The 454498-nt window shown below is 67.0% G+C and carries 404 protein-coding genes and 2 pseudogenes (2 of these 406 cut by a window edge); 207 read left to right on the top strand and 199 right to left on the bottom strand.

All coding sequences use genetic code 11. The features are described 5' to 3' along the window. The 4 genes from hemW to ntrC form a co-directional block, all read left to right on the top strand. Positions 1–913: the 3' portion of a radical SAM family heme chaperone HemW gene (hemW, locus tag HV766_RS09070; RefSeq protein WP_054454095.1), read on the top strand. It extends 308 nt beyond the left edge of the window; the window shows 913 of its 1221 coding nt (coding positions 309–1221); the start codon falls outside the window, past its left edge; the stop codon is at positions 911–913. 184 nt (positions 914–1097) lie between these two features. After that, positions 1098–2510, top strand: coding sequence for a type I glutamate--ammonia ligase (glnA, locus tag HV766_RS09065; protein WP_054454097.1), 1413 nt, complete (start codon positions 1098–1100; stop codon positions 2508–2510). Positions 2511–2693: 183 nt separating this feature from the next. Beyond that, complete coding sequence (gene glnL, locus HV766_RS09060) at positions 2694–3758, top strand: nitrogen regulation protein NR(II) (RefSeq protein ID WP_054454100.1); 1065 nt, start codon at positions 2694–2696, stop codon at positions 3756–3758. Further along, entirely contained in the window at positions 3758–5251 is a 1494-nt protein-coding gene (ntrC, locus tag HV766_RS09055) for a nitrogen regulation protein NR(I) (protein WP_054454102.1), read from the top strand. The genes glnL and ntrC overlap by 1 nt, the downstream gene beginning before the upstream one ends. Before the next feature lie 18 nt (positions 5252–5269). On the opposite strand, the gene HV766_RS09050 is transcribed toward ntrC, so the two are convergent. Then, entirely contained in the window at positions 5270–6184 is a 915-nt protein-coding gene (locus HV766_RS09050; RefSeq protein WP_119451584.1) for a LysR family transcriptional regulator, read from the bottom strand. A 173-nt stretch (positions 6185–6357) separates the two neighbouring features. Here HV766_RS09050 and HV766_RS09045 point away from each other — a divergent pair, with 173 nt between their 5' ends. From HV766_RS09045 to HV766_RS09035, 3 genes are all read left to right on the top strand, one after another. Beyond that, on the top strand, positions 6358–7056 hold the full coding sequence (locus tag HV766_RS09045; protein ID WP_054454106.1) for a pirin family protein: 699 nt from the start codon (positions 6358–6360) through the stop codon (positions 7054–7056). A gap of 104 nt (positions 7057–7160) precedes the next feature. Beyond that, a complete protein-coding gene (locus HV766_RS09040) occupies positions 7161–8066 on the top strand; it encodes a pirin family protein (RefSeq protein WP_054454108.1) in 906 nt (301 codons plus the stop codon). A 90-nt stretch (positions 8067–8156) separates the two neighbouring features. Continuing rightward, positions 8157–9134 carry a Bug family tripartite tricarboxylate transporter substrate binding protein gene (locus HV766_RS09035; RefSeq protein WP_119451583.1) on the top strand — a complete coding sequence of 326 codons (978 nt, stop codon included), beginning with the start codon at positions 8157–8159 and terminating at the stop codon, positions 9132–9134. Positions 9135–9149: 15 nt separating this feature from the next. Here the strand turns inward: HV766_RS09035 and HV766_RS09030 are convergent, their stop codons facing one another. From HV766_RS09030 to HV766_RS09020, 3 genes are all read right to left on the bottom strand, one after another. Continuing rightward, positions 9150–9926 carry an ABC transporter ATP-binding protein gene (locus HV766_RS09030; RefSeq protein ID WP_054454830.1) on the bottom strand — a complete coding sequence of 259 codons (777 nt, stop codon included), beginning with the start codon at positions 9924–9926 and terminating at the stop codon, positions 9150–9152. Between the two features lie 5 nt (positions 9927–9931). After that, complete coding sequence (locus HV766_RS09025) at positions 9932–11602, bottom strand: ABC transporter permease (protein ID WP_175181003.1); 1671 nt, start codon at positions 11600–11602, stop codon at positions 9932–9934. Between the two features lie 146 nt (positions 11603–11748). Continuing rightward, positions 11749–12792, bottom strand: a complete 1044-nt coding sequence (locus tag HV766_RS09020) for a Fe(3+) ABC transporter substrate-binding protein (RefSeq protein WP_054454115.1) — start codon at positions 12790–12792, stop codon at positions 11749–11751. Positions 12793–13129: 337 nt separating this feature from the next. Here HV766_RS09020 and HV766_RS09015 point away from each other — a divergent pair, with 337 nt between their 5' ends. From HV766_RS09015 to HV766_RS08990, 6 genes are all read left to right on the top strand, one after another. Further along, entirely contained in the window at positions 13130–13906 is a 777-nt protein-coding gene (locus tag HV766_RS09015; RefSeq protein ID WP_054454116.1) for a ferredoxin--NADP reductase, read from the top strand. A 186-nt stretch (positions 13907–14092) separates the two neighbouring features. After that, the gene (locus HV766_RS09010; RefSeq protein ID WP_054454118.1) at positions 14093–14620 is read left to right on the top strand and encodes a 2,4'-dihydroxyacetophenone dioxygenase family protein; all 528 of its coding nucleotides are present in this window, start codon (positions 14093–14095) and stop codon (positions 14618–14620) included. Positions 14621–14667: 47 nt separating this feature from the next. Further along, positions 14668–15639, top strand: a complete 972-nt coding sequence (locus tag HV766_RS09005) for a tripartite tricarboxylate transporter substrate binding protein (protein ID WP_054454119.1) — start codon at positions 14668–14670, stop codon at positions 15637–15639. Between the two features lie 27 nt (positions 15640–15666). Beyond that, on the top strand, positions 15667–16458 hold the full coding sequence (locus HV766_RS09000) for an SDR family oxidoreductase (RefSeq protein ID WP_119451582.1): 792 nt from the start codon (positions 15667–15669) through the stop codon (positions 16456–16458). A 10-nt stretch (positions 16459–16468) separates the two neighbouring features. Continuing rightward, complete coding sequence (locus HV766_RS08995; protein ID WP_054454123.1) at positions 16469–17188, top strand: SDR family NAD(P)-dependent oxidoreductase; 720 nt, start codon at positions 16469–16471, stop codon at positions 17186–17188. A gap of 101 nt (positions 17189–17289) precedes the next feature. Next, positions 17290–18120: an IclR family transcriptional regulator gene (locus tag HV766_RS08990; protein WP_054454832.1), complete on the top strand. Its 831-nt coding sequence runs from the start codon at positions 17290–17292 to the stop codon at positions 18118–18120. 29 nt (positions 18121–18149) lie between these two features. Here HV766_RS08990 and HV766_RS08985 read toward each other — a convergent pair whose 3' ends face one another. Genes HV766_RS08985 through HV766_RS08975 form a run of 3 tightly spaced genes read right to left on the bottom strand, consistent with a single transcriptional unit; the run spans position 18150 to position 20885 of the window. Further along, complete coding sequence (locus HV766_RS08985; protein ID WP_054454126.1) at positions 18150–19112, bottom strand: Bug family tripartite tricarboxylate transporter substrate binding protein; 963 nt, start codon at positions 19110–19112, stop codon at positions 18150–18152. Positions 19113–19146: 34 nt separating this feature from the next. Beyond that, on the bottom strand, positions 19147–19530 hold the full coding sequence (locus HV766_RS08980) for an AtuA-related protein (protein ID WP_054454127.1): 384 nt from the start codon (positions 19528–19530) through the stop codon (positions 19147–19149). Beyond that, a complete protein-coding gene (locus HV766_RS08975) occupies positions 19527–20885 on the bottom strand; it encodes an acyclic terpene utilization AtuA family protein (protein WP_175181002.1) in 1359 nt (452 codons plus the stop codon). The genes HV766_RS08980 and HV766_RS08975 overlap by 4 nt, the downstream gene beginning before the upstream one ends. Positions 20886–20984: 99 nt before the next feature. Here HV766_RS08975 and HV766_RS08970 point away from each other — a divergent pair, with 99 nt between their 5' ends. Next, positions 20985–21899, top strand: coding sequence for a LysR family transcriptional regulator (locus tag HV766_RS08970; RefSeq protein ID WP_175181001.1), 915 nt, complete (start codon positions 20985–20987; stop codon positions 21897–21899). Here HV766_RS08970 and HV766_RS08965 read toward each other — a convergent pair. Together HV766_RS08965 and HV766_RS08960 are read right to left on the bottom strand one after the other, a co-directional pair. Then, positions 21896–22492 carry a putative adenosine monophosphate-protein transferase Fic gene (locus HV766_RS08965; protein ID WP_119451578.1) on the bottom strand — a complete coding sequence of 199 codons (597 nt, stop codon included), beginning with the start codon at positions 22490–22492 and terminating at the stop codon, positions 21896–21898. The two genes, HV766_RS08970 and HV766_RS08965, sit on opposite strands and share 4 nt — an antisense overlap. A 2-nt stretch (positions 22493–22494) precedes the next feature. After that, the gene (locus HV766_RS08960; RefSeq protein WP_119451577.1) at positions 22495–22662 is read right to left on the bottom strand and encodes a YhfG family protein; all 168 of its coding nucleotides are present in this window, start codon (positions 22660–22662) and stop codon (positions 22495–22497) included. Between the two features lie 204 nt (positions 22663–22866). Between HV766_RS08960 and HV766_RS08955 the strand changes: the two genes are divergently transcribed. The 4 genes from HV766_RS08955 to HV766_RS08940 all read left to right on the top strand — a co-directional run bounded on the left by HV766_RS08955 (position 22867) and on the right by HV766_RS08940 (position 27066). Then, a complete protein-coding gene (locus HV766_RS08955; protein ID WP_013393965.1) occupies positions 22867–23253 on the top strand; it encodes a Rid family detoxifying hydrolase in 387 nt (128 codons plus the stop codon). 39 nt (positions 23254–23292) lie between these two features. Then, positions 23293–25383 (top strand): ATP-dependent DNA helicase RecG, encoded by a 2091-nt coding sequence (gene recG / locus HV766_RS08950; RefSeq protein ID WP_175181000.1) that lies wholly within the window; start codon positions 23293–23295, stop codon positions 25381–25383. 80 nt (positions 25384–25463) lie between these two features. Continuing rightward, positions 25464–26414, top strand: coding sequence for a LysR substrate-binding domain-containing protein (locus tag HV766_RS08945; RefSeq protein ID WP_054454135.1), 951 nt, complete (start codon positions 25464–25466; stop codon positions 26412–26414). Between the two features lie 151 nt (positions 26415–26565). After that, on the top strand, positions 26566–27066 hold the full coding sequence (locus HV766_RS08940; protein WP_054454138.1) for a Dps family protein: 501 nt from the start codon (positions 26566–26568) through the stop codon (positions 27064–27066). 65 nt (positions 27067–27131) lie between these two features. On the opposite strand, the gene HV766_RS08935 is transcribed toward HV766_RS08940, so the two are convergent. Continuing rightward, a complete protein-coding gene (locus HV766_RS08935) occupies positions 27132–27737 on the bottom strand; it encodes an RBBP9/YdeN family alpha/beta hydrolase (protein ID WP_054454834.1) in 606 nt (201 codons plus the stop codon). A gap of 316 nt (positions 27738–28053) precedes the next feature. Between HV766_RS08935 and HV766_RS08930 the strand changes: the two genes are divergently transcribed. The 5 genes from HV766_RS08930 to HV766_RS08910 all read left to right on the top strand — a co-directional run bounded on the left by HV766_RS08930 (position 28054) and on the right by HV766_RS08910 (position 33570). Further along, the gene (locus HV766_RS08930) at positions 28054–29181 is read left to right on the top strand and encodes a branched-chain amino acid ABC transporter substrate-binding protein (protein WP_054454141.1); all 1128 of its coding nucleotides are present in this window, start codon (positions 28054–28056) and stop codon (positions 29179–29181) included. A 207-nt stretch (positions 29182–29388) separates the two neighbouring features. Beyond that, positions 29389–30090 carry a response regulator gene (locus HV766_RS08925; protein ID WP_175180999.1) on the top strand — a complete coding sequence of 234 codons (702 nt, stop codon included), beginning with the start codon at positions 29389–29391 and terminating at the stop codon, positions 30088–30090. Continuing rightward, entirely contained in the window at positions 30083–31375 is a 1293-nt protein-coding gene (locus HV766_RS08920; RefSeq protein ID WP_054454143.1) for an ATP-binding protein, read from the top strand. Before HV766_RS08925 ends, HV766_RS08920 begins: the two co-directional genes overlap by 8 nt. A 149-nt stretch (positions 31376–31524) precedes the next feature. Continuing rightward, entirely contained in the window at positions 31525–32619 is a 1095-nt protein-coding gene (locus HV766_RS08915; RefSeq protein ID WP_175180998.1) for a serine hydrolase domain-containing protein, read from the top strand. A 63-nt stretch (positions 32620–32682) separates the two neighbouring features. Further along, positions 32683–33570 (top strand): MipA/OmpV family protein, encoded by an 888-nt coding sequence (locus tag HV766_RS08910; protein WP_175180997.1) that lies wholly within the window; start codon positions 32683–32685, stop codon positions 33568–33570. A gap of 82 nt (positions 33571–33652) precedes the next feature. On the opposite strand, the gene HV766_RS08905 is transcribed toward HV766_RS08910, so the two are convergent. The 4 genes from HV766_RS08905 to ugpB form a co-directional block, all read right to left on the bottom strand. Then, positions 33653–34741: a sn-glycerol-3-phosphate import ATP-binding protein UgpC gene (locus HV766_RS08905; RefSeq protein WP_054454148.1), complete on the bottom strand. Its 1089-nt coding sequence runs from the start codon at positions 34739–34741 to the stop codon at positions 33653–33655. Positions 34742–34791: 50 nt separating this feature from the next. Continuing rightward, on the bottom strand, positions 34792–35643 hold the full coding sequence (gene ugpE / locus HV766_RS08900; RefSeq protein ID WP_013393954.1) for a sn-glycerol-3-phosphate ABC transporter permease UgpE: 852 nt from the start codon (positions 35641–35643) through the stop codon (positions 34792–34794). A gap of 21 nt (positions 35644–35664) precedes the next feature. Then, the gene (gene ugpA, locus HV766_RS08895; RefSeq protein WP_054454150.1) at positions 35665–36546 is read right to left on the bottom strand and encodes a sn-glycerol-3-phosphate ABC transporter permease UgpA; all 882 of its coding nucleotides are present in this window, start codon (positions 36544–36546) and stop codon (positions 35665–35667) included. 198 nt (positions 36547–36744) lie between these two features. Further along, a complete protein-coding gene (gene ugpB, locus HV766_RS08890; RefSeq protein ID WP_054454152.1) occupies positions 36745–38058 on the bottom strand; it encodes a sn-glycerol-3-phosphate ABC transporter substrate-binding protein UgpB in 1314 nt (437 codons plus the stop codon). A gap of 193 nt (positions 38059–38251) precedes the next feature. On the opposite strand from ugpB, the gene proC reads away from it, so the two are divergent. The 7 genes from proC to HV766_RS08855 all read left to right on the top strand — a co-directional run bounded on the left by proC (position 38252) and on the right by HV766_RS08855 (position 45014). Next, the gene (gene proC / locus HV766_RS08885) at positions 38252–39085 is read left to right on the top strand and encodes a pyrroline-5-carboxylate reductase (protein WP_054454155.1); all 834 of its coding nucleotides are present in this window, start codon (positions 38252–38254) and stop codon (positions 39083–39085) included. Beyond that, positions 39082–39651 carry a queuosine precursor transporter gene (locus HV766_RS08880; protein ID WP_370127624.1) on the top strand — a complete coding sequence of 190 codons (570 nt, stop codon included), beginning with the start codon at positions 39082–39084 and terminating at the stop codon, positions 39649–39651. The genes proC and HV766_RS08880 overlap by 4 nt, the downstream gene beginning before the upstream one ends. A gap of 431 nt (positions 39652–40082) precedes the next feature. Continuing rightward, positions 40083–41198 carry a high-affinity branched-chain amino acid ABC transporter substrate-binding protein gene (locus HV766_RS08875; RefSeq protein ID WP_054454159.1) on the top strand — a complete coding sequence of 372 codons (1116 nt, stop codon included), beginning with the start codon at positions 40083–40085 and terminating at the stop codon, positions 41196–41198. A gap of 189 nt (positions 41199–41387) precedes the next feature. After that, on the top strand, positions 41388–42314 hold the full coding sequence (gene livH, locus HV766_RS08870; RefSeq protein WP_175180996.1) for a high-affinity branched-chain amino acid ABC transporter permease LivH: 927 nt from the start codon (positions 41388–41390) through the stop codon (positions 42312–42314). Then, positions 42314–43549 (top strand): high-affinity branched-chain amino acid ABC transporter permease LivM, encoded by a 1236-nt coding sequence (locus tag HV766_RS08865; RefSeq protein WP_054454162.1) that lies wholly within the window; start codon positions 42314–42316, stop codon positions 43547–43549. The genes livH and HV766_RS08865 overlap by 1 nt, the downstream gene beginning before the upstream one ends. After that, complete coding sequence (livG, locus tag HV766_RS08860) at positions 43546–44313, top strand: high-affinity branched-chain amino acid ABC transporter ATP-binding protein LivG (RefSeq protein ID WP_013393946.1); 768 nt, start codon at positions 43546–43548, stop codon at positions 44311–44313. The genes HV766_RS08865 and livG overlap by 4 nt, the downstream gene beginning before the upstream one ends. Continuing rightward, positions 44313–45014 carry an ABC transporter ATP-binding protein gene (locus tag HV766_RS08855; RefSeq protein ID WP_054454165.1) on the top strand — a complete coding sequence of 234 codons (702 nt, stop codon included), beginning with the start codon at positions 44313–44315 and terminating at the stop codon, positions 45012–45014. Before livG ends, HV766_RS08855 begins: the two co-directional genes overlap by 1 nt. An 87-nt stretch (positions 45015–45101) precedes the next feature. On the opposite strand, the gene cuyB is transcribed toward HV766_RS08855, so the two are convergent. From cuyB to HV766_RS08840, 3 genes are read right to left on the bottom strand one after another with little or no spacing between them, the layout of a single operon-like run. Next, on the bottom strand, positions 45102–45836 hold the full coding sequence (cuyB, locus tag HV766_RS08850; RefSeq protein WP_119451571.1) for a cysteate racemase: 735 nt from the start codon (positions 45834–45836) through the stop codon (positions 45102–45104). A gap of 1 nt (position 45837) precedes the next feature. Continuing rightward, positions 45838–47304: an N-acyl-D-amino-acid deacylase family protein gene (locus HV766_RS08845; protein ID WP_175180995.1), complete on the bottom strand. Its 1467-nt coding sequence runs from the start codon at positions 47302–47304 to the stop codon at positions 45838–45840. Beyond that, entirely contained in the window at positions 47304–48281 is a 978-nt protein-coding gene (locus tag HV766_RS08840) for a Bug family tripartite tricarboxylate transporter substrate binding protein (protein WP_175180994.1), read from the bottom strand. The genes HV766_RS08845 and HV766_RS08840 overlap by 1 nt, the downstream gene beginning before the upstream one ends. 133 nt (positions 48282–48414) lie before the next feature. On the opposite strand from HV766_RS08840, the gene HV766_RS08835 reads away from it, so the two are divergent. Then, a complete protein-coding gene (locus tag HV766_RS08835) occupies positions 48415–49380 on the top strand; it encodes a LysR family transcriptional regulator (protein WP_119451568.1) in 966 nt (321 codons plus the stop codon). 34 nt (positions 49381–49414) lie between these two features. Here HV766_RS08835 and HV766_RS08830 read toward each other — a convergent pair whose 3' ends face one another. Continuing rightward, positions 49415–50026: a glutathione S-transferase family protein gene (locus HV766_RS08830; protein ID WP_054454174.1), complete on the bottom strand. Its 612-nt coding sequence runs from the start codon at positions 50024–50026 to the stop codon at positions 49415–49417. 80 nt (positions 50027–50106) lie between these two features. On the opposite strand from HV766_RS08830, the gene HV766_RS08825 reads away from it, so the two are divergent. Next, positions 50107–51261 carry a PQQ-dependent sugar dehydrogenase gene (locus HV766_RS08825; protein ID WP_175180993.1) on the top strand — a complete coding sequence of 385 codons (1155 nt, stop codon included), beginning with the start codon at positions 50107–50109 and terminating at the stop codon, positions 51259–51261. A gap of 5 nt (positions 51262–51266) precedes the next feature. Then, positions 51267–51905: a glutathione S-transferase family protein gene (locus tag HV766_RS08820; RefSeq protein WP_054454840.1), complete on the top strand. Its 639-nt coding sequence runs from the start codon at positions 51267–51269 to the stop codon at positions 51903–51905. Between the two features lie 7 nt (positions 51906–51912). Here HV766_RS08820 and HV766_RS08815 read toward each other — a convergent pair whose 3' ends face one another. Beyond that, complete coding sequence (locus HV766_RS08815; protein WP_119451566.1) at positions 51913–52827, bottom strand: DMT family transporter; 915 nt, start codon at positions 52825–52827, stop codon at positions 51913–51915. A gap of 58 nt (positions 52828–52885) precedes the next feature. Further along, entirely contained in the window at positions 52886–53263 is a 378-nt protein-coding gene (locus HV766_RS08810) for a DUF423 domain-containing protein (RefSeq protein WP_054454180.1), read from the bottom strand. A 194-nt stretch (positions 53264–53457) separates the two neighbouring features. Between HV766_RS08810 and parS the strand changes: the two genes are divergently transcribed. Continuing rightward, on the top strand, positions 53458–53925 hold the full coding sequence (gene parS, locus HV766_RS08805) for a type II RES/Xre toxin-antitoxin system antitoxin (RefSeq protein WP_054454182.1): 468 nt from the start codon (positions 53458–53460) through the stop codon (positions 53923–53925). Then, entirely contained in the window at positions 53922–54437 is a 516-nt protein-coding gene (locus tag HV766_RS08800; protein WP_054454184.1) for an RES family NAD+ phosphorylase, read from the top strand. The genes parS and HV766_RS08800 overlap by 4 nt, the downstream gene beginning before the upstream one ends. Before the next feature lies 1 nt (position 54438). Here HV766_RS08800 and HV766_RS08795 read toward each other — a convergent pair whose 3' ends face one another. Together HV766_RS08795 and HV766_RS08790 are read right to left on the bottom strand one after the other, a co-directional pair. Continuing rightward, positions 54439–55497 (bottom strand): alcohol dehydrogenase, encoded by a 1059-nt coding sequence (locus tag HV766_RS08795; RefSeq protein ID WP_054454185.1) that lies wholly within the window; start codon positions 55495–55497, stop codon positions 54439–54441. A 61-nt stretch (positions 55498–55558) separates the two neighbouring features. After that, a complete protein-coding gene (locus tag HV766_RS08790; protein WP_175160468.1) occupies positions 55559–56767 on the bottom strand; it encodes an ABC transporter substrate-binding protein in 1209 nt (402 codons plus the stop codon). Positions 56768–56998: 231 nt separating this feature from the next. On the opposite strand from HV766_RS08790, the gene HV766_RS08785 reads away from it, so the two are divergent. Beyond that, a complete protein-coding gene (locus HV766_RS08785; RefSeq protein ID WP_054454190.1) occupies positions 56999–57739 on the top strand; it encodes an IclR family transcriptional regulator in 741 nt (246 codons plus the stop codon). Between the two features lie 16 nt (positions 57740–57755). Here HV766_RS08785 and rocF read toward each other — a convergent pair whose 3' ends face one another. Together rocF and rocD are read right to left on the bottom strand one after the other, a co-directional pair. Next, positions 57756–58718 carry an arginase gene (gene rocF / locus HV766_RS08780; protein WP_054454192.1) on the bottom strand — a complete coding sequence of 321 codons (963 nt, stop codon included), beginning with the start codon at positions 58716–58718 and terminating at the stop codon, positions 57756–57758. Then, complete coding sequence (rocD, locus tag HV766_RS08775) at positions 58718–59953, bottom strand: ornithine--oxo-acid transaminase (protein ID WP_119451564.1); 1236 nt, start codon at positions 59951–59953, stop codon at positions 58718–58720. The genes rocF and rocD overlap by 1 nt, the downstream gene beginning before the upstream one ends. A gap of 159 nt (positions 59954–60112) precedes the next feature. Here rocD and HV766_RS08770 point away from each other — a divergent pair, with 159 nt between their 5' ends. Next, positions 60113–60934, top strand: coding sequence for a MetQ/NlpA family ABC transporter substrate-binding protein (locus HV766_RS08770; protein WP_119451563.1), 822 nt, complete (start codon positions 60113–60115; stop codon positions 60932–60934). A gap of 147 nt (positions 60935–61081) precedes the next feature. Next, positions 61082–62485, top strand: a complete 1404-nt coding sequence (locus HV766_RS30195) for a sensor domain-containing diguanylate cyclase (protein WP_254593299.1) — start codon at positions 61082–61084, stop codon at positions 62483–62485. Positions 62486–62514: 29 nt separating this feature from the next. On the opposite strand, the gene HV766_RS08760 is transcribed toward HV766_RS30195, so the two are convergent. Next, positions 62515–63711, bottom strand: coding sequence for an MFS transporter (locus tag HV766_RS08760; protein ID WP_175180992.1), 1197 nt, complete (start codon positions 63709–63711; stop codon positions 62515–62517). Between the two features lie 91 nt (positions 63712–63802). On the opposite strand from HV766_RS08760, the gene HV766_RS08755 reads away from it, so the two are divergent. Further along, a complete protein-coding gene (locus HV766_RS08755; RefSeq protein WP_054454198.1) occupies positions 63803–64258 on the top strand; it encodes an Lrp/AsnC family transcriptional regulator in 456 nt (151 codons plus the stop codon). A gap of 10 nt (positions 64259–64268) precedes the next feature. On the opposite strand, the gene HV766_RS08750 is transcribed toward HV766_RS08755, so the two are convergent. The 4 genes from HV766_RS08750 to HV766_RS08735 all read right to left on the bottom strand — a co-directional run bounded on the left by HV766_RS08750 (position 64269) and on the right by HV766_RS08735 (position 70271). After that, positions 64269–65429: a metallophosphoesterase gene (locus HV766_RS08750; protein ID WP_119451561.1), complete on the bottom strand. Its 1161-nt coding sequence runs from the start codon at positions 65427–65429 to the stop codon at positions 64269–64271. Positions 65430–65489: 60 nt separating this feature from the next. After that, entirely contained in the window at positions 65490–66716 is a 1227-nt protein-coding gene (locus tag HV766_RS08745; protein WP_175180991.1) for an alpha-hydroxy acid oxidase, read from the bottom strand. A 103-nt stretch (positions 66717–66819) separates the two neighbouring features. Continuing rightward, the gene (gene asd, locus HV766_RS08740; RefSeq protein WP_175160481.1) at positions 66820–67683 is read right to left on the bottom strand and encodes an archaetidylserine decarboxylase; all 864 of its coding nucleotides are present in this window, start codon (positions 67681–67683) and stop codon (positions 66820–66822) included. A 233-nt stretch (positions 67684–67916) separates the two neighbouring features. Beyond that, positions 67917–70271, bottom strand: coding sequence for a cytochrome P450/oxidoreductase (locus tag HV766_RS08735; protein ID WP_175180990.1), 2355 nt, complete (start codon positions 70269–70271; stop codon positions 67917–67919). A 112-nt stretch (positions 70272–70383) separates the two neighbouring features. Between HV766_RS08735 and HV766_RS08730 the strand changes: the two genes are divergently transcribed. Beyond that, positions 70384–71235, top strand: coding sequence for an IclR family transcriptional regulator (locus tag HV766_RS08730; RefSeq protein ID WP_175180989.1), 852 nt, complete (start codon positions 70384–70386; stop codon positions 71233–71235). Here the strand turns inward: HV766_RS08730 and HV766_RS08725 are convergent. After that, complete coding sequence (locus HV766_RS08725; protein WP_175160494.1) at positions 71208–72158, bottom strand: LysR substrate-binding domain-containing protein; 951 nt, start codon at positions 72156–72158, stop codon at positions 71208–71210. The two genes, HV766_RS08730 and HV766_RS08725, sit on opposite strands and share 28 nt — an antisense overlap. Positions 72159–72301: 143 nt before the next feature. Between HV766_RS08725 and HV766_RS08720 the strand changes: the two genes are divergently transcribed. Then, positions 72302–73264: a Bug family tripartite tricarboxylate transporter substrate binding protein gene (locus HV766_RS08720; RefSeq protein WP_175180988.1), complete on the top strand. Its 963-nt coding sequence runs from the start codon at positions 72302–72304 to the stop codon at positions 73262–73264. Then, positions 73261–74853: a sulfatase family protein gene (locus tag HV766_RS08715; protein ID WP_175180987.1), complete on the top strand. Its 1593-nt coding sequence runs from the start codon at positions 73261–73263 to the stop codon at positions 74851–74853. The genes HV766_RS08720 and HV766_RS08715 overlap by 4 nt, the downstream gene beginning before the upstream one ends. A gap of 31 nt (positions 74854–74884) precedes the next feature. Here the strand turns inward: HV766_RS08715 and HV766_RS08710 are convergent, their stop codons facing one another. The 6 genes from HV766_RS08710 to HV766_RS08685 all read right to left on the bottom strand — a co-directional run bounded on the left by HV766_RS08710 (position 74885) and on the right by HV766_RS08685 (position 80827). Next, positions 74885–76516 (bottom strand): ATP-binding cassette domain-containing protein, encoded by a 1632-nt coding sequence (locus HV766_RS08710; protein ID WP_175180986.1) that lies wholly within the window; start codon positions 76514–76516, stop codon positions 74885–74887. A gap of 162 nt (positions 76517–76678) precedes the next feature. Further along, positions 76679–77674 (bottom strand): serine hydrolase, encoded by a 996-nt coding sequence (locus HV766_RS08705; protein ID WP_082400980.1) that lies wholly within the window; start codon positions 77672–77674, stop codon positions 76679–76681. A gap of 91 nt (positions 77675–77765) precedes the next feature. Further along, the gene (locus HV766_RS08700) at positions 77766–78638 is read right to left on the bottom strand and encodes an HpcH/HpaI aldolase/citrate lyase family protein (RefSeq protein ID WP_175160505.1); all 873 of its coding nucleotides are present in this window, start codon (positions 78636–78638) and stop codon (positions 77766–77768) included. 9 nt (positions 78639–78647) lie between these two features. Further along, on the bottom strand, positions 78648–79367 hold the full coding sequence (locus HV766_RS08695) for a response regulator transcription factor (protein WP_054454219.1): 720 nt from the start codon (positions 79365–79367) through the stop codon (positions 78648–78650). Positions 79368–79687: 320 nt separating this feature from the next. Further along, positions 79688–80158 (bottom strand): hypothetical protein, encoded by a 471-nt coding sequence (locus HV766_RS08690; RefSeq protein ID WP_054454221.1) that lies wholly within the window; start codon positions 80156–80158, stop codon positions 79688–79690. A gap of 69 nt (positions 80159–80227) precedes the next feature. Continuing rightward, complete coding sequence (locus tag HV766_RS08685; RefSeq protein ID WP_054454224.1) at positions 80228–80827, bottom strand: GNAT family N-acetyltransferase; 600 nt, start codon at positions 80825–80827, stop codon at positions 80228–80230. Between the two features lie 108 nt (positions 80828–80935). Here HV766_RS08685 and HV766_RS08680 point away from each other — a divergent pair, with 108 nt between their 5' ends. Next, positions 80936–82168, top strand: a complete 1233-nt coding sequence (locus tag HV766_RS08680; RefSeq protein ID WP_175180985.1) for an NAD(P)/FAD-dependent oxidoreductase — start codon at positions 80936–80938, stop codon at positions 82166–82168. Positions 82169–82204: 36 nt separating this feature from the next. Here the strand turns inward: HV766_RS08680 and HV766_RS08675 are convergent, their stop codons facing one another. Beyond that, positions 82205–83338: a 3-deoxy-7-phosphoheptulonate synthase gene (locus tag HV766_RS08675; RefSeq protein WP_054454226.1), complete on the bottom strand. Its 1134-nt coding sequence runs from the start codon at positions 83336–83338 to the stop codon at positions 82205–82207. A gap of 241 nt (positions 83339–83579) precedes the next feature. Between HV766_RS08675 and HV766_RS08670 the strand changes: the two genes are divergently transcribed. Together HV766_RS08670 and HV766_RS08665 are read left to right on the top strand one after the other, a co-directional pair. Continuing rightward, positions 83580–84806, top strand: coding sequence for an EAL domain-containing response regulator (locus HV766_RS08670; protein WP_119451551.1), 1227 nt, complete (start codon positions 83580–83582; stop codon positions 84804–84806). A 189-nt stretch (positions 84807–84995) separates the two neighbouring features. Continuing rightward, the gene (locus HV766_RS08665) at positions 84996–86306 is read left to right on the top strand and encodes a ferredoxin reductase family protein (protein ID WP_175180984.1); all 1311 of its coding nucleotides are present in this window, start codon (positions 84996–84998) and stop codon (positions 86304–86306) included. Positions 86307–86311: 5 nt separating this feature from the next. On the opposite strand, the gene HV766_RS08660 is transcribed toward HV766_RS08665, so the two are convergent. Together HV766_RS08660 and HV766_RS08655 are read right to left on the bottom strand one after the other, a co-directional pair. Further along, positions 86312–87967 carry a mucoidy inhibitor MuiA family protein gene (locus tag HV766_RS08660; RefSeq protein WP_254593298.1) on the bottom strand — a complete coding sequence of 552 codons (1656 nt, stop codon included), beginning with the start codon at positions 87965–87967 and terminating at the stop codon, positions 86312–86314. A gap of 145 nt (positions 87968–88112) precedes the next feature. Then, positions 88113–89003, bottom strand: a complete 891-nt coding sequence (locus tag HV766_RS08655) for a LysR family transcriptional regulator (protein WP_175180983.1) — start codon at positions 89001–89003, stop codon at positions 88113–88115. A gap of 104 nt (positions 89004–89107) precedes the next feature. On the opposite strand from HV766_RS08655, the gene HV766_RS08650 reads away from it, so the two are divergent. From HV766_RS08650 to HV766_RS08640, 3 genes are all read left to right on the top strand, one after another. Further along, positions 89108–90415: an MFS transporter gene (locus HV766_RS08650; protein WP_175180982.1), complete on the top strand. Its 1308-nt coding sequence runs from the start codon at positions 89108–89110 to the stop codon at positions 90413–90415. Positions 90416–90497: 82 nt separating this feature from the next. Then, the gene (locus tag HV766_RS08645) at positions 90498–91196 is read left to right on the top strand and encodes a DUF2325 domain-containing protein (RefSeq protein ID WP_175180981.1); all 699 of its coding nucleotides are present in this window, start codon (positions 90498–90500) and stop codon (positions 91194–91196) included. A 110-nt stretch (positions 91197–91306) separates the two neighbouring features. Beyond that, on the top strand, positions 91307–94315 hold the full coding sequence (locus HV766_RS08640) for a GAF domain-containing protein (RefSeq protein ID WP_175180980.1): 3009 nt from the start codon (positions 91307–91309) through the stop codon (positions 94313–94315). Between the two features lie 27 nt (positions 94316–94342). On the opposite strand, the gene HV766_RS08635 is transcribed toward HV766_RS08640, so the two are convergent. Further along, positions 94343–95779, bottom strand: a complete 1437-nt coding sequence (locus tag HV766_RS08635; protein ID WP_054454241.1) for an RNA polymerase factor sigma-54 — start codon at positions 95777–95779, stop codon at positions 94343–94345. A 187-nt stretch (positions 95780–95966) separates the two neighbouring features. Continuing rightward, on the bottom strand, positions 95967–96890 hold the full coding sequence (locus HV766_RS08630) for a sigma-54 interaction domain-containing protein (protein WP_054454242.1): 924 nt from the start codon (positions 96888–96890) through the stop codon (positions 95967–95969). Positions 96891–97166: 276 nt separating this feature from the next. Between HV766_RS08630 and HV766_RS08625 the strand changes: the two genes are divergently transcribed. Then, positions 97167–98543 (top strand): sigma-54-dependent transcriptional regulator, encoded by a 1377-nt coding sequence (locus HV766_RS08625; protein ID WP_054454244.1) that lies wholly within the window; start codon positions 97167–97169, stop codon positions 98541–98543. A gap of 2 nt (positions 98544–98545) precedes the next feature. On the opposite strand, the gene HV766_RS08620 is transcribed toward HV766_RS08625, so the two are convergent. Then, on the bottom strand, positions 98546–98929 hold the full coding sequence (locus HV766_RS08620) for a hypothetical protein (protein ID WP_054454246.1): 384 nt from the start codon (positions 98927–98929) through the stop codon (positions 98546–98548). Positions 98930–99094: 165 nt separating this feature from the next. Between HV766_RS08620 and HV766_RS08615 the strand changes: the two genes are divergently transcribed. Continuing rightward, a complete protein-coding gene (locus tag HV766_RS08615; protein ID WP_054454248.1) occupies positions 99095–99328 on the top strand; it encodes a hypothetical protein in 234 nt (77 codons plus the stop codon). A gap of 15 nt (positions 99329–99343) precedes the next feature. On the opposite strand, the gene HV766_RS08610 is transcribed toward HV766_RS08615, so the two are convergent. Further along, entirely contained in the window at positions 99344–99577 is a 234-nt protein-coding gene (locus HV766_RS08610; RefSeq protein WP_225588734.1) for a DUF378 domain-containing protein, read from the bottom strand. Between the two features lie 250 nt (positions 99578–99827). On the opposite strand from HV766_RS08610, the gene HV766_RS08605 reads away from it, so the two are divergent. Next, positions 99828–100418, top strand: coding sequence for a hypothetical protein (locus HV766_RS08605; protein ID WP_125472095.1), 591 nt, complete (start codon positions 99828–99830; stop codon positions 100416–100418). 18 nt (positions 100419–100436) lie between these two features. Then, complete coding sequence (locus HV766_RS08600; RefSeq protein WP_119449614.1) at positions 100437–101057, top strand: DUF4142 domain-containing protein; 621 nt, start codon at positions 100437–100439, stop codon at positions 101055–101057. Between the two features lie 15 nt (positions 101058–101072). Here the strand turns inward: HV766_RS08600 and HV766_RS08595 are convergent, their stop codons facing one another. From HV766_RS08595 to HV766_RS08585, 3 genes are all read right to left on the bottom strand, one after another. Next, entirely contained in the window at positions 101073–101960 is an 888-nt protein-coding gene (locus tag HV766_RS08595; RefSeq protein WP_054454255.1) for an SDR family oxidoreductase, read from the bottom strand. An 84-nt stretch (positions 101961–102044) separates the two neighbouring features. After that, positions 102045–102386 carry an ElaB/YgaM/YqjD family protein gene (locus HV766_RS08590; RefSeq protein ID WP_054454257.1) on the bottom strand — a complete coding sequence of 114 codons (342 nt, stop codon included), beginning with the start codon at positions 102384–102386 and terminating at the stop codon, positions 102045–102047. Between the two features lie 77 nt (positions 102387–102463). After that, positions 102464–102793 carry a four-helix bundle copper-binding protein gene (locus HV766_RS08585; RefSeq protein WP_125472091.1) on the bottom strand — a complete coding sequence of 110 codons (330 nt, stop codon included), beginning with the start codon at positions 102791–102793 and terminating at the stop codon, positions 102464–102466. A 161-nt stretch (positions 102794–102954) separates the two neighbouring features. Between HV766_RS08585 and HV766_RS08580 the strand changes: the two genes are divergently transcribed. Further along, positions 102955–103206 carry a hypothetical protein gene (locus HV766_RS08580; protein ID WP_082401045.1) on the top strand — a complete coding sequence of 84 codons (252 nt, stop codon included), beginning with the start codon at positions 102955–102957 and terminating at the stop codon, positions 103204–103206. Here HV766_RS08580 and HV766_RS08575 read toward each other — a convergent pair. After that, entirely contained in the window at positions 103192–104262 is a 1071-nt protein-coding gene (locus HV766_RS08575; RefSeq protein WP_175180979.1) for a DNA topoisomerase IB, read from the bottom strand. The genes HV766_RS08580 and HV766_RS08575 overlap by 15 nt on opposite strands. 121 nt (positions 104263–104383) lie before the next feature. Between HV766_RS08575 and HV766_RS08570 the strand changes: the two genes are divergently transcribed. The 3 genes from HV766_RS08570 to HV766_RS08560 all read left to right on the top strand — a co-directional run bounded on the left by HV766_RS08570 (position 104384) and on the right by HV766_RS08560 (position 105854). Further along, positions 104384–104551, top strand: coding sequence for a hypothetical protein (locus HV766_RS08570; RefSeq protein ID WP_013393888.1), 168 nt, complete (start codon positions 104384–104386; stop codon positions 104549–104551). A gap of 49 nt (positions 104552–104600) precedes the next feature. After that, positions 104601–104753 (top strand): DUF3309 family protein, encoded by a 153-nt coding sequence (locus tag HV766_RS08565; protein ID WP_082400986.1) that lies wholly within the window; start codon positions 104601–104603, stop codon positions 104751–104753. A 159-nt stretch (positions 104754–104912) separates the two neighbouring features. Beyond that, positions 104913–105854 (top strand): 2-hydroxyacid dehydrogenase, encoded by a 942-nt coding sequence (locus HV766_RS08560; RefSeq protein WP_175160528.1) that lies wholly within the window; start codon positions 104913–104915, stop codon positions 105852–105854. A 10-nt stretch (positions 105855–105864) separates the two neighbouring features. Here HV766_RS08560 and HV766_RS08555 read toward each other — a convergent pair whose 3' ends face one another. Further along, the gene (locus HV766_RS08555; protein WP_054454849.1) at positions 105865–106698 is read right to left on the bottom strand and encodes a universal stress protein; all 834 of its coding nucleotides are present in this window, start codon (positions 106696–106698) and stop codon (positions 105865–105867) included. A gap of 113 nt (positions 106699–106811) precedes the next feature. Continuing rightward, entirely contained in the window at positions 106812–108938 is a 2127-nt protein-coding gene (locus HV766_RS08550; protein WP_175180978.1) for an FUSC family protein, read from the bottom strand. A 307-nt stretch (positions 108939–109245) separates the two neighbouring features. Here HV766_RS08550 and HV766_RS08545 point away from each other — a divergent pair, with 307 nt between their 5' ends. Both HV766_RS08545 and HV766_RS08540 read left to right on the top strand, forming a co-directional pair. Next, positions 109246–110160 carry an EAL domain-containing protein gene (locus HV766_RS08545; protein ID WP_054454265.1) on the top strand — a complete coding sequence of 305 codons (915 nt, stop codon included), beginning with the start codon at positions 109246–109248 and terminating at the stop codon, positions 110158–110160. Positions 110161–110323: 163 nt separating this feature from the next. Further along, entirely contained in the window at positions 110324–110500 is a 177-nt protein-coding gene (locus tag HV766_RS08540) for a hypothetical protein (RefSeq protein WP_166738370.1), read from the top strand. A 117-nt stretch (positions 110501–110617) separates the two neighbouring features. Here the strand turns inward: HV766_RS08540 and treY are convergent, their stop codons facing one another. The 8 genes from treY to glgA form a co-directional block, all read right to left on the bottom strand. Next, complete coding sequence (gene treY, locus HV766_RS08535) at positions 110618–113290, bottom strand: malto-oligosyltrehalose synthase (RefSeq protein WP_175181078.1); 2673 nt, start codon at positions 113288–113290, stop codon at positions 110618–110620. Positions 113291–113292: 2 nt separating this feature from the next. Continuing rightward, complete coding sequence (gene malQ, locus HV766_RS08530) at positions 113293–115380, bottom strand: 4-alpha-glucanotransferase (protein WP_175180977.1); 2088 nt, start codon at positions 115378–115380, stop codon at positions 113293–113295. Next, positions 115377–117155 carry a malto-oligosyltrehalose trehalohydrolase gene (treZ, locus tag HV766_RS08525; protein ID WP_175180976.1) on the bottom strand — a complete coding sequence of 593 codons (1779 nt, stop codon included), beginning with the start codon at positions 117153–117155 and terminating at the stop codon, positions 115377–115379. Before treZ ends, malQ begins: the two co-directional genes overlap by 4 nt. Then, positions 117152–119260 (bottom strand): glycogen debranching protein GlgX, encoded by a 2109-nt coding sequence (gene glgX / locus HV766_RS08520; RefSeq protein ID WP_175180975.1) that lies wholly within the window; start codon positions 119258–119260, stop codon positions 117152–117154. The genes treZ and glgX overlap by 4 nt, the downstream gene beginning before the upstream one ends. Before the next feature lie 6 nt (positions 119261–119266). Beyond that, positions 119267–121465 (bottom strand): 1,4-alpha-glucan branching protein GlgB, encoded by a 2199-nt coding sequence (glgB, locus tag HV766_RS08515; protein ID WP_175180974.1) that lies wholly within the window; start codon positions 121463–121465, stop codon positions 119267–119269. Beyond that, positions 121462–124815 carry a maltose alpha-D-glucosyltransferase gene (gene treS, locus HV766_RS08510; RefSeq protein WP_175180973.1) on the bottom strand — a complete coding sequence of 1118 codons (3354 nt, stop codon included), beginning with the start codon at positions 124813–124815 and terminating at the stop codon, positions 121462–121464. Before treS ends, glgB begins: the two co-directional genes overlap by 4 nt. Positions 124816–124833: 18 nt before the next feature. Next, positions 124834–127866: an alpha-1,4-glucan--maltose-1-phosphate maltosyltransferase gene (locus tag HV766_RS08505; protein ID WP_254593308.1), complete on the bottom strand. Its 3033-nt coding sequence runs from the start codon at positions 127864–127866 to the stop codon at positions 124834–124836. Between the two features lie 174 nt (positions 127867–128040). Beyond that, entirely contained in the window at positions 128041–129597 is a 1557-nt protein-coding gene (gene glgA / locus HV766_RS08500; RefSeq protein ID WP_054454280.1) for a glycogen synthase GlgA, read from the bottom strand. A gap of 161 nt (positions 129598–129758) precedes the next feature. On the opposite strand from glgA, the gene HV766_RS08495 reads away from it, so the two are divergent. From HV766_RS08495 to HV766_RS08480, 4 genes are all read left to right on the top strand, one after another. Continuing rightward, entirely contained in the window at positions 129759–131531 is a 1773-nt protein-coding gene (locus HV766_RS08495) for a thiamine pyrophosphate-requiring protein (protein ID WP_175160545.1), read from the top strand. Between the two features lie 44 nt (positions 131532–131575). Then, a complete protein-coding gene (locus HV766_RS08490) occupies positions 131576–131776 on the top strand; it encodes a hypothetical protein (RefSeq protein WP_054454284.1) in 201 nt (66 codons plus the stop codon). 45 nt (positions 131777–131821) lie between these two features. Beyond that, positions 131822–132160, top strand: a complete 339-nt coding sequence (locus HV766_RS08485; RefSeq protein ID WP_054454286.1) for an ElaB/YgaM/YqjD family protein — start codon at positions 131822–131824, stop codon at positions 132158–132160. An 82-nt stretch (positions 132161–132242) separates the two neighbouring features. Continuing rightward, positions 132243–133352 carry a DUF748 domain-containing protein gene (locus tag HV766_RS08480; RefSeq protein ID WP_119449203.1) on the top strand — a complete coding sequence of 370 codons (1110 nt, stop codon included), beginning with the start codon at positions 132243–132245 and terminating at the stop codon, positions 133350–133352. On the opposite strand, the gene HV766_RS08475 is transcribed toward HV766_RS08480, so the two are convergent. The 3 genes from HV766_RS08475 to HV766_RS08465 are packed head-to-tail and all read right to left on the bottom strand — an operon-like array spanning position 133342 to position 136327. Then, the gene (locus tag HV766_RS08475; RefSeq protein WP_054454290.1) at positions 133342–134373 is read right to left on the bottom strand and encodes a lysylphosphatidylglycerol synthase domain-containing protein; all 1032 of its coding nucleotides are present in this window, start codon (positions 134371–134373) and stop codon (positions 133342–133344) included. The genes HV766_RS08480 and HV766_RS08475 overlap by 11 nt on opposite strands. Beyond that, on the bottom strand, positions 134370–135563 hold the full coding sequence (clsB, locus tag HV766_RS08470; RefSeq protein ID WP_119449204.1) for a cardiolipin synthase ClsB: 1194 nt from the start codon (positions 135561–135563) through the stop codon (positions 134370–134372). The genes HV766_RS08475 and clsB overlap by 4 nt, the downstream gene beginning before the upstream one ends. Next, entirely contained in the window at positions 135560–136327 is a 768-nt protein-coding gene (locus tag HV766_RS08465; RefSeq protein ID WP_175180971.1) for an endonuclease/exonuclease/phosphatase family protein, read from the bottom strand. Before HV766_RS08465 ends, clsB begins: the two co-directional genes overlap by 4 nt. A gap of 185 nt (positions 136328–136512) precedes the next feature. Here HV766_RS08465 and HV766_RS08460 point away from each other — a divergent pair, with 185 nt between their 5' ends. Next, entirely contained in the window at positions 136513–138150 is a 1638-nt protein-coding gene (locus HV766_RS08460) for an ABC transporter ATP-binding protein (RefSeq protein WP_175180970.1), read from the top strand. 11 nt (positions 138151–138161) lie between these two features. Here the strand turns inward: HV766_RS08460 and HV766_RS08455 are convergent, their stop codons facing one another. Further along, on the bottom strand, positions 138162–138875 hold the full coding sequence (locus HV766_RS08455) for an MgtC/SapB family protein (RefSeq protein ID WP_119449206.1): 714 nt from the start codon (positions 138873–138875) through the stop codon (positions 138162–138164). 182 nt (positions 138876–139057) lie between these two features. Further along, entirely contained in the window at positions 139058–139420 is a 363-nt protein-coding gene (locus HV766_RS08450) for a hypothetical protein (RefSeq protein ID WP_175180969.1), read from the bottom strand. A gap of 737 nt (positions 139421–140157) precedes the next feature. On the opposite strand from HV766_RS08450, the gene HV766_RS08445 reads away from it, so the two are divergent. The 13 genes from HV766_RS08445 (at position 140158) to HV766_RS08385 (ending at position 156847) form a co-directional block, all read left to right on the top strand. Then, on the top strand, positions 140158–141735 hold the full coding sequence (locus tag HV766_RS08445) for a TerC family protein (protein WP_175180968.1): 1578 nt from the start codon (positions 140158–140160) through the stop codon (positions 141733–141735). Between the two features lie 256 nt (positions 141736–141991). Then, positions 141992–142819: a hypothetical protein gene (locus HV766_RS08440; RefSeq protein ID WP_225591366.1), complete on the top strand. Its 828-nt coding sequence runs from the start codon at positions 141992–141994 to the stop codon at positions 142817–142819. 37 nt (positions 142820–142856) lie between these two features. After that, positions 142857–143822 carry a SphA family protein gene (locus HV766_RS08435; protein WP_175180967.1) on the top strand — a complete coding sequence of 322 codons (966 nt, stop codon included), beginning with the start codon at positions 142857–142859 and terminating at the stop codon, positions 143820–143822. Positions 143823–143902: 80 nt separating this feature from the next. Beyond that, the gene (locus HV766_RS08430; protein ID WP_054454307.1) at positions 143903–145066 is read left to right on the top strand and encodes a formylglycine-generating enzyme family protein; all 1164 of its coding nucleotides are present in this window, start codon (positions 143903–143905) and stop codon (positions 145064–145066) included. 28 nt (positions 145067–145094) lie between these two features. After that, positions 145095–146066, top strand: coding sequence for an AAA family ATPase (locus HV766_RS08425; RefSeq protein WP_175180966.1), 972 nt, complete (start codon positions 145095–145097; stop codon positions 146064–146066). A 7-nt stretch (positions 146067–146073) separates the two neighbouring features. Next, the gene (locus tag HV766_RS08420; RefSeq protein ID WP_054454310.1) at positions 146074–147033 is read left to right on the top strand and encodes a DUF58 domain-containing protein; all 960 of its coding nucleotides are present in this window, start codon (positions 146074–146076) and stop codon (positions 147031–147033) included. Beyond that, the gene (locus HV766_RS08415; RefSeq protein WP_175180965.1) at positions 147030–147530 is read left to right on the top strand and encodes a DUF4381 domain-containing protein; all 501 of its coding nucleotides are present in this window, start codon (positions 147030–147032) and stop codon (positions 147528–147530) included. The genes HV766_RS08420 and HV766_RS08415 overlap by 4 nt, the downstream gene beginning before the upstream one ends. Then, positions 147517–148539 (top strand): VWA domain-containing protein, encoded by a 1023-nt coding sequence (locus tag HV766_RS08410; RefSeq protein ID WP_175180964.1) that lies wholly within the window; start codon positions 147517–147519, stop codon positions 148537–148539. Before HV766_RS08415 ends, HV766_RS08410 begins: the two co-directional genes overlap by 14 nt. After that, positions 148524–150119: a VWA domain-containing protein gene (locus HV766_RS08405; protein ID WP_175180963.1), complete on the top strand. Its 1596-nt coding sequence runs from the start codon at positions 148524–148526 to the stop codon at positions 150117–150119. The genes HV766_RS08410 and HV766_RS08405 overlap by 16 nt, the downstream gene beginning before the upstream one ends. Next, positions 150116–151537 (top strand): BatD family protein, encoded by a 1422-nt coding sequence (locus HV766_RS08400; protein WP_175180962.1) that lies wholly within the window; start codon positions 150116–150118, stop codon positions 151535–151537. Before HV766_RS08405 ends, HV766_RS08400 begins: the two co-directional genes overlap by 4 nt. Continuing rightward, entirely contained in the window at positions 151534–152532 is a 999-nt protein-coding gene (locus HV766_RS08395; protein ID WP_054454320.1) for an HAD family hydrolase, read from the top strand. Before HV766_RS08400 ends, HV766_RS08395 begins: the two co-directional genes overlap by 4 nt. Before the next feature lie 46 nt (positions 152533–152578). Continuing rightward, positions 152579–154216, top strand: a complete 1638-nt coding sequence (locus HV766_RS08390; RefSeq protein ID WP_175180961.1) for an arylsulfatase — start codon at positions 152579–152581, stop codon at positions 154214–154216. 75 nt (positions 154217–154291) lie between these two features. Further along, positions 154292–156847 (top strand): fused MFS/spermidine synthase, encoded by a 2556-nt coding sequence (locus HV766_RS08385; protein WP_175181077.1) that lies wholly within the window; start codon positions 154292–154294, stop codon positions 156845–156847. Positions 156848–156849: 2 nt separating this feature from the next. On the opposite strand, the gene HV766_RS08380 is transcribed toward HV766_RS08385, so the two are convergent. From HV766_RS08380 to HV766_RS08370, 3 genes are all read right to left on the bottom strand, one after another. Beyond that, complete coding sequence (locus HV766_RS08380) at positions 156850–157284, bottom strand: hypothetical protein (protein WP_119449217.1); 435 nt, start codon at positions 157282–157284, stop codon at positions 156850–156852. Positions 157285–157503: 219 nt separating this feature from the next. Next, positions 157504–158142, bottom strand: a complete 639-nt coding sequence (locus HV766_RS08375; protein ID WP_054454329.1) for an FMN-dependent NADH-azoreductase — start codon at positions 158140–158142, stop codon at positions 157504–157506. Then, a complete protein-coding gene (locus HV766_RS08370) occupies positions 158139–158585 on the bottom strand; it encodes a GNAT family N-acetyltransferase (protein ID WP_054454331.1) in 447 nt (148 codons plus the stop codon). Before HV766_RS08370 ends, HV766_RS08375 begins: the two co-directional genes overlap by 4 nt. Positions 158586–158678: 93 nt before the next feature. Between HV766_RS08370 and pdxR the strand changes: the two genes are divergently transcribed. Continuing rightward, complete coding sequence (gene pdxR / locus HV766_RS08365) at positions 158679–160109, top strand: MocR-like pyridoxine biosynthesis transcription factor PdxR (protein WP_082400994.1); 1431 nt, start codon at positions 158679–158681, stop codon at positions 160107–160109. Here pdxR and HV766_RS08360 read toward each other — a convergent pair. Further along, positions 160106–160585, bottom strand: a complete 480-nt coding sequence (locus tag HV766_RS08360) for a carboxymuconolactone decarboxylase family protein (RefSeq protein ID WP_119449220.1) — start codon at positions 160583–160585, stop codon at positions 160106–160108. The two genes, pdxR and HV766_RS08360, sit on opposite strands and share 4 nt — an antisense overlap. 109 nt (positions 160586–160694) lie before the next feature. Beyond that, positions 160695–161990, bottom strand: coding sequence for an ATP-binding protein (locus tag HV766_RS08355; protein WP_119449221.1), 1296 nt, complete (start codon positions 161988–161990; stop codon positions 160695–160697). 226 nt (positions 161991–162216) lie between these two features. On the opposite strand from HV766_RS08355, the gene chrA reads away from it, so the two are divergent. Then, positions 162217–163467: a chromate efflux transporter gene (gene chrA, locus HV766_RS08350; RefSeq protein WP_175181076.1), complete on the top strand. Its 1251-nt coding sequence runs from the start codon at positions 162217–162219 to the stop codon at positions 163465–163467. A 35-nt stretch (positions 163468–163502) separates the two neighbouring features. Here chrA and HV766_RS08345 read toward each other — a convergent pair whose 3' ends face one another. Beyond that, positions 163503–164297 carry an enoyl-CoA hydratase gene (locus tag HV766_RS08345; RefSeq protein ID WP_054454340.1) on the bottom strand — a complete coding sequence of 265 codons (795 nt, stop codon included), beginning with the start codon at positions 164295–164297 and terminating at the stop codon, positions 163503–163505. Positions 164298–164350: 53 nt separating this feature from the next. After that, positions 164351–165550, bottom strand: a complete 1200-nt coding sequence (locus tag HV766_RS08340; protein WP_175180960.1) for a multidrug effflux MFS transporter — start codon at positions 165548–165550, stop codon at positions 164351–164353. A gap of 73 nt (positions 165551–165623) precedes the next feature. On the opposite strand from HV766_RS08340, the gene HV766_RS08335 reads away from it, so the two are divergent. Further along, complete coding sequence (locus HV766_RS08335) at positions 165624–165944, top strand: Rdx family protein (RefSeq protein ID WP_054454343.1); 321 nt, start codon at positions 165624–165626, stop codon at positions 165942–165944. A 55-nt stretch (positions 165945–165999) separates the two neighbouring features. Here the strand turns inward: HV766_RS08335 and HV766_RS08330 are convergent, their stop codons facing one another. From HV766_RS08330 to HV766_RS08320, 3 genes are all read right to left on the bottom strand, one after another. Next, positions 166000–167526, bottom strand: a complete 1527-nt coding sequence (locus HV766_RS08330; RefSeq protein WP_054454346.1) for a tripartite tricarboxylate transporter permease — start codon at positions 167524–167526, stop codon at positions 166000–166002. A gap of 3 nt (positions 167527–167529) precedes the next feature. After that, positions 167530–168000 (bottom strand): tripartite tricarboxylate transporter TctB family protein, encoded by a 471-nt coding sequence (locus HV766_RS08325; RefSeq protein ID WP_175180959.1) that lies wholly within the window; start codon positions 167998–168000, stop codon positions 167530–167532. A 250-nt stretch (positions 168001–168250) separates the two neighbouring features. Next, positions 168251–168763: a GFA family protein gene (locus HV766_RS08320; protein ID WP_054454352.1), complete on the bottom strand. Its 513-nt coding sequence runs from the start codon at positions 168761–168763 to the stop codon at positions 168251–168253. A 403-nt stretch (positions 168764–169166) separates the two neighbouring features. On the opposite strand from HV766_RS08320, the gene HV766_RS08315 reads away from it, so the two are divergent. Continuing rightward, positions 169167–169304 (top strand): hypothetical protein, encoded by a 138-nt coding sequence (locus HV766_RS08315; protein WP_166738303.1) that lies wholly within the window; start codon positions 169167–169169, stop codon positions 169302–169304. 47 nt (positions 169305–169351) lie between these two features. On the opposite strand, the gene HV766_RS08310 is transcribed toward HV766_RS08315, so the two are convergent. Beyond that, positions 169352–170902 (bottom strand): sensor domain-containing diguanylate cyclase, encoded by a 1551-nt coding sequence (locus HV766_RS08310; RefSeq protein ID WP_175180958.1) that lies wholly within the window; start codon positions 170900–170902, stop codon positions 169352–169354. Between the two features lie 47 nt (positions 170903–170949). Further along, complete coding sequence (locus tag HV766_RS08305; protein ID WP_175180957.1) at positions 170950–172032, bottom strand: site-specific integrase; 1083 nt, start codon at positions 172030–172032, stop codon at positions 170950–170952. A 140-nt stretch (positions 172033–172172) separates the two neighbouring features. Here HV766_RS08305 and HV766_RS08300 point away from each other — a divergent pair, with 140 nt between their 5' ends. From HV766_RS08300 to HV766_RS08270, 8 genes are all read left to right on the top strand, one after another. After that, on the top strand, positions 172173–173207 hold the full coding sequence (locus HV766_RS08300) for a DNA-binding protein (RefSeq protein ID WP_175180956.1): 1035 nt from the start codon (positions 172173–172175) through the stop codon (positions 173205–173207). A gap of 160 nt (positions 173208–173367) precedes the next feature. Next, positions 173368–174816 carry an MltF family protein gene (locus tag HV766_RS08295; RefSeq protein ID WP_119452036.1) on the top strand — a complete coding sequence of 483 codons (1449 nt, stop codon included), beginning with the start codon at positions 173368–173370 and terminating at the stop codon, positions 174814–174816. Between the two features lie 156 nt (positions 174817–174972). Next, positions 174973–176103 (top strand): AI-2E family transporter YdiK, encoded by a 1131-nt coding sequence (ydiK, locus tag HV766_RS08290; protein ID WP_175180955.1) that lies wholly within the window; start codon positions 174973–174975, stop codon positions 176101–176103. Between the two features lie 121 nt (positions 176104–176224). Then, complete coding sequence (locus HV766_RS30295; protein WP_302476940.1) at positions 176225–176350, top strand: hypothetical protein; 126 nt, start codon at positions 176225–176227, stop codon at positions 176348–176350. Then, positions 176347–177072, top strand: coding sequence for an RNA pseudouridine synthase (locus HV766_RS08285; protein ID WP_175180954.1), 726 nt, complete (start codon positions 176347–176349; stop codon positions 177070–177072). Before HV766_RS30295 ends, HV766_RS08285 begins: the two co-directional genes overlap by 4 nt. A 212-nt stretch (positions 177073–177284) precedes the next feature. After that, a complete protein-coding gene (locus tag HV766_RS08280; protein WP_175181075.1) occupies positions 177285–178226 on the top strand; it encodes a S66 peptidase family protein in 942 nt (313 codons plus the stop codon). Positions 178227–178346: 120 nt separating this feature from the next. Then, on the top strand, positions 178347–178691 hold the full coding sequence (locus HV766_RS08275) for a helix-turn-helix transcriptional regulator (protein ID WP_175180953.1): 345 nt from the start codon (positions 178347–178349) through the stop codon (positions 178689–178691). Positions 178692–178704: 13 nt separating this feature from the next. Then, entirely contained in the window at positions 178705–180009 is a 1305-nt protein-coding gene (locus HV766_RS08270) for a type II toxin-antitoxin system HipA family toxin (RefSeq protein WP_254593297.1), read from the top strand. An 18-nt stretch (positions 180010–180027) separates the two neighbouring features. Here HV766_RS08270 and HV766_RS08265 read toward each other — a convergent pair whose 3' ends face one another. Both HV766_RS08265 and HV766_RS08260 read right to left on the bottom strand, forming a co-directional pair. Then, on the bottom strand, positions 180028–180891 hold the full coding sequence (locus HV766_RS08265) for an SAM-dependent methyltransferase (protein ID WP_225588732.1): 864 nt from the start codon (positions 180889–180891) through the stop codon (positions 180028–180030). A 60-nt stretch (positions 180892–180951) separates the two neighbouring features. Then, the gene (locus tag HV766_RS08260) at positions 180952–182250 is read right to left on the bottom strand and encodes an APC family permease (RefSeq protein ID WP_175181073.1); all 1299 of its coding nucleotides are present in this window, start codon (positions 182248–182250) and stop codon (positions 180952–180954) included. Positions 182251–182700: 450 nt separating this feature from the next. Here HV766_RS08260 and HV766_RS08255 point away from each other — a divergent pair, with 450 nt between their 5' ends. Together HV766_RS08255 and HV766_RS08250 are read left to right on the top strand one after the other, a co-directional pair. Then, complete coding sequence (locus tag HV766_RS08255) at positions 182701–183087, top strand: DUF6152 family protein (protein WP_054454374.1); 387 nt, start codon at positions 182701–182703, stop codon at positions 183085–183087. Between the two features lie 11 nt (positions 183088–183098). After that, entirely contained in the window at positions 183099–183587 is a 489-nt protein-coding gene (locus tag HV766_RS08250) for a DUF6644 family protein (RefSeq protein ID WP_175164377.1), read from the top strand. A gap of 43 nt (positions 183588–183630) precedes the next feature. Here HV766_RS08250 and HV766_RS08245 read toward each other — a convergent pair whose 3' ends face one another. After that, a complete protein-coding gene (locus tag HV766_RS08245; protein WP_054454380.1) occupies positions 183631–184221 on the bottom strand; it encodes a YceI family protein in 591 nt (196 codons plus the stop codon). A 226-nt stretch (positions 184222–184447) separates the two neighbouring features. Continuing rightward, complete coding sequence (locus HV766_RS08240) at positions 184448–185074, bottom strand: glutathione S-transferase family protein (protein WP_054454865.1); 627 nt, start codon at positions 185072–185074, stop codon at positions 184448–184450. Between the two features lie 228 nt (positions 185075–185302). On the opposite strand from HV766_RS08240, the gene HV766_RS08235 reads away from it, so the two are divergent. Both HV766_RS08235 and HV766_RS08230 read left to right on the top strand, forming a co-directional pair. After that, positions 185303–185707, top strand: a complete 405-nt coding sequence (locus tag HV766_RS08235) for a DUF2946 family protein (protein WP_054454382.1) — start codon at positions 185303–185305, stop codon at positions 185705–185707. 243 nt (positions 185708–185950) lie between these two features. Beyond that, positions 185951–188014, top strand: a complete 2064-nt coding sequence (locus HV766_RS08230) for a TonB-dependent copper receptor (protein WP_119452029.1) — start codon at positions 185951–185953, stop codon at positions 188012–188014. A gap of 29 nt (positions 188015–188043) precedes the next feature. On the opposite strand, the gene HV766_RS08225 is transcribed toward HV766_RS08230, so the two are convergent. From HV766_RS08225 to HV766_RS08200, 6 genes are read right to left on the bottom strand one after another with little or no spacing between them, the layout of a single operon-like run. Then, positions 188044–189411: an MmgE/PrpD family protein gene (locus HV766_RS08225; RefSeq protein ID WP_175180952.1), complete on the bottom strand. Its 1368-nt coding sequence runs from the start codon at positions 189409–189411 to the stop codon at positions 188044–188046. After that, complete coding sequence (locus HV766_RS08220; protein ID WP_054454388.1) at positions 189408–190310, bottom strand: polysaccharide deacetylase family protein; 903 nt, start codon at positions 190308–190310, stop codon at positions 189408–189410. Before HV766_RS08220 ends, HV766_RS08225 begins: the two co-directional genes overlap by 4 nt. Before the next feature lie 28 nt (positions 190311–190338). After that, the gene (locus HV766_RS08215) at positions 190339–191124 is read right to left on the bottom strand and encodes an enoyl-CoA hydratase (RefSeq protein WP_119452026.1); all 786 of its coding nucleotides are present in this window, start codon (positions 191122–191124) and stop codon (positions 190339–190341) included. Continuing rightward, a complete protein-coding gene (locus tag HV766_RS08210) occupies positions 191121–192317 on the bottom strand; it encodes a CaiB/BaiF CoA transferase family protein (protein WP_054454392.1) in 1197 nt (398 codons plus the stop codon). Before HV766_RS08210 ends, HV766_RS08215 begins: the two co-directional genes overlap by 4 nt. 14 nt (positions 192318–192331) lie before the next feature. Then, the gene (locus tag HV766_RS08205; RefSeq protein WP_175180951.1) at positions 192332–193687 is read right to left on the bottom strand and encodes an amidase; all 1356 of its coding nucleotides are present in this window, start codon (positions 193685–193687) and stop codon (positions 192332–192334) included. After that, positions 193680–193850 carry a hypothetical protein gene (locus HV766_RS08200; protein WP_156337376.1) on the bottom strand — a complete coding sequence of 57 codons (171 nt, stop codon included), beginning with the start codon at positions 193848–193850 and terminating at the stop codon, positions 193680–193682. The genes HV766_RS08205 and HV766_RS08200 overlap by 8 nt, the downstream gene beginning before the upstream one ends. Before the next feature lie 119 nt (positions 193851–193969). Between HV766_RS08200 and HV766_RS08195 the strand changes: the two genes are divergently transcribed. The 9 genes from HV766_RS08195 (at position 193970) to HV766_RS08155 (ending at position 209930) form a co-directional block, all read left to right on the top strand. Next, positions 193970–194629 (top strand): GntR family transcriptional regulator, encoded by a 660-nt coding sequence (locus HV766_RS08195; protein WP_054454398.1) that lies wholly within the window; start codon positions 193970–193972, stop codon positions 194627–194629. 175 nt (positions 194630–194804) lie between these two features. Further along, positions 194805–196127: an MFS transporter gene (locus HV766_RS08190; protein WP_125470987.1), complete on the top strand. Its 1323-nt coding sequence runs from the start codon at positions 194805–194807 to the stop codon at positions 196125–196127. Between the two features lie 286 nt (positions 196128–196413). Continuing rightward, positions 196414–197490, top strand: a complete 1077-nt coding sequence (locus tag HV766_RS08185) for a BamA/TamA family outer membrane protein (RefSeq protein ID WP_054454867.1) — start codon at positions 196414–196416, stop codon at positions 197488–197490. Next, positions 197487–197774 carry a hypothetical protein gene (locus HV766_RS08180; protein ID WP_225588731.1) on the top strand — a complete coding sequence of 96 codons (288 nt, stop codon included), beginning with the start codon at positions 197487–197489 and terminating at the stop codon, positions 197772–197774. The genes HV766_RS08185 and HV766_RS08180 overlap by 4 nt, the downstream gene beginning before the upstream one ends. A gap of 239 nt (positions 197775–198013) precedes the next feature. Continuing rightward, complete coding sequence (locus HV766_RS08175; protein WP_175180950.1) at positions 198014–204742, top strand: autotransporter outer membrane beta-barrel domain-containing protein; 6729 nt, start codon at positions 198014–198016, stop codon at positions 204740–204742. 132 nt (positions 204743–204874) lie between these two features. Beyond that, positions 204875–205375, top strand: a complete 501-nt coding sequence (locus tag HV766_RS08170) for a sigma-70 family RNA polymerase sigma factor (RefSeq protein ID WP_054454404.1) — start codon at positions 204875–204877, stop codon at positions 205373–205375. 3 nt (positions 205376–205378) lie between these two features. Then, positions 205379–206344 (top strand): FecR domain-containing protein, encoded by a 966-nt coding sequence (locus HV766_RS08165; protein WP_175180949.1) that lies wholly within the window; start codon positions 205379–205381, stop codon positions 206342–206344. Between the two features lie 146 nt (positions 206345–206490). Then, positions 206491–208821: a TonB-dependent siderophore receptor gene (locus tag HV766_RS08160; RefSeq protein WP_225588730.1), complete on the top strand. Its 2331-nt coding sequence runs from the start codon at positions 206491–206493 to the stop codon at positions 208819–208821. Then, a complete protein-coding gene (locus HV766_RS08155; protein WP_175180948.1) occupies positions 208821–209930 on the top strand; it encodes a PepSY-associated TM helix domain-containing protein in 1110 nt (369 codons plus the stop codon). Before HV766_RS08160 ends, HV766_RS08155 begins: the two co-directional genes overlap by 1 nt. On the opposite strand, the gene arsH is transcribed toward HV766_RS08155, so the two are convergent. From arsH to HV766_RS08125, 6 genes are all read right to left on the bottom strand, one after another. Next, entirely contained in the window at positions 209927–210649 is a 723-nt protein-coding gene (arsH, locus tag HV766_RS08150; protein ID WP_175164046.1) for an arsenical resistance protein ArsH, read from the bottom strand. The two genes, HV766_RS08155 and arsH, sit on opposite strands and share 4 nt — an antisense overlap. A gap of 83 nt (positions 210650–210732) precedes the next feature. Further along, positions 210733–211914: an MFS transporter gene (locus HV766_RS08145; protein WP_175180947.1), complete on the bottom strand. Its 1182-nt coding sequence runs from the start codon at positions 211912–211914 to the stop codon at positions 210733–210735. 3 nt (positions 211915–211917) lie between these two features. Continuing rightward, positions 211918–212274 carry an ArsR/SmtB family transcription factor gene (locus HV766_RS08140; RefSeq protein WP_054454415.1) on the bottom strand — a complete coding sequence of 119 codons (357 nt, stop codon included), beginning with the start codon at positions 212272–212274 and terminating at the stop codon, positions 211918–211920. A 71-nt stretch (positions 212275–212345) separates the two neighbouring features. Beyond that, positions 212346–212996, bottom strand: coding sequence for an imm11 family protein (locus tag HV766_RS08135; protein WP_254593296.1), 651 nt, complete (start codon positions 212994–212996; stop codon positions 212346–212348). Positions 212997–213026: 30 nt separating this feature from the next. Beyond that, complete coding sequence (locus HV766_RS08130; RefSeq protein WP_175180945.1) at positions 213027–214358, bottom strand: ATP-binding protein; 1332 nt, start codon at positions 214356–214358, stop codon at positions 213027–213029. Beyond that, entirely contained in the window at positions 214355–215023 is a 669-nt protein-coding gene (locus HV766_RS08125) for a response regulator (RefSeq protein ID WP_175180944.1), read from the bottom strand. Before HV766_RS08125 ends, HV766_RS08130 begins: the two co-directional genes overlap by 4 nt. Positions 215024–215232: 209 nt before the next feature. Here HV766_RS08125 and dsbD point away from each other — a divergent pair, with 209 nt between their 5' ends. The 3 genes from dsbD to dsbG are packed head-to-tail and all read left to right on the top strand — an operon-like array spanning position 215233 to position 218681. Beyond that, positions 215233–217065, top strand: a complete 1833-nt coding sequence (gene dsbD / locus HV766_RS08120) for a protein-disulfide reductase DsbD (RefSeq protein ID WP_175180943.1) — start codon at positions 215233–215235, stop codon at positions 217063–217065. Next, complete coding sequence (locus HV766_RS08115; protein WP_175180942.1) at positions 217062–217898, top strand: TlpA disulfide reductase family protein; 837 nt, start codon at positions 217062–217064, stop codon at positions 217896–217898. Before dsbD ends, HV766_RS08115 begins: the two co-directional genes overlap by 4 nt. Before the next feature lie 9 nt (positions 217899–217907). After that, positions 217908–218681, top strand: coding sequence for a thiol:disulfide interchange protein DsbG (gene dsbG, locus HV766_RS08110; RefSeq protein ID WP_175180941.1), 774 nt, complete (start codon positions 217908–217910; stop codon positions 218679–218681). 62 nt (positions 218682–218743) lie between these two features. On the opposite strand, the gene HV766_RS08105 is transcribed toward dsbG, so the two are convergent. From HV766_RS08105 to HV766_RS08095, 3 genes are read right to left on the bottom strand one after another with little or no spacing between them, the layout of a single operon-like run. Continuing rightward, the gene (locus HV766_RS08105) at positions 218744–219835 is read right to left on the bottom strand and encodes a DMT family transporter (RefSeq protein WP_175180940.1); all 1092 of its coding nucleotides are present in this window, start codon (positions 219833–219835) and stop codon (positions 218744–218746) included. A gap of 50 nt (positions 219836–219885) precedes the next feature. Continuing rightward, positions 219886–220500 carry a class I SAM-dependent methyltransferase gene (locus HV766_RS08100; RefSeq protein WP_175180939.1) on the bottom strand — a complete coding sequence of 205 codons (615 nt, stop codon included), beginning with the start codon at positions 220498–220500 and terminating at the stop codon, positions 219886–219888. Positions 220501–220513: 13 nt separating this feature from the next. Then, positions 220514–221728, bottom strand: coding sequence for an MFS transporter (locus HV766_RS08095; RefSeq protein WP_175180938.1), 1215 nt, complete (start codon positions 221726–221728; stop codon positions 220514–220516). 134 nt (positions 221729–221862) lie between these two features. Between HV766_RS08095 and HV766_RS08090 the strand changes: the two genes are divergently transcribed. The 6 genes from HV766_RS08090 to HV766_RS30290 all read left to right on the top strand — a co-directional run bounded on the left by HV766_RS08090 (position 221863) and on the right by HV766_RS30290 (position 228957). Further along, positions 221863–222786: a LysR family transcriptional regulator gene (locus HV766_RS08090; protein ID WP_125471303.1), complete on the top strand. Its 924-nt coding sequence runs from the start codon at positions 221863–221865 to the stop codon at positions 222784–222786. A 156-nt stretch (positions 222787–222942) separates the two neighbouring features. Next, a complete protein-coding gene (locus HV766_RS30325) occupies positions 222943–223566 on the top strand; it encodes an MmgE/PrpD family protein (protein WP_175164030.1) in 624 nt (207 codons plus the stop codon). A 430-nt stretch (positions 223567–223996) separates the two neighbouring features. Beyond that, positions 223997–224524 (top strand): sigma-70 family RNA polymerase sigma factor, encoded by a 528-nt coding sequence (locus HV766_RS08080; protein ID WP_166738323.1) that lies wholly within the window; start codon positions 223997–223999, stop codon positions 224522–224524. A 3-nt stretch (positions 224525–224527) separates the two neighbouring features. After that, positions 224528–225541, top strand: coding sequence for a FecR family protein (locus HV766_RS08075; protein ID WP_175180937.1), 1014 nt, complete (start codon positions 224528–224530; stop codon positions 225539–225541). Between the two features lie 108 nt (positions 225542–225649). Next, the gene (locus HV766_RS08070) at positions 225650–228079 is read left to right on the top strand and encodes a TonB-dependent siderophore receptor (RefSeq protein ID WP_175180936.1); all 2430 of its coding nucleotides are present in this window, start codon (positions 225650–225652) and stop codon (positions 228077–228079) included. Positions 228080–228828: 749 nt separating this feature from the next. After that, entirely contained in the window at positions 228829–228957 is a 129-nt protein-coding gene (locus HV766_RS30290) for a hypothetical protein (RefSeq protein ID WP_302476939.1), read from the top strand. Position 228958: 1 nt separating this feature from the next. Here the strand turns inward: HV766_RS30290 and HV766_RS30185 are convergent, their stop codons facing one another. The 10 genes from HV766_RS30185 to HV766_RS08015 all read right to left on the bottom strand — a co-directional run bounded on the left by HV766_RS30185 (position 228959) and on the right by HV766_RS08015 (position 241432). Next, the gene (locus HV766_RS30185) at positions 228959–229405 is read right to left on the bottom strand and encodes a hypothetical protein (RefSeq protein WP_254593294.1); all 447 of its coding nucleotides are present in this window, start codon (positions 229403–229405) and stop codon (positions 228959–228961) included. 395 nt (positions 229406–229800) lie between these two features. Then, complete coding sequence (locus HV766_RS08055; RefSeq protein WP_254593293.1) at positions 229801–232281, bottom strand: TonB-dependent siderophore receptor; 2481 nt, start codon at positions 232279–232281, stop codon at positions 229801–229803. Positions 232282–232384: 103 nt separating this feature from the next. Continuing rightward, entirely contained in the window at positions 232385–233386 is a 1002-nt protein-coding gene (locus HV766_RS08050; protein WP_254593292.1) for a FecR domain-containing protein, read from the bottom strand. A 73-nt stretch (positions 233387–233459) separates the two neighbouring features. Then, positions 233460–233981, bottom strand: coding sequence for a sigma-70 family RNA polymerase sigma factor (locus HV766_RS08045; protein ID WP_125471308.1), 522 nt, complete (start codon positions 233979–233981; stop codon positions 233460–233462). Between the two features lie 515 nt (positions 233982–234496). After that, positions 234497–235243 carry a hypothetical protein gene (locus HV766_RS08040; RefSeq protein WP_156337378.1) on the bottom strand — a complete coding sequence of 249 codons (747 nt, stop codon included), beginning with the start codon at positions 235241–235243 and terminating at the stop codon, positions 234497–234499. A 68-nt stretch (positions 235244–235311) separates the two neighbouring features. Further along, positions 235312–236067, bottom strand: a complete 756-nt coding sequence (locus HV766_RS08035; RefSeq protein WP_175180934.1) for a hypothetical protein — start codon at positions 236065–236067, stop codon at positions 235312–235314. 217 nt (positions 236068–236284) lie between these two features. Further along, a complete protein-coding gene (gene sorU / locus HV766_RS08030) occupies positions 236285–236578 on the bottom strand; it encodes a SorU family sulfite dehydrogenase c-type cytochrome subunit (RefSeq protein ID WP_302476938.1) in 294 nt (97 codons plus the stop codon). A gap of 47 nt (positions 236579–236625) precedes the next feature. Next, the gene (gene sorT, locus HV766_RS08025; RefSeq protein ID WP_175180933.1) at positions 236626–237873 is read right to left on the bottom strand and encodes a SorT family sulfite dehydrogenase catalytic subunit; all 1248 of its coding nucleotides are present in this window, start codon (positions 237871–237873) and stop codon (positions 236626–236628) included. 212 nt (positions 237874–238085) lie between these two features. Beyond that, on the bottom strand, positions 238086–238718 hold the full coding sequence (locus HV766_RS08020) for a class I SAM-dependent methyltransferase (RefSeq protein WP_119451470.1): 633 nt from the start codon (positions 238716–238718) through the stop codon (positions 238086–238088). A gap of 251 nt (positions 238719–238969) precedes the next feature. Beyond that, on the bottom strand, positions 238970–241432 hold the full coding sequence (locus HV766_RS08015; RefSeq protein ID WP_175180932.1) for a penicillin acylase family protein: 2463 nt from the start codon (positions 241430–241432) through the stop codon (positions 238970–238972). A gap of 319 nt (positions 241433–241751) precedes the next feature. Between HV766_RS08015 and HV766_RS08010 the strand changes: the two genes are divergently transcribed. Together HV766_RS08010 and HV766_RS08005 are read left to right on the top strand one after the other, a co-directional pair. Further along, a complete protein-coding gene (locus tag HV766_RS08010; protein WP_082401051.1) occupies positions 241752–242159 on the top strand; it encodes a hypothetical protein in 408 nt (135 codons plus the stop codon). A 9-nt stretch (positions 242160–242168) separates the two neighbouring features. Then, entirely contained in the window at positions 242169–242390 is a 222-nt protein-coding gene (locus HV766_RS08005; protein WP_013393765.1) for a YMGG-like glycine zipper-containing protein, read from the top strand. 51 nt (positions 242391–242441) lie between these two features. Here HV766_RS08005 and HV766_RS08000 read toward each other — a convergent pair whose 3' ends face one another. Genes HV766_RS08000 through HV766_RS07985 form a run of 4 tightly spaced genes read right to left on the bottom strand, consistent with a single transcriptional unit; the run spans position 242442 to position 246318 of the window. Beyond that, positions 242442–243272, bottom strand: coding sequence for an SDR family NAD(P)-dependent oxidoreductase (locus tag HV766_RS08000; protein WP_225588727.1), 831 nt, complete (start codon positions 243270–243272; stop codon positions 242442–242444). Continuing rightward, positions 243269–244009, bottom strand: a complete 741-nt coding sequence (locus HV766_RS07995; RefSeq protein WP_225588726.1) for an SDR family NAD(P)-dependent oxidoreductase — start codon at positions 244007–244009, stop codon at positions 243269–243271. The genes HV766_RS08000 and HV766_RS07995 overlap by 4 nt, the downstream gene beginning before the upstream one ends. 22 nt (positions 244010–244031) lie before the next feature. Further along, positions 244032–245363: an MFS transporter gene (locus tag HV766_RS07990; RefSeq protein ID WP_175181070.1), complete on the bottom strand. Its 1332-nt coding sequence runs from the start codon at positions 245361–245363 to the stop codon at positions 244032–244034. Between the two features lie 22 nt (positions 245364–245385). Beyond that, a complete protein-coding gene (locus HV766_RS07985; RefSeq protein ID WP_415823412.1) occupies positions 245386–246318 on the bottom strand; it encodes an alpha/beta hydrolase in 933 nt (310 codons plus the stop codon). Between the two features lie 173 nt (positions 246319–246491). On the opposite strand from HV766_RS07985, the gene HV766_RS07980 reads away from it, so the two are divergent. Continuing rightward, positions 246492–247394, top strand: coding sequence for a LysR family transcriptional regulator (locus HV766_RS07980; RefSeq protein WP_054454448.1), 903 nt, complete (start codon positions 246492–246494; stop codon positions 247392–247394). A 42-nt stretch (positions 247395–247436) separates the two neighbouring features. Here HV766_RS07980 and HV766_RS07975 read toward each other — a convergent pair whose 3' ends face one another. Then, a complete protein-coding gene (locus tag HV766_RS07975; RefSeq protein WP_054454449.1) occupies positions 247437–248114 on the bottom strand; it encodes a hydrolase in 678 nt (225 codons plus the stop codon). A gap of 143 nt (positions 248115–248257) precedes the next feature. Between HV766_RS07975 and HV766_RS07970 the strand changes: the two genes are divergently transcribed. The 3 genes from HV766_RS07970 (at position 248258) to HV766_RS07960 (ending at position 252403) form a co-directional block, all read left to right on the top strand. Further along, a complete protein-coding gene (locus HV766_RS07970; RefSeq protein WP_054454875.1) occupies positions 248258–249163 on the top strand; it encodes a LysR family transcriptional regulator in 906 nt (301 codons plus the stop codon). Positions 249164–249296: 133 nt separating this feature from the next. Next, entirely contained in the window at positions 249297–250688 is a 1392-nt protein-coding gene (locus HV766_RS07965) for an alginate export family protein (RefSeq protein ID WP_175180930.1), read from the top strand. A 26-nt stretch (positions 250689–250714) separates the two neighbouring features. Then, positions 250715–252403, top strand: coding sequence for an amidohydrolase (locus HV766_RS07960; protein WP_175180929.1), 1689 nt, complete (start codon positions 250715–250717; stop codon positions 252401–252403). Between the two features lie 43 nt (positions 252404–252446). Here the strand turns inward: HV766_RS07960 and HV766_RS07955 are convergent, their stop codons facing one another. The 6 genes from HV766_RS07955 to HV766_RS07930 form a co-directional block, all read right to left on the bottom strand. Next, positions 252447–253469: a porin gene (locus HV766_RS07955; RefSeq protein WP_175180928.1), complete on the bottom strand. Its 1023-nt coding sequence runs from the start codon at positions 253467–253469 to the stop codon at positions 252447–252449. Between the two features lie 21 nt (positions 253470–253490). Next, positions 253491–254477 carry a Bug family tripartite tricarboxylate transporter substrate binding protein gene (locus tag HV766_RS07950; RefSeq protein ID WP_175180927.1) on the bottom strand — a complete coding sequence of 329 codons (987 nt, stop codon included), beginning with the start codon at positions 254475–254477 and terminating at the stop codon, positions 253491–253493. Positions 254478–254566: 89 nt separating this feature from the next. Next, on the bottom strand, positions 254567–255556 hold the full coding sequence (locus HV766_RS07945) for a quinone oxidoreductase family protein (RefSeq protein ID WP_175162774.1): 990 nt from the start codon (positions 255554–255556) through the stop codon (positions 254567–254569). Between the two features lie 91 nt (positions 255557–255647). After that, positions 255648–256562 (bottom strand): dioxygenase family protein, encoded by a 915-nt coding sequence (locus tag HV766_RS07940; protein WP_082401000.1) that lies wholly within the window; start codon positions 256560–256562, stop codon positions 255648–255650. Positions 256563–256609: 47 nt separating this feature from the next. Next, complete coding sequence (locus HV766_RS07935) at positions 256610–257638, bottom strand: tripartite tricarboxylate transporter substrate-binding protein (protein ID WP_175180926.1); 1029 nt, start codon at positions 257636–257638, stop codon at positions 256610–256612. Between the two features lie 72 nt (positions 257639–257710). Beyond that, complete coding sequence (locus tag HV766_RS07930; protein WP_054454462.1) at positions 257711–258241, bottom strand: cupin domain-containing protein; 531 nt, start codon at positions 258239–258241, stop codon at positions 257711–257713. Between the two features lie 162 nt (positions 258242–258403). Between HV766_RS07930 and HV766_RS07925 the strand changes: the two genes are divergently transcribed. Beyond that, the gene (locus HV766_RS07925) at positions 258404–259330 is read left to right on the top strand and encodes a LysR family transcriptional regulator (protein ID WP_054454464.1); all 927 of its coding nucleotides are present in this window, start codon (positions 258404–258406) and stop codon (positions 259328–259330) included. A 188-nt stretch (positions 259331–259518) separates the two neighbouring features. Continuing rightward, positions 259519–260991 (top strand): hypothetical protein, encoded by a 1473-nt coding sequence (locus HV766_RS07920; RefSeq protein ID WP_054454466.1) that lies wholly within the window; start codon positions 259519–259521, stop codon positions 260989–260991. A 42-nt stretch (positions 260992–261033) separates the two neighbouring features. On the opposite strand, the gene HV766_RS07915 is transcribed toward HV766_RS07920, so the two are convergent. Further along, complete coding sequence (locus HV766_RS07915) at positions 261034–262272, bottom strand: EAL domain-containing response regulator (protein WP_175180925.1); 1239 nt, start codon at positions 262270–262272, stop codon at positions 261034–261036. A gap of 194 nt (positions 262273–262466) precedes the next feature. On the opposite strand from HV766_RS07915, the gene HV766_RS07910 reads away from it, so the two are divergent. Beyond that, positions 262467–265508, top strand: a complete 3042-nt coding sequence (locus tag HV766_RS07910) for a hybrid sensor histidine kinase/response regulator (protein WP_254593291.1) — start codon at positions 262467–262469, stop codon at positions 265506–265508. A gap of 134 nt (positions 265509–265642) precedes the next feature. Beyond that, positions 265643–266341, top strand: a complete 699-nt coding sequence (locus HV766_RS07905; protein WP_175162782.1) for a response regulator — start codon at positions 265643–265645, stop codon at positions 266339–266341. Positions 266342–266361: 20 nt separating this feature from the next. Here the strand turns inward: HV766_RS07905 and HV766_RS07900 are convergent, their stop codons facing one another. Then, positions 266362–267072: a response regulator gene (locus HV766_RS07900; RefSeq protein ID WP_175180924.1), complete on the bottom strand. Its 711-nt coding sequence runs from the start codon at positions 267070–267072 to the stop codon at positions 266362–266364. A 117-nt stretch (positions 267073–267189) separates the two neighbouring features. Next, positions 267190–267546 (bottom strand): hypothetical protein, encoded by a 357-nt coding sequence (locus HV766_RS07895; protein WP_175180923.1) that lies wholly within the window; start codon positions 267544–267546, stop codon positions 267190–267192. 525 nt (positions 267547–268071) lie between these two features. Between HV766_RS07895 and HV766_RS07890 the strand changes: the two genes are divergently transcribed. The 18 genes from HV766_RS07890 (at position 268072) to HV766_RS07805 (ending at position 289862) form a co-directional block, all read left to right on the top strand. Continuing rightward, the gene (locus HV766_RS07890; protein WP_175180922.1) at positions 268072–271098 is read left to right on the top strand and encodes a sensor histidine kinase; all 3027 of its coding nucleotides are present in this window, start codon (positions 268072–268074) and stop codon (positions 271096–271098) included. Between the two features lie 120 nt (positions 271099–271218). After that, complete coding sequence (locus HV766_RS07885; protein WP_119451495.1) at positions 271219–272238, top strand: histone deacetylase family protein; 1020 nt, start codon at positions 271219–271221, stop codon at positions 272236–272238. A gap of 261 nt (positions 272239–272499) precedes the next feature. Beyond that, complete coding sequence (locus HV766_RS07880) at positions 272500–273234, top strand: FadR/GntR family transcriptional regulator (RefSeq protein WP_054454472.1); 735 nt, start codon at positions 272500–272502, stop codon at positions 273232–273234. 178 nt (positions 273235–273412) lie between these two features. Beyond that, positions 273413–274918, top strand: a complete 1506-nt coding sequence (locus HV766_RS07875) for an ABC transporter substrate-binding protein (RefSeq protein WP_054454475.1) — start codon at positions 273413–273415, stop codon at positions 274916–274918. A gap of 85 nt (positions 274919–275003) precedes the next feature. Next, positions 275004–275921: an ABC transporter permease gene (locus HV766_RS07870; protein ID WP_119451496.1), complete on the top strand. Its 918-nt coding sequence runs from the start codon at positions 275004–275006 to the stop codon at positions 275919–275921. Continuing rightward, complete coding sequence (locus HV766_RS07865; RefSeq protein ID WP_175180921.1) at positions 275918–276787, top strand: ABC transporter permease; 870 nt, start codon at positions 275918–275920, stop codon at positions 276785–276787. Before HV766_RS07870 ends, HV766_RS07865 begins: the two co-directional genes overlap by 4 nt. Before the next feature lie 4 nt (positions 276788–276791). After that, positions 276792–277790 (top strand): ABC transporter ATP-binding protein, encoded by a 999-nt coding sequence (locus HV766_RS07860; protein ID WP_175180920.1) that lies wholly within the window; start codon positions 276792–276794, stop codon positions 277788–277790. Further along, complete coding sequence (locus HV766_RS07855; protein WP_054454483.1) at positions 277787–278599, top strand: ATP-binding cassette domain-containing protein; 813 nt, start codon at positions 277787–277789, stop codon at positions 278597–278599. The genes HV766_RS07860 and HV766_RS07855 overlap by 4 nt, the downstream gene beginning before the upstream one ends. Continuing rightward, positions 278596–279732 (top strand): YncE family protein, encoded by a 1137-nt coding sequence (locus HV766_RS07850; protein WP_175180919.1) that lies wholly within the window; start codon positions 278596–278598, stop codon positions 279730–279732. The genes HV766_RS07855 and HV766_RS07850 overlap by 4 nt, the downstream gene beginning before the upstream one ends. Before the next feature lie 34 nt (positions 279733–279766). Continuing rightward, positions 279767–280762 carry a TRAP transporter substrate-binding protein gene (locus HV766_RS07845; protein ID WP_054454487.1) on the top strand — a complete coding sequence of 332 codons (996 nt, stop codon included), beginning with the start codon at positions 279767–279769 and terminating at the stop codon, positions 280760–280762. Beyond that, on the top strand, positions 280762–281241 hold the full coding sequence (locus tag HV766_RS07840) for a TRAP transporter small permease (protein ID WP_054454489.1): 480 nt from the start codon (positions 280762–280764) through the stop codon (positions 281239–281241). Before HV766_RS07845 ends, HV766_RS07840 begins: the two co-directional genes overlap by 1 nt. Positions 281242–281245: 4 nt before the next feature. Continuing rightward, positions 281246–282529 (top strand): TRAP transporter large permease, encoded by a 1284-nt coding sequence (locus HV766_RS07835; RefSeq protein WP_054454491.1) that lies wholly within the window; start codon positions 281246–281248, stop codon positions 282527–282529. Beyond that, a complete protein-coding gene (locus HV766_RS07830; RefSeq protein WP_054454493.1) occupies positions 282526–283455 on the top strand; it encodes an HpcH/HpaI aldolase/citrate lyase family protein in 930 nt (309 codons plus the stop codon). The genes HV766_RS07835 and HV766_RS07830 overlap by 4 nt, the downstream gene beginning before the upstream one ends. Beyond that, entirely contained in the window at positions 283452–285164 is a 1713-nt protein-coding gene (locus HV766_RS07825; RefSeq protein WP_175162802.1) for a thiamine pyrophosphate-binding protein, read from the top strand. The genes HV766_RS07830 and HV766_RS07825 overlap by 4 nt, the downstream gene beginning before the upstream one ends. A gap of 17 nt (positions 285165–285181) precedes the next feature. Further along, positions 285182–286429 carry a Zn-dependent hydrolase gene (locus HV766_RS07820; RefSeq protein WP_175180918.1) on the top strand — a complete coding sequence of 416 codons (1248 nt, stop codon included), beginning with the start codon at positions 285182–285184 and terminating at the stop codon, positions 286427–286429. Next, complete coding sequence (locus HV766_RS07815; protein ID WP_175180917.1) at positions 286426–287922, top strand: aldehyde dehydrogenase; 1497 nt, start codon at positions 286426–286428, stop codon at positions 287920–287922. The genes HV766_RS07820 and HV766_RS07815 overlap by 4 nt, the downstream gene beginning before the upstream one ends. 187 nt (positions 287923–288109) lie before the next feature. Continuing rightward, positions 288110–289102 (top strand): Bug family tripartite tricarboxylate transporter substrate binding protein, encoded by a 993-nt coding sequence (locus HV766_RS07810; RefSeq protein WP_175180916.1) that lies wholly within the window; start codon positions 288110–288112, stop codon positions 289100–289102. A gap of 16 nt (positions 289103–289118) precedes the next feature. Next, entirely contained in the window at positions 289119–289862 is a 744-nt protein-coding gene (locus tag HV766_RS07805; protein WP_175162810.1) for a class II aldolase/adducin family protein, read from the top strand. Here HV766_RS07805 and HV766_RS07800 read toward each other — a convergent pair. Next, on the bottom strand, positions 289850–291556 hold the full coding sequence (locus HV766_RS07800) for a thiamine pyrophosphate-dependent enzyme (RefSeq protein ID WP_175180915.1): 1707 nt from the start codon (positions 291554–291556) through the stop codon (positions 289850–289852). The genes HV766_RS07805 and HV766_RS07800 overlap by 13 nt on opposite strands. 161 nt (positions 291557–291717) lie before the next feature. On the opposite strand from HV766_RS07800, the gene HV766_RS07795 reads away from it, so the two are divergent. Beyond that, entirely contained in the window at positions 291718–292677 is a 960-nt protein-coding gene (locus HV766_RS07795; protein ID WP_175180914.1) for a LysR family transcriptional regulator, read from the top strand. A 27-nt stretch (positions 292678–292704) separates the two neighbouring features. Here the strand turns inward: HV766_RS07795 and HV766_RS07790 are convergent, their stop codons facing one another. Then, entirely contained in the window at positions 292705–293061 is a 357-nt protein-coding gene (locus tag HV766_RS07790; RefSeq protein WP_082401004.1) for a hypothetical protein, read from the bottom strand. A gap of 144 nt (positions 293062–293205) precedes the next feature. Next, entirely contained in the window at positions 293206–294183 is a 978-nt protein-coding gene (locus HV766_RS07785) for a Bug family tripartite tricarboxylate transporter substrate binding protein (RefSeq protein WP_175180913.1), read from the bottom strand. Positions 294184–294486: 303 nt separating this feature from the next. Between HV766_RS07785 and kdgD the strand changes: the two genes are divergently transcribed. Together kdgD and HV766_RS07775 are read left to right on the top strand one after the other, a co-directional pair. Then, the gene (kdgD, locus tag HV766_RS07780; RefSeq protein ID WP_054454508.1) at positions 294487–295401 is read left to right on the top strand and encodes a 5-dehydro-4-deoxyglucarate dehydratase; all 915 of its coding nucleotides are present in this window, start codon (positions 294487–294489) and stop codon (positions 295399–295401) included. 59 nt (positions 295402–295460) lie between these two features. Next, complete coding sequence (locus tag HV766_RS07775) at positions 295461–296396, top strand: hypothetical protein (RefSeq protein ID WP_175180912.1); 936 nt, start codon at positions 295461–295463, stop codon at positions 296394–296396. 10 nt (positions 296397–296406) lie between these two features. On the opposite strand, the gene ilvA is transcribed toward HV766_RS07775, so the two are convergent. Further along, positions 296407–297993, bottom strand: a complete 1587-nt coding sequence (ilvA, locus tag HV766_RS07770) for a threonine ammonia-lyase, biosynthetic (RefSeq protein WP_119451545.1) — start codon at positions 297991–297993, stop codon at positions 296407–296409. A gap of 516 nt (positions 297994–298509) precedes the next feature. Here ilvA and HV766_RS07765 point away from each other — a divergent pair. After that, positions 298510–300738 (top strand): NADP-dependent isocitrate dehydrogenase, encoded by a 2229-nt coding sequence (locus HV766_RS07765; protein ID WP_125473022.1) that lies wholly within the window; start codon positions 298510–298512, stop codon positions 300736–300738. 74 nt (positions 300739–300812) lie between these two features. On the opposite strand, the gene HV766_RS07760 is transcribed toward HV766_RS07765, so the two are convergent. The 4 genes from HV766_RS07760 to HV766_RS30180 all read right to left on the bottom strand — a co-directional run bounded on the left by HV766_RS07760 (position 300813) and on the right by HV766_RS30180 (position 304325). Then, positions 300813–302423, bottom strand: coding sequence for an ArnT family glycosyltransferase (locus HV766_RS07760; protein ID WP_175180911.1), 1611 nt, complete (start codon positions 302421–302423; stop codon positions 300813–300815). Between the two features lie 189 nt (positions 302424–302612). Then, positions 302613–303410 carry an ABC transporter permease gene (locus tag HV766_RS07755; protein WP_054454515.1) on the bottom strand — a complete coding sequence of 266 codons (798 nt, stop codon included), beginning with the start codon at positions 303408–303410 and terminating at the stop codon, positions 302613–302615. After that, positions 303401–304027: an ABC transporter ATP-binding protein gene (locus HV766_RS07750; protein WP_054454517.1), complete on the bottom strand. Its 627-nt coding sequence runs from the start codon at positions 304025–304027 to the stop codon at positions 303401–303403. Before HV766_RS07750 ends, HV766_RS07755 begins: the two co-directional genes overlap by 10 nt. A 94-nt stretch (positions 304028–304121) precedes the next feature. Then, positions 304122–304325, bottom strand: coding sequence for a hypothetical protein (locus tag HV766_RS30180; RefSeq protein ID WP_254593290.1), 204 nt, complete (start codon positions 304323–304325; stop codon positions 304122–304124). A gap of 394 nt (positions 304326–304719) precedes the next feature. Between HV766_RS30180 and HV766_RS07740 the strand changes: the two genes are divergently transcribed. From HV766_RS07740 to HV766_RS07680, 13 genes are all read left to right on the top strand, one after another. Then, complete coding sequence (locus tag HV766_RS07740) at positions 304720–306087, top strand: lysine N(6)-hydroxylase/L-ornithine N(5)-oxygenase family protein (RefSeq protein WP_175180910.1); 1368 nt, start codon at positions 304720–304722, stop codon at positions 306085–306087. 17 nt (positions 306088–306104) lie between these two features. Further along, complete coding sequence (locus HV766_RS07735; protein ID WP_175180909.1) at positions 306105–306710, top strand: GNAT family N-acetyltransferase; 606 nt, start codon at positions 306105–306107, stop codon at positions 306708–306710. Beyond that, a complete protein-coding gene (locus HV766_RS07730; protein ID WP_175180908.1) occupies positions 306707–308563 on the top strand; it encodes an IucA/IucC family protein in 1857 nt (618 codons plus the stop codon). Before HV766_RS07735 ends, HV766_RS07730 begins: the two co-directional genes overlap by 4 nt. Next, entirely contained in the window at positions 308521–309306 is a 786-nt protein-coding gene (locus HV766_RS07725; protein WP_054454523.1) for a siderophore ferric iron reductase, read from the top strand. Before HV766_RS07730 ends, HV766_RS07725 begins: the two co-directional genes overlap by 43 nt. A gap of 37 nt (positions 309307–309343) precedes the next feature. After that, the gene (locus HV766_RS07720) at positions 309344–310510 is read left to right on the top strand and encodes an aromatic ring-hydroxylating oxygenase subunit alpha (RefSeq protein WP_175180907.1); all 1167 of its coding nucleotides are present in this window, start codon (positions 309344–309346) and stop codon (positions 310508–310510) included. 103 nt (positions 310511–310613) lie between these two features. Further along, the gene (locus HV766_RS07715) at positions 310614–311585 is read left to right on the top strand and encodes a helix-turn-helix transcriptional regulator (protein ID WP_175180906.1); all 972 of its coding nucleotides are present in this window, start codon (positions 310614–310616) and stop codon (positions 311583–311585) included. A gap of 177 nt (positions 311586–311762) precedes the next feature. Then, entirely contained in the window at positions 311763–312953 is a 1191-nt protein-coding gene (locus tag HV766_RS07710) for a multidrug effflux MFS transporter (RefSeq protein ID WP_175181068.1), read from the top strand. A gap of 104 nt (positions 312954–313057) precedes the next feature. Beyond that, positions 313058–315274 (top strand): TonB-dependent alcaligin siderophore receptor FauA, encoded by a 2217-nt coding sequence (gene fauA, locus HV766_RS07705; RefSeq protein ID WP_175180905.1) that lies wholly within the window; start codon positions 313058–313060, stop codon positions 315272–315274. A 20-nt stretch (positions 315275–315294) separates the two neighbouring features. Beyond that, positions 315295–316365, top strand: a complete 1071-nt coding sequence (locus HV766_RS07700; RefSeq protein ID WP_175180904.1) for an ABC transporter substrate-binding protein — start codon at positions 315295–315297, stop codon at positions 316363–316365. Next, positions 316358–317347 carry a FecCD family ABC transporter permease gene (locus tag HV766_RS07695; RefSeq protein WP_054454533.1) on the top strand — a complete coding sequence of 330 codons (990 nt, stop codon included), beginning with the start codon at positions 316358–316360 and terminating at the stop codon, positions 317345–317347. Before HV766_RS07700 ends, HV766_RS07695 begins: the two co-directional genes overlap by 8 nt. Then, on the top strand, positions 317344–318378 hold the full coding sequence (locus tag HV766_RS07690; RefSeq protein WP_175180903.1) for an iron chelate uptake ABC transporter family permease subunit: 1035 nt from the start codon (positions 317344–317346) through the stop codon (positions 318376–318378). Before HV766_RS07695 ends, HV766_RS07690 begins: the two co-directional genes overlap by 4 nt. A gap of 8 nt (positions 318379–318386) precedes the next feature. After that, entirely contained in the window at positions 318387–319172 is a 786-nt protein-coding gene (locus tag HV766_RS07685; protein WP_254593289.1) for an ABC transporter ATP-binding protein, read from the top strand. A 16-nt stretch (positions 319173–319188) separates the two neighbouring features. Further along, complete coding sequence (locus HV766_RS07680; protein WP_156337383.1) at positions 319189–319599, top strand: hypothetical protein; 411 nt, start codon at positions 319189–319191, stop codon at positions 319597–319599. A 62-nt stretch (positions 319600–319661) separates the two neighbouring features. On the opposite strand, the gene HV766_RS07675 is transcribed toward HV766_RS07680, so the two are convergent. From HV766_RS07675 to HV766_RS07660, 4 genes are all read right to left on the bottom strand, one after another. Further along, positions 319662–320414 carry an amino acid ABC transporter ATP-binding protein gene (locus HV766_RS07675; RefSeq protein ID WP_175181067.1) on the bottom strand — a complete coding sequence of 251 codons (753 nt, stop codon included), beginning with the start codon at positions 320412–320414 and terminating at the stop codon, positions 319662–319664. A gap of 22 nt (positions 320415–320436) precedes the next feature. Then, the gene (locus HV766_RS07670) at positions 320437–321090 is read right to left on the bottom strand and encodes an amino acid ABC transporter permease (RefSeq protein WP_054454544.1); all 654 of its coding nucleotides are present in this window, start codon (positions 321088–321090) and stop codon (positions 320437–320439) included. Between the two features lie 143 nt (positions 321091–321233). After that, positions 321234–322025: an amino acid ABC transporter substrate-binding protein gene (locus tag HV766_RS07665; RefSeq protein WP_054454547.1), complete on the bottom strand. Its 792-nt coding sequence runs from the start codon at positions 322023–322025 to the stop codon at positions 321234–321236. A 116-nt stretch (positions 322026–322141) separates the two neighbouring features. After that, positions 322142–323014, bottom strand: coding sequence for a LysR family transcriptional regulator (locus HV766_RS07660; RefSeq protein WP_054454549.1), 873 nt, complete (start codon positions 323012–323014; stop codon positions 322142–322144). A gap of 185 nt (positions 323015–323199) precedes the next feature. Here HV766_RS07660 and HV766_RS07655 point away from each other — a divergent pair, with 185 nt between their 5' ends. From HV766_RS07655 to argE, 7 genes are read left to right on the top strand one after another with little or no spacing between them, the layout of a single operon-like run. Further along, on the top strand, positions 323200–324051 hold the full coding sequence (locus HV766_RS07655; RefSeq protein WP_119451510.1) for a transporter substrate-binding domain-containing protein: 852 nt from the start codon (positions 323200–323202) through the stop codon (positions 324049–324051). An 11-nt stretch (positions 324052–324062) separates the two neighbouring features. Next, positions 324063–324743: an amino acid ABC transporter permease gene (locus tag HV766_RS07650; RefSeq protein WP_054454554.1), complete on the top strand. Its 681-nt coding sequence runs from the start codon at positions 324063–324065 to the stop codon at positions 324741–324743. After that, positions 324733–325395, top strand: a complete 663-nt coding sequence (locus HV766_RS07645; protein ID WP_175180901.1) for an amino acid ABC transporter permease — start codon at positions 324733–324735, stop codon at positions 325393–325395. The genes HV766_RS07650 and HV766_RS07645 overlap by 11 nt, the downstream gene beginning before the upstream one ends. A 27-nt stretch (positions 325396–325422) precedes the next feature. Next, the gene (locus HV766_RS07640; protein ID WP_054454560.1) at positions 325423–326382 is read left to right on the top strand and encodes an agmatinase; all 960 of its coding nucleotides are present in this window, start codon (positions 325423–325425) and stop codon (positions 326380–326382) included. Positions 326383–326396: 14 nt separating this feature from the next. Continuing rightward, positions 326397–327122 carry an amino acid ABC transporter ATP-binding protein gene (locus tag HV766_RS07635; protein WP_054454887.1) on the top strand — a complete coding sequence of 242 codons (726 nt, stop codon included), beginning with the start codon at positions 326397–326399 and terminating at the stop codon, positions 327120–327122. A 45-nt stretch (positions 327123–327167) separates the two neighbouring features. Beyond that, positions 327168–327578: a RidA family protein gene (locus HV766_RS07630; protein ID WP_119451512.1), complete on the top strand. Its 411-nt coding sequence runs from the start codon at positions 327168–327170 to the stop codon at positions 327576–327578. A 12-nt stretch (positions 327579–327590) separates the two neighbouring features. Further along, complete coding sequence (argE, locus tag HV766_RS07625) at positions 327591–328742, top strand: acetylornithine deacetylase (RefSeq protein ID WP_054454564.1); 1152 nt, start codon at positions 327591–327593, stop codon at positions 328740–328742. Between the two features lie 60 nt (positions 328743–328802). Here argE and HV766_RS07620 read toward each other — a convergent pair whose 3' ends face one another. The 9 genes from HV766_RS07620 to HV766_RS07580 form a co-directional block, all read right to left on the bottom strand. After that, positions 328803–329765 (bottom strand): Bug family tripartite tricarboxylate transporter substrate binding protein, encoded by a 963-nt coding sequence (locus tag HV766_RS07620; protein WP_254593288.1) that lies wholly within the window; start codon positions 329763–329765, stop codon positions 328803–328805. Between the two features lie 134 nt (positions 329766–329899). Continuing rightward, entirely contained in the window at positions 329900–331495 is a 1596-nt protein-coding gene (locus HV766_RS07615) for a sulfatase-like hydrolase/transferase (RefSeq protein WP_175180899.1), read from the bottom strand. After that, complete coding sequence (locus HV766_RS07610; protein WP_175180898.1) at positions 331492–333177, bottom strand: bifunctional 3-(3-hydroxy-phenyl)propionate/3-hydroxycinnamic acid hydroxylase; 1686 nt, start codon at positions 333175–333177, stop codon at positions 331492–331494. The genes HV766_RS07615 and HV766_RS07610 overlap by 4 nt, the downstream gene beginning before the upstream one ends. 54 nt (positions 333178–333231) lie before the next feature. After that, positions 333232–334074, bottom strand: coding sequence for an alpha/beta fold hydrolase (locus HV766_RS07605; RefSeq protein WP_054454573.1), 843 nt, complete (start codon positions 334072–334074; stop codon positions 333232–333234). 12 nt (positions 334075–334086) lie between these two features. Continuing rightward, positions 334087–334689 carry an amino acid synthesis family protein gene (locus tag HV766_RS07600; protein WP_119451517.1) on the bottom strand — a complete coding sequence of 201 codons (603 nt, stop codon included), beginning with the start codon at positions 334687–334689 and terminating at the stop codon, positions 334087–334089. Positions 334690–334738: 49 nt separating this feature from the next. Next, on the bottom strand, positions 334739–335224 hold the full coding sequence (locus HV766_RS07595) for a VOC family protein (RefSeq protein ID WP_175160751.1): 486 nt from the start codon (positions 335222–335224) through the stop codon (positions 334739–334741). Positions 335225–335243: 19 nt separating this feature from the next. After that, the gene (locus HV766_RS07590) at positions 335244–336287 is read right to left on the bottom strand and encodes a WD40/YVTN/BNR-like repeat-containing protein (protein ID WP_175180897.1); all 1044 of its coding nucleotides are present in this window, start codon (positions 336285–336287) and stop codon (positions 335244–335246) included. 30 nt (positions 336288–336317) lie between these two features. After that, entirely contained in the window at positions 336318–337112 is a 795-nt protein-coding gene (locus tag HV766_RS07585; protein ID WP_054454582.1) for an SDR family NAD(P)-dependent oxidoreductase, read from the bottom strand. Between the two features lie 31 nt (positions 337113–337143). Then, positions 337144–338688: an acetolactate synthase large subunit gene (locus HV766_RS07580; protein ID WP_175180896.1), complete on the bottom strand. Its 1545-nt coding sequence runs from the start codon at positions 338686–338688 to the stop codon at positions 337144–337146. A 219-nt stretch (positions 338689–338907) separates the two neighbouring features. Here HV766_RS07580 and HV766_RS07575 point away from each other — a divergent pair, with 219 nt between their 5' ends. Further along, complete coding sequence (locus tag HV766_RS07575; protein ID WP_054454586.1) at positions 338908–339672, top strand: IclR family transcriptional regulator; 765 nt, start codon at positions 338908–338910, stop codon at positions 339670–339672. Between the two features lie 29 nt (positions 339673–339701). After that, complete coding sequence (locus tag HV766_RS07570; protein WP_175180895.1) at positions 339702–340532, top strand: prolipoprotein diacylglyceryl transferase family protein; 831 nt, start codon at positions 339702–339704, stop codon at positions 340530–340532. 12 nt (positions 340533–340544) lie between these two features. Here the strand turns inward: HV766_RS07570 and HV766_RS07565 are convergent, their stop codons facing one another. The 4 genes and pseudogenes from HV766_RS07565 to HV766_RS07550 form a co-directional block, all read right to left on the bottom strand. Then, positions 340545–340868: a PhlB family protein gene (locus HV766_RS07565; protein WP_175180894.1), complete on the bottom strand. Its 324-nt coding sequence runs from the start codon at positions 340866–340868 to the stop codon at positions 340545–340547. Continuing rightward, positions 340865–342013 (bottom strand): thiolase family protein, encoded by a 1149-nt coding sequence (locus HV766_RS07560; RefSeq protein ID WP_175180893.1) that lies wholly within the window; start codon positions 342011–342013, stop codon positions 340865–340867. The genes HV766_RS07565 and HV766_RS07560 overlap by 4 nt, the downstream gene beginning before the upstream one ends. After that, positions 342010–343323: an MFS transporter gene (locus HV766_RS07555; RefSeq protein ID WP_054454595.1), complete on the bottom strand. Its 1314-nt coding sequence runs from the start codon at positions 343321–343323 to the stop codon at positions 342010–342012. Before HV766_RS07555 ends, HV766_RS07560 begins: the two co-directional genes overlap by 4 nt. A 36-nt stretch (positions 343324–343359) precedes the next feature. Next, positions 343360–344940: pseudogene (locus tag HV766_RS07550) on the bottom strand (ATP-dependent acyl-CoA ligase); the annotation flags it as partial. A 122-nt stretch (positions 344941–345062) separates the two neighbouring features. On the opposite strand from HV766_RS07550, the gene HV766_RS07545 reads away from it, so the two are divergent. Then, positions 345063–345968, top strand: a complete 906-nt coding sequence (locus tag HV766_RS07545; protein WP_254593287.1) for a LysR family transcriptional regulator — start codon at positions 345063–345065, stop codon at positions 345966–345968. Positions 345969–346007: 39 nt separating this feature from the next. On the opposite strand, the gene argC is transcribed toward HV766_RS07545, so the two are convergent. Beyond that, complete coding sequence (argC, locus tag HV766_RS07540; protein WP_054454891.1) at positions 346008–346940, bottom strand: N-acetyl-gamma-glutamyl-phosphate reductase; 933 nt, start codon at positions 346938–346940, stop codon at positions 346008–346010. Positions 346941–347072: 132 nt separating this feature from the next. Here argC and HV766_RS07535 point away from each other — a divergent pair, with 132 nt between their 5' ends. Further along, the gene (locus HV766_RS07535; protein WP_175180891.1) at positions 347073–347966 is read left to right on the top strand and encodes a LysR family transcriptional regulator; all 894 of its coding nucleotides are present in this window, start codon (positions 347073–347075) and stop codon (positions 347964–347966) included. On the opposite strand, the gene HV766_RS07530 is transcribed toward HV766_RS07535, so the two are convergent. Next, a complete protein-coding gene (locus tag HV766_RS07530; protein ID WP_175180890.1) occupies positions 347952–349739 on the bottom strand; it encodes a chloride channel protein in 1788 nt (595 codons plus the stop codon). The genes HV766_RS07535 and HV766_RS07530 overlap by 15 nt on opposite strands. A gap of 80 nt (positions 349740–349819) precedes the next feature. Here HV766_RS07530 and HV766_RS07525 point away from each other — a divergent pair, with 80 nt between their 5' ends. The 6 genes from HV766_RS07525 (at position 349820) to HV766_RS07500 (ending at position 355718) form a co-directional block, all read left to right on the top strand. After that, on the top strand, positions 349820–350272 hold the full coding sequence (locus tag HV766_RS07525; RefSeq protein WP_054454602.1) for a MarR family winged helix-turn-helix transcriptional regulator: 453 nt from the start codon (positions 349820–349822) through the stop codon (positions 350270–350272). Between the two features lie 92 nt (positions 350273–350364). Further along, entirely contained in the window at positions 350365–351525 is a 1161-nt protein-coding gene (locus HV766_RS07520) for an HPP family protein (RefSeq protein WP_415823437.1), read from the top strand. Between the two features lie 64 nt (positions 351526–351589). After that, complete coding sequence (locus HV766_RS07515) at positions 351590–353026, top strand: sensor histidine kinase (RefSeq protein ID WP_175180889.1); 1437 nt, start codon at positions 351590–351592, stop codon at positions 353024–353026. 17 nt (positions 353027–353043) lie between these two features. Next, the gene (locus tag HV766_RS07510; RefSeq protein WP_119451527.1) at positions 353044–353652 is read left to right on the top strand and encodes a response regulator transcription factor; all 609 of its coding nucleotides are present in this window, start codon (positions 353044–353046) and stop codon (positions 353650–353652) included. 141 nt (positions 353653–353793) lie between these two features. Beyond that, the gene (locus HV766_RS07505) at positions 353794–354279 is read left to right on the top strand and encodes a GlcG/HbpS family heme-binding protein (RefSeq protein WP_054454605.1); all 486 of its coding nucleotides are present in this window, start codon (positions 353794–353796) and stop codon (positions 354277–354279) included. Between the two features lie 68 nt (positions 354280–354347). Further along, a complete protein-coding gene (locus tag HV766_RS07500; protein ID WP_175180887.1) occupies positions 354348–355718 on the top strand; it encodes a 3-deoxy-D-arabino-heptulosonate 7-phosphate synthase in 1371 nt (456 codons plus the stop codon). Here the strand turns inward: HV766_RS07500 and HV766_RS07495 are convergent. Then, the gene (locus tag HV766_RS07495) at positions 355702–356631 is read right to left on the bottom strand and encodes a CysB family HTH-type transcriptional regulator (protein ID WP_125470407.1); all 930 of its coding nucleotides are present in this window, start codon (positions 356629–356631) and stop codon (positions 355702–355704) included. The two genes, HV766_RS07500 and HV766_RS07495, sit on opposite strands and share 17 nt — an antisense overlap. Before the next feature lie 6 nt (positions 356632–356637). Next, a complete protein-coding gene (locus tag HV766_RS07490; protein WP_175180886.1) occupies positions 356638–356988 on the bottom strand; it encodes a VOC family protein in 351 nt (116 codons plus the stop codon). Between the two features lie 347 nt (positions 356989–357335). Here HV766_RS07490 and HV766_RS07485 point away from each other — a divergent pair, with 347 nt between their 5' ends. The 10 genes from HV766_RS07485 (at position 357336) to HV766_RS07440 (ending at position 370059) form a co-directional block, all read left to right on the top strand. Further along, positions 357336–358205: a VOC family protein gene (locus HV766_RS07485; RefSeq protein WP_175180885.1), complete on the top strand. Its 870-nt coding sequence runs from the start codon at positions 357336–357338 to the stop codon at positions 358203–358205. After that, entirely contained in the window at positions 358205–359314 is a 1110-nt protein-coding gene (locus tag HV766_RS07480) for a DUF2817 domain-containing protein (protein WP_175181065.1), read from the top strand. The genes HV766_RS07485 and HV766_RS07480 overlap by 1 nt, the downstream gene beginning before the upstream one ends. Before the next feature lie 30 nt (positions 359315–359344). Continuing rightward, positions 359345–360358 carry a quinone oxidoreductase family protein gene (locus HV766_RS07475; protein ID WP_054454624.1) on the top strand — a complete coding sequence of 338 codons (1014 nt, stop codon included), beginning with the start codon at positions 359345–359347 and terminating at the stop codon, positions 360356–360358. After that, on the top strand, positions 360355–360804 hold the full coding sequence (locus HV766_RS07470) for a PaaI family thioesterase (RefSeq protein ID WP_054454625.1): 450 nt from the start codon (positions 360355–360357) through the stop codon (positions 360802–360804). Before HV766_RS07475 ends, HV766_RS07470 begins: the two co-directional genes overlap by 4 nt. Before the next feature lie 28 nt (positions 360805–360832). After that, the gene (locus HV766_RS07465; protein WP_175180884.1) at positions 360833–362476 is read left to right on the top strand and encodes an ABC transporter substrate-binding protein; all 1644 of its coding nucleotides are present in this window, start codon (positions 360833–360835) and stop codon (positions 362474–362476) included. A gap of 9 nt (positions 362477–362485) precedes the next feature. Then, complete coding sequence (locus HV766_RS07460) at positions 362486–363457, top strand: ABC transporter permease (protein WP_119451537.1); 972 nt, start codon at positions 362486–362488, stop codon at positions 363455–363457. Between the two features lies 1 nt (position 363458). Further along, positions 363459–364346: an ABC transporter permease gene (locus HV766_RS07455; RefSeq protein WP_175180883.1), complete on the top strand. Its 888-nt coding sequence runs from the start codon at positions 363459–363461 to the stop codon at positions 364344–364346. 24 nt (positions 364347–364370) lie between these two features. Further along, entirely contained in the window at positions 364371–365915 is a 1545-nt protein-coding gene (locus HV766_RS07450) for a class I adenylate-forming enzyme family protein (protein WP_175180882.1), read from the top strand. Next, positions 365912–366691 (top strand): SDR family oxidoreductase, encoded by a 780-nt coding sequence (locus tag HV766_RS07445; protein WP_175180881.1) that lies wholly within the window; start codon positions 365912–365914, stop codon positions 366689–366691. Before HV766_RS07450 ends, HV766_RS07445 begins: the two co-directional genes overlap by 4 nt. Before the next feature lie 320 nt (positions 366692–367011). Then, positions 367012–370059, top strand: coding sequence for an autotransporter family protein (locus tag HV766_RS07440; protein WP_175180880.1), 3048 nt, complete (start codon positions 367012–367014; stop codon positions 370057–370059). A 39-nt stretch (positions 370060–370098) separates the two neighbouring features. On the opposite strand, the gene HV766_RS07435 is transcribed toward HV766_RS07440, so the two are convergent. Continuing rightward, complete coding sequence (locus HV766_RS07435) at positions 370099–370617, bottom strand: O-acetyl-ADP-ribose deacetylase (protein WP_119451185.1); 519 nt, start codon at positions 370615–370617, stop codon at positions 370099–370101. A gap of 179 nt (positions 370618–370796) precedes the next feature. On the opposite strand from HV766_RS07435, the gene HV766_RS07430 reads away from it, so the two are divergent. Continuing rightward, positions 370797–371723 carry an alpha/beta hydrolase gene (locus HV766_RS07430; RefSeq protein WP_175180879.1) on the top strand — a complete coding sequence of 309 codons (927 nt, stop codon included), beginning with the start codon at positions 370797–370799 and terminating at the stop codon, positions 371721–371723. Between the two features lie 30 nt (positions 371724–371753). Here HV766_RS07430 and HV766_RS07425 read toward each other — a convergent pair whose 3' ends face one another. Together HV766_RS07425 and HV766_RS07420 are read right to left on the bottom strand one after the other, a co-directional pair. Continuing rightward, positions 371754–372164: a VOC family protein gene (locus HV766_RS07425; protein ID WP_175180878.1), complete on the bottom strand. Its 411-nt coding sequence runs from the start codon at positions 372162–372164 to the stop codon at positions 371754–371756. Positions 372165–372274: 110 nt separating this feature from the next. Beyond that, on the bottom strand, positions 372275–373168 hold the full coding sequence (locus HV766_RS07420; RefSeq protein ID WP_175180877.1) for a LysR family transcriptional regulator: 894 nt from the start codon (positions 373166–373168) through the stop codon (positions 372275–372277). Between the two features lie 109 nt (positions 373169–373277). Between HV766_RS07420 and HV766_RS07415 the strand changes: the two genes are divergently transcribed. Next, positions 373278–374174, top strand: a complete 897-nt coding sequence (locus HV766_RS07415) for an NmrA/HSCARG family protein (protein ID WP_254593286.1) — start codon at positions 373278–373280, stop codon at positions 374172–374174. Between the two features lies 1 nt (position 374175). Continuing rightward, positions 374176–374436 carry a DUF2798 domain-containing protein gene (locus HV766_RS07410; RefSeq protein WP_054454647.1) on the top strand — a complete coding sequence of 87 codons (261 nt, stop codon included), beginning with the start codon at positions 374176–374178 and terminating at the stop codon, positions 374434–374436. A gap of 39 nt (positions 374437–374475) precedes the next feature. Here HV766_RS07410 and HV766_RS07405 read toward each other — a convergent pair whose 3' ends face one another. From HV766_RS07405 to HV766_RS07370, 8 genes and pseudogenes are all read right to left on the bottom strand, one after another. Beyond that, positions 374476–375105: a TetR/AcrR family transcriptional regulator gene (locus HV766_RS07405; protein WP_175180875.1), complete on the bottom strand. Its 630-nt coding sequence runs from the start codon at positions 375103–375105 to the stop codon at positions 374476–374478. Continuing rightward, a pseudogene (locus HV766_RS07400) lies at positions 375102–375421 on the bottom strand (DMT family transporter). The gene HV766_RS07405 and the pseudogene HV766_RS07400 overlap by 4 nt, the downstream one beginning before the upstream one ends. 34 nt (positions 375422–375455) lie before the next feature. Then, on the bottom strand, positions 375456–376193 hold the full coding sequence (locus HV766_RS07395; protein WP_175180874.1) for an SDR family oxidoreductase: 738 nt from the start codon (positions 376191–376193) through the stop codon (positions 375456–375458). Between the two features lie 66 nt (positions 376194–376259). Next, complete coding sequence (acdA, locus tag HV766_RS07390) at positions 376260–377465, bottom strand: 3-sulfinopropanoyl-CoA desulfinase (protein ID WP_175180873.1); 1206 nt, start codon at positions 377463–377465, stop codon at positions 376260–376262. Between the two features lie 53 nt (positions 377466–377518). Next, a complete protein-coding gene (locus HV766_RS07385; RefSeq protein ID WP_175180872.1) occupies positions 377519–378478 on the bottom strand; it encodes a Bug family tripartite tricarboxylate transporter substrate binding protein in 960 nt (319 codons plus the stop codon). A gap of 57 nt (positions 378479–378535) precedes the next feature. Further along, the gene (locus HV766_RS07380; RefSeq protein WP_175180871.1) at positions 378536–379723 is read right to left on the bottom strand and encodes a CaiB/BaiF CoA transferase family protein; all 1188 of its coding nucleotides are present in this window, start codon (positions 379721–379723) and stop codon (positions 378536–378538) included. 120 nt (positions 379724–379843) lie between these two features. Continuing rightward, a complete protein-coding gene (locus HV766_RS07375; RefSeq protein WP_175160773.1) occupies positions 379844–380755 on the bottom strand; it encodes a LysR family transcriptional regulator in 912 nt (303 codons plus the stop codon). A gap of 19 nt (positions 380756–380774) precedes the next feature. After that, positions 380775–381656: a LysR family transcriptional regulator gene (locus HV766_RS07370; protein ID WP_175180870.1), complete on the bottom strand. Its 882-nt coding sequence runs from the start codon at positions 381654–381656 to the stop codon at positions 380775–380777. Between the two features lie 194 nt (positions 381657–381850). Between HV766_RS07370 and HV766_RS07365 the strand changes: the two genes are divergently transcribed. Then, positions 381851–382837 (top strand): Bug family tripartite tricarboxylate transporter substrate binding protein, encoded by a 987-nt coding sequence (locus HV766_RS07365; RefSeq protein WP_175180869.1) that lies wholly within the window; start codon positions 381851–381853, stop codon positions 382835–382837. Positions 382838–382852: 15 nt separating this feature from the next. Here the strand turns inward: HV766_RS07365 and HV766_RS07360 are convergent, their stop codons facing one another. After that, a complete protein-coding gene (locus tag HV766_RS07360) occupies positions 382853–383797 on the bottom strand; it encodes a LysR family transcriptional regulator (protein ID WP_225591355.1) in 945 nt (314 codons plus the stop codon). A 107-nt stretch (positions 383798–383904) separates the two neighbouring features. Between HV766_RS07360 and HV766_RS07355 the strand changes: the two genes are divergently transcribed. From HV766_RS07355 to HV766_RS07345, 3 genes are read left to right on the top strand one after another with little or no spacing between them, the layout of a single operon-like run. Beyond that, the gene (locus HV766_RS07355; protein WP_225590243.1) at positions 383905–385062 is read left to right on the top strand and encodes an ABC transporter substrate-binding protein; all 1158 of its coding nucleotides are present in this window, start codon (positions 383905–383907) and stop codon (positions 385060–385062) included. A gap of 16 nt (positions 385063–385078) precedes the next feature. Further along, on the top strand, positions 385079–386143 hold the full coding sequence (locus tag HV766_RS07350) for an aromatic ring-hydroxylating dioxygenase subunit alpha (protein ID WP_125470383.1): 1065 nt from the start codon (positions 385079–385081) through the stop codon (positions 386141–386143). Between the two features lies 1 nt (position 386144). After that, positions 386145–387095 carry a PDR/VanB family oxidoreductase gene (locus tag HV766_RS07345; protein WP_175180867.1) on the top strand — a complete coding sequence of 317 codons (951 nt, stop codon included), beginning with the start codon at positions 386145–386147 and terminating at the stop codon, positions 387093–387095. On the opposite strand, the gene HV766_RS07340 is transcribed toward HV766_RS07345, so the two are convergent. Next, the gene (locus HV766_RS07340; protein WP_225596773.1) at positions 387092–387820 is read right to left on the bottom strand and encodes a GntR family transcriptional regulator; all 729 of its coding nucleotides are present in this window, start codon (positions 387818–387820) and stop codon (positions 387092–387094) included. The two genes, HV766_RS07345 and HV766_RS07340, sit on opposite strands and share 4 nt — an antisense overlap. A 279-nt stretch (positions 387821–388099) precedes the next feature. Between HV766_RS07340 and HV766_RS07335 the strand changes: the two genes are divergently transcribed. Next, a complete protein-coding gene (locus HV766_RS07335) occupies positions 388100–389002 on the top strand; it encodes a dihydrodipicolinate synthase family protein (protein ID WP_175180866.1) in 903 nt (300 codons plus the stop codon). A gap of 16 nt (positions 389003–389018) precedes the next feature. Next, a complete protein-coding gene (locus tag HV766_RS07330; protein WP_175180865.1) occupies positions 389019–389984 on the top strand; it encodes a Bug family tripartite tricarboxylate transporter substrate binding protein in 966 nt (321 codons plus the stop codon). 64 nt (positions 389985–390048) lie between these two features. Here HV766_RS07330 and HV766_RS07325 read toward each other — a convergent pair whose 3' ends face one another. The 3 genes from HV766_RS07325 to araD are packed head-to-tail and all read right to left on the bottom strand — an operon-like array spanning position 390049 to position 393593. Further along, positions 390049–391038 carry a Bug family tripartite tricarboxylate transporter substrate binding protein gene (locus HV766_RS07325; RefSeq protein WP_054454691.1) on the bottom strand — a complete coding sequence of 330 codons (990 nt, stop codon included), beginning with the start codon at positions 391036–391038 and terminating at the stop codon, positions 390049–390051. 58 nt (positions 391039–391096) lie between these two features. Next, positions 391097–391807 (bottom strand): ribonuclease activity regulator RraA, encoded by a 711-nt coding sequence (locus tag HV766_RS07320; protein ID WP_175181063.1) that lies wholly within the window; start codon positions 391805–391807, stop codon positions 391097–391099. Positions 391808–391862: 55 nt separating this feature from the next. Further along, on the bottom strand, positions 391863–393593 hold the full coding sequence (gene araD / locus HV766_RS07315) for an L-arabinonate dehydratase (protein ID WP_175160679.1): 1731 nt from the start codon (positions 393591–393593) through the stop codon (positions 391863–391865). 123 nt (positions 393594–393716) lie between these two features. Here araD and HV766_RS07310 point away from each other — a divergent pair, with 123 nt between their 5' ends. Together HV766_RS07310 and HV766_RS07305 are read left to right on the top strand one after the other, a co-directional pair. After that, a complete protein-coding gene (locus tag HV766_RS07310; protein WP_054454703.1) occupies positions 393717–394406 on the top strand; it encodes a GntR family transcriptional regulator in 690 nt (229 codons plus the stop codon). A gap of 119 nt (positions 394407–394525) precedes the next feature. After that, positions 394526–394990 carry a surface-adhesin E family protein gene (locus tag HV766_RS07305; protein ID WP_054454705.1) on the top strand — a complete coding sequence of 155 codons (465 nt, stop codon included), beginning with the start codon at positions 394526–394528 and terminating at the stop codon, positions 394988–394990. A 29-nt stretch (positions 394991–395019) separates the two neighbouring features. Here HV766_RS07305 and HV766_RS07300 read toward each other — a convergent pair whose 3' ends face one another. The 4 genes from HV766_RS07300 to HV766_RS07285 all read right to left on the bottom strand — a co-directional run bounded on the left by HV766_RS07300 (position 395020) and on the right by HV766_RS07285 (position 399559). After that, positions 395020–396132 (bottom strand): acyl-CoA dehydrogenase family protein, encoded by a 1113-nt coding sequence (locus HV766_RS07300; protein ID WP_175180864.1) that lies wholly within the window; start codon positions 396130–396132, stop codon positions 395020–395022. 123 nt (positions 396133–396255) lie between these two features. Beyond that, positions 396256–397083, bottom strand: coding sequence for an alpha/beta fold hydrolase (locus tag HV766_RS07295; RefSeq protein WP_254593285.1), 828 nt, complete (start codon positions 397081–397083; stop codon positions 396256–396258). A 3-nt stretch (positions 397084–397086) separates the two neighbouring features. Beyond that, on the bottom strand, positions 397087–398382 hold the full coding sequence (locus HV766_RS07290) for an O-acetylhomoserine aminocarboxypropyltransferase/cysteine synthase family protein (RefSeq protein WP_119451164.1): 1296 nt from the start codon (positions 398380–398382) through the stop codon (positions 397087–397089). A gap of 37 nt (positions 398383–398419) precedes the next feature. Next, complete coding sequence (locus HV766_RS07285) at positions 398420–399559, bottom strand: aminotransferase class V-fold PLP-dependent enzyme (RefSeq protein ID WP_175180863.1); 1140 nt, start codon at positions 399557–399559, stop codon at positions 398420–398422. A 168-nt stretch (positions 399560–399727) separates the two neighbouring features. On the opposite strand from HV766_RS07285, the gene HV766_RS07280 reads away from it, so the two are divergent. Then, on the top strand, positions 399728–400750 hold the full coding sequence (locus HV766_RS07280; protein ID WP_119451162.1) for an amino acid ABC transporter substrate-binding protein: 1023 nt from the start codon (positions 399728–399730) through the stop codon (positions 400748–400750). Positions 400751–400775: 25 nt separating this feature from the next. Further along, positions 400776–402938, top strand: a complete 2163-nt coding sequence (locus HV766_RS07275; RefSeq protein ID WP_175180862.1) for an ABC transporter permease subunit — start codon at positions 400776–400778, stop codon at positions 402936–402938. Positions 402939–402973: 35 nt separating this feature from the next. Here the strand turns inward: HV766_RS07275 and HV766_RS07270 are convergent, their stop codons facing one another. From HV766_RS07270 to HV766_RS07195, 16 genes are all read right to left on the bottom strand, one after another. Next, positions 402974–403690, bottom strand: coding sequence for an SDR family NAD(P)-dependent oxidoreductase (locus HV766_RS07270; protein WP_175180861.1), 717 nt, complete (start codon positions 403688–403690; stop codon positions 402974–402976). 122 nt (positions 403691–403812) lie between these two features. Further along, on the bottom strand, positions 403813–404235 hold the full coding sequence (gene ubiT, locus HV766_RS07265) for a ubiquinone anaerobic biosynthesis accessory factor UbiT (RefSeq protein WP_175160671.1): 423 nt from the start codon (positions 404233–404235) through the stop codon (positions 403813–403815). After that, positions 404232–405125: a U32 family peptidase gene (locus HV766_RS07260; protein WP_175181062.1), complete on the bottom strand. Its 894-nt coding sequence runs from the start codon at positions 405123–405125 to the stop codon at positions 404232–404234. Before HV766_RS07260 ends, ubiT begins: the two co-directional genes overlap by 4 nt. Further along, positions 405122–406138, bottom strand: coding sequence for a ubiquinone anaerobic biosynthesis protein UbiU (gene ubiU / locus HV766_RS07255; protein ID WP_175160669.1), 1017 nt, complete (start codon positions 406136–406138; stop codon positions 405122–405124). The genes HV766_RS07260 and ubiU overlap by 4 nt, the downstream gene beginning before the upstream one ends. 78 nt (positions 406139–406216) lie before the next feature. Beyond that, complete coding sequence (locus HV766_RS07250) at positions 406217–406888, bottom strand: response regulator (protein WP_054454724.1); 672 nt, start codon at positions 406886–406888, stop codon at positions 406217–406219. Between the two features lie 11 nt (positions 406889–406899). Continuing rightward, a complete protein-coding gene (locus tag HV766_RS07245; protein WP_175180860.1) occupies positions 406900–408837 on the bottom strand; it encodes a type IV pili methyl-accepting chemotaxis transducer N-terminal domain-containing protein in 1938 nt (645 codons plus the stop codon). Positions 408838–408916: 79 nt separating this feature from the next. Then, complete coding sequence (gene mobB, locus HV766_RS07240) at positions 408917–409414, bottom strand: molybdopterin-guanine dinucleotide biosynthesis protein B (protein ID WP_082401034.1); 498 nt, start codon at positions 409412–409414, stop codon at positions 408917–408919. Next, positions 409411–410070: a carbonic anhydrase gene (locus HV766_RS07235; RefSeq protein ID WP_054454736.1), complete on the bottom strand. Its 660-nt coding sequence runs from the start codon at positions 410068–410070 to the stop codon at positions 409411–409413. The genes mobB and HV766_RS07235 overlap by 4 nt, the downstream gene beginning before the upstream one ends. A gap of 1 nt (position 410071) precedes the next feature. Beyond that, the gene (gene moaA / locus HV766_RS07230; RefSeq protein ID WP_119451156.1) at positions 410072–411070 is read right to left on the bottom strand and encodes a GTP 3',8-cyclase MoaA; all 999 of its coding nucleotides are present in this window, start codon (positions 411068–411070) and stop codon (positions 410072–410074) included. Beyond that, positions 411067–411828, bottom strand: a complete 762-nt coding sequence (locus HV766_RS07225) for a peptidylprolyl isomerase (protein ID WP_054454740.1) — start codon at positions 411826–411828, stop codon at positions 411067–411069. Before HV766_RS07225 ends, moaA begins: the two co-directional genes overlap by 4 nt. Before the next feature lie 22 nt (positions 411829–411850). After that, positions 411851–412534 carry a respiratory nitrate reductase subunit gamma gene (gene narI / locus HV766_RS07220; protein ID WP_054454742.1) on the bottom strand — a complete coding sequence of 228 codons (684 nt, stop codon included), beginning with the start codon at positions 412532–412534 and terminating at the stop codon, positions 411851–411853. Between the two features lie 19 nt (positions 412535–412553). After that, positions 412554–413201 carry a nitrate reductase molybdenum cofactor assembly chaperone gene (gene narJ / locus HV766_RS07215; protein WP_175180859.1) on the bottom strand — a complete coding sequence of 216 codons (648 nt, stop codon included), beginning with the start codon at positions 413199–413201 and terminating at the stop codon, positions 412554–412556. Between the two features lie 14 nt (positions 413202–413215). After that, complete coding sequence (gene narH / locus HV766_RS07210; RefSeq protein ID WP_175160663.1) at positions 413216–414781, bottom strand: nitrate reductase subunit beta; 1566 nt, start codon at positions 414779–414781, stop codon at positions 413216–413218. Next, complete coding sequence (locus HV766_RS07205; protein WP_175180858.1) at positions 414778–418518, bottom strand: nitrate reductase subunit alpha; 3741 nt, start codon at positions 418516–418518, stop codon at positions 414778–414780. The genes narH and HV766_RS07205 overlap by 4 nt, the downstream gene beginning before the upstream one ends. 154 nt (positions 418519–418672) lie before the next feature. Next, a complete protein-coding gene (locus HV766_RS07200; RefSeq protein WP_054454746.1) occupies positions 418673–420061 on the bottom strand; it encodes a NarK family nitrate/nitrite MFS transporter in 1389 nt (462 codons plus the stop codon). 10 nt (positions 420062–420071) lie between these two features. Beyond that, entirely contained in the window at positions 420072–421349 is a 1278-nt protein-coding gene (locus HV766_RS07195; protein WP_054454748.1) for an MFS transporter, read from the bottom strand. A 234-nt stretch (positions 421350–421583) separates the two neighbouring features. Here HV766_RS07195 and HV766_RS07190 point away from each other — a divergent pair, with 234 nt between their 5' ends. Next, complete coding sequence (locus HV766_RS07190) at positions 421584–422834, top strand: NnrS family protein (protein WP_175180857.1); 1251 nt, start codon at positions 421584–421586, stop codon at positions 422832–422834. Between the two features lie 3 nt (positions 422835–422837). Here the strand turns inward: HV766_RS07190 and HV766_RS07185 are convergent, their stop codons facing one another. The 5 genes from HV766_RS07185 to HV766_RS07165 all read right to left on the bottom strand — a co-directional run bounded on the left by HV766_RS07185 (position 422838) and on the right by HV766_RS07165 (position 425877). Then, positions 422838–423668, bottom strand: a complete 831-nt coding sequence (locus HV766_RS07185) for a hypothetical protein (RefSeq protein WP_119451193.1) — start codon at positions 423666–423668, stop codon at positions 422838–422840. 61 nt (positions 423669–423729) lie between these two features. After that, entirely contained in the window at positions 423730–423936 is a 207-nt protein-coding gene (locus HV766_RS07180; protein WP_125470364.1) for a hypothetical protein, read from the bottom strand. An 84-nt stretch (positions 423937–424020) separates the two neighbouring features. Further along, entirely contained in the window at positions 424021–424287 is a 267-nt protein-coding gene (locus HV766_RS07175; RefSeq protein ID WP_054454753.1) for a hypothetical protein, read from the bottom strand. A gap of 40 nt (positions 424288–424327) precedes the next feature. Next, entirely contained in the window at positions 424328–425410 is a 1083-nt protein-coding gene (locus HV766_RS07170) for a flavodoxin family protein (RefSeq protein WP_054454755.1), read from the bottom strand. After that, the gene (locus HV766_RS07165) at positions 425407–425877 is read right to left on the bottom strand and encodes a low affinity iron permease family protein (protein WP_082401036.1); all 471 of its coding nucleotides are present in this window, start codon (positions 425875–425877) and stop codon (positions 425407–425409) included. The genes HV766_RS07170 and HV766_RS07165 overlap by 4 nt, the downstream gene beginning before the upstream one ends. 116 nt (positions 425878–425993) lie before the next feature. Between HV766_RS07165 and HV766_RS07160 the strand changes: the two genes are divergently transcribed. Further along, positions 425994–427079, top strand: coding sequence for a calcium:cation antiporter (locus HV766_RS07160; protein ID WP_175180856.1), 1086 nt, complete (start codon positions 425994–425996; stop codon positions 427077–427079). Between the two features lie 22 nt (positions 427080–427101). On the opposite strand, the gene HV766_RS07155 is transcribed toward HV766_RS07160, so the two are convergent. Further along, positions 427102–428325 (bottom strand): FAD-dependent monooxygenase, encoded by a 1224-nt coding sequence (locus HV766_RS07155; RefSeq protein WP_175180855.1) that lies wholly within the window; start codon positions 428323–428325, stop codon positions 427102–427104. Between the two features lie 137 nt (positions 428326–428462). On the opposite strand from HV766_RS07155, the gene HV766_RS07150 reads away from it, so the two are divergent. Next, positions 428463–429380, top strand: a complete 918-nt coding sequence (locus tag HV766_RS07150) for a LysR family transcriptional regulator (protein WP_175180854.1) — start codon at positions 428463–428465, stop codon at positions 429378–429380. Positions 429381–429419: 39 nt separating this feature from the next. On the opposite strand, the gene HV766_RS07145 is transcribed toward HV766_RS07150, so the two are convergent. From HV766_RS07145 to HV766_RS07125, 5 genes are all read right to left on the bottom strand, one after another. Beyond that, entirely contained in the window at positions 429420–431291 is a 1872-nt protein-coding gene (locus tag HV766_RS07145) for a PepSY-associated TM helix domain-containing protein (RefSeq protein ID WP_175180853.1), read from the bottom strand. A gap of 70 nt (positions 431292–431361) precedes the next feature. Then, positions 431362–433836 (bottom strand): TonB-dependent siderophore receptor, encoded by a 2475-nt coding sequence (locus HV766_RS07140; RefSeq protein WP_175180852.1) that lies wholly within the window; start codon positions 433834–433836, stop codon positions 431362–431364. Positions 433837–433956: 120 nt separating this feature from the next. Continuing rightward, positions 433957–435009 carry a FecR family protein gene (locus HV766_RS07135; RefSeq protein WP_175180851.1) on the bottom strand — a complete coding sequence of 351 codons (1053 nt, stop codon included), beginning with the start codon at positions 435007–435009 and terminating at the stop codon, positions 433957–433959. After that, on the bottom strand, positions 435006–435674 hold the full coding sequence (locus HV766_RS07130; RefSeq protein WP_125470357.1) for an RNA polymerase sigma factor: 669 nt from the start codon (positions 435672–435674) through the stop codon (positions 435006–435008). The genes HV766_RS07135 and HV766_RS07130 overlap by 4 nt, the downstream gene beginning before the upstream one ends. Positions 435675–435773: 99 nt before the next feature. Further along, positions 435774–436241 carry a YMGG-like glycine zipper-containing protein gene (locus tag HV766_RS07125; protein WP_119451145.1) on the bottom strand — a complete coding sequence of 156 codons (468 nt, stop codon included), beginning with the start codon at positions 436239–436241 and terminating at the stop codon, positions 435774–435776. Positions 436242–436542: 301 nt separating this feature from the next. On the opposite strand from HV766_RS07125, the gene HV766_RS07120 reads away from it, so the two are divergent. Further along, positions 436543–437208 carry a hypothetical protein gene (locus HV766_RS07120; protein WP_175180850.1) on the top strand — a complete coding sequence of 222 codons (666 nt, stop codon included), beginning with the start codon at positions 436543–436545 and terminating at the stop codon, positions 437206–437208. 57 nt (positions 437209–437265) lie between these two features. On the opposite strand, the gene HV766_RS07115 is transcribed toward HV766_RS07120, so the two are convergent. Further along, positions 437266–438111: a DUF4189 domain-containing protein gene (locus tag HV766_RS07115; RefSeq protein WP_054454772.1), complete on the bottom strand. Its 846-nt coding sequence runs from the start codon at positions 438109–438111 to the stop codon at positions 437266–437268. 371 nt (positions 438112–438482) lie between these two features. On the opposite strand from HV766_RS07115, the gene HV766_RS07110 reads away from it, so the two are divergent. The 6 genes from HV766_RS07110 to HV766_RS07085 all read left to right on the top strand — a co-directional run bounded on the left by HV766_RS07110 (position 438483) and on the right by HV766_RS07085 (position 448167). Next, positions 438483–439046, top strand: a complete 564-nt coding sequence (locus tag HV766_RS07110) for a hypothetical protein (RefSeq protein WP_054454773.1) — start codon at positions 438483–438485, stop codon at positions 439044–439046. 14 nt (positions 439047–439060) lie between these two features. After that, on the top strand, positions 439061–439834 hold the full coding sequence (locus HV766_RS07105) for a hypothetical protein (protein ID WP_175180849.1): 774 nt from the start codon (positions 439061–439063) through the stop codon (positions 439832–439834). 221 nt (positions 439835–440055) lie between these two features. Beyond that, entirely contained in the window at positions 440056–440733 is a 678-nt protein-coding gene (locus HV766_RS07100; RefSeq protein ID WP_054454776.1) for an N-acetylmuramoyl-L-alanine amidase, read from the top strand. A 104-nt stretch (positions 440734–440837) separates the two neighbouring features. Continuing rightward, a complete protein-coding gene (locus HV766_RS07095) occupies positions 440838–442004 on the top strand; it encodes an efflux RND transporter periplasmic adaptor subunit (RefSeq protein WP_119451141.1) in 1167 nt (388 codons plus the stop codon). Further along, complete coding sequence (locus HV766_RS07090) at positions 442001–445081, top strand: multidrug efflux RND transporter permease subunit (protein ID WP_175180848.1); 3081 nt, start codon at positions 442001–442003, stop codon at positions 445079–445081. Before HV766_RS07095 ends, HV766_RS07090 begins: the two co-directional genes overlap by 4 nt. Further along, positions 445078–448167 (top strand): efflux RND transporter permease subunit, encoded by a 3090-nt coding sequence (locus HV766_RS07085; RefSeq protein WP_175180847.1) that lies wholly within the window; start codon positions 445078–445080, stop codon positions 448165–448167. The genes HV766_RS07090 and HV766_RS07085 overlap by 4 nt, the downstream gene beginning before the upstream one ends. A gap of 21 nt (positions 448168–448188) precedes the next feature. Here HV766_RS07085 and HV766_RS07080 read toward each other — a convergent pair whose 3' ends face one another. The 4 genes from HV766_RS07080 to HV766_RS07065 form a co-directional block, all read right to left on the bottom strand. Then, positions 448189–449169 (bottom strand): Bug family tripartite tricarboxylate transporter substrate binding protein, encoded by a 981-nt coding sequence (locus HV766_RS07080; RefSeq protein WP_233564587.1) that lies wholly within the window; start codon positions 449167–449169, stop codon positions 448189–448191. A 33-nt stretch (positions 449170–449202) separates the two neighbouring features. After that, entirely contained in the window at positions 449203–450189 is a 987-nt protein-coding gene (locus tag HV766_RS07075) for a Bug family tripartite tricarboxylate transporter substrate binding protein (RefSeq protein ID WP_054454785.1), read from the bottom strand. A 2-nt stretch (positions 450190–450191) separates the two neighbouring features. Beyond that, the gene (locus HV766_RS07070; RefSeq protein ID WP_175180846.1) at positions 450192–451388 is read right to left on the bottom strand and encodes a CaiB/BaiF CoA transferase family protein; all 1197 of its coding nucleotides are present in this window, start codon (positions 451386–451388) and stop codon (positions 450192–450194) included. 89 nt (positions 451389–451477) lie between these two features. Continuing rightward, positions 451478–452416 carry a hydroxymethylglutaryl-CoA lyase gene (locus HV766_RS07065; protein ID WP_175180845.1) on the bottom strand — a complete coding sequence of 313 codons (939 nt, stop codon included), beginning with the start codon at positions 452414–452416 and terminating at the stop codon, positions 451478–451480. A 199-nt stretch (positions 452417–452615) separates the two neighbouring features. Here HV766_RS07065 and HV766_RS07060 point away from each other — a divergent pair, with 199 nt between their 5' ends. After that, the gene (locus HV766_RS07060; RefSeq protein WP_119451136.1) at positions 452616–453344 is read left to right on the top strand and encodes an IclR family transcriptional regulator; all 729 of its coding nucleotides are present in this window, start codon (positions 452616–452618) and stop codon (positions 453342–453344) included. Positions 453345–453404: 60 nt separating this feature from the next. Here the strand turns inward: HV766_RS07060 and HV766_RS07055 are convergent, their stop codons facing one another. Then, a complete protein-coding gene (locus HV766_RS07055; protein ID WP_175180844.1) occupies positions 453405–454115 on the bottom strand; it encodes a TetR/AcrR family transcriptional regulator in 711 nt (236 codons plus the stop codon). A 219-nt stretch (positions 454116–454334) separates the two neighbouring features. On the opposite strand from HV766_RS07055, the gene HV766_RS07050 reads away from it, so the two are divergent. Then, positions 454335–454498: the start of an alpha/beta fold hydrolase gene (locus HV766_RS07050; RefSeq protein ID WP_175180843.1), read on the top strand. It continues 1096 nt past the right edge of the window; the window shows 164 of its 1260 coding nt (coding positions 1–164); the start codon lies at positions 454335–454337; its stop codon lies beyond the right edge, outside the window.

Here is a 454498-nt window from a genome sequence, read left to right as displayed (position 1 = left end):
CGAACTGCTGGCGATGCTGCGCGCCTGTCTGAACCTGTGGCCCGACGCCGAAATCACCATGGAAGCCAATCCCGGCACGGCCGAGGCCGGGCGTTTCCGCGACTATGCCGCCAGCGGCGTAACGCGGTTTTCGCTGGGGATCCAGAGTTTCGACGATGCGCAGCTGAAGAAGCTGGGCCGCATCCATGACAGCGCGCAGGCGAGGGCGGCGATCGAGATGGCGCAGCGTGCGGTCTCGCGCGTCAACCTGGACATGATGTTCGCCTTGCCCGGCCAGACCCTGGAGGCCTGTGTGGCCGATCTGCGGCAGGCCGTGGCTTTTGGCACCGAGCACCTGTCGCTCTATCACCTGACGATGGAGCCCAATACCGTCTTCGCCAAGTTCCCCCCCCAGGACCTGCCCGACGACGACACCAGCGCCGCCATGCAGGACGCGGTGGAGGCCGAGCTGGCGGCGGCCGGCCTTGCCCGCTATGAGGTTTCCGCCTACGCGAAGCCCGGCGCGCGCTGCCGGCACAATCTGAATTACTGGGAATTTGGCGATTACCTGGGCCTGGGCCCGGGGGCGCACGGCAAGCTGTCCTTCCATGACCGCATCGTGCGCGAAGCGCGGCTGCGCGGGCCCGACTCGTGGATGCAGGCCGCCATGGCCCGCGACGGCAGCCACATCGCCGAAAGCCGCCAGGTCGGGCCGGACGAACTGCCGTTCGAGTTCATGCTGAACGCCCTGCGCCTGAAGGAGGGCGTAGCCGCCACCGCGTTCAACGAGCGTACCGGCCTGTCGCTGGCCGCCATTGCGCACCAATTGGAGGCGGCCTCCAAGCGCGGGCTGTTGGACGCCGATCCGACCCGGCTGCGGGCGACTCCATTGGGCTGGAGATTCCTCAACGACCTGCAGGAAATGTTCCTGTAGCGTTCATGCACCATAGTGGGGCAATCATGCTCCACTATTTGCACCATGATGGTGCTACATTTTCCCATGATCGAGCCGATTTCCCCGGGGAATCCCGGAGAGGAAACCTGGCACGCTTATTGCTTCCCTCTTTTATGCCAGTCGACGGGCAAAGCCCTCGACCTTTTTATCTAATGGAGATGACATGGCAAGCCCGAAAGATGTCCTGAAACAGATCGCCGACAACGAAGTCAAATTCGTGGATTTCCGCTTTACCGATACGATTGGCCGTGAGCACCACATTTCGGTGCCGATCAGCCAGATCGACGAAGACAAGCTGGAAAGCGGGCAGGCCTTCGACGGTTCGTCGATCCCGGGCTGGAAGGGCATCGAAGCCTCCGACATGCTGCTCATCCCCGACCTGTCCACCGCCAACCTGGATCCGTTCCGCGAAGAGCCGACCATGATCCTGTCGTGCGACGTGGTCGAACCTTCCGACCTGAAGGGCTACGACCGCGACCCGCGCTCGCTGGCCAAGCGCGCCGAAGCCTACCTCAAGTCCTCCGGCCTGGGCGACACCGCCTACTTTGGTCCGGAACCCGAATTCTTCGTCTTCGACGGCGTGACCTGGAACAGCGACATGTCCGGCACGTTCGTCAAGATCAAGTCCGAAGAAGCCCCCTGGTCCTCGGGCCTGGAATTCGAAGGCGGCAACACCGGCCACCGTCCCACCGTCAAGGGCGGCTACTTCCCCGTGCCCCCGGTCGACTCGTTCCAGGACATGCGTTCGGAAATGTGCCTGCTGATGGAACAGATGGGCGTGCCGGTCGAAGTGCACCACCATGAAGTGGCCGGCGCCGGCCAGCTCGAAATCGGCACCAAGTTCAGCACGCTGGTGCAGCGCGCCGACTGGACGCAGATCGTCAAGTACGTGATCCACAACGTGGCCCACGCCTACGGCAAGACCGCCACGTTCATGCCCAAGCCCATCGTCGGCGACAACGGCTCCGGCATGCACGTCCACCAGTCCATCTGGAAGGACGGCCAGAACCTGTTCGCGGGCAACGGCTACGCCGGCCTGTCGGAATTCGCGCTGTACTACATCGGCGGCATCATCAAGCACGCCCGCGCGCTGAACGCCATCACCAACCCCGGTACCAACTCGTACAAGCGCCTGGTTCCGCACTACGAAGCGCCCGTGAAGCTGGCTTACTCGGCCCGCAACCGTTCGGCCTCGATCCGTATTCCGTACGTCGGCAACCCGAAGGGCCGCCGCGTCGAAGCGCGCTTCCCGGACCCCCTGGCCAACCCGTACCTGGCTTTCTCGGCCCTGATGATGGCCGGCCTGGACGGCGTGCAGAACAAGATTCACCCCGGCGATCCCGCCGACAAGAACCTGTACGACCTGCCGCCGGAAGAAGACGCCAAGATCCCGACGGTCTGCGCCTCGCTGGAACAGGCTCTGGAAGCGCTGGACAACGACCGCGAGTTCCTGACCCGCGGCGGCGTGTTCAGCAACGACATGCTCACGGCCTACATCGACCTGAAGATGGCCGATGTGAACCGTCTGCGCATGACGCCGCACCCGGTCGAGTTCGACATGTACTACAGCCTCTAATGTCCTGAGGCAGTAGCTGGAGGTGGCGCGATGATGCAGGCAGAAACCAGGGCCGGCAGCACGCGCACCGCCAGATCGCGGTTCGACGTGCTGTCCGCCAGGCCTTACGCCTGGTGGACAGGGCGCCGGCTTCCGGCGCGGCCGTCGCGTTCCGCCGTCCCCTCACATTCGGGTATGTAGAAAATGAATGTAGAAGCTCTCGATTTGCTAGCCACGTCCGTTTTCCTGGTCAACGAGCGCGGTCATATCGAATACGCCAATGCGGCCGCTGAAGATCTGTTCGGCCGCTCGCGCAAGCAACTGGGCGGGCAATCCGCCGCCACGCTGTTCGACAGTCCGGAAAACATCCAATCCTCCATCGACCGCGCAGCCGCAGGGCGCTATGCCGACGTCAGGCAACTGGCCTCGTTGCGCCGCGCCGCGGAATCCGTGGAAGTTTCCGTGACGACGGTCGGACTGACGGGCCAGCGCTGGCCCGTGCTGATAGAAACCCGCGAGATCGAGCAGCGCGTGCTGGCCGACCGCAACCACCGCCTGGTTGACGAGATCGAAGCCCACCGCGAACTGCTGCGCAATCTGGCGCATGAAGTCAAGAATCCCCTGGGCGGCCTGCGCGGCGCCGCGCAATTGCTCGAAGCCGAACTGCCCAGCGCGGCACTGGCCGAGTACACCCAGGTCATCATTTCCGAAGCCGACCGCCTGCAGGCGCTGGTGGACCGCCTGAGCGGCCCGCAACGTGTGCCGCTGAACGCGCGGCCGGTGAACATCCATGAGATCTGCGAACGCGTCTGCGCGCTGATCCAGGCCGAATTCCGCAATGACGTCACGCTGCTGCGCGACTACGACGCCTCGGTGCCGGACCTGAAGGGCGATGCCGCCCGTCTGATGCAGGCCGTCCTGAATGTGGCGCGCAACGCCGCGCAGGAACTGGTGGCGCGGCCCCAGGGACCGCAGACCGAACCCGGCGTGGTCACGCTGCGCACGCGCGTCGCGCGGCAGGTGATGCTGGCCCACCGCCAGCATCGTCTGGCGCTGGTGCTGTCCATCACTGACAACGGTCCCGGCGTGCCGGATCAGATCCGCGACCGCATCTTCCATCCGCTGGTCACGGCGCGGGCGGGAGGCACCGGCCTGGGCTTGAGCCTGGCACAGGACTTCGTGCAGCAGCACGGCGGCATCATCGAATTTGAATCCCGGCCCGGCCGCACCGAATTCCGCCTGGTCCTACCGATGGAGCCTGCACACTGATGAAACCCGTATGGATCGTCGATGATGACCAGGCCATCCGCTGGGTCCTGGAAAAAGCCCTGGCGCGTGCCGGTGTGCCCACCCGCAGTTTTTCGCAATCGGCCGACGTGCTGGAAGCGCTGTCGCACGAAGCGCCCGCCGCGCTGGTGTCCGACATCCGCATGCCAGGCGGCAACGGCCTGGAGCTGCTGCGCCAGCTGAAGGAACGCAACCCCGGCCTGCCGGTCATCGTCATGACCGCGTTCGCCGACCTGGACAGCACCGTTTCCGCCTTTCAGGGCGGGGCGTTCGATTACCTGGCCAAGCCGTTCGACGTGAACGAGGCGGTGGCGCTGATCCAGCGCGCCATGCAGGAATCCGCCGAGCCTGAAAGTCCCGAAGGGCAGGGCGAATCGGCGCAGAACAACGAGCGCTGGATGATGACGCAGTCCTCGTCTACCGCAATGCAGGAAGTGTTCCGCGCGATCGGCCGGCTGGCGCAGTCCAAGGTCACCGTGCTGATCACCGGCGAATCCGGCACCGGCAAGGAACTCGTGGCGCGCGCCTTGCACGGCCATGGCGTGCGCGCCGGCGGACCCTTCGTGGCGCTGAACGCGGCGGCCATTCCGCGCGATCTGCTGGAGGCCGAGCTGTTCGGCCACGAACGTGGCGCGTTCACGGGCGCCAACAACCTGCGTCGCGGCCGCTTCGAGGAAGCGCATGGCGGCACGCTGTTCCTGGACGAAATCGGCGACATGCCGATCGAGTTGCAGACGCGCCTGTTGCGCGTGCTGGCAGAAGGCAGCTTCTACCGCGTCGGCGGCGCGCAGCCGGTGCGCGTCGACGTACGCATCGTCGCCGCCACCCATCAACCGCTGGAACAGCGCGTGGAGCAGGGCCTGTTCCGCGAGGACTTGTTCCACCGCCTGAACGTGATCCGTCTGCGCCTGCCGCCATTGCGCGAACGGGTGGAGGACATTCCGGCGCTGGCCGGCCACTTCCTGACCGCCAGCGCCCGTGCGCTGGGAGTGCCGGTCAAGCGCCTGACGCCGGAGGCGCTTGCCGTGCTGTCCAAGTTCGATTTTCCGGGCAACGTGCGCCAGCTGGAGAACTTCTGCCATTGGCTGACCGTGATGGCGCCCGGCCAGACGGTCGAGCCGGCGGACCTGCCGCCGGAAATCCGCGCCATGGAGCACCAGCCGCAGCCGAGTCCCGCGCCGTTGCGTCCGGCCGTGTCCATGGCCGGCGTGGGCACCGTGGTTCCGACCTCGGCGCCCATGGAAGCGGGCTCTCCACGCAACTGGCAGGACTCCCTGCTGCGCGACGCGCAGTACCGGCTGGAACGTGGCGAACCGGCGGTCATGGCCACGCTCACGCGCCAGTTCGAGAAGATCCTGCTGCAAAGCGCGCTGGATGCCAGCCGCGGCCGCCGGGTCGAGGCCGCCAGCCGCCTGGGCATTGGCCGCAACACCATCACGCGCAAGCTGCGCGAGTTGGGCATCGAGGACGAATAAGGCGCGCGGCCGCGCGCCTTATCCCATCCCCAACAGGCTCTCGCAGAGGCGCGGCGATTTCAGCTTCTGCAGCCACCATTTCAGGGCTTCGCCCGGCGGCTCCGAGCGCCAGGCGTACGTCAGGTGTTCCGTCAGGGACATGCCTTCGTCCGTTTCGCACACCACCAGCAAGCCTTGCGCCAGATACGGCGCGGCCAGGGTCAGCGGCAAGTAGCCGCAGCCCAGGCCGCGCACCTGGGCGTCTATCTTGGCCTGCATGGTAGGCATGACCAGGGTGGGCTGTTCGGCCAGGATGCCGCGCGTCTGCGGCGCCAGGTTACGCGACGTGTCCGCCACCACCACCGCGCAATAACGCGTGATGTCGGCGCGGCTCAAGGGCTGCGGCAGCGAAGCAAGCGGATGGTGCGAGGCCACGCAGAAGCCGAATTGGGATTGGCCCATGGCTTGCGAGCGATAGGGGCCGGTCGGCTCGCCCGCCGAGCCAGCGCCGATGACCAGGTCGGCCCGTCCTGAGGTCAGGGCGTCCCAGTTGCCGCTCAATACCTCGCTGGAAAAGCGCAGCGTGGTGGCGCTACCCAGCGCCTGGAACTCCTCGATCAGGTCGTACAGCGGCCGCCACGGCAGCACCGCGCTGACCGCGATGCGCAACTCCACCTCCCAGCCCGTGGCAATGCGCTTGACGCGGCAGGCCAGGTCGTCCAGCGATTGCAAGACGTGGCGGCCCTCCTTCAGCAGCGTTTCGCCCGCTGGCGTCAGCAGCGCGCGGTGTCCGGATCGGTCGAACAACAGCACGTCCAGGCCGTCTTCCAGCTTGCGGATGGAGTAGGTGACGGCCGAAGGCACCTTGCCCAGTTCGCGGGCGGCCTTGGCAAAGCTGCCGTGGCGGGCGATGGCGTCTACCAGGATCAGAAGTTCGGGGGTGATGGCTTGCATGGTCGGGGGCTTGGCACAAATATTCAAAAAATTTGAATGGTTTCGTCAAAATATAGCGCCAAACAGGCCGGGCTGCACGCGCACAATATCACTCATGCCGGTGGTGCAGCGGCTTCTCGGGAAATGAAGGCCAGGCTGCACAACCATTCACATTATTGAAACAGGAGTCCGCAATGCTTACCACTCGCCGCGCTGCTGAACGGGGTCACGCCAACCACGGATGGCTGGACTCGTTCCACACGTTTTCCTTCGCCAATTACTACGACCCGGCCCACATGGGCTTTGGCGCCCTGCGCGTGATCAATGACGACCGCATCGCGGCCGGCCGCGGCTTCGGCACGCATGGCCATCGCGACATGGAAATCATCACCTACGTGCTGGACGGCGCGATCGCCCACAAGGACAGCATGGGCAGCGGCTCGACCATCCAGCCCGGCAACGTGCAGCGCATGAGCGCCGGCCGCGGGGTCATGCACTCGGAGTTCAACCCGCTGGCGGACCGCGAAACGCACATGCTGCAGATCTGGATCGAGCCCGACGTCACTGGCATTGCGCCCGAGTACGAAGAGCGCAGCTTCAGCGACGAGCAGAAGCGCGGCCGGCTGCAAGCGCTGGTGTCGCCGGATGGCGCTGACGGTTCGATGAAGATCCATCAGGATGCGCGCCTGTATGGCGGGCTGTTCGACGGCGACGAGTCCGCCGCGCTGGAACTGGCCGCCGGCCGCCGCGCCTGGGTGCACGTGGCCCGCGGCAGCCTGACAGTCAACGGCGTTGAGCTGTCGGCTGGCGACGCGCTCGCCATCACCGGCGAGCCTCGCGTCGAGCTGTCGGGCGGCAAGCAGGCCGAAGTCCTGGTGTTCGACCTGGCGTGATGCGTCAAGGCGGGCGGGCTGGATCAGTCCGCCCGCCGCTGTTTTTTCCATGCAGGCGGCAGGCCTTAAGATGGTCCTAGTCCCCACAACCCGGAGAGTCCGATATGTCCACCTTGTCCGAAGCCGGCGAAAGCCAGATTGAAGCCGTCGTCGTGCCGCGCACCAGCGACCTGGGCGGCTTTTCCGTGCGCCGCGCCATCCCGTCCGCACAGCGCCGCACTGTCGGGCCGTTCGTGTTCCTGGACCACATGGGTCCGGTCGAGTTTGCCGCCGGTACGGGCATAGACGTGCGCCCGCATCCGCATATCGGCCTGTCCACGGTGACCTATCTTTACGAAGGCTCCATGGTGCATCGCGATGGCGCGGGCCACACCCAGACCATTTTGCCGGGCGAGGTCAACTGGATGACGGCGGGCCGCGGCATCGTGCATTCGGAACGCTCCTCGCCCGAAAGCCGCCAGGCCGCGCAGCGTCTCTGTGGCCTGCAGATCTGGGTGGGGCTGCCCAAGGAACACGAGGAAACCGATCCGGGCTTCACCCACTACGGCCTGGACGCGCAACCGGTCATCGAAGGCGAGGGCGTGCGCGCCCAGGTGGTGGCGGGTTCGTTGTTCGGCAAGACGTCCTCGGTGAAGACGCTGTCGCCGCTGTTCTATGGCGATCTGCAACTGCAGGCGGGCGCGACCACGGTGCTGCCGGCCGAGCATGAAGAGCGCGCCGCCTATCTGGCGCAGGGCACGGTCGAGATCGACGGGCAGGAGTTCGAAAGCGGCCGCCTGGTCGTGTTTGCGCCGGGCCGCCCCGTGCAGATCCGCGCCAAGACTGCGGCGCGCTTTGCGGTGATCGGCGGAGAGCCGCTGGACGGGCCGCGCTTCGTGTGGTGGAACTTCGTCTCCAGCAGCAAGGACCGCATCGAACAGGCCAAGCAGGATTGGCAGCGCAGCCGCTTCGACCAGATCGTGCCGGGCGACGAGACCGAGTACATCCCGCTGCCCGAGCCGCGCGCCTGAGTCAGCGCTCGAACCGGCCGCACGCAATCGCCACGCGGCCGGCGGTATGATGCGCCTCCGACCCTCACAACAAAACGGGATGGAGACATCATGCATCGCTACACATTCAACGCGCTGCGCGGCCTGGCCGCGCTGGCGCTGATCCAGGGCGCTTCGGCGGCGCTCGCTGCCGGCTATCCGGCCAAGCCCATCACCTTCATCGTGCCTTACACCGCAGGCGGCACCACCGACCTGGTGGCGCGCACCGCGGGCCAGAAGGTCGCGGAAAAATTGGGCCAGCCCGTCATAGTCGAAAACCGTCCCGGCGCGGGTGGCAATATCGGCATGGACGCCGTGGCCAAGGCCGCGCCCGACGGCTACACCATCGGCTTCGGCGCCATCTCCACCAACGCGCTGAATCCTTTCGTCTACCCCTCCATGCCTTTCGATCCCACCAAGGATTTCACGGGCGTCAGCATGCTGGGCGCTTCCACCGTGGTGCTGGAAGTCGGTCCTGCGCTGAAGGTCGACAGCGTCAAGGACCTGGTCGCTTATGCCAAGCAGCATCCGGGCACCTCGTTCGGCACGCCGGGCACTGGCACGTCCATGCATCTGGCTGGCGTGATGTTCGACCAGCTGACCGGCGCCGGCATGCAGCACATTCCTTACAAGGGCAGCGCGCAGGGGCTGAACGACCTGCTGGGAGGGCACTTGCCGGTGATGTTCGACAATCTGCCGGCGTCGCTGCCGCACATCAAGGCGGGCAAAGTGCATGCGCTGGCCGTGACGGGCAGCAAGCGGGCGCCCGCCTTGCCGGACGTGCCGACGCTGGCCGAGCTGGGCTATGAAGCAGCCGTGGTCGATCCGTGGTTCGCGGTCTATGGGCCTGCGAAGATGTCGCCTGAAGCGACCAAGGCGCTGAGCGAAGCCTTCCAATGGGCGCTGGCCTTGCCGGAAGTGAAAGGCAAGCTGGAGCAGGCCGGTTTCATGCCCTACGGCTCCACGCCGCAGGAAGTGGAACGCCTGACCCAGAGCCAGCACGAGGCCTTCAAGGCCTTGTCGCAGAAAGTGAAGCTGTCGGCCGACTGAGCGGCCGGGACGACTTCAGCGGCCGCGGGCGTAGGCTTGCTCGCGCCGCTCTTCCAGCGCTTCGCGGCGGATGAAGTCGCGCACGAAGTCGCTGGCGGGATGATGGTGCAGGTTGTAGGGCGTGTCCCACTGCGCGATGCTGCCCTTGGACATGACGCCGATGCGGTCGGCGATGGCGAAGGCTTCGGCCTGGTTGTGCGTGACCAGGATGGCCGTGTGGCCGGTGGTCTTGAGGATGTCGCGCACTTCAAAGGCCAGGCGTTCGCGCGTGTCCACGTCCAGGTTCGAGAACGGCTCGTCCAGCAGCAGCAGGTCGGGCGAGGGCGCCAGCGCGCGAGCCAGCGCCACGCGCTGCTGCTGGCCGCCGGAGATCTCGTGCGGATAGCTGTTGGCGGCATGCGCCAGGCCCACCAGTTCCAGCATCTCTTCGACGCGGCGCGCGCGTTCCGGGCGCGCCATCTTGCGCAGGCCGAAGGCCACGTTCAGCGCCACCGTCAGGTGCGGAAACAGCGCGTAGTCCTGGAACATCATGCCCACCCGGCGATGTTCGGGCGCCACCTGCACGGTGGGCGAGGAAATGACGGCGCCATCCAGCAGGATGCGCCCGGCCCGCACTGGCTCAAAACCGGCGATGGCTCGGAGCACCGTGGTCTTGCCGCAGCCGGATTCGCCCAGCAGGCAACCGATATGGCCCACGGGCAGGCCCAGCGTCAGGTCCTGCACCACGGGCTTGAGTCCCGCCGGGGTCTCGTAGGCGAGGGAAAGGTGATCGAGTTCTAACAGATCGGGCACGATGATCAATGTCCCATTTTCAGATTGGTGCGCGCCAGCAGGATGACGGGGAACAGGCCGGCCAGCACGATGGCCAGCGCGGCGACGGCGCCTTCTTCATAGGTGCCGCGGGCCGCTTCGGCGTATAGCCAGGTTGCCAGCGTGTCGAAATTCATGGGCCGCAGCAGCAGTGTCGCGGGCAGTTCCTTCATGGCGTCCACGAACACCAGCAGGGCGCTGGCGGCCAGCGCCGGGCGCAAGAGCGGCAGGTGTACGCGGCGCAGGGTGCCGGCCGAGCTTTCGCCCAGCAGGCGCGAGGCTTGCTCCAGCGACGGCGGAATGCGGGCCAGGCCGGCTTCCAGTGCGCCAGTGGAAATCGCCAGGAAACGGATCGCATAGGCGCAGACCAGCGCGCCCATCGAGCCCATCAGGAACAGGCCCGTGCCGCCGAAGACCTTGGCGACCGCGGTATCTATCCAGACGAAGGGCGTCAGCAGGCCGATGGCCAGCACCGTGCCGGGCACGGCATAGCCCAGACTGGCGATGCGCGCGCAGGCGCGGCCCGGGTTGAAGCCCGAGCTTTCGCGCAGCGTGCGTCCGGCCCAGGCCACGATCAGCCCGCAAAGCAGGGTGACGATGGTGGCGCTGAAGGCGACGATCAGGGTGTTGCTCAAGCCGTTCAACAGCTGGTGGGAAACGCCGCCAACCAGATGCAGGCGCTTGTAGGTTTCCACGACCAGATAGAGCGCCGGCGCGACAAATCCGATCAGTACCGGTATCCAGCCCAGCGCCGCGGCAACGGCCGCCGCCGGACCGCGCAGGCGGCGCGGCTGCATCGGGCGCATGCGCTGCGTGTTGGCGTAGCGCTGGCGCTTGCGGCCATGGCGTTCCAGCAGGATCAGCCCGATCACGATGACCAGCATGGTCAGCGCGATCTGCGCCGCGCCCGCCAGGTCCGAACGCGTGACCCAGGTGGTGTAGACCGACACGGTCAGCGTCTGCACGCCCAGGAATTCGGAGGCGCCGATATCGTTCAGCGTTTCCAGCAACGCCAGGCTCACGCCCACCACGATGGCGGGCCGGGCCAGGGGCAGGGCGACCCGGAAGAACACGGCGATGCGGCCGGCGCCCAGCGTGCGGGCCGCTTCCAGCAGGCTGGCTGCCTGCGTCATGAACATGACCCGGGTGCTCAGGTACACATAGGGATAGAGCACAAAGCCCAGCACGAAGATGGCGCCGTAGATCGAGCGCAGATCCGGCAGGCGGAACTGGCGCGGACTGTCATAGCCCAGCAGCGCGCGGATCGCCGACTGTATCGGACCGATGGGATGCAGCAGGTCCAGATAGGCGAAGGCGATGATGTAGGTCGGCACCGCCAGCGGCAGCAGCAGCGCCCAGGTCAGCACGCGGCGCGTAGGGAAGTCGTAAGCGGTCACCAGCCATGCCGCGCCGGTACCCAGCAGCGTCACCAGCACGCCTACGCCGGCCAGCAGCATGGCGGTATTGGCCAGCGCCTGGGGCAATACGTAATTGGCCAGATGCTGCCAATGCGAGAGTTCGCCGCCCAGCGCCCACCAGCCCAGCGTCAGGACGGGCGCCAATACGGCCAGCGCGATCAGGGCGGCGCCGGCCAGCCAGCCGGCCCCGCGTTCAGTCCAGCGCAGACGCAGCGGCCGGGGCAAAGAATCTGTGTGCATGCTTCAAAGTCGATTGCATCAATGGCAAGGCCTGCTCCCCCGAAAAGAAGGGAGCAGGCCCTACGCGTGAGCTTATGCGCAGCCCGCGCGTTTGTCACTGCCGCATGGTTTCGCCAAGCCGGCGGGCGTGGCGGTCCACAGGCCTATCAGTTGTCGAAACCGACTTTGTCCACCAGTTCGCTGGCTTGCTTGCGATGCTTGGCGATCTCGGTCAGCGGCAGCGGGTCCACCTTCAGTTCGCCAAAGCTGGCGATCACGGGGTCCAGCTTCACGCCCTTGCGGACGGGGTATTCATAGTTGGCCTGGGCGTACAGGGCCTGGGCGGGCTCGGACACCAGGAAGTCCAACAGCTTGACCGCGTTGGCCTTGTTCGGCGCATGGGCGGCAACGGCGGCGCCGCTGACGTTCACGTGCGTGCCGCCGCTCTTGGCGTTGGCGAAGGTCGGGCGGATCACCTTGATGGCGTCGCCCCACTTGCGGGCGTCGGTGCCGGGTTCGGCGTTCTTCATGTGGCCGACGTAATAAGCATTGGCCAGGCCGATGTCGCAGATGCCGCCCAGGATGTCGCGGGCCACGTCGCGGTCGCCGCCGGCAGCCTTGCGGGCCAGGTTGGCCTTGACGCCGCGCAGCCATTTTTCGGTGGCTTCGGCGCCGTCATGCGCGATCATGGAGGCGACCAGCGCGGTGTTGTAGGGGTGTTGGCCCGAACGGATGCAGACCTTGCCCTTCCACTTCGGATCGGCCAGGTCTTCGTAGCGGAAGGCTTCCAGCTTCAGGTCCTTTTCCACGTACAGCACGCGGTCGCGCAGCGACAGGGCGTACCACTTGCCGTCGGCGCCGCGCAGGTTGGCGGGAATGACGGATTCCAGCGTTTGCGACTTGATCGACTGGGTCACGCCGCCGTCGACCAGATCCAGCAGGTTGCCGATGTCCACGGTCATCAGCACGTCGGCGGGCGACTTGGCGCCTTCGGCCTTGACGCGCTCCAGCAGGCCGTCCTTGACGAAGACCGTATTGACCTTGATGCCGCTTTCCTTGGTGAAGGCGTCCAGCAGCGGCTGGATCAGCTTGGGTTCCCGGGTGGTGTAGAGGCTGACTTCCTCGGCGGCGTTGGCCGACACGGTGAAGGCGGCGGCGCCGGCCAGCGCCAGGGCGCGCAGCAGCGAATTCAATTGGGGACGCTTGGTCATGACGAGGTGCTCCGGCTAGGGCTGCAGAGGAATTCCCGAGGCTTCAGGCCTTTCCGCTGCTCAAAACAGTCTGCTAACGAAAATGATTATCAAATGAGAACGCGACGATAACAGGAAGCAAAGCGGCGTTCAACTAGTCGTAAGTCAGGCAGGCTTCAGGCTTGATCCCCATCAATACGGCATAAGGGTATTACGGAATAATGAGAGCAGTTATCATCAAGACCCTGTAGAATAGGGTCAACCCTAATGCCGGCCGCGTCTTTTGTGCGGCACGGAATGACCCAGCGGCACAAGCCGGGCTCATGGCCCGGGGCGGTCGCCCCTAATTTGATACGACATGGCTGCTTTCAACACTGAGCGCGTACTAAGCGTGCACCACTGGAACGACACCCTGTTTTCCTTTACCACGACGCGTGACTCGGCCTTGCGGTTCCACAATGGCCACTTCGTGATGATCGGACTGGAAGTTGAAGGCAAGCCTCTGTTGCGAGCCTACAGCATCGCCAGCGCCAACTATGAAGAGAACCTCGAGTTCCTCAGCATCAAGGTGCAGAACGGCCCGCTCACGTCGCGCCTGCAGCATCTGAAAGAAGGCGACACCATCCTGGTCAGCCGCAAGCCCGTGGGCACGCTGGTCGTGGACGACCTGAAGCCGGGCAAGCACCTGTTCCTGTTCGGCACGGGCACGGGCCTGGCGCCGTTCATGAGCATCATCAAGGATCCGGACGTCTACGAACGCTTCGACAAGGTCATCCTGGTGCATGGCGTGCGTTGGGTCAGCGAACTGGCCTACGCCGACTTCATCGAAAAGGAACTGCCGAACAACGAATTCTTTGGCGACGTCGTGCGCGACAAACTCGTGTACTACCCGACGGTCACGCGCGAACCGTTCCGCAACCAAGGCCGCATCACCGAGCTGATGGAAAACGGCAAGCTGTGCGCCGACATCGGCATTCCGCAGATCAATCCGGAAACCGATCGCGCCATGATCTGCGGCAGCCCGCATATGCTGGCCGATATCAGCGCCATGCTGGACAAGCGCGGCTTCACGGTGTCGCCGGGCGTGGGCCAGCCGGGCGACTACGTGGTCGAGCGGGCATTCGTGGACAAATAAGTCCCGGCGCCGGCGCCAAGCCAAAAACCCATCGCAGCGATGCGATGGGTTTTTTGTTTTTTGGCGCGCCGCGGCCTGATGCTGCGGCGCCCCTAAGGGTTAGCCCGCTGTAGCCGCGGGCATGGCAGTTCTTATAATTCGTCCATAAAGTAAACATATTGTCCATAATATGGAAGGATTAAAGAAATGCCATTGGAACAGAGTGACACCGAGCCCCTGACCCCATACCAGTACCCGAATCCGCCCGAGGCCCTGCCAGAGATCGTGATTCCGCATGCGATCCCGACCGACGAGAGGCTGTGGGTACCGCAGGCCGAGAACGTCTGGTTCCGCCCGCTCTGTCTGAACGCCAGCCAGGGCTACTGGATGAACCTGCTGCGCGTGCGCAAGTCAGGCGTGCTCAGCCGCCATCGCCATCCGCAGGCCGTGCATGGCTTCGTCCTGAAGGGCCGCTGGCGCTATCTGGAACACGACTGGGAGGCGACTGAAGGCAGCTACGTGTTCGAGCCGCCAGGGGAGACGCACACGCTCTACGTGCCGCCCGACGTCGAGGAAATGATCACGTACTTCCAGGTCAACGGCGTCATGTACTACACCGACCCCTGGGGCAAGGGCATGGGTTACGAAGACGTGTTCACCAAGATCGACATGTGCCGCAAGCACTTCGCGGACGTCGGCCTGGGCGAAGACTACGTAAAGCAGTTCATACGCTGAAATTCCGCATTCCCACCCGCAGCACATAAACATAATCCGGAGACACCATGAAACGTCGTGCGTTCAATCGCTGCATTCTTTCCGCGCTGCTGGGCAGCGCCGCGCTGGCCGCGGGGCCAGTGGCGCTGGCGCAGAATTTCCCCAACCGGGCCATCGAGATCGTGGTGCCGTTTGCCGCGGGAGGCGGCACGGACGCCATGGCGCGGGCCATGGGCGACGCCTCGCGCACCCATCTGACGCAGCCCATCGTGGTGCTGAACAAGCCGGGCGCGGCGGGCGGGATCGGCCTGACGGAAGTGGCCAACGCCAAGCCCGACGGCTACAAGCTGGCGCTGGTGACGGCCGACATGGTGATCATTCCCCACCTGGGCCTGACCAAGACCACCTACGAGAAGTTCACGCCCATCATCCAGCTCAATGCCGATCCTTCGGCCATCACGGTGGCCGCCGATTCGCCGTACAACACCATCGAAGCGTTCCTGGAGGCGGCCCGCGCCAAGCCTGAGAGCATGCAGGTGGGGAACGCGGGCATCGGCTCGATCTGGCATCTGGCAGCCGCCGCGCTGGAGGACAAGACGGGCGCCAAGTTCAACCACATCCCCTTCAATGGCGGCAATCCGGCAGTGCTGGCCTTGCTGGGCGGACATATCGATGCGGTGGCGGTGAGCCCGGCAGAGGTCATGCAGTACGTCAAGGCCGGCAAGCTCAAGCCGCTGGCGGTCATGGCCGACGCGCGCGTGCCCGGTTTCGAGAACGTGCCCACGCTGAAGGAGCGCAACATCGATCTGTCGATCGGCACCTGGCGCGGCATCGCCGCGCCCAAGGGCACGCCGCAGCCGGTACTGGACGTGCTGGGCGCCGCGTTCCGGCAGGCAGCCGCCGAAAACAGCCTGAAGCGCTTCATGGCGGAGCAGAACCTGGGCTATGCGGTCGCGGATCAACAGACGTTCACGGCGCTGATGGAGCGCGACAATACGACGTTCAAGGCGCTGATCGAAAAGTTCGGCATGCGCCAATAGACTGCAGGCAACGACAGGGAGCAGGACATGGATCTGGGCATTACCGGCAGGACCGCGCTGGTGGGCGGCGCAAGCAAAGGCCTGGGCTACGGCTGCGCGCTGGCCCTGGTGCGCGAAGGCGTCAACGTGGTGATCGTGGCGCGCGGGGCAGAGGCTCTCGAGACCGCGCGGCAGCAACTGCTGCAGGCGCGGACGGACGACAAGTCTTTCGTCAAGGCCGTGGCGGCCGACATTACGACCGCGCAGGGCCGCGAGGCCGTGTTCGCCGCGCATCGCGACTACGACATCGTGGTCACGAACGCGGGCGGGCCGCCGCCCGGGGATTTCCGCGATTGGGGCAGGGAACAGTGGTTGAATGCAGTCGACGCCAACATGCTCACGCCGATCGAGTTGATCAAGGCCACGGTGGACGGCATGGCTGAACGCGGCTTCGGGCGCATCGTCAACATCACGTCCAGCGCGGTCAAGGCGCCGATCGACATCCTAGGTCTGTCCAACGGCGCGCGCAGCGGCCTGACCGGTTTCGTGGCGGGCGTGGCGCGCAGCGACATCGCGGCGCGCGGCGTCACGATCAACAACCTGCTGCCCGGCGCGTTCGCCACGGACCGGCTGAGCTCGGCGCTGGCGGCTTCCGCGGCCAAGACCGGCCAGGACGCGCAAGCCGTGCGCGCCCAACGCCAGGCGGCGATACCGGCAGGACGCTTCGGCAACGCCGAGGAGTTCGGCGCCATCTGCGCTTTCCTGTGCAGCGTCCATGCGGGCTACGTCACCGGCCAGAACGTGCTGGCTGACGGCGGCGCCTATCCCGGCACTTTCTGAGCGGACGGCAATGACGTATCAAGCGGATCTGTTTGCAGGCAAGACGGCGCTGGTGACTGGCGCCACGCAAGGCATCGGGGCGGCGGTTGCCAACCGGCTGGCGTCGCTGGGCGCGCGGACCATAGCTGCCGGGTTGCAATCCGACGCCGGCGAACTGGCGCCGGGTATCGAGGTGCGCCTGGGCGACGTCAGCGACGCGGGCGACGTCGAACGCCTGCTGCAAGGGTTGGACGAGCTGGACATCGTGGTCAACTGCGCCGGCATCATCCGCCGCGGCGCGGAGCATGATCCCGCCGTGTTCGAACAGGTGCTGGCGATCAACCTGACCGGCACCATGCGCGTATGCGGCGCCGCGCGCGAGAAGCTTGCGCGGCGCGGCGGCTGCATCGTGAACACCGCGTCCATGCTCAGTTTCTTCGGCGGGGCGCTGGTGCCGGCGTATGCGGCGAGCAAGGGCGGGGTGGCGCAGCTGACGAAGTCGCTGGCGCTGGCCTACGCGGCGGACGGCATCCGCGTCAACGCCGTCGCGCCGGGCTGGATCGCCACGCCGCTGACCCGCGCCTTGCAGGACGACCCCGAGCGTTCGGGGCCGATTCTGCAGCGTACCCCGCTGGGGCGCTGGGGCAAGCCGGAAGACGTGGCCGAGGGCGTGACGTTTCTTTGCACGCCGGCGGCCTCGTTCATGACGGGCGTGATCCTGCCCGTGGACGGCGGCTACCTCGTGGCTTGAGCGTTGGCCGCCACCGTGTACGCGCGCAGGCGTTTGCAGGGATAATGGCGGGGCCGCGCCGCAGGGGCGGCCTCGTTACCGCCAACGCCACGTTTTCCGCCATGCCAGAACTGCCGCAAGTCGCCAACCCTCCCGCCGCACAGGTGGCGGGCACAGCCGCCTTCTCGAAGTTCATGCATGTGCTGCAAGTCGTGGCCGATACGCCGGAATCCATGACGGTGGCCGAACTCAGCAAGCGCAGCGGCTATCCGCGGCCGACCGTGTACCGTACGGTGGCCGCGCTGGTGGCCGAACGCCTGCTGGCCGAACATCCGGTCACCGGCAAGCTGAGCCTGGGGCCGCGCCTGATCCAGCTGGCCAGCCGCAGCTGGGGCCGCTCGGAAATGCGGCTGGCGGCCGTCGAGAACCTGAAGCAGTTGCGTGACGTCACCGGCGAGACCGTGCACCTGGCCGTGCCCAACGGCCAGCACATGGTCTACATCGAGAAGCTGGAAAGCCCCAGCGTGGTGCAGATGAATTCGCGCATCGGCACCAACGTCTCCATGTACTCGACGGCGGTGGGCAAGGCGTATCTGGCGATGTTGGACGAGGCGGCTCTGCAGGCCGCGCTGGACATGCTGCCGCAGCCGTTCGCCTGCCATACGCCCAATACCGTCAAGGATACGGCCGCGCTGCGGCGGCAGCTCGAACAGGTGCGCCAGCGCGGCTGGGCCGTGGATGATGAAGAGAACGAGGCCGGCATTTATTGCTTCGGCGCGCCGATTTTCGGGCAGAACGGCGTGCCTGTGGCGGCCATCAGCGTGAGCACGCTGCGATTCCGCCAGAAACCAGATCCGGAAGCGGCCTATGTGGCGCCGCTGCTGGAGGCCTGCCGTGCGATCAGCCAGCGCATTGCAGGCACGCCGATGCTGGCGAGCAGCGATCTGCTCTGACGGGCGGCGCGCCACCGCCCCGGGGCGGTCTACTCGGGCTGGATGCCGGCCTTCTTGATGATCTCGCCCCACTTCTTCGACTCGGCTTGCTGGAACTGCGCCAGTTCTGCCGGCGTGGAGCTTGCCGCGTCCGTGCCCGTTTGCGCATAGAACTGCTTGGCAGGCGCGCTTGAAGTGGCCTTGACCAGCAATTCGTTCAAGCGCTTGACCACATCAGGCGGCGTGCCGGCGGGCGCATACGCGGCAAACCAGTAGCCCATTTCATAGCCTGGCACGCCAGCCTCGGCGATGGTGGGTACGTCCGGCGCCAGCGGCGAGCGCGCCTGGCCGGTCACGCCCAACGCGCGCAGCTTGCCCGACTTGACTTGCGGCAGGCCGGTGGCGGTGTCGGTGATCATCATGTCGATCTGGCCGCCCAGCAGGTCCGTGACCGCCAGCGGATTGCTCTTATATGGCACGTGCAGCAGTTGCACGCCCGCCATCTGTTGCAGCAGTTCGCCGGCGATGCGGCTGCTGGAGCTGCCGCTGCCGAAGCTCAGCTTGCCGGGCGCTTGCTTGGCCTGGGCCAGGAAGTCGCCCACCGTCTTGGCCGGCGAATTGGGATTGACCACCATGATCTGGCCGCCTTTGCCCAGCAGGGTCAGCGGCGCGTAGTCCTTGACCGGATCGTAGGTCAGCGTCTTGTAGAGGTGCTCGTTGGCGGCATGCGTGGTGTTTGTGGTGATCAGCACGGTGTAGCCGTCGGGGGCCGCGCGGGCGCCGGCCGCGGCGCCTATCATCGCGCTGGCGCCCGGCTTGTTCTCGATCACCACGGCCTGGCCGGTCTGTTCGGTGACACCCTGGCCGATGGCGCGGCCGATCTGGTCGGTGGCGCTGCCGGCCGCGAACGGCACGATGAAGGTGATGGGCTTGGCGGGGAACTGGGCCATGGCGCTCAAGGGCAGGGCGGCGGCCAGCAGCAAGGCCAGCCGGCCTTTGGAAGCAATGCGCATGTGTGTCTCCTGTGGATTTTTATAGGAATCGAAATCAGGCGTCCGCGGGACGGTCGCCGGGTATGTCGGGCAGACGGCTGGCCAGCGCAGGGCTGACTTCGACCGTCATGTCCAGCAATCTGAAAGAGAGGCTCTTGCCGTGCGTGTCCAGGTTGAGGGCATCGTTGACGCCGCCGTCCAGCACGCCTTCAAGCACAAAGTTCATCGCATGCAGCGTGGGCAGCGCGTAGCGGGTGACGCGGCTGGGGCGGCGGTACGCGAACCAGTCGGCGACGCGGGCCTCGGTGACCTGTGCATCCAGCACGTCGTAGCATTCCGGATCCCAGGCGATCAGGCTCAGGTTGGAGATGTCGCCCTTGTCGCCGGAACGGCTGTGCGCCAGGCGGTACAGGGGGACCGAGATCAGCGGCGGATTCATTGCGGGGCTTCCTCCAGGAAGGTCCAGCCGCTGGGCACGGCGTCGCGCGGCAGGGTGCAGGACAGCATGTTCAGGCGCGGGCGCAACGCGGTGCGCACGCCGCCGCCGCCGGCCGGGCCGCAGGTATACAGGGCAGTCACTTCGCGCAGCACGCTTTCGGCAAGCTTGCGGTCCATGTGTTCGGCCGCGACGCGCAGGCGCACGTCGCGCGCATGGCCGTCGGGCAGGGCGGACAGCATGTTGCCGGCGTCATCGCCCAGGATGCTGATGGCGCCGATGAGGTCGGCGCGCAGGCGCAGAGCCGGGTCCAGGCGCTTGCGCACGATATCGGCGGCCAGACGGGCGCGTGCTTCGGCCTGCACCCCGGCATAGGAGATCTCGGCTTCGGCCAGCCAGCCGCCGCGGTAGCAGACGTTGACCTTGAGTTCGGCGGGACGCGCGTGGCCGGTGATGCCGCGCACCGCCACCCGATCGCCGCCCAGTTCGGCCACCTCGGCGCGGCTCAGGTCGGCGACGACGTCCGGCGTCAGGTAGCGCGCGGGATCGTGCACTTCGTACAGCAGCTGTTCTTTGACGGTGCGCGCATCGACCATGCCGCCGGTACCGTCGGCCTTGCCGATCACGAATTCGCCATCCGCATCGATCTCGGCGATGGGAAAGCCGGCGGCGTGCACGTCTGGCACATCCTTCAAGCCGGGCACGCAGAAGTAGCCGCCGCTGACCTGCAGGCCGCACTCCAGCATATGGCCGGCCATGGTGGCACGGCCCAGGCGCTGCCAATCGTCCATGGCCCAGCCGAAATGGGCCAGCGCCGGGCCCAGCGTGAGCGATGGGTCCGACACGCGGCCCGCGACCACTATCTGCGCGCCGGCCCGCAGCGCCTCTGCGATCTCGGCGGCGCCGAGGTAGGCGGTGGCACTGACCACGTCGCGCCCATCCAGCGCGCCGCCAAGGCGCTGGCGCAGCAGTTCGCGTTGCGCATCGCTGGAAAGCGCGTCGCCATATACCACTGCGATGCGCGGCGCGGGCAGGCCTTGCTGCCGGGCCAGCGCGGCAACGCGCCGGGCCGCGGCGGCAGGGTTGGCCGCGCCGAAGTTGCCGACGATGCGGATCCCGTGGTGCAGACAGTCGGCCAGCACCGGGCCGACCAGTTCGTCCAGCAAGGGCTCGTAGCCGCGCTCCGGGTCTTCGTTGCGGGCCAACTGGGCCAGCGCCAGCGTGCGCTCGGCCAGCGTTTCGTAAATCAGCACGCCGCCGCCGCGGGCGATCAGCGTGCGCACGACGGCGGCGGCGCCGTCGCTGCGGTCGCCGGAGAACCCGGAGGCGCAGCCTATGTGGAGGGGGGCTAGGGACATACGGAATCAGGGCAGGGGTCTAGGTGTCTGAGGCCCACTATAGGCACGCTCGGCTCATCAGTAAAATAGAAAGATCGGATCAATTCATAGAGAAAAGCCATGAATCTGTCTACCCGGCAATTGCGCGCGTTCGTGGCCCTGGCCGACGAAAAACACTTCACCCGGGCGGCCCAACGCTGCCACCTGACGCAGCCGGCCTTCAGCGCCCTGATCCGCCAACTGGAGGACAGCGCGGGCATGCGCCTGTTCGACCGCAACACGCGCCATGTGGAGCTGACGGTCGAGGGGCAAGTGCTGGACGCGACGGCGCGCAGGCTGCTGGCCGACATGGACCTGGTCATGGAGGATCTGCGCGACCACGCCGCCAGGCGTCGCGGACGGGTGGCGCTCGCGGCTTTGCCCTCGCTTGCCGCCGGCTGGCTGCCGGGGCTGCTGGCGCGTTTTCGCGAGTCCTATCCAGGCATCACGGTGGACCTGCGCGATGCCCTGCTGGATCCCTGCCTGGACCTGGTGCAGGCAGGGCAGGTGGATTTTGCGGTGGCCTCGCGACGGCCGGACATGAACGACCTGGAAAGCGAGTTCCTGCATGCGGACCGTTATTTTCTGGTCTGTCGCGCCGATCATCCGCTGGCAGGCGCGGGCCGCGCCCGGCTGCGCGACATCCTGCGCTATCCCATGATCCAGCTTGCGCGCGGCAGCAGCGTGCGCAAGCATCTGGACGCGGCCTTGGGGGCCGACGCACCGGCGCCGGTGTTCGAGGTCGAGCACCTGGCCACGGCAACGGGGTTGGTGCGCGCGGGGCTGGGCATCTCGGTGGTGCCGGCGATGACGCTGTTCCATTTCGGCGGCGCCGACCTGCGCATCGTGCCGCTGGCCGGCAAGGCCCTGACCCGTCCGCTCTACCTGGTGCGGCGCAAGGGCCGCACGCTATCGGTCGCAGCGCAGGCGTTGTATGACCTGCTGCGGGAGCATCGGGGGGATATCGATAGCCCGGGATTGCCTGGTTTGGATTAGCCGGCTATCGGCTGGCCGACGCAGCGTTGGAACACCGCCTCCAGCGGCGCGTAGTCGCAGATCACGGCGGCGACGTTGGCGTCGACCCATTCCCGTTGCTCCACTGACCACCAACTGATCTCGTAGCCGGCATTGATGATGAGGTGTTCGAACAGGAGACGTTGAGCGCGCCCGTTGCCTTCACGGAAGGGGTGGATCATGTTCAAGTCGCCGTAGGCGACGGCTGCCTCGGCGATCAGCGCGGAGCGCGGCAGCTCCTTGAACCAGTTGGCCCGCGCCAGGGCCGCGAAAATCTTGTCGGCCTCGGGTTCGATCCTGCTTGTATTGCAGAAGCGCGTGCCGCCTTTTGAGATATCGATGGTGCGCAACTCGCCCGCCCAGTCGTAGAGATCCTGAAAGAGCGTGCGATGGAGTCGCTTCAGGTACGCGAGGTCGTAGGGAGGCAGGGAAAAATCGATCTGGCTGGCGGCGATCTCGGAAAGATCTTGCTCAGCCTGCGCGAGCAGCGCATCGTCCCGGATGTCCAGCCGGTTGCGCAGCGTGAAGCTGCCGGGGTAGCAGTACGGATCCTGTCCGGTGCCGTACTTGTCCAATGTCAGGCGGGCTTGCGATAGGCGCGCAACACCGTTTCGCGCGAGGGCAGTTCGCGCTTGGCGTCGGCGGGCGTGGCCGGGTAGCCTTCCAGGCGCATGCTGGCCGCGTAGTTGGAGCGGCGCACCTTTGCCCAATAGTCCAACTTGGCTTGCAGGCTGGTGTTCTTCAAGGGAAACGCCTCGTTTGAAATGCTGCGGGATAGCTTGATGATTATAACGAAGCTGCACTGGGCTTGGCTTGTCCGGCCCTGCGGCAAGTACTTCTGGTTCCGTCGTGCAGCCACCCTAGGGCATTCAGCCACTTTCGCAAATGTCTATTGCTGGATAAACTTCGATAGTTGTAGTTTCTATCCGACTTTCGAAGGATTCCGCCCATGAGCAAGCAAATCATCCATACCGACACCGCGCCCGCCGCGGTAGGCCCTTACTCGCAAGCGGTTGCCGTAAGCGGCACCAAGACTGTCTACCTCTCGGGCCAGATCGGCCTGGAGCCGGGCACTGGCGACCTGGTCTCCGAGAACTTCGATGCGCAGGTGCGTCAGGCTTTCGCCAACATGCAGGAAGTCATCAAGGCTGCCGGCGGCACGTTGGACAATGTGGTCAAGCTGACACTGTTCCTGACCGACCTGGGCAAGTTCACGGCCGCCAACGCCATCATGGCCGAGATCATTCCCCAGCCGTTCCCGGCGCGCTCGACCATCGGCGTGGCCAGCCTGCCCAAGGGCGCGCAGTTCGAAGTCGAAGCCATTCTGGTCCTGTAAGGCCCGTCCGGACTTTTCGATCCAGGGGTTCGTTTCTCCATGCCGGCCGCAGCCGCGGCTTCCAAGCGATCCGGCGCCGACAACAAAGGCGCCGGCCGGGCAATGACGGATACGGAGCGCAAGCTCCGTAACCTGGGCTTGGTGCTGCCCGAGGACTTCGTGCTGCACCTGCCGCTGCGCTACGAGGACGAAACCCGCATCATGCCGATCAGCGCCCTGCGGCCCGGTTTTCCCGGGCAGGTCGAGGGCGAGATCACCAAATCCGAGGTCCTCTACCGGCCCCGGCGCCAGCTGACCGCCACGCTGGCGGACGACAGCGGCGAACTGCAATTGCGCTGGCTGAACTTCTACCCCAGCCAGCAGAAGCAAGTGACCGTGGGCAAGCGCCTGCGTGCGCGCGGCGAGGTCCGCGGCGGCCTGTTCGGGCGCGAGATGGTGCATCCGCGCATGACCAATGCCGATGCGCCGCTGCCCACGGCGCTCACGCCGGTCTATCCCAGTACCGAAGGGCTGCCGCAACTGACGTTGCGCCGCGCCATCGCGCAGGCGCTGGACCGCGCCGACCTGTCCGACACCTTGCCCGACGAGGCGCGGGCGCGCTATGACCTGCCGCCGTTCGAGCCAGCCATCCGCGCGCTGCATACGCCTGCGCAGGGCGAGTCCGAGCAGGCCTTGCTGGACCGCGTGCATCCCGCCTGGCGGCGCATCAAGTTCGATGAACTGCTCGCGCAGCAATTGTCGCTGGCGGCCGCGCGGGCCGCGCGCCGGATAAAGGAAGCCGAGTCGCTGCCCGTGCGCAACGAGGCCGGCGGCCTGGTCGCCAGGCTGTACGAAACCTTGCCGTTCAAACTGACTGGCGCGCAGGAGCGCGTGGTTCAGGAAATCTCCGCCGATCTGGCCAAGCCGTATCCCATGCACCGCTTGTTGCAGGGCGATGTGGGCAGCGGCAAGACGGTCGTGGCGGCCATCGCCGCCGCCCAGGCCATCGCCAGCGGCGCGCAGGTGGCGCTGATGGCGCCCACCGAAATTCTGGCCGAGCAACACTTCCGCAAACTGGTGTCGTGGCTGCAGCCATTGGGCGTGAATGTGGCCTGGCTGAGCGGCAGCCTGTCCGCCAAGGCGCGCCGTGAAGCGGCGGCCGCCGCCGCTGACGGCAGCGTGCAGTTGGTCGTGGGCACGCAGGCGCTGATCCAGGATCACGTCGAATTCCACCGCCTGGGCTTGTCCATCGTGGACGAGCAGCACCGCTTCGGCGTCGGACAGCGCCTGGCGCTGACGCGCAAGGGCGAAACCGTGCGCGGGCGCAACGTGCCGCACCAGCTCAACATGAGCGCGACGCCGATCCCGCGCACGCTGGCCATGACCTTCTTCGCCGATCTGGACGTGTCCGTCATCGACGAGCTGCCGCCGGGGCGCAGTCCCGTGCTGACCAAGCTGGTGTCGGACGCAAGGCGCGAGGAAGTCATCGCCCACATTGCCCAGGCCGCGCGCGGCGGGCAGCAGGCCTACTGGGTCTGTCCGCTGGTCGAGGAAAGCGAGGCCCTGGAACTCCAGACCGCCGTGGACACCTACGAAGGCATGCGGGTCGACCTGCCGGACCTGCGCATCGGGCTGGTGCACGGCCGGCTGCCGCAAGCCGAAAAGGCCGCCGTGATGCAGGCCTTCCGCGATGGCGAAGTCGACCTGCTGGTCGCCACCACTGTGATCGAAGTGGGCGTGGACGTGCCGAACGCCTCGCTCATGGTGATCGAACACGCCGAGCGTTTCGGGCTGGCGCAACTGCATCAGCTGCGCGGCCGGGTAGGGCGCGGCACCGCCGAATCGGTCTGCGTGCTGCTCTATCAGACGCCGCTGTCGCAAGTGGCGCGCGAACGCCTGCGGGCCATGTTCGAGACCTCGGACGGTTTTGAAATCGCCCGCCGTGACCTGGAACAGCGCGGTCCGGGAGAGTTCCTGGGTACGCGCCAGTCCGGCATGGCGCTGCTGCGCTTCGCCGACCTGGAAACGGACGCGGCCATTGCCGAAGACGCGCGCGATGCCGCGGTCTGGCTGCGCGCCGAACATCCGGCCGCGGTCGAGGCGCACCTGGCGCGCTGGATGCGCGGGCGCGAGGATTTCCTGCGCACCTGACCATGCAGCCAGCCGCCAACCTTAATCTAGCAAGCGCCAGCCGCAAGGCTGGGGCATAACCCCCGGGGGCGTAGTCCACCATGACTCTCACCGAACTCAAGTACATCGTCGCCGTTGCGCGCGAACGGCATTTCGGCCGGGCGGCCGAGGCCTGTTTCGTCAGCCAGCCCACGCTCTCGGTAGCGATACGCAAGCTCGAGGACGAATTGGGCGTCACGCTGTTCGAGCGTGGCGGCGCCGAGGTCGGCGTCACCCCCATCGGCCAGCGCATCGTGGCGCAGGCGCAGAAGGTGCTGGAAGAAAGCGCCAGCATCAAGGAGATCGCGCGCCAGGGGCACGACCCGTTGGCCGGCCCCTTGCGCGTCGGCGTCATCCACACCATAGGTCCGTACCTGTTGCCGCGGCTGGTGCCGGAGCAGATCCGCCGCACCCCGCAGATGCCGCTGCTGCTGCAGGAGAATTTCACGGTGCGCCTGGTCGAGCTGCTGCGCCAGGGCGAGATCGATTGCGCCATCATGGCTTTGCCGCTGCCGGAGGCCGGCCTGGTCATGCAACCCTTGTACGACGAGCCCTTTGTGGTGGCCGTGCCGAATGACCACGAGCTCGCCCGGCGCCAGGCGATCGACGCGCAGGACTTGAAGCAGCAGACCATGCTGCTGCTGGGCAGCGGCCACTGCTTCCGCGACCAGGTGCTCGAAGTCTGTCCCGAGCTGTCGCGCTTTTCGGCCGCCAGCGACGGCATCCAGCGCACCTTCGAAGGCTCCTCGCTCGAGACCATCCGCCACATGGTCGCGGCCGGCATCGGCGTGACCGTGCTGCCCGTGACCGCGGTGCCGGAGCAGCCGCCTTCCAACAGCCTGCTGCGCTATCTGCCATTTGACGGCCACGTGCCGGAGCGCCGCGTGGTGTTGGCCTGGCGCCGCAGTTTCCCGCGGCTGGCCGCCATCGAGGCGCTGGCGCAAGCGGTCTATGCCTGCGAGCTGCCCGGCGTGAAGATGCTGACCGACGAGGTCGCGGCAGTGCAGGATTGATTCCCGGGCCGCTTTCAGGCGGCTTCGCGCGCGCGGTTTGCGCCGCGTCAAAAGGTCGCAGGACTGATTGATAAAAGCGGCGGATATTGCGGCATTTCGCCGTATTTGCAGTGTTATCCTTGTTTCGCACATTCATCCCTAGGAGCTAGCAATGGCCAAGTCCCCCAAGAAGACCTCCAGCGTTCCGCGCATCAACATCGGTATCTCGGACAAGGACCGCGCCGCAGTCGCCGGCGAACTGTCCAAGCTGCTGGCCGACTCGTACACGCTGTACCTGATGACGCACAATTTCCACTGGAACGTCACGGGGCCGATGTTCAACACGCTGCACCTGATGTTCATGACCCAGTACACGGAAGAGTGGAACGCGCTGGACAGCATCGCCGAGCGCATCCGCGCGCTGGGCCACTACGCGCCGGGCACCTACCGCGAATTCAGCAAGCTGTCCTCCATCGCCGAGCCGGACTCGGTGCCGGAAGCCCTGGAAATGGTGCGTCTGCTGGTGACCGCCAACGAATCCGTCGCCAAGACGGCGCGCGCCGCTTTCGAGAAGGCCGATGCCGCCAACGACCAGCCCACGGCCGACCTGCTGACGCAGCGCCTGGACGTGCACGAAAAGAACGCCTGGATGCTGCGCAGCCTGCTGCAGTGATAGCGGCCGACGCCACATGAAAAACGGAGCCTCGCGGCTCCGTTTTTTTCAGCATCGGAAATGAGTCAGGCCTGATGCGACAGCGGCCGTGCCGGTATGGGCGCGATCCGCTCGGGCGGCGGCGTCACCCGCCACACCGCGCGCCGGCGCAGCGCGCCCAGGAGCTTCAAGCCCTGCGGCCAGTCGTCCAGGCCGCTCTCGGCGTTGATGTGGCCAGCGCCCGGCACGACCACCAGCCGGCTGCCCCAATCGCGCGCAAACGCGCGGGCGCGTTCCAGCTGGCAATAGGGATCGTCGTCGCTCGCCACCACCACGCTTTGGAAGGGCAGGGAATGCCGTGGCACAGGTCCGAAGCTTCTCAAACAGGCGGGAGCATTTTCGCGTTCCACGTCGGCAGGCGCCACCAGCAGCGCGCCCGCGACCTTGGCGCGCAGTGGCACCGGCAGGGCGGCGCTGATCAGGCAACCCAGGCTGTGCGCGATCAGGAGCACGGGGCTGCGGGCCTCGTTCACCTCGGTCGCCAGCGCCGCGATCCATTCGCCGGGAGCCGGATGTTCCCAGTCGCGTTGCTCGACGCGGCGCGCATGCGGCAGCAGGGCCATCCAGCGCGATTGCCAGTGTTGCGGTCCGGAGTTTTTCCATCCGGGGACGATGATCGGTTGGAGTCTCATGGCGGCCATGATGCCGCGCGGCCTTAGTAACGCAAACGAATAAATCGTCTTTTGCATATACGCCAGCGGGCATAAGGGCGCACCCCGAACAATGCCGCAGCGCAATAATCGGAGGGGTATCAAAGTGGTCGAAAACTGGCCTGAGAAGGGCAATTTTTCAGTGTATGCTTGCCGTGCAATCGCAATGCAACCGGGCGTGACCAGGGCCGAAACCCCTGCAAAGGGCAGTCCAGCAGGCATGCTTGGCCTGGAGATGATCCGGCGTCCGACCCGGTGCAAAAAACTAACGATTACAAATCATTAGAGGAGTCCACACATGAAGCCAGTATTTCGTCTGACCCCGGTCATTGCAGCGCTGGGCGTCGCAGCCGGTCTGGCGTTTGCCTCGGGAGCGCAAGCGCAAACCATCAAGATCGGCGTCGTCGGCCCCACCACCGGCGCGGTCACGCAGTATGGCGATATGGTCCGTGAAGGGGTCGATACCGCAGTCGAGCGCATCAACGCCGCCGGCGGCATCAACGGCAAGAAGCTGGAAACCGTCGTGATCGACGACGGCTGCGAACCCAAGCAAGGCCCGGTCGCCGCCAACCGCGTGGTCAACAGCAAGATCGGTTTCGTCGTGGGCCACGTCTGCTCGGGCGCCACCATCGCCGCCGCCGACGTCTACAACAATGAAGGCGTGGTCATGGTCACGCCGTCCGCCACGTCGCCGGCCCTGACCGACGGCAAGAACTACGAGTTCATCTTCCGCACCATCGGCCGCGACGACCAGCAAGGTCCTGCCGCCGCCAAGTTCATCCTGGACAAGATCAAGCCCAAGAAGGTCGCCGTGCTGCATGACAAGCAGTCCTACGGCCAGGGCATCGCTACCGCGGTCAAGAACGACCTGGAGAAGGGCGGCGTGGCCGTCGCCGTGTTCGAAGGCATCAACGCCGGCGACAGCGACTACTCGGCCGTCATCACCAAGCTGAAGAGCCAGGGCGTGGACTTCGTCTATTACGGCGGCTACCACCCTGAAATGGGCCTGCTGCTGCGCCAGGCGGCCGAGCAAGGCGTGAAGGCCAAGTGGATGGGCCCGGAAGGCACGGGCAACCCCGATATCAACGCCATCGCCGGCGACGCCGTCGAAGGCATGCTGTTGACGCTGCCGGCCGACTTCACCCAGAACGCCGCCAACGCCGACATCGTCAAGGCCTTCGAAGCCAAGAAGCGCAACGCCAGCGGCGCCTTCCAGATGACCGCCTACACGGCCACCCAGGTCATCGCGGACGGCATCAAGGGCGCTGGCAGCGACGACCCGACCAAGGTCGCCAAGTACCTGCACGCCAATTCCTTCGATACGCCGATCGGCAAGGTGTCCTGGAACAAGCAGGGTGACCTGACGAACTTCCAGTTCGACGTGTTCACCTGGCACAAGGACGGTTCCAAGACCGTCTACAAGTAAGTCCAGGCGCGGGCCGCCGGCCCGCGAGACCGGCGGACCCCCTGGCGGTTCCGCAGGAAACCGGGCCGGAAGCGACAGTCTTCCGGCCCGGTTTTTTTGTTCTTCCGACGGCCCGGGAACCGGCTCGGCGCGTTCCGGTCGAACGCGCGCCCGCCGCATTTGCGTAGAATGCGGCGCCATCGACCTCACTTTTTCTGTCTGGACACCATGACCAAGGCCTTGTTAGTCGAAGACGATCCGAAACTATCGCGCCTGATCGCGCAGTTCCTGGAGCAGCACGGTTTCCATGTTGCCCAGGCCTACCGCGGCGATCACGCGGTGGAGGCATTCCGCAGGCATGACCCGGCCATCACCATCCTGGACCTGATGCTGCCCGGCCGTGACGGCCTGCAGGTCTGCCGTGATCTGCGCGCGTTTTCATCAGCCCCCATCCTCATGCTGACGGCCCGCGAGGACGACCTGGACCAGATCCTGGGCCTGGAGTCGGGCGCGGACGACTACGTCATCAAGCCCGTGGAGCCGCGCGTGCTGCTGGCGCGGGTACGGGCGCTCCTGCGCCGGCACAGCCAGCTGGACGAGCCGCCGGACCGCCTGGAGTTCGGTCCGCTGGTCATAGACCGGCGTACGCGCGCCGTGGTGCATGCCGGTTCCGAAGTGGACCTGACCACAATGGAGTTCGAGATGCTCTGGGCGCTGGCCAGCCAGGCCGGCCAGGTGCTGACCCGCGACGACTTGCTCAATGCGGTGCGCGGCATCGAATTCAACGGACTGGACCGCAGCGTCGACGTCTGCGTCAGCAAGCTGCGGCGCAAGCTGGATGACGACCCGCGCGATCCGGCGCGCATCAAGACCGTGTGGGGCAAGGGCTATCTGTTCTCGCCCAAGGCGCACGAGAGCGGTGATGCTTAAGTTTGTCCTGCGGCTGTTCGTGGTGCTGGCGGTGGGCTTCGTCATTTCCAACGAAGTCGTGGACCGATCCGCCAACTACTTCTTCGAACCCGTCAGCGACGCCTACGCGCGCGAAGCGGTGCGGGGCCAGATCCACAGCCTGGTGCAGGAACTGGGCCGCGTGCCGCCATCCGAGCGCGAGGCGCACGTGCGCGACGCGCTGGCGCCGTACTACGGCCTGGCGCTCAAGGTGGTCGACGCCGAAAGCTACGGCGCCACCAAGGACGAGCGCGCCATGGTGGAGTCCGGCAGCTTCTTCGTGCGCGACAAGCAGCAGACCTTTGTGGCGGCGATTCCCGGTCCGGGCAGGCAATGGCTGGAGGTCAAGCTGCCGCCCGAGCCGGACATCGGCCCCTGGCTGATGGCCGCGGTGTATTCCGCCCTGGGCCTGTTGCTGTGCGCCTTCATGCTGGTGTGGGCGCTGCCCATCTGGCGCGACCTGGAGGCCCTGAAGACCGCCGCCCTGCGCATGGGCCAGGGCGACCTGCAAGCCCGGGCGCGCCTGTCGCGCCATTCCAGCATCCGCAACCTGGGCGACACCTTCAACCAGATGTCAGACCGCATCAGCGCGCTGGTGGGCAACCAGCGCGACCTGACCAATGCCGTGTCGCACGAGCTGCGCACGCCGATCGCGCGCCTGTCGTTCGAACTGGACATGATGGACCGCGAGGACGACCCGGCCGCACGCAAGCGCCTGGTCGAGGAAATGAAGAGCGACGTGGCCGAACTGGACGCCATGGCCTCGGAATTGCTGATGTACGCGCGCCTGGAACACAAGGGCGACGGCGTGGCGCTGCAGCCGCAGGACGCGCGCGGCTGGCTGGATTCGGTGGTGCAGCATGCCGGCTTCGAGGCCGGCGTGTCGGGCGTGCGCTGCGAAGTGGCACTGTGCCAGGTGCCCGAGGTGCACTTGCACCAGCGCTACATGACGCGCGCCTTGCTCAACCTGCTGCAGAACGCCATCCGGCATGCCGGCCGGCAGGTCCAGGTCAGCTTAATCAGCCCGGGCGCGCGCGAGTACGTGCTGATCGTGGACGACGACGGCCCCGGCATCCCGCCTGCCGACCGCGAACGGATCTTCGAACCTTTCATCCGCCTGGACGAAAGCCGCGACCGCGGGACGGGTGGGGTGGGGTTGGGCCTGGCCATCGTGAGCCGGGTGGCTCGCTGGCACAACGGGACCGTGCAGGCAAGCGACAGCCCCTTGGGCGGCGCGCGTTTCGTGGTTGCCTGGAAGACCGCCTGAAGCCTGGCGGGGTGCGGCGCGGCACAACGTAAACAAACTTCACAATCCGCCGCCGCAATCTTCACAAACTCCATACAAAGCGGGAAAGATCGCGGGCAGGCGCCTGGATAGCATGACGGCAGTTCTCTTCAGAGGTCTTGCCGCTAGCCATGTTTTCCCTCAGCCGCCTGGTTGCCGTAGGTATGTTGCTGGTCGCCGCGGGCGGTTGCCAGGGCGTTCCTCCCGACGCGCCGCCGCCGATCGCCCAGGGCGACTACAAGGCGGTGGTGGGCTACCTGGCCCAGCGCATCCCCTATGACATGGACGCTTCCGACGTGCCGGGCCTGTCGATCGCAATCGTCGACGACCAGCGCCTGGTGTGGAGCACGGGCTTCGGTTACGCGGACCCGCTGCGCCACCGCAGCGCCACCAGCGACACGCTGTACCGCGTAGGGACCATCACCAAGATCGTCACGGCCGCGGGCGTGCTGCGCGCCGCCGACGACGGGCGTCTGGCGCTGGACCAGCCGGCCTCGCAGGCGCTGCCCGATTGGGACATCCAGCCGCGCCGCGGCGCCATGCAATGGCTGGGCACGCATCCCTTCACCGCCCGCAATCTGCTGGCCGTGCACCCCGGATCGTTGGAAGACACCATGGGACGCGCGCGCGCTGACATGGCCTACGCCCTGCTGGGAGACATGGTTGCGCATGTGGCGAGCGAACCGTTCGACACCTACGTGCGCCGCACCATCCTGCAGCCGCTGAACATGCCGCGCGCCGGGTTCCATCCCGATCCGCGCATGCTCGAACTGCGCGCCTCGGGCTACCGTCGCGGCGCTCCCTGGACCGAAGCGCCTCAGCCCAACGAAGCGGCCGACGGCCTTTGGCTCAGCACTTCGGAGATGGCGCGCTTCTCCAGCATGCTTTTTGCCGACGGTCTTTACCAAGGCCGACGCGTGCTGAATGCCGACTCGGCCCGCGCCGTGCTCGACATGGAAACCGTGGAAGGCGGGTTGGCGCTGGAATGCCGCCTGGCCTTGTCCTGGCTGGCTGCGCCCTGTGGCGACGATATCGCCGGCACGCCATTGCGTCTGCATAGCGGCGCCACTGAAGCCTTCCATTCGCGTCTGGTGCTGGCGCCGCGCGACAAGCTGGCGGTGCTGGTCATGAGCAATTCCGACACCAGCGAGTCCTTGGTGGCCTCGGTGTCGACGATGGCGATGGCGCTGATGCGCCAGGCCAAGCAGGGCGCAATCACCCAATAGATGGGGCCGTTCCCGGCTCCACGGTTTTACCCCCCCCCTCAACCTCGTTTCTTGGAAGCTGTTATGAAGCGAAAAATCCGTTCCATCCTGTTTACGCGCGGCGCCGGCGCTGCTTGCCTGCTGGCTTTAGTCCCGGGACTGTCCCTGGCCGATGACGCTGCGAACAGTTCCGTCTACGGCCAGCGCGGGGCCAGCTCGCGCGGGTTGACGGTGGCGACGGGGGAGGGGCCGGCCGACGAATGGCTGTTCTACGGCACGCTGGGCGCGGGCTACGCGCCGCGCTACAGCGGCAGCGACGAGTATTCCGCCGTGCCGATCATCGGCCTGGGCGTGCGCAGCCCCGGTGGCTTCTTCCTCAGCACCGACCACGGCCTGGGCTGGGAAACCCAGGCCCTGGACAGCACGTTCCGCTTTTATCTTGCGCCCAGCGCTTCGCGCAAGGACCACAAGAAGGGGTTCCAGGGCTCGGACAAGCTGCGCGGCATGGGCGACATCGAAAGCCGCGCGCAGATCGGTATGGACGCTGAAACGACGATAGGCCCAGTGACCCTGTCGGCAACGGTCGCGCATGCATTCAAGAAGGGCGACAACCGCGACGTAGGCAGCGCTTACACCATGTTCAACCTGGGAGCCAGCACCACCGTGTACGAGGGTAGCGCCGGGGCGATTTCGCTGGCGCTGTCCGGCACTTTCGGCGACGGCAATTACATGCGCACCTGGTATGGCGTCAGCGGCAACCAGTCGGCAAAGTCCGGCTATCGCAAGTACACGCCCAAGGGCGGTCTGGAAAGCGTGGGCCTGGGCGCGACCTGGGCCGTGCCGCTCTCCAAGTCCTGGTCGTGGACCACGTCGGCGGAAGCGCGGCGCCTGTACGGCGACGCGGCGGACAGTCCCATCGTGCGGGATCGCGCGCAGTACACCATCGGCACCATGATGACGTACACGTATTGATCGGGGGGAAGCCCGTTCCCGGCCGGGAGCGGGTGAGACGGAAGCGGGCGGGCGCAGCCGCCGCTTCCGTCCAGCGATGGCTTTACAGGCCTTGCACGCGGCGGCCGCTGTCGGCCTCGAACCAGTGCAGCGGATGGCGGCCGTCCGGGCCCAGGCTGACGCGGTCGCCGACCTTGGCCGACGACTCGGACAGCTGGCGCGTGGTGCAACGCACGACCAGCATGTTCTTGCCGCAGCGGCTGTGGACCAGCTGTTCGGAACCCAGCGTTTCGACCATTTCGACTTCGGCCGGCACGCCCTGGGTGTTCAGCAGCATGTGCTCGGGACGCATGCCCATGATGATCTTGCGGCCGCGCACTTGCGAGGGCACCTGCAGCGGCGAGATGTCCAGCGCGATGCCGTCCAGCGTCTGCACCGTGCCGTCGCCCGCGACGTTGACTTCCATCAGGTTCATCGGCGGCGAACCGATGAAGCCGGCGACGAAGGTCGAGGCGGGCTTTTCGAACACTTCCATCGGCGTGCCGATCTGCTCGGGCACGCCCTGGTACATGACGATCATGCGGTGGGCCAGCGTCATGGCCTCGACCTGGTCGTGGGTCACGTACAGGCTGGTGGTGCCCAGGCGGCGATGCAGCTTCATGATTTCCAGGCGCATCGCCACGCGCAGCTTGGCGTCCAGGTTCGACAGCGGTTCGTCGAACAGGAACACCTTGGGTTCGCGCACGATGGCGCGGCCCATGGCCACGCGCTGGCGCTGGCCGCCGGACAGGGCGCGCGGGCGGCGGTCCAGCAGGTGACCGAGTTCCAGGATCTGCGCGGCCGCGTCCACGCGCTTCTTGATCTCGTCCTTGGAGAACTTGCGGATCTTCAAGCCGTAGGCCATGTTCTCGAACACGGTCATGTGCGGGTAGAGCGCGTAGTTCTGGAACACCATCGCGATGTCGCGCTCGGCGGGTTCCAGGTTGTTTACGACCTTGTCGTCGATGACGATTTCGCCGCCGGTGACGGTTTCCAGGCCGGCGACCATGCGCATCAGCGTGGATTTGCCGCAGCCCGAGGGGCCGACGATGACGATGAATTCACCGTCCTTGACGTCCATGTCGATGCCATGGATGACCGGCACATTGCCGGCATAGGTTTTCTTGACGTTGCGAAAGCTGAGAGTAGCCATGAGTTATTCGTGTTCGGAGTCGTGTTCGGGTGGGCGAGGGCGGGTGACCGTCACTTTTCAGTGTCGACCAGACCCTTGACGAACCATTTCTGCATCAGGATGACGACCAGCGCGGGCGGGATCATCGCAAGCATGGCGGTGGCCATGGTGATGTTCCATTCGGTCACGCTGTCGCCGCCGCTGATCATCCGCTTGATGCCGATGACGACGGGGTACATGTCTTCCTGCGTGGTCACGAGCAGCGGCCACAGGTATTGGTTCCAGCCGTAGATGAACTGGATCACGAACAGCGCGGCGATGCTGGTCTTGGACAAGGGCAGCAGCACGTCGCGGAAGAAGCGCACCGGACCCGCGCCGTCGATGCGCGCGGCCTCGATCAGCTCGTCCGGCACCGTCAGGAAGAACTGGCGGAACAGGAAGGTGGCGGTTGCCGAGGCGATCAGCGGCAAGGTCAACCCGGCGTAGCTGTTGAGCAGGCCGAGGTCGGCCACCACCTTGTAGGTGGGCGCGATACGGACTTCGACCGGCAACATCAGGGTGACGAAGATCATCCAGAAGAAGAACATGCGGCCGGGGAAGCGGAAATACACCACCGCGAAAGCCGACAGCAGCGAGATGGCGATCTTGCCGATGGAAATCGCCAGCGCCATGATCAGGCTGACGTACATCATGCGGCCCACGGGCGCGCCCGACGAACCGCCGGAAGAGCCGCCGAACAGCGCCTGCATGTAGTTGTCGACGAAATGCTTGCCGGGGATGAGGGACATCGGCGCGGACGCCACTTCCTGCGCGGTCTGGGTGGACGCGACGAAAGTGACGTAGAGCGGAAATGCCACCATCGCCACGCCGCAGAGCAGAATGACGTGGGCCAGAATATCCAGCCAGGGACGGCGTTCAACCATTGTTTATAGCCTCGGACAAAATCAATACTGCACTTTGCGGTCGACGTAGCGGAACTGCACGACCGTCAAGGCAATCACAATGAACATCAGCACCACCGACTGCGCCGCGGACGAACCGAGGTCCAGGCCGCGGAAGCCGTCGCTGTACACCTTGTAGACCAGGATGGAGGTCGACGTGCCCGGACCGCCCTGCGTGGTCGTGTCCACCACGGCAAAGGTGTCGAAGAAGGCGTAGATGATGTTGACCACCAGCAGGAAGAACGTGGTGGGCGAGAGCAACGGGAACACGATGCTCCAGAAGCGGCGCGACGGGCTTGCGCCGTCGATCGCGGCGGCTTCGATGAGCGAGCGCGGAATCGATTGCAGGCCGGCCAGGAAGAACAGGAAGTTGTACGACACCTGCTTCCACACGGCGGCGATCAGCACCAGGGTCATGGCCTGGTTGCCGTCCAGGCGCGGGTTCCAGTCGACGCCGGCATGGCGCAGGGCCACGGCCAGGATGCCGACGGAAGGCGAAAACAGGAACAGCCACAGCACGCCGACCACGGCGGGCGCCACGGCGTAGGGCCAGATCAGCAGCGTCTTGTAGAGGCCGGCGCCGCGGATGACGCGATCTGCCATGACGGCCAGCAGCAAGGACACGCCCAAACCGACCACTGCCACGAGGATCGAGAATACGGCGGTGACGCGGAAGGAATCCAGGTAGGCCTGTTGCGAAAACAGGTCCATGAAGTTGTCCAGTCCGACGAACTCGGAGGACAGTCCGAATGCATCTTCCAGCCGCAGCGATTGCCACATGGCCTGGCCGGCCGGCAGGAAGAAGAAGACCACGGTAATGATGATCTGCGGCAGGAGCAGCAGATAGGGCAAGGTCTTGTGCCCGAATACAACGCGTTTTTCCATAGGGGGAACCCAAGGTACAGAAAAGCGGCGGTTGGAGTAACCGCCGCCTGAAACCGCCTTCGTAAAATACGAGAGGCTTAAAGCCCTAAAAACCGCAGGGCCTTAAGCCTTGTACTGCCTGGCGCAAAACAGCCCAAGTCCTTGTCACGGCATGGAAAATACCGATTGACAGGACCGGGCCGGTATCGCGGAAGGGCGTTACTTTACACTCTTCTCGAACTTTTCCAGCAGCTCGTTGCCGCGCTTGACGATGTTGTCGGCGCCGTCCTTGGCGCTGACCTTGCCCGAAACGACGCGTTCGATTTCGGCGTCTTCGATTTCACGGATCTGCGGCAGGAAGCCCAGGCGCAGGCCGCGCGATTGCGCGGTGGTTTCGACGTTCAGCTGCTTGACGCCGACTTCGGTGCCCGGGTTCTTGTCGTAGAAGCCGTCCTTCTTGGTCAGCTCGTAGGCAGCCTTGGTGACGGGCACGTAGCCGGTCTGCTGGTGCCAGCGGGCGGCGATTTCCGGGCTGGCCAGGAACTTGAAGAACGCGGTCACGCCCTTGTAGGTTTCCGGCTTCTTGTTGGCGAAGACCCACAGCGAAGCGCCGCCGATGATGGTGTTCTGCGGCGCGCCTTGCACGTCGGCGTAGTAGGGCAGGGTCGAGGTGCCGAATTCGAACTTGGCGTTCTTGGCGATGTTGGCGCGCAGGCCGGACGAACCGGTGATCATGGCGCACTTGCCGCTGATGAACAGCGAGTTCGGCTCGTCGCCGCGGCCGCCGTACATGAAGATGCCTTCCTTGCCCAGCTTGGCCAGGTTTTCCAGGTGGCGCACGTGCAGCGGGGTGTTGATGGCGATGCGGGCGTCCAGGCCGCCGAAACCGTTGTCCTTGGTGGCGTACGGCACGTTATGCCAGGCCGAGAACGTTTCCAGCTGGACCCACGACGGCCAGGAGGTGGTGTAGCCGCATTCCTGACCTGCGGCCTTCAGCTTCTGGCCGGCGGCGGCCAGCTCTTCCCAGGTCTTGGGCGGCTTGTCGGCGTCCAGGCCGGCCTTCTTGAAGGCGTCCTTGTTGTAGTAGAACACCACGGTCGAGCTGTTGAAGGGCATCGACACCAGCTTGCCGTCGGCCGACGAGTAGTAGCCGGCCACGGCGCCGATGAATTCCTTCGGATCGATCGGGTTGCCGACTTCTTCCGACATCTGCTGCACCGGCTTGATGGCGCCCTTGGCGTACATCATGGTGGCGGTGCCGACTTCGAACACCTGGAGGATGTCCGGGGCGTTGCCGGCGCGGAACGCGGCGATGCCGGCGTTCATGGATTCACCGTAGTTGCCCTTGTAGACTGCCTTGACTTGGTAGTCGGGGTTCTTTTTGTTGAATTCGTCGACCAGGCCGTTCACGCGATCGCCCAGCGCGCCTTCCATCGAGTGCCAGAATTGGATCTCGGTGGCGGCATGCGCGGAGGCGCCTGCAAAAGCCGTCATGATGGCGGCAAAGGTTAAGGCAATACGGTGGGATCGCATAGAGAGGTTCCTCCAGTTGGGCGTGACGCGACCGGGTTGTCCGGGCGCAGAAAACACGACACCTTATGAATTGTTTGTGACAAAACCGTGACTTTCACATCACTCCAAACGCCTGTCAAATTGCGCGTTTTAGGCGCGAACGAACATTTTTCTTTTTTTTCCCAACGAGAACTCCCGTTTACAATCGGCTCCTATGAAAAACGAACTTTCGATTGCGTTCATCGGGGGCGGCAATATGGCCGCTGCCCTGGCCTCGGGCCTGGCCGGCAAAGTATGCGCCGCCGGCAACATACATGTCATTGACATAAACCAGGATTCGCATGCTGCCTGGCAGGCCCGCGGCATGACCACCGCGACGGCTCCGGGCGAGGCCCTGGCGCGGTGCCGCGTCTGGGTGTTCGCTGTCAAGCCACAGAACATGAAGGACGTTGTGGCTTCCACGCGTCAATGGTTGCGCGAAGACACTTTGGTGGTAAGCGTGGCGGCCGGTATCCGCGCCGATACGCTGGCGGCCTGGCTCGGTACGCCCGAGGCGCCGTTCAAGCGCCTGGTGCGCTGCATGCCGAATACGCCGGCCCTGGTGGGCGCCGGCATTACCGGCCTGGCGGCGCTGGACGGGGTGGACGCTGCCGACCGCGACCTGGCGGCGCGATTGCTGTCCAGCGTGGGTGAAGTGGTGTGGGTCGCCGATGACGCCGCGCTTGATGGCGTGACGGCCTTGTCGGGCAGCGGCCCGGCTTATGTATTCCTGTTTCTGGAAGCGCTGGTGGCGGGCGGCCAGAAGGTCGGCCTGACGGCAGAACAGGCCAAGCAACTGGCATTGGGCACGCTGGCCGGGGCGACGCGCCTTGCCGCCGAGTCCTCTGAACCGCTGGCCACCCTGCGTGAACGTGTCACCTCCAAGGGCGGCACCACGGCGGCGGCGCTCAATGCGTTCGGCGCGGCCGGGTTTGCCGCCATCGTCGAAGACGCCATGGCGGCCGCCGCCCGACGCTCGCGCGAGCTGGCGGAGGAGTTCGGCAAATGACGGCCACGGACGGGGGCACAGGCTCCCGGCGCTTTGCGCTCATGAGCCGGCCGCAGTTCGCCATTGCCGTGCTGTGCATGCTGGTGGTGGTGGTCGGCTCGAACATCCTGGTGCAGGTGCCGCTGAACGATTGGTTGACCTGGGGCGGGTTGTCCTATCCGGTCGCCTTCCTGGTCACGGACGTGCTGAACCGCCGGTTCGGCCCGGCGGCCGCGCGCAGGGTGGTCTGGTTCGGCTTTGCCGCCGCCCTGGTGGTGTCGGTATGGGTGGCCTCGCCGCGCATCGCGCTGGCTTCGGGTCTGGCCTATATCTGCGCGCAACTGGTGGACATTCAGGTGTTCGACCGATTGCGCGACCAGCGCTGGTGGCGCGCGCCCCTGGTGTCGGGCGTGCTCGGCGCCATCCTGGATACGGCCGTGTTCTTCAGCGTTGCATTCGCGGCGACCGGCGCGCCCTGGATGACATGGATGATGGGCGACCTGGCGATCAAGCTCGCGGTCAATATCAGCATGCTGGCGCCGTTCCGCGCGCTGATGTGGAATCTGGCCAAGCCGGCCAATGCCTGACCAGGCGGCGGGGCGCCTGCGGTTTTCGGGCCGCCCCGCGCTTGAATTCAGTGAATAACTACGCACGTTAATTATTATTCGTAAGTCCTGCGTAAGCACTGTATTTAAATGCGTCTTTAAACGGCGTATTAATCGCCCGCGATATATATCTCGAAGCACAATTTCGCGTGGCGCGCCAGATGATAAATACGATTTTCTTGCGGATTCTCCAACGATTTCAGAGGTTTGCCCCGGCTATCCGTCACGATTAAAGGCGCGCGCCTAAATATTGGGGATTACACGCAGTGACAGTATGACGGCTTGCTTTCAGAATACCGGCCACACCGTGTTTTTGCCCAAGAAGCCGGCGACGGGCGACGAGGATTAACGGATTACCCAACCGATAAACCGCGTCGGACAGAGCCGCTCAAAACCTCGCTGGAGAACTCCGCATGAAGTTTCTGAATCGCCTTACCCCGGTAGCCATGGCGCTTGGGGCACTTGCCTTGGCTGGCGCCGCGCACGCCGCCGACACGATCAAGATCGGCATTCCCCAGCCCATGACCGGCCCCAATACGCAATACGGCGACCAGATCCAGGCCGGCGCATTGACCGCGATCGAGACCATCAACGCCAAGGGCGGCGTCAAGGGCAAGAAGCTCGAACCCATCCTCATCGACGACGGCTGCGAACCCAAGCAGGCCGTGCCGGCCGCCAACCGCGTGGTCAATTCCGGCGCCAAGTTCGCCGTGGCCCATGCGTGCTCGGGCGTGACCGTGGCCGCCGTGAAGGTCTACGAGGAAGAGGGCATCGTCGGCATCACCCCGGGCGCGACCTCGCCGCTGGTCACCGACACGATCAAGCCGCATTTCTTCTTCCGCACCATCGGCCGCGACGACCAGCAAGGCCCGTACGCCGCCAACTACATCGCCAAGACCCTGAAGCCCAAGAAGGTCGCCGTGCTGCATGACAAGCAGACCTACGGTTCGGGCGTGGCCACCCAGGTCCGCGATTCGCTGGGCAAGGAAGGCGTGAACGTCGCCATGTTCGAAGGCATCAACGTCGGCGACAGCGACTACTCGGCCATCATCACCAAGCTCAAGTCGGCTGGCGTGGATCTGGTCTATTTCGGCGGCTACCACCCCGAACTGGGTCTGTTGCTGCGCCAGTCGCGTGAACAGGGCCTGAAGGTCCAGTTCATGGGTCCGGAAGGCACCGCCAACCAGGATCTGGTGGCGATCGCCGGCCCGGCCATCGACGGCCTGCTGGTCACGCTGCCGGCCGACTTCACCAAGCTGCCCGGCAACGAGAGCATCGTGAAGGCCTTCAAGGACGCCAAGCGCGATCCGGACGGCGCCTTCCAGATGCCGGCGTACGCCGCCGTGCAGATCCTGGCCGACAGCATCAACGCGGTGGGCGAAGACCCCGCCAAGGTGGCTGACTACATGCACAAGACCAAGTTCTCCACCGGCATCGGCCCGGTCGAGTACGACGCCAAGGGCGACCTGAAGAACTTCGAGTTCGCCGTCTACAAATGGGATAAGGACGGCAAGAAGACCCAGCTGTAAACTCGCGATCCCGCCGGCGTCGCCGGCGTGTAGGGCCTGTCGTCCACGTTCTGCCGTAATCCGCGTAGCGAAGCGCCAAAAGCGCTGTGCGGCCGGCGGGCGCAGATGCCAGGCCCTTATAAAATACGCCCAGGTTTCCGGCTCCGGGTCTCTCCACCGGGGCCGGAACCATTTGGAGCAAGAGAAATAATGTCTGACCTCATACCCCAACTTACCCAGCAATTCTTCAACGGATTGTCTCTGGGCGCGATCTATGCGTTGATTGCCATCGGCTACACAATGGTCTACGGCATCATCGGTATGATCAACTTCGCTCACGGCGAAATCTACATGATCGGCGCCTATGTCGGCCTGGTCACCCTGACGGTCATCGGCACCAATAGCGGCTTGCCGATACCGTTCATCATCGCGGCCATGCTGGTCGTGGCCATCGTGGTCACGGGCATCTACGGTTTCAGCGTCGAGCGCGTCGCCTACCGGCCCGTGCGCGGCAGCCCCCGTCTGGTGGCGCTGATCTCGGCCATCGGCATGTCGATCTTCCTGCAGAACTGGGTGGCCCTGGGCCAGGGCGCGCGCGACATGGCCGTGCCATCGCTGGTGTCCGGCGCCGTGCAGTTCCACATGGGCTCCGACTTCGACGTCACCGTGCCGTATTCGCGCATCATGATCATCGTGGTCACGGTGGTGCTGATGATCGGGCTGACGCTGTTCATCAAGTATTCCCGCATGGGCCGCGCCTCGCGCGCCTGCTCGCAGGACATGCACATGGCGAACCTGCTGGGCATCGACACCAACCGCGTGATCTCGTTCACCTTCGTGATGGGCGCGATCCTGGCAGCGGTGGGCGGCGTGCTGATTGCCATCACCATCGGCAAGCTCAACCCCTTCATCGGCTTTCTTGCCGGCATCAAGGCCTTTACCGCGGCGGTGCTGGGCGGCATCGGCAGCATCCCCGGCGCCATGCTGGGCGGCGTGCTGCTCGGGCTGGCCGAGACCTTCGCGGCTGCCTACATCTCCTCACAGTACAAGGACATCGTGGCGTTCTCGCTGCTGATCCTGATCCTGCTGTTCCGTCCCACCGGGCTGTTGGGCAAACCTGAGGTGGAAAAAGTCTGATGTCGAACAACAATCTGAAAAACGCCACGATGGCGGCCGTGCTGACGGCTGTCATCGTCACCCCCGTCTTCGGCCTGCAACTGATCCGGCAGGGCGCCCGCACCACGATGGAATCGAACTGGTCGCTGGTGGCGATTGCCGCCGCGATCGTGTTCGTGTTCCAGTTGCTGCGCCCCTGGATCGCCAAGCCGTTCCAGAAGCTGAAGACGGGCCTGCCGACCTTGCCGGCCGCGCCGGCCAAGAGCCACAAGCCGCTCGCCATTCTGCTGTTGGCCATCGCGGTCATCTGGCCGTTCTTCGCCGGGCGCAGCTCGGTGGACATCGCCACGCTGGTGCTGATCTACGTGATGCTGGGCCTGGGCCTGAACATCGTGGTGGGTTTTGCCGGCCTGCTGGACCTGGGCTTCGTGGGCTTTTATGCCGTCGGCGCCTATACCTATGCCTTGCTGTACCACTGGGGCGGCTGGAGCTTCTGGGAAGCGCTGCCGTTCTCGGGCGCCATGGCCGCGCTGTTCGGTTTCATCCTGGGCTTTCCGGTATTGCGGTTGCGCGGCGACTACCTCGCCATCGTGACGCTGGGCTTTGGTGAAATGATCCGCCTCTTGCTGATCAACCTGAACACGCTGACCGGCGGTCCGGACGGCATCTCGGGCATTCCCAAGCCGACGGTGTTCGGCCTGGAAATGACGCGTCGCGCCAGCACCGAAGGCGGCACCACTTTCCATGAATTCATGGGCTGGAATTTCCAGAACCAGGACATGGTGGTGTACCTGTACCTCATGGCGCTGCTGCTGGCGCTGGTGACGCTGTTCGTCTCCACCCGACTGATCCGCATGCCGGTTGGACGCGCATGGGAAGCGCTGCGCGAGGACGAGATCGCCTGCCGTTCGCTGGGGCTGAATCCCACGCGGATCAAGCTGTCGGCGTTCACGCTGGGCGCCATGTTCGCCGGCTTTGGCGGCGCGTTCTTCGCGGCGCGCCAGGGCATGGTGAATCCGGAGTCCTTCACCTTCATCGAATCGGCGCTGATCCTGGCCATCGTGGTGCTGGGCGGCATGGGCTCGCAGGTGGGCGTTATCCTGGCGGCCGTGCTGCTGACGGTGCTGCCGGAAGTGGCGCGCGAATTCGCCGAATACCGGATGCTGATGTTCGGCCTGGTGATGGTATTGATGATGATGTGGCGTCCGCAGGGGTTGTTGCCCATGAAGCGTCCCCATGTGGAGTTGGCTAAATGAGCGAGGCATTGCTGAAAGTATCCGGGCTCACCATGCGGTTCGGCGGCCTGTTGGCCGTGGACAGCGTGGCGTTCGAAGTCAAATCCGACGAGGTGTTCGCCATCATCGGCCCCAACGGGGCAGGCAAGACCACGGTGTTCAACTGCGTGGGCGGTTTCTATGCGCCGACGGCGGGCGACATCACCATGGACGGCAAGGCCATCACCGGTCTGCCCAGCCACAAGGTGGCGCGCCATGGGCTGGTGCGCACGTTCCAGAACGTGCGCCTGTTCAAGCAGCTGACCGTGCTGGAGAACCTGCTGGTGGCGCAGCACACCCAGGTGGAGTCGCGGCTTTTGCCGGGCCTGCTCAAGCTCAAGTCCTATCGCCAGTCCGAGACCGACGCGCTGGCGCGCGCCGCGCAATGGCTGGATTTCATGGGCTTGCGCGAGTTCGCCAACCGCGAGGCGGGCAACCTGGCCTACGGCCACCAGCGCCGCCTGGAGATCGCGCGCTGCATGATCACCAAGCCGCGTCTGCTGATGCTGGACGAACCGGCGGCGGGCCTGAACCCTCAGGAAAAGCGCGATCTGCAGTCGCTGATCGACCAGTTGCGGCGCGAATTCGGCGTCGCGGTGCTGCTGATCGAGCACGACATGAGCCTGATCATGGGCATTTCCGACCGCATCCTGGTCATGGAGCACGGCAAGCCCATCACTACCGGCACCCCCGAGCAGGTGCGCAACGACGAGCGCGTCATCAAGGCGTACCTGGGGGAAGAGTAATGCTTAAGCTGGATAACATTCATACCTACTACGGCGCCATCCAGGCGTTGAACGGGGTGTCGGTGGAGGTCAACAAGGGCGAGATCGTCACGCTGATCGGCGCCAACGGCGCGGGCAAGACGACGCTGCTGATGACCGTCTGCGGCAACCCGCGGGCACGCGAAGGCACGATCACGTTCGAGGGCGAGGACATCACCCACAAGGACACGCACCACATCATGCGCAATGGCATCGCCATTTCGCCGGAAGGGCGGCGGGTCTTCAAGGACCTGACCGTTGCCGAGAACCTGATGATGGGCGGCTTCTTCGCCAAGCGCGATGAGATCCAGGCGGGCATCGACCACGTGTACGGGCTGTTTCCGCGCTTGAAAGAACGCGCCAGCCAACGCGCTGGCCTGATGTCGGGCGGCGAGCAGCAGATGCTGGCCATCGGCCGCGCGCTGATGACGCGTCCGCGCCTGTTGCTGCTGGACGAACCGACGCTGGGCCTCGCCCCGCTGGTGATCGCCCAGATTTTCGACATCATCCGCGAGATCCGCGAACAGGGCGTGACGGTGTTCCTGGTCGAACAGAACGCCAACAAGGCGCTGGGCGTGGCCGACCGCGGCTATGTGCTGGAAAACGGGCGCGTGGTGTTGCAGGACACCGGCGCCAACCTGCTGGTCAACGACCAGGTGCGCAAGGCGTATCTGGGCGGTTGATTGCTGTTCCCCGCGAAGGGAAATTGGGGCGCATTGGAAAATGCGCCTTTTTTTTCGCCTGTTTGGCGCGGGGAAGGGGCCGCGGGCTCAGGCCGCCAGCAGCTGTTCGGCCTGGTAATGCGCGATTGCGGCTCGCGCCAGCGCGTCGATGGAGTCGGTCAGCGTCACGCCCAGGCTGGGGCGCAGCGCGTGCGGCACGGCGAGGGGCAGTTCGGTGCAGCCCAGCACCACGGCGTCCGCGCCGCGCGCCTTGAGGCGGGCGATGCATTCGGCGGCTGGCGCGTAGGCGTCTTCCAGGCGATTGGCCTTGACCGCGCGGATCGAGCCCATGCAATAGCGTTCGACTTCGTCGTCGTCGGGCACGATGCACTCATAGCCTTGCGCTTCCAGATGCTGCTGATAGAGGCCCAGCTTGAGCGTGGCGGCGGTGCCCATCAGGCCGATGCGGCCGGTGGGCAAGCCCAGACGCCGCAGGTCGTCGATGACGGCCTGGATGATGTGCAGCACGGGCAGGTCGGTGGACGCAGCGATCTGGTCGTACCAGAGGTGGGCCGTGTTGCACGGGATGGCGATGAGCTGCGCGCCGGCGTTCTGCAGAAAGCGCACGCCTTCCTGCATGTAGGGCAGAGGATTTTCGCCGCCCGCCATGTAGGCGCTGGACCGGTCGGGAATGCGGGGGTCGTTGCGCAGCAGCGTAGGGATGTGCTGCTGGTCGATCGCGGCGGGCGTCAATGCCGCCAGGCGCAGGGCAAAGGCGGCGCCCGCCATGGGGCCCATGCCGCCCAATACACCCAGGTAACAACCCTGGGAATAGCTGTTCACGTTATTTACTCCGAGCTAATGCCGTCCCGGGCGTCAAGACCTGGCCCTGGCGTTCGGCGCTGGTCCGTTCCCCGTCCCAGACCTGCCTGCCGTTGACCCAAACCGCTTGGATGCCCTGGCTTGCCTGAATGGGAGCTGAAAAAGTGGCCACATCTGTCACGGTGGCGGGATCGAACAGCACCAGATCAGCATGATACCCCTCCCGCAACAGGCCGCGCTCGGCGATGCCGTATTGGTCCGCGGCCAGGCCGGTCATTTTGTGGATGGCGGTTTCCAGCGTCAGCAGGCGCTGTTCACGCACCATGGCGCGCAGCACGTTGGTGAAGGTGCCCCATTGGCGGGGGTGCGGATGCGGATCGAAGGGCAGGCCGTCCGAGCCCACCATGGTCAGTGGATGCGAGAAGATGCGGCCGACGTCGGCCGGATCCATCAGGAAATAGATGGCGCCGGCGGGCGCGAGCCGTGCGATGGCCGCTTCGTCGTCCAGGCTCAGTTCGGCCATGACTTCGCTGAAGTCGCGGCCGGTGGCTTCGGGGTAGCCCTTGGACCAGGTGATCATGGTGCGGCTGGCCAGGCGCGCGCGGTCCAGCCGCAACATGGTGGAGGTGGCGGGGTAGGGATGGCAATCCAGGCACACCGCCTGGGTGGCGGCGGCGCGGTTGATCAGGTCCAGGGTTTCGCGGCTGCGGCCGTGGTTGCGCTCGCCGGCCAGCTTGTGGTGCGAGAACACCACGCGGCAGTCGAGTTCGCGGCCGATCAGCAGCGCTTCTTCCATGGCCGCAACGATGTGGTCGGCCTCGTCGCGCAGATGCGTGGCGTAGACGCCGGGACGGCCGCGCAACGGCGCGCAGACCTCGATGATCTCGTCGGTGGGCGCCGCGCTGGCCGGCGGATAGAAGGTGCCGGTGGAAACGCCGAAGGCGCCCGCGTCCAGTGCTTCTTGCAGCAGCGCGCGCATGGCGGCGCGTTCGTCCGCGTCGGCGGCGCGCGAGGTGTCGTCCATGACCGCCACGCGCAGCGTGGTGTGGCCGACCAGCGGCGCCACGTTGACGGCGGCGGGCGTGGCGCGCAGTGCGTCCATCCAGGCGCGGAAGGTGCTGAAACGGAACAGTTCGGCCGGACCCAGCAGGTCCAGCGGCTGCGGGATGGCAGTGCCATCCAACGGGGCCAGGCTGATGCCGCAATTGCCGGTGACCACGGTGGTGATGCCCTGCGAGACCTTGGGCAGCATGTCCGGGTGCGCCAGCAGGTAGCCGTCGTCGTGGGTATGGGAGTCGATGAAGCCAGGCGCCAGCGCCAGGCCGCTGGCGTCGATGACCGGCACGCCGGCCGGGCGGGCGAACTCGCCCACCGCGGCGATGCGGCCGTCATGCACGGCCAGGTCGCCCTGGCGGGCAGGGCCGCCGGTGCCGTCGACGAGCGTGGCGCCTGCCACGATGAAGTCTGCTTGCAGCATGCGCGCGCTCATCAGTCGAGTTTCTCGATGCCGGCGCCGTCGATGATCTGTTGCCATTTGGCGGTTTCGCGGTCGATCAGCTGCTTGAAGTCGGCGGGCGAGCCGCTGGCCGGTTCGGCGCCCAGCGTGGCCAGGCCGGTGCGGACTTCAGGCGCCTGCAGCGCCTTCTGGATGGCGGCGTTCAACGTGGCGACCACTTCCGGCGGGGTGCCCTTGGGCGCGACCACGCCGCCCCAGGCCACGGTTTCGTAGCCCTTCAGGCCGGCTTCGTCCAGCGTGGGCACCTCGGGCATCAGCGCCAGGCGCTTCAGGCTGCTTACGCCGATGGCACGGACCTTGCCGCTCTTGACCAGCGGGGTCGCTTCCGAGGTGTTGACGAACAGGTAGTCCAGGCGGCCGCCCAGCAGGTCCTGGATGGCGGCGGGACCGCCGTTGTAGGGGATGAACATGACGTTGATCTTGGCCATGCTCTTGAAGAGTTCGCCGCCCATGTGGCCGGTCGTGCCCACGCCCGAGGCGCCATAGGACAGGCGGCCGGGTTCCTTGCGGGCGCGGTCGATCAGGTCCTGCACGCTCTTGACGGGGGAGTCGGCCGGCACGATAAGCGCGTTGTACAGGTCGAACAGATGGGCTACGGGCGTCAGGTCCGCGTCCACGTCGTAGGGCAGGCGCTTGAACAGCGAACGGTTCACGGCCAGCGTGTTGATGTTGCCGTAGCCGACCGTGTAGCCGTCGGGCGCGGCGCGCTTGACCAGGGCGATGCCGATGTTGCCGGCGGCGCCGGGGCGGTTCTCGACCACCACCGTGGCGCCGGTGTCGCGCGCCAGCTGGGTCGTGATCAGGCGCGACAGCACGTCGGGCGAACCGCCCGCGGCCGAGGGCACCACGAAGGTGATGGGCTTGTCGGGATACGCGCCGGCGGTGGCGGCGGCCGACATGGCGGCGCCGAGCGCCAACGCGGAAAGGCCGCGGAAGAGTTTGCTACGCATGGTGGATTCCCCTTGGTTTTGTGGTGTTGAGGCGGGCAGGTTACACCCCGCGTCTCTGCGCGCCCTCATCGAAAAATGTCGAAAACCTATAATCGGGCGTTATCGGTTTGGCGCTGATTTGCCAGGGGAAAAAATGGATGAGCATGCCTATGCGGACGAGGTCGGACCCACTGCCGGACGGCCTTTGAACCTGCGCCAGATCGAGGTGTTCCGCGCCATCATGATGGCCGGATCGATCAGCGGCGCGGGCCGCATGCTGCATGTATCGCAACCCGCGGTCAGCCGCGTGCTGGCGCTGACCGAGAGCCGGTTGGGCTACAAGCTGTTCGAGCGCGTGAAGAGCCGGCTCTCGCCGACGGCCGAGGCGCGGCGGCTGTACGCGGAAGTGGAGCAGGTCTATGGCGGCATCCAGCGCGTGAACGACCTGGCTGCCAGCCTGGGCCAGTCGGGCGCGGGCATGCTGAAGATCGTCGCCAGCGCCAGTTTCGGGCAGCGCCTCATTCCGATGGCGCTGGATCGCTTCCGCGGCCGCAATGCGGACGCGCGCGTCGATTACCGCAGCGTGACCTTCGATGAGCTGGCTGCGTATTTTCTATCGGGCCAGGCGGACATAGGCGTCTCCATGCAGCCGCCCGATCATCCCAATCTGCGGTCCGTGCGCCTGGCGCGGGTGCCCATCGTCTGCGCGCTGCCTGCCGGGCATCCGCTGGCGGCGCGCGAGGTGATGCGGCCGGAGGATTTCTCCACGGCGGCCTGGATCGGCTATCCGCGCGATACGCCGCTGGCGCGCGCGCTCAAGCCCTTCTTCGGCGAAGGGCCGGCCTGCGCGGCGGCGGTGGAAGTGCATTCGCCCGTGACCGCCTGTTCTTTCGTGCAGCAGGGATTGGGGCCGGCGCTGGTCGATGCCTGGTGCGTGACGCCGGACCAGGCCGCGCACATGGTCTTGCGCCCGATATCGCCGGCGGCCAGCGTGGATATCTGGGCCACGCATTCGAATCTGAGCGCGCCGCCCTTGCTGGCGCGGCGCTTTCTGGCGGCGGTGAAGAAAACGCTGGAAGAGGGGGAGCCGTGCGAACTGGCGCCCGGCGCTTCCAGCTGAGGGCTTGCGCCGGAGGGGCAAGCCCGGCCGGACCTTACAGGCCTTCGGCCTTGAGCGCGGCCTGCACGCCCTTGTCGGCTTCCATGCGCTTGAAGAACGCGGCCAGATTGTCCAGGCCCGACAGGTTCACTTCCTTGGCGTGCGCCCAGCGCAGCACCACGTACAGGTAGGCGTCGGCGATGGAGGGCTTGTCGCCCGTCAGGTAGGACTTGCCGGCGAGCTGTGCGTTCAGCTGCGCGAAGAGCTTGGTCAGCAGCGCGGAAGCCGAGCCGGCCAGCTCCTTCTGTGCGCCTTCGTCGCCGACGAAACGCGACGCACCGAAGATCATCGAGAAAGTCTTGTGGATGTCCGAGTTGATGAAGCCGAGCCAGCGGCGCACTTCGGCGCGCGAGCGCGGCGAACCGTCGCCCAGCAACTGCAGTTCAGGCGCGTGTTCAGCCAGGTACTCGAGGATCGCCGCGTTCTGCGTGACGGTCCAGCCGTCGTGCGCCAGGGCGGGCACGGCGCCCAGCGGGTTGACCTTCAGGAACTCCGGGCCCTTGAGTTCGTCGCGGCTCAGCTTGTGCGTTTCGTAGGGTTTGCCGATCCATTCCAGAACGATATGGGAAGCGAGCGAGCACGCGCCGGGCATGTAGTACAGTTTCATCAGATGGGGTCTCCTGAGAGCAAGGACGGGGATCTCCGTTCCTGGCCGATATGGTACGCCACCCGTTGCCGGAGATGCCCATGCCGTCACGTCCCGCCGCGATCACGCGTGCGCTGTTCCTGTCGTTCTCTTTGTGGCTGGCGCTGCCCGCGTCCGCGCAGCCGGGGCCCGAACCCGCATCGGTCCCGGCCCGCGTCACGGCCGTGGTGGGCGGACTCAATCATCCCTGGGCAATGGCCTTTCTGCCCGAGGGCGGCGTGCTCATTACCGAGCGTCCCGGCAACCTCAGGCTGCTGCGCATCCCGGGCGGCTTGTCCAAGCCGCTGGCCGGCGTGCCCAAGGTCGCGGCGCAGGGCCAGGGCGGCCTGCTGGACGTGGCGCTGTCGCCCGACTTCGCGCAGGACCGGTATGTCTATCTGTCCTATGCCGAGGCCGATGGTTCGAAGAGCGGCACCGCCGTGGGCCGCGGCAAGCTCTCCGCCGATGGTTCGGCGCTGGAGGATTTCCGCGTGCTGTTCCGGCAGCAACCGAAGCTGTCGTCGGGCCTGCACTACGGATCGCGCCTGGTGTTCGACGGCAAGGGCTATCTGTACATCTCGCTGGGCGAGAACAACCAGCGGCCCACCGCGCAGGATCTGGACAAGCTGCAGGGCAAGGTGGTGCGGCTGAAGGCCGACGGGTCGGTGCCGACCGACAATCCCTTCGTCGGCCAGGCCGGCGCGCGGCCCGAGATCTGGTCCTACGGGCATCGCAATCCCCAGGGCATGGCGCTCAACCCCTGGAGCGGCCAGCTCTGGGAAAACGAGCACGGACCGCGCGGCGGCGACGAAATCAACCTGGTCCAGCGCGGCAAGAACTACGGCTGGCCGCTGGCCACCCACGGCATCAACTACTCGGGCCAGCCCATCCCCGAAGCCAAGGGAGCGGAGCTGCCCGGCATGGAGCCGCCGCTCTACTGGTGGCCGAAGTCGCCGGCCATCAGCGGCATGGCTTTCTACAACGCGGACCGGTTCCCCGCCTGGCGCAATTCCGTGTTCATCGGCGCACTGGCGAACCAGAATCTCATCCGCCTTACCTTGGACGGCGACCGCGTGGTGGCCCAGGAGTGGCTGCTGACGGACCGCAAGCAGCGGATACGCGATGTGCGGCAAGGGCCGGACGGTTATGTGTACGTGTTGACGGACGCCTCGCCAGGCGAGTTGCTGCGCCTGGCGCCGGCCGAACAGGGAGAGTGAATGCCATGAAACCGTATGAGCTGATCGGGTCCGCCGGCTGCGGGTCCGCCATCGTCGAGATGGCGCTGGTACTGGCCAACGTGCCGCACACCTTGACGGACCTGCCGTACCTCAAGCCCGGCGCTGAGCGCGACAGGCTGCTGCAACTGAACCCGTTGGGGCAGGTGCCTACCCTGGTCCTGCCGGACGGCGAGATCATGACCGAGAGCGCGGCCATGATCCTGCATCTGAATGATGTGGCGCCCCAGGCCGGCCTGGCGCCCGCGCCCGACAAGCCTGAGCGGGCCCGGTTTCTGAATCTGCTGATCCGGCTGGTGGCGGCTATCTATCCCACGTTCACCTATGGCGACGACCCGCCGCAATGGACCACCGCAGGCCCCGCGGCCGAGCTGCTGAGGCAGCGCGTGCATACGCGGCGGACGGATATCTGGCAGGAGCTGGAACGCCAGGCTGGCGCCCCGCACATGTTGGGCCGGCGCTTTTCTGCGCTGGATCTGTACGTCACGGTGATGACGCATTGGCGTCCCGGGCCGGCGTGGTTCGCGTCCGAGTGCCCGGCGCTGACCGCTGTGGCGCGCGAGGCGGCGCAGGAGCCCAATGTGGCGCGCGTGCTGCAACGGCATTTTCCGCCGCCTACGGAGTAGCCGGGCGTCAAGCCTTGGTTGGTTTGCGGGTCCTGGACTTGGCCCGTGCTTCACGCAGGGCGATGTAGACGCCGCTGCCGGCGATGAAGAGCGCGCCCAGATAGGCATAGGCGTCCGGGGTCTCATGCCAGAAGACCCAGCCCAGGATGGTGGCCCAGATCAGCCCGGTATAGTCGAAGGGCGCAACCACCGAGGCGGGACCGATGCGGAATCCCTGGGTGATCAGCGCCAGGCCCAGGGTGCTGAACAGGGCGACGGCGCCGAAGTACGGCAGATCCTCCATCGCGGGCTGCTCCCAGACCAAGGGCAGGGCGACCGCGCTACAGACCAGCTGGCCCAGCACGATGTAGAGCGTGGTCGTCAGCATGCCTTCGTTGCGGTTGATGCCGCGCGCCGTGATCATCATCACCCCATAAAGCAAGGCGGTGACCAGCGGAAGCAGGGTGGCCGCCTGGAACGTTGCGGCCCCGGGCCGCACCACGATCAGCACGCCGGCGAACCCGGCCAGCACGGCCAGCCAGCGCTTGCCGTCCACGCGTTCTTTCAGGACCAGCACCGATAGCGCCGTCACGAACAGCGGCGCGGCGAAGGCGATGGCGGTGGCTTCGGCCAGCGGCAGCGTGCGCAGGCCCAGATAAAAGCAATAGGCCGACACGACGTTGATGGCGCCGCGCGTCAGGTGCAGGCCAGGGTGCGCGGTGCGCAATACTCGCCGTCCGCCCAGCCACAGCGCCAGCGTGGCGACGAAAGGCAGGGCGATGAGCGCCCGCAGGAACAGGATCTGCAGCGGGTTGTAGTTGGCGCCAAGCCATTTGGCGTTGGCGTCGCTCAAGGTCAGGAAGAAAATGCCGCCCACCACGCAGGCGATGCCTGCTGCGGCGGATTGGGCCTGGGCGGCGGGAAGTACGGAAGAGGTGGACATCTACAGCCTGGGAGGGCGGCGGTTCGGGCCGCCCGAAAGGAAAGGAAGGGGGGAGGATTCAGCCTTGGGCGCGATAGGCCGCCAGGGCGACCATGCCCCAAGACGCCAGGAAGGCGACGCCGCCGAAGGGGGTAACGGCGCCCAGCCAATGCGTGCCCGTCAGGGACAGCACATACAGGCTGCCGCTGAACAGCACGATGCCGACGAACATCACGACGCCGGCCGCGGAAAGCAGGGACGAACCGTAGCGGGCGCCCAGCAGCGCGACGACGAACAGGCCCAGCGCGTGGATCAGGTGGTACAGCACGCCGGTCTGCCAGACGGACAGCAGTTCCGGCGTCAGCATGCGCTTGAGGCCGTGGGCGCCAAAGGCCCCCGCGCCCACCGCCACCATGAGATTCAACGCCGCAAGTATCGTCAGCTGCCGGTCCGTCATCGCCAGTCCTTATAAGTGTCTGATCAATCGTGTTACAGCCGCCTATGATATGCCCAAATCCCGCGCCTATCCGGAGGCATGGCATTGTTGGGGACGGATCTTGTGATGATCTTTCCAAATGGGATATCATGAATTCAATTTGGAATTTCTGGTGCGTCCGCAGTCGTGGCGCCCAGACTTGCAGGAGTCAGGCCATGAGCGTAGCCGCCCTCGAAAAAAGTCCCGCCAAGCGTCCGTCCCGCCATGCGGCGGCGCGCGCCAAGCAGTTGTTCCGCAGCCTGGTCGACAGCCCCCTGGTCGACATGGCGCGCGACGTGCGCCGCGGCCTGCCTGCGCAGATGGTCGACGACGCGGCCGACTACCTGCAAGTGCCCAAGTCGGAAATCATGGCCATCACCGAGGTCAAGGCGGCCTCGCTGTCGCGCTGGAGCCGCGAAGGCCTGATGCTGCCGCTGGGCGAATCCGACCGCCTGGCCCGCGTCGCGCGGGTGGCGCGGGTGGCGCGCCAGGTTCTGGGCAGCGACGAAGAAGCCGTCGCCTGGCTGAACACGCCAGTGCCCGCCCTGGGCAACGTCAAGCCGCTGTCGCTGCTGACCTCCGACGCCAGCAGCCGCATTGTCGAGGACACGCTGGCGCGCGCCGCGGCGGGCGTCTACGCATGACGGACGACAGCGTTTCGATCTGGCGCATCGGGACTACCGCAGGCAAATACCGCGCCGACGACCTGAGCGGGGCGGGCGCCGCGGCCGTGGGCGGGCGCTACAACAGCCCGGGCACGGCGGTGGTCTATGCCTCGGCCAGCGTGGCGCTGGCGGCGCTGGAAACGGTGGTGCATTTTGCGGCCCGCGCGTCCGAACAGGCCAACCGCTATCTGATCGAACTGGCGGTGCCGCGCGCCGTACACGAAGCCCGCCAGGCGCTGAGCCTGACGCAGTTGCACGAGGACTACCCGTTCTGGGATGCCGTGCCCTTCGCGGAAGCGTCGCAGGCGGTGGGCGACAACTGGGTGCAGTCCGGCGTGTCGGCGCTGCTTGAACTGCCCAGCGCCATCGTGCCTTACCGGGGCGTGCCGGACTGCAATTTCCTGATCAATCCGGCGCACCCCGACGCCGAGCACATCGTAGTGGTGCGGCGCGAACGCTTCATCTACGATCCGCGCCTGCGCCCCGTCTAGTTCAGTCCGTCAGTACCGCGCGGCCCACGACCTTGCCCGCCCGCAGCGATGCCAGCACGCTGTCGGCCTCGGCCAACGCATGGCGGTGCACGGGCATGGGCGGCACCTTGCCGGCCCGCACCAGCTCCATCAGTTCCTGCAGTTCGGTCAGGTTGCCGACGTAGCTGCCGATGATGGACAGGGCTTTCATGGGAATCAGCGCGATGGGCCACGACGATGCGCCGCCGAACAGGCCCACGATGATCAGCTTGCCGCCCTTGGTCAGGAAGTCAAAGGCGAGCGAGGTAGTCGCGGGCGCGCCGACCAGGTCGATGGCGGCCTGCGCGGGTTTGCCGCCGGCCGCCTTGATGATCTGCTGCGCGGCGTCCGGCGCGGCGCCGTCGATGGCGGCGAGCGCGCCGGCTTCCAGCGCGGCCTGGCGCTTGGCGGGGTCGATGTCGACGACGATGGCGCCGGCGCCGCCCAGGGCCTTGATCAGCGTCAGGCTCATGAGGCCCAGGCCGCCCGCGCCGAAGATGACAACGGGGTGCGAACGGTAGATGTCCGGGCCAATTTTCTTCAGCGCGGAGTAGGTGGTGAGCCCCGAGCAGGCATAGGGCGCGATCTGCGCGGGATCGAGGTCGCCGATGTCGATCAGGTAGCGCGGGTGCGGCACCAGGATGTGGTCGGCGTAACCGCCGGCGCGGTGCACGCCCAGGCAGGCGGGCGCGGAGCAATGGTTTTCCATGCCGGCCAGGCAAGGCGGGCAGTTGCCGCAGCCGATCCAGGGGTACACCAGGTAGTTGCGGTCGGCCGACAGTCCCTGGGCATCGGGACCGGCGGAGACGACGGCGCCCACGGTTTCATGGCCCATGGTGAGCGGTAGCGAGACGCCACGGTCCTTCAACGACAGCGTGCGGCCCTGGCCCAGGTCGTAGCCGCCTTCCCACAAGTGGATATCGCTGTGGCAAACGCCAGCCGCGCGCACCTTCAGCAGCACCTGCGACCCTTGCGGCGTGGGCGTGGGCTGGTTCATTTCCTGCAAGGGCTCGCGGAAGTTCACGACGCAATAGCACTTCATGGGATGTCTCCTCCTGGGTGGTTTTACGGCCGGCCCGCGAGGCGGGCGCGGCGTGGCAAGGCTATTTCTTCACGGTCGGGCATTCACTGTCCGCCAGGGACACGAAGACCTTTTCGCCCGGCACCGTGGACAGGATGCGGTAGAAGTCGCCGGGGTACTTGGATTCGGCGGGCTTCTTCACTTCGACCAGATACAGATCCATGATGACGCGGCCGTCTTCGGGGCGCACCCGGGCATTCTTGATCAGTTTGGTGGTGATGGGCAACTCGCGCATCTTCTGGTTGACTGTCGCGCCGTCGAAGGTGCCGGCGGCCTGGGCGGCTTGCAGGTAATGGGTGGTGGCGACGTAGCTCAGGGCCTGCACGATGGAAGGCGCGCGCGTCACGCCCATCTTTTTCTGCCAGCGCTGGGTCCAGGCCCGGGTGTCTTCGTCCGCGTCCCAATAGAAACCGGTGGGGAAGGTCAGCCCTTGGGCCACGGGCAGGCCCATCGCCTGCACGTCGTTGATGAAGGTCAGGAAGGTCAGCATGCGCTGCTTGCCCCCGGTCAGCCCGAACTCCTGGGCCTGCTTGATCAGGTTGACCAGGTCGCCGCCGGCGCTGGCCAGGCCCACCACGTCGGCCTTGGAGGATTGCGCCTGCACCAGGAACGAAGCGAAATCCAGCGCGCCCAGGGGATGGCGCGTGCTGCCCAGCACCTTGCCGCCGGCCTTGTCCACGAAGCGCGAGGCGTTGGCTTCCAGCGATTTGCCGAAGACATAATCGGTGGTGATGAAGTACCAGGACTTGCCGCCGCTTTCGACCACGCTCTTGACCACGGCATTGGCCAGGGCATAGGTGTCGGGCGCCCATTGCGTGCTGAGATTGCTGCACTGCTTGCCGCTGAAGTCGCCGGCGAAGCCGCCGCTGATGAGGGCGGTTCCGCCTTTTTCGCGCGCCACGCCCTGGGCGGCCAGGCCCGCGGAGCTGGCGCCGCCGTCCACCACGGCCACCAGGCCTTGCGTGTCGAACCAGCGGCGGACCAGGGCCGAGGCCACGTCCGCCTTGTTCTGGTTGTCGGCGCCTATGACTTCGACGGTCTTGCCGGCGACCTTGCCGCCGAAGTCCTCGACCGCCATGCGCACGGCCATCTCGGAGCCCAGCCCGCCCAGGTCGGAATAGATGCCGGAGCGGTCGTTGGATACGCCCAGGCGAACCACGTCGGTTTGGGCTTGGGCCGCGCAGGCGGCCAGCGAGGCGGCCAGCGCCGCCAACAGGGGTTTGATACGCATCTGCTTGCCTCCCGGCCCGATGAGGGCCGAATTATTGGTGTCTCGTTGGGATGCTGTGTATCTGCTTGCGGGGCGCCAGTTCTCCATCTGGCCGAAAATTATTTCACATTGGTGAAAGAAAATTCTTGTGCAAGAATTTAGGTTCGCACATATGAAAAGTCAACATGGTGGATTTCCCAAGTCGAAGCGCGCTTGCGCCGGCTGGAGGAATGCCGCGCGAGGGGTAGACGCATGGAAGTGAAGCTCGTCGCAAGAACGCTGGAACTGATCGAACTGTTCGCCCAGGAGCGGCGGCCGATGCCGCTGACCGAACTGGCGCAAGGCCTGGGCGCGCCCATGTCCAGCTGCCTGGCGCTGGTGCGTACGCTGGTGGCGCGGGGCTATCTGTACGAGGTCCGGCGGCGCGCCGGTTACTACCCCACGCCCAAGCTGCACGCCTTGTGCGGGCTGATCCAATCGGGCGACCCCTGGATGGAACGGGTGCGTCCGCAGCTTGCCGCGCTGCGCGATGCGGCCAATGAAACGGTGATGCTGGGCAAGATCCAGGACGGCGCGGTGCTGTTCCTGGACATGGCGGAATCCACGCATCCGGTGCACTACGCGACCCGACCCGGGGTGCGGCGGCCTTTGCATACCAGCGCCGTGGCCAAGGCGATTCTTGCGCGGCTGGGGTCGGCCGAGCGCGAGAGCATCCTGGAGGATGTCGGGTACGAACGCTATACGGATCGCACGCTGCTCACGCGCCAGGCGCTGCTGGATGAAATCGAGCGGACGGCGGCCAGGGGCTGGGCCGAGAACGCCGGCGAAAGCGTGGCGGACCTGACCGGGCTGGCGGTGGCGCTGGATCTGGGCGGCGAATGGTACGCGCTGTGCATGGCGGGACCCACGTCGCGCGTTGCCGAGAGGCGCGCAGAGAACCTGCGCTTGTTGAGCGAGACGGCGGAAGCGATCCGTCTCGGCCGGGAAGCTTAGGGGCCGCGCAAGCGGCTCAGGAACCGCGGCGCATCAGGGTCGACTTGCCGAACAGGCTTTCAATGAGGTCCACCGCCAGTTCCGCGGTCTTGTTGCGCACGTCGAAGGCCGGGTTCAGTTCCACCACGTCCAGCGAGCGCATGAGGCCGGTATCGGCGATCATTTCCATGCATAGCTGGGCCTCGCGGTAGGTGGGGCCGCCGGGGACGGTGGTGCCCACGCCGGGGGCGATCTCCGGGTCCAGGAAGTCCACGTCGAAGCTCACGTGCAGGTGCGTGTCGGCGTCCAGCCCGGCCAAGGCCGCCTCCATGGTGGCGCGCATGCCCATTTCGTCGAGGTAGCGCATGTCGAAGACTTCCAGGCCGGCCTCATGCACCAGGCGTTTTTCGCCCTGGTCCACGCTACGGATGCCGATCTGCCGCACCCAGCCCGGCTCGATGTCGGGAGTCTGGCCGGACAGGCCCGTGATCTGCGCCGGGCCGTAACCGCACAGGCATGCCACCGGCATGCCGTGGATGTTGCCCGTGGGGGTGAGCGCGTTGGTATTGAAGTCGGCATGGGCGTCCAGCCACAGCACGCGCAGCTTCTTGCCCGCTGCGCGGCAGTGGCGCGCGACCGCGCTGATCGAGCCTATGCCCAGGCAGTGGTCGCCGCCCAGCAGGATGGGCAAGCGGCCCTGGCTCAATTCCTCGTAGACGGCATCGTGCACTGCACGGTTCCATGCCGCGACTTCGTCCAGGTGGCGGTAGCCGTCCGTAGGCGGCAGCCAGGGATTGGCGGGGCCGTAGAGGTTGCCGCGGTCGGTCACCTGGAAGCCCTGGGCCTCGATGACCGGGCCCAGGTCCGCCACGCGCAGGGCTTCTGGCCCCATGGACGCGCCGCGCGCGCCGGCGCCGATGTCGGTGGGCGCGCCGATCAGGGTGATGTGGTGGGGCAGGTTGGCGGTGTTCTGCAAGTCGCGGACTCCGGTAGGGTGCATCAAGTGGCGGATAGTACCGCGCTCAATTGATCGCAGGCCCAGTCGATCTGCTCGCGCGTCACGATCAGGGGCGGCGACAGGCGCAGCGTGTGGCCGTGCGTGTCCTTGACCAGCATCCCGCGTGCCTGCAGGCGTTCGCACCACAGGCGCGCGCCGCCGGCATCGGGCTCCAGCTCCACGGCCAGCATCAGGCCGCGACCGCGCACTTCGCGCACGGGGCCGGGCAGGGTGCGCAGGCGATCCAGGAAGTAGGCGCCCATGGCGGCCGCGTTTTCGATCATGCCTTCCTCGGTCAGCACGCGCAGCGCGGCGCGCGCGATGGCGCAGGCCAACGGGTTGCCGCCGAAGGTGCTGCCGTGCTGGCCGGGCTGGAACACGCCTAGCACGTCGGCGTTGGACAGCACCGCCGACACGGGGTAGAAGCCGCCCGACAGCGCCTTGCCGATCAGGGTGACGTCGGCTTCGATGCCTTCGTGCTCTTCGGCCAGCAGCTTGCCGGTGCGGCCCAGGCCGGTCTGGATCTCGTCCAGGATCAGCGTGATGCCGCGTTCGGTGCAGCGCTGGCGGACCCGAGCGAAATAGCCCGCAGGCGGCAGGACCACGCCGGCTTCGCCCTGTATCGGTTCCACCAAAAATGCCACGGTGTTGGGCGTGATGGCGGCGTCGAAGGCGTCGTAATCGCCGAAGGGAACGATCTTGAACCCCGGCGCGAACGGCCCATAGTGGCCGTAGGCGTCGGGATCGGTAGAGAAGCCCACGATGCCCAGCGTGCGGCCATGGAAGTTGTTGGCGCAGACGATGATCTCGGCCTGGTTTTCCGGCACGCCGCGCACTTCGTAGCCCCATTTGCGCACGGCCTTGATGGCGGTTTCCACGGCTTCCGCGCCGCTGTTCATAGGCAGGATCTTGTGCGCTCCGGTCAGGCGCGCCAGGTCTTCATAGAACGGCGCCATCTGGTCGTGGCGGAAGGCGCGCGAGGTCAGCGTGAGCTTCTGCGCCTGCTCGGCCATCGCGGCCAGGATGGCAGGATGGCAGTGCCCCTGGTTGACGGCGGAATAGGCCGACAGGCAATCCAGGTACTTGCGGCCGTCCACGTCGTAAAGCCAGACGCCGCTGCCGCGCGCGATGACCACATCCAGGGGGTGGTAGTTATGCGCGCCGAGCTGGTCTTCGACGCGGTCGCGGTGGCTGGCGGCGGACGGTGCGCCGGGCTGATTGTTCAATACCGCGCTCATGAGCGTCTCCCGAGGAGGTACTGCAGCCATCTTAGCGCCGCAATCCGGTCCGCGGCATTGCCATTGCGTGACAAAGGCCATTGCCGGGCGACGCCGCGGGCTGCTGCACAATAGCGGCTGCGCAGGGCGATGCCCTGTTTTCCTACCTGGATGGTTCTCATGTTGTTGCACAAACTGCTACTGAAATTCACCCGCTGCGCGGCCGCGGCCGGGTTGGCGCTGGCCTGCGCCTCCGCCGCCATGGCGCAGGACAAGCCGCTGCGCATCGGCGTGATCCCCAGCGTGGCCAATGCCGCCACCGAGATCGCCATCGCCCAGGCCAGGAAAGAGGGTCTGGAGGTCAAGCTGGTGGAGTTCAACGATTGGGTGCTGCCCAACATCGCGGTCGCCGATGGCTCGGTGGACGCGAACTTCTTCCAGCATGAACCCTTCCTGGAGCTCTTCAACCAGCGCCGCGGCGCGGACTTGAAGCCCATCGCCTACGGCTATTCCACCACCATCGGCCTGTTTTCCAAAAAGCTGAAGAAGGGCGACGCCGTGCCTGACGGCGCGACCATCGCGGTGCCGAACGACCCGGTCAACACGGGCCGGGCGCTGTTGCTGCTGGAATCCATCGGCCTGATCAAACTCAAGCCCGGCGTGGCGCACCAGGCCGCGCTGGAAGACGTGGTGTCCAATCCCAGGAAACTGAAGTTCGTGCAGATCGAAGGCTCGCAGTCGGCGCGCACGTTCGACGACGTGACCGCGTCCGTCACGTACACCACCTTCGCCAAGCAGGCCGGCTTGAACGAGAAGGACGGCCTGGCCTTTGACAACACCGATCCGGCCAATGTGCGGCGCTATGCCATCCGCTGGGTGGCCACGCCGGCCGGCGCGCAGGACCCGCGCCTGTTGAAGTTCATCTCGATCTACCAGAACTCGGCCGAAGTGAAGGCCAAGCTGCGCAGCCTTTATGGCGATCTGATCGACTTTCCCTGGTAGCGGGTCGAGGGGCGTAGGCATTGACGATTCTTGGCAGTTCGGCTCAGGGATAGCTCGTATACTGGCCCCAATTTTCCTCCCGCCCGGAGATGAGGCGCCGTCTTGGCTGCGCCGCAGGGCGCGCCCTCTACTCTCGAGCCCCACGCCATGCGTATTCCATCGTCCGACGATGCCGTCCATGCCCAGGTCCTGCCCGTCGATGACGGCCGCATCCTGGCCGCGGCCAGCGCGATTCTGGCGGCGGGGCCGCAGGCCGGCTTTTTCGAAACGCTGGTCAGCCGCGCGGCCGCGGACATGGGCGTGGACTACGCCTGGGTGCGGCTGCAGGACGCCAGCGGCGGGACGGAACTGATCGCCAGCGCCAGTTGCGGCGCTGGCCTGGCGGCTGGTCCCGCGGGCGCGGGTGACGCCTTGCACGCACGGCTGGCGGATCAGACCTCGCATGTCTGCCTGCATGACACGCCGCAAGACAATCCCTGGGTGGCCGAAGCCCGCGTGCGGGCCTGGGTGGCGCGTACGCTTTTCGACGCGAACGGGGTCGCCTGCGGTCACATCGCTTTCCTCTTCAGGCGCGAACTGGCCGATGCGTCAGCCTACGTCAGCGCGCAAGCCATACTCGCCAGTTTCGCGCAGCACGCTGTGCTGGACGCCGCCGCCCGCGAGCGCGAGCTGGCGCGGCTGAACGAAGTCATCGCGCAGTTCGGGGCGCTGTTCCGGTCGGCGCCGGTGCTGATCAACGCCTTCGACCAGGACGGCCGCTGCACCTTGTGGAACGACGCCTGTGTGCGGCGCTTCGGCTGGTCCGAAGCCGAGATCAAGCTGAGCCTGAACCCTTTTGCGCTGTTCTACCCCGATCCGGCCGTACGGGATCGTGCGATGGACAGCGTCGTCGCGCGGCCCGACCGCTCGTTCCGCGAATGGCAGCCGCGCACGCGCGACGGCGAGCAATTGTCGGTGCTTTGGTCCAACGTCAAGCTGCCCGACGGCAAGGTTGTGAACCTGGGCATGGACGTCACCGAAAGCCGGCGTGCGGAAGCCGCCCTGGAGCGCATGGCCCGGGTGGATAGCCTGACCGACTGCTGGAATCGCGCCGAAATCCTCAAGCGGATGGAAGAGCGCCTGGCCGACGTCCGCCGTGGCGCGGGCGGTCCGACCACCGCGCTGATGCTGGACCTGGACTACTTCAAGCAGGTCAACGACCGCTATGGACATCTGGGGGGCGACATCGCCTTGCGGCATTTCTGCGATCAACTGCGCGCCTGTCTGCGCGAGGGCGATTCCGTGGGTCGGCTGGGCGGCGAGGAGTTTCTGGTGCTGCTGGCGGACGCCGATGCGGCGGTGGCGCGCGCGATCTGCGAGCGCCTGCGCACCAGCCTGCGGCAGCATCCGGCGGATATCGATGGGGCGGTGGTGACGCTGTCGGTCAGCGGCGGCATTGCGGGCTTTCTGCCCGGCGATGCCACCGCCTCGGACGTGCTGCGCCGTGCGGATTTCGCGCTTTATCAAGCCAAGCGGTCGGGCAGGGATTGCGCGGTGGAGTATCGGAACTGATCGACGTTGCTGCCGCCAACCTGTGGCATTCAGGCAGTCGCCTGGCCGCGCGCCGAGCGCCGGCCGTTGAGCCGCCAATGCAGGCCCAGCGCCGCGGCAGCCAGGGCGCAGGCCGCGGCCAGGCCCAGCGCTTCGAATCCCGCGTGGGTGTAGATGGTGCCGGCGATCGCGGTACCGACGCTTGCGCCCAGGTAGGTGGTGCAGGTGTTCAGCCCCAGCACCGCGCCGCGCTCTTCGGGCCGGGCGCGCGACAGCAGCAGCACCAGCAGGTTCAGGCTCAGTTGCGAGGCCGCGCCCCATAGCGTGGCGATGGCCAGCACCGCGCTCAACGCATGCGCGGCCGGCAGCAGCCCCAGATACACCAGCGCGATCACGCCCAGCGCCAACGGCAGGGCGCGGCGCGGCCCCAGCCGCTCGATCAGCGGCGCGCCAGCCACCCCCGCCAGCAGGAACCCCGCTCCGTAGGCGAAAGCGATGAAGCCCACCTGTCCTGCAGACAGCGCGAGCAGGCCGCGCACGTGGTCCGCCAGGAAGGCGTAGACGCCATAGAAAGCCGACGAGAACGCCAGGCAGCCCAACAGCAGGGCGGGCACGTCGCGGTAGGACAGCGGCGCCAGCAGGCGCGACAGGCGCAGCGGCGCGGGATTCCCGGCGCGGCGTTCCGGCAGCTTGCGCAGCCCGAGCACGGCAATGGCGGCGCAGAGCGCCAGCGTGGCGTAGGTGGCGCGCCAGCCCACCGCGTCGGAGATGAGCGCGGACAGCGGTACGCCCGCCACCAGCGACACCGACCAGCCCGCGATGACGCGTCCCAGGGTGCGCGCCTCCTGGCCAGGCGGCGCGATCAGCGCGGCAGATCCATAGGCGGCGGGCAGGATGACCCCCGCAGCGGCGCCCGCCAAGGCTTGCGCCAGCGTCAGCACAAGCCAGTGCGGCGCGCAGGCGGACAGGATCAACGCGGCGATCAGGACCGCCATCGCGCCCAGCAGCGAGCGGCGTACGCCGATGCGGTCGATGCGCGCGGCCAGGAAGAAAGCGCTGGCGGCCGTGGCCGCGCCATAGGCGGAAATGGCGGTGCTGATGGTCAGCGGCGAGGTGGAAAAGGAGCGCGCCACGTCGCTCAGGATGGGACTGAGCGCCAGGCCGTTGGAGCCTACGACGCTGACGGCGAACATCAGGGCGGGGACGGAAGAGGCGGGGCGGGCGCTGCGGGTGCTACGGTTCTGCATCGCGAAATTTTATTGGAATAAAATAAGGGTTAACGCTTATATTTCCTTATTCCGTAAAAGTTCGAATGCCGTTCGGCAGAACCTGATTCCAATGCCTGATCTTGATGACCGCGACCGAAAGCTGTTAACGCTGCTGGCCGACGATGCCTCCCCCAGCTACGCCGAATTGGGCAAAATGCTGAATCTCTCCGCCCCGGCCGTGCATGAACGGGTCAAGCGCCTCAAGCGCGATGGTCTGATCAAGGGCATTGCCGCCAAACTGGACGGCGCGCGCATCGGCCGGCCGCTTCTGGCCTTCGTGCACGTGGACACCAACAACTGGACCATTACGCAGCAGGTGCTGGGGCTGGCCGAGCTGACCGAGGTGGAAGAGATCCACACCATCACCGGCAAGAGCGCCATGCTGCTGAAAGTGCGCGTGCGTGATACGCAGGCGCTGGAGGCGCTGCTGGCCCGCATCCATCAGATCGACGGCATCACCAACACCACCAGCGACATCGCCCTGACCAGCTATCTGGAACGCGGGCCCTTGCCGGACAACGGCTGAGCCGCGCCGTTCAGGCCGCGCGCAGCCGCAGGCGCGTGATCTCGGAGGGTGCGCCCAGGCGCTTGGGCGGTCCCCAGTAGCCCGTTCCGCGGCTGATGTAGATCCACATCTTGCCCAGGCGATGCAGGCCGGCCGTATAGGGCTGCTGGAAGCGCACGAAGAAACCCCATGGGAAGAACTGTCCGCCATGCGTATGGCCGGACAGTTGCAGGGTATAGCCGAGTGGCTCGGCCGCCGCCGCGCTGCGCGGCTGGTGCGCCAGCAGTATCCGGGGCATGGCGTCGGCGGGCGCGCCCGCCAGCGCCGCTTTTGGATTGCTGCGATGCTGCGGATCGAACGAGCCGGCGCTGTAGTCGGTGATGCCCGCCACCACCACGGGCAGGCCGGCGGGGTGGATGACCACGTGCTCGTTCATCAGCACGCGCAGCCCCATGCGGCGGAACTCGGCGATCCAGGGCGTGGCGCCCGAATAGTATTCATGGTTGCCGGTCACCAGATAGACCCCATGGGGCGCGCGCAGCTGGCCCAGCGGGCTGGCCTGTACGGAAAGCTGCTCGACGCTGCCGTCGACCACGTCGCCGGTGATCGCAATCATGTCCGGCAGCTGTTCATTGACGGCGTCGACGATGGCCTGCACGTAGCGTTTCTTGATGGTCGGGCCGACGTGGATGTCGCTGATCTGCACGATGGTGAAGCCGTCCAGGTCGGGCGCGAGGCCGGCGATGGGCACGTCCACATCGACCACGCGCGCCCGCTTGCGGGCGTTGTACAGGCCGACCAATGTTCCGGCGAGGGCCAATATGGGCACGGCCCAGGCGCTGACCCGGCGCAGCGTGGTCCAAGGCAGATCGGCGCCGATCAGTAGATTCGCCAGCCACGTCACCAGGAGCAAAGCGTCGCGCAGCACCGTCAGCACGAACAGCGACGAGAACAGGCCCATCGCGAACAGCCCGACCCAGGCAATGCGGTCGCCCCAGGGCGGGTGCACGGACGAACGTCCCAGCATCCCCAGCGGGATCAGGATGCAGGACAGCAGCAAGGCAAGAATGGCGGCGGCGGAACCCGCTCCGCCCAATTGGGCGTCGGGGATCAGGCGGGCGCCCACGTAGACGTGAGCCAGGGCGCCCAGGGTCAGGAAGCGCAGGAAGAATGAGGATTGGCGTAGGGACACGGCGGCTCTGGGGCGCGCCAGGCCGGGAGCAGCGGCGCGCGGGGCAAGGGAACCGCCATTCTATGCCGGGTGCGGATACTCCCGCACGAGCAAATCCGGTCCCATCTCCTGTACATGGTTGATGCCCAGCATCGCCATGTTGCGGTCGACCTCGGCGCGCAGCAGGCCGATGGCGTGCGATACGCCGGCCTCGCCGCCGACTGCGGCCGCATAGTTGAAGGGCCGGCCGACGAAGACGAAGCTCGCGCCCAGCGCCAGGGCTTTGAGCACGTCGCTGCCGCGGCGCACGCCGCTGTCCATCATCACGGTCATGTTGCCGGCGGCCTCGGCGACGGCGGGCAGGGCGCGCAGCGGCGAGACCGCGCCGTCCAATTGCCGGCCCCCATGGTTGGACACGATGATGCCGTCGGCGCCGTGCTGGCGCGCCAGCGCCGCGTCCTGCGGATGCAGGATGCCCTTGATGATCAGCGTGCCTGGCCATTGGCGGCGGATGCGCGCCACATGTTCCCAGCTGAGGTGATCGCGCGCGCTGAAGTCGCGCAGCACCGACGACGACACGATCGGCGCGCCGCGCGTGGCAAAGGAGTTCTCGAAATGCGGCATGCCATGGGCCAACAGCGTGCGCATGAACGTGCCGGCCAGCCAGCGCGGCCGCGTCAAGCCATCCCAGGCCAGGCGCAGGCTGGGCTTGAGCGGGGTGGAGAAGCCGGTGCGCACGTTGTTCTCGCGGTTGGCCGACACGGGAATGTCCACCGTCAGCACCAGGGTTTCGTAGCCGGCGCGGCGGGCGCGTTCGACCAGCGCGTCGATGCGCTGCGGATCGCCAGGCAGATAGGCCTGGAACCAGGTGCCGGGCGCCGCGCGGATGACGTCTTCCAGCGGGATCAGCGAGGTGCCGCTGAGGATGGCGGGTATGCCTTGCTCACGCGCGGCGCGGGCCAGCACGATGTCGCCGCGGTAGGCCGACAGCGCGCTGATGCCCATCGGAGCAATGCCGAAGGGCGAGGCATAGCGGCGGCCGAAGAGTTCGGTTTGCTGCGTGCGGCGCGACACGTCCACCAGCACGCGCGGCGAAAACGCGTACTGCGTAAAGGCGTTGCGGTTGCCGCGCAGGGACTGGTTGTCTTCGGCCGCGCCCGCGACATAGCCGAAGATCGGCCGCGGCAGGCGGCGTTTCGCCGCCGCCTCGAAGTCGTCCAGCGACAGCATGCGCGCCAGCGCGCGCGGCAAGGGGCGGTGGGCCGAGGCGGCGCGGGGACTGGCGGAGGACGAGAGCAGGGATGTCATGGCGGGCCGGTAAAAGCCCGTAATCTAGCAACGCCGATTTATCGCATAAAGCGAATAAAACCAGACATCCAATTTCGAATAAATCGAATATTTGCGGAGAAAACTACGCAGGCAGCGCCATCAGTTCGCCCATGCGCACCGGACCCAGCACGGAAGGCGTGTCGGCCCAGCGGATCTGGTTGGGACCGAACAGCACGATGGCGGTGGAGCCCAGCTTGAAGCGGCCCATTTCCGCGCCCTTGGCCAGGTGGATCGGGGCGCGCGCCGCGTCGTCGTAGCGGGTGGCTTTCACGCGGCGCTTGTGCGGCGTGACCAGGCCGGCCCACACCGTCTCGATGGACGCGACGATCATGGCGCCCACCAGCACCAGGGCCATCGGTCCGTGCTCGGTGTCGAAGATGCAGACCACGCGTTCGTTGCGCGCGAACAGGCGCGGCACGTTGCGGGCGGTCAGCGGGTTGACCGAGAACAGGCGGCCGGGTACGTGGATCATTTCGCGCAGGGTGCCGGCGACCGGCATGTGCACGCGGTGGTAATCCTTGGGCGACAGATAGACGGTGGCGAATTCGCCGCCCTGGAACGGGGCCGCGCGTTCGGCGTCGCCGCCCAGCAGGTCGGCCAGGCCGTAGCTATGGCCCTTGGCCTGGAAGATGCGGCCATGTTCGATAGCGCCCATCTGGCTGATGGCGCCGTCGGCCGGACACACCACCGAGCCCGGCTCGTCGTCCAGGGGCCGCGCGTCTTCTTTCAATGCCCGCGTGAAGAAGTCGTTGAAGCAGTCATAGGCCAGCGGGTCTTCCTGCAGCGCCTCGCGCATGTCCACGCCATAGCGGCGGACGAAGCGCGAAATCATCCAGTTCTTGACCGCGGGTTCCCGGCAGTCGGATGCGTACCCGAAGAGCCGCGACACCAGGTGGTGAGGGGCAAGATACTGGCTGGCGAGGAATAGTTGGTCTTTGATCGGCATCTAGGAGCGCTGAGAAATTACCCCGCGGCCGGCCGCGGCACGGGCCGGCCCGCAAGGGGCCCGCCTTCAGGCCCGGGACTGGCCGCGTCAAAAAACGTCGTCCCGCGTTGCAGCGGGACGATGTGGTGATGAGCAGAGGGGTGAATTCTACCGCTTTCAGGCGCACTTCAGGCATATGAATGCGCGCATGCGCCGCCGGGCGCAAGGGCGCGACATTGCAGGCACGCCAGCCGCTACAGCTCCAGCACGATGCGCTTGCCCTGGGCGCGGGAGCAGCAAGCCATCATGCGGGTGCCGGCCTCGCGTTCGGCGCGGGTCAGCACCACGTCGCGGTGATCGACCGCGCCGCCCAGCACGCGCACCTCGCAGGAGCCGCAGAGACCTTCCTCGCAATCGCTCTGCACGTCGATGTTGGCGCTGCGCAGCGCGCTCAGCAGCGTCTGGTCGGCAGGCACTTGCACGACGATGCCGGAGTCCTTCAGCTCGGCCTCGAAGGCGTGTTCCTTGGACGGGTCCAGCGTGGCGAGCGTGGAATGGAAGTGCTCCACGCGCAGGCTGTCCTCGGGCCAGGCGGCGCAGGCGGCTTGCAGGGCATCCAGCATGCGCTCGGGGCCGCAGGCGTAGATCTGGACGCCGGCCTCGGGACGGGACAGCAGGGCGGCGAAGTCGTTGCGGCTGCCTTCCTCGCTGATATGCAGATGCAGGCGCGCGCCATGCAGCTGCAGCAGTTCGTCCAGCATGGCCATGCAGGCGCGCGAGCGTCCGCTGTAGTGCAGTTCGTAATCCAGGCCCAGCTCGCGCGCGCGGCGCGCCATGGCGCTGATGGGCGTGACGCCGATGCCGCCGGCGATGAGGATCAGACGTTTGGCGCTTTCGTCCATGCGGAAATGGTTGCGCGGGCCGCGTGCGCGCACGATGCTGCCCGCGCGCAGGTGCTGGTGGATCCAGGCGGAACCGCCGCGGCCTGCCGTTTCCTTGAGCACGGCGATCTCCAATGCATTCGCGGCGGCCGGATCGCCGCAGAGCGAGTATTGGCGCGACAGGCCCGTGTCGCCGCATTCGACGTCGATGTGCGAGCCGGGCGTCCAGCGCGGCAGCGGCTTGCCGTCAGGCGATTCGAGCCTGATGCGCGCAATGCCGTCGGCCGCGGCCGTGACCTGCGTCACCACCAGCTTGCGGCTGATCGCGTGGGTCGAGGGCTCGCCGATGCGCACCGGCTGCACCTGATCCAGCAGGGCGGCGTCGCGGCGCTCGGGGTTGTCGGCCGGGTTCCATTCCACCCACAGATGCTCGGGGCCGCGGAACGAGGTGTTCGGCACGTAGGTGAACTGCTGTTCGGCCAGGCGCATATGCGGCAGGCGGCGGGTCAGCTCTTCCAGGAAGATCTGCATCTCCATGCGCGCCAGGTTCTTGCCCATGCACTGGTGCGCGCCATAGCCGAAGGTCAGCTGGTCGCTCGCGTTGTCGCGGCGGATGTCGAAGAAGTCGGCGTCGGCGAAATGGCGTTCGTCGTGGTTGGCCGACGAGGACACGATCAGCAGCTTGGCGCCCGCGGGAATCGCGACGCCGGCGATCTCGGTGTCGCGCGTGGCCAGGCGGCGCCAGGCCGCGACCGAGCCGTTGTGGCGCAGGCATTCCTCGACCGCGTTGGGCAGCAGGCCGGGGTCCTCGCACAGTTCGCGCCAGGCGTCGGGATGCTGCAGCAGCAGCTTGATGGCGTTGGCCGAGGCGTTGGCGGTGGTCTCATGCGCCGCGACGATGCCGGCCATCATCATCGAATGCAGGTACGAGTCGGTGACGACCTCGGGATGGTCCTTCTGCTTGCGGATGCCGTACTGCATCCAGCCCGGGGCATCGGGATCCTGGCGCATCTTGTCCAGGATCTTGCCCGCCAGTTGCCAGAAATTACCTACCGCATGCGCCACCGCCACCTGTTCTTCCGGCTTGGGCCGGCCCCAGGTATTGACGGTGTGGGCGATGGAGTACTGGCGCAGCAGATCCATGTCCTCCTCGGGCACGCCCAGGAAGTGCAGGGCGACGGTCAAGGGCACTTCCCACAGCATCTGGTCGACCAGGTCGGCGCGGCCGTCGTTGATGAAACGGTCCACATACTCGCGCGTCAGGCGCCGCACCATGGGTTCGTGGTGCTTGAGTTCGTCCGGCGTGAACGGATCCATCAGCACGCGGCGGCGCGGCATGTGGGCCGGTTCGTCCTCGTTGACCAGGGTGCGGTTCATCGCGTAGCCGTAGCTGGCCAGCACTGCGTTGGCCTCGGGGCCGGTCGGCGTGATCTTTTCCAGCGCGATGGAGGGGCTGTAGGTGTGGTTGTCGCGGAACACGGCCTTGATGTCGTCGTAGCGCGTGACCACCCAATAGCCCAGCTTGGGGCTGTAGAACACGGGTTCCTGTTCGCGCGCCCAGCGCACGTACTCGGGCGGGTCCTGCTGGTAGCCGTCGCCGAACGGATCGAATTCCGCGGCGCGCGGGCTGACCGGACAGCCTTGGGCACGCGCCAGCGCGGCATGGTCGATGGGACAGCCGCCGGTACTGGCGGGCGCGGGGGTTGCAGGGGTGGTTGGGTGGCCCATGTTGTCGCTCCGGATTACAATTGCGTAAATCATATACGCATTGCGTAATTATTCAATTGGGGTAATCTCCGGGCTGCATCCGCAGCCGCCTGGCAGCCCCCAACCCGCGTCCATGACCCAGACTCCCGAACCTTCGTCCGTCCCCACCCAGACTACCGACGCGCCCCGGCCGCGCGAACGGCGCCAGCGCGTGCAGGCCGCTGAAACCGGCATGGCGGTGCTGAAGGGGTTGGGCCGGCTGGGCGGCCGTGCCAGCCTCACGCTGCTGGCCGCGCAGGTGGACGAAAGCCCCGCCAAAGTGCACCGCTACCTGGTCAGCCTGATGGAAGAGGGCCTGGTGGCGCAGGATGCCGCCACTCAACAGTACTACCTGGGACTGGAAGCGATGCTGCTGGGCCTGGCCGCGCTGCGCCAGGCCGATCCCATCCGCCTGGCCGAGCCCAGCCTGGTGCGCCTGCGCGAAGGCCTGGAAGTGACCTGCTTCATCGCGGTCATGGGCAACAAGGGGCCGACCATCGTGCGCTTTGAAGAACCGGGCCTGCCGGTGACGGTCAACGTGCGCATGGGCTCGGTGCTGTCCATGCTGTGGTCCGCCACCGGGCGGGTGTTCCTGGCCTTGCAGGACGATGCGCGGGTGCGGGCACTGGCCGAGGCCGAACTGGCTCGTGCGCCCGCCGACATACGGGCGTTGCTGGACGCATCCGACCCCATCGGCCGCCTGCGCCGCCAGGTGCTGGCCGAGGGCTGCGCCACGGTGCGCGACACCAATCTGAAGGGCATCAGCGCGGTGTCGGCGCCGCTCCTGGACCACAACGGCCGCCCCTGCGCCGCGCTGACTGCGCTGGGCGCGACGGGCGGATTCGACGCCTCGGCGGACGGCCCGATCGCGCAGGCGGTACGGCGCGAGGCCGAAGCCGCCAGCGTGCTGCTGGGATATCAGGCGCCTGGGGTCGGCGCGGTCTGAATCGCGCCTGCCGGCAAGCCGCGCAGCCACGCAACCGCCGCCTGCACCACCGGCATGCCGGCCGTGTTGCGGTTGACCACGGCGCCGATGGCGCCGAAGTTGGCGTCCAGCCGTAGCGGCAGCACGGTCACGCTGCCTTGGCGCTCGCAGTAGCGCGCAATCGCCTGGGGCAAGGCAGCCAGGCGATCGTCCTGGGCTAGCAGGGCCAGGGTGGCCAGCAGCGAATTGGACTGGATACTCGAAACCGGTGCGTGCGCGCCGGCATGCACGAAAGCCTCGTCCAGACGCTCGCGCATCATGGTGGCTTCCAGCGGCAGCACCCAGGGCCAGCGCGCCAGTTCGGCGGCCGCGAGCGCCTCGCTTGCCGCCAGCGGATGGCCGGGGCGCGCCACCACCAGGATAGGTTCTTCGTGCAGGCGGATCACCTCGCAGTCCGCGGGCAGCAGGCGGCTGCCCAGGCGGCCCAGCACGATGTCCAGCTCGTCGCGCGCCAGCTTGTCCATGAGTTCGCCGAGCGCGCCTTCCACCAGTTTCACTTCCAGCCGCGGCGCCAGGCCCAGCAGATGGGCGATCAGTTGCGGCGCCAGATGGGGCGCGGCCGAGGGCAGGGTGCCCAGGCGCAGCAGGCTGGCGCCGCGTTCTTCGGCGGCCCGCAGTTCGGCCGCCACGCGCTGGGCTGCGCCCAGGCTGTGCCGGGCGTGGCGGATCATAACCATTCCGGCATTTGTCGGCAGGGTGCCCCGGGTCCCGCGCTCGAATAGCGCGTAGCCCACCTGTTCCTCCAGCTGCGCCAGCGCCTTGGAGGCGGCGGGCTGGGACATATGCAGGCGTTCGGCCGCGCGGCCCAGGTGGCGTTCGTCGTCCAGTGCGACCAGCAGTTCGGCATGACGCCGCTTGAGGTGGGTGCCGGCGCGGTCAGGCATGGGCGATACATATTCAAATGGTTATGAATCGTTCAGTTTATTTCATTTCACGCCGACACCGGGCGCTAGGCATACTTGCCGCTCTACGAAAGACAGGCGTTGCCCAGGCTGGGCCGGGAAGGACGCCGGGATGGAGACGATTCATGAAGAAGTTCTGGATGGCCCTGGCCGCGAGCTGGGCCTGTGGCATTGCGGGTGCGGCGGCGGCTGCGGATACCTACCCGGCGCGGCCGGTGCAGATCGTGGTGCCGTTCTCGCCCGGCGGCGCGGTGGACGTGCTGGCGCGCCAACTGGCGCAGCGCCTGGAGCCGCGCGGCTACACGCTGGTAGTGGAGAACAAGCCTGGCGCGGGCGGCAACATCGCCGCGTCCATGGTGGCGCGCGCCGCGCCCGACGGCTATACGCTGCTGATGGGCACCACCAACACGCACGGCATCAACAGCGCGCTGTATTCCAGCCTGCCGTACGACCCGGTGCGCGATTTCGCGCCGGTCGGCCTGGTGGCGGACAACGTGGTGGTGCTGCTGGCCAATGCCGAGTTTCCGGCGTCGACGCTGGCGGATGCCGTCAAACTGATCAAGGCCAATCCCGGCAAGTACACCTATGGCTCGCCCGGCCTGGGCACGGTGCACCAGTTGGCAATGGAGCAGTTGAAGCACGCCGCCGGCCTGGACGTGGTGCATGCGCCATATAAGGGCGCCGCGCCTGCGATGGCCGATCTGGTCGCGGGCCACGTGCCGCTGATGATAGGCGGCATCGCGCCGGCCATTCCGTTCCTCGCATCCGGCAAGGTCAAGGTGCTGGGCGTGGCCAATACTGAAAAGTATGCGGCGCTACCCGATGTGCCGTTGTTCTCGGACGTGGCCGCCGGAGTCGCCGTGCGGTCGTGGATCGGCCTGTTCGCGCCCGCCGGCACGCCGCCCGCAGTGGTGAAGAAACTGAACGCGGACCTGGAGGCGGTACTGACCGACAACGCATTCGCGCAGGCCTTGCAGCCGCTGGGCATGGTGCCGATCTACATGACGCCCGATGCCTTCGGCGACATGGTCAAGCGCGACATGCCGGCCTGGCGTTCCGCCGTGGAGATGTCGGGAGCGAAGCAATGACGTCCGCTGCGAAGCCCGTCAACTTCCTGCTGTTCATTACCGACCAGCACCGCGCCGACCATTTGGGATCCTATGGCAACCGCGTGGTCCACACGCCCAACCTGGACCGTCTGGCCGAGTCGGGTTGGCGCGCCGACAACATGCACGTGGCCACGCCCATCTGCATGCCGAACCGCGCCAGTTTGATGACCGGCCGCTATCCGTCCGCGCACGGCGCGCGCCACAACGGCATCGCGCTGTCGCTGCGCAGCCGCATCTTCGTCGAGGCCATGCGCGAAGCCGGCTACGGCACGTCGCTGGTCGGCAAGGTGCACCTGCAGAACATGACGGACATACCTCCATCGTGGCCGGTGCGCGCCGAAGACAGATTGCCGCGCGAGGCGGTCGAGCCTGACGCCGGCCGGTACGACCAGGAGCAGCGCAAGCTGTGGCTCGAACGCCCCGACCACGATCTGAGCTATCCGTATTACGGCTTCGAGCAGGTAGACCTGGTCGACGATCATAGCGACGACGTGCACGGCCATTACCGGCATTGGCTGCGGCGCGAGCATCCCGAGGTCGAGGCGCTGATCGGCCCGGCTCATGCCATCCCCGCGCCGGAATACGAGCTGACGCGCATCCGCCAGGCCTGGCGCACGCGCGTGCCAGAAGAACTCTATCCCACTGCCTACATCGCCGACCGCGGCATCGAGGCGTTGCGCGGCTATGCGGCTTCCGGGCAGCCATTCTTCCTGCAATGCTCGTTTCCGGATCCGCACCATCCTTTCACGCCGCCGGGGCGGTTCTGGGACCTGCACAAGCCAGAGGACATGGAGCTGCCCGCGTCGTTCCACGGCCAGGGTACGCCGCCGCCGCACGTGGCCTGGCTGCGCGCGCAGCGCGACGCGGGCACTGCGGTCAAGCACACGCCCGCGATCTTTTCCTGCAACGAGCGCGAGGCGCGCGAAGCGCTGGCGCTGAACTATGGGTCGATCGCCAACATCGACAACCAGATCGGCCGCGTGCTGGCCGAACTCGACGCGCTGGGGCTGGCCGACAATACGGTGGTGATCTTCACCAGCGACCATGGGGATTACCTGGGCGACCATCAGTTGATGCTGAAGGGGCCCATCCATTACCGCGGCCTGACCCGCGTGCCGTTCATCTGGCGCGACCCCGCCGCGGCGCGAACGGCGGGCGCGGCCAGCGACGCCTTGCTCAGCACCATCGACGTCGCGCCCACGGTGCTGGCGCGCGCTGGCGTGCAGCCCTATAACGGCATCCAGGGGCGCGACATGGCAGGCCTCATCGGAGGAAGCGAGGCTGCCGTGCGCGACGCGCTGATGATCGAGGAAGAAGGGCAGCGCGTGATACTGGGCTTCAACAGCCGCATCCGCTGCCGGACGCTGCTGGCCGACGGATTTCGCGTCACGGTCTACGACGGCGCGCGCTGGGGCGAGCTCTATGACCTGAATCAGGACCCGCACGAGCTGCGCAACCTGTGGGAAGACCCCGCGCATGCCGCCGACCGCGCGCGGCTGCTGGAACGGCTGGCCTACGGCATGCTGGAACACATCGACACCAGCCCCTATCCCAGCGCGCTGGCGTGAGGTGGCGCGGGCAGGCCGCCCGCGCCCGGCTTCAAGCGGCCTTGGCGGCCAGCTTGGTCTTGTAGAGCCAGTCCTTGTAGTCGTCCAGGTCGCCGTCAAACGGGCTGACTTCGCCGTCGGCCACGATGATGAATTCATCGGTGGTGGCGCGCAGCAGATGGCGGTCGTGCGACACCAGCATCAGCGTGCCTTCGAACTGCGCCAGCGCGGTGGTCAGCGCTTCGCGGGTTTCCAGGTCCAGGTGGTTGGTGGGCTCGTCCAGCAGCAGCAGATTGGGACGCTGCCACACGATCAGGGCCAGCGCCAGCCGCGCCTTTTCGCCGCCGGAGAACGGCGCGATGGAGCTGGTGGCCATGTTGCCGTTGAAGTTGAAGCTGCCCAGGAAGTTGCGCAGCTCCTGCTCGCGCACGGTCGGCGCGATCTTCGTCATGTGCCATAGCGGCGATTCGTCATGGCGCAGCATCTCCACCTGGTGCTGGGCGAAGTAGCCGATGGACAGCCCCTTGTTGAACTGCGCTTCGCCGGCCAGCGTTGCAAGTTCGCCCGCGATGGTCTTGATGAAGGTGGACTTGCCCGCGCCGTTGATGCCCAACAGGCCGATGCGCTGTCCCGCCTGCAGCGAAAAATTGATGCCCGACACGATGATCTTGTCGGACTCGACTTCCGTTTCCTCGTCCGCGACGCGATACCCGGCGCTGACCGCGTCCATGGTCAGGAGCGGGTTGGGCGCGCGCAAGGGCTCGCGGAATTCGAACGAGAACTCGGCGGCCGCGCGCAGCGGCGCCACTTCCTCCATGCGGGCCAGCGCCTTGATACGGCTCTGCGCCTGGCGCGCCTTGCTGGCCTGGGCCTTGAAGCGGTCGATGAAGGATTGCAGGTGCGAGCGTTGGCGCATCTGCTTTTCCAGCAGGCCTTGCGCCAGCTCCAGCTGCGCGGCGCGCTGGCGCTCGAAGGACGAATAGTTGCCCGAATAGCGCTTGAGCTTGCGCTCGTCGATATGGACGATGACGTTGACCACGCCGTCCAGGAAGTCGCGGTCATGCGAGATGACGATGAGCGTGCCCGGATAGCGCTTGAGCCAGTCTTCCAGCCAGATGATGGCGTCCAGATCCAGGTGGTTGGTGGGCTCGTCCAGCAGCAGCAGGTCGGACGGGCACATCAGCGCCTGCGCCAGGTTCAGGCGCATGCGCCAGCCGCCGGAAAAGCTCGTCAACGGCAGGTGCATCTGCGCCTGCGTGAAGCCCAGGCCAGTCAGCAGCTGTTCGGCGCGCGAATGCACGGTGTACGCGTCGGCGTCGGCCAGCGCGGCGTAGATGTCGGCCATGCGCAGGCCGTTCTCCGTGCTTTCCGGTTCGGCTTCCAGCTGCGCCAGTTCCGCCTCCAGCTTGCGCAGCGTCACGTCGCCGTCGATGGCGTATTCGATGGCCGGGCGGTCGAGCGCGGGCGTTTCCTGCGCCACATAGGCCATGCGCCAGCTGGCCGGATAGTCCAGGTCGCCCTGGTCCGCGTGCAGCGTGCCGCGCAAGAGACCGAACAGGCTGGACTTGCCGGCGCCGTTGGCGCCGATCAGGCCGATCTTGTCGCCGGGGTTGAGCAGCAGGTCGACCTTGTCGAGCAAGGGCTTGACGCCGCGCATGAGGGAAACTTGTTGGAAGCGGATCATGGATGGTGCAACAGGGGACGCGGCAGGATTCCCGCCGGCCAGGCGCAATGAAAAATAATCGGGGAAGTGGGGCGCTCAGGCGGCGCGGCGGGCGGACGGAACGGGCGTTCGTTCCGCGTCAAAGGCCGGTATTGTACCGGGCTTGGCGCGCGATGCCGTCAATCAGCGTGAGGCGTACCGGCTGTCGAGCACCCGGCGCAGGCGAACCGCGTCGCCGAAGCGCGAGCCGTTAATGCCCTGCGCGTTGAGCAGCACCATGGCCAGGTTGCGCTTGCCGACCTTGACCGCCATCACCAGGCAATCGCCGGCTTCGCGGGTGGTGCCGGTCTTGGACACGAGGATGTCCCATTGCGGGCGGCCCACCAGGATGTTGGTGTTGCGGAAGGTCTGGCCGGCGGCCTGGTAGCTGGTCTCGCCGGTGTATTGCCGCAAGAGCGGCTGCGCGGAAATCGCCTGCAGCAACTTGACCAGATCCTTGGCCGAAGACTGGTTTTCGTTGGACAGGCCGCTGGGTTCGGCGAAGCTGGAGTCGGTCATGCCCAGCGCGCGGGCTTCGGCGTTCATTGCCGCGACGAAGGCGGCGGTGCCGCCGGTATAGGTGCGGCCCAGGGCCTGCGCGGCGCTGTTCTCGGACGGGACCAGCGCCAGGCGCAGCAGATCGGCGCGGCTCAGCTTGGTGCCGGCGGTCAGGCGCGAAGGCAGCTCGCTGGTGGAGCGGGTGTCGCTGGCGTCGATGGTGATGAGTTCGTCCATGGGCAGGCCGGCCTTGACCAGCGTCAGCGCCGCCATGAGCTTGGTGATGGAGGCGATGGGCCGCACGGCGTCCTCGTTACGCGCGAACAGGACTTCGGAGGTGTCCATGTCCTGCACCAGGATCGTGCTGGATTTGAGCTTGCCGATTTCCTTGGCCGGGTCGCGCGTGACCAGCGAGGCGTTGACGGCCGCGTCCGGGTCCAGCGGGTCGGGCTGCGCGCCCCAGCGCTGCACTGCGATGCGCTTGCCATAGCCATGCAGGCACATCGGCAGGGAAGGCTGGGAATTGCAGGGATGGAAATTGGCGGCCTGGGCCCGCGCCGGCGCCGGCAAGCCCGCCGCCGTGGCGGCCCACAACGCCGCCACGCAGAATGAGATCGACATTTGCCGCAAGATCAACGTCACGACCGCTCCCCGATACGCCGATCACGCGCCTGGCCCGGCGTTACCGACAATATGCATTTGAAAGCCGATATTACTGCTGTCGCCGCTGTTGTCACCAGGCTTGTGCGATGGCCTCGGCCAGCGCCAGCACGCGTTCCGCTTCGCGCGCATGCAGGTTTTCCACCAGCGCGCCGTCGACCACGGCCACGCCCAGGCCGGCGGCCTGCGCGGCGCGCCAGGCGTCCAGGCGCTTGCGCGCGGCGGCAAGTTCTTCCGCCGAGGGCGCGAAGGCGGCGTTGGCTGCCGCTATCTGCCTGGGATGGATGAGCGTCTTGCCATCGAAGCCCTGGTCGCGTCCCTGTTTGCAGGCGGCCTCCAGGCCCGTGTCGTCGTGCAGGTCCAGGTGCACGCCGTCCAGCGCCGCCAGGCCGTGGGCCCGCGCCGCCATCACCGCCATCGAGCGCGCCAGCAAGGTTTCTTCGCGTGACGGCGTGTGGCGCGCATGCAGATCCTTTACCAGGTCCGAGGTGCCCACGACGATGGCCGCCAGCCGCGCGTGGCCGGAAGCGATGGCGTCCAGACGCAGAAATCCCAAAGGCGTTTCGGCCATGGCCCACAAGGGCAGGCTGGCTGGCGCGCCCGCCGCGTCCAGCGCCCGCGCGAGCGCGTCGAGCTCGGCGGCGGACTGCACCTTGGGCAGCAGCACGGCGTCCGCGCCCGCCTGGGCGATGGCCCTGACGTCGTCCAGGCCCCAGGCCGTGTCCAGCGCATTGATGCGTACCACGCATTCGCGGCGCCCATAGCCGCCGGCGCGCAAGGCCGCGGCGACTTGCTCGCGGGCTTGTGCCTTGGCGTCCGGCGCGACGGCATCCTCCAGGTCGAGGATCAGGACGTCGGCGTCCAGGCTGCGCGCCTTGTCCAGTGCGCGCGGGTTGGCGCCAGGCATATAGAGTACGGAACGGCGAGGGCGGATAGGTAGCGTCATGAGGCGGTTTCAGTTCTTGGTATTGCCGACGATCTGCACAGGCGTGGTGCACACATAGCCCACGCCGTACACCGTGCGTATGCCCATGTCGCCGCCGGCCTGCGCGCGCAGCTTGCGGCGCAGGCGGTGCATGTGGGCGTCCAGCCTGTGCGTGTCGTAGGCCTCCACGCTGGCGCCCAGCGCCTCGATCAGGCGTGCGCGCGACAGGGGTAGCGGCGCGGCCTGGATCAGCGCGCCGATCAGCCGGCTTTCGGTATCGGTGATGTCCACGCAGACCTGCTTGGGCGATACCAGCATGCGCCGCGACGGATCGAAACGCCAGGCATCCGATTCCGCGGCGTCGGCTTCGCCCGCCGGCACCACCCGCAGTCGGCGCGACAGCGACACCAGCGTGGCGCCAAGCTCGGCCAGATTGACGGGCTTGGTCAGGTAGTGGTCCGCGCCCAGGCTCAGGCCCGAGACCTTGTCTTCGCTCAAGAGGCGGCCGGTGAGCATGATGATGCCCATCGACGGGAAGGAGGTCCGCAGGTGCGAGACGCGGGTCAGCGCATCGCCGTCGGGCAGCATGGCGTCCAGCACCAGGATGCCGGGCGTCACGGTGAGCAGCAGTTGGTCCAGCTCCGCGAGGGAACCGGCGGTGAGGATGCTGCGGCCCAGGCCCAGATCCTCGATGTATTCAGCGATGGTGTCGCGCCAGTCTCCGTGGTCGTCGACGATGATGATGGTCACGGCGAATCCGGCGTCAGCGGTTGCGCGCAGGGACCTTCGAATGCAAACACGCTATCCGCTCCTTGTATGTGGGTCTTCTTGTATAGGGGGAGTCCGCGAGCGCGATATTTTTCGTATCGCGCGCTTGCGGAGAATATCATCATCGCCCCTGCGGCGCCGCGTCAAGAATCAAGGATGGCAGCCGCGCGCCGCCCATTCTTTTAGTGGTCAAAAAATGAGCAGCCCGTTGCGCATCGGTCGAACGGCCATCAGCCGTGGGTTCGAGGCTTTTTTATCCACAGAAATTGTGGATAAGGCCGGCCCTGTGGATACTGTGCTTTTTATGTAGGCAGGTGTTCGACGGCAACGCCCGGCGGTACCTTGCGCATGCGGTCGCGCTCGATGCGGGGCGGGGCGAAGCGGGTCTTGCGGGCAGCGGCGTTCTGCAGCAGCACGGACAGCACCGCGCCCTTGTCCTGTATCCACTGGTTTTTGCCACGCAGCAATTTCATCGCGTTCTCGGCCGTGCCGAGGCGATAGGTCATCGAGTTGATCTGGACCGAGGTCTTGCCATTGAAAAGGGACGCGTCCTGTTCGGTGATTGCCGCGGCGTCCAGATTGCTGCTGTCGTGATCGATGCGATAGACGAACTTCAGGCTGCTGTGCGGATCCTGCACCACCACGAGTTTGTCGGACCCCGATATGTCGGAGAGCATGCCGAGCACCAGCGACTCGACCAGCTGGTTGCCGCGCTGTTCCTCGGTGTAGATGTATATCGTGTGGCGCGCGGGCGCGGCGTAGGTCTGTTGCATAACTGGCTTCAATAGTGCGGGGCAGGCCTCGCGGCCCGGACAAGCTGCGAAATGAGCGGGAGGCGCGCGCTAACCGGCGCGGCGCATGCGCATCAGCAAGCGCGCTTTGACGGCCGGCCAGTCCTCGTCGAGGATCGCGAAGTAGACCATGTCGCGCGCGCGCCCCGATTGCGCGATCAGGTGCTTGCGGAACACGCCTTCCTCCACGCCGCCGATCCGCAGGATGGCCTGGCGCGATTGCATATTGCTCAGTTCAGTCTTGAATACAACACGCATGATACCAATTGTTTCAAAAGCGTGCTGCAACAACAAGAACTTGGCCTCGGTATTGGCGCCGGAACGCTGGCTTGCTGGCGTGAGCCATGTGCCGCCGATCTCCAGGCGTTTGTGCGCCAGCGCGATGTCCATGTAGCGGGTCGCGCCGATGATCTGATCGTTGTCCTGCCGCACGATGACGAATGGCAGGCAGTTGCCGTCGCGTTGGCCAGCCAGCGCACGGTCGACATAGCGCTGCATATCGTCCAGCGTCTGCACGGGCTCGGGTTGCAGACGCCACAGTTCGGGGTGCAGGCCCACCTGCGCAAGCGGCGCGGCATGGCTGGCGGTCAGCGGTTCCAGGCGTACGACCTCGCCGGCGAGCGTGACGGGTTGCAGGCGGGGGCTGGTCATGACGTATTCCTCGATTGGAGCGTGGGCGCGGAGGGCAGGGCGTGCAGCCGGGGATTCTACGCGCGCGCGCCCTTGCCGAACACCGCACGCAAGCGCAGAATGCGCCGCATGAAAACAGACGCCTTGGTCCTGGGTGCGGGCATCGTCGGGGTGAGCACCGCCCTGCATCTGGCGGCGCGCGGCCGTTCAGTGGTGCTGCTGGACCGGCGCGGCCCTGGCGAGGAAACCAGCTATGGCAACGCGGGCCTGATCGAACGGGCCAGCGTGATTCCCTATGCCTTCCCGCGCGACTGGCGCAGCCTGTGGCGCTATGCCAGGAACAACACGCCTGACGTGAGCTATCACCCGCGCTTTTTGCCGCGCATCGCGCCATGGCTGCTGCGTTACTGGTGGCATTCGGCGCCGTCGCGGCTGGCGCGCGCGGCCGAGGCCATGCTGCCGTTGATCGAGCGCTGCGTCGCCGAACATGACGCGCTCAAGGACGAGGCCTGCATCTCCCACCTGTTCCGGCGCAGCGGCTGGATCGATGGCATGCGCAGCGAGGCCGGCCTGGCCCGGGCCGTGGCCGAGGCCCAAGCGCTCGCGCCTTACGGGCTGAACCACCGCGTGCTGGACCGCAAGGCGCTGGCGGCGCTGGAACCTTCGCTGTCGCGCATGGCGGGCGCGGTGCACTGGCTGGATCCGGTCAATGTGTCGGACCCGGGCGCGGTGACGCGCGGCTACGCGGCCTTGTTCGAGCGGCGCGGCGGCGTGCTGGCGCGCGGCGACGCGCGCAGCCTCAAGCCGTCAGGCAAGGGTTGGCAGGTGCAGGGAGAACAAGGGCCGATCGAGGCCCGCGACGTGGTGGTGGCGCTGGGCCCGTGGTCGCCGGACGTCCTGCGCCCGCTGGGCTATCGCATCCCCATGGCGGTCAAGCGCGGCTATCACCAGCATTACGCGTTGGAAGAGGGGGCGACCTTGTCGCACCCGGTGGCGGATATCGAAAGCGGTTTCGTCGTGACGCCCATGACCCTGGGCGTGCGCCTGACCACGGGCGCGGAATTCGCGGCGCGCGATGCGCCGCCTTCACCGATCCAGATCGAGCGCACGCGGACGCTGGCGCGGCAACTGCTGCCGCTGGGCGAGGCCGTGGAGCGCGAACCGTGGATGGGTTGCCGGCCTTGCATGCCGGACATGCGGCCGGTCATCGGACCGGCGCCGCGCCATCCCGGCTTGTGGCTGGCGTTCGGCCATGCGCATCATGGCTTCACGCTGGGTCCGGTGACGGGCAAGCTGCTGGCAAGCATGATCACCGGCCAGGCGCCGGACATGGATCCGGCGCCTTACCGCGTCGGCCGCTGAGGCCGTACGCGGCAAGAGACCCGAGAGCCGCGGTTCTCAGGCCGGTTTTGCGGCCTTTTCGCGGCGCTGGCGCACGGCCAGGGCCAGCGTTTCCAGCACCGGCGCGGTCTGCGACCAGCCCAGGCAGGCGTCCGTGATGGACACGCCGCGGCGCAGCGGCAGGCCGGGTTTCAGGTCCTGGCGGCCTTCTTCGAGATGGCTTTCGATCATCACGCCGGTGATGCGGCCGTCGCCCTGGGCGATCTGGGCGGCGATATCGTTGGCCACGTCGACCTGGCGCAGATGCGACTTGTTGGAGTTGGCGTGCGAGCAGTCGATCATGACCTGTTCGCGCTGGCCGGCGGCGCGCAGGGCGGCGCAGCAGGCGTCGACGCTGGCCGCGTCGTAGTTCGGGCCTTGCTTGCCGCCGCGCAGGATGACGTGGGTGTCCTGGTTGCCGCGGGTCTCGAAGATGGCGGCCATGCCCATCTTGGTCATGCCCATGAAAGCGTGCTTGGCGCTGGCCGCGACCATGGCGTCGGCGGCGATCTGCACGCCGCCGTCGGTGCCGTTCTTGAAGCCCAGCGGACAGCTCAGGCCGGAACTCAGCTGTCGGTGGCTGGGGCTTTCGGTGGTGCGCGCGCCAATGGCGCCCCAGGCGATCAGGTCGGCAATGTATTGCGGGCTGAGCAGGTCCAGGAATTCGGTGGCGATCGGCAGGCCCAGGCCGCTGATGTCCAGCAGCAGTTCGCGCGCGCGGCGCAGGCCTTCATTGATGCGGAAGCTGCCGTCCAGGCGCGGGTCGTTGATATAGCCCTTCCAGCCCACGGTGGTGCGCGGCTTCTCGAAGTACACGCGCATGACGATGAGCAAGTCTTTCTGGTGCTGTTCGGCGGCGGTGCGCAGCAGGCGCGCGTATTCCATGGCCTGGCCATGGTCGTGGATGGAACAGGGGCCCACCACCAGCACCAGGCGGTCGTCGCGGCCGTGCAGCACGTCGGCGATCTGGACGCGGCTTTGCTCGACCAGCGTCTGGATCTCGGCCGACACCGGCAGTTCATCCTGCAGCAGGGCGGGCGAGATCAAGGGGCGCACCGCGCTGATGCGGGTGTCGTCGGTGCGCGTGTTGTCCTGGGTGGAGTCGGCCGCGCCGACCTCGCGGTCGTGCAGGGGGTCGTCAATGCGGGTCAAGGGTAGCTCCGTGCCGTAGATGCGGAAAGAAAGACATCTATTATGGCACCGGCCGCGCCGTGGGGCGACGGAAGGCTGCCTCCGTCTGGCTGATGCCGCGAATACTACGACTATCGGCGATGGGGCTGCATTAACCCGTTAGCGATAACGACAGGGCGCGCGCAGATGCCTTAGCATGGTGTACACAGTTTTCCAGCGGCCGCCTGCGGGGGCCCGCCCTATATGAGTAGGACGGTAGACCATGCCTAAAACGGAACCCGGCGGGACCCGACGGATACTTCTCGTCGAAGACCATCCGGTTGAACGCGCCTATCTGCAGAACGTATTGCTGGCGCTGGGTTTCCGCCGGGTCGCCGGCCTGGGCAGCAGCATAGAAGCGGTCAGCGCGCTGGCGCGCCAGTTCTACGACGTGGTCATCAGCGATATCGTCACGGGCGAGGGCGACGGCACGCGGCTGCCGAACGAACTGCGGCGCCTGGTGGACGCCGGGCGGCTCAAGAGCATGCCGCCCATCATCTGGATCAGCAGCCTCAGCGATGAACTGTTGCAGTCGCATGTGCGGCTGGCCTTGCAGGCCGGCTGTCCGTCCGCGCAGGCGCTGTCCAAGCCGGTGTCCCGCACGGCCATGCAGCAGGCCATCAAGACGGCGCTGCGCAGCATCGATGAGGACGATGCCGCCTCGCCCCGGCCGCGCTCGCTTCGGCGCGACGTCATCGAGGCGGCGCTGGGCCATGCGCTGATCACGGGGCAGGGCATGAGCGTGGTGCTGCAGCCGCAGATGAGCTTGTCGACAGGGCGCGTGCTGGCCGCCGAGGCGCTGTCGCGCTGGGACCACCCCGAACTGGGCGCGATTCCGGCGGCGGACTTCGTGCCTGCGGCGCATCGGCTGGGACTGGACCGGACCTTGTTCTGCCGGGTGACCGACACGGTGCTGGAGCTGCAGCAGCGCATGCATGCCGAGGACATCGCCGTGCCCATCGCGATCAACGCCTCGGCCTCCACATTGTGTTCGCGCGACCTGCCGGGCCTGCTGGAGCAGCGCGTGGCGCAGGCCGGCCTGCCGGCCCGGCTGATCAAGGTCGAGCTGACCGAGGACGAGCCGGTGACCGATTGGCTGGCCTTGTCTTCGGCGCTGAACCTGCTGCGCGTGCGCGGCTTTGAATTGGCGATGGATGACTTCGGCGCGGGCATCGCGTCCATGCGCCTGTTCTCGGCCATGCCCTTCACCGAACTGAAGATAGACCGCGACTTCATCGTCCATATGCATCGCGAGCCCGCGTCGCGCGCGGTGGTCGCCGCCGCCATCGAGATGGGCCGCGTGCTGGGCCGGCGCGTGATCGCCGAAGGGGTGGAGCACGAGCGCGACGTGGAGCTGCTGCGCGAACTGGGCTGCGACGTGGCGCAAGGCTACGGCATTTCCGTGCCGCTGGAACCCGACGCCTTCTTCGAATTCTGCCGCAGCCATTGAGTCATCCGCGCGGCGCAATGGGGTATCCTGGCGCAGGCCGGGCTCCTGCGGGCCCTCCCGATTGTCGGCGGACTTGACCCCGATCAAGACTGCGCCCGCGCATGGAAAATTGCCCCCACGGGCGGATTTACCATGGCTTCATGCGGGCTGCGCACGGTGGCGCGGTCCCCAAGATGGAGCGATGAACCGATGCGACGCATACTGGCCGCTGTTCTGCTGATTTCCCTGCTGGCCTGGGCCGGCGCCTATTGGGCGCAACCGCCGGCCGAACTCAACGTCTGGACCGCGCGCGATCAGCTCATCCTGCTGACGGGCCTGGGCGCCTACGCGGTCATGGCCCTGATCATGCTGCTGGCGGTGCGCCCCATGTGGCTGGAAACGCGGATGGGCGGGCTGGACAAGATGTACCGGCTGCACAAATGGAGCGGCATCATGGCTGCCGCGCTGGCGGCGGCGCATTACCTGATCAAGCTGGGCAAGCCGCTGCTGCTGGCGTTGTTCGACCCCGTGCCCAAGACGCCGCGCGCGGCCGCTTTGCTGGACGTGTTCCGCGGATCCGCCAAGGACATCGGCGAATGGGCCGTGTGGATCCTGGCCGCGATGGTGTTGCTCACCTTGTGGCGGCGCTTTCCGTATCACATCTGGCGCCAGGTCCACCGCATCGCCGCGGTGATCTTCCTGGTGGTCGCCTTCCATGGCGTGGTCCTGACGCCGGCCGCCTGGTGGTGGCAGCCCGCCGGCTGGCTGGTGGCGCTGTGCACGGCGGTGGGGACGGTTTGCGCCGTCATGGCGCTGACCGGCAATATCGGACGCGGGCGCCGCTACAGGGGGCAGGTGCTGGCCATCGACCATCTTTCGGACGACATCCTGGCGCTGACCTGTAGGGTGGAGGGCAACTGGCACCATCGCGCCGGGCAGTTCGCTTTCCTGACCGCGGACCGGCGCGAGGGCGCGCATCCCTTTACGGTGTCCGGCGCGGACGACGGCACCGGCCGGGTGCAGTTCTCGATCAAGGCGCTGGGCGATTACACGCGGCGTCTGCAGCGCAGCCTGCAAGTGGGGCAGGACGTCATCATCGAAGGCCCTTACGGCTGCTTCGACTTCCAGCGCGACGATGGGCGGCCGCAGATCTGGGTGGCCGCGGGCATCGGCGTCACGCCGTTCATTTCATGGATGGAATCCTTGCAGACGGACCCGGATACCGCACCGGTCGCGACCCTGTACTACTGCGCCCGCAACGCCGACGACGCGCCGTTCGCGGATCACCTGAAAGCGCTATGCGCGCGCGTGCCGAACGTGACCCTGCATGTGCGCTACAGCGATACCCAGCGGCCGCTGACGGCCGCCGAGCTGGCCGCGGACCACAAGCCGGGCGCGGCATGGCCCAGCGTGTGGTTCTGCGGCCCGGCGGGATTCGCCGATGCCTTGAAGGACGGGCTGCACCGGCGCGGCATGCCGGTGAGCGAGCTGTTTCACCAAGAGGCGTTCCAGATGCGCTGAGCGCGTCAGATGCCGGACACCTCGATGTCGCCCGGATAGTCGACCGAGAACTTCAGCACCGTCTCGCGCGACTTGCCGGGCTCCATTTCCCAGTCCCATACCAGCTTGCCGTCTTCCTCGCGCTTGATCTCGCGGTCTGCCGGCGACAACAGCTTGACCACGATCTTCTCGTTGCGCGAGATGGGCAGGCGGTCCTTGAACGACACTTGCTCCTTGGTGGCCTTGTTGTTCTTGACCGTGATCTTGTACTCGTAGGTCACGCGCTTGCCGCTGCCCGAAAAGCCGGTGCTTTCGGTATAGCGGTTGACCAGCTGGCGCTTGATCGAGATGCCTTCGTCGGCGCCCAGCGCCAATTCGAGCTTCTCGCCGGGCATCACCGCCTTCATGGAGCTGGCCGCGACGAAGGCGTCGTCCAGGAAGGTGTTCAGCGAACCGGCCAGGAAGGGGAATTCCGTGTTGTTGCTGGCGTGCGCGGTCAGGAACATGGCTTCGCGCAGCGCCGGCGTGGACTGGTATTGCAGCGTGGCGGGCAGCTTGGCCGTGGCGATGGCCACGCGCTGCGAGGAATTGTCGGACGGCAGGGTGGCCGGACTCTTGATCTGGAACGATGCGCTGGTCGCTTCGGCCTGCACCTGGGCGGTCGCCTGCTCCAGCGGCTCGGGAATCATCTCGGCGACCGGCGCGCCGGCGTCCTCGAAGGACTGGACGCGCTGGCGCGACATCTTGGCTTCGGCCTCTTGCCTGGCTGCCGCGACCGGCGCGGGGCTGGGGCGCGGGCGGGGCGGAGGCGGCGGGGCGGCCACGTCGACGATCCACGGCTGCAGCGCGGGCGCGCCGCCGCCCAGCGAGGGCCTTGCGGTGGACAGCGTGAGCTTGACGTTATTCCAGTCTTCACCGGTGTCCTGGCGGATGACGCCGAAATAGCCCAGGTCCACGCTGCGATCGGCCGGGCGCAGGCGCGCATCGTATGCGGGCGTCCAGCGGGCCCCGGCCACGGCGTAGGAAACGTTCAGGTCCAGCTTGCCCGCGCGGGCCAGGTTGACGCGCAGGGTGACGGTCTTGGTGCGGCGGTTGAGCGAGCTTTGCAGCTGATCCAGCTGGTTCTGCAAGGCGGTCAGCTCGCGCTCCAGCACCTCTTTCTGTTCGGCCACCCGGCGCAGTCCGGCCAGCGACTTGGCCAGGGAGTCCGCGCTCAGCGATTGGATCGCCTTCAGTTCGTCCAGCGTCAGGCGCGCGCCGTCCTTCGACGGTTCGGTGGCGCCCCGCTGCATCATCAGCACCAGCTCGCGCTGGTTGTCCAGCACCGCGGCCTCGTCGTCCAGCAGCGCCTGCTGGCCTTGCAGCTTGCGTACCTGTTCCTCCAGCAGCTTGACGCGCTCGTTGGCGGTGTCTGCCTGATAGGCGTCGCGCACCTTCACGTCCAGCAATGTCGCCTGGCCGGTGCTCTTGGCCGAGACTTGCAGCGAATTTTCCTGCAGGCTGGCCGGCAGCTTCTCCAGCACCAGCTCGTGTTCGCCGGCGGCCAGCTCGCTGCTGGCGGCGCGCGTCACGACGGCGCGGTCCTGGTAGACGGTCACGGAACCGATGGAGGAAGGCAGTCCGGCGGCTGCGGCCAGGCCGGGGATCGTCGCGATGGCCAAGGCCAGAAGGGTACGTCGCACTATTTCACCTTTGTACAGGTTGGAATCGCGCGACGCCGTGTCCTTGGACAGGGACGGACCGCCGCGCGCGCCAAATTTACATTGCGGCCCGGACGCTGATCTTACAGAAAATGACAAACGCGACAGGGCGATACCGTAGCGCGGCCTAGGGGTGGGCCAGCGCGCGCAGCATGTCCACGGCGTTGCCCGCCGCGGTCGAGCGGTCGTGGCGGCGGTAGGCCATGTCCAGCAGGGCGTGCGGCGCGTCGCCCTTGATGGGCCGGTACTCGATGCCTTGCGCGCCCATGTGCCGCATCGCCGCAGGCACGACCGAAATGCCCACGCCGGCAGCCACCAGACTCACGATGGAGGCCATCTGCGGCGCTTCCTGGATGACCCGCGGCACGAAGCCGGCGCGCTGGCACGCCGACATGATGGCGTCGTACAGGCCCGCGCCGATGGGGCGCGGATACAGCACGAAATCCTCGTCCGCCAACGCGGCGATGGGCACGCTGCGCTTGCGGCTCAGCGCATGGTCTGGCGGCAGGGCCACCAGCATGGGTTCGTCCAGCACGCGCTCGGACTCGAACTCCGGGTCCAGCACATAGGGAGGCCGCACGAAGGCCACGTCGACGTCGCCCGCGCGCAGGCCGCGCAGCAGCGTGACCGTATTGCTCTCGGTGAGCGTGACGCGCACGTCGGGATAACGGTCCCGGTACGCCCGGATGGCGCGGGGCAGGTAGGGGTGGAACACCGCGGACGCCGTGAATCCCACGGTGATTGCTCCGCGTTCCCCGCGGCCCAGCCGGCGGGCCGTGTCGACGGCGCGGTCGGCGCTGGCGAGGATGGCGCGGGCGTCTTCCAGGAACTGGGAGCCGGCCTCGGTCAGCGCGATGCCTCGCGGCAGGCGCAGGAACAGCGGGGTGCCGATCTCGCGTTCCAGCTGCTGGATCTGCTGGCTCAACGGCGGTTGGCCTATGCCCAGCCTGGCGGCGGCGCGCGTGAAGTGCAGCTCTTCGGCGACGGCGGTGAAATACCGCAGGTGGCGCAATTCCATCGTTATTAAATATGGTCGGGATGACTTTCATATATTGGACATATGCAGGGGAAAAGTCTACCTTGGTGGCGTGGGCTGCATGCCCGCTGTTCTCGAGAATCCCGATGTCTGCCCCATTAGCCAGTCCCTCATCCCCAACCGCCGCGTCCGCGCCGGCGGAGCCTGTCTCTGCTTCCACCGATCATCTCGCCCGCGGCACGCCCGGTTTGCGGCGCGCCCAGTGGGCCTTGTTCGCGGCCGGTTTCTCCACTTTTTCCCTGCTGTATTGCGTGCAGCCGCTGATGCCGCTGTTCACCCATGCGTTCGGCGTATCGCCCGCGCAGAGCAGCCTGGTGCTGTCCCTGTGCACCGCTTTCCTGGCCGTCGCCATCTTCTTCGTGGGCTTGTTTTCACAAGCCGTGCCGCGCAAACGCGCCATGGCGCTGTCGCTGTTCGTGTCCGCCGTGCTCGGCACCATCGCCGCCGCCGCGCCCGACTGGCACAGCCTGCTGGCGCTGCGCGCGCTGCAAGGGCTGGCCATGGGCGGCGTGCCGGCGCTGGCCATGGCCTACCTGGCCGAAGAGGTCGAGCCAGGAACGCTGGGTTTCGCCATGGGCCTGTACATCGGCGGCAGCGCGTTCGGCGGCTTGTCCGGCCGCGTCATCACCGGCCTGGTGTCGGATCATTTCGGCTGGCGCGCCGCGCTGGGCACGCTGGGCCTCCTGGGTATCGTGGCGGCGGTGCTGTTCGTCTGGCTGCTGCCTGCGTCGCGCAGGTTCGCGCCCCAGCGGGGCCGGGGCTGGGCTGGCGTGTGGGGCGATGTGCGCGCAGGCGCCGCCTCGCACCTGAAAAATGGCCCCCTGTGCGGGCTGTTCGCGCTGGGCGGCCTGCTGATGGGCGCGTTCGTCACGGTCTACAACTACGTGGGTTTTCGCCTGCTGCTGCCGCCGTTTTCGCTGAGCCAGACCTTCATTGGCTTCATCTTCGTGGTCTATCTGGTCGGCATCTTCGCCTCGACCTGGTTCGGCCGCCTGGCCGACCGCCATGGACGCGGCGCGATGCTGTCGGCCGCCACCGGCTTGGCGCTGGCGGGGTTGCTGCTGACGCTGTCCAACTGGCTGCCTCTGCTGATCGCCGGGATCGTGGTGTTCACCTTCGGCTTTTTCGCGGCCCACGCCGTCGCCAGCGGCTGGGTCGGACAGATGGCGCGCGGCTACAAGGCGCTGGCGGCGTCGCTCTATCTGCTGGTGTACTACGTGGGATCGAGCGTGCTCGGATCGCTGGGCGGACACTTCTGGACCACGGGCCAGTGGCCCGGCGTGGCCGCGATGGCCGGCGGGCTGCTCGCGTTGGCGCTGGCGATCAGCGCCGGCCTGTACAAGCGCACGGGCCGCGTGCCGGCATCCGCCGCGGTGGGGCGGGGCATATCCTAGGATGGTCTAAAAGCTAGTAATTCTCATTTATAATTTGCGGCACGCTCGGTGAGCGCCATCCCATCCAGTTCCGAGGGCCGCGATGAATCCTACCTCTCCCGACAGCCAGAACCTGCAACGCGAACATGCCGCGCTGCTCGCCGCCTACGGGCAGGCGCAAGCGCATTGCAGCCGGCTCCTGGCAGCCCAGGCCGCGCGCATCCTGTATCTGGAGAGCGAGGCCATGCGCCTGCGCGCAGCCGTCATCGTGCGCGACACGGCGCTGGCTTGGGCGCGTGAAGACCGCAAGACGCTGGAGACTTCCATTCCAGGCCTGCCCAAGCGCGTGGCGCTGGCGCGCAGCGTCGCCCAGCTGATGGAGCGCGTGCAGACGCTCATGCGTGAACGCCTGGCCTGGCAAGGGCGGACCGGCGCTGCCACACGTGAACTCGAAACGCTCGCGGAACCGCCCGCCTGGCGTCCCGCGCCGTCAGCGGTGGTGCTGCGCGAGAAGGCGGTGCTGTGCGTGGGCGAGGACGCGGTGGCCCTGGCGCTGACGCGCAAGGTGGTCGAACTGGCCGGCGGGCGCTATCTCGGCCATGATGGCGGCGCGGATGCCGATGGCGACACGCTGGAAGCCAGCCTGGTGGCCGCGGACCTGGTGATCTGCCAGACCGGTTGCGTCAGCCACGGCGCCTACTGGCGCGTGAAGGACCATTGCACCCGCACCGGTAAACAATGCGTGCTGGTCGACAAGCCCGAAGCCTTGCAGGGGCGCTGCGGCTGGAGCGTGCACCGCTGAAGACGGACGCTTGATTCGTCCGTCTCCCGCGCTAACCGTAGCGTCGCGTTACCTAGCGTTTCGGCTGCGCGGCCATTGCCGCAATACAGTCTAGGGGCAAGGGGGCCGACATGCTGACCAAGCGGGACCGAGTGGCGCTACCCTGGACGGACACGCTTGCCCGCCTGGAAGACGAGCGCATCATGTTGCAGCGCATAGCCGCCGGCATGCCGCTGGCCGAGGTGCTGGAGCACGTGCTGCATGCCATCGAGGCGCAGTCCAGCGTGGAACTGCGCACTTCCATCGCGCTGGTGGATGAAAGCGGCGGCTTTCTGGTGCATGGCGCCGCGCCCAGCCTGCCGGCCGCCTACAACAGCGCGGTGCACAAGGCCGTTATCGGCCCGGACAGCGCGTCCTGGGGCGAGGCCGCATACACCGGCAGCCCGGTCTACGTCGAAGATATCGCCTTGAACCCCGGTTGGGCGCGCTGGCGCGACCTGGCCTTGTCCCACGGCCTGCGGGCCTGCTGGTCCACCCCGATCAAGGCGCCCGACGGCCGTCTGCTGGGCGTCTTCTCCAATTACTACGGCGTGGTGCGTTCGCCCTCCGCCCACGATATCGACGCGATCGCGCTGGTCACGCGTAGCGCCGCCCTGGCAATAGAACGCCATCTGACGGAGTTGGCGCTGCGCCAGAGCGGCGAACGCTGGCGCGCCATGTTTGCCGGCATGCAGGAAGCGTTTTTTCTCAGTGAGGCATTGCGCGACGACGCCGGCCGCATCGTCGATTTCCGCTTCCTGGAGGTGAACCCCGCCTTCGAGCGCCAGACAGGCATGAAGGAAGGCGATACCCTGGGCCATACACTGCGCGAGATGATTCCCGGCGTGCCCGGCCAGATCATGGATACGTTCGCCCAGGTCATCGAGACCGGCGAGCCGGCCCAGTTCGAGTTCATGGTGCCCGCGCCCACGGAGGCCTGGTACGAGGCCCGCGCGCGCAAGGACGGAACCGACAGGATGATGGCGTTGTTCCTGGACGTGACGGCGCGCAAGAGGGCCGAGGCCGAGCTGTGGGAAGGGCAGCACCGCAAGAATTACCTCGGCGCGCTGGGCGACCGCATGCGCGAGCTGCATCGCCAGGAGGACATAGAGCAGGCCGCATGCGAAGGGCTGTGCCTGCATCTGGCGCTTGGCCAGATGGCGGTGCTGGATACGCAGGGCGAAGACCAGGCTCCCGCCATATCTTCGGTCTGGCCCCCGGGGTCCACGCTGCTTGGCCAGCCGCCGCACACGCTCGATGCCTTGGGCGACGACTATCACGCGGCCTTGCGGCTGGGGCGCACCACATACCTGGCGCCGCTGCTGGGAGAAGCCGGCGGCGAGATCCGACCGTGGGCCATCGTCGTGCCGCTGCGGCGCTGGGGCCGGCATACCGGCGCGATGTTGGCGTGTCCCGCATCGGGCAGCAGGCTCAAGAACAGCGATATCGCCTTCCTCGAGGAAGTGGCCGAGCGCATGTGCGGCGCGGTCGAGCGTTCGCAGTATTCGCGCATGCTGGAACAGCGCGTGGAAGACGCGATCGCGGAGCGCGACCGGATCTGGCGCCTTTCGCCGGAACTGCTTGCGGTGGTCGACCGCCAAGGGCGCTTCGTCAGCGTCAACCCTGCGGTGCGGCCCATTCTAGGCTGGACCCCTGAGCAGTTCATGTCGTTGGCGCTGGCCGACCTGATCCATCCGGACGATCTGGCGGCGACGCTGGCGGCCTGGGGCTGGTCTTCGGGCGACGCGGGTCCGCGTCCCGGCGCAAGGCATCTGGAAAACCGCCTGCTCAAGCGCGAGGGCGGCTATTGCTGGATTACATGGAGCATGTCCTGGACCCAGGACAGCCTGTACATGACGGGGCGGGACGACACCGACCTGAAGCTGCAGGCCGAGGCCTTGCGCGACACCGAGAACGCGCTGCGGCAGTCGCAGAAGATGGAAGCGGTGGGACGCCTGACCGGCGGCATCGCCCACGATTTCAACAATATGCTGCAGGGGATCTCGGGCGCGCTCTACCTGGTGCAACGCAAGATCACGGCCGGCGCGCCGGAACAGGCGCTGCGTTTCGTGGACGTCGCCATGGATTCGGCGAACCGGGCGGCGCACCTGACCCAGCGGCTACTGACTTTTTCGCGCCGCCAGCCCATTGACCCCAAACCGTTCTGCGTGGCCTCCGCGCTGCAGTCCATGGTGGCGCTGTTCCACCGCTACACCGGCGAACGCGTGGCCCTGCGGCTGGATCTGCCGCAGGAATTGTGGGCGGTCTGCTGCGACAAGAACCAGTTCGAGAATGCCATGCTGAACCTGGTGATCAACGCCTGCGACGCCATGCCGAACGGCGGCGCGCTGACGGTTGCCGCGCGCAATGTGGAGCCGCACGATCCGCTCCTGTCGCTCTGCGCCGGAGAGCACGCGGGACGCTACGTGGAAGTATCGGTGACGGACGTGGGTTGCGGCATGCCGCCAGACGTGCTGGCGCACGCCTTCGACCCGTTCTTCACCACCAAGCCCTTGGGCCAGGGCACCGGGCTGGGCTTGTCCATGATTTACGGCTTCGCCAGGCAGGCTGGCGGCGCGGCCAGCCTGGAGAGCACGGTGGACGTGGGCACCACGGTCAGGCTATTCCTGCCGCGCTACGACGGCGCGCCCGAAAGCGTACAGGACGGCGGGCGCCCGGCGGCCGCTACGCCCGGCGCAGCGCGCAAGGAAGTCGTGCTGGTGGTGGAAGACGATGCGAACGTGCGGGAAATGGTTCGCGAATGCCTGGCCGAACTCGGCCTGGAGGTGCTGACGGCGGTGGACGGCGAGGCCGGCCTGGACCTGCTGCAATCCGCGCGCGGCATCGACCTGCTGGTAACCGATGTGGGACTGCCGGGGCTCAATGGCCGGCAACTGGCCGACGCCGCCCGCGTGGCGCGTCCCGGCCTGCGCGTGCTGCTGATGACGGGATACGCCGAAAGCGCGGCGCGCGGCCAGGGCTTTCTTGAACAGGGGCTGGAGCTGATCGTCAAACCCTTCCAGCTGGACAAGCTGACCGAGCGCGTGCTGGGCATGCTGGACAGCGCGCCCGGCAGGCCGGGGCAGGAGTCCCGCCACTAGTCCGCGCAAGCCCTGGCCGGCGCCGGCCTAGTGACGGCGGCGCAGTTCCGCGGGAGGCATGCGCAATTGCCCGCGGTACTTGGATACCGTGCGCCGCGCCAGCAGTATGCCGCTGGCCGCCAGTTGCTGGGTCAAGGCCACGTCCGAGAGCGGCATGGCCGGATCCTCGGCCTCGACCATCTCCTTGATCAGGGCCCGCACCGCCGTGGCGGAGCAGGACCCGCCGGTGTCGGTGGCCAGTTCGCGCGAAAAGAAGTGGCGGAACTCGAACACCCCGCGCGGCGTCACCATGTACTTGCCGACGGTGGCGCGCGACACCGTGGATTCGTGCATGTCCAGGTCATCCGCGACCTCGCGCAGCATCAGCGGCCGCAAGGCCACGTCGCCATATTCGAAGAAGGTCTGCTGGCGCTTGACGATGGCTTCGGCCACGCGCTGGATCGTGATGTAGCGCTGTTCGACGTTGCGCACCAGCCAGCGGGCTTCCTGCAGCTCCTGGGCCATGGGGCTGCGGTCGTCCAGGCGAGCGCGCCGGAACAATTCGGCATAGGTCTGGTGCAGCCGCGCCTGGGGCATGGCGTTGCGGTTGGGCAGCACGCGCCAGCGCGATTGCCATTTGTCGACGAATACGTCGGGCACGACGTAGACAGGCGCTTCGGCGCTATAGCGGCCGCCGGGCTTCGGGTCCAGGCTGCGGATCAGCGCGCAGGCCTCGCGCAAGGCGTCCTCGGAGCAGCCCAGCTGCTGGCGCAAGCCGACGCAGTCGTTGCGGGCCAGCCGCTCGAGTTGCTCGTGCACGATGCGCAGGGCGAGCGTCCGCAACTCGTCGCTGATGCCGGTTGCCGCCGCCAGCTGCAGCGTCAGGCACTCGGCCAAATCGCGCGCGGCCAGGCCCGGAGCATCCAATTGCTGGACCAGGCGCAGCGCAGTCATCCATTCGCATTCATCCGGGACGGGCTCGGCGCCGCGCGGCGCGTCTTCCCACAGATTGGACAGCGGCGTGCGCAGATAGCCGTCGTCATCCAGCGCGTCGATGATGTACTCGGCAAGCAGGCGGTCGCGCGCCTGCAATTGATAGTTGCCCAGTTCCTGGGACAAGCGCTGGCTCATCGATATGGGTGCGCTGACCCACAATCCCTGGTCCCGGTCCGGGCCGTCGCCCTGCGCGCGCGTGGGGTAGTCGCCGGAATAGGCGGGAGCATCAGGCGGGGGCAGATCATCCTGGGGCGCAGGCTCCAGCGGCGCGGGCTGGGGCGGGTCAGCAGGAGGAAAGCCCTCCGCGGCGGCCGGCAGGTCGTCCTCCAGCTCGTCGGGATCCTCCAGGAATGGATTGCTGGCCAAGGCCTGTTCCACTGCCGTGGTGAATTCCAGCGCGGTCATCTGCAGCAGCTTGACGGATTGCTGCAGGCGAGGCGCCAGCGCCATCTGCTGGCGCAGGCGCAGTTCTTGCGTGGGGTAGACCAATCGAGCCTCCTGGGGACTGGCTGCCGGCGGCAGTCCATCCTTGTACTGAAGCAAAGACCATGCCAGGCGTCTCGGCGGGCGAGGCGGGTTGATTGCGCGCGCGGCGCAGCCCCAGTATTACAAGCCAGTGGTAAGAAATGCCTCTCGCGCCTCTCGCGCGCGGTGGCCGCAAGATCGGCCCTGGCGCTCAAGCCCCGGCGTCGTCCTGCCCGTTCTGGTCGTAGTCTTCGAGGCGGTTGTAGAGCGTCTTCAGGCTCAGGCCCAGCGTCTCCGCGGCGATGCGCTTGTCGCCCGCATGGTGCGCCAGCGTCGCAAGAATGAATGCGCGCTGCGCCTCGCCCAATGACATGCCGATGGGCAGGGTCAGCGCGCCGTTACGCAGCATCGGCCGCTGCGCCTCGCGCGACCGGGGCAATAGCTCGGTTTCGAGTTCACCGTCTGCCAGAATGAACGCCCGCTGCACCGCGTTGCGCAGTTCACGGACATTGCCCGGCCAATCATGCAGGGAGATCGCTTCCAGCATGCGGGGGGAGAACGACTTCCGCGTGCCGTTTGCAGCATTCAAGGTGTCGAGGAACCAGTGCGCCAGCACCAGGGCGTCTTCGCCCCGCTCACGCAGCGGCGGCACGCGTAACGGAATCACCAGGAGCCGGTGCAGGAAGTCCTGGCGCAGGCGGCCTTCAGCGACCGAGGCGAAGGGGTCGCGGTTGCTGGCGCAGATGATGCGGACATTGGCGCGCAACAAGTCCGAGCCGCCTACGCGCTGATACGTGCCGGCCTCGAGCACGCGCAGGAAATTCACCTGAAGGTCGGGCGGCATTTCGGTGACTTCATCCAGGAACAGCGTGCCGCCGCTGGCGTATTCGAAGTAGCCGGCGTTCTGGGCGACCGCGCCGGTAAAGCTGCCTTTTTCATGCCCGAACAATTCGGCATGCGCCAGGCTGCCGCTGATGGCGCCGCAATTGACCGCCACGAAAGGCTGTTCGCGGCGTTCGCTGGCGTCATGGATGGCGCGCGCGACGATTTCCTTGCCGGTCCCGCTTTCTCCCACGATGAAGACGCTGGCATCGGTGGCTGCGGCCAATTGCAGCTGCGCGCCGAGTTTCTGCATCACGGGGGACAGGGCTGATGGGTCCAGCAGCGCGTCGGACTTCGCGGACGCCGCTGCACGCGGGGCAGTAGTAGTGCTGCGATTGGGCATGCTGATTCCTGAGGGCCCGCGCGGGCCGTGAGTCTGTTTCCATGCTAGAGAATCGACGCAGTACGGTATGCGACGATTTGCAAGCATTCGAAAATGTTGATGGAAAGTGTCGAACATTTGCCACCGGGCCGGCGGTTATCGCTATGCTGAATCACTGACCCTCAACATCCGCGACACGGAGCAAGCATGCCTCATCTGTTGATCGTTGATGACGACCCGGCGATACGCGAAACCCTGGCCGAAATCGGGCGCGAAAGCGGCTTTTCAGTAGCCCTGGCCGCCAGCGTCAAGGATGCGCTGATCCAGCTGGAGCGGCACGCGCCCGATCTGGTGCTGACCGACATCCGCTTGCCTGAAGGCAGCGGGATGGAAATTTTCAAGAGCGACGCCGCCGCCAGCGCAGAGGTGGTGGTGATGACCGGCCACGGCACCGTCGACAACGCCGTGCAGGCCCTGCGCCTCGGGGCCACCGATTACCTGGTCAAGCCGATCTGCATGGAACGCCTGAACGGAATCTTCGCGCGCGTGAATGCGAATTCGAGCGGCGATCTGCGGGGGGCTCCGTTCGAAGAACCGGGGCGCTACGGAAAGATGTACGGCGCGTCGGCCTGCATGCAGGAACTCTACCGTCAGATCGGCCGCGTGGCCACCACCAATGTGACGACCTTGCTGATCGGCGAAAGCGGCACCGGCAAGGAACTGGCCGCGCATGCCATCCATGAACTCAGCGCGCGCCGCCAGCGTCCCCTGATCGCGGTGAATTGCGGCGCGATCTCGCCCAACCTGATCGAAAGCGAAATGTTCGGGCACGAGCGCGGCAGCTTCACCGGCGCGGACCGCCAGCACAAGGGCTATTTCGAGCGCGCTGACGGCGGAACCCTGTTCCTGGACGAAGTCACCGAAATGCCGCTGGACCTGCAAGTCAAGCTCTTGCGGGTCCTGGAGACCGGGCAGTTCATGCGCGTGGGCACCAATCGGGAGATCGCCTGCGATATCCGGATCGTCGCCGCGACCAACCGCGATCCCGAGCAGGCGGTGAAGGATGGCAAGCTGCGCGAGGACCTCTATTACCGGTTGAGCGTCTTCCCCATCAAGCTGCCGGCGCTGCGTGAACGCGGCGACGACATCCTGTTCCTTGCGAATCGCTTCCTGCAAGGCTTGAACCAGGAATCCGGCAAGAACAAGGAATTCTCGCCGCGCGCGCTGGCCGCGCTGCAGCAATACGCATGGCCGGGCAATGTGCGGGAGCTCAAGAACTACGTGCGCCGCGCCTTCATCATGGCGGATGGCGATACGCTGGAAGTGGATATGCTGACGCCCCGGGTGTCGCCGGCGGGCGAGGGCGCGGGCGGCCAGGTCAGCGTACCCGTGGGAGAAACCTTGGCGGAAGCGGACCGGCGCCTGATCCTGGCGACGCTGGAGCGTTGCAACGGCGTGAAAAAGCAGGCCGCGGCAGTGCTCGGCATCAGCCCCAAGACGTTGTACAACCGGCTTGAGGAATACGCCGCTGCGGACGCGGAAGGCGCCGCAGCGGCGCCTGGCCGGAAACAGGACCGGTCCTGACCTCATTTGCCGTACCGCGTTTTCAGGTCCGCCATGCAGGCGTCCTTGGCATTGCCGGACATGGCGTCGCATTTTTCCTTGCCGACCTTGTAGTCGGCATCGTTGCGCACCTTGGCCGCGTCATGCGAGGCCTCGGCCTTTTCCTTGCCTGCCTTGGCGTCGGCCCGGGCCTTGTCGCGCGTGGCTTCGGCCTGCTGCTGGCAGACGTCCTTCTGGTTGCCTTTCATGCCGTCGCAACGTTTCTTGTCCAGCTTGTACTGGTCATCGATCTGCGCGTTGCTGCGCACGGCGCCGCCGCTGGTCTGCGCGGTTTGGGCTTGCGCCTGAAAAGCCAGGGCGGAAAGGCTCAGGGCGACGGCGGGGAGAACGACTCGGGACAGATTCATGGCTGACTCCTAGGATGGGGACCCGGCATCGCCCGGGCCTGGCCGCATGTGCAAGCAAGCGGCGTTCCCGGGCCGGCCGGGCACGCCGCTTGCTCCGGCACCTTGCCGCAGGCGGTGCCATGCGCACGCTGCAAGCGTCCATTGAACGAGCCCGGGGATACGAACATGCAAACCAAGCGCGCAGACCATGAAAAGGCGGACACCGAGCAAGGCAAGGCCAATGCGCCGCGCACGCAAACTGAAGCGGCGCATCGCAGCGGCCAGTTTGGAACCGACAAGCCGGGCTTCGGCAAGCCGGCCGCGGCGCCCAAACGCGAGTCGGACAAGAAGCCCAACGACAAGGGCGCGGAGTACGAGGAAGGCGGCCAGTATCCGGGCAAACGGCCCGGCTCAAAATAGCCGCTGGCGGCGGGTTCAATCCGCCGCTTGTTCCGTCTTTTCGGCGGGGATTGCGTCCGCCTCTTGCTCGCCCAGCCGGAACAGCAGCACCACGCTGTATAGCGCGGCCAGTCCGATCAGGCCGTAGACGCTGCGCGTCGCGGCGGCCGACGGCAGCACCTTCGCGAAGACATCCAGGCCTACCGCCGCGATCAGGCCGCAGTTCAGGCCGCCCGCAACCACCGCGATCAAGGCGGACCAGTCAAGCAAGGAAAGGCCGCGGGCCTCGGGAGGGACCGGGGGAGGAGCAGAATCCTCTTCCAATTCTGAAAGATCTTCTTGGTTGCCGGGCATGTCCATGTGGAAGTCCTTTGCGCAGAATGCGGGTAGGCGGGACTGCGGGCGGACTGCCTCTGAACCTGCCGGTTCAGGCCGCTCGCCAGCGCTACAGCAATTCCCATGCCTGGAACGGGCACGGCAGTTGCTGACCACAAGGGAATGATTCCCGATGGAGAGCACAATGTCCCTGATCGTTGCCGCCCGATTCGACACTTTCGACCACGCCGCCGAGGCGGCGCGCAAGCTGTGCGCCGAAGGATTCACCGAAGACGATATCCATACCTTCTACATCAACACGGCGGGCGAACACGCGCGCTTTCCGATAGGCGGCGACCGCGTGGCCGATCCCGATGCCCGGGGCGGCCATTTCGGCGCGGTGGCGGGCGCCTCCGCGCTGGGCCTGGTGTTTGCGCTGCTGGGCGGGCTGATCGCCGCCCGGGTGGGGGCTTCGGTCTTGATCGTCATTGCCGCTGCGGGCGTAGGCGCCTACCTGGGCGCGCTGGCCGGGGCGCTATGGGTGATCGGGCGCGGACGCCGCAGGCATCCGGCGGCCACCGTCGCCCGTGACGCGCATCCTGCCGTACGCCAGGCGGGCGTGATGCTGGCGCTGCACGTGTCGCCGGACCGCGATGCGCTGGCAAGAACCGTGCTGACGCAGGCCGGCGGCACGGACGTCGAGCGCGCGCAAGGCCGCTGGTTGAATGGCAAATGGGAAGACTTCGACCCCTTGACGCCGCCGCGGCATGTGGACGCGTCGACGATGGCGAACTAGGCCGAGGGAGACACGGAGATGAAAAAGACCTTATGGCTCTGCGGTGTCGTCGCGCTATGCCTGCTGGCCGCGCCCGGTGTGCTGGGCGGCGTGCAGGCGCAGGAACTGGCGGAGCCGGAAGCGCGCTTCCTGCAGGCGGCGGCCGGCTCCGGCATGTTCGAGGTAGAGGCGGCGGAGCTGGCGAAGAAGCGAGCAGGGGACCGCGACGTGAAGGCATACGCCGCACGGATGCAGGAGCAGCATGGCGCCATGAACGCCGAATTGAAGACCCTGGCCGGGCGCAAGCAGGTGAAGCTGCCAGCCGAACCATCCGAACCCGACCGGGGCACCCTGCAACAGCTGGGCAACAGGACCGGCCCGGACTTCGACGCGCTCTACATCGAAAAGGCAGCCGTGGACGCGCACGTCACCGCAAACCGCCTGTTCGAGACGGCGGCACGCGAGTCCAAGGATCCGCAGGTGCGCGATTTCGCGGTGCGTGCGCTGCCCATGGTGGCCGAACATCTGGCAATGGGCCGCAAGCTGCAAAGCACGCCGCCCGCCGACCCGGACAAGATCCAGCCGGCGACGAAGGGCGAAGCGCCGGCCGTGTCGCCAGCGTCGCGTGAGGCGCCGGCCTCGATCGCGCCGGCCAAGTAGCGGGACGCGCGGGCCTCAGTCGCCAGCGCTGCCGGTAATGGGCAGCACGATGCCGGTGATGTAGCTGGCGCACACGGGCGAGGCCAGGAAGACGTAGGCCGGAGAGATTTCCTCGGGCTGCGCCGGACGCCCCAAGTCCGTGTGCTTGCCGAATTCCTTGATCTTCTCCGGACTTTGGTCCGCAGGATTCAGCGGCGTCCATACGGGTCCCGGCGCCACTGCGTTCACACGCACGCCCTTGCCCGCGAGATTGGCGGCCAGCGAACGTGTGAAAGCATGGATCGCGCCCTTGGTGGTGGAGTAGTCCAACAGTTTGGCGCTGCCGCGCAGGCCCGTGACCGACCCGGTATTGATAATGGAAGCGCCAGCGTGCAGATGCGGCAGCGCCGCGCGCGCCATCTGGAAATAGGCGGTGATGTTGGTGCGCAGCGTCTTGTCCCATTTCTCGTCGCTGATCTCGGGCAGCGTGTCGGTGTGCTGCTGATAGGCAGCGTTGTTCACCAGCACATCGAGCTTGCCGTATTCCCGGATCGTCTGTTCCACCGCCTGTTCGCAGAACGCGGGTTCCTGTACGTCGCCTGCGATCAGCAGGCAACGGCGGCCTTCGCTTTCCACGGCGCGCCGGGTGTCTTCGGCATCCTCTTGCTCGTTGAGATAGACGACCGCCACGTCGGCGCCTTCGCGCGCATACAGCAGGCAGACCGCGCGGCCTATGCCGGAATCGCCGCCTGTCACCAGCGCAACCATGCCCTCGAGCTTGCCGCTGCCCTTGTACTGGGGCGCCTGGTACTGTGGCTTGAGAACCATGTCGGCTTCCTGCCCCGGCTTTTCCAGGTGCTGGGCCGGCATGGGCGGTGTGGGATGCGGGCGGGCGCCGGTGTCGGCTTGATCGGGCTTGCTCATGAGGGTCTCCTGGTGGGCAGGCGCGACAGGCGCCTCGCCCATTGCCGAGCAAATGCCATGCCCGGCCCGCCGCGCGCGCCGGAGCTACTGCCGTCCCACCACCACGCCGAAAAGGAAAGCCGCGCCAGCCACCAGGCCGATGGCCTGCCATGGCCGGGCGTGGATGTACTCCTCGGTGCAGTCTATGGTCTCCCGCATCAGGTCGCCGGCATGGTCTGAAGCGTCGCGCAGGCTGCGCCGCGTGGCGTGCAGCTGTTCGGACAGGCGCGCCTTGAGCGCCTCCAGATCGGTCGCCGAGGCGTCGCTGAGCGTGGCTTCCAGGTCGTCGATCCAGGCCTCCGGGTGCCGTGCACGCCTGTGCGCGCCGCGGTTGTCCGGGCCGTTTTCCGGAAAGTCGGAGGGCAGGGGGGTGTTGGTAGAGGCCATCGGTAGCTCCTGGCTGTCGGGCGGGAAATACGCCTGCGCGGACCGGCCCGGGCGGCCGCGCTGCGGATCCGAAGGCTTCAGGCCTCCAGCATGTCGCGGCAGGCCAGGGTGCAGCTCAGGCAAGCGCCTGCGCAGACCTGGCAATGCTCTGCCTCGTGCGATGAACATTCGCGCGCGCAGGCATCGCAGATCAGCGCGCACAGCGTGCAAAGCGCATTGGCGAACTCGCCGTCGCGCGCCAGCATGGCCGCGCACAGCCGGCAAACCGCGGCGCAATCGGTGCAGAGTGCAATGCATCGCTGCATGTGGGACGGATTTTCCCGCAGGCACGCGGATGCGCAAATATCGCAGGCGACGGCGCATTCATAGCAGGCTTGCACACATTGCTCGAAATTTTGGTCTCGCATTGCATCTCCTTGTGTGTGCCGGGTACGCGCGGCAACCGGCGTGCCCGGAGACCGGGCCACATCCGCTTGCAATTTGATGCCGCACGGCGATGACCCGGGCGGCCTGGAGCCGTAGCATGGAAGTTCGAATCCCCGTCGGGGAGTCACTGCAGGAGCCACGCATGAAGCCAGCATCCGTACCCGGATCCGCGAAACCGGCGCAAGCCGGCAAGCGGGCGGAAGACAACGCTAAGATACTGCCGCCGCGCTCTCCCGTCGATGTTCCGCGCAGACCGGATAAACCAGACGCCTCTACCCCGAACGAGGCCGCGCGCGACAAGCGCATCGTGGCCGATACGCGCACCGAGTCGAACTGGGCGGACGGTTCCGCGCCGCAACCTCGGGCCAAGAACGCGCGCTCATCGATCCTTTGACGCCTGCCTGGCGTTCGCTGCCGCAGCGGCCTCTCCGCCCAGGAAGGCAAGCAGGCGCCGTTCGTCCGCATTCAGTCCGCGGGGACCCCGTGGCGCTGCCGAGCGCGCGGGCAGCGTGCCGTCCAGATAGGCGGCCAGAATAGCCGGATGCACATAGCAGGCGCGGCACACGGCTGGCGTATTGGCCAGCCGCCGCGAGACCTGCTTGATCACTTCCACCACCGTCTTCTGCGCCTGGCTGGCGCTCTCGCTGGGGCATGCCTGCAGCGCGGCATAGGCCATGACGGAGCCTGCCCAGGTCCGGTAGTGCTTCGCCGTGAAATCGCCGGCGCCGGCTACACGCAGATAGGCGTTGACCACGCCCGAATCGACCGGATGGCTGCCGCCGTCCTCGTCGAGATACTGGAACAGCTGCTGGCCGGGTATGTCCAGGCAGCGCTTGATGATGCGCGCCACGCGCCGGTCCGCAGCGCTGACGTCATGGGTCACGCCGCTCTTGCCCTGGAAGCGGAAACGGAACTTGTCGCCCGTCACGCTGGCGTGCCGCCGCTTGAGCGTGGTCAGGCCATAGGACTTGTTGGTTCTGGCGTACTCGCGAGCGCCGATGCGCACCAGCGTCGTCTCCAGCAAACGTACCAGTACGGCTATCACCTTGTTCTGGGACAACCCGGCGGTACGCAGATCGCGCTCGACCTGCCGCCGTATGCGCGGCAGCGTCTGGCCGAAGGCTGCAAGGCTCTGGTACTTGCTCGCGTCGCGCACCGCGGTCCAGTCCGGGTGATAACGGTATTGCTTGCGTCCCCGGGCATCGCGCCCGGTGGCTTGCAGATGCCCGAGCGGGGAAGGGCAGATCCACACATCTTCGTAAGCCGGCGGTATCGCCAGGGCGTCGATCCGTTCGATTTCGCGCGCGCTGCGTATGCGCCTGCCTTGCGCGTCCAGGTAGTGGAAGGCGCTGCCGTTGACGCGGATCCGGGTATAGCCTGCCAGGCTGTCGTCGTAGTAGACCAGCGCTGCGCCGCCGCGGGCGGGCGCCGTTCGGGGACTTGGGTTCATGTCGTCTGCGGCTAACAGGGGCAGGGGCGCTGTCATCAGCATGCGGCGTGCCCGCCACCCCTTGTGCGTAGCCAGGCACGCGGCTTGCTGATGCAGGAATGGACTTTCTCCGGAGACAGCCATGCACATCGCGTACTCGTACTACCTGCACGTTCCGCCCAAGCCAGATCCGATACCGCCAGGTTCGCCGCCCGGCGATCTGCCTGTGGATCCGGATACCGATGAACCGGACGTGGACCTGCCGCCCTTGTCGCCGCCCGGCAAGGAAATCACGCCGCCCAGCCCCTGACGCGGGCTTGTGGTTTTTCCCTGATCCCAACAAGAACTGAGGAGTCGCCATGTCGACCATCCTGCTGATTATTCTCATCCTGCTCCTGATCGGCGCCGTGCCCGCCTGGCCCCACAGCCGCGGCTGGGGCTATTACCCCAGCGGCATACTGGGCATATTGCTGATTGTGCTGATCGTGATGCTGTTGACCGGCCGGCTCTAGCAGGTCCCATGCGGTCATGGACGCGCGGGCCGTGTCGGACGGCTCGCGCGCCACCGGTCCGCCAGGCGGCCGTCTGGCGGACCGGTGGCGCGGGTTTGCGCCCAGGCGTAAGATCGCCGGGTTTTTGTGCAGCCCTCCGCCATCCGCGGCATTCCCGACATGACCATCCCCTTGCTTGTCTTGATAGAAAGCGTGCAGGACTACCTGCCCGAAATCGAAGCGCGCGGCTTTCGCGCGATTTTTGCGCCCACCGCCGAAGCGCGCGCGCAGGCGATCCGCGACCACGGGCCCGAGATCCGCATCGTGCTCACGCGCGGCGCCACCGGCCTGTACGCGCAGGAAATGGCGGCTATGCCCAAGCTGGAAATTGCCTGCTCGCTGGGGGTGGGGTACGAAAACATCGACCTGGCCGCCGCGGCGGAACGCGGGATCGTCGTGACCCACGGTCCGGGTGCAAACGCGGTGTCGGTGGCGGACCACGCCATGGCGCTGCTGCTGGGCGCGGCGCGGCGCCTGCCGCAAGCCGATGCGTCGGTGCGCCAGGGCCATTGGGGCGGCTTCATGGGACCGCAGGTCACCGGCAAGCGGCTGGGCATCCTGGGCCTGGGCACCATCGGACTGGAAATCGCGCGGCGCGGCGCCAACGGCTTCGGCATGAGCGTGGGCTATTACAGCCGCAGCGTCCGCCCGGAATCGGGCTATGCCTACTTCGACAGCCCGCGCGCGCTGGCCGCGGCATCGGATTTCCTGGTGGTGGCGACGCCGGGCGGAGCGGACACGCGCCACCTGGTGGACGCGCAGGTACTGGAAGCGCTGGGGCCGGAAGGCTATCTGGTGAACATAGCGCGCGGCAGCGTGGTCGACACGCAGGCGCTGATCGCGGCGCTGGCCGAACGCCGCATTGCGGGCGCGGGCCTGGACGTGGTGGATGGCGAACCCGACGTGCCCAAGACCCTCATTGAGCTCGACAACGTGGTATTGACCCCGCATAGCGCGGGGCGCTCGCCGGAAGCGGTGCATGCCACCGTGGCGCTGTTCCTGGACAACGCCACGGCGCACTTCGGCGGCAAGCCGGTGCTGACCCCGGTGCGCCGAGGCTAGCAGGCCAAGGCTAGTGCGAGAACATGACCGGCACGGTCATGCTCTTCAGGATGGATGCCGTCGCCCCGCCCAGCGCCCACTGGCGCAGCTTGCTGTGGCCGTAGGCGCCCATGACGATCAAGTCCGCGCTGTGGTCGGCGGCGGCATTCAGGATGGTGCTGCCCACGCCTACGCCCTTGATGTCGCGGCGCACGTGCTCCGGCGCCGGCATGCCCTGCGCCACGCAGTAGGTGGCCAGGTCCTCGAACGGCGCTTCATGCTTGGGGCTGGCGGCGCCTTCGTTCATGCTCAGCACGGTCATGTGCGAAGCCAGGCGCAATATCGGCGCGGCATCGGCCAACGCGCGGGCGGCCTCGCGGCTGCCGTCCCAGCAGCACAGCACGCGGTCGCCGATCACCGGAAACTCGCCGCTGGACGGAATCGCCAGCACCGGCCGGCCCGCCGTCAGCAGGGTCTGCTCGACGAACTCGATCTCGTGGGCGGCTTCGACGTCCTCGCGGTTTTCCTGGCTGACCACGATCAGGTCGGTGGTGCGGCCCAGCAGCGCCACGGTCTCGCTGGGCGAGGATGTGCCCGCGCGCATGAAGGCGGGCACGTCGGCTTCGGCCGCGGCTTCCAGAAACGCGGTTTCCACCGCGTCGCGGCTTTGCGCCTGCAATTCCTTGATGATGCCCAGCGAACGCGACATGAGCACGGACTCGCCGTAGTAATACTGCGGCGGCGCGGCGTTGGCGTAGATGCCGACCAGCTCGGCCTTGTGGCGCTTGGCCAGGGCCAGGGCAGCTTCAATGCGGCGTTTGCAGTCGAATCCGTGGTCCAGGTGGACGGAAATGCGGCGGTACATGAAGGCCTCCTTGTTTAAGCGTGCCATGTGCATATGGTTACGCTTTCCGGCCTTTTCGCCCTTGATGCGCGTCAAGCCCGCGGCAGTTCGCCGGTGTGCGCGCAAACCGCAGGCTATGGCGCGGCGGGAGCCCGTTCCACGCGTTCGCGCAATTGGCGCAACTGGCGCGCCTGTTGCGCGATGCGGTCCAGCGGACCGGCCAGTTCCGGATAGCCCGCGGCCACCGCTGGCGGCACGGCCAACTGGCGGTCGTTGGCGCCTGGCGCGGGTTGCTGCGGATGCAGCGCATGCGCCAGCGCCGGACCGTACTCGGAGAGCGCCTGGGCGGCAGGCGTTCCGGCTGGCAGGGCCGGCTGCATCTCCAGCACAGTGCCCGCCGCCGTCACGCGCCGCATGGCGTTGAGCAGGTTTTCGGCGGTACCGACATTGCGGTCGCGATGCACCGGATTCTGCTGCAGCCGTTGCAAGGACGCCTGCGCATTGTCGGCGGAAAGGCAGGCCATGCGGCGCAACGCCACCAGGTCCTGTCCGCCGCCGGCATCGCCGCTCTTGGCCCGCAACAGGGCGCGCGCATAGGCGGCGTGGCGCTCCAGCGCCAGGCTGAGGGCCCCGGCCAATTGCCGCGGCTCCTTTTCGGGCCAGACCAGAAAGCCGACCAGCAGCGCCAGGACGCCGCCCAGCACGCTATTGAACGCGCGCAGGGCCGCGAGCATCGGCTCCTGGATCTCAGGCTGCTGGATGTGGGTGACCAGCACGAATTGCGAAGTCAGGAAGAACGTGAACAGCGCGTAATGAATCGTGCGCGCGGCGAACGTGCCCAGCGCGATGGGCAGCACCGCCAGGGCCACGGACAAGGGGGTGCTGAGGAACAGGCCCAGCAGCGAGGCGCCGATGGCGCCAGCCACGCTGCCGGCCACGCGTTCCAGCGTGCGCTGCCAGGTGGTCGCGAAGTAAGGTTGCAGGATGAAGACCAGCGTCAGCGACATCCAGTAGCCATGGTTGACGGCGAAGGTCTTGGACAGCGCCACCGCGATGGTGGCGCCCACGCCCACCCGCAGCGCGTGGCGGAACGCGTCGGATTCGAAGCTCAGGTTCTGCCGCAACGCGCGCCACGCGTCTTGCGCAGGGTTGGCTGCGCGGCGATCGCGCGTGGGCGCCGCCGGGGTCTGTCCCTGGTCGAACAGGGACTGGGTGACGGCCTGCGCCGTGTGCAGCAGGCGGTCCAGCACCGGCGCCATGGTGGCCAGTTCGGGCGCGTGGGCCAGGGCGCTGCCGCGCAGTTCATGCAGGCCGGCGCTGTAATGGGCCAGGCGTTCGCGCAGGCACTGCGCCTGCTTGGCGTCGTTGACGTCGGAGGTGCTGGCGATGGCATTGCACAGGCTGGCGTAGCGGTGCAGCGCGTGCGACAGATGGGCGCCGGCGCCGCGTCCGAGCCAGCGCGGCGCATTCGATTCCATCAGGTCGGCTGCGGCCACCAGCGCAATGAAGCTGTCCTCGGCATTGTCCAGCAGGTACAGCAGTTGATGCGCGCGGGCGCGGCGCGATGGGCGCGCGTCCTGCACTTCGCGGATGCGCGTGCGGGCGGCTTCGAGCGCGGCGCGCTGGGCGCTGCGCTGCGGCCGCGTGACGGCGCTCCAGGCCTGGGGGCTGGCCGCGGGCGTCAACCCGGAATACATGCGGGCCAGCGCGTCGGCGAAATCCGCCAGGCCGCGGTAGCAGTGCGCCACCGCGTGAGTGGCGTCCTTCCAGGGACGTCGGCGCCATACCAGCGCCGTCATCAGGATGGCCCAGGCCGCGCCGGCCAGGAAAAACAAGGTGTAGGACAGGCTTTCCGTCCAGGTCGGGGCGGGCAGTTCCGCTGCCACCACGAAGCCTGCGGACAGCAGGGTGCCGACGATTGCCGCGGCCGGCCCCAACACGCGCAACAGGCCGCCGAATGTGCAGCACACGAAGGTCAGGGGCAGCAGCAGCCACAGATGAGCCGCGCTGACGCTGGCCAGAAAGCAGAACAGCGCGCCTATCAGCCCCAGCGCGAGCATTGCCCCCGCGCGCTGGCGCAGGGGACCGCCCGGATCGCCGAAGCAGGCCCAGAAAGCCGCGATGGCGCTCCAGCCCAAACGCGGCTCGTGCGCCAGCACGGCCAGGATGACAGGCGCGGCGCTGATGGCCGCGGCTTGGAGGGCGTCCAGCCACAGAACGTTGCGCAGGGAGGCGCGCCAACGGGAATAAAGATTCTTCACGCTAGGAATACAGCAGCGGCGGTGGGCCCGGCAGGGCGAAAGACGCAAACCCTACCATGTCGACAAGGCATTTCGGCGGGGGTGACGGCCAGGGCCGGAAAGCCGGTTTCATTCATGAATCCGAGCAGCTTAATACGTATGGATACATATATGTGACTTTGCCGCCGCAGCGGCGCAAAATTGCCTGGAAGAAAGTCTGGAAATCGCATACAAAAAGCGCTGTAGCTGGGAATACTCAGTCCAATGTGCCTCTTTCTGCGCCCGGACAGCGCAGGTTTTGACCCAGGGGCGCGCAAGGAGTATCGACATGATGTCGAATCACGAGGCTTCCACAGACTCGGTGGCGAGCGACGACGAGATCGCCGCCATGATCACCGGCAAGGATGGCCTGCGCATGCTGTTGCAGCCGCAGGTGGATTTGCTGACAGGCCGGATCGTGTCGGCCGAAGCGCTGGCTCGCTGGCGGCATCGCCGCCTGGGCATCATCATGCCTTCCGACTTCATCCCCGCCGTCAACCGCCTGGGCCTGGACAAGGTGCTGTTCGAGCGCGTCTGCCTGCGTGTCATAGACATGCTGTTGACGATGCGGCGCGCCGGCATCGCCATTCCGGTGGCCATCAATGCGCCTGCCTCCACCTTGTCGGACGAGGCCGCGGTCGATTTCCTGCTGGACCGCATCTACGCGGCGGAGCTGCCCGCGTCGCTGGTGCGCGTGGAACTGACGGAAGACCAGCCCATCCGCGAACTCGACGTGCTGCGCGCCACGCTGCTCAAGCTCGAGAATGCCGGCTGCGAGGTCAGCCTGGACGATTTCGGCACCGGCCATGCTTCGTTGAAGCTGCTATCGGCGTTGCCGCTGTCCGAGGTCAAGATCGACCAATATTTCGTGACGCGCATGCGCCGCAGCGCAGTCGCCTTCGAAGTGTTGCGCACCGCCGCGGAACTGGCGAACCGGCTGGGCCGCCGGGTGGTGGCCGAGGGCGTCGAAAACGTGGCGGACATTCCTGCCCTGCGCGCGGCCGGCTGCCGCTACGGCCAGGGCTTCGCGCTGGGCCGCCCCATGCCGCTGGACGAATTGACGGTGCGCCTGCGCACGCAACGCGACCAGGGCGAGCCGCTGGCCGCGCCTGCCGCCTATGCGTCGTCCTGGCTCGATGCCTACGACGCGTCCGCCCAGGAGCCGCAGTCAACGCGCGGCAAGCGCCACGCCACCACGCAATAAGGCTGGTCGCGCAGCGTATTTTTTACCAATCAGGCCGGACTTTACCCGCAGTCCTTGCGTCCCCGTGTCCGCGGGCTGCGGGGGCTGACTGCGGCGCCGCTTGGGCACGCGGGTTGCTGTATGGAAGATGGCGGAGCTTTTTCCGTCTTCCAGGAGACTTGCAATGCCCAATCAGAACCAGCCCGACCAGCAAAAGCAGCAACAGAAGCAACAGGCCCAGGAAAACCCCAGGGACCGCAATCAGCCCGGGCAGCAGCCCGGCCAATCCGGCCAGCATGCCGATAAGGATCGGCAGCAACCTGGCCAGAATCAGGGCCAGCAAGGCAAGATGCCGCGCTGACTCGTAGACCGCGTGTTCCGGGCCCTCTAGTCGGGCGGGTATCGCGGTAAGAACGGCCTTGTCCCGCTGTGGGCGGACAAGGCCGTTTGTGCTTCATCATGGCTTCGGATTTCGGCATCAAGCCGCCGCTGGCAGCCACAGCGCAACCGGCAGTTCATGCAACAGTTCCGACAAGGGCAGCGCGCCACCGGAGCCGGATCTCGCCTTTTCGCCGCCCATTGCATCGCGCCAAGCGAGACCCTTGATGGCATCGGGCAGGCACAGCGCGGTGTCGGCCCAGAAATCCCGCGCCGCCCGCGGCTCGCCGCGAGCGTAGCCAGACAGACGCAGCGCGCACAGCCGCGGCGCGACGATCAGGGCGTGCTCGTCTTCATGACGCCGCAGCCAGGCTACGACGTGCTGTGCATGCGTCCCGGCTACAGCCAGGGGGACGCACTCGCCCTGGCCGAACAATGCCGGGTGACGCTGCCGCGCCGCCAGCAGGCGCTGGATCAGGGCCTGCTTCACCGCGCCGCTGCGCCAGTCCGTTGCGCTGGGTCGCACGGCGGCGCTGGCGCGCGTGCGGGCCAGCATGGCGATCCGCGGCGGGTAGTCCACCGCGCGCCGGTTGTCGGGGTCGACCAGGCTGTAGTCCCAGAGCTCCGTGCCTTGGTAGAGATCCGGCACGCCGGGCAGCGTGTTGCGCAATAGCGTCTGGGTCAGGCTATTGATCATGCCGGCAGGGGCCAGTTCCAGGGCGTATGCGGCGATTTCGGTCAGCAGGCGGCGCCCGGGCGCCGCGTCCCGTAGAAATTCCAGCGCGCCAAGCCCGGCGGCTTCGTAAGCGGGGTCAGGATCCGTCCAACTGGTATGCAGCTTGGCTTCGCGCAACGCCTTGAGCTGCCATTGCGCCACGCGCTCGATCCATGCGGCCACGCTTTCTGGCCGCTGTTCGATGATGTCGCAATCCCAGTCGGCGGGCCACGCCCCGATCAGCGTCTGCACGAGCAGGTAGCGGTCCGCCAAGGTAAGCAGCCCGGCGTCGGGCAGGGCGTGGGTCCAGCGATACGCGGTCTTGCGCCAGGCTTGCGGCATTTCCGAAACCACCGCCAGCCGCGCGCGCGCGTCCTCGCCGCGCTTGTGGTCATGCGTGGCCGTCGCCAGCATGGCGTGCGGAAAGTCGCGCGCCCGCGCCTCGACCTGGGCATGAAATGCCTCGGGCGACAGCGCAAATCGCTGCGGCGATGCGCCGACTTCATTGCGCGACAGCAGCGGACCGTAGCGGTAGAACAGCGTATCTTCCAGCGCCTTGGCTGCCAAAGGCGGCGTCAGCTGCTGGAACCGCCGCAGGGCGTGGGCGGCGTTTGGCTCAGATTGCGGGAGCGGCGCGGTTGCCGGATCGGCGGGGCTGCCGCCCAGCCACCGGTCCATCTGCGCCAACAAGGCAGCGTCCGCTGTGCCGGGCAACGCGTGCAGCAGGGCGGCGGCGCGTTGCGCTGCCGCTTCGCAGTGATGGCGGTCCGCATCACTGCGGCCGCCGTCCTCCGCGTAGGTCCGGTACACCGGAAAGGCCGCCAGCCACGCGGACAACACGCGGTCCATGGCCCGCGCGGACCAGTCGCGGGTCCGGCGGTCCTGCCGAGCCAAACGTTCCAGGCAGCGGACCAGCGCCAGGCGTTCCGCGGGAAAGTGCCGCTGCAGCATGCGGGTGCGCGCCGCTTCCAGCTGCCGCGGCGGCGTGCGCAGATCGCCCGTGAGCATCTGCCAGAACGCCCGCAGCGGCGCCTCGGCCTGCGGGTCGTGCAGCAATGCGCCGACCTGATCCATGAAGTCATAGCCGGTGGTGCCATGCAACTGCCAGCGCGCATCGGGCGCTTCGTCCGGCGCCAGGATCTTCTCCGCCACCAGGTAGGCTTGCGATTGGGCGCAAGAGGGTGGACGGCGGGCTCCGGCCTCGGCCAGGCATCGATTCAGCCTGCGCAGATAGGCGCCCGGCGCGGCCAGCCCGTCGATGTGGTCGATGCGCAGTCCGTCGAGCAAGCCTTCCGCATACAGGCGCAGCGGCAGCGCATGCACGGCATTGAAAACGGCTTCGTCCTCGACCCGTACGCCCACGAGCTCGCTGATCTCGAAGAAGCGCCGCCAGTTGATCTGATCGGCAGCGCAACGCCACCAGGCCAGCCGGTAATGCTGGCTCTCCAGCAGCCGGTGCAGGCGCTCGCGGCCGGCTGCGCGCGCCGGGTCGCAGCGGCGCAGCAGGGCCTGCGGATCCTGCCCGCGCGCAAGCGACTCCGGGGCCAGGGGATAGCGCTGCCCGGAGACCTCCAGTTCGATGCGTCCGGCATCGGCGTCATAGCGCAGCGCCATTGCGCCTTGAGCCAGCGACACACCGTAGGAGTCGGGCAGGATGGGCAGCAGGACCTTGCCGCGCAGGGCGGGATCAGGCGCGTCCCAGTCGATGTCGAAGCAGCGCGCATGCGCGCTTGCGGCGCCGTGTTCGAGCACATCGCGCCACCAGGCATTGGCGGGGTGGGCCGCCATGTGATTGGGCACGATGTCCGCGATGAGACCCAGCCCGCGCCGACGGGCCGCCCGGGCCAGATCCCTCAGTGCGGATTCCCCGCCCAGCTCCGGATTGACCGCGCCATGGTCGATGACGTCATAGCCATGCGTGGACCCGGGGCGGGCGCAGGTGATGGGCGACAGGTAGAGGTGGCTGACCCCCAGGTCCGCGTAGTAGTCCACGCAGGCTCGGGCGTCCTCAAATGTGTAGCCGGCATGCAATTGCAGGCGGGCCGTGGCGTGCGGCATGGTCATGGCCGGCCCCGTCCGGTGCGCAGGGCTTGCAGCCGGGCCTGCACGGCAGGGTCGGCGAAGCACGCCGCGCTGCTTGCGGCCAGGCGTTGACGCCAGTTGGGATGCTGGTCCACTGTGCCGGGCAGGTTGGGCTGTTCCAGTTCGCCCGCCAGGTCTTCCATGGGCACCAACAGCAGGGGACAAGGGCTGGAAGACACGAAGCGCAGCATGTCCTCCAGGGGCGCGCGCGCGGGCTCGGCGGCGCAGCCCAGGGCTTGCGCGAGCAAGCTGCGGTCCATGCGGCGGTTGCGCCGCAGCGTGGCTTCATCGTCGCCGCCGCCCAGCAAGTCCAGTTCGGCGCGCAGGTCGATGTCGCGCTCGGCCCACCAGCCGCGCAAGGTCGGCAGGTCGTGGGTCGAGGTCATGGCCACGGCCTGGCCGGGCCAGTCGCCGGCTGCAAGAAAAGGCGCCGGCGTGGACGGCGCAGATGGCGGCGCGTCAGGTTCCTGCCGCATGAACCACAGCACATTCATGCCCAGGATGCCGTGATCCGCCAGCTCGCGGTTGAAACCTTCAGGCACCGTGCCCAGGTTTTCGCCGATGGCAAGCGCGCGATGGCGCCAGGCTTCCAGCGCCGTGAGTGCCAGCAGTTCGCGCAGTGGATAGCGCAGATAGGCGCCCGCATCGGCGGCCAGTCCATCGGGCACCAGCCACAGCCGCGCCATGCCCAGGATGTGATCGATGCGCAGGCCGCCGGCGTGAGCCAGCGCGGCGCGCAACATGTCGATGTAGGCCGCGTAGCCCTGGGCATGCATTGCGCGCGGCGAGAACGCGGCCAGGTTCCAGTTCTGTCCTTGCGGATTGTGGATGTCGGGCGGCGCGCCTATGGACAGGCCGGGCATCAGGTCGGTCTGGCGGCTCCAGGCGTGGCTGCCGTCCGGACTGTCGCCCACGGCCAGGTCGGCGATCAGCCCCACGCGCATGCCGGCGCGTCGCGCCGCCTTCTGCGCGTGGTCCAGGCTTTCGGCGGCCAGCCATTGGGCGTAGCGATGGAAGTCGACCTCGACCGGATGCTGCCGCGCATATCGTTCGACTTCCGGCGAGTCCGGATCGCGCAGGCCGGCGGCCCATTGCGTCCAGGGCTGGTGGTCTGCGCCATGCGCTGCCTGGGCGGCATGCAGGGCTTCGAACACGGCGTGGTCGCGCAGCGCCTTGCCGCGCCGGGCGCAGTACGCCTCGTAGCGCAGGCGGGCATCCGCCGGTCCGCTTGTGCGGAACTGGCGGTGCAGCGCGCGCAGCAGGCGCTGCCGCCATATCCCGGCCGATGGCCAATCTATCAATTCCGTTGGGCGCGGCTGGGCGGCCAATTCGGCCAGCGCCCGGCGCAAGACATCGTCACCGACGATGGCGGCGGGATCTGCGTACAGGGTGTTCAGGAACAGGCGGCTGGATGGGGCGTAAGGACTGCAACGCTGCGGTTGCGCGGCGAACATAGCGTGCACCGGGCTGATGGCGAGCGCGTCCGCGCCCTGGGCCGCGGCGGCGACAGCCAGTTCGCGCACGGCGCCAAAGTCGCCGTAGCCGCCGTCGCCAGGTTGGTCGGCATCGCGCCTGAGACTGTAGACCTGCGCGCATAGTCCCCAGCCGCGCGGCCGCACGCCGTCGGTCAGATCATCAAGGCCAGGCGCTTGGCGGGGCGCCACCGCAAGCACGGTCTGGCCGCATGCCAGGTGCAGCGTGTGGTATCCGGGCTCCTGCGGTGCGATCAGGCTGCCGTCGTCCGCGACCTCGCCGTCGCTGGTCTGGCCTGACTCGCACACGATGCGGTAGCGGCCGCGCGCGCAAGCGGGCAGAAACGCGGCCATGCCGCTGCGCGCGACCAGCAGGGGCGGCAGCCGGGCCCCAAGCTCCACGCCCAGGCGATGGTCGCTGTCGCGGATGTCATGGGCGTTGCCCGCCGGCAAGCCCATGCCCTCCAGCAGCAGCCGTAAAGTATCCGGCGACACTTGCTGCGGACGCTGGCGCGCGTCGGTCCAGTGTTCGGCGATGCCGGCTTTGGCGGCCAGCGCGGACAAGGCCGGATCGCCGGCGGACGTTGCGGTCATGCCGGTTCCTCCAGCAGCCACACGGTGCTGTCGCCGCACACCTCGCCGTGGACCAGGGCGTCGCGGGCGCCGGCCACGGATTCAAAGAGCAGCGTGGCATAGGCCTCGGCGCCCGCCTGCAAGGCCTCGGGCAGCGCCACGCGATCGGGGCCGAAGTTCGCATAGACCGTCAGGCGCGCGCCGCCTGCCAGTTCCCAGCGCGCGAACACGCCGCGTTCGCCGATCGCGGCCGCACCCAGGCTGACCGCGCCGGCCAGCCGGGGCGCGATCAGGCGGGCGCGCAGATGCAGCAGGACCGCGTAGTCCCGCATCCAGGCATGCGCGTCGGCGGCGCTGGCCCGTGGTTTGCTGGCCACGTAGGTTGCGGGATCGTTCGGGTCGGACAACGCGCCCGCGCCCTGGAATTCGGGAAAGCGCGAGAACTCGCGCCGCCGGCCGTCGCGCACCGCTTGCGCCAAAGCCGGGTCGGCATGGCTGGTGAAGTAGTGGAACGGCGTGCGCGCGCCGCGTTCCTCGCCCATGAAGATCAGCGGGATCTGCGGCGCCAGCAGCTGCAACGCGACCGCGGCGCGCAGCCGGGCGGGACTGTCCACCAGGCTGGCCAGGCGTTCGCCGCCCGCACGGTTGCCGGTCTGGTCATGGTTCTGCAGGAACAGCACGAAGGCGCTTGGCGGCAGTTCCGCGCTGGGTTCGCCCCGCGGTTGTCCGCCGCGGTAGGGCGAACGCTGCCCCTGGTACAGCCAGCCTTCGGCCAGGCAGCGCGCCAGCGCCTGGGCCGGCTGAGCGCTGTAATCGGCGTAGTAGCCGTGGCTCTCGCCGGTCAGAAGGCAATGCAAGGCATGATGCGCGTCGTCATTCCATTGCGCATCGAAGTCACCCTGCAGCAGGCTGGCGCGGTTGTCGTCGTTCTCCAGCACCAGATGCACATGGCGTTCGGCAGGAATATGCTGCCGCAGGTACTGGGCCAATTCATGCAGCCATTCATGGCCCGCAATCGCGTGCACGGCGTCCAGACGCAGCCCGTCGAAGCGGTACTCGGTCAGCCAGTACAGCGCGTTGTCCTTGAAGAACTGGCTGACCGCCGGCTGGCGGAAGTCGATGGCGTCGCCCCAAGGCGTGGCGACGTCTTTCCTGAAGAACGGCGCGGCATAGCGCGGCAGGTAATTGCCGTCGGGGCCGAAATGGTTGTAGACCACGTCCAGCATCACGCCCATTTCCAGCCCATGGGCCTCGTCGATCAGGCGCTTGAGCTCATCGGGCGTGCCGTAGGCCGTGTCGGGCGCGTAGGGCAGCACGCCGTCATAGCCCCAGTTGCGTGGCCCGGGGAAGTCGGCAATGGGCATCAGCTCCAGCAAGGTCACGCCCAGCGCCGCCAGCTCCGGCAGCCGCGCCAGCAGGCCCGCATAGCCGCCCTCCAGGCCGGCATGGGTTTCGTACAGCACGGCGTCTTCCCAAGGCCGTCCGCGCCAGGTGCCGTAGCGCCAGGGGTAGGAGTCCGGCGCGACCACGACGCTATCGTCGTGCACGTCTCCGTGCTGCAGGCGCGAGGCGGGATCGGGCGCGACCGTGTCCGCGTCCAGGCGGTAGCGATAGCGGGCGCCGATGGGGCAGTCCACGTCGGCCTGCACGTAGCCGTCCGGGCCGGGGCTCAGGGCGATGGGAGGATGGCCTTCGACCTCGAGGGCGAAGCCCGCCGGCGCGGTCGGCGCCCACAGGCGAAAGCGCGTGACGCCGCTCTCCAGCGGGATTGCGCCTGAAGCATAGTCGTGTGTCATGGCGGATCTCCCGGCACGTAGGTCGCCGCCAACAGCGCCACGCTGCGCGCCGCCACCGTGACGGCGGCATCCGCCAGTGGCGCGGCAGGCGCCTGCGTGGCGGAATCCAGCTCGCGAATCCACGCCAGCGCGGGCGACGGCATCTGGAAAACCGTGTCCTTCGCGCCGGGATTCAGTAGCAGCAGCGTCACGTCGACGCTGCCGTCTTCGCGGCAGGCGGCGCGGCGCAGGACCATGGCATTGGCCTCCGACTCCCAGGCCGCCGCGTCCAGTTCAGCGCCCGCCGGATCGAACCAGGAGATGGCTTGTACGCCAGGCGCGAGCTCCTGCCCCGCATCGCCGTAGCGCGCGGCGCGCGTGCTGGGGTGGGCGCGGCGCAGTGCGATCAGGCGCGCCGCGTAGCGGGATAGCTCACGGCCGTCATCGGACTGCGCCTGCGTCCAGTCCAGCCACGACAGGGCGTTGTCCTGGCAATAGGCGTTGTTATTGCCTTCCTGGCTATTGCCGAATTCGTCTCCGGCCAGCAGCATCGGCGTGCCATCCGCCAGGAACACGCAGGCGAGCTGGGCCCGTTGCACCCGTTTCCGGGTGTCCAGGATGGCGGCGTCCTCGGTCGGGCCTTCGGCGCCCCAGTTGTGGCTGTAGTTCTCGCCGTGGCCGTCGTTGCCGCCTTCGCCGTTGGCCTCGTTGTGGCTGGCGTCGTAGCTGACGATGTCGGCCAGCGTGAAACCGTCGTGCGAGGCCACGTAGTTGACGCTGCTCCAGGGCCGGCGGTGGCGGCGGTCGAACAGGTCGCGCGATCCGCACAAGCGCGCCGCCATCTCGCCGCGCATGGCGGGATCCCCGCGCCAATAGCGGCGCGTCGCGTCGCGGAATTTGTCGTTCCACTCGGCGAAGCCCGGTGGATGGTTGCCCAGCTGGTAGCCATCCGGCCCCACGTCCCAGGGTTCGGAAATCAGTTTCAGGCGGGCAAGGGCAGGGTCCTGCAGCACGGCGTCGAAAAAGCCCGAACCCGGGTCATAGCCGGTGCCTTCGCGTCCCAGGGTCACGCCCAGGTCGAAGCGGAAGCCGTCGACGCCATAGGATTGCGCCCAATAGCGCAGCGAATCCGTGACCATTTGCAGGACGCGCGGATGTGACAGATTGACCGTGTTGCCGCAGCCGGTGTCGTTGATGTAATAGCGTTCGTCGCCCGGCACCAGGCGGTAGTAGCTGGCGTTGTCCAGTCCGCGCCAGGACAGCGTGGGTCCCAATTCGCTGCCCTCGCAAGTGTGGTTGTAGACCACGTCCAGAATCACTTCGATGCCGGCGGCATGCAGCCGGCGTATGGCCTGGCGCATTTCGTTCGGATTGTGCTGCAGGTAGGAGGGCTCCGGCGCAAAGTACGACAACGTGCTGTAGCCCCAGTAGTTGCGCAGGCCGCGTTCGGTCAGGAAGCGGTCCTGCAGGAACGCATGCACCGGCAGCAACTCCACGGCGGTGACGCCCAGCCGCTGCAGGTGTTCGATGAAACGCGGGTCGGCCAGCGCGGAGCAGGTGCCGCGCAGGGGCTGGCGCAGGTCTTCGCGCAGCATGGAGGCGCCGCGCACGTGCACCTCGTAGATCACCGTATCGTTCCACGCCGTGGCCGGCGGCCGGCTGTTGCCCCAGGTGAAAGGCGCTTCTTCGGCCACGATGGCCTTCGGCATGGCGGGCGCGCTGTCGCGCCGGTCGATGCTGAGGTCGGCGCGCGCATGCTTCATGCGATAGCCGAACAGCGCGTCGCTCCAATGCAGCGGTCCGGTCAACTGCCGCGCGTAGGGATCGAGCAACAGCTTATGGGGATTGAAACGGTGCCCATTGCGCGGATCGTGCGGGCCGTGGGCGCGATAGCCGTACACCAGTCCGGGATGCGCGTCAGGCAGGTAGCCGTGCCAGATCTCGTCGGTGCATTCGGGCAGGTCGAAGCGGCGCAGTTCCTTGCGGCCCTTGGGGTCGAACAGGCATAGCTCGATACGCGTGGCGTTGGCCGAGAACACGGCGAAGTTCACGCCCAGGCCATCGCTGACCGCGCCCAGCGGATGGGGCTGGCCCCCGGCGATGCGCGTGAATTGGGAGGGATCCATATGGGTTCAGCCTTCGTAGAGCAGGAAGAGGGTGGACAGCGGCGGCAAGGTCAGGGACAAGGCCTGGGGCTGGCCATGGGACGCGCTGACGCCGGTGCTGGCGCCGCCCTGGTTGCCCTGGCCGGATCCGCCATAGTGCGTGGCGTCGGTATTCAGCTTTTCCGCCCAGCGGCCGGCCCGCGGCACGCCGATGCGGTAGTCGTGCCGCGCCACCGGCGTGAAATTGGCGACCGCGAGCACGTGATGGACGCCGTCGCTGCGGATGAATGCGACCACGCTGTTGTCGCGGTCGTCCAGGATGGTCCAGGCGAAGCCCGCCGGGTCGGCGTCCAGCGCATGCAGCGCCGGCACCCCGCGGTACAGGCCATTCAAGTCTGCAACCAGCCGCTGTATGCCCAGATGGCCGGGACGGTCCAGCAGGTCCCAATCCAGACGTACGTCGTGGTTCCATTCCCTGGGCTGGGCCATTTCCCCGCCCATGAAGAGCAGCTTCTTGCCCGGATGAGCCCACATGAAGCCGAGGTAGGCGCGCAGGTTGGCGAGCCTGGCGGCCGCGTCGCCCGGCATCTTGGCCAGCAGCGATCCTTTGCCGTGCACCACTTCGTCGTGCGATAGAGGCAGGATGAAGCGCTCGCTGTACGCATACACCATGCTGAAGGTGATGTCGTGGTGGTGATGCTTGCGGTGTACGGGGTCCTCGGACAGGTAGCGCAAGGTGTCGTGCATCCAGCCCATGTTCCATTTGTAGTGAAAGCCCAGCCCGCCGTCGGCGATCGGCGCGGTGACGCCGGGCCAGGCCGTCGATTCCTCGGCGACCATGATGGCGTCCGGCACTTCGTGGCGCACAGTGCCGTTGAGCGCCTGCAGGAACTGCACCGCCTCCAGGTTTTCCCGGCCGCCGTAGCGGTTGGGGATCCATTGGCCGGGCTGGCGGCTGTAGTCGCGATAGAGCATGGACGCGACCGCGTCCACCCTCAGGCCGTCGACATGGAAGCGCTGCAGCCAATGCAGCGCGCTGGCGATCATGAAGGCCTGCACCTCCGTGCGGCCCAGGTTGTAGACCATGGTGTGCCAGTCCGGGTGATAGCCTTCGCGCGGATCCTCGTACTCGTAGAGCGCGGTGCCGTCAAAGCGGGCCAGGCCATGCGCATCGTCCGGGAAGTGCGCAGGCACCCAGTCCAGGATGACGCCGATGCCTGCGTGGTGGCAGCGGTCGACGAAACGGGCGAATGCGGCGGGCGGACCATAGCGGGCCGCGGGCGCGAACATGCCCAGCGGCTGATAACCCCAGGACCCGCCGAAAGGATGCTCCATGACGGGCAGCAGCTCCACATGGCTGAACCCCATGGCGCGGGCATAGGCCGGCAGCTTGTCGGCCAGCCGGTCCCAGATGCAGGCGTGCGATTCCGGTTCGTCAGGCAGCCAGGACCCGGCGTGCACTTCGTAGATGGACAGCGGCGCGTCCGTGGACTGGCGCGTGCGCCGCTGCGCCATCCAGGCCTGGTCTTGCCACGGATAGTCGGCGCCGTCTTCCACCACCGAGGCGGTGGCAGGCGGCGCTTCGCTCCGTCGCGCCAGCGGATCGGCCTTGAGCCGTAGGTTGCCGGCGCGGTCGGTGATTGCGAACTTGTAGCGTTCGCCGGCCTGCACGTCCGGGATGAAGATCTCCCAGACGCCGGCGCGGTGCCGCAGCCGCATGCCGTGCCGGCGGCTGTCCCAGGCGTTGAAATCGCCCACCACCGCCACGCGTTGCGCGTTCGGCGCCCATACCGCGCAGCGCAGGCCGGCCACGCCGTCGACTTCCATCAGGCGCGCGCCCAGGGCCGTTCCCACGCTGCGCCATGCGCCTTGCGCCAGCTCCTCCAGCGTGCCGTCTTCCAGCAGGGTGCCGAAGGCATAGGGGTCGGCGGTGATCTGTTCGGCGTCGGGCCATTGGATCGCCAGACGGTACGAGGCGCCGTCGCCGGGGCGGGCGTAAGGAACGCGTCCAAGAAACAGTCCCTGGCCCTGTTCGCGCAAGGGGATGCGCGCGACGTCGCCGTCCAGCGCCGCCACGGCCCGCGCGCCCGGGGCATACACCCGCACTTCGCCGTCGTGCGGCCCCAGGAAGGCATAGGGGTCGCTGTGCAGGCCGCTGGCCAAGGCGGCCAGTTCGACGGGCGCTATGGGGCTGATGCTGCCGCCTGCGGGCATGTCCTGGCTCATGATCGTGCATCCTCTTCGTCCACCGCGGCCGACAGCAACAGGCTGCGCGCCAGTTCCGCCAGGGCGCACAGCGGTATCGAAATCCAGTCTGGGCGATGCGCGGCTTCATAGCTCACTTCATAGGCGGCCTTCTCCAGTTGGGCCAGGGCCAGCAGCGCGTCTTCATCCGCGGGCGGGATAAGCGCCGAGGCGCGCGCATCGCGGTAGCCTTGCAGGAAGGCCTGGCTGGCGGTCTGGCGAAAGCGCGCCAATAGCAGGTCGCGCAGTTCTGCTGGCGCGACAGGCGCGCCCGGCGTTTCGCCCGCGCCGGCATTGGCGTCGGTCGGCGCGCCGCCGATGATGTCGGTGCGGGCGATCGAGGCGGCGGCATAGTCGAACGAACGCAGCATGCCCGCCACATCCTTGTAGGGCGAGGCGAGGGCGCGGCGCGCGTCCACGCTGCTGACCGGTTCGCCTTCGAAGTCGATCAGATAGGCGTCCGCCTGCGCCACCAGCACCTGCCCAAGATGGAAGTCGCCGTGCACGCGCAGGCAAAGGACGCCGGTCTCGGCCTGCGCCATCGCCGCCACGCGCGCCGCCAGCCGGGCGCGGTGCTCGAAATACCATTCGGCGCAGGCGCGCGAAGGGGCTTCCAGTTCACCGAGCTGCGCGCGCAAGTCCTTTTCCGCGCGTTCGAGCAGGTCCTGGACGCGGCGCGTGCGCGCATCGGCGTCCGCCTGGCTGGCGGCGCGCGGCTGGAACGCGGGGTCGTCGGAGGCCTGCGACAGCAGGTTGTGCATCTGCGCCAGACGTTCGCCCATGGTGGCGGCCATTGCGGCGTAGCCCTGCAGGTCCTGGGCGAATTCGTCCGGGCTCTGGTTCACCAGCAGCGCGTTGTCCAGCGTGCGCTTGAGCAGATCCAGCGTCCAGTTCCAGGCGTCGCCTTCGTTGGCGACGTAGCGGTGCGCCACCGCCAGCGTGTGGACCACGCCGTCGGCATCCTCACGTTGGACCTCGCCCAGCAGCGCCGGCATGTTGGCGTAGCCGGCGCGCGTCAGATAGCGGGTCATTTCCAACTCGGGCGATCCGCCGGGCTGGACGGCGCGGATCAGCTTCAGTATCAGCTTGCCATCGACGACGACCGAGCTGTTGGATTGCTCGCCCGTCAGCCACTGCAGTTCGCCGTCCCCGGCGACCTCCAGGGCGGCCAGGCCAGCTTCGGGCAGGAAGCGGATCACGCCCGGCTTGTCGCCAGGCTTGCCGCCGCTGCGGCCGTCGAGCTCGCGGCCCTCTTGCATGGCCTGGACGATGCCGCGCACGAAGCCGGGCTGCAGAAAGGCGTCCGCCAGAATGCCGACCTCGGCCCCGCGCCGCACCCGCGCGATCGCATAATGCACCGCTGCCGTCTCGTCCCACACCAGCACGAAGGGCGCTTGCGCGCGCAGGCCCGTGACGCCGTCCTCGGGCTCGACCTCGGCCCAGTAATACTCGCCATCGGCCGCCGTGAACGGCGTGGCGTACGCCAGGCGTGCGCGGGCGGGCGGCTGTTTGGCCGGATACCAGCGCTGGCGCGCCAGGTACTGGGGCAGGACCTCGCGCTCCAGCGTAGCGCGGGAGACGTCGGTCAGCGCGGCGCCGCCGTGGGCGCGCAGCACCAGCGTGGTGAGTTCCGGCATCTGCGCGGGAGCGCTCGCATGCCAGTCTGGCGGCGCGGCTTCGTTGCTCAGGTCCAGCCAGTAAAACGCGTAGGGCGGCAGGGTCAGCAGATACGGCAGTTCACCCACGGCCGGGAAGGGCGTACCGCCCAGCATTTCGACTGGCACGCGGCCATTGAATTCCTGCAGCTGCAGTTCCACGGGCTGGGCGGCGTTGGACAGGTTGGCCACGCACAGGATGGTGGTGTCCTGCCATTGGCGCAGATAAGCCAGGATCTTCCGGTTGCCTGCGAAGATGAAGCGCAGCGTGCCGCGCCCGAATGCATGGCTTTGCCGGCGCTGCGCCAACAGGCGTCGGGTCCAGTTCAGGAGGGAATGCGGATCGCGCTGCTGCGCCTCCACGTTCACCGCTTCATAGCCGTACAAGGGGCCCATGAGCACCGGCAGCGGCAGCTGTTCGGGGTCGGCGCGCGAAAAGCCGCCATTGCGGTCGGGCGACCACTGCATCGGCGTGCGCACGCCGTCGCGGTCGCCCAGGTGCACGTTGTCGCCCATGCCGAGCTCGTCGCCGTAGTACAGGACGGGCGTGCCCGGCATGGACAGGAGCAGGCTGTTCATCAGCTCGACCCTGCGCCGGTCGCGCTCCAGCAGCGGCGCCAGACGGCGCCGGATGCCCAGGTTGATGCGGGCGCGCGGGTCCGCCGCGTACACGTTCCAGAGATAGTCGCGTTCGCGGCTGGTGACCATTTCCAGCGTCAGTTCATCATGGTTGCGCAGGAAGATCGCCCATTGGCAGGACGCGGGAATGTCCGGCGTCTGGCGCATGATGTCGATAATCGGGAAGCGGTCCTCCTGCGCGATCGCCATGTACATGCGCGGCATCAGCGGGAAATGGAAGGACATATGGCATTCGTCGCCCGCGCCGAAGTATTCCTGCGCATCCTCCGGCCACTGGTTGGCCTCGGCCAGCAGCAAGCGGTTGGGATACTCGGCGTCGATCACGGCCCGGATGCGCTTGAGCACCTCGTGCGTCTCGGGCAGGTTTTCGTTGTTGGTGCCTTCGCGCTCGACCAGGTACGGCACCGCGTCCAGGCGCAGGCCGTCCACGCCCATGTCCAGCCAATAGCGCATCACGGCCAGCACTTCCTTGAGCACCTGCGGATTGTCGTAGTTCAGGTCGGGCTGGTGCGAATAGAAGCGGTGCCAGAAGTAGGCGCCGGCCTCGGGGTCCCAGGTCCAATTGGATTTCTCGGTATCGCAGAAGATGACGCGCGTGCCGGCGTAGGCCTTGTCGTTGTCCGACCAGACGTAGAAGTTGCGCGCGGCCGATCCGGGTTTGGCCGCGCGCGCGCGGCGGAACCAGGGATGCTGGTCCGAGGTATGGTTGACCACCAGCTCGGTGATGACGCGCAGGCCGCGGGCGTGGGCCGCGCGGATCAGCTTCCTCACGTCGGCCACGGTGCCGTAGTCCGCGTGCACCCCGCGGTAGTCGGCGATGTCATAGCCGTCGTCGCGGCGCGGCGAGGGATAGAAGGGCAGCAGCCAGATCGTGTTGACCCCCAGGCTGGAGATGTAATCCAGCTTGGAGATCAGGCCTGGCAGATCGCCCACGCCGTCGCCATTCGAGTCGAAGAATGACTTGACGTGCAGCTGATAGACGACCGCATCCTTGTACCAAAGGCCATCGTCCTGGAGAGGTTGGGTTTCACTGATCATGGCAATGGGCGTGCGGGGTCATCCATGCAGCGACAAGCGCCACACGCGATAGGGTTGATCGGGATGCAGGGTCAGTTCGCGGATCTGCCCCTGCCATGGCTCGCTGCGCTCGGCCAGCAGGTCCTCGGCGATCAGCCGGCCCGTGTCGGCCTCGCCGAACAGCCAGAAGGGCGCCTCGATGCGCGCCGCCTGCTGCTGGAAAGGATCCAGGCTGATGGCCGCGAGGATGAAATTGCCGCGGCCAGGCGTGGACTTGCAGAACGCCAGCACGCGGTCGTTGCCGCTATGCACCAAGGTCAGGCCCCGATGGCTCTGCAGCGCCGGGTTGGTCCGCCGGATCTGGTTCAGGCGGGTGATCTCCGCGCGGATGTTGCCCGGCGCAAACCAGTCGCGCTGGCGCAATTCGTACTTTTCGGAGTCCAGGTATTCCTCCTTGCCCGGCAAGGCCGCCGACTCGCACAGCTCGAAGCCGCTGTACATGCCCCACAGGCCGGATCCCAGCGCCGCCAGCGCGGCGCGTATCAGAAAGCCCGGGCGGCCCGAGGACTGCAGGAAGTAGGGATTGATGTCCGGCGTGTTGACGAAGAAGTGCGGGCGGAAGAAATCGGCGGCGGGCGGCGTGGAGACTTCCTCCAGGTAGGATTCCAGTTCCGCCTTGTCATTGCGCCAGGTGAAGTAGGTGTAGGACTGGGTAAAGCCGATCTTCGCCAGCCGGTACATCATCTTGGGCCGTGTGAAGGCTTCGGACAGGAAGATCACGTCGGGATGCTGGGCATGGACCTCGGCGATCAGCCACTGCCAGAATGGCAGCGGCTTGGTATGCGGGTTGTCGACCCTGAAGGTGCGCACGCCATGCTGCACCCAGAACAGCACCACGTCGCGCAGCGCGCGCCACAGGGTCAGCTTGCGCGCGCGGCGCGCGGCGGCGCCGTAGAAGGCGACATTGACGATGTCCTGGTACTTCTTCGGCGGATTTTCCGCATAGCGCAGCGAACCATCCGGACGCCAGGAGAACCAGTCCGTGTGCCGCGCCAGCCACGGGTGGTCCGGCGAGCACTGGATTGCGAAGTCCAGCGCCACTTCCATGCCGTGGGCGCGGGCGGCATCCACCAGCCTAAGGAACCCGTCCAGTCCGCCCAGCAGCGGTTCAACCGCGTCGTGCCCGCCTTCGGCCGAACCGATGGCATAGGGACTGCCCACATCGCCGGGCTCGGCGCGCAGGCTGTTGTTGCGCCCCTTGCGGTTGCGTTGCCCGATGGGGTGTATGGGCGGGAGATACAGCACGTCGAATCCCATCTCGCGCACATCTGGCAGCCGTGCGATCACATCGTCGAAGGTGCCGTGCTGGCCGGGCTGCATGGATTGCGAGCGCGGAAACAGCTCATACCAGCTGGCGTGGCAGGCCTGGCTGCGATCCACCCAGACCGGATAGGGCGCGGGGCTGACGTATTCGAAAGGGCGGTCGTCCAGTTCGCGCATGGTGCCGGCCAGGTCTTCGTCCAGCAGTGCATCGATCTGTTGCGGTGTGGGCGCAGCCAGCTCGCCTTCGGTGGCCTTGGCGAACTTTTGCAGGGTCTCGCGCAACCTCATGGCGCCGGGGTGCGACGCGTTGCGGGCGCGCGCCAGCGCTGCGCGCAGCATCAGCAGGCCTTCCTCCACTTCCAGGCGCAGGTCCACGCCGGCCTGGTGTTTCACCTCCAGGTCATGGCGGAAAGTCTGCCAGGCGTCGAGCCAGGCGTGCACCACGAACTCGTGCGGCCCGATGCGGCGCGGACGGAACGAGGCTTCCCAGCGGTCGTTCAAGCCGCGCGTGAAGGGCGCGGCGCGCCACGAACTTTCATCCGCCGCGCGCCAGCGCAGTTCTGCGGCCAGCAGTTCATGGCCGTCCATGTAGATGTCGGCGCTGACGGGAATCCGCTCATGCGGGATGCTCTTGATGGGGAAGGCGCCACTATCCACGGTCGGACTGACCTGCTCGACCACGATGCGCTGGCTGATGGCGCCATCCATGCGGCGCGCCACGTGGCGCGAGGCTTCGCGCACCGGATGCGTGGGTTCGAGCAGATACATGGCGCAACCGGCGGGCGCAATGGCATTGCCTTGCAGCGCCAGGCCGTCCGGCACGCCTTCGGACAGGAAATCGGCCGGCGGCAGCAGCGGCGCCAACGCGTCCCAATCCACGCTAGCCTCCTCCGTATCCGAAGGATTGAGCGCCAGTACGGCCGTGCCGGCCGCGCAGTCGCGCAGCAGCAGGGTGCAGTGGCCGTCGCGCCCGCCGGCCAGACGCAGCGGGCCGCGCAATCCGGCTTGTTCAAACCAGCGATTGGCCTCGGCTACGTCGGGCAACCGGGCATCGTCCTCGTCGTCGAACATGAGGACGTCCGCGGATAGCGCCGCGGTCCAGGCGCCGCGCTTGTCCGGGGCCACGCGCGGCGGCGAAGCGATGACGGGTGCGATGGCGCGCAGCCTGCCATCTTCCTCCGCCAGCCAGCCGGACTTGTAGTCCCACCAGGGCAAGGACGAGCACAGGCCGTCCAGACCCGCGCCGCGCAGGGCCGCCAGCGACTCGGGCGTCAGTCCCTGCGCCCAGGCAAACAATTGCGCGGTGCGATCCGGGCCGCCCACTGCCGCTGCCAATGCCGCCCAATCCTGGGCCGGCAGGCATTGCGGCGCGTGAAAGACGTAGCCTGCGGCGCCGCGTTCGGTCCACCGCTTCAGCCGCGTGCTCCAGGCCTGCACAAAGCCGGGCGGTGGCGGCCCCGGGCGCAAGTGCAGCGCCTCGCGCACGTCGATGCTCATGCGCGGATCGCGCGCGGGGTTTTCGGCGGGCGGTTGGTACCAGCCGGGGCCCGCCGTGTCGGCTACGGCGCCAATGGCGCAGCGGTCCATGACGATATCGAGGTACAGGGCCAGGCCATGTTCGGCAAGCTGCCCGGCTGCGTGCGCGATCCAGTCGGCCATGGCCACGCGCTTGCCTGCCAAAAGCGCGCTATCGGCATCCAGCGGGGCGGGCGAAGCGCCTTCCGGCCCCGACAGCCAGGGCGCCGGCATCAGCAAGGCATTGAATCCGCGTTGCCGCAGGCGTGAATAAAGGGCCGGCCCCAGCTCGCCGCCACGGGCGCGGACGTCCCCGGTTGCGCCGCCACGGGCGTGGTAGAGGCGCAGGGGAGCGTGGGGATGGATAGGCGGGGCTGTGGGCACCTGCGGTTCCTCCTGTGGGCGAGCCTAGACTGCGGGCGCGGGCAACGGTCCGCCAGAACGCTGGCCAGCGCGCAGGGCGGCCACCTCGGCCACGGTTGGCACGCGAGGCCTCCTGCCGGTATCGGCCAGCGCGCGATAGAGCTCGGCGTAGGGCGCCACGGCGGCGCGCCAGCTGAAATCCGCGCTCATGGCGTTGCGCTGCATGGTGCGCCAGAGCATGGCGTCCTCGCGCAAGCTCAGGGCGCGGGCGATGGCCGCGGCCATGCCCGCAGGGTCGTCGCCGTCGAACAGCAAGCCGTTGGACCCGGCCATTGCCGAGAGCGGCGCGCGCGGCCCGGGATCGTCGATCGTGTCGGCCATGCCGCCCACTCGCGAGCCTATCGGGATGGAGCCGTAGCGCATCGCGTACAGAGGCGTCAGGCCGAACGGCTCGAAGCGGCTGCCGTGCAGCAGCATGTCGGAGCCCGCGTGCAGCCGGTGCGCCACTGCCTCGTCATAGCCGATGCGGGTGGCGCAGCGCCCGGGAAAGCGCGCGCACAGCAGTTTCAGGGCCTCTTCCAGGCGGCGGTCGCCCTGGCCAAGAATCGCGACCTGCAGGCGCGGGTGGCGTTCCAGCGCCTGCGGCAAGGCCTGCGCGGCGACGTCCGCCATCTTCTGTTCCGTCAGCCGGCTGCCCATCGCCAGGAGCACGGCTTCGGCGTCCTCATGCAACTCGAACTCGCGCTGCAGGGCCGCCTTGCAGCGAGCCTTGCGGCCCAGGTCGCGCGCCGAGAACCGCAATGAGCCCAGATGCGGATCGCGCACCGGATTCCACACCATGTTGTCGATGCCGTTGGGGATGGCCACCAGATCGGCGGCGCGCCGCCGCAGCAGCCCCTCCAGCCCGCAGCCGAAGGCGGGCGTCAGGATTTCCCGGGCGTAGGTATGGCTGACGGTGGTGACGCGGTCGGCGTAGCGGATACCGGTCTTGAGAAAATTCAAGCGGCCCCAGGCGCCGGCGGCTTCGTCGTTGCGGTAGCGTTCAGGGATGCCCAGGGCGGCGGCGCATTCCATCGGGAACTGTCCCTGGAACGCCAGGTTGTGGATGGTCATGATGCTTTTGACGTCGCCCGGGCCGTATTCCCGCAGCAACAGCGGCACGAGTCCGGCGTGCCAGTCGTGCGCATGCAGCAGTTGCGGCCGCGCGATGCCGGGCAGGCCGCCCGCCACGCGCACCGCCGCATGGGCCAGCGCCGCGTAGCGCAGCGCATTGTCGGCGTGCTCGCGGTTGTCTTCGTCCAGATAGATGCCAGGCCGGTCATAAAGCGCGTCGTTTTCCAGCAGCAGGAAGTCCAACCCCGACTGCGGGCAATGCCCCGCCAGGAGCTGCGCTTCGCCGCCCGGCAGGTTGTGCAGCGGCGCCACTACCCGCAAGCGCTCCAGCCGCTGGCGCACGCCGCGGTAGGCCGGAAGCAGCACCGTCACGGGCACGCCGGCTTCGCACAGCCCGCGCGCCATGCCCGTTATGGCGTCCCCCAGGCCGCCCGTCTTCGCCAGGGGAAACGCTTCACCCGCCACTACCAGGGTTCGAATCTTTGTCATGCCAACTCCCTTTTAGGCGGATCGTCGAGCGCGTCCGCCGCAGGGATTTCATCCGCAAGCGCCGTGCCCGCGCCGGCACCGTCGCAGGCGTTCGAACGCCGGGAACGGCAATTGCTGATTCAGGCGTTCTGTCGGAATGCAGGCAAACGCGGGAGCATCGAATGAAGACTGTGGCGGACTTTGTGCTGGAACGGCTGTCGCAATGGGGGGTCAGGAGGATCTACGGCTACCCAGGGGACGGCATCAATGGCCTGATCGGCGCATTCGGCCGCACCCAGGAGCCGTTGGAGTTCGTCCAGGCCCGCCACGAAGAGGCCGCCGCGTTCATGGCCTGCGCCCACGCCAAGTTCACCGGCCAGGCCGGGGTCTGCCTGGCGACCTCCGGTCCAGGCGCCATTCACTTATTGAACGGCCTGTACGACGCCAAGCTGGACCATCAGCCTGTCGTGGCCCTGGTCGGCCAGCAAGCCCGCAGCGCCCTGGGCGGCGACTACCAGCAGGAGGTCGACCTGATCAGCCTGTTCAAGGACGTGGCGCACGATTACGTGCAGATGGCCGCGACCGCCGAACAGGCGCGCCACATGATCGACCGCGCCATGCGCATCGCCCTGGAGCGGCGCAGCGTGACCTGCGTCATTTTTCCAAACGATGTGCAGGATTTGCCGGCGGTGGAAAAGCCCGCCCGCGAACATGGCACCGTGCCGACGGGCATAGGCTTGACCTCGCATGCCGGCGTACCCGGCGAGGCTGCGTTGCGCAATGCCGCCGACATCCTCAACCGCGGCGAACGGGTCGCCATGCTGGTCGGGGCGGGCGCGCTGCAGGCTGGCGCGGAAGTGCGCCAGACCGCTGAACTGCTGGGCGCTGGCGTGGCCAAGGCGCTGCTGGGCAAGGCGGCGGTGCCCGACAGCCTGCCGTACGTCACGGGCTGCATCGGATTGCTGGGCACGCAGCCCAGCTGGGACATGATGAACGAGTGCGACACCTTGCTGATGGTGGGCACGTCGTTCCCGTATTCGGAATTCCTGCCGCCGCCGGGACAGGCGAGGGCGGTGCAGATCGATCTGGACGGCCGCAAGCTCAGCCTGCGCTATCCCGTGGAACTTGGCCTGGTCGGCGACAGCCGGCTGACCCTGCAGGCGCTGATTCCCTTATTGCAGCCCAAGACCGCGCGCCGCTGGCGCGAACGCATCGAGGCCAAGGTCGCGCGCTGGCACGAAACCGTGGAGGCCCGCGCAATGGTGCAGGCCAAGCCGCTGAATCCGCAACGACCCTTCCTGGAACTGTCGAAACGGCTGCCGCCGCGCAGCATTCTGACCTGCGACTCGGGCTCGGCGGCGAACTGGTACGCGCGCGACATCGCGCTGCGCGAAGGGATGATGGGCTCGGTATCGGGCGGCCTGGCCACCATGGGCTGCGGCGTGCCTTATGCGCTTGCCGCCAAGCTGGCGCATCCGGATCGGCCCGTCATTGCGCTGGTCGGAGACGGCGCCATGCAGATGCTGGGCATGAACGAGCTGATCACCATCGCCCACCGCTGGAAGGACTGGGCCAACCCGACCCTGATCGTCATGGTCCTGAACAACGGCGACCTGAATCTGGTCACCTGGGAGCAGCGCGTCATGGGCGGCGACCCCAGGTTCGCGGATTCGCAATGGCTGCCCCAGCTTTCCTATGCGGAGTACGGCCGCCTGTTAGGCCTGGAGGGCATACGGGTGGACAGCCCGGACGCCGTGGGAGACGCCTGGGATCAAGCCTTGGCGGCAACCCGTCCGGTCGTGCTGGAAATGGTGACCGACCCCGAGATGCCGCCCTTGCCGCCGCACATCCCGGCCAGGCAGGTGGCCGCGTACTTCCAGGCGCTGCGCAAGGAAGAGGGCGGCGCGGCGGGCGCGGCCTTACGCGCGACCATCAAGCAATGGTGGGCCGGTTGAGGCCGCGGCCGCATCGATCGCATTCCGTCGTTCAGGAGCATGCCATGACCAAGTCCAAACCTTCCGGGCCCGCCCGGCCCGCGGACCCCAAGCAACCGGGTCCGGAGCAGCATCCCGCCGAACAGTCCAACCCCGACCCTGGCGGGCATGAGACCGACCGGCACGGCCGTTGGCCGCCCGACAGCCTGCCCAACCCCATGCCGGGACTGGATCCCCAGCAGACGCCGGGAATCGACAGGCTTTGACGGACCGCGGCCTTCCGCGGCACATTTTTTTCACGAGGAGCACGTATGAACAAGCACCATGGATTGCGGGACATGTTTCAACCGGCCGACAACGCCACGCGCACGATGCGCGAGCTGATCTCCGGCACCGAGGCGCTCTTGCGCAGCACGGCGAGCTACGGCGGATCCGAGATCGAATCGGCGCGCGACAGCCTCAAGCACCAACTGGAGGCTGCCCGCGAACACGCCAAGGGCTGGGAACGGGCGGCCTGGGACCGCGCCAGGCATGCCTCCCATGCCGCCGACGAGTACGTCCACGAAAACGCCTGGAAGAGCCTGGCGGGCGCGGCGCTGATCGGCGTACTGGCGGGGGTGTGCCTCATGTCCGACCATAAGCGCCGCTGAGCGCCTAATCCTTTTTGCCCATTGATGGGGCGGGGCGTTTCCAGGACCATGCTCGGATTGCGCCGCAACACCGGAATCCACGATGAACCTCGACCCAGCCGCGCCACGCCGCAGATCGCTATGGGGGAAAGCCTTCGCGGTCGTAACCCTGATCGCGGCCGTGGCCGTCGTGCTGGCGTTCGCCGCCCTGCGCATCGCCGAGCAGCGCATCGCCAACATGCTGGGGCCGCGCGGCGAGGTGGGACAGGTGGATATCGGCTACCGGCAGGTGATCCTGAAGGACGTGACGATATCTGGCGGCACGGGGCAGGCCAGCGCCCGCGCGCGGCACGTGATCCTGGAGCCGGAGTGGTCTGCCTTTCTGCGGCACGAGACCGTCTTCAAGACCGTCATCATCGAAGGCTTCGACTTCACCGTGGTGCGCAGGGCGAATGGCGACATGGACATCGCGCCCGCCTTGCAGTCTTCCTTGCGGGCCGGCGCAGGCAATGACGGCCAATCCCGGCGCAATACTCCGATCCGCATCGCGCAACTGATCCTGCGCGACGGCCGGCTGGATTTCGAGGACGCGGCGGTCTCCCGGCCCGCGCATCGGATCCCGTTTTCTGGCGTCCAGGCGAGCCTGCGTCCGCTGACCCTCCCCGGCGACGGCGCGCGCAGCGAGATGGAATTCTCCGGCAATGTCGAAGGCAACCGCAACGGCGCGGCCACGGTACGGGCGCAAGGTTGGCTGGTGCTGGGCAGCACGGATGCCGACATCAAGGTGGCGGTGCGCAACATGGACATCCAGCATGCCGCGCCGTACCTTGCGGACAACGGCGCCACGTCCTTGGCTGCGGGCGCCATGGACCTGGACATGCGTACCGCCATCGCCAAGCGGCAACTGCAGGCCACGGGTACCGTGGCCCTGCGCGGCTTGCGCTTTGGCGGCAACGGCGACCTGTTTTCCTTGCCGCGCAAGGCGGTGCTGGCGGCGCTGAAGGACCAGAGCGGCACGCTGCGCTTCGACTTTGCCCTGGCGGGCGACCTGGACAATCCCAAGTTTTCCGTCACGCGCGGCTTTGCCGCCCAGGTGGCTCAGGGCTTCAGCCATGCGATCGGGGTGGGCGCCGAGGGCGCGGCCGAAGGCGTCACCGGCGCGGTGAAGGAATTGGGCAATGCCTTGTCGGACCTGCTCACGCCTAAACCTTGAACGACTGGCCCGTGTTGTTGCCGCGGCCGCCGTCCGCGGCGGGCTGAGCGTGGCCCCCCGCGTGCGCGCGCCGGCGCCTGAGCTTCACCTCCATCACGCCAAAGGCTGCCAGCGCCAGGAACAAAGGCGCGAACGCATATAGCGCGCGGTAGGCCAATACCGCGCCCAGCACCTCGGGGGCCGGGATTCCTGGCGCGAGCGTGGCCACGAAGATGGCTTCTGTCGTGCCCAGCCCGCCCGGCACGCGGATGATCAAGGCCGCGAAGCTGGCGCACAGCAGGATGCCGAGCACCGCGGGATAACTGGCCTTGCCCTGCAGCAGCAGGTGGATGATGGCGCCCATGATCACCCACGACAATGCCGCAACCGCGCTCTGCGCCGCCGCCATGCCGGCGCGGGGCAACACGGCGTGCTGTCCCATCAAGGTCCAGGACCGCCGCGTGGCCCGCGCACATACCGCCACGTAGCCGGCCGCCAGCAACAACAGCGCCGCACCCAGCACGCGTAGCAGATTCGAACCGATGGCCCAGCCCTGCGGCACGGGCACGGCGCCCGCGACGAACAGCGCGCCAGCAACCCACGCGTAACCTACCCAGTTGGAGACCGCGGAAAACAGGGCCACCCGGGTCGCCACCGACTTGCGGCAGCCCAGCCGGGCGTACAGCCTGAGGCGCGCGCCCAGGCCTCCGAGCAGGACGCCCAGGCTCAGGTTCAGGGCGTAGCTCATCATGGCCACCCCCAGGGCCTTGGCCCAGGGCAGGGTATGGCGGGTGTAGCGCTTGCCCAGCAGGTCCAGGGCGCCATACGCCAGGTAGCCCGCCACGACCAGCGCAGCGGCGATGGCTATCGTCCCCGGCGGTATCCTGCGCATGGCGACCCAGACCTGGGCCCAGTCGATCGAACGGCCAAAGTAGTACAGCAGCGCCGCCACCAACGCCAATACGATCACAGGCAAGGCACGCTTGACTCGCGGCCAGCGGTGGCGCCAGGCGCGCGTCAGCGTGGAGCGGAACACTCTCATGCCGACTCCTCTTGCGCCGCGATGGGCAGCGACTTCAGGCGGGGCTTGTGCGCGGGCAGGCTGCCGGCCCAGGCGGGAAAGCGCCGCAGGAAATGGAATACCACCACGCCGATCCACAGCCGCCGCAAGCGCCGCCTGGATCCCTCGGGCAGCTCGATGCGCCGGCAATCCTGTTCGATGAGCCGGTCCAGGCTGCGGCGCAGCGCGGCGTTCAAACCGGCGTCGCGCGCCACCACGTTGGCCTCCAGATTCAGCGCCAGGCTGAGCGGGTCCAGGTTGCTGGAGCCGATGGTGCTCCAGTCGCGGTCCACGCAGGCCACCTTGCCGTGCAGCGGACGCTTGCAGTACTCATAGATCTCGACGCCTGCATCGATCAGATAGTCATACAGCATGGACGCCGCCAGCCGCGCGACCAGCACGTCGGGTTCGCCTTGCAGCAGCAACCGTACGCGCACGCCGCGGCGAGCGGCGTTGGCCAGATCGTGCAGCAACTGATAACCAGGGAAAAAGTAGGCGTTGGCGATCAGCACGTCTTCGCGCGCGGCGCGCACGCCGGCACGGTAATAACGTTCGATGTCCGTCTGGTGCTCGATGTTGTCGCGCACCACCAGACGGCCGCCGCCGTCGCCCTCCGGCATGGGATCCAGACGCGCCGGCCGCCGCCGCTTGCGGGTCCACGCATCCACCGCGAGCGCCTCGCGCGCGTAGTCCGCGATGTCCGCGGCCAGCGGTCCCTCCACCAGCACCGCATAGTCCTGCTTGGCTTGGGGCCCGTAGTCCGGCAGGTGATCAGCGGAAAAATTGATGCCGCCGACAAAGGCCATCTGACGATCCACCGCCACGATCTTGCGGTGCATGCGCCTGAACACATTGGTGCGCACGCCGAGAAAGCGCGGGCGGGGATCGAATACGTGGACGCGGATGCCGCTTTCGGTCATGGCGCCGACAAAGGCGCCGTCCAGCTCGTCCGAGCCATAGCCGTCCACCGTCAGGTCCACGCTGACGCCGCGGCGGGCCGCGGCGATCAGGGCGCGCTGGAATTCCTGCCCCACGGCGTCGTCGAACAGGATGAAGGTTTCCACCAGCACTTCGCCGCGCGCCGCGGCGATCGCATCGAGCACGGCCGGAAAGTAGCCCGTGCCATTCTCCAGCAGGGTATAGCGGTTGTTCTCGCGCCAGCGCAGGTTCATAGCGAGATCTCCGCGCAGATCGGCACATGGTCGGACAGGCGCGACCAGACCCGCGAGGCCAGCGGCACTGGTTGCCAATCCCGGACGTTGCGCACGTAGATGCGGTCCAGCCGCAACAGGGGCCAGCGCGCCGGAAACGTGCGGGCGGGGCGGCCCAGGCGCGACGTGAAGACCTCGCGTGTGCCGCAATCCCGCATCAGTGCGTCGGCGCGCAGGCGCCAGTCGTTGAAGTCGCCCGCGATCAGCAGCGGTTCGCCAGCGGGCACGCCTTGCGCCACCAGCTCGCACAGGCGGCGCAGCTGCTTGCCCCGGTGGCCTTCGAGCAGGCCCAGGTGCACGCATATGGCATGGACGGGCATATCCAGCGAGGGCACCCGCAGCACGCAGTGCAATAGTCCGCGGCCTTCGTGTCCATGCACCGTCACGTCATGGTTCTCGTGCTGTTCAATGGGATACCTCGACAGCAGCGCATTGCCATGATGTCCCGCCGGGTAGACCGCGTTGCGGCCGTAGGCAAAATCCGTCCACAGCGAGTCAGCCAGGAATTCGTACTGGGACAAGGCGGGCCAGCCCTGGTGCCGTTCCGCGTGCCCCTGGTGTTCTCCCAGCACTTCCTGCAGGAAAACGATGTCGGGGTTCGCCATCCTCAGCGCCTCGCGCAGTTCGTGCAGCATGAAGCGGCGGTTGAAGCTGGTGAAGCCCTTGTGCGTGTTCACGGTCAACACGGTCAGCGTGGTGGCATCGATGTAGCGGGAGGAGGGCATGGATGCTCCGGATGGGTCGATCCGCACAGCGGAGCAATCCGCGTTCCCAAAACGTAAAGAGGCGTAACCGCCGGGGTGGCGCCAGGCTTGTTGCGTCACAAACCGAATGAGCAAATGCGAGATGCGCAGTTCTCATCCGTGCAGGCCAGGCCTACGATCCGAAGCTTCTTCCTGGTGGACGACCCATGACCGAACTGCTGCGCATCCAGAACCTGACCGTGGACCTGCCGCCCGGCGCCGACCGGCCGCATGCGCTGCAGGACTTGTCGCTGAACATCAGCGCGGGCGAAATCGTCTGTGTGGTGGGTGAAAGCGGCTCCGGCAAATCGCTGACGGCCGGCGCGGTCCTGGGGCTGCTGCCCCAGGACGTGCGCGCCAGCGCCGGCCAGGTGCTGTGGGAAGGGCAGGATCTGCTGCGGCTGGCGCCCGAGGCCTTGCGCCGGCTGCGCGGCCAGCGCATCGGCATGATCTTCCAGGAACCGATGACGGCGCTCAATCCGCTGCGCACCATCGGCGACCAGATCGCGGAAGTGTTCCGCACCCATACCCGCCTGGGACGCGCCGAGATCCGGCGCCGCACGCTGGACCTGCTGGAGTCCGTGCGGCTGCCGGACCCGCAACGGGCGCTGGGCGCCTATCCGCATGAATTGTCAGGCGGCCAGCGCCAACGCGCCATGATCGCCATGGCGCTGGCCCTGGAACCCGCCTTGCTGATCGCCGATGAACCGACCACCGCGCTGGACGTCACCACGCAGGCGCAGATCCTGCATCTGATCCACGACTTGCAGCGCCGCAAGGGCACGGCCGTGCTGTTCATTACGCACGACTTCGGCGTGGTCGCCGAGATTGCCGACCGCGTCGCGGTGATGCAGCGCGGCGTGCTGGTGGAAAGCGGCGCGGCGCGGCAGGTGCTGGAGCATCCGCGGCATCCCTACACGCGCGCCTTGATCGCAGCGGTGCCGCCGCTGGCGCCGGCCGCGGTCCGGCCGGAACTGCGGGGCGATGCGCCCATCATCCTGAGCGCGCAAGCCGTCTCCAAGACCTACCGCAAGCGCGGCTGGTTCGGCCGCCCGGGGCGCGAAACGCGGGCGCTGGACGACGTGACGCTGGCACTGAAGGAGGGCGGTACGCTGGGCATCGTGGGCGAAAGCGGGTCGGGCAAATCCACGCTGGCGCGCGCCTTGCAGGGCCTGGCGCCGCCGGACGCAGGCCGCATCACGCTGGCCGGCGCGCCCCTGGCGCTCCATGGCGGCGCAGCACGGCGCGAGCATGCGCGGCGGGTGCAGATGGTGTTCCAGGATCCCTATGGTTCATTGAATCCGCGCCAGCGCGTCGGCGAAATCGTGGCGCGCGGCCCGATCGTGCACGGCACGCCCAGGCGGGAAGCGCTGGCGCGCGCACAGGAACTGTTTGAACTGGTGGGCTTGTCGCCGGACGCCGTGCGGCGCTATCCGCATGAGTTCTCGGGCGGGCAGCGTCAGCGCATCGGACTGGCGCGCGCGCTGGCCATGCGGCCGCGCGTGCTGATTGCGGACGAGCCCGTATCGGCGCTGGACGTGTCGGTGCAGGCGCAGGTGCTGGCGCTGCTGGCGCGGCTGCGCGAGCAATTGGGCCTGTCCGTCCTCTTCATCACGCACGATCTGCGCGTAGCCGCGCAAATCTGCGACGATATCGCGGTGATGCAGAATGGACGGGTGGTGGAAGCGGGGGCCTGCGCCCAGGTCTTCGGCCAGCCCGCGCATCCCTACACGCAGGCGCTGCTTGCCGCCGTGCCGGGTCGGCGCTGGGATCCAGCCTCGGCCGCGTTGCGTCAGGCGGCCTGAGCCGCGCAACGCTATACCGTGCGGGCGGCCCAGAAGGCGGTGCGCACGGCGGGCGAGGCCGCGATGCTGGCGGTCACGCGGTCCAGGTCCAGCTCGTCGACCGAGGCTTCGCTCAATGCCGCCTCGATTTCGACTTCGTTCTCGCCGAACTGGTCTATCTTCAGTTCGGACAGGGGCAGCTGTTCGGTTTCGAGCACGTCCTCCAGCACTGTCATGGCCGCCTGCCGCTGCTCCACGTTCGCAATTACATGTATCACGGTCGTGACTTCGGTGGTCTGCGAGTCGACCGGCTGGCGGTTGACGTAGCTGACGACCGGGCGCAGCAAGGTGTTCGCCGCCAGCACGAAGGCGGTAGCGGCGACCGCTTCCAGGATCAACGATGCGCCCGCGCAGGCGCCGATGGCGGCGGAGCCCCACAGCGTGGCGGCGGTGTTCAGGCCGCGGATGCTGCCGCCTTCGCGCATGATGGCGCCGGCGCCCAGGAACCCCACGCCCGAGACCACGTAGGAAATGACGCGCGAGCCGCCATCGGCGCCGCCCACGCGAAACGCCAGGTCCACGAAGATGGCGGCGCCCACCGCCACCAGCACATTGGTGCGCAGGCCGGCCGTGCGCTGGCGGAACTGGCGCTCAAAGCCCACCACGGAGCCCAGCACGAACGCGGTCAACAGGCTCACCAGGGTATTGGCCAGCGTGATGAATTGGATGTTTTCGAAGTTCTTCATCTTCTTCTCTCCCTTCTTCTACAGCATGTTATGGATGGGCGCGGACGGGCTCAGGGCAGGCGCCAGACCGACGCCAGGACCAGCAGCAGTCCGGCCAGCCAGATCAGCGCCAGCAGGACGACGCGCGCAATCATCAGGGTTTTGTACGGATCTTTCATGACAGCCTCCCGGCCGCGTTGGCGTCAGGCGGGCAGCACGGCGATGGCCGCGCCGGACTCGCATTCCCAGTGCACCCGGCGCACGTCCGGGCTCTGGCCCAGCCGCAAGGCGACCGCGCCCAGCAGATTGCGCAGATGCGGCGGGCATTGCAGCGTGACGACGGTGGACGCCAACTGACCCGATTCGGCGCGCGAGATCCGCACCGCCTGCACGCGCAGGTCCAGGTCGCGCAGTTCGTAATAGAGCTGCTTGCGCAGCGCGTTGAGCGTGTCGCCCAGGCTCACGATGGTGAATTGGTAAGTGGAAGAGGCCGTCTTGGGCGCTACCGCCATGGGCGCGGCCGCGCCGGTCCGGTCCGGGAAGGGCAGGAATTGCTTGATACGCATGATCGTCTCCTTAGCGGGGAGTACGGTGGAAGGTCCACATGCATGCGCCGCGTGGCCGATGCGCAGGCGCGCGCAACAAGGCGCAACGCATCGCGTCGGCAAGCAGTAGGGGAGAGGGCTGGCGGTCCCGCGTCGGGGACCGAAGAGCCGGGTCCTGGCTTTCAGGCAGGACCGGCGCGGACTATTTCCGCGGATCCTGCGTCAAGCGGCGCTTGCAGTCGTGTTCCGACTACATCCGTCGTTGTCCACATTGATCTCTGGTGAGTTGAAGGTGCCCGCAGTATATCGTCGACCTAGGGTAAACACCAGTAAAAATGCCGCAAAGAAGCGAGTCCGCAGCATGGCATTGCCTGGGGATCCTCGGATGCGGGAGAGACCGGATTCATGTAGTATTCAGTTTCCCGTAAGAAAGAGAGCAAGGCGGGCGCTCTATCCGTTTGCTGCCCCGGCAGCCTGAGCCGTCCGCCATCTATGACTGAAGACCCACCCTCTAGCAGGGCGCCGCAAGCAAGCCGGCGCCCGATGCCCCATCTTCCCGCCACGGCCCGGGCGCGCAGCCCGCAAGCCGATTCCATGTTCGCCGCCGCGGCCACGCCGCGCCTGGGCGGCCGCGCTCCGCCGGCCGTCCCTGGGGCCGTTCGCGCCCGCACTGAGTCTCGTGTCCGCATCCGCGGCGCATTCCCTTTGATCCTGTCCGGCGCCGCGTGGCGCACGGTCCCGATTTGCATGGAATCTCGATGATTTTCGATTGGATGTCCGACCCCACCGCCTGGCTGGGCCTGGCGACCCTGGTCGTGCTTGAAATTGTGCTGGGTATCGACAACCTGGTGTTCATCGCCATCCTGGCCGACAAGCTGCCGCCCGAACAGCGCAACCGCGCGCGGCTGATCGGCCTGACGCTGGCGATGGTGATGCGCCTGGGCCTGTTGGCGAGCATCGCATGGGTGGTCACGCTGACCGAACCCATGTTCACGCTGCTGGGCGCTGAGATCTCCGGACGCGACCTGATCCTGATACTGGGCGGCCTGTTCCTGCTCTTCAAGGGCACCATGGAGCTGCATGAACGCGTGGAAGGCAGCGCCAGCCACGAGCAAGGCCAGAAGCCGCAGCATGCCGTGTTCTGGCAGGTGATCCTGCAGATCGTGGTGCTGGATGCGGTGTTCTCGCTGGACTCGGTGATTACCGCCGTGGGCATGGTGCAGGACCTCAGCATCATGATGATCGCGGTGATCGTGGCCATGGCCGTGATGATGCTGGCCAGCCGCCCGCTGATGGCTTTCGTGGGCCGCCACCCGACCGTGGTGATCCTGTGCCTGGGCCTCTTGCTGATGATCGGCTTCAGCCTGGTGGCCGAAGGCCTGGGCTTCCACGTGCCCAAGGGCTATCTGTATGCCGCGATCGGCTTCTCGATCCTGATCGAGCTGTGCAATCAGCTGGCGCGCCGCAATCGCGTGAAAGGCACGCACGCCCTGGGCCGCCGCCAGCGCACCGCGCAGGCCGTGTTGCGCCTGCTGCGCGCCGGCCGCGCCGGGCAGTCCGCCGGCCAGGCCGACGAGGTGGCCGCGCTGGTCGACGGCGCGGACGGCGAACCGGCCTTCGCGCCCGAGGAAAGCACCATGATCGAACGCGTGCTGTCCATCGGCGGGCGGGACGTGCGCTCCATCATGGTGGCGCGCGGCGACATGGTCTGGCTGGACGTGGCCGATACGCCGGAGGCCATCGTGCGAAAGTTCGGCAGCGGCCACTCCCGCCTGCCGCTGTGCGCGGGCGATCCGTCCAATGTGCTGGGCGTGCTGCACTTCAAGGACCTGCTGCCGCTGCTGCAGAACCCTGGCCCGATCGACCTGGTGGAGCTGGCGCGCGAGCCGCGCTACGTGATGGAAACCATGCCGGTGCTGAAGGTGCTGGACGAGCTGCGCGGTTCGCGCGAGCACATGCTGATCGTGGTCGACGAACACGGCGTGTGCGAGGGCCTGATCACGCCCATGGACGTGCTGACCGCCGTTGCGGGCGACCTGCCCGAGCATCAGGAAGACCAGCCCGAAGCCTTGCAGCTGGCGGACGGAACCTGGCTGCTGGAAGGCCGCCTGGCCGTCGCTGAAGCCGCGCGCCTGCTGGACGCGCCGGACCTGGCCGAGGAATACCCGGACGCGACGCTGGCGGGCTGCTTGTTGCGCGCCGGCGGCCGGATCCCTGACGCCGGGGACTCGATCGAGTGGCGCGATTGGCGCTTCGAGGTCACCCGCCGCGACGGCCTGCGCATCGACCAGGTGCGCGCCAGCCTGATGCGCGCAGAGGCGCCGCAAGCCGGCTGATATCGCTCGACCGGCGCCTGCACCACGATGGGGATGCCTGAAGGCATCCCCATTTTTTTGCCTGTGTGTTGCGCCTTATCCGTTCTTCGCCTTGAAAGCAATAGATCACAGCCTATGGCCAGTATTGGTGAAAGTAAAACTCTGTGCGAAGATTGCGACAGATTTCACGACTTTGGATCTCGGCGCGGTTTGCCGAAATCAGCATTTCCGTACGGCGCGTCTTTGCATTTTGTTATCTCTTTCCGGGGTACATCGCATGGGCAGTACGCAGTCTGCATTCAAGGAAATCAGTGGAAGAGGAATCGCGGCGTGGCTGATGGTGGCTGCGCCGCTGTGCTTTGCGCAGCCTGCGCATGCCCAGTCCCAGTCGGCGGATGACGCCAACAAAAGCAACAACCCGCTGAACCTGGCGGCGTCGTTGAATTTCCAGAATTACTACACGCCGAAGTTGTTCGGCAGCAACGCCCACACCAACGACTTCCTGATCCGGCCGACGATCCCTGTCGCGCCGGGCGAGCTCGTCGGCGTGCCGCAGATATTTCGCATCACGGCCCCAGTCAGTACGCGCCCCGAGGCCGACGGCAGCTACAAGACCGGCCTGGGCGACATCAATGTGTTCGACATTTTCCTGTTGCAGCAGGGCGCGGTGGACCTGGGCGTTGGGCCGATGCTGACCATGCCCAGCGCGACCAGCAGCGAGCTGGGAGCGGGCAAATGGTCCGCCGGGCTGGCCGGCGTGGCGGTGCATGCCAGCAAGGAAGGGCTGCTGGGCGCGCTGGTGCAATGGCAGCATTCCTTCGCCGGCCAGAATGCGCGCGACACGGTGCACACCGCCACCTTCCAGCCGTTCCTGATACGCAATCTGCCGCAAGGCTGGTATTTGAGGTCCACCGCAACCTGGACCTTCGACCTGCAGAAGAACGACTACTACATTCCCTTGGGGCTGGGCGCGGGCAAGGCCTGGCGCGTCGGGAAGAACATCTTCAACGTGTTCGCGGAACCGCAATGGACGGTTGCGCACAAGGGGGAGGGCCTGCCTCAGTTCACGCTGTTCGCCGGCTTGAACATCACCTTCGGGAATTGATCCCGTCAGCGTTTTTCTGGTCTTTCGGAGTGTAGGGATGCGGAGCGCGATTGCGGCAGTTGCAGGGTGGTTGGCGGTTCTGGCCGGATTGGTGCTGCCGTCTGCCGCCTGGGCCACTGAAGGGGCGCTGGGCCGCCAGATCACCGGCACCAACGTGCAGCCCAACGCCGGCATCGTGTCTCCCGAGCCTATCTGGGCCGTCAACCTGTCGCAGATCTACCTGGACGGCACCGTGGGCGGCAGCCGCGAAGTGCCGGTAGGAGGCCGTACCTCGCTGGGCCTGGACGCGAAAGTCGCGTTCACCCTGGCCACGGTCCTCAAGACCTGGGACACCGGGCCGGGGCGCTGGAACTTCGCGTCCAGCTTCACCTTGCCCTACGTCTGGACCAAGGTGAATTCCACCGTGACGGGACCAGGCGGGCGCAGCATAGACCAAAGCGATACCGCCTCAAACCTGTTCGACCTGTACTTCTCGCCCATCATCGCGGGCTATCACTTTTCCGAAACCTCGCACATGGCGCTCAGCCTGAACATCTGGGCGCCCACCGGCAAGTACAACGCCGACGACATGGCCAACCCCAGCCTGAACAACTGGACCTTCATTCCTCAGGTGGCCTACACCAAGATATTTCCGGAATCCGGTTTTCAACTGGATACCGTGGCCGGCGTCCAGTTCTACACCCGCAACAACGCCACGGACTATCGCAACGCGCCGCTGTTCAGCATGGACGTGATGGGCCGCAAGATCTTCAGCAACGGGGTGAGCGCGGGCCTGATCCTGGGCACCATCCAGCAACTGGGCAGCGATTCGGGACCGACGGCCGACCGGCTCAACGGCTTCAAGGGGCGCGACTGGGCGCTGGGCCCGATCCTGACCTATGACACGAAGCTGGCGGACAAGCGCTCCTTGTCCCTCAGCCTGCGCTGGGTACCTACGATCAGCAGCACGAAGCGTCTGGACAGCAACGATACGGTCATGGCGACCGCGACGCTGGTGTTCTGAACGTCAGCACGATTTCAAGGGGCTGCCAGCCCCGGGCGCGGCACCGCCACGCCTGAACCATCAGCTTTCGGGTGATTGAAATGGCAAAGCAGACAACAGGAAAGACACGCTACGCCAGCGCATTGCTGCTGGCCGGCGTGGTGCTGGGCGCGGGCGCCAGCACCGCCTATGTGGTCATGGGCAAGGACGGGCCGCCCGAAGCGGTGAAGGTGGTGCTGGGCGACGGCAAGAGCGGCCCGGCGGGCATGGCCTGGGTACCCGGGCGCGAGTTCCTGATGGGCAGCAGCCACAAACTGGCCCAGCCCAATGAAATGCCGGCGCACAAGGTATCCGTCAGCGGCTTCTGGATGGACGTGAACGACGTGACCAACGCGCAGTTCCGCCGCTTCGTCGAGGCCACCGGCTACGTCACGACGGCCGAGCAGAAGCCGCGGTGGGAAGACTTGAAGGTGCAGTTGCCGCCTGGCACGCCGCGCCCGGACGACAGCCTGCTGGTGCCCGGCGCCATGGTGTTCGTCGGCACCGAAAGCGAGGTCTCGCTGCGCGACTATTCGCGCTGGTGGCGCTATGTGCCCGGCGCGAACTGGCGCCATCCGCAAGGACCGGGCAGCTCCATCGCCGGCAAGGACGACCACCCGGTGGTGCAGGTGTCGTACCAGGACGCCATGGCCTATGCCAAATGGGCGGGCAAGCGCCTGCCGACGGAATCCGAATGGGAAATGGCCGCGCGCGGCGGGCTGGAGCAGGCCACCTATGCCTGGGGCGAGGAGCTGCTGCCGCAGGGCAAGGCCATGGCCAATATCTGGGACACGCAGCAACAGCAGCCGTTTCCGGTGGTGAAGGATGAAAAGGTACAGGTCGGCACCATGCCGGTGGGCAGCTTCTCGCCCAATGGCTATGGGCTGTACGACATGGCCGGCAACGTCTGGCAATGGACCGCCGACTGGTACCGCGCCGACGCCTTCAAGATCCAGGCGCAGTACCGCCAGCCGCCCGCGGATCCGGCAGGGCCGGCCGACAGCTACGACCCCGACGACGGCATCGTGCCGCCGGCCGCGCCCAAGCGCGTGACGCGCGGCGGCTCGTTCCTGTGCAGCGACACCTATTGCATCAGCTACCGCACCAGCGCCCGGCGCGGCACGGATCCGATGAACGGCATGTCGCACCTGGGATTCCGCACCGTCATGACGCCCGCGCAATGGAAACTGGCCCAGACAGCCAGGAACGGCATCGCCAGCCGCTAGCCCGCATCACGCAGGAGAGGAAATGCCGATGAGCAACCGCGACAGCATTCTGGAACTGGAGCGCGCCATGGCGCGCGCGGTGCTGGGACAGGCCGCCGTCATCCGCGAGGTGCTGCTGGGCCTGTTGGCCGACGGCCACCTGCTGCTGGAAAGCCTGCCGGGGCTGGCCAAGACGCGCACCGTCAAGACGCTGGCGCAGCATCTGGCCGCGGCAATGAGCCGCATCCAGTTCACGCCCGACCTGCTGCCTTCGGACATCACGGGCGCAGAGGTGCTGCAGCAGGACGCGCAGGGCGCCAGCCGCATCCAGTTCCAGCAGGGGCCGCTGTTCGGCAACCTGATCCTGGCCGACGAGATCAACCGCGCGCCCGCCAAGGTGCAGGCCGCGCTGCTGGAAGCCATGGAGGAACGCCAGATCACCGTGGCTGGCACGACCCACCGCATGCCGCAATTGTTCATGGTGCTGGCCACCCAGAACCCGATAGAGCAGGAGGGCACCTATCCCTTGCCCGAAGCGCAGATGGACCGCTTCATCATGAAGATCGTGCTGGACTACCCCGACCCCGCCAGCGAAAGGCAGATGCTGGCCATGCTGCGCGGCGAGTCGCGCCAGGACGCGGAACCCGCCGGCGCGCCGCTGAGCCAGGAGGACCTGTTCGCCTGCCGCGCCGAGGTCGACCGGGTGCACGTGTCCGAAGCGCTGGACCAGTACCTGGTGGACCTGGTCAACGCCACCCGCCACCCGGGCGGGCATGACGCCGACCTGGCGCGCTGGATCCAGGTCGGCGCCAGCCCGCGCGGCGCGATCGCGTTGGACAAGGTGGCGCGCGCCCACGCCTGGCTGGCGGGGCAGGACTATGTCTCGCCCGATGATGTGCGCAGCGTGGCCCGGCCGGTGCTGCGGCATCGCCTGCACCTGTCGTATGACGCGGTCGCCGACGGCGTCTCGGCGGACCAGGTGATAGACAAGCTGCTGGACACGGTCGCCGTGCCGGTCTGAGCCCGCCATGCCTTCCGCCGCTCCTTCCCCGGAAGTCCAGGTCCACATCAAGGACCTGATGGCGCTGGAACCCGCCGCGCGCGGCCTGGGGTTCTTCAGCCGCCAGCCGGTGCGCAGCATTCTGGCCGGCCAGCATGGCTCGCGCCTGCGCGGGCGCGGCCTGGACTTCGAGGAGCTGCGCCGCTATCTGCCCGGAGACGATCTGCGCCAGCTGGACTGGCGCGCCTCACAGCGGTTGGGCAAGCCCTATGTGCGCACCTACAGCGAGGAGCGCGACCGTCCGGCGCTGGTGGTGGTGGATCAGCGCATGGGCATGTATTTCGGTTCGGTGCGCAGCTTCAAGTCTGTCGTGGCCGCGCGCATCGCGGCGCTGTCGGCCTGGATGGCCTATCTGGCGGGGGACCGCGTGGGCGGCCTGGTGTTCAGCGATGCGGGCATCGACAACGTGCGTCCGCTGCGCAGCCGCGAACGCATCCAGGCCCTGTTCGCCGCCATTGCGCGGCGCAGCCAGTCCATGGGCGCGGACCAACCCGATGTGGACGCGTCCGGACGGCTGAACGAAGCGCTGCAAGGGGCGCTGGCGCACGCGCCGCACGATTGCCTGGTCTGCCTGATCAGCGATTTTGCCGGCGCCGATGACGCTACCTTGCGCCTCTTGCGCACGCTGGCCGCGCATAACGATGTGGTCGCAACGCTGGTGTATGACCCGCTGGCGTTGCGCATTCCCCTGAGCGGCCGGCTGGTGGTGACGCAGGGCGAGCTGCAGGTCGAAGTCGCCGCGGATCGCAAGCAGGTACGCGAGCCGCTGTCGGACTTCTTTTCAGGACGCCTGCACGACGTGGCCGAGCTGCTGCGCCGCAGCCGCGTGCCGCTCTTGTCCATCGATACGGCGGACGACACCGTGGCGCAGTTGCGCCGCGAGCTCGGCCGCCAGGCCAGTCGTGCGCAAGCCAGGGGCCGGGCATGAACGCCGACGCCGCTCCGTCCATCGAACAGCTGCGTCAGTTGCCGCTGCCCGAGCCGGTCAGCTACTGGCCGCAGACCTGGGGCTGGCTGGTCGTGCTGGCCGTGGTGCTGGCGCTGGCCACATGGGCCGCGTGGCGGATGGCGCGCCGCCACCGACGCAATGGCTACCGCCGCGCAGGGCTGCGCATGCTGGAAGCGCTGCGGCGCGAAGCACAGGCGGATCCCCTGGCCGCACGCGCCTTGCCGGATCTGCTCAAGCGCGTCGGCCTGTCGTCGGTGGCGGCAGCGGACCGCGACCGGGTCGGCGCGCTGCAAGGCGCGGAGTGGGTCGCCTTCATGGATGCCGGCGTGGCCGTGTTTCCGCCCGACGCGGCCGTGCTGCTGCGCGCGCTGGCGTATGCGCCGCCCGAGACCTTGCGGGCCATCGACCCCGCGCGCGTGCGGACCTTGTTCGCCGCCAGCCGGCAATGGATGGAGCGTCACCATGTGGCGGCTTGAATATCCCTGGCTGCTGGCGCTGCTGCCGCTGGGCTGGCTGGCGTACCGCTATCTGCCGCCGTATGTGCAGCGGCGCAGCGCCGTACGCATTCCATTCTTCGAATCGGTGGCGCGCAGCACCGGCCAGACGCCGCAGCGCCCCGGCGTGCGCGGCGACCGCTGGCAACTGGCCTTGAACGCGCTGGTGTGGCTGCTGCTGGTCCTGGCGCTGGCGCGGCCCGAACGGGTCGAGCCGCCGCTGGAGCATCGCCAGCCGGTGCGCGACCTGCTGCTGGCCATCGATATCTCGCAATCCATGGAGACCGAGGACTTCGTGGCGCCGGACGGCCGCCGCGAGGACCGCTTGAGCGGCGTCAAGGCCGTGGTGGCCGATTTCATCGACCGCCGCAAGGACGACCGGCTTGGACTGATCGTGTTCGGCACCGCCGCCTATCCCCAGGCGCCGCTGACCCAGGACCATGCCACGCTCAAGCTGCTGCTCGGCCAGGTAAGCACGCGCATGGCCGGGCCCAATACCGCCATCGGCGATGCCATCGGCGTGGCGATCAAGCAGTTCGAGCATGCCGGCGAACACGACCAGGTCCTGATCCTGCTGACGGACGGCAACGATACCGGCAGCGCCGTGCCGCCGGACCGCGCCGCGGCCATGGCGGCCGCGCGCCATATCGTCGTGCATACCGTGGGCATAGGCGATCCGCAGGCGCAGGGCGAGGAGAAGGTCGATTTCGACGCCTTGCGCGCGATCGCAGCCAAGACCGGGGGCCGTTTTTTCCAGGCGCAAGACCAGACGTCGCTACGGCAGGTCTACGCCGAACTGGACCGCATCACGCCGCATGAAGTGCGCGAATTGCGCCACCAGCCGAAGCAGGATTTCTTCTGGGTGCCGCTGGGCCTGGCGCTGTTGCTGCTGGCTGGCTGGCATCTGGCGGCGGCGCTGGGCGGCTGGCGGCGCGGCGGCAGGCCGCAAGGGGATGCGCGCGTGGAGGAGGGCGGATGGAAATCGACCTGAGCGCCTTCCATTTCCTGCGCCCCTGGTGGCTGCTGGCGGTCGCGGCCGCGGCCTTTGTGCTTTGGCGGCGGCGCGACGAGGACGGCCGGCTCGGCTGGCGCAGCAACATCGCGCCGGCGCTGCTGCCATACCTGACCGTGCGCACGCAGGGCAGCCGCGGGCCGCGGCCCGCGCAACTGCTGGCCGCCTTGCTGGCGCTGGGCGGCTTCGCCGCTGCCGGGCCGACGTGGCAGCAGGACCGCCCGGCCTTCCTGGACAATCTTGCGCCCCTGATCGCGGCGGTCGACCTGTCGCCCTCGATGGACGCGGCGGATCTGCCGCCCAGCCGGCTGGAGGCCGCCAAACGCAAGCTGCGCGATCTGCTGAAACGGCGCGCAGGCGCCAAGACGGGCCTGATCGGCTATGCCGGTTCGGCGCATCTGGTGTTGCCGCCGACCGACGACCCCGCCTTGCCCGACATGTTCGTGCAGGCCCTGTCCACCGGGCTCATCGCCGCGCCCGGCAAGGATGCAGCGGGCGCGATCTCGCTGGCCGCGAGCCTGCTGCAAGCGGGCGAGGCGGGCGGCACCCTGCTGCTGGTGACGGACGGCGCGGACACCGGCCAGCTGGCCGAAGTCGAGCGCCTGGCGCGGGCCAATTCCTTCCAGATCCTGGTGTGGGCGGCGGGCACGCGCGATGGCGGCGTGGTGCGCGACGCCCGCGGCCAGCCGCGCCTCGACGCGCAGGGCCGGCCCTTGCTGGGTAGTTTCGACGAGGATGCGCTGAAACAGCTGGCGCAAGCCGCCCGCGCGCCGCTGGGCAGCCTGACCCTGAACGACGAGGACCTGGACTGGGTGACGCTGCATGCCGAACGGCACTTCCAGGAGGTGCAGGACGCGGACAAGCCGCTGCACTGGAAGGACGCCGGCTATTGGCTGTGCTGGCCGCTGGCGCTGCTGGCATTGCTGGCGCTGCGGCGCGGCTGGAACATCAACTGGACGGCCTGCCTGCTGCTCGCCGCCACGGCTACGCTGCATACCCCGCGCGCGGAAGCAGGCGCGCTGGCCGACGCCTTTTTCACGCCCGACCAGCAGGGCCGCTGGGCCTATGAACACAAGCGCTATGCCGAGGCCGCCGCCTTGTATGCTGATCCTTACTGGAAGGGTCGCGCCGCCTATGACGCCGGCGACTATCAGGCGGCGCTGGCCGCATTCGCCAAACTGGACACGCCCGAAGGCGACTTCTATCTGGGCAATACCCAGGTCCGTCTGCGCAGCTACGACGCCGCGCTGGCGGCGTACGACCAGGCGCTGCGCCTGCGGCCGGATTTTCCCGAGGCGCGCGAAAACCGCGAACTGGTCGCCAGATTGATCGCCGCCGCCGAAAGCGAGCAACAGGACGACGACTCGGAGAAACCGGACGAGACCCGCGTGGACAGCGACAAGGGCGCGGGCAAGATGATCCGCACGCAGGCGCCGCAAGCCGCGTCCGACGAGGTCTGGCTGCGCAACCTGAGCCTGTCGCCGGCCGGCTTCTTGAAGCAGAAATTCGCGATCGAAGACGCACGCAAGGCCGCGCCGGCGCAGGGGAGGCAGCCATGATGCACCGCCATGCCGCGCTGCTGCGTTGCCTGGGCCTGCTGCTGTTGCTGCAACTGGGCCTGTGCGTCGGCGTGGCGCGAGCCCAGCAGGCGGATGGCGGGCCGCAGCTGCACGCCGAGGCGCGCATGGCGGCATTGGGCGACCTGATGGCTGGCGCCACCGCCATCCTGCAGGTGGACGTGTTGACGTCGACCTGGTTCACCCAGCCCCCGCAGATGCCGGCCCTGGACATCCCTGGCGCGCTGGTGTCGGGGCCGTCAGGGCAGGCCACCATCATCCGCGCCACCATCGGCGGCGTGGCCTACAGCGGATTGCGCTACGCCTATCTGGTCAGTCCCGAGGCGGCGGGCGACCTGCGCGTGCCGGCCATCCGGGTCAGCGCGCAGGTGGGACAGGCGACTGCGCCCCTGGTTGCGCAGACGCGCCCGTTCGAGGCGCGCGCCGCCGGACCGCCAGGCGGGGCAGCCGGTCATGTCCTGGCGGCAAACTCGGTCCAGGCGACCCAGCAGATCCGCTATTCGGCCGAGCCTCCCGCCGTCGGCGACCACGTCAGCCGCGTCATCACCGTGCAGGCCCAGGGCGCCCAGGCCATGCTGATCCCGCCGCCTGCCGCGGCCGCCGTGCAGGGCCTCAAGCTGTACCCGTCCGAACCCGAATTGACGCAGATGTCCGACAGCCGCGGCGGTTTCCTCGGCGGACAGCGCATCGACCGCCTGGACTATGTGATCGAAAGCGGCGGCGCCCATGAACTGCCGGCGGTGGAAATCCGCTGGTGGAACGTCGCGGCCAACAAGGAAGAGCGCGTCACGCTGCCCGCGCAACGCTTCGAAGCGCGGGCGGGCGCCGCCTACCAGGCGCCATTCTCGGTCGAACAGGACCTGCGCGACATGGGCCGGCAAGTGCAGGTGCGCGTTCCGGGAGGATGGCTGGCGCTGGCCGCGGGCGCGGCGCTGGCGGCGTTGGCCTGGTGGCTGGGTGCGCCCTGGTTGCGGCGGACATTGGCCCGCCTGCGGGCCGGACTGCGGGCGCGGCGCGAACAATGGCATGCCTCCGAACCCTATGCGGCAATGACCTTGCGACGCTTGTTGGCGCAGCCCCAGCCGCGCATGGACGCGCTATACGCATGGCTGCGCCGAGCTTGCGGCGCAGCCACGATCGCGCAGGGGACGGCCGGCCTGGACCCGGCGCTGCGCCAATCCGCAGACGATGCGCTGCGAGCCTGCTATGGCCGGGAGCCGGACGCGGCGCGCGGCTGGCGCGGATTGCGCGGGATGTTCCCGCGTTGGCGCCGAGCCTTGCGCGCACCGGTACGAGAGGGCGGCGCGCAAGACCTGCCTACGCTGAATCCCCGTCCGGCCGCAACATCGCGCGGACTTGCGGGCATGCCGCCCGCCGAAATTCCAGGAGATCTCCCATGACGACGCCTTTGCTTGCCCGCCGCTGGTTCGCGCTGCTGCTCCTGTTGTTCCTGGCCGGGCTGGCGCGCGCGCAGACGCCGCTGCCTTCCTGGAATGAGGGGCCTTCGCGCCAGGCCATTCTTGGATTCGTGCAAGCCGTCACGACGGAGGGCAGCCCGGACTATGTGGCGCCGGCCGACCGCATCGCGGTGTTCGACAACGACGGCACGCTATGGAGCGAGCAACCTCTGTACTTCCAGCTGATCTTCGCGCTGGACCAGGTCAAGGCCATGGCGCCGCAGCATCCCGAATGGTCGACCGAGCAACCCTACAAGGCCGCGATCGAAGGCGACCGCCAGGCGCTTGCCGCCTCGGGCACCGAAGGACTGCTGAAGATCGTGGGCGCCACCCATACCAACATGACGACGCAGGCCTTCGGCGCGGAGGTCCGGCAATGGATCAAGACCGCCCGCCATCCGCGCTTCAAGCAGCCGTACACCAGCATGATCTATGCGCCGATGCTGGAGCTGCTGGACTATCTGCGCGGCAACGGCTTCAAGACTTACATCGTGTCGGGCGGCGAAGTGGAATTCATGCGGGCCTGGGCGCAGGACGTCTACGGCATTCCGCCCGAACAGGTGATAGGCACCACCTTCGTCACCGAGTTCCAGATGCAGGACGGCAAGCCCGTGCTGATGCGCACGCCCAAGCTCGACTTCAACGACGACGGCCCGGGCAAGCCCGTGGCCATCAACAAGTTCATCGGCCGCCAGCCCATATTCGCCTTCGGCAATTCGGACGGCGACCTGCAGATGCTGCAGTGGACGGCGGCCGGCAGCGGCAAGCGCTTCGCGGGCCTGGTGCATCACACCGACGCCCGGCGCGAATGGGCCTATGACCGGGATTCCAAGATCGGCAGGCTGGACCGCGCGCTGGATGAAGCGCAGCAAAAGGGTTGGGTAATCGTAGACATGGCAAAGGAGTGGAGAAGGGTATACGCATTTGAAACACAGTGATTCGTTTACGTGACTGGGAACCGCCCGCGAGGGTCAGGAGAAAGCGATGAACGCAAGAAAACTGTTGAGCGCGGCGCTCTTCGCCGCAACAGGCCTTATGGCACTGGCAAGCGCGCAGGCGCAGACCCAGGCGCCTGCGGCCAATCAGGGCCAGGCGGCGCCATCGGGCAAGAAGCCGAACATCCTGGTGATCTTCGGCGACGACATCGGGCAGGCGAATATCAGCGCCTATGCGCACGGCGTGGTCGGCTATCAGACGCCCAATATCGACCGCATCGCCAAGGAAGGCGCGATGTTCACGGATTACTACGCCGAGAACAGCTGCACGGCAGGCCGCTCGTCCTTCATCACGGGTCAATCGCCACTGCGTACCGGCTTGTCCAAGGTCGGCGCACCCGGCGCGACGGTCGGATTGCAGAAGGGCGACATCACCATAGCCGAGGCCTTGAAGTCGCAGGGCTACAACACGGCGCAGTTTGGTAAGAACCATCTTGGCGACCGCGACGAATACTTGCCGACGCGCCATGGCTTCGACGAGTTCTTTGGCAACCTGTATCACTTGAATGCCGAAGAAGAGCCCGAGCGTCCGTACTGGCCCAAGGACCCCAACGATCCCTACGTGAAGAACTTTTCTCCGCGCGGCGTGATCAAGGCCACGGCCGACGGCAAGGTACAGGACACGGGCGCCTTGACCACCAAGCGCATGGAGACCATCGACGACGAAACCGTTGGCGCCGCTATCGAGTACATCGACAAGCACGGCAAGGAAGACAAGCCGTTCTTCGTGTGGATGAACACCACGCGCATGCACATCTACACGCATATCCGGCCCGAACACAAGGGCAAGAGCGGCATGCCCGGCAATGACTACGCCGATGGCATGTGGGAGCACGACCAGGACGTGGGCAAGCTTTTGAAGAAGCTGGACGACATGGGCATCGCCGACAACACCATCGTCGTCTACACCACCGACAACGGACCCAATGCCTTCACCTGGCCAGACGCCGCCACTACGCCATTCCGCAGCGAAAAGGACTCCAACTGGGAAGGCGCGTTCCGCGTGCCGGCCATGGTCCGTTGGCCTGGCAAGATTCCCGCCGGGGAAGTCAAGCGCGGCATGGTATCCGGCATGGACTGGTTCCCGACCCTGCTGGCCGCCACCGGCGACGCCAACGTGAAGGAACGGCTGCTGGACGGCTGGGCGCCGCAGGCCGGCGGCACCAAGTTCAAGGTGCATCTGGACGGCTACAACCAGCTGGGCTATTTGACTGGCAAGCAGGACAAGAGTGCGCGCGACGAGTTCTTCTACTTCAACGACGACGGCTTGCTGGTAGGCATGCGTTGGGGTGATTGGAAGGCCGTGTTTTGCGAACAGCGCGCGCCGGGGAACTTCAACGTCTGGCAGGATCCCTTCGTCTGCCTGCGCGTGCCGAAAATCTTCAACCTGCGCATGGATCCGTATGAGCGTGCCGACATCACCTCGGATCAGTACAACGACTGGCTGGCCAAAAACTCCTACCTGACGGCCATCGCCACCATGAAGGCGTCAGCGTTCCTGGAGACCTTCATTACCTATCCGCCCAGCCAGCGGCCGGCCAGCTTCAGTGTGGACCAGGTGCAGGAGCGGGTGAACAAGGCTATGGAGAAACACTTCGAAGATATGGAGAAACAGAAGTCGAAGTAGCCGGTTCCGGCGCAAGCCGGGACAGTACCGGGCGGCGCCTGTCGCGCCGCCCGGCAACGCAGCAGGAGCAGCATGATGGGCATGGGGGCAAGCGAGGCAGCGATGCAGGGACATGATGTGGACGACAAGGCGGCGCAAGGGCGCGCCCTGACGGCGGTCCGGCCGGCCGCGCTGCTGTTCCTGTCCGGAACGGCGGCCCTGGTGTTCCAGGTGCTGTGGATCAAGCAGTTGTCGCTGGTGGTGGGCGTGGAGGTCAGCGCCATCGCCGGCGCTGTCAGCGCATTCTTCCTGGGCCTGGCGCTGGGCGGCTGGTTGTTGGGCCGCAAGGCGGACCAGTTGCGGCGCCCGGTACGCTTCTACGCCATGCTGGAAGCGGGCGTGGCGCTGTCCTGCATCGCGGTGACGTGGCTGCTGGCGCGCAGCGCCGCCGCCTTTGTCGCGGTCGAGGCCCATAGCAGCCTGGCGGCCTGGCTGGCGGTAGGGCTGCTGCTGGCCATCCCCGCATTCCTGATGGGCGGCACCTTGCCGGTGCTGCTGCGCGCCGTGAGCCGGCATCAGGGCGCGGACGTGAGCCGCTCCGGCGGAGCAATGTACGCCGCGAATACCTGCGGCGCCATCCTGGGCGCATTGCTGCCCGCGTTCTTCCTGATTCCGCGCTTCGGCGTGCAAGGTGCGGCGCTGGCCGCGGCCTCGCTCAACGTGCTGGCGGCGCTGGGCGCCTGGATGCTGGACCGCAGGGCAGGCGACAGCGCGACGCCCGCCGACAATCCGCAGGCCGCTGCGGCGCCCTTGTCGGGCGAGGCGCGCCTGGCCGTGGCGCTGTACGCGGTGGCTGGCGCGGTGGCGCTGGGCTACGAAGTGATCTGGTCGCAGATGATCGTGCCCTTCATGAGCACACGCGCCTTCGCCTTCGCCATCGTGCTGGCCACCTATCTGGCCGGGCTGGCCATCGGCGCGGCGCTCTATGCGCGCTGGGCCCATCGCGTGCGCAATCCCTGGCCGGTGTTCGGCTTCCTGATCGCTGGCGCAGGCCTGATCGCGGTGCTGGAGGTGGCCTTGCTGGGCAAATGGCTGATCGTGGCCCAGACGCAGGCGGAAGCGGCGGTCTACCAATGGACGGGCAGCGGCTTTGCCGGCATGTGCGCGCGCTTCGCGGTAGCGGCGGCCAGCCTGGTGTTGGCGCCCACGCTGCTGCTGGGCGCGGCGTTTCCCGCGGTGCTGCGCATCGCGGTGGGCGACCGGCAGGTGGGGCGGGAAGCCGGGGCCGTGCTCGCCTGCAACACGCTGGGCGGCATCGCGGGCACCTTGTTGACGGGATTCCTGCTGTTGCCCGCCCTGGGGCTGGTACGCACGCTGAGCGTGCTGGCGGCCATCGCCGCGGCGGTGGCCGCCGTTGCCGCCTGGCGCGGGCGTGCGGACGGCCGCGCCGCCACCGGGTGGGCCACCGGCATCGCGGGCTTCGCCACGCTGGCGCTGATCGCCACGCTGCCGGCAGACCAGTTTGCGCGGCTACTGCCTGGGGCGAGCGGCGCGGGCCTGGTGTTCTACGAGGAAAGCCATGGCGGCACCGTGGCCGTGGTCGAGCGCGCCGGCAACGGCAACCGCTTCCACCGCCTCTACATCCAGGGCGTATCGAATTCGGGCGACGCCATGCCTTCGCTGCGCTACATGCGGCTGCAGGCGCTGCTCCCCTTGATCGTGCATGCGGGCGAACCCAAGTCCGCGCTGGTCGTGGGCTATGGCACCGGCATCACGGCGGGCGCCTTGTCGCAATACCGCGGGCTCGAAAAGCGGGCGGTCGCCGAGCTGCTGCCAGCCGTGCTGCGCGCCGCGCCGCACTTCCAGGGCACGTTCCAGGCCGCCACCGATCCTGGCCTGGACAAGCGGCTGCGCGACGGACGCCGCGAGCTGCAGGCCAGCGCCGAACGCTGGGACCTGATCACGCTGGAGCCGCCGCCGCCTTCCGCCGCGGGCGTGGTGAATCTGTATTCCCGCGACTTCTACCAACTGGCCGCAAGCCGGCTGGCGCCGCAAGGCATCGTGGCGCAATGGCTGCCGCTGCCCACGCAGAACGAAGACGACACCCGCGCGCTCATCGCCAGCTTCATCCTGGTGTTTCCGCATGCCCAGCTCTGGACCAGCGAACTGCATGAAATGCTGCTGCTGGGTTCCATGCAGCCGCTGACGCTGGACGCGGCCCGCATCCAGGCGCGCTACGGCCAGCCCGACACCGCCGCCGCGTTGCAGGCTGTGGGCGTGCCATCCGCCGCCGCCTTGTTGTCCACCTGGGTCACGGACCGGGAAGGCCTGGCGCGCTTTGCCGGCGATACCCCGGCCGTGACCGACGACCGCCCGGGCATCGAGTACGCAACCTGGGTCCGCCCGCGCGAAGTGGCGCGCGTCCTGCCCGCGCTGCTGGCCCTGCGCGGCGAACCGCCGCTGACCGGCGCGTCCGACGCGCTGCGCGCCGACATGGAACTGGAGCGGGCGCGGCTCGACACGTTCTACCGGGCGTCGCTGGCGGCCTATGTGGGGGATCGTGAAACCTGGGGCAGGGAAATGAACAAGCTGGCGCGCGATGATGGCGGCAACGCCTACTACCGCTGGTTCATGCCCAGCGCCAGGCAGTAGGGCTAACTACATATGCGACGCCATGGCGCGACCCCGTGGGGCGAGCAATAGCCCGCGCAGGGCGTCGCCATCGACATGCCGCTCTGGCAGCGCAGGTCCGGCGCCCGTTCGCCATAGGGCACCATGCCCTGGCAATCGCATGAGGCAAGGCCGGCTCCGGACGGCAGTTTCTTGGGCAGCTCCGGCACAGCGGCGCGTTCGGCCTTGGCCTTGGGCGCGGGCGGCGGCGCTTCGTCGTTCGCATCGGCGCGCTCGATCACGCCCCGGACCTTGGCCGTCGGCATGCTGCAGGCTTTGGCAATGGCGTTGACCGTGCGGCCGTCGTTGGCCATCGCCACGATCTTCTTGTCGCTGCAGGCCGCCTCGGCGCGCGGCGCGGCGAGGACCCACAGCGCAAGCGCGGCCGCCAGGAAAATACCGGGACTGGTCAGTGTCATTGCACGCCTCCTGCACCCATGCCCGAATGAGGAAGTACGGCGTAGTCTGGTCAGGCGAGAGGGTTCTGGCCAAGAGCGTAGTGCCGGCTATTTGGGGGTGTCAACGCAGCCCGATTGCCTAATACTTCTTGCGTAAGCGGGCTCGGCGCCGGCGCTATTCCTAAGCATGAGGCGGCTTGGTGCGCGCGCCATGATGCGCGGGCACCAGCCCCGGCGCGATCAAGCTGCCGCGAACTCCGGATGCAGACCCGCCGCGAACGGATGCGCGACGATCTCCGATTGCGCCTGCGCGCGGGCCGCCTGCAATGCCTCCGCGCCCCGCGCCGTGCCCTGCACCGAAAAGAATGTCACGTTCTTCAGGCCCATCGTGCCCAGCACGTGCCTAAGATAAGGCGTGAGAAAGTCCGGCTGGCTTTGCCCGTCGCAGCCGAAGTCGCCGCCGGACGAGATCGCCACGTATACCGGACGGTCCTCCAGGCTGCCTTCCTTGCCGCGCGCCGTGATCTGGAAGGTGCTGCGCACCCGCACCACGTGGTCGATCCAGGTTTTCAACGATGCCGGCACGGTGAAGTTGTGCATCGGAGTCGCGATGACGACGTGGGTCGCGGCCTGCAGGGACTGGATCAGTTCGGTTGAGCGGCCCAGCGCGCCCCGATTCTCGCGTCCGTCCGTGGGGTCCTGGCGCGCACTCAGCGTGGCGGCGTAGTCGGAGTCGACCAGGGGCAGGGCGGTCGCGTCGACGTCGACCACGGCCGCGTCGGGCGCGGCGGCGGTGAGTTGGTCGACGATGGCTTGCGACAGGCGATAGCTTTCGGAGGCGCGGCCGCGCGGGCTGCAGATGATGCGCAGGATATTCATGAGGCGGAGGTTTCCAGGGATTTGCTGAATCGGATGGCGCTGGTCAACAGACCGGCGCGGAAATAGAAGCGTTGGGCCAGGGCGTTGCCCAGGCCGGTGTCGAGCACCAGGCGGGCGCAGCCGTGGCCGCGCGCGGCGGCGTCCAGGGCTTGCAGGAGCCGGGCGCCCCAGCGTTCGCCGCGGCGGCCGTCCGCCACCACCAGGTCGTCCACGTACAGAAAGCGGCCGTAGATCAGGTTTTCCTGCACGCGGTAGCCGGCCAGCGCGACGGCTTGGCCGTGGTCCATGGCGGCCAGCAGCCGGTAGCCGTCGGCGCGCATGCGGCTCACGCGTTCGACGAAATCGGCTTCGTTTTTCAGATGGGGCCTGAGTTCCCGCATGAGCGGCAGGCAGGCCCTCAGGTCCTGCGGGCTTTCGAGGTGTTGCATAGTGGCGTCGGTCATGGATGCACTGGCGGTGTCAGGGTTCAAGTGCAGTCATCTTAGGAGCCGCATGCCATAATTAGAAGGGCCATAAATTGAATTCTGGACTATGCCATGATCAGCCCGCAGCAGCAGGACCCGCCCATGCCGCCGGACGGCGCCGAGCCTCTGTACCGCCAGGTCTACGAGCGCTTTCGCGGCGCCATTGCGCAGGGCACGCTCAAGCCAGGCGACCGCATTCCATCGGCGCGGGCGCTGGCCAAGGAGATGGGCGTGGCGCGCGGCACGGTGGAGGTCGCGTATTCACTGCTGGCATCGGAAGGCTATATCCAGGCGCGCGGCCAGGCCGGTACGGTGGTAGCGCCCGACCTGCAGCCCCAGCACGCGCCGCCCCCCGCCGTGGCCATTCCTGCCGAGACGCCCGGCGACGGCCCGGGCTGGCGCGAACCCTCGGGCCTGCGGCCGTTCCAGATGGGCTTGCCGGCGCTGGATGAATTTCCCCGCAAGCTCTGGGCCCGCCTGGGCGCGCGGCAACTGCGCGGCCTGCAGGCCGGGGACCTGGCCTATCCGCCCAGCGGCGGCCTGCCAGCCCTGCGCAGCGCGACCGCCGCCTATCTGCAGGTGGCGCGCGGCATCCATTGCCAGCCCTCGCAGGTGTTCATCACCGCCGGCTACAACAGCACGATGGCGCTGATCCTGCAGACGCTGTTCGAAGCCGGCGACCAGGTCTGGATGGAAGATCCAGGCTATCCGCCAACCCGCGCGCTGCTGGAGCAGGCGCGCTTGAAGCCCGTGCCCGTGCCGGTGGACCAGGACGGCATCATGGTCGGCGCCGGCATCGAGCGGGCGGGGCGGGCGCGCGGCGCGGTGGTGACGCCTGCCCATCAAAGCCCCTTGAGCATGTCCTTGTCATTGCCGCGCCGGCAGGCCTTGCTGGACTGGGCCGAACGCTGCGGGGCCTGGATCGTGGAAGACGATTACGACGGCGAATACCGCTACGTCGGCCGTCCGTTGCCGGCCTTGAAGAGCCTGGATACGCAGGGGCGGGTGCTGTACGCGGGCACCTTCAGCAAGGTGCTGTTTCCCGGCCTGCGGCTGGCCTATCTGGTGGTGCCCGAGGCGCAGGCTGGACGCTTCGCGCAGTCCGCGCGCTTGCAGGCGGGCGCTGCGCCTGGCCTGACCCAGGCCATATTGAGCGCCTTCATGGCCGAAGGCCATTTCGGCCGCCACATCCAGCGCATGCGCAAGCTGTACGCGGAACGGCGCGCCGCGACCGTGGCGGGCCTGAATGATGCGCTGGGGCAGCGCCTGCGGATCGAGCCGCAGCCCGGCGGCATGCATCTGGTGGCGCGCCTGGAAGACGGCCAGAGCGACGTGGCGTTGGCCGGGCGGATGGAAGAGCAGGGCATGTATGCGGGCGTATTGTCGCGCTGGCACGCCGCCCCACAGGGGCAATCGGCGCTGCTGCTCAGCTTCACCAATATCGCCACGCAGGCGCAGGCCCGTGAACTGGGTCTGCGCATACTGCAGCTGATGCAGTCCTAGTTCAGCCCGGCCTTGTCCAGGCCGTAGGCCGCGTCGGCCGAACCCGGCACGGTGCGCAATGCCACGTTCAGCCGGTTCCAGCCGTTGATCCCGACCACCAGCAGGGTCAGGTCGGAAATTTCCTTTTCGGACAGCTGCGCGCGCACGTCCTCATAGACCGCATCCGATACGCCCTGCGCCGACAGGGTGGTGACCGCCTCGGTCCAGGCCAGCGCGGCGCGCTCGCGCGGCGAGAACAGCGTGGACTCGCGCCAGATGGCGATGTGATGCAGGCGCAGTTCGCGCTCGCCGGCGATGCGGGCCTGCTTGACGTGCATGTCCAGGCAAAAGCCGCAGCCGTTGATTTGCGACGCGCGGATGTCCACCAGTTCGCCGACCTCCTGCACGATGGGGGTCTTCTTCAGCGACATGCTGAATTCCAGGTACTTCCTGGACTGTTCCTCGGATACCTGGAAATAATTCAAACGCTGGGTCATGTTCTTACCTTTTCGATGCGTGTTGCCGAGCGGAATCTCGTGCCGACAGGATGCCGCGGCTTGGACCAGGAAGGTAGTGCCATAAATGGAGTTTTCGCCTGGGCCATGCTCAGGCCGGCCAGCGCAACACGAAGCGTGCGCCGCCCAGGGGGCTGTCGTGGATTTCGATACCGCCGCCGTGGCTGGCGGCCACTCGCCAGACGATGGCCAGGCCCAGGCCGGCGCCGCCGGTGCCGCGGTCGCGGCTTTCATCCAGGCGGATGAAGGGTTCGAACACGCGTGTCCGGTCGGCGGGCGCGATGCCGCCGCCGTCGTCGTCCACGATCAGCTCGAAGCCGCCCGACGGGCACTGGGTGAGCTTGACCTCCACGTGGCGGCTGGCGTAGCGCACCGCGTTCTGCACCAGGTTCAGCAAGGCCCGACTCATGTAGCGCGGATGCAGCCGCACGCGCGGCGGGTAGTCGCGATGCACATGGCACTGGATCGCACGCGCCTCGGCCTGGTGCGCCACCTGCGCCAGCGCTTCGCCCAGCCAGTCGCAGGTGTCCACGGTTTCCAGCCGGACGGTGTCGTCGGTGGGGCGTTCCAGCCGCGCATAGACCAGCAATTCGGCCACCAGCGTTTCCAGTTCGCAGATGTCGGCCTGCATGTCGCGCAGTATCTGGTGCCGCTTGGGCAGGTGCTGGTCCTGGCCCAGCATGGCGACCTCGAAGGACAGTCGCGCCAGCGGCGTGCGCAATTCGTGGGAGACCGCGTTGGTCAGGCTGCGCTGGTTTTCGACCAGCGCCGAAATGCGCTCGGCCATCTGGTTGAAGCTTTCGCCCACGTGCCGCATGCCGGCCAGGCGCGACAGCCGCACCCGCGCGCCCAGGTCTCCCTGGCCCATGCGCAGCGTGGCGTTGCGCAGCCGGTCCAGGTCGCGCCACAGGGGCAGGGCCCACAGCAGCAGCAGGATGATGCCCACGATCAGGCTCAACGCAGTCCAGACGCCAACGGTGACCCATCGCTCCAGCACCGGCGCGCGCGGCAGGCGGACTTCCAGCCACTGCCGGGGCTGGCCCGCCAAGGGCGCGAGATAGACGTTGTAATCGTCGCGCATGATGATGCCCAGCGTGGCCAATTGCCGCTGTTCCTCTGTGCTGGGCGTGACGTCGGCATCGGCCAGCAGACCCAGGCCCAGGCCGTAAAGCGGCTGGATGTCGTCGCGCAGGCGCTCGGCGCGAGCGGCCGGCGCGATGCTGTCGAGTTCCGTGCGCAGCACATGCATCTGTCCCCGGACAGCCTGGTACGACAGATCCGCGCTGACCGAATCCAGCAGATACATCAAGCTGCGTTCCACCAGCTGCGACCCCGCGACATAACCGATGGCGGCGACGACGAAGATGCGGATCGCGAACTTGAACATGGGGGATACGGCCGGATGAGGACTCGCGATGCTAGGGGCATGCCGCCGGGCAGTCCGCCGATATTTGTAGGGTATTTGTAAAGTTGTTTGTAGCGGCTACGCGGGCGAGGTAAACCCGCCATATGGCCCGGCCCGTTCAGGCGGTTGAATCCGCCGCGGCGCCCGGCTATAAGCATGGGGCGGGGGCAGGACCCTCATGCCCCGCCTGCCGATGAAGCCGAATCCCATGCCGCCGCTGCCTCCCCACCAAGACGAACACGTCGCCAGCAAGCCCGCCACTGCCACGCGCGAGCAGCCCGGCCGGGGGTCCTGTCTGGAAGTCTTCCTGGTATTCCTGCGCCTCGGGCTGACGTCCTTCGGCGGGCCGGTGGCGCACCTGGCGTATTTCCGCACGGAATTCGTGGAGCGCAGGCGCTGGCTGGACGACTATGCGTATTCCGACCTGGTGGCGCTGTGCCAGTTCCTGCCGGGGCCGGCCAGCAGCCAGGTCGGCATGGCGATAGGCCTGAAACGCGCCGGATGGGCCGGCATGCTGGCGGCCTGGGTGGCGTTCACGCTGCCCACGGCCGTGGCGCTGATCCTCTTCGCGCTGGGGCTGGCGCAGTTCGGCTGGCTGTCCGCGTCGGGCGCCATCCATGGACTGAAGATCGCCGCGGTGGCCATCATTGCGCAAGCGGTCTGGGGCATGGGCCGCTCGCTCTGTCCTGACCGCGAACGGGCGGGACTGGCGGTGGCGGCGGCGCTCATCACCATCCTCATGCCGACGACCCTGGGGCAATTGAGCGCGATCCTGCTGGGCGCCATCGCCGGCCTGGCCGCGCTGCAGGTGCCGCCGCGACCTGCGCTGGCGGTGCCGCCGTTGAATGTGTCGCGCCGCGCGGGATTCACGGCCCTGGCGCTGTTCGTGCTGCTGCTGGCGGTCTTGCCGGCCTGGGCGGCGATCAGCGGCATGCCGCTGGCGCAGCAGCTCTCAGGCTTCTACCGCGCGGGCGCGCTGGTGTTCGGCGGCGGCCACGTGGTGCTGCCCTTGCTGGAATCCGCCTCGGTGGCGGGAGGCATGGTTTCCAACGCCGATTTCCTGGCAGGCTATGGCGCGGCGCAGGCCATGCCGGGGCCGCTGTTCGCCTTTGCCGCCTTCCTGGGCGCGATGTCGTCGGGCCCCTTGTCGGGCTGGGCCGGCGGACTGGTGTTGCTGGCGGCGATCTTCCTGCCGGGCGCCTTGCTGGTGGCGGCGGCGCTGCCGTTCTGGGAAAGCCTGCGGCGGCGGCCCGGCGTGCGCAACCTGATCGCGGGCGTGAACGCGAGCGTCGTGGGCATCCTGCTGTCGGCCCTGTACGACCCGGTCTGGACCAGCGCCATCCGCGATCGGGTGGATTTCGGCCTGGCCTTGCTGCTGTTCGGCCTGCTGGTCTATGCACGCTGGTCGCCCGTCTGGGTGGTGCTGCTGGCCGCGGCCGGCGGCTGGGCCTTGGCCTAGCGGAGCCGCGGGCGGCGCGGCCCCGCGGCGTCGAATCAGGACTGCCAGCGCGGCGGACGTTTTTGCAGGAAGGCGTCTATGCCTTCGCAGGCGTCGGCTTCCATCATGTTGCGCGCCATCACGTCGCCCGCATAGTCGTAGGCATCCGCCAGCGCCATCTGCCGCTGCTTGTAGAACATGCGCTTGCCGTAGCGGATGGCCGTGGGGCTCTTGGCCAGGATGTCATCCACCAGTGCGCGCACGCGCTGATCCAGTTGCGCCTCGGGCACGGCGTCGTTGATGAGGCCCCAATCCCTGGCCTGGCCGGCATCGATGAAGCGCGCCGTCACCAGCATTTCGAAGGCGCGCTTGGCCGATACGTTACGACTGAGGGCGACGGCGGGCGTGGAGCAGAACAGGCCGACGTTGATGCCCGACACCGCGAACTTCGCCGTGTCGGCCGCCACGGCCAGGTCGCAGCTGGCCACTAGTTGGCAGCCCGCCGCGGTGGCGATGCCGTGCACCTTGGCGATCACCGGCACCGGCAATGCCTGCAAACCTTGCATCACGGCGCTGCATTTCCTGAAAAGGTCGCGGTAATAATCCAGCGAGGGCTGGCTGCGCATTTCGCGCAGGTCGTGGCCGGCGCAGAACGCCCGGCCGCTGGATTCAAGCACCACGCAGCGCACGCCGGCATCGCGCGACAAAGCGTCGATCTCCGCCTGCAGCGCGGCCAGCATGCCTTCGGACAGCGCGTTGAACTGGCCCGGGCGGTTCAGGCGCAGCGTCACCACGCCGCCTTCGGCGTGGCGCGCCAGGATCGGCTCTTGCGCCGCTTGTTCGTTATTCATGTCGTCTCCAGGGTGGGCTATCCCTGGATAGTAGAGGCTTACGCGGCTCGGCGTCAGCCCGCAGCCAGGCGCCGCGCCATGCCCGGCGACAGGCACAGCAGCGGCCCGACGATGACCGCGCCGATCAGCGCCATCGCCGCTTGGGGCGCCATGCCGCTGTCCAGCAAAAGGGTGGCGATGACGGCCGATCCGCTCATCTGGAACAAGCCATACACCGCGGCCGCGGTGCCGGCGCGCTCGGCGAAGGGCTCCAGCGCCAGGCTCAGCCCGGATCCCAGCGCCAGCGAAAAGCCCACGGTCAACACCGCCACCGGCAACATGAAGATCCAGGCCGACAAGGGCAGCCACAGCCAAGCGGCCAGGTGCATGGCGGCGGCCGCGAGCAGGGCGGCCATGCCTACGCGCACCATGGTGTGGCGGCCATAGCGCGCGATGAAGGCGGGAGCCAGGAAGAAGGCGCCGATGTTGATCGCCGCGTTGCCGCCGAACCAGGCGGAGAAGCCCAGTTCGGAATAGCCCAGCTGCTGCACCAGCACCACGGGCGCGGCGGATACGAACACCAGGATCATCGCCATGCCGGCCATGCCGAACGCCGCGAAATACAGAAACCGTCCGCTGGCCGCGATCGGCGCATAGCGGCGCAGGCTGTAGAGCGGGCCTTGCGGTCTGGGAGGCGCGGCGCGCGTTTCCTCGAAGCGGATCGCCAGAAAGCCGGCCAGCGTCAGGGCGAACAGCACCATGAAGACGAAGGTGCTGCGCCAGCCCGCATGCACGGCCAGCGCGCCGCCCACCATGGGCGCCAGCGCGGGCACGGTGCATAAGGCGCCGTTCAAATAGCTGTAGACGCGCGCGCCCACCGCGGGACTGAAGCAGTCGCGCACCGCGGCAAAGGCCACCAGCGAGGCCGAGCACGCGCCCAGCCCCTGGATCACGCGCGCGGCATAGAACACGTCCAGCGACGTGGCCGCGGCGCCCAGCGCCGAGCCCAGCAGATACGCCAGCGCGCCGCCCAGCGCAACTGGCCGCCGGCCATAGCGGTCGGCCAGCGGGCCGATCAGGATCTGGCCCACGCCGACGGCGAAGATGAAGAGGGTGATGCTGGCTTGCAGCGCGGTGACGGGCTGGCCGTAATCCTGCGCCATGACGGGCAGGGAGGGCAGATAGATGTCGATGCCCATGGGCGTAAGCGTAACCAGCCCCATCAGGAGGCCGATCAGCCAGCGTTGGCCGCGGGGGGATAATGCAGACTTCATGGCAGGCTCGGGGTCCATCGCAGACCCGGGAAAACCCGATATTATCCATGAACCGGCGTAGAATCTTCCAGCTATGAACACACCCGCCCTGCGCCCCCGCATCGTCATCCATTACTGCACGCAGTGCCAGTGGCTGCTGCGCGCCGGCTGGATGGCCCAGGAACTCTTGTCCACCTTTTCCATCGATCTGGGCGAGGTCGTGCTGCAGCCCGGCACCGGCGGGATCTTCCAGGTCACCTACAACGGCGACCTGATCTGGGACCGCAAGAGCGATGGCGGCTTCCCCTCGGCCAAGGAACTGAAGCAGCGCGTGCGCGATCGTCTGGATCCCGGGCGCACGCTGGGCCATATCGACGGCCACACCGCCGGCCCGCTGGCCGCGCCCGACGCCTGAAGCGCATACGGACCGGCCCCGCAGGAGCCGGTCCGTCGCCACGCAGCGGCAGTCGTCAGGCGGAAGACTCCGCTTGCGCCAGGCCCACACGCTGCTTGCGTTGGCGCATGGCCGACACCACCAGCAGCGCAATCAACCCCACGCACGCCACCACGAAGCCCAGGCTGATGGGCCGCGAGACGAAGATCGTCAGGTCGCCGCGCGACAGCAGCAGGGCGCGGCGGAAGTTCTCTTCCACCATGGGGCCAAGCACGAAGCCCAGCAACAGCGGCGCGGGTTCGAAGCGCATGCGGATCAGCGCGTAGCCCGCCGCGCCGAACAAGGTCACCATGGCCACGTCGAACAGATTGTTGTTGGTGCTGTAGACGCCCACGCAAACAAAGAACAGCGCCGCCGGAAACAGGTAGCGGAACGGCACCGTCAGCAGCCGCACCCACATGCCGATCAGCGGCAGGTTCAACAGCAGCAACAGCACGTTGCCGACCCAGAAGCTGGCGATCAGCCCCCAGAACATGTCGGCGTGCTCCACCATCATCTGCGGTCCCGGCTGGATGCCGTGGATGATCAGCGCGCCCAGCATCAACGCCATCACCGGATCGCCAGGGATGCCCAGGCTCATGGTAGGAATGAAGCTGGTCTGGGTCGAGGCGCTGGTGGCCGCTTCCGGTCCGGCGATGCCCTCGATGGCGCCGCGGCCGAAGCGGCGCGGCTCGCGCGCCACCTTCTTTTCCGTCGCATACGAAATGAACGAGGCGATGGTAGGGCCGGTGCCAGGCAGGATGCCGAAGGCCGCGCCGATTGCCGTGCCGCGCACCAGCGCGCCGCGCGACTGCTTGATGTCGCCGGCTTCGGGCCGCATCGACTTCATGCTGATCTTGGCGGTGGTCACCTTGGCATCGCCGCCGATGCGGTTGATGTTCTTCAGGAAGTCCGCCACGCCGAAGAGACCCATGGCCAGCGCCACGATCTGCAGGCCGTCGGACAGTTCCAGGATGCCGAAGTGAAAACGCATCGTGCCGGTGTTGACGTCGGTGCCCACCACGCCCAGCAGCAGGCCCACCACCACCATCGCCACGCCCTTGATCGCCGACCCCTTGGCCAAGGTGGCGCCGGCCAGCAGGCCCAGCATCATCATGGAGAAGTACTCGGCGGGGCCGAACTTGAAGGCCACGTCAACCAGCATGGGCGAGAACAGAATCATCGCCAGGATGCCGACCGACGCGCCGCAGAACGACGAGAACATCAGCATGAACAGCGCCGAGCCAGCCTTGCCGTTGCGCGCCAGCGGATTGCCGTCCAGGCAGGCCACCGCGTGTGATGCGGTGCCAGGCAGGTTCAGCATGATGGAGGTAATGCCGCCGCCGTACTGCGAACCGTAGTAGATGCCTGACAGCATCACCAGCGCCGCCGTGGGCGTCATGGTGTAGGTCAGCGGCAGCAGGATGGAGATCGCGGCCAGCACGCCCATGCCCGGCAGCACGCCGATAAGGTTGCCCATGAACACGCCGAACACGGCCCACATGAGGTTGTCCAGCGCGAAGGCGACGGAGAACCCGTGCATCAGGTTGTTGAAGATTTCCATCGATCAGCCCCAGCGGAACAGCGGAAACTGCAGTTGCAGCGCCCAGGAGAAAACGGCCACGCCCAGCACGGTCACACCCAAGGCCAGCAGCGCCGCGCTGCGCGGCGTGTGCTGGCGGTCGCCCATCGCGGAAATGAAGACCAGCGCGAAGGTCGCGGGCACCAGGCCGCCGTATTTGCCCACCAGGATGAAGGCCGTGAGTCCGCCGATGATGCAGCCCCAGCCGCGCCAGTCGGGCGGAGGCTCGTCCTCGGCGTCGTCATCGGCTGCCGCGGGCGCCGCGGCCATGCGCGCGATGATCAGGCCCAACAGCACCAGCAGCACGCCCAGGATCGCCGGGAACATCCCTGGCCCCATGCGCGCCAGGCTGCCGATGTTGTAGGTGGATGCCTGCGCGATGGCGCCCAGGCCCAGCACGATCATCGTGCCGGCGGCCCAGACTTCGCGCCGCGCGGCGCTGCGTTTGGATTGCATCTGTAGTCCTCCCGTTGTTGTGCTTTTGCCTGACTACGTTCTGAACAAAAGCTGACTTTTGAATGAACGCGGAAGTCTAGGAATTCAAACTTCCGTTCACCTTTCAGGGACACGGGATATGCGCCAAACAGGCTTTTTTTCCGCAAAAACGGGGGAAATCCCTAAGCGCGCGAGGATTGCGGGCAGGGTCGATGCGCGGCGCGCAGACGGGTGTTGCGGCGTTGCGCCGCGCGTTGTTGCGGCGGGGTATTCAGCCCTTGGGCGTCCAGGGCTTGCGCGGGCTGCCGGCCAGCGCGGCGTCAAGGCGCTGCCTGGCGGCCTGGGGCCAGCAGGCGTCCATGTCGTAGAACGCTTCGGCCGCCGGCACGTCGTCCGGTATGCCCACCCACGGGTGCTTGGAGCGCACGAAGCAATGCGCGCCTGGCGGGAAGTCGGCGGCGCGGTCCAGCGTGCCCGCATAGATCAGCGCCACCGTTTCGCCGAACCCCGGGTGATGGCTCCACAACAGGCCCAGGCAGGCCGCGCAGCGCACGACCACGACCGTCTCGCCATCATTGGCGTTCTTGTCTGCGGGATGGCGGCGCAGCTCGCCCCGCAACTGGTGCACGCGGTCGGATTCGATCACCGCGTTCATCGCAAAGGCGGTGCCGGCGTGCCGTTGGCACACGGTGCAATGGCAGCAATGCACGAACATGGGCGGGCTGGCGAGGCGGTAGCGGACCGCGCCGCAATCGCAGCCGCCCTCGATGGGAGCGTGGGTCACGATCAGTCTCCGGACAATGGGCGCATCCAGTGTATGGAGGCCCGTCCGGCAGCGGGAGTGGCGATCGCGTCATGTTGCGGGGGCATTTGCGTCATTGGCCATTGCCGGCGTCGACGCGTCAGGGGCAGGGCGCGGCCTTTGTGGTCCACGCCAGAATCGCTTGCTATTTCAGGCAATTTAATGCTAAAATGCAACATCTTTCGGCAAAATCATAACAAAACCAAGTGCCAGAAGATTTGTAAGTCGCTGGCGGCCGCGGCCGCCATTTTCGTTTGCGTTGCCTGCGCGCATGCCCCCCGCGCTCCGATGGCATCCATTGGAAACAGCATCCATGGCACGCACGAATCTCATGCATTGCGCTTTGCGCGGGGGAAAGCCATGCGTCCTGAACAGGAGAACGTTCATGTCTCATCAACTCGTTGGCAAGAAGTGGCAATTCGAGATTCCTCCCCTGGACTGGAAGGCGCCCGAGACCAATAAGGAAGCGGACATCAAGACCGTTGCCGCGGACGCCGATGCCGCCGAAGACCAGGACGCCTGACCCGGCGTTGCCACAGCCCTGAAATAGCCGCCGGGCGGGCAGGGGCGTCAGCCCGCGTGCGTCACCACGCGATTTCGCCCCTGCTGCTTGGCCGCGTACAGCGCGGCATCCGCGGCCTGGAAGACCAGATCCACGTCCGCGCTGCCGGCCGTCCAGTGCGCCACGCCGGCTGACACCGTGATTTCCGGAGAGCCGCTCGCACGGCGCATCTCCGTGGTCTTGCGCAGGCGCTCAGCCATGCCCGTTGCTTCCCTGGGGCCCGCGCCGGGCAGCAGGATCAGGAATTCCTCGCCGCCGTTGCGGCAGAGTATGTCTGTCGGGCGCGAACAGTCGCGCATCAACTGCGCCATTCCCTGTATCGCCTCGTCGCCCACCGTGTGGCCGTAGGTGTCATTGACTCGCTTGAAATGGTCGATGTCCAGCGCGATCACCGCAAAGGGGGGGTCGGCCGCCTGCAGCGCATCCACCGCCTGACGCGTGCCGCGACGGTTGCGCAGCCCGGTCAGCGGATCGGTAATGCTGGCCTGGTTGAGCTTGCCGATCTTGTCCTGCAGGCTCGAGTAGCTGCGGATCACCGCGCGCTTGAGGCGCTGCGCCTCGAAGTACCAGGCTTTCACCGAGCGCACCCGCTGCATGGCCACCGCCATGTCGTGGTGCTCGACATTGGTGGCCAGTTGCGACAGCGGCTGCGAAATCTTGCGCGCACACCACCAGATCGCCAACAGGAACAGCAGGGCGAAGGGCGCCGCGTAGCGGATCAGCGCCCAGATGAGATCATGCAAGGGTTCCAGCGTGGCCAACGCCGGGCGCTGCGCGATTACTCCCCAGCCGCTGCGCGAGACGTGGGCATAGCCGGCCAGCATGTCCACCCCGCGCGTGTTGATCAGGCGCTGCGCGCCATCCTCCCCGCGCATCACCGCCGCCACGGCGGGATTGCTGGTGACGTCCTCGCCGACGCGGTCGTTCTCGGCGTGATAGATCAGCCGCCCCTCGTTATCCACCACGTACAGATAAGACCCGTCCTGATAGGGATGCTTGCCCAGCAGGTTGTGCAGCGCGCCTTCGTTGCGCAGGTAGATCGTGCCCGACACGTAGCCCAGGTAGATGCCGCCCTCGGAATGAATGGGATACGAGACGTTGATCAGCAGGTTGCCGGCAACGGACACATAGGGCTTGCTGATCAGGGGCTTGCGCGTCTGCAGCGCCATGCGGCTGGCGGCGTTGTCGACCCGCGTTCCCTGGAAGCTGCGGATGGCCTGGCTGGCCGCCACCATGACGCCGTCGGCGCGGATGATGGCGACCGTGTTGAAGCTGTCCGTCTGCTCCCGCAGGCGCGCGACTTCCGCGTTCAAGACTTCCGGCGCATCGAAGCGCCAGGCGACATGGCGGGCGCTGTACTCCAGTTGCTGCAGGGCCGAGTCCAGGAAGGTGCCCGCGCTCTCCGCCAGCTTGGCGGCGTACACCCGGTTGGATTCCAGCGTATTGGCGATGAGCTGTTCACGCTGCACCCGGTAACTGGCGTACAGGGCGTTGGCGGTAGCGGCGAGGGCGCTGCATACGGTAAGCGCAAGCACCAGCCCGCGTAGGTTGATTCGCATGAAGATCGTGTCGGGCAGGATTCGGGTTGCGGCGAGTGCGCGGGATTTTACCCGCGCGGGGCGTCCGGCTCGTCCAGCAGCCGGGCCGCGGGCGATTCGGCCGCCGCCCCGGCGCGGAAGTAGCCCATGACGGTGGCCACGCTGGCATGTCCGGTCATGGCCATGGTGTCGCCCAGCGGCACGTTGCGCCGTCCCGCCTCGGTCACGAATCCCGAGCGCAGGCTGTGCGCCGAAAACTCGCCTTCCAGGCCGGCCAGCTTGCAGCGTTCCTGCACGATGTCCCGTACCGCGGCCGCGGCCAGCGGCTCGCCCAGCACGTCGCCGCGCCGCACGCGCCGGAACAGCGGACCTTGCGTGATGCCGCTGGCGCGCAGCCAGGCGTCAAGCGCCTGGGCAGCCACGCCGACGATGGGCTTCTGGTCATTGGCGCGGACGGCGCCCGCCTGGTTGGTCTTGGAATACGCCAGCGCGTACAGAAACCCCTCGGCCGTGCGCCGCGTGTTTTCCATCGTGGCATGAACGACTTCGGAGCGCCTGCGCCCGCCGCTGGCCCAGGCGAACAGCAGCAGGGCGCGGTCACGCATGCCACGCAGGGAATCGTCACAGGTGGCCAGCATGGCCTCCAGCGGTTCGCGCGTGAGCGCCACCTTCTTGGCCGGCGCCACGCCGCGCCGGGCATAGGCGCGCCGCGTCCTGGCAAGCAGCTCGCGCACCGCGGCCGCGCGGCAGGGGTTGGGGTGGCCTTGAAGTTCGTGCGCCTTGGACAGCACGGAAATGCGCTGCAGCAGCGTGTTGAGGCTGGGCGCGCCCAGCCTGCCTTTGGCTTTGAGCCGGACCAGTTCCTGATCCAACGCCAGCGGCAATTCCCATTTCAGGCCTTGCTCGGTGGAGCGCTGGGCATGGTCGACCACGAACTGGATCACGGCGGCTTCCGGCAAGGGCAGGGCAAAGGCGCGCGCATAGCGCAGCTCGAACCAGGCGCTCCAGTAGCGGATGGCGGCGCGGTAGCTGGCGACCGTGTTGGCCGAACTGCCTTCGCGCAACAGCGCGCTGGCGGCGGCATCGGCCTGGGCGTCCAGGGTGAGCGGGTCCAGAACGGGCAGCGGCGCCTGCGTTTTCAGCTGTGTCATGGTTGAAGAGGGTGGGAAAATCGCATTTCATACATATTATTATGTATGATATCTAACATAAATATTAAATTACTCTCGATAAGATTCCATTATCGTGGGTAATTATCCCGCAAATGCCGAATTCGGCACGGAGCAAGCGCATGGCCACCGGAATTACCGAAACTGACGTCTGGACCGCCGCCGACGCCTTGCTGCTGGAGGGCGCGCGGCCCACTATCGAACGGGTGCGACAGAAGATCGGCCGGGGCTCGCCGAATACCGTCAGCCCCTATCTGGAAACCTGGTTCCGGGCCTTGGGCGCGCGCATCAAGGACCCGGGCGCATTTGCAGCGCCGGCTGCCGTCCCGGATCCCGTGGCGCAGGCCGCCTCGCACTTCTGGGAAGCCGCCTTGTCCGAGGCCCGCGCCCAACAGGAACAGGCCTATCGCGGGCGCTGGGAAGAACTGGCGCGGGAAGGGGAGCAATTGGCCTCGGACGCCGAACAGCTGCAGCAACGCGAAGCCCAGCTAGCGCACCGCGAACAGGATCTGCAGGAAGCTCTCAGGGTGGCGACCTCCCAATTGGCGGCCGCCGAAGACCGGCTGCAGTCGGCCGAACAGCAGCTGCGCCAACGCGACGAACTGCTCAGGCGCAACCAGCTGCAGCTGGAAGACGCCCGCAGCGCCACGCAGGCGGCGCTGGCGGAGAACGAGAAGACCCGCGCCCAGCATGCGCAAGCGCTCGATGCGCTGGAAACCCGTCATACCGCCCACGAACGCCGCTGGCTCAATGAGCTGGACAGCGAACGCGGCACGGTCAAGCGCTTGCAGGCGCGGCTGGACGATGCGCAGGCGGCCAGCCAACAGCAGGCGGCGCAGGCGCGCAAGGGGCTGGAACAGGAACAGCATCAGCGCCGCCAGGCGGAACAAGAGGCGCAAGCCCTGCGCACCGAAGTCCAGGCTATGCAAGTGCGCCAGCAAGCCGATCAGGCCGCGGCCGATACGGCCTTGACGGCGGCGCGCGATCGCGAAAGGACGCTGGAATCCCGGCTGGCGGCCGCCGAGCAGCGCTCATCCGACTGCCTCGCGCAGTTGAAAGGGAAGGACGAACAACTGGGCGAGCTGACCCGGCATCTGATGGCGCAGGCCCAGCGGCAGGACGCCGCTCATGCGCCGCCGAAACCCGCGCAGCCCTAGAGGTCCGTTGGATGCCGTCCGCATTGCACGCCGCAGCGGAAAGAATCCGTTGCATGAACCCCGGCCGCCCGATATTGTTGTAGCCACGGCCCGGCGCGCAACGCGCCTTGCCGCGCGGCATACCTGACTTGCCGCAGTAACCGGGCCTGCCGGAGGAACTATGTCATTTCGCGTGATTGCCTCGATGCTTTGCGCGCTGTTGCTGTGGTTGCCTCCATCGCCTGGATACGCCCAGACGGCGAAGGCCAAAGGCGATCCGCTGGCGCTGGCCTACAACATGAAGCCCTGGACCGGGGACTTCGACGGCATGGTCAAGCGCCGGCAAGTCCGGGTGCTGGTGCCCTACAACAAGACCCTGTACTTCCTGGACAAAGGCGGCACGCAGCGCGGCATCATCGCGGACATGATGACCGAGTTCGAGAACGACCTGAACCGGCAGCTCAAGACCAAGAACATCCGCGTGTACGTGGTGTTCCTGCCGACCTCGCGCGAACGCCTGATTCCCGATCTGCTGGCGGGCAAGGGCGACATCATCGCCGCCAATCTGACGGTCACTGAAGAACGCCAGAAGCTGGTGGACTTTTCCACGCCGCTGGCGTCGGGCGTGCGGGAGCTGGTCGTGGCCGCGCCAGGCGCGCCCGAGCTCAAGTCGCTGGACGACCTTTCCGGGCAGGAGCTCTTCATCAGCCCCGTCAGCAGCTACTACGGCAGCATCAAGAAGCTGAACGCGGATCTGGCGGCCAGGGGCCTGAAGCCCGCCATCATCCGTGACGCGCCGGGCACTTTCGAGACCGACGACATCCTGGAGATGGCCAGCGCGGACCTGGTCAAGTACACGGTCGCCGACCGCTACCTGGCGAATTTCTGGAAACAGATCTTCCCGCAGATCCGGGTCTACGAAAATCTGGAGGTCGACAGCGGCAGCGATATTGCCTTCGCCTTCCGCAAGAACTCGCCCAAGCTCGCGGCGGCGCTCAACCCCTTCATGGAGAAGAACCGCGTCGGCACCTCTTTCGGCAACCAGCAGCTGACCAAGTACCTGAAATCCGTGAAGTGGGTAAAGGCCGCCACCGATCCGGAGGAAATCGAAAAATTCCACCGCCTCGCTGACTTCTTCCGCAAGTACGGCGACCAATACAACATAGACTGGCTGCTGATGATGGCGCAGGGCTACCAGGAGTCCCGGCTGGACCAGGGCGCCAAAAGCTCGGTCGGGGCGATAGGCGTCATGCAGATCATGCCGGCCACCGGCAAGGAACTGAAAGTAGGTGACATCCGGCGCGAGGAATACAACATCCATGGCGGCGTCAAATACATCCGTTTCATGATCGACCAGTACTACGCGAAAGAGCCCATGACGGACCTGAACAAGGGGCTGTTCGCCTTCGCGGCCTACAACGCCGGCCCCGGCCGGATCAACCAATTGCGCAAGGACGCCGCCGCCCGCGGACTGGACCCGAACGTCTGGTTCGACAATGTGGAACGGGTGGCAGCCGAGCGCATCGGGCGTGAAACGGTGCAGTACGTGAGCAACATCTACAAGTACTACATCGCCTACACGCTGATCCGCGCGCAGGGCGCGGGCGACGGCGCGGGCGCCCCGCGTTAGCCGCAGGCGGCGCCGCTTGCGGGCGGCCGGTATATATACGCGCCGGATTTTCGGATAAATTCGCCAAAGACGCATTCAGGTGTACCAACCGGGCATATGCCCAACCGGCATCGATGCGCCACAAACCAGGGCTGCCGGCCCTGTCAGGAGCAGCGGTTGAATCCTCTTCCACGCCAGACGGTCGATCTCGCCCGCATCATCCTCGTCATCGTGATCCTGGCCGGCCTGATGGCAGGCAGCCTCTACATCCTGCGCCCGTTCCTGCCCGGCCTGGTCTGGGCAACCACGATCGTCGTGGCGACGTGGCCGGTCATGCTGGCGATCCAGCGCTATTGCGGCGGGCGGCGCTGGATGGGCACCCTGACGATGCTGGTCATCCTGCTGTTCGTCATCGTGCTGCCGCTTTACGAGGTGATCTCGACGCTGGCCTTGCACAGCAGCTCGATCATGGCGGCGGTCAAGAGCCTGCCCGACTACGCGCTGCTGGCGCCGCCCGCCTGGGTCCACGCCATTCCGCTGGTCGGCCCCAAGATTGCGCAGGAATGGCAGACCCTGTCGGACGCCGGCGCCGGCGGCCTGCTGGCCAAACTGGAACCGTACCTGACCAGCGCCGCGGCCTGGCTGCTCGGGCATGCCGCCATCGTCGGCGCCTTCATGATGCACATGCTGATCACGGTGGTCGTGGCCGGCATCCTCTACACCAAGGGCGAAGTGGCGGTCGATTTCGTGCGGCGCTTCTTCAACCGGCTGGCGGGCCAGCGCGGCCTGGCGGCCGTCAAGCTTGCCGGGCAGGCGATACGCGCCGTGGCCCTGGGCATCGTCGTGACCGCCGTGGTGCAGTCCGGGCTGGGCGGGATCGGCTTGTGGATCGCGGGCGTGCCGGCTGCCGGCATCCTTACCGCGCTGATGGTGATGCTGTGCCTGGCGCAACTGGGGCCTTTCCTGCCCATGCTGGCCGGCGTGGTCTGGCTGTTCCAGAACGACATGAAGCTGGCGGCCGCGGTGCTGCTGGTCTGGTCGGTGCTGGTGGCGATGCTGGACAACCTGCTGCGGCCGCTGCTCATCAAGCGCGGGGTCAACCTGTCCTTGCTGCTGATCCTGGTGGGCGTGCTGGGCGGCTTGTTTGCCTTCGGCATCGTGGGCCTGTTCATCGGCCCGGTGATCCTGGCGGTGACCCATACGCTGCTCAAGGCCTGGATCGACGAAGTGCCGCCGCCCGCCGCGCTGGACGCGGAAACGCAACCGGCGGCAACGCCCGCGGGACACGCCGAATTCCCGCCGGTCTGAACGCCGCCCGCATTGGCTGCCAGCCAGGCCGCGGCCGGCAGCCTGCCGGGGAAGGGCGTAACATCTGCCTCACGTCGCGGGCGCAAGGCCCGCTTTTCTGGCAACACCCCGGCAATACCTCATGACGATGCACCCACTGGCGCCGCTGCAAGGCGGCTATTCTTTCCGGTCCGAACTGCGGCTCGATTCATGGCCTGACTCCACGCCCGGCCCCGCGGCTTCCCAGCACAAGGCGGTGGTGCGATGAGCGAAAGCGTACGCCTGGCCAAGCGCTTGGCCACCGAACTGTCCTGCTCGCGCGGCGACGCAGAACGCTACATAGAAGGCGGCTGGGTCGCCGTGGATGGCAAGCAGATCGAGGAGCCGGGCTATCGGGTGGCGCCCGGCCAGTCCGTGGGCCTGCTGCCAGGCGCGCGCCTGGAAGACGCGCGTCCCGTGACCATCCTGCTGCATAAGCCCGCCGGCCTCTACGCCAATGACGAGCCCGGCTCTGCGCGCGACCTGATCCTGCCCGAAAACCTGATGCCCGGCGACCGTTCCGGGCAGCGCTACCTGAAGCGCATGCTCAACGGCCTGAAGCTGGTCACGCCGCTGGAACGCGCAGCCAGCGGCCTGGTCGTCTACACGCAGGAATACCCGATCGCGCGCAAGCTGGTGGAAGAAGGGCGCTACGTGGAGCAGGAGTACGTGGCCCAGGTGTCCGGCCAGCTCAGCGCCGCCGACCTGGCGCGCCTGCAGCGCGGCATGGCTTATAACGGCCGCGCCGCCACGCCCATGAAGGTCAGCTGGCAGAACGAAACCCATCTGCGCTTCGCCCTGAAGACGCCTGCGCCCGGCTTCATCGAATACGTGTGCGACGCGGCGGGATTGCGCCTGCAGGCCCTGCGCCGCATCCGCATCGGCCGCCTGCCGATGGCGGGCCTGGCCCTCGGCCAGTGGCGCTACCGCCTGGACTACGAACGTTTCTGACGGCAGCAGGGATGACCATGGAACAAGCGCCGCAAGGCCAGCGACCGCAGCGAAATACCGGACGCAGGAGTTTTCTGATCAACACCGGGGCCCTGTGCCTGTCCGCGGCCTTGGCCGGCTGCGCGGCACCCAAGCCGCCGCCGCGCCGCGCGCCGCAATCGGCCAAGCCCGGTTCCGCGGCGCCCCCGGTTGCCAGCGGCGCAGCAACGCCAGTGCCCGCGCTCAAGCCCGGTGCGCGCGTCGCCATCGTGGCGCCCGCGTCCGCCGCGCTGGATGCCGCGGATGACGCAGCCGAATGGTTGCTGGCGCGTGGCTACGTGCCGCAGGTCATGCCGGCCTCGCGTTCGCGGCTGGACGCCCCCTATGACTATCTGGCGGGTTCGGACGCCGACCGCTTGGCCGACCTGCATGCGGCCTTCGCCGCGCCGGATATCGGCGCCGTCTGGTGCCTGCAGGGCGGCTTCGGTTCGTGGCGCCTGCTGGATCAGCTGGACTTCGATCTGCTGCGCCGCCACCCCAAGCCGTTCATCGGCTACAGCGACATCACGGCGCTGCACCTGGCCATGCAGCGCCGCGCCGGCTTCGTCACGTTCCACGGGCCGATGCTGGCGCAGGACCTGCTGGCCGGCAAGCGTGAACCCACCGAATCGCATTTGCTGTCCATGGTCAGCGGCCAGGTGGGGCAGGGGGCGTGGATCACGCCGCCGCCCTATGCCACCGCCACGGAACTGATACCGGGCACGGCGACCGGGCGGCTGATCGGGGGCAATCTGGCGCTGATCGGCGCACTGATCGGGTCCGATAGCGAAATCGACACCAGCGGCGGAATTCTTTTCATCGAGGACGTGAACGAAGCCTTGCCCCGCATTGACCGCTTGTTGAGCCAGCTGGCCGCCGCTGGCAAGTTCGACGACCTCAAAGGCGTGCTGGTTGGCAACTTCACCCGCATCCTCGGCGTGCCGGGCGACGATGCCCAGGCGCAGGGGCTGCTGTATCCGCTGGTACTCGACCAGTTCCGCCCGCGCGGCATTCCGGTGCTGGCCGGATGGCCCAGCGGCCATGGCGATCCGAACCTGACCTTGCCGCTGGGCGCACAGGTCACGCTGGACACGGCGCGTGGCGGATTGCGGCTGGAACAGGCGATTGTAGTTTGACCTGTTTTGCTGATTTAATGAGTCATAAATTAAAATAATGCCTCATTAATAGAACATTCTTAATTCCTAATATGCCTCATTAATAGTGCAAACCAACAAACAAAGCACTATTATTGACTCATGAAAAAGAAGATCGAACCCAGCTTCGATGCCGCCAGTGCGCTTGCGCGCCTTGGCGCCAACATCCGCACCGCCCGGCTGCGCCGCGCCGAAACCGAATCCACGCTGGCCGCCCGCATGGGCGTGTCGCGCGCCACCATCACGCGCCTGGAACGCGGCGACGGCGGCGTGTCCCTGGCGCTGGCCATTGAAGCCTTGCTGCAGTACGGCTATGCGGACCAGGTCTACGCCCTGGGCGATCCCGACCTGGACGGCGTAGGCAAACGCCTGGACGCGGTGCGCCGGCCCAGCCGGGGCAGCGGCAAGACGCCCAACACGCACCGCGCCGATCCTACCCAGCTGTAGCGCCACGCAAATCGTGAAAGCAAGAAAGCACAAATCGGTGGAAAGCGAGCTGTATGTCTACGTCGACATCCACGGCGAGGCCGTGCTCGCCGGCCTGCTGACGCTGGACGATTCGGATGAAAGCCGCTTCTACGCCGAGTTCACCTATGTGCAGTCCTATGTGAACGATCAGCGCGCCTTTGCGCTGGATCCGCTGAACCTGCCGCTGGTGGACGCGCGCACCACCTTCCGCACCGAAAGCCGCTACGAAACGCTGGGCGCGATCTTTGACGCCGCCCCCGACGCATGGGGCCGCAACGTCATGCGCGTGGACAACGCCGGCGCCCGCGTGACCGAGGACGAAGTCCTGCTCAAGGGACGCGGGATGGGCGTGGGGGCGTTGTTCTTCAGCGCCCGCCGGCTTACGCCGAACATGCGCAAGACCTATCGCCTGCCGGAACTCAGCCAGGTGGAATCGCTTGCGGACCTGCTCACCGATATCGATCAGGGCGTCAAGCCCAAGGGCCTGTACCGCGACATCCTGGGCAGCTCCTGGGACATCGGCGGCGCGCGCCCCAAGACCATCGTGCGCGACGAGCGCGGCGAAATGTGGATCGCCAAGTTTCCGCGCAGGGGGGATTCCTACGACCGCCAGCGCGTCGAATACGCCAATCTGCAGATGGCGCGCGCCATCGGCTTGACGGTGCCCGAGATCCGCCTGGCTGAAACGCATCTGGGCGCGGTGCTGCTGACGCACCGCTTCGACCGCGAGTTGCTGCCGGCCGGGCAGGGCGCGACTCCCATCGTCGCGCGCCGCCATTTCCTCAGCGGCGCCTCCCTGATCAGCCCCTCGGCGCAGATCGGCAAACGCGAACTCGACGAGGCGCGCGGCAAGGCCACGTATTCCTACGCGCGGCTGGCGGACGTCACGCGCCGGATTTCGTCCAACCCGGTGCGGGACTTGAAGGAACTGTACGCGCGCATGATCCTGAACGTCGCCGTCCACAACACCGACGACCACTTGAAGAACGTCGGCTTCCTGAAGGACGAGGGCGCGCAGACCTACCGGCTGTCGCCCCTGTTCGACGTGGTTACGCAGGAAGGCTCCGCCAGGCACTACCTGCACATCGGCGCAGCCGGCCGGGAAAGCTCATTCCAGAACTGCCTGAGCGAATACCGGCGCTTCGGCCTGCGGTCTGAAGCCGTCGCTCGCGGCATCCTTGAGCACGTGCGCGAGGTGGTGGAGCAACGCCAGCGCTACTACGCCATGGCCGGGATGACGGCGCAGGAAATCGGGCATGTGGAAGCATCCTTGACGGCCTGGCGCCACGCGGCATAACCCGTCCGCGTCGCGGCCCTACACCCGCTTGGCCGACCAGTTCCCCCGGCCGGCGGCGCTGCCGCTCATCTGCTTGCCATTCACCGTCCCGGTGTAGCGCACGCCATTGGCGACAAAGGAGATCTCGGCGCCATTCAGCCGCGCCTCCGAAATCGGCGCGCCGCCCAGCTTGCCCGACAGGCGCTGGTAGCGCTGCTCCAGCTGCAGGGGCTGGCCGTCCACCTCCCAGTTGCCCGCCACCTTGGCGGGCACGATCCACAAGAGCGCCGTGCAGTAGGTGTTGCAGTCCTGCCGGATGGTTTCCTCGGCGTCCGGCTCCCAATCGCCCATGCGGAAGGAGTTCGACACGATGCGGGTGCCGGGCGCCAATTCCAGCAGCTTGGGCCGCAGTTTTTCGTTGATGGTAGACAGCAGGAACATGGTGATCACGTCCGCCTGCGACAGATCGGTGGCGAACAGGTCCGCCGTCACGAAGGTGGCGCGGTCGGCAACGCCGGCGCGCTGCGCGTTGCGGCGCGACAGTTCGACCAGGTCCGGGTTGTACTCGATGCCCTGGGCCGTCAGGCCGCGCTGGGCCGCGGTGATGACGGTGCGCCCGTCGCCCGAGCCCAGGTCCATCAATTTGTCCTTGGGCGTGACCTTGGCCATGTCCAGCATGGTATCGACCAGGGCCTGCGGCGTAGGCACCCAGATGACGTCCTTGCCGTCCTGGCCCACGTCCGGCACGTACTCTTTCTGTTCCGAGGGCTGCGCGGCGGCGGCCAGCGACGGCAGCGGGACGCATGCCAGGGCCAGCGCGGCCGCCGACGCGAGCACGGCGCCGCGCAGGGGCGGCATGGCGCTACGGGCGACGGATCTGAAGGACTGAATCGCGATGTGCATGATGTGGACTCCTTGCAGGTAAGGCATGCGGACGGGATCGCCGCCCCGGGGAAACCTTGGTCAGGCCCGCGGCGGCGCGGGCCCCAGCAGGCGCAGCAGCGGCAGGCCCGCCGCCAGCACCGCCAGCCCGATCAGCGCGCCGGCGCCGGCGTACATGGCGCTGGAAACCACCAGGCCGGCGCAGGTCAGCGCCAGCAGCAGCGGGGGCAAGGGATAGAGCGGCACGCGGAACGGGCGCGGCCGATCCGGATCGATGCGCCGCAGGCGCCACACCGAGGCCGCAACCAGCAGCATGAAGATCCAGAACACCGGTGCGGTATAGGCCACCAGGGTCTGCACGCTGCTCTGGCTGAAGGCGCCCAGCGCGATCAGCGCAAGCGTGATCGCGCCCTGGACCAGCAGTGCGGAAGCGGGCGTCTCGCCTTGCGCGTCCCACGCCGCCAGCGCGCGCAGCCGCGGCACGTCGCGGCCCAGGGCGCAATACACCCGCGCGCCGGTGATGATGGTGCCGTTGATGGTGCTGAGCGCCGTGGCGCAGATCGTCAGGCTGAGCAGGGCTGCAGCGTAGGGGCCGGCCGCCAGCTGCATCACGTCCGCCCCCAGCGCCGGCGTATCGCGCAGCCCCTGCAGGCCGAAGATCTCCAGCAGCGCCAGGTTGGTCAGCACGTACGCGCCCGTCACCAGCAGCGTGCCGATCAGCAGCACCCGGCTCATGTTGCGGCCCGGGTCGCGCAGCTCGCCGCTGAGATAGGCGGCTTCGTTCCAGCCGCCATAAGTCAGCAGCACGAACACCATGCCCATGCCCAGCAGACCCGCGGTATTGCCGGTCAAAGGCCCCGGTTCGGCAGCGCTGCGCAGCGGGCTGTCTCCCGCGGCGGCCAGGCTGGCGATCAGCACCGCCGCCAAGGCCGCCACCGTCAGCGCAGTGAACACCCATTGCAACCGCTTGGAATAGCGCGTGCCCGCCACGTTCAAGGCGGTCAGCGCCACCACCGATATCGCCGCGTGCAGGGCGGGGCCGTACGGACCAAGGGGCGCGAGCCGTTGCGCGTAATCGCCATAGATATAGGCGACCACGGCGATGGCGCCCGTCTGGATGACAGAGCAACGCGCCCAGGCGAACATCAGTCCCACCTGCCGGCCCCAGGCCCGTGTCAGGTACAGGTATTCGCCGCCCGCGCCGGGATAGGCCGAGCCCAGCTCGCCGTAGCAAAGCGCGCCGACCAGCATCACCAGGCCGCCCGCGCACCACAAGGCGATGTACATCGCCTCGGAACTCGCGTGCTGCGCCACCAGCGGCGGAAAGCCGAAAATGCCGATCCCGATCACCACGCCCACCAGCACCATGGTGGCATCCATCACCGACAAGCCGGCCGGCGCGCGCGGCTGGAGCAACAGGGCCGGATTCGCGGGCGAACGCAGGGTGGGCTGTGTCATCGGATGCTCTCGGTTGGGCGCGGCGGGCGCGTGCAGACGGCGCCATTTGGGGACGGTGCCTGACAATCACCTGAACAATTTGCGACCGTATTCCGTGCGGGAAAGTTTCTCCGGGTTTTCCCGTGAGAATCGATGATTTCTCGAATTCAGCATAGATTCAGCATCATCCAAGTTCTTAGAATAGTTTTCTAATTCATTGATTAATATGACTTTAATTTCATATTTAAGGTTCTTTATTTAAAGTAATTTCTCATCATTGAATCAAGCTCGATATGCAACGCCTCCCGCGTTATGCTGATTGCGCCGGACGCGCGCCACACGAGCGGCCGCCGCAAAGGAAGGGGAGCCAAACCGCAATTCAGGAGCAGCGACATGAAGCTATCCATACGCGTCGCCACGGCAGCGCTGGCGCTTTCCGGACTGATGGGCCTGGCGCCCGCCGCGATGGCCCACCACGGCTGGTCGTGGGCCGAATCCGAACAGATGACGTTGCAAGGCACGGTCCAGCAAGTGCAGATCGCGCCCCCGCATCCCTGGCTGGACGTACGCGCCGACGACGGCGTCTGGCGCGTGGAGCTGGGCAATCCCACCCAGACCAAGGACGCCGGATTCGTCGAAGGTTCGGCCAAACCGGGCGATGCCATCGTCGCCGTCGGCAACCGCGACCGCGAGTCGGACGCCAAGCGCATGAAAGCCGTCCAGATCAAGGTAGGCGGCAAGACCTACGACATCTATCCCAGCCGCATCAAGAAGCCCTGACCGGCCGGGCCATGCCTGAGCTGCTGCGTCTTGCGCTGGAACAGCTTCAGACCCTGCCGCCGTCGATCTGGCTGCGGCGGTGGAGCACGCTGTATCTGCTGGTGAACGCCGCCCATATCGGCGCCATCGGCCTGCTCATAGGCTCCATCGTTCCGCTGGACCTGCGCCTCCTGGGGTGGCTCAAGCCCGGACCGCTGGCTGTGCTGGCGCCGGCGTTGGCGCGGACTGCGGCAGCGGGCCTGGCGCTGGCGGCGTTGACGGGCGCCATGCTTTTCAGCGTCCAGCCGCTGGAGTACCTGGCGAATCCCGCGTTCGGGATCAAGATGGGCCTGCTGGCCGCGGGTGCGATCAATGCCGTGCTTGCACGGCGCAGCCTGGCCTGGCAGACGGTGCGGGATCAGGGCAGTGCGACGGGCGCCATGCGCGTGCGCGCAGGCGCTTCGCTGTTTTTATGGCTGGCTTGCCTGGTGGCGGGGCGCTGGATCGGGTTCCTGTCTTAGGAGCCAGGGCCTTGCGCGTGCGGCGATCGCAGCGCCCGGAAAATCAACGTGCGGCGTCAGCCACGGCCTCGACCGTGATGCGAAGTTGCACTTCGTCGCTCACGCCGGGCGCAAACGCGTCCACGCCGAAATCGCTGCGCTTGACCACCGTCATGGCGTCAAAGCCGATGGCCGGACGCTGCGCCATGGGATGGATGCCTTGCTTGTTCTGGCGCGCCTGCAGCACCACCGGTTTTTCGATGTTCTTGATGCGCAGGACGCCACTGATGCTGAGATTGCCGTTGCCGTGGTCGGTGACCGAGGTGCTCTTGAACTGGATGTCCGGGTACTTGGCCGCCTGGAAGAACTCGGCGCCTTGCAGCATTTCGTCCAGCTTGGGTACGTGCGACGTCAGGCGCGCCACCGGCACGCGCAGGTCGACGGCCGACTTTGCAGGCTGCGCGGCGTCGTAGCGGATCACGCCCGTCACGGCCCCGGCATGCGCGGTGGGCTTGGAGAAACCCAGGTGGTCCCAGGTCACCACGACTTCCGTGTGTTCCGGGTCGATCTGGTAATCCACGGGCGCGGCGTGCGCCGGCAGGCTGCCCAAGGCCAGCAGCGAGGCGGCCAGAAATGCTGCGTAGGTGTGCTTCATTCGATTCTCGGTATGTTCGGCGTCCGGAGGAGCCGGGACGCGCATTCCGTCAGCCCGTCAGCTTAAAACGCGCTGACAGCAACGGCACGGAAGAAGGATAGGAAAGGATGCAATACCGCGCTAGTCCGCCGGAACTGACTGCAGCGTTCCAGTTTTGATGCCAATCAAACCGATACTATCGGCGGCATTGCTGGCCGGGCGCCGCGCGCCGGCCAGCCCGCCGCCGTCAGGAAGCCTGCGCTTCGGCCAGTGCGCGCTGCACGGCCGGTCTTGCCGCAACCCGGGCCAGATAGGCCGCAAGCTTGGGGAACTGCGCGAGGTCGACGCCGTCGCCCTCCAACCAGCTGCCGATGGTGTAGAGATAACCGTCGACCACGCTGTAGCGCTCGCCCGCCGCCCAGGGGCCGGCGATCTGCGATTCCAGGTAGGCGGCGCAGGCGGTCATGGTCTGCGGTACCTTGGCCTGCATGGCGGCATGCGCGGCCGGATCGTCGGCCCAGCGCGCGCCGCGGCGCTTGTGCGCGTGCGCCACGTGCGCGGTGGACGCCAGATAGCTGGCCAGCTCCTGCATGCGCGCGAAGGCGAAAGGATCGTCGACCGGCGCCAGCTGCGCGGCCGGAAAGCTTTGCGCCACGAAGGCGAGCAGGGCGGGCGTCTCGGTCAGCACGCCGTGCTCGGTCGCCAGCGCCGGCACGCGGCCCTTGGGGTTGACGCGCAGGTACTCGGGGCTCTGCTGCTGCGCAGCGCCCATGTCCAGCTTGACCAGGTCGAAGTCGGCGCCCGCTTCATGGAGCGCGATATGCGTCGCCAGCGCACAGGTGCCAGGGGCTGTGTAAAAAGTCCAACGGGACATCCGCATCCTCTACTTTCTATGGTTGAAAAGCCAAGTCGCCACTACGGGCTGCCGGCTACAGGGTAGCCCGATCACCTGCCTGCGCCAAGCTTGGCGGCGACGCGCACGAAGCGGCGGCATTGTCTGATCTACATCAGACGGCAATCCGAATTGGCTGCGCGTTGCCATCCATGCGCGGGATCTGCTCCGCCCTGCGTGATAGCATCTGCGCCGATAAGGAACCGCCGAATGCATGCATCTGCCTATGCCCGTAGACGTTGGGTCGCGCTGGTCGCGATGGCCCTGTTCGTCTTCCAGGCGCTGATCGCGTCTTCGGCGCTGGCGGCCTCGGGCATCGGAACGGGCAAGCCCGGTGTCACCACCATCGTCTGCACGGCCAGCGGCCCACGCGTGGTGACGCTGGATGCCGATGGGCAAAAGCAGGGCGCGCAGCAGCACAGCGGCGCCTTGCCGCACTGCTGCAGCGCAGGCTGCGCCATGCTGAGCGACGCGCTGCCGCCCGAAATCGTGCTGCTGGCCTGGCTCCTGCCAGCCGCAGCCCCCGCAGTCCATCCCCCCGCCGCCGAACCCCACGTTGCAAGCGCCTTGACCCGGCTGCCGCAACGGTCGCGCGCGCCGCCGCCATCCGCCTGACCCTCTCCCCAGACTTCCACGACATGCCATCCGCGCAGCTCGCCAACCCGCGGGCCTGAGCGGTTGCGCCAGCGTCGTCCGCACGCAGCGGGCCAAGGTCCTTTTGCGCCGCGCGGGGAGGGCCCCCACTTCGTCACGCCCATGCGCAGACAGCGCGCTCCTGCCACGCCTTTCTTAAAGGCAGGCGGCCGCGCCGCCCGTCCGCGCCTGCCACCGCACGTTCCCGATCGACAGACACCAGACATGACCACAAACCAAGAATTCCTGCGCGCGAGTTGCCTGGCCGCCGCAGTGGCCGCCTCATTTCCCGCTTGGCCCCAAGCCGCCGACACGCCCGACGTCTACACCACCGATCCCGTGGTCATCACGGGCGTGGAACCCAGCGCGCCCTTGACCTTCACCACGGATCCCAAGATCCCGCGCCAGCCGCTGCCGGCCAGCGACGGGACCGACTATCTGAAGACGATTCCCGGCTTCTCGGCCATCCGCAATGGCGGCACCAACGGCGATCCCGTGCTGCGCGGCATGTTCGGCTCGCGCTTGAATCTGCTGACCAATGGCACCTCCATGCCGGGCGCGTGCCCTGCGCGCATGGACGCGCCCAGTTCCTATATCTCGCCCGAGAACTTCGACCAGCTCACGGTCATCAAGGGACCGCAGACCGTGCTGTGGGGACCCGGCGCGTCGGCCGGGACGGTCAAGTTCGACCGCGACACGCCCCGTTTCACCGCAGCCGGCGTGCGATTCGACGGCAGCCTGACGGGCGGCTCGTTCGGCCGCAACGACCAGGCCGCCGACCTGACCGTGGGCAACGACAAGGTCTACACGCGCATCACCGCCAACCATTCCCACTCCCAGGACTACAAGGACGGCGACGGCAACACCGTGCCTTCGCGCTGGGACAAGTGGAACGCCGACCTGACCCTGGGTTTCACGCCCGACGCCGACACGCTGTACGAACTGACCGCGGGCACGGGCGATGGCGAAGCACGCTATGCCGGCCGCGGCATGGACGGCTCTCAGTTCAAGCGCGAGAGCTTCGGCCTGCGCTTCGAGAAGCGCAACCTGGGACCCGTGCTGAGCAAGGTCGAGGCGCAGCTGTACTACAACTACGCCGATCACGTGATGGATAACTACACGCTGCGCGCGCCGGACCCCATGAGCGCCATGCCCATGGCCATGGCGGCCGACGTGGACCGCGCGACCTGGGGCGGCCGCTACGCCGGCACCTGGGAACTGACGCCGGATATCAGTCTGGTCACCGGCCTGGATTTCCAGCAGAGCCGCCATCGCTCCCGCAGCGGCACCGATACCGTGCCGTACAGCAGCCAGAGCTGGGTCAAGGACGCCGACTTTTCCAACACCGGACTGTTCGGCGAACTGACCTGGCGCGTCGCGCCGGACAGCCGCGTCATCGGCGGCGCACGGGTCGACTGGGCTTCGGCCAAGGACTTCCGCCAGGACACGGGCTCGATGATGATGCCCATGCCCAATCCCACAGCGGATGAGCGCCGCAAGGACACGCTGCCCAGCGGCTTCCTGCGCTATGAGCAGGATCTGGCCTCGCTGCCGGCCACGGTCTATGTGGGCCTGGGCCACGTCGAGCGCTTCCCCGATTACTGGGAGCTGTTCTCTCCGGACCAGGGGCCTGCCGGGTCCGTCAACGCCTTCCAGGGCGTGAAGCCCGAGAAAACCACCCAGCTGGATTTCGGCGCCCAGTACAAAACCGAAGCGCTGGACGCCTGGTTCTCAGGCTACGCCGGTTACGTCAATGACTTCATCCTGTTCAGCTACACCTCGGGCGGCATGATGGGTCCGGCGTCGCAGGCCAGCAATGTCGACGCACGCATTGCAGGCGGCGAACTCGGCGTCTCATACAAGCCCGCGTCCGCGTGGAAACTGGGCGCGACGCTCGCGTATGCCTGGGGCGAGAACCGCAGCGACGGCAGGGCGCTGCCGCAGATGCCGCCGCTGGAGGCCAGGCTCAGCGCCGCCTACGATGACGGCACCTGGTCGGCCGGGGCGCTGTGGCGCATCGTGGCCGCGCAAAAACGCTACGCCTTGAATGAGGGCAACGTAGTCGGCAAGGACTTCGGCCCGAGCGCTGGCTTCGGCGTTTTCTCCGTCAACGGCGGCTATGCGGTCAACAAGCAGGTCCGCCTGTCGCTGGGCGTGGACAATCTGTTCAACAAAACCTACAGCGAACACTTGAACCTGGCGGGGAATGCGGGTTTCGGCTATGCCGCCAACACCGCAGTCAATGAGCCGGGCCGCACGGTCTGGGCGCGCGTGAGCTTCAAGTACTGACGCGCCCAGTCCGGAACACGCCGTCAGGACTAACGCCCGGTTGTCAGCAGACGAATGATGCCGCGCAGGTCCTGTTCGGCCTCCAGTCCGCGCAGCCGTCGCGCCAGCTCCCGTGTCTGGCCGGCGGGCAGCGGCGGCTGCACGGACGCGCAGCAGGCTTCGAACTTGGCGTCCTGTTCCGCCACGCCCAAGGGGCGTTCCGGACTGCCGGGAAAGGCCGGCATGTCGACCGCGAATTCGCGGCCGTCCTTCAGCCGCAATTCCACGCGCTGGGGGCTCATGGCGTTGGGGTCCGGATTGCCGTCATCCAGCACCTGGACACGGGCGGCCAGTTCGAAAGTCCTGGCCTCGACCAGCGCGTCGGGATCGAAGTCGGGTATGCCGACCCGGCCGCGCAGCAGGGCAGTAGCGATGGCATAGCCCATGCAGAGCCGGGCCGTGGCGGAATCCATGCCCGGATGGGCCGGCCGTCCCACCAGGCGCACGATCAGCGACGACGCGCGGACCGTGATCCGGTCCACGTCCCCGGGCTGCAGCGCATGGGCGCGCATGAGGTCCAGCACGGCGCCGATGCCGCTATGGGTGGCCCGGCCGGTCGGGTAGGGCTTGTGGCTCATGCGGGTGATCTGGAACACCCGGCCCACGTCCGCGCGAACCGCGTCCCAGTCGGCCTGGCCGGCGTCATACAGCGCGAAGTAGCCATAAGGGCCTTCCAGGATGTCGCGCGGACCGGGAAAGCCCGCGCGCGCCAGCTCGAAGGCCGTAACCGCCGCCCTGGCGTTCAGGCCGACCTGCAGGCCGACCGCGGGCGAGCCTTCGATATGCGCCTGCATGGTGCCGGAGAGATGACTGTACGCCAGCCCCAGCGCATCGCGCGTGGCGCTCTCATCCAACCCGCCAAGCTTGCACAGCGTGGCCGTCGCGCCCAGGCCGCCGCACATGGCCGGCCGGAAAAAACGCATGGGCGCGCGCTGGGCCAGCGCGACATAGATGGCGAAGTCCAATCCGGCGGCGACCGCGGTGATCAATCGGGGACCATCGACGCCGCCTTCGCGTTCGGCATAGCCCAGCGCCGCCGGCACGATGCAGGCAAACGCGTGCACCACGGCCCGGTCGTGGATCGCGTCGAACTCCTGGTTGAACACTTGATATGCGTTCAGCATGACCGCGCTGGCCAGCGGCAGCCGCTCGCCGCTGCCCCAGACGGTCGCTTCCGCGCCTTGGCCCAGGGCCTGGGCCGCCTGGCGTAGCGAGGGCATGCGGGGATGGCGCGAGCCGGATAGCCCGACGCCAACCGCATCCAGGATGAAGGTCTTGGCCGCTTCCACCGCCGCTGCGGGCAGGTGCTCGTATTGGGTGCGCAGCAAATGCGCGACCAGGGTATCGATGGCGTTCATGCGGCGGCTCCGTCGGGCTGGACGGGAACCTGGGCGGCGTACCAGTCATACATCGCGGCGCCGGTGACGAAGGCGGTCATCGGGTGCTTTTGCAGCAGGTCCAGCATGGTGAGCAGGTCGGCGTAGCGGTGCGGCACGCCCATCAGATGGGGATGCAGTCCCAGCGTGAGGACGCGCGGACGGCCCGCGGTCCGGGCCTCGTCGGCATACAGGTCCAGCGTCCGCTCCAGGCGCCGGCTGAATTCCCCGGTGGCATGCTTTTCCACGGCGTGGATGACCGAGTCGTTCAGTTCCAGCGCGTACGGCAAGGCCAGCAAGGGCCTGCCGGCGGTCCGCATCCAGTTGGGCAGATCGTCCAGGCACCAGTCGAACAGGTAGTCGATGCCGGCCTGGGCCAGGAGATCCGGCGTGTCCAGCGTTTCGCGCAGGCCCGGCGAGAGCCAGCCGCGCGGCCGGCGGCCGCTGAAGCGCTCGATCCGGTCCAGCGCCGCGGCGATGGTGCGCGCCTGGCCGTCGCCGTCCTCTTGCGACAAAGCGCGCTGGTGGATGCCGTGGCCGATGAATTCCCAGCCGGCCTCCAGCAGCGCCTGGGCCGCCTCGGGGTAGGCATCGATGACGGAGGCGTTCAGGCTGGCCGAGGCAGGCAGGCCGCGGCCGCGGATGGCGTCGATGATCCGCGGCAGCCCGCAGCGCAGGCCATATTCGGCCCAGCTGTAGTTGGGCACGTCCGGCACCGTCTCGCGCCCGTGCGGCGCGGTCAGCAGGGTGCGGGGCATGGGCTGATCGAACGGCCAGTGCTCCACATTGACGACCAGGTGCACCAGGATGGCCCGGCCGTCCAGCGCCGCCAGGGGCGGGCGCTGGCTGGAAAGCATGAAAGGAATGCGTGGATTGTTCATGGCATCTTGCTCATGGTTCAAAGACGGCTCAGCGGCCAAGGAAGACCGGGTCGCGTTTTTCGGCGAATGCCCGCCGGCCTTCGGCGTAGTCCTCGCTGGCGAAGCACCGGGCCACCAGGGCGTCGATCGCATCGAGCTGCGCGGGCGCGGGCGGATTCATGGTCGCCAGTATGGCCGCCTTTGCCGCGCGCAGGGAGAGGGGCGCATTGGCGGCGATGGCGCGCACCCGGGCCTGCGACTGGCGGACGAAATCGTCGTCGGCGTACCGTTCGTGGACCAGGCCGCGGCGTTCGGCCTGCTCGGCGTCAAGGATGCGGGCGGTATAGAACAGGTCGAAGGCGGACGCCGCGCCCACCACGCCCGCCAGCCTGCGCATGTCGGCATAGGAGTAGCCCAGCCCCAATCTTGCGGCCGGCATGCGGAAGCGGGCGCTGGCGCTGGCATAGCGCAGGTCGCAGGCCAGCGCCAGGCCGATGCCGCCGCCCATGCAGGCGCCTTGTATCAGCGCGACGGTGGGCGCCGCGAAGTCCGCCAGCAATTGCTGCGCATCCGCCACCGCCTGGTTGTACCGGGCGACCGCGGCCGCGCCGTCGCGGGCCTGGTCGAACTCGCTGATGTCGGCCCCGGACACGAAGGCCCGGGTACCGGCGCCGGTCAGCGCCAGCACCCGGACTGCGGCGCCGTCGAGTTCACGCAGCGCTGCGGCCAACTGCAGCCACATGTCCAGCGTCATTGCGTTGCGCCGTTCGGGATGGCAGACCGTCAGGGTTGCAATGCCGTCCTGGAAATCCACCTGGATCTGGCCGCCGCTCATACCACGCCCTCTTCATACAGGCGCTCGATGTCGTCCGCGGCATAGCCCATCTCCGCGAGCATTTCGCGGGTGTGCTCGCCCCAGCCTGGCGCGGGCCGCCTGATCTGGGCGGGCGTGCGCGTCAAGGCCACGGGCTGCGAGATCAGCCGGTACTGGTGTCCGGCATCGTCGGCAACCGGCTGCGCCACGCCCAGGTGGCGCACCTGTTCGTCCTCGAACACCTGCGGAATGCTGTAGACCGGGCCTGCAGGCACCCCGGCGCGGTTCAGCAGGCCAACCCAGTGCGCGACGCTCTGTTGGCTAAAGCGCTGCGCCAGGGATTCATTGAGCGCACCGCGGTTCGCCACGCGCAACTTCTCGGTCGCGTAGCGCGGGTCTTCCAGCCATTGCGGCGCATCCAGGCACTCGCACAGGCGGCGCCAGTTGCCTTCGCCGGACGCGCCCAGGTTGAACGCGCCGTCGCTGGCCTCGAACAGCCCCATCGGGCTGCTGGTCGGATGGTCATTGCCTGCCTGCACCGGCGTGTCGCCGTCGTTCAGATAGCGCGCAGCCTGGAAGTCCATCAGCGCGATCTGCGTGTGCAGCAGGGAACTGTGGACCCATTGGCCCACGCCGGAGTGTTCGCGCTCCAGCAGGGCCAGCAGGACGCCGACCGCGGCATAGATGCCGGTGCCGCAATCTGCGACCGCGAGTCCCGCGCGCAGCGGACCGCCGCCGGCAAAGCCCGTGACCGACATGAGCCCGCCCATGCCCTGGATGATCTGGTCAAAACCCGGTCGGTCCGCATAGGGACCGTCCTGGCCAAAGCCGGAGATGCTGGCCAGGATGATGCGGGGATTGATGGCGCGCAGGGCGTCGTAGTCCACCCCAAGGCGCGCCTTGACGTCGGGCCGCCAGTTTTCCACCACCACGTCGGCAGTGGCCACCAACTGCTTGAAGACGGCCAGGCCTTCGGGCTTCTTCAGGTTCAGCGTCATCGACCGCTTGTTGCGGTTCAGGTTCTGGAAGTCGCCGCCAGTACGGTCCGCGGCGAACATGGCTTCATTGGGATCGATCCCGGCCGGCGGTTCGATGCGGATCACGTCCGCGCCGAAGTCGGCCAGGATGCGCACGCAGGTCGGGCCTGCGCGCACGCGCGAGAGGTCCAGCACGCGAAAGCGCGCCAGGGTGGGGGAGGCATTGATTCTGGCCATGATGAGTCCGTGGATTAGCGTTGCAGAATGGCGGAAAAGGGCAGGGCGTACTGATGCGCGAAGGCCAGCAGCAGGGCTTCGCTGCCGGGCGCGCCGACCGCTTGCACGCAGACAGGGCGGCCTTGCGCATCGATGCCGACGGGCAGGACCAGCGCCGGCAGCCCCAGGTAGTTGAGGTAGGCGTGATGGCGGTGCAGCGCGCCGAGGGCGCGGGGATCGAAATCGGGGCTGCTGGTGGTGACCGCGGCGCGGTCCGGCACGCCTTGCTGCAGGCAGGGCGTCAGTAATAGATCGGCGTCGGCCAGACAGGTGGCAAGGAAGGCCGCGCGCAGTGGCGCGATCTGCGACAAGGCATGGCGATACCAGACCGCCGGCATGGCCCAGCCCGGCAGCGCGATGGCCTGGGTGGCCGGCGCCAGCGAGGCCAATTCACGGCGCACGCTGCCCGCGAGCGTGGCGGCGGCTTCGGCATGAAGCACGATCTGCGCCAGACGGTTCAAGCGGTCCAGGTCGGGCGCGGGGCGCAAGCCGATGCGTTGCGGATCGGGCAGGCCGCGTTCGAATCGCGCCATCGTCTCGGCCACGTCGGCGCGCGCTCCGGCAGTCGCCAGCGTCGAGGCCAGCCTCCAACGCCGCGGCCTGGATAGTTCCCGTTCGATCAGCGCCATGTCCGCGGGCAACGCGGACGCGGTTGGCGGCGTTGGCAGCAACGCGGCGTAGACGCAGGCCGCATCCAGCGCGCTGCGGCCCATCACGCCCACCGTGTCCAAGGTAGGCGCCAAGGCCGCCACGCCGTCGGCCGGGATCGCCCCCGGAGTCGGCTTGAGTCCCACCAGGCCGCAGGTCGCGGCCGGCATGCGCACAGAGCCGGCCGTATCGGTGCCCAGCGTCGCGGGGACCAGGCCTGCCGCCACCGCGACCGCACAACCGCTGGACGATCCGCCCACCGCGGCGGCGGCGTCCAGCGGATTGGCCAGCGGCGCGCCGTGGGGGTTCTCGGCCGTCGCGCCGCAGGCATGCTCGGCCATCGCCAGCGCGCCCAGGTTCAGCGCGCCGTGTTCCTGCAAGCGGCGCAGCGCCGTGGCCATCGGCCCTGGGGCTTCGTCGCGCAACGGCCGCCCGCGCCCCGGGGCGTGCATGCCGGTCTGGAAGGCATCCTTGTGCGCCAAGGCCACGCCTTCAAGCAGGCCGCCAGGACGCACGGTCAGCCCAGAGGGTTGATAGGTGCGCGTGGCGCAGAGCAGGTCGGCCGCCCGGCGCTGGAACGCCGCAGCCTGGGTCGAGACCAATGCCACGCGTGCGCCGGGCGCGGCCTGGGCGTAGTTTCGACGCATGTCGGCCACGGAAAGATGCAGCAGAGAATCAGGCATCGTCGTCCCCGCAGCCGTCGATCTCGGCCTGCACGGCGGCAAGGCGCAAAAGCGTGCGTGCGACCGCCGCTTGCGTCTCCACTGGTACCGCCAGGCCATGCGTCTTGCAGGCCAGGGCGACCCAGGCCTGCCATTCCTGCTTGGGCGAGTCTTCCATGCTCATTACCTCCTGCCGCGTTTTGCTCGTTAAAATAAAAGTCTAGTCTCATAAATATATTTATAGAAGTCAAGAAAATACTATGCCTAGCGTGAATTTTCTTACCCCCTACACCGGAGTCCGCCATGAAAGCCGCTGAGCGCATCCGCCTGTCAGTCGAAGAGTCCATCCGCGATGGCAGCCTGCTGCCGGGAGATCCGGTCGATGAACAGATGCTGATGCAGACCTACGACGTCTCCCGCACGCCGGTGCGCGAGGCGCTGCTGCAGTTGCAGGCGCAAGGGCTGGTGGCCAGCCTGCCGCGTGGCGGCATGGTGGTGGCGAAGATGGACGTGGCCCAGTTGCTGGCGATGTGGGAGCTGCTGGCGGAGCTGGAAGGCATAGGCGCGCGCCTGGCCTGCGAACGCATGACGCCCGCCGAACGCGACGAGCTGGCAGCCATCCATGAACGCGCCGCGGCCGTGGTGCGGCGCGAGGACACCGACGCCTGGCAGGAACACAACCGGCGCTTCCACGATGCCCTGTACCTGGGCGCCCGCAATCCCTATCTGCGCCAGGAGATCCTGCGCATGCGGTCGCGCACCGGCGCCTACCGGCTGCACGCCTTTTCCGCTTTCGGCCGCCTGGCCTCGTCATGGGAACAGCATGGCCAACTGCTCGAAGCCATCCAGGCGCAGGACCCGGCGCGCGCGGCCGCGGTCATGACGCAGCACATGAGCCCCGGGCAGGGCGCCACCAGCTTCGCGTCCTTCATCGCCGCGCTGCCCAAGAACCTGTTGGCCTGAAGACGCGGCGGCGGACCTCGCCCCGCGGCGGCCACCGCGGGTTAATCCTGATTATTGTATTTTTTCATAATGGCAAAATATATTTATAGCAGACAAAAACATCTGCTCGCGTAACCTTGCCCCGGTATCGGCGGGCTAGGGCGCTCCCCTGATCCGCTCCACCGAGGAACCCGCTATGGATGCTGTTTCACCGCAACCCCTGTCCGCGCCGGCACACGGCGCCGCGCCGGCCGCCGACCCTGGCCAGATGCACCGCAAGGTCGCCTGGCGCCTCATTCCCTTCCTGATCTTCCTGTTCCTGCTGGCGTGGATCGACCGCGTCAACGTGGGCTTCGCCAAGCTGCAGATGCTGCAGGACCTGCGCTTCAGCGAAGCGGTGTACGGCCTGGGGGCGGGCATCTTCTTCATCGGCTACTTCATCTTCGAAGTGCCCAGCAACCTGCTGCTGCAACGCATCGGCGCGCGCAAGACGCTGGCCCGCATCACGATCCTGTGGGGCCTGACCTCGATGGCGATGGCGTTCGTGACCACGCCCACCTCCTTCTATGTCCTGCGCTTTCTGCTGGGCGCCTTCGAAGCGGGCTTCTTCCCCGGCGTCATGCTTTATTTGACGTACTGGATACCGGCAGGCAGGCGAGGGCGCATCAATGGCTGGTTCATGACGTCGTTCGGCATCGCCGGCATCGTCGGCGGGCCGATAGCCGGACTCATCATGAGCGGCATGGACGGGGTGGCGCCGCTGCGCAACTGGCAATGGCTGTTCGTGCTGGAAGGCATTCCTTCGGTGATCGCCGGACTGGTGGTGCTGGCCTATCTGCCGGACCGCCCCCAGCAGGCGCGCTGGCTCAGCGCGGCGGAAAAGGCCGCGCTGACGGCCGAGCTGGACAGTGAACGCCTGGACCCCGGCAAACACGCCAGCTTCGCCCACGCTCTGCGCCTGCCTGCCTTGTGGCTGTGCACCGCGGCGTACTTCTGCATCGTCGGCGGCAATGCGACGCTGGCGTTCTGGATGCCTTCCATCGTGCGCGAGCTGGGCGTGCAAGGCGCGCTGAACATAGGCCTGTTGTCGGCCATCCCGTTCATCCTGGGCACGGCCGCGATGGTGATCAACGGCGCCCATTCCGACTCCACCCGCGAACGCCGCTTGCATTGCGCCGGCGCCACCCTGGTCGGCGCGGTCGGCCTGTCCTTGACCGGCGCCTACATCGGCAGCCCCGTGCTGGCGATGGGCGCCTTGAGCATCGCCGCCATCGGCGTGCTGGGGGCGTTCCCCGTCTTCTGGGCCATTCCGGCGGCATTCCTGACCGGCACCGCCGCGGCGGGCGGCATCGCCTTCATCAATTCGGTCGGCAACCTGGCCGGCTTCGCCACGCCGTTCATGATGGGCTGGCTCAAGGAATGGACGGGCGGCGTGGCCGCCGGCCTGTACGTCGTGGCCGGCATGCAGCTAGTCGCCACGGCGGTCGTCGCGCTGACGATGCGCAGGCTCGCGGTCTAGGCAGCGGTGGCGGAAGTAGTGCGCAAGATCCGGCGCCGTGTCATCATCGGCGGTGCACGACTGAACGCGCGGCTCCAGTCTCATTCTTGCGAGCCGCCCGACATCGCCGGACTGCGGCACTACAACGGGGAAGGACTCCGTGCGCCAGGAATGCAGACACGCCCGAGACAGCGCCTCCAGCGGGGCCTTGCCCGCCAAGGGCGGCGCGGCACCCCGGGGCCATCCGGTCACCTGGCCGCGACTGGCCAGGCAGATCCTGATCCTGCTGTGCACGGGCCCGGCTTTCATGGGCGCGGCGTTGGCGCAAGCGGACGCCGACGTGGACGCGGACGGCGGCGGCCTGGACATGGGCGACTTCCTGTTGCGCCAGAACGGCGCGCTACCGGTACCCGTGATCATCACCGAGCCCGCAGTGGGCTATGGCGGCGGCGTGATGCTGCTGTACTTCTCCGAACCGGCGGGTGAGGCCGCCTCCCAGGGCCAGCCGGAAGGCAAAAGCAAGGCGCCGCCCAATGTCACCGGCATTGGCGCCATGGCCACCGAAAACGGCACGCGCGGCGGCGCGCTGTTCCATTTCCGCAGCTGGGACGCCGACCGCTACCGCTACCTGGGCGCGCTGGCCCAGGGACGCGCAAACCTGGAGTACTACGGCGCCTCCAGCCACGGACGCAGCTACGAGGTGAAGGGCACCTTCCTGATGCAGCAGGTCCTGGCCCGGGTGGGCGACACGCCCTGGTACGTCGGTCCGCGCTATACCTATTTCCGCTCGAACACCCGGTTCACCGGCAGCCAGGCTGGCGAACTGTCCAAGGCCGAATTGGCCGGCCGCATCGGCAAGGCCGGCGTGGTGGTGGACTACGACACGCGCGACAATATGTTCTATCCCAACCGGGGCAGCTATGCCGAGTTGGAGGCCCAGTTTTCGCGCAGCTGGCTGGGCAGCGACCAGGCCTTCGAAAGCTACCGCACGCGCGGCTACACCTGGCTGCCGCTGGCCCCGCGCTGGACCCTGGGCCTGCGCGGCGACGGCCAGTTCACGCGCGGCACGGTGCCGTTCTACGCCCAGCCTTACGTCGACCTGCGCGGCGTGGCGCGGGGCCGCTACCAGGACCGCGACGCGCTGACCTTCGAAACAGAATTGCGCTGGGACGCCACCCCGCGCTGGTCCATACTGGGGTTCAGCGGCGTGGGCAAGGCCTACGGAAACTGGAAATCCTTTGCCGATTCCACCAATGTCGTCAGCATCGGCACAGGCTTCCGGTATCTGATAGCCGCCAAGCTGGGATTGGCGGTGGGGATAGACATCGCCCACAGCAAGGACCAGAACGCCTTTTACATCCAGGTTGGGAGTGCATGGCGATGAAGACAGATGACGATAGTTCCATGTTGCAGGCCGGCACGTCCCAGCTCGGCAACCTGCTGCAATTCCTGGCCTGGATCGCCGAACGGCCGCGCACCTATGCGCAGACCATGGACGCCTGGCGCAGTTCGTGTCCGCGCCTGTCCGCCTGGGAAGACGCGACCGCCAACGGGCTGGTGGACGTTCCCCGCCGCGCGGATGTCGAACCGGTGGTTGTCCTGACACCCAAAGGGCAGATGCTGCTGGCATCTTCGGACGGCGCCAGGCGGACGCCAGCGCGCCCCTGACACGGCCGGCCGAAGGCTCTACGCCGCATTCAATTTTTACTTACATTTGTGGCCGCGCAAGCGGTAACAGTGTGGTTTTCTTTGCGGATTTCGTCGAAAAAAAGCACTGATTCGTCGAAAAAAAGTTGCGCGAGGTGCGCTGCCTGCGGATTCTAGTGGCGAAACTTTGCCAGTTACTACTGAGCGCGCGCCCGCCGACCCGGGTAAACCGCGCTCGGATCACAAGAATCCGCTCATCCATGAAGCCCACATCACGCCCGGCGCACAGCCCCAGTCTGCCTTTTCCCCTGCTGCGGCAGAACACGTTGCGGCTGGCCATCGCGTCCGCGCTGGGCGCCTGCGCCTGGAGCGTAGCGGGCGGCGCACAGGCCGGCTATGCATGCGCAGGCGGCCCCACCCTGAACGTGCCGTCCGGCAACTACCCAAGCGCCCAGGCCATCTGCGAGGGCGACAGCGGCGTAGACCATGACAACGAAAAGAACGGCCAGAACGGACCGGACGTGTCGGTCACGTCCTCGGGCAACTACAACGCCGACGAGAACCAGACCCGGCTGAACCCGGTGGGCGTGGTCACGGCCATATCGCGCGGCGGCGACGGCGTGGACGAAGGCACGGCAGGAGACGGCGGCCACATTACCGTATCCAGCACGGGCGACATCGCGCTCAACGGCACGGCGCTCAGCAATTTCAACAGCCTGATCATGGCAGTCTCGTCCGGCGGCATCGGCGACCCCGCCAACGACAACAACGACTCGAACGGCGGACACGGCGGACTGGGCCAGAACGTGACCGTAACCAATTCCGGCAACCTGACGATGTCCGGTTCCCTGCCCACGCCGCGCCAAGGCCTGTACGGCATCAACGCGCGGGCCCTGGGCGGGGCCGGCGGCGACCAGAACGATCCGACGCTGGAATACGGCGACCAGGTGGGCGGCAATGGCGGCAACGCCAGCACGGTCACCGTCAGCAACACCGGCGCCATCAACCTGGGCAGCAGCGCCACGCGGCTGCGCACCTATGCCAACGGAGCTGCCATCTACGCGAATTCCGTGGGCGGCATGGGCGGCTACAACAACGGCAATGCGGGCACCGGCGGCACCGTGCAAGTGACGCACCAGGGCCAGGCCAACAGCTATTGGCAGGTCTTCGACAGCGCCACGGTCTTTGGCATCTACGCGCAAAGCATAGGCGGCGACGGCACCGCGTCGACCGACAACAGCGATAACGGCGGCAATGGCGGCGGCACCTCGGACAGCTGGACCCAGAAGGTGACCGTGGACGTGAACGGCTCGGTGCTGCTGGACGTGGCCGGTTCGGCGGCCGGCGCGACCGTGCAGGGCGCCGGCGTCGCCGCCCGCGCCATCGGCGGCAAAGGCGGCAAAGGCCCGGACAAGGACCATTCCGGCGGCAATGGCGGCGCGGGCGGCGCCGTGGCGATCAATCTCTATCAGGGCGGCAGCGTCGCGACCCGCGGCGACAACCTGCCCGGCCTGGCGGCGCAAAGCCTGGGCGGGCAGGGCGGCGACGGCACCGACAGCACCAAGCTGGCCGGGCAGGGCGGGGGCGGCGGGTTTGGCGGCAACGCCAGCGCCGTCAACATTTCCACCGCCAGCGGCAGCGCCATCAGCACGACGGGCAATTTTTCCACCGGCATCGTGGCGCAGTCGGTCGGCGGCGGCGGCGGCACGGGCAGCGACTTCGTGTCGGTGTTGGGTGGCCAGGGCGGCAATGGCGGCAATGGCGGCAACGCTGGCGCGGTCAATGTGGCGACAGGCGCCACGGTCACCACTGGCGGCAACCACGCCTACGGCGTGCTGGCCCAGTCCATTGCCGGCAGCGGCGGGGCGGGCGGCGCGGACACGGCCGAACTGGTTTCCTTGGGCGGGGACGGCGCGGGCGGCGGCGCGGCCGGCCAGGTCACCCTGAGCAACACGGGGTCCATCGCCACCTCGGGCTACAACTCGCACGGCATGATAGGCCAGTCCATCGGCGGCGGCGGCGGGGCCTCGGGCAGCGCCACTGGCCTGCTCAGCGTAGGCGGCAGCTCGGCCGGGGCCACCGGCTCGTCGGGCAGCACGGTGGTGATCGGCAATACCGGCTCCATCACGACGGCCGGCAACGCCGCCATCGGCCTGGTGGCCCAGTCCATCGGCGGCGGCGGCGGCAGCGGCGGCGACAGTATCGGCGTGCTGGGCGTGGGCGGCGGCGGCGCGGGCGGCGGGGCGGGCGGCAACGTCATCATCCAGGACCTGGGCTCGATCCAGACCGCCGGCCAGTTCGGCGCAGGCGTGCTGGCCCAGTCCGTGGGCGGCGGCGGCGGCAACGGCGGCGATACCTTCACCGCATCGGTGGGCGTATCGGTGGCGATCGGCGGCAGCGCCAGCGGCGGCGGCAACGGCGGCACGGTCTGCATGAGCAACCAGGGCGGCTGCGACGGCACATTGACGTACTCGACCGCGAACCTCACCACCCACGGCAACTACGCACCCGGCATCATCGCGCAAAGCATCGGCGGCGGCGGCGGCACGGGCGGCAGCGTCAAGAACGCCAGCGTGGCATCCTTCGCGGCGCTGCAATTGGGCGGTAGCGGCGGCGCCGGCGGCAATGCCGCCGAGGTCAAGGTGGGTTACAGCAATCTCAACATCAGCACCGGCGGCGCCCATTCGGCCGGCATCCTGGCCCAATCCATAGGCGGAGGCGGCGGCAACGGCGGCGACGCCAGCTATTACGACGTCACGGTGGGCTTCAATGCCGCGGTGGTGTTGGGCGGCAGCGGCGGCTCGGGCGGCACCGGCTATTCCTCCATCGTGAACCTGAGCGGCTCCCACGTCGCCACGGGCATGGACTACGCCAGCCCGAACATCGATCCCTCGACCTACGCGCCCAACGATTCCTTCGGCATCCTGGCGCAGACCATAGGCGGGGGCGGCGGCAATGGCGGCAGCTCCAGCGCCAGCGACCTGGTGGTGGCGGTACCCACCGGCGAGGGCGCGTCCCTGGCGTTCAATTTCGAAGCCGCGGTGGGCGGCAGCGGCGGGGCGGGCGGCAGCGCCTGCCCGCCGGGGGATGGCGCGTGCGTCACCCAGGTCAACCTCAGCAACGGTTCCACGGTCGCCACCTTGGGCGACGGCTCCCACGCCGTGATGGCGCAGTCCATCGGCGGCGGGGGCGGCAATGGCGGCGATTCGTCCGTGCTGTCCACCGTGCTCGGCGATGCGACCACGATCTCGCTGTCGGCCGGCATGACGCTGGGCGGTTCCGGCTCGGCAGGCGGCAACGGCGGCGCGGTGGCCGTGAGCCTGGGCGATGCCAACGGCGCCTATGTCGGCATGCCGCCGTCGTTGCTGACCCCGCCTGGCGTGCGCGTCCCCCCGGCATCCACCATCGTGACCTATGGCGACTACGCCAATGGCGTGCTGGCGCAATCCATAGGCGGAGGCGGCGGCAACGGCGGGGTCGGCAGCAGCAACGCCTACACCCACGGCGGGCCCACCAACGTCAAGCTGACCCTGGCCCTGGGCGGTACCGGCGGCTCGGGCGGCACCGGCGGCAATGTGGACGTGACGCTGAATCCCAACTTCGCCATCCGCACGCTGGGCTCGGGTTCGCGCGGCATCGTGGCGCAGTCCATCGGCGGCGGCGGCGGGGCCTCGCAGGGCGGCACGCTGAATGTGGCTGGCAGCGCCGAAGAGCGTCCGTCAGCCCGTCTGCAGGTGGGCCTGGGCGCGACCGGCGGTTCCGGCGCCACTGGCGGCAGCATCAATGCGACATTGCAAGGCGCCATCCGCACCGAAGGCGGCGACGCCGATGGCGTGCTGCTGCAATCGATCGGCGGCGGCGGCGGGCTGGGCGGATCGCTGGGCGCCGACGCCTCGTCCTATCCCATCCTGGACCGCATCGGCAATCACAGCGACAACAAGGAACGGCTCGACGACGAAAACAGCACTTATCAATTCGGCGTGGACGTGGGCGGCACCGGCGGCACGGGCGGCCATGGCGGCAACGTCACCGTGAACTACGCGGGCAAGATCGCCACCGCCGGCGACTGGGCCGACGGCCTGGTGGCCCAGTCCATAGGCGGAGGCGGCGGCGTGGGCGGATCGTCCAGCGCCTCGGGCAGCAAGATCAAGGCCAACGCGATCATCGGCGTGGGCGGCAGCGGCGGCGCCGGCGGCAATGGCGGCGTCCTGAGCTTCTTCTTCGACGACGACCATGGCAACAGCATCGCCACCACCGGCTACAACGCCTATGGCGTGCTGCTGCAATCGATCGGCGGAGGCGGCGGGCAGGGCGGCGATGGCTCGGATCAGGCCCAAGGCACCATCACCGTCGGCGCCTCGTTTGGCGGCACAGGCGGCGTGGCCGGCAACGGCGGCAACATCCTGACCTCCGGCAGCGGGAGCTGGCTGAATGTCCAGACCACGGGTGACGATGCGCCTGCGCTGGCGATGCAATCGATCGGCGGCGGCGGCGGCACGGCCGGCGCGGGCAACAGCAGCTCCAAGCTGCAGCAGGACAGCCATTCCATGAGCGTCGCAGTGGGCGGCAACGGCGGCTTGTCCGGCTCGGGCGGCGCCATCGACGTCGCCACCGGCATCGCCGCCACCACGCAAGGCGCGCGCGCCTATGGCGTGCTGGCCCAATCGATCGGCGGCGGCGGCGGGCTGGGCGGCGCGGGCGACGCCAGCAACCTTTCTGGCGTGTCGCTGGGCGGGCGCGGCGGCGCGGCGGGCGACGGCGGCGCCGTGACCCTGACCTTGAATGCCGGCAGCCACATCAGCACCAGCGGCGCGGGCTCCCATGGCCTGATCGCCCAGTCCATCGGCGGCGGCGGAGGCATCGCGGGCGACACCAGCAAGGGCTTGCAGCTGGACTCGGGCGGCTGGACCCCAGGCAGCGGCCAGACGGGTGGCAACGGCAACGGCGGCGCGGTTAACCTCAATGTCGCCAGCAACATCACGACCCAGGGGGCCTACGCCTTCGGCGTGATCGCCCAATCCATCGGCGGCGGGGGCGGGCTGGGCGGCAATGCCGCCGGCGGCTTCGCCGGCAGCACGGCAGGCGCGGGCAGCACGGGATCCGGCGGGAACGTCACGCTGACGCAGAGCGGCAGCATCGCCGCCACCGGCGCCGGCGCCACCGGCATCTTTGCGCAAAGCGCCGGTCCGCAAGGTTCGGGCCAGGTCGCGGTCACCGTCGACGGTTCGGTCAGCGGCGGCACCGGCGCGGGCGCATATGGCGTCTGGATCGTGGGCGACAAGCAGAACACGCTGACCGTGGGCTCGGCGGGCATGATCATCGCCGGCGCAGGCGGCAGCGCCGTACGCTATGACGGCGCCGCCCTGCAGCAGGCCAAGACCGTGAGCTTCCTGGCCAGCGCCCCCGGCGCCAGCCTGTCCGTCAACAATGCGGGGACCGTGCTGGGCAACATCGAATGCGGCGGCGGCGCGGGCGGCATCGCCTGCAACGTCTGGAACGCCGCCAGCGGCACCCTGAGCGACGCCACGCTTTATCAGGCCAACATCGACAACGCGGGGCTGGTCGCCATAGGCAGGTCCGGCGCCTTCGACACGCTCACGGTTACGGGGAATTTCAACCTGCAGGCCGGCGGCCTGCTGCAGGCGGACGTGGACTTCGCCAACCTCAAATCGCCGAGCATGGTGGTGCAGGGCGATACCCGCCTGAACGGCCAGGTCAATGTCCAGCCCATCACCTTGCTGCCCGATCACGAAGTCACCGTGGCGACGCTGCAAGGCGATGTGCAAGGCAGCCCCGTTGCCAAGGACAGCCCGGTGATCGACTACGACGCCAGGCTGGACGGCAAGAACGTGCGCGTGCGCGCAACGCAGGCCGACTTCGCCGCGCCGTCCATGCAATTGGCCGCCAATCAGCGCTCGGTTGCGAATCATCTGCAGGGCGCCTGGAACCTGGGTGGCAACGCCGCCATGGCGTCCTTGTTCGCGGCGCTGGACATGGCCTCCCGCGAAAGCGCCGACACCTATTCGAACCGGCTGTCCGACCTGTCGGCCGGCGTCACCGTGGCGCCTGCCGCGCAGATGCAGGCCAGCATGGCGCGCTTTACCGGCGCCATGATGTCGTGCCCGGCATTCCAGGGCGGCGACGCGCTGACCGGCGAGCAGGATTGCCTGTGGGGCCAGGTGTCCGGCATCAATACCAACCAGGACGGCGACGGCGGGGTCTCCGGATTTTCGTTCGATGGCGTCACCTACCAGTTCGGCGGCCAGCGCCAGGTCAGTCCGGGCTGGTTCCTGGGCGGGTCCGTTGCCTACCAAAACAGCCATCTGAGCGGCGACGACGGACGGGTCAGCGGCAAGGGCGACAGCGGCTATGCCGGCGTGGTGGTCAAGCGCGAAACCGGACCCTGGACCCTGTCCGCGGCCCTGGGCGGCGGCTACGGCCAGTACGACATCAACCGCAGCATCCGCATCCCCGGCATGCAAAGCACGGCCGACTCGGACCTGGACGTCTACGGCGCGGCCTTGCGCCTGCGCATCGCGCGCACCTACGCCGGGGAACACGTTTACCTGAAACCCTATGTGGACGTGGACGCGTCCTACACCCACATGCCCGGCTACAGCGAATCCCGCGACGCCTTGCATCTGGACGTGGAAAGCAGCAACGAATTCGTCATGGCCCTGTCGCCGACGCTGGAACTGGGTGGCAAGGTGGCGCTGAAGAACGGCGCAACCATGCGCCCCTACATGTATGGCGGCGTGTCGTTCCTGTCCAAGGATGAGTACACGGTCAAGTCGCGCTTGCAGGGCGCGCCGGCAGGCTCGGGGGCCTTCGAGACCTCGGTGCCCATGGACGACGTCATCGGCCGCATCGGCGCGGGCCTGCAGGTATCCAACGCGGGCGGCCTGGACTTCCGGTTGCAGTACGACGGGGATTTTTCGTCCCACATACAAAGCCATCGCGGCACGTTGAAGGTGATGGTGCCGTTCTGAACGCCCCGCAGGGCTCCGCGCGATTCGATACTGCGAACGGTTCTTGGTATCATTTAGCCCTGCTGGCCGCCGGGCTGAATCCGGCCAGGCCGCCATTCCGTGTCATCGCGCTGCCTATCGGGGCGTTCGAGCATGTCCAAGCCCCTACAGCCGCTCCAGCTACTCTGCGAAAACCACTACGACTGGCTCTGCCAATGGTGGCGGCATCGCCTCGGCCATGGCGATGAGGCCGCGGACTTCGCGCACGACACCTTTCTGCGCGTGCTGCGCCATCCCGAGGAAGTCCGCACGCTGCGCCAGCCCAGGGCCTATCTGACCACCATCGCGCGGGGGCTGCTCAACGATCACTGGCGCCGCCGCTCGCTGGAACGCGCCTGGCTCGAGGCCTTGGCCGCGCTGCCACCCGAATTGGAAGCCTCGCCCGAGATGCTGCTGGGCGTGCAGCAAGCGCTGCAACAGTTGGACCGCATGCTCGGCAATCTGGCGCCGCAGGCGCGCGAGGTGTTCGTCCTGTCGCAACTGGAAGGGCTCACCTACGTCGAAATCGCCGCCCGCACCGGCTTGAGCGACCGCACGGTGAAGCGCTACATGGCCCAGGGCTTCGAAATCTGCCTGACCATGCTGGATTCCTGACCCATGGCCGCCGCCGAATCCAAACCGCTAGACGCCTCCGTCATACGGGAAGCCGCCCGCTGGCTCGTGCGCCTGCATTCCGGCGAGGCCGGACCGGCGGATCACGCCGCCTTCGAGCGCTGGCGTCACGGTCATCCTGAACGCGAGCTTGCCTGGCAACGCGCCCAGCGCCTGATGCAGCAGTTCGACACGGTGCCGGCCTCCGTGGGCGTGCCGCTCTTGACGCGCCCGTCGCAGGTCAGCCGGCGCGCCGTGCTGCGTACGCTTGCGGTCCTGGGGGTTGCCGCGCCCGCCGCCTTGCTGACCTACCGCCTGTATGCGGAGCCGGCAGGCGCCTATCGCACGGCGGTGGGCGAAAACCAGGACCTGCGGCTGGCCGACGGCAGCCAGGTCCATCTGAATACCGATACGGCCATGGAGGTGGGCTACTCCGACGAAATGCGCCTGCTGCACCTGCGCGGCGGCGAAATCTATGTGCGCACGGCCGCCGACCCGGCGGGCAGGGCGCGGCCCTTCATCGTGGAGACTCCCCAGGGCCGCTTGCGCGCCTTGGGCACCCGGTTTGTCGTCCGGCAACTGGACGATGGCGACGTCCAGACCGAGCTGACCGTGCTGGAACATCGCGTCGCCGTCACCCTCCGGAATGGCAGTCCGGAGCGGATCTTCAATGCCGGCGAGTCGGTGCGCTTCACCGCCAATGCCTTTCTGCCGAACGCACAGGCCAGGTCAGACGCGCCCGGATGGACGCGCGGCGTCCTCGAAGCCGACAACATGCGCCTGGACGCCTTGCTGGCCGAGGTCTCGCGCTACCGGCGCGGCGTATTGCGCTGCGACCCGGCGGTGGGCGGCCTGCGGGTATCTGGCGTATTCCGCCTGCAAGACACCGACGCGCTACTTGCCGTCGTGGCCAAGACCCTGGATCTGCGCGTCGTCACGCGTACCGCCTACTGGGTCACCCTGACGCGCTGAAAGCCGCCTGGTTTCACTTGCTTACAACTTTGCCGCTACGCCCTTGTCCCTTTTCCCCGCGTTCATCCGGCATACCGCGCATTGATGACCTGTAGGGATGTGACCAAGTGGCAGTCGTAGACAAAACCCAACCCCGCGTCCTGCGCTTGGCCGGATTGACACTGAGCCTGGCCGCCGCCTTCGCCGCCGCGCCGCCCGCCGCGGCCCAAAGCTCGGCCCCGGCCGCGACGCACGACTATCGCATTCCGGCAGGTCCCCTGGACCAGGCGCTTTCCGCCTTCGCCAAGGCGGGCGGCATCACCGTTTCCTTCCGGCCCGAGGACACGCGCGGACTGAGGACGCAGGGCCTGGACGGCAGCTATGGCGTGGAATCGGGGCTGGCCAGGCTGCTGGCCGGCACCGGCCTCGCCGCGGAGGAGCAGGGCGGCCAGGGATACGTGGTGCGCGCGCCAGCCCCTGCGGCCAAGGCCGTGCCTGCCGGCAACGCCAACACGCTGGAATCGATCCAGGTCAGCGGCGACTGGCTGGGCACCGGCCTGGAAAACAGCGTGCAGACCTTTGGCGGCGCCCGCACGCTGGTCAAGCGCGACGAGATCCAGAACAGCGGCGCCACCAGCGTGGCCGACGTGCTGCGGCGCGTGCCAGGTGTGCAGATCAGCGGCAGCACCAGCGCCAGCGGCAGCTCGGTCGGCCTGCACGTCGGCATCCGCGGCCTGAACCCGCGCAATTCATTCCGCACCACCATGCTGCTGGACGGCATCCCCATGGCCATGGCCCCTTATGGCCAGCCGAACCTGGTGATGTCGCCGACCAGCCTGGGCAACATCGAAGCCATCGACGTGGTGCGGGGCGGCGGGGCGGTGCGCTATGGCCCGCAGAACGTGGGCGGCGTAATCAACTTCAAGACCCGCTCGATTCCGACTGGCAGCGGACTCACCGCCGAGGCCTCCGCCCGCTACAACATCTTCAGCCAGGGCGGCACCAATACCCAGTACACCGGCTTCCTGGGCACGCAGTTCGAAAACGGGCTGGGCGTGGCGCTGATGTACTCCGGCATGGACGGCGAACAATGGCGCGATGCCAGCCATGACCGCTACAACGACGTGGCGCTGAAATGGCGCTTCGAGCTGACCCCGACGTCGGAAATCTACGGCAAGTTCGCCCATTACGACGTCAAATCGATGACGCCGGGCGGCCTGACGGTGGCGCAGTACCGCGACGATCCATTCCAGAACACCCATCCCACCGATTACTGGAAAGGGCAGCGCGATCAGGTCGACATCGGATACCTCAATTCGATCTCGGACACCCAGGAATTCGAGGCCCGGGTCTATCACTACGACAGCTCGCGCCAGAGTTCGCTCATCAATACCGCGACGGGCCGCAACGATTATCAGCCGCGCAACAACCAGGTACTGGGCATAGAGCCGCGTTACACGCAGCGCCTGGAATGGGGGCCGACCACGCACGACGTGACCATCGGCTACCGCTACATCCACGAAACCGGCCAGGACCGGCGCTATTCGGAATCCCTGGCCACGGGCCAACGCATCGGCGCCGCACAGGTCTTCGACAACAAGACCGAAGCGCACTCCATCTATCTGGACGACCGCATCGCCTACGGCAAATGGCGCGTCACGCCCGGCGTGCGCTATGAACACATCCGCACCAACCGCCAGCCCAGCGGCACCGCCAACGACACGCCGTTCGACCTGCGCAACAGCCGCGGCCTGCCTTCGCTGAACATCGCCTATCTGGTCGACGATGCGTTGACGCTCTATACCAACTACAACACCTCGTTCGGCGCGGTGCAGTACACGCAGCTGAACTCGATGTCGGCCTCCAATCCGCTCAGCCCGGAAGTCGCCAAGACCCTGGAAGCCGGCCTGCGCTACTCGGGCGAACAGACCCACACCGAGTTCACGGTCTTCAACCTGAAGTTCGACAACCAGATCCTGTCGATACCCGGAACCAATCCGGCCGTGTTCCGCAACCTGGGCGCCACCACCCACAACGGCGTCGAATTCGCCATCGACTACGACTTCGACAAGTCCGGCCCGCTCGCCGGCCTGAATCTCTACGCCAACTACACCTACGTGCGCGCCATCCAGAAATCCGGCGAATTCGAAGGCCGGGACGTGCCGTTCTATTCGCGCCAGACCGGCACGCTGGGCGGACGCTACATGCGCAATAACTGGACTTTCAACCTCTACACGACGGCACAGAGCGGCCAGTACTCGGACACCGCCAACACCGAAGAGGAGAACGCCGCCGCGACCAACGGCCGCGTACCGGGTTTCAGCGTCTGGAACACGCAGCTCAGCTACAAATTGCCCCAATGGAAGGGCAGCGAGCTGGCGGTGGGCGTGAACAACCTGTTTGACCGGCGCTACTACACCCGCAACGTCGACACCAACGGCGGCCGCATGGTGGGCGCGCCGCGCATGGTCTACCTGCAGGCGCGCCTGGCCTACTGATGCCCCGGCGTATCTGGCTGCTCTGCCATCGCTGGGTGGCGCTGGGCCTGGGCGGGATCCTGATCCTGTCCGGACTGACCGGCGCCTTCCTCGTGGCCGCGCGGCCGCTGGACAAGCTGCTGCATCCGGAGCTCTTCCGGGCCGGCAACGCAGGCGCCGGCCAGCCCGCATCGTTCGAATCCATGCGCCGCAACCTGGCCGCCGAGTTCGGCCCGCAAGCCTCCTACACCTTCCGCCCGCCGCGCGAATCCGGCGAAACCATGCAGGTCAGGGTGAGGGCGCCCGACGCCTGGGACGGCACGGTCTATCTCGATCCGGCCAGCGGCCGGGAGCAGGGCAGAAGGGGAGAAGACGAGGGCCTGGTCGCCATCGTCTACAAGCTGCACAGCGCCCTGATGCTGGATCGCACCGGCAAGGCCGTGCTGGCCTGGACCGCGCTGGCCTATCTGGTCCTGGCGGTGTCGGGCCTGATCGCATGGTGGCCGCGCAAATGGCCGCCGTCCTTGCGCATGGCGTTCAACAAGGGCGCGCTGCGCGCCTGGTTCGACGTGCACCGCAACGGCGGCGCCATCCTGGCGCTGCTGTTGGCGGTGTGCATGGCCAGCGGCGCCTATCTGGCATGGCGTCCGATAGGCGGCTGGATCACGCTGGCCAGCGGCCAGCCCCCGGTCGTGGCGCCCAAGCTGCCGGCGCGGCCAGCGGACGCCATCCCGCCGCGCTCCCTGGACGAATTGGCCGCAACCGCACAAGCGGCATTTCCGGACGGCGCGATCGGCTACCTGCTGTACACGCCGCGCATCGACCGCCCCTTGGCCATACGCATGCGCGTGCCCGACGATCCGCATCCAAACGGCAGATCCACCGTCTGGCTCGACCCGCGCGACGGCCACGTATTGGCGGCACAGCGCTGGAACGAACTCGATCCCGGCGCGCGGATCAACTCCGTGCTGTATCCGCTGCATACGGGAGAACTGGGCGGAATTGCGGGAGAAGCCATGGTCGCGCTGCTGGGCCTGGGCTTGGGCGCGTTGGGCATCAGCGGGATCTGGCTCTGGTGGAGACGGCGCGGATTAAAAGCCCAGGCCCGCGCCCGACTTGAATCCCCCTAGATGGACGCCTGCTTCATCCGGCGCGACAGATCGGCGGCCGCCTCCTTGCGCTCGCTATAGCGGTCCACCAAATAGGGCGAGGCATCCCGCGTAAGCAGGGTGAACTTCATCAGTTCCTCGACGACGTCGACCACGCGATCGTAGTAGGGCGATGGCTTCATGCGTCCCGCCTCGTCGAATTCCTGGTAGGCCTTGGCCACCGACGATTGATTGGGAATGGTCAACATGCGCATCCAGCGCCCCAGCACCCGCATCTGGTTCACGGCGTTGAAGGACTGCGATCCGCCCGACACCTGCATCACCGCCAACGTCTTGCCCTGGGTCGGGCGCACCGCGCCCACCGACAGCGGAATCCAGTCGATCTGCGTCTTCATCAATCCCGTCATTGCGCCGTGACGCTCGGGCGAACTCCAGACCATGCCTTCGGCCCATTGGACCAGCTCATGCAGCTCGCGCACCTTGGGATGGTCATCGCTGGCGTCATCGACCAGCGGCAGTCCCGAAGGATTGAACAGCCGGGTTTCGCCGCCCAGCGCCTGCAACAGGCGCGCGGCTTCCTCGGCCACCAGGCGGCTATAGGAGCGTTCGCGCAACGAACCGTACAGCAGCAGGAACCGCGGCGCGTGCGCGGCCCGCACGGCAGGAAACAGCCCGGCCTCGCCGGGTCGATGGAACAACGACGAATCAATGTTGGGCAAATCGGCCAGGGTTTCAGACACGGACCACCTCCGCGCCGATGCGGGTCTCAACGGTATTCTGGATCAACTTCATGCAACACCTCTATACATACGACACTCAGATTTCAATCGGCCGACGCCCGCGCACGCAGCAGCAATAGCGCGGCAAAGGCGCCAAGCCCTATGCCCCCGGACAGCCACAGCGCGTTGACCCCCCAGCGGTCCAGCGCCACCCCGAAAAGAAATGGCGCTAGCGCCTGCGCCACCCGCGCCGGCATCATCAGCCAGCCCTGGCGCGCGCCATAGCCCTGGGGGCCGAACAGCACCAGCGGCAAGGTCCCCTTGGCAATGGTCAGGATGCCGTTGCCCGCCCCATGCAGGACGGCGAACACCGGCGCCATTACCGGACCGCCGCCCAGCAGCAGGGCAACACCCGCCGGATGCGCCAGCGCAGCCAGGCGCGCGGACAACAAGGGATGAACCCGCCGCAAGAAACCGAATTCCAGCAGGCGGCCCGCAACCTGCGCCGGACCGATGAGCGCACCCACGGCCACGGCGGCTGCGAGCGTGGCGCCCGTGGCTTCCAGCATGCGCGGCAAATGCGTGGCCATCGCGGTGCTGATGAACCAGGTCGCCGCAAACACGAAGGCGAGGAGGGCAGTGGCATACCTCTGCTGCCGCGGCTGGGGGGCAGAGGAGGGGACATCCTGCGCATTGTCCGCAGGCTCTTGCGTTCGTCCCGCGCCCGGCGCTTTCGGAAACCATGCGTTCAACGGCAGGCCGACCAGCAGGTGCAATCCTGCCCACCCCAGGCACGCGCCGCGCCAACCGAATTGGGTTTCCATCCAGGCCGAAAGCGGCCATCCCACCGTGCTCGCAAAACCGGCAATCAGCGTGATCCCCGTAATGGCGCCGCGGGCGTGATGGCCATACAGCCGCACCAGGCTGGAGAAGGCTGCCTCGTAGAGTCCGGCCCCCATCGCCGCGCCGATAACCAGCCAGGCGGCGACCATCGTCCAGAGGCCCTGGGCGGCGCCCAGCAAGCCCAGCCCCAGCGCAAACAGCAGGCTCGTGCCGGCCAATACGACGCGCCCGCCATGGCGGTCGATCGCTAGTCCCGCCCAGGGACCGACCACGGCCGAAGCCACCATCGCAGCGGAAAACGCCGCATACACCGCCGGCGCCGACACCCCCAGCTCGCGGGCCATCGGATCCGCCAGCATCGCCGGCAGGTAATAGGAAGACGCCCAGGCGAGCGTCTGAGCCGTGCCCAGGGAGCCAACGACGCGTACGGGAGCGTCGAGCATGTATCAATGCCGCTGGAGGAGGCGGGATGGCGGGCTGCATGCCGCGCTGGCGCCGGTCTCGGCTCCCTCACCAGCCGCGCCCGCGCAGCAATGCTCGGTAAGGTATCCGAGCAAGCCATTCATCTGGGAGAAATCCGCGCGGTAGATCAGATTCCGGCCTTGCTGCTCGACGCTGACCAGGGCTGCGTGCGCAAGCTCCTTCAAGTGGAAAGACAACGCGTTGCGGGCAACGCCAAGCCCCTCCGCCATGACACTGGGTGTAAGGCCGTCGGGCCCCGCGACGACAAGCGCACGAAACACGCGCAGGCGTTGGGCATGGGCCAGGGCATTCAGGGCAGTAACGGCTTGATCTTCATTCATCAATCAATGATACAACAATTATTGAACTATTTATTCATGCAGGCCCGCCGCGGGCCTAACTAAACGTGCCTCTAGATATCGGCTACATCGCGCAGCCGTACGCCGGAGAAGTTGGCCGCACTCAATGCATCAAACATCGCGCGGTCGCAGATGGGAGGCGCTCCCATGCGATCCTGGCGGAAGATATGGGCATCTCCCACCACATCCTGTTTGAACACCAGGCTGGCTCCGCCGACGAGGCTGTAAAGTTTCTCGTCCTCGCCGGTCTGATAGTTGCGGTCGAACTTGATCCTCACGTGGGAAGAGGCTTCATCCAGGGCGTCGAGTCTGCGCAGCACATTGCCTAGGTAGTACTGAGGGGCGGGGCTGCCGTCAGCCAGGCTGAAGTCGCACGCCACAAATGCAAACGCCTCGGCGTCCAACTGCTCAAACAGTTGCTTCAATGGCTCCGACACAATCCATATGCCAGCAAGCACCTCCAGATCGCGTGGCATTCCGCCTTTCTCCGGCACATGAACCAGGCGGGGACGCTCCGGATACTGATCTGGCATTCCATTAGGACGCGAGACGACATTCATCCCCGGATCGATCAGCTTCTCTTCGTTGGCGATTTCGATGCCGGGAATCCTGCCGTTTCCCAAGAAGCTGGCGTCGATCAGGAAAAATTCGCCCTTATGAGATGCGGCTTCGGCTGAAACTTCAATGGCGGTCGGTTCGGTCACGGTCGCTCCAAAGTTCATAACACGCTCCAATTACGGACAGCACGGAAACACAAGTTCCGCGACCAAACCGCCACCTTCCCGGGGCTTGAGATGCAATGCTCCCCCGAACCGCTTGGCAATGGCATGCACGATCGAGATGCCAAGACCCGCGCCGTCGTTGCGGCTTCGGCCTTGGTCCCCGCGCCAGAAGCGTTGGCCAATCTTGGCTGCCTGATCCTCGCTGAGCCCCGGCCCCCGGTCCGCCACGACGATGCGGCATTGTCGGGTTGGAGAATCGAAGCGGGCAACGACTTCGACAGGCATGTCATAGGGGGAGTAGCGAATCGCATTGTCCACCAGGTTGCGGATGGCAGCCTCCAGCATTTCGCGTGGAATGGCGCAGCAAGCATCAGCGCCGTCGACGGATACCGCCAGGCGCAGCCGCGCTTCGACAGTTGTCGCATCGATGACGCTGGCGATGACCTCCTGGATGGACGTACACCCGTTTTCCGAATTGGGCGATGCTTCGGCACGCGCCAGAATCATCATCTGGTCGAGCGTACCCCGCAGGCGCTTCACGCCTTCCTCGGCACTGCAGAGTGACGATTCGGCTTCTTCCCCTTCGGTCAACCTGGCCACTTGCAGGTGGGTATCGATCACGGTCAGCGGTGTCCGCAACTCGTGTGCCGCGGCGTCGGTAAACGCCCGCTGGCTGGAGAGTGCCAGGGATAAGCGTCCCAACAATCCGTTCATGGCATCCAGCACAGGACGAAGCTCGGTGGGCGGCTTTGCGACAGCGATAGGGGTGGTATCGTCCGTTTGCTTGGCCCGCAACTGCATGCGCAGGGCTTGCAGCGGCGCAAGGCCTTGCCCGATACCGATCCACAGGGCAGCCAGCCCGCCAAGAAGCGCGATCAGGAAGGGCACGCCAGCCGCAAACAGCAGCTCATTGATCAGCGTGTTCCTTTGCTCGACGCGATCCGCTGTCGTTATTTGATAACTGTCATCGCGAAGCACATAAATCCGCCACTCGTGTCCGGCGACCATGCGCGTGCTGTAACCGGCGGGCAGGCTGTCGAAATCCGAGGCCGGACTGCCGCTGGTGCGCGCCAGGACCTCGCCGCGCAGCGCGCGAATCTCGCAAGCGATTCCTTCGCTGCCGTTGACGCGGATGGCTTGCGTGAAATCCGTAGTCTTGGCGTTGGGATCTATGACAGACCCGGCAAGCAAGCCCGAGACCATGCGAGCCGACATGGCCAGGCGACCATCAAGCGTGCGGGCAAGGTCGGCGCGCACGCCCAGCATCATCCAGGCCGCCGCCGCCGCCCACAAGACCATGAGAGAAAGTCCTGCAATCAGGACTGCACGAAGACGCAAACTCATGCGTCGAGCCTCCAACCCAGCCGGAATCCCAATCCACGCGACGTTTCAATCACGTCAGCGCCAAGCTTGCGGCGCAGGTTGTGGATATGAACGTTGAGCGCGTTGCTGCTCACTTCCTCGCCCAGCCCGTACAGGCGTTCATTGAGTAGATCAGGAGGGATCCACCGCGCATTGGCCGCGGCCAGATGCGCCAGCAGATCCACCTCGCGACGCGATAGCGAAATGGCTTGGCCTCCCAACCAAGCCAGGCCGCTTTCGGGCTCCAGACGCAAAGGTCCCGCCACAATGATCTGGGCTGCGCGCCCCTGTGTGCGCCTGACCAGCGCATGCAATCGCGCTGCCAGTTCGCGCAAGTCAAACGGTTTGGTCATGTAGTCGTCGGCGCCTTGTTGCAGGCCCGCGATCCTGTGGTCGATGGCATCCCGGGCGGACAGTATCAGCACGGGCAAACACGGTTCAATGCTACGCACGGCAGAGAGCAATTCCATTCCGTCACGGTCCGGAAGTCCCAGGTCGAGCACCAAGGCATTGAAGGAGTTTTCCGTTTGGGCGGTTTCAGCGTCAACGGCCGTGCAAACGTGGTGCACCGTGATGCCGTGCGCGCGCAAGCCAGCCACGATTCCTTTGCCGATCAGTTCGTCGTCTTCTACCAGCAATACCCGCATTTGAATCCCAATCTGCTGCAACCAAGAGCCTATATGTTAGGCCAGAACTTTTCAGACCAGAATGGCCGGCGTCCCTGATTGCCGACCATTCCGCGCTTGCTTTCCCTTCTTTAGTTTCAGTTAATCGATCTCCTCCATCATGGCTGGATAAGCTCCCCTGCGCCTCAACATGAGGGCGGTCGGGGAGGGCCGACTATTGCCCCGGAGGAATGAGGTTGTTTGTATATCGACGAGTACTGGCCGTTGCCTTTCTGTGTTTTCTCGCCATCGGTAGTGCATGGGCGAGCACGGGTCTGTTTTCCTGGAAGGAGGAAGCTGAATTCCTGGATCCGGTCGATGTATTCAAACTGGCGCAGGTGCAGCAACAGGGGACCGAACTGGCGGCGCAAGGACACATTGCCGAGCACTACTATGTCTATCGCCATTCGTTGAAGCTGATTTCCGGACAGGGCGAGGACGTCCGCCTGGACCTTCCACCAGGCACGCCAAAGAATGACGAGTTCTTTGGCGATACGGAAATCTATCTTGGAGATGCGCTGCGGCTGCGTTTTCCTGCCTCCGTCACAGGTCCGTTGACGCTGCATTGGCAAGGGTGTGCGGAAGGGGGCATCTGCTACCCCCCGCAGACCATGGCCTTGAACTTGCCCGCGACGGCGGCGGGAGCCAGCAGCGCTGCCGCGCCTTCCGCCACCGCCAGTCAACCGAAGGCGGGCGCCGGCGGCGCGGCCAACGTCGCCGAGGACCAGGCTGCTGCCCAACGCCTGGCGACGCTGGGGCCGATCGCAGGCACATTGCTGTTCTTCGGCTTCGGCCTGCTCCTGGCTTTCACGCCTTGCACCTTGCCGATGATCCCCATCATCTCCAGCATGGTCGTGGGCGCTCAGGCCAGTCCGCGGCGCGCTTTTGTCACGTCCCTGTCGTATGTGCTGGCAATGGCCGCCACCTATGCCGCCGTGGGCGTGGCCGCCGGCTTGGCAGGCGCGAATCTCCAGGCGACCCTGCAATCCCCCTGGCTGCTGGGAGCGTTCGCGGCCTTGTTCCTGATTCTCGCCAGTTCCTTGTTCGGAATGTTCGAACTGCGCCTGCCGTCCGCCTTGTTGAACCGGGTCGGCTCCGCCAACCAGGGGCGCGCGGGCGGAAACGTGGTCGGCGCTGCGGCGCTGGGCTTCTTGTCGGCATTGCTGGTCGGACCATGCATGACCGCGCCCTTGGCGGGAGCGCTGCTCTACATCAGCCAGACCGGCAGCGCGCTGTATGGCGGCCTGGCATTGTTTGCCCTGGGCCTGGGCATGGGCCTGCCGCTGCTGGTGATCGCCATATTCGGCGCCCGCGTACTGCCCAAGCCGGGAGCGTGGATGGATCGCGTGCGCATAGCGTTCGGCTACGTGATGGTCGGGATGGCGGTGATGATGCTCGACCGCTTCCTGCCGGCCACCCTGAGCCTGGTGCTCTGGGGGGCCTGGATACTGTCCATCGCCATCGGCCTGCTGGCCTGGGCGCAAGCGGTCGCGCAAAAGCTGCGCCTGATGTGGGCCTTGCGCACACTGGGAGCCATCGCAGGCCTGTGGTCCATTCTCATGCTGGTGGGCGCCGCGTCGGGCGGTGATTCACTGTCACAGCCGCTGGCGCACCTGCGCGCCGCCTCGTCGGCCGCCGTGCCAGCCATCGCCAACAAGCCAGCCTACGTAGAGGCCAAGTCGGTCGAGGACGTGGACAGGCGCCTGGCGGACGCGGCCGCGCGCGGCCAATGGACCTTGATCGACTTCTACGCCGACTGGTGCATCAGTTGCCACGTGATCGAGCGCCATGTATTCGGCGACCCCGCTGTGGCGCAGCGGCTGGCGCGCATGCAGGTGCTGCGGCCGGACGTGACGCGCAACGACGCAACGGATCAGGCCCTGCTCAAGCGCTGGGGCGTCATGGGGCCGCCCACGCTCATCCTGGTGGGACCCGACGGCACGGAGCGCCGAGACCTCCGCGTGGTGGGGGAGGTCAGCGCCGCTGATTTCCTGGGGCGACTGAATAAGGCGGGAACGCCATGATAGGCATCGGTCCCTTCTCCATTCAAAGCATGGGCGTCTTCGCGGCTGTACTGTTTTCCTGGCTGGTGACCCGCGCGCTGGCCAAACGCCTGCCGGACGCTTCTCATCGGCTTGCCGGCGCCGTGCTGCTCGACGGCGTGTTTTGGGGCATTGTGGCGGCGCGCCTGGGATACATCGCCTTCTGGTGGGAAGACTACTTCGCGGCTCCCATGGCGCTGATCGCAATCGGCGATGGCGGATACTACTGGTGGGTTGGGGTGCCAGCCACGCTGGCCTTCGTCTGGTGGCGGACCCGTACCATGCCGGCGCCGCGCCGTCCCATATACGCGGGCATATTGGCCGGGGTCGTGGCCTGGTTCGCAGGCGGCGCGCTGCTGCCGCTGCTGCTCGAGCCGCCGCGTCTGCCGGACTTGCAGTTGCAAACGCTGGATGGGAACCCCATCGCGCTGAGGTCATACGAGGGCAAACCGCTAGTCGTCAACCTCTGGGCGAGCTGGTGCCCGCCTTGCCGCCGTGAGATGCCCGCCCTGGAACAGGCGCAGTCCGAGTTCCCGGGCGTCAGCATCGTCCTGGTCAATCAGGGGGAGGGCGCGCAACAGGCGCATGACTTCATCCAGAGCGAAGGCCTGGCATTGCGCAATGTCTTGCTCGACCCTGCGTCCGCGTCCATGCGGGCAGTGAATTCACGCGGCCTGCCCACGACCTTGTTCTATGACGCGCAGGGACGCCTGGTGGATACGCATCTGGGCGAGATCACCATGGCAGCCCTCAAGGACAAGATGTCGCGGCGTTTCGATATGCCCCGAGACGGCATCCAAGATTTACCCAAGTAAGGAATGACCATGTTTGCATTGCGTATGCGTATTTCATCCATCGCAGCCATCCCGCTCGTGCTGGCAGCCGGCTACAGCCAGGCCCAGACCGGAGCTCGACCGCCGGCCATCCAGGCACTGGAAGCGCAAGGCCTCACCATCGTGGGAGAGTTCGATGTGGAAGGCGGCCTGCGCGCTTTCGCCGGCACGGCAGAAGACCGCCCCATCGCCGTCTACCTCACCAGCGATGGCAACGCCATCGTGGGCACGCGCCTGGACGCCAATGGCAAGCCCATCGACCGGATGAAGCTGCGGGACCTGGTTGAAAAGCCGATGGGCGAAAAGACGTGGAGTCAATTGGAATCCGCGACCTGGGTACAGGACGGCAAACCCGACGCGCCCCGCATTATCTACACTTTCTCCGATGCAAACTGTCCCTACTGCCACCAGTTCTGGGAAGCAGCGCGCCCCTGGGTGGACGCCGGAAAGGTGCAGCTTCGCCATCTGCTCGTGGGCGTGATCCGGGCAGACAGTCCGGCAAAGGCCGCGGCTATCCTTGGCGCTCCCGACCCAACGGCCGCACTGATCGAAAACGAACACAAGTTTGATCAGGGCGGCATCAAGCCTGCCGACAGCGTCCCCGACGCTGTGCTCCAGACCCTCGAAGACAACCACATGCTGATGCTGTCGAGCGGGTTCCGAGGCACGCCCGGCATCGTGGTGCGGGAGAACGACGGCTCGGTCAAGAAATTCAGGGGCATGCCCCAGGGCGCGCAATTGGCCGAGGTGTTGGGGCCGCGTTGAATCCAAGACGGGATCCGCCTTGGACGCCCAGACACGCAGGCGAGGAGGGCGGTGGCGAAAACCTATGCCTTCCGCGCTCGGATTCCATGCCCTGGCCCATGACGATGCCGGTGATGAATATCCGGATAGTGGGGATGCGTGTGCGTCAGCGCTTCATGGCGGTGCGGATGCGTATGCGGCTCCGCGCCATCCCAGGCAAAGGGATGCGCGTGCTGGTGGTGCTCGTCGTGCACGTGACGGTGGCTATGTTCCATGGCTTCGTGGGTATGTTCGTGCGCATGCCGTTCGCGCAGGTGCAACCACACGCCCAGCGCCATCAGGGCGGCCGCCGGCCAGAATAGAAGGCCCGGATTCTCGGGCCACAAGATGAAGGAAATGATCACCCCGACTAGCGGCGCCACTGAAAAGTAGGCCCCAGTCCTGGCGGTTCCCAGCGTTCTTAGCGCCAGGACGAATAGCGTCAGGCTCAGGCCGTACCCCAGAAATCCCACGACAAGACTGGCCCCCACCATGGTGACGGGCGGAAGTTCGGCGCCACCAAGCAGCGCCAGGATCGTACTGACCGCTCCGGCAGACAAGCCTTTCAGACCGGCGATCAGCATGGCGTCATTGGTGGCGACCCGACGCGTCAGGTTGTTGTCTATGGCCCAGCAGAGACAGGCCCCAACAATGAGCAGCGCCCCGAGTGACGGCGCCGTGCCGCCCGGCTCCCAAGACAGCAGTACGCCGCCGAGCACGATCGCGACCATGCCGAGCACGATCTGGCGGTCGGCGTTTTCCTTGAACACGCACCACGCGATAATGGCCGTGAGCACCCCTTCGATATTCAGCAAAAGCGAGGCCGAGGCGCCGCTCGTCTGGGTCAGCCCGAGCATCAGCAGCGCCGGGCCGAGCACGCCGCCTGTCGCAATCGCACCCGCCAGCCAGGGCAGGTCTGCGCGCGGAATGCGCAAGCCAGGCGCATCCCCCGGGCTGTGGCCGCGGCCGATGTGACGTAGCGCCAGCAGGATGCCGAGACCCAGCCCGCTGCCCAGATAGAGAAGTCCAGCCAGCAGCAACGGTGCGACGCCTTCGACCAAGGTTTTGGCGAATGGCGTGCTCGCGCCGAACAGGAGCGCCGCGGCCAGCGCGGGGGATGCTGAGCGGATCGACATGTGGACGTGTAGACGGCGGGAATGGCTTGGAGGACAAGCGTACGCCCCATTTACTTCCGATTAAACAGACAATAAACGAACTGCTGGCTGGTACCGAAGGGCGTCTGGTGAGATTCTACCGTGCTGTCCATAAGCGCGAAGCCAGCTCCAAACTCCGCCTGAAGCGCCGCGGCATCGTAGCGGACGGTATCCAATCCGCTGCACTTGAGCGGGCCATCGGGTCCGAACGTTGCAACAATGAGGAAACCATCCGCTTTCACCGACTGCGTCGCCTGCGCAATGTACGCTTGGCGGTCGGCTGGATCCGTCAGGAAATGGAAAACAGCGCGATCATGCCAAACGTCGTAGCGAGCGGAGGGCAGGGTAGCGGTAGTCACGTCAGTGACCAGCCATTCCACACTCGCGGACTTCGTCCCCAGTCGTTCCCGCATCGCCTGAATGGCCGTTTCCGAAATATCCAGCACGGTCAGATCCCGGTAGCCGAGAGCCAGCAAATCATCTGCCAGTGTGGCTTCGCCGCCGCCGACATCGATGATTGCGGCCTCGGGCATCGGGGCCACGTGCTGGATCATGCGCAAAGACGTATCGAGATGAGCGACGTACCAACTCACCGCATCCTCGGATTTGGTGCGGTAGACATCGTTCCAGTGATTCTTGTTGCTCACGCTGCATTCCTCTTCATTGTCGACCCAAATGTAGTACGTGTTTGGCGGGTGTTCTGCGCGCGCTGCTGATGCCATGCCATGTCAACACAACGGCAGCCGCGGCCAGCCACGGCAACAACAGCCCATTGAGTGTCTGCCAGCCAAATTTCTCCAGTAATCCTGCAGCGCCAAACGAACATGCAAGGCCAACCGCAAAAATGGTCATGTCATTGGTGGCCTGGGCCCGACTCTTCTCCGCCGGCGTGTACGTCGTCGTCAGGAGCGTGGTCCCGCCGATGTATAGAAAATTCCAACCCACACCCAGCAACACCAGGGCCGCTGCAAACGAATGGAAAGAGGTGCCCGTCCAGGTCATGAAAACGTGGCTTGCCAACAGCGCAACGCCAACGAACATGATCCGGGTTACGCCGAAACGGGCTATCAACGCTCCCGTGAAGAATGAAGGAAGGAACATACCCAGGACATGCAACTGGATCACGGTGGACGCCGCCGACAGTTCGTGGCGATGATTGAGCATGGCGAGCGGGGTCGCCGTCATCGCCAGGATCATGATCCCGTACCCGGTGACCGCGCCGAACAGCGCAACCAGGTAGGCGGGCTGGCTCACAATGGCGAACCAGCTTCGCCCCGTGGCCGTATCCGCATGGTCGATATGAGAGTCAGGCATGCGCAACCCCGTCAGTGCGCAGGTCGCCACCAGGGAGACTACGGCCAAGATGAGGAACGAACCGGTGTAGACCGGTTGCAGGAGCGGACCGCCATATCGGGCCAAGGAGGGCCCGAGCAAGGCGGCTACTATCCCGCCAGCCAGGACTAGCGAGATAGCGCGTGAGCGGAATCTCTCGTCCGCGACCTCGCTGGCCGCGAACCGGTAGAACTGGGCAAATGCCTGGTACGCGCCCACGAGGAAAGTGCCTGCGCATAGTATGGGCAGCGATGCCAGCCAGACGCCCAGGGCGGCGATCAGCCCGCCCAGGACTCCAAGAGAGGATCCGGCGAGAAAGCCTGCCCGGCGGCCAATTTTCGCCATCCAGGAGGATGCTGGAAATGTGCTTAGCGCTGTCCCGAGGAACATGGCAGCGATCGGGGTCGTAGCCAATTCTGGACGGCTCGCTACAAGGCCGCCAGCCAATCCGCCTACGGTCATTACCAAGACGGAAGCGGTTTGAAACAGGGCTTGCGCCGTCGCCAGGATGAACACCTGGCGGTGCATGGTGTAGCCGCTCATCGACTTGAATTCCTCACTGCAACTGGTCAAGGTCTGCTCGCGGCTGCTGGGCCGTGAGTATGCGGTTGGCAGTGTGATCGCTTCAGATTTATTATTCAAACGAATAATCTAGAGAACTAACCTCAAGAAAATTAATGGAAAGAATACCGATCGACGTCCGTCATCTTCAAACCCTGATTGCATTGCGGGATAGCGGCAGTGTCTCCAAGGCGGCGAGCTGGCTACGCTTGACGCAAGGAGCGCTCTCGCACCACATCAAGGCGCTTGAAGACTTCTACGGATTGCCGCTGTTCGTGCGCAAATCCACACCCGTGGTGTTCACGCCGGCGGGCAGGCGGCTACTGGAAACTGCTGATGCGGTCGTGCCGCTCCTGCACCAGACCACGCGAGACTTGACGCGGCTGGCAAAGGGCGCAAAAGGTACGCTGCGCATCGCGCTCGAATGCCACACCTGTTTCGACTGGCTGATGCCAGCGGTCGACGCCTTTCGCGCCCGCTGGCCAGAGGTGGAGGTTGACCTGGTATCGGGCTATCAAGCCGACCCCGTGGCCTTGCTGCATAAGGAAAGGGCGGACGTAGCCCTTGTATCGTGCCAGGAACCCGAGAATGGCGTCGATTTCCACCACCTGTTCAAGTATCGCCTGATGGCCGTGGTGGCCAATGATCACCCGCTTGCGCAGAAGAAGATCCTGCAGGCGGAAGACTTCGCTGGCGAGACACTCATCACCTATCCGGTCCCGGATGAGTCGCTGGATATCATTCGCCAACTCCTGGCGCCGGCAGGGATCAATCCCAAACGCCGAACCACCGAGCTGACCGTCGCCATCCTGATGCTCGTCGCGACAAGCAGGGGGATTGCCGTCTTGCCTCGATGGGCGATCCAAAGCTATTTGCAGCGGCAGTACGTCAGCGCCAGGCCGATCACGGATGCCGGCCTGACGGCCGAAGTCTGGGCCGCCATGCGTGCGTCCGAGAGCACCAAGCCTTACCTGGTTGAATTTGTGTCGCTGATCAGGGATACCAGCGCGGCAACGCTGACGGACATCGTTCTTTCGTAGCGTGTCGGGATACCGCCCATTGTCGGCAGGCGTAGCGGGGGGATAACTACGCCTATCCATTACTTTACATAATACACATTATGCGCATACCTGGTATGTTTGGCGCTGTTGCGGGATCCCGGACGTCTGGTGCTTTATGACCGCAACAACTAGCTGGTGGTAGCCCCACTGGACTCATCGCAGATCATCGCCCGGCACGTCGCCGGCCTGGCGTTCCAGGACCTGCCGGCATCCGCCGTCGAAGCGACCCGCAGGAACCTGCTCGACACGGTCGGCGTGGCGATCGCCGGCGCCACCGCGCCCGGCTGCGCCGCGGCGGTCGGCGCCATACTTCGACGACACGCACGACCTCGCGGTCCTGCATGCGGGCGTATCGGTGGTGCCGGCCGCGCTGGCGATGGCGGACCGCATCGGCGGCGTCAACGGCGAGGACCTGGCCGTGGCCGTGACGGCGGCCTGGACCTGGCCTGCCGGCTGGGCGTGGCGACGCGGGTCTCGCCCGTGGTCCGTGGCTGGGCCTACACCGCCACCCATAGGCTGTTCGGCGCCACCGCGGCGGCGGCCCGGCTGCTGAAGCTGGACGCGGAACGAACCGGCCATGCCTTGGGGTTAGGTGCCAGGTCTCGGTTGGACGGTGGCAACGGCAGAGATGTGCACTTGAGATCGATGACGCCACGACTTAAAAAGATGAACGTTAGTCCGGCATCACGGCCCGCTGTGCAATGGCATTTTCTGGGAACATGGTGGGCGTTCAGCCGTCACGCATCAATAGGATGCTGAGCCCACACCTACTCAAGATGATTTCGCCGGATGCATATGTCGGAATGACCGCAACATGGCGAAGTCCGACCCCACAACCTTGCAAATCCACCGGCAGCAACCGCTGCGGAGCAGTCGTTCGCGGACAGACTACGAGTGGCCACTGCGGGTCGAAAGCGGAAATTGCTTGCAGAGGCGGGGAAGACCGCCGCTACGTAGCCAGCTGCGGCAGCACCACCGCGTGCTACTGGGCCAGGAACGTCAGGTGTACGGCACGGTCAGCTATCGCTGGTAGGCCGCATCGGACGGCGCGTCCGGCCCTCTCGCCGGCGCGCTGTCGCCCAACGGAGCGCGCGTTCGCCCCGCCCGCATTCCCTACGCCCTTGCGTGATGCCGTGCTTTTGTATTAAAGTTGAAAACCATTCTCATTTACATCAAGGCACGAGGAAGCGTGGTGGGCACTGATTCGGGCGTACAGCAGCAATTTCATTTGCTGTACCGCGATCATCATTCCTGGCTTTTTAGCTGGCTACGCAGACGCATGGGTTGCACCCATCACGCGGCAGATCTCGCTCACGACACGTTTGAGCGCTTGCTGGCCTCGCGCGACGCACTGCTGGGCCAGCCGCTGGGGCTGCAAGAGCCGCGTGCCTACCTGACCACCACCGCCAAACGCCTGCTCATCGACCGGGCGCGCCGCGAGCTGCTCGAACGAACTTACCTGGCCGAGCTCGAACGGCTGGCTCCGGAACTGGCTCAGCATCCCTCGCCCGAGCAATTGCTTATCGCCATGCAGGCGTTGGAACAGATCTGCCAAGCGCTGGAAGGCGTATCCGCCAAGGCCCGCGCAGCCTTCCTGCTGCACTACCTTGAAGGCCACACGCACGCCTACGTCGCCGGGCAACTGAAGGTCTCGACCAAGATGGTGCAGAAGTACCTGGTCCAGGTGCTGTTGCATTGCCATCAACGGCTTGCCTGAACCGTGGCTGCGCCCTCGCCCGCCTCGGTTGCCGCACAGGCCGCGCAATGGATCGTCCAGCTTTCCTGCGACGACGCCGCGCAACGGCGCGCGGCCAGGCAGGCTTTTGAAGCCTGGAAGGCGGCAGACCCGCTCCATGCCACGGCCGCGGAACGCATGGAGGGCCTATTGGACCAAGTAGACGCGATCCGCGTCGGCGGCGTGGGTGAACCGGGCAGCGCCGCCCTGGCCGCCGCGCTCAATGCGCGCGGCAAGCGCAGCCGCATCAAGAAATTCGCCGCCGCCGCCCTGCTGGGCTGCGTCCTGGCCGCGCCCGCATGGCTGACGTTGCAAGCCTATCCCCCCTCCTGGCTGATGGCCGACCTGCGAGCCACCAGCGGCCAATGGAGGACGCAGGTATTGGACGATGGCACTCGCATCAGCATCAACAGCGGCACTGCCGTCAATCTCCGCTACGACTCCCGGCTCCGGGCTTTGGAACTGATCCAGGGCGAGATTCTGGTCGAGGTCGCCAAAGATGCCACGCGCCCCTTCCTGGTCGAAACCCGGGACGGAACCATGCGCGCCCTGGGCACGAAGTTCGTCGTCAGCCGCGAGGACGGCGCAACGCGATTGAGCGTGCTGGAATCGCGCGTATCGGTCCAGACCGACGCGCAACGCCGCGGCGGATCGCGCGACGCCACCGTGGTTGAAGCCGGCCAGGCCGTGCGGATCCGTCCAAACGGCCTGGATCCAGTGACGGAGATCGACACCGGCCAGATCGAAGATGGCTGGAAGCAGCACCGGCTGTTCATACACGATCGTCCGCTCGCCGAGGTGCTCGATACCCTGGCGCGCCATCGCAGCGGCCTGATTCAGTACGACGCCCAGGCGCTAGCCAGCATCCGCATTTCGGCGGTGCTGCCTCTCGATGACACAGATCGCGCCATGCAGCTGCTGACAGCCAATTTGCCGACGCTGCGCGTGCGCAGCTTCACTCCCTATTTCCTGCGCGTGGACGTGGCACCGGGAGACTGAACCGGGCTGTTCCGGCCCCTCAGGCACGCGAATTTTTTTGGACAGCAGGTTCCACTTCCGAATTCTCGTTCGTCAAACCAAAAGACATCACGAACAGGAATTCCCGATATGGCCCTGCCTCGCATCACCGCGTACCCCGCTTCTTCCCGCCAGCCCTACCTGCTCCGCCACCTGCCGCTGGCCGTCGCCCTGGCGCTCGCCGCCCTGCATCCGCATGCTGCGCGGGCCCAGGCCGCAACAGGCATGGCCGTCACCCAATACGACATCCCGGCCGGTCCGCTGGCCCCGGCGCTGAACCGTTATGCGCAGTTGTCCGGCGCGGACATCGTGGTCGACACGCGCAATCTGCAAGGCCTGACGACCCAGGGGCTGCAGGGCAGCCACACCGTTGCCGGCGGCTTCGACATCCTGCTGCGCGGCACCGGCTACAGCGCCAGGCAGACCCCCGCCGGCTACGTCATCGAGCCCGAACCGCGCGCCAGCGCCGTTACGCTGGAATCCGTGCGCGTGGACGGCGACGCGTGGCGCAACGCCACCACCGAAGAAACGGGCTCCTATGCCGCGCGCGCGGTCACGATCACCAAGGGCGCCCAGACCCTGCGTGAAATACCTCAGTCGGTGTCGGTGATGACCCGGCAGCAAATGGACGACCAGGGCCTGACCACGATCGCCGACGCCATGGGCTATGTAACGGGCCTGACGGCCTCCGACTATGAAGACACCGAGAAATTCAATGCGCGCGGGTTCGGCACCAGCGCGCAATACGACGGTCTGCCTCAGCAGGCAGCCAGCACCAACATGGATCTCGCCATCTACGACCGCATCGAGATCCTGCGAGGCCCCACCGGCCTGCTGACCGGGACGGGAGAACCTGGCGGAGCCATCAACTACGTGCGCAAGCGTCCGCGCGCCGAGAGCCATTTTTCCGCCTCCGTCTCCGGCGGCTCCTGGGACCAGTACCGTCTGGAGGCCGACGGCGGGGGTCCGCTCAATGAATCGGGCACGCTGCGCGGCCGCCTCGTCGGCGCCTACAAGGACGAAAACAAATTCTATGACTGGGGACGTTCGGAACCGCGCACCTTTTACGGTGTGCTGGAATACGACCTCGCGCCGCGCACAACGATCGGCGTGACCGCTACCTATAACGATCGCCGCTTCCGCAACTTCAACGGCCTGCCCCTTTACTCGGATGGCAGCGTGCCAGATCGCGACGCGTATGTCGGCCCGTCGAAAATGTCGGACATGTCGACCTATGACGTCGGGACCGACCTGACACATCGATGGAGCAATGGCTGGGAATTCAAGGCGGCCTACCTGCATCGCGACACGCGCTATCGCGGCTATTCGGCGTTTACCGGCAGCCGTATCGATATCGACACCGGCCTGGCCGCCGGCATGTCGGTCGGACGCATCGCGAACGACTTCAAGTGGGATCAGGGCGACGTCCACGTGTCGGGGCCCGTCTCCCTGTTTGGACAGGAGCACACGCTCACGCTGGGCTACAACTACGCGCGCTCTGACGAAACGACCGGAAGCCGCTTCAGCTACATCGAGAACGTCGCGCCGCTGACCGATCACGACTTCGATCAGGAATACGCGCTGCCGGTAATCAATCGCAACAACACCATCACCACGCAATCTGGCATCTACGCCTCGGGGCGATTCAAGCTGGCCGACCCGCTGAGCCTGATCCTGGGGGGCCGCTGGACGGATTACCGCCAGAAAAGCCGCCCGGTGTCGCCACAGACCGGAGACTGGGAATACAGCGCGGCCAATACGAAGGACGAATTCACGCCGTTCGGCGGCATTGTGCTGGACCTGAATCAACAGGTCTCGGTCTACGCCAGTTATACGGACATCTTCGTGCCCCAAAGCGAGCAGGACTACACGGGGCAAACGCTCAAGCCGCGCAAGGGTTGGCAAACCGAAGCCGGCGTCAAGGGCGAGTTCTTCGATGGCCGCTTGAATGCGTCGCTGGCGATGTTCCGGATTCGCGACCAGAACCGCGCCATTACCGACCCGGACCACATCGGTTGCGGCGGCACGCCCACCGGTTCGTGCTCGCGCGCGGCCGGCCTGGTGCAAAGCCAGGGTTGGGAAGCGGAACTCAGCGGCAGCCCCTTGCCGGGCTGGGACATAGCCGCCGGCTATACCTTCACCAACGCAAAATTCCTGCGTGACGCCGACGCCGACAACGTGGGCCAGCGCTTCGCTGCCGATGTTCTGCCCAAGCACCTTTTCAAACTCTGGACGCAATACCGGTTCCAACCCCGCGATTTCAACGGCGCGCTGAACGGCTGGCGCGTCGGCATGGGCTTGCAGGCGCAAAGCGATGTCTACACCTCATCCATGCGCCAGGGCGGCTACGCGGTTGTCTCCGCGCGCCTGGGCTACCAGATCAACAAGCAATGGGACGCCGCGCTTTCGATCAACAATCTTTTCGACCGGGAGTACCTGCGCACGCCGGGCTACGACATTTTCTACAACCTCTATGGCGCGCCGCGCAGCGCTATCCTGACGCTGCGCTACACGATGTAGCGTCTGGTGGAGATCCGCAAGCCTCGCGCAGCGCCGCCGCGATGTTTCCACGCCAAAGCCTGGCTTGCGCGCGGGGCAAACCCTAGGAAGACGGTGTTTTCGGGCGTCCGCCCGACGAGGTCCTGGCGACTGGCGGCTTCGCGGCAAGCGCGCAAGCGATAGGCGCGCCAACCGGAACAATTGACACACTATTGCAAATTAATCTCAATATATTTCACGCTATCCGCCCGACCGTCCGCGTTGGGAGGATGCCGGCACTGCCCCCTCCCTGGGCGCTTTTTTCCTTATCTCTCTCCCTGCGGCCTGCGCGCGCGTGCGCCCGATTCATCGCCGGAGCCATACCCTGTACGACGGATGCTCCTCCTCCAAATGCCGGTGCTAAAGATGAACACGCCACGGGCGAACGCGTCTGCAGGCAATTCAAATCCCGACGCAGGCGCGCCGATCTTGGAGGGAGACTCTATGGCCTCAAACACTCGATTAGCGGACGTCATCGTCAAGCTGCCAGATCGATCGACCTGCCTCGTACAACGTCGCCTGGTCATCAAACGCAGCGATGCGGCCCCACCAGAGCCGCAATACATCTGTTCATTACCATCGGGCGAGCCTGTGACATGGTTGCGCGATGGGAAGTATCGGCTGCCAGACGGCACCGTCGCTGTCGCGGTCGCTCATCGACGACCCAGCAAGTAGGTATCAAAGTCCATCGCAGCCGACATTGCGCTGCTGATGGCACGCTGCATTACCTGATGTCCGCCGTGATCGGCTATCCGGCGCATGCTTTGCTGACGATGAACATTGCCGCCTGGAACGCACCGTTGATGCTGGCGGTGACCATGGCCGTCCTTCCCGTCCAACCCTTGGCTTATGGGGCGTAGATCATCGGCATGCCCTCGGTGCCAGACTACAATTTCGGCCGTTGATCCGCCAGCGCACCTCGCGCGCCGCTTCGTCGCAACCACCGCCGACCCGCAACATCACCTCGCAGCCCTTGCCCAGGCCGTCTTCGTCCTCGTTCCCGGATGGCGGTCTTGGCGTGGTCATCTTGAACTCGCGATCCACCGCGTAATCCAGCGTCGCGAGGCCGATCTTCTTCAGCCTCTCCATGGCGCTCTGGGGCGGCACCGTTTCGGGCAGTTCGGTACGGGGCTGATGATAGGTGATGCGGTTGAGCCGGTATTCGCCCGACCACACCGGAATCACCTGATACCGCAGCTTGCCGCGCACGGTCTGGAACTGCGGCCCGGGGTCCGTCGGGTCCAACTTGTGGTCTCCCGCGCCGGCGCTGATCGCGTAGCCCTGTTCCGTCTTGTGGTTCCGGTACACGAACGTGCTGCACTGACGCACAAACGGTCGCGCGTCGCGTCGTCATTGAAATCGCACTGGGGCCCCGCATCCAGGTTCAGGGTTGGAATCACCAGCAGCGCCATTCCCTCCTGCCGCGCATTGCCCAGCAATTCATCCACATTCACGCGATGGCGCTCCATCAACGCCGCAGTGCGCGCGGCGAAATTCGGCTCGGCGGGCTGAGCCATTGCCAGCGCCGGGGCGTAAGGGCAAGCAGGCCAACGCAGGCAAGCGTGGGGAAAAGCGGCGTCGTTCTGGGTTCCTGTGTCCGAGGCGGGAAGGAACGGGGCATTGCAAGAGGCCGGGCCAGGCAATACCCCGGCGGGGAAAGGCTAGGGCATGATATCGCGTCGCCCCCCCCGCCCGCGCAAGCATCAGAACCGCCCGCGCAACGTCAGCATCATGTTGCGCGGCGCGCCGTAGTTGTTGCGGTTCTCGACATAGCCCGGATACTCGTAATACACCTTGTCGAACAGATTGTTCACGTTCAACGCAGCCGTCCAATTCGACGTCACGTCATACGCGACCCGCGCGTTCCACACGCTGTACGACGGCCGGCGCACCTTCGAGATGCTGTTGGTCAGCGCGCTCTGCCAATTCACGCCCGCGCCCACGCTCAGGCGGTTCAACTGGCCGGGCAAGCGGTATTCGCTCCACAGACGCAACAGGTGCCGCGGCGTTTCCTCGCTGAAAGTCTGGCCCTCGCGGTCCGGATCGCTCAGGTATTTATTGCTGTTGAATGTATAGCCCGCCGCCACTTGCAGGCCCCGCATCAGCTCGCCGCTCATCTCCGTCTCGAAGCCCTGGCTGCGCACCTTGCCCGCCGCGCGCGAACAATACCCGCCGTTGCACACCGGCCCGGCCTCGTAGTCCTGCACAGCGCGGTTTTTCTGGTCGATGCGGTACAGAGCGAACGACGTGTTCAGCTTGCCGTCCATCAGCTCGCCCTTCACGCCCACTTCGTAGTTCGCGCCGACGATGGGCTTCAAAATGCTGCCGTCCAGCGTAGTGGCCGTTTGCGGCTCGAAGATATCCGCATAGCTGGCGTAGGCCGACCACTGCGGCGTCAGCGCGTAGACCAGCCCCACCATGGGCGTGAACTCCGCGCTGGCCTTGGCGGTACTGACATCGTCCCACGTGGCGGCCTGCGTGGTATAGCGGCTTTCAAACCAGCTGAAGCGCCCGCCCGACACCAGCGTCAGGTCTTCCGTCAGGCTGCTGCGCAGCTGCGCATAGACGCCTTTCTGCACATGCGGTTCATAGCGCGACGTGCGCTGAGAGTCCGGAAAGCTTTCTGGCTTGGGCACATGCGGATTAGGGTGGAACACATCCAGCGGCAGATAGTTGGACGCGTACTCGATGCGGTCCTTCGACGTCAGCCGCGACATGCTCACACCCACCGTCAGGTCCTGCGCCATGCCCAGCACCGTGAAGCGGCCGTTCACATTCGCATCAAAACCAATGTGCTCCGCCGACTTGTCGTAATTCCACGCATTGCGCATCGGCCCCATCAAGGTCACCGGGTCCACCGCGCCCGTCGCGTCCAGCGCCGAGGTCAGGCTCGTCTCCTTCACGTAGGTGGCCGCCACGTTCACGCGCCAATCGCTGTTGAAGCGATGTGTCAGGTCTGCAAACACCTGCGTCTCATCCCGGTCCCACTGGTTCCAGTCCGCGCCCAGAAAGGTAGACCGCTTCAGCCCCAGCGAACTGCCGTCGCTATATCGCGGCAAGCCGCCGAAGAACGGCGTGGACCGCAGGCGCGACACCAGCACGCCCGCGCCCACCGTCGTGCTGGGCGACAGGTCGTAATCCAGCGCGAAGTACAGATTGGTGTTGCGCTCCTTCACCACGTCGATGAACGAACCCTTGGAATCCAGATCCAGCACCGCCCGCGCCCGCAGGCTGCCATCCGCGTTCAAGGCCCCGCCCGCATCCAGCATACCTCCCACGTGGTCCCACGAGCCCGCGCGCGCCTCCATCAACACCTGCGTCTCGGCGGTAGGGCGCTTGCGCACCAGGTTCACCGAGCCGCCCGGCTGCCCCGCGCCTTCGAACAGGCCCTGCGCGCCGCGGAACACCTCCACCCGGTCCAGATACGCCGTGCTACCGGTGAAGCTATTGCCCACCGCATAGAAACTGCGCGACAGCGGCACGCCGTCGTATTGGATATTTGTGATCTTGAACCCGCGAGAATAGAAATTGCGCCCGCCGTCGGCCACCTCGCTGATTGTCACGCCCGTGGTGTTCTCCAAGACCTCGCTGATGGTCGACAGGTTCTGGTCATCCAACCGCTTGCGCGTCACCACCGTGACCGACTGCGGAATGTCCTTCAGCGCCTGCTCGGTCTTGCCGATGGTCGCCATGCTGGACCCGTAAGATTGCGTGCCCTCGGTCTGCGCATGATAGGCGCCCGTCACCAGCACCGGCGCCAGCGTGCTGGTGGCGGACGGCGCCTCGGCTTCCACACGGATACCGCCGTCCACATTCACCGCGCGATACCCCGTGCCCGTCAACAGCGCGCGCAAGCCATCCGCCACGCCATACTGGCCACTCAGGCCCGCGCTGTGCGCCCCGGTCAACTGCGACGAGGAATACCCCAACGAAATCCCCGCCTGCCGCGCAAACGCGGCCAGCGCGTCATTCAACGGCCCCGGCGCAATCGCGTACACGCGGGCCAATTCGGACTGCGCCGCCGTGGCCGGCGCGGCCTGGGCGTAGGAGAGCGACGGCGCCGACAAGGCGGCCAAGGCCGCCGCCAACGGCAGCAGCACGGTAAAGAAGGGATGGGGGCAAGCGCGCAAGCAAGCCCGCGCGCCGGACGACGGCGTCGCGGCCCGGAGACGATGGGTCTTCACGAAAGGGATACTCCAATGAGGGTCGGTCGGTGCTGGGCAGTGCGCACTGCTACAACCGGTATGACGAACGAATTCGCCCATCCCCTCAGATTTTTTTGTTTGTTCAGCCCCGCGCCCGTTCCGGCGCCCGTGCGCGTGCCCGAACCCGCGTCACCCGCCCGCCCCACCACAAGCGTCCCGCCTGCGGCTCCACCGGCAGAATCTGACGCAGCAGCGCCAGCACCTTGCGCGTATCGTCCAACTGGAACACCCCCGACACCGGCAACCGCGCCACCGCCGGGTCACACTCGATCGCCCCGTGATAGCGCGACAGCTCCTGCAAGAAGGCGTCCAGCGGCATATCGCGCACCGACAAGGCCCCCTCGACCCAGGCCCCGCCATCCAACATGCGGCCCTCCACCGGCACCAGCGCCCGCACACCTTGCGGCGTCATCCGCGCAGACTCCCCGGCCCGCAGCGTCGCGCCCGCCGCCTCGCCCGCGCCATCGCGCGGCAGCAACGCCACCGCGCCTTCATCCACCGCCACCTCGCTGCCGTCGTCCCACTGCCGCACCCGATACCGCGTGCCTAGCGCCTGCGCCCGCCCGTCGCGCGTCTCCACGAACAGCGGCCGCGACAGCGGATCATGCCCCGAGATCACATACACCTCGCCCGCCAGCAAACGAATGCGCCGCACCGGCCCGCCATAGTCGATATCGACCGCCGTCTCCGTATTCAGCACCAGCGTCCCGCCATCCGGCAGCGTGACGCGGCGCCGCTCGCCCCGCGACGTAGACACGTCGGCCAACGCCTGCCGAACCACCGGCACATCCCCCACCCGCCACGCCACCCAACCACCCGCCGCCAACGCGCCCAGCGACATCAGCGCCTTGCGGCGCGAACGTCGCACCTGCGCCACCTCTGTCTGCCGCAGAATCCGCGCGGCCGCCTCGGCCGGCATCTCCGCCGCTGGCCGCTGCAAACGCGCGCCCAGCGCCTGCAAACGCTCCCACACCAACGCATGCGCGGGCTGCGCCCGCAGCCAGGCATCGAACGCCTGCCACGCCGACGCGTCCGCCGTGTTGTATTGCAGCTTGATGCGCCAGCGGATCGCTTCGTCCAACATCGCCCGATCCACCGCGCCCTCCGCGCCGTCCTCCGGACGCGCGCCTGGCGCCCCTGGCGACACGCCCGCCCGATCAAACCCCATAGACCAGCCGATAGCAGTGCTGCAACGCCTGCGCCAGATAACGCTCCACCGTCGCCACCGACCTCCCCACCTGCCGCGCAATCTGCGGGCACGTATGCCCCTCCATCTGCGCCAACAGAAACACCTCGCGCACCTCCGGCTTCAACCGGCCCAGCATCTGCGCCACCTGCTCCAGCGACTCCAGAATCAACAGCCGCGACTCTTCCGAGGGCCAATGGCTCTGCGGATAAGTCTGCAACACCGCCAGATAACTGCGCTCGATCTCCAACCGCCGCCAATGGTCCACCAGCAAGCGGTTCGCGATGGTGCGCAGGTAGGCCCGCGGCTCGCGCAGCACGGTGTCAGAGGGGGAGTTTGCCGACAGCAGGCGCACAAACGTGTCCTGCGCCAGATCCGCCGCGCGATGCGCATCGCCCAGCTTCAGCCGCAGCCAGCCGTGCAGCCAGGAATGATGGTCGCGGTACAGCGTCGCGATGCCGGCGTCGGGACTGGCGCTAGGGGTAGCGGGCATGGGGATATACTGGGAATGGGAATTGTTCCTATTATATCCAGACGAATACCGGCCCAAGCCCGGTGTTCGCCCCCATGCCCGCCGGCTCGGGCGGGTCTTTGTCGTTGGGCGGGCGCCTACTGCAACGAAGCCGGCGCGTCGTGCAACACGCCGCAAGGGTCCGCGTCCGCGCCGCAAGCCCGCGCCTGCTCCAGCATGGCATTGACCTGCTCCCTGTGAACAGCGCCGCAGCATTGCTGTGACGCGGTACTGGCCGGCTTCCCAGCGAAGGTCATTTGGCCATTCATGGCCCGAGCTTGAACTCGCTGCTCATTTCGACGCAACACCTACGAGGTGAGCTGTGAGTTTGCAATCAATCAGTGTTGCGTTAGCCGCCATCTCATGCGCAACACAACAAGCACAGCGGGGACCGCAACGCAGATTTGGAGACCCCGATGCTCTCCAGAGTGGAGTCGAACGCAACACCAATCCCGAACTACCAAGAATGCGTATTAAGACCGCGGCGCAACTGAACCTTACTTCTGCACAATGGCTTCCGATGCCAGGCGGCCGGTTTCGATGCACGAAACAAGGTTGGCCCTTACCAACGTGTCCACAGCGCCTTCATCACGCGCACCCGGCGATGTCATAAGCACAATGCGGGCACTATCGAAGGCCTGCGCCAGATCACTTGCGCTGGGCCATTTGGGCTGCAACGCCGACAAGCTCGACTGGACATTGCCCAAGATGCGATTACTGGCATTTTTCAGCTCTGGGACCAGTCGGCTGGAACCCAGAACCGGACTTGCCGCAGCCACGACACAAGTCAATTGAGCCGCTGCCGCCGAAAAAATGGCATCCTGCGCCGTCAGGGAATACTGCGCCATTAACAATGCGGAGCCCGTCGCGATGCCCGCTCCCACTGCGGTCGTAGCAACATTGCCGATAATCGCGCCTACGGCTCCCGTCACAGCGCCGCCAATCGCGCCCGTACGCAGCTCAAGCCCCCCAGTTCGCGCCCTTTCCGAACGGTAGCGGTAGTATTCGGTCTGCACTTGCAGCTTCGCAACGACGTCGTCAACGGTGGTTTCGGACGACAGGTCGAATGCCTTTTGCGCATTGGTTTTTTCTCCTGTGTTCGTCTTGCTGGGATCGCTCCAGACGTCCAGAACCGGATAGGCATTTGGCGGTGTCCAGGCGCATCCGGATATACCACCCGCGAAGCTCACCAACGCCAATCTGACGGCCGTTCGGACGATGCAACGAGATGTCGGGTATGACACGCGCCCTCCTCTGTCGAACTCGATGGTCGCGACACCGCCGAGACAACTGAATCACTGATACGCCTTTTTCATTTTCCGAGTTGACCGATGCCTTGTTCGATGACACTGGTACGCACTCGGACGCCCTGCTCCTGCAATGCCAGATTCCGAAGCACAATTGTCAGATTGGGCAGAGGCATACCGGCGGCATCGAACAATTTCAAGTCCGCATTGATATCGAGGTTCAAGTCGCGCACCAACACGCTCGCGATTTCAGGCGGGCAATTGCAGCCCGCAGCGCAATCGGCCGTCCCGGGCGCCGCTTTCTTTGGCGCTTCGCACCACGGGCCCGCGAAGGTCGCAGCCGGCTTTGCCCGTCCATCCTTGCAGGTCCTGCCATGCCCGTTGACGACAGCTCTTGACCCCAGCGTGTCGCACCATGGCGAATGCGCTGCGGCAATATCCACGGCAGACACCAGGCCCCGCCGGTACTTGGACCGAAGGTCCATCGCAATCGCGCGGGCCGACCAGGCCGGCGAATCGAAGATCGCATGCCCGTCCACGTCGCGGTTGCCGTCGTTGCCCTGCGCGTCGGTCGTTCCCCGCCAAGAGCTGGCCCCATGTTTCTGGCACCAGTAGTTATTCATTTTGATGCAGCGCTTCGCAACCGCGGCGCACTCGACCGCGTTGCCATTGGCATCTGTCAGCGCTTTCCTGGCTTCTTCGCACCAATTCGAGGCCTCGGCCTGGGGGGGTGGCATCGACTGTGCGCCCACGGAAAAGGACAACACTGCCGCCATCGTGGCAGGCGCAACGAGCAGTGACCAGGATACGAGTTGTCGCATGGCAGGCACCTGAAGAGACGGCATACCCGGCAGCCAGACTTCAGCACCGTTGCGCTTCAGAGAGCGCGGAAAGCTACTGGGAGCATGGATCGTGGGAGCGTTGCTCTCGAATTTTTACCACGCGTGGATTCGTTCAAACACCACCACAACATCCTCCAAATTGAGTATGACGCAGCCCGGTTTTTTCCGGAGGAACGTCACCGCAACTGGAGTCCGCTCAGGGCTGCCCCCCAGTCGCCTTGGCCACATATGCCGCCAATACCTCGATTTCCTGATCCGACAGGCTCGTATAAGCCGGCATCTGGCCGATGCCATTGCGGATGGCCGTCGCCACGCGCGCCGCATCGGGCTTGATTTCGTCGAGCTTGGGACCGATGGCGCCGCTGGATTGCGCGTCGTTCAGGGTATGGCAGATCGCGCAGGCTGGCGTTGCGCCAACGAACAAGGCGCGGCCAGCCTCCATGTCGGGTTCGGCTGCCGACACGCCGGCATGGAGGCTGGCGATCAGCAATCCGGCGCCTAATGCGCGCTTCCTGGGTAACGCCAGCGCAGCTTCCCTCATGCCTTGGCCACCACCGTCACGGCGTGATCGCGCCAACTGCTATTGATGTAGCCGCCGGAATTCTGCGGACGCTCTTCTTCCTGCACGCGGCCCTCGGTATCCGTGGCCCGGCTGACCAGCACGTGTTCGCCCGCCGCCAATTCCACCGGCAACGCGAACTGGCGCCAGGCATAGCGCCCGAGGTCCGGGCCGACCAGCTCCGCCTTCTGCCAGTTCTTGCCGCCGTCTATCGAAACCTCGACCTGCTTGATGCCGTTGGTGCCGCCAAACGCCACGCCCTGCACCACCACGCGCCCGGCCTTCAGGGTGGACGCAGCCGGATTGGGCGTATTGATCCACGACTTCACGCCCATGGCCCAGACAGAGGGCTGGCTCGGATTCCCTTTCTGCCCAGGTGGCGCGAGGCGATAGCCGGTCTGCTGGATCGCGGCCGGGCTTTCCTTTTCAGTGAAGGCCAGCCGCTTGATGTATTTGACGCTGTTCACGCCTGTGTAGCCCGGCACGATCAGGCGCAAGGGGCCGCCATGAGCCAGCGGGATCGGTTCGCCGTTGAGCTCCCAAGCCAGGAGCGCATCCCGCATCGCTTCCTTGGGCACCGAACGCTCGACCATGACCATGTTCGGATCCAGGCCGTCAGGCAGTTTTTCGCCGCCGGTGCCGGTCATGTACACGGCGGCCGCCTCCAGTCCGCCGCAATGCTCGACCAGGACGCTGACCGGCAAGCCGCTCCAGATCACGCATCCGGCCGCGCCGACCTGCCAAGGCGTGCCGCTGGGTTTGTTGGGGAAATAGCCGCGGCCATTGCCCGAGCACTGCAAGACCATCGCCAGCGTCTGCAGGCCCATGCTCTTCAGCTGCCCCACGCTCAGCGACATGGGTTTTGCCACGCCGGCAATTTCAAGGACCCATGCGTCGCGGTCGGCCACGATGGACTCGTCGGGCGGCGGCAGGTTGTTGCGCACGTAGAGTTGACGCAGCGGCGTGACCACCCCGCTGCCGAATGCCTCGCGCCGGGTTTCTATGGTGTTGGCGCTGTGCACGATCATCGCATCGGGCTGCTTCCAGGCCGCGTAGGCTGGCAGCGGCTTGGCGGCGGATGCCGGGGTCGGTGGCGCAGCCGCGGCTGGCGCGGCTTTCTGTTCCGCGGCCAAGGCCGCGCGTCCCAGGCCCGCTGCGGCCAGCGCGCTGGCGCCGCCAGCCAACAGGCGCCGCCGCGCCGCGCTCTCGATCAGGGATGAACGCATTGCAGTCTCCTCGTTGGGGTCTGGAATCGTTGGTGTTCCAGAACCCTGCCGGCCTGTTACGACGTGGCTGTCTACCCCGCACGCACGTGTCCCAGGCCGCCAATAGTTATGACTGCGATGTTGGTTGAGCGATCTTTTCGTGTCAATTAGTTATTTGCAATACCCTGCCCTAGCCCATTTGGATAGGACGAGCCCATGCCAGCCAGCGCGGCCTAGGCCCGCCGGGCCAGGCTGTACACCGACGCTGGCGGCAGGTTCAGCGGCACGAACCCGACCTTGCTGGCCTGCAAGCCGCAAGCCTCCAGCACACTGGCGGATATCGGACAACGCACGCCATAGGTGAATAGCGCCATCGAGCCCTCTGCCGGCAGCGCGTCGAACACGGCGGCCAGCAGTTGCTGGTGATGCGCATGGCTCATGTTGCGCAACGGCAGGCCGCAGATGGCGGCGCCGATGCCATCCATCTCGGGATGGCGCTTGCGGCAGAGTTCCTGCGCCGGCACCCGTAGCACCGCTGCCTCCGGAAACTGCGCCTGCAAGCTGCTGCTCATGGCCATGTCCTGTTCGACCAGCACCAGGTTGGCCGGATCCACGCCCCGGCGCAGCATTTCGCGGGTAAAAACACCTGTGCCGCAGCCCAGCTCCAGGACTTTGCCCGCGCCGGGCGGTATGCAGGCGGTGATGGCCGCTGCCAGTGCCGGGCCGGACGGCGCCACAGCGCCTATGGCCGCGGGATTGGACAGCAGCGCCCGGACGAACTGCGTACGCTCCTGCAGCCAGCCCAACGGCGAGCGGCTCGCGGACTGGCGCGGGATAACGGTCTTGTAGGATTGCGTGGAATGCATGGGGGCCTCAGTCTCCTGGATCGGGAATGCCGTGCGACCCCAAAACCTTAACTGCGCAAGCCCCGCCGCACCCGCAACCGTCGGTAAGCACCCTTGTCAATTCGGTCTTGAAAGGCACGCCCGCCGCGCCCATGCGCGGCCGCACGCGGAGAGTTTAAGTTGCATAACTCTCTCCTGCCCTGCGTTATTGCGCCGTTCGATCAGCGAGGCCACGCTGATCGAACGGCGCTCCGCCGGCAGGCTGGCCTGAATCAGCGCTGTACCGGACGCAGATTCAAGGTACCCGCCTTCTCGCTATCCACCTTGGCGCGGCTGAACGCCATGGGGAAATACTCGCCCGTTGCCCAGTCCTTGAGCAGGTTCTGGTAATACGGGCTGCGCGGGTCGGCGGATTGTCCCGGCACGTTCTGCATGCGCGAGTTGTCCCAGTCGGCCACGTCGATCACCTGGCGGTATGACGCGCCGCTGGTCTGGCGGAAGTCGCTGGCGCGGAAGGTGGCGCGGTGCACGGTGTCGTTGTCGCCGCTGACCGGATAGCGCGGCGTGCCGTAGGCATTGGCGGTGGCCTCGGGCAACAGGCTGGCCAGGCTGTGCTCGAACTGGATGTGATGCAGCTTGCCCCACTGCCATTGCGAGGAATCCGGTCCCAACTTGGCGCGCAGCTTCTGCAAGCCGTCGTTCAGCGCCTGCAGCAGCAGCGCGTCACGGCCCTGCTGCGGCTGCGCACCGAAAGCGCTGTCCGGCGTGGCCAGCTTCTCCAGCGTTTTGGCGGTGGACAGATTGCCGAAGGCGGCCCGGCCGTTGGCAGGCACGTAGAGTTCAGTCACGCGCTTGACGACCTCGGGCAGCCAGAACTCGTACACCGTGGCCGCGCGCGATTCCGTTCCCACCCGGGCGTCCCAGTCCTTCAGCATGCTCAAGGCCTGTGTCGTCGCGGGATCGGCCGAATTCAGCGACTTCGCGTAGCCCGTCAGCGTGCGCGCCGGAATGGACAGGTTGTCGTACTGCAGCGCCTGCGAACTCTGGACCGTCTGCCCCTTGCTGTCGGCCAGCACCTCGCGTATGCGCTGCACGCGGTAGGGTTCGGCCCAGGTGCGGGCGGACATGTCCTTGTAGCGGTAGTCGGCCGGCAGGTTGTATTCGTTGGCGGTGGCGACATAGCCCTCAGGAGGGTTGTAGGCGCGGGGCAGCGCGCTGCCCGGCAGGACGCCGCGCCATTCGAACTCGCCATTGCCGGGCACGGGGAGCATGCCGGACCAGTCCGCGCGCGGGCGTATCGGCGCGATGCTGCCGCCGAACCAGCCGATGTTGCCGTCCACGTCGGCATACACCATGTTCTCGCTGGGCGTGTAGTGCTTTTCCATGCCGGCGACGAACTCGTTCCAGTTCTGCGCCTGGTTCAGCCGCAGGCTGGCCAGATAGGCCGCGGTTCCGGGAAATTCCAGATAGGCCGCGCGCAAGGCATAGGCCTTGCGCTTGACCGGATCCACGTAGATCACCGGGCCGTGGCGGGTGAACTTCAGCTGGCGCGTTGCCGCCGCCTGCCCGCGCACGGGGATCGACTCATCCACCTGGCGCATCTTTTCCCAGCGGCCGTTGTAGCGGTATTCGTCCGGCCTGGCTGGATTGGTGTCGTAGACGTACAGGTCTTCCTCGTCGCCAAAGGCGAAGATCGTCAGCCCGAAAGCGATGCGGTCGTTGTGGCCCATGGACACGCCGGGCAGCGCCGGCTCGCCCGCGCCGATCACGTTCCAGCCCGGCGCGTTCAGGTGCACCATGTAGCGCAGCGACGGCATGGTGATGGACCGGTGCGGATCGCCCGCGAGGATGGGCTTGCCGCTGGCCGTATGCTGGCCGGCTATGGTCCAGTTGTTGCTCTCGTAGCGGGTCGCCATGGGGTCGAACGCCGGATCCAGCGACGCCAGCAGATTCGCGGACAATTCCTGCGCAAGTTTTTCGCGCTCGGCGGCCGCGAGCGGGCTGCGCGGGAAGTCGGCGGCGACGAATTTCTGGCCGTTGCGCGCCAGGTTGTAGTCGCCCAGGACCTTGCTGTCGACGTCGCGCACGTCCAGTCCGGCAGGCACCTGCAGCGCCAAGGGCGGCTCGAAGGTGCTGAGTCCCTGCACGGCGTTCAGGCCCAGCGCCGCGACGCGTTGCGCCATCCGCACCTCTTCGTTGAGATTGCGGGTCAGGCCATAGATGCGGATGAGCGAGGTCTCGGGGCTCCAGTAGCCGGGCTCGGTGCCGGTCAGCTTGAATTCCGGCGGCATCTGATCGGGATTCGCCTTGACCCAATCGATGTAGGCATTGATGCCCGCCGCGAAGGACGTGAGGATCGCCTTGCCCTGCGGGTGGTAGCTGGCGAATTCGGCCTGCATGTCGCCGCGGTACAGGAACAGGCGCGCCGCGCGGTCCTGCTCGACAAAGCGCGGGCCGAATTGTTCGGCCATCTTGCCCTCGCCCTGGCGGCGCCAGAGGTCCAGTTGCCAGAGGCGGTCGCGCGCCGCGTTGAAGCCTTGGGCGAAGAACAGGTCATCCTGGTTCTGCGCGTAGATGTGGGACACCCCGTGGCGGTCGCGCACGATCTCCACGGGCTGGGACAGCCCCTTCATATCGACGGTTTCTTTCTTGCCTCCGGGCGACGCGCAGCCTGCCAGCACTGCAATCAGCCCGCTCGCCAGGAATGCCGCGGCCCTGCGATTGAACGTACGCATTGACTCCTCCTCGGGTTTATTTGTCTTCTATGTGCCTGCCGGCATCGAGGGGCCATGCCGCCCGACGCGACAGCTAGCAATATGTACAGCGAAATTCCAAAGGCGGCGAACGCTGTTTCATTTGAACAGGCTTGCCAGAATCGGTAACGTCTGCGCCAGGTCCGTGTTGAAGCCCGATGGCAGAGCGGCACGCCTCTTGCACAAGCATGCTTTCAAGCCTAAATTGATCTGGTCGCCTGGCGCTTGGCCATTGCAAGCGAACTGCGCGCATGGCGTTCTGGTTGTTTTTCTGTCTTTTGTTCCACCAAGGAGCGATATGATGAAAGTGAAACACCTGTTAGGCCCGGCAGCCCTTGCGCTGTCACTGCTGGTCGCCGCGCCGGTGGTAGCGGCGCCTACCGACCCGGCGCCCATCATCACCGGCAAGCAATGGTCGGAGTCCGACGCGAATCTGAAGAAGGCCTACCTGCTGGGCATGGCGAACCTCATCCAGGTGGAGCAGGCCTATCAGCAGCGCCGCGCGCCGGCGGACAACCAGACGCTGATCCCGCGTTTCGCCAAGGGTTTGCAGAGCCATACGCTCGATTCGGTGCGCGAACGGCTGGATAGCTGGTACGCGGCCAATCCGACCCGGATGGACCGCCCCGTGGTCGAAACGCTCTGGTTCGAAATCGTCGCGCCCGCGGCGCCGGCCACGCCGGCCGCTCCCGCCAAGCGCGCCCGCTAGGAGTCAACCATGAAAGTCATCCGATCGATCGCCATAGGCCTCATGATGGGGTCGCTGGTAGCCTGCACCAACATGAGTTCCAAGCAGCAAGGCACCCTGTCGGGCGCGGCCATCGGCGCCGCGGCCGGGGCGGGCATTGCCGCCATCGCGGGCGGCAGCGGCTGGACTGGGGCCGCCATCGGCGCCGCCGCCGGCGGCATTGCCGGCAATATCTACGGCGACAAGCACTAAGCCTCTGCCCTTGCGCAATGGCCAGTCCCGGGCCGCGGCCCGGGACTGCGGCTACAGATTGCCGGTGGACTTGCCGATCCGCCAGTACACGCCTCCTCCCGTCATGCCGCCGTCGACCGGCAGGTCCGCGCCGGTGATGAACGAAGCCTCGGGCCCCAACAGGAACATTACCGCCGCCGCGATCTCGTCGGCATCCGCGCCGCGCGACAGCGGCGTGGCGTCGCGGTTGCCTTCATAGAACAGGCGCGCCCGGCCGGCGTCATGCACGGCATTGGGCTGCATGATCATCGGAGTTTCCACCAGGCCGGGGCATACGGTGTTGACGCGTATGCCCCGCCCCGCCAGTTCCAGCGATGCCGCCCGCGTCAGGCCGCGCAGGGCCCACTTGCTGGCGGTGTAGGCTGCGCTGAAGTAGCCGGTAAGCCCCGCCGTCGACGACGTATTGACGATGGCCGCGCCCTGCGGCATCAGTGCGGCCAGGTTGCGGATGGCGAGGAATGGCCCGTCCAGATTGATGTCCAGCAGGCGCCGCCATTCCGCGTGCGTGGTCTCGGTCACGGTTTTGCGCAGGGTCACGCCGGCGTTGTTGACCAGGCCGTAGAGCGGCACGCCCGCAGCCGAAATCTCGTCGGCCAACGCCAGCCAATCGGATTCGCGGGCCACGTCCGCGACCCGGATGCGCAGCCGTTCGGCATCCTCGCCCGCCGCCGCGCGCAATTCCGCCCAGGTCGCATCGCTTTCGGGCAAGACGTCCAGCGCGTAGACGGTTGCGCCGGCCTGCAACAGGCGCAGCGCCTCGGCCGCGCCCTGCCCTCTGGCCGCGCCCGTCACGACGGCCGCCTTGCCGTTCCACCACGATGCCACGTCCTTGTCGTCGCTCATGTCTTGGACACTCCGCCGTCGACCATCAGCACGTGACCAGTGACATAGCCGGATGCCTGCGAAGCCAGATACAGCGCCGCGTCGGCGATCTCGGACGGCTGGCCCACGCGGCGCGCCGGCAGGCGTTCCACGTATTCGGCAAAGGTGGCGGCGTCGGCGTGCATCCAGCTGCTCATCGGCGTTTCGATGAAGCCGGGCGCAATGGCGTTGACGCGCAGCCCCTTGGGGCTCCACTCCAGCGCCAGGCATTGGGTCAGATGGGCCACGCCGGCCTTAGCAGCCGCATAGTCGGCGCAGTTCGGGCGCGGCTTGACGCCGGCATAGCTGGACAGGTTGATGATGGCGCCGCTGCCTTGCGCGATCATGTGGCGCGCAGCCGCCTGCGCGCCGAAGAACGTGCCTTTCAGGTTGATGTCCATGGTGCGTTGCCATGCGGCTTCGTCCAGGTCCAGGGCGGGCATGCGGGCCATGAAGCCGGCGTTGTTGACCCACACGTCCAGCGCGCCGTACTGGGCAGCCACCGCGTCGGCCAGTGCGCGTACCGCCTGCGCTTGCGTGACGTCCAGTTGGCGGCAATCCGCGTCCACGCCGGACAGCGCCTCAAGGTCCAGGTCGGTGGCGACCACGGTCGCGCCCTGCTGGCGGAACGCCGCCGCCATGGCGCGTCCAATACCGCCCCCGGCCCCCGTGACAACCGCGATTTTCCCTGCCAGATCCGGATAGTTCATTTTGCTCATGTGATGATGAAAAAATTGGAGTTCAGTTGAATGCCGCGCGCTTGGCGGCCTTGTTGACTGCGGTGTTGCCGGCTTCCTCGCCCGGCAGGCGGATGTCGTTCAGGTCCATGCCCGCCGTCTCCTTGATGAGGAAGGCGCCGGCAAACGCCATCAGCCCCAGCGCCCCCACGTAGGCCGTGTAGACCCAATCCAGCCCTTGGGCGCCCAGCCAGGCATTGATGTAGGGCGCGGTGCCGCCAAAGATCGCGACCGACAGCGAAGAGATGAAGCCCACGCCCATGGCGCGCGCGCCGGTCGGCACCTGTTCGGCCACCACGGCGGGGAAGATCGCCGCCAGCAGCGCCCAAACCAGGAGGCCTATCAGCTGCCCCACGAACAGCGTCCAGGGCTGGTCGGTCACGATGTGCGATACCGGGAACACCGCCAGCGCCACGCCCAGGCCGAAGGCCATCACCATCGGCTTGCGGCCGTAGCGGTCCGCCAGCCAGCCGCAGACCGGCAGCCACAACAGGCACACCAACTGCGCGATCAGGCTGGCCGTGTAGGCGCCCGCCGGATCCATGCCCTTGGTCGCGATGGCCGTGGCCGGCGCGAAGGTGACCCAGGTGTAATACGTGGCGTTGGACGCCGCGGCGATCATCACGATGTTGCGGGCGATCTTCAAGGCCTGCCGCGCCGACACCTTCTGCGTACCGCCCTGCTCCGCGCTGTGTTCGAAGACCTCGCTTTCGCTTGCGCTGCGGCGCAGGAACAGCGCGTAGACGCCCAGCAGCGCCCCCACGCCAAAACCCACGCGCCAGCCCCAGGCTTCCATCGCGGGCTTGCCCAGCCAGGACGTCAGCAACGCCGCCAGCGCGGTCGCGGCCATGACGCCGATGGTCACGCTGACGAACACTGAACTCGACCACAGCCCGCGTTTGGCCGGCGGCGCGATTTCGGCAACATAGGTATAGGCCACGCCAGACTCGCCGCCATGCGCCAGCCCCTGCATCAGGCGGCAGATGAAAAGCAATACCGAAGCCAGCACGCCGGCCTGCTCATAGGTGGGCAGCAGCGCGATCGCCAGGCTGGTCAGGGCCAGCAGGCACATGGTCAGGACCAGCGTGAACTTGCGGCCGTAGCGGTCGCCGATGCGGCCGAACAGCCAGCCGCCGATCGGCCGCGCCAGGAATCCGCCCGCGAACACGGCCAGCGTGGCCAGCAGCGCCGAACCGCGGTCGGACGGGTCGAACAGGTTCATGGCCAGATAGGCCGAGAACGTGCCGTACAAGGTCCAGTCGAACCATTCCAGGGCATTGCCCACGGCCGCCGCGCGCAGCGAAGCGTGGCGGCGTTGGCGGTCCTGTGTCTCCATCATTATTGTCGTCGTCATTTTTTTATCCGTGCTGGTCTTGGCCGAGATGCCGCGCGAACCAATTGGCCGCGGCGTTGCTGGTGCGTTCGAAATGTTCCGTGTAGACCGAGTAATGGCCGCCGGGCACCAGCAGCAACTCCTTGGGCTGATGCGCCGCGTTGAAAGCGTCCTGCTGCAGATCGGCAGGCGTCAGGCCGTCGCCGGTGGCGACGATCATCAGGAGCGGCGTAGGCGCGATGCGGCGCACGTACATGCCGGGCTCATAGGCGCGGGCCAGTTCCAGCGACCGCAACGTGACCTCATTGACCCAGCTTGGGCAGCGGCGCGCTTCGCCCGTCATGTAGTTGTAGGAGTCCGGGCCCGGATAGGCGACCGGCGCGTCGGGATCGGCATCGACCATGCGCAGCATCGCAGGCGGCTGGCCCGCGTCGCGTGCCTCGCGGTCGGCTTCGAACGCGGCCTGCAGCGCCTGCGCCTTGTCGTAGCGCACGCGCCGTTGGGCCGCGGAGAAACCGCTGGTGGTCGGAACCTGGCTGACCACGCACTTGACGCGGCGGTCGATGGCGGCCACCGTCAGCGCGTGGCCGCCGCTGTAGCTGCTGCCCCAGATGCCGATGCGCTCGCGGTCGACTTCCGGACGTTGGCGCAGATAGGAAATTGCCGAACGGAAATCCTGGATCTGCCGCTGCGGATCGATCTCCTGGCGCGGCATGCCCTCGCTGCGGCCGAGATTGCGGAAGTCGAAGGTCAGCGCGGCCAGGCCCCGGGCCACCACAGCGGCCGCGTACTCTTCCAGGTCGCCGCCGGCGACCATGGACCAGCCGTGCGCGAGCGCGACCGCGCCGACCGGGCCGCTGGCCTGCTCGGGCCGGTAGAAGGTACCCCGCACCAGATCCCCTTCGACCAGGAATTCAATCGGTTCTGCCGATCCTTTTGGGCCTGATCGTTCTGGCATAGATGAACTCATGCCTGTCTCCTTATCGCTCATCAATGAGCTAAGCTTGTGTGAACAGGTCGAATTCTGCCCATCGGGCCTGGCGCGAACAAGCGCTATTATTCAAGCCATCAATCGTTAATTCCGATCGATATAAGAATGACTACTACGCGCACAGAAGGTGCCCCGGAGCCATGGATCTACGCCAATTCGATTGTTTTCTGGCCGTTGCGGACAAGCTGCATTTCGGCCGCGCGGCGGAAGCGCTGCACATGAGCCAGTCATCCGTATCGGAAGCGGTCAAGGCGTTGGAAAAGACGCTGGGCGCCCCCTTGTTCGAGCGCAGCAGCCGCCGCGTCGCGCTTACGCCGTTGGGCGAAACCCTGAAGCTGGGCGCGGGACCGGCCGTGGTCATGCTGAAAGCCGCGCTGGACGACTGCAAGCGCCAGGCCGCGGGCAAGCCGCGCCATCTGCGCATCGGCTTCCTGGGCGGCGGTTTCTACGAGCTATACCGCCCGCTGGTCTCGGAATTCAAGGCCGCGCATCCCAACGTGGAGCTGGAGTTCGTGGAACTGACCTACGTCACCCACTACGCGGCGGTGGCCGACGGCTCGGTCGACATTGCGTTCTGCCGTTTGCCGCTGGGCGCGGACGGCCTGTGCCATGGGCCCATCGTGTTGCGGGACCAGCGCATGCTGTGCGTCCCGCTTGATCACCCGTTTGCCGCGGCGACCCTGCTGGACCCTGAGCTGCTGGCCGAGGAACGGCTGGTGCGCATGGTGCCGGGATCGGTCAACCAGGAATGGCAGGACTACCACTTTCCGCGCCACACGCCCAAGGGCAAGCCCATCGGCGACGGCCCGGTGGTGCGCACGATCCGCGAGGGCATCGCGGCCGTGAACACGCGCGAAGGCCTGCTGATGCTGACCAAGCGCGCCGCCAGTTATTACGCGACGCCCGAGATCGCATTCGTCGAGATCGACCTGCCCGCCATGCCTTCTGCCCTGGTCAGGCGGGTGGACGACCACCGGCCCATTCTCCAGGAACTGGAAGCCTTGCTGCTGCGCATCGCCGAGCGGCATGGCGTGGCGGCTTGATCCGGGCCGCGAGGCCCGGGCCTCCGCTTATATCGAAGCGGATCAGCGCTGCGAATCCAGGACTTCGTTGTTCTTCACCACTTCCTGCGCCTTGGAGTAGCTTTCGATCAACAGCTGGTAGGCCGGGAACACCTTGGTGTAGACCTCGGCCCACTGCATGGCGTCTTCACGGTTCCAGGTCTTCTGCAGTTCCGAGGCCACGGCGGCAGTGTCCATCGGCACCACGCCGGCCTGCACCACGCGCGCCAGCGTGATTTCCTGGGCCATCTTGGTGTACGTGCCAGAGGCGTCGATCACCGCGAACACCTTGTAGCCGTCGGCGACGGCGCTGATGGCCGGGAACGCCATGCACACGCTGGTGATGGTGCCGGCGATGATGAGCGTCTTGCGGCCGGTGGCCTTCACGGCGGCAACGAATTCGGGGTTGTCCCAGGCGTTGATCTCGCCCTTGCGCGCAATGTATTGCGCATGCGGGGCGTTGGCGTGGATCTCGGGAATCAGCGGACCATTCGGGCCTTGCGGCACGGAAGCCGTGGTGATGACGGGCATCTTGGCCAGCGTGGCCATCGACGCCAAGGCGCCAGCGCGGGCACGCAGCTCCGGCATGGGCATGTCGCCCACGGTCTGGAACAGGCCGCTCTGATGATCGATCAGCAGCATGACGGCGTCGTCGGCGTCGATAACAGGACGTTGGCCGTTGAAGTTGGCGGGTGCGGACATGGTGTACTCCTAATTTGAAAGGTCGACGGCTTGTGGCCGAATCAGAAGCCTTATGGCTGCACAAATATTAAAAATAGAACAAAATTGTCGGAAGACCGATTTTTTGCTTTCAGCGTTCTATTTTTTGAACCAAAGGGATGCCCATGCAGGATCTCAACGACCTTTTCTATTTCGTGCAGACCGTCGAGCACCAGGGCTTTGCCCCCGCGGGACGTGCGCTGGGCATGCCCAAGTCCCGCCTCAGCCGCAGGCTGGCCCTGCTGGAAGAGCGCCTCGGCGTGCGCCTCATCCAGCGCTCGACCCGGCATTTCATGGTCACGGACATAGGCCAGACCTACTACGAGCGCTGCAAGGCCATGCTGGCCGAAGCGGAAGCCGCGCAGGAAGTGATCGACGCGGCCCAGGTCGAGCCGCGCGGCGTGGTCAAGCTGACCTGCCCGATCGCCCTGCTGCATACCCATGTGGGCGGCATGCTCGCCGACTTCATGATCAAGTACCCGCGCGTGGTCATACAGTTGGAGGCCACCAACCGCCGGGTCGACGTGCTGGGTGAAGCCGTGGACGTGGCGATCCGCGTGCGCCCGCCTCCGCTGGAAGACAGCGAACTGGTCATGCGCGTGCTGTCGGACCGCGGCCAGAGCCTGGTCGCCAGCCCGGGCCTGACGGCCCAATGCGGCCAGCCCGCAACCCCGGACGACCTGGGCGCCTGGCCCAGCCTGGCGCTGGGCTCGCCCAACCAGGCCTATCGCCTGGAGCTGTACAAGCAGGACGGCCAGCAGGCCACCGTCTCGCTTGCCCCCAGGATGATCACCACCGACATGATCGCCTTGCGCAACGCGGCGGTGGCCGGCGTGGGCGTCGTGCAACTGCCCACCATGATGGTGCGCGAACAGCTGCAGGCGGGACAGCTGGTCCGGCTGCTGCCTGACTGGGCCCCGCGCCGCGAGCTGATACATGCGGTGTTCCCGTCGCGGCGCGGCCTGCTGTCGTCGGTCAGGGCCTTGGTGGATTATCTGGCGGAGCGCTTCGGGAAGTTGCAGGAAGACTAGCCCAGCGTTCCGTTTTCAGGACAGCCAGGGCTAAAAATGGCGACTACCGACGCCATTGTCCTTAATCTATCTTGCCGCCTGGTCACTTCTACCGCTGTCGACGTTTGCACGCGTCGGCTGCAGCCCAGGCAACTTGAACTTCCACAGACTCGCAATCCTCCCGCTGGCCGCGCTGGCAATCGGCGCCGCGCAGGCCGCCGGGTCCGCGCTGCCGCCCATCGATCCCTGGCGTTATACCGAGGACTACAGCTACCTGGACGACCCGGCCAAGCGCACGGGCGCCTGGGGCGAAGCCGGCAAGTGGATCCGGCTGGGCGATTCCTCCGCGCTGACCCTGGGCGCCGAGCTGCGCGCCCGCTATGAGCGCTACCGCAACAACGAATTCGGCGACGCGGCTGTACCCGACGAGGGTTACCAGCTGTACCGTTTCCTGCCCTATGCCGACCTGCGGCTGGGCCGGCAGGTGCGCGCCTTCGGCCAGTTGAACCTGACCCATGCCGAACGCGACACCGGCTCCATCGGACCGCCCGACGACACCGGCAGCGACGTGCTGCAGGCTTTCGTCGACGTCTCTCTTGCCGGCGCTGGGGGCACCTGGACCGCGCGCGCGGGCCGCCAGGTCATGGCCTACGGCAGCGAACGGCTGATCTCGGCGCGCTACGGTCCCAACGTCTTGCGCTCGTTCGACGGCGGCGCGCTCAGTTGGCAGAGCCAGGAACTGCGCGTGGACGGTTTCCTGGTGCGCCCGGTGCGCAACGATCCGGACGATTTCAGCGACCGCGCCGACTCCCAGCGCCGGCTCGGCGGCCTCTATGGCACCTGGTCCGCGCCCGGCGGCCTGGCCGACACCGGCCTGGATGCCTACCTGCTGTCGCTATCCAGCGACTCGGCCAGCTACAACCAGGGCAGCGGCCCCGAGACGCGCAACGCGCTGGGCGCACGCTACTTCGGCCAGCGCGCATCCTGGCGCTGGGACCTGGAAGCGGTCTATCAATACGGCAGCTTCGCTGGCGCGCCGGCGCGTGCCTGGTCGCTCGCCAGCGACGTGAGCTACACCTTCCGCGGCACGCCGTTGCAGCCGCGCCTGGGGCTGAAGGCCAACATCATCAGCGGCGACCGCGATCCCGACGATCCCAAGCTCCAGACCTTTGCCGTCTTCTTCCCCAAGGGCAAGTACTTCGGCGAAGCGGGCCTGATCGGCCCTTCCAACCTGATCAACTTGCATCCCTCGCTCACGCTGGACCTGGGCTCCGGCTGGACGTTGGGAACCGCGGCGGTCTTCTATTGGCGTCAAAGCCTGCAGGACGGCGTGTACGGCGTGGCCGGCAATCTGCTGCGCCCGGCCGGCGCCAGCCGCGCCCGCTACATCGGCACGCAGGCCGACGTGGTGCTGGGCTGGGAAGTGTCGCGCCACCTGAGTTTCGAAGCCGCCTACTCGGTGTTCCGGCCCGGAAGCTTCATCCGCGACACCGGCCGCGCCGAAACCGTCCATTTTTTTGGCCTGGAAGCGCTATGGCGCTACTGACCCCCCTCGATGACCGGAGACTACACATGAAAAGAACCACGGCGCTTGTCCTCGCATTGGCAGCCGCGCTGCCCTGCACCGCCCACAGCCGCGACGCCGACCTGGTGCTGCGCAATGGCCAGATCATCACCATGGACCCCGCGGCGCCGCGCGCAACGGCCCTGGCGATCCAGGGCGAACGCATCGTGGCGGTGGGCGAGGACGGCGATGTCGAGCAACACGTCGGACCGGCCACGCGCCAGTTGGACCTGCAGGGCCGCACGGTGATACCCGGCCTCATCGACACGCATATCCACGCCATCCGCGGCGGCCAGACCTATGCGTTCGAAACCTACTGGTACGACGCGCCCAGCCTGGCAGACGCGCTGGGCCGGCTGGCGCGCGACGCCGCGCAACGCCCGCGCGACCATTGGGTCGCGGTGGTCGGATCCTGGCATCCGCGGCAATTCCGCGAGCGCCGCGCGCCCACCCGCGCCGACCTGGACCAGGCGGTCCCCGGGCATCCCGCCTATGTCCAATACCTGTACGACTACGCCCTGCTCAATAGCCGCGGCATCGAAGCCCTGGGCCTGGACGGCCCGCAGCCGCCGGAACTGCACGGCATCACGGTCGAGCGCGACGCGCAGGGCCGCGCCACCGGCAGGCTGCTGGGCGGCATCGGCCCGTTCAACGCGCTGTTCGCCCGCCTGAGCCATACCGCCGACCGCCCCGCCGGGCTGCAAGCCTTTCTGCGCGCCATGAACGCGCGCGGGCTGACGGGCTTCATCGATCCGTCGGCCGGCGGCGCTGAAGCCTACGAGCCGCTCTACGCGCTGCGCGACCGTGGCGAACTCACCGTGCGCGCGGGCTACCGGATCTCGGCCATGCGCGCGGGCGGCGAGGCGCAATGGTTCCGCGACATCATGGCCTTCCGCCCGCCGCGCCATGACGACGGCAAGCTCGCGTTCCTGGGATTGGGTGAAAACCTGGTGTCCGCCATGAACGACGGCGTGCGCATGGGCCCGGGATTCAACCCGCCGGCCGAAGCGCGCCAGGAACTCGCCCGCATCGCCCGCTACGCGGCCGAACGCCGCATCCCGCTCGAGATCCACGCCTACACCGACGATGCCGCCAGCGCCATCCTCGACGTGTTCGAGGAAGTCGGCCGCGACCACGACCTGCGCCCGCTGCGCTGGTCCATCGCCCACCTGAACACCGGCTCGCGCCGCACGCTGGAACGCATGGCGCGTTTGGGGCTGGCCTATACGGTGCAGATGGGTCCGTACTTCGAGGGCGAAGCGATACGCGAAGCCAATCCCAAGGGGGCGGAGCAGGATTCGCCGCCGGTGCGCACGGCGCTGGACCTGGGTCTGCCGGTCGCGGGCGGCACCGATTCGACCCGCATCGGCGTGGCTGGCGTCTGGCAGGCCGTGGAGTACCACGTGCAGGGACGCGCCATCGGCGCCACCGTGCTGCGCGAGCCCGGCGCCTTGCTCACGCGGGAGGAAGCGCTGGCGCTCTACACGCGCCAGGCAGCCTGGCTGGCATTCGACGAAGACGACCGCGGGCAACTGAACGCCGGCAAGCTGGCCGACCTGGCGGTGCTGGACCAGCCCTACCTGACGATGCCGGCGGACCAGATCCACGCCATCAATTCGGTGTTCACGCTGCTGGGCGGCAAGCCGGTGCATGATGCCGGGGTGTTGCCGGCGGCGCCTGCCAAGGCGGTCCAATAAAAAATTGCGGCCCCGCACTGAGCGGGGCCGCAGCGCATCACGCTCAGAACGAGTGGCTGATCCCGACCTGGAAGCCCTTCGAGTTCGCGCCCGGCACGCCTTCCGGCGCGACGTCCCCGGTCACGAAGGCGGCATTGCCCTCGTTCTTGATGAAGGAGGCCGCCGTGTACAGCACCGTGCGCTTGCTGAGCGCGTAGGTGTAGCCCAGCGCAAACTGCTGGGCGTCGTCGCCTTCGTACTGTCCGCTCTGGGTGGAACGGGAGTACGACAGCTTCACGTGGCCGCCACCCACAGGCACCGACGCGCCCGCCAGGGCCACGTGCTGCTTGTCCGACCCGATCTTCTGCTGCAGGTAGTTGGCAAACAGCTTCACCACGCGGAAGTCATAGCTGGCGCCCAGGGTCGCGGTTTCGTAGTGCTCGCCGCTGCCCATCGACGTCCTGCCGTATGCGGCGGCGACATTGAGCGGACCGGACTGATAGCCCAGCCGCCCGCCGGCATAGTCGGCGCCGCGCAGGTCTTCTTCGCGCGCATAGTTCAGGTGTCCGTATATCCCGCCGAGTTTCTTCGGCAGGAAGTACGCCACCATGTTGCTGGCGCGCGAGAGCGTGGTGGCGCCCTCCATCCCCAAGGGCCAGCCCTTGATGATGTTGCTGCTGCCGCCCACGCCCACGGTGCCGAAGGGCGAGAACGAGGACACGTTCCAGAACGCCGCGGTGTAGTCCCGCCCCAGCCGCAGTTCGCCGTAGCGCTCGTTGCTGAGGCTGATGGTCGAACGCCGTGTCCAGTTCAGGCCTTGCGGCCCGCCACTATTCGGCAGGATGGGCGCCTCCAGCCAGAACCCCACCGAGTTGCCGTTGCCCAGATTCTCGGTGCCGCGCATGCCGATGCGGCTGGGCAGCATGTAGCCGCCCTGGTCCATGCCGATCTTGGACGTGCTGCCCGCGGTGGCGCTGGTCACGTTCAGGTCGATGTGGCCGAACAGGGTCAGCGACGACGATTGCGCAAGCGCCGGTCCCGCCAGCGCACAGGCTCCCAACAGCCCGATTCTTCTGATTATTGACATATTCCCCCCAGTTCCCCCGACTCAATTGCCGACGCGTATGCCCGCGCCGCGGATCAGGCTGCCGGTGCTTTCCATTTCGCGGCCGATCAGCTCGGCGAAATGCTGCTGCGGCATGGGCGCGGGCTCGGCCCCCAGGTTGTCGAAGCGCTCGCGCGTGGCGTCCGAGCGCAGCGCCTGTTCGGTGCCGGCATGCAGCTTGGCCAGGACTGCCGGCGGCGTCGCGGCCGGCACGAACATGGCAACCCAGAACTGCTGGTCCACGTCGCGGTAGCCAGCCTCTGCTGTCGTGGGCACGTCCGGCAACGCGGGCGAGCGGTGGTCGGCGCTGATCGCTAGCGCGGTCAGCTTGCCAGCCTTGACCATGGGCAGCGCCAGCGGCAATGGCAGGAAGAACCAGTCCACCCGCCCGGCGATCACGTCGTTGACCGCCTCCGGCGTGCCGCGGTACGGCACGTGTATCGCCTGGATGCCGGTCGCGGCCCTGAACTTTTCGCCCGCGATGTGCGCGCCGCTGCCGCTGCCGGACGAGCCGTAGGTATATTGGTCGGGTTCGGCGCGGGCGCGCTCCACCAGGTCCTTCAGCGACTTGAAGTTGCGCGCGTTCGACGCCACGATCACGTTCGGCATCGAGGCCAGCATGGTCACGGGCGTGAAGTCCTTGAGGGTGTCGTATTTGAGGTTGGCGTAGAGCGACTGGTTGGCCACGTGGGCGGCGGAGTGCACCAGCACCGTGTAGCCATCGGCCGCGGCGCCCGCCACCATGGTGGCGCCCAGCACGCCGCCTGCGCCCGGCCGGTTCTCCACCACCACCGGCTGGCCGAGTTTCTTCTCCAGCTGTTCCGCCACCGTCCTGCCGATGACATCGGTGGTCGACCCCGCCGTGAACGGCACTACCATCCTGATGGGGCGCGCCGGATAGTCCGGCTGGGCCTGCAGCGTGGCGCTAAGCCCCACGACGCCGGCCAGGGCCGTCGCGTATTGAAGAAAATATCTGCGGTGCAGTGTCATGGTTTGTCTCCTTTTATGCTTCTGCTGCGCGAAAAAAAGCCGATCGCCCATGACGGACAGGCGATCGGCCAGATAAAGCGGGTCGCGGATCAGGGGGCGAGGACCGGCCGGTCCTGCGCGCCTTCCAGCACCTTGATGTAGGCCTCGCGGGCTTGCGCCAGCGGCACCACGGCGGCCGGACTGACCGGAAAGGACTGCAGGCTGCCGTCCTCGAAGCCGGGCAGCAGCTCGCGGAACACCGCGGCGCAGCGGGCCGAGTCCAGCTTCAGGCTGTCCACGCCGATCAATTGGAGGTCGCGGCGGTAGAAGGCCTGGATGTCGAAGGGCACGTTGCGGTCAGGGGTGGAAATGACGATCTGCCGCCCGCCCACCTTCAACGATTCCAGCGCCGCGGCGAAGTACGGCGAGCCCACCGTGTTGTAGGCAATGTCCGCGCCCGTCTGGCTGGTCAGCTCCATGACACGCTGGGCGATCCCGTCGCGGCTGCCATCGATGACCGACACGCCTGAAACCGCATGGCCGACGTAGCCTTCGCCGCCGCGCTCCACCCCGATCACCCGGGCGCCGGCGCGGCTGGCCAGCTGGATGGCGGCCTGCCCGACCTTGCCGTTCGAGCCGAACACCACCACCGTCTGGCCCGGGCCAGACAGGCCGGCGCGGCGCAGCCCTTCATAGGCGGTGACAAACGGCACGCCCGCCATGGCGGCGCTGGCCGCTGCGATGTGGGCAGGCCTGCGCACCAAGGCGGCCACGGGCAGCACCAAGTAGCGCGCGTGGGTCCCGTCGCGCGTAATGCCCAGGTCGCCGCCCGTGCCCCACACCTCCTGCCCCATCCATTCCGCGGGGCCGGCTATCACCTTGCCCGCGTAGTCGCGTCCGGGCGTGCGTGGCCAGATCGCGTAAGGCATCATGCCCATCGCCGCCTTGACGTCGCTGGGATTGATCCCGGCCGCGCTGACTTCGACCACGGCATGGCCTTCCGGCGCTTGCGGCACGGAGATGTCGACCAGGGCCGGCCGCAGCTCGGCGACGGTGGAAACGCGTTCGATCACGCGCAGGGCTTGGGTTTTCTTGCTCATGTCTGTCTCTGGTTCTGGTTGTTGCGGGCAAAGGCTGCCCAAGGCGCGGCAGGCCGCGCCGGGATTGAGGTCGAAAGCGGGGAAAGCCGGATCAGGAAAGCGGCGGCTTGGGCATGCGCGTTTCGCCCGGCTCGAGCTTGAGTTCCACGTCCAGGCGGTAGGTGCCGTCGCCCGTCGCTTCGAACTTCCGCAGCAGCGACCCCACCGCGCCGAATGCCGCATCGCTATACGCGTAGGCGTCGTTGGCGTCGAAGATCTGGGTGGTCAACACCTTGTGGCCGGGCGCCGAGGCGATGAAGTGCAGGTGCGCGGGCCGCATGTGGTTGCGCTGCTGCAGCGCCAGCAGGTCGCCGCAGGGGCCGTCGATGGGCACGCCGTAGCCGGCGGGCTTGACGCTGTCGAACCAGAAGCGGCCGTCCGCGTCAGTCATGAACACGGCCCGCAGGTTCATGTCTTCCTGCTCGGGATCCTGGTTTTCGTACAGGCCGCTCGGCGCGGCCTGCCAGGTTTCCAGGCGCGCGCCGGCCAGCGGCTGGCCATCCAGCGTGCAGATGCGCCCCGTCACCAGCAGCCGATCGCCGGTCGTATCCTCGGTGGCGATCTTGGAACCGTTTTCGAGTACGGGCTGGTTGGCGCGCCAGAACGGCCCGATCAGCGCGGGCTCCGTGCCGCCGGCCTCCAGCACGCCCTCGGCGTCCATCAACAGGACCAGCGTGGCCACGCCCAGGATGTCGGCCAGCAGGATGCCTTCGTGCCGCAGCGGATTGGTGGCCTGGCCCACTCGCACCATGAAATCCAGGCCCCGGTGCAGTTCCTCGTAGCTCAGTTTCACGTCCGCCGCAAACGCGTGCAGGTGGCGGATCAGGGAATCAAGAACCTCGCGGGTGCGCGGGTCCGTGGCCTGGTTGGCCGCAAGAACGGCTTGCAGCAACGCTTGCGGCGTGGCGGGTATGGCGCGCTGTTCGCCGGCGGCGCGCGTGTCCGCGCAGGAATTGGCATGACTCATAAACATTCAACCCTGTAGTCTGACTAATGAAATTTGCGTGCCGCGCTTCAGTCGGCGCTTATTCCCGCCTGGGCCGCCACGGCAGCCCATTGCGGGACCTCCTGCGCCACCCTGGCCTTCAGCGCCGCTGAAGAACTGGCGATGACGCGAAATCCGAGCCCGTCGAGCTGCCTGCGCACCGGCTCTTTGCCCAGCGCTTCGGCCACCGCTTTGTTGATGCGTTCGACCGTGGCGGCCGGCGTGCCCGCCGGCGCGAACAGCGCCTGCATGGTTTCCGAGCGGAAATCGGCGAAGCCGGCTTGCGCGATCGTCGGCACGCCGGAAAGCGCCGGCCAGCGCTCTTCCCCGCCCACGGCCAAGGCCCTGAGCCGGCCGTCGGCGAGAAACGCCTGCGCCGCGGGCAGCGCGGCAAAGGCGCAGTCGACCTGGCCTCCCAGCGCCGCCAGCACTGCGGGCGCCGCGCCCGAGTACGGGACGTGCAAAGCCTTGACACCCGCGCGCCGCCACAGCAGTTCGGCCGCCAGATGCACGCTGTTGCCGTTGCCCGGCGTGGCGTACGTGAGCGTGCCGGGATCCCGGGCGGCAGCGTCCAGCAGATCCTTGAGCGTAGCCAGGCGGCTTTCGGCGCGGACCACGATGACGTCCGGGGAACTCACCGCCAGGCTCACCGGCGCGAAGTCGCGCACCGGATCGTAGGCGGGCCGTTCTGCGGCGATGGCAGGATTCGTGACGAACGAGGACGACACCAGCAGCAGCGTGCCGCCGTCCGCCTGCGCCCGGGCAACCGAGGCCACGCCGATATTGCCGCCTGCGCCTGGGCGGTTCTCCACGATCACGCTCTGCCCCAGATAGGCCGGCAGCTGCGCGGCCAGCAGGCGCGCGACGATGTCCGTGGAGCCTCCGGGGGCGAACGGCACCACCAGGCGCATTGGCGTGCGCGAACTCCTGCCGAAGAACGGAACGAGCTGCTTGGCCTGGCCCATCGCAGGCGCCGCGCAAAGCGCGCCCGTACAGGCGACGGCCCGCAACACGCGTCTTCTTGCAATCAGCCGGGATACGCCATAGTCATCGCTCATTCCATGTCTCCTCTATTGTTCTCTTTGTTATCGATGGCGCCGCACCTGGCCGGCGCAGGCCATCGTCCGGCATCAGCTTTCCGCTTTCTCTTTCAGGAAGCCGTCGGTGCCGTAGACCAGGCCGGTGTTCTCGGCGGCGCGCACCACGTCGGGATGCCAGGCAATGCGCCCGCATTCCTCGTCGGTGCCGCCGACGACGGAATAGACGACCAGGGCATGCGGGTTGGGATTGCGGAATCCGCGCATCACGCCGATGGGGCAGGAAATCACGTCCCACTGGTTCAGCATCACCGAGTGCTCGCCCTTCTCGCCCCAGATCACTTCCATCTGACCGTTCAGAGGGCAGAAGACTTCCTCGGTCTTGTGCGCATGCAGGCTGGCGCCCTGCCCCACGGGAATTTCGATGAAGGTCACGCCAAAGCGGTGGTTGCCGGGGATGGCTGGCTCCACGCCTTTGTTCTCCAGCACGCCGCGGTTCATGATCTTGTAGATGTTCTTCTTCATGCCGGGCAGGCGGCTTTCGATGAAGGTCTCCCGGTAGGGCTCGACCTTGCCCCAGCGCGCGATGCGGGTGGCTTCCATTTCCTGAGCATTGATATCCATGTCATTCCTTTTTCTGATGAGCTTTAAAGAGAGAGGTGCTGCGGCTTTTCTCGCGGCTGATGCAAGTTAAAGCTCACCCCGATGCAGCGTCCACTACCATTTTCTTACCGCTCCCATATAATTTTGTTATGACTCAATCCGCCACATAGGGCTGCTACGGAAATGGATCTGCGGCAACTTCGCTACTTTGTCGTTCTGGCCAACCAGGGGCATTTCGGCCGCGCCGCAAGCGTCCTGCATGTGGCGCAGCCCGCGCTTACGCGCCAGATCCAGCTGCTGGAAGAAGAGCTCGGCGTCCAGCTCTTCGTGCGCCATTCGCGCGGCGCGTCGCCCACCGAAGAAGCCGCCTTCCTGCTGGAACGCGCTTCTTTCCTGCTGCGCTACGCCGAACAGCTCAAGCAGGACATGTCTGCCCTGCAACGCCATCCCAGCGGCCCCGTCGTCATCGGTCTTTCTCCCGGACTCGCAATGACGCTGGCCGTGCCCCTGACTCGCGCCGTGCAGGAACAGCTCCCCGAAGTCCGGCTGCGCTTCGTTCAAGCCTTCTCTCCCACGCTGCACGAAATGCTGCTCAAGGGCCAGGTGGACCTGGCCATGCTCAACGGTCCGGTTCCCGTCGCCAACCTGCTCACCTATCCCTTCCTGACCGAAGGCATGTGCCTCATCGGACCGCCCTCGCATCGCAAGGCCCGGCCCGCGCGGATCGGCGTGCGCGACCTGGCCGAGCTGCCGCTGGTGATGACCGGCCTGGCCAAGTCCGGCGTGCGGCTCGAGCTCGAGGCCCAGGCGGCGCACGCCGGGGTGCATCTGAATCCGGTGGTGGAAGTCGAAACCATGGAAGTCGCCAAGCGCCTCATAAAGGAAAAGGTCGGCGTGACCGTGCACTTCGCCGCAACCGTGCTGGAAGACATCGAGGCAGGCCGCCTGTCCGCCCAGCCCATCGACGGCCTCAGCCTGCGTCGCATCCTGGCCCACCCTTCGGATCGGCCGGCCTCGCGCGCCACCAAGGCGGCGGTCGAGATCCTGCGCCAGGTAGCGCGCGAGCTGGTGGCGACGAAGCGCTGGCCCCACGCCACGCTGGACTTCTGAACCCACCCCCGCAGGTTGCGGCATTTTTATCATCGTCCCGCGTTCCAGACGCGGGACGCAGCGTACGGTTGCCGCGCCTTCCAAAAGACCCCGCGATCGGGCAGGCATGAACCGCCGCGGCGCGGCTCTCGGCATACACTGCTACGCGCCAAGCCTGTCCCGGACCCCGCCATGCACACGCTCAATCCATGATGTACCTACTGTGGTCGCTACCCGCCCTGGCCGTCATCGGCGCCATCGCCAGCGGACGCCTGAACACCACGGCCGCCGCCTTGCTGGGCCTGCTGGCCGCCGTGCCCATCGCCCTGTATGCGGCGCCCGCCTCCTTCACCACCGGCCAGCTCGGGGTGGCGCTGGAACGCGGCCTCTGGATAGGCGGGATCATCACGCCGTACATCCTGGGCGGGCTGCTGTTCTGGAACATGGCGGCACAAGGACGCGCGCCGCACGCGGCGGCGGACGGCGCAAACACCGCACTGGCCCATCCGCTGGCGCGCCGCCGGCTGCTGTTCTTTGCCTGTTTCCTGGTCGGCCCTTTCGCCGAAGCGGCCACCGGCTTCGGCGTGGGCATGCTGGGAACGGTGCTGCTGATCCGGCCTTTGAATTTGAAGCCGCGCGAAACCATGGTGTTCGCGCTGCTGAGCCAGACCCTGATCCCTTGGGGCGCCATGGGCAGCGGCACGCTGCTGGCGTCGGCCTATGCGCGCGTCCCGGCCACGGAGCTGGCGCTGTACGGCATGGCGCCGGTCGCCTTGCTGACGGTATTGTGGATGCTGCTGTACTGGCGCACCGCCAGGCGCGCAGGCTTGCGCGCTGAACCCGCGGAGCATGTGCGCGAAGCCGTCTGGATGATCGCGAGCCTGGCCGCCCTGAGCGCCGCGACAGCGCTATTGGGACCGGAAACCGCGCTGCTGTCGGCCTACGGCCCGCTCATCGTGCTGCGCTTCCTGCTGGATCGCCGGCCCGACCAGCCCCGGATGATGGCGGCGGCGCGCAAGGCGCTGCCCTATATCCTGATGATTGCTTGGCTGGTGGCCACGCGCTTGCTGCCAGGCTTGAACGGCGGCCTGGCCGGACTGGCTGCGTTCAAGCCGTTCCCGGACCTGCCCGGCTGGATGCCGCTGCTGCATGCCGGCAGTTGGCTGATCGTGGGCGCCGTGCTCATGGCCGCCATTTGCCGCCAGCGCGACCTGCTCGCGACGCAGGCGCGCGCGGCCTGGACCACGGGACGGCACGCCGTGTACTCCGTGTTCCTGTTCGCCATGATGGCCGAAGTCCTGGCCGGCGCCGGCATCTCGCAAGCGTATGCCGACGGCCTGTTCGCCAGCCTGAAGGACTGGACCATATTGATCACGCCGCTGCTGGCCGGCGTATTCGGCATCCTGGCCAACAGCGGCAACGCGCCCAACAGCCTCTTCATGCCTGCGCAACTGTCGCTGGCCTTGAATGCGGGCCTGAGCGTGCCGGCTGCGGCCGCGCTGCTGCATGTGTCGGGCACGTCAATGGGAATTTTTTCACCGGTGCGGATGTCGATCGCGGCTGGCCTGGCGCATGGCCGCGGCGAAGAGCGCGGCGTGTATGTGCAGTTGCTGCCCTACGCGCTGGCGGCGTTCGGACTGCTGCTGTGCCTGGCGGTGCTGGTGGTGCTGGCGGGGGCCTGATCGCTATCCGCGACCAGCCTGCGACGCGGTACACGGCCCGCTTCAGGCGTTCGCGTACATCCGCAGGATCCCATGCCCGATGACTCCCTGGCTGAGCGCGTACTGGCTGAATGCCCCTAGCGGCATCGGCCTGCCATGGAAGTACCCTTGCGTGACCTGCGCGCCCAAGGCGCGCACCATGTCGTAGTCCTCCTGGCTCTCGATGCCTTCGGCCACCACCGTCATGTCCAGCGACCGCGCCATCTCGACGGTGCAGGCCAGGACATCCTGGGCATGGCGATGGCGGCGCGCCCGGGCGATCATGTCGCGATCGATCTTCAATTCGTCGAAAGGCGCGCACAGCAACCGGTCGAGCGAGGAGTCGCCGGTGCCGAAGTCGTCGATCGCGCAGCTGAAGCCGCGCAAGCGCAGTTGCGTGATGGCGCCCGCCAGCGCCCCGTTGGAGCGCGCGCCACCGTCCTCGGTGATCTCGATGACGATGCGGCTCGGATCCACGCCGGCGAATTCGGCCCGGTCGGCCACGTCCTGGGCCCAGCAGATGGAACTTGCGACGACCGCGGGCACGTTGATGCTGATGACGCAATCGGGCCGGCCGCCCAGTTCGCGCTGCGTCTCGAAGGCGCGCGCCAACATGTAGTCGGTCAGCGATCCCAGCAAGCCCGCCGCCTCGAAAGCCGGCAGGAAAGCGGCCGGAGGAATCATCGCGCCGTCATCCGCGACCCAGCGCGCCAGCATTTCAGCGCCGCGCAGTTCGCCCGTCGACACGCAATGCTGTGGCTGGAAGTACGCAGCAATCTCGCGCTGCGCCAGGGCGCGGCGCAGACGTTTGGCGTCCAGGCCAGCCAGCGCGACGCCGCTGCTCTGCGCCGCGGCGCGCAACGTCGCCTCGCCATCGGCCAGCGCGGTCCGGGCCAGGGATTCGATCATCGAAATCAGGCAGGCCGCCTCCAGCGGCTTGCCCAGCGCGGCGATGATGGGCAGGCCGCGATTCCGGGCGTAGGTCGCCGCCGCCTGCAGGATCCGGGTCGGATGGCTGCTGGCGATCGCGATGCCGCCGCAACCGCCGGCATCGGCCAGCGCATCGATCATCTGCAGCCCGGTGCGGTCCGCCATGTCCAGATCGACAATGACCAGATCCCATTGCTGCTGCTGGATCGCCGCCACGGCCGACGCGCCGTCGTGCGCCGTCGCCACTTCAGGCACGCCGATCTTGCCCAGCATCCGCGCCAGCGCGGCACGTTGGAATTCGTCTTGGTCGACAACTAGGGCGGATTTGAGCATGATGGTCCCGGAGAACGAAGCGCCCATGGCGCGGCGGCGAGGCGCCTGCGGGCGGAAGGCCAGGCAGCGAACTGCCGACGAATTCATTGTTCCACCCGCCGCCGGGAACGGAAATCAGCCGAGTCCTATATTGCCGGTTCCGGCCTGTTTGGCTCTATCATGGCGTCACCCATTCCGGCGGAGCCGAACCCAGCATGGCCGCGCAGATCCAAGACGCCCCTGAGCCCGAGACCGCCGGCCGGCCGTCGCGCAGCGCCATCAGCATCCTGAACCGCTATCAACGGGCGCTGCTATATGTGGGTGGCGCCGTCACAACCTTGGTCCTGCTGACAGTCGCTGGCGTCATGCTGTTCGCGCAAGCCAAGGATTACGTCGCGGAACGCTATGCCGGCTTCGTGGTGCGCAAAGCGCTGTTGCAGACGGCGCTGGGCGTGCGCGAGGGCGCATTCCGCATCGGTCTTTCGCACGAGGAGTACGCCTGGCCCGCACGCGTGTCGTCCGCGGCCCCCGACCTGGTGCAGACTTTCGCGCGCCTGCAAGGGCGCATGGAATTCCAGCGCAACCCCAACTTTCCTCCGGTGGTGGCCCTGGCCGACATCGAACCCGGCCGGCCCGCCGCCGCCTACCTGCCCTATCTGCATCTGACCGACGAGATCAGCTATTCCGCTGCGGCCTACGCCAAGGCGCTTTCGGTCAGCGGCTTCTTCTACAGCCCCGACCGCGGCTTCCTCGGCGTGGGTCCCATGTCCGACACCGTGGATCCGCTGGCGCTGGTGGGCGCGAAAGACGTCGCGGAACTGATCCGGACGATCGCCCCCGACCTGGGCGACCTGGAATCGCCCGAGATCCAGCAGCGCCTGATGGCGGCAGGCGGACCGCGCTGGCTGCCGCCCGCCGTCGATCCCTTGACGCGCAAGCTGTCCCTGCGGCTGTACCAGGCCGCAAGCAGCCAGGGCCGCATATTCGCCATCTTTGTTGCCATCTATCCTGCCGATACGCTGAACGCCTATCTGACGACAACGCGCTACGAAGAGGCAGCCCTGATCGTCGACCAGGACGGGCGCCAGCTCCTGCCTGTGGCCATGGAAGAGCAAGACGCGAAGATCGCTGCCAGGATGCTGGACGCAACGCGATCGGATCCGGTCGCGCCGTCGGAGGTGCGTTACCGCGACGGCCTGTTCATCCTCGGCGACCAGGTTTCCGAATCCGGCTGGCGCCTGACCTACGCCTTTTCCTGGCGCACCATAGTCGCCGACCTATGGCCTAGGCTGGCCGGCTACGCGCTCGCGACGCTGCTGATGGTGACGTTCGTCTGGGCGGTACTGCTGCTGCTCGACCGCAAGGTCTTCAAGCCCGGCTATGCCCGCTCGCAGCGCATATTCGAAAGCGAGAACCTGAACCGCACCATGGTCGCCACCGCGCCCTCGGGCCTTGCCCTGCTGTCGCTGAACACGGGCGAAGTGCTGTTGCAGAACGAGGTCATGCAGGATTATGCCGCCAGCGCAGCGCCCGGCAGCCCGCCCTTGCATGCGCGTCTGCTCGCCCTGTATGGAGGCGCTTCGGACGCCGCCGGCTGGCACGCCGAGCTGGAACTGGCCCATCCGCGCATCGGCGGCAGCCACAGCGATCTGCTGGTGAACGCGGTGCGGACCAAGTACCAGGGCGTGGACGTGCTGCTGTGCAACTTCACCGACATCACGGCCCGCAAGCAACTTGAACAGAAACTGGACGAAGCCCGCGTCGCCGCCGACACGGCGAATCAGGCCAAATCCGCCTTCCTGGCCACCATGAGCCACGAAATCCGCACGCCGCTGAACGCCATCCTGGGCAATCTCGAACTGCTCGAGCGCTCTGGCCTGCAGCCCGCCCAGAGCGAGCGCCTGCGGGCGGTGACGTCCTCCTCGGCCACGCTGCTGGAGATCATCAACGACATTCTGGATTTCTCCAAGGTCGAATCCGGCCAGATGAGCGTCGAGTCGATTCCTTTCGACCTCGCGGAAGCCGCCCGGCAAGTCGTCGCCGTTTTCACGCCCGCCGCGCAGGCCAAGGGCCTGGAGCTGGATTGCAGCATAGACGACGGCTTGGCGCCCCGCTATCTGGGCGACCCCACGCGCATCCGCCAGATCATGTTCAACCTGGTCGGCAACGCCATCAAATTCACATCCCACGGCGATGTGCTTCTTGAGGTCTACCGCCAGGACGACGATGCGCCCGACACCCCTATCGTGATCGGCGTCAGCGACACGGGCATCGGCATGACCCCGGCGCAGCAAGCCGTGCTGTTCCGGCCGTTCACCCAGGCGGATTCCTCCATCGCCCGGCGCTACGGCGGCACTGGGCTGGGCCTGGCGCTATGCGGCCGGCTGGCCACGCTCATGCACGGCAGCATAGCCGTCACCAGCAAGCCGCAGGAAGGCAGCACCTTCCTCGTCACGCTCCCCTTGCCCCCCGCACCCGCCGAGGCCCCGGATGCTGCAGCTCCGGCGAGCACGGCGCCGCTGGAACCGGAGCAGCCGCTTGCCGCCCGCATCCTGGTGATCGATGACAACCCCGCCAACCGCGAGCTCATGAAAATACAGCTGGAGACCCTGGGCTATCAGGCGGACCTGGCGGCGGATGGCAGCGCGGCCTTGGCGCGCTTCATGGAACAGGCCTACGGCCTGGTCATCACCGACGTGAACATGCCCGGCATGGACGGCTATGCCTTGGCCCGCTGCCTGCGCGCGCAAGGCGCGCAAGTGCCCATCATCGCCTACACCGCCCACGTCGGCGCGCAGGAGCACCAGCAATGCCGCGACGCCGGCATCGACACGGTGCTGGTCAAACCCCTGCTGCTGGACAAGCTGGATGCCGCCATCCGGCGCCTGCTGCGCGGCGCCCCGGCGCCTGCCCCGCGCCCGCGCGCCCGGGACGAGATCGCACAAGGCCCGCTGCCTGCGCGAGTCCATGAGGCACTGACGCGGTCGCTGCACCAGTCGCTCGCAGCCATCCGCAAGGAACTCGCGGCGATCCGAACCGGCAATGCGCCCGCCGAGCCCGAGGCGGGAGCGCATCTGCACTCGCTGCGCGGGGCCTACGCCATGATTCACGAAACGGCGCTGGCAGACCGGTGCGCACAGATGGAAGACCTGGCGCGCAACCGGCGCACCGATGCCTTGGCTGAGGCCTTGGACGTGTTCGAACCCATGGCGCTGGCAGCCCTCGCAGGGCGCCACCCCCGCGACGCCGAAAAATAGGCTTAGTCCTATCCGAACCGGGCCTGCAATCGGACTCGGCTGCTTATCCGCCAGACCACGCGCCTCTACAGTCTGTCCTGCGCCGCCTCGCCGCGCCTGGCCGCCTCGCCAGCCTGGTCCCACCCTGTTCCATCATGAAGCCTCTGAATCTACGCGTCGTGGTCGCCGACGACCATCCCGCCGTGCGCGCCGGCGTGCAACACACGCTCGCATCCAGCAGCACCGTATCCGTGATCGGCGCGGCCCGCGACTCCACCGAGCTGATGGAGATGCTGAGCCGGCATCCGTGCGAGGTGCTGATCTCCGACTATTCCATGCCGGGCGGCCATTTCGGCGACGGCATCACCCTGTTCGGCCTGATCCGCCAGCGCTACCCCGGCCTGAAGATCGTCGTGCTGACCATGCTGGAAAGCCCCGGCATCGTGCATTCGCTATTGAACCTGGGCATTCCCGCCGTCCTCAGCAAGTCCGATTCGTTGAATCATCTGTTGCCCGCGATACATGGCGCCCACGCCAACGGCCGCTATCTTTCGCCGCGGATCGCCGATCTGGCCAATGCGCTGGACCGCGGCGACTATGGGATCCACATGCTGACCCGGCGCGAGCTGGAAGTGGTGCGCCTGTTCGTGTCCGGCCTGACAATCAACGAAATCGCCGAGCGCCTGCATCGCAGCAAGAAGACCATCAGTACGCAGAAAGGCACCGCCATGCTAAAGCTGGGGTTGGAGCGCGACATTGAACTGCTGCGCTACGGCATCGAATCGGGACTGGTCAGCGCCAATCCGTCGGGAAGCCCGGCAGGCGCAATGGACCAAGCGCCTGCATCGTCATAAGCCGGGGCAAGCGACCGGGCTCAACCCTGCGCGCCTTCCGCCGGCTCCTGCACTGGGGACGCGGAGTCCGCGGCCAGCGTGGCTGTCAGGCCGTTCTCCATCGCATACCGGAACAGGTCGACCTCACGTTCGATGCCGAGCTTTTCCATGGCCTTGGCCTTCTGGGTGCTGATGGTCTTCTTGCTGCGATGCAGGCGCTCGGCGATTTCATTGATCGTCAGGCCCGAGGCATACAGCCGCACGACCTCGGATTCGCGCTGGCTCAACACGCTTTCCGGATTGCGTCCACGCCGGTTCCAGTCTATGCCCTGGATTACCTTGTTGGCGCTGGGCGAATAGTACTTGCCGCCGGTATGCGCGGCGTGGATGGCGGGTATCAGGTGCGCCAGCGCGTCAGACTTGCTGACGATGCCGCCTATGCCCAGCGTGACCAGCGTGTGCAGGACCGCCGCGTTGTCCAGCATGGTCAGGACCACCAGCTTCAGTTGCGGATAGCGCCGTTGCAACAAGCCGAACAGCGATGCTCCATCGCCGAAATCGCCCGCGGGCATGGAGTAGTCGGATACCACCACGTCGCAGGGCGTACGGTCCAGCAATGCGACCAGCTCGGTGGAGTTGGCGGCCGCGCCCACCAGCGCAATCGTGGGCACTTCGGCCAGCGCGTGCTGTACGCCCGCGACCATGCCGGGATGGTCATCCGCCAGCATCACCTTGATCTTGAATTCGTCCATGTCCGACCCTCTGGTCCGGCGCGCTGCCGGGGCGCTGCATTGTATTCGCCCTAATGGCGTCAGCGAATATTGAAAGGCGGAGCCCGCCCGACCACGGCGGGCTCTGCCAGCCGCCGGCTAGTCGTAGGCCAGCATGACGACCGCCTTGGCGGGCCCGGCCGGCGGATGCGTTCGGCTTGCGGTCAAGGCCAGCGCGCCGCCGCCCGCGGGCAGATGGCAGGTCGCGGCCTGCTGCTTGCCCATGCCTGCGCAAGCCAGGGCATATGACGATGCGTCCAGATTGACGAGGCTGACGGTCGCGCTGCTGCGCTCGACGCGCGCGCCCTGGAACTGCATGGCGGCGCCTGCCGCCGTCGGCGCCAGCGTGCGCGTATATGAAGCTGCGGAAATGCCGCCGGTGAACGAGACCGTCCCTCCGGCGGCATGCGCCGCCAACGGCATCACGCCCGCCGCCAACACGCTTGCCATGACCATACGAACAGAAATCCTCGCAGGATGCCTCATGTCAACTCCTCAACAAATGCGGCAAGGGCGCCGCATATTCTTCATTCATGACCGGATAACGACTGCCAGGTCTCGGAATTGAGAGCGCGGAGCCGCCGCCCCGGCCGTGGCACAACAGTCTCTTGCGCGGCGGCAAGTCTGGAAGCGCGAAGCGTGGTCTGCAGGCCGCCTCGAAGCCGGCCTTGACGCCGGGCAAACAGGCGGTGCGGGCTTGAGCGGAACAGGCGGTTCGCTGCGGTGCGATGGAGTTGCGTTGCGAGCTCCGAGCCTGAGCCGGCGTAGCCGTCCGCGCCCTGCCCGCAGTCCTGTCCAGGGGCGAATTCATCAGCCGTGTCCTAGTTCGTAAGCCATTGATATAGGACGAATCCGAATACTGGAAAACAAATGCAAATATAGCCCTGAAAATGGATAGCAAGCGGGAATTTCATGGGATTCTTCGCTTCTGCATCGCGCGCGCCACACATCCGCGCGCGCAGTCCCAACCGATACACCGATATGCCGAATACCACCGCCACGGCCAGCCTTGGCGATCCTCAAAACCTGCTCAGCGCTGGCGCGCGACATGCCAGGGAACTCAGCCTCCTCGCCCGCTATCACTCCGTGATGCTGTTCGGAGGCGGCATCGTGCTGTCCGTCCTGATCGTGGTCGCGGCGTGCCTGGTGCTTTATCACTCCGCGCATGCCGCCATCTCCAGGCTGCACACGGAACTCGTCGCGCACCAGTCCCAGGTGGCGCTGGACCTCGAAGGCAAGCAGACGGCCATGCGGCGCGGCGTCATCCATGCGGAGCTGCTCTGGCAGGCGCGCCCCGCGCCCACGCCCGAAACCGAGGCGGCTTTCCGCGCTGGCGGCGGCCACGCGCGGCTGCAGGTCGGCGCGGGCCTGCCATCCATTCTGGCGGCCGGCAGCGTCACGGCCGCCTCGCCCCCGACCAGCTACGCCCGCTACCTGGGCATGACGGAACTGCAGGCGTTCACCGCGACGGCCAGCGAGCGCGAAAGAAAGCTGCCGCTGACGGCTTACGGCTACAGTCCGGACCTGAGTTTCCTGGCCCTGATGCCCGCGCCCTCCACGCCCTATGCGCAGTTGCTCGAGCACCTGGGCGCGGCGGACACCGCCGGTCTCATCGGCCAACTGTCCTATGACCTCGGCATGCTGTCCGATCCCGCCGTGGCCAAACAATGGGAGACCAGCCGGCGCATCCTCTGGCAGCCGCCCGCAATCAATCCGCTGACGGGCCAAAACGTGATCAAGCTGGTCGAACCCGCGTTCGACGGGCCCCAGCCGTTCATGATCTTCGTCAGCGACTACCCCGTCAGCGCCCTGGCAGCCCGCCTGGATGACATCCCCGCGGGCACCGCCGTGGCGCTGGTCGACGGCAATGGCGGCATCCTGCTCGAGTCCGACCGCGCGCAATCCGCCGCAGGCCTGGATACGCCCAGCCGGATCGCGCTGGCGTCGCATCCGTGGAAGCAGGCGGCGCAAGAACCCCTGACGCGCTATCAGGACGGCGTGTTCAGCGTCGGCGCGCGGTTGCTCGATACCGGTTGGACCCTGGTGTATGCCTATTCCTGGCGCACCGTCGCCGCCGCGCTTCTGCCCAGCCTCACGCTATACCTGACCGTAACCGTGCTGCTGCTCGGGACGCTCTGGGCGCTCTTGCTGTGGTTCAGCCGCAAGGCCCTGGCCCCCGTGTACCGCCGTTCGCAGCATGTGTTTGAAAGCGAGCACATGAACCGCTCCATCATCGCATCGGCGCAGTTCGGCGTGGGACTGGTGTCCTGCGCAAGCGGCGAGGCGCTGCTGCAAAACGCGATGATGCAGCGTTACGCTGCCCGCGCCGCGCCAGGCGTGTCGCTGCATGCCTTGCTGCGTGACTGCCACGCCCGCGGCGACCGCGAGGCCTGGCTGCAGCGCGACCGCGAACTTACCCTGACGCTGGACGATGGCCGCGAATGCGAACTGCTGGTCAACATCGTCAAGACCCGCTATCACGGCGATGACGTGCTGCTGTGCAGCTTCTCGGACGCCACGGCCCGCAAGGACATCGAAAAGAAGCGCGAGGACGCGCGCATCGCCGCGATCGATGCCGCGCGGGCAAAGTCCGTCTTCCTGGCCAGCATGAGCCACGAGATCCGCACTCCCCTGAGCCTGGTCCTGGGCCACCTGGAACTGCTGGACCGGGATCCGGCCGCCGCCGGCCAGGGCGGGCGTCTGCGCACCGTCCGCAACGCTTCGCGCGCACTGGTTGATCTCATCAACGACATTCTGGACGTGTCGCGCATGGAGTCGGGGCAGATGACGGTCGAGCGCATACCGTTCGACCTGCCGCAGCTTGTCGCCCAGGTCGTCGCGATGTTCAAGCCCGCCGCGCTCGCCAAGGGAGTGCAACTGTCCGCCACTGTCGGCAGCGAGGTGGCCCAGATCTATGCCGGCGACCCGACGCGGATACGTCAGGTTCTGGTCAATCTGGTCGGCAATGCCCTCAAGTTCACCGACGCGGGCGCAGTGGAAATCACGGTCGAGCCTGCGCGCGACCCTGCGCTGGCGGATTCCATGCTCATGCGCGTGCGCGACACAGGCATCGGGATGACGCCCGAACAGGCGGATCGCGTGTTCACGCTGTACGCGCAGACCGACAGCTCGATAAACCGCCGCTACGGCGGCTCCGGACTGGGCCTGCCGATCAGCAAGAAGCTCGTGGAAATGATGGACGGCACGATCGCCGTCGCCTGCCCCGCCGACGGGGGCGCCACATTCACGGTGACGCTGCCCTTGCATCCCTGCGCGCAAACGCTGAACGCTGCGCCGTCCGCGGACGACCCCGCAACGCCTGCGCCCGACGCCCTGCCTCAGGACATCCGCGTGCTGGTGGTCGACGACCATCCGGCCAACCGCGAACTGATCCTGGACCAGCTGGCCGCCCTGGGCGTCGCGGCAGACGCGGCGGAAGGAGCGGCGGCGGCGATGCGCTGCGTGAAGATGCGCCGCTACGACATGGTGCTGACGGACATCTCCATGCCCGAGATCAACGGTTATGCGCTGGCGCAGTTCCTGCGCGAACGCGGCCCCAGGCTGCCGGTCGTCGCGGTCACGGCGCACGTGGAGCCGGACGAACTGCACAACAGTCAGGCGGACTTCGACGCGGTGCTGCTCAAGCCCATGTCGCTGCGTACGCTACGGCGCATCATAAGCGAGCACATTCCGCGGGCGCGGCTGAATGAAGAGCCCGCGGGGCTTGCCGAACCGACGGCGTTGCCGCCGGATCCCGCCGTCCTGGCGGCGCTGGACTCCAGCCTGGGCTTCTCGCTGGCGGCCATCCGCGACGCGCTGGCGCGAGCGGACTTTCAAGGCGTGCGCGAACAATGCCATTCGATCCGCGGCGCGTTCGCCATGATAGGAAAGACCGCCGTGGCCGACCTCTGCATGCAGATGGGGCAGTATGCGGCAGCCCAGGACCGCGGCAAGCTCCATGAACGCCTGGTAAGTCTGGAGACCGCCGCGCGCGCCGCCTTGCGCTGAATCCTGGGTGTTGCCAATTGTCCTTCGCAGCGCGGCCACGTATAACGTCGTCTTGGCCGCCTGCCCGGGACGACAGACCCGGCCGGCGTCGCGTCAACCCGCAACCAGGTGTCACCCCGCATGAAGGCATACTTCCACGACGACCAGAAACTGCACCATCCGCAGACCTATTTCTCGCGCGGCAAGATGCGCACGCCCCAGGAAGTGCCATCGCGCCTGGACGCGTTGGCCGAGGCCGCGCGCAAACTGGGCTTTGACGTGCAGGCGCCGCCCGACCAGGGCGCGGGCGCGATCTCGGCGGTCCACACGCTGGACTACCTGCGTTTCCTGCAAGGGGCGCACTCCGCCTGGAAGCAATTGCCCGACGACTGGGGCGACGAGGTCGTCTCCAACGTCTTCGTGCGCCAACCCAACGCCTTGCGCGGCGTGCTGGCCCAGGCCGCGCGTTACCTGGCCGATGGCAGCTGCCCGGTCGGCCAGCACACCTGGCACTCTGCCTACTGGTCGGCGCAATGCGCCATCGCCGGCGCCGATGCGCTGTTGGCGGGCGAGCGCCACGCCTACGCCATCTGCCGTCCGCCCGGACATCACGCGCGGCGCGATGCGGCCGGCGGCTTCTGCTACCTGAACAACGCCGCGATCGCCGCGCAGCGCCTGACCTCGCGCTTTCCGCGCGTGGCGATCCTGGACACCGACATGCACCACGGCCAGGGCATCCAGGAGATCTTCTACGAACGCAGCGACGTCCTGTACGTGTCCATCCACGGCGATCCCGAGAACTTCTATCCCGTCGTCGCGGGCTACGAGGACGAGCGCGGCGCCGGCCCGGGATACGGCTACAACATCAACCTGCCCATGCCCCATGGCTCGCCGGAATCGGTGTTCTTCGACAAGCTGGGAGAGGCGCGCCGCGCCATCGAACTGTTCCAACCCGACGCCCTGGTGCTGTCGCTGGGCTTCGACATCTTCGAGAAGGACCCGCAGGCCATGGTCGCCGTCAGCGAAAACGGCTTCGAACGCCTGGGCCGGGAAGTCGGCGGCCTGGCGCTGCCCACCCTGATCGTGCAAGAGGGCGGCTATTACATCGAAGGCCTGGAATCGAACGCCTCGCGCTTCTTCGGCGGACTGGCTTCGGGCTGACCCCGCGCGCCGCCGGCGTCCCGCCGCGGACGCCGGTCGCAAGTCCGCTGCCGTGGCGCAAAAGCCGCGCTAGTGGTTTTCCCTAGAAATGGAAAAGCCCGGTTCACAAGCCGGGGCGCCTCCGGTACATTTCGTCCAGTGGCCTGACCACTGGGCCACCAGATATCCAGGCACCCTTGGTGATCGCCCGGGGGGCATGCAAGACAAAGCCCGGGCAGACCCATTACCCTCTACATCCCGACCATTCATCCAAACGCAACAATGACCTCTCTCCAGGCCGTCGCCTCCACCCGCCTCTACCGCATGATTGCCGACCAGATCGCCGCGCGCATCAAGGCGGGCGACTTCCCCGCGGGCGGGCGGCTGCCGGCAGAGCGCGAACTGGCTGAACAGTTGCAGGTCAGCCGCGCCTCGGTGCGCGAGGCGCTGATCGCGCTGGAAATCGAAGGCTATGTGGAAGTGCGCGTAGGCACGGGCGTGTTCGTGAACCCGGCGCGCGAAGACGGCCAGTACCTGTCGCCGCAGCAGGCACCGGTTGCCGCCAACGGCGTCGAAGCCACCGACATCGGCCCCTTCGACCTGCTGGAAACCCGTTTGCTGCTGGAACCCGAGTGCGCAGCCCTGGCGGCGCAAAAGGCATCGCCCGCCCAGATCGCGGCGATCCGCGCCGCGCACGAAGGCATGTCCCTGACCGAATCGCCCAGCGTGCACGACCGCGCCTTCCACAGCGCGATCGGCGCGGCCTGCGGCAACGCCGCCCTGGCGGCGGCAATTTCCCATATCTGGCACCTCAGCACGCTGAGTCCCGTATTCAACCGTCTTGAAGAGCACTTCGTGACCACCAAGGTGTGGAGCGAAGCCCAGCAGGAACACGAACGCATCCTCGCGGCCATTTCCGACCGCGATCCCATCCGCGCGCGCCACGCCATGCACGACCACCTGGTCGGCATCCTGGCCCGCCTGCGGGAAGACTTCGGCAGCGCTGGGATCCGATGATTTGATGAACGCCTGAACCCCGGCCTGAACGCCAGGCCCCTCCCCTTACCGACAGAACAAGCACCGCCGGCGCAGAACGCGCCGCCTGCGGCAAGGGGAGCGGCTTGCCCGCCGATACGCAAACAGCAGTTCCGCAGTACCCGTAAGTCCCATACCTAAAACACATCAAGGTGAAAACATGCAGCTGACCCGTACCGTGAAGCTTTTGAGCGCGGCGCTATTGGCGCTTGGCGCCCATGCCGCCCAGGCCAACAAGGCTGACAACTCCCTCAACATCGCGTTCGACGCGGCGCCCGCCACGCTGGACGCCTACAAGGAATCGGACCGTCCCGGCCTGGCGCTGGCGCGCATGGTGTTCTCGGGACTGCTGCAGAAGAACCAGGACACGGGCGAATTCGGTCCGGCCATCGCCACCGGCTACAAGTTCGTGGACGACACCACGATCGAACTGCCCATCCGCAAGGACGTGAAGTTCCATGACGGCTCGTTGCTCACCATCGACGACGTGCTGTACACCCTGAACCTGGTGTCATCCGAAGGCTACAAGGCGCGCTTCCAGAACCAGGTGGCCTGGATCGCCAAGGCCGAAAAGGCTTCCGACGATACCGTCCGCATCAAGATGAAGACGCCGTACCCGCTGGCGCTGGAAATGCTGTCGGAAAACCTGCCGATCTATCCGCGCAAGTACTACGAGGCCAACCAGTCCGACATGGGCGCCAAGCCCATCGGCACCGGCCCCTACCGCCTGGTGGAAAGCCAGCCCGGCAGCCGCTACGTGTACGAGCGCTTCGAGGACTACTTCGGCCCCAAGCCCGCCGTGCAGAAGCTCGTGGTGCGCGTGCTGCCGGACGCCAATACCCAATACGCCGAGATGTTGTCCGGCGGCCTGGACTGGATCTGGCGCGTACCGCCGGACGTGGCCAAGCGCATGGAAAAGCAGCCGGCCGTCACAGTCAAGAGCAGCAGCATCATGCGCATCAGCTACATCTCGCTGAACCCGCGCGCTGACGACGGCAAGTCGCCGCTGGCCAAGCAGGAAGTGCGCCAGGCGATCAACTACGCCATCGACCGCGAAGCCATCCGCAAGGCCCTGGTAGGCGGCGCCTCCAAGGTGATCAACGCGGCCTGCAACCCGGCCCAGTTCGGCTGCGCCGCCGACGTGCAGTCCTACAAGTTCGATCCGGCCCGCGCCAAGCAGCTGCTGGCCCAGGCCGGCTACCCCAACGGCGTGACGCTGGACCTGGTGATCTCTGCCCCGCCGCGCGCCATCCTGGACGCCGCCGCCGCGCAGATGGCGCAGGCCGGCATCAAGCTGAACCTGGTCGAACAGCAGTACGGCACCGCCATGACCAACTGGCGCGAAGGCAAGATCGCCATGCTGTCGTCCAACTGGGGCTCCTACGGCATCGCCGACGCGGCGCTGTCGACCAGCAACTTCTTCCGCGGCGGTCCGGACGACCAGGCGCGCAACCCGGAAGTCATCAAGTACCTGGAAACCGCCGACACCTCCGTGGACCGCGAGCTGCGCGCCAAGAACTACGCCGCCGCCCAGAAGATCGTGGCCGAACAGGCCTACTGGGTGCCGCTGTGGAACCACTCGCTCAACGCCGTGCAGTCCAAGGACCTGAACTTCTCGGTCGACGGCGACGAGTTCCCGCGTTTCTACAAGGCCCGCTGGAACTGACCGGCGCCGCCGGCGCGGCCCCGCTCCCACGCCCGGCCGGGCGGGAGCGGCGGCCTCTCCGGCGCATTCCGTCATAGGTAGCCCCATGATTGCATTCCTGTTCCGCCGCCTGATTGTGTCCGCGCTGCTGGTGGTGTTCGTCTCGCTGATCAGCTTCTCGCTGGTGTTCGCTTCCGGCAACCCGGCGGCGCGCCTGGCCGGTGAAGGCAGCGCCGCCGACGCGGCCCGCCTGGCGCAGCTGCACGGCTTCAACGACCCCATCCTGGTGCAGTACGGCCGCTGGCTGGGCGGCGTCGCCCGCGGCGACTTCGGCGACAGCCTGTACTTCAGCCGCCCGGTGGCCGAACTGCTGACCCAGCATTTCCCCGCCACCGCCAAGCTGGGCCTGGCCGCCATGCTGTTCGCGCTGCTGCTGGCGATACCGCTGGGCGTGGTCGCCGGACTGCGCCGCGGCTCGCTGATCGACCGCGCCACCATGCTGCTGTCGGCCTGCGCCCAGGCCATGCCGCCGTTCTGCCTGGCCTTCCTGCTCATCATCCTTTTCAGCGTGCGCAACCAATGGCTGCCGGCCTCGGGCTTTGACAGCTGGAAGCACTACGTGATGCCGGTGACCGCGCTGGGGCTGTTCGCCATGCCGGCAATGCTGCGCCTGATGAAGTCCGAGATGGAAACCGTGCTGGCCACCGACTACATCCGGACTGCGCGGGCCATGGGCCTGGGCGGCCCGAGCGTGGTGCTCAAGTACGCGCTGCGCAACGCCTTGCGGCCGCTGGTGTCGCTGGCCGCGGCCCAGATGGGCACGCTGCTGGCCGGTTCCGTCGTCATCGAGACCGTGTTCGCCATCAACGGCGCGGGCCTCCTGGCCTGGACCTCGATCCTGCGCGGCGACTTTCCCACGATGCAGGCGCTGATCCTGATCTTCGCCCTGATCTACATCGTCCTGACCCTGGTCGCCGACCTGATCAACGGTTGGCTCGACCCCCGCGTGCGAGTTTCCTCATGAGCAGCGTCATCGCCTCCTCCTTTCCCGTCCGCTCGCGCGGCGCACGCGCGGCCCGCCTGGGCCGCAACCTGGGCCTGGCCGTGCTGGCGCTGCTGGTGCTGGCCGGACTGCTGGGCCCCTACCTCGTCCCGCACGACCCGTACACGCAGGACCTGCTGGCGCGGCTGCAAGAGCCCGTCTGGGGCGAAGACGGCAGCTGGAACCACATCCTCGGCACCGACCAGCTGGGCCGCGACGTGCTGGCGCGCGCGCTGTACGGCGTGCGCGTGTCGGCGCTGATCGGCCTGTCGGTCGCGCTGATGGGCGGGCTGATCGGCACCACGCTGGGCGTGACCGCCGGCTACTTCGGCGGCGCGGTGGATCGCGCCGTGTCCTTCCTGATCACCGCGCGCCTGGCGCTGCCCATCATCCTGGTGGCGCTGGCGGTGGTGTCGGTGGTGGGCGCCTCGCTCACCGTGGTCGTGCTGGTGCTGGGCCTGTTGCTGTGGGAACGCTATGCGCTGGTGGCCCGCACCATGGCGGCCGGCCTGCGCAACGCCGAGTTCGTCACGGCCTCGCGCCTGCAGGGCTGCACCCATCTGCAGATCATCTGGCGCGACATCCTGCCCAACCTGGTGGGCAACCTGCTCATCATCGGCACCGTGGACGCCGCCATGGCGATCACGCTGGAAGCGTCGCTGTCGTTCCTGGGCCTGGGCGTGCCGGCGCCGATGCCGTCGCTGGGCCTGATGATCGCCGAAGGCAAGGAGAACATGCTGTTCCAGCCCTCGCTGGTGGTGATCCCCAGCGTGGTGCTGTTCGTGCTGGTGTTGTGCGTGAACCGCGCGGGCGAATCGCTGCGTGCCGTGCAAATGAAGAAGGGCTGACCCCATGACCGATACCAGCCATCCCCTGCTGCGGGTCCAGGATCTGCACATCGACATCCAGACGCCCACCCACGTCAAGCACGTGGTGCGCGCGGTGGACTTCAGCCTGGAGCGCGGCAAGACACTGTGCATCGTGGGCGAATCGGGTTGCGGCAAATCGTTGACCGCGCTGGCGCTGCTGGACCTGCTGCCGGCGGCCGCGCGCCGCCGCGTGGCGAAGCTGGAGTTCGCCGGCCAGGACTTGGCGGCGCTCACGCCCGCCGAACTGGCGCAGCTGCGCGGCGCGCGCATCGCCATGATCTTCCAGGATCCGATGACCTCGCTGAACCCGGTGTTCCCCATCGGCACCCAGCTGGTCGACGTGCTGCGCCGGCACAAGCGTGTCAGCCGGCGCGCGGCTGAAGAACGCGCGGAGTACCTGCTGCGCCGCGTCGGCATCGCCAATCCCCGCGACCGCATGCGGCAGTATCCCTTTGAACTTTCGGGCGGACTGCGCCAGCGCGTCATGATCGCAATGGCGCTCATGTGCGGTCCCGAGCTGCTGATCGCCGACGAGCCCACCACCGCGCTGGACGTCACCGTGCAGGCCGAGCTGCTGGACCTGCTGCGCGACATCCAGGCCGAGTTCGGTCTGGGCATGGTGTTCATCTCCCATGACATGGGCCTGGTGGCGCGCATCGCCGACCATGTCATCGTCATGTACGCGGGCGACATCGTCGAAGGCGGCAGCGTGCGCGAAGTGCTGGAGCAACCCAGCCATCCCTATACCGCGATGCTGCTGAACTGCATCCCCCAGCCCGGACGCACCGCGCCGCGCGCCGACCTGCCCACCATCGCCGGCGCCGTCCCCTCGCTGGACACCGCCATCCGCGGCTGCGCCTTCCGCGAGCGCTGCCCGGCGGCCGAAGCCCGCTGTGCCCAGCCCTTCCCCGCGCGCGTGCAGGGCGGACACCGCTGCCTATGCATCAAACCCGGCGCCTTGCGCCTAGGAGCCACGGCATGAGCAGCCCGACCGCCACTTCCGCCAGCATCAGCCTGAACGCGCTGTGCTTCCAGTATGGCCGCGCCGGCCTGTTCTCGCGCCGGCCCGCGCCGCGCATCCTGCATGACATCGACTTGCACGTGCCCGCCGGCCAGACCATCGGCCTGGTGGGCGAATCCGGCAGCGGCAAGTCCACCATCGCCAAGCTGATGCTGGGCCTGTTGGCGCCGACCCAGGGCCAGGCGCTGCTGGACGGCAAGCCGCTGGCCGCGATGCCGGCCCGCGCCCGCGCCCGCCGCATCCAGATGGTGTTCCAGGATCCGTATTCCTCGCTCAACCCGCGCCGCACCATCAGCGAGATCCTGACCGCGCCGCTGCGCACGCATGGCATCGGCAATGCGGCCTCCCAGGCCGCGTCGGTGCGCCGCATGATGGACGCCGTGGGCCTGGTGCCGGCCTTCGCCGCGCGCTATCCGCGCGAGCTGTCCGGCGGCCAGCGCCAGCGCGTGGCCATCGCGCGCGCCCTGATGCTGGAGCCGCAGTTGCTGATCTGCGACGAACCCACTTCGGCGCTGGACGTATCTGTGCAGGCGCAGATCCTGAACCTTTTGATGGAGCTGCAGCGCGAACGCGGCCTGGGCTATCTGTTCATCAGCCACAACCTGGCCGTGGTGCAGCACATTGCCGACGAGATCGTGGTGCTGCAAGGCGGCCGCGTGGTCGAACGCGGTCCTGCCAGCCAGGTTTACTTCGAGCCGGTCCACCCGTACACGCGGCAGCTCATCGGCGCCACCCTGGCGGTACCGCAGGCGCAGGAGCTCGCGGCATGACCACACCCGCCACCCGCCACCTGCTGCTGGTCGGCAACGACCAGAAGGTCACCTGGGACGACGGCCAGATCCGTTTCCTGGCCCCGGGCAATGACAGCCTGTGCGTCTACGACGCCGGCGCGAATCCCGCCGCGCCGGAATTGGTCGCCACCTTGTCCCTGCCCAACTCCCTGTTCGGCCCGCCAGTCAATCTGGCCGTCACGCCCGACCAGCGCCTGGGCCTGATCGCGGATTCGATGGATTGGCCCGCGCGCGCCGACGGCGCCGGCTGGCAGCCCGAGCCGGGCCGCGGCCTGTACGTGATCGACCTGCAAGCCTGCCCGCCCGCCATTGTGCAGCGGCTGGAGGTCGGGTTGCAGCCCTCGGGCCTGTCCATCAACCGCGCCGGCACGCTGGCGCTGGTGGCCAACAAGGCCGGCCGCTCGGTGTCGGTGCTGCGCATCGCGGGCAAGCGCGCCGAGGTCTGCGGCGAAGTGGACGTGAGCACCCCTGTGGTGGCCGTTTCATTTTCCGCGGACGGCCGCCGCGCCTTCGTGGTCAAGACCGACACCCATCGCCTGGGCGTGCTGCGCATCGACGAGAGCGGCGCGGCCCCCATCGTGACCCACGATCCGGCCGAGGACCTGACCACCGGCCTGGTGCCGTTCAACCTGGTGGTGTCGCCCGACGGCGCGCTGGCGCTGGTGGTGGACATGGGCAGCCCGACCGCGTCGGACGGCCACGCGGATTCGGTCAGCGTGGTGGACCTGCGCGCCGATCCGCCGCGCGTGATCGACCGCGTCATGGTCGAGGACGGCCCCGAAGGCATCGCCATCAGCCCCGACGGCCGCCATGCGGCGGTCGCCATCGTCCAAGGTTCGAACAACCCGTCCAGCGTCTGGTTCCACCACCCGCGCGGACAGATCGTATTGCTGCGCATCGACGGGCAGTCCGTGACCCGCGCCGGCGCCATCGAAGTCGGCGCGCTGCCCGAGGGCCTGGCCTTCAGCCCCGACAGCCGCTACCTCTATGTCGGCAATTTCCTCGATGCCGAAATGCAGGTTCTGGCCGTGGGCGACCACGGCCTGAGCGACACCGGCACCCGCATCGCCCTGCCCGGACGGCCCGCTTCGATGCGCGCCCAATCCTACTGACCCTACCCATCCCCCCTGCTCCCGGAGTTCCGCCATGACCACCGCTCCTCAAAAGAAACCGGCCCTGCTGGCCGCCGCCCTGCTCGCCCTCGCCGGCCTCGCGCCGTTGTCGGCCCACGCCCTGGATATCAAGCTCGGCCACGTGCTGGCGCCCAGCCACAGCTGGAACAAGGCCGCCGAAGGCTTTGCCGCCGAGGTCAAGGAAAAGACCGCCGGCCGCGTCAATTTCGTGCTGTTCCCCAGCGGCCAGCTGGGCAATGAAAAGACCATGCTCGAAGGCCTGCAGATCGGCAGCCAGGGCGCGGCCATCATCGGCTCGGGCTCGCTGCAGCCCATCGAACCCAAGTTCGGCGTGGTCGAGCTGCCCTATACCTGGTCGACCTCGCAACAGGCCTACAAGGCCTTCGACGGCGAACTGGGCGAGGCGTTGGCCAAGCTGGCCGACAAGAAGAACCTGACCATCATCTCGTGGTGGGAAAACGGCTTTCGCCACGTCACCAACAACCGCGGCGCGGTGGCCAAACCCGCCGACCTGGCCGGCCTGAAGACCCGCGTCACGCCCGACAAGATGCGCCTGGACACCTTTACCGCGCTGGGCGCCAACCCCGCGCCGCTGGCCTTCGGCGAACTGTATTCGGCCCTGCAGCAAAAGGTGTTCGACGCCCAGGAGAACCCGCTGTCCATCATCTACACCTCGTCCTTCTTCGAGGTGCAGAAGTACCTGTCGCTGACCGGCCACGTCTGGGGTCCGGCCAACCTGATCATCTCCAAGCCGGTGTGGAACCGCCTCTCGGCCGAGGACAAGAAGATCGTGCAGGCCGCCGCCGACAAGTGGCGCGACGCCCAGCGCCAGATGATCACCGACGGCGACCAGCAATACATCGCCCAGCTGAAGGACAAGGGCATGCAGGTCAACGAGGTCGACAAGGCCGCCTTCGCCGCCGCGGTGGAGCCGGTGTGGAAGACCTACTCGGTCACCTACGGCCCCGAGCTGATGGCGCTGGTGCAGAAGTACCGCGAGGCCAAGTAATGCTCAACCGACTGTCCGCGATCCTGTCGGGCATCAGCAAGGCCTTCGCCGCCCTGGCGGTGGCCTTGCTGGCGATCCTGATCTCCTACGTGGTGTTCGCCCGCTTCGTCACCCACACCACGCCGCACTGGGCCGAGGAACTGCCGCGGCTGGTGCTGGTGTGGTCGGCCTTCATCGGCGGCGTCGTCTGCAGCCATGAGCGTTCGCACCTGATGGCCGGGCTGCTGCCCTTCGTGGTGCGCAATCCCCGGATCCTCAACGCCTTTGAACGCATCAACCAGGCGCTCATCATCGTCGGCCTGGCGGCGCTGGGTTATGCCGGCTGGCAGCTGGCCGAGCTGACCATGGACCAGACCCTGCCCGCGCTGGACGTGTCCGCCGGCACCGTCTACCTGGCGCTGCCTTTCGCCTGCGCCATCACCATCGTGGTGCACCTGGCGCAGCTGTTCTCTTCCGCTCCCGCCGCTGCAAAGGATTAACAAGATGTCTACGGGTGCTCTCTTCCTGATGGGCGTGTTCACGATCACGGTGCTGATCGACATGCCCATCGCTTTCGGCCTGGTGCTGTCCTGCCTGGCCTATCTGGCGGTCTTCGACTCCGCGCCCATGATGGTGGCGGCGCAACAGTATGTGGTGGGGCTGGACAGCTTCACGCTGCTGGCGATTCCGCTGTTCATCCTGGCCGCGCAGCTGATGAACGGCGCCGGCCTGACCCAGCGCATCGTGCGCCTGTGCGCCGCCATCGTCGGCGACATCAAGGGTGGCCTGGCGGTGGTGGCCGTGCTGGCCTGCCTGATGTTCGGCGCGCTGTCCGGTTCCGGCGTGGCCGACGTGGTCGCCATCGGCAGCCTGCTGCTGCCCGCCATGGCCCGCAGCGGCTACGACAAGGGCTTTTCCTGCGCCCTGGTCGGCAGCGCCGGCGCGACGTCCACCATCATTCCGCCCAGCATCGTGCTGATCGTCTACGGCACCATCACCGACACCTCGGTGGGCAAGCTGTTCGTGGCCGGGATCATTCCGGGCATCCTGCTGGGGCTGTCGCTGATCGGCGTGGCCGTCTGGCAGTCGCGCAAGCACAACTGGGCCGGCGGCCAGCCATTCAGCTGGCCGGAACTGCGCGCCGCCGCCATCGACGCGCTGCCTGCCCTGATGGTGCCGGTGCTGATCATCGGCGGCATCCGCTTCGGGATCTTCACCGCTACCGAGGCCGCCTCCAGCGCCATCATCTACGCCTTGCTGATCGGCTTCTTCTGGTACCGCACGCTGAGCCTGAAGTCGCTGTGGGACAACCTGAAGTCCACCGGCGAAAGCAGCGCGTCCATCCTGCTCATCATCGGCGCGTCGGGCCTGTTCGCCTGGGTGCTGGTGGCCGAGCAGGTGCCGCAGGCGCTGTCCACGCTGCTGGTCGAATGGACCGACAGCAAGACCGCCGTGCTGCTGGTGCTGACCGTGGTGCTGCTGCTCCTGGGCACTTTCATGGAAGCGATCCCGGTCATCATCATCGTGGCCCCGGTCGTGATGCCGGTGCTGGCGCACTACAACATCGATCCGGTGCACTTCGGCATCCTGCTGTCGATCAACATGGCCATTGGCGCCAACACGCCGCCCGTCGGGGTCGACCTGATGGCCGCGTGCAAGATCGGCGGCATCAACATGATGCAGACCCTGCGTCCTCTGTCCTGGATGATGCTGGCCATGACCGCGGTCATGCTGCTGCTGACTTTCGTACCTGAACTGGTGCTGTTCCTGCCGAGGCACGTGCAATGACCCCTATTACCCCCTCCCGCCGTCCCCCCTTCCTGCGCCGCAGCTGGATGTTCGTGCCCGGATTCGACCCCAACGCCCAGGCCGACGGCCTGGCCAGCGGCGCCGATGCGCTGGTCGCGGACCTGGAAGAGTTCACCGCCCCGGCGGACCGGCCAGCCGCGCGCCCCATCATCGCCGAACTGTTCGGCCGCTGCCGCGCCCTGGGCGTGGTGGCCGCGGTGCGCATCAACAAGCTCGAAGACGACGGCCTGGCGGACCTGCGCGGCGTGATGCCGGGCGCGCCGGACGCGGTGTTCCTGCCCCACGCCGAAAGCGCGGCGCAGATCGCCGCGCTGGACCAGGCGATCACCGCGCTGGAAGCCGAACTGGGCCTGCCCGCGGGCAGCACCGAGATCGTGCCCACGCTGGAGTCCGCGCTGGGCGTGCACCGCGCCTATGACATCCTGACCGCCAGCCCGCGCGTGTCCGCCTGCCTGCTGGCCGCCGAGGACCTGACCGCCAGCCTGGGCGCCGAGCGCGGCAAGGACGGCATCGAACTGCATCACCTGCGCGCCCGCTTCCTGCTGGATTGCACGGCGGCCGGCTGCCTGCCCATCGACTGCCCCTTCAACTACCGCGACATGCCGGCGCTGGAAGCCGATGTGCGCTGGGCCCGCCGCATGGGCCTGAAGTCCAAGTGCGCCACCGTGGCCGACCAGGTCAAGCTGATCCACGCGGTGTTCACGCCCGCCCCGGACGAAGTCATGGCGGCCCATGATTGCGTCGCCCGCTATGAAGCCCAGCGCGCCGGCCGCCACGACGCCGAGCGCATCGATCCGCCTGTCTACAACACCGCGCGCCGCCTATTGGCGCGCCATCACCAATTCGAACGATGGGCCGCCGAGCGCCGCGCGCAGGCCGTCCCGCAACAAGGAGACTCCGCATGACGTCAGCAGCAATTCCCGAACGCAATGGCGGTCAGATCCTGATGCAGCAGCTGCGCATCCATGGCGCGCGCCGCGTGTTCATGATCCCCGGCGAAAGCTATCTGCCCTGCATCGACGCGCTGAACGACCACACCGATGCCATCGAGGCCATCGTCTGCCGCCAGGAAAGCGGCGCGGCCTACATGGCCGAAGCCTATGGCAAGCTGACCGGCGAACCCGGCATCTGCTTCGTCACGCGGGGCCCGGGCGCCACCAACGCCAGCATCGGCGTGCATACCGCCTTCCAGGACTCCACCCCGATGATCCTGTTCGTGGGCCAGGTGGGCAACGACTTCATGGAGCGCGAAGCCTTCCAGGAAATCGACTATCGCCGCATGTTCGGCCAGATGGCCAAATGGGTGGCGCAGATCGACCGCACCGACCGCATCCCCGAGTACATCTCGCGCGCCTTCGCAATTGCCACCAGCGGCCGTCCCGGCCCCGTGGTGCTGGCGCTGCCCGAGGACACGCTGTGGGGCCGCGCCCGCGTGGCCGACCTGCCGCGCTACCCGCGCGTGCACAGCCACCCCGGCGCCGCCGACCTGGCCCGCATGACCCAATTGCTGGACGCTGCCGAACGTCCCTTCCTGCTGCTGGGCGGCAATGGCTGGCACCAGACCGCCATCGACCAGATCGCCGGCTTCGCCGAACGCTTCGAGCTGCCGGTAGGCACGGCCTGGCGCCGCCTGGAGTGCTTCGACCAGCGCCACCCCAACGCCGCCGGCCACGTCGGCTGGGCCATGACGCCCGAGCTGCGCCAGCGCCTGCACGACGCCGACCTGGTGCTGGCCGTGGGCACGCGCATGGGCGAGGCCACGACCGAAGGCTATACCGTCATCGAAAGCCCGCTGCCACGCCAGCAACTGATCCACGTGTATCCGGACGCCGCCGAACTGGGCCGCGTGTTCTCGCCGACCCAGGCCATCGTGGCGGACGTGGCCAGCTTCGCCGCCAGCGTGGCGGGCCTGGTCCCCGGCCACAAGACGGCGCGCGGCGAGGCGGTGCGCGCCGCGCACCAGGAACTGGTTGACAGCCTCAAGCCGCTGCCATCGCCCGGGCCGATGAGCCTGGACCAAGCCGCCGCCTACGTCGACGCGCACGTGCCGGCCGACGCCTGCATCACCGTGGGCGCGGGCAACTATGCGCTGTACCCCCACCGCTACCGCCGCTATGCCGGCCCCGGCACCAGCCTCACGCCCACCGTGGGCTCCATGGGCTACGGCCTGCCGGCGGCGATCTCGGCGAAGCTGGAAGACCGCAAGCGCACGGTGGTCTGCTATGCCGGCGACGGCTGCTTCCAGATGAACATGCAGGAACTGGGCGTGGCGCTGCAATACCGCCTGGGCGTGGTGGTGCTGGTGTTCAACAACGGCATCTGGGGCACCATCCGCGCGCACCAGGAACGCGAGTTCCCGGCGCGCACCATCGCCCTGTCCTTCGAGAACCCGGATTTCACGCAGATCATCCGCGGCTACGGCGGCTACGGCGAAGCCGTGGAAGACACCGCCAGCTTCGGTCCCGCATTCGAGCGCGCGCTGGCCTTTGCCGAACGCGAAAACATGCCGGCCCTTCTGGAAATCCGCTACGACGCCAATGGCATTTCGCCGGGCGAAACCCTGATGGGCATCCGCGAAGCCGCACTGGCCCGCAATGCCGCCGCCAGCCACTGACACAGAGGAACTCCAACATGACGACGATATCGATCAACGGACAGCGGCTGTGGCAGTCGCTGATGGACCTGGCGCAGATCGGCGCCACGGCCAAGGGCGGCAACTGCCGCCTGGCGCTGACCGCGCTGGACGGCCAGGGCCGCAACCTGGTCACCGGCTGGATGCGCGATGCCGGCATGACGCTGCGCGTGGACCAGGTGGGCAACATCTTCGCCCGCCGCGCCGGCCGCAACAATGACCTGCCGCCGGTCATGACCGGCAGCCATATCGACACCCAGCCCACCGGCGGCAAGTTCGACGGCTGCTATGGCGTGCTGGCGGGCCTGGAGGTCATGCGCAGCCTGAACGACCACGGCGTGGTCACGGAGGCGCCGCTGGAAGTCGCCATCTGGACCAACGAGGAAGGCTCGCGCTTCGTGCCCGTGATGATGGGTTCGGGCGTATTCGCCGGCAAATTCCCGCTGGAAGTGGCGCTGACCGCGACCGACCGCGACGGCAAGTCGGTGGCCGAAGAGCTGGCAGCCATCGGCTATGCCGGCACGGACCCCGTGGGCGGCCGCCCGGTGGGCGCCTATTTCGAGGCCCACATCGAACAAGGCCCGATCCTGGAGCATGAAGAAAAAGTGGTTGGCGTGGTGACCGGGTCGCTCGGCCTGCGCTGGTACGACGTGACCGTGACCGGCATGGAAATGCATGCCGGCCCCACCCCCATGCCGATCCGGCGCGACGCGCTGTACGCCTCCAGCTTCCTGCTGCAGGCGGTGGTCGACATTGCCAACGATAACCAGCCGCATGGCCGCGGCACCGTGGGTGAAATCCACGCGCACCCCGGTTCGCGCAACGTCATCCCGGGCCAGGTGCGTTTCACGGTGGACCTGCGCCACGAGGACGAGGCCACGCTCACCCGCATGGACCAGCGCTGGCACGAAATCTGCGCCGAAATCGCCCAGCGCCACAACGTGGAAGTGGACGTGAAGCACGTGCAGTACTTCCCGCCCACCCCGTTCGACCCGGACCTGGTCGGCAAGGTGCGCGACGGCGCCGCGCGCCGCGGCCTGGCCGCCATGGACATCGTCACCGGCGCGGGCCACGACGCGGTCTACATGGCCGCCGTCACCCCTACCGCCATGATCTTCGTGCCGTGCAAGGACGGCGTCAGCCACAACGAGATCGAGGACGCCAAGCCCGCTGACCTGGAAGCCGGGTGCAACGTGCTGCTCGACGCCATGGTGGCGCGCGCCAACGCCCAGGAGGTCCGCTCATGACCCAGGACGCCGCCTACTGGCGCGCCCGCGCCGCCGCGCTCGCCTTCAATGGCCAGGCCTACATCGACGGCGCCTATTGCGACGCGGCCGATGGCGCCACCTTCCCCGCCACCAGCCCGATAGACGGGCGCAAGCTGGCCGACGTGGCGTCTTGCGGCGCGGCCGACGTGGACCGCGCCGTGCAGGCCGCCCGCCGCGCCTTCGAAGCCGGCGTCTGGAGCGCCTTGGCGCCGCGCCAGCGCAAGCAGCATCTGCTGCGCCTGGCCGCGCTGATCGACGAGCACCGCGAGGAACTCGCGCTGCTGGAAACGCTGGACATGGGCAAGCCCATCCGCGACGCGCTGGCCTTCGACGTACCCGAGACGGCGCGCTGCTACGCCTGGTACGCCGAGGCGATCGACAAGATCTACGACGAGATCGCCCCCACCGGCCCGGACGCGCTGGCCACCATCACGCGCGAAGCGCTGGGCGTGGTCGCGGCGGTGGTGCCGTGGAACTACCCGCTGATGATGGCCGCCTGGAAAGTCGCGCCAGCCTTGGCCGCCGGCAACAGCGTCATCCTCAAACCGGCCGAACAAGCCTCGCTGTCGGCCATCCGGCTGGCGGCGCTGGCCGGGGAAGCCGGCATCCCCGCCGGCGTCTTCAGCGTGGTGCCCGGCCTGGGCGCGCAGGCCGGCCAGGCGCTGGGCCTGCATCCCGATGTGGACTGCATCGCCTTCACCGGGTCGACCGCCACCGGCAAGCGCTTCATGGAGTATTCGGGACAATCGAACCTGAAGCGCGTGTGGCTGGAGTGCGGCGGCAAGTCGCCGCACATCGTGTTCGAGGACTGCCCCGACCTGGACCGCGCCGCTCAGGCTGCGGCCCTGGCCATCTTCTCCAACCAGGGCGAAGTCTGCATCGCGGGCTCGCGCCTGTATGTGCAGGACGGCATCTACGACGCCTTCATGTCCAAGGTCGCGGACTACGCCGCCGCCCTGCAACCGGGCGATCCGCTGGATCCCGCCACCGCCATGGGCGCCATGGTCGACGAACGCCAGATGCGCGGCGTGCTGGCCCGCATCGAAGCGGGCTCGGCCGAAGGCGCGCAGTTGCGCATGGGTGGGCGCCAGGCCCTGGGCGCCACCGGGGGCTACTACATCGAACCGACGATTTTCGATTGCGCCAGCCAGGACAGCAGCCTGGTGCGCGAGGAGATCTTCGGCCCGGTGCTGGCCGCGCAGCGCTTCGCCACCGAGGACGACGCGGTGCGGCTGGCCAACGATTCGATCTACGGCCTGGGCGCTGGGCTCTGGACTGCCAACCTGTCGCGCGCGCACCGTCTCTCGCGCCGCCTGCGCGCGGGCCTGGTGTGGGTCAACTGCTACGCCGACGGCGACATCACCGTGCCATTCGGCGGGGTCAAACAGTCGGGCTTCGGCCGCGACAAGTCGCTGCACGCGCTGGACAAGTACAGCGACCTGAAGACGACCTGGATCAGCCTGACGGCTTGATCCCCTGGGCGGACGCCCGCGCGGCGTCCGCCATCCTTGCCATTTCGCGTTATCTGCTTGGCCGCCAGCGCCATTGAAGGCGGTGGGCCCTTGTGCGACCTTGAACGGCGACGGGCTGCCCACCGCGGTTCCGTTGCGGGCAGGCGCAGGCGCTCTCCCGCCATCAGAACAATGACTGGAGACTACGATGCGCAATGCGACAAGGCGAGCCGCGCTGGCCGCCATGCTGGCCGCCACAGCCTGGGCCGCAGCCGGGCCGGCTTGGGCGCAAGCCCCCTATCCCTCCAAGCCCGTCACGATCCTGGTCGGATTCCCGCCCGGCACGGCCACCGACACCGTCGCCCGCATGGTCGGCGACCGCCTGGCGCAGCGTCTGGGCCAGCAGTTCATCGTCGAGAACAAGCCTGGCGCGGGCGGCTCCATCGCCGCCGGCCTGGGCGCGCGCGCCAAGCCCGACGGCTATACGCTCATGATCGGCGCGTCCGCGCCGCAAGCCATCAACCCGCATGTCTATCCCAACCTGAACTACGACGCGCGCAAGGATTTCGCGCCCATCGGCCTGCTGACCTGGCTGCCCTACCTGTTCGTCGTCAGCCCCGACAATCCGGCCAACAACCTGCAGGACTTCCTCGCTGCCGTGAAGGCCAAACCGAACCAGTACACCTACGCCACCACCGGCGTCGGCACCACCAGCCATCTGGTGATCTCGGTGCTGCTGGCCAAGGCCGGCGCCAGCATGATCCACGTGCCCTACAAAGGCAGCAGCCAGGCGCAGACCGATATCGTGGGCGGGCGGACCTACGCCACCTTCGACACCATGGTGTCCTCGCTGGCCCTGGTTAAAGCCGGACGCCTGAAGGCGATCGCCGTCAGCACCCCTGAGCGGGTCGCGAGCCTGCCGGAGGTGCCCACCGTCGCCGAACAGGGCTACCCCGGTTTCGACATGGGCGCCTGGCTGGGCCTGATCGCGCCCGCCGGCATCCCGCCCGAGATCCAGCAGAAGCTGGCCGTCGAGGTCAACGCCGTGCTGGCAGACCCCGCCGTGCGCGACAAGCTGGCGGACCTGGGCGCCCAGGTCCGCACCACCGCCACGCCCGCCGAGTTCGGCGCGCTGATGAAATCCGAATACGAATCGTGGGGCAAGGTGGTCCGCGATTTCAACGTCAAGGCCAGCGACTGAACCGGAGACCCGAACCATGCAAAAAGCCATGAGCCCCGCGGAACGCGACACCCGCATTCAACTGGCCGCCTGCTACCGGCTGGTGTCCCACTTTGGCATGAGCGATCTCATCTACAACCACATCACCGCGCGCATACCCGGGCCCGAGGGCCATCTGCTGATCAATCCCTACGGCATGATGTACGACGAAATCACCGCTTCCAGCCTGATCAGGATAGACCTGGACGGGAACGTGCTGGACAATCCCGGCGAGTACGGCATCAACGCTGCGGGCTACGTGATCCACAGCGCCGTGCACGGCGCGCGCCACGACGTGCAATGCGTCATCCATACCCACACGCGGGCCGGCATGGCGGTATCGGCGCTGCAATGCGGCCTGCTGCCGCTGACCCAGACCGCCATGCGCTTCGCCAAGATTCCCTACCACGACTATGAGAGCGTGGCCATCGACCTGGACGAGCGCGCGCGCCTGGTGGCGGACCTGGGCCAGTCCGAGGCGATGATCCTGCGCAACCACGGCCTGCTAGCCGCCGGCCCGAGCATCGCGCAGGCATTCAACACACTGTATTGGCTGGAAATGGCCTGCAAGGCGCAGGTCGACGCCCTGGCCGCCAACCGCGAACTATGCGTGCCGCCGCCAGAGGTCGTCGAGAAGACCTGGCACCTGTATCAGCCGACAACGCGCCGCCCCTTCGGCGAACTGGAATGGCCGGCCATGCTGCGTCTGATGGACAGGAAGGATCCTGGCTACCGCGATTGAGTCCCTGCCTGGTCTCGCCCCAGAAGGTCGATGCCGGCCGCGCTGTCCGCGCCGTCCGGCAGGATCGCGGCGAGGCTGGTCTTGACCTCCACGAAGTACGGCGCGGCCGAGGCCAGCCCGCGGGCGATGGCCGCGGCCACCTGGTCCGGATGGGTGACATACTCGGTCTGCATGCCGAAGGCGCGCGCCATCATCGCGAAATCGGGACTTGCCAGATTGGTGCCCGCGTAGCGCCCGGGATAGGTGCGCGCCTGATGCAGGCGGATGGAGCCATAGCAATTGTTGTTGGAGACGATGAAGAACACCGGCAGTCCGCGCTCGGCCGCGGCCATCATCTCGTTGCCCGTCATCATGAAGCCGCCGTCGCCAACCAAGCATACCACCTTGCCATGCGGGTTGCGCAGCTGCGAGGCAATCGCCGCCGGCGTGCCGTAGCCCATGGCGCCCGATTGCGAGGCCATCAGCCGTTGCGGGTAGACGAAGGGAAAGTGGCGATACACCGGCGCCGCGAAGGTGCCCGCGTCCAGACAAACCATGAGGTCCGGCGGCGCCTGTTCGGCCAGCGCTCGCACCACCGACACGAAGGGCACGCCATCGTCGGCCTTTGGATCGGGCCAGGCGGCGGAGCGCTCGCGGATCGCGCGCAAGGATTCCGCCCAGTCCTCGCGCCCGCCACGGTCCGCCGCCGGCAGCGCGGCCAGCGCCTGCGCCGTGGCCACCGGATCCGCGATGATGCCCACGTCCGCCGCAAAGTGCTGGTTCACGAAATGCGCGTCGGCATGGCAATGCACCAGCGTCTGCGACGGCCTGGGATAGGCCGGAAACGTGTAGCCCTGGGTGGTGATGTCGCCCAGGCGCGTGCCCAGGGCCAGGATCAGATCGCTGGAATCGAACGCCTCCACCTGCGCGGGCTGCGTCGCCAGGTCCAGGTCGCCGGCGTACAGCGGATGCGTGTTGGGGAACAAGTCATGCTGGCGGAACGATACTGCCACCGGTATGCCGTGCCGCTCCGCCAGCTGCCGCAGCGCTTCGCGGCCGCCCGGCGCGTTGAAGGCGCCCCCGGCAATGATCAGCGGCTTGCGGGCGGCGTCCAGCAAGGCTTGCAGTCGCGCCAGCGCGGCGGGCGCCGGCTGCGCGGGACTGGCCGGCTCGGCCACCCAGTCCGGTTGCGGCACGCAGGCCTGCTGGACGTCTTCCGGCACCACCAGCACCACTGGCCCTGGCGTACCCGAAGCGGCCACGCGCAAAGCCTTGAAAGCGGCCCAGGCCACGTCCTCGGGCGCCGCCACCTCATGCACCCATTTGGCGATCGAACCGAACATCTTCTGGTAATCGATCTCCTGGAAGGCCTCCTTGCGCAGGTCCTTGCGCGGCACTTGCCCGATCAGCAGGACCAGCGGCACGCCGTCCTGCTGCGCGGCATGCACGCCGATGGCCGCATTCGCCGCGCCCGGTCCCCTGGACACCATGACCACGCCCGGGCGGCCCGTCAACCGGCCATCGGCGCACGCCATGAATGCCGCGCCCCCTTCGTGCCTGCAGGTCACCACGTCGATGCCAGCGAAATCGTGCAAGGCGTCGAGCACGCCCAGATAGCTTTCGCCAGGGACCAGGAAGACCCGGTCGATGCCGTTGCGGGCGAAGACCCCGAGCAAGGCGTGGGAAGACGTGTTCAGTTCGGCAGCAGGTGTCATGGATGGCAGGAAACCAAGGGCAAGCGCGCAGGCGCGGGTCTGATACGCAGGAATTCTAGGGTGGCTGGCGGCAGGCCATGTAGGCATACTGTGCCTATCAGATATACAAAAAACGCACACAAGGAGGAGCCGCCCGCAAGCGCTGGCGGCGAGACATCGCGATGGACCTGCGCAAGATCGAAAACCTGATCCACGTGGCCGACTCGGGCAGCTTCTCCAAGGCCGCCTCGGTGCTGGGCATCGCGCAATCGGCGCTGGGCCGCCAGGTCAGAAAGCTGGAAGACGAATGCGGCTGCGCCCTGCTCTACCGCAACGGCCGCGGCGTGTCCTTGACCCCGGAAGGCGAGAAACTGCTGGATAGCCTGCGCCCCTTGCTGGCGCAAATGGCGCGGGTGGTGACCGAATTCCATGACGAGCAGAAATCGCCCTCCGGCCAGGTCACGCTGGGCCTGACGCCCACGCTGTCCCACATGGTCGGCATGCCGCTGGTGGCGGCAGTCTGGAGGCGCCATCCGCGCATCCAGCTCAACGTCATCACCGGCTACAGCGGCTATGTGCACGAATGGCTGGCCAACGCCCGCGTCGACATCGCGGTGCTGCACGATGCGCGGCGTTCCCAGCACGTGGTGGTCGATCCCCTGGCCGAGCTGGACTTGGCGCTGGTATCGCCCGCACAGAACCTGTCCCCCGCCGCGCGGGCCTTGCCCTCCATCGACTTCGCTCAGCTGGGCGATCTGCCACTGGCGCTGCCCACGCGCAGCCATGGCCTGCGCCGCACGCTGGAACAGGCGGCAGCGCAGGCCGATGCGCCCCTGAATGTCGTGTTCGAAATGGACGCGCTGGAACTGATGAAGGAAATCGTCTTGAACGGACTGGCCCACACGGTGCTGGCCCTGCCTGCGGTGGTAGGCGAATTGAACAGCGGCCAGCTCGTCGCCCGCAGGATCGTCAATCCCGCCCTGTCCACCCGCCTGATGCTGGCTACCGCATCGAACCGGCCGCTGACGCAGGCGGTGAAGATAGTGCAGGACATCCTGCGTGAATTGCTGCGGGACATGGTTGAGGCGGAGCCTTATCGGTCGTACATGCGGATGGCGGATGCGCGGTCGGCACCGCCATGAGGTTTTGCCGCCTTCCATCCCCCCGCATCACCTCGGCACCGGCAACGGCGGCGCAGGCGTCAGCGGCCCCGTCGGCACGCCGCGCTGCGCCGGCATCGGCGGCAGGCGGGATGGCGCGGGGCTCATCCAGCCAGGTTGCCGGCTCGGTCCGCTGGAGGGCGGCGCGGGCGGGCCAGGCGGCCTGCCGGCGGTGGCGCAACCGGTGCCCAGGCAGGGTTCCTGGGTAGCGCCCGGATTGACCAGCCGGGGACATGACGCGCCGACGCAGGCATCGGGTATGACGCGGGCCGAAGGCGGGGGTTGGGGAACCGCGGGTCCGGCGCCTTGCGCGACGGCTGGCCCGCAGGCCGCCGCCAGCAGCGCGGCGGCGCAAAGAATTTTCATGGCTGCAGCCCCTCTGCCCCTGGTCTGCGGCCGCGCGCGATGTTGCCTGCGCAGCCCGGGCCCGCGTCGCGCCGGGGCCTGGACGGACGCGGGATGATTCCAGTGTGCTCCCGCGCCTGAATGCCTGTCCAGGCAACCCCGCCGTCAATCCAGCCGGATATCCGCGCTTTTCACCACCGACGCCCAGCGCGCGCGTTCGCTGTTGAAGAACTGCGCCAGTTCGGCGGGATTGCGGGTGACGATTTCAGCGCCCTGTTCGTTCAACTGCGCCTTCACGTCCGGCTGGTTGACGATCTGCGCCATCAGTTCCGACAAGCGGATGGCGACGGGATCGGTCGTGGTCACGGGCGCCATCACCCCTTGCCAGGTGCCGGACTCGAAGCCCGCCACGCCCTGTTCGGAAATGGTGGGGATGTCAGGCACCAGTTGCATGCGTTCGCGCTTGGAGATCGCGATCGGCCGCAGCTTGCCGGCCTTGATGTGGGGCAACGTGGCCAGCAACCCATTCATGATGACCTGGGTCTGCCCGCCTATGGTGTCCGTCACCGCCTGCGAACCGCCCTTGTAGGGCACATACTCCCATTGCGCGCCCGTCGCCTGCTGCACGGCGACCGCGGCCAGATGCGGCGCGCTGCCGATCGCCGTGACCGCGAAGTTCAAGCGCTGCTTCTTCGACAGGGCCACCAGTTCGGTCACCGTCTTGGCCGGCACGTCGGGATGCACGGCCAGCACGTGCGGCGAATAGGCCAGCATGCCGACCGCGCGCAAGTCCTTGGACGGATCGAAAGACAGCTTGGTGTACACGGACGGGCTGATCGCCAGCGCCCCCACGTCGCACAAGAGCACGGTATGGTCCTCTTGCGCCGCCTGCACCACCAGGCCGGCGCCCAGGTTGCCATTGGCTCCAGGCTTGTTCTCGACCACCACGGTCTGCTTCAGGGCGTCGGCCAGGCGCGGCGCCAGGATGCGCGCGATGATGTCCGACGAGCCGCCGGGCGGGTAAGGCACGATGATGCGGACCGCGCGCGTCGGCCAGTCGCCCGGCTGCGCCCATGCCGGCAACCACGGCGACAGGCATAGCGCCGCAGCGCCGCCCAGGAATTGTCTCTTGCTCGGGTTCATGCAGTCTCCTCTGGAATTATCTTGCGCGCGGACGCCGTCCCCGGCGCACTGCCGCAGCCTTTTGGGAACGGCCGCCGCGCGCACCTGCGCCAGCTTCGTCCGGCTAGACCATAGTCATCGTACAACTACGAAATTATTATTGGAAAGCAAAATATATCCCTATCGGGTATGCACCTATCCCGGCGCCTACAGTAGTGCATTTTCCTTGAATGGCGATATTTCATGTTGTACGATGACTTACCACTTAACCAGGCTGCCGGCAGACTTTGCCGTTCGATGGCGCCCCATACGGATCAACGCGACATGACCACCCCGCAGGAACTCAAGCACATCGTTTCGGAAGGCTTGCTGTCTTTCCCCGTCACCGATTTCGACCAGAACGGCGACTTCAACGCCAGGAACTATGCGCAGCGCCTGGAATGGCTGGCGCCCTACGGCGCGACCGCCCTGTTCGCCGCCGGCGGCACGGGCGAGTTCTTTTCGCTGGCGCCAGAGGAATACGCCGACGTCATCCGCACCGCGGTGCAAACCTGCGCGGGCAAGGTTCCCATCCTGGCCGGCGCGGGCGGTCCGACCCGCACTGCCATCGCCTACGCGCAAGAAGCCGAGCGCCTGGGCGCCAAGGGCATACTGCTGCTGCCCCACTACCTGACCGAGGCTTCGCAACAGGGCATCGCGGCGCACGTCGAGCAGGTCTGCAAATCCGTGAACATCGGCGTCATCGTCTACAACCGCGCACAGTCGCGCCTGTCGGCCGACAGCCTGGCGCAACTGGCCGAACGCTGCCCCAACCTGGTGGGTTTCAAGGACGGCGTGGGCGATATCGAAGCCATGGTGCGCATCCGCCGCAAGCTGGGCGACCGCTTTTCCTACCTGGGCGGCCTGCCCACGGCCGAGGTCTATGCCGCCGCCTACCGCGCGCTGGGCGTGCCGGTCTATTCGTCGGCCGTGTTCAATTTCGTGCCGCGTATGGCCATGGACTTCTACCGCGCGATCGCCGCGGGCGACCATGACACCACCAACCGCCTGCTGGACGATTTTTTCCTGCCGTACCTCGACATCCGCAACCGCGTGCCGGGATATGCCGTCAGCATCGTCAAGGCCGGCGCCAAATTGGTCGGTCACGATGCGGGTCCCGTACGCGCGCCTCTGACGGACTTGCGGACTGAAGAACTGGAGATGCTGGACGCCTTGATCCGCAAGCTCGGCCCGCAGTAAGGGACGCTCCCTGGCGGTGGTATATATAGACCCGTCCAGCCACACCAGGGAGTCCGACCATGGCGCGTCGACGCAGCCTCGCGTTTCTGCTCAGCATGCTTGCCGCGCCCGCGGGCGCAGACGTGGTCTACGACAACCATGGACTGGTGGTCGAAGCCGCCACCGGCAGCCGCAGCGACTGGAACACCGGCCAGCGGCAGACCACCCGCGCCACCACCATCACCTACCGGGGCCAGCCGCTTTGCGGCAAGGACGTCGGCGCCCTGCTCTATCCCGATGGCCAGCGCATCGAGGCCCGCGCCTTCTTTTGCGCGTCCACCGCCAAGGCCTTGGAAACGGACGCCGTGCTGGCCTACTTCACCAGTTCCAGCGCCAATACCGTGCTGGCGCAACTGCGCGTGGCCAACGGCGCGCTGCGGGTCGAGCGCCTGGCCTTGTCCGCCAAGCCCGAGCGCGACCGCATCTCCACGACCCGCTTCGAAGACGCGCGCCTGCCCGGCTGGACACGCGTCCAGACTTCCTGGAACGAAACCGTGATGATCCGCCACGCGCCGCTTGCCGCCCTGAACCTGGGCCCGGGCAAGCTGCTGGACGTGGCCGACGGCGTGGCCTACCTGGCCGTGCCGCCAGGCAGGGACGTGATCGAGATCGAGCCCACCAAGCGGGTCAAGGATGCCGATGGCTATCTGCAGATCGTGCCGGCCATCACCAAGTTCGTGGACACTCCGGTGGCGTTCCGCGCGGTGCGCATGAGCGACGGGCGCGAACTGGCCCGCCTGGATTTCAAGGACCCTTGCCTGCGCCTGCCCGCGATCCAGTTCGACCGGCCGGACGCGCTATCCAAGACGTCGGCCGCGCCCGACGTGGCCTTCGACGACGTGCCGGCCTGGCGCGCCGCCACCCTGCAGCTGACGCAGGCGGCGCAGGGGCGCGCCGCGCTGCGCCTGCAGCCGGGCGTGGCCCTGCCGCGCAAGCCTGGCTGCGCGCCGGGTTGATCTCGCCCGCTCAGATCAGGAACTGGCGATAGGCCTCGTTGGCGGTTTCTTCGGTATGGGCGTAGCCCAACTGCCGCAGGAATGCGTCCAGCGCGGCGCTGTCCGCCAAGGGAGCCTGGATGCCGACCAGCGCCGAGCTGAACTCCGTGCCCTGGTTGCGGTAGTGGAACAGGCTGATGTTCCAGTTGGGCGCCATCTCGGACAGGAACTTCATCAGGGCGCCGGGACGCTCAGGAAACTCGAAGCGGAACAGGCGCTCGCCGGCTGCCAGCGGCGAGCGGCCGCCCACCATGTAGCGGATGTGCTGCTTGGACACTTCGTTGTTGCTCAGGTCGCCGACGGAGAAACCCTGCTCCTGCAGCGCCGTCATGATTTCCGCGGCGTCGCCGCGCCGCGAGATCTGCATGCTGACGAAGATGTGAGCGGTACGCGCATCGGCGATGCGGTAGTTGAATTCCGTCACGCTGCGCTGGCCGATCACGCTGCAGAAGCGGCGGAAGCTGCCGCGCTCTTCCGGCACCGTCACGGCAAAGACCGCCTCGCGGGCTTCGCCGACCTCGGCGCGGTCCGCCACGAAGCGCAGGCGGTCGAAGTTCATGTTCGCACCCGAGGTCACCGCCACCATGGGCAGGCCTTGCACGCCTTCGCGTTCCACGTACTTCTTCAGCCCGGCCACCGCCAGCGCGCCGGCCGGCTCCAACACGCTGCGCGTGTCCAGGAATACGTCCTTGATCGCCGCGCAGACCGCGTCCGTATCCACCAGGATGATCTCGTCCAGGTGTTCACGGCACAGGCGGAAGGTCTCCTCGCCCACCAGCTTGACCGCCGTGCCGTCCGAGAACAGGCCCACCTCGGGCAGGTTGACCCGCTCGCCCACCTGCATGGACAGCGACATGGCGCAGGAATCCTCGGTCTGCACGCCGATGACCTTGACGCCCGGATCCACCGCCTTGATGTAGGTCGCCACGCCCGCGGCCAGCCCGCCGCCGCCGATCGGCACGAAGACAGCATGCAAGGGGCCCGCGTGCTGGCGCAGGATTTCCATGCCCACCGTGCCCTGGCCGGCGATCACATAGGGATCGTCAAAGGCCGGGATGAAGGTCAGGTCCTGCGCGCTGGCCAGCTTCTGGGCGTGGCCGTAGGCATCGCTATACGAATCGCCCGCCTGCACCACCGTCACCGTGGGGCCGCCATGCGCCTTGACCGCATCCACCTTCACCTGCGGCGTGGTCTGCGGCACCACGATGATGGCGCGCACACCCATCCTGGCCGCCGAGATCGCCACGCCCTGCGCATGGTTGCCGGCGGACGCCGTGATCACGCCGCGATCCAGCGCGGCCTGCGGCGTATTGCGCATCTTGTTGTAGGCGCCGCGCACCTTGAAGGAGAAGACCGGTTGATTGTCCTCGCGTTTGAAGTAGACCGGATTGCCCAGCCGGGCCGACAGGCCGCGGGCGCGGTCCAGCTCGGTTTCGCGGGCGATGTCGTAAATGCGGGCGGTCAGGATCTGCCTCAGGTATTCCATCGGCGTGGCCCGGCCGTCCTGGAATGCGGTCGGCGTGGCGGTTTGCTGGCTGGCTTGCGGGGTGTGGTGCATCTGGCTCTCTGCTTCGGTGTGCTTGCCCGGCAGAGGCGGCCACAAAAAACCCGCCTCGTGGGGCGGGTGGCTGTGACTGTTGCGGTCGCGCGCTAACCCACCATTCCAGGAATGATGGTAATAATCAGCGAAATGCGGACGGCGCGGAAATTCATGGGGACGTAGCTTCCTCCTTGTGCGGCGCTTTGTCAAACGGGCAATCGGCCATGGCGCGCCTGATTTGATGTGTCCCCGTTTAATTTGGCGCCATTATGGCCACATCCCGGCCGAATCCGCGGGTTTTTGCTGCGCAGCAGGCGTAGCGCGGTATTACAATGGAAGGTTCGTGGCAGTCGCACTTCCCCAAATCAAAAAAGGGCAGGCGCCAGCCATGTTGGGTATACGCCTTCCGACCAGGTCCTGGACGCGTCCGCGTGCTTGCCCATACGAACCCACTCTCCGACAACATCTACCGGCTTCTGGCCGCATAGCATGTTCGGGTTTGCGCCTAGCGCCTGCCGAACAGATTCAAGGATCATGTCTCTTACTCCGAAGATTATCTATACCCTCACCGATGAAGCTCCGGCGCTTGCAACCCGTTCGCTGCTGCCCATCGTCCAGGCTTTCGCAAAGCCCGCAGGCATCACGGTCGAGACCCGCGACATCTCGCTGGCCGGCCGCATCATCTCGGTCTTCCCCGACTACCTCGAAGACAGCCAGAAACTGGGCGATGCCCTGTCGGAACTCGGCGCCCTCGCCGTGCAGCCCGAAGCCAACATCATCAAGCTGCCCAACATCAGCGCGTCCATGCCGCAGTTGAAGGCGGCCATCAAGGAACTCCAGGACCAGGGCTACAAGCTGCCCGACTACCCGGACGCCCCCGCCAACGACACCGAGCGCGACGTCAAGGCCCGCTACGACAAGGTCAAGGGCAGCGCCGTGAACCCGGTCCTGCGCGAAGGCAACTCCGACCGCCGCGCCCCGCTGTCCGTCAAGAACTACGCCCGCAAGCACCCGCACAAGATGGGCGCCTGGTCGGCTGACTCCAAGTCGCACGTCGCCCACATGAGCGAAGGCGACTTCTACGGCACCGAAAAGTCGGCGCTGATTGCGGAAGCCGGCGACGTCAAGATCGAACTGACCGCCGCCGACGGCGCGAAGACCGTCCTGAAGGAAAAGACCCCGGTCAAGGCCGGCGAGATCATCGACGCCGCCGTGCTGTCCACGGCCAAGCTGAAGTCCTTCCTGCAAGCCCAGATCGACGATGCCCGCGCCACCGGCGTGCTGTTCTCGGTGCACCTGAAAGCCACGATGATGAAGGTCTCCGACCCGGTCATCTTCGGCCACGTCGTGTCCGTGTTCTACAAGGACGTGCTGGCCAAGCACGCCGACGCGCTCAAGCAAGCGGGCTTCGATCCCAACAACGGCATCGGCGACCTGTACGCCAAGATCCAGTCCCTGCCCGCTGACAAGCAGGCCGAGATCACCGCTGACATCGACGCCGGCTACAAGACGCTGCCGCAGCTGGCCATGGTGAACTCCGACCGCGGCATCACCAACCTGCACGTGCCCAGCGACGTCATCGTCGACGCGTCCATGCCCGCCATGATCCGCGACTCGGGCAAGATGTGGAACGCCGAAGGCAACCTGCAGGACGCCAAGGCCGTGATCCCCGACCGCAGCTACGCCGGCGTCTACCAGGCCGTCATCGAAGACTGCAAGCGCAATGGCGCCTACAACCCGGTCACGATGGGCAGCGTGCCCAACGTCGGCCTGATGGCCCAGGCCGCCGAGGAATACGGCTCGCACAACAAGACCTTCGTCATCCCGGCTGCCGGCACCGTGCGCGTCACCGACGCTTCGGGCAAGGTGCTGCTGGAACAGGCCGTCGAAGCCGGCGACCTCTGGCGCATGTGCCAGACCAAGGACGCCGCCGTGCAGGACTGGGTCAAGCTGGCCGTCACGCGCGCCCGCGCCACCAAGACGCCCGCCGTGTTCTGGCTGGACGAAAACCGCGCCCACGACGCGCAGATCATCGCCAAGGTCAAGCACTACCTGAAGGACCACGACACCAGCGGCCTGGATCTGCGCATCCTGAGCCCGGTGGAAGCCACCAAGTTCTCGGTCAAGCGCATCCGCGAAGGCCTGGACACCATCTCGGTGACCGGCAACGTGCTGCGCGACTACCTGACCGACCTGTTCCCCATCATGGAACTGGGCACCAGCGCCAAGATGCTGTCGATCGTGCCGCTGGTCGCCGGCGGCGGCCTGTTTGAAACGGGCGCGGGCGGTTCCGCCCCCAAGCACGTGCAACAGTTCCTGGAAGAAGGCTTCCTGCGCTGGGATTCGCTGGGCGAGTTCATGGCCCTGGCAGAATCGCTGGACCACCTGGGCCGCAGCTACGGCAACGCCCGCGCACAGGTCCTGGCCAAGACCCTGGACCTGGCGACCGCCAAGTTCCTGGACGAGAACAAGTCGCCCGAGCGCAAGGTCGGCGGCCTGGACAACCGCGGCAGCCACTACTACCTGGCCATGTACTGGGCCCAGGCCGTGGCCGCGCAGACTGACGACCGCGAACTGGCTGCCCTGTTCGCGGCGCCGGCCCGCGCGCTGGCCGACGGCGAGGACAAGATCCTGGCCGAACTGAAGGCTGCCCAGGGCAAGCCCGTCGACATCGGCGGCTACTACCAGCCCAACGAAGCCCTCGCCAGCCAGGCCATGCGCCCCAGCGCCACGCTGAACCAGGCCCTGGCCTCGATCGGCTAAGCGCCTGCCGCGCATAGCGGCAAGTAAAAGGCCGGCAGCCCTCGGGCAGCCGGCCTTTTTTCATGCGCTCGGATTCAGGGCCCGGGCTGCGGCATTGGGGTCGGATTGGCGGACGGCAGACCGGCGCACGCACGCTGGCGGAACGCCGCGTCCACGTCGATGCGCCAAATACTCCGCTTCTCGCTTGCAAGCCGCGCGGCCACGCCGTTGAGTACGGGATATCGTCCGCCGTCCTCCTTCTGGCCCCAGATCCAGAAACGCGCCCCGTCGGCGGCCTCGCACATGCGCAGACGCAAGTCCTGGTCGTCGATCAGCACGCGCTTGCCCGTGGCCGGATCGAATTGCGCCGCGTCGTACAGCTCCTTGCGCCAGTTGTCCCGCTTGGGGATATCGGGGTTCCGCCAGTCGTCGACGATCCAGGCGGGCTCGCGGGCCTGGGTATAGAAACCCAGGTCGAAGGGCAAGGCATGCAGCGCGACCTGTATGTCTTGCGGCTGCATTTCGCCGCGCAGTTCCCGCGCCTGCGGCCCCGCGCTGCCGCGCGGATTCGATGCCCCGACGATGACCGCGGCCAGGCAGATCACGGCCGACACCGCGGCGGCGATCCAGACGCCCCTGCGCTTGCCCGCCGCCCAGGCAGGCGCGATACGCTCGCTGACCAGGAACGCCAGCGGCGGAAACACCGGCAGCACATAGCCGATCAGCTTGGAATGCGGGATGGAAAAGAACACGATCACGACCGCCATCCAGATCGCCGCCAGGCGGCGCAGGCCCTGCGGATCGGTCTCGCGCCAGTAAGACGGCCTGAAGACCGACGCGCCCCAAATCGACCACGGCAGCGCCAACCCCGCCACGATGGGCAGGTAGAACCAGAACGGCTGCGCGTTGTTGAAGCCTCCCTGCGAAAAACGCTCGAACTGCTGGTAGACGAAGAAGTACTGGTAGAAGCCGGGATAGCGCAGCTCCATCAGCCAGAACCACGGCACCGCCACTGCCGCGAACGCCAGCAAGGCTGGCACCCACAGCAAGGCGCGCACGCCGGGCCAGTCGCGGCGCAGCAGCAGCCAGGCCAGCACGATGGCGCCGGGCAGCGCCACTCCGATCAGTCCCTTGGCCAGCACCGCCAGCGCAGCCAGCACGCCCGTGGCCACCGACATCGCGCGGAACGGGCGCCCCGCGGCGCGGCGCAAGACGGTGTCGGCGGCTGCCAGCACGCACAGCGTGATCATGCTGGCCACCAGCATGTCCATATTGGCGAACTGGGCGGCGCCGAAGAACAGCGGCATCATGCCCAGGATCACCACGGCCCAACGCGCTTGCGCGGCATTGCGGTAGCGCGCCACGAAGGCATAGAGCCCGGCGCCCGCGCTCCAGGCGCCCAGCAGCGAAGGCAGCCGCGCACTGAATTCGTGCACGCCGAACAGCACATAGCTGATTTGGGCCAGCCAGTAATACAGCGGCGGCTTGTGGAAGTACGGCATGCCGTCAAGCAGCGGCACCATGGGCGAGCCGCTGCGCAACATCTCCCAGGCCACTCCGGCGTAACGGCCTTCGTCGGGCAAGGTCAGCCAGCGGGCCCAGGCCAGCGCGCCCAGCCAGAGAGCCAGGCACGCCAGCACCAGCCAGCCTGGAAAGGCAGCGCGGCGCGCCGCAGGCGCCATCGATGCGGTCATGGAAACGCTCATGCCCGGCGCTCCGGCACGGCGCGCTCAGAGAGGCGGCGCTGAGCGGAAGCAAGCTGCTGCGGGGGCGCTGCGGAATGGGAAGCAAAAGGCATGGGGATCCGGAAAAGGTTCAGAAAAATGCAAGATTTCGCGCAGTATCGCCAAGCGCGCGTCAAGCTTTCATGAAATTTCCGGAAAAGCCGCCGCTTCCTAGGACGGATGCAGCCTGTCCAGCCTGAGCCGCCCGCGCTCGTCGGTCAGGCGGCGCATGGCGCCGTAGGCTGCGGCGATCGCCGCCATGCCGCTGGCGCCGCACAGCAGGAACATCAGCAGGATCTGGTACTTGGCGGCCTCGATCGGATCCATGCCGGCGATGATCTGCCCGGTCATGATGCCCGGCAGCGTGATGATGCCGGCGGCCGACATCTGGTTAATGCTGGGCACGATGCCGCGCCGCACCGATTCGCGCAGCAAGGACGAAAATGCCTCGTGCACGGTCGCGCCCAGCGCCAGCCTCGCCTCGATCGCCAGCTTTTCCCGGCGAGCGCCGGACAGCACCCCGTCCAGCGCCAGGCTGGCGGCGTTGAGCACGCTGCCCAACACGATGCCGATCAGCGCGATGGTGTAGCGCGGGTCGTACCAGGGGTCCGGACGCAGCGCCGTGTTCAGGATGAACAGCACCGTGATGACCGTGGTCCCCGCCACCGCCATCGCGCCGACCCAGCCGTTTCCGCGTTGCGTCAGCCTGGCCTTCGGGCGCGCGGCGACCTCCCTGGCCGCCAGCGCCATCATCACCGCCACCACCAGCGCCGTCAGCCAGGGGGCGGCGTGCGCGAACACGATGCGCAGAATGTGGCCGACCAGCAGCAGCTGCACCACGGTGCGCAGCGCGGCCCACAGTACCTGTCGCTGCAGGTTCAGGCGCAAGGCGAAGGAAATGCCGGCGCTGAGCAGCACCAGCAGCGAGGCTATGGCCAGGTCCGAGGCCTGCAGCTTGATCACGTCCATAGCGGCTCCAACCTGCCTTGTTCCATGCGCCAGGAACGCCGCGCAAGCCGTTCGGCCTGGGCTGGACTATGGGTCACCATCAGGATCCCCGCCCCGCCCTCCAGGTAGCGCCGCAGCTCCGCTTCGACCTGGTCCGTGGCCGCCTGGTCCAGCGCCGCGGTCGGCTCGTCCAGCAGCAGCACGCGCGGCGCCAGCGCCAATGCGCGCACCAGGCCCAGGCGCTGGCGTTCGCCCGTGGACAGTTCATGCACCAAGGCGTCCAGCTTGTCCGCGGACAGCCCCAGGCGTTGCATGATGGCCAAGGCCCGGGCGCGGTCCGTGAAATGCCGCGCGACCAGGTCGTCCCACCAGCCGGCCTCGGCCTGGCAGTACATGACCTGCCGGCGCCATTCGTAGCCCCGCATGCCCGAGCGCGGCCGGCCATCCAGCAAGGCCTCGCCATGCCCGGGGTCCAGATCGGCGGCCTGGCGCAGCAACAGGGATTTGCCTGAGCCCGAAGGACCCATGATGGCTGCGCACTCGCCCGCGGCGAGATCCAGGCTGACGGGAGAGAGGCGTTCGCTGTAGATGCCGCGCAGCGTGAACAGCGGCCCTGGTTCAGACGTAATGGTCGGCATGGGTATCGATCTTAGACCGTAAATGCGCGAGGCTGGTCCAAGGCAATGGCCAGCCGGCCCGATTCGATGTCCTCGCGCGCATGTGTGTCTTGCATCAGCGCGATGCCCTGCCCCGCGGCGGCAGCAGCAGCAGCAGCAGCAGCAGCAGCAGCAGCAGCAGCAGCAGATCGTCCTCGTAGCTCGGGCCGCGCTGCGCTTCCTTCCTGGCGTCCACGCCGTGCGCCTGCAGCCACAAGGGCCAGTCCGCGCGGTCGGAATCCTGCAGCAGCGGGTACTTCAGGCAGTCTTCGGGCCGCACGATGGGGGGCCTTGCGCCAGCATGGCGGGGCTGGCCACGGGCAGTAGCAGCAGCACCGGCGGCATCAGCCGGAAGGCCGACAGCCCGGGTAAAGCCCCAGGCCATGCCGCAACGCCACGTCGATGCGGTCGCGCTTGAAATTGACCAATTTTGACGATGCAGCCACGCGAACCTCGCTGTCCGGATGCAAATAGCTGCGCTTATCTGAAAAATCCAAATCCGATGAGGCTCCCTATGCGATACGCCACGCTGCATATGGGTGCCGCCTGCAACACACAGGCAAGACACCGCAATAAATCGGCATTTGCTAGAGTGATCATATTGAAAATGATAATCATCCCCAGAAGAGAATCATGTTCACGCAATGCCGGCTCCGGCAAAAGGCAGATCCCATATGAACCGTGAAATCCATGACTTCGCCGCCATCGGTCTTGGCCCGTTCAACCTCAGTCTCGCCTGCCTGGCCGCGCCCTTGTCCCGCGTGCGCGCGGTTTTCCTGGACAAGAAGCCAGGCTTCGATTGGCACCCCGGAATGCTGATCGAGGACTCCACCTTGCAGAACCCCTTTCTGGCGGACCTCGTGAGCCTGGCGGACCCGCGTAGCGAATACAGCTATCTGAATTACTGCAAGCAGACCGGGCGCATCTATTCCTATTACATGCGCGAAAACCACTACCTGAACCGGGCCGAGTACAACCGCTACTGCAAATGGGTCGCGGCCCGCCTGCCGAACCTGCGCTTCAATCACGACGTGCAGAGCGTGCTGCACGATCCAGACAGCCGCGCCTACCTGGTGACCGGCCAGCATGCCGTCAGTGGCGAACGCTTCATGGTCCGCTGCCGCAAGCTGGTGTTGGGACTGGGCACGCAACCCCAGCTGCCTGAATGCTGCGATCCGCGCACCGCGCCCTACATCCACAGCGCGGACTACTTGCGCCACAAGCCCCAGCTGCAGCGCAGGCAGGGCATCACCATCGTCGGCAGCGGACAGAGCGCGGCCGAAGTGTTCCACGACCTGCTGCGCGACAGCGCCAAGCACGCCTACAGCCTGACCTGGATCACCCGCTCGCCCCGCTTCTTCCAGATGGAGAACACCAAGCTCACGCTGGAGCTGATCTCTCCCGACTACACCGACTATTTCCACGACCTGCCCGAAGCCCGGCGGCGCGAGATGCTGCGCCAGCAAAGCAGCCTGTACAAGGGCATCAACGCCTCGCTGATCAATCAGATATACGACCTCCTGGACGAGAAGATCCGCGCAGGCGACCGCCGCTACACGCTGCTCACCAGCGCGGAACTGCGCGCCAGCCGGCATGAGCGCGCCACGGGCCGCTACCATCTGGACTTCATGCACGTTGACACCGGCCAACCGTTCAAGCACGTGACGGACGGCCTGGTGCTGGCCACCGGCTACGCCCCGCGCATCCCCGCCTGCGTCAACCCCATCAGCGACCGGATCGCCTGGGATGAAAACGGCGGCTACCGCATCGCCCACAACTACGCCGTGGACCGCGCCGGCACGGAGATCTTCGTGCAGAACACCGGGCTGCTCAGCCATGGCGTCACGAATCCCGACCTGGGATTCTGCTGCTACCGCAATTCGCAGATACTGCGCGACCTGACCGGCGTGGAGCACTACGCCATCGAGCCTCGCACCGCACTGCAGGACTTCCGCCCGCCGGCGAACGGCGTACTGGCGCACCGCCTCGGCATGCCGGAGCCGATGCCCATGATGGACGGCCATCGGGCCGCCACCATCTGATCTTGCGGGGAGCCAGCATGCTCACGATGACAGCCACCTTTCTGGGCGAGGTCGTGCGCCAGTCGCGCGACCATTACGACGAGGGCCGGGGACTCGCCTTGCGCCCCCTGGTTCCGGATGCGCACGCCGCGCTGCTGCGGCAATGGTTTTCCATGGACTACGCGCGCTTCTGGTCCATGCAGCGGCACAGCGAGGACCAGGTGCGCGACTTCTATGACGCCCTATGCGGCAGCGGACACGCCAGCGCCTGGCTCGGCAGCCATGAGGGACAGCCAGCCTTTCTGGTGGAGTGCTACGACCCCGCCCGCGACGAAGTCGGCGAACACTACGCGGTGCGGCCAGGCGACCTCGGCATGCATCTTTTCATCGGCCCGCCGCGCTTGCGGATTCCCGGCTTCAGCCGGCAGGTGTTCGCCTTCGTGATGCGCTTCATGTTCGACCGGCTGGATGCCGCGCGCATCGTGGTCGAGCCCGACGCGAACAACGCCAAGATCCACGCGCTCAATCTGGCCATGGGATTCACCTATGCAGGCCAGGCCCGATTCCGCGACAAGACCGCCAGTCTGGCGTTCTGCACACGTACACAGTTCGAACAGGTCCAATACCAGGAGTCGACCCCATGAATCCGCATGCCACCACTCATCCCGCGCAGGTCGCCAGCCATCTGGAGCCGGAAGTCTGGGCCAAGGTCAACCGCCTGCTCGTGCGCAAGGCCATCTCCGAGTACACCCATGAAGGCCTGCTGCAACCCGAACGCCTGGGCCCGGCGGACACGCCGGGGTTCGACCGCTATCGCCTGGCGCTCGCGGACGGCCGCGTCGAGTACCGCTACGACGCGCAACTGATGGCCATGCGCCACTGGCGCATCCGCGCGGAATCGATCGCCAGGACCACGGCCGGCGCGCCCGCGCCCCTGGACGCCCTGCAGTTCGTGATCGAGATCCGCGACAAGCTGCGCATTCCGGAAGACCGGCTGCCGATCTATCTGGACGAAATCGCCAGCACGCTGCACGGCGCCGCCTACAAGCACACGCGCGCTTGCCTGCCCGCCCCCGAACTCGCGCTGGCCGACTATCAGACCATCGAAACCTCGATGATCGAAGGACACCCCAGCTTCGTCGCCAACAACGGCCGCCTGGGTTTCGACGCCGAGGACTACCACGCCTATGCGCCGGAGGCCGCTGCCCCGATCCGCGTGATGTGGCTGGCGGTGCACAAGGACAACGCGCATTTCGCCTGCCTGTCCACCATGGACTACGCCAGCCTGTTGCGCGGCGAACTCGGCGAGGACACCGTGGCGCGCCACGCCGCCACGCTGCAAGACCAGGGACTGGACCCCGCCGACTACTACTTGATGCCGGCGCACCCCTGGCAGTGGTTCAACAAGCTGTCGCTGGCGTTCGCACCCTATGTGGCCGAACGCAAGATCGTATGCCTGGGTTACGGCGAAGACGACTACCTGGCACAGCAGTCGATACGCACCTTCTTCAACATCAGCCAGCCGGGCAAGCATTATGTGAAGACCTCGCTGTCGATCCTGAACATGGGTTTCATGCGCGGGTTGTCGCCCTATTACATGTCGGGCACGCCCGCCATCAACGAATACATCCACGGCCTGATCGCGTCCGACCCCTGGCTGCGCGCCAATGGCTTCACCATCCTGCGCGAGGCCGCCAGCCTGGGATTCCGCAACTACTACTATGAAGCTGCGATTTCCGTCGACACGCCCTACAAGAAGATGTTCTCGGCGCTATGGCGCGAGAATCCGCAGGCGCTGATCGGTCCCTGCGAACGGCTGATGACCATGGCCGCGCTTCTGCACGTGGATCCGCAGGGCCTAGCCCTGCTGCCCGCGCTGATCCGGGCCTCGGGGCTGAGCGCCGCCGCGTGGCTGGAACGCTATGTGGATGCCTACCTGACGCCGCTGGTGCATTGCTTCTACACCCATGACCTGGTGTTCATGCCGCATGGCGAGAACGTGATCCTGGTGATCCGGGACCATGTGCCGGTGCGCGCCTTCATGAAGGACATCGCCGAGGAATCCTCCATCCTCGACCCGCAGGCCGACCTGCCCGAGAACGCGCGGCGGCTGGCGGCGGACGTGCCCGAGGAATACAAGCTCCTGACGATCTTCGTCGACGTGTTCGAGGGCTACTTCCGCCATCTGTCCCAGATCCTGGCCGACACCGGCCTCATGCAGGAGGACGATTTCTGGGAGCTGGTCGCGGGCCGTATCGCCGCCTACCAGCAGGCACATCCGCAGCGGCTCGAAAAATACCGCCGCTACGACCTGTACGCGCCGGACATGATCCACTCGTGCCTGAACCGCCTGCAGCTCGCCAACAACCTGCAGATGGTCAATCTGGCCGATCCCATCGGCAGCTTCCAGATGGCGCCCAGGCTGCCCAACCCCGTGGCGCCTTACCGGCCGCAATGGCTGGACCGGACTGCCGACGCCGCGCAGGCCCTTGCGTGACCCGCGAACTGGACGATCTGCTCGCGCTGGCGGGCCGCCTCGCGCCTGGCCTTGACGGGCGCGTGGGCCCGCCAGCCGCGCCCGGCATCCGTCCGGGCGCGAGCAACGCCGACGCCATCGCGCGGTTGCGCGACTGGTGGCGCGAACGCCATCCAGAAGCCGGCCAGCACTACCTGGCGCTGCGCTGCTGGGGCCTGTTGATCTGGCAGCCCGTGTACCTCTGCGTAATCGCCGCGCATCGCAGCGCCATCGTCCCGGACCTGACCCGGCTCAGCCAGCCGGTCGCCAACGGCTTCATCGCCGGCTACACCATGGAACGCCATGAACCCCTGCGCGGCGGCCTGGAGGCGCGGCTGGACGCGGCCGCCACGCAGCTGCGCGAGATCGGCGCCCTGTTCCAGCGCGAGCTGGGCGCGGCGCTGCGCCTCAATCCGCGGGCCACCGCCTGCATGCAGGCCGACTGCGTCCTGTCCGCCCTGTTGGCGGCTCGAACGGGCGTGAGCGCCGCCGACAATGCCTGGGCCACCGCAGCCGCGGCCGATTGGCTTGCGCGCCTGGGCATCGCGGGCAGCAGCGGCTACCTGAACTATCAGCGGCGGTCGCTACCGGCCATCGCCGTGGACCGGCAGGTCTGCTGTCACCACTTCCGCAGAAGCGACGGCGACTACTGCAGCACCTGCCCCAAACTGGATATTGCCGAACGCATCGCCCGGATCGACGCCGAGAGCGTCGAGCCCGCCTGACGGGCGGCCGCCTTGCGCAAGGCACAAGGAGTCGGACATGACGGACATAGGCCGCCTTGCACACGTCGAGCAGGCGCTCAGCCCGCTGCACGTGCGGGCATATTTCGACGAAGACCTGTACGCCCGGGAACAGGAGGTGATATTCAAGCGCTCGCCGCTGTATGTCGGGCACGAAAAAGCCGTGCCCGAATCCGGCGACTGGCGCAGGCTGCTGCACGAGGAAGGCGGGCGCGTCCTCGTGCGCGGCGCCGACGGCGTGGAACTGATATCCAACGTATGCCGCCACCGCCAGTCGCTGATCCTGGGCGGCGAGACAGGCGCCGTCGCCGGGCCGGGCAAGCCGGCGGGCAATCTGTCGGCCACGGGCGGCAACATCGTCTGCCCGCTGCATCGCTGGACCTATGACAATCGCGGCCAGATCCTGGGCGCGCCGCAATTCCCCAGCACGCCCTGCCTGAACCTGCCGCGGTTTCCCCTGAAGCGCTGCCACGGCCTGCTATTCGAGGGGCCGGGCGACCCGCTAGCGGACCTGGGCGACCTGTTCGCCCGGCCCGAGTTCGACTTCTCGGACTATGTGCTGGACCACGTCGAAGTGCACCAATGCAACTACAACTGGAAGACCTTCATCGAGGTCTATCTGGAGGACTACCACGTTGGGCCGTTCCACCCCGGGCTGGGGCGCTTCGTCACCTGCGAGGATCTGAGCTGGGAGTTCGGCAAGCGCCGCAGCCTGCAGCGCGTGGGAGTGCACGACGCCCTGGAGAAGCCCGGTTCCGACGTATACCGCGACTGGCACGGCACCCTGATGCGCTACCGCGACGGCGCGCCTCCGGATTTCGGCGCGATCTGGGTGACCTACTTTCCCACCCACATGATCGAGCTCTACCCGCACGTGCTGGTGCTGTCCACGCTCTACCCCAAAAGCCCGCAGGAGACGGTCAACATCGCCGAGTTCTACTATCCCGAGGAAATCGCCCTGTTCGAACGCGAATTCGTCGAAGCGCAACGCGCGGCCTACATGGAAACGGCGGTCGAGGACGACGAAATCGGCGAGCGCATGGATGCCGGCAGACGCGCGCTGCTGCGGCGCGGCGTCAGCGAGAGCGGCCCGTACCAGTCTCCCATGGAGGACGGCATGCTGCACTTCCACGAGTGGTATCGCAACATCATGGGCGAGCATTTGGGCGATTGCGCCGCGCCCTGAGCGCCGCTGCCAGACCGTTGAATCAATGCGAATATATGCTATTCTCATTTAGACCCCGCCGCTTCCCCTGGCCGACGTCCGGGGGGCTCAACCCGCCGTGCGAGTGACGCCATTGAATCCCTCCTTCCCCGCAGTCCGATTCACCGTCGCCGACTTCAACCGCCTGGGCGGCCATAACGGTTTCCGCTACCAGTTGCCCGGATTCCAGGCCGCTAGCGCCGACCCGGACACCGTCTGCATCGCCGAAGGCCGCGTCGAGGAACATGCCATCCGCCCCGGCCTGACGCTGGTCATGTCCGACGTGCTGGTTCATCACCACTACGAATCGACCTCGGTCATGACGCCGCGCTTTTCGGCCATCGTCATGCTCCAGGGCCAGGCTCAGGCGCGCGTCGGCCACCACGACGACCTGCCGCTGGTCGCCCAAAGCGGCATCAGCGCCGCCTACGGCGACACGGTAGCCATGACCGGCATCCACCATGCCGGCCAGCGGCTGCGCAGCGTCAACCTGTCGCTGTCCGAGCCGGACGCCGCGGACGACGACCCGATCAGCGATCGGATCCGCAAAGTCCTGCGCACGCCCGCCTTCCGGCTGCGCCGCTGGCAGGTGCAGGCGCATCTGATGCAGTCCATCGAACATCTGCTGGAATGCCGTTGGGACGACCCGCTGTGCGCCATGCTGCGCGAAGGCGTCGGCGCGCAGCTTCTGGCCCATGCGTTGGCTGCGCTGGACCAGCAGGAGCCCGAACCCGGCACGCTGTCGCAGCGCGACCGCCAGTTGCTTGAGCGCGTGCGGGAACGGCTGCACAGCGCGCCTGGCGAAGAGCACACCCTGGATGATCTGGCGAAACTGGCCTGCATGAGCCCCAGCACCCTGCGCGCCAAGTTCCGCGCCGCCTATCAATGCTCCGTGTTCAGCTGGCTGCGCGAGCGCCGGCTGGAGGTCGCCCGCGAGCAATTGGCTCGCGGCTGCAGCGTGCAGCAGGCCGCGCACTGCGTGGGCTATCGGCATGCCACCAATTTCGCCACGGCGTTCCGCGAGCGCTATGGCGTCGCGCCCAGCGAACTGAACTGAACGGGGCTGCCGTGAGCGCCCCGGCCCGCGGCTTTCGGCAGCATCCATTGTTCTTGCGGCATTGCCCATTCATCCGACCGCGGCTAGCGGGCGACCATGAGGCCACGCTTCCCGCCCCGGGAAGCTCCTGCCCCGGACGCTCCCGTGCCCAGCCCCGACAAACCGACTTCCTTTCCCATGATGGTGCTGATGCTGGGCCTGCTGGCCTGCGTGGCGCCCGCCACCATCGACGCCTATCTGCCCGCCTTCGCCGCGCTGGAGCGGGAGTTCGGCGTGCCGCAAGAAACCGTGCAGCTGACCCTGGGCGTCTACATGTTCTGCTACGCGGCGATGCTGCTGCTGCATGGAACGCTGTCGGATTCGCTGGGCCGGCGCCGCGTCATCCTGGCGACGCTGGTTTTCTACATCTGCGGCAGCGCGCTGGCCGCCGCCGCGCCGAGCTTCGGCTGGCTGTTGGCCGCGCGGGCGTTGCAAGGCCTGTCCGCAGGCGCCGGCATCGTGGTGGGCCAGGCCATCGTGCGCGACTGCTACGAAGGGCCGGCGGCGCAACGCGTCATGTCCTATCTCATCCTGGTGTTCAACCTGTCGCCGGCGTTGGCGCCCATCATCGGCGGCCAGTTGGCGGCGCAGCTGGGCTGGCGCGCCGTCTTTGTGATGCTTGCCGCCCTGGCCGCGACGGCCTGGGCGCTATGCGCCTGGCGGCTGCCCGAAACCCTGCCCGCCAGCCGGCGCCGGCCGCTGTCCGGGCGTGCACTGGCTGGCGGCTACGGCGCGCTGCTTGCGGACCGGCGATACGTCGCGCTCGCCGCCGCCTTCAGCCTGATCTTCGCGGCCCAGGGCTTGCTCATCGGCGCCGCACCAGACTTCATTGCCAACGTCCTGGGCCTGCCCGTAACGGATTTCGCATATCTGTTCGTGCCGCTCGTGATCGGCGCCATGGCGGGCGCGCTGTTCGCGGCGCGCAAGGCCGGACGCTGGACGGATCAACGCATCACCTGGCTGGCGTACCTGCTGATGGGCGGCAGTTGCCTGGCAAGCGTCATGTATGCCGCTGGCGCCGGGCGACCCGCCCTGCCCTGGGCGGTCATCCTGCCCGCCATCTATACCTGCGGCCTGGCCATGTGCGTCCCGGCCATGACCCTGCACATCCTGGCCCGTGCGCCAGGGCTGTCCGGCACCGCCGCTTCGGTGCTCGGCTTCGCCCAGATGCTGGCCTTTTCGGTCGCCAGCGGCTGGGGCGTGCCCATGGTCTATGGCAAGCCCCTCGGCCTGGCGCTTGCGATGCTGGCCTGCGTCGCCGCAAGCGCGGCAGGCTGGGCCTGGCTGCAACGGCAGTCCGCGCCTTTGGCGAACGCCGGATCGGGCTGATGCGGCGGCGTTCGGCATACGCATCGCATCTTCCGGCATACGTTCAAGTCTCCAGCAAAAACAATAATTCTCATTACCAAATTTTTCAGCCGGAGCTTGTGTTCATGTCCCCCGCACTGTCCCCGCCGCGCGCGCTCACGCGCCGGGCGAATCTGCTTACCCTGGCCGTCCGCGCGGCCTTGCTGTGCTCAGCCTTGCCCTACCACGCCGCCAACGCGCAATCCAGCGCCTCATCCGGCGCCGACCAGCCGGCCGAACTCCCGGCCGTCACGGTTCGGGGCGCCGGCATACCCGGCACCACCGAAGGAACCCATGCCTACAACACCGAGGCCATGAGCACCGCAACCGGCCTGACGCTGTCGCCGCGGGAGACCCCGCAATCGGTCAGCGTGGTGACCCGCCAGCAGATCGAGGACCAGGGACTGCAGGACACCGGCTCCATCCTGGCCAGCGCGCCAGGCATCTCCGTCACGCGCAGCGACAGCAATCGCCTGTCGTTCTCGGCGCGCGGCTTCGCGATAGACAACTTCCAGTTCGACGGCCTGAACGCCCCGATCCTGAGCCAATGGAACTACGGCTCCACCGACATGGACGCCGCCATCTACGACCGCGTGGAAATCGTGCGCGGCGCCACCGGCCTGATGACCGGTTCGGGCAATCCCTCAGCCGCGGTGAACTTCATTCGCAAGAAGCCCTTGCGCGAGTTCGCGCTGTCCGGCAGCGCCAGCGCCGGCAGCTGGGACTACGTGCGCGGCGACGCCGACCTGTCGGTGCCGCTGACGGAGAACGGACGCGTCCGCTCGCGCTTCGTCGCCGCCTACAGCCAGGGCGACAGCTACGTCACGTTCCTGGATTCGCGCAAGCGCACGCTGTACGGCGTCATCAGCGCCGACCTCACGCCCGACACGCTGCTCACCGTCGGCCTGGAGTATCAGCGCAACCAGAGCAACGGCTTCGGCAGCGGTTTCCCGCTGTTCTATTCGGACGGCTCGCGCACCGACTTCAACCGGTCCGTGGCCAACAATACGCGCTGGGCGCGCATCGATACCGAATCGACCACCACCTTCGTGGACCTGAGCCACCGATTCGCCAATGACTGGAAGGCGCGCGCCGCCTATAGCCACAATGAGGGCGAGTACCGCATGAAGCAGCTTTACCGCGGCGGCTATCCGGACCGGACCAGCGGCACGGGCATGAGCAGCAGCTTCAACAACTACGATGGCGACCGCTCGCGCGACGATATCAACCTGACGCTGTCGGGCCCGTTCCAGCTGTTCGGCCGCAAGCACGAACTGGCCCTGGGCTGGATGAGCGTGAACGACCACAGCGACATCGGCCAGTACCTCATGGTCGGCGCCAAGCCCGCCATCGGCAGCTTCTTCGACTGGCGCCAGGACCATATCGCCGAACCGGCCTGGTCCAGCCGCAAGACGCCAGCGGACGACATGCGGGTCAAGCAGACCGGAACCTACGCCGTGGGCCGGTTTTCGCTGGCCGATCCGCTGCACCTGATCGTGGGCGGACGCTGGAGCAATTGGGAGACGAACCAGACCTACTTCGGCAGCAAGCGGCAATACAAGATCAACGACCAGTTCACGCCCTACGCCGGCCTGATCTACGACATCAACAAGACCTACACGGCCTACGCCAGCTACACCGAGATCTTCCAGCCGCAGAACGCACGCTCGCCCAGCGGTTCCATCCTGCCGCCGATCGACGGCAAGAGCTACGAGATCGGCCTGAAGGCTTCCTACCTGGACGGCCTGCTCGACGCGGCCGTATCGCTGTACCAGACTCGCCAGAACAACCTGGCCCAGGCCATTCCCGGCGAGTCGGTCATAGGCATGCCCGGCACGCAGGCCTACCGCGCCGTATCCGGCGCCAAAGTCGAGGGCTTCGAACTCGAAACCACCGGGCAGATCATGCCCAACTGGAACATCGCGGCCAGCTACACGCACTTCACCGCCAAGGCCGCCGACGGCAAGCCCATCAACACCAGCCATCCGCGTAGTCTGTTCAAGCTCTACACCACCTATCGCCTGCCCGGCGACCTGAACCGGCTGACGGTGGGCGGCGGCGTGGACTGGCAAAGCCGCATGTACCAGTCCGCCGCCAGCCCGCGCGGCAACGTGGAAGTGGAACAAGGCAGCTACATGCTGGCGAACCTGATGGCGCGCTACGAGTTCAGCAAACAGGTCTCGGCCACTCTCAACGTCAACAACCTGTTCGACAAGAAGTATTACGACCAGATCGGCTTCTTCAGCCAGGGCTGGTGGGGCGCGCCCCGCAACGTGATGCTGACGCTCAGGGCCCAATATTGATCGGAGAAACTGCCGGCACGATGCGTCTTAGTCTTCCTCGTTTCAAGCATGCAATTCTGCGGGCCGGGGCAGCCTGCCTGGCCGCGCTCGCCCTGGCGGCCTGCGACCGCGCCGCCGACGCGCCGGCCGCGCCAACGCCGCCGGTCGCCCAGGCCGATGGTTTTCCGGTCACGATAGACGGCGCCCTGGGACGGGCCGTCATCGCGGCGCCGCCCAAGCGCGTGGTCACGCTGGGCCTGGGCGCCGACGATCTGGCGCTGTCGCTGGGTGTGGTGCCGGTGGGCGTGGGCCGCGCCGACTGGGGCGGCGACGCCGACCACTACTGGCCCTGGGTGCGCGCCGCGATCGAGGCCCGCGGCGCACCGCTGCCGCAGGCCATCGCCATGTTTCCGGAGCTGGACGTCGAAGCCATCGTCGCGCTGCGGCCGGACGTCGTGCTGGCGCCTTTTTCCGGGGTCAGCGCCGAAGCGTATGCACAGCTGTCGCGGCTGGTGCCGGTGGTGGCCTATCCGGAGCAGCCATTCCTGACTCCGGTGGATACCCAGATCGACCTGATCGCCGCCGCGCTGGGCCGGCGCGAACAGGCTGCGGTGCTCAAGGCGCAGATCGGCGGCACACTGGCGCAGGCCGCACAAGACCACCCCGTGCTGGCCGGCAAGACCTTCGCCTATGTGCGGGCCGACCTGGGTTCGGGCAATTTCGCGGCCTATGTGGCGGGGGATCCGCGCGTGGACACGATTGCCGCCATGGGCCTGAAACTGGCGCCGTCCATGCAGGGCCTGCACGCCAGCGCCGGCCATTTCGCCCACTACCTGGGTTTCGAGCATGCCGATGCGCTGGGCGACGTCGACGTGCTCGTGTCCTGGTTCTATACCCCCCAGGAACGCGATCGGACCGCGGCGCTGCCGCTGTACGCCTCCATCCCCGCCGTGAGGCGCGGCGCCTACGTGGCGCTGAGCGACCCGGCGCTGATCATGGCCTCGTCCTCGGGCACGCCGCTGGCCGTGGCCTGGATGCTGGGCAGGCTGGCGCCGGCCTTGGCCGCGGCAGCCGAGCGGGCCGAAGCCGGACCCGGCGCCCAGCATGAATAAGCCGTCCCGTGCCGCCGGCCTGGGCGCGGCCTGTCTGCTGCTCGCCGCCGCCATCCTGGGCAGCCTCTGGCTCGGTTCACGCAACCTGTCGCCCGGCTCGGTCTGGCAAGCCCTGTTCCGGCCCGATGACAGTTACGCCGCCCTGGTGGTCGCCTCGCGCGTGCCGCGCACCTTGCTGGCCGTGCTGACCGGGGCGGCGCTGGCCGTGGCCGGCGCGCTGATCCAGGCCCTGACCCGCAATCCGCTGGCAGAGCCCGGGCTGTTGGGCGTCAACGCCGGCGCCGCCGCCTCCATCGTGACTGCCGCCCTCGCGCTCGGCGGCCTGCCGGCGCATCCGTTCTGGGCGGCCCTGCCCGGCGCACTGGCCGCGGCAGTGGCCGTATACCTGATCGGCGCGGGCGGCCGGGGCCTGCAGCCGGTGCGTTTGATCCTGGCCGGCGCGGCGGTCAACGCGGTGCTGTTCGCCTACGTGCAGGCCGTGGCCCTGCTGCGCGAGGACATTTTCGACGCCTATCGATTCTGGGCCGTGGGCTCGCTGGCAGGACGCTCCATGGCCGAAGCGGCCCGCGCCGCCCCCTACATCGGCGCCGGCCTGCTGCTGGCGCTGGCGCTGGCCCGGCCCCTGAACGTCCTGGCGCTGGGGCAGGCGCTTGCCCGGGCGCTCGGCGTGCGTGCCGGGTGGTACCGCGCGCTGGGCCTGCTCGGCGTGGCCGTCCTGGCCGCCGCCGCCACCGCTGCCGCGGGTCCCATCGCCTTCGTCGGCCTGGCCGTTCCGCATATCGCCCGCCGTATCGGCGGTCCCGACCTGCGCTGGCAACTCGTCTACTGCCTGCTGCTGGGCCCCATCCTGATGCTCGCGGCCGACGTCCTGGCGCGCCTGCTGCGCGCGCCGGCAGAGTTGCTGACCGGCGTGGTGGCCGCGTTCCTCGGCGCGCCGTTCCTGCTGGCGGCCTTGCACCGCCAGCCCGGGAGCCGCCCATGAGCGGCCAGCGGCGCACGTTGCGCGTGGGCACCTGGCTGTCGCTGCCCTACTCGCCACGCGCGCTGGCCTACGCCTTGTTGCTGACGGCGCTGGCCGTTGCGTCGATTGCCGGCGCCCTGTTGGCGGGAGAGCAAGGACCCGCCTGGTCCCGGATGGGGCGCATCCTGGCGGGCGGCGGCACGGCGGTCGAGCACTGGCTGGTCTATACCGTCAGGCTTCCCCGCGCCGTGGCCGCGCTTGGCGCCGGCGCCGCGCTGGCCCTGTCGGGCGCACTGTTCCAAAGCATTACCCGCAACCCGCTGGGCAGCCCCGACATCATCGGCCTCACCGCGGGCGCCTCCGCAGGCGCGGTGGCGGTGACGATGGTCTGGCCGGGGGCGATGCCGCTAGCCTGGGGCGCCGCGGGCGGCGCGCTGCTGGCGACGGCGGGCGTCTGGTTCGGATCCGGCGCCGGGTTCTCCGCGCCCCATCGCATGGTGGTCGCCGGCATTGCGGTGGCCGCCATCGCCTTCGCCTTCGTGCAATACGGCCTTTCCAACCTGCGCCGCGAACAGGCGCATCTGGCCGCAACCTGGCTCAACGGCAATCTGGCCGGCAAAACCTGGAACGATGTCGCTCTGATCGGCGCCGCCTGCGCGGTGTTGCTGCCCTTGGCGCTCGGCCTGGGCGCGCGCCTTCGGCTGCTGGAAATGGGCGACGATGTGGCGCACGCCTTGGGCATCGCACCCGGACCCAGCCGGCTGGCGGCGACGCTGCTGGCCGTGCTGGCCACCGCCGCGGCCGTCAGCGTGGCCGGTCCCATCGCCTTCATCGCGCTGGCGGCCCCGCAGATCGCGCGCCGCTGCGTCCCGGCTAGCGGCCCGCAACCGCTGTTGGCCGCATTGACTGGCGCCGTGCTGTTGGCGGGTGCCGATCTGCTGTCGCGTTCCGCTGGGGCCAACGGCTTGCCGGTAGGCGTTCTTACCGCCGGGATCGGCGGCCTCTATCTCGCATTTCTGCTGCTGCTCGAATGGCACAAGGTCTCGACGTGACTTCCGCAATGCCCACGCCCGTCCTCCAGCTCCGGGACGTCAGCCTGTCCTACGGCGCCCGCCGCGTGCTGGACGGCTTGACGCTGGACATTGCGCCGGCCTCGTTCACCGTGATCCTGGGCCCCAACGGCTGCGGCAAATCCACGCTCTTGCGCGTGTTGGGCGGCGCCCTGCGTCCCGGCCATGGCCATGCCCTGCTCGACGGCGCCGACCTCGCCAGCTTGCGCCGAAAAGCGGTGGCGCGCCGCTTGGCCTACTTGCCGCAGAACCCGGTTGCGCCCGAGATGGTCACCGTGCGCGACCTTGTCGCCCGCGGCCGCTATCCGCATCAGTCCCTGTTGCGGCAATGGTCGACGGCGGACGCCAGCGCCGTCGACGCCGCCCTGGCGGCGACCGATCTGGACGGCCTTGCGGCAGAGCCTGTGCACACGCTTTCCGGCGGCCAGCGCCAACGCGTCTGGCTGGCGTTGGTGCTAGCCCAGGAACCCGACATCATGCTGCTAGACGAACCCACCACGTTCCTCGACATCCGCCATCAGCTGGACCTGCTGGAGCTGTGCGGCCGGCTGCACCGCACCGGGCGCACCTTGGTGGCGGTGCTGCACGACCTCAACCTGGCCTTGCGCTACGCCGAAAGGATCGTGATGATGCGCGATGGGCGCATCGCGGCGCACGGCGATGCCGCTTCGGTCGTGACCGAGGACATGATGCGCCTAGTCTACGATCTGGATTGCCGCGTCATGCCAGACCCCGAGACTGGCAGCCCCATGGTCGTACCCCGGCGCGCGCGCTAGCTTTTCAGGAGTGTCAATGGAAGTTTCCTTGAGTGGAAAAATGGGCGGCCCCGAGGCCGGCGTGGCCTGGCTCGCGGGAATCGTCCTGCTGCGGCCCAGGCTGAAGTCCGCGCTGGCCGACCTGGAGGTCGCCGGCCTGCGGACCATCGACATCGAGTTGTGGATCGGCGGCAGCATCACCGACTACGGACCAGAAGGCTTTTCCTCCACCGCCAGGTACTACGCGAAAAAGGAGTCCTTGTTGCTTGCCATCTCCGTACCCAAGACGGTGGCGGCGGCCTCCCCGCAAGAGCGGCCGGAACATACCGTGGAGGACTGGCTGGCCGACGGCTTCCGTTCCGCCCAGCTCCCGCGCAGCGCCCAGAAGCTGCCCTTTGCGCTCATCGCAGAGACGGTCTGCTCTTCCCTGGGTACCTCCCGGCAATGACAAGCACCGCTGAGAAATGAAAAAGCCCGCCTGAGCGGGCCTTGTCCTGCAACGCAGACGCCTCAGAGCATATGCGCCAGGAACTCGCGGCTGCGCGCCTCTTGCGGGGCGCGGAAGAAATCCGCCGAAGGCGCTTCCTCGATGATGCGGCCTTCGTCCATGAAGATGACCCGGTGCGCGACTTCGCGCGCAAAGCCCATTTCATGAGTGACGACCAGCATGGTCATGCGTTCGTCGGCCAGCTGCTTCATGGTGCGCAGCACTTCGCCGGTCAGTTCCGGGTCCAGCGCCGAGGTGGGCTCGTCGAACAACATGATGTCCGGCTCCATGGCCAGCGCGCGGGCGATCGCCACGCGCTGCTTCTGGCCGCCGGACAGGCGCGTCGGATAGTTGTCGCGCTTGTTCAGCAGGCCGACCTTGCGCAGCAGCTCTTCCGCCTTGGGAACGATCTGGGTGCGGCTCATCCCCTTGACGGTGATGGGCGCCTCGATGATGTTCTGCAGCACGGTCATGTGCGGGAACAGGTTGAACGACTGGAACACCATGCCCATCTTGCGGCAGATACGGCGCACGTCGGCGTCGCTGGCGTACTGGCTGCGTCCGCCCGGCACGGCCCGGGCCATGGCCTCGCCTTCGACCTCGATGCTGCCCTCGTCGATGGTTTCCAGGTGGTTCAGGCAGCGCAGGAAGGTGCTCTTGCCGGAGCCGGACGGTCCGATCACCGCCACCACTTCGCCCTGGCCCAGGGTCAGCGACACCCGGTCCAGCACGCGGTTGGAGCCGAACGACTTGATGATTTCGCGGGCCTCGATCATGACGGGACGCGCGGACGGAGAATTACTGGTCATATTTGGCATAGCGCTTTTCCATGTGCTGGAAGAACCACGTCAGGATCAGCGTCATGATGAGATAGAAGGCGGCGGCAACCAGGAACGGCGTGGTCGTGAAGTCGCGCTGCACGATGCCGCGCGCCGTGCGCAGAATGTCGTTGAGCGCCAGTACGTAGATGAGCGAGGTGTCCTTGACCAGCGTGATGGTCTCGTTGCTCATGGGCGGCAGCACCCGCTGCACCATCTGCGGCAGCACGATGCGGCGCAGGGTCTGCAGATAAGTCATGCCCAGGACCTTGCTGCCCTCGTACTGGCCGCGGTCCACCGACTGGATGCCGGCGCGGAAGATCTCGGCGAAATAGGCCGCGTAGTTCAGCGCGAAGGCCACCACGGCGGCGGGAAAGTCCGGCAGACGGATGCCGATCACAGGCACGAACGGCAGCGCGAAGTAGATGAACAGCATCTGCAGCATCAGCGGCGTGCCGCGCATGAGCCAGATGTAGCCGTTAACCAGGCTGCTGGCCAGCCGCCATTTGGAAATCCGCACCAGCGCCAGCACCAGGCCCAGCGGGACGGCCAGCGCCAGCGTGATGAAAAACAGCGTCAAGGTGACTTTCGCGCCTTGCGCCAGTGGCCCCAATAGGGAGAGTACGTAGTCCATGCTTGGGTTCGCGCCGTCAGCGTCCGCGGACGCCAGGGCAAGATCGTTTCATGAGTAAGCCCGCCTGGCGCATGGCGCCGCGGCGGGCTGCGAAATACAGGCCGGGACGCCCGGGCCCAATGGCCCCGGACGCCGCCCGCCCCTTACTTGATGATGTTGGCGCCGAACCACTGGGTGGCGATGCGGCCGGCGGTGCCGTCCTGCTTCATCGAATCCAGGGTCTTGTCCAGCTTGCCCAGCAGCTCGGTGTCGTCCTTGCGCACGCCGACGCCGTAGTCTTCGGTGCCGAAGTTCTCGTCCAGGACGCGGTATTCGCCGGCGCGCTTGCTGATCAGGTAGCGGCCCACCACTTCGTCCACCACGATGGCGTCCAGGCGGCCGGCGGCCAGGTCCATCAGCGCGGTGACGTTGTCGCCGAACTTCTTGACTTCCTTGATCTGGGCGGCGACCGGGTCCTTGGCGATGGCGTCGGTGGCGCTGCTGCCGTCCTGGGCGCCCACGACCTTGCCTGCCAGGTCAGCCTTGAGCTTCACGGGCGAGGCGTTGCCGACGATGATGATCTGGTGGTTGGCCATGTAGGGCGCGGTGAAGCTGATGTTCTTCTTGCGCTCTTCGGTGATGGTCAGGCCGTTCCACAGCACGTCGACGCGCTTGCCGTTGAGTTCGGCTTCCTTGGCGCTCCAGTCGATGGGCTTGAACTCCACTTCCAGGCCCAGGCGCTTGCTGGCTTCCTTGGCCATGTCGATGTCAAAACCGACGATCTGGTTGTTCGAATCGCGGAAACCCATCGGCGGGAAGTTGTCATCCAGGCCAACCACGACCTTCTTGGCGGCGGCAGGCGCCTGCGCGCTGGCGGCGGGCGCATTGTCGCTGGGACCGCAAGCGGTCAGCAGCGCGGTTGCGGAAGCGAGGAGTACAGCTGTCAGTTTTTTCATCGTTATGGATGCGCCGGGCGCAAGAATGAAGAATGCCGGAATGGCCAGTCAAAAAGCCGCGAGCCGGTATTTTAGCCTCCCCCGCGACCGCGGGCGCGGACCCGGGCTGGCGTGCGCTATTGCGCCGGGTGGAAACGCTCCAGCAGGCGCAGGAACAGCTCCACGGCGCGCGAGCCCGGGCGCGACACCTCGGTGATCGCGCAGAGGGTGTTTTCGTAGGTGGGTCCGCCCGGCAGGCGGGTCAGGGCGTGGCGGCGCGAGACCGAATCTGCGTAGTGGGCGGGTAGCAGGCCCACGCAGTGACCGGACGACACCAGCATGGCGATGGCCTCCAGCCCGGTGGCCTCCGGCCCGCGGGCAAAGCCGTAAACGCCCAGCGCGTCGTGCACGAATGGGTGCGAACGGTAGACCAGCGGCAGGTCGCGGGCCTGGCGCACGCTGCCGCGCGCCACGAAGATCTGGTGGCGCTCGATGAACAGCCGCTGATAGTTGAAGCCGCTTTCCCGCCGGTACATGCCGCGGATGGCGACCTGCACCCGCCGCTCGCGCAGCGCCTGGTCCAGCTCGTTGAAGGTCATGACGGTGAGTTCGACCTTGACGTCGGGCGCCTCGACGCGCATGGCCGCCAGGGCTTCCGGGATATGGCAGTCGGCGTCGGTGATGACGTGCTCGACCATGCCGATGGACAGGGTGCCCGACAGCACGCCGCGCACCGCGTCGATTTCGGGACGGATCCGCTCCAGCGATTTCAGGGCATCGCGGGCCAGCTCCAGGGCGACCTTGCCAGCTTGCGTGAGTTCAAAGCCCGAGGGGCCGCGGTCGCACAGCCGCACGCCCAGGGTTTCCTCGACCTCGCGCACGTGCCGGCTGATGGACGCCTTGGACATATGCAGCTGTTTTTCCGCCGCCGCGAAGCCGTTGGCCTGGGCCACGGCGCAGAAGATCCGCAGGGAACGCAGGTCGCGTTCGGTGAACTCGGGACGGGACAAGGCGGCGGCTCTGAAAAGGTATCGGTTTTCGAAACCATACCACTAAAAAAATCATTTTTCACAACCCAACCCGGCAGATACAGTGGGTCCAGCACTGGCGTCCAGGGGCGCAGACCCCGGCACATTCCGCAAGGGATATCCGCCGGCCCAGTGCCGGAACCATGACGACATACAAGGGAAAAATCATGCAGAACCTGTCCAGAAGGCGTTTTGTCGCGACTACGCTCGCAGCCGGGGCCGCGCTGGCCCTGCCCTCGCTGTCCTACGCCGAGGGCGGATCGCTGGCCGACATCAAGAAGCGCGGCAAGCTGACCGTGGGCACAGAAGCCGCCTACGAACCGTTCGAATTCGTCGAGAACGGCAAGGTCGTGGGCTATGGGCACGACGTGCTCCAGCTGATGGCGGCCAAGCTCGGCGTGCAGCTGGAACAGATGAACCTGCCGTTCCAGGGTCTGTTGCCGGGCCTGATGTCGCGCAAGTTCGATTTTGTCGCGACCAGCGTGGGCATCACCCCCGAACGCGCCCGCCGCTTCGCCTTCACCCAGCCCGTGGGCGTGGTGCGTTCGGTGCTGATGGTGCGGGTGGACGATGCGTCCATCAAGCAGGACATGGATATCGCCGGCAAGATTATCGGGACCCAGATGGGCTCGTCTTCCCAGCCGGTGGCCGAAGAATTCGAAAAGCGGCTGAAGGAAAAGAACGGCAAGGGCTATGCCGACACCAAGCTGTTCCAGGCCTACCCGGACGTCTCCAACGCCTTGGCCAACAAGACCGTGGACGTGGCGCTGATGCCCTCGAACATCGCGGCCGTGCAGATGCGCAAGCAGCCGGGAGCGTTCCGCATCGCCGGCGAGATCGGCCAGGCCAAGCTGCTGGCATGGGTCGCCAACCCCAAGGACCTGGAGATCCGCCAGTTCATCAACGACACCTTCGACGAACTACGCGCCAGCAACCAACTGCTGGAGCTGCAGAAGAAGTGGTTCGGCGCCCCCATGGACACGCCGCGCGCCAACTACCTGCCTGACGGCGCGATCTAGGCGGACCTCCCATGCTGGATTGGTTGAATCAGAACGGCGCCCTGGCGCCGTTCCTGCACGGCGTCGTCTCGGGCACGGCGATCACCCTGGCGGCATCGGTGGCGGCGTTCGCCATCGGCATCTGCCTGGGGGTCGCGCTGCTGCTGGCGCGCCTGTCCCCCTACGCGCCCTTGCGCGGGCTGGTCATGTTCTGGGTCAGCGCCATACGCGGCACGCCCGCGCTCATCCATATGCTGATCGCCTACTACGTGGTGCCGCCCCTGCTGGGCATCTCCGTGTCGCCGCTGGCGGCCGGGATCGGCGCGCTGGCCTGTAACACCAGCGCCTACATCGTCGAGATCCTGCGCGGGGCGCTGGGCACGCTGTCGCCCGGCCAGGTGGCGGCCGCGCGCGCGCTGGGCATGCGCAGCCGGCAGATCTGGCGCCACGTGCTGCTGCCGCAGGTGTTCTACCGCGCCATCCCGCCCCTGACCAGCGAACTCACCATACTGCTGAAGGCCTCGTCGCTGATGTCCATCATCGCCGTTCCGGAGCTGGCCACCGTGGCGCGCAACGCCACGCTGCAAAGCGACCTGCCGCTGCAGGTGTTCACCGTGACGGCCGCGGTGTACTTCATCATTCTTTTCTGCCTGTCGGCCGCCTCGCGCCTGTGCGAGCGCCGCGTGTCCAGGATGCTGCCCAATGCCCATTGATCTCTCCATCGTCGGGCAGTCCGTCCCGGTCCTGCTCAAGGGCCTGCGGATCACCGCCCTGGTCAGTCTCATCGGAATTCCGCTGGGCATCCTGATCGGCACGATCGCGGCCTATGCCGCGCAGTCGCGCAGCCTGCTGCGGCCAGTGGCCCTGGCCTACGTCGAACTGGTGCGCAACATCCCGTACCTGATCCTCGTGTACCTGTCGTTCTTCGGCCTGCCCAAGCTGGGGGTGCCGGCCTCGGCGATGTCGGTCGCCATCGGCTGCACCGCCTTCTACACCGGCGGCTACTTCTGCGAGGTGCTGCGCGCCGCGTTGAAGAGCGTGCCGCGCGGCCAGACCAGCGCCGCCCTGTCGCTGGGCATGACCTACTGGCAGACGCAGCGCTACATCGTCGTGCCCCAGCTGTTCGGCTTTCTCATCCCGCCCACCACCAGCCTGGTCATCATGATGTTCAAGGACTCGGCGATCTTCTCGGTGATGAGCCTGCCGGAAATGACTTACCAGAGCAATCTGCTCACGGCCAACACCTTCGCCTACCTGGAAGTGCTGGGCACCACCGCCCTCATCTACTGGGTGTGCAGCGTGCTGATGGCCGGCACGGGCCGCCGCCTGGAAACCCTGGTCCGCCGCAAGACGCGCCAGGCCTGATCCTCCCACCATCAAGGAAACGAGAACATGAGCACCTATACGGTCCCTCCCCGCACCGGCCACCCCACCCTGCTGTACTCCACGCTGGCGCTGGACCTGGAAAACCTGCAGGCCGATGTCGCCGTGCTGGGCATGCCCTACGGCTCGCCCTATTCGGCCGCGGACTTCAGCAACGACCAGACCAATGCGCCCACGGCGATCCGCCAGGCGACCGACCGCGTGGTGCGCCGCCCCGGCCACTACGATTTCGACATCGACGGGCCGCTGCTGCAAGGCCGCGACGACATCCGCTTCGTGGATTGCGGCGACATCATCCCCGACCTGTCCAAGCCCCGCGGCGAACACTATGAACGCGCCGAGGCCGCGGTGCGGCGCATCGCCGCCGCGGGCGCCGTGCCCATCGTGCTGGGCGGCGACCACGGCATCACCACGCCCGTCCTGCGCGGCCTGGACCAGCAGGGTCCGATCACGCTGGTGCACATCGACGCCCACCTGGACTGGCGCGACGACGTCAACGGCGTGCGCGACGGGTTGTCCAGCCCTATCCGGCGCGCCTCCGAAATGGCGCACGTGGACCGCATCATCCAGATCGGCCTGCGCGCCCAGGGCAGCGGCCGCCCCGAAGAGCTGGAAGCGGCGCGCGCCTATGGCGCCGAACTGGTCACCGCCTACGAACTGCATGACATCGGCATGGACGCGGTGCTCGAGCGCATTCCGGACGGCGGCAATTACTACCTGACCATCGACGCCGACGGCATGGATCCCGCCACCATGCCGGCGGTCGCCGGCCCGGCCCCGGGCGGCGTCACCTTCGTCCAGGCCCGCAAGCTGATCCACGGCCTGGTGCGCAAGGGCCGCGTGGTGGGCATGGACATCGTCGAAATCCAGCCCGAAAAGGACCTGAACCAGATTTCCTGCATCACGGCCGGCCGGCTGATCCTCAATCTCATCGGCGCGTCCATCCGCGCAGGGCATTACGACAAATGAACGCGCCCGCCCCCATCATCGAAATCCGCGGCGTGGACAAGTTCTACGGCAGCCACCAGGTGCTCAAGCAATGCTCGACGCGCGTGAACCGGGGCGAGATCGTGGTGGTCTGCGGGCCGTCCGGCTCCGGCAAATCCACCCTCATCAAGACCGTCAACGCGCTCGAACCGATCCAGGCAGGCGACATCCTGATCGACGGCGCCTCGGTGACGGGCGCCACCGACCTGCCCAAGCTGCGCACCAAGGTCGGCATGGTGTTCCAGCACTTCGAGCTGTTTCCGCACCTGGACATCATGCGCAACCTGACCCTGGCGCAGCAGATCGTGCTGGGGCGGGATATCGGCTCGGCCCGCGCCAAGGCCGGCGCGCTGCTGGAACGCGTGGGCCTGTCCGCCCATGCCGGCAAGCATCCGGGCCAGCTGTCCGGCGGCCAGCAGCAGCGCGTAGCCATCGCCCGCGCGCTCTCGATGGATCCGATGGCCATGCTGTTTGACGAACCGACCTCCGCGCTGGACCCCGAGATGGTCAATGAAGTGCTGGACGTGATGGTGGAGCTGGCCGAGGAAGGCATGACCATGATGGTCGTCACCCATGAGATGGGCTTTGCGCGCCGCGTGGCCAATCGCGTGGTCTTCATGGAAGACGGCGCCATCATCGAGGACTGCCCCACGGACAGCTTCTTCCGCGACGCGGCCAGCCCCCAGGCGCGCCGTTTTCTTTCCAAGATCCTTCCCCACTGACGGCCGGATAGCCGCCAGATCCATCCGCCCGCATCAGGACTCAATATGGCCCACACCCGCATCCGCAAATTCAATACTCGCCAAACCTATCCCGAACAACGCCTGGACAACGACCTGTGCCAAGCCGTGATCGCCGGCAACACCGTGTTCCTGCGCGGCCAGATCGGCCAGGACCTGGACACCCGGGAATCGGTGGGCGTCGGCGACGTGGCCGCCCAGGCCGAAAAAGCCATGGCCAACGTCGCCATGCTGCTGCAGGAATGCGGCAGCGAACTCTCGCACATATGCAAGCTCACCGTCTATCTGGTCGACGTGCGCTACCGCGAAGAGGTCTACAACGTGGTTGGCCGCTGGCTCAAGGGCGTGTTCCCCGTCTCCACCGGTATCGTGGTCTCGGCCCTGGCACGGCCCGAATGGCTGGTGGAAATCGACGTGACCGCGGTCATTCCGGGCTGAGGCGGCAACGCCATGCCTACCGCTTCCGAGGCGCTGCTGGCGCGCCTGATCGCCTTCGACACGGTGACCCTCACGCCCAACCTGGCGCTGATCGAGGCCGTGCGCGAACTGCTGGCGGCGCACGGCATTGCCTGCACGCTGGTGCGCAGCGACGACGGCACCCGCGCTAACCTGCACGCGTCCGTCGGCCCCGCCGATGTTCCGGGCGTGCTGCTGTCGGGACATACCGACGTGGTGCCCGCCGCCGGACAGGCCTGGACCGTGCCGCCCTTCGCGCTGACCGAGCGCAACGGGCTCTTGTATGGCCGCGGCGCAGCGGACATGAAGGGCTTCGTGGCCTGTGCCGTCAACGCGATGCTGCTGGCCAGCAAGCGTCCGTTGCGGCGGCCGCTGCAACTGGCGCTGTCCTACGACGAGGAGATCGGCTGCGTCGGCGTGCGCCGGCTGCTGGACGTCATGGAAATGGCGCCCACCCGGCCCGCGCTGTGCATCGTGGGCGAACCGACCTCCATGCAGATCGCCACCGGCCATAAGGGCAAGATGGCCTTGCGCGCCGTCTGCCAGGGACTCGAAGGCCATTCCGCGCTGGCGCCGCGGGCGCTGAACGCCATCCATCTGGCGTGCGACATGGTCGGCGCCATGCGCGCCCTGCAGGACGAGCTGCAAGCCCATGGCGCGCGCGACCCGGCCTATGAGGTGCCCTATGCAACCGTCCACGCGGGCTGCATCCACGGCGGACGCGCCTTGAACATCGTGCCCAACGAATGCGCGGTCGACTTCGAGATCCGGCATCTGGCCCAGGACGATCCCGACGCGCTGCTTGCGCCCTTGCGCCAGGCGGCCGAGGACATCCGCGATCAGGCGCGCCTGCGTGCGCCCGCCGCGGATATCCGGATAGAGCAGATCAACGCCTATCCGGGGCTGGACACGCATCCGGCCAGCGAGGCCGTGCGTTTCGTGGAATCCCTGCTGCCCGCCGGGACCGGCAAGACCAAGGTGGCTTTCGGCACCGAGGGCGGGCTGTTCACCCGGCACCTGGACGTCCCCGTGGTGGTGTGCGGTCCGGGATCCATCACGCAAGCCCACAAGCCCGACGAATTCATCTCGCGCGCGCAACTCGCCGAGTGCGATGCATTCCTGGAACGGCTGTTGGCGGCGCTATAGCGCCGGCCCCGGCGTTTCCACGTCCCGGGACGCCACCCGCGGCGGCGCCGGGACGCGTGCTCAATCCGGCTTGATGCCAGCGGACTTGATCAGGGTTTCATAGCGGCCGGCCTCTTCCTTCATGGCAGCCAGCGTGGCCAGGGGCGTGGAGCCGCGCACCAGCAGGCCACGCGCTTCGTAGGTCTGGCGAAACGCCGGATCCGCCGTGACCGTCGTCACCGCCTGGTTGATCCGCGCCACCAGCTCGTCCGGCGTCTTGCCGGGAGCGAACAGGGTAAAGACCGTGGACGGGATGCTGCCGGCCTTGCCGCCCGCCTCCTGCAGCGTCGGCACGTCGGGCATCATCGCCGCCCGCTGCGAAGCGCCGGCGACCAGCACGCGGATCTTGCCGGCCTTGTACTGTTCCGACACCGCCAGGCCGCCAGCCATGACGCTGTCCACGTCGCCAGCCATGGTCGCGGTCATGGCCGGCGCCACGCCCTTGAACGGCACATAGGTGAACTGCACGCCTTCGGCGCTGGCCAGCATGGCCATGCCCAGATGGTTCACGTGGCCCTGGCCGCCGGTGCCGACGTTGATGCGTTGCGGATTGGCCCGGGCGTAGTCGATGAACTCCTTGTAGGTCTTGGCCGGAAAGGCATTGCTGACCGCCACGTAAAGCTGCACCTGGCCCAGGTCGGTGACGGGCTTGAAATCCTCCTGCCACCGGTACGGCACCTTGGCGTACAGGAAGGGATTGGTCTCGAGCGCCAGGCGGTCGACCATCAGCAGCGTATTGCCGTCACCCGCCGCCTTGGCGACGTAATCGCTGCCGATGATGGCGTTGGCGCCGGGGCGGTTTTCCACCACCACGGTCTTGCCGCTCTCTTTGAAGAGGCGGTTGCCCAAGTCGCGCGCCAGCACGTCGGGTTCGGTGCCGGGCGGATACGGCACCACGATCTTCACGGTGTCCGACGGCCAGGACTGGGCCGCGGCCTGGCCGGCCGGCACTAGCGCCAGCGCGGCCCACAAGACGGGTTGCAAACAACAACGGTACGGCGATCCCATGGTACTTCCCCTTGTATATGTCGTTTCCCGGAATAGTCCGGCGACTGAGTTGCCGCTCCGGGCCAGGACGGACCCGGGCGGCTGGAAATCCAGATCAGGACCGGTCCGCTTCACCAGCGGCCGATCAGAATGCCCATCATCCGTTCGTGCGCATGCGTGCGCTCGCGTACTTCCTCGTCGGTCTCGGTGGCGCGGCGCTTGAGGCCTTCGTGCCAGTCCAGCAGCGCCGAGCGCATCCGTGCCGCCACCGGCGCCATGCCCGGATCGGCGCCCAGGTCATGCAGCTCGCCCGGGTCGTCGCGCAGGTCGAACAATTGCGCGGGATAGCCCTGCCAATGCAGGTACTTGTAGCGCTCGTCGCGCACCATCAGGCCGGTGCACTCGCGCTCGCCGCGTCCCAGGAACAGGCGCGCCTCGCGGTAGGCGTAGTCCAGGCTGCCCACCACGTACTCGCGCGCGGACGGCGCGGACTCCGACACGCCGCGGATCCCCGGCAGCAGCGAGCGGCCCTCGATGCGGTGTTCTTGCCCCGGCAGCGCCAGCGCCTCCAGCACCGTGGGGACGACGTCTATGCATTCGACGAATGCGTCGCTGCGGCTGCCGCGGGTCGCGTCGGCGGCCGGCGCCGGGTCATAGACCAGGCAAGGCACGCGCATCGCGCTGTCGTAGAAGTATTCCTTTTCGCCCAGCCAGTGGTCGCCCAGGTGGTCGCCGTGGTCGGAGGTGAAGAGGATCAGCGTGTCCTTGAGCCGGCCGCTGCGCTCCAGGAAGTCCAGCACCCGACCGATCTGGTCGTCGATCTGCTTGACCAGCCCCATGTAGACCGGCCGTACGCTGCGCCAGACTTCGTCGCGGGCGAAGGACTGCGACTCTTCCAGCCGCTGGTAGGCGCCATGCACAGGATGGGGGCGCTCCCGCTCCGCCTGCGAGCGCACGGGCGCCGCGCAGTCTTCCGCGCCGTACATGGCGTGGTATGGCGCCGGCGCCTTGTACGGCCAGTGCGGCTTGATGTAGGAAAGATGCAGCGCCCAGGGCTTGTCGCCCTGCCCCTGCATGAAGTCCAATGCGCGGTCCGTAAGATAGGCCGTCTCGGAATCCGCCGCGTCCACGCGGGCGGGCAGCGGCGCGTTGCGCATCAGCCAGCCGCTGGCGATGCTGCCGTCGGCCGCCTGGCTGCCCACCACGTAGTCTTCCCAGGGGCGTTCGCTGTCGTAGCCGCGTTCGCGCAGGTAGCGGCGGTATGGGCTGTCCTTGGCCAGTTCGAAATGGCCGTCGTAACGCTCGATCGGCAGGAAGCCGCCTTGCAGGAAACGTTGCTCGTCCTCGGCCGCATAGCCTTTGCCCCGCAATCCGGCGCGGTCGGGCACGAAGTGCGTCTTGCCCAGCAGGTGCAGCGGCAGTCCGGCCTGGGCCAGGTATTCGCCCAGGCACCATTCGTCCACCGGATGCGGCACCCGGTTCCAGGTGACGCGGTGCGACAGCGGATAGCGGCCGGTGTAGTAGGACGCGCGCGACGGGCCGCAGACCGCGGACGTCACGTAGGCGCGGTCGTACTGAACGCCCATGCTTGCCAGCCGGTCGATGTGGGGCGTGCGCAAGGCGCCGGCTCCGCCATAACAGGAAAGGTGATCCGCGCGCAGTTGGTCGCACATGATGAACAGCACGTTGCGGACCGGGTTGCCCGCGGGCTGGACCGGTGCATTCATGGCTGCGCTCCGTTCAGGATCGCCCCGGGCGCGTGAGACGGCTTGCCTGCCGGCTGCGCGGCCATCTGGGTTGCCCCGGGTACGAAGCGGGCGGCGAAGCGACCCAGGGCGTCGGCGGCGTCCGCGCTGCGGCCCAGCGCCGCGACGTAGCGGTCCGGCCGCACCAGCACCCAGTCCGCGCGGGTGCGCTGGAACCAGAAATGCAGCGCGTTCTCCGTATCCTGCAACACGGGCAAGGCGCCGGCTTGCAGTTCGTCGGGATCGCAGCCGCTGCGCGCGCGCTGCGCCGCCACGTAGCGGCAGCCCAGCTTGTCCAGCTGCGCCCGCAGGGCCGGCGGCAGCCCTGCGCGCGGATCGCGGCGCCAGCCTATCAGCGCGAAGCCCGCGCCCAGCGCTTCGTCCAGGCGCAGCGTGGCGCCGTTCTCGCATTCCACCAGCGGCTGGATGAACATGCGGCCGATGCACTCGCGCTGCGTCTTGTCGGCGCTGTCGCCCACCACGCCGCGGCTATAGCGCGGCATGGGCTTGAACTTCATTTGCAGCACATAGTCGCGGATCTTCGGAATATTCCGGATCGACAGGAAGAACGTGTCGCGCAGCGCCGCCAGTACCGGGTTGGTCTGCGACAGCATGGCGCCGAACATGTCGGCCAGCGAAATCATGGCGCGGGCATGGCTGTGGCGTTCGTCGTGGTAGCTCTGCAAGGCGGCCGGGTCCAGGCGGCCCTGCACGATCCAGGCCACCTTCCAGGCCAGGTTGAAAGCGTCGCGCAGACCGGCGTTCAGGCCCTGGCCGATCCAGGGCGGGGTCAGGTGCGCGGCGTCGCCCGCCAGACAGACGCGGCCCGAGACGAAAGTACGCGCCACGCGGGAATTGTGGGTATAGACGCGGGCGCGGATGACGTTCAACCTGGCCGGGTCGGCCACGTGATGGCGCAGCAGTTCCTGCACCTTTTCCGGCTGCAGCATCTGCTCGCCGTCCTCGCCCGGAAACAGCATGAACTCCCAGCGCCGCAGGCCGTAAGGCAGGCGCAGGCAGACATAGGGGCGGCGCGGCTCGCAATGCAGCGCGGTATAAGGGGCGTCCAGCGGGTCCTGGTCGCATTCGATGACCACCCATTTGCGCGGATGCGTATTGCCGTCGAAGGGCAATTGCAGAAGGCGTTCGCGCACTGTGCTGCGCCCGCCGTCGGCGGCCAGCAGGTATTGCGTGCGGATCTCGCGCTCGGCGCCCTCGGCATCGCGCACCCGCACCGTGACGCCGCGCTCGTCCTGCGCCAGCGACAGCAGCTCGCTGCCCAGTTCCAGCGTCACATGGGGAAAGCGCCGCAGACCGGCGCGCAGGGTGCGTTCGCCCAGCGGCTGCGAAAACAGATTGCGGCGATACCAGCCGAACTCGCGCGTGGCCGGCAGGATCTCGGCAAAGCAGCGCTTGGTCCGCGTGTACATGCGCATGGGCACGTTCTGGATCATGTCGCGCAGCATTTCATCGGCCAGGCCCGCGCTCTGAAAGGTGCGCATGGCTTCGTCGTCCAGGCCCACCGCGCGCGGATAGTCCAGCACGTCCTGGTTGCGTTCCAGCACCAGCGTTTCCACGCCATAACTGCCCAGCAGATTGGCCAGCGTCACGCCGACCGGCCCGGCGCCCACCACCAGCACCGGCACTTCTACGATATGCGCCATCTCGGCTCTCCCTTGGATTCTTGTCTTTTGCCTGACGGGTTGCGCTCAGACACCTCAGGCGCGGCGCAGGAACCCGCCGACGGCCTGCTCGAAGGCGGCCGGCTGATCGTCATGGATGTAATGGCCGGCGCCTTCTATCTCGACCCATTCCACGTTCGGATTGCGCGCCGCCATGTCGCGGGCGGTCTGGGCCTGCAGGTAGTCCGAACGCCCGCCGCGCACGACCAGGGTCGGACAGCCCAGCGCCTGGACCTGCGGCCACAGGTCCACCACGCGCGCCGGATCGGGGTCCAGCCGGGTCGCGGCGATACCCGCATGGTCGTGGCGCCAGGTCCAGCCGCCTGCTCCGTCTTCCTTCAACATGTGGCGCAGCCGTTCCTCGCGGGCGGCTTCGGTCACGCTGGGCCGCAGCGCGCGCAGGTACTCGCGGGCCGCGGCGATGTCGGGAAAGAACTCGGGCGTTTCGCGCAATTCGCGCTGGATGCGCGCCGCGCCCGCGCTGCCTTCGAAAGCGGCGGGTCCGGCATCCTCGACGATCAGGCGCCGCACGCGCTGCGGATGGCGGGCGGCAAAGACGATGGCGGCGATGCCGCCCATCGAATGGCCGAGCAGATCGAAGCGGTCCAGGCCCAGCGCGTCGGCCACGCCCGCCAGGTCATCCACGTAGGCGTCGGTGTAGTAGTTGCGCTGCGGATCCCAACTGCTGGCGCCGCGGCCGCGCTGGTCATAGGCCAGGACGCGGAAATCCGGCTGCAACGCCTGCGCGATGCCGGCGAAGGTCTCGGCATAGCCGCGGATGCCGTGCAGCATGAATAGCGGACGCCCCGCCTGGGGGCCCCACTCGGTCAGGTGCAAAGTCATGCCGTTGACGGCGATAGCGGTGTCGCGGCGTTGCATATCGGCTTCCTTTCAGCAGAGTCCGTCTTTGCCCTGGATTTCGCTGGCGGGGATGCCGCCCAGGCGCGCATGCAGGCGCCCGCGCGTGGCAAACGCGAAGGCGATCAGCACTTCGTCGCGGTTGGGCGCGTCGCCGAACAGCGCGGTCACGCTGTCGTAGTGCGAACGGACATAGAGCGCGTCCTTATGCGCCAGCGGAATGTCGATGACGGTGCCGGGACCGCCGCGCTTGCCGGTGGAAGGCACCCAGGCCTTGCCGCCGCCGAGCGCCGCGCGCACGGGTTCGGCGAAGATGGTGGTCAACAACGCGTTGCCGTGCTCGTACTCGCCGTCCGTGCCCACCACGCAGGCCTTGCCGTAGCTTTCCAGCGGCTGGCCGCCGGCCGCGGCGATGATGCGCCGGCCGAACTCCTCGCCCAGCATGCCCGAGGGTTCGACATAGCCCGACAGGTCGCGTTCGAAGCGCCCGGCATAGGGGTTGTGCAGCGCGGCCGCGATGACGATCTTGCGCAACGGCTCGCCGTCGGCCGGTTCGCCGGTTTCAGTAGTGAGGGTGTCGTCGATCTGCAAATACCACTTGCGGATGCGGTAGGGGCCGAAGTTGGTGCTGCTCATGGATGCTCCAGAAAATGTGGGATCAGGAAGGAGTGCGCCGTGCGGGCGGTCAAAGCGGGTCCAGGGTCATGGGGACGCTGGGCGCGTTGTGGTCGTGCAGGACCTGCTTGCCCTCTTCGTCGCCGTGCACGGTTTCGCAGAAGAACTCGAAGCGGTGGCCGTCGGGGTCGGTGAAGTACAGCCCGTAGCCGACTTTGTGATCGGTGATTTTCACGACGTCCACGCCCTTGGCCAGCAACATGCCGTAGAGGCGGCGCAGCTCGTCCACGTCGCCCTCGATCTCCAGCCCGTAGTGCTGCATGTTGACGGGGCCGCGGGCGGGCTCGCCTTCGGCCGCGCGGATCAGGGCGATGTCGTGGTGCTTGCGCCCAAAGGACAGGAACACCCATTGCTCGCCGCGCGCGGTCTCCTGCATGCCGAGCACGGATTCGTACCAGGACGCCGACGCGAACGGGTCGCGCACGAACAGGGCCAGGTGGGTGCGCGCGATGCGCGGCCGGCGGTCTGCCGGCGCAAGCGTGGTGTTGGTGGACATGGCGGTCTCGGGCGGGTTGTCAGTTGATGGACTGGGGGTGCGCGGTCACGGGCGCGGCGTACGGCGTCCAGGCCACGGCGGTGATTTCGCTGAAGTCGCGCCATTCCTTGAACCAGCTGCGGCCGCCGTCGGTGGAACGGAACAGATGGCCGTACTTGGTGCCGGCGAACGCCAGTCGCGGGTCGGCTGCGTGCACGCCGAAGGCCCAGAAGGTGGAATTTGGCGGCGTGTGCAGCAGCGCCGGCTGCCAGTTGCGGCCGCGGTCGGACGAACGGTAGATCCTGCTGCGCGTGCCTGGCGTGCCGTCGCCGATGGCCAGCAGCAGCGTGTCGGGATCGTCCGGCAGCGCCTGCACCGTGCGGGTGTAGTACATGCCGTCAAAGCGCGACTTGGAAGCCACGCCATTCCAGCGCCGGGCGTCGTCCTCGCTGAGATAGACGGAGTTCACCGTCAGCACCATGGCGGTCTTGGGCGCGGCGGCCGTGGCCGGCAGGACAGCTACGCAATGGATGTCGGGGTTGGCGATGGCATCGGCATTGCCTTCATCGTCCTCGCGCGACCAGGTATCGCCGCCGTCGCGGCTGCGCCACAAGCCCCCTTCTTCGACGCCGAACCAGACCTCGCGGCCGTCGTCCGGATCCACGCAGACCGACAGGATGCGCGGGCGGTTCACGCCGCGGCAGAACTCCGGCAGTTCGGGCGACAGGCGCTGCCAGCTCGCGCCGCCGTCCACCGAACGGAACATCGCTGCGCGCGACGGCGCGCCGGTGCCCGCGTACATGCGCCGCGGATTTGTGGGATCGATGGCCATGGCCCAGACGGTCATGCCGTTCATGGGGCTGTCCACCCGCGTGAAATGCGCGCCGCCGTCGGTGCTGACACACATGCCGGCGTCGGCCCCGGCAAAGACGCGGCGCGGGTCGGCCGGATCCACGGCCAGACTGCGCACCGTGCCGTCGAACTCGATGGCTTCCTTCAGCCCCAGGCGGTGCCAGGTGGCGCCATCGTCCACGCTGCGCAGTATTCCTTGGCCGGCGGTGCCGACCAGTATCGTGCCTTGCATATCCAGACTCCCCGAATGAGGTTCAGCGGTTCAAAGAAAGATGCCGCGCGTGATGCCGCCATCCACCCCCAACGATTCGCCGGTGATGGCCCCTGCCCGCGGCGATGCCAGGAACAGCACCGCGTCGGCAATCTCCGCTGGCTGCAGCACCCGGCGTATGGGCGTGGCCTTGGCATAGTTGGCCTCGACCTGGGCGGGGGTCAGCCCCTGCTTGGCGGCTTCCTTTTCGTACAGTTCATGGATGTGGGGCGTCTCGACCACGCCCGGATGGATCACGTTGACCGTGATGCCATGCGGACCCAGCTGGTCCGACAGGGTCTTGGTCATGTGGCAGATGGCCACGTTGCGCATGCCCGAAAGCTGCTTGCTGCCGCGCCCGGTCAGGCCGCCGATGTTGACGATGCGGCCAAAGCCGCCCTGGCGCATGTGCGGCGCCGCAGCCTTGGCGCAGCGCATGTAGCCCACCACCTTGATGTTGATGTCTTCCAGCAGGCCTTCGGGATCGGCCTCGTCGATCTCGCTGCGCACCAGGCCGCCGGGATGGGCCGCGCCATTGACCAGGATGTCGATGCGGCCAAAGTGTTCGGCCACGCGCTGCATCATCGCGTTGACCTGGGCGGTGTCCGACACGTCGGCCGCCACGCCCAGCACTTCCACGCCCGTGGCCCGGGTGATTTCAGCCGCCACTTCGTCCAGCTGCGCCTGGCGGCGCGCCACGATGGCCACACGCACGCCCTCGGCGGCCAGCGCTTCGGTCACCGCGCGCCCGATGCCCAGGCTGCCGCCCGTGACCACCGCGACTTTCCCCTTGAGTTGCAAGTCCATGCTTTGATGCTCCTTATATATATGGCGGCGCCTACAGCGCCATCTCGATCAGGACCGGGCCCGGCTGGCGCAGCGCCGATTCCAGCTGCGCGGCCAATTCTTCCGAGGTCGCGGCGCGGCTGGCCTGCACCCCGTAGCTGGAGGCCAGCCCCACCCAGTCGATGCGCGGGCGGTCCAGCGCGGTCAGTTCGGCCGCGCGTTCGCCCAGCACGGCGTTGCCGCGGCGCAGCTCGTTGCGCAGGATGGCGTACTGGTGGTTGGCGGCGATCAGCACCGTGACCGGCAGGTTTTCATGCGCCAGCGACCACAATGCCTGGATCGTGTATTGGGTGCTGCCGTCGGACAGCACGGCCACCACGCGGCGCTGCGGGCAGGCGATGGCGGCGCCCATCGCGACTGGCAAGCCCTGGCCGATGGCGCCGCCGGTATTGGTCAGCACGGTGTGCGGCGCGGCGCCGGCGGACGCGGCATACAGCGGATAGCCGCAGGTGCCGCCTTCGACCGAAACGATGGCGTCTTCGGGCAAGGCCCGCGCCACCACTGCGGCAATGGATTGCGGCGTCAAGGCGCCTGGTGCAGGCTCGGGCAGCGGCGCGGCGGCGGATTCGAAGGCCGGCGCGCCCGCCAATTCGGCCAGCGCTTCCAGGCGCGAGGCCGCGTCCTGGCCGGGAGCGGCCAGTTCCAGCAGGCGTTCCGCCGGCACCAACCGGCTGGGGTGACCGGCATAGCCGAAGTAGGTCACGGGCGGCAGCGCCCCCACCAGCACCACCAGGTCGGCAGCGTCCAGGGCAGCGCGAGCGGGTTCCGGGAAATACGGCAGGCGGTCGAAGTCCGGCAAGTCCCGGCCGCGTTCCGATCTGGCGGGAAAGGTCTCGGCGTAAGCCTTGCCGCCCAGGGCGGCGCACAGGCGCGCGGCCGCAATCTGCGCGCGGCGTCCCAGGCCGCTGGCGGGACCGCCCCCGCCCAGCAGGAACAGCGGCTTTTGCGCGCGGCTCAGGCGCTGCCATGCGGCGGCGGCGTCGAAGGTCTCGGGCTGCGCAGCGGCCTCGGCGGCAGCATCCGCGGAATCCGGCGTCACGCTTTCCGCCTGGAAGTCGGCGGGAAAGATCAGCGTCGCGCCCTGGCCGCCATCGGCCAGGCTGGCCTGCACGGCGGCGCGGGCGGCGCCAGCGGCGTCCTGGGCGGACGCGATGCGCTCCACCCAGCCGGAGACTGGGCGCGCCAGCGACTCGATGTCCGAAGTCAGGGGCGCGTCGCATTCCAGGTGCCAGCTGGCGTGGTCGCCGATGATGTTGACGATGGGGGTGCGGGCGCGCCGCGCATTGTGCAGATTGGCGATGCCGTTGGCGAAGCCCGGCCCCAGATGCAGCAGGGTCGCGGCCGGCTTTCCAGCCAGCCGGCCATAACCGTCGGCCGCGCCGGTGCAGACGTTCTCCTGCAGGCCGACCACGCAGCGCATGCCGCGCACCTCCTCCATCGCACGCACCAGGTCCAGCTCGGTCGTGCCGGGATTGGCGAAACAGACTTCCACGCCCTGCTTGCGCAGAGCCTCCAGCAAGGCACTAGCTCCGGTCATGATTACCGCCTCCTTTTTTCGCTACTTTATCGTAATTTGATAAATGTGCAATTTCTTTTGGCGGATTGATGCTGGATAATTTATTAGAATTATCTATTTGATAGTTCTGCGCGGATCTCCTATACGCGCGTGCACGCTGCGCGCGCGGCAGGACGATTTGCCAATACGCGCCCCTTGGTGCACCCTCGCAGCACGTCAGCCTTACAACACCTCACGCACATGAACAGTCTTCGCCGCATGCTCGATGTCCTGGACCTCTTTCAGCCCGACCGGCCGGTCCTGGACGTCGACGCCATCTGCCAGCTGCGCGGCTACGCGCCCGCCACCGCCTACCGCTACGTGCGCGAACTGTGCGCCTGCGGCCTGCTGGTGCGCCTGCCAGCCGGCTACGCGCTGGGTCCGCGCATCATCGCGCTGGATCTGCAGATGCGGGAGTACGACCCCATGCTGACGGTCAGCCGCGACCTGATCGAGGAACTATCCAGCCAGACCGGCCTGGACGTGCTGCTCAGCGCGCGCTACGACGACAAGGTCATCAACGTGCACCAGCAGGCCGGGCGCAATACCCAGGCCCTGAACTTCGGCCGCGGCCGGCACATGCCGCTTTTGCGCAGCGCGACCGCCCGCGTGATCCTGGCCAATCTGGGGCCGCGCCAGTTGCGCCGCGTCTACGACGAACACGCCGATGCCCCCGACATGCAGCGGCTGGGCCAGGACTGGAAGTCCTTTTCCCGGGCCATGCTGCAAGTGCGCAAGGCCGGCTATTGCATCTCGTCGGGGGAACTGGATTCCGGCAAGACCGGCATCGCCGCGCCGATCTTCGATGAAGAGAACCATGTGCTGGGCAGCATCACGCTCATCGGCATGCAGGACGCCTTCGCGGCCTTCCGCGAGGACTACCTCGCCGGCCTGACCTGCCGCGCCGCCACCGAAATCACCCGCCGCATCGCGCAGGCGCCGGCCAAGCTGCAGCAGGCAGCCTGATCCCCGCCGCGCCAGTTCCAGATTCACGCATGACGCCCGCCATCCGTATCGGTCCCCTCGTCTTTCCCTCGGACCTGCTGGTTCTCATCGTTGCCGCCGCTATCGGACTGCTGGCCGCCAGGCTGCTGACCCGCGGGCAGGAGTCCCGGCCCGACACCAGTACGGTGTTGTGGCGCGCGCTCATCATCGGCCTGGTCGTCGCCCGGCTCGGCTTTGTCTGGCAGTTCCAGGCCCACTTCATCGAGAATCCGCTCCGGATCCTGGACGTGCGCGATGGCGGCTGGGCCGGTATGGCCGGGCTTGCCGCGGCATGGCTCTACACGCTGTACGCGGCCTTGCGCCGCCAGGCGTCGCGGCCCGCGCTGCTGGGCGCGCTGGCGCTGGCCAGCGCGGTCTGGATAGGCGGCGGGCGGTGGCTGGCGCGCGCGCCGCAGGCCCTGCCCGAACTGTCCGCGCTCGCCTTGCGCCAGCTGGACGGCACGCCCGCGGCGCTCGCGGCCTACCAGGGCAAACCTACCGTCATCAATCTATGGGCAAGCTGGTGCCCGCCTTGCCGCCGCGAAATGCCCGCATTCACCGAGGCGCAAGCGGCGCATCCCGATGTGAATTTCGTCTTCCTGAACCAGGCCGAAGCGCCGCCGGACGTGACGGCGTTCCTGGCGCAGCACGCGCCGTCGCTGCGCAACGTGCTGCTCGATCCCGCAGGCGCGGCCTCGCGCCAGATGAGCAACCGCGGCCTGCCCGCCACGCTGTTCCTGGACGCCCAGGGACGGCTGGTGGACCTGCGCGTGGGCGAGTTGTCCGCGGCTTCGCTGGCCCAGCGCCTGGAGGCGATCCAGGCGCCGGCCAGCGGCGATTGACGCGTTGGCGCTTCAGATCTGCGGTTCGGCCGCGACGCGGGCCCAAGGCAAAGGCTGCCCGTCCGTATCGCGTTCGAATAGCCACAGGCGCTGGCCCGCATGGGCGGGCGGTTCTTCCAGCCGCACGACCAGGACCGGTCCCGCGGGCAGCGCCCGGACCGTGGCGATGACTGCGGCAGGCGCACCGTTCCGCGACGGCAATTCGGTCCAGGCCTGCAACTCGGCCTGTTCCACCGCCGCCGCGCGCGCCTGTCCATGGCCGCAAGCCGGGCACCACAGCCGCACGGGATAGACCAGATGGTCGCAGCTGCAACATTGGCTGACGTCGACGCTCATGCTTCCTCCCGCGCCAGCACGGCCGCATTGGCGCACATCCCGTAACGCAGCTGCACCATGCCGTAGCCGGTAGCCACGCCGTGACGCCCGCCGCGCACCTGCCGTTCCCCTGCCTGCCCCAGCAATTGGCGCGCCACTTCGACCAGGCCATGCATGCCGCCGGCGGTGCCCGCCTGCCCGGCGGACAGTTGGCCGCCTGCGGTGTTGACCGGCAAGTCCCGGGTGGCCAGGCGGCGCGCGATGAAGCCAGGCAGGTCATCGATGCTGGCGAAGCCCAGATCGCACAGCTGCGCCAGCGCCATGGCGGGATAGTCGTCGTACACGCTGAGCACATCCATGTCTTCCGGTCCCAGGCCAGCGCGCTGCCAGAGCGCTGGCGCGAACGCCGCGATGCCGGTCTGCAATCCGTCGCCTTCCTGCTGGTCATCGTTGTAGCGCGCATCGCTGGCCAGCAGCCGCACGCTGATTCCCGCCGGACGCGCGCTCAGCACCAGCGCGCAAGCGCCGCTGACCACCGGCACGCAATCCAGGCGTCCCAGCGGCGGCGCGACCATGGGCGCGGCCAGGTATTGCGCCAGGCTCAATGGATCGCGATACGCGGCGTTGGGGTTGCCTGCTGCCCATAGCCGCTGCGCGACGCATAGCGCGCCATAGTCCTCGCGGGCAAGACCGGCGCGCGCCATCTGCCTTTGCGTGAGCATGGCGAACAGGGGATTCGGCCCCTCGCAGCCCAGGGGACTGAGATAGTCCTGCGCGCTGCGGTTGTAGCCGCGTACCAGCCCTGCGAAATCGGCGCCCGTGAAATGGTCTCCCGCGACCAGCACGATCGTCTCGGCCTGCCCGGCCTGCAACGCGAGCCAGGCCTGGCGCAACAGGTTGATGGCGCTGGCGCCGCCCATTTCGTCCTGCATGCACCAGTTCAGCCGCAGTCCCAGGCGCCACGCCAGATCGATCGCGCGGTCGGGGCGCAGCGTGAATGAAGCCACGCCCAGGCCGTCCACATCGCCGGGCTTCAACCCTGCGCCGCGCAGCGCCTGCGCGATCGCCTCGGCCATCAGGCCGGCCGTGCTGGTTCCCGGGCCGGGATGGCGCAGCGAAGGCGTTTCGCCCACGCCGACGATGCCCGGGCCGCGCGCCGCGCTCACGCCGACTCCTGCCGTGGGGGTTCGCGCGTCAGCAGCAAGGTGATCACGGTGACCGCGGCCATGCCCACCAGGAACCACGCTACCGGGGTCGCCGATTCATACTTGCGCAGCAGCGCCATGGCGATCAGCGGCGACAGGCCGCCGGCGAATACAGAAGCCAGTTCATGCCCCAGCGCCAATCCGGTGTAGCGGACCTCTGCGGGAAACAGTTCGGCGAAATACGCCGGCTGGGTGCCGATCATCGCGGCATGGCAGACCGTGTTGCCCAGGAAGAAGGCCAGGAATATCCACACCGGCTCCTTGGTCTGCACCAGCCAGAAGAACGGGAATGCCACCAGCACCAGGCCGGCCGAACCAATCAGGTACACCGTCCGCCGGCCGATGCGATCGGACAGGTGGCCGAACCAGACCAGCGTGCCGAGCTCGATGAACATCGACACCAGCACGCCGCCCAGCATGACGTCGTTGGGTATGCCAAGGAATTTGCCGTAGGCCAGCGCAAACGCCAGGAAGATGTACGACCCGCCGTTCTCGGCCACGCGCAATCCCATCGCGGTAAAGACCTGGCGCGGATAGCGGCGGAACACTTCGACTGCCGGCATGCCGCGCTTGGCGGTCTTGGCGGCCTGCACGAATTCATCGCTTTCGGGGATGTGCTTGCGGATGTAGAGGCCCACGCCGAAGATCAGCACGCTCAAGAGGAACGGCAGGCGCCAGCCCCAGCTCATGAAGGCTTCCTGCGGCAGCTGCTGCGCCAGCATGAAGACGCCCGACGACAGCACGAAGCCGCCCGCCACTCCCAATTGGCTGAAGGACGAGAAGTAGCCGCGGCGCTTGCCCCCGACCGCCTCGCTGATCAGCAGCACGCCCCCGCCCCACTCGCCGCCCGCGGCCGCGCCTTGCAGGATGCGCAACACCACCATGGCAACCGGCGCCCAGAAGCCGACCTGATCATAGGTAGGCAACAGCCCGATCAGGAAGGTGGCGGCGCCCATCAAGCCCAGGGTCCATTCCAGCGCCAGCTTGCGGCCGTAGCGGTCGCCGATATGGCCGAAGATCACGCCGCCCAGCGGCCGCGCCAGAAAGCCGACCGCAAAGCCGGCAAACGCCCCCATGGTGCCCAGCAGCGGGTCGGTGCCCTTGGGAAAGAACAGTTCGCCGAACACCAGCGCCGCCGCCGTGCCGTAGATGAAGAAGTCATACCATTCCATCGCGTTGCCCGCGACGGACGCCATCACCACGCGCCGCGTGCGTTTTCTGCGCGCATCGTCGCCAGCGGCCGCGGCCGCCCCTTTGTATGCCATCGTCATTGCCGCCCCTAGTCTGTTTGAATGGATTGATGACGCTCAGCGCGCCACGCGATAGCCGGCGGCGTCGCGGTCCCAGGCGTCGCCGGTAATGCCCTCATCCCGCAAGCGGAACTTGCGGATCTTGCCGTTCTCGGTGCGCGGCAAATCGTCCAGTACGCGCAGATAGCGCGGCACGGCGAAATACGGCATACGGGGCTGGCAGAAGTCCAACAGCGTCTCGGGCGCGATGGCCTGCCCGGTCTTGTAGACCAGCGCCGCCATGACCTCGTCTTCCGCCAGATCGGAACGCACCGCATAGACCGCCACGGCGGCAACCGCCGGATGCGCCAGCAGCACCTGCTCCACCTCGTACGAGGAAATGTTCTCGCCGCGTCGGCGGATGGCGTCCTTCGTGCGGTCCAGGAAGCGGAAATAGCCGTCCGCATCGCGCACCACCCGGTCGCCCGTGTGGAACCAGAGATTGCGCCAGGCTTCCACCGTCTTGTCGTCCATGCCGAAATAGCCGGTGGCGATGGCGTATGGGATGTGCGAGCGCAACAGCAATTCGCCCGGCGTGCCGTCTGGCACCGCCGCGTCGTGCTCGTCAGCCGCCATCGCATCGAATTCGGGCGCGACGCGCCCCATCGTGCCCGGCCGCTGCTCGTCCAGCGTGCCGCCCAGCGCGAAGTTGGTTTCGGTCGAGCCGTAGCCTTCCAGCAGCGCGATGCCCGTGCGTTCGGCGAATGCCGCATGGAAGCGTTCGGGCACCCCGGGCGCCAGCGCAATCCGCGCGCGCTGACGCCGTTCGGCTGCGGCAGGCGGCTGCGCCAGCAGCATGGGCACCATGGCGCCCAGCAGATAGGTCACCGTGGCGTCCGTGGCCTCCAGCCGGTCGAAATAGCGGCTGGCCGAGAAGCGCTCGTCGCAGATGATGGTCGCGCCCGTGACCAGCGCCTGGAAGCAGGCGTTCAGGGCATTGGTATGGAACAGCGGCAGGCTCGTGTAGAGCACGTCGCTCTCGGCGATTTCCAGGTTGCGCGCGGCGATCCTGCCCCACCAATAGAACTGCGCGTGCGGACAGCACACGCCTTTGGACAGGCCTGACGTGCCCGAGGTGTACAGGATGGCCAGCGTATCTCCCGGCCCGAGGTCGGCTGCCGGCGGCAGCGGCGTGTCCGGTGCGGGAGGAGGCGGACACGCTTGCACCGGCAGCGCGTCGGCGTAGCCGTCCAGCAGCCAGATGCGGTTCAAGGCCAGGGGCTGCATGTCCAGTGCAGCCAGCGCCGGACAGGACGCGGCGTCGGCCACCAGCAAGCGGCAACCGCTGTTGGCCAGGATGTGCTGCAACTGCATGCCGCGCGACGCCGTGTTGATGGGCACCACCACCGCCCCCAGCCAGCCGCAGCCCAGCACGATGGACAGGAATTCATGCCGGTTGCCGGCCATCAGCCCGACCCGGTCGCCCCGGGCGACGCCGGCCGAAGCCAGGCGCGCGGCCCAGTCCGCTGCATGCCCGGGAGCATCGCCGTAGCGCAGTGCGCCGCCTGGCGCCTGCACCCATGTGCGCTCGCCCCATCGGGCGCCCTGCTCCAGCAACAACGACGGCAGTGTCAACGCATGCATGGCGGTGCTTCCCCTGTGTTGCGGCCATCGGCAAGCGTTGCCCCAGCCTTATGAAATTAGTCTAGGAATCAACTATTTATATGTCAAATTTATGGATATTATTTATCTTATAAATCAAGCTGATATGAGAGGCATGCGTGGACTTCGATCTGAACCTCATGCGGGTTTTCCTGACCGTGCTGCAGGAACGCAGCGTCACGCGCGCGGCGCAGCGCCTGAACCTGACGCAGCCCGCCGTGAGCTACGCGCTGGCGCGCTTGCGCGAAAAATTCGACGACCCCCTGTTCGCGCGCACGGCGTCCGGCATGCAGCCCACGCCGGTCGCGTTTGCCCTGGCCGACCCCATAGAGCGCGGCATGAACAGCTTTGCGGAAGCGGTCAACCTGCGGCAGCGCTTCGAGCCCGCAAGCAGCACCCGGCGCTTTCGCCTGTCCATGTCCGATATCGGTGAAATGGTGTTCCTGCCGTCATTGATGGAACGCGTGCACGCCCTGGCGCCGCGCCTGCAGGTGGAAGTATTGGAGATCCCGCTGGAACGGCTGCCGCAGGCGCTGAAAGACGGCGAGGTCGATCTCGCCATCGGCAACCTGGCCGGGCTGGGCAGCGAGACCTGCCACGCGGAACTGTTCAGCGAACGCTACACCTGCATGGGCAGGCGCGGCCATCCGGTGTTGTCGGCGGGCCTCACCCGTAGCCAATACAAGCGCCTGGACCACATCCTGGTGGCCTCGCGCGCCAGCGCCCACCGCTTGCTGGACGACGTGCTGAGCGAGGCCGGCCTGCCGCGCAGGCCATATCTGACCTTGCCGCATTTCTCGGCGGCCGCCGAGATCGTGCGGCGCACCGATCTCACCATGACCCTGCCGCTGCGGGCCGCGATCTGGTTCAACCACGACGACGCGTTCCAGATACGCCCGCTGCCCATCGCTCTGCCGCCGCTGTCTGTGACGGTGCATTGGCACGCCCGCTTCGAAAGCGACCCGGGCACCGTCTGGCTGCGGCGCCTGGTGGTGGAGACGCTGGCGGACCGGGCTACGGCCTGAGCCAGCGCGGGCCGTTGCGGCAGCCCAGGGCCATGGTGGTTATTTCAGCGCGGCCAGCATCAGGTCCAGGTTCTGCACCGCCGCGCCCGACGCGCCCTTGCCCAGGTTGTCGAACACCGCCGTCAGCAGCACCTGGCCGTGCTGCGCATTGCCGTACACGGCCAGGCGCAGGTCGTTGGTGCCATTGAGCGCCTGCGGATCCAGGTGCGTATGGGCGGCCGCGTCCTGCGGCGCCACGACCTGCACGTGGCGCGCGCCCTCGTAATGCCGCTGCAGGCAGGCGTGCAGGCGTTCCATGTCGACGCCCGCCGGCAGCAGGCGCAGCTGCAGCGGCACGGTCAGGACGATGCCCTGGCGATAGGCGCCGTAGGCCGGCACGAACACCGGCCGCTGCGTCAGGCCCGCATGCCGCTCGATCTCGGGCGTGTGCTTGTGCGCCAGGCCCAGGCCGTAGAGCTGGAACGCCGGTCCCGGCGCGCCGTCCGCGGCTTCGTAGGCGTCCACCGCCGCGCGCCCGCCGCCCGAATAGCCTGATACCGCGTGCACCACCACCGGATAGTCGGCCGGCACCAGCCCGGCTCGCACCAGCGGACCCAGCAACGCGACCGCGCCCGTGGGATAACAACCCGGGTTGCTGACCCGCAGCGCCTGGGCGATCAGTCCGGCCTGCTCCGCGTTCATTTCCGGAAAGCCATAGACCCAGCCCGGCGTCGTGCGGTGGGCGGAACTGGCGTCTATCACCCGTACCGCGGGATTGACGATGGACGCGGCAGCCTGACGCGCCGGTTCGTCCGGCAGGCAGAGAATGGCGATGTCGCAGCCGTTGATCGCCTGCGCGCGGCGTTGCGGGTCCTTGCGTTCCGCCTCGGGCAGCGTCAGCAGCCGCAGGTCCGTGCGCCCATGCAGGCGTTCATGGATCTGCAGGCCGGTGGTGCCCTGGTCGCCGTCGATGAAAACTAGAGGTTGGGTCATGGCGCTTGCGTCCTGGATCAAAGGCGCGCCGGAAGGGGTTCCGGGCGCAGGACTCCATCATCGGCTGGACTGGCAGATAACAAAAGTCGAATATCATGACTATCCAATTCAGCTTTCCTGAACGATACCGTCATGCGTGAAATCAGCCTGGACCGCCTGCGCACCCTGGTTGCCATTGCCGACCTGGGCTCGTTCGCCGACGCGGCGCGCGCGCTGCACCTGGCCCCGCCCACCGTCAGCCTGCATGTGGCCGACCTGGAGGAACGCATTGGCGCGCCGCTGCTCACGCGCAAGCGCGGCCAGGTCCGCCCCACCGCCATCGGCGAAACCCTGCTGGAACGCGCGCGCCGCCTGCTGGCCGATGCCGACCAGGCGCTGGACGACGTGCAGCGGCAGGTGCAGGGCTTGTCCGGGCGCGTGCGGCTGGGGGCTTCCACCGGCGCCATAGCCCACTTGCTGCCGCAGGCCCTGGAAACGCTGGGGCGCAACCATCCCGGCATTGACGTGCAAGTGGCTGTGCTGACTTCGCAGGAAACGCTCCTGCGCCTGGCCGACAGTTCGCTGGACGTGGGCCTGGTGGCCCTGCCCCAGCCGCCGCTGGAAGGCCTGGTGTTGCGCCCCTGGCGGCGCGACCCGGTCATGGCCTTCCTGCCCGCCAGCTGGAAAGCGCCCGCGCGCCTGACGCCGGCCTGGCTGGCCGAACGGCCGCTGATCCTGAACGACGCCAGCACGCGGCTGTCGCGCCTGACGGGCGAATGGTTCGCCGCCGCCGGCCTGAACCCGCGCGCCCGCATCCAGCTGAATTACAACGACGCCATCAAGAGCCTGGTGGCCGCGGGCTACGGCGCCACGCTGCTGCCGCACGAGGCCACCGCGCCGCAGCCGGATCCGCGCATCGACATGCGCGCGCTGCGGCCGGCCCTTTGGCGCCCGCTGGGCATCGCGCACCGCGCCGGGCAGGTGGAGCAAGCCACCCGGCACGTGCTGGACGTGTTGTGGGAGCTGCGCGCCTCACCCGCCCGCTGAAGGCGTGCGGCGGAAGTACGCGGTGCGCTGGCTTTCCTCGCGCAGCCGCCGCGCGCGCGAGCGGAACAGGTCCTTGCGCCCCACGATGCCCACCAGCCGGCCGTTGGCCCGGTCCAGGATGGGTATGCGGCCGGCGCCGGTCAGCGCCATGCGGTCGGCGATCTGGCTGGCCAGTTCCTCGGGATGGCCGTACACCAGGTCGCGGCCTTGCAGGGCCTCGGCCAACGTACGCCCGGTCTGCTCGTCGTCGATGGCCCAGGCCAGCGTATCGGCGCGCGTGACTTCGCCTACCACCACGCCTTCGGCATCCAGCACCGGATAGCTGGTATGCACCGGCTGCGCCGTCGTGAAATGCGCGATGGCCTGCGCCACCGTCCAGTCGGCCGGCAGCGTCTGGACCGGCGTGGTCATCACCTGGCTGACCCGGAGCAGGTCGAAGGGATCCACGCGGTATTCGCGGCTGATATGGTGGCCGCGCCGCGCGATCTTCTCGGTCAGGATGGAACGCTTGAGCAGCAGCACTGTCATCCCATACGCGAACACGCAGGCGGCCAATACTGGCAGCAGCGCGCCCATGTCGCCGGTCAGTTCCACCGCGAACAGGGTCGCGGTCAGCGGCGCGCGCATGGTGCCGCCCATCATTGCGGCCATGCCCAGCAGCGCCCAGAAGCCCGGATCGGCCTGCGGCAGCAACGGCGTGGCCAATGCCCCCAACGCGCCGCCGAATATCAGCAGCGGCGCCAGCACCCCGCCCGAGGTCCCCGAACCCAGCGCGACGGACCAGATGATGACCTTGACCGCCAGAAGCAGCAGCACGGCCTGGAACGCCAGATCACCCGCCAACAGATGGCGGATGTTGTCGTAGCCCACGCCCAGCGCCGCCGGCTCGATCAAGCCGCCCAGGCCGATCACCAGGCCGCCGAAGGCCGGCCACCACATCCAGTGCAGCGGCAGTTTCTCGAACAGGTCCTCGGCCGCATAGACCATGGAGGTCAGCACGCCCGATCCCAGCCCGGCCAGCACGCCCACGGCGGCGCAGGCCAGCAGATGCGCGGGCGTGAACCCCAGCGAACCCGAATACGCGAATATCGGTCCGCCATCCAGCACGAAGGCGCGCGTGGCCGCCGCCACCAGCGCCGCCATCGCCACCGGCAGGAAGCTGCGCGGCTTCCATTCGAACAGCAGCAGCTCAACCGCCAACAGCACCGCCGCCAAGGGCGTGGCAAAGATGGCCGTCATGCCCGCGGCCGCGCCGGCCACCAGCAGGGTCTTGCGTTCGCCGTCGTCCAGGTGGATGGTCTGCGCCAGCAGCGAGCCGATGGCGCCGCCCGTCATGATGATCGGGCCTTCGGCCCCGAACGGGCCGCCCGTGCCGATGGAGATGGCGGAAGACACGGGCTTCAACACCGCCACCTTGGGCTGGATGCGGCTCTTGCCGATCAGGATGGCTTCCATCGCCTCCGGAATCCCGTGGCCGCGGATCTTTTCCGAACCGTAGCGCGCCATGAAGCCGATGATGAGGCAGCCCACCACCGGAATGGCGACCGAAGCCAGGCCCAGGTGGCCTGTCGTGATGGGCTGGTCCTTGAAAGAGAACTGCTGGTGGTACGCCAGATTGGTGCACAGCGCGATCAGCCGCAGCAGGGCCCAGGCCGCGGCTACGCTGGCCAGGCCGACCGGGATGGCCAGGCCCATGAGCAGGACCACGCGTTTGTCCGTGGTGAAGTCGCCCAGGCGCAGCGCGGCCCGGGCGGAGGAAGAAGTGGGAGGCATGTTCGAAGACGGGAAGAATTGCGCAGGGATTTGCGAAATGTCATATATATCGTATCACGACATATATTAGAATCGCCCAGGTGAAACCGCCCTCGCCCCCACCCCAGCTGACCGCCACGGACTACGAGCTCCTGGCCGACTTCCGCTATGCGCTGCGCCGCTTTGCCGCCTTCAGCGAAAACGCCGCCGCCGGACTGGACCTGATGCCGCAGCAGCACCAGGCGCTGCTCGCCATCAAGGGCACGCGCAAGAACGTCCCTGGCCGCCGCGGCCTGTACGTGGGCGAAATCGCCGAACGCCTCCTGATCCGGCCCCACACGGCCGCCGAACTGGTGGGCCGGCTGGCGCGCCTGGATCTGGTCAGCCGCGAGGCGGACCCCGAGGACGGCCGCCGCGTCGAGGTCGTGCTGACCGCGAAGGCCGAGCGCATGCTCGAAGACCTCTCGGCCTCGCACCTGGAAGAGCTACGCGCCATGCGCCCGCTGCTGACGCGCCTGCTGACCCGCATCGGCGACGACTCCGGCAACGCCTGATCCACGCCCTGCTGCATAAGCTTATGCAGCGCAGCTTTGCCTCGCGTGATAAATTGTCGCCCCGCGACATATCGATGCGCGAGGAGATCGTTTTGGGTGTAGCAATCAAGCGCTGGCTGGGCTCGTTCGCGCCAGCGCCGGTGGGCGTCAACGGACGCGAGAAGCTCTACGGCGTGCTGGGCGCGCTGCTTGGCCTGTTCTGCACGGAATGGGTGGGCCGCCACGCGCTGGGCGACGCCAGCCCCTGGTTCATCGCCCCCATGGGCGCGTCCGCCGTGCTGCTGTTCGCCGCCCCAGCCAGTCCGCTCGCTCAACCCTGGTCCATCATGGCCGGCAATCTGGTATCGGCCCTGATCGGCGTCTTCTGCGCCCAGTTCATCCCTGTGCCCGGCGTGGCTGCCGCCGTGGCGGTGGCGCTGGCCATCGGCGCCATGTTCTCTTTGCGCTGCCTGCATCCGCCCAGCGGCGCAGTGGCGCTGACCGCCGTGCTGGGCGGCCCCGCGGTCGCCAGCCTGGGCTACGGCTTTGCGCTCTGGCCCGTGGCGCTGAACTCCGCCATCCTGCTGTGCATCGCCGTGGTCTTCAATGGCGCGCTCAAGCGCAATTATCCGCGCCGCCACGCCGACCCGGCCGCTGGCCACAACACCCGCGACCTCGCGCCCAGCGCTCGCCTGGGCTTCAGCCTGGCCGACCTGGACGACGCGCTCACGCAGCGCGGCGAGCTGCTGGACATCAGCAAGGAAGACCTGGAAGAAATCGTCCTGGCCGCGGAAATGCGCGCCAGCGTGCGCCGCTTCGGCGACGTGCATTGCGCCGACATCATGTCGCGCGACGTAGTCACGGTACAGGCCCAGGACCCGCTGGACTACACCGTGCGCCTGTTCGACAAGCATCGCCTGCAGGCATTGCCGGTGCTGGATTCGGCCGGCCGCTACGCCGGCATGGTCAGCCAGGGCGACGTGCTGGCGCGCCGGACCCGGCTGGCTGCCGTCGCTGCCGATGCGGATACCGCGCCCGACCTGCTGGTGGCCGATTGCATGCGCAGCGAAGTGCCCTTCGCCACCCCCGGCCTGCCCGTCATCGAGCTGGCCCGCCCCATGTCGGACAGCCTGCATTGCGTGCCGGTGCTGGATGAAGCGCGCAACCTGGTCGGACTGGTGACGCAATCGGACCTGGTGGCGGCGCTGTACCAGATCGCGCTCGCGGCCAGTTCGCAGGCGCCGGACCCGGACGCCCAGCGGCTGGCGGCCTGAGCGCCCACCCCTCCGTAGCCTTACGGATTCCTGCCCGTGTTGGCCGCAAGGCATAATTTCAGGCGTGAATCCCCTATCGCGCGCTCGCGCCTTCTTCTGCTGGCTGGTCCTGTTCTCCTTCGGCGCCCTCTGGATCGGGCGGCAGGACTATGTGGACCAGTACGAACGCTTCACCCAGAGCACCAGCGTGGCGCAGCGCATGCTGAGCCAAAAAACGGTGCAGCATGAAGCCGTGCTGGCGACGCTGGCCGCCCTTTCCCATCCCCCTGCTCCGGAACGCCTTTATCCCAGCCTGCGGCCGGCCATGCCCCAACTGCTGGGGCTGGGCTACCTGCCCGGCGGCGCCTGGAGCGGCAGCGTGGCGGAACCTCCGGGCCTTGCGGCCGCCGTCGACCGCGCGCGCGGCCTGGGCCGGCCGGTGACGCTGCCAGTGGACAGCGCCCGCTACTGGCTGGTGGCGCCCTCGGGCTGGAGCCTGCTGCTGGACGCCAGCCAGCTGATACCCGCGGCCGACTTTCCTCCCGGCCTTGCCAACCTCACCCTGACGGTGGACCAGACCCCGCTGCGGCTGCTGGACAAGCAGCCCGACGCCGGCAGCCCCGGCTGGCCGCTGGCCCTGCAAAAGCCGCTGGGCGCGGCCAGCCAACCCTTCCAGATGCGCAGCACGCGCACGCTGACGCCCGGCGCCTGGCCCTGGGCCACCTGGCTCGCCTGGGGCCTGGCCAGCGCGCTGCTGGTGGCCGGCGCCGCGGCGTGGCAGCGCTCGCGCGCCCAGGCCCGCCGCCACCAGGAACAACTGCGCCTGGGCGCCATGGCGCGCCTGAGCACGCTGGGCGAAATGGCCGCCGGCATCGCCCATGAATTGAACCAGCCGCTGACCGCCATCCTGGCCCAGACCCGCGCCGCCGAGCGGCTGCTGGACGACGAAGAGGAACGCCCCGCCGTGCGCCACGCGCTATTGGCCAGCGCCGAACAGGCCAAGCGCGCGGCCGAAATCATCAGCCGCATGCGCGCCCTGGTGCAGCCCAGCTCGCCCGCCCGGCGCGAGGCGCTGGACCCCGACGCCTTGGTGGCGTCGCTGCGCTTTCTGCGCGAAACGGAACTGGCCCGGCTGGGCATACGGCTGAGCTGGCACAACGCCAGCCCAGGCGTGCGGCCGCTGGGCGACCGCGTGGCCCTGGAGCAGATCCTGCACAATCTGGTGCAGAACGCCGCCGATGCGCTGGCCGACGTTCCCGGACCGCGCCAGATCTTGCTGGAAGGCCGCGCCGATGGCGACGCCTACCTGTTCAGCGTCAGCGACACCGGCCCCGGCATCGCCGCCGACGCGCTGCCGCGCCTGTTCGCTCCCTTCTACACCACGCGGCCGCAAGGCATGGGCCTGGGCCTGGCGCTGTGCGACACGCTGGCCGGCTCCATGGACGGCCGCATCGCCGCGCGCAATCTCAGCCCGGCAGGCGCCTGCTTCACGGTCAGCCTGCCGCGCGCCGCCGCCGCATGACAACGCAGGACTCTCCCATGTTCGAACAATCCCCGCTGGTCTATCTGGTCGATGACGACGACGCCGTGCGCGACGGCCTGGCGCTGCTGCTGCGCAGCGTCGGCCTGCGCAGCGAGGGCCATGGCGACCCGCAGGCCTTCCTGGCCCGGTTGCACCCGCAGGCCATCGGCTGCGTGGTCCTGGACATCCGCATGCCCGGCATCAGTGGCCTGGACGTGCTGAGCCGGCTGGCCGAGCAATCGGACCTGCCCGTGGTCATGCTGACCGGCCACGCCAACGTGGACCTGTGCCGCCGCGCGTTCAAGGGTGGCGCCATGGAATTCCTGCAAAAGCCCGTGGACGACGACGTCTTCCTGGACGCCGTGCAGGCCGCCGTGCGCACCCACATCGCCAGCCGCGAAAAACTCGCCGTGACGCAGGCCGCGCAGGAACGGCTGGACAAGCTTTCCGGGCGCGAACGCGATGTGCTGGAACGCGTCGTGCAAGGCCTGAGCAATAAGGAGATCGCGCGCGAATTCGACCTGTCGCCGCGCACGGTGGAGACCTACCGCGCCAACGTCTTCGCCAAGCTGGAAGCGGACAACCTGGCCGGACTGATCCGCGAATACGCAGGGCTGCTGGCCTGAAGGCTGTCGACGCTGCGGGCAGCCTTGCGCAGCCTCCCTCCGTAGCCCTACGGAGGCCCCAGCGTAGCCGACCGAATACCGCCGATCGGCCGTCATCTTTAATCTGTCTGTTCCTGTCACCGACCCACTAAGGACACAGACATGTCGCCCAAATTCATCGCTTTCGCCGCCCTGTTCGCCTGCGCCGGCGCCGCCAACGCCGCCGTGCTCAACGAGAGCAACCTGTCCATGGCCGACGCGCAGAAGCTGGCGACGGCCACCGTCGCCGCCTGCCAGGCCAAGGGCTACAACGTGAGCGCCTCGGTCGTGGACCGCGCCGGCCTGCTCAAGGCCTTCGCCCGCGCCGATAATGCCGGCCCGCACACCATCGAAGCCAGCCGTGCGAAAGCGTTTACCGCCGCGTCCGCCAAGACCCCGACGCTGACGATGCTGGAAAACGTCCAGAAGAATCCCGCCGCAGCCACCCTGACCGACATTCCGGGCTTCCTGGTGTTGGGCGGCGGCGTGCCCGTGAAGGCCGGCTCGGCCGTGATCGGCGCCATCGGCGTGGCGGGCGCACCCGGCGGCAACCTGGACGCGCAATGCGCCGACACCGCCTTGCAGGAAAACGCCGCGCTGTTCAAGTAAGAAGCCGCTGCCGGCCAGGGCGCGGTGCGTTTGCCGCGCCGGCGGCATCGCGGTAGGCTTGGGGCGCCATGCCCCAGCCACCCTCCCTATCCCTGCTCGACGCCATCCTGCGCCGCACCGCCCGGCGCTATCGCGTGCCGGCCATTTCCCGCATCCCCACGGAAGACGCCGCGCCCGCGACCGCTCTGGCCGTCGCCATCGAACAGGCGCGCCAGTCGGTCGAAGATGGCGCCGCGCCGCCGGCCGCGGTCGAGCGAGCCTTTCTCGACGCCCTGGCGCGCCTGATCCGCGACGCCATGCGCGAGTCCGACGGCGATCCGGCATTCCAGGCCATGCTGCTGCGGCACCGCCTGCCGCTCGTGCGCGAGTATGCCTCCCTGGCCGCGCGCGCAGCCCAGGACCGCCGCGAGATCATTGCCGCCGCCAACGCAGTCGCCCATCCCGCCAAGCTTGAACGCATGCCGGCAGGCCCCGCGCGCGACGCCATGGCCGCCTTGCAGGCTGCGGCGGCATCCGACTCCTGGACGGCGCTGCCCGATGCCGCGCGCCGGCTTCTTGGTTTGTCCGCCGAAGCCCAGCCGGCCTCTGCCGCTCTCGACCGTCTGCTCGCCAGCCCCGCGCTGGATCATCTGCAACGCCTGGACGTCCTGACGACCGACAGCGACGTGCGCCGCTACCGCGCCTTGTGGGAACAGCAAGGCCCGCGCCCGGGCAGCGCCAGTGCCCTGGCCGAAGGCAACGCCTCGCGGTTGCGCGGCGACGCCGTCGAGGCGCAGGCGCTGCAAGCGCTCCAGGCCCTGGCACGCCGCCTCAACGACGCCGATGGCAGCCCAGCCTACCAGGCCGTGTCGTCCATGCGCGTACCGCCTTCGATGCCCGCCAACGCCGACCGCGCCAAGACCGAATGGGATGCCGCGCTGCTGCGCCAGGCGGAAGGCGATGGCGGGCCGCCGGCCTGGGACCTGTGCCTGCTTCTCGAAGCCAAGGCCTCGGCCGACGCAGCCGCCACCGACTTCCCGCGCCTGTTGCGCGGGCTGCGCCTGCTGGCGCAAGCCGATCCGCGGACCGACTACGCCTTCAATACGCGCCAGGGCCGCTTCCCCCTGCGCGGCGCGGCGCTGCGGGCGTTGCCGGCCGAAGGCCCGCGGCTCGATACCACCGTGCTCTATGTCTGCGATGGCCCGGCAGACGCGATCCCGCGCCTGCTCAGCGCCGCCAGCCGCATGCAGCTGCTGTCCGCGCCGCCCAGCCTGGAATATGCCGGTCTTCTGGCGCAGGGCCTGGACGCAGCCCGCGATACCTTGGAGCCGGTCTGGCAACAGCTGCTGCAATCGGCGCAATGGACCGGCGTGCTGCAGCAGTACCCGACGCTATGCCAGGCGCGCGAACTGATGGCGCACCCGGATGACCTGATGGCCGCGATCACCCCTCACCCTTGAGCTCTCGCTGCACGATTGCGCGCGTGAGCGTCGGCACGAACATCTCGATGAAGTCGAATGCGTAGCCGCGCAGCCAGGCGCCGCGCCGTATCGCCAGACGCGTCAGATTGATCTCGAACAGGTGCCGCGCGTCGATGGCGTACAGGCGCGTATCGCGTTCGGCGTCCCAGGCCACCGAGGCCACGATGCCCAGGCCCAGTCCCAACTCCACATAGGTCTTGATCACGTCCGCATCCATTGCCGTCATGACGATGTCGGGGGTGATGCCGGCGCGTGCGAATGCCTCGTCGATATGGGCGCGACCGGTGTAGCCGCGTCCGTACGTGATGAGGGGATGGCGCGACAGCTGCGACAGCGTGACTCCGTCCTGTTGCCGTTCCAGCGGATGCCCGCGGGGCACGATGATGCTGTGGCTCCAGCGATAGCAAGGCAGGTTGAGGAGTCCTGGATAGTCGGCTACCGCTTCCGTCGCCACACCGATGTCGGCCTCGCCCTCCAGCAGCATTTCCGATACCTGCTTGGGCGAGCCCTGATGCATATGCAGCACCACCTCAGGATAGCGTTCGCGGAACTCCTTGATGACGGGCGGCAAGGCGTAGCGCGCCTGCGAATGGGTGGCAGCGATCGATAGCACGCCTGTTCTGCTGTCGGCGTACTCCGCACCGGCATGGCGGATGTTGTCCGCGCATTGCAGGATCTGTTCGACCAGGGGCAGGATCAGTTCGCCGGGCGGGGTCAGACCGATGAGCCGCTTGCCTGAACGTACGAAGATGTCGACGCCCACCTCTTCCTCGAGCTCGCGGATCTGGCGGCTGACGCCGGGCTGGGACGTATGCAGGCTCTCGGACACGTCGGTCAGGTTGAAGTCCTGCCGCACGGCCTCGCGCACGGAACGCAATTGCTGGAAGTTCATCGCGCCTCAGCCCAGGAAAGCCAGCTGATTGCCGGACGGATCTTTCACGTACATCACGCGGGGTTCGGCCTGCGGCAGCGAACACACGGGATCGAAACCCGCCTGCCTCAGCCGCGCCAGCACCTCGTCATAGGCGCTCGTCCTGAACGCCAGATAGTCCGGCCTGACGCCGCGGCTGACCTTTTCCACCGGCGACAACGAGAGGGTTGCATCGCCCAGCGTGAACAGCAGCCGCTGTCCGTCGATGCCGGACACTTCGTCAAGACCGATCACGTGCCGATAAAACTCGCGGACCTCAGCCTGCCGCCCAGCAAGAAAGGAAAGCTGCACCGATCCGATAGAAAGAATAGTGGACATGTCCTGCCGCCAACCATGGAACAGCGCAAATTCTAGTTTCCGCGGACAGGGTCAGACAAAGAGGTATACGTTGCTTCTACATAGCCTGAAACCCTAAGGCGCGGCGCTCATTTGCATATGTCCGAAGCGGAACTCACGGCGTCCCCTGATGGGCGCGGTGGGTTGCGGCGATTTCAAGCCCCATGCATCCAACATCCTTTCATGCTGCGTCCTGCAGATATGGATATGCGCACACCCCCATCCCCGCGCGACCAGAAAACAAATATCCACATGCGAATTCAATCGTTCTGGCCCGCCTGCGCTTCGGCCAGACTGCACGCTTCCGTCAAGCAAATTCAGGAAACGCGATGTCCATACCCTCAGTCACCGGACTGGACCACTACATCATCCGGGTGCATGACCTGCAGGCCGCAACCGCCCAATACCAGAAGCTGGGCTTTGCCCTGGCGCCGCAAGGCCGCCACCATCGCGGCACGCGCAACCAGACCCTGATCCTGGACGCCAATTACCTGGAGCTGCTGGCATTCCCGCCGGAGCTGCGCGAGCAGTCGCGCTTTGCGGGCTTTGACGACGCCTATGAAGGCCCGGTCTCCGTCGCGCTGCAGACCACCGACAGCAGCGCCGTGCACGCCGAGCTTGCCCGCCTGGGCATAGACGCCGAAGCGCCGCAGCGCGGCGGCCGTCCGGTGCACCTGCCCGCCGGCAGCGAGGACGCGGCCTGGAACAACACCCAGTTTCCGGCGGGCCTCTTCGCGGTGCCGGACTTCTTCACCTGCGGCCATCTCACGCGCCATCTGGTCTACCGGCCCGAATGGCAGGATCATGCCAACGGCGCCCGCCGCATCGAGTCGCTGATCGCCGTGCATCCCGAGCCGCGCGCCCTGCGCGCCGCGTATGAACGCGTGCTGGGCCCCATTGCCATCAGCGAGCTTCCTGACCAGGGCCTGCAAGTGCGGCGCGGCAGCCTGCGCATCGACTTCCTCGCGCCCGCCGCCTTCGAGCAGCGTTTCCCCCATGTGCGCGTGCCAGCTGGCCTGCCCGCCAGCAGCCAGGGCGGCTGGTTCGCGGGATCGGTCATCGGCGTTCGCGATATCGGGCAGACGCGCGCGTGGCTCGACGCCAACGAGGTCCCGTACCGCACCAACGCGCAGGGCGAACTGGCGGTGGCGCCCGAGCATGCTGCCGGCGCACTGCAAGTCTTCGTGCAGGAGGCATGATGGGCCAGCCCCTGCCCGACTACTGGACCTGCTTTTCCGCCGACTACGCAACAGCGCGCGAGGCCTTCGTGGCCGCCGCCGCGGCGCGGGGCGCCGCGCTCTCGCGCCACGAACATCCCACGGCGCGCGACCCGCAGGGCCGGCCGTTGACCGTAGACGTCGCGGTGCTGGGCCGCCCCGGCGCCGCCCGCACCCATCTGGCCATCAGCGGCACCCACGGCCTCGAAGGCGCGGCCGGCTCGGCGGTGCAGCTCGCGTGGCTGCAGGCGGACGGCGGCCTGCCCTTGCCGGACGACGTCAACGTGGTGCTGGTACATGCGTTGAATCCCTACGGCTATGCGCACGACACGCGCACCACCGAAAACAATGTCGACCTGAACCGCAATTTCATCGACCACACCCGGGCCGCACCGCCCAACCCGCACTATGCCAGCCTGCATCCGCACCTGATCCCGCAGCACTGGACCGAGACCGCGCTGGACGCCGGCGCCGAGGCGCTGGAGCGCTTCCGCCAGGAGCACGGCGCGGACGCGCTCTTCAACGTCACGGCCAGCGGCCAGTACACGCACCCGGACGGCCTGGTCTATGGCGGCAACGGCCCCGAATGGTCCAACCGCACGCTGCGCCGCATCGTCGACGAGCACCTGGGCGCGAGCGAACGGGTGGCCTTCATCGACTGGCACACCGGCATCGGCGAATACGGCGAGCCCTTCTTCCTGTGCTTCAACCCCGACGGCAGCGCCGAGCAGGCGCAAGCCGCGGCCTGGTGGGGCGCGGATCGCATACTGGGGCAGCGCCCGCACGGCCTGGCCCGTCCCGACTACCAGGGACTGGTGTTCCGTGGCGTACAGCAAGCGTTGGGCCAGCGGCCGCTGGCCGGCGCAGTCGTCGAATTCGGCACGCGCGGCCTGCAGATGCGGCCGGCCCTGAGGCTGGACCAATGGCTGCGCTTCAAGTCCCCGGCCGCGCCCGACGCCGCGCGCGATGCGCAGTTGCGGGCGGATCTGGTCGATGCCTTCGTACCCGTGTCCAGCGTCTGGCGCCGCAATGTCGTGGCCCACGGCCTGCAGATCACGCGCCAGGCCATCGCCGGCCTGGCCGCGTGGTGATTCTTTCCCTACCCATCCATCAAGAGACTCATGAAAGCCATTGTTTTGCGTGAACACGGCGGCACCGACAAGCTGCGCCTGGAAACCGAATTCCCCGATCCCGTTGCCGGTCCCGACGACGTGGTCATCCGCGTCGGGGCCTCGTCCCTGAACTACCACGACGTGTTCACTCGCCGCGGCATGCCCGGTATCAAATTGCCCTTTCCCGTCATCATCGGCCTGGACGTGGCCGGCGTGGTGGTTGAGACCGGCGCCAACGTGCGCGACTGGAAGGCGGGCGACCGCGTGCTGGTGGACCCGATAGACCGGGTCGATGGCGGCCTGGTGGGCGAGACGATTCATGGCGGCCTGGCCGAACTGTGCCGCGTACCGGCGCACCAGCTGCTGCGTCTGCCCGACGAGGTCAGCTTCGATCAGGCGGCGGCGCTGCCCGTGGCCTACGGCACCGCCCTGCGCATGATGAACCGCATCGGCCAGGTGCAGCCAGGCGAAAAGGTGCTGATCCTGGGCGCCAGCGGCGGCGTGGGCGTGTGCGCCGTGCAATTGGCCAAGCTGGCTGGCGCCGAAGTCATCGCCTGCGCCGGCAGCCCCGAAAAGGCCGAGACGCTGCGCGCCCTGGGCGCCGACCACATCATTCTGTACACCGAGGAAGACTTCCTCAAGGCGGTCCAGGAGCGCTTCGGCAAGCCGTCGCGCCGCCGCAGCGGCAAGCCGGGCGGCGTGGACGTGGTGGTCAACTTCACGGGCGGCGACACCTGGGTCAAATCGTTGCGCTGCCTGCGCCTGGGCGGCCGCCTGCTGACCTGCGGCGCGACCGCGGGCTTCGATCCCAAGGAAGACCTGCGCTATATCTGGACCTTCGAGCTGCAGATCCGCGGCTCCAACGGCTGGGAACGCGAGGACCTGCACGAGCTGCTGGCGCTGGTGCGCGACGGCCGGCTGCGCGTCCACGTGGACCGCAAGTGGCCTCTGGAACAAGGCGCCCAGGCGCTGGCCTCGCTGGAAGATCGCAAGATCGTCGGCAAAGTGCTGGTGTCGGCATGAGCGCGAACCCGAAGGCGCTGGCTCCGGCTGCCACCCTTGACGCCGCGGCCATCCAGGCCAGGTTCGACGATTCGCCGTTCATCGCCTGGCTCGGCCTGTCGGTGCGCGACGTGAACCATGAACAGGGAGAACTGACCGTGCTGGCCCCCATGCGCCCGGAATTCGAGCGCGGCGCGGCCAGCGGCCAATGGCATGGCGGCCCGCTGGCCGCGGTGATCGACACCGTCGGCGATTTCGCCGTCGGCATGCTGCTGGGCCGCGGCCTGCCGACCATCAACTTCCGCGTCGACTACCTGCGTCCCGCTGTCAACACCGCGCTGACCGCCGTGGCCCGCGTGCGCCGCAACGGCCGCAGCGTGGGCGTGGCCGACGTGGACCTCTACAACGACCAGGGTGCGCTGGTGGCCATCGGCCGCGCCACCTACGCCACGCTCGCCCAGGGCTGAGCGGGCTCTCATCTTCAAGGACACCATCATGACCACCGCGCAGCGCCCCGGACGGCGCGCCTTCCTTACCCGTACCGCCGCGGGCGGCCTGGCCGCCGGCCTGGGCATCGCGCCCCAGGCGTTGCTGGCCGCGACTGCCCAGCCCGGCGCCGACGCCGGCCCCGCCCGCAAAGGTGGCACCCTGGTCGCCAGCTGGGGCGGCCTGGAGCCCCAGGCCCTGTTCGTGCCCGGCGGCGGCGGGTCCAGCCCGTTCCAGACCGCGACCAAGATCCTGGAACGCCTGCTCAAGCTGGATGCCGACCTGAAGTTCCAACCCGCGCTGGCCCTGTCCGTGACGCCCGCCGCAGACTTCCGCAGCTACACCATCAAGCTGCGCGAAGGCGTCACCTGGCACGACGGCGCGCCGTTCACGTCCGCCGACGTGGTCTACAACGTGCTGCAGCACTGGAAGCCGATTTCCGCCGGCATCGCGCTGAAGTCGCTGACCGGCGCGACCGCGACCGATCCGCTGACCGTGGTGCTGAACTTCGACGCGCCGGTTCCGGAGTTCTTCCTGAAATCCACTCTGGCCGGCCAGTTCCAGCTCTTGATACCGAAACACCTGTACGACGGGCGCGACATCATCACCAACCCGCTGAACAACACGCCGGTCGGCACCGGCCCTTGGAAGTACGGCAAGTGGGTGCGCGGCAGCCACGTCGAATACCTGCGCAACGACAGCTACTGGAATGCCGGCCAGCCCAACCTGGACCGCCTCATCATCCGCTGGTGGGGCGACCCCGCCACGCGCGGCGCCGCGCTGGAGGCCGGCGAGCTGGGCCTGGCCTATTCCAACCCGGTGCCTGCCCGCGACATCGACCGCCTGCTCAAGACCGGCAAGGTGGTGGTGGACACGCGCGGCTACCAGAACTCGGCCTGGACCGTGACCGCCGAATTCAACCAGCGCCGCGACATCGTCAACCGCCGCGAGGTGCGCCAGGCCATCCTGCACGCCATCGACCGCCAGTTCATCGTCGACACCATCTACTACGGCCGCGGCAAGCCCGCCATCGCGCCGGTCTTCAGCAGCAACCCGCTGTTCTACACCGAGGACGTGCCGCGCTACCCGTTCGACCCCAAGAAGGCCGCCGCGCTGCTGGACGCCGCGGGCCTGCCGGTGAAGGACGGCAAGCGCTTCACCGTGAACCTGGTGGCCGCCGCCTGGTTCGAGGAGAACGCCAAGCTCGGCCAGTACCTGAAGCAGGCGCTGCAGGACGTGGGCATCGAGGTCAAGCTGGATTCCGTGGACCGCGCCACGGCGCTCAAGCGCATCTATGGCGACTACGACTACGACATCGCCGTCTCCAACTTCACCTCGCCGCTGGAACTGGTGCCCACTGTCACCCAGTTCTACACCACCGACGGCATCGTCAAGGGCGCCGCCTTCCGCAACGCCACCGGCTACTCCAACCCGGAAATGGACGCGCTGGTCGCCAAGCTGACCCAGGAGACCGCCCCGGACGCGCGCCGAACGCTTGCGCACCAGTTCGCCCGCCTGGCCTCGACCGACGTGCCGCACGTGCCGCTGGTGGAGATCCAGTCGTTCACGCTGGCCGGCAAGAACGTGCGCAACTTCACCACCGGCGCCAACGTCCAGGGCGAAACCCTGGCCGACGTCTGGCTGCAGGCCTGAGGCGCACGCATGCCGATCCGACTGATCTTGCGCCGGCTGGCCCAGGCTGTCCCGCTGCTGCTGGGCGTGGTGGTGCTGAACTTCGCGCTCATCCAATCCGTGCCCGGCACCTTCCTGGACGTGATGACGGCCGAGCAGCAGGTCACCGACCCGGCGCTCATCGAGCGCCTGCGCGTGACCTACGGCATGGACCAGCCGCCCGCCGTGCAGTTGCTGAAGTACATAGGCTCCGTGGCGCGCGGCGATCTGGGCTATTCCTACCGCCACAACCTGCCCGTGCTGGACGTGATCCTGGCGCACCTGCCAGCCACGCTGCTGCTGATGGGCGCAAGCCTCGCCATCGCGGTGCTGGTGGGCATGGCGGCCGGCATCGTGTCGGCCGTCAAGGTCAACACCTGGTGGGACAGCGCGGTGTCGGTGTTCGCCGTGCTGTGCTTTGCCGCGCCCAGCTTCTGGCTGGGCATCATGCTGATCGTGCTGTTCTCGGTCAAGCTGGGCTGGTTTCCGGTGGGCGGCATGGTGACCATCGGCCTGTCCGGCGGCGCCTGGCGCCAGGCGCTGGATGTGCTGCACCACCTGGCATTGCCGGCGCTGGCCCTGGGGCTGTTCTATTCCGCCGCCTATGCCCGCGTGATGCGCGCCTCGATGCTGGAAGTCAGCCGCATGGACTTCGTGCGCACCGCGTACGCCAAGGGCCTGACGCGCAACGCCGTAGTCCTGCGCCACGTGCTGCGCAATGCCTTCCTGCCCATCGTGACGCTGCTGGGCCTGCAACTGGGCGCGGTGCTGGGCGGCAGCATCGTCGTCGAGGCGGTGTTCAGCTGGCCCGGCATCGGCGCCGTGCTGTTCGACAGCGTCATGAGCCGCAACTATCCCGTCGTCCTGGGCATCCTGGTGCTCAGCTCTTTCGTGGTGATCATCGCCAACATCGCCGTCGACCTGATCTACACGCGGCTGGACCCGCGCATCAAGGCTGCCTGACATGTCCGCATCCCCCACTCTTGCCCCTGCCCTGCCCGCGGCATCGCGCCGCCGCCACGCCTCGTTCGCGGCGCGCTTTGCGCGCAACCGGGGCGCCGTCGCGGGCGCCGCGCTGCTCGTCCTGGTCGCCTTCCTGGCGGTGGGCGCAGGCTGGCTATATCCCACAGACCCGCTGCGCATCGTCGCCGCGCCGGAGGTCTGGCCGTTCGAATCCTGGCGTCATCCGCTGGGCACCGACTCCATGGGGCGCGACATCGCCGCCATGATCGCCCACGGCGCGCGCGCCACCCTGCTGATCGGCCTGGTGGCCGCGGCCACCGCCACGCTGATCGGCGTGAGCGTGGGCGCGGCCGCGGCCTGGACCGGCGGCTGGGTCGACGAGGGCCTGATGCGCGTGGCCGAGCTGTTCCAGATCATTCCCAACGTCGTGTTCGTGCTGACGGTGGTGTCCATCCTGGGGCCGCGCATCGAACACATCACACTGGCCGTAGGGTTGGTGTCCTGGCCGCCCATCGCGCGCCTGACCCGGGCCGAGTTCCTGTCCTTCAAGGAACGCGAGTTCGTGCAGGCCTGCCGCGCGCTGGGCATGAGTCCGTTGCGCATCGTCGCCGCGGAAATCCTGCCCAACGCCCTGCCTCCCGTCATCGTGATGTCCTCGCTGGTCGTGGCCGGCGCCATCCTCTACGAATCGGTGGTGTCCTTCCTGGGCCTGGGCGACCCCAACATCGCCAGCTGGGGCCGGCTGGTCGGCGAAGGCCGCAGCCTGATCCGCTCTTCCTGGTACATCTGCGCCGTGCCGGGCGTGGCCATCATGCTGGCCGTGCTCTCGTTGAACCTGGTCGGCGACGGCCTGAACGACGCGCTCAACCCCAAGCTGCAAAAGCGCTGAGCCGCATTCTTTCCGGAAAATTCCATGACGCATTCCCTGCTCAATCTGGGCCATCTGGCCGACCCGGAACTGTCTTCCGATCTGCCCGCCATCATCGACCTGCGCCAGTCCGACACGCCGCGGCATTACACCCACGCCCAGGTCCGCCTGCTGGCGGGCGGCGTGGCCGCCTGGCTGTCCGCGCGCGGCCTGGCGCCGGGCAGCCGCGTCGCCATCGCCGCGCTGAACCGGGCCGAGTACCTGATCGCCTATTTCGGCATCATGCGGGCGGGCTACGTGGCCGTTCCCGTCAACATCAAGCAGTCGCAAGAGAACATCGACTATGTACTGCGCGACGCCGGCATCGCGCTCGCACTGGTGGACGGCCCGCGCCGCGCCGCCTTCGAAGCCAAGGTGCCGGTGCTGGACTTCGACGACGCCGGTCCGCAAGGCTTTGCCGCGCAGATCGCGCCCACGGACTTCGGCTTCGTCACGCCGCAGGCCGACGACATCGCGCAGATGCTGTACACCTCGGGCTCCACCGGCAAGCCCAAGGGCGTGCCGCTCACGCATCGCGGCCAATTGTGGGCGCTGGCTGCCACCTCCGCCGCCGTCGTCGCCCGCGCCGGCGTGCAGGAACGATACCTGCTGGCCCAGCCGCTATTCCACATGAACGGCCTGTTCATGGCCAAGCGCGCCTTCGCCAGCAACAGCCTGCTGGTGATCCAGCCTTCATTCGATGTCGCCGCCTATGCCGACGCGCTGGAGCGTTACCGCATCTCCGTCCTGACCGCCGTGCCCACCATGTTCGCGCGACTGGTCAAGGACCCGGCTCTGCTGCAAGGACGCGACCTGTCGGCGCTGAGCCGCGTCATGCTGGGCTCGGCCCCCATGACCGTGGCGCTGCTGGAACGCATCCAGCGCGCCCTGCCCGGCGTGCGCGTGACCCACGGCTACGGCACCACCGAGGCCGGCCCCGCCGTGTTTGGCCCGCATCCCGACGGCCTGCCCACGCCCGCGCTGGCGCTGGGCTACCCGCTCGATCCCACCCAGGTGCGGCTCGCTGACGGTCCTGGCCCGGACCAGGGCGTGCTGCTGATGAAGAACCCCGCAGTGCTCGCCGGCTATCACAACCTCCCGGAAAAGAGCGCACAGGTGCTCAAGGACGGCTGGTACTACAGCGGCGACGTGCTGCGGCGCGATGCCGACGGCTTCTATTACTTCGTGGGCCGCGCCGACGACATGTTTGTCTGCTCGGGCGAGAACATCTATCCCGTCGAGGTCGAGAAACTGCTGGAATCGCACCCCGACGTGCGCCAGAGCTGCGTGGTGCCCTTGGCCGACGAGGAACGCGGCCATATCCCCGTCGCCTTCGTCGTGCGCCGCGACGGCAGCCGATTGCATGCCGATGCGCTCAAGCGCCACGCGCTCGAGCATGGCCCCGCCTACCAGCATCCGCGGCGCATCCGCTTCGTGGATGAACTGCCCTGGGCCGGCACCAACAAGATCGACCGCAACGCGCTGCTGCTTGCCGCGCGCGAACTGGAAGCGCAGCATGCGTGGACCCAACCCGAAACGGAAACGGCATGAGCCAGACTGAATTCCCCGACAGCCTCGTGGGCAAAACCGCGCTCGTGACCGGCGCCAGCCGCGGCATCGGCCGCGCCATCGCGCTGGCCCTGGGCCGGCGCGGCGCGCGCGTCGCCGTGCACTACAACAGCGCTGGCGATGCCGCCGACGAGGTCGTGCGCCAGATCCAGGCAGCTGGCGGCCAAGCCTGGGCCTTGCAGGCCGACCTGGCGCTGGCGGACGCCGCCGCAGCATTGGCGCGGGACTTGCGCGCCTCGCTCAAGGAACGCTACGCCGACGACGGCCTGGACATCCTGGTCAACAACGCCGGCGTGGGCCTGCGCGCCCGCCTGCCGGAAGTCACTCCTGACGCGTTCGACCGGGTGCTGCAGGTCAACCTGAAGACCCCCTTCTTCCTGATCCAGCAGACCCTGCCTTTCCTGCGCGACCATGGCCGCATCGTCAACGTGTCCTCCATGGGCACGCGCGCCGCCTATCCTGAAATGAGCGTCTACGCGCCGGCCAAGGCTGGGCTGGAAGCGCTGACCCTGCTGCTGGCGAGCGAATTGGGCGCACGCGGCATTACCGTGAACGCCGTCCTGCCCGGCGCCACGGCCACGGACCTCAATGCCCGCGCACGCGATCCGGAGCAGAGCAAGGTCATCGCCCAGACGATTGCATTGGGGCGCGTGGGGCAGCCTGAGGACATTGCGGACATCGTCGCCTTTCTGGCGTCGCGTGAGGGGCGCTGGATCACGGGGCAGCGTATTGATGCGACGGGCGGGCAGCGGCTGTAGCCTCGGATCCCGGCAATATGGCGTCTTCCTTCGGCAGCGGACCGACCGCGATGCAGGCGATTCGTAATAGTGGTTTTCCCTAGTTCCAAGGAATTCACTGCGCCAGCGCGGCGTGCCCTCAGTGCCTCATTATCGAAACCGCTGCTCGGGCCTGCACGCGAATCGACTCGTGCAATTACGCAACTCCCATTTGCACTAGGCAAAAAGTAGTAGTAGGGTTCCATGGCGTTCATGTTGTGTCTGCTCGAAAGACGGCGCATCGATGTTCCTGCGGCGTCCAGATTGACTTCCGGTCACGTTTCCCCTGGCAGGAGCCGCTAGTGAAATGCGCAGAGCATGAAAATGTCCCCCCCATTTTTCAATCGCCGAACCTCGCGGCTCGTGTCGCCATCGGACTTGCCGCGGCGCTCAGCGGCTCGGCGACGCTTGCGGAGATAATCCCGCAAGGCACCTACACCACCCCTTTTCGGGTCGTCACCGGCGAAGAAAAGACGTTTGTCGGCGGCACCGTCATCACGCCCATCCCGCCCTATCCCCCACCTTTAGGTGGTACGGGCATTCAGGTCCAGGGCGGCTTGGCTATCCTGGACCCCTCGCTCGGCGACGGAACACCCATCCGCATAAGCGTCAACGGCAATGCCATTGACGGCTTGTATGTCCGAAGCGGCGGACAGTTGATAGTCAGACCGGGAGGCGTCTATGTCTATGCCACCGGCGGCAGCGTTCGGGGGATCTACAACGTCGGGTCTACCGGTCTCCCGTCACAGTTCGATGGTTCGAACGTATATGTCACGACGGATTTCGCCGATTCCCATGCCCTGCGCACCTATGGCGCCGACGCGACGACCATACTGCGGGACTCGACGCTGACCACCTTGCAAAACGGCTCCAAAGGCGCCGAGGTGTGGCAAGGCGCCAAAGCCAACCTTTACAACACCGCCATTCTGACCAAGGGCACGACCGCGTACGGCGCCCACGTCCTCCAGAACGGCAGTGAACTCACGGCCACAAACGGATCGATCACCACCGAAGGCACGACCGCATACGGCGTTCTGGTACAGGACTACGGCAAATTCATGGGCACCGGCACGTCGGTGCGCGCACAAAACGCGATCGGCGTCTATGTCTTTACCAACGGCATCTTCCAGTCCGATGGGATGACCATCCAGTCCGACCGCACTTACGGCATGTACGTCAACGGCGGCACCGCCACGTTGAAAGACACGCAGGTAAGCACGCTGGCCGCCGGCTCGTTTGCGCTGTTCGTCAACGGCGGGCCGCCCGCGACCGTGGATGGAGGGCAGATCCTGACCTTCGCCGACCGTTCCGTGGCCGTGCGCACCCAGTCCGGCGCGGTGGCGAACATCAACGGCACCAGGGTGAGCACGCTGGGATTGGCGGCGCACGGCATCCACGTCGAGGGCTGGGGCACGGTCAATCTGGGCCGCGACGGCGACACGGGTACCCTGGTCGACACCCAGGGCGCGGACGCCGATGCGGTCCGCGTGTCGGTCAATGCCACGCGCTTCAGCGCCACCGGCGCGACGCTGCAAACCGCAGGCGCAAACGCCCAGGGCTTGCACCTGACCGGGACGGCGGGCGCCGCGGCAAAGACCTACACCCTTGTGGATTCCAGGATCTCCTCAGCCCAAGCCGACGGCATACACCTGTCGGAGGGGCCCGCCATCGTGTCTTTGACCGGCTCCTCCGTCACCGGCGGCAATGCCGCCATCAACATCGGCGCCACTGCCGCCGCGACTGCGGATATCGGCGCCAGCGGCACCTTGATCCAGGGGCGCGTGCTGACGCAGCCTGGCAGCACGACCAATCTTTCCATGAGCAATGACAGCACCTGGCAGGTGACGGGAAACTCCAACCTCACCAACCTGGTCAATACCGACAGCCTCATCGACTTCACGGCCCCGCAAGCAGGCAGCTACAAGACCGTCACGACGCGCAACTACGGCGGAAACGGCACCATCGCGCTCAATACCTACCTGGGAGATGACAGTTCCCCGTCGGACAAGCTCATCGTCAATGGCGGCAGCGCCACTGGCACATCGCAACTACGCATAAAGAACACTGGCGGCCCCGGCGCGTTGACGACGGCAAGCGGGATTCAAGTGGTCGAAGTGGTCAACGGCGGCGTATCCGGCGCGGGTGCGTTCGCGCTGTCCGGCCGAGCAGTGGCCGGCCCCTACGAGTATCGGCTCTATCAGGGAAGCGCCGCAGCGCCGACCGATCAGAGCTGGTACTTGCGGTCTGAAAAGGAAGCGCCACCGCCCCCGCCGCCTCCTCCACCGCCGCCTCCTCCACCGCCGCCTCCTCCTCCACCGCCGCCTCCTCCACCGCCGCCGCCTCCCCCGCCGCCGCCGCCTCCGCCGCCCGACCCAGAGCCCGAGCCCGAGCCCCTATATCGGCCCGAAGTCGCGGCTTACCTCGCCAACCAACGCCTGGTCGGGCAGATGTTCGTGCAGAGCATGCACGACCGTTTGGGTGAACCTCAATTCATCGAATCGCAACCGTTCGCAGTCGATGGCAGCAAGCGCAATTCGATCTGGCTGCGCACCTCCGGAAAATGGGAAGGAAGCCACAGCCGTGACGGCAATTTTGACGTCAGCACCGACCTTTTCCTGTTGCAGGGCGGCGGCGATCTTGCGCAATGGAAGCTCTTTTCAGAGACCGATCGCCTGCACCTCGGAGCCATGCTCGGATACGGCACTGCAGACAGCACTGCCCGCGCCGACGGCAACCCCTACAAGGCAAAGGGCCGCGTCAACGGCTATAGCGCAGGCGTGTACGGCACATGGTTTCAAAACGACGAGACCAAGCTGGGCGCCTACGTGGACACCTGGTTCCAATACGGCTGGTTCAACAACCGGGTGCAAGGCGCCGAACTGCCGCGCGTGGACTACGACTCGCAAGCTTGGGCGATATCGGCGGAGGCCGGCTACGCATTCAAGCTACGGGAAAACTGGACGCTGGAACCACAGGCTCAAATCATCTATGTCGACAGCAACACCGACAGCATCACCGAACAGAACGGCACCCGGGTAGACCGCGCCGATTCGAACGGGACCATTACCCGCCTTGGGGTACGCACCTTCACCACGTTTGACCTTGGCAACAACCGCAAGGCCCAACCCTTCGCAACCGTGAACTGGTGGCACAGCAACGTCGACAGTTCCGTGTCTTTCAATCAATTACCCATCGGAGACCTTTATCCCAAGGACCGGTATGAACTGAAGCTGGGCGTGCATGCCAACTTCACCAAGGGTTGGACAGGATGGGTCAATGCTTCCGGCAGCTGGGGCGCGCAAGACTACCATCAGTACGTGGGCCGTATCGGCGTGAAATACACGTGGTGAGGCCGGAGTGAATGGAAGACATTGGATGGAATCGGCTGGCTAAACAGTCGGCCGATTCAAGACGCGCTCATACTGAAGAAGGTCTTCCGGAGAAAAGCAGCAGAAAATCACCTCTTGGACGGAAGAATCCCCAGCGAGGCTTTCACGCACGGTCTTGACGGCAATCTCCGCCGCCAATTCAATGGGGTACCCATATATCCCCGTGCTGATGCTGGGGAACGCAATCGACTTGACCGCTCTTTCTTGCGCCAGCTCGATGCATCGGCGATAACAGCTGGCCAGCAGCGCCGGTTCTCCGCCGTCCCCGCCCCGCCACACCGGCCCCACCGTATGAATGATGTATTGAGCGGACAGGCGATAGGCCTTGGTCACCTTCGCGTCCCCCGTCTTGCAACCGCCCAGCAATCTGCATTCATGCACTAGATCCGGGCCCGCCGCGCGATGGATGGCGCCATCGACGCCGCCGCCGCCCAGCAATGAGGAGTTCGCGGCATTCACGATGGCGTCCACCTCGAGCTTCGTGATGTCTGAACGGATTGCGCGCAGGGTTGTGGCCATGATTTTGCTCCTTGAGGTACGAACGCCGTCGCCGCGGCGCATTTGCAGGGCGATCTTCCTGGCAGCAAGTTTGAGGAACTCGTCACGTCTGCTGGCGGCAACGGACCGGGATTATGGTGCCAGTCTACAATTCCGCCCACTTCATGTGCTCAAACTTGCAGGCTGCCGAGCCTTCCCCCATGCAACGACGCCTTCTGAATGCCCTGTTGATTGCCCTCCTCGTCAGCTTCGGCCTACATGGCGGCCCGACGCAAGCCCAGGCCCAATCGACGCCCAAGATGCAATCTGGCGAGGGTCGCCCATACGAAATGGCCGATAGCGAAGTCTGGGACGTGCCCGATCCCGTGTCGGGCCGCGGCTATCAGGTCTACGTCGCCTTGCCGCCGTCCTATGCGAAGCAGCCGCAACGGCGCTACCCCGTGCTTTATGTTACCGATGCCGACTATGCCTTCCCTATCATCCGGCAGTTGGCGCGCCGCCTGAACGTGGAAGGACCGCGGATCGAGGAGTTCATTCTTGTCGGCCTGTCATATGGCAAAGGCGAGGATGGCGGAGTCAGCCGCCAGCGCGACTACACGCCTACACCGAACGGCCCAAGCACCGCGCCGGCCAATGCGGTCCATGGTCAGGCGCGGGCCTATCAAGCGTATCTGCGCGATCAGGTAAAGCCTTACATCACCGCCCGCTACCGGACCGACCCGGCCAGAGCCCTCTTTCTCGGCCACTCCTATGGGGCGCTGCTGGGGACGCAGATCCTGTTCACCGAGCCCGGCATGTTCAACGGCTATGTCCTCGGCAGCCCGTCCCTCTGGTACGACAAAAGGCATGCCTTGAAGCTGGAAGCGGGCCATGCCCAGCAGCATCGGGACCTGACGGCGAATGTCTTTCTTTATGTTGGCGCCTACGAAGCCCTGCGCAAAGGCGACCGGCGCTACAACCAGACGGTGGACATGGTCGCCGACAACCGGGCGCTGGAGGCGGCGCTGCAAAGCCGGAAATATCCAGGTTTGAAACTAAAGTCCGTGGTCCTGAATGACGAGGACCATCTCACCGTGGCGCCGCGTGGCTTTATGCAGGCCTTGAGATATCTGCTGCCGGTGCGTTGACCTAATACAGAGATCCAACCTGCGCCAGCCCTAGATCGCAGGCCCCTTCAGTTCGATCTGATTGCCGTCGGGATCGAAGCAATAGATCGAAAGTCCCTCGCCTTCCGCGCCATATCGCATCACGGCCTTGTCCGCCGTAATGCCGAAAGTTCGCAGATGCTCGAGGATGGCCGTTTCATCGAATGGATCGACCCGCAGGCAAAAGTGGTCCAGGTTGTGCCGATCTTTCCCTGGCGCTGCCCCGCCCGCGGCGCCCAGAGGCCCCTGCACATCGACCAGATCGATCATGGAACCGCCGGCGCTCAGATGGATCATTGCGTACTCATCGTTCTTCTTCTTGATCTCGCAGCCCAGTACTTTCGTATAGAAGTCCACGCTACGCGTCAGGTCCTGAACCCTGAGCACGACATGGTCCAAGTGCTTGATCTGAAATACCGGCATGATGATCCTCCTTGGAGCGAAAGTGCGCATCAGGATACGAGGATTCTTAGTCTACCGTGCCGCGCTTGGGATAGTAGCGGCGCCCTCGCCCGCAGACTCCCGCGGCGCCCCTAGAACCGATCGAGCTTCAGCCCAGCCGCCAGATAATCAATAAAAGCCCGCACCTTGGCAGGCGGAAGCCTGTGCTCCTGCCAAAGCACGTGTATGGGCACAGGCTTGGACTCGAACGCTTCGAGTATGACCTCCACCTGCCCCGCATCCAGCAGGTGCCTGATCTGCCATAGCGGCGAATAACCGATGCCGAGTCCGGCGCTGACCGCGGAATAGATCGCCGCCATCGTGTTGGTCCGGAACGGACCCCGCACCCCGACGCTGCGCCGCTTGCCGTCTATCTCAAAGGCCCACTGCCCCGAGCGTTGATCGAGAGTCCTGACAATGCAGGCGTGCTGCCGCAGGTCCGAAGGATGCGCGGGACGGCCATACTGTTCGAAATAGGAAGGCGATCCGAATACGACTCTGCGCAAGGCTCCCAATCGTCTTCCCTGCAAGCCGGAATCCGGCAGGTCTGCGATGCGCACGACCAGATCGAGGCCTGCGGCGGACAGGTCGACAAAGGTATCCGTCAATTGCAGATCGACTTCCATCTGCGGGTATGCGCGCATGTACTGCGCGATGATCGGAACCAGGAAGTCCGGCCCGAACAGTACCGGCGCGCCGACACGCAATATGCCCGACGGCGCGGCTCGGCGGTCTGCAACCTCCAGCCGGGCCTCGCCTATTTCCTCCATCGCCGGTTTGACCCGCCGGAAGAACGCCTCGCCCGCTTCGCTGAGAGAGCAATGCCGCGTAGTGCGATGGACCAGTTGCACGCCGACGTCCTCTTCCAGCGCGGCAAGAGAACGGCTGACGGCCTGTAGCGAGCGGCTGAGATGGCGCGCGGCTTTCGTCAGACTTCCCGTTTCAGCGATGTGGATGAACGCTTCCAGGTCTTCCAGGCGGCTCATTATTTATCTCTTATAACGTGATTCACATTCATATTTCACAAGTATTGTTCCACTAATCGGCAGAAAATACACTGCCTTCGTACCCACATGCATGCGAAGGAGAAACCCTGTGAACAGCACTCAGCCCACGGTTTTGGTCGTAGGAGCCACCGGCAAATTCGCCGGCCTGGTCGTTCCTGAATTGCAGCGGCGCAAGGTCGCGGTCCGGGCGCTCGTCCGCGACGAAACACGCGCCGCTCAGGCCCGCTCGCTGGGAGCGACCGAGACCGCCATCGGTGACCTCCGCGACGTCGACAGCCTCGCAGCCGCAACGCAAGGCGTGGACGGCGTCTTTCATATCGGCCCCGCGTTCACCGCAGACGAAGCGCCCATGGGCGTTGCCCTGGTCGACGCGGCCAAGCGCAGCGGCGTGAGGAAGTTCGTCTTTTCATCGGTCATCCAGCCAACGAACGTGCGACTGGCCAATCACGCCAGCAAGATCCCGGTGGAGGACGCGCTCTACTCGTCGGGACTGGAATACACAATCCTGCATCCCGCGAACTTCATGCAGAACATCGGTTTGGCCTGGCCGTCGATCCGCGACCATTCCCGCTTCAGCGAACCCTTTCCCAAAGACACGAGAATCGCCCGCGTGGACTATCGCGATGTGGCTGAGGTTGCCGCGATCGCGCTGACCGAGGACAGGCTGGCCTACGCGACCTTGGAGCTATGCGCCGGCATGTACAGCCGCATGGACATCGTGATGGCCCTGGCCGAGGAGCTGGGATCTCCGGTCACTGCATTGGAGCCCGGTTTCAACGCGTGGGCGCAAGACGCGCGCCTGCCTTATGGCGAACAGCAGTTGCTTCTTCTGTCCAAAGTCTTCGATCACTACCGGGCCTGCGGGCTTGGAGGAAACAGTCTTGTGCTGAAGGCTGCACTCGGACGGGATCCGCGTTCACTGCGCGAGTACGTCAAGGACCTGGTGGCCGAGAAACAAGCGGCGCGCGGCGGCAAGGAGTATTGAGATGGCTGACCATTCATCAAGCCCCACCCTGAAAAAGCTCCCGCGGCACTATGCCCCCGTTCTGATGCCGCTGGTTCTTTCCGTGTTCATGTCGGCCATCGTTTCAGCGGTGGCGACCGCCGCGAGCGTGGGCGTGGGTCCCGACTTTGTCCTCAACTGGCCCAGCGCCTGGGGAGCCTCGTGGATAGTGGCTTTTCCCAGCCTCTTGCTGCTGCTGCCTGTCGTGCGGCGGATCGTCGCCTGGATGGTGGTCCCGCCCTAAGCTGGCCCGCAAGCGCTGCGACGAGCTGCGCCGGCAATGTCAACCGGCCGGCCACGCAAGCATCGCGGCATCAATGATCATGTTGAGCTTTTTCGCGCCCGCGCCATCGCGGGCCTGGATCGACAGGCCTTCAAGCACGGTCGTGTAGAAGGCGGCAAGCTGCCGGACATCGGCGGACGGCGCAAGGTCGCCCTCCGCAATGCCTTGCGCAAGCCGTTCCCTCAGCGTCGATTCTCCTTCCTCCCGATTTGCGGCAAGAAACGCACGCACGCTCTCGTTCTCAGGCGCGCCCAGCAGCGATGACAACACGATCATGCACCCACGCGGGCCCTCGTTGACCGCATAGGCGCGCGCGTTCGATCGCAGCATGGTTTCGACGGCCTCGCGGGCCGTCCGAGCTGCGCTGAGGCTCTGCGACGTCGCTCGCCCTTCGACGCGGTCGTAAAGTTCGACGGCCTGCCGGAAGATTTCCTCCTTGCAGCCAAAGGTCGCATAGAGGCTGGGCTTGTTGACGCCCGTGGCGCTGACCAGATCCTGGATCGAGGTGCCTTCATAACCTTGCGCCCAGAAGGTACGCATGGCCGCCAGCAAGGCCCAGTCCTTGTCGAACGCCTTCGGACGCCCGATTTTCGGCGCGGTGGCCGGTTTAGCTTGATTGCCAGAATTCACGTTTCAATTATCCGCAGGCCCGCCACGCCTATGCCTATCAAGCCCAGGAACAACAGCTTGGCCGATGACATGTGCTCGCCGAGCGCACCAATGTGCCGAAAACCGCCACGCCGAAAGCGCCTATGCCCACCCAGATGGCGTAAGCGGTGCCCACCGGCAGATGCTTCAGGGCCAAGGCCAGCAGGACAAGACTCAGCATGGCGACGCTTATGCCGATCAGGCTTGGCCAAAACCTCGTCAATCCGTCGGCCTGCTTCAGTGCCAATGCCCAGACGATTTCAAGCATGCCGGCCAGAACCAGGAAACCCCATGCCATCTGAATCCCCATTTCTGTTGGACTTCCCGCAGCCCTAGGCGGTGAAGCCGCCATCGATGGCGAGCGACGCGCCGGTGATGAATTGGCTCTCGGCCCCCGCAAGATAAGCCACGGCTGCGGCAATTTCCTCGGGTTCGGCGTAGCGTTTGACCGCCATGAGTTCCAACTCGGCGGCTACCGCCGGACCATCGGCAGGATTCATATCGGTGTCAGTCGATCCCGGATCGACGATGTTGACCGTGATGCCGCGGCCGCCGACCTCCCGAGCCAGGCCCTTGGTGAATCCGATGAGCGCCGACTTGCTCATCGCGTAGAGCGTCACGCCCCCATAAGGCACGCGTTGCGCGAAGCAGGAGCCGATGGAAATGATGCGTCCGCCGGTCCCCATATGAGCCAGCGCGGCCTGCGAGGCCACGAATACCGCCTTGGCGTGGATCGCCAGGGTGTCGTCGATTTCCTCGAGCGTGGCGTCCTCGACAGGCCCGACGGGGAACACGCCGGCGCTATTGACCAGTATGTCCAGCCTGCCCAGTTTCCCGGCAGTCTGCTCCACCGCCGTCCGGACGGCGGCCGGATCGCGGCTGTCCGCCCTGATGGCCAGGACCCTGGCGCCGATTGCGCCAAGTTCCTGGGCGTAGTCTTTCGCGGTCTGATCCGACCTGGCATAGGTGAAGGCGACATCGGCGCCCCGTTCCGCGAACCTGCGAACGATAGCGGCGCCGATGCCACGCGTGCCCCCGGTGACCAGCGCAACCTTGCCTTGGAATTCCATCGCCGAGCTCCTTTTATACCGATCGGTTCAAAAGATGCTACGCGCAGCGGAATTCGTCGTCAAGCATCACTTCCCGCGGATATACCCATCCCGCGTCTGCGGCAGCTTCATCCCAAGCACGGCGGAAGCGACCTGGGTGCGCAGGATCTGCGCGGTGCCGCCCGCGATGGTGAACATGCGCGCATCGCGCACATGGCGTTCCATCGGCAGGTCGCGTCCATAGCCGGACGATCCATGCAGCTGCAAGGCGTCGTTGGTTACGCGCTGCGCCGTTTCGGCCGCGTAGATCTTGGCCTGCGCGGCCAGCGACAGGTCCGGAAAGCCAAAGGTCCGCGCCGTGCCGCTGCTTGCGGCCGCATGCAGCATGTGCCGCGCCGCATTCAACTGGATGGCCATGTCGGCGACCATCCACTGCAAGCCCTGGAACTCCGCTATCGGCCGGCCGAACTGCTGGCGCTGCTTGACGTAGTCGACGGCTTCTTCAAAGGCGCCCTGCGCGATGCCCAACGCCACGGTGCCCGCGCCCACGCGCTGGGCGTTGTAGGCTTGCATCAGCCCGGCAAAGCCGCGCTTCAACCCCTCCGGCGGAACCACCAGCATGGACTTGTGCACCTTGAGATCCCGGAACGCGATGTAGGTCTCGGGTATGCCCCGCACGCCCATGGCGTAGGAGCGCTTGGCGATCTCCAGGCCATCGTCCGCGGCGTCCGGTTCGCGCACGTGGATGAAGGCGCCTATGCCCAGATCCGCGCCGTCGTCGAACACGCGCGCAAAGATCAGGTGCAGGCGCGACACCCCGCCCCCGGTGATCCAGTATTTCTCGCCGTTGATGAGGTAGTCATCGCCCTGACGGACTGCGCAAGTGCCCATTTCGCTGGCCGCGCTGCCGGCCTGGGGTTCCGAGATGCAGATGGCGGGCTTGTCGCCAGCCAATACACACTCGGCGGCCAGCGCCTTCTGTTCATGGGTGCCGTACTGCATGATGGCGCCGATCGCGCCCATGTTGGCTTCGACGGTGATGCGCCCCATGGTGGCGCAAGCCTTGGCCATTTCCTCCACGACCAGGACTGTATCTAGATAGCTTAGGCCCCGCCCACCGTACTCGCGCGGGATCGTCATGCCCATGAAGCCGTTTTCGCGCAGTTGACGGACGTTGTCCCAGGGATACTGCTCGGATTGGTCGGTGGCTGCGGCTGTCGGTTTGAATACGGTCTGCGCCAGTTCGCGCGCGCGCTGCTGCAGCGCCAATTGCTCTTGGGTAAGTTCAGTCATGGTTCATCCTTGCTACGTGCAAAACTCCGGCCGGGCCGCCAGGGCCGCCGGCATCAACCCACCTTGATATCCGCGCGCCGCGCCACCTCGGCCCAGCGCTCGACTTCGCTGCGCGTCAGCGCGGCCAGCTCCTGCGGCGTGCCGCCGCCCGCATCCGCGCCCAGTGCGATCCACCGCTGCACGAAAGCCGGGTCGGCGAATGCCGCGTTGACCGCCGCATTGAGCACGCGCACCACGTCTGCGGGCGTGGACGGCGGCGCATAGATGCCGTACCAGCTGGTCGCGTCGTAATTGGCCGCGCCGCTCTCCGCCGCCGTGGGCACATCGGGCAAGCTGGGTGAACGGACCTTCGACGTCACCGCGATGGCGCGCACGCTGCCCGCCCGGATGTGCTGGATGGCCGAAGGCATGGTTTCGAACATCATGTGGACGTTCCCGGCAATGATGTCCACGATCGCCGGCGCGGAACCGCGATATGGCACGTGCATCATCTGGGTGCCCGTGACGTTCTTGAAATATTCGGCCATTAGGTGCTGCATGGTGCCCGCGCCCGGCGTGGCATAGCTGTACTTGTCCGGCTTGGCCTTCAGCAGCGCCACCAGCTCCTGCACATTCTGCGCGGGCAGATCCTTGTTGACGATCAGCGCATGGTTGACGCGCCCCAGAAAGCCCACCGCCGTCATCTCGCGGATGTCGTATCCCAGCTTCGGATACACGGACTGGGCGATCGCGTGATGCACCGCCCCGAACAGGATTGCGTAGCCGTCGGGTCGGGCCTTGGCCACGGCGTCAGCGCCCAGCGTGCCGCCGGCGCCGCCGCGGTTTTCCACGATGACCGACTGGGCCAGGCTGGCGCGCATCGGCTCGGCCAGCTGCCGCGACAGGATGTCCACGGTTCCGCCCGGTGCATAGGGCGCGACCAGCCTGATGCTCTGCGACGGGTACTTGCCCTGCGCGAATGCGCGGCTCAAGGGTGTCAATGCGGCCAGCGCCAACAACTGTCTCCTATCCATGCCTCTCTCCTCTTGTATCCGCCGTCGTCGCAGCGGTGTTGTCTAAGATGTGTGATGTCAGCCCGCCGTCCAATCGCGCAGGATCTGCTGCGCATGCTCGTTCAGGCGCGGCGGCGGCCTGCGATACGACACCGGCGTGGCGGAAAGCTTGAGCGGGTTCGCCAACAGGTTGAGCTCGCCGCCTTGCGCCCACGCGCAGGGCATGCGCAACTGCGCGCCGCGGGCCTGGACGTGCGGGTCGTTGAACACATCGCGCAAATCGTTGACGGGGCCGCAAGGCACGCCCACGGCTTCCAGCTGTTCCAGCCAGGTTTTCCTGGAGCGCAGGGCCAGCGCGTCCTGTACCCGTTGGCAAAGTTCGGCGCGGTGGGCGACGCGGGCCGCATTGGAGGCGTAGCGCTCGTCGTCCGCCAGCCCGGCCAGGCCTGCAACCTCGCAAAAACGCCGGAACTGCGCATCGTTGCCGACGGCAAGAATCATGGGACCGTCCGCCGCGTCGAATACCTGGTAAGGCACGATGTTCGGGTGGCCGTTGCCCAGGCGCGCGGGCAACTCCTGCTGTGCCAGGTAGTTGGTTCCAGCGTTCACCAGCCAGGCGATCTGGCTGTCCAGCAGCGAGATGTCGATGTGCTGCCCCTGACCGGTCAGGTCGCGGTGGCGCAGCGCAGCCAGGATGCCGACGGCGGCATACATGCCGGTCATGACGTCGGCGATGCCCACGCCCACCTTCATGGGCGTGCCCTGCGGCTCGCCGGTAAGGCTCATGATGCCGCCCATGCCCTGGATCAAAAAGTCGTAGCCCGCGCGCTTGGCGTACGGACCCGTCTGCCCGAATCCGGTGATGGAGCAATAGACCAGGCGCGGGTATCTGCTCTTGAGCTGTTCATAATCCAGCCCATGCTTGGCCAGGCCGCCGACCTTATAGTTCTCGACCAGCACGTCGGCATGGTCCAGCAACTGATGCAGCGCGTCCCGGCCGGCCTCGGTGGCGATATCCAGCGCGATCGACCGCTTGTTGCGGTTGGCGCTCAGGTAGTAGGCGCTTTCGGCGGTCGCGCGGCCGTCCTGGTCATTGATGTAGGGCGGCCCCCATTTCCGGGTGTCATCGCCTTCCTCCGGCTTTTCCACCTTGACCACGTCCGCGCCCAGGTCGCCCAGCAGCTGCGTCGCGCTCGGGCCCGCCAGGATGCGAGAGAGGTCCACGACACGCACGCCGCTGAGCGCGGAAGCTCCCACTGACTGCATACGCCTTCTCCATCAGAGTCGATCGATGCAGTCTAAAATTCGCAATCTTCACCTTCAATTGAGTTTTTTTTCAATATGAAGGGCAGCCTTCGCGCCAAGCAGGACGGCTGACGCGCGGCTTTACTTGACCGGAAACTTCAGCTTGGGCGCGGCCTCCCTGACCATGGCCCAGAAGGCGTGCGCAGCTGGCGACAGCTTGCGTTCATTGAGGCAGGCCAAGCCGATCCTGCGCTTGGAGGCGGGACTGATCTTGCGGTAGACCAGCCCGTCGTAAGCCTGCGGCAGCACCAGCGACGCCAGCACGGAGATGCCCTGCCCGCGCCTGACGAACTCCAGGATGGACATGATCTGCGAGAGGTCGTGCGCGATGTGCGGCTTGGCGCCGGCTCGCTCGAACATGCGCGTAATGACAGGCTGCGAACCGGCGCGCGTCATGATCAGCGGATAGTCGATCAGGTCCTTCACCGCGATGGTCTTGCGCTCGGCCAGCGGGTGGCCAGCCGGAAGCACCACCATCAGCTCATCGGTAACGAGCGGCAGCGTGTCGAAATCCGGCTTGGGCAAGGCCACCACGCCGATCTCGATGCGGCGTTCGACCAGCGCGCGCTCCAATTCCGGGTCCGGCTTCTCGGTAACGAACACGTCGACGCCCGGATAGCGGGCTTTGAACATCTCAAGCAGTTGCGGCAGGATGTTCAAGGAGGAGCTCGCCCCCAGCGAACCCAGATTCAACAGGCCCGAGCGCAGGCCCGCGCTGGCGTTCGCCGTCGCGCGCACGATCTGCAGGGACGCGAACACGTCCCTGACATGCGGCAGAATCTGCTGTCCCGCATAGGTGAGATGCACCCCCGATGCATTGCGGTCGAGCAAGGGCGCTCCCAGCGTGGCCTCCAGCGTGCGCAGGGCGTGGCTGGTGGCCGAGGGCGTCATCCCCAGCCGGGCGCCGGCGCCCGCGATGCTGTCGGCGGAGGCCAGCGCCAGCAGCAGTTCCAATTGCCTGAGGGAGAGGGATTTTGCGGCCTGATCCGGCATGGTCATGTTTCCTCAGGTGCTAACCGGCCAGCGCCTGCGCCAGCCCCAATGCCCGCGCCAGGAACGCCGACGTGTCGTCCTTGCGATAGCTGACGATCACGGGCGACACAAAAGTATCGGCGTCTATCGCCACATGCGCCACGTCCTGCCGCTGCAAGCGCTGCACCGACGCCGGTACCACCGTCACGCCCAGCCCCGCCGCCACCAGGCCAATGGCGGTCTGCAGTTCGTTGGCTTCCTGCACCACCTGCGGCGCGTGCCCCGCCGCGCGGAACAGGCCCAGCACATGGTCGGAGAAATTCGGCCTTGGCCGCGCCGGATACAGCACGAAGGGTTCGCGCGCCAGGCGTTCGACGGATACCCGCCGCAGCCGCGCAATGGGATGGCCCAGCGGCACCGCAGCCATCAGCGCTTCAGTCATGAGCACCCGCCGCTCGATGGCGGGATCGTCGAACAGGATGCGGCCGATGCCCAGATCGATGCGGCCGGCCTTGAGCGCCTCCAGCTGCGGCAAGGTGGTCATTTCCGTGAGCCCCACTTCGACCAGCGGGTCCGCGTTGCGCAGTTGCCGGATCAGCTCCGGCACGAAACCGTAAAGAGAGGACGGCACGAAGCCTATGCCGAACCAGCGCCGCTGGGTCTGCCCCAGCCGCCGCGTGCCTTCCAGCACTTCTTCCAGGCGCGCAGTCAGCAGGCGCGATTGTTCCAGCAGGAAGCGGCCCGCTTCCGTCAGGCGCAGCGCGCGCGTGGTGCGCTCGAACAGCTGCACGCCGAGTTCTTCCTCGAACAGACGGATCTGGCGGCTGAGCGGGGGCTGGGCCATGTGCAGCCGCGCGGCCGCGCGGGTGAAGCTGCCCTCCTCTGCCACGGCCTGGAAATAACGCAGTTGCCTCAATTGCATCGCGTGGTCTTACACATACCATAAAGGTATTAATCGGAACCCATATAGTCTTGGACTCGCAGGGAAAACGCAAGCCATACTGAGCTATCGCACGAACCTGATCATGGAAAGTATGAATCGCGGGAACATCTTCCCGTGATCTGCGGACCGCCGGCGCGCAGCGACACAATAATTCCAGCAATACGGAGACCATCATGCGCTTGCGCTCTGCATTCCAACGACTCGCCCGGGCCTGTGTGGGCCTGGCGCTGCTGGGGGGCTCGTCCGCCGCCCTGGCGCAAACCTACCCGGATCACCCGGTCAAATGGATCGTGCCCTTCCCGCCCGGCGGCGCGATGGACAGCATCGCGCGCACCCTGGGCGAATCCATGGGCAAGCAGCTCAACACCACCTTCATCGTGGAAAACCGCGCAGGCGCGGGCGGCAACATCGGCGCGGCCAGCGTGGCCCGCGCCAAGCCGGACGGCTACACCATCCTGATCGTCGCCAACGGCATGGCCGTCAACCCGGCGCTGTACACGGACCTGAACTACGACCCGGTCAAGGACTTCGCCCCGATCTCGCTGCTGGCCGTGGTGCCCAACGTGCTGGTCACCAATCCCGCACGCACCGGCGCCACCAACGTGCAGGACGTGATCGCCAAGGCCAAGGCGCAACCCAACCATTACACATACGCCTCGGCCGGCGTGGGCACGTCCATCCATCTGGCGGGCGAGCTGTTCCTGTCCATGGCCCAGGTGGACATGCTGCACGTGCCCTACAAGGGCAGCGGCCCTGCCGTCGCCGACCTGCTGGGCGGACAGGTGGATTACATGTTCGACAGCATCACCTCCGCCAAGCCGCACATCGAAGCCGGCAAGCTGCGCGCGCTGGCGGTAACGACCAGCAAGCGTTCGGCCGCCCTGCCCGACGTGCCTACCGTGGCCGAAAGCGGCCTGCCCGGCTATGAACTGATGCCCTGGTTCGCGGCCTTCGCCCCCGCCGGCGCGCCGCCCGACGTGGTCGCGAAACTGAACGCCGCCATGCGTGCCGCATTGAACGACGCCAAGGTGCGCGCCACGCTGGACTCCATCGGCGCCGAGCCCATTGGCGGCACGCCGGACGAACTGCGCGACCACCTGGCGCGCGAGACCGCGCAGTGGAAGACGCTGGTGAAGGAACGCAATATCAAGATCAATTGAGGGCGGCGCGGCGGCTCATGCCTTCCGGGCTGCGGCAGGCATGGCCTCCCACGGATACCCATCGAACGTATCCTTCACCAGTTCCCGCAGCCAGATGATCGCCGGATCCTGGTGAAAGCGCGGATGCCAATGCTGGCGCAGCGCGAAGGACGGCAGCGGCAGCGGCGGCTCCAGCACCTTGACCACGCCGTAGCCGCCGAACACATTGCCCAACTCCTGCGGCACCGTGGCGATGAGATCCGGGTGCTGGTCCAGCAATAGCGGCACCACCAGGAAGTGCGGCGTGGACAGGAAAATGTTGCGCTTGACGCCCTGCTCCTCCAGTGCGCTGTCATAGGCTTCAGACGAGCGTCCGGCCAAGGTCACCACGATCTGCGGCATGCGCTGGAATTGTTCCAGGGTCAGCTCGTCGCCCACCTCCTGGTTCTTCACGCTCACCAGCGTCACGAAGCGGTGCATGAAGAGCTGCTGCTGAAACAGGCCCTGGGGCGCAGCCCGCAGCGATCCCAGCACCAGATCCACCTCGCCGGACGCCAGCAGCGGCTCGACCTGCTGCAGCGGCACCTGGCGCGTGCGCAGGGTGCAATGCGGCGCCAGTTCGCGCAAGCGCTTGATCAGCGGCGGCAGGAACACCAGTTCGCCCATGTCCGTCATGCACAGGGTGAACACGCGCATCGCCGAGGCCGGATCGAACTGCGCTTGCGACAGCACCTGGCCGCGTATGGTCGCCATCAGCGCCAGGATGGTGGGCGCCAGGCTCTCGGACTTGGGCGTGGGCTGCATGCCCTGGCCGGTCTTCACGAACAGCGGATCGTCGAAGAACGCGCGCAAGCGGTTCACGGCGTGGCTCATGGCGCTTTGCGACAGGCCGAGCTGCTCGCCGGCGCGGGTCACGCTGCGCTCGCGCAGCAGGCTGTCGAAGACGGCGAGCAGGTTGAGGTCCAGTTTCTCGTTATGCATAGCGTGCATTTCCAGAATCATGCTCATGACATTGACGCATATTCCGCCGCTATCTATCGTCTTGTCAAACGCCGCGCAGACCGGCGTTTCCACAAGGAGACAACATCTTGAAGCCCCTTCTACACCCCGTGCGCGCGGTGCTGGTTTCGTGCGCCCTGCTGTCCTGTAACGCCGCTTCGGCCGATGTCGGCGTCGGCGTCATCCTGTCGCTCACCGGCCCGGCCGCATCGCTGGGTGGCCCGGCCAAGAACGCGATAGACCTGCTGCCGCGCGAGATCGCGGGCGAGGCGGTGCGCTACATCGTGCTGGACGATGCCTCGGACGCCACCGGCGCCGCCCGCGCCTTCCGCAGGCTGGTCGACGAGCATAACGTGGACGTGGTGCTGGGTACGTCCGTCACCCCCGCCACCCTGACCCTGCTGCCTATCGCCCAGGAGAAGAAAGTGCCGCTGATGAGCCTGGCGGCCGGGGCCAAGCTGGTCGAGCCGATGGACGCGCAGCGCCACTGGGTGTTCAAGGTGGTGCAGAACGAAAACCTGATGGTCGCCAGCACCGTCGCGCACATGCAGGCCGCCGGCGTGAAGACGCTGGGCTACATCGGCTTTGCGGACGCCTACGGCGACAGCTGGTTGGCCGAAGTTTCCGCGCAGGCGCAGCGCGCCGGCATCAAGCTGGTTGCCACCGAGCGCTACGTGAAAACGGACACCAGCGTCACGGCGCAGACCCTGAAGCTGCTGGCCGCCAGGCCGGACGCGGTCATCGTGGCGGCGTCCGGCACGCCCGGGGCGCTGCCGCAGAAGTCCCTGCGCGAGCGCGGCTATGCCGGCCGCATCTACCAGACCTACGGCATCGCCAACCGCGAGTTCCTGCGCATCGCCGGCAAGGACGCCGAGGGCGCCTTGTTCGCCGTGGGCCCGGTCGTGGTCGCCAGCCAGCTGGACCAGGCCAACCCGATACGCGCGGTCGCCATGGACCTGACGCAGCGCTACGAAGCCGCCCACGGCAAGGATTCCATGTCGGTGTTCGCGGCCAACGCCTGGGATGCCGGGATCGTGCTGCAACAGGCGCTGAAGACCACCTTGCCCAAGGCCAGGCCGGGCACGCCGGAATTCAGGGCGGGCCTGCGCGACGCGCTGGAAGCCACCCGCGACGCCGTGACTTCGCAAGGCGTGTCCACCATGTCGCCCTCCGACCACGTGGGCTATGACGAACGCGCCGCTGTCATGGTGCAGATCAAGGACGGCGCCTGGCGCTACGTCAAGTAAACCAAGGAGCTCATCCATGTTCATCAAAAACACCTGGTACGTCGCCGCCTGGGACCAGGAAGTCAGCGCCGACGGCCTGTTCTCTCGTACCATCACCGGCGTGCCCGTGCTGATGTACCGCGACGGCGCCGGCCGGCTGGTGGCGCTGGAAGACCGCTGCTGCCATCGCGGCGCGCCCTTGTCAGTGGGACGGCGCGAAGGCGACTGCGTGCGCTGCATGTACCACGGCCTGAAGTTCGATCCCAGCGGCGCCTGTGTCGAGGCCCCGGCGCAGGCGCGCATTCCGCCTCAGGCCCGGGTGCGGACCTTTCCCGTGGTGGAGCGGCACCGCTGGATCTGGATCTGGATGGGCGATCCGGAACGCGCGGATCCGGCCCTCATCCCCGACACCCAATGGCTGGATCATCCCGATTGGCGCAGCCTGGACGGCTATATCCACTATGACGTCAACTATCTGCTGATCGCAGACAACCTGCTGGACTTCTCCCACCTGCCCTTCGTACACCCGACCACGCTGGGCGGCAGCGAGGACTATGCCTCGGTCTCGCCCAAGGTCGACCGGCTGCCCGACGGCGTGCGCATCACGCGCTGGACGCTCAATACCGAAGCGCCGGCCTTTGCCAAGAAAGTCCGCGAATGGCCAGGCCTGGTGGACCGCTGGAACATCTACAACTTCACCCTGCCCGGCATTCTGCTGATGGACTCGGGCATGGCCCCGGCCGGAGACGGCGCACAAGAAGGAAACCGCGCCGGCGCGATCGAATTCCGCGGCTGCCAGGCCCTGACGCCCGAAACCGAAACCTCGACGCACTACTTCTTCGCGCATCCGCACAACTTCTCGATCGACCGGCCCGAGGTCACTGCCTCCATCCACCAGAGTGTGGTGGATGCCTTCGACGAAGACCGCGACATCATCACCGCGCAGCAGCGCTCGCTGTCCCTGGCGCCCGACTTCAAGATGGTGCCGCTGTCCATCGACGCCGCGCTGTCCCAGTTCCGCTGGGTGGTGGCGCGCCGCATCGAAGAAGAGCAGCAGGCAGCCGGCGCGTCCGGCGTGCGCCCTGCGCAGGCGGTGGCCTGAAATGCGCCGGCTAGTCATCAGCCGCATCGTGCGCGAGGCGCGCGGCGTGCTCGGCCTGACGCTGCGCAGTCCTGACGGCGCCATGCTGCCGGCCTTCGAGGCCGGCGCGCATGTGGATGTGGCGTTGGGCAATGGCCTGGTCAGGCAGTATTCCCTTTGCGGCGACCCGGCGGAACTGGGCGTGTACCGGCTGGGCATCGGCCTGGCGGCCGCGACGCGCGGCGGTTCGCGCTACATCCATGAACAGCTGCGCGAGGGCGACCTGGTGGATATCGGCGAGCCCAGGCAATTGTTCGGGCTGCATGCGCAGGCCGCCGGCCATGTCTTCATCGCGGGCGGCATAGGCATCACGCCCATCCTCAGCATGATCCATGCAAGCGTCAGGCGCGGCGAGCCCTGGCGGCTGCTGTACTGCGTGCGCGACCGCGACGCGGCAGCCTACCTGTCTGAACTGGCCTTGCACGGCGAACGAGTGACGCTGCATGTCGACAGCGAACAAGGCGGCGCGCGCTGCGACCTCGACGCCTATCTGGGCGCGCTGGGGGAACCAGGCTTGCATGTCTATTGCTGCGGCCCCGGGCCGTTGATGGATGCCGTGGCCACGGCCTGCGAACGCGGCGGAATCGCCGCGGCGCGCGTGCATTTCGAGCGCTTTTCCGCCAGCGCGCCTGCTGCGGCCGAGCCCGGTTCAAGCTTTGCCGTGCGGCTCGCGCGCAGCGGCGGCTGCCACGAAGTGCCCGCGGACAAGTCGGTGCTGGATGTGCTGGAAGCGGCCGGCGTCGCCTGGCCGTACTCTTGCCGGGAAGGCCTGTGCCGCAGCTGCGAAGCCGGCGTGCTGTCCGGCAAGGTCGACCACCGCGACTACGTGCTCAGCGACGAGGAACGCGCCGCCAACCGCAGCATGATGGTCTGCGTGTCGCGCGGCTGCGGCACGCTGGAGCTGGACGTCTAGGCAGGTTCCTGCAGCGCCGACGCATCCAGCAGATGGTCGACGATGGCGAGTATCTGCTCGGCGGCTTCGCCGATGTGCCGCTCCAGCGCGGCCTCGGCGTCTTCGGCCCGCCCCTGCCGGGCGAGCGCGATCAGTTCGCTGTGCTCGTCGTGGGCTTGCTGGCGGATCGGCGCGTTGACGATCTGGAAGCGGAAATAGCGTTCGGATTTTTCATGCAGCGCGCGCACCATGGCCAGCGCGGCGGGACGTTGCGCCGAGCGGTACAGCAGTTCATGCAGCTGCCAGTTCAGGCGGCCCCATTGCTCAGGCTCGGCCGTGTCCATCTGCGCCACCACCTGGCTCGCCAGATCCAGATCCTGCGTCTGATGCTGCTGCACGGCCAGGCGCAACAGCCACGGCTCCAGCCGCAGGCGGATGTCGAAGAACTCCTGCACCTCGGCGCGCGACAGCATGGAAACGTAGGCGCCGCGATGCGGGATCATGTCGATCAGTCCTTCGGCGCTGAGCTGGCGGATGGCCTCGCGCACAGGCAGGCGGCTCACCCCCAGTTCCTCGGCGAACAGTTCCTGGCGCAGCGCGGAACCGGGGGGAATCGCGCCGGACAGGATGCGGTCGCGCAGTTCGTCGACCACCAGTTCGACGGCGGTCTTGCGCACGAGGCGGCCGGGGCTGGCGGTCTGGGAACGGGACGGATTGGAAGCGGAAAGCGGCGAATTCTGGGACATGAAACCTGCCTGGTTGCACCGTGCGGCGGGGGCGGCACGGCAGGACTGGGCGGAAAACAGGGCCGCCATGCCCAGGAAAACCCCGAGAGACAGCCGCTACCCGCAGCCCTTTTAATGTGAGTATATTGGATCCATGATCCAGTTCAAGCCGGCGCCCCCAAGGGCGACGGACCGAGGCCCGAGCCTCGTTTTTTTAAGCCCCATATTTTTGGATCCAATATCCAATCACCACTATCCAACCGGATTGCACCGGATGGATCACGCATCAGGAGCCGCAGCATGAGCATTCAATGGCAAGGCGTATTTCCCGCCGCCACCACCAAGCTGAAACCCGATTTTTCGCTGGATCTGGAGGCCATCCGCCAGGGACTGGAACGGCTGATCGAGAACGGCGTGGGCGGCGTCGTGATGATGGGCATGGTGGGCGAAAACGCCCAGCTCTCGCCCGAAGAAAAACTGCAGGTGCTGCGCACCGCCGTCGACACCGTGCGCGGCCGTGTGCCGGTGATTTCCGGCGTGGCGGAAACCGGCACCGCCCGCGCCGCGGCCTTCGCGCGGGAAGCCGAGCGCATCGGCGTGAATGGCCTGATGGTGTTCCCCGGCCTGACCTACAAGTCCGACGGCCGCGAGACCGTGGCCTTCTATCGCGAGGTGGCGCGCGCCAGCGCCCTGCCCATCCTGCTCTACAACAATCCGCGCGGCTACGGCGTGGACCTGACCCCGGACCTGGTGGCCGAATTGCTGGAAGAGCCGACCATCGTCGCCATCAAGGAAGAGTCCTACGACACCACCCGCGTGACCGACCTGATCACGCGCTTCGGCGACCGTCTTGCCGTGGTCTGCGGCGTGGATGACCTGATCCTGGAAAGCGCCGCGCTGGGCGTGACGGCCTGGGTGTCGGGTATGGCCAACGCCGTGCCCCGCGCCTCGGTCGACCTGCTGAAACTGGCCGTCGAGGGCGATTTCGTGCGGGCCCGCAAGCTTTACGCCGCGTTGACGCCGCTGTTCCACCTGGACACGGTGGTCAAGCTGGTGCAGCACATCAAGCTGGCCGAGCACCTGATCACCGGCAGCGCCGAAACCGTCAAGCCGCCGCGCCTGGACCTGGCCGGGGCCGAACGCGAACGCACCATCGCCATCACCAAACAGACGCTCGCGGATCTTTCCGCCCTGGGCTACTGATACCGGAGCCGCCACCATGCGCCCATACCGCCTGTCCGCGCTGGCCTTCAGCGCCCTGTCCGCAGTTTCCGTCCTGTCCGCCGCGCACGCCGCGGACTACCCCGCCCGCTCGATGGAACTGGTGGTCGCCTACCAGCCCGGCGGCGGCAGCGACAACACCGCGCGCGCCATCGCCGAGGCGGTGCGCCCGCCCATGCTGGCGCAGCCCACGGTGGTGATCAACAAGCCGGGCGCCAGCGGCTCCATCGGCTGGGCCTACGTGGCCAACGCGCAGCCCGACGGCTACCGGCTGGTGCTGATGACGCCTGAAATGCTGGTGGTGCCCCTGATGGGCATAGGCAAGACCACGGTCGGCGACTTCCAGCCCATCGCCCGCTTCACCGACGATCCCTCGTCGGTCACGGTACGCGCCGATGCGCCCTGGAAGACGGTGGAGGAATTCCTGGCGGACGCCAAGAAGAATCCCGAACGCGTCGCCGTGTCCAACGCCGGAATCGGCACGGTGCCGCACATGGCGGCGGCGGCGCTGGGCGAACAGGCTGGCGTGAAGTTCGTGCACGTGCCCTACCAGGGCTCGGCCCCGGCCATCATGGGTCTCCTGGCGGGCGACGTGCAGGCCACCACGGTTGCCTACGCCGAACTGCAGCAGCACGTGGAAACCGGCAAGCTGCGCACCCTGGCGGTCATGGCGCCCAAGCGCCTGGACAACCTGCCCTCCGTCCCGACCATGAAGGAAAAAGGCGCGGACCTGCAATTCAGCGTCTGGCGCGGCATCGGCCTGCCCAAGGCCACGCCCGCGGACGCGGTTGAAAAATGGCGCACCGCGGCCCGCCAAGTCGCGCAATCGCAGGACTTCCAGACGCTGATGCGCAAGCAGAACCTGACGCCCTCCTATGCCGACCAGCCGCAATTCACGGCCGACGTGGCGCGCCAGGAAGAGGCGTTCAAGGCGTTGGTGCCGAAGCTGAACTTGAAGCCCTGATGGTGACATCCTGAGCGGCGGCGGGGACGGCGCCGATATGCCGTCCCCCCTTTGCCCGATCCGCTTACTCGACCGTCGCGCCCGACTTCTTCACCACTTCCGCCCAGCGCGGGATCTCCGTCGCCATCAGGTCGCGCAGCTGTTCAGGCGTGCTGCCGACCAGTTCCATGCCCATGGTCTTGCCCAGCTTCTCCTGCACGTCCGGCTCTTTCAGGATCACCGCGATTTCCTGCGACAGCTTGTCGAGAATGGGCTTGGGCGTGCCCTTGGGCGCGTACACCGCCTGCCAGGACGCCATCTGGAAGCCCGGCACGCCGGCCTCCTGCATGGTCGGCACCTCCGGCGCCAAGGCGATGCGGTCCTTGGTGGTCACGGCCAGGAGCTTGAGCTTGCCGGTCTGCAGCAGGGGCAACGCCGCCGTCATCTGGTCGAACATGAAGGTCACCGCGCCCGAGGACACGTCGACCATGGCGGGCGGCGTGCCCTTGTACGGCACGTGCGTGAGCGGCACCCCTATCATGCTGGAGAACAGTTCACCCGCCAGGTGCGTGGAGGTGCCGGCGCCCGAGGACGCGAAGGTGCGCTTGGAAGGATCGCGTTTCAAGAGCGCGATCAGGTCGGCCACGGAATTAACGCCCAGGTTCGGATCCACCAGCAATACGTTGGGCAGGTAGGCGATCAGCGAAACCGGCTCGAAATCCTTGACCGGGTCGTACTTCAGGTTTTTGTACAGGCTGGCATTGATGGCGTGCGTACTGATGGTGCCGCCGAACAGGGTGTAGCCATCCGGCGGCGCCTTGGCCACATAGGTCGCGCCGATGCCGCCCGCGGCGCCGGGCTTGTTCTCGACGATGACGTTCTGATGCAGGCGGTCGCCCAGCTTCTGGGCCAGCACCCGGCCCACCACGTCGGTCGAACCGCCCACGGTGAACGGCACCACATAGGAAATCGGCTTCTGCGCGGGCCAGTCGGCGGCCTGCGCGGGCGCCGCCAACGTGCCCAGCATGGCGGCGGCCAGCAGCGCGGCCAGCGCGCCGCGTCGTTGCGTGTTCATGGTTGTCTCCTGCCTCTTGTTTGACTTATGGGGTTGCCGGCTGAGCCGGCGGCAAGGCTCAGCGGCCCTGTTGCTTGCGCCATGCGGCGAACTTGTCCTTGGTGCCGGGATCCGTGGGCGGATACAACCCCAGGATGGATGCGCCCAGCTGCACCTCGCTGGTCACGAAGTCCTCGAAGGCCGTCATCTCCACGGCCTCGATGGCGATCTCGTCGGCCAGGTGGGCGGGGATCACCACCGCGCCCTCGCGGTCGCCCACGACGATGTCGCCCGGCCACACCGCCACGTCGCCGCAGCCGATGGGTGCGTTGATATCCAAGGCCTGGTGCAGGGTCAGGTTGGTGGGCGCCGAAGGCCGCTGGTGATAGGCGGCAAAGCCCAGTTCGGCAATCTCGGGCGAATCGCGAAAGCCGCCGTCCGTCACCACGCCAGCCACGCCGCGCTTCATCAGCCGCGTCACCAGGATGGAACCGGCGGAAGCCGCGCGCGCGTCCTTGCGGCTGTCCATGACCAGCACCGCGCCTTCAGGGCAGGTCTCGACTGCAACGCGCTGCGGATGGGCGCGGTCTTCGAACACCTTGATGGTGTTCAGGTCCTCGCGCGCGGGGATGTAGCGCAGGGTGAACGCCGGGCCGACCATATTGGGCAGCGTGGCGTTCAGTGGACGCACGTCCTGGATGAACTGGTTGCGCAGGCCGCGCTTGAACAAGGCCGTGCACAGGGTGGCGGTGCTGACGCCGGCCAGGCGGGCGCGGGTTTCGGGATTCATTTGGGACACGATGGCTCCGTATTCTGAAGACGGTGGGATGGGCGCGGATGACGCTTTAAAAGATCTCGGGTTCGGGCACGGGCGCGCCGAAAGCGGTTTCCAGGAAATCGAAATCGCAGCCGTCGTTGGCTTGCAGGATGTGCTTCGAGTACATCCAGCCGTAGCCGCGCTCGTAGCGCCGGGGCGGCGGCGTCCAGGCGGCGCGGCGCGCGGCCAGTTCTTCGTCGCTGACGTTCAGGTGGATGCTGCGCGCGGGCACGTCGACGGTGATCAGGTCGCCCGTCTTCACCAGGGCCAGCGGGCCCCCGATATAGCTTTCCGGCGCCACGTGCAGGATGCAGGCGCCGTAGCTGGTGCCGCTCATGCGGGCGTCGGACAGGCGCAGCATGTCGCGCACGCCCTGCTTCACCAGCTTGGTCGGAATGGGCAGCATGCCCCACTCCGGCATGCCGGGACCGCCCTGGGGTCCGGCATTGCGCAGGATCATGATGTGGTCGGCCGTGACGTCCAGGTTCTCGTCGTCCACCGCGGCCTTCATGCTGGGGTAGTCGTCGAACACCAGGGCCGGCCCGGTGTGGCGCAGGTACTGCGGCGCGCAGGCGCTGGGCTTGATGACGCAGCCGTCCGGCGCGATATTGCCGCGCAGCACGGCCAGCGCGCCTTCGTCGTAGATGGCCTGGTCCAGCGGGCGGATCACGTCGTCGTTGTAGACCTCGGCGCCGGCGATGTTCTCGCCCAGGGTCTTGCCGGTGACTGTCATGGCGGACGGATCCAGATGGTCCTGCAGCCGCGACATCAGCGCCGGCAGCCCGCCCGCGTAGAAGAAGTCTTCCATCAGATAGGTGTCACCGCTGGGCCGGATGTTGGCGATCACCGGGACCTTGCGGCTGGCGGCGTCGAAGTCGTCCAGGCCCACGGCGCAGCCGGCGCGGCGCGACATGGCGACCAGGTGCACGATGGCATTGGTGGAGCAGCCCATGGCCATCGCCACGTTGATGGCGTTCTTGAAGGAGGCCAGGCTCAGGATGCGCTGCGGCGTCAGGTCCTCCCAGACCATCTCCACCACGCGCCGGCCGCATTCGGCGGACATGCGCATATGGTTGACGTCCGCCGCCGGGATCGAGGAGGCGCCCGGAAGCGTCATGCCTATGGCTTCGGCGATGGCGGTCATGGTGCTGGCCGTGCCCATGGTCATGCAGGTGCCGTAGCTGCGGGCGATGCCACCCTCGACCTCGGTCCATTGCTCCTGCGTGATCTTGCCGGCGCGGCGCTCGTCCCAGAGCTTCCAGGCATCCGACCCGGACCCGAGGATCTTGCCCTTCCAGTTGCCGCGCAGCATGGGGCCGGCGGGCACGTAGACGCAAGGCAGCCCGGCGCTGACCGCGCCCATGATGAGACCCGGCGTGGTCTTGTCGCAGCCGCCCATGAGCACCGCGCCGTCGACCGGATGGCTGCGCAGCAGCTCTTCGGTCTCCATGGCCAGGAAGTTGCGGTACAGCATGGTGGTCGGCTTGACGAAGGATTCCGATACCGAAATCGCGGGCAGCTCCACCGGAAACCCGCCCGCCTGGAACACGCCGCGCTTGACGTCCTCGACGCGCTGCTTGAAGTGGCTGTGGCAGGGATTAAGGTCCGACCAGGTGTTGATGATGGCGATGACCGGGCGGCCCGCCCAGTCGTCGGGGCCATAGCCCATCTGCATCATGCGGGAGCGGTGGCCGAAGGAACGCAGGTCGTCCCGGGCCATCCAGGCGGCGCTGCGCAGGCTTTCGTAGGAGCGTTTCATAGGGGTGAGGCGGTCTTTCGCAATGTTGACCGGGCCATTTAAACACTAATACATTAGTGCGTCAGCTAGGTAAAAACCCGCTAAACTCCGTTACTCTTCAGGCCCAACTCCGCACGCGACCCGATGCAAAGCACCAAGCTCAGACTGGACCGTTCGCGCCACGCCGCGCCTCAGGTCTTCGAACATCTACGCGAACAGATCGTGTCCCTGGAACTGGCTCCGGGCACGCCCCTGTCGCGCATCACGCTGGCGGAAACCTACGGCCTGAGCCAGACCCCGATCCGCGACGCGCTGATGCGGCTGGCCGAGGAAGCGCTGGTCGAGATCTATCCGCAGCACACCACGGTGGTCAGCCGCATCGATGTGGACGCCGCCCGCGAGGCGCATTTCCTGCGCCGCTCGCTGGAGCTCGAGATCGTGCAGATGCTGGCGCAGCGCCCGGATCCGCAGCTCTTCCAGCGCCTGCAGGCCAGCATCGACCTGCAGCGCGCCAGCCACGCCAGCAGCCAGTACCAGCGCTTCATCGACGCCGACCAGGCCTTCCACCGCGACATGCACGAAGCCGCCGGCGTGACCCGGCTGTGGGAACTGGCGCAACGCTACAGCGGCCACCTGGACCGCTTGCGCCGCCTGCACCTGCCCGAGGCCGGCAAGGCCGAGCGCATCCTGGACGACCACCAGCGCCTGCTGGACGCCATCGTCGCGCAGAACCCGCAGCGCGCCCAGCAGGTGCTGCGGGAACACCTTTCGGGCACCCTCAGCCAAGTAGCCGAGATCTGCAGGCGCTATCCGGAATATGTGTTGACGGCTTAGGCCCCGCCGCCCCTCGGACGTATTCGCTCCGCGCGCACGCGCCCTGCCCGGTATGATCAGGTACACGCCATGGCCACAAGCCTGGCGCCGGCGCGCCGCGCCACCACCGGAAAACACCAATGACCGCAAGGCACGCATTCCTGATCGCCCTGGCCGTGACCGCCTGGGTCCACCCCGCGCAGGCCGCGCCGCCCGGCGACATGCCGTCCGCCGCAGCAGCCTGGCTGCCGTTGGACCCCCAAGCCATGCCTGGCGTGTTCTACGACAGCGCGTCGATCAAGGTGGTATCGGAGCGCCCGGCCGTGATGGCCGTGAACGTAGCCTGGTTCTACGCCCAGCCCAAGATTTCCGCCGCCAACGGGCAACCCTACCGCTCCGTGATCCAGCCGGTCACCATGAACTGCACCGCCGGCACCTATACCGTCAGCCAGGTCGTGCACCATGCGGGCGAGAACGCCACCGGCCCCATCGTCGAGTCCCTGCCTCCGCCCGGCATCCGCAATGCGCCAATCGCGCAAGACCCCGTGCAGCGCAAGCTGCGCGAGATTGTCTGCCCGGTCAATGGCAAAGGCATACGGCGATAAGACCCGGCCGTCGCGGCCTCGCCGCGCCGCTATCCACCCGCTTCGGCCGCCAGCCGCGCCTGGCGCTTGGCCAGCTCCGTCTTCAATTGCACCAGGCTGGGCGTGACGATGGGCAGGAATGCCGCTTCCCGCCAGCGCCGCGCAAAGCCTGCGCCAGCCGGCCGCAGATAGGCCGCGCCGCCGCTGGCCTGCAGTTCCAGCTGCACCGCCTGCTGGGCCGCTTCGGCCAAGGCGATGCGGAGCTCGAACAGCCGCCAGGGCTGCGAGACGAAGCTCCCGCTGCGCACCCCATCGATCAAACCCGCCGTCAGCGCGTGCAACTGCGTCTCCAGCGCTTGCAGCGGCTGGCCCAGGATGCCGCGCGAGGCCAGGCCCTGCCCTGCCTGTTGCGCGGCGCGCAAAGCGCCCCGCGCCAGGCCGATGGACAGGCCGCATTGCATGCCCGCAAAGGCCGGCCTGGCCTGGGGCAGATACTCGCGCGCATCAGGATGGATGATCCATTCGGGACCCATGCGCACGCCGCGCAGGTCCAGCGCCGCGGTGTGGGTCGATTGCAGCGCCAACAAAGGCAGGTCCGGGCTGCGGGCAAGTCCCGCGATGCCATGCGGCAGCGCGACCACCGCCGGCGTTCCATCGGGCGCGGCAACAGCGGCGGCCACCAGGAAGCCCTGGGGCCGCAGATTGGTGACCCAGGGCATCCGGCCGTCCAGCACCCACGCGCCGTCCGCCTCGCGCGCGGCGATCTGCAGCGACTCGATGCCGCTCAGGAACTTCATGGCGTTCGACAGCGCGGTCGCACCGGCCTGCTCACCCTTCAGCAGCGGCGCCAGCCAGGCTTCCGCAAGAGCCTTGTTGGGGCTGCGCAGCAGATACTCGATGAAGACTCGCTGGCTCCAGGCCACGAAGGCCCCGGCAACGGAAAGCTCCGCCAATTGCGCGATCATTTCGATCGCGTCGCCGATATCCGTGTCTGGCAAGCCGCCCTGCGCCACGGGCACGCCATGGCGCAACACGTCGGCGGCAGCCAGTTGCGGCAACACTACCGCCGCATCCATGCTGCCGTCGTCCAGCGCATCGGCATGCTGTCGCAGCCAGGCTTGCAGATCCGCGGGCAGCGCGGCGTGGACGGTCGGACGGGCCATGGAGGTCTCCTGCGGGTCGGCATCGGACGCGCGGGCACTGGCGGCCCGGCGCAATCCCGCATGATGCCCGCAAACTGCGATGCCCGGGCGACCGTATCAGCCGCCCATCCTGGCCGTGCCGGCTCAGGCCAGGCCCAGCAGCAGATCCGCCAGCAAGGCCGGATGCGTGATGTGGGCTTCGTGCGGCGCGGCGATGTCGACCCAGTTCCAGCCCGCTTGGGACTGCACCAGCTTGCGCGATTCATCCAGCACGGCCAGCTCGGGCTGGGTGCAATGGATGTAGGTGCGGGCCACGCCATTGCCGATGGGGTGCTTCAGGTTCAGTGGCGTGGTGTAGCTGGCCAGCGGATGGGCGGTCAGGCGGCGCTTGACCCAATCATGGTCCGCGCTGCCCGGCGTGAATCCCCAGGCCGCCGGCAGCGGATCGGGAATCGGCACGGCCAGTCCATCGGTGGCCTTCGAGGCTGCGGCGATGCGCGCGTCGGCATCCGCCTTCGGATACACCGAGAATGCATTCTGGCCGCTTTGCAGCACGATGGCGTCGAAGTACACCAGATGCGCCAGCCGCTGCGGAATCCGGTCGGCCACGCCCGTGATCGGGATGCCGCCGAAGCTATGGCCCACCAGGATCACGTCCTTCAGTTCCTGGGTATCGATGACCTGGACCAGGTCCTCGACAAAGGTGTCGATGGTGATGTTCTTGCTCAGCAGATGGGCGCGGTCGCCCATGCCGGTGTAGCTGGGCGCGTACACGCGGTGGCCGGCCGCCAGCAGGCGGTCCGCCACCGGACGCCAGCACCAGCCGCCATGCCATGAGCCGTGGGCCAGGACATAGTTGCGGGCCTTTGCGGCCGGGGCAGCCGGGGCTGCCGCCCCGGCCGCTCCCGCGGCTGCCAGCGCGGGCAAGCCCGCGGCCAGCTTCAACAAGGTTCTGCGGGGAAGCATCGTCATGGCTTACACCTGCGCCAGCGCCTGATCCAGATCCGCCAGCAGGTCGTCGATATGCTCGATGCCGATCGACAGGCGCACGGTTTCCTCGCGCACGCCGGCTTTCTGCAGCTCTTCGGGATTGAGCTGGCGGTGCGTGGTGGATGCGGGGTGCGTGGCCAGCGACTTGGAGTCGCCGATATTGACCAGGCGGGTGAACAGCTGCAGTGCGTCCTGGAAGCGCGCGCCGGCCTCGCGGCCGCCCTTCACGCCGAAGGTGAAGAGCCCGGGCGCCTTGCCGCCCAGGTACTTCTGCGCCAGCGCGTGGTCGGGATGGTCCGGCAGGCCGGCGTAGTTGACCCACTCGACCTTCGGATGTTCGCGCAGGTACTTGGCGATCTTGACGGTGTTCTCGACGATGCGGTCCACGCGCAGCGCCAGGGTCTCGATGCCTTGCAGGATCTGGAACGAGTTGAAGGGCGAGATCGCCGCGCCGGTGTTGCGCAGCGGCACCACGCGGGCGCGGCCGATGTAGGCGGCCGGACCAAAGGCTTCGGTGTAGACCACGCCGTGGTAGCTGACGTCCGGCGTATTCAGGCGCTTGAAGCGCTCTTTGTGCTCGGCCCACGGGAACTTGCCCGAGTCGATGATGGCGCCGCCCAGGCTGGTGCCGTGGCCGCCCAGGTACTTGGTCAGCGACTGCACCACGATGTCGGCGCCGTGCTCGATGGGACGCAGCAGGTACGGCGACGGCACGGTGTTGTCGACGATCAGCGGCAGGCCGTGGCGGTGCGCCAGGTCGGCCAAGGCGGCGATGTCGGTGATGTTGCCCAGCGGATTGCCCACGGATTCCGCGAAGATGGCCTTGGTGCGGTCGTCGATCTGGGCCTCGAAGGCGGCCAGGTCGGAAGGATTCGCGAAACGCGTGGTGATGCCGTATTGCGGCAACGTGTGCGCGAACAAGTTGTAGGTGCCGCCGTACAGCGTGCTGGACGACACGATGTTGTCGCCCGCCTCGGCAATGGTCAGGATGGCGTAGGTCACCGCGGCCTGGCCCGAGGCCAGCGCCAGCGCGGCGATGCCGCCCTCCAGGGCCGCCACGCGCTGCTCCAGCACGTCGGTGGTCGGGTTCATGATGCGGGTGTAGATATTGCCCGGCACCTTGAGGTCGAACAGGTCGGCGCCGTGCTGCGTGTCGTCGAACGCGTAGGCCACGGTCTGGTAGATGGGCACGGCCACGGCGCGCGTGGTCGGATCGGGGCGGTAGCCGCCATGCACGGCCACGGTTTCAAGCCGCCACTGAGGCTTCTTCGCTTCGGTCATCAGTATCTCCTGAAGTGTTGCTTATCAATGATTCTTCTCAGACGGGAAGCGTCCGCGCTGCGCGCAGTATGCGTTCCACGTCCGCATGATTGTTATAGGCGCCGACGGACAAGCGCACGTAACCATACTCCACTATGCTGGCCACGATCCCGGATTGTGTCAGATGCGCCAGCGCGGCCGCGGGATCCGGCACGCGCAGCGCCGTCGTCGTGCTGCGGAATTCCGGACCGGCCGGTGACGCGACCTGCAGGCCCACTCCGCGCAAGCCGGTGCTCAGCGCTTCCGAAAGCTCCAGCACCCAGGGCTCGATACGTTCGGGCCGCGCGCCTTCGATCAGGTCCAGCGCGCCGGCCCAGCCCGCGATGCCCGGATAGTTCAGGTTGCCCGATTCGAGCCTGCGGGCGTCAGTAGCATCGGCGATGCCCACCTGCCATTGCAGTCCGGATTTATCCAGCGTGTTGACGCCGGAAGGTCCGATATACAGCGGATCCAGGGCTTCGAGCAGCCGGGGCGATACATGCAGCAGGCCCACGCCCAGCGGTCCAAGCATGCCCTTATGCGCGCCGCAAGCAAAGGCATCCACGCCCCATTCATCCACGTTGACGCGCAACAGCCCCGCGCCCTGAATCCCGTCGACGACCAGAAAGATGCCGCGTTCGGCGCAGCGCCTGCCCAGTTCGGCGATATCGGTGCGCAGGCCAGTGCCGTACTGCACCCAGGACACTGCAATCAGCCGCGTGCGCGCATCCACATGCTGCCAAAGGTCATCCACCGTGTAGCGATGCGAATTCGCCTGCGCCACGCGCACCTGGACGCCACGGCGCCGCAGGTTCAACCAGGGCAAGGCATTGGTGGGATGCTCCTGGTCGTCCACCACCAGGTTGTCGCCTTCCTGCCAGGCCAGCCCCTGCGCAACGGTGTTCAACCCTTCGGTGGTGTTCTTGGTGAAAGCCAGGCGCTTGGCGTCGCCGCCGATCAGGCGGGCCAGCCGCAAGCGCAACGCATCTGCGTCCCGCAGCCACTGGGGCTTGTCGCTGCGTGCGTGGGTTATGCCTTGGAAAAATGCGCCGACCGCCTCGGCCACCTTGGGCGCCAGCGGGCTGGTGTAGGCAATGTTGGCGTAAGCCTGGTCTTGCGTGATCGGAAACAACTGCCTGAATTCGTCCTGCCAGCTCATGCGCCACCGCTCCGTCATTTCAACTTGGCATGCAGCGATTCTAGGTATATGACGCGGATTTGAGTAAGGCTTAGTTTTTATATCCATATGACCATATAGTCGCTCGCCGAACGTCATAGCACCCATAGAATTCCTGCCTTTCCGGACTGCATCAAACAAAGGAATGGCATGCGTTTGACTCAACAACTGAAGATCGCGGGCGTGGCGGCGATGCTGGCGCTGGCCGGAGCGGCTCATGCGGGCACGGTCGAGACCATCAAGAAACGCGGCGAACTGGTCTGCGGCGTGAGCCAGGGATCTGCCGGCTTGTCCATCGCCGACAAGCAAGGCCGTTGGACCGGCCTGGATGCGGACCTCTGCCGCGCGCTGGCCGCCGCCGTGCTCGGCGATCCGGAGAAGACGCGCTTCGTGCCGTTGAGTTCGCAGCAACGTTTTCCTGCGCTCCAGTCGGGCGAGATCGATGTGCTGAACCGCAACACCACGATTACCTCCAGCCGCGACGCCGGCTTGGGCATCGCGTCCGCCGGCATCGTGTTCTATGACGGCCAGGGCTTTCTGGTGCCGCGCAAGCTGGGTGTCAAGAGCGCGACGGAGCTCGAAGGTGCGCAGGTCTGCGTGCAGCCCGGTACGGTCAACGAGCAGAACCTGGTCGACTACTTCAAGAAGCACAAGCTGAGCTATCGTCCGGTCGTCATCGAGAATCTGGTCGAGCTCGAACAGGCCTTTTACGCAGGACGCTGCGACGTCTACCTGTCGGATGCGTCCACCCTGGCCGCCAGCCGCGCGGCGCGAGCCGGCCAACCCGACGACTTCGTCATCCTGCCTGAACGCATCAACAAATCGCCGCTAGGCCCCTTCGTGCGGCAAGACGACGCAAACTGGGCCGCCATCGTCCGGTGGACCATCAACGCGCTGGTGGCGGCCGAGGAACTCGGCATCACCGCGCAGAACGCCGACAACCAGGCGCAAAGCAGCGATGCCCAGGTACGCCGCCTGCTGGGCGTGGACCCCGGCATAGGCAAGAGCTTCGGGCTGGACGAAGGCTGGGCCCGCAACGCCATCAAGGCCGTGGGCAACTATGGCGAAGTCTGGAACCGCAATCTGGGCGCCGCAACGCCGCTGAAGCTGGAGCGCGGCCTGAACGCGCAATGGAACCAGGGCGGGCTGCTGTACTCGCCGCCGTTCCAGTGATCCTGGCCCCGACTCTTTCTCGACCATGGCAGCGACCGCTCTCCGTTTTCCCTCCACCGGCCCGTGGCGACGCTGGCTGCCAGCGTTGGCGTGGACGCTCGCGCTGGGCGGCATGGCCGCGGTCCTGCTCTGGCACATCGAATCGGTGCAGACTGCACGCGGCATCCAAGGCGGCTTCGGATTCCTGTTCCAGCCCGCAGGCTTCCGCATTTCCGAAAGCCTGCTCGATATCACGCCGGAGGATCCCTACTGGATGTCGATAGCGGCCGGCCTGGTCAACACCTTGACCGTCGCCGCCGTGGCAATCCCGCTGGCGACGGCGCTGGGCCTGGGACTGGGCTTGTTGCGCATGTCGCGCAACCCGTTGGCCGCGCGTTGCGCCGCCGCCATCATCGCGCCCTTGCGCAATACGCCGGTCCTGCTGCAACTTTTCGTCTGGTACGGGCTGCTGCTGCGCCTGCCCGATCTGCGCCAGGCGTGGTCGCCGTTGCCGCACATGCTGCTGTCCAATCGCGGATTGGCTCTGCCAGCCGTGCACGGTTGGCTGCCCTACGCGGCCGTAACGGTGACCGCGCTGGCGCTGGGCGGCCTGGTCCGACGCCGCTGGGGCAATCCTGCGCTGTATGCCGCGCTGGCCGGCGCGCTGCTCGCGTGGGTCCTGTTGCCGCCCATGCGCATCGATATGCCGGTCAGGCGCGGCCTGGGACTGCAGGGCGGCTGGCAGCCCAGCATAGAATTCGCGGCGCTGACGATAGGCTTGGTGGTGTTCCATGCGGCCTACATCGCCGACATCGCACGCGCGGCCGTGCGCGCCGTGCCGGTTGGACTTGTGGAGGCCGGGCAGGCGCTAGGCTTGAAGCCCCGCAGCGTGCTGCGGCTGGTGATAGCACCCTATGCCGCCCGCGTGGCGCTGCCGCCGTATGCCAACCAGTGCCTGGCGCTGGTGAAGAACAGCACCCTGGCCATTGCCATCGGCTATCAGGAATTGATGGCGGTGATCAACACCGCCATCACGCAGACCGGCCTGGCGCTTGAGGGCATCGCGCTGGCCGTCACGGTCTATCTGGGCCTGGCGCTGGCGCTGGGCGGCGGATTGTCGGCATGGAACGCGCGCAATACCCGCCACGGCCCCGGCGACACGCATGGCGCGCGCCTGGGCGAGCGGCCTTCGTGGAACGCTGCGGGCGAACGCCGCAGTTGGCGTGGCGGGCTGTTATCGACCGCGTTGGCCGCTGTCCTGGGCTTGATCCTATGGCGGCTGCTGGAATGGGCCTTGCTCGGCGCGGTGTGGCGCGGCGACCCCGTAGCATGCGCGAACGCGGCGGGCGCATGCTGGGCCGCCGTGAGCGAGAACCTGCCAGTGCTGTTCTTCGGCACCATGGCCCAGGCCGACCGGGCGCCCGCGCTGGCCGCCTGCGCAGCCCTGCTCGCCGGAGTTGCGCTGGCGTTGACTGCTCCGCGTGTCCGTCCCGCGACGCGTGCGGCCCTGCTCGCCGTCCTGCTGGGCGCGGCCATCAGCGCGCTGTCCGGCTGGCCCTGGGGCGGCGCCGCCATCGGTCCGCAACGCTGGGGCGGGTTGCTCGTCACATTGATTCTGGCCATCTCCGCCCTGCTGGCGGCCGTGCCGCTGGCTTTCGCGCTTGCGTTATTGCGCCGTAGCCACAACCGCGCCGCCTCGCTGGCTGCCGCCGGCCTGATCGAGGCCGTCCGCGGCGTGCCGCTGGTGACACAGCTGTTGTTCGCGTCCTTCGTGCTGCCCATGCTGCTGGGCGGCGGCGTGTCCAAGTTCGCCATGGCGCTGGCCGCCCTGACGCTGCACACCGCCTGCCTGCTGGCCGAGGTGCTGCGCGGCGCGCTGCAAGCCATACCGCCCGGCCAGATGATGGCGGCGCGCGCCCTGGGCATGCCTGCGGCCATGGCCTACGGTTCGGTGATCTGGCCGCAGGCCCGCCGCATTGCCGCGCCTGCAGCCCTGGGCGTATTCGTGGGCGCGGTCAAGGACACTTCGCTGGTCAGCATCATCGGCGTGTTCGACGTGCTGGGCGCAGCAAAGGCGGTGGTGGCCGGCACCGATTGGCGGCCCTACCACGTCGAAGTCTACCTGGCCGTGGCCGCCTTGTACTTCGCCGCCAGCCTGGCCCTATCGCGCGTGGCCCGCGCCATGGAAGGCAAGCCCGGCCGCAGTTGAGGCCGGCATGACGCCGTTGGCGCGGTGGACCCGCTTCAGAAGCGCTCGTCCATCAGCGCCGGCATGACGATTTCCCGCACGAACGACGCATCGGACAGATTCAGCAGCGCGCGTGTCATCGTCACCACGTCGTGCACGGGTATCAGGCCGCCCTCTCCCCGCAGGCTGGCCGCGTCGCGCGGCACGCCCAAGCCGTCTTCCGTGTTCAAGTAGCCCAATTGCAGGCAGGTCACCGCCAGCCTTCGCGCTCTGAAGCTTTCGCGCAGGGCGTCCGCGATACCCCGCAGCGCGTGCTTGGACGCGCCGAACGTCACCTCGGGACGGCCGCTGCCGGCCAACGCGGAGGTCGAACCAGTGAGAATGACTTGCGGTTTGCGCGCACCGAGGACGCGCGGGATCAAGCGCTGGAGCAACAGGATGGTCGCGGTGACGTTGATGTCCACCATGCGCGCGATCTCCGCGGGCGAGTCCGCCAGGAAGTCGTAGTGTTCGCTGAATGCGTGCTCTTCCCACACGCCCAGGTTGTAGAGGATGGCATCGAGACCGTCCGGGGCCTGCGCCGCGATCTGCTCGACGGCGGCCACTGGCTGCGACAGATCGGCCTCGATCCAGCGCAGTTCGCAGCCGGGCGGGACAGTGATGTCTGGCGGCGCGCGGCGGGCCACGCCCACGATCAGCGTGGCATCCTGGCCCAGTCCTTCCACGAACGCCCTGCCCAGCCCCTTGCTGGCGCCCACCACCATGATCCGCATTGCTGCCTCCATCCGATCACGCCCGGGAAAGCGCCAAGCCCCCCCGCGGCAACGACGCCCGGTATAGCACGATCCCTTGCGGATTCAAACAATGCCCGCAAGCGACGGCGGGCATTGCGCCGTCAACGCGCCGCGCCCTGCAGCCACGCCGGCCGTGGCGCCGCGTCCAGCCAGTTCTTGACGATCAGCCCCAGCTCCGTATCGCCGGAGATCCGCAGCCGGCGTTGGAAGAACAAGGTATCGGCGTCCGTTTCCGAACGCATCAGGGCCAGCAGATCGGCCAGCTTCGCGCCCAGTTCCAGTTCGGCGGCAGCGCCGTTCCATACCGGGCGAAAAGCGCCTTGTCGCACGGCGAAACTGCTGCGCAGGCCCAGGTCCTCGACCGTGATGCCGAAGCTGCGGCCCTCCAGTTCGGCCGGCGGTGTGAGCCATTTCAGCCGCCGCGCCAGTTCCAGTCCGGCGGTGAAGTGCAGCGAGACGAACGGCGCAGGCAGACGCCGCCCCAGCCTGGCGAACACGCCCGGTACTTGAATCGCCGCGCTCATGCCACGGCCTCCAACAGGTCGATGCCCGGCTTGCCATGGAAGTAGCCGTTGCAGCGGGCCATGCCGGCAGGCGGCCGCGCCTCCATCGGCGCCAGGCCGCGCCGCATCGCATCCAGCGCGGCGATCGCTTCCAGCGTGCCGGCCGATTGAGGGCTCACCCGCAGCACCTCCACGCCCAGGGCGGCCAGCGCCGGCGCCTGCGACAGCAGGTCCAGGCAGGCTCCGGACTGCACCTGGATGCCGTTGATCGCCAGGAAATCGCTCGACTCCCGTGTGCGCATGTCCAGTCCGTCCGGATGTTCGATGCAGCGAAAGCCGCAGTCGTCCTTCTTCAAACGGAAATGACGCGCCGTGAAACAGCGTGCGGAGAACGCCAGCGCCATGCGGCCCCAGACCATGACTTCCGTCTCCAGACCGGCGGGCTTTTCCGCCATCAGAAGAGCCAGCGTTTTGCTGTCCATTTCCAGCGGTGCGACAAAGCGCGCGGCGCCGCGTGCGGCCAGCCATTCCAGGGTGCCGCCGTGATAGGCGTTGACATGGGGCCCCGCCACGAAGGCGCGGCCGTTCAGGTGACGCACCGCGCCCAGCTCGCCGGCTTCGACCATGAAGTCGTCCTGCCCGCAGAGCTTCTTCAGCGCGCTGGCCTCGGCCCCGGTCTCGATCAGCGTGCGGCCCGACAGCACCACCGCCTTGCCCGCGGCGCGCAGGTCGCGCGCCAGCTCCATCCAGTCCTCGGCGCGCAGCTCGTGCCTGCGGCTACAGACGGTTTCGCCCACGTAGATGATGTCGGCGGGGCTGTCGGCCAGCGACGCGTAGAAATCCAGCGTGTGCTGGCGCGGCCAGTAATACTGCAACGGTGCGACCGATATCCGGTACGCGCTAGGTTTCATTTCCATGGACGTTCGAATGCGCCTTGCGTGACTTGGGAACCTTCGGAATGGCGCGCCAGCATGGCGTTCCATTCGGGACGGGGCGAAAAGCGGGAAGCGTCCGCATGCGCGCTGTCCAGCGCGGCGCGCAAGGTCGACACCACCTGGGTGACATAGGCCGGGCTGCGCTGCCGCCCTTCTATCTTGATGGCGGACACGCCCATCTCCGCCAGGCGCGGCAACAGCCCGATGGCGTTCAGGCTGGTGGGTTCCTCCAGCGCATGGTCGGCCTGGCCGTCGACGTCGAAGCGGCCCTTGCACAGGGTGGGATAGGCGGCGGGCTCACCCGGCTCGTAGCGGTCGATCAGGATGCCGTTCAGGCGCGCGTCCATGCGGCCGTTCTCTTCCGACCAGCGCACCGCATGCGCGGGCGAACAGACGCCCTTGTTATTGGGAGAATCGCCGGTGGCGTAGGACGACAACAGGCAGCGGCCTTCGGCCATGACGCACAGGCTGCCAAAGCCGAACACCTCGACCTCGACGCTGACGTTGGTGCAGATGCGCGCGATCTCCGCCAGCGTCAGCACGCGCGGCAGCACCACGCGGCGGATGCCGAACTGTTCCTTCATCAGTTCGATGGCGTCCGTATGGGTGGCGGAACCCTGCACCGACAGGTGCAGGCGCAAGTCCGGATAGCGGTCACTGGCATAGGCCAGCAGCCCCGCATCGGCCATGATGACCGCATCGGCGCCCAGCCCGTAGGCGGCGTCGACGGCGGCGCGCCATTCGGGCGCCCGTCCGGCCTGCACAAAGGTATTGATGGCGAACAGCACCTGTCGTCCGCGGCTGTGGGCCAGTTCCACGCCCGCACGGATATCGCTTTCGGTGAAATTGAGCCCGGCGAAGTTGCGGGCATTGGTGGCGTTCTTGAGCCCGAGGTAGACGGTGTCGGCGCCGGCATCGATGGCGGCCTTCAGCGCGGCCAGACTGCCGGCGGGGGCCACGAGCTCCAGGGGAGAGGTTCGAGTTTCCATGCCGGCCAGTCTATGGGGCCGTCACGCCCCTGGCCTTGTCGCAGATCAAACGGCCTATGCCGAACGCCGCATGCCGCCCTATTCTTCCGTGTACAGGCCGTGCTCGACCGCGTACACCGCGACCTGCACCCGGCTGGTGAGATTGAGTTTTTTCAAAACGTTCTGCACGTGGATCTTGACCGTGCTTTCGCTGACGTCCAGTTCGCGCGCAATGACCTTGTTGCTGGCGCCGCGCGCCAGCCATTGCACGATCTGGGTCTCGCGCGCGGTGAGGCGATGGCGCTCGGCGCTGCCCCCCGGCTGCGGCGCTTGCGCGGCCAGGCTGGCCTGTCCGCGGAACTGTTCGACCAGCTTGGCGGTCATGCTCTCGGCGATGACCGGCTCGCCGCCCGCCGCGCGGCGGATCGCGGCGGTCAGCGCTTCGGCATCGATGTTCTTGACCAGATAGCCGCGCGCGCCGTCGCGCAACGCCTGCCCCAGTTCGTCTGCCTCTTCCGACACCGTCAGGATGATGACCGCACAAGACGGCAACTCCTGCGTCAGCAGCTGCAGCGTTTCCAGCCCGGACAAGCCGGGCAGGTTGAGGTCCAGCAGCACCACGTCGGGCTTGAGTTCCTTGGCGCGTTTCAGGCCTTCGACGCCGTCGCCGGCCTCGGCCACGACCTCGAAGTCGGGTTGGCGTTGCAGCAGCAGGCGCACGCCCGAGCGGAACAGGGTGTGGTCGTCGACGAGGAGGATACGGATGGGCATGGTGGGAAAATTCAAGCGGCCTGGCGTTCGCTGCCGGGCAAGGTCAGCGCGACGCGCGTGCCGGCGCCGGGCTGCGATTCAAGTTTTATCACGGCGCGCATGCGCGCGGCGCGTTCGCGCATGATGTGCAGGCCCACATGCGATTCGCCGCGCTCGACCACCTCCGCGGGGTCATAGCCCTGGCCATCGTCGGTGATGACCAGGCTGAAGTCGCGGTCATTGGAGACGTCGATGCGCACGTGGCTGGCTTCCGAGTGCTTGCGCACGTTGGACAGCGCTTCCTGCAGGATGAAGAGCACCTGCAACTGCTCGTCAGGCGGCAGCGGCGCGCCCTCGCCCCGGCCGAAGCGCAGTTCGGTCTCGATGCCGGTCTGGCGGCGGAAGCGCGCCACCGTGTCTTCGATGCCGGCCTGCAGGTCGCCCTGTGACAGCTTGGTGCGGAAGTTGGTCAGCAGTTCGCGCACGTCCTGGTAGCTTTCGTCGACGCCAGTACGCAAGAGCGGCAGGATCTCGTCGATCTCCGCCTGGTCGCCGCGCTTCACGGCAGCGTCCAGCATCTGCAATTGCAGGTTCAGGAAGTTCAAGCCCTGCGCCAGGCTGTCGTGCAGCCCCTGCGCCACCAGCCCGCGTTCGCGCACCACCGCCAGTTGGCGCGCCTGCGCGCTCAGGCGGCGGTTGTCCAGGGCCACGCCCAGATGCTGGCCCAGCGTTTCCAGCAGCTGCGATTCTGCGGGCGACAGGCGGCGTTGCTGGCGGAAATGCAAGGAATACGAGCCCAGCACCTCGTCGCGCGTGACGATGCGGAACACGGCCACGCTGGCAAAGCCGTCGCGCTGGCAGTTCAGTTCCATGGCTGGCGGCGACTCGCGGAAGTCCTGGATGACGATGACCCCGGCCTGGCGCGTGGCGACGCCGCAATAGCAGTCGTTAACGCGCATGCAATGCTCGGACTCGACCAGTTCGTCGGACAAGCCCACCGACACCATCAGGTTGAGCTTTTCGTTGTTGGGATCCAGCGCCCGGATGCTGCCGCCCTCGGCGTCGAACTGCAGCATCACGCGCCGCAGGAAGCCGTCGCACAGCGCTTCGATCTCGTTGGGCTGGTTCAGGAAGGCAGCCATGTCGTAAAGCGCGCCGATGTCGCGGTTCTGCGCGGCCAGTTGCGCGGTCTTTTCTTCGACGCGCCGCTCCAGGCCGGTGTACAGGTCCTGCAATTCATCGGCCATGCGGTTGTAGCCGCGCGCCAGCACGCCGAACTCGTCCTGGCTTTCCACCGGCAGCCGGGTGCTGAATTCCCTGGCCGCCATGCGCTGCAGGCCGTCGCGCAGGCGCAGCACCGGCGAGATGATCCAGAGATACAGCAGATAGATCATCGCCAGCGTGCCGGCGCTGGCAATGGCCGCCAGCACGCCCTGCGACAGGCGCAGTGAGGTGGTCTTGCCGGCGTTGTCCTGTTCGATCATGCGCACCAGCGTGTCGGCCCGGGCCACGAATTCCGGCAGGGTCTCCAGATAGGTAGCGGCATCCGGCTGCGCCAGGGCGCGCGTGGCGGCCGGCTTCATGACGTCGTACCAGTAGGCGGCCACGTCATGCCATTGCTTGCGGATGGCTTCGTCGTTGGGAATGAACAGCGGGCGCGCAGGATTGCCGCGCGCCAGGCGGGCGATGGTGTCATCCATGAGCTGGACCTGCTCGTTCGTGCGGAACTCGCGCCCGGCCTGCGGCCGCATCAGCTCCACCGCCACCCGGTTGGCCCGCATGCGCAGGCTGCCCGTATCGTTGATGGCCGCGCCCGCGCCTTCCAGTTGCCAGGACAGCCACAGCGTCCAGCTGACCATGGACAGCACCACCACGAGCGCCACCAGGGAGCTGATGACGATGCGCGTGGACAGGCGATGCCAGGGCGAAGGCAGGCCGTCGGCTGGGGCGGCGGTATCGGTGGGCTTCATGGCTTTCAACGCGATCTTGCTGTAGGAATGCTGCGGCTTCCAGTGTAGCCGCTGCGCCTCCTGCTCCCGAGCCAGGCCCTCAAGCCAGCCCCAGGGTACGGCAAATGAAATCCGCGACTTGCGCCGGCTCGTTGAGCGGCAGGCAGGGCAAACCGGTATCCAGCGGCGCGTCGGTGGCCACCGCCACGAAACTGCTGTCTTCCGCATGCAGCGGCGGCTTGCCCACGGCGGGCCGGTACACCTCGATGCGCGGGATCGCGGCCTGCTTGAAGCCTTCGACCAGCACCAGGTCGGCCGGCGACAGGCGCGCCAGTTGCTCGTCCAGCGTGGGTTCGGGCGCGTCGCGCAGCTCGTGGACGATGGCGTAGCGGAACGGAGAGGCTACCATCACCTCCAGGGCCCCCGCCTGGCGGAAGCGCGCGCTGTCCTTGCCGGGCGGCTCCATCTGGAAATCGTGGTGGCTGTGTTTGATGACGCTGACCCGCAGGCCGCGCGCGGCCAGCAGCGGCAGCATCGCCTCGATCAGGGTGGTCTTGCCGCTGCCGGAACGGCCGGCGATGCCGAAAACTGGGGTCATGCAAGCTCCGTGAACAATGGGCATACGATGGGCAGGAATGCGTCCGCCCGCGCCGAGTATGCCAGCAAAGCGCCTGCCACCAGGTCGAAATACCAGCCGTGCAGCGTCAGGCTGCCCGCCTCCACCGCACGCCGCACAAAGGGCAGGTCCTCCAGGTTGCGCAGCGAAATCAAGATGGAGGCCTGTTCGCAGGCGCGCCGGCGCTCGGCCGCGGTTGCCTGCGGCATCTGTTGCAGCACCTGCCTGCGGGCCGGTTCGGCGATGTCCATCCAGCGTTCCAGGTAGTCGGTCTCGCCGTCGCCCCGGGTGCGTCGGTCCATCAGCGCCCGTATGCCGCCGCAGTGGGCGTGGCCCAGCACGATGATGCGGCTGACCTGCAACTGCTCCACCGCGAACTGTATCGCGGCCAGCACGCCTTGCAGGCCGCGGTCGGTGCTGGCCGGGGGCACCAGATTGGCGACGTTGCGCACCGTGAAGATGTCGCCAGGGTCGCAGCCCAGCAGCATGGCCGGATCCACCCGCGAATCGCAGCAGCCGACCAGCAAGGTGCTGGGGTGCTGGCCTTCGCGCAGATTGCGGTAAAGCGATGGCGCGTCCTCGTAGTACTGCTGCTGAAAGCGCTGGAAGCCGTCGACCAGCCGTTCGATATCGCGCATGTCAGCCTCCTGTCTGCGCCATGAAGCGCACGATGCGTTCCGGACGGGCCACGAAATCATGGCGCTCCGGCTTGGCGGCGATACCGGCCCGGATCGCCGCTACCAGTTCGGCGTCGCTGGCGCCCGCGCGCAGCAGGCGACCCAGCGGCACCTGGTCTTCCTGGCCCAGGCAGAGGTACAGGGTGCCGTCCACGCCCAGCCGGACGCGGTTGCAGCTTGCGCAGAAGTGGCGCGACATGGGAGTGATCACGCCCAGCACCGGCGTGCCATGGCCCGTGGTCCAGTAGCGCGCCGGTCCCGCGCCCGCCCCGTTCAGCGCGGGAACCAGGCCGGTTTCGGCGGCCAGCCGCGCGCCCATGGCGTTCAGGTCGGTGTGGGCGTAGCCCTGGCCGCAGCTGCCCATGGGCATGGGCTCGATCAGGCGCAGCACGAAGCCCTGTGCCATCGCGTAGTCCAGCAGCCTGCGCACTTCGGCCTCCGGCGTGGCCGCGTGCACCACGCTGTTGAGCTTGATCGGCGCAAAGCCCGCGTCCTTGGCTGCAGCGAGCCCCGCCAGCACCGATTCCAGGCAATCCCGGCCCGTGATCTGGCTGAAGGCGGCAGCATCCAGCGTGTCCAGGCTGATGTTCAGCCGGTCCACGCCGGCGGCGCGCAGTTCCTGGGCATGGCGGACCAATTGGGTGCCGTTGGTGGACACGGACAAGTCCTGCAATCCCGGCATGGCGGCGATGACGCCGGCCAGTCCGGCCACGCCCCGGCGCAGCAGGGGCTCGCCGCCGGTCAGCCGGACCTTCTGCACGCCCAGCCCGACAAACAGCCCCACCAGCCGCGCCATTTCCTCGTGGCGCAGCCAGTTTGCTGGAGTTTCAAAACCTTTGAAATCCTTGGGCAGGCAGTAGCTGCAACGCAGGTCGCAGCGGTCCGTGACAGAGACGCGCAGATAGTCGATGCGGCGTCCGTAGCCATCCGTTAGAGGTCCCGCAGCCGGCTCGTCCATCATGCGGCGCTCCCGCCGTAGACGCGCTCGGGCTCCTCGCCCTGCAAATCTATGCCCTGGATATCGGCGCGCTCCACCAGCAGCTTGGCATACTGGCGCCAGGCAGTATCGCGGCTCATGGACGACAGCGCGGCAGCGATCTGCTTGTCCACATGCTCGTAGGGTTGCATGCGGCCCTCGATACGGCGCGTCACCCGCACGATATGCAGGCCGTGGCGGGTTTCCAGCAGCTGCGGCAGCAGGCCGCCGGCGGGCAGCGCGAATACCGCCCGCTCGAACTCCGGCACCGTGTCGCCCCGGCCCAGTTGTCCCAGGCTGCCGCCCAGCGCGGCGGACGGACAGTTCGATTGCTCGCGCGCTACCTCCGCAAAGCGCGAGGGATCTTCCAGCAGCTCGGCCAACACCACGTTGGCGTGGGCCCGCAGCATGTCCAGATTCACGCCCGGCGTGACCTGGAACAGGATGTGATCCGCCTCGATCAGCTCGCCCACCATGAAGCGCTGCGGATGCATCTGATAGAAGCGGCGGCAGGCGGCCTCGTCGGCTACGGGCGCGGGCGCCTCGCGGGCCAGCAAGGCGCCGATGGCGCCCTCCTCGTCCGCAGCGTCCAGGCCCAGGCGGCCAGCCTCGTCCAGCAGCACGCGGCGCAGCACCAGGGCAGTGATCGCCTCGCGCATGGGGTTGCCGGCCTCTGCATGCAGCGGCAGTTCGCGTTCCAGATCCGCGTCGTTCAGTTCGACGCCATTGACGATGACAGGCATGTTCGGCTCCTGGGACAGGGAATCAGCGCGGGCGGACCAGCTGCCAGGCGCGGCCCAGGTAGCCCACCGACGCGAAGCCGCTCCAGACGTGGACCAGGCGCGTGAACGGAAAGATCACGAACAGCGTGAGGCCCATGAAGAGGTGCGCCTTGAACAGCAGCGGCACGTCGGCAACATGGCTGGCCGCGTCGCCCTGGAAGGTGACGATGTGCTGCGCCCAGGTCATCAGGCGCACCATCATTTCGCCGTCCATGTGGCCTGCAGACAGCGCGATGGTGGACAGGCCCAGCAACAGCGTGACCAGGATCCACAGCAGCAACAGCTTGTCGCCGGGGCGCGTGGTGGCGCGGATGCGCGGGTCGCTCAGGCGGCGATGGATCAGGATCAGAAGGCCGATCAGGCACAGGCCGCCCATGACGCCGCCGGCCACCATGGCCACGGTCTGCTTGAGCGTGTGCGATACGCCCAGCGTGTCCCACACCACCACGGGCGTCAGCAAGCCAGCCAAGTGGCCGAAGAACAGACCCAGGATACCGATGTGGAACAGGATGTTGCCCAACCGCAATTGCCCACGATGCAGCAACTGCGAACTGTCCGTCTTCCAGGTGTATTGCTCGCGCTCGAAGCGCACGAGGCTGCCCAAGAGGAAGATCGTCAGCGCGATGTAGGGATAGATGCCGAAGAAGAACTGATTCAGGGAGTTCATGATGCGTCGTCCTGAAGATTTAATGAGCCGCGGGCGCGCGGGGATAGAAGCGCACGGTCTGCGCGCCATCGCCCGAGAACGGCCGCAGTAGCGGTTCCACGCCGTCCGCGCCTATGCCGAACGTTTCCATCGCCTCGTCCATGTCGCGCACGGGCGCCTCGGTCTGCTCGCGCGGAATCACGCGGGATTGCGCGCGCAACACCGCGAAAATGCAGGCGTAGGGGCTTTCGCCCTTGGCCAGGCGCGCACCGATGGCGGCCAGCACGTGGATGGCGTCGTCCAGCAGATCCTGAGCCTGGGCCGGGTCGATGATGCCCAGGAACTCCAGGAACAGCGGCACATGGTCCGGCAATTCGGACACCACTGGCTCGAAACCGTGCTCGCGGTAGGTATCCAGCAGGTCCACCATGGCCTGGCCGCGGTCGCGGCTTTCGCCGTGCACATGCTCGAACAGATGCAGCGAATGCGAGCGGTTGCGGTCGAACGTGGCGACGTAGTTCTCCTGCAGCGCGATCAGGTCGTTGGTGGCCAGGTAGTCGACCAGCGGCTGCAGGGTTTCCTCCGCGTCGGGATAGTCGGCCAAGGCGGTCTCGACTTCGCCCAGCGCGTCCAGCAGCTCGGGTTCCGGGTAGCACAGCAAGGCGGAAAGCAGACGGTACAGACTCATGTTTTTCTCCTTTCCTAGACCGAGGCGGCCTTCTTGCGGGATTTCGGCATCTCGATGAAGATCTCGCTGCCCTGGGGCTTGCGTCCGAACAAGGTGCCTTCCGACACCCCGCCCGAGCAGCCGTTGCCAAAGGTGAAGCCGCAGCTGCCCTTCTCGTTGAAGCTGTCCTCGACCACTTCCTTGTGGCTGCTGGGCACCACGAAGCGGTCTTCGTAGTCGGCGATGGCCATGATCTTGTACATGTCCTGCACGGTGGCCTCCGTCAACCCGACCTGGTCCAGCAAGGCCGTGTCGCGTTCGCCGTGCACGGTCTCGGAGCGCTTGTAGGCGCGCATGGCCAGCATGCGTTCCAGCGCCTGCACCACCGGCGCTTCCTTGCCCGCGGTCAGCAGGTTGGCCAGGTAGCGCACCGGGATGCGCAGGCTGGAGACGTCGGGGATCATGCCGCTCTTGCCCACCGTGCGGCGCGGCATCTGGCCGGACTCGGCAGCCGTCTGGATGGGCGACAGCGGCGGGATGTACCAGACCATGGGCAAGGTGCGGTATTCCGGATGCAGCGGAAAGGCGACGCGCCACTCCACCGCCATCTTGTAGACCGGCGACTTGCGGGCGGCTTCGAGCCACGATTCCGGGATGCCCTGTTCGCGCGCGGCGGCAATCACCTCGGGCGAATGCGGGTCCAGGAACAGGTCCAGTTGCGACTGGTACAGGTCTTGCTCGCTGGCGGTGGACGCGGCGTGCTCGATCTGGTCGGCGTCGTACAGCATCACGCCCAGGTAGCGGATGCGGCCCACGCAGGTTTCCGAGCACACCGTGGGCTGGCCGGCCTCGATGCGCGGATAGCAGAAGGTGCACTTCTCGGCCTTGCCGCTGCTCCAGTTGTAATAGATTTTCTTGTACGGGCAGCCGGAGATGCACATGCGCCAGCCGCGGCACTTGTCCTGGTCGACCAGCACGATGCCGTCGTCTTCACGCTTGTAGATGGAACCGGACGGGCAGCTGGCAACACAGGCCGGGTTCAGGCAGTGTTCGCACAGGCGCGGCAGGTACATCATGAAGGTGTTCTCGAAGGTCGAGTACATCTCCTTCTGCACACCCTCGAACAAGGCGTCGCGGCTGCGCGCGCTGAATTCGCCGCCCAGGTCGTCTTCCCAGTTCGGGCCCCAATGGATCTTGTCCATCTTCTTGCCGGTCAGCACCGACACAGGACGCGCGGTGGGCGGCGTCTGCGACAGCGGCGCCTTCTGCAGGTGCTCGTAGTCGAAGGTGAACGGCTCGTAGTAGTCGTCGATCTGCGGCAGGTTCGGGTTGGCGAAGAGATTGGCCAGGATGCGCAGCTTGCCGCCCTGGCGCGGTTCCAGCTTGCCGGCGGCGGTGCGCTTCCAGCCGCCCTTCCACTTTTCCTGGTTCTCCCATTCCTTGGGATAGCCGATGCCGGGCTTGGTTTCCACGTTGTTGAACCAGGCGTACTCGACGCCGTCGCGGCTGGTCCAGACGTTCTTGCAGGTGACCGAGCAAGTGTGGCAGCCAATGCACTTGTCCAGGTTCAGCACCATGCCGATTTGGGCGCGTATCCTCATGATTGCTTCTCTTCTTGTTGCGTTTCAACCAGCGGACCTTCCAGCCAGTCCACCTTCTTCATCTTGCGCAGCACCACGAATTCGTCGCGGTTGGCGCCCACCGTGCCGTAGTAGTTGAAGCCGTAGGCCTGCTGGGCATAGCCGCCGATCATGTGCGTGGGCTTGAGCACCGTGCGCGTGACCGAGTTATGGATGCCGCCGCGCTTGCCGCTGGTTTCGGCGCCCGGCACGTTCACGATCTTTTCCTGCGCGTGGTACATCAGGCACATGCCCACCGGCACGCGCTGGCTCACCACCACCCGCGCCGTCAGGGTGCCGTTCACGTTGAAGACTTCGACCCAGTCGTTGTCGACCAGTCCGGCCTGCTTGGCCTCGGCTTCCGAAATCCACACGTGAGGACCGCCGCGGCTCAGCGTCAGCATGCGCAGGTTGTCCGAGTACGTGCTGTGGATGCCCCACTTCTGGTGCGGCGTCAGCCAGTTCAGGACCAGTTCCTTCTCGCCATTCGGGTAGCGGCCCAGCATGGGCGCGACCGTCTTGGTGTCGATGGCCGGCTTGTACACGCAGGAGCCTTCGCCAAAGTCCAGCATCCAGCGATGGTCCTGGTAGAACTGCTGGCGGCCGGTCAGCGTGCGCCACGGGATCAGCTCGTGCACGTTGGTATAGCCGGCGTTGTAGCTGACCTCTTCGCTTTCCAGGCCCGACCAGGTGGGTGCGGAGATGATCTTGCGCGGTTGCGCCTGGATGTCGCGGAAGCGGATCTTGTCGTGCTCGCGGCCGATGGCCAGGTGTGCGTGGTCACGCCCGGTGATCTTGCCCAGGGCTTCCCAGGCCTTGACCGACACGTGGCCGTTGGTCTCGGGCGCGAAGGTCAGGATCATCTCGGCCGCATCGATGGCGGTGTCGAGCTTGGGCCGGCCCTGGCTCACGCCCGGCTCGGTCACGGCCTCGTTGATGCCGGCCAGCTCATGCACCTCGTGCTCGGTGTTCCAGTTGATGCCCTTGCCGCCGTTGCCCAGCTTGTCCAGCAACGGCCCCACCGACGTGAACTTGCGGTAGATGTCGTTGTAGTCGCGCTCGACCACGGTCATGTTGGGCGCGGTCTTGCCGGGAACCAGGTCGCATTCGCCCAGCTTCCAGTCCTTGGGTTCGAAGGCCTGGCCCAGTTCTCCCGGGGTGTCGTGCATCAGAGGAGTCAGCACTACGTCGCGGCGCTTGCCCAGGTAGGGGCCACCGATTTCGCTGAACTTCTTGGCCAGCAGCTTGTAGATCTCCCAGTCGGTCTTGCTTTCCCACAAGGGCTGCACGGCTTCGCTCAGCGGATGGATGAACGGGTGCATGTCCGAGGTATTGAGGTCGTCCTTTTCGTACCAGGTGGCCGTGGGCAGCACGATGTCGCCGTACAGGCAGGTGGTGCTCATGCGGAAGTCCAGCACCGTCAGCAGGTCCAGCTTGCCTTCGGCCGCGTCTTCCTGGTAGGTCACCTCGGTGGGCTTGATCGCCTCGGCTTCGTCGCCGAACACCGCGTTCTGCGTGCCCAGCAGGTACTTCAGGAAATACTCATGGCCCTTGCCGCTGGAGCCCAGGATGTTGGAGCGCCACACGAACATGTTGCGCGGGAAGTTGGCCGGGTCGTCGGGGTTCTCGCAGGACATGCGCAGTTCGCCCGACTTGAGCTGCTCTGCGACGAATGCCACCGGATCCTTGCCCTGGCTTTCGGCCTGCGCCACCACGTCCAGCGGATTGGTGCGCAATTGCGGCGCCGACGGCAGCCAGCCCATGCGCTCGGCGCGGGCGTTCAGGTCGATCATGCTGAGGTCGCCGTAGCGGCCCCGGTCAGCCGTCGGACCCAGGATCTCCTGGACGTTCAGCTTTTCATGGCGCCACTGGCTGGTATGCGCATAGAAGAACGAGGTGCCGTTCATCTGGCGCGGCGGACGGACCCAGTCCGCGGCGAAGGCCAGCGGGGCCCAGCCGAACTGCGGACGCAGTTTTTCCTGGCCCACGTAGTGCGCCCAGCCGCCGCCGCTCTTGCCCACGCAGCCGCACATCATCAGCATGTTGATGATGCCGCGGTAGATCATGTCCATGTGGTACCAGTGGTTCAGGCCGGCGCCGACGATCACCATGGACTTGCCTTCGGTGTCGTGGGCATTCTGCGCGAATTCGCGCGCCACCTGGATGACCTGCGCGCGCGGCACGCCGGTATGCTTTTCCTGCCAGGCGGGCGTGTAAGGCACGTCATCGTCATAGGAACTGGCGACGTTGCCGCCGCCCAGGCCGCGGTCCAGGCCGTAGTTGGCCATCTGCAGGTCGTACACCGTGGCCACCAGGGCTTCGCTGCCGTCGGCCAGGCGGATGCGGCGCGCCGGCACATTGCGCACCTGCAGCTCGCCATGCTCGCTGCCGAAATACGGGAAGCCCACGCCAACCACGGCGTCGGATTGGTCCAGCAGGCTCAGCGTGGGTTCGATCTCGCGGCCGCTGCCGCCGTCCTTGGACTCCAGGTTCCAGCGGCCGACCTTTTCGCCGCCGTTGACCGCGCCCTCGCCCCAGCGAAAGCCGATGCTGCCGTTGGGCGCGACCAGGTCGCCGCTCTTGGCGTCCAGCACCAGCGTCTTCCAGTCCGGGTTGTTCTGTTCGCCCAGCGCGCCGTCCAGGTGCGAGGCGCGCAGGAAGTGGTCCGGCGCGTAGAAGCCGTCGCGCTCCTTCAGCTGCACCAGCATGGGCATGTCGGTGTAGCGGCGCACGTAGTCGCGGAAGTAGTCCGACGCGCCGGAGAGGTGGAATTCCTTCAGGATCACATGGCCCATGGCCATCGCCAGCGCGGCGTCGGTGCCCTGCTTGGGCGCCAGCCAGATATCGCCGAATTTGACCATTTCACCGAAGTCGCTGGACACGGCCACCGTCTTGGTGCCCTTGTAGCGGACTTCGGTGTAGAAGTGCGCGTCCGGCGTGCGGGTCTGGGGCACGTTGGAACCCCACACCATCAGGTAGGTCGAGTTGTACCAGTCGGCCGATTCCGGCACGTCGGTCTGTTCGCCCCAGATCTGCGGGCTGGCGGGCGGCAGGTCGCAGTACCAGTCGTAAAAGCTCAGGCAGGCGCCGCCCAGCAGGCTGAGGTAACGCGCGCCAGCGGCGTAGCTGACCATGGACATGGCCGGGATCGGCGAAAAGCCGATCACGCGGTCAGGGCCGAACTTCTTGATCGTCAGCGCGTTGGCGGCGGCCACGATTTCCATCGCCGTATCCCAGTCGGCGCGCACAAAGCCGCCCACTCCGCGCACGGCCTTGTAGCGCTTGGCGCGCTTGGGATCCTGGCTGATCCACTCCCAGGCCGCGATCGGGTCCATGGTCTTGCGGGCCTCGCGCCACATTTCCATGAGGCGACCGCGGATCATCGGGTACTTCACGCGCTGCGCCGAATACACGTACCAGCTGTACGAAGCGCCTCGCGGACAGCCGCGGGGCTCATGGTTGGGCAGGTCCGGCCGCGTGCGCGGGTAGTCGGTCTGCTGGGTTTCCCAGGTGATCAGGCCGTTCTTGACGTAGACCTTCCAGGAGCAGGAGCCCGTGCAGTTCACGCCGTGCGTCGAACGCACCACCTTGTCATGCTGCCAGCGCGCGCGGTAGGCGTTTTCCCACTTGCGGTCCTCGTTGACCGTTTCGCCGTGACCGTCCGCGAAGGTGGACTTCACCCGCGACATGAACTTCAAGCGGTCCAGAAAATGGCTCATTCTCTATTCTCCAAGAGCGCCGGTCCGGCCGGCGCGTACTGCGATCAATGCTGTTGAATCCATTGTGGGCGCGGCCCGCCTGCCGGACCATTCGCCGGTGGCACAGGCCGGGCGCGGCAGAATGACTAGTCACTCCGGCCGCGTCCGTTTCGCTCTAGCAAGGCACCGGCGCATTGCGGCGGGCGTAGTACCACCAGGTGATGACCATGCAGGTGGCGTAGAAGCCGATGAAGCAATACAGGGCCGCCTGCACGCTGCCGGTCATCTCGAGCGAGGTGCCGAAGCTGCGCGGGATGAAGAAGCCGCCGTATGCGCCGATCGCGCCCGAGAAGCCCAGCACCGCGGCCGACTCCTTGGCGGCGTCCGCCTGGGCCTGCTTCTGCGCCGCGGCGCCCTTGCCTTCGGCCGCCTGCGTGCGTTCACGCAGGAAGATCACGGGAATCATGCGGAAGGTCGAACCGTTGCCCACGCCGGTCAGCGCGAACAGCACGATGAACATGGCCAGGAAGCCGTTGAAGTTGCCGGGCTGTCCGGCGACCGGCAGGAACATCACCACGCCCAGCACCGCGACGATCATCGCCGCGAAGGTGAACAGCGTGACCCGCGCGCCGCCCAGCTTGTCCGACACCCAGCCGCCGAACGGCCGCGTCAGCGAACCCACCAGCGGGCCGAGGAAGGCATAGGCCATGGGGTCGACCTGCGGGAACAGCGTCTTGGTCAGCATGGCGAAGCCGGCCGAAAAGCCGATGAAGGAACCGAAGGTGCCCACGTACAGCCAGCACATCAGCCAGTTGTGCTTGCGCTTGAAGATGACGGCCTGGTCCGCGAACGAGGCGCGGGCATCCGCGATGTCGTTCATGCCGAACCACGCGGCGATCGAGGCCAGCGCAATGGGGATCACCCAGATGAACCCGGCGTTCTGCAGCCACAGGTTCTGCTGCGCGCCATTGGCGTTGATGACCTGGGGCTCGCCGCCCGCCACGCCGAATACGCCGATGGAGATCACCACCGGCACCACGAACTGCACCAGGGACACGCCCAGGTTGCCGATACCGGCATTCAGCCCGGTGGCCAGGCCCTTCTTCTCCTTCGGAAAGAAGAAGCTGATGTTGGCCATGCTGGAACTGAAGTTGCCGCCGCCCAGGCCGCACAGCAGCGCCAGGATCAGCAGCGTCGGGAACGAAGTCGTCGGGTCGCGCAGGGCGAAGCCCATGCCCAGCGCCGGAATCAGCAGCGAAGCCGTGGAAATGGCCGTCCACTTGCGCCCGCCGAAGACGGGCACCAGGAAGGAATAGAAGATGCGCAGGGTCGCGCCCGACAGCGCGGGCAGCGCCGTCAGCCAGAACATCTGGTTCTTGGACAGCATGAAGCCGGCGCGGTCCAGATTGACCACCACCACGCTCCACAGCATCCAGATGCTGAACGCCAGCATCAGCGCCGGAATGGAGATCCAGAGATTGCGGTTGGCGACGCGGGCGCCGGTCTGCTTCCAGAAACCGGGATTATCCGGCTCCCAGCGCGCAAGGACTTGAGTGGAAGACATAGGGATACTCTCAGGAGGTGGTGGAGGGAGAGGCGGCGTGTTGCCGGGCAATGGCCGCGCTTTCCGGCCGGAAACTGAAGTGCATGAAGATGAGGGAGACGCAGACGGTGCCGTACAGCAGCATGAAGGCGCTGGAGCGGACGCCCGTCAGGTCGAGCAGGATCCCGAACATGATCGGCAGCACAAAGCCGCCCAGCCCGCCGGCCAGGCCGACGATGCCGGAGACGGCGCCGATGTTTTCGCCGAACTCGTCCGAGATGAACTTGAAGACCGAGGCCTTGCCGATGGCCATGGCGATGCCGACCACGAACAGCAGCACGGTGAAGGTGACCGGCCCCAGCGCGATGCCGAAGCTGCGCGGACCGTTGGCCGTCACGATGGTGAATTCCGTCTGCGGATAGCTCAGCAGGAAGAACGCCACCCAGCACACCCACATCACCCACCAGGTGGTCTTGTAGGCGCCGTAGCGGTCCGAGATCCAGCCGCCGACGGCGCGCAGCACGCCCCCGGGCAGGGAGAAGCAGGCTGCCAGCAGCGCCGCCAGCTTCATGTCGAAGCCGTATTCGCCGATGTAGTACTTGGTCATCCACAGCGCCAGCGCCACGTAGCCGCCGAACACCACCGAGTAGTACTGGCAATAGCGCCAGACGCGCGGGTCCTTCAGCATGGCCATCTGGGCCGACAGGCTGGCGCCGCTCTTGACGCGGTGCGCGGGGTCGGAAGAAGAGAACAGCCAGAACAGGATGGCCGTCACCAGGAGCGCCACGGCATAGACCTGGGGCACGATGACCCAGGCGCCGCCCGCCGCCGCGATCAGGGCGGGGGCCACGAACTTGGTGATGGCCGAGCCCGAGTTGCCGGCCCCGAACACGCCCATCGCGAGACCCTGCTTGTTGCGCGGGAACCAGCGCGCCACGTAGGGCGTGCCGACCGAGAACGAGCCGCCAGTCAGGCCGACGAACAGCGCCAGCACCAGGAACTGCCAGTACTCGGTGGCGTAGGACAGCAGCCAGATCGGCACCACCGCAAGCAGCATCAGGATGAAGAACACCGGCCGGCCGCCGTAGCGGTCCGTCCAGATGCCCAGCGGCACCCGCACCAGCGAACCGGTCAGCACCGGCATGGCGGCCAGCAGGCCGAACTCGGTTTCGGACAGGCCCAGTTGCTGCTTGATGGGAATGCCCAGCACCGCAAAGATCATCCACACCGCGAAACAGATGGTGAAGGCGAATGTGCTTGAAATCAGGACCCGCATCGGCGCGCCGGCGGAAGGTTGACTTGCTGCCATGGTTACTCTCGCTTTACTCACGAAGACATGTGGCTAGCCTAGGCATGGCGGGCCTTGCGGACCATTCGCCAGCCGACCAGAAGCCCCTTGCCGATGTGACTAGTCACCCCTTTCCTGGCGGCCCGGCTTGCGCTGGATCAAGCGGCCGCGCTGGCGGCAACGCGCGGGAGGCATTAATATGCATTTCAAATACACCTTTAAACGCGAAGCCGAAACGGCGCCGCGACTGCCCTCATGAGCACGCTGCTTAGCATCGAAGAACCCGCCGCTGCCCCTCCCCGTCCGCGGCCCCAATGGCGCGCCTTCACGGAAATGGGCTTCCGGCCGCTCTACCTGGCCGGCTGCTTCTGGGCGCTGGCGTCCGTGCTGCTATGGGTGCATGCGCCGGCACGCCTCACGGGCGAGTTGAACGGCATGTTCTGGCACGCGCACGAGATGCTGTGGGGCTTCGTCGCCACCATCGCGGTGGGCTTCCTGCTGACGGCGGGCGCCAATTGGACCGGCAAGAACCCCTTGCGCGGCACGCCCCTGGCCATTTTGTGCGCGGTGTGGATCGTGGCGCGCGCGGGCTATCTCGTACCCGGACGTCCGGCCTTCGTGGTGGCCGCGTCGGCGGACCTGCTGTTCTTCCTGTGGGCCGCGGGCGCGCTGGGCCGCGCCGTCGCCGTCACGCGCAACCAGCGCAACTACGGCATACCCTTCCTGCTGCTGGGCCTGGCCGCCACCAACGCGCTCTACCTCTGGGCCTCGGTCCAGGGCGACTACTTTGCGCTGATGCGCTACTTCAATGCCGGATTGCTGTGCATGGCGGTGCTGACGCTGCTGATCGCGCGCCGGGTCATCCCCTTCTTCGCCAAGCGCGCCGTGGCGGGACTGGACATCCCGCCGCACACCCGCAGCGGCCACTGGCAGCTGGGTACGGGCATCGTCGCCATCGCCTGCCTGCTTGCCGGCCAGCCGCAAGCTGCGGCGCTGGCGCTGGCCGCGACCGGCTTGATCGCCCTGGCGCAATGGATATCCTGGAAGCCCTGGGCGGTGCGCAAGGTGCCGCTGTTGTGGATCCTGTATGCGGGGTATTGCGGCCTGGGCATCGGTCTGCTGGCAGGCGCGGCGCAATTGGCCGGCTATGTGCTGCGGCCCGCCTGGCCCGCCCACGTGATCGGCGTGGCCGGATTCTCGGTGCTGATCCTGGGCATGGTCACGCGCACCGCGCTCGGCCACCTGGGCCGGCCGCTGCAGACCGACCGCAGCATGGTGTTGAGCTATGCGCTGATGATTCTGGCGGCCCTGCTGCGCCTGGCCGCCCTGCTCCCGACCGCCGCCACCATCGGCTTCCTGCATGCCTCGGCGACCGCCTGGGCGCTGGCCTTCGCGCTATACCTTTGGCGCTTCTTCCCCATGATGATCCGGCCGCGGGCCGATGCGGGCAAGACGGCCGCGCCAGTGATGAAGGTGGTGCCGGTCGCTCGGCGTCCGGCCGCCTGAGCCTCAGCCGCGCCCCTCGCGCCGGCGGGTGGCCGCCAGCTGCTGCTTCATGGCCTTGAGCCAGGCCTTGACCTGCTGCATGTCGACGAACTGCGACAGCTCGAATTCGAGTTCGCCTATGTATTCCTCGGCATCGGCGATCTCCGCGTCCAGGTCTTCCATCAGTTCGGAAGGGTCTATGGATTGCGCGGGATCGAAATGGTACTTGGCCTTGAAGCCGTCTTCCGCGGCTGCGATTTCGCCGGCCAGCTTGGCGAGCTGCGCGCCCAGCGCCTGGATGTACTGCGCGTAGCGTTCCTCATCGACGCCAGCCAGACGATCGGGACCGGCAGCGGCCAAGGCTTCGATTTCCGCCAGCGTTTCGGGCGCGGGTGCGGGGCTATCGCCCGCCGCCCGGGTCAGCAGCGCTTCGGCATCGTCCTCGTCCTGTCCGTCTTCCGCGCCGGCGTCGTAGTCCGAGCCGGCATGCTTGAGATACAAGGCCTTCAGCCGGTCCGTGTCGCACTCGGCCGGCGTGCCATCCAACACGATGGCGTCCAGCGTTTCCTGTGCCAGCTGCGCAGCGATCTCCGACGCCAGGGCGCGTTCCGCCTTGGTCAGTTCCTTCTGCTTGCAGGCATGGTCGAAGCAGGCCACCAGCTTGGCCTTCAGTTCGACCTCGACCGTCTCCAGCGGCGCCAGCACGTCTTCGTATTTCTTCTGGTATTCCGGCAGCACGGCCTGCCAGCCGCGCAGGCGGGCGCGCTGCGCTTCGAGCGTGCGCACGAACGACTCGAATCTCTGACGTTGCGGCGTTCCGGATGCCGGCTGCGCGGCGGACGTGTTTTCTTGCATGGAGGGAACCTGGGCAGGCGGCGCCATAGGCGCCTTGAAATGATCGGAGCGCCATTTTAGGTTACCTGTCCGCCGAACCCTCGGCGGCGTTGTCCTTGGACGTCGTGTCGGCGGGCTCGATGTCCTCGTCGGGCACCTCATCGCCTTGAGCGCTGTCGTTGGCGTCATCCGGATTCTGCGCCGGCGGCCGATGGGCTGGGGTCCCGGGCGGCGGCACGGACGCCATCGTTATCGGATGCAAAGCCAACTCGAATTGGATCTGGGGCATCGCAGCACCTATCAGGAAGTGCGGCGAAATCCGCCGCAGCCCGGTATCAGCAAGCGCCATGCCACAACGCCCGCGCAAGAGGCGTCAGAACCGTGGATTCTTGCCGAACGGCACTTCCGTGTCTGTCGGCTTCTCGAACGACGCGGTATCCCCGTTCAAGTCCGCGACGTGGATCTGGGCCAGCCGCGTCGCCTCGTCTATCGCAACCTGGGCCGAGGCGAAGCGCTCCTCGACGGCTATCCGCTCCTGCGGCGCTCCCGCCGCCGGCGGCACCAGCACATAAGCGATGCTCCAGCTGCCCTGATGCTCAACCGGACGCTCGAGCTCGAAATCCCAATTGGCGTGTTCCATAGGGGCCTCCTGTCGAATCCTCCCTTCATGCTACTGCGGTTTACTTCGGCCTGGGATCACGGATGCCCTGATCCAGTCCCTCGAATTCGCCGCGCCGCAGGCGCGGCAGGAAATTGGCCATGGCCTGCGCCACGTTGCGCACTTCCTGCTGCACCGCCTGGTCCTGGTCCAGGTCGTCGTGGCTGGTGGCATACGGGCGGTAATAGCTGATGTAGCGGTCCAGCCGCGACGCCGCGCCCGCGTCCATCAGCCCCATCCAGTCCAGCCAATCGGCCAACCCGCGCCGCTGCGCCTCGACGCCGGCCACGTCTCCATGCACCACCAGGCCGTAGGCGCGGCCGGCCAGATGCTTGGGGTATGGCCAACCGGCAAGCTCGACCTGTTTGGCTTTGAGCGGATCCTTGCCGCCAGTCAGCGTGGGATCGGGATTGCCGCCGTCGGCGCACACCAGCCTGTCTATCATCAGCTTCAAGGGGCTGGGCGATTGGTACCAGTACGTGGGCGCCACCAGGATCACGCCATGGGCCGCGACCCATTGCTCGTAGATGCCGGCCATGGCGTCGTTGGACTGCCCCAGCGAGTGGTTCGGATAGCAGCTGCATGGCCAATGGCACAGGGGCATCGCGGTCGACACGCAGCCCTTGCAGGGATGGATGCGGTACTCATATTCGGAAACCAGGCGGCTGAGATCCAACAGGTCCGTCTGCACGCCGGCCGTCTGCAGCTCATCCAGGACGAGGCGCGCCAGCCGCCAGCTTTTGGAGACCTCCCCGGGACAGGTGCCGTCATTGCGCGCGGCGCCGACGATCACCAGGACGCGAGACGGGGTGTCCGGATCGCGCTGAACTGCCTCCGCGCGCTCCAGGCGGTCGCGCGTTTCCTTCCACTCCTGGGAAAGATCGTAATCGGGATCGGCGTAGCCCTGGCCGGCTTTCACCGTGACAGGCGCCTTGCGCCCTGCTTCGTAGCCTTCCCAGGCAATCGCTTCCAGGCGCTCCAGCGCGTCGCGCTCGGCCTCGAACGCTGGATCGTAAAAGCGCCGCATGAAGCGCAGGCGGAATTCTTCCCGCGCTAGCGGGCCGTCGTATTGGCCCTTGCGGACCGTTGGCTTGATTCCGATCATGGCTGCCTCCTTTTGCGGGCGCGGCGGCGGCGTTCCTGCCTGGCGCGAGCGGTACAGGCCGCGGCCAGGGCGAGCAGCTTGTCTTCGTCCAGGCGCTCCGCGTCGACCAGCCCTTCGTCCGCGCCCTCCAGCGCAATAAGCAATTCATCGAGTTTGAGGTGCAACGCCTCGCTGTCCTTGTTCTGGCTTTGTTGAATCAGGAACACCATCAGGAATGTGACTATGGTCGTGCCGGTATTGATCACCAATTGCCACACTTCGGAATAGCCGAACGCAGGACCGGAGGCCCCCCACAGCACAACAGTGATGACCGCCAATCCGAAGGCGATGGGCGACCCCACCCACTTGGTCACATGCGCGGCAAAATGATCAAAGAAGCGCGCTACCGGATGGTCAGCACCGCCCGCGTCGGGTGCAGCCGAACGCTTCGGCGCCGGACGCCGCCTGGGTACGCGAGTGTTGAGCATGCTGGCCCCCTTGCTCCACGGGACATCCTGTTCAGCAAGTTCCGTGCCCGCCCCCGGCCAGGGAAAGAAGACATGCGGCGTGCTAGGCTGACAGGATTGCGGCCGGCGGAGCCCAGATGAAATCCATTCTGCAGTCCGAAAAGCTCCTGTTGCTGGCCTGCGCGCTGGCCGCCGCCGGATACCTGGCCGATTCCGGCGCAAGCGGTTACGGCCGCCTTGCCAGCCTGGTCGAGACTGCCGTTTTGATCACCGCCATCCTGGCCGCTTCGCTGAGCGTCGCCCGCCACGCGGAGCGTGTCGCGCAGAAGCTTGGCGACCCTTACGGCAGCATGATCCTGACGCTATCCGCCGTGCTGGTCGAAGTCATCGTGCTGGCAATCGTGTCCTCCAAGGCCCACTCACCCACGCTGGTGCGCGACAGTATCTATTCGGCCGTCATGCTGGACATCAACGGCATCCTGGGCGTAGCCGCCCTGATCGGCGGTTTCAAGCACGGCGAGCAGGCATACAACGACGATTCCGCCCGAACTTACAGCGTGATGATCCTGACCGCGGTTACGGTCTCGATGATCATTCCCGAGTTCATTCCGCAGTCGCGCTGGCGCGCGTATAGCAGTTTCACGATTGCGGCCATGCTGCTCCTGTACGGCGTGTTCCTGCGCATGCAGACCGGCCCGCACAGCTACTTCTTCAGCTACAGCTATCCGGACAAGAAAACCCGCAGGCCTCTGCCAACCTCAGGCTACCCAACCCGAGGCCAATCGGCGGCGGTCATGGCGATCGGCATCATTGCCGTGGGCGCGCTTGCCGAACTGATGTCCCATTCCCTCGATCGCAGCCTGGAAGGCATCGAAGTGCCTCCTGGCTTGGTGGCACTGATCGTGGCCGGCATTTCCGCCGCGCCGGAAATGCTGACCGCATTGCGCGCGGCGCTCGCGAACCGGATGCAATCGGTGGTCAATATCGCGCTTGGCGCTTCGTTGTCCACGGTGATACTGACCGTGCCGGCGATGGAGGCCCTGGCCTTGATCACAGGTCAGCGCATCGTCATGGCCATGACGCCGGCGCAGACATTGATGATGCTCGTCACCCTGCTGGTGGCGGCAATCAACCTCAATGACGGCCAGACCAACGCGATCGAGGGCATGACCCATTTCATCCTGTTTGGCACCTTCCTCATGCTGCTGGGATTGGGCTTGTAGCGTTCTGGCCCGGCTCAGGCGTTCAGATGCGGGCCAGGCCGCCGAATCCGGCGCCGTGAACAGGCGCGCCGCTCCCGAGTCCGGGCATAGGCAATTCTTGGGCCCAACCCGCCGCCAGGGCTTGCGCAACATGCACGGGATCTGCCGTCCTGGCGTGCTCGTTGCGGATGCGGCAGGTCTGCGGGTCCATGGCGAACAGGCCGCGCGCAGATACCCGCGCCTGTTCGATCAACTGCGTGGTCTTGGGAATGCGTATCTGCGCAAATTCACTCAGAGCCGCCGCCAGGCCCGCGTCCTGGCCGTTCAGGCATCGGGCCAGGTGCCAGGCATCCTCCAGCGCCTGGCACGCGCCCTGCCCCGAGGTCGGCAGGGGCGCGTGCGCGGCGTCGCCCACCAACAGCACGTTGCCCCGGCTCCAGCTTGTCAGGGGATCGAGGTCGTGCACGGCGATCAGGCGGATGGCGTGCGCCGGCGTCGCGCGGATGATGCGGGCGACAGGGTCGGGCCATTTTCCGAACAACGCCTCGACCTCCTGGCGCAGGTCCGCCGCAGGCCCGGCCGCGGACAAGGGCCGCGCATGCGCGCCCGCCCAGTAGACCAGGCCCGGCCGCACCGCCACGGCGCCAAAGCGCTCGCCCGCGCCCCAATAGTCCTGGATGGCGATTTCGTCGACCAGCACACCGTCCGCCTGCGCCACGCCTATCCAATTCACGAAGCCCTGATAAACCGGCGCGTTGTCTCCCGCGACGAATCGGCGCGCCACCGAATCCATGCGGCCATCGGCGCCGATGAGCAAGTCTGGTCGGATGCTCCGGCCATTCTCGAAGCGCGCCTCGGCCCGGCCATCCTCGTGCAGATCGATCGCCACCGCCCGATGCCCATACTCCACCGGAATTCCTGCCCGCGCCGCATGGTCCAACAGCACCGTCTGCAGATCCCGACGCAGAATCGTGTGGGTGGAATATCCCATCATCCGATCCAGCAAGGCGATATCGATTCCGCCCAGCGGATTGCCTGCCGCATCCTGGCGGCGCGCCGCAACCGGCCTCCCGCTCGCTGCCGCGATGTCCGGCAGCAAGCCCAACTCGTCCAGCACGAAGCCGGCATTCGGCCACAAGGTCACGCCGGCCCCCATGGTCGCCGGCTGCGTCCTGCGTTCATACACGCGAAGTCCGTGCCCCTGCTGGCGCAAAGCCAGCGCCACGCTCAAGCCCGCGATGCCGCCGCCCAGTATTCCGATTTCCATGCCGATGCTCTCCAGTAGAACCCGTCTCGACGCGCCGCCGACGGCGCTTTTCGGACGATGACGGCATCTTAGATTCCGTCAATTTTGAGAACTAGCATGTAAAAATGGGCTGACTTATTACCTTAAATGGGACAATCATGAGCGCTGCCCTCGACCTGAACACCGTCCGCGTCTATGCGGCGGTCGTCGACGAACAGAGCTTCGCCGGCGCCGCCCGGCTGCTGGCGCTGCCTTCGTCCAACGTCAGCCGCCATGTCGCGTCGCTGGAACGCAGGCTCGGCGTACGCCTGCTCGAGCGCAGCACCCGCCATCTGCGCATGACGGAAGCCGGCAGGCTGTTGTACGAACGCGCCAAGCCCCTGCTCGATACCTTGCTCGCCACCGAAGAAGAACTGGGCGCGGTGCAACGCGAGCTGCGCGGCCCCCTGAGAATGTGCATGCCGGGCGAAGCGCCCCGACTGCTGGCCCCCATCCTTGCCGAGTTCTGCAGCCTGCACCCCGGCGTGGAACTCGAATGCGATACGCGCATGAGCGGACTGGAGTCACTGCGGAACGAGGACGTGGACCTGGCCATCGTCTTCCACCGCGGCCGGCAGGACGACAGCGCCTTCATCACGCGTGAACTGGCGACCCTGCCCAGCATCGTGGTCGCGGCGCCCAGCCTGCTTGCCCGGACCGGAACGCCTCGCCACGTACGAGAACTCAAGTCCCTGCCCTGCATCACCACCCTGAGCGCATTGAAAGGCCAGCCCTGGCAATTCATCGACGCCGCCGGCGAGATCGTCAAAGTGCCGGTCCGCAGCCGCTACCGCGTCAACAGCGGCGAACTCGCAGGCGCGGGCGCGCGGCAAGGCATAGGTTTCGCGATACTGGCGGAGTTTGGGTGTCAGGAAGACCTGGCCGCGGGCCGCCTGGTGGAGGTGGCGCTGGATCTGCAGCCGGCGCCGCTGCAACTGCTGGGGGCATACAGCCATCGGCATTCGGTCACGGCGCGGGTTCAGGCGCTGCTGGGATTGATGCAGGCGCGGCTGGGTGCGATGGGCCGCCGTTCCTGACGTTTCCCATCGGTAGCCAACGGATAGCGCAACCCGCCCTTATGGGCGCAGACCGAGTACCAACGCGCCAGACGCCAGGCTGGCCACCGCGATCAGCGCCCAAGCACGTTGCGCGCTGCGGGCGCCGAACACGCCTACGCCGATCGCCGTGTATACGACAAAGCTCAAAAGCGTTCCGCCGAGCACGCCGGCAGCCGGCGAGACGCCGGCCCTGGCAGGCCACGCCAGCGCCAGGACCGACATCGCCAGGGCGGACAACAGGTAGCCGCCCGCTGCCGCAGCCATCACGCGGCTCGCGATTCCCCAGCGATAAGCTGCATCATCGTGGCTGGCAGGAGGCGCTTTGCGCGACGGCGGCGCGGCGACCGCTGGCACAGCCTTCCAGCGCCGCCCCAGCGCATGAGCCATGCAGGCCAGCAGCAGGCCAAGCCCGAGCGCAGTGATCTCCACTGCCGCCTGCGGCCATTCTCCGCGGGCTGCATAGGTCCATGCATGCCGGCCCGTCGTCGCCCAGTTCAATATCGGCAGCCCCAGGCAGAGCACGGCAGCCGCAGCCAGTTGCTCGATCCATGCGCTGCGCGGCGCGCGCAACAGCGCATGGACCAGGGTCGCGGCCCACACGGCGAAGAAAATGCGGATCTCCCAGGCGCTGCGTTCCGGCCAGGCGGCGGGGATCAGGCGGTTCCCGTAAAAGTAGGCGATGCTTGCCACGGCGACGCCCGCCAGCGCCGCCACGTTCAATGCCTCCACGCAACGGTAGACCCGCGCCGTGCCCCTCCCGAATTCATGCTCGCTCTTCTTGCGCCGCTTGATGGAGTACAGCAGCGTGCCGATGGCGATCATGGCGGTTCCCATCAGGCCGCTGAAGAAATACAGCCACTTGATGGTCCATCCGCCGAAGTCGGCCTTGTGCAGGGTTTCGATCGTCTCATGGACCTGCTTTGCTTCAAACCCCTCGTGATGAGCGGGCACGACCTGCAAGACCGCTCCGCTCGCGCCATCGAACACGACGCGGCTGGCATCTGTGAGCAGGCGCGGGGCGGCGCCGGCCAGGGGCTTGCGGCCGGACACCAGGACGATGCCTCGCGCATCGCCGGGACGCTCTATCGTGAGGCGCGCCGCTTCCTGCCCGGTCAGTTCGCGCGCGCGCGACAGCAACGGGTATAGATCCGGAACCCCGTCCAAACCCGGCCCCGCGATGCGCGGCACAGGCTGCGCTGGCGCAAGCTCGGCCTGGTAACGGCGATAGGCGCCGGCGTCTCCGCCATACGCCGCATGCAGCGGCCAGGGCATGTAACTGGTGTAGAAGAACGCCAGGCCCGTGTAGCCGATCGTGAAGAGGAACGGCAGCGTCAGCACTGCCGTGGCGTTGTGCGCGTCCAGCCAGCTGCGCAGTCCCTTGCCCGGACGAAAAGTGAAAAAGTCCTTGAAGATGCGCTTGTGCACCACCACGCCGGAGACCAGCGCGACCAGCATGCACATGGATATCCAGCCCACCAGCCAGTAGCCCGGCAAGCCGCCGTGCAAGGTGTAGTGGAAGGACATGAAATGCCGGCCGCCCTCGGTCTCGCGGATCTGGGGCGGCGGCTGCACCGCGCCCGTGCGCGAGTCCAGCCAGATCTCTTGGCGTGCGCCGTCGTCGGTGCGCCAGGAAAGTTGCGCCGGCCAGCCGGGCCGGACCGGCAGGGAGATGTCCCAGGCGGAAGCCGCCGCCGCGCGGGACGACAGCTCCTGCGTGGCGCGCGGCAGCCACTGCCGGGCGTCCACGGCCGCGGCGGCGGGATCGGCCGGCGGCCCTGCTTCCATCCAGCGCGTGATGGGTTCCCGGAACACGCTGAGCGTGCCGGTCAGGAAGATCGCGCACAGCAGCCAGCCGCAGGTCAGGCCGCACCAGGTGTGCAGCCATGACATGCTTTGGCGAAATCCCCCTTTCACAACCGGGTCCGCAGGCCGCCGTGATCATCGGCCGACACGCGGCCGGTCACAGCGTACCCCGCAAGGTCAGCATCACGTTGCGAGGCTCGCCGTAGTGGTTGCCGCGCCGGATCTGGCTGACCATGCCGTAGTAGTCCTTGTCGAACACGTTCGCCACGTTCAGGCTGGCGGACCAGTGTTTGTTGATGCGATAGCCCGCGCGCAGGTCCCACACCGCGCGGCCGGGCGCGCCCATCCGCACCGACATGTCGTCATAGGCCTTGTACGAGTAGCCGCTTTGCGCCGACACGCCGCCGCCCACGCTGAAGGCGTTCCAGCGCCCCGGCAGCTGGTAAGTGGTGGACAGGCGGAACAGATGGCGCGGGGTTTCCGCGCTGATCGTCTCGCCTTCGTCGTCGCGGCTGGTGACGTAGGTGTAGCCGGCCATCACTTGCCAACCCGGCGACAGTTCCCCGCTGGCTTCCAGTTCAAAGCCCTTGCTGCGCAGCGTCCCGCCGTTGCGATAGCAATTGGGCGAGGCCAGCGAACCCGGGCAGTTTCCGGGGGCAGACAAGTCCTCCACTGCGATGCCGGACTTCTTCACGGTGAATACCGCTGCGGATAGGTTCAAGCGTCCGTCGTAGAGTTCGCCCTTCACCCCCGCCTCGTAGTTGGCGCCGATGGACGGGTCCAGCGGCTTGCCCGAAGACGTTACGTAGGTGCTCTGCGGCTGGTAGGTGTCCGCATAACTGGTGTAGACCGACCATTGCTGGTCCAGGTCGTAGACCAGGCCGGCATAGGGCGTGAATTCGTGCTTCTGCTCATAGTCCCGGGTTCTCGCGCCCGTCAGACCATCGTCGGACCGGTACTTCAGCCAGCTGAACTTGCCTCCCAGCAGCAAATGCAACGGGTCCGCCAATTGCAGGCGCATGCTGCCGTACAGGCTGGTCTGCTCCAAACGCGACGTTTCCTTGCTGCCCCACGCTGGACGCGTGGGCTCAGGAATGGAGGAATGGTCCGGGTCGTACACGTTGATGGGCGAGTCGCTGTCCAGATTCGCCGACTTCTGGTTGACGCGCTGGCGCGACCAGCTGGTGCCAAGCAGAATCTGGTGCGTGCCGCCCAGCGCCTGGAAACTGCCCGTGGTGTTCAGATCGATGCCATCGCTTTTCACGCTCGCATTGTTGAAATAGATGGTATAGAAGCTGGAACCCACGCCGGTCGCCCGATCCACGCCGCCGACCGGAATGGCCACGCGCTGATCCAGGTCGACCTCGGTGTGATTGAGCGACAGGCGCACTTTCCAGTCCTTGTCGAGCCGGTGCTCGGCTTCGGCGAACACTTCGTTCACCTGGCCCTTCTGCCGGTTCCAATCCTGGATCAGCGAGGTCGAGCGCGAAACGTCCAGCGCGCCGCCGTCGGTATAGCGCGGCAGGCCGAACAACCAATAGCCGTCCGTATCGGTGGCCTGGTGGCGCGCCCCGAACGTCAGCGTCGTGTCGCGCCCGAGATCGGCGTCGATCACGCCGTAGACCAGGGGCGATTTCGACTTCGTGCCATCGTAGAAGTAATGGCGGTCCTGATAGGCGGTCACCAGGCGGCCGCGCACCGTGCCGGACTCGTTGAGCGGGCCGCCGCCATCGAGTTCCATGCGGTAGTTGTCCCAGGATCCCACCGTGGTGGAGCCCTCGAAATGGCCTTCGCCGCGCGGACGCTTGCGCACCATGTTGATCGCGCCGCTGGGATCCGCCGAGCCCAGCATCAAGCCGGCCGCGCCGCGCAGCACCTCCACCCGATCGAAGACGGCGGTGTCGATGGGCAGCCAGCCCACCGGGGCATAGACCACGCCGGCCACGCCGTCGACCAGGTAATTGCTGTCGTCCACCGTGAAGCCGCGGATCGAGAACTTGTGGTTGCCGAAGTTTCTTGCCGTCTTGGTCACGCCGGTGGTCTGCGCCAGCGCCTCGTCCAGCGTGGTCAGGTTCTTGTCGTCCAGCAGCTGGCGCGTGAGTACGCTGACCGATTGCGGCGTCTCCTTGACCGACTGTGTCATCTTGCTGATCGTGATGGCATCGCTCGTGTATGAGCCGGTTCCTTCGGTGGTGGGATTGCCCACGCCGCTGCCGGTGACTGTCACCGACTGCAGCGTGACAGCATCGCCCGAGGCTTGCCCGACCACCGTCAAGGTGTACACATTCGGCCTGGCGCTGTTCACACGCACGTTGCTACCGGACAGCAACTGGTCCAGCGCTTCCCGCGGCGTGTAACGGCCGTTGACCGCTGGCGAGCGTTTGCCCGCCACCACGGCCTCGTCGAACAGCACCTGATGCCGGGACTGCTCCGAAAACACCCTCAAGGCATGCTCCAGCGGCTGAGCCGGAATGCTGAAATCCACCTGCGACGCTTGCGGCTGCGCATGCACCGCAGCGGGCCATGCCAGCGCAGCCAGCGCGCCCGCCACCATTGCCGGCATCGCCCTGAGCTGCATGCCCGTCGTCAACGCGCCGCCAACAAGCGCGCCCTTCAACAATCCCCGTCCCATTCCCGCTCCATCGTTGTTGGCCGCTACCGGCCTTGCGGGAGTAAACGGATTCCGGGGCGGGATTGGGAACCCGCACACCACATGCGAATAAAAATAATTTTCAGGCAGACGCCTGGACGCTCAGCGATCCAGGATCAGGTAGCCGCCGTCGGGCGCGCGCTTGACCTGCACCGGGAGCAGATCCGGCAAGGCTTCCAGGAATGCGGCGGGCGCATTGGTCGCGGCAAAGCCCGAGACCGGCAGGGACTTCAGGCCCGGGCTGGCCAGCGCCACCGGCTTGCCTAGGTACTGCGCGACTTCCTGGACCACTTCGCCCAGCGGCGTGCGCCGGTACACCAGACGGCCATTGCGCCACCCGCCCACGCCGTCCGGCACCGCTGCCACTGCCTGATAGGTGGCGTTTCGCGCATCCACGGTCACGCCTTGCTCGGCGTTCAGCGACAATTCCGGCGTGGCCTTGTCGCGATCGGGCTGCACACGCACACGGCCGTGCGACACCTTGACGACGACCTGATCCGGGGTGTTGCGCACATTGAAGGCCGTGCCCACCACGGTGATCCGGCTTTGCCGTGCATCGACGGTGAACGGACGGCTGGTATCCGGCGCCACGTCGAAGAACCCTTCGCCCTGGTTCAGCACCAGCTCGCGGCGCCGCGGGTAGTACCGGACCTCCAGCGTACTGCCGAAATTCAGCGCGACATGGGAGCCGTCGGGCAGGTCCAGCTGACGCACCTCTCCCGCCGCCGAGTTCACGCTCAACACATAACCGGGCGTGTTGTCCCAGCGATACCAACCGTAGCCGCCGCCCACGACCAGCGCCGCACAGGCGGCGGCGAAGGTCTTCGAAAAGACGGGTTGCCCCAGCAGCGCACCCCAGAAACGCGGCTGGGTGGAGGCCTTCCGCGAGGCGCGTCGCGGCAAGCGCGGGGATGGACGGCTGGCCGCCTGCGCGTCGCAGGCCAAGACGGGGCGAGGCGCCTGCGACAGATCATCCCAGGTCCGCGATACCCGCGAATAGGCCTGCCGATGCGCGGGCTGGGCGGCCAGCCAGGCATGCAATTCCTGCTCATCAGCGTCCGACCAGCTGGCGTCCTGGCGACGCACCAGCCATTCAGCCGCCGTTTCGTGCAAGGCGAGCGTGTCCGGCGAGGCAGAGGAAGACGGTTCGGTCATGACGAGGCGGAGTCGCTATTGTTGTTCTTGTCCAGGCCGGCGTCATCGCCAGCGGGCCGATGCAATTGCTGCATCTGGGCAACCGTAGCATAGTGCACGCGGACCTCGCAGTAAGCGATTGCCCGCGCCAGATGCTTGACCACCATGCGCCGCGATATCTGCATGCGGGCGGCGACTTCGTCCTGTGTCAATCCATCGAAACGGCTCAGCACAAAGGCTTCGCGCTGGCGTTCGGGGAGTTCCTGCAAGGCCTCGCCCAGGCGCGCCAACCGTTGCTGATGCGCGGCAGCGCGCATGGGACATGAAGCATCGCCCGCCGCCAGGACCCGCACGCCCTCTTCCGCTTCATCGAGCGACACGGTCTGCAGGCGCCGCCCCGCCTTGCGCTCGCGGAATTCGTCCGCCACGCCGTTCAATACCGTCCTGCGCAGGTATGCGCCCTGCTCATCGGAAGAATCCAGCGCGGGATTGGCCGCCACCCATTTGACGACGCCATCGTGCAGCGCGTCCTCGGCGCTGCCGATGCTGCCCTTGAAGCGGGCCAGGCCGCGCATGAGCGGCAAGCGCCAGCGCGCATAGGCTTTGGCGATCGCGCTGGAATTTCCGTTCTGGTCGTCGGCGGATGCGGGCGTCGTGTCGGACGCCAGCAAAGGGTTGCGGCTCATGCGGCGCGGGTCGGTTGAAAGTGGCCGGATTGTACTGAGATTTATTCTCAGTCGCAATGCAGCGCACCCCCAGCCCGTTCACCCGTCAACCCTCGCGCCTCACGGCGCCACTTGATACCCGCGCTGCTGCATGCAATTGCTATATGTAGAGGCCGCTGCCGCATTCTGTTGCGACGCTTCGGCGCGATCCTGGCGGCGGTCCTGGCGTTGCCGCGAACCGCCCACGACCATCCCTGCCGCCGCCGCGTCTTTCGCCTGGTTCTGCCGGTACTGCTGCTTGGCATCGTCGCTCATCCGGTCGTAGACCTCCTCGTGCTGATTGCCGCGCACGCTGGCTGCCGCCGCACCCGCAGCCGCGCCCGCAGCGGCGCCACGGACCCGTCCGCCGGATTTAGGATCGTTCGTGCTGGTGCTGGCGCCGCTGCCTGCCAGGGCCTGGCATGCGCTGATGTCCTGCTGGGTGGTTTGGGGCGATTGCCCTTTGAGCGGGGTTACCGTCTGTGCGGTGGCGCACAGGCAGAACAAGGAAAGAAGCGTCGCGGTACAGGGGCGTATGGACTTTTTCATGAAAAACTCCATTGAAGACAAGAAACCCACCACCTTCGAGTTTAGCGCCGCACATCGAAGCCAGCCCAGGAACTGCGCAGCGAAATCCTATGTCAAATGCCTGATTAACGCTGAAACCGCTTGATTGATGAACGGATTTGGCATTCCGGCAAGCTGGAACAATGCGGGGCGCGACCTGGAGCGGGTTGGAATATTGAAGCAGGCAGCCTTGCTGCACGTAAGCACTTCAGTAGTGTGAGCAATAGATCAAGCGCAGCTTCGCCGCTCCTTTTGGCCATCCATTTCCAGGCACCCACGGACCGTGACAAGCAACAATCTACGAGAGATTATTCATTCGCTACGCGAACGGCTGACCACCGGCAGGCTCGGCGCCGGCATCGTCAGTTCGATGACTGGCATGCTTGCCGCTGCCGGATACGAATACGACGTGGCCCGGTTTCCCGCGCTTCCTTCCAACCACGCCTGGCCCACCGATTTGCAGGACGCTCCGCAATCCCTGGCTGAGGCCCTGCTGTGGAAAATGGGCAAGTGGGAAGTCTATAGATCGTTCGTCGGATATGTCGCCGATGCCAACAGCGCGCCAAAGACCACCGACGTTGTTTTCTACGCGTTCGCAAAGCATCTTGCGAATTCATCCCGGCCCATCTACGACCAGCACGCCCTGCGCGCGCTCTGGGCCATCGACAGCGGCATGACCCATGGCCAGATCGGACTATGCCGCAGCCTCCTGGCCACTAGGGATGGAAAATGGAAAGCCTCGGCCAGCGGCGCAAGCACGTCCGAGGGATATCAACTCTATCTTGATCGCGTGGAGCGGATCCGCGATGAGAGCCTGACTCTGGATGCGCTCGACAAATTGCTGATGCCGCTGGGGCAGGCCCTGAAGCAACACACCGCAGACCGGGCCGACAAAGAGCGCACCACGCACATCACCGAGTTCAACCGGCTCGCCGGTCTTGCAGAGTGACGCCACGCGCCGCCGCATGACATGCCTGGACGCCCCACGGCCTCCAGGCCCCGGGGCTTAATTCGCCTTCTCATCCTCGCCCTTGTAACCGCTGATATAAGCCCGCCCCGAGCAGCGCACGAAGGCCACGCAGGTCAGGCCGCCGCTCTTGGCGTCGCAGGTGGCGCGCGCTTCGTTGCGCGCGGCCACCGGATCGGGATTCTTCGCGGTAAAGCTGGTGCCGCGGCCCTTGCTGCCCTTGCCCCAGGCCATGCCGACGCAGGTGTCGGTATAGGTGAGCACCGTGCGGCAGCCCACGCAGTCTTCCCACTTGAGCAAGGCGTCGACCGCTTCCTTCTCGCTCGGATAGCCATCGGCATAGGTCAGCTGGCCCGAGTCCTTTTCAGCCACGGAGCCCCAGTAGCCGCGCGAATCCAGCTTGGCCGACAGGGCTTCGAGCTGGGCGGGCGTGGCGGTGTCGGGCGCCTTCAGGTCGGCTTCGCTGTAGCCCGGGCCGACGCACAGGGGCATGACGGCAAGCTTGCACTTGCCGTCGGCGCTGTCGTTGGTGCAGGTGCGGATGGCCTTCTTCGCGGCGACCTCCGACGACACGCTGGCGCCCCAGAACAGGTCGCCGCGCGAATTGCGCGAGAATGCCACGCAGCTGTCAGAGAATGAGGTGACGCTCTTGCAGCCCTTGCCCCCGGCCTTGTTGCACTTGGCCAGCGCGGCGTCCTGCGCTTCCTTGGTGGAGGTTTCGGGCATGACCCAATACAGCTTGGCGTGCGCTTCGTCGGTGGCCACGGCGCCGTACAGCGTGTCGGCGTGCGCCGCTGGGGCAGCCAAGCCCAGCGCCAGCGCGCCTGCGCCGGCCAATGCGGCCACGGTGGAACGGAACTGAACGAGCAATCGCGCGAGCATCATGGGTGTGCAATATCCAGTGGTTGTGGCGCCGTGCGCCTCGCGATCTGCCATCGCCAAGGCGCCCCCCGGGGCGCAGAACGCGCGGATCGTAGCACGTTACAGTTTGTCTTCCTCTCCCCGCTTTCTCACGTTTCCAGGTATTACGTAACCAATTTTTCAGCGGGAGAAAGCCGATGCGCCACTATTTTTTCGTTAACATTCTGCCCTCGCAGCGCAGCGTCAGACGACCGCCTGCAGGTGTACGCCGCACTGCCCAGTGCTCGGGCGCCGCGATACGACTAGTCACGAAACGAAACTAAAACAAGACAAAATCTTGCGGCCGCTGAATTATGTTCCGGCACGCCGGATCTTTGAGGGAGCTAGGGCTCAGCATGAATAAATCGCGACTCCGTTCGACCTGGTTGCTGGGCCGCGCCCTGCCGGCGGCCCTGGTCCTTGCCGCCTTGGCCGGCTGCGCGCCGATGCCCACGGGCGGCAGTTCCACGCTGCCCTCGCTGACCAACATTTTTTCGTCCGGGCTGTCGTTCTCGCCCAGCGTGAACGTGGCCAAGAACATGAAGGGCCGTCCGGTCGGCGACGCCATCACGGCGCTGGGCGAACCGTCGAAGAAGCGCGGCGTGGGCAACACGATGGAGCTCATCTGGTCGGACTACCAGACCGCGCCCTATACGGAATGGGTCTCGACCGGCACCTCCCAGCAGGTGGTGGGCATGATTCCGGCCACCTCGACCAGCGCCGCGACCCCCGTCTTCCAGAACACCAACCACGGCTATTACAACAACCGCACCAAGGTCTACGAATGCACCGTGGTGATGCGCATGCAGAACAGCGTCATCATCGACAGCCAGGTGGACGGCAATGTCTGCCCCGAATTCATCGCCGCGCTGCGCAAGTGGGCGGGCGAGCGTGAAGCCAACAACTACCGCAGCAATTAAGGCAGCGCCCCCTCTTGTCGAACAAACTCGGAGCCCGCCATTTCCTCGCGGCGACGGCTGACGCCATGCGCCAGCAGGGCCGCGCCATGCTGGCCGCGGCCCCCTTGTCGCTGGCGCTATTCATCCTGTCGCTGCCTTTCGCCTTGCTGATCACCAACCTGTTTCCGTACGGGAATGGGCTGTTCATGGCGCTGGCGCTGATCAACCTGATTGCGTTGGCGCGCATGACCTGCGCCTGGCATCGCGTCGTCCAGCCGGCGGACTTGACGGACGTCGGCGCCACCCGCGGCAGCGCGGCGCAGGCCCGTCATCTGGCGTTGCTCTGCGCGCTCGTTATTGCAGGCACTGCGATGGCCCGCGCCACCGGGGACCTGCCCTATGTGATCTACATGGTGCTGGCGGGATCGAATGACGCCGTGTTCTGGAGCGTCTTGTGCGCCGCGCTGGCGCTGATCTGGGTGCCCACGCTGTACGCGCTGGCAATGTACGGACTGAGCCTGCCGCGCGCGGCGGTAGCCGGCGAGTACCGTTTCCACGCCGCGCGCGCCGCCATGCCGTACAAGCCGTGGCCGCTGATGCTGGCGCTGCTTATGTTGATCGCGGCGGCCGGCCATGCCGGCTACATTCTGGGCATGCTCGCGTACGGCTACCCGGACGTTGGACTGGCGCGGGCAGCGATGAGCGCACTGCTCTGCGTCCCCCTCGTGTTTGTGGTGGCAACGATGTATGCGGTTGCCTATCGCGATTCCTGCGAACCGGCTGCGCGGACACTCTCCAGCCGTTCTTGAGCCCGAGTGCAGGCCGTCCAACGAGGCGTGAAGCACGTCTTTTGCTCCCATGCCCTAGTCCAGATCCGACGATCGCGGATACTCGATTTGGAGTATTGCCCGGCCACGCCAGAACTGCAAAAGTCGCTGACAGCGGTTCCCGGGCCACCGCGTCGTCGATCATGATGCCGCAGGCCCCTCCCCCAAGTACTTATGAGCACGAGGAATCAGGAGGTGTCGCCATGGACCCCAAGAGTTTTCATTTCCTGCTTCCAGCGGACAAGCGCCCGTCATTCAGCCCGCTGAACGAGGAGGTACACCCCGACTTCCCCTGGCTGACCGCGAATCGCGCTCGGTCGCGCGGAGCGGACGTCTTCGCGGTCATCGACACGATCGTGATCCACGCGACGGCGGGTTATGCCACGCAGCACGCCATTGACAACTGGAAAGTCAGAAAGGCGAGCGCCCACTGGATCGTCCCGGATGAAGACGAGCCGCAGCATGGCCACTTCGTCTGGTCCGTGGTCGCCGAAGCCAAGGCGGCATTCCATGTCGGGGACGTCAACTACGCGCCGCATCTGGGCCAGGGTCCGAACGTCAACAACCGCAGCCTGGGGATCGAGATCGTCAACACCCAGGATGTCCAGAATTACAAGGACCCCTATTCGGCTTGGCAAATCGAAGCGACGGCCCGGATCATTACCTATGCCTGGAGCAAGTATCCGAACCTGAAGCATGTCATTTCGCATGCCAAGCTGGACCCGAATCGCCGGTCGGATCCCGGAATCAACTTTCCCTGGTCCAAGCTGGAGAATCTGGTGTTGTCCCATACTGCGGTAGCGCAACGGAACCCGCTTGTGTTTGCCGCCTATGCCGGCGCGCCGCGAGCCGATTATCCGGGGAACTGCTGCGGGCCCTGATCGCGAAGCCGCTCGAAGCTGACATTTCACTGACTTAAAAACGCGAATAGTTTTTATTCATATAGAATCCGGACTGTCCGTAACCCCATAGCCTGGCAGTCCCGATGTCCCTGCCCCTTTCCACGGGCCCTCATTTCCCACGCAAACGCCTGGTCCTGATCGCCGCCGCGCTGGTCATATTGGCTGCCCTGGCGCTCTGGTACGTCGGGTCCAAGGGCACTCCCGCCGCGCGTCCGCCCGAGTATGGCCAGATCCCTGTCGCCGTCGCGGTCGAGGCTGCCAGCGCCGGTCCGCTGCAGCGCGACCTGCATGCGCTTGGCACCATCACGCCCCTGGCGCAGGTGACCCTGCGCAGCCAGGTCGATGGCGAACTGCTGAAGCTGCATTTCACTGAAGGCCAGGCCGTGACGCGCGGCCAGTTGCTGGCGGAGATCGATGCGCGCCCCTATCTTGCGGCACTGGCCGCGGCCGAAGGCGAACTGGCGCGCACCCAGGCGCTGCTCGAGAACGCCGAGGCCGATCTGCAGCGCTACCGCAAGCTGGCGCGCCAGGAAGCGGTGTCGGGTCAGCAATTGGATACCGCCGAAGCCCAGGTGCGCGCCTATGCGGCCCAGCGGCTACGCAACCAGGCCCAGGTGGCCGACGCGCAGCGCCTGCTGGACCACACCCGTATCGTTGCGCCCCACGACGGCCGCATCGGGCTGCGCCGCATCGACGCCGGCAATCACGTGCGCGCGGCCGACGCCGACGGCCTGACCACGCTGGTCCAGACCCGGCCGATCTCGGCGCTCTTCAGCATTTCCGAAACGCGCCTGGACATCCTGCGCCAGGCCCAGGCGCGCGACGCCGCGCTGCGGGTCCAGGCCTGGGACGCGGACGACCGCCGCCTTCTGGCCGAAGGCACTTTGGAGGCACTGGACAACCGCATCCAGGCCGCCAGCGGCACCGTCCGGCTACGCGCGCGCTTTGCCAACGCCGACGAATCGCTGTTTCCGAACCAGTTCGTGAACATCCGGCTGGCGGTAGTACAGCAGGACAACGTCATTTCCATTCCCACGGCCGCGGTGCAGTACGGCTCCGAGGGCGCCTTCGTGTTCGTGATCGGCGAGGACACGCGTGCCACGCGCCGCGTGCTGGAGCTGGGCCCGGCCAACGCCGGCCGCATCGTGGTGCAGGCCGGCCTGGCCGAAGGCGAACGCGTGGTGGTCGAAGGCGTGGACCGCCTGCACGACGGCCGCGACGTGCAAATTGTCGAATCGCAGAAATCATGAGCCTGTCGCGCCCCTTCATCCTGCGCCCCGTCGCCACGTCCTTCCTGATGATCGCCCTGCTGCTGTCGGGCATCCTGGCGTGGCGCATGTTGCCCGTGGCGGCGCTGCCGCAGGTGGATTACCCCATCATCCAGGTGACCACGCAGTACCCCGGCGCCAGTCCGAACGTGACGGCGCGCACCGTCACCGCGCCGCTGGAACGGCGCTTCGGGCAGATACCGGGCCTGAAGCAGATGTCCTCCACCAGCGGCAGCGGCATCTCTGTGATCACGCTGCAATTCGCGTTGGACGTGTCGCTGGGCGTGGCCGAGCAGGAAGTCCAGGCGGCCATCAGCGCCAGCGGCGCGCTGCTGCCCAATGACCTGCCGACGCCGCCCGTGTACCGCAAGGTCAACCCCGCCGACGTGCCTATCCTGACGCTGGCGGTCACGTCGGATTCCCTGCCCTTGCCCCAGGTCTACGACCTGGTCGACACCCGCATGACGCAGCGCCTGTCGCAGTTGTCCGGCGTGGGCATGGTCAGCCTGGCGGGCGGCCAGCGGCCGGCGGTGCGGGTGCAGGTCAATCCCATGGCGCTGGCCGCGCGCGGCCTGCAGCTGGCCGACGTGCAGGAAGCCATCAGCAAGGCCAATTCGAACCAGCCCAAGGGCAGCTTCGACGGGCCGGTGCGTTCGGTCATCATGGATGCCAACGACCAGCTGCAAAGCGCCGAGGAATACCGCGAACTGATCGTGGCCTGGCGCAACGGCGCGCCGGTGCGGCTGGGCCAGATTGCCACGGTCGAGGACGGGGCGGAAGACCGCTATCTGGCCGCCTGGGTCGACAAGCAGCCGGCCGTGCTGGTCAATATCCAGCGCCAGCCGGGCGCCAACGTCATCGCCGTGGCCGACCAGGTCAAGGCGCTGCTGCCGCAACTGACGGCCAGCCTGCCCGCCGCCGCGCAGGTCCGCGTGCTGACGGACCGCACCGAGAGCATCCGCGCATCGGTGCGCGGCGTGCAATGGGAACTGGCCTTCGCCGTGGGCCTGGTGGTGCTGGTGACGTTCCTGTTCCTGCGCAACCTGCCCGCCACGCTGATCCCCAGCCTGGCGGTCCCCTTGTCGCTGATCGGCACCTTCGGCTTCATGCATCTGGCGGGCTTCTCCACCAACAACCTGACGCTGATGGCCCTGACGATAGGCGCGGGCTTCGTGGTGGACGACGCCATCGTGATGCTGGAAAACATTGCGCGCTACCGCGAGCAAGGCCACAGCCCCATGTCGGCCGCGCTCAAGGGCGCCGGCCAGATCGGCTTCACGCTGGTGTCCCTGACGCTGTCGCTGATCGCCGTGCTGATTCCGCTGCTGTTCATGGAAGACGTGGTGGGCCGTCTGTTCCGCGAGTTCGCTGTGACCCTGGCGGTCGCCATCCTGATATCGCTGGCGGTGTCGCTGACGCTGACGCCGATGATGTGCGCGCGGCTGCTGCCCGCGCACGAAGCGACGCGCCCGGGGCTGCTGGACCGCATCCAGGCCGGCTACGCCCGTTGGCTGGACCTGACCTTGCGCCATCAACGGCTGACGCTGGCCGTGATGCTGGCGACGGTGGCGCTGACCGGGCTGCTGTACCTGGCCGTGCCGAAGGGCTTCTTCCCGACCCAGGACGGCGGCACGCTGCAAGGGGTCACGCAATCGTCCCAGAGCACCTCGTTCGACGCCATGTCGCGGCGCCAGCAGGCGGTGGCCGAGACACTGCTGGCCGACCCCGACGTGGCCAGCCTGTCGTCCTTCATCGGCATCGACGGCATGAACACCACCTTGAATACCGGCCGCTTGCTGATCAACCTGAAACCCTGGTCGGACCGCAGCGCGCCGCTGGCGGACATCATGGCGCGGCTGGATGCGCGCGCCCGCGAGGTCCAGGGCATCTCGCTCTATCTGCAGCCGGTGCAGGAACTCAATATCGAGGACCGCGTGAGCCGCGGCCAGTACCAGTTCACGCTGACCTCCCCCGACAGCGCGCTGTTGGCGCGCTGGACCCATGCCCTGGCCGAACGCCTGGCGCAGTCGCCCGCGCTGGCCGACGTTTCCACCGACCTGCAAGGCGACGGCCGCCAGGCCTACCTGCAGGTCTCTCGCGACGCCGCCGCCCGCCTGGGCGTGACGATGGACGACGTGGCGCAGACCCTCTACAACGCCTTTGGGCAGCGCCAGGTGGCCACCCTGTTCACGCAGTCCAACCAGTACCGGGTCGTGCTGGAAGTGGACCGCAAGCTGGCGCTGAACCCGGACGCGCTGGAACGCATCCATCTGCAGACCGAGGACGGCCAGGCGATCCCGCTGTCGGCGCTGGCCACCGTCAGCGAACGCGCGGCGCCGCTGGCCGTGAACCACTTGTCGCAGTTCCCCGCGGTCAATCTGTCCTTCAACCTGCCCGCCGGCGGCTCCCTGGGGGAGGCCATCGCAGCCATCGAATCGGCGCGGCAGGAGATCGGCATGCCGGTCAGCGTGGAGCTGCGCTTGCAGGGGGCTGCCGCGGCCTTCCAGGCCTCGCTGTCGAACACGCTGTGGCTGATGCTGGCCGCGGTGGTCACCATGTACCTGGTGCTGGGCATGCTGTATGAAAGCGCCATCCACCCGGTGACCATCCTGTCCACCCTGCCCTCGGCCGCGGTGGGCGCCTTCCTGGCGCTGCTGCTTACCGGGCGTCCGCTGGACCTGATCGCCGTCATCGGCATCATCCTGCTGATCGGGCTGGTGAAGAAGAACGGCATCATGATGGTGGACTTTGCCCTGGAGGCAGAACGCTCGCGCGGCCTGGCGCCGCAGGCCGCCATCCGCGAAGCCGCGCTGCTGCGCCTGCGTCCCATTCTGATGACGACGCTGGCCGCGCTGTTCGGCGCGCTGCCGTTGATGCTGGCCACGGGCTCGGGCGCGGAACTGCGCCAACCGCTGGGCTGGGTCATGGTGGGCGGGCTGCTGGTCAGCCAGGTGCTGACCCTGTTCACCACGCCCGCCGTGTACTTGTTCTTCCACCGCCTGGGCCAGCGCCGCGGCGCCGCAGCCGCCAAACCCGGGGTTGAAGGCCCCGCGCCATGATCCGCGCCTTGTTGCACCGCCCGACCGCCTGCATCTTCCTGGCGATCGCGCTGACCCTGCTGGGCGCGGTCGCGTGGCGGCTGCTGCCGGTTGCGCCCCTGCCCCAGGTCGACTTTCCCACCATCGAGGTGCGCGCCGAACTGCCGGGCGCCAGTCCAGAAAGCATGGCCAGCACCGTGGCCGCGCCGCTGGAGCGCGCGCTGGGCAGCATTGCGGGCGTCAGCGCCATGACGTCCTCCAGCAACCAGGGCGCGACCCGCGTACAGCTGCAGTTCGACCTGGATCGCGACATCAACGAGGCCGCGCGCGACGTGCAGGCGGCCATCAACGCGGCCCGCGCCGAGCTGCCCGCCGGCATGCCGGGCAATCCCAGCTATCGCAAGGTCAACCCGTCCCAGGCGCCCATCATGGCACTGGCGCTCAGTTCGCCCACCCGTCCCGCGGGCGAACTCTACGACCTGGGCTCGACCGTGCTGGCGCAGAAGATTTCGCAGATCAACGGCGTGGGCGAAGTGACCATGGGCGGCAGCTCCCTGCCCGCGGTGCGCGTACAGGTCAATTCCAACGCCCTGGCCCACTATGGCGTGGCGCTGGATGAAGTGCGCCAGGCCATCGCCGACGCCGCGCCCATGCGGCCGCAAGGCCAGTTGGATTCCGCCAGCCGGCGCTGGGAAGTCGGTACGCCCGAACAACCCCGCGCCGCGGGGGACTACGAAAGCCTGATCGTGCGCCACCAGGACGGCGCCGTGATCCGGCTGTCGCAGATCGCACGCGTCAGCGATTCCGTCGAAAACCGCTACAGCAGCGGCTTTCACAACCGCAACCCGGCCGTGGTCCTGACAATCAGCCGCCAGCCCGGTTCGAACATCATCGAAACCATAGGCGCCATCAACCAGGCCCTGCCCGGCCTGCGCGCGCTGATGCCGGCCGACGTGGACCTGACCGTGGCGCTGGACCGCTCGCCTGGCATCAACGCCACCTTGCGCGAAGCGCACATCACGCTGGGGCTGGCCACCGCGCTGGTGATCCTGGTGGTGTGGGCGTTCCTGGGCAATGCACGGGCCGCGGCCATTCCCAGCGTGGCGATTCCGGTGTGCCTGATCGCCACCTTCGCCGTCATGTACCTGTGGGGCTTTTCGCTGAACAATCTGTCGCTGATGGCGCTGATCGTCGCGGCCGGCCTGGTGGTGGACGATGCCATCGTGGTGCTGGAGAACATCTCGCGCCATATCGAGCGCGGCCTCTCGCCGCGCAAGGCCGCGCTGCGCGGCGTGCGCGAAGTAGGCTTCACGCTGGTGGCCATGACCGTGGCGCTGAGCGTGGTTTTCGTATCCATCCTGTTCATGGGCGGCCTGGTCGAGCGGCTGTTCCGCGAGTTCTCCATCACCCTGGTCGCCGCCACCGTCATCTCGCTGGTGGTCTCGGTCGCCATCATCCCCAGCCTGTGCGCCCGCTGGCTCAGGCCCGCCGTTCCCGCCGCGCACACGGCGAACGCGCGTCCATCGCGCATGCAGGCGATCTTCGAACGCCTGCATGCCTGGTATGGCAACACCCTGTGGCGAGTGCTGGGCCATGCCCGCCTGACGCTATTGCTGCTGGCCGGCGTGGTGGGGCTGAATGTCTACCTGTACGTGCAGGCGCCAAAGGGCTTCCTGCCGGTGCAGGACACCGGCCAGTTGGTGGGCTTCGTGCGCGGCGACGACGGCTTCTCGTTCCAGGTCATGCAGCCCAAGATCGACCAGTACCGCCAACTGGTGCTGAAGCATCCGGCGGTGCAGGACGTCATCGGCTACAACGGCGGCAGCCTGGGCATCAGCAATTCCCTGTTCCTGATCCGCCTGAAGCCCGCCGCCGAACGCCAGGAATCGTCGACCGAGGTCATCAACTGGCTGCGCACCAATGCGCCGGCAGTGCCGGGCGGCATGTTCTTCCTGAACGTGGACCAGGACCTGCGCATGCCCGGCGGGTTCGGTAATTCGGGCGACCATGAACTGGCCATCATGGCCAGCGACGTGCCGGCGCTGCGGCAATGGTCGCGCAAGATCTCCAAGGCCATGCAGGAGATCCCCGAACTGCGCGACGTCGACGCGGAAGGCGACGGCGCCACCCAGCAGGTCGTGATCGACATAGACCGCGCCGCCGCGCAGCGCCTGGGCGTGGACATGGGCACCATCAGCAGCGTGCTCAGCAACTCGTTCAGCCAGCGCCAGGTCGCCACGCTGTACGACGCCATGAACCAGTACCGCGTGGTGCTGGAGCTGGACCCGCGCTACACCGAGGACCCCGAGGTGCTGGAGCAGGTGCAGGTGGTCGCCGCCGACGGCACGCGCGTGCCGCTGACGGCCTTCGCCACTTATGACTACGGCCTGGTGAACGACCGCGTGTTCCATGACGGCCTGTTCGCCGCCGTGGGCGTGGGCTTTTCACTGGCCGAGGGCGTATCGCTGCAACAGGCCCTGGCCGCCATCGACAAGACCATGGCCGAGCTGATGGTGCCCTCGTACATCCAGACCCGCCTGGGCGGCGATGCGCGCAACTTCCAGCAAAGCCTTCAGGACCAGCCCTGGCTGATCCTGGCGGTGCTGGTAGCGATCTACCTGGTGCTGGGCATCCTGTACGAAAGCCCGCTGCATCCGCTCACCATCCTGTCGACCCTGCCGTCCGCCGGCGTGGGCGCGCTGCTGGCGCTGCGCCTGGCCGGCATCGAATTCACGCTGATCGCGCTCTTGGGACTGTTCCTGCTGGTGGGCATCGTCATGAAGAACGCCATCCTGATGATCGACTTCGCGCTCAGTCTGGAACGGCGCGAAGGGCTCACGCCGGAACAGGCCATCCACCGCGCCGCCATGCTGCGGCTGCGCCCCATCGTCATGACCAACCTGGCGGGGCTGCTGGGCGCCCTGCCCCTGGTGCTGGGTATGGGCGAAGGCTCCGAGCTGCGCCGCCCGCTGGGCATCGCCATCGTTGGCGGGCTGATGATCAGCCAGTTCCTGACGCTGTACACCACGCCGATCGTGTATCTGGCGCTGGAGAGGCTGCGGTTGAAGTGGAAGGCTGGCCGGCTGCGTCCTGGCCCCGAGGCCTGAAGCAGGGGCCAGCCTGCAGGGTCAGTCCGGGAGTATTCCCGCCGCCTTGATGACCTGCGCCCATTTGCGCTGCTCAGCCCGCTGGAAGTCCGCCAGTTCGCCCGGCGTGCCGCCTGCCGGAATCGCGCCCAGTTCAGCCAGGCGCTGCTTCACCGCCGCGTCGCCCAGGGCCTGGTTGATGGCCAGGGACAACTTTTGCTGCACCGCCTGCGGCGTGCCTGCCGGCGCATACATCGCAAACCAGGACGAGGCTTCGAAATCCGGCGCGCCCAAGGCCTCGGCCATGGTTGGCACTTCTGGATAGTCCGGCAGCCGCTGCGCTGTCGTGACAGCCAGCATGCGCAGTTTGCCGGCCTTCACGAAAGGCGTGCTGGTCAGCAGCGTATCGAACATGACCTGGACCTGACCCGCCACCAGATCGGTCACTGCCGGGCTTGAGCCCTTGTAGGGAATGTGGGTCATGGAGGTGCCGGTCTTGTACTTGAAATACTCCGGCACCAGGTGGGAAGAGCCGCCATTCCCCGCCGAGCCGTAGTTCACGCGATCTGGGTGGGCTTTCAGGTAGTCCACGAGCTCGCCCACGGTCTGCGCCGGCATCTGTTGCGGGTTGATCACGACTGCGATGGGCACCGTAAGGACCAGCGCCAGGGGCGTGAAGTCCTTGTTCGCATCGTAGGGAATGTCGGGATAGAGCCCCGGGTTGATTGCCATGGTGCCGATGCTGGCCATCATCAGCGTGTATCCGTCCGGCTTGCTGCGGGCGACGTCGCCTGCGCCGATGAAGCCATGCGCGCCGGCCTTGTTCTCGATGACGAAAGGCGTGCCCAAGCGGTCGGAGAGCGCCTTGCCGACCACGCGCGCGGCGATATCGGTCGGACCGCCTGCGGGAAACGGTACGACCAGGCGGATGGAACGTTCGGGCCATTGCGACCCGGTACTGCCCAGCGCGGGCTGTGCCACGACAGCGCAGGCAAGCGCGGCAATTCCTAAAAGATGCTTCACGGATTTGTCTCCTGGTATGGTCTGCGGCGCGCGTCAGGCGGCGGTCTGGATGCCGGCTTCGCGTATCAGGCGCGCCCACTTCTTCTGTTCTTCCTGGATGTAGCGCTGCGCGGCCTCCGGAGATCCGCCCATGGCCGTACTGCCCTCAGCGGTGAACATGGCAACTGTGGCCGGATCCGCCAGCACCTTCTCCACTACCGCGTTGACGGCCCGGACCACCTCGGGCGGGGTGCCGGCCGGCGCGACCAGCGCCTTCCAGTCCAGCGCCTCGAAGCCCTCGTAGCCGGACTCGGCCACGGTGGGCACATCGGGCAGGATCTCCAGCCGCGCGCGCGAGCTGACGGCCAACGGCCGCAGCACCTTGCCCTTGAGCATTTCCTGCGCGGCCTGCGGCGTGGCGAACATGTAGTCGGTATTGCCGCCCAACAAGTCGTTGAGCGCAGGCGCCGCGCCGCGATAAGGCACGTTAAGCACTTGGAACTTGCCCTGATAGGCGAGCAGTTCGCCCGCCAGATGGCCCACCGTGCCGGAACCCGCCAGCGCCTGCTTGATGGCGCCAGGCTCGGCCCGCGCGTCCTTGATCAAGTCGGCCAAGGTTTGCCAACGTGCGTTGGCCTTGACCACCAGCACGACCGGCAGCGATGCGATCAGGGAGACCGCCGCGAAGTCCTTTTCCGCGTCGAAGGGAATCTGCGGCATCAGGGCGGGATTGATGGCCAGGTTGGCGGTCTGGCCCAGGCCCAGCATGTAGCCGTCCGGCTTGGCCTTGGCGACGAAATCCATGCCGATGTTGCCGCCCGCCCCGGGACGGTTCTCCACCACCACCGACCAGCCGGCCAGCGCAGTGACCTTGGCCGCGATGGCGCGCGCCACTGAGTCCGTGCCGCCGCCCGGCGTATAGGGAACGATAAGGCGCACAGGCCGCCCGTTCGGATAGGCGGCTGCGGTCTGGGCGCGCAGCGGCAAGGCCGCAGCGCACATCGCCGCGCCCAGGAAGGCGCGGCGGGATAGCGTGATCATGGTTAGTCTCCTTGTGTGATTTGCCTTGCTTTCAAGGCTGCGATTTCGTCGTCGCGATAGCCGACGCCGCGCAGCAGCGCGTCGGTGTGTTCGCCCACCGCAGGCGGCTGCAGGCGTATTCCGGGCTGGGCGCCGCCCAGCGTGAAGGGCGCGAGCGGCGCCAGGGACTCGCGCCCGTCCTCCAGGGTGATGGGCGCGAGACCGCCGGTAGCCGCCAGATGCGGATCGTCGAACAGTTGCTCAGGCCGCGTGATCGGCGCGAAGGGCAACCCTTCATGCTCGAACACCGCCGCCAACTCGGCCGCGCTGCGGTCCGCCAAGTGCGAGCGCAGCTGCGGCATCAGCCAGTCGCGCGCCTGCACGCGGTCGTTGTTGCTGGCCAGGCGCGGATCGGCCAGCAGCTCGGCCAAGCCGAAGGCGCGACAGAAGGTGCCCCATTGCTTGTCGCTGACCACGGCCAGGAAGATCTGTTCGCCGCCCTTGACGGTGAACACGTCATAGATGGCCCAGGCCGAGATGCGGCCGGGCATGGGCGCGGCAGCGCGTCCGGTGACGGCGTACTGCATCATGTGCTGCCCCACCAGGAAGACGTTGTTCTCGAACAGCGAGGCCTGCACTTCCGTGCCCTCTCCCGTCTGCTCGCGCTGCGCCAGGGCCGCCATGGCGCCGATGGCGCCGAACATGCCGCCCATGATGTCGTTGACGCTGGCGCCCGCACGCAGCGGATCGCCGGGACGCCCCGTCATATAGGCCAGACCGCCCATCATCTGCACGACTTCATCCAGCGCCGTCCGGTGTTCGTAGGGTCCGGGCAGGAAGCCCTTGTGGCTCACGTAGATCAGGCGGGGATTGCGTTGCTTGAGCGTGGCGTAGTCCAGGCCCAGCTTCTGCATGACGCCGGCCTTGAAGTTCTCGCTCACGATGTCGGCCGAGTCGATCAGGCGCAACGCGGCCTCTATGCCCTCGGGCTGCTTCAGGTCCAGGGCGATGCTCTTCTTGTTGCGGTTGAACATGGGGAAGAAGCCCGCGCCCGAACCCAACAGCCGGCGCGTGCTGTCGCCGCCTACCGGTTCGACCTTGATGACTTCGGCGCCAAGGTCCGCCAGCAGCATGCCGCAGGTAGGACCCATGACCATGTGGGTGAATTCGACGACGCGGATGTTTTCATACGGAAGGCGCGGATGGGCGTGGCTGGACATGGGTGTGGATCTTCTGCAAGTAAGGGCCATTACGGCAAAGGCCGGCCTGGCCGCGTGTATCTAGGTCGTAGGCCTGCGGGAATGGCCGATCAGGCCCGCTGGACGAATCCCTTGGGCAAGCCGGCGTCGGGGGTCATGCCATACAACGGCTCGCCGGGCAGGCCGGCCGCCAGCGGCGCGCGTGCGGCAAGGATTCCATTCAGGTCAATGCCGGTGCGCACGCCCATGGCCTCGAACATGAAGACCAGGTCTTCGGTGACGACGTTGCCGGACGCGCCCGGCGCATAGGGGCATCCGCCCAGGCCGCCCAGCGAACTATCAAAAGTGCGCACGCCTTCCTCCCAGGCAGCGAGGCAGTTGGCCAGGCCCAGGCCACGCGTGTTGTGCATGTGGGCCGCGCCCGCCTGCTCCCCGATTTCTGCGCGCAGGCGACGGAACAGCCGCCGCACTTGCGCGGGATTGGCATAGCCCACGGTGTCCGAAAGCCCCGATTCGTCGGCGCCCGCGGCCACGCACAGCGCCGCCAGGCGGATGACCTCGTCTTCGGGCACCACGCCCTGCAAGGTGCAGCCGAAGGCCGTTGAAATGCCGGCCTCCAGCTTCACCGCGGGAGCCAGCTCGTCGCGCAGCCGCGCGATCGCCCGGACCTCCTCCACCATTTCCTCGGGCGTCTTGCGCACATTGGCCAGCGAATGCTCGCGGCTGGCGGAGACCGGCATCGTCAATTTGTGAACGCCTGCCCGCAGCGCCGCCTCGGCGCCGCGCAGGTTGGGCACCAGCGCCATGACGGTAAGCGCCGGATGACGCGCCGCATGGCGCACCACCTCGGCAGCATCCGCCATCTGCGGCAGCAGGCGCGCCGGCACGAAGGAAGCCACTTCGATTTCGCGCACGCCAGCCGCGACCAGCGCATCGATCCAGCGCAGCTTGTCGGCGGTGGGCATGGTCGCCTTGACCGACTGCAAGCCATCGCGCGGGCCAACCTCGCTGATCAGGACGTCGGGTTTGCGGTCGTTGGGCTGAGCCATGTTTGAAATCTCCAATAATTCTATCTAATAGAACGATGTTTCTTTAGATAGAATTATTGGATTCACCGACCGTAGCTGTCAAGCGCCGGGGCGTACAGGAAAACCACGAGCGGGGCATTAGGCAGCGCCTACAATGCCGTCATTCGTTCTAAAGGATGGAATATGGTCCCGCCCCGGAATCAACCCCACGGAGCCGCGCATGCCGCGTAAAGCCGCCACGGAATCACTGGCCGATACCGATGCCGCCCAAGGCGGCGTGGCTGCGGTAGACCGCGCGCTCAGCCTGATGTCGGTTTATGCGGCCGGCGACAAAGCTCTGTCACTGGGCGAACTGGCCGAGCGCACGCGTCTGTACAAGAGCACGGTCCTGCGACTGCTGGCGTCGCTGGAGCATGCCGGATGGATCCAGCGCCTGGACGATGGCCGCTATGCCCTGGGCGGAGAAATCGCCCGTCTGCACGGCATCTACGCAGCCTCGTTTTCATTGGAAGAGGTGGTCATGCCGGTATTGCGCGACCTGGTCGCGGCAACCGGCGAAAGCGCGGCCTATCACGTCCGCCAGGGCGATGCGCGTCTGTGCCTTTACCGCGTGGATTCGCCGCATCCGGTAAGAGACCACATCCGCGCGGGCGATCTGCTGCCGCTGGACCGCGGCAGCGGCGGACGCGTCCTGACGGCCTACGATCCCCTGCTGGGGCGGGCGCCGGGACCGGACCAGGAACTGCATGCGCGCATCCGCGCCGACGGTTATTTCGCAGCCATGGGCGATCGCCTGGCGGAAGTGGCGGGTATTTCCGCGCCCGTCTTTCTGCTCAATGGCGAAATCGCGGCGGCAGTGACGCTGACCGCGCCCGTCCATCGTTACGTTGCCGCCCATCTGGCAGCGGTACAGGAGGCGGCGCGGCGCCTGACGGGGAAAGTCGGTTAGCGGACCCGGAGCCGGGGCCCCACTGAGGAAGGGTTCTTGAGTCGCCGCGGTCCACGACAATCAAGGCTGCTGCCCGCCGGGCAACACCAGCTTCTCCAGATAATCCAGATCCTCGCGCACCAACCGCAAGGACTCGCTCACGTCCGGCGAGCGCGGCCGACGGGCAGCGTCGCGCAACAGCGATTGCACCGCCATGTCGGCCATGATGGCCGCGACTTCGGCGCGGCTCAGCCGGCCATCCGGCTTGTACCACCACGCAGACCAGTTGCACATGCCGATGAGACTGAAGGCGGCGACGTGCGGATCGACCATGCGGAACTGGCCGTCGCGGATGCCGTTTTCGATGACGCGGCTGAAGTTCTCCAGCACGTTGCGGCGCGACGCCTGCACGGCGGCGCGCTGCTTGGGCGTCATGTCGGCCTCGGTACGGTCGGCCACGCGGAACTCGGCGGTGCGCGACAGGATCAGGTCGGCATGCCGCGTGACCAGCGCGCGCAGCGCCTCGACCGGATCCAGGTCCTCGCGGGTGGCGGTCTCGCCGGCCATTTTCTTGGCCGCGCTCAGCACGTCCTCGGTCAGCGAACGCAGGATCTCGTCCTTGCTCTTGAAGTAGTAGTAGACGGCGGTGCGGCTCAGTCCCAGGGATTCGGCAATGTCCTGGATGCTGGTGCCGCCGCTGCCGCGCTTGATGAATAGCGTCGCCGCGGCGTCGAGTATGGCGGTGCGCAGCGCTTCGCCCTTCAGCGCTCCCTTGGTGCTTGCGTCGTTCACGTTGCGATGTTCCTCGAATGGACCGTCCGGGACGGCCCCGTCCCGAAATTATGGCATGCGCGTTTACGTCTCCAAGCCGCGCCGGCCGGCGTTTTCCCGCGACTGAGTCCCCAATTTTTGACGCTACTGTCAGTTTTTTAAATTTAATTGACACTAAAGTCAAATATTCGTCTAATACGTCAAACCGAGGTCCCAGGACCATCGCCACAGGAGACGAATGTGACTACCGCCGCCCCCTCCAGCCAGATCACCGCAGGCTTTCTCAACACCGATTGGAATCCGCGCGACCTGCCCGCCGGCGCCTCGACCCGCAACGTCGTGCTGCGCACCGCCGACGGCGCCGCCACTTCCGGATCGCTGTACCAGCCGGCCGGCCCCCGTCC

The sequence above is a fragment of the Achromobacter aegrifaciens genome, assembly GCF_902859735.1.
GTDB lineage: Bacteria > Pseudomonadota > Gammaproteobacteria > Burkholderiales > Burkholderiaceae_B > Achromobacter > Achromobacter aegrifaciens.
This window is presented reverse-complemented; position numbering and strand designations above follow the sequence as displayed.

What these genes read in the sequence shown, in the direction of transcription:
- parS (WP_054454182.1), top strand. Translation starts at nt 53,458, where the DNA reads ATGAGCGTAGCCGCCCTCGAAAAAAGTCCCGCCAAGCGTCCGTCCCGC.
- HV766_RS07130 (WP_125470357.1), bottom strand. Translation starts at nt 435,674, where the DNA reads ATGAGCCGCAACCCTTTGCTGGCGTCCGACACGACGCCCGCATCCGCC.
- HV766_RS08540 (WP_166738370.1), top strand. Translation starts at nt 110,324, where the DNA reads ATGCCCAATCAGAACCAGCCCGACCAGCAAAAGCAGCAACAGAAGCAA.
- HV766_RS08400 (WP_175180962.1), top strand. Translation starts at nt 150,116, where the DNA reads ATGATGCACCGCCATGCCGCGCTGCTGCGTTGCCTGGGCCTGCTGCTG.
- ugpA (WP_054454150.1), bottom strand. Translation starts at nt 36,546, where the DNA reads ATGGAAAAACGCGTTGTATTCGGGCACAAGACCTTGCCCTATCTGCTG.
- HV766_RS07905 (WP_175162782.1), top strand. Translation starts at nt 265,643, where the DNA reads ATGAAGCCTCTGAATCTACGCGTCGTGGTCGCCGACGACCATCCCGCC.
- HV766_RS07880 (WP_054454472.1), top strand. Translation starts at nt 272,500, where the DNA reads ATGACCTCTCTCCAGGCCGTCGCCTCCACCCGCCTCTACCGCATGATT.
- HV766_RS07800 (WP_175180915.1), bottom strand. Translation starts at nt 291,556, where the DNA reads ATGACACCTGCTGCCGAACTGAACACGTCTTCCCACGCCTTGCTCGGG.
- recG (WP_175181000.1), top strand. Translation starts at nt 23,293, where the DNA reads ATGCCGGCCGCAGCCGCGGCTTCCAAGCGATCCGGCGCCGACAACAAA.
- HV766_RS07650 (WP_054454554.1), top strand. Translation starts at nt 324,063, where the DNA reads ATGCTGGATTGGTTGAATCAGAACGGCGCCCTGGCGCCGTTCCTGCAC.
- HV766_RS08725 (WP_175160494.1), bottom strand. Translation starts at nt 72,158, where the DNA reads ATGCCTGACCGCGCCGGCACCCACCTCAAGCGGCGTCATGCCGAACTG.
- HV766_RS08715 (WP_175180987.1), top strand. Translation starts at nt 73,261, where the DNA reads ATGACGTCCGCTGCGAAGCCCGTCAACTTCCTGCTGTTCATTACCGAC.
- HV766_RS08925 (WP_175180999.1), top strand. Translation starts at nt 29,389, where the DNA reads ATGACCAAGGCCTTGTTAGTCGAAGACGATCCGAAACTATCGCGCCTG.
- glgB (WP_175180974.1), bottom strand. Translation starts at nt 121,465, where the DNA reads ATGAGCCAGGACATGCCCGCAGGCGGCAGCATCAGCCCCATAGCGCCC.
- HV766_RS07155 (WP_175180855.1), bottom strand. Translation starts at nt 428,325, where the DNA reads ATGGAAATCGGAATACTGGGCGGCGGCATCGCGGGCTTGAGCGTGGCG.
- moaA (WP_119451156.1), bottom strand. Translation starts at nt 411,070, where the DNA reads ATGATGGACGAGCCGGCTGCGGGACCTCTAACGGATGGCTACGGACGC.
- HV766_RS08010 (WP_082401051.1), top strand. Translation starts at nt 241,752, where the DNA reads ATGAAAGTGAAACACCTGTTAGGCCCGGCAGCCCTTGCGCTGTCACTG.
- HV766_RS07980 (WP_054454448.1), top strand. Translation starts at nt 246,492, where the DNA reads ATGGATCTACGCCAATTCGATTGTTTTCTGGCCGTTGCGGACAAGCTG.
- HV766_RS07480 (WP_175181065.1), top strand. Translation starts at nt 358,205, where the DNA reads ATGGGCCAGCCCCTGCCCGACTACTGGACCTGCTTTTCCGCCGACTAC.
- HV766_RS07380 (WP_175180871.1), bottom strand. Translation starts at nt 379,723, where the DNA reads ATGCAGTCAGTGGGAGCTTCCGCGCTCAGCGGCGTGCGTGTCGTGGAC.
- HV766_RS08395 (WP_054454320.1), top strand. Translation starts at nt 151,534, where the DNA reads ATGACGACGCCTTTGCTTGCCCGCCGCTGGTTCGCGCTGCTGCTCCTG.
- HV766_RS07790 (WP_082401004.1), bottom strand. Translation starts at nt 293,061, where the DNA reads ATGAAAATTCTTTGCGCCGCCGCGCTGCTGGCGGCGGCCTGCGGGCCA.
- HV766_RS09050 (WP_119451584.1), bottom strand. Translation starts at nt 6,184, where the DNA reads ATGCAAGCCATCACCCCCGAACTTCTGATCCTGGTAGACGCCATCGCC.
- HV766_RS07870 (WP_119451496.1), top strand. Translation starts at nt 275,004, where the DNA reads ATGATTGCATTCCTGTTCCGCCGCCTGATTGTGTCCGCGCTGCTGGTG.
- HV766_RS07320 (WP_175181063.1), bottom strand. Translation starts at nt 391,807, where the DNA reads ATGAATCCCGAAACCCGCGCCCGCCTGGCCGGCGTCAGCACCGCCACC.
- HV766_RS09020 (WP_054454115.1), bottom strand. Translation starts at nt 12,792, where the DNA reads ATGACCAAGCGTCCCCAATTGAATTCGCTGCTGCGCGCCCTGGCGCTG.
- HV766_RS07505 (WP_054454605.1), top strand. Translation starts at nt 353,794, where the DNA reads ATGTCGCCCAAATTCATCGCTTTCGCCGCCCTGTTCGCCTGCGCCGGC.
- HV766_RS08185 (WP_054454867.1), top strand. Translation starts at nt 196,414, where the DNA reads ATGGGCGCGGCGTTGGCGCAAGCGGACGCCGACGTGGACGCGGACGGC.
- HV766_RS07975 (WP_054454449.1), bottom strand. Translation starts at nt 248,114, where the DNA reads ATGTCCGCACCCGCCAACTTCAACGGCCAACGTCCTGTTATCGACGCC.
- HV766_RS07915 (WP_175180925.1), bottom strand. Translation starts at nt 262,272, where the DNA reads ATGCTCAAATCCGCCCTAGTTGTCGACCAAGACGAATTCCAACGTGCC.
- HV766_RS08115 (WP_175180942.1), top strand. Translation starts at nt 217,062, where the DNA reads ATGATAGGCATCGGTCCCTTCTCCATTCAAAGCATGGGCGTCTTCGCG.
- HV766_RS08595 (WP_054454255.1), bottom strand. Translation starts at nt 101,960, where the DNA reads ATGAGCAAGCCCGATCAAGCCGACACCGGCGCCCGCCCGCATCCCACA.
- HV766_RS08935 (WP_054454834.1), bottom strand. Translation starts at nt 27,737, where the DNA reads ATGAGACTCCAACCGATCATCGTCCCCGGATGGAAAAACTCCGGACCG.
- HV766_RS08955 (WP_013393965.1), top strand. Translation starts at nt 22,867, where the DNA reads ATGAGCAAGCAAATCATCCATACCGACACCGCGCCCGCCGCGGTAGGC.
- proC (WP_054454155.1), top strand. Translation starts at nt 38,252, where the DNA reads ATGAAAAACGAACTTTCGATTGCGTTCATCGGGGGCGGCAATATGGCC.
- HV766_RS07940 (WP_082401000.1), bottom strand. Translation starts at nt 256,562, where the DNA reads ATGAGTCATGCCAATTCCTGCGCGGACACGCGCGCCGCCGGCGAACAG.
- treY (WP_175181078.1), bottom strand. Translation starts at nt 113,290, where the DNA reads ATGCCGCACGCCACGGCCCGCCTGCAATTGCATGCCGGCTACACATTT.
- HV766_RS08330 (WP_054454346.1), bottom strand. Translation starts at nt 167,526, where the DNA reads ATGGAAATCTTCAACAACCTGATGCACGGGTTCTCCGTCGCCTTCGCG.
- HV766_RS08315 (WP_166738303.1), top strand. Translation starts at nt 169,167, where the DNA reads ATGTCTCATCAACTCGTTGGCAAGAAGTGGCAATTCGAGATTCCTCCC.
- HV766_RS07285 (WP_175180863.1), bottom strand. Translation starts at nt 399,559, where the DNA reads ATGAGCTGGCAGGACGAATTCAGGCAGTTGTTTCCGATCACGCAAGAC.
- HV766_RS08240 (WP_054454865.1), bottom strand. Translation starts at nt 185,074, where the DNA reads ATGTCCCGTTGGACTTTTTACACAGCCCCTGGCACCTGTGCGCTGGCG.
- HV766_RS07595 (WP_175160751.1), bottom strand. Translation starts at nt 335,224, where the DNA reads ATGTCCACCAACACCACGCTTGCGCCGGCAGACCGCCGGCCGCGCATC.
- HV766_RS07095 (WP_119451141.1), top strand. Translation starts at nt 440,838, where the DNA reads ATGTCCCTGCCCCTTTCCACGGGCCCTCATTTCCCACGCAAACGCCTG.
- HV766_RS07490 (WP_175180886.1), bottom strand. Translation starts at nt 356,988, where the DNA reads ATGTCCACTATTCTTTCTATCGGATCGGTGCAGCTTTCCTTTCTTGCT.
- HV766_RS08670 (WP_119451551.1), top strand. Translation starts at nt 83,580, where the DNA reads ATGCCTAAAACGGAACCCGGCGGGACCCGACGGATACTTCTCGTCGAA.
- HV766_RS07755 (WP_054454515.1), bottom strand. Translation starts at nt 303,410, where the DNA reads ATGGACGTGATCAAGCTGCAGGCCTCGGACCTGGCCATAGCCTCGCTG.
- HV766_RS07225 (WP_054454740.1), bottom strand. Translation starts at nt 411,828, where the DNA reads ATGCCTGTCATCGTCAATGGCGTCGAACTGAACGACGCGGATCTGGAA.
- HV766_RS07450 (WP_175180882.1), top strand. Translation starts at nt 364,371, where the DNA reads ATGACGCATTCCCTGCTCAATCTGGGCCATCTGGCCGACCCGGAACTG.
- HV766_RS08560 (WP_175160528.1), top strand. Translation starts at nt 104,913, where the DNA reads ATGACCATCCCCTTGCTTGTCTTGATAGAAAGCGTGCAGGACTACCTG.
- HV766_RS08220 (WP_054454388.1), bottom strand. Translation starts at nt 190,310, where the DNA reads ATGAACAATCCACGCATTCCTTTCATGCTTTCCAGCCAGCGCCCGCCC.
- HV766_RS08360 (WP_119449220.1), bottom strand. Translation starts at nt 160,585, where the DNA reads ATGACCCAGCGTTTGAATTATTTCCAGGTATCCGAGGAACAGTCCAGG.
- HV766_RS08285 (WP_175180954.1), top strand. Translation starts at nt 176,347, where the DNA reads ATGAGCGAAAGCGTACGCCTGGCCAAGCGCTTGGCCACCGAACTGTCC.
- HV766_RS08005 (WP_013393765.1), top strand. Translation starts at nt 242,169, where the DNA reads ATGAAAGTCATCCGATCGATCGCCATAGGCCTCATGATGGGGTCGCTG.
- HV766_RS08410 (WP_175180964.1), top strand. Translation starts at nt 147,517, where the DNA reads ATGTGGCGGCTTGAATATCCCTGGCTGCTGGCGCTGCTGCCGCTGGGC.
- HV766_RS08620 (WP_054454246.1), bottom strand. Translation starts at nt 98,929, where the DNA reads ATGAATCTGTCCCGAGTCGTTCTCCCCGCCGTCGCCCTGAGCCTTTCC.
- HV766_RS08460 (WP_175180970.1), top strand. Translation starts at nt 136,513, where the DNA reads ATGACCGAACTGCTGCGCATCCAGAACCTGACCGTGGACCTGCCGCCC.
- HV766_RS08155 (WP_175180948.1), top strand. Translation starts at nt 208,821, where the DNA reads ATGCCCCGGCGTATCTGGCTGCTCTGCCATCGCTGGGTGGCGCTGGGC.
- HV766_RS08575 (WP_175180979.1), bottom strand. Translation starts at nt 104,262, where the DNA reads ATGAACCCAAGTCCCCGAACGGCGCCCGCCCGCGGCGGCGCAGCGCTG.
- HV766_RS08445 (WP_175180968.1), top strand. Translation starts at nt 140,158, where the DNA reads ATGATTTTCGATTGGATGTCCGACCCCACCGCCTGGCTGGGCCTGGCG.
- HV766_RS08300 (WP_175180956.1), top strand. Translation starts at nt 172,173, where the DNA reads ATGGCCACCGGAATTACCGAAACTGACGTCTGGACCGCCGCCGACGCC.
- HV766_RS08340 (WP_175180960.1), bottom strand. Translation starts at nt 165,550, where the DNA reads ATGAAGTCTGCATTATCCCCCCGCGGCCAACGCTGGCTGATCGGCCTC.
- HV766_RS08730 (WP_175180989.1), top strand. Translation starts at nt 70,384, where the DNA reads ATGACCCAGACTCCCGAACCTTCGTCCGTCCCCACCCAGACTACCGAC.
- HV766_RS07895 (WP_175180923.1), bottom strand. Translation starts at nt 267,546, where the DNA reads ATGGTCATGGCAAGCGTGTTGGCGGCGGGCGTGATGCCGTTGGCGGCG.
- HV766_RS08180 (WP_225588731.1), top strand. Translation starts at nt 197,487, where the DNA reads ATGAAGACAGATGACGATAGTTCCATGTTGCAGGCCGGCACGTCCCAG.
- HV766_RS07340 (WP_225596773.1), bottom strand. Translation starts at nt 387,820, where the DNA reads ATGTCCCAGAATTCGCCGCTTTCCGCTTCCAATCCGTCCCGTTCCCAG.
- HV766_RS07325 (WP_054454691.1), bottom strand. Translation starts at nt 391,038, where the DNA reads ATGAACACGCAACGACGCGGCGCGCTGGCCGCGCTGCTGGCCGCCGCC.
- HV766_RS08640 (WP_175180980.1), top strand. Translation starts at nt 91,307, where the DNA reads ATGCTGACCAAGCGGGACCGAGTGGCGCTACCCTGGACGGACACGCTT.
- HV766_RS08910 (WP_175180997.1), top strand. Translation starts at nt 32,683, where the DNA reads ATGAAGCGAAAAATCCGTTCCATCCTGTTTACGCGCGGCGCCGGCGCT.
- HV766_RS07820 (WP_175180918.1), top strand. Translation starts at nt 285,182, where the DNA reads ATGACGACGATATCGATCAACGGACAGCGGCTGTGGCAGTCGCTGATG.
- mobB (WP_082401034.1), bottom strand. Translation starts at nt 409,414, where the DNA reads ATGACCCCAGTTTTCGGCATCGCCGGCCGTTCCGGCAGCGGCAAGACC.
- HV766_RS07295 (WP_254593285.1), bottom strand. Translation starts at nt 397,083, where the DNA reads ATGACGATGCTTCCCCGCAGAACCTTGTTGAAGCTGGCCGCGGGCTTG.
- HV766_RS08020 (WP_119451470.1), bottom strand. Translation starts at nt 238,718, where the DNA reads ATGCATTCCACGCAATCCTACAAGACCGTTATCCCGCGCCAGTCCGCG.
- HV766_RS08655 (WP_175180983.1), bottom strand. Translation starts at nt 89,003, where the DNA reads ATGGAATTGCGCCACCTGCGGTATTTCACCGCCGTCGCCGAAGAGCTG.
- HV766_RS07335 (WP_175180866.1), top strand. Translation starts at nt 388,100, where the DNA reads ATGAGCATTCAATGGCAAGGCGTATTTCCCGCCGCCACCACCAAGCTG.
- HV766_RS08975 (WP_175181002.1), bottom strand. Translation starts at nt 20,885, where the DNA reads ATGTCCCTAGCCCCCCTCCACATAGGCTGCGCCTCCGGGTTCTCCGGC.
- HV766_RS09025 (WP_175181003.1), bottom strand. Translation starts at nt 11,602, where the DNA reads ATGCACACAGATTCTTTGCCCCGGCCGCTGCGTCTGCGCTGGACTGAA.
- HV766_RS30290 (WP_302476939.1), top strand. Translation starts at nt 228,829, where the DNA reads ATGTCCGCCGTGATCGGCTATCCGGCGCATGCTTTGCTGACGATGAAC.
- HV766_RS07580 (WP_175180896.1), bottom strand. Translation starts at nt 338,688, where the DNA reads ATGACCGGAGCTAGTGCCTTGCTGGAGGCTCTGCGCAAGCAGGGCGTG.
- HV766_RS07135 (WP_175180851.1), bottom strand. Translation starts at nt 435,009, where the DNA reads ATGACCGAACCGTCTTCCTCTGCCTCGCCGGACACGCTCGCCTTGCAC.
- HV766_RS07585 (WP_054454582.1), bottom strand. Translation starts at nt 337,112, where the DNA reads ATGGACTTGCAACTCAAGGGGAAAGTCGCGGTGGTCACGGGCGGCAGC.
- HV766_RS08565 (WP_082400986.1), top strand. Translation starts at nt 104,601, where the DNA reads ATGTCGACCATCCTGCTGATTATTCTCATCCTGCTCCTGATCGGCGCC.
- HV766_RS08790 (WP_175160468.1), bottom strand. Translation starts at nt 56,767, where the DNA reads ATGCGTATCAAACCCCTGTTGGCGGCGCTGGCCGCCTCGCTGGCCGCC.
- HV766_RS08225 (WP_175180952.1), bottom strand. Translation starts at nt 189,411, where the DNA reads ATGAACGCCATCGATACCCTGGTCGCGCATTTGCTGCGCACCCAATAC.
- HV766_RS08865 (WP_054454162.1), top strand. Translation starts at nt 42,314, where the DNA reads ATGTCGAACAACAATCTGAAAAACGCCACGATGGCGGCCGTGCTGACG.
- HV766_RS07410 (WP_054454647.1), top strand. Translation starts at nt 374,176, where the DNA reads ATGGCTGACCATTCATCAAGCCCCACCCTGAAAAAGCTCCCGCGGCAC.
- HV766_RS07645 (WP_175180901.1), top strand. Translation starts at nt 324,733, where the DNA reads ATGCCCATTGATCTCTCCATCGTCGGGCAGTCCGTCCCGGTCCTGCTC.
- HV766_RS08255 (WP_054454374.1), top strand. Translation starts at nt 182,701, where the DNA reads ATGAAGCTATCCATACGCGTCGCCACGGCAGCGCTGGCGCTTTCCGGA.
- HV766_RS09010 (WP_054454118.1), top strand. Translation starts at nt 14,093, where the DNA reads ATGCCATTGGAACAGAGTGACACCGAGCCCCTGACCCCATACCAGTAC.
- HV766_RS07765 (WP_125473022.1), top strand. Translation starts at nt 298,510, where the DNA reads ATGTCTCTTACTCCGAAGATTATCTATACCCTCACCGATGAAGCTCCG.
- HV766_RS08915 (WP_175180998.1), top strand. Translation starts at nt 31,525, where the DNA reads ATGTTTTCCCTCAGCCGCCTGGTTGCCGTAGGTATGTTGCTGGTCGCC.
- HV766_RS08830 (WP_054454174.1), bottom strand. Translation starts at nt 50,026, where the DNA reads ATGAAACTGTACTACATGCCCGGCGCGTGCTCGCTCGCTTCCCATATC.
- HV766_RS07260 (WP_175181062.1), bottom strand. Translation starts at nt 405,125, where the DNA reads ATGAAACCTAGCGCGTACCGGATATCGGTCGCACCGTTGCAGTATTAC.
- HV766_RS07495 (WP_125470407.1), bottom strand. Translation starts at nt 356,631, where the DNA reads ATGAACTTCCAGCAATTGCGTTCCGTGCGCGAGGCCGTGCGGCAGGAC.
- HV766_RS07290 (WP_119451164.1), bottom strand. Translation starts at nt 398,382, where the DNA reads ATGACCGAAGCGAAGAAGCCTCAGTGGCGGCTTGAAACCGTGGCCGTG.
- HV766_RS07740 (WP_175180910.1), top strand. Translation starts at nt 304,720, where the DNA reads ATGAACCGTGAAATCCATGACTTCGCCGCCATCGGTCTTGGCCCGTTC.
- sorT (WP_175180933.1), bottom strand. Translation starts at nt 237,873, where the DNA reads ATGCGTTCATCCCTGATCGAGAGCGCGGCGCGGCGGCGCCTGTTGGCT.
- HV766_RS07470 (WP_054454625.1), top strand. Translation starts at nt 360,355, where the DNA reads ATGAGCGCGAACCCGAAGGCGCTGGCTCCGGCTGCCACCCTTGACGCC.
- HV766_RS07605 (WP_054454573.1), bottom strand. Translation starts at nt 334,074, where the DNA reads ATGCAACGCCGCGACACCGCTATCGCCGTCAACGGCATGACTTTGCAC.
- HV766_RS08485 (WP_054454286.1), top strand. Translation starts at nt 131,822, where the DNA reads ATGAACAAGCACCATGGATTGCGGGACATGTTTCAACCGGCCGACAAC.
- ugpE (WP_013393954.1), bottom strand. Translation starts at nt 35,643, where the DNA reads ATGGTTGAACGCCGTCCCTGGCTGGATATTCTGGCCCACGTCATTCTG.
- HV766_RS07475 (WP_054454624.1), top strand. Translation starts at nt 359,345, where the DNA reads ATGAAAGCCATTGTTTTGCGTGAACACGGCGGCACCGACAAGCTGCGC.
- HV766_RS08385 (WP_175181077.1), top strand. Translation starts at nt 154,292, where the DNA reads ATGGGCATGGGGGCAAGCGAGGCAGCGATGCAGGGACATGATGTGGAC.
- pdxR (WP_082400994.1), top strand. Translation starts at nt 158,679, where the DNA reads ATGATCAGCCCGCAGCAGCAGGACCCGCCCATGCCGCCGGACGGCGCC.
- HV766_RS08710 (WP_175180986.1), bottom strand. Translation starts at nt 76,516, where the DNA reads ATGATCCGCTTCCAACAAGTTTCCCTCATGCGCGGCGTCAAGCCCTTG.
- HV766_RS09045 (WP_054454106.1), top strand. Translation starts at nt 6,358, where the DNA reads ATGCTTACCACTCGCCGCGCTGCTGAACGGGGTCACGCCAACCACGGA.
- HV766_RS08880 (WP_370127624.1), top strand. Translation starts at nt 39,082, where the DNA reads ATGACGGCCACGGACGGGGGCACAGGCTCCCGGCGCTTTGCGCTCATG.
- HV766_RS07695 (WP_054454533.1), top strand. Translation starts at nt 316,358, where the DNA reads ATGAATAAGCCGTCCCGTGCCGCCGGCCTGGGCGCGGCCTGTCTGCTG.
- HV766_RS08545 (WP_054454265.1), top strand. Translation starts at nt 109,246, where the DNA reads ATGATGTCGAATCACGAGGCTTCCACAGACTCGGTGGCGAGCGACGAC.
- HV766_RS07610 (WP_175180898.1), bottom strand. Translation starts at nt 333,177, where the DNA reads ATGGCGCATATCGTAGAAGTGCCGGTGCTGGTGGTGGGCGCCGGGCCG.
- HV766_RS07815 (WP_175180917.1), top strand. Translation starts at nt 286,426, where the DNA reads ATGACCCAGGACGCCGCCTACTGGCGCGCCCGCGCCGCCGCGCTCGCC.
- HV766_RS07795 (WP_175180914.1), top strand. Translation starts at nt 291,718, where the DNA reads ATGGACCTGCGCAAGATCGAAAACCTGATCCACGTGGCCGACTCGGGC.
- HV766_RS07810 (WP_175180916.1), top strand. Translation starts at nt 288,110, where the DNA reads ATGCGCAATGCGACAAGGCGAGCCGCGCTGGCCGCCATGCTGGCCGCC.
- HV766_RS07930 (WP_054454462.1), bottom strand. Translation starts at nt 258,241, where the DNA reads ATGGATATCAATGCTCAGGAAATGGAAGCCACCCGCATCGCGCGCTGG.
- HV766_RS07720 (WP_175180907.1), top strand. Translation starts at nt 309,344, where the DNA reads ATGACGGACATAGGCCGCCTTGCACACGTCGAGCAGGCGCTCAGCCCG.
- HV766_RS07985 (WP_415823412.1), bottom strand. Translation starts at nt 246,318, where the DNA reads ATGCCAGAACGATCAGGCCCAAAAGGATCGGCAGAACCGATTGAATTC.
- HV766_RS08570 (WP_013393888.1), top strand. Translation starts at nt 104,384, where the DNA reads ATGCACATCGCGTACTCGTACTACCTGCACGTTCCGCCCAAGCCAGAT.
- HV766_RS08435 (WP_175180967.1), top strand. Translation starts at nt 142,857, where the DNA reads ATGCGGAGCGCGATTGCGGCAGTTGCAGGGTGGTTGGCGGTTCTGGCC.
- HV766_RS08810 (WP_054454180.1), bottom strand. Translation starts at nt 53,263, where the DNA reads ATGACGGACCGGCAGCTGACGATACTTGCGGCGTTGAATCTCATGGTG.
- HV766_RS08195 (WP_054454398.1), top strand. Translation starts at nt 193,970, where the DNA reads ATGAAAGCCGCTGAGCGCATCCGCCTGTCAGTCGAAGAGTCCATCCGC.
- HV766_RS07665 (WP_054454547.1), bottom strand. Translation starts at nt 322,025, where the DNA reads ATGAAAAAACTGACAGCTGTACTCCTCGCTTCCGCAACCGCGCTGCTG.
- HV766_RS07700 (WP_175180904.1), top strand. Translation starts at nt 315,295, where the DNA reads ATGCGTCTTAGTCTTCCTCGTTTCAAGCATGCAATTCTGCGGGCCGGG.
- HV766_RS08260 (WP_175181073.1), bottom strand. Translation starts at nt 182,250, where the DNA reads ATGGATGCCACCATGGTGCTGGTGGGCGTGGTGATCGGGATCGGCATT.
- HV766_RS08170 (WP_054454404.1), top strand. Translation starts at nt 204,875, where the DNA reads ATGTCCAAGCCCCTACAGCCGCTCCAGCTACTCTGCGAAAACCACTAC.
- HV766_RS08760 (WP_175180992.1), bottom strand. Translation starts at nt 63,711, where the DNA reads ATGCAGAACCGTAGCACCCGCAGCGCCCGCCCCGCCTCTTCCGTCCCC.
- HV766_RS08825 (WP_175180993.1), top strand. Translation starts at nt 50,107, where the DNA reads ATGCCGTCACGTCCCGCCGCGATCACGCGTGCGCTGTTCCTGTCGTTC.
- asd (WP_175160481.1), bottom strand. Translation starts at nt 67,683, where the DNA reads ATGCCGATCAAAGACCAACTATTCCTCGCCAGCCAGTATCTTGCCCCT.
- HV766_RS07710 (WP_175181068.1), top strand. Translation starts at nt 311,763, where the DNA reads ATGATGGTGCTGATGCTGGGCCTGCTGGCCTGCGTGGCGCCCGCCACC.
- HV766_RS08970 (WP_175181001.1), top strand. Translation starts at nt 20,985, where the DNA reads ATGAATCTGTCTACCCGGCAATTGCGCGCGTTCGTGGCCCTGGCCGAC.
- HV766_RS07310 (WP_054454703.1), top strand. Translation starts at nt 393,717, where the DNA reads ATGCAAAGCACCAAGCTCAGACTGGACCGTTCGCGCCACGCCGCGCCT.
- ubiT (WP_175160671.1), bottom strand. Translation starts at nt 404,235, where the DNA reads ATGAGCGCGGCGATTCAAGTACCGGGCGTGTTCGCCAGGCTGGGGCGG.
- HV766_RS07510 (WP_119451527.1), top strand. Translation starts at nt 353,044, where the DNA reads ATGTTCGAACAATCCCCGCTGGTCTATCTGGTCGATGACGACGACGCC.
- HV766_RS08720 (WP_175180988.1), top strand. Translation starts at nt 72,302, where the DNA reads ATGAAGAAGTTCTGGATGGCCCTGGCCGCGAGCTGGGCCTGTGGCATT.
- HV766_RS07270 (WP_175180861.1), bottom strand. Translation starts at nt 403,690, where the DNA reads ATGCGGATCATGGTGGTGGGCGCCAGCAAGGGGCTGGGCAGGGCGTTC.
- HV766_RS07180 (WP_125470364.1), bottom strand. Translation starts at nt 423,936, where the DNA reads ATGCCCCAGATCCAATTCGAGTTGGCTTTGCATCCGATAACGATGGCG.
- HV766_RS08985 (WP_054454126.1), bottom strand. Translation starts at nt 19,112, where the DNA reads ATGCGCATTGCTTCCAAAGGCCGGCTGGCCTTGCTGCTGGCCGCCGCC.
- HV766_RS07615 (WP_175180899.1), bottom strand. Translation starts at nt 331,495, where the DNA reads ATGAATGCACCGGTCCAGCCCGCGGGCAACCCGGTCCGCAACGTGCTG.
- HV766_RS08245 (WP_054454380.1), bottom strand. Translation starts at nt 184,221, where the DNA reads ATGAAGCACACCTACGCAGCATTTCTGGCCGCCTCGCTGCTGGCCTTG.
- HV766_RS08920 (WP_054454143.1), top strand. Translation starts at nt 30,083, where the DNA reads ATGCTTAAGTTTGTCCTGCGGCTGTTCGTGGTGCTGGCGGTGGGCTTC.
- HV766_RS07235 (WP_054454736.1), bottom strand. Translation starts at nt 410,070, where the DNA reads ATGCGCGATATCGAACGGCTGGTCGACGGCTTCCAGCGCTTTCAGCAG.
- HV766_RS08140 (WP_054454415.1), bottom strand. Translation starts at nt 212,274, where the DNA reads ATGAATGAAGATCAAGCCGTTACTGCCCTGAATGCCCTGGCCCATGCC.
- HV766_RS08465 (WP_175180971.1), bottom strand. Translation starts at nt 136,327, where the DNA reads ATGCCCTCCTCCCGCTACATCGATGCCACCACGCTGACCGTGTTGACC.
- HV766_RS07670 (WP_054454544.1), bottom strand. Translation starts at nt 321,090, where the DNA reads ATGGACTACGTACTCTCCCTATTGGGGCCACTGGCGCAAGGCGCGAAA.
- HV766_RS08310 (WP_175180958.1), bottom strand. Translation starts at nt 170,902, where the DNA reads ATGCGAATCAACCTACGCGGGCTGGTGCTTGCGCTTACCGTATGCAGC.
- HV766_RS07350 (WP_125470383.1), top strand. Translation starts at nt 385,079, where the DNA reads ATGTTCATCAAAAACACCTGGTACGTCGCCGCCTGGGACCAGGAAGTC.
- HV766_RS08875 (WP_054454159.1), top strand. Translation starts at nt 40,083, where the DNA reads ATGAAGTTTCTGAATCGCCTTACCCCGGTAGCCATGGCGCTTGGGGCA.
- HV766_RS07360 (WP_225591355.1), bottom strand. Translation starts at nt 383,797, where the DNA reads ATGCATAACGAGAAACTGGACCTCAACCTGCTCGCCGTCTTCGACAGC.
- HV766_RS07460 (WP_119451537.1), top strand. Translation starts at nt 362,486, where the DNA reads ATGCCGATCCGACTGATCTTGCGCCGGCTGGCCCAGGCTGTCCCGCTG.
- HV766_RS07115 (WP_054454772.1), bottom strand. Translation starts at nt 438,111, where the DNA reads ATGATGCTCGCGCGATTGCTCGTTCAGTTCCGTTCCACCGTGGCCGCA.
- HV766_RS08840 (WP_175180994.1), bottom strand. Translation starts at nt 48,281, where the DNA reads ATGCGTAGCAAACTCTTCCGCGGCCTTTCCGCGTTGGCGCTCGGCGCC.
- dsbG (WP_175180941.1), top strand. Translation starts at nt 217,908, where the DNA reads ATGTTTGCATTGCGTATGCGTATTTCATCCATCGCAGCCATCCCGCTC.
- HV766_RS07485 (WP_175180885.1), top strand. Translation starts at nt 357,336, where the DNA reads ATGTCCATACCCTCAGTCACCGGACTGGACCACTACATCATCCGGGTG.
- ilvA (WP_119451545.1), bottom strand. Translation starts at nt 297,993, where the DNA reads ATGCACCACACCCCGCAAGCCAGCCAGCAAACCGCCACGCCGACCGCA.
- HV766_RS08205 (WP_175180951.1), bottom strand. Translation starts at nt 193,687, where the DNA reads ATGCCTGATTCTCTGCTGCATCTTTCCGTGGCCGACATGCGTCGAAAC.
- HV766_RS08795 (WP_054454185.1), bottom strand. Translation starts at nt 55,497, where the DNA reads ATGAAGTGCTATTGCGTCGTGAACTTCCGCGAGCCCTTGCAGGAAATG.
- HV766_RS08105 (WP_175180940.1), bottom strand. Translation starts at nt 219,835, where the DNA reads ATGTCGATCCGCTCAGCATCCCCCGCGCTGGCCGCGGCGCTCCTGTTC.
- glnA (WP_054454097.1), top strand. Translation starts at nt 1,098, where the DNA reads ATGGCAAGCCCGAAAGATGTCCTGAAACAGATCGCCGACAACGAAGTC.
- HV766_RS08235 (WP_054454382.1), top strand. Translation starts at nt 185,303, where the DNA reads ATGCATGCATCTGCCTATGCCCGTAGACGTTGGGTCGCGCTGGTCGCG.
- HV766_RS07420 (WP_175180877.1), bottom strand. Translation starts at nt 373,168, where the DNA reads ATGAGCCGCCTGGAAGACCTGGAAGCGTTCATCCACATCGCTGAAACG.
- HV766_RS07805 (WP_175162810.1), top strand. Translation starts at nt 289,119, where the DNA reads ATGCAAAAAGCCATGAGCCCCGCGGAACGCGACACCCGCATTCAACTG.
- ubiU (WP_175160669.1), bottom strand. Translation starts at nt 406,138, where the DNA reads ATGGAAACTCGAACCTCTCCCCTGGAGCTCGTGGCCCCCGCCGGCAGT.
- HV766_RS08700 (WP_175160505.1), bottom strand. Translation starts at nt 78,638, where the DNA reads ATGACGCTACCTATCCGCCCTCGCCGTTCCGTACTCTATATGCCTGGC.
- fauA (WP_175180905.1), top strand. Translation starts at nt 313,058, where the DNA reads ATGTCCCCCGCACTGTCCCCGCCGCGCGCGCTCACGCGCCGGGCGAAT.
- HV766_RS07725 (WP_054454523.1), top strand. Translation starts at nt 308,521, where the DNA reads ATGGCTGGACCGGACTGCCGACGCCGCGCAGGCCCTTGCGTGACCCGC.
- HV766_RS07275 (WP_175180862.1), top strand. Translation starts at nt 400,776, where the DNA reads ATGGCAGCGACCGCTCTCCGTTTTCCCTCCACCGGCCCGTGGCGACGC.
- acdA (WP_175180873.1), bottom strand. Translation starts at nt 377,465, where the DNA reads ATGACTGAACTTACCCAAGAGCAATTGGCGCTGCAGCAGCGCGCGCGC.
- HV766_RS07735 (WP_175180909.1), top strand. Translation starts at nt 306,105, where the DNA reads ATGCTCACGATGACAGCCACCTTTCTGGGCGAGGTCGTGCGCCAGTCG.
- HV766_RS07655 (WP_119451510.1), top strand. Translation starts at nt 323,200, where the DNA reads ATGCAGAACCTGTCCAGAAGGCGTTTTGTCGCGACTACGCTCGCAGCC.
- HV766_RS07840 (WP_054454489.1), top strand. Translation starts at nt 280,762, where the DNA reads ATGCTCAACCGACTGTCCGCGATCCTGTCGGGCATCAGCAAGGCCTTC.
- HV766_RS07395 (WP_175180874.1), bottom strand. Translation starts at nt 376,193, where the DNA reads ATGGAATTCCAAGGCAAGGTTGCGCTGGTCACCGGGGGCACGCGTGGC.
- HV766_RS08905 (WP_054454148.1), bottom strand. Translation starts at nt 34,741, where the DNA reads ATGGCTACTCTCAGCTTTCGCAACGTCAAGAAAACCTATGCCGGCAAT.
- HV766_RS07775 (WP_175180912.1), top strand. Translation starts at nt 295,461, where the DNA reads ATGGCGCGTCGACGCAGCCTCGCGTTTCTGCTCAGCATGCTTGCCGCG.
- HV766_RS08190 (WP_125470987.1), top strand. Translation starts at nt 194,805, where the DNA reads ATGGATGCTGTTTCACCGCAACCCCTGTCCGCGCCGGCACACGGCGCC.
- HV766_RS09000 (WP_119451582.1), top strand. Translation starts at nt 15,667, where the DNA reads ATGGATCTGGGCATTACCGGCAGGACCGCGCTGGTGGGCGGCGCAAGC.
- HV766_RS08755 (WP_054454198.1), top strand. Translation starts at nt 63,803, where the DNA reads ATGCCTGATCTTGATGACCGCGACCGAAAGCTGTTAACGCTGCTGGCC.
- HV766_RS07950 (WP_175180927.1), bottom strand. Translation starts at nt 254,477, where the DNA reads ATGACACTGCACCGCAGATATTTTCTTCAATACGCGACGGCCCTGGCC.
- HV766_RS08650 (WP_175180982.1), top strand. Translation starts at nt 89,108, where the DNA reads ATGTCTGCCCCATTAGCCAGTCCCTCATCCCCAACCGCCGCGTCCGCG.
- HV766_RS08295 (WP_119452036.1), top strand. Translation starts at nt 173,368, where the DNA reads ATGTCATTTCGCGTGATTGCCTCGATGCTTTGCGCGCTGTTGCTGTGG.
- HV766_RS07430 (WP_175180879.1), top strand. Translation starts at nt 370,797, where the DNA reads ATGCAACGACGCCTTCTGAATGCCCTGTTGATTGCCCTCCTCGTCAGC.
- HV766_RS07065 (WP_175180845.1), bottom strand. Translation starts at nt 452,416, where the DNA reads ATGGCTCAGCCCAACGACCGCAAACCCGACGTCCTGATCAGCGAGGTT.
- HV766_RS07305 (WP_054454705.1), top strand. Translation starts at nt 394,526, where the DNA reads ATGACCGCAAGGCACGCATTCCTGATCGCCCTGGCCGTGACCGCCTGG.
- treZ (WP_175180976.1), bottom strand. Translation starts at nt 117,155, where the DNA reads ATGACACACGACTATGCTTCAGGCGCAATCCCGCTGGAGAGCGGCGTC.
- HV766_RS07165 (WP_082401036.1), bottom strand. Translation starts at nt 425,877, where the DNA reads ATGCTCAACACTCGCGTACCCAGGCGGCGTCCGGCGCCGAAGCGTTCG.
- narJ (WP_175180859.1), bottom strand. Translation starts at nt 413,201, where the DNA reads ATGAGTCTGTACCGTCTGCTTTCCGCCTTGCTGTGCTACCCGGAACCC.
- HV766_RS08770 (WP_119451563.1), top strand. Translation starts at nt 60,113, where the DNA reads ATGTTGTTGCACAAACTGCTACTGAAATTCACCCGCTGCGCGGCCGCG.
- HV766_RS07300 (WP_175180864.1), bottom strand. Translation starts at nt 396,132, where the DNA reads ATGGCCCGTCCGACCGTCCACGCCGCGCTGCCCGCGGATCTGCAAGCC.
- glgX (WP_175180975.1), bottom strand. Translation starts at nt 119,260, where the DNA reads ATGGATCCCTCCCAATTCACGCGCATCGCCGGGGGCCAGCCCCATCCG.
- HV766_RS07785 (WP_175180913.1), bottom strand. Translation starts at nt 294,183, where the DNA reads ATGAACCCGAGCAAGAGACAATTCCTGGGCGGCGCTGCGGCGCTATGC.
- HV766_RS08335 (WP_054454343.1), top strand. Translation starts at nt 165,624, where the DNA reads ATGAACACACCCGCCCTGCGCCCCCGCATCGTCATCCATTACTGCACG.
- HV766_RS08265 (WP_225588732.1), bottom strand. Translation starts at nt 180,891, where the DNA reads ATGCACATCGCGATTCAGTCCTTCAGATCCGTCGCCCGTAGCGCCATG.
- HV766_RS07680 (WP_156337383.1), top strand. Translation starts at nt 319,189, where the DNA reads ATGGAAGTTTCCTTGAGTGGAAAAATGGGCGGCCCCGAGGCCGGCGTG.
- HV766_RS08625 (WP_054454244.1), top strand. Translation starts at nt 97,167, where the DNA reads ATGCCTCATCTGTTGATCGTTGATGACGACCCGGCGATACGCGAAACC.
- HV766_RS07920 (WP_054454466.1), top strand. Translation starts at nt 259,519, where the DNA reads ATGATGTACCTACTGTGGTCGCTACCCGCCCTGGCCGTCATCGGCGCC.
- HV766_RS07140 (WP_175180852.1), bottom strand. Translation starts at nt 433,836, where the DNA reads ATGGGACGGGGATTGTTGAAGGGCGCGCTTGTTGGCGGCGCGTTGACG.
- HV766_RS08175 (WP_175180950.1), top strand. Translation starts at nt 198,014, where the DNA reads ATGAAGCCCACATCACGCCCGGCGCACAGCCCCAGTCTGCCTTTTCCC.
- HV766_RS07565 (WP_175180894.1), bottom strand. Translation starts at nt 340,868, where the DNA reads ATGAGCGTCGACGTCAGCCAATGTTGCAGCTGCGACCATCTGGTCTAT.
- argC (WP_054454891.1), bottom strand. Translation starts at nt 346,940, where the DNA reads ATGACCCAACCTCTAGTTTTCATCGACGGCGACCAGGGCACCACCGGC.
- HV766_RS08555 (WP_054454849.1), bottom strand. Translation starts at nt 106,698, where the DNA reads ATGTACCGCCGCATTTCCGTCCACCTGGACCACGGATTCGACTGCAAA.
- HV766_RS08325 (WP_175180959.1), bottom strand. Translation starts at nt 168,000, where the DNA reads ATGCAATCCAAACGCAGCGCCGCGCGGCGCGAAGTCTGGGCCGCCGGC.
- HV766_RS07110 (WP_054454773.1), top strand. Translation starts at nt 438,483, where the DNA reads ATGAATAAATCGCGACTCCGTTCGACCTGGTTGCTGGGCCGCGCCCTG.
- HV766_RS08415 (WP_175180965.1), top strand. Translation starts at nt 147,030, where the DNA reads ATGAACGCCGACGCCGCTCCGTCCATCGAACAGCTGCGTCAGTTGCCG.
- livG (WP_013393946.1), top strand. Translation starts at nt 43,546, where the DNA reads ATGAGCGAGGCATTGCTGAAAGTATCCGGGCTCACCATGCGGTTCGGC.
- HV766_RS08200 (WP_156337376.1), bottom strand. Translation starts at nt 193,850, where the DNA reads ATGAGCATGGAAGACTCGCCCAAGCAGGAATGGCAGGCCTGGGTCGCC.
- HV766_RS07760 (WP_175180911.1), bottom strand. Translation starts at nt 302,423, where the DNA reads ATGAGCGTTTCCATGACCGCATCGATGGCGCCTGCGGCGCGCCGCGCT.
- HV766_RS08375 (WP_054454329.1), bottom strand. Translation starts at nt 158,142, where the DNA reads ATGAATATCCTGCGCATCATCTGCAGCCCGCGCGGCCGCGCCTCCGAA.
- treS (WP_175180973.1), bottom strand. Translation starts at nt 124,815, where the DNA reads ATGATCAGTGAAACCCAACCTCTCCAGGACGATGGCCTTTGGTACAAG.
- dsbD (WP_175180943.1), top strand. Translation starts at nt 215,233, where the DNA reads ATGAGGTTGTTTGTATATCGACGAGTACTGGCCGTTGCCTTTCTGTGT.
- HV766_RS08230 (WP_119452029.1), top strand. Translation starts at nt 185,951, where the DNA reads ATGACCACAAACCAAGAATTCCTGCGCGCGAGTTGCCTGGCCGCCGCA.
- HV766_RS08835 (WP_119451568.1), top strand. Translation starts at nt 48,415, where the DNA reads ATGGATGAGCATGCCTATGCGGACGAGGTCGGACCCACTGCCGGACGG.
- HV766_RS09040 (WP_054454108.1), top strand. Translation starts at nt 7,161, where the DNA reads ATGTCCACCTTGTCCGAAGCCGGCGAAAGCCAGATTGAAGCCGTCGTC.
- HV766_RS07900 (WP_175180924.1), bottom strand. Translation starts at nt 267,072, where the DNA reads ATGGACGAATTCAAGATCAAGGTGATGCTGGCGGATGACCATCCCGGC.
- HV766_RS07385 (WP_175180872.1), bottom strand. Translation starts at nt 378,478, where the DNA reads ATGGATAGGAGACAGTTGTTGGCGCTGGCCGCATTGACACCCTTGAGC.
- HV766_RS08745 (WP_175180991.1), bottom strand. Translation starts at nt 66,716, where the DNA reads ATGACATCCCTGCTCTCGTCCTCCGCCAGTCCCCGCGCCGCCTCGGCC.
- HV766_RS08165 (WP_175180949.1), top strand. Translation starts at nt 205,379, where the DNA reads ATGGCCGCCGCCGAATCCAAACCGCTAGACGCCTCCGTCATACGGGAA.
- HV766_RS08420 (WP_054454310.1), top strand. Translation starts at nt 146,074, where the DNA reads ATGCCTTCCGCCGCTCCTTCCCCGGAAGTCCAGGTCCACATCAAGGAC.
- HV766_RS08590 (WP_054454257.1), bottom strand. Translation starts at nt 102,386, where the DNA reads ATGGCCTCTACCAACACCCCCCTGCCCTCCGACTTTCCGGAAAACGGC.
- HV766_RS08690 (WP_054454221.1), bottom strand. Translation starts at nt 80,158, where the DNA reads ATGCAACAGACCTACGCCGCGCCCGCGCGCCACACGATATACATCTAC.
- HV766_RS07640 (WP_054454560.1), top strand. Translation starts at nt 325,423, where the DNA reads ATGAGCACCTATACGGTCCCTCCCCGCACCGGCCACCCCACCCTGCTG.
- HV766_RS08785 (WP_054454190.1), top strand. Translation starts at nt 56,999, where the DNA reads ATGGAAGTGAAGCTCGTCGCAAGAACGCTGGAACTGATCGAACTGTTC.
- HV766_RS07875 (WP_054454475.1), top strand. Translation starts at nt 273,413, where the DNA reads ATGCAGCTGACCCGTACCGTGAAGCTTTTGAGCGCGGCGCTATTGGCG.
- HV766_RS07330 (WP_175180865.1), top strand. Translation starts at nt 389,019, where the DNA reads ATGCGCCCATACCGCCTGTCCGCGCTGGCCTTCAGCGCCCTGTCCGCA.
- HV766_RS08145 (WP_175180947.1), bottom strand. Translation starts at nt 211,914, where the DNA reads ATGCTCGACGCTCCCGTACGCGTCGTTGGCTCCCTGGGCACGGCTCAG.
- HV766_RS07245 (WP_175180860.1), bottom strand. Translation starts at nt 408,837, where the DNA reads ATGAAGCCCACCGATACCGCCGCCCCAGCCGACGGCCTGCCTTCGCCC.
- HV766_RS07675 (WP_175181067.1), bottom strand. Translation starts at nt 320,414, where the DNA reads ATGATCGAGGCCCGCGAAATCATCAAGTCGTTCGGCTCCAACCGCGTG.
- HV766_RS08480 (WP_119449203.1), top strand. Translation starts at nt 132,243, where the DNA reads ATGAACCTCGACCCAGCCGCGCCACGCCGCAGATCGCTATGGGGGAAA.
- HV766_RS08945 (WP_054454135.1), top strand. Translation starts at nt 25,464, where the DNA reads ATGACTCTCACCGAACTCAAGTACATCGTCGCCGTTGCGCGCGAACGG.
- HV766_RS07150 (WP_175180854.1), top strand. Translation starts at nt 428,463, where the DNA reads ATGAGCGCTGCCCTCGACCTGAACACCGTCCGCGTCTATGCGGCGGTC.
- HV766_RS09035 (WP_119451583.1), top strand. Translation starts at nt 8,157, where the DNA reads ATGCATCGCTACACATTCAACGCGCTGCGCGGCCTGGCCGCGCTGGCG.
- HV766_RS07280 (WP_119451162.1), top strand. Translation starts at nt 399,728, where the DNA reads ATGCGTTTGACTCAACAACTGAAGATCGCGGGCGTGGCGGCGATGCTG.
- HV766_RS09005 (WP_054454119.1), top strand. Translation starts at nt 14,668, where the DNA reads ATGAAACGTCGTGCGTTCAATCGCTGCATTCTTTCCGCGCTGCTGGGC.
- HV766_RS08450 (WP_175180969.1), bottom strand. Translation starts at nt 139,420, where the DNA reads ATGCGTATCAAGCAATTCCTGCCCTTCCCGGACCGGACCGGCGCGGCC.
- glnL (WP_054454100.1), top strand. Translation starts at nt 2,694, where the DNA reads ATGAATGTAGAAGCTCTCGATTTGCTAGCCACGTCCGTTTTCCTGGTC.
- HV766_RS07205 (WP_175180858.1), bottom strand. Translation starts at nt 418,518, where the DNA reads ATGAGCCATTTTCTGGACCGCTTGAAGTTCATGTCGCGGGTGAAGTCC.
- HV766_RS08070 (WP_175180936.1), top strand. Translation starts at nt 225,650, where the DNA reads ATGGCCCTGCCTCGCATCACCGCGTACCCCGCTTCTTCCCGCCAGCCC.
- HV766_RS08355 (WP_119449221.1), bottom strand. Translation starts at nt 161,990, where the DNA reads ATGTTCAAGTTCGCGATCCGCATCTTCGTCGTCGCCGCCATCGGTTAT.
- HV766_RS07945 (WP_175162774.1), bottom strand. Translation starts at nt 255,556, where the DNA reads ATGAGCAAGAAAACCCAAGCCCTGCGCGTGATCGAACGCGTTTCCACC.
- HV766_RS08345 (WP_054454340.1), bottom strand. Translation starts at nt 164,297, where the DNA reads ATGAATAACGAACAAGCGGCGCAAGAGCCGATCCTGGCGCGCCACGCC.
- HV766_RS08845 (WP_175180995.1), bottom strand. Translation starts at nt 47,304, where the DNA reads ATGAGCGCGCGCATGCTGCAAGCAGACTTCATCGTGGCAGGCGCCACG.
- HV766_RS08505 (WP_254593308.1), bottom strand. Translation starts at nt 127,866, where the DNA reads ATGCCGGCGCCCTGGCTGTCGGGGCCGGAAGGCGCTTCGCCCGCCCCG.
- HV766_RS08210 (WP_054454392.1), bottom strand. Translation starts at nt 192,317, where the DNA reads ATGGCCAGAATCAATGCCTCCCCCACCCTGGCGCGCTTTCGCGTGCTG.
- HV766_RS07125 (WP_119451145.1), bottom strand. Translation starts at nt 436,241, where the DNA reads ATGAAAAAGTCCATACGCCCCTGTACCGCGACGCTTCTTTCCTTGTTC.
- HV766_RS07690 (WP_175180903.1), top strand. Translation starts at nt 317,344, where the DNA reads ATGAGCGGCCAGCGGCGCACGTTGCGCGTGGGCACCTGGCTGTCGCTG.
- HV766_RS08855 (WP_054454165.1), top strand. Translation starts at nt 44,313, where the DNA reads ATGCTTAAGCTGGATAACATTCATACCTACTACGGCGCCATCCAGGCG.
- HV766_RS08685 (WP_054454224.1), bottom strand. Translation starts at nt 80,827, where the DNA reads ATGACCAGCCCCCGCCTGCAACCCGTCACGCTCGCCGGCGAGGTCGTA.
- HV766_RS07865 (WP_175180921.1), top strand. Translation starts at nt 275,918, where the DNA reads ATGAGCAGCGTCATCGCCTCCTCCTTTCCCGTCCGCTCGCGCGGCGCA.
- HV766_RS07955 (WP_175180928.1), bottom strand. Translation starts at nt 253,469, where the DNA reads ATGTCAATAATCAGAAGAATCGGGCTGTTGGGAGCCTGTGCGCTGGCG.
- HV766_RS07530 (WP_175180890.1), bottom strand. Translation starts at nt 349,739, where the DNA reads ATGCCTCCCACTTCTTCCTCCGCCCGGGCCGCGCTGCGCCTGGGCGAC.
- HV766_RS08090 (WP_125471303.1), top strand. Translation starts at nt 221,863, where the DNA reads ATGGAAAGAATACCGATCGACGTCCGTCATCTTCAAACCCTGATTGCA.
- HV766_RS30195 (WP_254593299.1), top strand. Translation starts at nt 61,082, where the DNA reads ATGCGTATTCCATCGTCCGACGATGCCGTCCATGCCCAGGTCCTGCCC.
- HV766_RS08615 (WP_054454248.1), top strand. Translation starts at nt 99,095, where the DNA reads ATGCAAACCAAGCGCGCAGACCATGAAAAGGCGGACACCGAGCAAGGC.
- HV766_RS08035 (WP_175180934.1), bottom strand. Translation starts at nt 236,067, where the DNA reads ATGCGACAACTCGTATCCTGGTCACTGCTCGTTGCGCCTGCCACGATG.
- HV766_RS08390 (WP_175180961.1), top strand. Translation starts at nt 152,579, where the DNA reads ATGAACGCAAGAAAACTGTTGAGCGCGGCGCTCTTCGCCGCAACAGGC.
- HV766_RS07990 (WP_175181070.1), bottom strand. Translation starts at nt 245,363, where the DNA reads ATGGAGACACAGGACCGCCAACGCCGCCACGCTTCGCTGCGCGCGGCG.
- HV766_RS08995 (WP_054454123.1), top strand. Translation starts at nt 16,469, where the DNA reads ATGACGTATCAAGCGGATCTGTTTGCAGGCAAGACGGCGCTGGTGACT.
- HV766_RS07570 (WP_175180895.1), top strand. Translation starts at nt 339,702, where the DNA reads ATGACGCCCGCCATCCGTATCGGTCCCCTCGTCTTTCCCTCGGACCTG.
- HV766_RS08370 (WP_054454331.1), bottom strand. Translation starts at nt 158,585, where the DNA reads ATGACCGACGCCACTATGCAACACCTCGAAAGCCCGCAGGACCTGAGG.
- HV766_RS08600 (WP_119449614.1), top strand. Translation starts at nt 100,437, where the DNA reads ATGAAAAAGACCTTATGGCTCTGCGGTGTCGTCGCGCTATGCCTGCTG.
- HV766_RS07995 (WP_225588726.1), bottom strand. Translation starts at nt 244,009, where the DNA reads ATGAGCAAAATGAACTATCCGGATCTGGCAGGGAAAATCGCGGTTGTC.
- HV766_RS07455 (WP_175180883.1), top strand. Translation starts at nt 363,459, where the DNA reads ATGTCCGCATCCCCCACTCTTGCCCCTGCCCTGCCCGCGGCATCGCGC.
- HV766_RS30295 (WP_302476940.1), top strand. Translation starts at nt 176,225, where the DNA reads ATGACGATGCACCCACTGGCGCCGCTGCAAGGCGGCTATTCTTTCCGG.
- HV766_RS07535 (WP_175180891.1), top strand. Translation starts at nt 347,073, where the DNA reads ATGCGTGAAATCAGCCTGGACCGCCTGCGCACCCTGGTTGCCATTGCC.
- chrA (WP_175181076.1), top strand. Translation starts at nt 162,217, where the DNA reads ATGCCGCCGCTGCCTCCCCACCAAGACGAACACGTCGCCAGCAAGCCC.
- HV766_RS07830 (WP_054454493.1), top strand. Translation starts at nt 282,526, where the DNA reads ATGACCCCTATTACCCCCTCCCGCCGTCCCCCCTTCCTGCGCCGCAGC.
- clsB (WP_119449204.1), bottom strand. Translation starts at nt 135,563, where the DNA reads ATGAACCTGCGCTGGCGCGAGAACAACCGCTATACCCTGCTGGAGAAT.
- HV766_RS08630 (WP_054454242.1), bottom strand. Translation starts at nt 96,890, where the DNA reads ATGCAGAAACTCGGCGCGCAGCTGCAATTGGCCGCAGCCACCGATGCC.
- araD (WP_175160679.1), bottom strand. Translation starts at nt 393,593, where the DNA reads ATGAAACGCTCCTACGAAAGCCTGCGCAGCGCCGCCTGGATGGCCCGG.
- HV766_RS07070 (WP_175180846.1), bottom strand. Translation starts at nt 451,388, where the DNA reads ATGTCCAGCCACGCCCATCCGCGCCTTCCGTATGAAAACATCCGCGTC.
- HV766_RS08495 (WP_175160545.1), top strand. Translation starts at nt 129,759, where the DNA reads ATGAAGACTGTGGCGGACTTTGTGCTGGAACGGCTGTCGCAATGGGGG.
- livH (WP_175180996.1), top strand. Translation starts at nt 41,388, where the DNA reads ATGTCTGACCTCATACCCCAACTTACCCAGCAATTCTTCAACGGATTG.
- HV766_RS08045 (WP_125471308.1), bottom strand. Translation starts at nt 233,981, where the DNA reads ATGCCCGCTACCCCTAGCGCCAGTCCCGACGCCGGCATCGCGACGCTG.
- HV766_RS08815 (WP_119451566.1), bottom strand. Translation starts at nt 52,827, where the DNA reads ATGTCCACCTCTTCCGTACTTCCCGCCGCCCAGGCCCAATCCGCCGCA.
- HV766_RS07160 (WP_175180856.1), top strand. Translation starts at nt 425,994, where the DNA reads ATGAAATCCATTCTGCAGTCCGAAAAGCTCCTGTTGCTGGCCTGCGCG.
- HV766_RS08125 (WP_175180944.1), bottom strand. Translation starts at nt 215,023, where the DNA reads ATGCGGGTATTGCTGGTAGAAGACGACGAACTGATCGGCAAAGGAATC.
- HV766_RS08680 (WP_175180985.1), top strand. Translation starts at nt 80,936, where the DNA reads ATGAAAACAGACGCCTTGGTCCTGGGTGCGGGCATCGTCGGGGTGAGC.
- HV766_RS08475 (WP_054454290.1), bottom strand. Translation starts at nt 134,373, where the DNA reads ATGAGAGTGTTCCGCTCCACGCTGACGCGCGCCTGGCGCCACCGCTGG.
- HV766_RS07175 (WP_054454753.1), bottom strand. Translation starts at nt 424,287, where the DNA reads ATGGAACACGCCAATTGGGATTTCGAGCTCGAGCGTCCGGTTGAGCAT.
- narH (WP_175160663.1), bottom strand. Translation starts at nt 414,781, where the DNA reads ATGAGGATACGCGCCCAAATCGGCATGGTGCTGAACCTGGACAAGTGC.
- HV766_RS07685 (WP_254593289.1), top strand. Translation starts at nt 318,387, where the DNA reads ATGCCCACGCCCGTCCTCCAGCTCCGGGACGTCAGCCTGTCCTACGGC.
- HV766_RS07200 (WP_054454746.1), bottom strand. Translation starts at nt 420,061, where the DNA reads ATGTCTTCCACTCAAGTCCTTGCGCGCTGGGAGCCGGATAATCCCGGT.
- HV766_RS08940 (WP_054454138.1), top strand. Translation starts at nt 26,566, where the DNA reads ATGGCCAAGTCCCCCAAGAAGACCTCCAGCGTTCCGCGCATCAACATC.
- HV766_RS07190 (WP_175180857.1), top strand. Translation starts at nt 421,584, where the DNA reads ATGAGCACGCTGCTTAGCATCGAAGAACCCGCCGCTGCCCCTCCCCGT.
- HV766_RS08605 (WP_125472095.1), top strand. Translation starts at nt 99,828, where the DNA reads ATGTCCCTGATCGTTGCCGCCCGATTCGACACTTTCGACCACGCCGCC.
- kdgD (WP_054454508.1), top strand. Translation starts at nt 294,487, where the DNA reads ATGACCACCCCGCAGGAACTCAAGCACATCGTTTCGGAAGGCTTGCTG.
- HV766_RS07910 (WP_254593291.1), top strand. Translation starts at nt 262,467, where the DNA reads ATGGCCGCGCAGATCCAAGACGCCCCTGAGCCCGAGACCGCCGGCCGG.
- rocD (WP_119451564.1), bottom strand. Translation starts at nt 59,953, where the DNA reads ATGAGCGCGGTATTGAACAATCAGCCCGGCGCACCGTCCGCCGCCAGC.
- HV766_RS08275 (WP_175180953.1), top strand. Translation starts at nt 178,347, where the DNA reads ATGAAAAAGAAGATCGAACCCAGCTTCGATGCCGCCAGTGCGCTTGCG.
- HV766_RS08095 (WP_175180938.1), bottom strand. Translation starts at nt 221,728, where the DNA reads ATGAGCGGCTACACCATGCACCGCCAGGTGTTCATCCTGGCGACGGCG.
- HV766_RS08580 (WP_082401045.1), top strand. Translation starts at nt 102,955, where the DNA reads ATGAAGCCAGCATCCGTACCCGGATCCGCGAAACCGGCGCAAGCCGGC.
- HV766_RS07750 (WP_054454517.1), bottom strand. Translation starts at nt 304,027, where the DNA reads ATGCCGACCATTACGTCTGAACCAGGGCCGCTGTTCACGCTGCGCGGC.
- HV766_RS08430 (WP_054454307.1), top strand. Translation starts at nt 143,903, where the DNA reads ATGGCAAAGCAGACAACAGGAAAGACACGCTACGCCAGCGCATTGCTG.
- HV766_RS07835 (WP_054454491.1), top strand. Translation starts at nt 281,246, where the DNA reads ATGTCTACGGGTGCTCTCTTCCTGATGGGCGTGTTCACGATCACGGTG.
- HV766_RS08405 (WP_175180963.1), top strand. Translation starts at nt 148,524, where the DNA reads ATGGAAATCGACCTGAGCGCCTTCCATTTCCTGCGCCCCTGGTGGCTG.
- ntrC (WP_054454102.1), top strand. Translation starts at nt 3,758, where the DNA reads ATGAAACCCGTATGGATCGTCGATGATGACCAGGCCATCCGCTGGGTC.
- HV766_RS08215 (WP_119452026.1), bottom strand. Translation starts at nt 191,124, where the DNA reads ATGAGCGGCGGCCAGATCCAGGTGGATTTCCAGGACGGCATTGCAACC.
- HV766_RS07250 (WP_054454724.1), bottom strand. Translation starts at nt 406,888, where the DNA reads ATGCCCATCCGTATCCTCCTCGTCGACGACCACACCCTGTTCCGCTCG.
- HV766_RS07465 (WP_175180884.1), top strand. Translation starts at nt 360,833, where the DNA reads ATGACCACCGCGCAGCGCCCCGGACGGCGCGCCTTCCTTACCCGTACC.
- HV766_RS07555 (WP_054454595.1), bottom strand. Translation starts at nt 343,323, where the DNA reads ATGACGATGGCATACAAAGGGGCGGCCGCGGCCGCTGGCGACGATGCG.
- HV766_RS08015 (WP_175180932.1), bottom strand. Translation starts at nt 241,432, where the DNA reads ATGCGTACGTTCAATCGCAGGGCCGCGGCATTCCTGGCGAGCGGGCTG.
- HV766_RS08000 (WP_225588727.1), bottom strand. Translation starts at nt 243,272, where the DNA reads ATGAGCGACGACAAGGACGTGGCATCGTGGTGGAACGGCAAGGCGGCC.
- HV766_RS08425 (WP_175180966.1), top strand. Translation starts at nt 145,095, where the DNA reads ATGAGCAACCGCGACAGCATTCTGGAACTGGAGCGCGCCATGGCGCGC.
- HV766_RS08665 (WP_175180984.1), top strand. Translation starts at nt 84,996, where the DNA reads ATGCGACGCATACTGGCCGCTGTTCTGCTGATTTCCCTGCTGGCCTGG.
- HV766_RS07075 (WP_054454785.1), bottom strand. Translation starts at nt 450,189, where the DNA reads ATGATCACGCTATCCCGCCGCGCCTTCCTGGGCGCGGCGATGTGCGCT.
- HV766_RS08980 (WP_054454127.1), bottom strand. Translation starts at nt 19,530, where the DNA reads ATGAATCCGCCGCTGATCTCGGTCCCCCTGTACCGCCTGGCGCACAGC.
- HV766_RS08130 (WP_175180945.1), bottom strand. Translation starts at nt 214,358, where the DNA reads ATGAGTTTGCGTCTTCGTGCAGTCCTGATTGCAGGACTTTCTCTCATG.
- HV766_RS07370 (WP_175180870.1), bottom strand. Translation starts at nt 381,656, where the DNA reads ATGCAATTGAGGCAACTGCGTTATTTCCAGGCCGTGGCAGAGGAGGGC.
- HV766_RS07600 (WP_119451517.1), bottom strand. Translation starts at nt 334,689, where the DNA reads ATGAGCAGCACCAACTTCGGCCCCTACCGCATCCGCAAGTGGTATTTG.
- narI (WP_054454742.1), bottom strand. Translation starts at nt 412,534, where the DNA reads ATGAACTCCCTGAATCAGTTCTTCTTCGGCATCTATCCCTACATCGCG.
- HV766_RS08455 (WP_119449206.1), bottom strand. Translation starts at nt 138,875, where the DNA reads ATGAAGAACTTCGAAAACATCCAATTCATCACGCTGGCCAATACCCTG.
- ugpB (WP_054454152.1), bottom strand. Translation starts at nt 38,058, where the DNA reads ATGCGATCCCACCGTATTGCCTTAACCTTTGCCGCCATCATGACGGCT.
- argE (WP_054454564.1), top strand. Translation starts at nt 327,591, where the DNA reads ATGCCTACCGCTTCCGAGGCGCTGCTGGCGCGCCTGATCGCCTTCGAC.
- HV766_RS08645 (WP_175180981.1), top strand. Translation starts at nt 90,498, where the DNA reads ATGAATCCTACCTCTCCCGACAGCCAGAACCTGCAACGCGAACATGCC.
- HV766_RS08585 (WP_125472091.1), bottom strand. Translation starts at nt 102,793, where the DNA reads ATGCGAGACCAAAATTTCGAGCAATGTGTGCAAGCCTGCTATGAATGC.
- HV766_RS08735 (WP_175180990.1), bottom strand. Translation starts at nt 70,271, where the DNA reads ATGGGCCACCCAACCACCCCTGCAACCCCCGCGCCCGCCAGTACCGGC.
- HV766_RS08800 (WP_054454184.1), top strand. Translation starts at nt 53,922, where the DNA reads ATGACGGACGACAGCGTTTCGATCTGGCGCATCGGGACTACCGCAGGC.
- HV766_RS07435 (WP_119451185.1), bottom strand. Translation starts at nt 370,617, where the DNA reads ATGGCCACAACCCTGCGCGCAATCCGTTCAGACATCACGAAGCTCGAG.
- HV766_RS07345 (WP_175180867.1), top strand. Translation starts at nt 386,145, where the DNA reads ATGCGCCGGCTAGTCATCAGCCGCATCGTGCGCGAGGCGCGCGGCGTG.
- HV766_RS08440 (WP_225591366.1), top strand. Translation starts at nt 141,992, where the DNA reads ATGGGCAGTACGCAGTCTGCATTCAAGGAAATCAGTGGAAGAGGAATC.
- HV766_RS07425 (WP_175180878.1), bottom strand. Translation starts at nt 372,164, where the DNA reads ATGCCGGTATTTCAGATCAAGCACTTGGACCATGTCGTGCTCAGGGTT.
- malQ (WP_175180977.1), bottom strand. Translation starts at nt 115,380, where the DNA reads ATGACCGCAACGTCCGCCGGCGATCCGGCCTTGTCCGCGCTGGCCGCC.
- HV766_RS07630 (WP_119451512.1), top strand. Translation starts at nt 327,168, where the DNA reads ATGGCCCACACCCGCATCCGCAAATTCAATACTCGCCAAACCTATCCC.
- HV766_RS07145 (WP_175180853.1), bottom strand. Translation starts at nt 431,291, where the DNA reads ATGTCATGGCTGCACACCTGGTGCGGCCTGACCTGCGGCTGGCTGCTG.
- glgA (WP_054454280.1), bottom strand. Translation starts at nt 129,597, where the DNA reads ATGACAAAGATTCGAACCCTGGTAGTGGCGGGTGAAGCGTTTCCCCTG.
- HV766_RS07060 (WP_119451136.1), top strand. Translation starts at nt 452,616, where the DNA reads ATGCCGCGTAAAGCCGCCACGGAATCACTGGCCGATACCGATGCCGCC.
- HV766_RS07100 (WP_054454776.1), top strand. Translation starts at nt 440,056, where the DNA reads ATGGACCCCAAGAGTTTTCATTTCCTGCTTCCAGCGGACAAGCGCCCG.
- HV766_RS07575 (WP_054454586.1), top strand. Translation starts at nt 338,908, where the DNA reads ATGAACAGTCTTCGCCGCATGCTCGATGTCCTGGACCTCTTTCAGCCC.
- HV766_RS07195 (WP_054454748.1), bottom strand. Translation starts at nt 421,349, where the DNA reads ATGGCAGCAAGTCAACCTTCCGCCGGCGCGCCGATGCGGGTCCTGATT.
- HV766_RS07860 (WP_175180920.1), top strand. Translation starts at nt 276,792, where the DNA reads ATGACCGATACCAGCCATCCCCTGCTGCGGGTCCAGGATCTGCACATC.
- HV766_RS07445 (WP_175180881.1), top strand. Translation starts at nt 365,912, where the DNA reads ATGAGCCAGACTGAATTCCCCGACAGCCTCGTGGGCAAAACCGCGCTC.
- HV766_RS07730 (WP_175180908.1), top strand. Translation starts at nt 306,707, where the DNA reads ATGAATCCGCATGCCACCACTCATCCCGCGCAGGTCGCCAGCCATCTG.
- rocF (WP_054454192.1), bottom strand. Translation starts at nt 58,718, where the DNA reads ATGCACCCTACCGGAGTCCGCGACTTGCAGAACACCGCCAACCTGCCC.
- HV766_RS07090 (WP_175180848.1), top strand. Translation starts at nt 442,001, where the DNA reads ATGAGCCTGTCGCGCCCCTTCATCCTGCGCCCCGTCGCCACGTCCTTC.
- HV766_RS09015 (WP_054454116.1), top strand. Translation starts at nt 13,130, where the DNA reads ATGGCTGCTTTCAACACTGAGCGCGTACTAAGCGTGCACCACTGGAAC.
- HV766_RS07590 (WP_175180897.1), bottom strand. Translation starts at nt 336,287, where the DNA reads ATGCAAGGCACGATACTGGTCGGCACCGCCGGCCAAGGAATACTGCGC.
- HV766_RS07970 (WP_054454875.1), top strand. Translation starts at nt 248,258, where the DNA reads ATGCAGGATCTCAACGACCTTTTCTATTTCGTGCAGACCGTCGAGCAC.
- HV766_RS08990 (WP_054454832.1), top strand. Translation starts at nt 17,290, where the DNA reads ATGCCAGAACTGCCGCAAGTCGCCAACCCTCCCGCCGCACAGGTGGCG.
- HV766_RS07890 (WP_175180922.1), top strand. Translation starts at nt 268,072, where the DNA reads ATGCCGAATACCACCGCCACGGCCAGCCTTGGCGATCCTCAAAACCTG.
- HV766_RS07855 (WP_054454483.1), top strand. Translation starts at nt 277,787, where the DNA reads ATGAGCAGCCCGACCGCCACTTCCGCCAGCATCAGCCTGAACGCGCTG.
- HV766_RS07960 (WP_175180929.1), top strand. Translation starts at nt 250,715, where the DNA reads ATGAAAAGAACCACGGCGCTTGTCCTCGCATTGGCAGCCGCGCTGCCC.
- HV766_RS08250 (WP_175164377.1), top strand. Translation starts at nt 183,099, where the DNA reads ATGCCTGAGCTGCTGCGTCTTGCGCTGGAACAGCTTCAGACCCTGCCG.
- HV766_RS07185 (WP_119451193.1), bottom strand. Translation starts at nt 423,668, where the DNA reads ATGCAAGAAAACACGTCCGCCGCGCAGCCGGCATCCGGAACGCCGCAA.
- HV766_RS07375 (WP_175160773.1), bottom strand. Translation starts at nt 380,755, where the DNA reads ATGCCGGATCAGGCCGCAAAATCCCTCTCCCTCAGGCAATTGGAACTG.
- HV766_RS08305 (WP_175180957.1), bottom strand. Translation starts at nt 172,032, where the DNA reads ATGACACAGCTGAAAACGCAGGCGCCGCTGCCCGTTCTGGACCCGCTC.
- HV766_RS07935 (WP_175180926.1), bottom strand. Translation starts at nt 257,638, where the DNA reads ATGAGCGATGACTATGGCGTATCCCGGCTGATTGCAAGAAGACGCGTG.
- HV766_RS08380 (WP_119449217.1), bottom strand. Translation starts at nt 157,284, where the DNA reads ATGACACTGACCAGTCCCGGTATTTTCCTGGCGGCCGCGCTTGCGCTG.
- HV766_RS07500 (WP_175180887.1), top strand. Translation starts at nt 354,348, where the DNA reads ATGCCCCAGCCACCCTCCCTATCCCTGCTCGACGCCATCCTGCGCCGC.
- HV766_RS08820 (WP_054454840.1), top strand. Translation starts at nt 51,267, where the DNA reads ATGAAACCGTATGAGCTGATCGGGTCCGCCGGCTGCGGGTCCGCCATC.
- HV766_RS07850 (WP_175180919.1), top strand. Translation starts at nt 278,596, where the DNA reads ATGACCACACCCGCCACCCGCCACCTGCTGCTGGTCGGCAACGACCAG.
- HV766_RS07170 (WP_054454755.1), bottom strand. Translation starts at nt 425,410, where the DNA reads ATGATCGGAATCAAGCCAACGGTCCGCAAGGGCCAATACGACGGCCCG.
- HV766_RS08050 (WP_254593292.1), bottom strand. Translation starts at nt 233,386, where the DNA reads ATGTTGGACGAAGCGATCCGCTGGCGCATCAAGCTGCAATACAACACG.
- HV766_RS07845 (WP_054454487.1), top strand. Translation starts at nt 279,767, where the DNA reads ATGACCACCGCTCCTCAAAAGAAACCGGCCCTGCTGGCCGCCGCCCTG.
- HV766_RS08490 (WP_054454284.1), top strand. Translation starts at nt 131,576, where the DNA reads ATGACCAAGTCCAAACCTTCCGGGCCCGCCCGGCCCGCGGACCCCAAG.
- HV766_RS07085 (WP_175180847.1), top strand. Translation starts at nt 445,078, where the DNA reads ATGATCCGCGCCTTGTTGCACCGCCCGACCGCCTGCATCTTCCTGGCG.
- HV766_RS07925 (WP_054454464.1), top strand. Translation starts at nt 258,404, where the DNA reads ATGGATCTGCGGCAACTTCGCTACTTTGTCGTTCTGGCCAACCAGGGG.
- HV766_RS07825 (WP_175162802.1), top strand. Translation starts at nt 283,452, where the DNA reads ATGACGTCAGCAGCAATTCCCGAACGCAATGGCGGTCAGATCCTGATG.
- HV766_RS08930 (WP_054454141.1), top strand. Translation starts at nt 28,054, where the DNA reads ATGAAGCCAGTATTTCGTCTGACCCCGGTCATTGCAGCGCTGGGCGTC.
- HV766_RS07365 (WP_175180869.1), top strand. Translation starts at nt 381,851, where the DNA reads ATGCGCTTGCGCTCTGCATTCCAACGACTCGCCCGGGCCTGTGTGGGC.
- HV766_RS07885 (WP_119451495.1), top strand. Translation starts at nt 271,219, where the DNA reads ATGAAGGCATACTTCCACGACGACCAGAAACTGCACCATCCGCAGACC.